We start from the raw sequence: 461,373 nt of genomic DNA, 5'->3' as shown, positions 1-461,373 counted from the left end.
TGGGAGCAGATCGGCCACGGGATCGAACGTCCCGATCAGTTCGATTACAAGAACTGCGAGACGTCGCTTGGATTATGGGCGCCCACCATACGGTATCACGAGGAAACCTTCTATATCATCAATACCTTCGTATCTGAGGGAAGAGAGGCAAGAAGGGACAACTACATCATCACAGCCAAGGATCCGGTCGGTCCCTGGAGCGATCCGGTCTTCGTAGAACATGCAGACGGCATTGATTCCAGTCTCTTCTTTGATGACGACGGTTCCATGTGGTATGCCGGCAATTATATCTGCCCGGAAGCGCTCTATGAAGGGCACCACGGCATCTATCTGTGTGAACTGGATCCCGGGACATTCCAGTTCAAGGGGGAACGCCGTATTATATGGGACGGCAGCAAGTCCCGAAGCAAATGGATCGAGGCGCCGCATATTTACAAAAAGGACGGATACTATTATCTGATGGTCGCAGAAGGAGGCACCTTCATAAACCACAGCGTAATGATGGCAAGGTGTACTGCCATTGACGGGACTTATGAGATCTGTCCAAGGAATCCTATCGTCAGTCACCGCCATCTCCCGCCGCTTTCCGATATCTCCGTAACAGGCCATGCGGATATCGTGGAGACACAGAACGGCGAATGGTGGATGGTACTGCTCGCCGTGCGTCCGTACCAGAACGATTCTTCCATATCCACCACGGAAAACTGCGGACATTTCCACTATAATCTCGGACGCGAAACCTTCATGGCTCCTGTGATCTGGGATGAAGACGGCTGGCTCAGGCTTGCCAATGAGACTGGACTGATCAATCGTGAAGAACGCCTTCCAAATCTTCCGGCAGCCTACGTGCCGCTTGCCGACCCGAATGACGATTTCGAATCGGATACCCTGGCAATGATCTGGAATACCATCCATCCGCCGGTAACGCCTTTTTACTCACTCACAGAGCGCAAAGGATTCCTACGGCTTACGCTGTGTCCAGACAGAATCTCAGAGATCACGACCCCTGCCTTCATCGGCCGCAGGCAGCAGCATAAGCTCTGTCAGGCCAAAACTGCCATGGAATTTACACCTGCCAGCCATATGGAAGAAGCCGGATTAGTCCTCATCCAGGACGACCGTTTTAACTACATATTTACCAAGGCTATAAAGAACGGGCAGACCATACTCCGTGTCGCAAAGACAGAATCCGGGACATATTCCATCCTCAGAGAACTGCCTGTGGAACCCGCAGAACGCATCTATCTCTCTGCCCAGTGCAACGAGACTACCTACAGTTTCTATTACGGATATTCGGAACGAGAAATGATCTGCGCCATGGACGGGCTTGATGCTGCACTCCTAAGCTCCACTGTAAACGGCGGATTTACCGGAGCTTATATGGGAATGTATGCATCCTCCAACGGCAGTGAAAGCGAGAATCACGCGGACTTTGACTGGTTCCATTATTTCTATTAGATAATTTCTATCTAAAGCATTACAGAGATACTGCCCAGTAGTTCCCAGGCAGCATCCCGCTCTTTCTTCTGCTCCGCGGTAAGCCCGGCATAAGTAGAGAGCATGGGATGCTGCCTTGCTGCATCGTCCCTCACCGGCCCATAACTCCAATTATAGAACGTATAGAACCGGAGCCAACGCAGATGGTCTATTCTCCGGTACATATCCTCCACGGCTTTATCTGCTTTCGTCTCACAATATCTCCGATACGCTTTCTCGGCCATATCAGCTGTTAATTCCGTAATCGTTTCATCCTCCAGAAGGATGCGGATCTTCATCAGCAGATGGTCCGCAGCCGTTATCTTGGATTCCCTGTGAAAATCATCCAGATCCTCCCAGCTAAGCGTGGGATAAGAAACCGATCTTCGGAAGATGTCATTGATCATAACGGCCGCTTTGTTCAGCGTAGTCCGCATGATCTGGTCCGGGGTATATATCTCCTCATTCGTTCCGAAATAAGACACTCCCGGCGCCTTCCGGTTACTGTGAAGATTAATAGATCCGTTCAGCATATAGTATCTATTGAGCCGCCAGAAGATACTCCACCCCTCCGGCTCGTCATCCGTACAGATGATAATACGGTCCGCCCGCTTAAGAAGCCTATGATGTGTCTCCCAGGGTTCTTCGTGAAAGATCAGTGAATCCGTTGTCTGCGACTCTTCACCCAGGGAAAATGTCTCATGCAGATGGTTATGCATCGCAAGGAATTCTCTCGCATCTCCAAATATATGGTAAGCTACGTGCTGATCCACAGAAATGATATTGGTCAGGATCGCCCGTTCCAGAATACATCGTCCATAATTGCCGAATCCGATGATCACGATCATATTCTCATGACTGCACAGCGGCCTGGAACGCCAGTACTGCCTGGCGCAGCAGTCATAGCTGTGGAAGAAATTAATATTTCCCGACAGATGATCCTGCCCGTTCGTTGTTCTCGCATAGACCTCCACCGGCAGCTTATGCAGATCGACGGCACGGCTGTTCACGCCGATATCATTTTCCTTCATAAGAAATATCTTACACCTTGTACCAACGTTCTTCTTACATGCAACAATTCGGGCAGGAGAGGCGCTGATAAACAGGCAGGGATAATCCGGGAATTCCATCTGCTCGTCCCTCTTCTCTCCGAAAATGATCACGGAATCCGGATCCTCCTTGCAGATATTTCCGGCCAAAGTATTCGCTTCCGCACCGTAATCCGCAAAATAATACCAGTTCTTCCTGCGCTGAAAACCGAGCATCAAAAGCGGCAGACCTTCGCTTGTGACAAAGGATACGACTGCACCAAACAACGTTACCAACAGACCGGCAGACATTAAGAGAAACACGACTCCCACCGCATGTCCCAAGGGCGTTACCGGAGTCAGATCACCATAACCCACCGTAGTCAGCGTGACCAGCGAATACCAGAAGGCATCCGTAAGTGTTCGGATCGTTGCACTGCTGCTGTGATATTCAAAGGAATACAATAGCAGCACCAGCCCGATATAGAGAAACAGTAAGACAAGAGTCATGTACAGATAGATTCTTTTTCTTCTTTTCATGGGAATCGGTCTCCTTTTTGGCATTTTCAATCACTTAATATATTCTATTGTACTGCATTTTACCAAAAAATGGAACTTTGAGAAAATATTCAGAAAACATTTACTTTAGAACACTATTTTGCTAAAATATATTCGTTGGTTATCAGTTTTGACATGAGAGAAAAGGAGGACGAAGATGTTAGAAAAACTCTTCAAATTGAAAGACAACAACACAGATGTCCGGACAGAGGTGCTTGCCGGGATCACAACCTTCATGACCATGGCCTATATCCTGGCCGTGAATCCAAGCATCCTTGCAGTGGCAGGTATGGACCAGGGCGCAGTGTTCACGGCGACGGCGCTGGCATCATTAATCGGTACGCTTCTGATGGCATTTCTGGCGAATTACCCCTTCGCACTTGCACCGGGCATGGGCCTGAATGCATACTTCGCATACACGGTGGTTCTCGGCATGGGATACGAGTGGCAGGTTGCGCTCACGGCTGTATTCGTGGAAGGTATCATATTCATCATCCTGTCCCTGACGAATGTACGTGAGGCGATCTTCAACGCGATCCCGCTGAACTTAAAAGCTGCAGTCAGCGTTGGTATCGGTCTGTTTATCGCATTTATCGGACTGCAGAATGCCAATATCGTGATCAGCGGCGCTACCCTGGTCGAGCTCTTTTCCGTAGACGGATACAATCTTGCCAACGGCGTAGAGGCCGGTTTCAACGATGTGGGGATTACCGTTCTGCTTGCGGTCATCGGCGTAGCCATCACGGGAATCCTGGTCATCAAGAACATCAAGGGCAATATCTTATGGGGAATTCTGATCACATGGATCCTTGGAATCATCTGTCAGCTTGCAGGACTATACGTTCCCAATCCGGAACTTGGATTCTACGGCCTTCTGCCGGATTTCAGCAATGGTTTGTCGGTGCCCAGTATCATGCCGGTCCTTGGCAAGCTTCAGTTCGGCGGAATCTTTTCCCTGAACTTTATCGTGGTGATCTTCGCGTTCTTATTTGTTGATATGTTCGATACCATCGGCACGTTGATCGGTGTGGCGTCAAAGGCTGATATGCTGGATAAGGAAGGGAAGCTCCCAAGGATCAAGGGCGCTCTTCTGGCAGACGCGGTTGCCACAACTGCAGGCGCGGTGCTTGGGACAACGACGACTACTACCTTCGTAGAGAGCGCTTCCGGTGTAACGGAAGGCGGCAAGACAGGCCTTACGTCTGTAACAACGGCTATCCTCTTCGGACTTGCCCTGTTCCTCTCTCCGATCTTCCTTGCGATCCCGTCATTTGCGACGGCGCCGGCGTTGATCGTAGTAGGCTTCTATATGCTGACCAATGTGGTCAATATTGACTTCAGCGATATATCAGAGGCTCTTCCATGCTATATCTGTATCGCGGCAATGCCGTTCTTCTACAGCATATCCGAAGGTATATCCATGGGCGTGATCTCTTATGTCGCTCTGAATCTCCTCACCGGAAAAGTTAAGGAGAAAAAGATCAGCATATTAATGTATGTACTGGCGGTACTATTTATTTTAAAATATATATTCCTGTAGCAGAAAGGTGAGGTATAGGATGAGGCCGACTAAAATAATTAAAAAAATAGAAAAAATTTTACAATGCAATTATACTGTTTTCAAAAAAGGTTCTGACCCTGAACTATTGTATGAAGCATACCGGACTTCCTTCGAAACCGGCCGGAAAATGGATTCTTCCCGGCAATCCTTATGCTTGACCTGTATACGGCCGGAAAGTTCGAATACATGGAGGAAAAAGGTTTTGACAAGGATTCCGTTATAGCCGGCTGCAGCGACAATGGCAAAGAGATTCTGGAAGAACGCTTCGATACTTTCTTTGAAGATTACGAATATGAAAGTATGGAAGACTTCATTGGAGATGAGACGGAAGGAGAGGTCGTTGATCGTTTTGTCGCCTATGTAGATATGCGCAGCAGCAAACTGGAAACGGACACAGTGCTTCTGGAGATCCCTGTCAGGAATCCGTGGGAACTCGTTGGCTTCCTGTCTGCAGGCGGATGGAATGATTGTCCCCGCACAGAAGATATGATCGCCATCTGCAAATATTGGTACGAGAAGTATAAGGCGGTTCCGGCCGTATTTACCCAGGATATAATAGAATTTTATGCGCCTTTCAAGCTGAACGGGCAGGACAGCCTCGAAGCGGCGAAGGAACACTACGCTTTCTGTCCTGACAGGGTCAACCAGGGGACAGAGACCTACACTCTGTCGGAACTGGCGGCAGGGCTTGAAGAGTCGGATGTGTGGTATTTCTGGTGGGATTAAAATATAATAAGGCAGGTACTTTCCTGCCAGGCTGCCTGAACCTTGTTCCTACAGCCTGCCGGAAAGTACCTGCCTTCTCCCTCTACATCCGCAATAAACTTCTGTTAAAACGCCTCTTCTATCTGCCCGATCAACGCCTCTACCTCTTCCTTCTTAACCAGGAACCGTTCTTCTCCGTCAATCTCCACAGAATCAAATTCATCATCATAAGAATAATAAGACACCTGCACCTTAGGCGCATCTTCCATGTTCCTGTCAAAGACCACCGTAAGCTTGGGCTCCTCCTTCTCACCGTCTCTCTCCCCGTCAATCTCAGAATCCAGTATGATCCCGGATATTGCCTGGTACAGAGCGGCAAATTCATTCTTGTCAACCTTTTTCCTGCCAAATTTATAGGAGTCCGCCGCCGTATCCACCTGAATCTCATACTGACGATCCTCTGCCGTTATCACAATGCCCTTTAACGTATCGGCAGAGATCAGAACCGGGATCTTCAGGATGTAATCGAAGGGTTCACGGCCAAAGACCATCCTAAGAGTTTCCTCCGGCAGGACATAGACCTGATCTTCACTGCCCGCAACAGCCGCATACCGTCCGCCGCTGCCGTCTTCGTTACCTAAGATCACCTCTGCTGCCGTATCGGCATCCTCCGTACTCTGCGCCTTTGAATCATCTGCCGTGTCCACATATTCCACCGTATAACCCATATCCGAATCCGCAATCCCCGTATCGGTTCCTTCCTCAACCTTGACAGGCGTATCAAAAGCAAGACCGCACAGCTCGCCAAACATCTCGAACATGACCTCTGTATTCATAGTAACATTCTCATCGTACGGATTCAGGACTTCCCAATAGTCAAAATTCATCTTATACTCGGCCGGCTCTCTCGATATATGAAGGAACTCCTCCCCGTCCTTCGTAAGAGAAACACTTCGGATCCCATGGGGGATAAACTGCGGCTTCTCTGCCTGCTTCAACTGCTTCGGTTCTGAATCTTTGCCCTGCTGTTCTTCCTGCCCTGCGTCATCTTCCCTGACTTCTTCCAAGGACTGCTCCTGATTCCCTCCGGCTTCATTCTTCCCGGAGCATCCGGCTGTAAAAAGAAGTATCATGCACATCACCGATACAACAATTCTTCTTCCTGTCTGTCTTACCATCCTTCTTTTTCCTTTCCTAACGTCCGTCTATTCTCTGTCAACTTCTCATTAACGAAGCGTCACCGGGATCTCCACAGTCTCTTTCCCTGTAAGCCTGCGGCTTCTCTCATCCGGCTGCGAGAAGCCTGCGAACAGTTTGAAGTTCTTACTGTCAATGTGACGCTCTCCTTCTTCATCCACCACGCTCATGGCCCGGTTCGGCACCGTCATCTCCACCTTCTTCTCTTCCCCTGCCTTCAAGGAAATACGTTTGAATGCGCACAGATTATAATTCGGCACGGCAAGCTTAGAATCCAGATCTTTGATATAGATCTGTACCACCTCATCCGTATCCGTATCTCCCTCATTCTTAAGAAATACTTCTACCCGGATATCCGACTCCTTCGTCACCTCGCCTGATACCTTCGCTTCCTTCACCTCAGCATCCCCGTAAGTAAGACCATAACCAAAGGGATACAGCGCCTCCTGCTCCATATAACGGTAAGTACGGTTCTTCATGGAATAATCCGTGAATTCCGGCAGGTCTTCAAGACCTTTATAGAATGTGACCGGCAGCTTGCCTGACGGCGATACATTTCCAAAGAGGATATCTGCTACCGCTCTTCCGCCTCTTGCCCCCGGATACCATGCCATCAGAACCGCGTTGCAATGTTCTTCGGCGTAGTTCAGATCGATCGCGCTTCCCGCCATGAGGACAACGATGGTCGGCTTCCCTACCGCCGTTACCTCCTCGATCAGCTCTTCCTGTACCTTGGGCAGATGCAGATCCTTCTTATCGCCGGATGCATCGCTGTTTCCGGCATCTCCTTCTTCGCCCTCCAGCGTCTCATCCAGTCCCACGCATATGATCACCACATCACTGTGCTCTGCCGTGATCACCGCTTCCGAGATCCTGTCCTGGCTCCACGCAAGATTCTCCACACGGTCCTTCTCCAGATGACAGCCCTCTGAGAACAACACACGTACATCGTCGCCCACTTCATCCTGGATTCCCTCCAGAACTGTGATATAGCGGGAAGCCGTCCCATGATAATTACCAATCAAAGCCGCCCTGCTGTCCGCATTCGGTCCCACGACGCCGATCGTCTTAAGCTTAGACTTGTCAAGCGGAAGCGCCCCGTCATTCTTAAGAAGCACGCTCCCCTTTCTCGCCATATTAAGGGCTTCCTCAAGATGCTCCCTGCATTCTACCGCTTCATACGGAATATCGTCATACTCACTTCCGTCGAATAATCCCATAAGGAATCTGGATGTCAGAAGTCTCTCCGCCGCAACGGTGATATCCTCTTCCGTGATCAATCCGTCCTCCACAGCGCCTAACAGATGAAGGTAGGTATTGCCGCAGTTCACGTCGCAGCCGCATTTTAACGCAAGCGCCGCCGACTCTCTGGCATTCTTCGTCACCTGATGATTCTCATGGAAATCCTTGATCGCCCAGCAGTCAGAAGTATAATGCCCGTCAAACTCCCATTTTCCTCTTAAGACTTCCTCCATCAGGTACTTATGGCCGCAGCACGGCTCTCCGTTGGTCCGGTTATAGGCGCCCATTACAGCCTCCACATCCGCTTCCTTCACCAACGCCTCAAAAGCCGGAAGATAAGTCTCCCACATATCCTTCATGCTGACCTCGGCATCAAATTCATGGCGGATCGCCTCCGGCCCGCTGTGGACAGCATAATGCTTGGCGCATGCCGCCGCCTTCATCACGGGGCCGCCGCCCTGGATCCCCTCTACGAATCTGACGCCGAGCCTTGAAGTCAGATACGGATCCTCACCGTAAGTCTCGTGTCCCCTTCCCCAGCGCGGATCACGGAAGATGTTCACATTCGGCGACCAGAAGGTCAGGCCTTTGTAGATATCCCTGTCATCATGCTTCGAATATTCATTATACTTGGCTCTCCCTTCAGTGGCGATGATATCTCCCACCCTCTCCATAGCATCCTCATCGAAGGCTGCCGCCATTCCGATGGCCTGGGGGAACATGGTTGCGACACCCGCCCTTGCGACACCGTGCAGCGCCTCGTTCCAGTAGTTGTATGTCGGAACACCAAGCCTTGACACCGGCGCCGCGTCGTACCTAAGCTGCGCAGCCTTCTCCATCAGTGTCATCTTTGATACCAGTTCCTTTGCTTTCTTTCTTGCTTCTGCTCTTTCTTTTCTGTAATTTCCCATATCCGCAACTCCTTTTCTTAATCCTTAATCTATCACACTCTGCCTGCCGCCTGCTTTAGCCTGGGAATAGAACCCCTTCCCCGCCTGCGGCTGCACTCCTTGCTGTCACAATGACAACGTCTCGCTGACTCCCTGTATCTCCTCCCGATACTTCGTAGGCGATTTCCCCGTATGCTTTTTGAACGCCAGGGAGAAGTAATTGGTATCCCGATACCCCACCATCATAGCAATCTCCCCGATCTTAAGGCTGGTCGTGTCAAGCAGCGACTTCGCCTTCTCAATCCGTTTCCTCACAATATACTCATTGCACCCTTCCTTCGTCACCCGTTTAAACAATCGCGAGAAATAGTTAGGCGTGATATAGAGGGATACGGCAATATTCGACACCGTAAGCTCCTCTGTCAGATGCTCGGCTATGTAGTACTTCGCCTTCGCGACAATATCATGCACGTTCTCCTCCTGGCTTCCAAGCATCTGGCTTAAGAACATCTCCGTCACCGCGCAGGCCTCTTCCCTGGATGCGGATCTTAGGCTCTTCGACAATGCATCCAGCTTCCCGGCCTCCGTCTCGCCGGCTTCACCAAGATAAGAGAAATATATGGACGAAGCCAGCTCAAAACACAGTCTCCGCACCGTCTGCCGGGACAGGTTATATGATTCCGCCGCCTTGGTAAATGTCCGGAAGGCCTTTAGGACATACTCCGTATTCCCGATATTGCTGCACATCATTCCCTTAAGTTCCGTGTAAATGTCCTGAAAAATATTGTTCTTATTCTGCTCTCCTAAGAGCTGTACAATATCCTGAAGCCCTTCCTTCTCTGTATCCAGAAGATGTCTCGCGTCATGGTAGGATATATACAGATTATCCAGGCATTCCACAACACTTCCGATTACCATCTTAGGCTTGCAGTCGAACTCATCCTGCAGGATATCTGCAAGCTCCCTGCTCTTCTCCGGTACGGATTCCTCTTCCTCTCCCAGGAAATACACGGCCACAAGCGCGCCGTCGTCATCAATGAATGTAACTCCTTCCGCCTGCGCGTCCACAATGCTGATACAGATATTCTTCATGGACATCTCCTGAAAATTATTCTCCGAAGACTGGTTCGCCATACAGAGCGGCGGAATGATCAGCACGACCTGAAAACCATAGAACCGGTCCAGGCCGTAATAATCATGCATTCGCTCAAGAAGCTGCCGGCTGTCGCCCCTGCGGTGTACAAGATCACGCATCTGAGCCTCCAGCCGTATCTGTTCCGTCAGGCCTCTTGTCCGCTGCACAAGAAGGGAACTCTTGGCCTCTGCCTTCTTGTGCTCCAGGAAACGGATCTGCCCCTCTATCGCATCAGACAGATCCGTCTCATCCACCGGTTTCAGGAAGAAATCCTGCACCTTGAGACGAAGGCTCTGTCTGGCGTATTCAAAGCTGTCATACCCTGTCAGTACAAGCACTCTAAGCTCCGGCTGCCGTTTTCTTGCTTCTTCGATCAGTTCAAGCCCCGACATCTCCGACATCTGGATATCCGTTATCATGATCTGCGGTCCCTGTTCCTCTAAGATCTGAAGCGCTTCCCTTGCCGATGCCGCCGTGAATACCTGCTCCACTCCAAGCTTCTCCCACTGTATCACCTTCCTGATACCCATCCGTATCATTTTCTCGTCGTCTACAATCAGTACCCTATACATTGATCATCGCTCCCTGCATCATTTCCTCCTGCACCTCCATCACATAAGGAATCCGTATCTCCACCGTAACGCCTCCGGAAGGATTCTTCAGATAATGCAGACCATAACCTGTTCCGTAGAGGAGTTCGATCCTCTTATTCACATTCCTTACCCCGTATCCGAAGGTCTCGTCATACTCCGATAACTGCTGATTCATCTCATCAATCTGCTCCTGGTCCATACCCGATCCCGTATCGGCAAGGATCAGCTTCACGATCTCACCCTGGCGCACTGCGCGAAGCGAGATGCTTCCTTCTTTCCCCTGCTTCACCTTGATGCCGTGATAGATCGAATTCTCCACCAACGGCTGCAGTGTCAATTTGGGAATCATCGCCCCTTTGCAGCCCTCATTCATACTGATATCACTTCCTATGATATGATCGTACCTCATATTCTGGATGATCAGGTAATTCCTCACATGCTCGATCTCCATCTCCAGAGGTATGATATCATGCCCCTTGCTCAGGCAGATCCTATAATACCTGGCCAACGCCTTCACCAGCGTAGAGATCTCTTCATTTCCGTCGGCAACTGCCTGCCAATGGATACAATCCAATGTATTATACAGGAAATGAGGCTGTATCTGGGACTGCAGCGAATTAAACCGAATCTGCTCCATCTGATGCTGCTCCTGCTTGACTTGCTCCATCAGCACCACGATCTCCTCCATCAGCGAATTAAAACCTGTGGCAAGCTTCGCAAAGTCTTCTCCCATATGCTCTGCATCAAGCCTTACCATCAGCGACCCTGCCGCAACGTCATCCATCTTCTTCACCACCCGGTCTAACGGGCGGTAGACCTTCTGTATCACCTTCTTGACGATCATATAGCTGATCAGGATCAGGATCAGCAGGATCCACACCATAATACTGATGGTATGGAGACTTGGACGGTACAATTCCATGGACGCGATACTGCTGATAATGTAATAGTTCCATCCCGGTACCTTCTGATAGATATAGAGCCTGCCCTTCTGATAGAAATTCCCCTTCACTCCGGTCAGGCAGTCCGCATAATCCACTTTTGTACCGATCTTCTCTCTATCCCTCATCGCCACGGACATCCCGTCCGTGTCCACGATCTCCGTCCTCTGTCCCGCTTCATCCCCATTGACGATCTGGTCGAGAATGGGATTCGAGAAATTCAGGCACAGAAGCCCTTTCTCCTCCAGGAGTCTCTCCACACTGTAGATCGGAAAATACACATTCACTGTAAACTGACTGCCTTTAAAATACGCATTGGAGAATCCCACCTTCAGCGTACTGCTCTGCCCGTTCTTGCAGCCTTCCAGATCCTTCTCATATACCTGATAGAACTCCGAAGCCGCAAGCGGCAATTTCCCCCTGTACAGATAATCCTCCATCTGATAGCTGATAACCGCGACAAAATTCATCTCCGATGTCATATTCAGGCTGCTTGAGAGGACATTATTCACCTCTGAGGCAGTCATGGCATACTGAAGCGTCTGCTTATTATCACACTCCAGATAACTCTGTACAGACTGGTCTATGACCAGCGCAATGCTTAAGGTCTTATATTCCTCAAGCATACTCTGGTAATTCTCTGCCAGCGAAGCATTCTTATCCTGCAGAAGTTCAATTGATTTTGCCTTAAGCGAAGTGACGGAAGATACCGTAGATACGATCATGACAAGCAGCGTTGTGAGAGTAATAGATACGATGATAAGTACCTGCATCTTCCTGTCAAACTTCCATCTGCTGATTCGCTCTTTCCATCTCTCCATATATTTTCCTCATAAATAGTATTGATACTCACGACCGATGAAATCTGCCGCTCAGTATAAAAAGAGCGCCATGTGCCACATGATGCTCTTTTTTACTCTTAACCCTTTACCGCACCTGCCGTCATACCTTTGACCAGCTTATCCTGGAATATGATAAACATGACGATCATCGGCAAAAGCGTCAGTGTCAGCACCGCCATGATCATCGGCGTATTCATAGAATACTGCCCCTGGAATTCCCAGATTGCCAATGGTAGTGTACGATTTTCTGATGATTGTGTCAAGGTGTATGCGAAAGAGAACTCATTCCACATATTTACACCGTTATAGATTGCAAGCGTCGCAAGACCAGGCTTCGCAAGCGGGAGGATGACCGAGAAGAACATCTGGATCTTCCCGCATCCGTCGATCTCCGCAGACTCCTCGATCTCCCTTGGGATCTCCTTCATGAAGCTGGTGAGGATGAAGACGGAGATCGGCACTGCAAATGCGATATATGGTCCGATCAAAGCCCAGATACTATCATAAAGCCCCGTTGCCCTGCTCATCTTGAATACCGGGATCAGCGTAATATGTACCGGGATGGACATACAGGCTACGATCCCTGCATAGATGGGATTCGCCAGCTTGAATTTGAATCTTGCCAGCGGATAGGACGCGCACGCCGCGATAAATAAAAGCAGCAGCAGCGAAATCGTCAGTACGATCACACTGTTCATAAAATATTTGGAAAAACCGCCTGTCAGAACCTCCGTATAATTGGCAAAATTCAGAGAATCCGGAAGGTTGAACACGCCCTTCGTGAGCATCTCGAATTTCTCCTTAAAGGAGTTCAGTACCATGAATATGAATGGCATAAATGATACGATGAGGTAAAAAATCGCCAATGCAAAAGCGAACACCCAGCATATGATACTTTTCTGTTTATTCTTCTTATACTGATCCATACTATGCCTCCTCTTTTCCGTTCAAAAGCTTCATGGTGATCAGCGATACCATAGAAATCAAGATGAACATTCCTCCGGCTACCGCAGAACCATAACCCATGTTAAAGGTGCTGAAAGACTGCTTATACATGTAGGTAGCCATCAACTCCGTGGATGTACCCGGGCCTCCGCCTGTCATTACATAGATCAGGTCGAAGTATTTCAGGGAACCTACCATTGACAGGATCGCCGCGCTCTTCATGGACGGAACCAGAAGCGGGAATGCAATCTTCCAGAAATACTGCCCCCTGGTAGCTCCGTCAATCCTTGCAGCCTCGAACACATCATACGGAATATTCGTAAACGCCGCCATAAAATATACCATATAGAACGGTGTGAACTGCCAGCAGATAACCATAATAACCGTCAGAAGCGCCGTCTTGGGATTACCAAGAAGGTCAACGTTGCCTCCGCCGAACCATCCTGAAATCGTACTTACCAGACCTCCGTTCGTTGCCAAAGCATAGGTAAACAAGAAACCGATCGCCACAGATGACATCAGAAGCGGAATAAACCAGATCACCTTGAAGACCGTAAGCTTCTTCCCGCCGAAATCAAGGAACGTCGCAAGCGCCAGACCGATCGGGATCTGAATACAGATCGACAGCACCATGATCACAAGGTTATTGCGGAACGCGATCCAGAAGCTGGAATCTGCCAACAGCGTCTTCCAGTTACCGATCCCGATGAATTTCTTACCAGCCGAGATTCCGTTCCACTGATATGTACTGGTTATAAATGTGTCAATAATGGGATAAATGACATAGATCGCCATCAATATCGCTACAGGCGCCAAAAATAATGCCGCAACTCTTCTTGTATCCCTCTGTCTTAACTTCTCCAGAGAAATCTCTTTTCCACCCATTCCTGAATCCCTCCTTTACGTTTTAAAAAAAAGAGCTCTAGTGTCAGAGCTCTTTTTATATGAGTTATGCCCTACTTACTCTGCCTTATTTGCAAGATAATCGTCCATAGCCTTCTGCATAGCCTCTTGAGCTTCCTGCGGAGTCTTGGTCAGACCGAATACTTCCTGTAATCCATCCAAGTGAGCGGTTGCTACTGCCGGCGGCAGATACTGATCATACCATAACTGGATCTCAGACGCATTGTTAGCTGCCTCTACGACTTCCTTCGTGATAGAATCTGTAAGCTTAGACTCAATACCCTGAACCGGCGGGATCTTCCCGTTCTCTACCTCGAAGTCGATCACTTCTTCATCCAAGTGCTTCTCTGCACACTCGAAAGCTGCCTCAAGCTTCTCGCCTTCACAGTTGAATACGATGAACTGGTCACCAACCGTACCGATCATGATAGACGGATCTGCATCGGATTCCTCGATCGCCGGGAATGGGAACCAGCCGATCTTCTCATAGAATTCTGCACTGTCAGTTGCGAATGTACCTGTATACCAGGAACCACAGAGCAGCATACCCGCTGTCTCTTGATACATCAACTGTTTAGCCTGGCCGTCATCCTCACTCAGAGAGTTCACGCCATCCGGGAAATACCCTGCTTCTACCCACTCCTGAACCTTCTCGCCGGCCTTGATGAAGCAGTCGTCCGTGAACTTGCCTTCGCCTGCTACTGCCTTCTGGAACGGCTCAAGTCCGCCGTAACGTGCAGCAAGGTTAATATAATACATAGAACCGGTCCACTTGGAACTGTTCGCCAGTGCGAACGGCGTGATATCATTCTTCTTCAGGGTATCGCAGATGTTCTCCAGGTCTGCCAGAGTCTCAGGTTCTTTCAGCTTATACTTATCGAACATTTCTTTATTATAGAAGATACCTGACATAGATATATTCTGATAAGGAACCGCATATACATGATCGTTGTAGGTTGCCTGGCTTACCGCTGATTCCATCAGCTTATCCTTGATTTCGGATGCATTAAACAGATCGTCGATCGGCTGTCCGAATCCGGAATCAATATACTCATACATCGGTCCGCCTGACCAGCAGGAATACATATCCGGACATTCGCCTGAACTCATGGCTACCACAAGCTTCTCCTTGTATGTATCATTCTGGGTCGGAACACTCGTTACCGTGTAGCCGGATTCTGTCTCTGAGTTGAACTTCTCTACCGCCTTCGTGATAACATCCTTATCCGGACTCTCTGTTCCGATATTCCAGTAGACGATCTCCTTGTCTCCGCCGGAAGCGCTGCCGCTGTCTCCCCCGCTGCTGCTTCCGCCGTCACCGCTGCCGCTGTCTCCCCCGCCGCATGCTGCCAGTGATGCAGTCATCGCTGCTGCCATTGAAAGCGCCATAAGCTTTGCAACTCTTTTCTTCATCTTTTTTCCTCCTTCTTTTTATTCCGGTATGAATTACCGGATGTGTCTATAGGTGTATTTTAGCATTGTCAATATATAATTCCCATAAAAATTTATGTCTATTTTCTATAAAAATCTTACCACCGAACATATTTTTATATGCATAATAACAGATACCCCAATTCCTCTTGCTTAAGCTCCGTTTTAGTGATATGATTAACACCGACAACAAGACATATCATTATTGTAAAAAGAAAGGAAATAAAGAACGTGACCTATAAAGAAGCAAGGGTATATTTGGACCGCGTGTCGAAATACGGAAGTGTACTTGGTCTGGGTGCGATTCGGAAACTGTTGTGCGAACTTGGGAATCCGGAAACTGACCTTAAGTTCATACATATAGCCGGAACAAACGGAAAGGGCTCTGTACTAGCATACACTTCTACCATACTAAGTGAGGCGGGATACAGAGTCGGACGGTATATCTCGCCGACAGTGGTTTCCTATCTGGAACGGATTCAGGTAGACGGCAGGTGGATTTCTGAGGATACATTTGCCGGACTGACCAACATGGTTCAGAATGCTATTGCCCGTATAGAAGCAGCCGGTGATGCAAGCCCGACTGTATTCGAAGTTGAGACGGCAATAGCTTTTTTATATTTCAGGGAAATGAACTGCGACCTAGTCGTATTGGAGTGCGGCCTTGGAGGCGCGGAAGATGCCACGAATGTCATAGAGCAGACATTGCTCGCCGTGTTCACCCCGATAAGCCGGGATCATCTGGGAATCCTTGGCAGCACATTAGAAGAGATCGCGTCTGTCAAAGCCGGGATCATCAAGCCGGGCTGCACGGTCGTTACCGCTCCCCAGGAACCGGAAGTGTTACAGATCCTTAAGAAGCAGGCCGGACAGTTTCAATGCCCGCTGGCTGCTGCAAACCGGCAAGACACAGAACTGATAGAGGAAGCTTATGACGGACAGACCGTCTCATACAAGGACTGGAAGAATCTATACTGTCCGCTGGCAGGACGGTACCAGTTGGATAATGTGATCACCGCCCTTGAGGCCCTCCGGATGCTTGGGACTCTTGGATACCCGGTAAGCCCGGACGCTCTCCGGAAGGGACTTTCGAAGACCGTATGGCCCGGGCGGCTCACCTGCCTTACACGCAATCCCCTCTTCCTCATAGACGGGGCGCATAACGAGGCCGCTGCGAAGAAGCTTCGGGAATCTCTGGAGGCTTATTTCCCCGGCAGACGGTTTATCTATATCATGGGAGTATTCAAGGACAAAGAATATGAGAAGATCGCCGGTATCATGGCGCCCCTGGCAAGATCCGTACATACAGTTTCCCTGCCGGATACCGCGCGCACGCTGCCGGCGGAAGAACTGGCCGGAGTTATGAAACGATACTGCGCAGCGGAAGATCCGATACCGGCACAGAACTGCATGGGTTCAGCAATACAAGATACCAATGTTCCCGTCAGAGCAGAAGCAAGCATCGAAATCGCAGTGAAGCATGCCTTTGCAGAAGCGAACAAGACGGATATTATTCTTGCTTTTGGCTCCCTGTCCTACTTAGGACAGGTAATGAGAATACATGAAGATATCAGAACGCAGTATATAAATGAAATATAAAATTAAGGGTAGATAGCTATGATTGATCAAGAAAAAGTAAAACAAGGCATCCGCTTAATATTAGAAGGAATCGGGGAAGACATTTCCCGGGAAGGACTTCTGGATACCCCGGACCGCATCGCCCGGATGTATGAGGAGATCTTTGGCGGAATGGAGGAAGACGCCGGCGTACATCTGAGCCGCACCTTCCATGCAGATCACAGTGAGATGGTGATCGAGAGAGAGATCACCTTCTATTCCACCTGTGAACATCATATGCTTCCTTTCTATGGAAAAGCCCATATTGCCTATATCCCGGACGGTAAGGTCGTAGGCTTAAGCAAGCTTGCCCGGACAGTGGAAGTATTCGCCAGAAGGCTGCAGCTTCAGGAACAATTGACCGGACAGATCGCCGACGCGCTGATGGAACACATGCAGCCGAAAGGCGCGCTGGTCATGATCGAAGCCGAGCACATGTGCATGACCATGCGCGGGATCAAGAAGCCGGGAAGCCAGACTGTAACCGTCGCGCGGCGGGGCATCTTCGAGACGGAACCGGAGTGGGAAGAACGGTTCTTCCGGATTCTGTCTATATAAGGATAACCCTATGATTAAAAATTCAGAAAATATCACGGCAAAACGTCTTACGTTTATTCAGAACCACCCTCTCTACTTATCTGCTGATCGGCGGCTGCAGGAATTGGAAGAGACTCGCGTCTTCTGCCGCCATCAGATGAACCATCTTCTAGATGTAGCTAGGATCGCCTATATTCTGAACCTGGAAATGAAACTTGGCATCAGCCGGGATCTGATCTATGCGGCGGCGCTCCTTCACGATATAGGCAAGGGCCGTCAATATGAAGAGGGAATCCCCCACGAGACCGCAAGCGCAGATCTTGCAGAACAGATTCTTGCAGATATGCCCGCCAAGCTTGCATTTACATCCGAAGAACAACAGCAGATCCTCACGGCGATCCGGGGACACCGCAGGCTTCGCCGCGACGCGGAACCGCTGGAGGCTCTTCTCTATAAGAGTGATAAGATGTCCCGGGCATGCTTCGCCTGTCCTGCCGAATCACAATGCAACTGGAGTAACGACAAGAAGAATATGGAGATTCAATTATGATCATTGGGAACAAAGCATTTGACACAAAGAGACATACTTATATTATGGGAATCCTGAACGTAACGCCGGATTCTTTCTCCGACGGGGGCAGATACCAGCAGCTTGACGCCGCCCTGCTGCACGCCGAAGAGATGATAAGAGACGGCGCGGACATCCTGGATATCGGCGGAGAATCCACACGTCCCGGCCACACACAGATCACCTGTCAGGAAGAAATCGAACGGACCGCGCCTGTCATCGAACGGCTCAAGAAGGAATTCGGCATTCCGATCTCCATCGACACTTACAAAAGCTCCGTTGCCGAAGCTGCCCTCAAAGCCGGGGCCGACCTTGTCAACGATATCTGGGGCCTGAAATACGATGCCCGCATGGCTCCTCTCATCGCCGAATACGGCGCCGCCTGCTGCCTGATGCATAACCGGGAGGAAGCGGTATATAATGACTTTCTCACAGATTTCATAGAAGATATGCGGGAATGCGTCCGGATCGCCGGGAATGCGTCTATCGCGGACGACAAGATCATCTTAGATCCCGGAGTCGGATTCGGGAAGACCTACGAGATGAACCTTGCGATCATACGCGAGGTCGGCCGGATGCACGAGCTTCACTATCCCATCCTCCTTGGGACCTCCCGCAAATCCGTGATCGGACTGACTCTTGACCTTCCTGCCGGCCAGCGGGAAGAAGGGACCCTCGCGACCACCGTATACGGGATGATGAATGGCTGCTCCTTCGTCCGGGTTCATGATGTGAAGGCGAACCGCAGGGCGATACAGATGACGGAAGCGATCATTCACGCAGATGAATAGAATATGTAAGGAGAATACCATGGATAAGATTAAGATACAGAATCTTGAAGTGTTCGCCCGCCACGGCGTATTCCCGGAAGAGAATGTTCTGGGGCAGAAGTTCATCGTCACGGCAACACTCTACACCGACACCCGCAAGGCCGGTAAGACGGATGACCTGACCGCCTCCATCCATTACGGAGAGATCAGCCAGCGGATCGAACAATACCTGACCGAACACACCTACAAGCTCTTAGAACGGGCGGCAGAAAGCCTCGCGGAGACACTTCTCCTTGAGACACCCGGTCTTGAGAAGATCAGGCTTAAGATCAAGAAGCCCTGGGCGCCCATTGGCCTCCCCTTAGAGACCGTCTCCGTGGAGATCGAACGCGGATGGCACACCGCCTATATCGCATTCGGCTCTAACATGGGTAATAAAGAGCAATACCTGAACCAGGCCATCCGCTCCCTTGGCCGCACCCCAGGCTGCATGGTGACCAAGGTCTCCTCCTTCCTGGTCACGGAACCCTACGGAGTAACCGACCAGGATGAGTTCCTCAACGGATGCCTGATGCTGCGCACTCTCTTAACTCCCAGGGAGCTTCTTAACGTGCTCCATGCGATTGAGCAGGAAGCCGGACGGGAACGCATCATCCGCTGGGGACCACGAACCCTGGATCTGGATATTATCTTCTATGATGACCTGATCATAGAGGATGAGGACTTATGCATTCCCCATGTGGATATGCAGAACCGGAACTTCGTGCTGCAGCCCCTTCTGGAGATCGCTCCCTACAAGCATCATCCCTGCTGCGGCAAGACGGTTCAGGAACTCTATTCGCTCCTTTTAGGATCTGTAGATCATTCATAGTCGATCTCGCACCGTTCAAAAGCATTGATCACCTGAGTCTCTTGGTAGGTATCATACCTCTTATGCTTCCTCCCATAGGACATGTGCACATGTCCGTGGAGGAAGTATTTAGGCTTATATTTGTCAAGAAGATCTCTGAATGCCTGAAATCCCTGATGCGGCAGATCAAGTCCGTCGTTGAGCTGATATGCCGGGGCATGAGTCACCAGGATATCGAATCCCCTATGCCGAAATAACTGAAACCACAGTTTCCGGATCCTGCCCTTCATCTGCCGTTCCGTATACTGGAACTCACCGGGCCTGTAGCGCATGGAACCGCCAAGCCCCAGGATCCTCACCCCCTGATGCACATAGATCTTATCGTCAATGCAGATACACCCGTCCGGGGGGATCTGCCTGTATTTCTCATCATGGTTGCCGTGCACATACAGAATGGGCACGGAGGTAAATGTTGCCAGGAACGAAAGATATCTTGGATCCAGATCGCCGCAGGAAATGATCAGATCAATTCCCGCAAGCTTACTCTTCTCAAAATAATCCCACAGATAAGCAGATTCTTCGTCCGCAATCGCAAGTATCTTCATAGATTCATACTAACCCTTCTTGTTCTCGATTCCCTGCTGCGATACAACAGGCTTGGACTGTTCTTTTAACTCTTCTTCCTTAGGAATGCTTCCGATGACATTCTCTGCCAGCCAATCCATCGTTACGATCTCCTCCGGCGTCAGGCTCTTAGCCGGGTCATCCTGCACGATTCCCCCCTGGGAATAAAGAATCCCGGAGAATGGATTGAACTTACCGGTGCTGATCGTCTCTTTCAGGAGATCCACCAGTCTCTTGGTTCCGATCGGAAGATTGTTCTTGGAACATACGACATCGACTACCCCGGCCGACATTCCCCACCAGTAATTGATCGCCTTCTTAGAAGTCGGGTCATCGTCATACTTCCATGTACCGTCCATGATGGTACGGATCATCTGCTCGTAGAACTTACCCCAGTGCCACAGCGGCATGGCAAGATTCCTCGCAGTGTCCCCTTCCAGATGATAGATGCCGAAGAATCTCGACGCCTCCTCCGGGATCACCATATCTTTACCGGAGATACAGTCTACCTGTTTCTCAAGGACACTCTCCATCACATCGATATCCTTCTTGGCCGTCCACTCCAGATATACCTCCGCCCGCGGATTGATCATCTTAGCTCCCAGCGCAAATGCATTGATATTGGCAATCGAACCGTAGATCGGATAATCTGCAATGTATGCCAGACGGTTATGTTCCGACATCGCTCCCGCGATCGCTCCCATCAAAAACTTCGCCTCATGCATGCGCGCATAATACGTCCGAATATACCTGTGAGAAGTATTGACCGAACAATTCAGTATCCTGACATTCGGGTTGGCAATGGCCGCCTTCACACTGGCCTGCACAAATGACGGCGTCGTCGTGAATATGATATCGCATCCATCCGTGATTGCTTCCTCTATCCGTTCATCTATGGTGTCAAGCGTGACATTATCATAGAACACTGTGCTGACTTCCTCCGGGAAGGTCTGATCCAGATGAAGCCTCCCCAGCTCATGGGCATAGGTCCACGCCGACGAACCCGGCGTCTTCTCATAGATAAACGCAACCTTCAGGCTCGAGATGCCAAACGGGAGCAGCATATTGATCAGCGGCTTCTTCTCCGTATTGGGATCCATCTTAAGCTCTACATCCTCATCCTCCTCAAGAAGCGAGAATTCCTCCCAGGACTTCTCGACCAGCTCCTTTAACTCCTTCGTAGTCATCTGGTCAATCTCTTTATATCCATACAGTTTGATAAACGCAAGGAACGCGTCTCCCACCGTAACCGATAATTTCCCCTTATCCTCGGCATTATATTCCGCCATGAATCTCCGGTAAATAGAGCTGAATTCCAGCCGCTCGTCATCGTTCCAGACCTCATCCGGCCCCTTGCCGACCGCCTCCAGAAGCTTCTTAAAATTCCCTTCCTCGGAGAACCAGATATAATTGATCTTCGTCAGCTCATAGAAATCCAGGAACTCATAGTAGATCTTGTTCTCCTTATCGTTGGTCCTGTTGGGAATGATCCTGGTCACTTCCCCGGGGACAGATACTACTCCATAGTATTTCATCACGCTGACGCGTTTATTCCCCTCCTGCACGTAGAATCTGTTCATATATTCGAATGCTTTGATCGGCTCACGAATCCCCTCTTCCTCGTGGCTTGTGCTAAGCTGCGCCCATTTTCTCGCAAACTCCGAAGTCTCTCTCAATATCGGCATGAAGTTCGCCGCAAACGCATTGCTCCTTCCGCCGGTCTTGGTTCCCACGATCTGGTCGATCGGAATCTGGACCAGTCCTAACGGCACTTCGGAAAATGTTCCCTTCGTCGGAATAATATCATCTAATACCTCCAGCGTAGGCAGTTCTCCGTGCAGCATCCGGTACTGGTAATTCTTTTTTCCAAGCTTATATGCTTTCGTGTAATCACTAAGTGCCATAATATCCTCCCTTCTTTTGACGCTTTCATTATATACCAAAGCTTGGAAGATCATCAAGTTCAATCTGGATAAAAACTGCACAAAAAAAACCGGGCCGATATACCGCCCGGCAATAATATTCTATAACACCTTCTCATATCCAATACGGGGGTCTCCGTCCTCGCAGCCTCCTAAAAGCCTTATCCCGCCGCAGACCTGAAAGCCCGCCTTCTCAAGCGCTCTTTGCATAGGGCGGTTTCCCGGGTGCGTATCGATCCTGACAGAAGAAAATCCCGCTTCCTTCGCAAGCCTGAAGCCATATGCAAACATCCTTCCGGCTACGCCCTTCCCCTTGCATCCGTCGGCTACGCAGACCCGGTGCATGGAGGCATAAGCTCCGTCCGTCAGCCACTTGCCGTCGATCACTCCGTAGGACGGATCCGGCATGACCTGGAATGCAAACGCACCCAGAATCTCGCCATTCTCCGCCGCAAGATAAGCGCATCCTTCCCGGATATCCTGAAGCCATACCTCCCGGCCCGGATATCCCTTCTGCCACTGGTCAAGTCCAAGCGCCCGAAGCTGGACCTTGGCCTGGTCCGTGATCTCACACATTCTGTCTATATGCTCCGCCGCTGCCGTGATAAATTCCATCGCTTCATCCTTCCGTCTCTTATTCGATCCCCAGCACCTTATAATCCTGGTCCTCCACCGTCTTCTTGAGAACATCATCCGCAAGCTCCGTATTCAGCGTCACCACCGCCGTACCTGCCTCGTGGCTTACTGCCGCCTCATCCACCTGGGCAAGCGCCTCTAAGCATTTCTTCACCCTCGCCTCACAGTGTCCGCACATCATTCCTTCGATCTTCATTGTCTTCGTCATCTTTGTTTCCTCCTTCTGGATTGGTATTTGATTTGTAATCTGATCCGGGCTTTGCTCCGTGGATTCCGGAATCGCAGCCCGCTTCTTCTGCATCCTGTCACGCGATGCGTCATGCATCCGGAACCAGTTAAGCCTCAACGCATTCGTCACCACGCAGAAGCTTGACAGGCTCATGGCCGCCGCCCCGAACATGGGGTTTAACTTCCAGCCGAATAAAGGATACCACAGCCCCGCCGCAAGCGGGATTCCGATCACATTATAGAAGAATGCCCAGAACAGATTCTCATGGATATTGCGAAGCGTTGCACGGCTTAACCGGATCGCCGCCGGAACGTCGCTTAGCCGGCTCTTCATCAGCACCACGTCCGCCGCGTCGATGGCAATATCCGTACCGGCGCCGATGGCGATACCGATATCCGCTCTCGTAAGCGCCGGCGCATCGTTGATGCCGTCTCCCACCATCGCTGTTCTGCCCTTCTTCTTAAGATCACGGATCACCTGCTCCTTCCCGTCCGGCAAGACTCCGGCAATCACCTCATCAACGCCTGCCTGCCGTCCGATCGCCCTGGCCGTGCGCTCGTTATCTCCGGTCAGCATCACTACATGGATCCCCATGTTCTGCAGCTCTTTCACCGCATTGGGGCTGTCGTCCTTGATGGTATCCGCCACGGCGATCACACCGATCAGCCGGCCGTCTCTCCCAAAGAACAACGGGGTCTTGCCTTCCTCGGACAGCCTTGCAGCCATCTGCTTCGTCTGATCGGATACTGACGCGTTCTCACTGATAAATGCAAGGTTCCCCCCGGTCAAACGCACAGCGCCCAGGTTCCCGAAAAGCCCATTACCGGGCACGGCCTGAAAATCCGTTACCTCCAGATCCCCTTCACCGTCCCTGGCGCCGGACCGGTCCATTCCCTTCTCTTCTGCCAGCGTAAGGATTGCCCGTGCCAGCGGATGCTCGCTCCTTCGCTCCAGGGCATAGGCCATCCGGAGCAGTTCTTCTTCTGTCACATCGTCTTCCGGCAGGATATCCGTAACCTTTGGCTCTCCGCTTGTGATCGTCCCCGTCTTATCCAGGGCAACAATCTGCATCTTTCCCGTCTCCTCCAGGGAGACCGCAGTCTTGAACATGATCCCGTTCCTGGCCCCCATCCCGTTACCTACCATGATGGCAACCGGCGTTGCAAGCCCCAGCGCGCAGGGGCAGCTTATTACCAGTACAGAGATTCCTCTTGCCAGCGCGAATCCCACGCTCTCGCCTGCAAGCAGCCATATTATGACAGTGACCGCCGCAATGGCAATGACTGCCGGCACGAACACGCCGGACACACGGTCTGCGATCTTCGCGATCGGCGCCTTTGTGGCGGCCGCGTCGCTGACCATCTGGATGATCTGCGACAATGTCGTATCCTCCCCGACTCTGGTAGCTTCACACCTGAGATACCCGGACTGGTTCAGCGTTGCCGCCGATACCATGCTTCCCTCTTCCTTATCAACCGGGATGCTCTCACCGGTAAGGGCAGATTCATTGACCGCGCTGCTGCCCGCGAGCACTACGCCGTCCACCGGGATATTCTCCCCCGGTCTTACCACGAACACATCGCCCTTCTTCACCTGCTGGATCGGAATCTCCTGCTCTGCCCCGTCTCTGACAACCACCGCTGTCTTGGGCGCCAGCTTCATCAGGCTCTTGAGCGCATCTGTCGTCCGCCCCTTAGAGCGGGCCTCCAGCATCTTGCCCACCGTGATCAGCGCAAGGATCATAGCCGCGGACTCGAAATAAAACTCATGCATGTAGGACATCACTTGCGCCATATCCATATGCATCTGCGCATCCGTCATCGCAAACAGGGCATATGTGCTGTACACATAAGAAGCTCCCGCCCCAAGCGCCACCAGCGTATCCATATTCGGCGCACGGTGCAGAAGGCTCTTAACCCCGCTTACGAAGAACTTCTGGTTAACGATCATGACCGCCGTCGTTAATAACAGTTGGATCAGCCCCATCGCCACATGATTCCCCTCAAGGAATCCCGGCGCCGGCCAGTTCCACATCATATGTCCCATAGAAAAATACATAAGCGGTATCAGAAAACATAAGGAAGCAATAAGCCGCCGCTTCAAAACCGGCGTCTCTTTGTCTTTTAACAGGTCTTCCTCCGGCGCTGCTCCTGCCGATGCTTTCTCGTTACCGGACGCCGTCTTCTGTGAAGCGCCGTACCCTGCCGCCTCCACCGCTTCAATGATCTTCGCGGCGGGAGCGCTTCCTTCCACACCCATGGAATTCGTCAGAAGACTGACCGAACAGGACGTAACTCCGTCTACCTTCGCAACCGCCTTCTCTACACGCGCGCTGCACGCCGCGCAGCTCATACCCGTAACCGTATATTGCTCCATTCATTACACCTCCTAAGAACCAAATCATATTATACCATACCCAGGTATCATCTCATCAACTTCTGCAGCGTCGTCACCAACTCATCCACCGTCTCATCCTTCCCTGCACGGATATCTTCCGATACGCAGGTCCGGATGTGATTGGCAAGCAGAACCTTATTGAAACTGTTAAGCGCCGCGTTCACTGCCGATACCTGTATCAGAATATCCGGGCAATATGCGTTATTCTCCACCATCTTCTTGATCCCGCGGACCTGTCCCTCGATCCGGCTCAGCCGATTGATCAGATCCTTATATTCCTTCTCGGAACGTTCCTTCGTCTTGTGACAGCATTCCCGATTCTCTTCCATACACCTTCACCTCATTTCCAAATACATTATATACCCTATAAGGGTATATTGCAAGCAAAATTTTAAGATGGCAATATCAAATACTGCCATCTTAGTGTATCTCACATACCTTCAATCTATTCTCTATGACCCGGAACCGTACTTCCATCCCGGCATATGCCATCCCGTAGATCCGGTCAGGATCCTCCTGGTACGAAGGTCTTGGATCCTGCGACAACACCTGTATCAGAACCTCCCTGTGTTCTGCGGGAACCTTGTCCATCCACTCCTTGGGGATCTCCACCTTGAGCCTGTACTCCTTCTTCTGTTCGGCGAATCCGCCCCTCGCATCTGGATGGCAGTCTACATAGGGAAGATAGGGCTTGATATCATAGATGGGCGTCCCGTCCATCAGATCCGCTCCCCGCACATGCAGGATCATTCCTTTGCCCTCTCTCTTCTCGATCCTCTCCAACGCCACACAGGACAATCCCACAGGATTCGGGCGGAAAGGCGAACGGCTCGCGAATACTCCTACCCGCTTATTCCCTCCAAGCCTTGGCGGTCTTACAGTCGGACTCCACTTCCTTCCCTCCGCCTCCGAGAATCCCCAGATCAGCCAGAGGTGCGAATACTCTTCTATGCCCTTCAGCGCATCCGGGCTGCCATACTTACGCTCGAATACGATCTCCGCCTTCGTATCCGCAAGCCCGCTCTGCCTTGGAATCCCGAACTTCGCCGGGAAATCCGTACGAATGCGGGCAATCACTTCTAACTGCATGATAATCTCTCCCGCAGCATACGAATCTCCTCCTTGTGTCCCTGATCATCAAGGGGTGTCTCCAGATAGAACGGCAGATCACGAAGTACCGGATGCCGCATCACGCCAAGCAGCGCTTCCATACCGATCTGCCCCTCTCCGACTGCCGCATGCCTGTCCTTATGAGAACCAAACGGCATCATACTGTCATTGAGATGTACCGCTTTCAGAAGACTGAGGCCTAACACACGGTCGAATTCCTCCAGCACACCGTCCAGATCATTCACGATGTCATACCCTGCCGCAAACACATGGCAGGTATCCAGGCAGATCCCGATCCTCTCGGGATGCGCGGCACCGTCACGGATCGATCTCAGGTGCTCGAACCTGGCGCCGATCTCTGTCCCCTTTCCCGACATCGTCTCAAGAAGAACCGTGATCTCCTCATCTCCTGTAATGGCCTGGTCAAGCCCGCGGATGATATTGCTGATCCCCTGCTCTATCCCGATCCCGGTATGGCTTCCCGGATGGAACACCAGATATTCGATTCCAAGCGCATCCATCCTCGCCACATCCTCCCGGATCACCGTGCGCGCGAATTCATATACCCGGTCTTCGGCGCTGGCAAGATTCATAGTATACGGCGCATGGGCAAGCAGCGCCCCAAACCCGTGCTCTCTTCGGATCTGCTGGAACCTTGCCTCTTCCTTCTCCGTATACACCTTATAATTCGATCCTCTGGGATTCCGGCTGAAGATCTGCATGGTATTCGCTTCCATCCATACCACGTTCTTGGCCGTCTTCGCAATCCCCTTAGCGATCGACATATGCGTTCCTATGGTTAACATGGCCTTGTCCTCCCTCTTCCTATGATCCATTCTTATCCCGCTGATATCCCGCCTCCAGCTTAAGAGCAAGCCACCGCCCGCAGGCGCTTAGGTCTTCCTCTGTAAATCCGCTGGTCTTACTGCAGGTGCTTTGAAGGATCGAGGAAGATTCATCCTTGTTGGACAGATTCCATGCCACATAACTCACACCGTATTGATCCATCAGTTCCACCCACTGGTCTGCCTGGGCCTCGTCGACCGCACCGTTCCCGCTGGCATCACAGATGCCGTATTCCGTCACGAACACCGGCAGGCCGCCGTCGATCGCCGCCGCCATCTTATCCCGCAGATCCTCCTTATGAGTCGCCGCATAGAAATGAAGCGTGTACATGATATTGTCATACCCGGTAATGGGATCAGCTGCCGCCTGGTCTACGAACTGGGACCAGTTGGGCGTTCCTACTATGATGACCGCGTCCGCGTCATTTGCACGGATCACAGGGATCACTTCCTGTGCGTATGACTTGATCTCGCCCCAGCTTGTACTGCCGTTCGGCTCATTGCAGATCTCATATAAGATGTGATCCGCATCCGCGAATTCCAAAGACATCTCCCCAAAGAACTCTTTCGCCTCGTTCACATGCATATTGGGATTGGAATCTGACAAGATGTGCCAGTCAATGATCACATACATATCCTGGTCAGCCGCATATTTCACGCCGCTTCGGATCAGGCCTTTCAGATACTCCTTATCCCCGTCCGTGCAGTATCCCCCGTACTCTGCCGTATACATGGCAAGCCGGACCACATTCGCCTTCCAATTCTCATGAATCTCTTTAAAACATGCGTCATTGATATAGTCCGGGAACCACGCCATACCATGCGTACTGATCCCCCGAAGCTGTACCGGTTCCTGATTCTCTCCCATCAGCCTGGTACCTTCCACATGGAGGGCGCCGGTAATCGACGGAGCGGCCATTCCCTTCGCCGCTTCTTCCTTCTCTTCCGGTTCCGCTTCCGGCCCTTCTTCCTTCCCCTTTACTTCCGATTTCTCTGCTTCTTCCTTCTCCTGCCCGGTCTCTTTAGCAATAATCTGATTTTCCTGATCTTTCTCTTCCTGCCCGCCGCAGCCGGTCACAGAAGATACTGCCAGGATGAGTATAAGCAGACCGGCCAATACTGACATTCTCTTCTTCATAATCCTTTCACCTCTTCCTTAGACGGTTTCCTTTATCAGTGTACTGCATCCGGGATTCCTTGTCAATCTGACGCGATACCCGCAAGTGCTGCTTTGCTGGCTTGGATACCGCGCAGCGGGGTACATGGCTCCATGAATAATAACGATTGTCCTACATCCCCTTGTCAAGAGGGTGGAAAATGCCGATATATATAATATATTGACATTTTAGAGGCATAATTCCCGGAAATGTCTATTCAGGAGGTAAAAGATGAACAATAAGGAACCATTGGCAACAACGCAGACCACACCTCAGACGAAAGCGGAAAGCATGATTGATAAACTAAATCTTCCCCGTACCATACATATGGTTCCGCTGGATATCATCAGCGGTTTTGAAGTACGGCCCGGATTCTATGAGATCAACGGCGCTACGGCGATTCCTGGAGGTGTTAATTTTACCGTATATTCTCACGGGGCTACTTCTATTGAACTGCTTCTGTTTCACCGGACCGAGGAGAAACCCTTTGCCGTTCTGCCATTCCCTGACCACTACCGGATCGGTAATGTATATTCTATGATCGTGTTCAAGCTGAACATCGAAGATTTCGAGTATGCCTACCGGGTAGACGGCCCCTACGACCCCAAGAAAGGCCTGATATTCAATAAGAACAAATACCTTCTGGATCCTTATGCCAGAGCTGTCACAGGTCAGAGCCAGTGGGGCGATACCTCTCCCCGGGGACAACACTACAAAGCCCGCGTCGTGAAGGATGATTTCGACTGGGGTAATATGCAGATGCCCCGGCTTAACACAGAGGATCTTATCATCTATGAAGTACATGTAAGAGGATTCACCAAGCACGGTTCCTCCGGCGTAGAGCATCCCGGAACCTTCGCCGGGCTTCTGGAGAAGCTTCCTCATCTTCTGGAGCTGGGTGTCAATGTTGTGGAACTGATGCCGATCTTCGAGTTCGACGAGATGCAGGATTACCGGGAAGTTGACGGCGAGAAGCTCTATAATTACTGGGGCTACAATACGGTAAGCTTCTTTGCCCCCAACACCAGCTATTCCGCGGGCAAAGAATATAACAGAGAAGGCAACGAATTAAAGCACCTGATCCAGGTCTTCAACCAGCACGGGATCGAGGTCTATCTGGATGTGGTATTGAATCACACGGCAGAAGGCAACGAGCAGGGACCGTTCTTCTCCTTCAAGGGATTTGACAACAATATCTATTATCTGCTGACACCGGAAGGCTATTATTATAATTTCAGCGGGTGCGGCAATTCCCTGAACTGCAACCATCCTATCGTGCGCCAGATGATCCTGGACTGCCTGCGCTACTGGGTCAACACTTACCGCGTCAACGGCTTCCGATTCGACCTTGCCTCCATCCTCGGGCGCAATGAAGACGGTTCTCCCATGAACAAACCGCCTCTTCTGCAGGCTCTTGCCTTCGACCCGATCTTAGGAGACGTGAAGCTGATCGCCGAAGCATGGGACGCCGACGGCCTCTACCAGGTCGGCTCCTTCCCGTCCTGGAACCGCTGGGCAGAATGGAACGGAAGATACCGTGATGATATGCGCAGATACCTGAAAGGCGATGAAGGCATGGCCCAGGCGGCAGCCCTTCGGATCGGAGGTTCCCGTGATATCTATGAGCCGAGCACCCGGACGAATGCTTCTGTTAATTTTATCACCTGCCATGACGGTTTTACTCTGAATGACCTGTTCTCATACAACACGAAACACAATGAGAAAAACGGCTGGAATAATACTGACGGCGCCAACGACAACAATAGCTGGAACTGCGGAATTGAAGGCGATACCGACAATCCGGATGTCCTGGCTCTCAGAAGGCGGATGATGCGCAATGCATTCGCACTCCTTATGTGCAGCCGGGGTATCCCTATGTTCCTCGCCGGAGATGAATTCTGCAACACCCAGTTCGGCAATAACAATGCATACTGCCAGGATAATATTACTTCCTGGCTGGATTGGAGCCTGCTTGAGAAGAATCGGGATATGTTCGAATTCTTCAAATATATGATCCATTTCCGCAAATCCTACCGTATACTGCGCACCAACATAAGCAACGGCGCCTGTGGTTTTCCGGATGTGAGCTTCCATGGCACGGCTCCATGGTGCAGCAAATTCGCCGACTATGACAGGTACGTGGGCGTTATGTTCTCCGGTCAGGAACAGAGTTCCGGCCCGCAGGCCATCTATGTTGCCTCCAATGCTTACTGGGAAGACGTATATGTGACTCTGCCCAAACTTCCGGCCTCCATGTGCTGGCAGATCGCCGTGGATACCTGGGAAGAACATCAGGAAATGCGCCCGCTGAACGGGGAGCAGATTATGATCCATGCACGGAGCATCGTTGTAGTGGTGGGAGAATAAAAACGGATATTAAAACGCAATTTGGGACGTAGTAAACTTAAGTTTACTACGTCCCAAATTATAACATTATTTGCTCAGTAATTCATGTATCCCCTTCGCTCCGGCCTTGCCCGCGCCCATAGCCAGGATTACCGTCGCCGCGCCTGTCACGGCGTCGCCGCCTGCGAATACCGCAGCCTTGGAAGTCTGTCCGTTCTCTTCCTCTGCAACGATACATTTTCTCCTGTTCGTCTCAAGTCCCTTGGTCGTAGACGCGATCAACGGATTCGGGGAAGTTCCAAGAGACATGATCACCGTGTCAAGCTCGATCTCGTACTCAGATCCCTCGATCTCTACCGGACGTCTTCTTCCGGATGCATCCGGCTCTCCAAGCTCCATCTTGATCACCTTCATGCCCTTGACCCATCCGTTGTCGTCCACAAGAATCTCCTTCGGATTGGTCAGCAGGTCGAAGATAACGCCCTCTTCCTTCGCATGATGCACCTCTTCTACTCTGGCAGGAAGCTCCGCTTCACTGCGGCGGTATACGATATGTACCTCCGCGCCGAGACGAAGCGCGGTTCTTGCAGCATCCATAGCTACGTTGCCGCCGCCGACTACAGCGACCTTCTTGCCTGCCACGATCGGAGTATCATAAGAATCGTCGAATGCTTTCATCAGATTGCTTCTCGTAAGGTACTCATTGGCAGAGAATACACCGTTAGCCGTCTCTCCCGGGATACCCATGAACATCGGAAGTCCTGCGCCGGAACCGATAAATACTGCCTCGAACTCTTCCTCTTCCATCAACTGGTCAATCGTCGTAGACTTACCGATCACAACGTTCGTCTCAAACTTAACGCCTAATTCCTTAACCTTCTCAATCTCCTTCTTAACAACCTTGTGCTTCGGAAGACGGAACTCTGGGATACCATATACCAGTACGCCGCCAAGCTCATGCAATGCTTCAAATACAGTCACCTCATAACCTAACTTCGCCAGATCTCCCGCACAGGTAAGACCGGACGGACCGGAACCGATGACTGCAACCTTGTGTCCGTTCGTCTTCTCAGCCTTAACAGGCTTAATATCATGCTCCAAAGCATAATCCGCAACGAATCTCTCCAGCTTACCGATAGATACCGGATCACCCTTGATACCGCGGATACACTTGCACTCACACTGCGACTCCTGCGGGCATACACGGCCGCAGATAGCCGGAAGAGCTGATGACTCGCCGATCACCTTATAAGCCTCCTCAATATTGCCTTCCTTCACCTGGGAAATGAATCCGGGAATATTGATCGCTACCGGACATCCTTCGATACACTTGGCATTCTTACAGTTCAGGCAGCGAGTTGCCTCCTCCATTGCCTCTTCCTTATTATATCCATAACAAACTTCCTCGAAGTTAGTTGCTCTCTCCTTCGCGTCCTGCTCTCTTACAGGAACTCTCTTTAATACATCAGCCATTAATTGTCACCTCCGCAATTGCCGCATCCACCATGATGGGTGTCGCCTTCTTGTACTTTCAGGATCGCACGTCCTTCCTCTGTCCTGTACATCTGCTGTCTCTTCATCGCATTGTCAAAGTCTACAAGATGTCCGTCGAACTCAGGTCCGTCTACGCACGCAAACTTCACCTCGCCGCCTACGATCACACGGCAGGCGCCGCACATACCAGTACCGTCAACCATGATCGGGTTCATGCTGACAATCGTAGGAATCTCCAGTTTCTTGGTAAGAAGACAGGTAAACTTCATCATGATCATCGGTCCGATCGCTACACAGACGTCATACTTGTTGCCCTCTTCCACCAGCTTCTCGATCTTGGTCGTAACCATACCTGCATGGCCGTATGTACCGTCGTCCGTGCATGGATAGTAGTTGCCCGCAACCGCTTCCATCTCCTTCTCTAAGATCAGCATATCCTTGGTCTTGGAACCAACGATCACATCTACATCAATTCCGTGCTCCTTAAGCCACTTCACCTGCGGATATACAGGCGCCGCACCGACACCGCCTGCTACGAAAAGCATCTTCTTATTCTTAAGGCTCTCAATATCCTCTTCTACAAATTCAGACGGACATCCCAAAGGTCCGATAAAATCACGGAAGGAATCTCCTGCCTGCATCCCGGCCATCTTCATCGTAGATGCTCCAACCTCCTGGAACACAATGGTAATAGTTCCTGCTTCTCTGTCATAATCACAGATCGTAAGCGGAATACGCTCACCCTTCTCGTCCATCTTCACGATCACAAACTGCCCCGGCTCACAATGCTTGGCAACACGCGGAGCTTCTACGTCCATAAGATAAATCTTATCAGCCAGTTTCTCGGCTTTCAATATCTTGTACATCTTACGTTCCTCCTAATAATTAATGCTTCTATTATAATAATGTATCTGTGAGAAAATATCAAGTATGTTGAAAAGAAAATCGTTAAGTAAATATCACACTACGGCTTCAATGAGCAGCTTATCTCCAAGGATAACTTCTTTTACCCCGATTTCTTTCTTTTTATTAAAATCAAAGCTTAACATATAGCCCTTCTTTATCCCAAAATAATCAAGATAATCCGACAATTGTCTTTCCCCCCGTTCGTTGTAGGCATTACCTCTCCATATTTTTAATTCAATGATAAATTGTTCACCTCGGTAATCGATCACCAAATCCATTCGCTCACGGCTGCGAGTCTCTGCCTCCACATAGCTGTTTCCCACACCATTGATGATCGGTTTCAAAAAAAGCATAAAATAACGCCTGCCGGCATCTTCAAGAAAAGTTTCGTCGCTGTCTCCGTAAAGATAATCAAAGCTCTCCACAAATTTCTCCAGTATACGCCGTACATTCAAGTGTCCTCCGGTAATAAACTGATTTTTCTCCTGCAATCCGGCATCATATATTTTACTGCTTATATATTCTTCCGATATAAACCAGTTGTATAATACTGTTTCAAAGATTCGATTGGCAATAGAAACTATTCCGTTCGTATTCTTTATAAATCCAAACATTGCAGCAACTTCTATATAATCATTCATCGCAACATAAGGAATCGGCTTGCCCGCAAAAAGAATCTCATAACATATATCTCTTAACCGGGGATATTCCTTCAATTTCCTTTTCAAAGATTGATACAGGGGATTCGTTTCGTTCAGCAATATCTTCATAGCTTCTAAGAATCCCTCTTTCGTCCAGACATCACTTTTGTCAGAAAATCCTCTGTCCTTTGCAATACGTTCATCCATAAGCTTGCACAGTCTGGATACAAGATATGGATAACCGGAAGTGTAATTATATAGAAGCTGTGATATTTCTTCTATATCCATATCTGTATGGTGATCCTCTTCATACTCCTCAAGCATCCTTGCAATATCCTGCGTTGAAAAACTCATATCCACCAAGAAATCCGCCGCAATATTCCATGGGCTGTTCTCCCTGTGCTTTTCATTTGGACGAATATTTTTCTGAATATTCCGTATATCATACAGACTTGCAAGTATCACAGACCGAAATGTAGGAGTAATATCACAGTCCAAATAGCAAGCTCTGATCTGTGCAAGGAAATCAAAAAACGCCTGTGTATTTACCGCAGTATCTACTTCATCTATGATTAGAACGATCGGTTTACTGGTTCGTTCACACCACTGGCCAAACCAGTCAAAGAGCTCTGCCATTCTGCTCTCTCTATCTCTTCCAGCTGCCATCTCCATGAGCTTTTCCCGGAAATCATCCGGTATCTCTTCCATATTCCGGAGCGCCTTACCGATCTCGCGCGCCAAACCACCTACAAAAGCTGACTCATCGGCAAAATCCAAAAAACTCATCCTCTGAAAATCCAGACTGACAACCATATATTCCTGTTTCAAGTAGTCTGCAAGTGCTCTAAGTATCGTAGTTTTACCGTATTGTCTCGCTTTGTGGACAGTAAAATACAATCCGGCATCTACCATCGCCTTAATCTCTTCCAGCCTCGTTCCCAGATCAACCATATAATGCTTTGCCGGTTTGCACGAACCATTTACATTAAAAATCTTTGCCATCTATCAGCTTCCCTCCTACAGTCTTTATATCGCCCGCAAGCGACTGCGCCTGAAAGAGTCAAACAAATATTAACACCAAATAACGCTTCCAAGCACCTCCACACCGCGTTCGGCAGCCATCTTCCTCTCCTTCACGATAAACCGTGAATCTGATATTCCTCTCTTCTCCACAAACAGAATTCCATCATAATCCTCGAGTTCCCTGATGGCATCCGCCTGGAATACGATCTGAACATAGGATGACCAGGAAACCTCCGGAATCTGTGCTGTAAGCTTCTCGCATAATCCCGCAGCGTCCTCCCTTGCCACCGTACCGGCAAGCATGATCTTCTTCTTATCTCTCTTGCCCGGCATCTTACGGATCGCTGCCTGCACATTCGCCGCCGCTATCTTCACCTGATCCTCGCATCCAAGTCTGGCATACGCACCCTCTTCCAACCGGAAGATCCATGCATCGACAGCTCCAAACGCTCTCTTCCTGTCTGAATTACGCACCAATCCTAACATGGGCATACCGTACTCTTCCGCAAATGTCTTCGTATTGCGCAGCCGTCCGCTCATAATATAGAGCATCATGAGAACAAAACATGCCATAAATCCGCCGAGCACTACTCCGATCACCGCATATTTTAAGGCCTCCGCAGCCGGATTCGCCAACATTGCCGCAGAACCGGCGCCTCCTGATGAACTTCCTGTCTCTTCTGTCTCCAAAGATAATACTGTATTCATCTCTGTCTGATAAGTCTGCAGATTCCGTACTGCCTCCACATAGCCTGACCGAAGAGTCGCCTGATAACTCTGTATACTGGAATCCGCCTTCTCCGACTGCACCGAAGACAACAAGCTTAATCTATGTGCCGCCAAAGTCTTCTGCAACTTAGCAGAATACTCCTTCATTATCTCCTCCGCCTCTGAAAGATACTCTTCGCAAAGCTTTTCATCCGGCATATTGACCAGGATCTGGATCACCAGCTTCTCCGGCCGCATCATCTCATAATCTCCTAACCGATATGCTTCCCTGTCGCTGCTGTTAAATGAAACCAAATACCTCAAGTCTTCTACAGACACCGCTTCATTCTTAGCATGCAGCTTCTCCGCCATGCTGCCGTCTGTGACAAATGTCCGATATGCCGCAACCAGGCTGTCCAACAGCTCCCCGCCGTCCACATAATAGCTCAGCGTCCCTGTCGATACATGGAACGGGTCGATCTCCATCACGATAGACTGATTCAGAAAATCCTCCTGAGCTTCCACATCCTTCTCGCATCTTGCAATGATCTGCTCATAGGATTCTACGGAACGCTCGTTGAGCGTCATAGGATCCTCTTCCTCCTCTGCCGCTTCTCCATCCTCCGACTCCAACGCTGCTTCTTGTTTCGCCGACTGGTTGCTCCGTACTACGGACTGGTACTTGTAAGCTCCTGCCAGAATTCCCATGATAAGCATGAGTACAAGGATTCCCCGCCATTTTTCAAGGCAATAAAACATTAGGTCTACCAAACTAATTTCTCTTACTTCCTGTTGTTCATTCATGATTCATTTCTTCCTCCCGTTTCTATCATTCCTTTATCCACGATTCAATATCTCCAGCTTCCTCCTCTTGAACCATGTTCCATATATACTCTGGTGATTCCGCATATAATCCTAAATTCTTATCTTGTAATAATTCATAAGTCATTGTCTTAAGCAGCTTTTTCAATGCCTCCTCTTTTGAGCATCTTTGTTCTTTGCTCATACGGTGTACCAGATAAACAGAAATAGATTGTATTGATTTATTAATATTAACACTTGTCACACTCATCCGACAATCTCCCTTCTTATTTTCTTAAATCGAAGTGTCTGAATTGCGGCACTTGTTCCAAAAAAATATTGTTTCGGCAGATTCTCCGGTTCTAAATCGCTTATCAACTGTTCTAATACTTCATCTGCATAATCAGCCTCCTTTATTGCATCTATATACATCCTCAAATCTTCCAAAATTCCTTTTATTCCCATAGAATTATATTCTTCATAACATATAGCAATATAAGAGAGCAAATCATATTTATCCAAAATATCACTAACTTCACTATAATTAATATTCCACTGTTGCTTCATACAATTAACAATCGTTATCTGCATATTTAATATATTATCTGCCCTAGCCATCGGAAGTTCCTCCTTATAGTTCTACTATAACAAAAAATATCAATATAGACAATGGGAAGAATTAAATTGGGGTTGTTTTTGCTTGTTTTCACTCTATTTGATTAGTCATGGAAATATTCTTGAAAACAGAAATGATTTCTTGAAATTGGCAGAAAATAGAATTGACTTAAAATGACAGTCTCTCTGAAACGTTATTTGTAAAGAATAGTTTGAAATATGAGAATTGAGATGTCAAGGGAAATTCCACTTGACATCCTTATAGGTTAATAGAGATTTAGATTAAAATATTCTGGAACATCCTATATAATAACTGTGAATTATGATGCGGAATATTCCCAGGGATGGGATAGTAATTACCGGGTGTGTAAAATAATCTGTGTAAATCATCACAGATTATTCGACACACCCGTTTCTTGTATAATGCATGATGGATTCGACAATACTGTGATTAGTTGGAAAAAATTGGTAGAAAAATTTTTAGGAGCTTCCTGTATAATATAAAGTGTAAAGGGAGTTGATAAAAAAAGATACCTCGTATATAGTTGGATTATTACTGACCAGCCAGTTGGTAAAATCCAAAAACACAAGAGGTATCTAAGATGAATGTTAAGGCAAATCAAACAAAAAAGCAAGTAAATGTAGAAAACCAGGCAAATCTTCTTTTGTCAAAAGAAGAACTTAGAAAGAGAATGGAAGGTGTTGAAAAAGAACTCAACTACCACCGTCTGAAGACGGTGGGTTGTTGTGGTCTAAAGACCACTTTTTGCGCCTGAAAGTCGCTTGCAGGCTAAAGCCTGTTTCATTTGCGACTAAAGTCGCCTAAAAGCTCTACTCTAAGTAGCTATTGTTCCTCGATTTTGAAATTATCTTCTTCTTTTCCCTGATTTTCGATATAGTTTCTTATCGTCTCTTCATCTACTTCTCCTACTGTCCCGCAGAAATATCCTCTTCCCCACATATGCTGTCCCCAATATCTCTTTCTCAACTCCGGGAACTCATCCTGTAACAACTTTGACGACCTTCCTTTCAGATATTGCATGATCTGACTTGGCGCCAGATTGGTTGGACACGAAAGCAGCATATGCACATGATCCACTCCTATACTGCCTTTCAGTATCTTTATGTTCCGTGCATCACATCCTTGCTGCAGCAGTTCCCGTAGCCTAAAGGCTACATTTTTTCTTAGTATCTTATATCTATACTTCGTTATCCACACAAAATGATACTTAATATCATATACGGTATGACTACTGCTCCTATATTCTGCCATTTCTACAGCACCTCCTATTGCTGTATTTTATCACAATTGCTACTGAAAGGAAATGCCGCTAAAGCTTGACCGCCTAAAAGGCGGTGGATTTAACCTTGCGCTTGGAAATTAAAATCGTATACATGGAGAGAACTGGAAACAAATGGTAAATTTTCCAAGAATGACAAACTTTCCTTCATTACAGATGACATGCTTATAGTTGGATGCGATATAGGCAGTGAAACCCATTATATAAGAGCAATCGACATCAGGGGAAGGGAACTGGGCAAAGGGGCATTTGAATTCAGTAACACGGCAGAAGGTTTTGAGAATGCGAAAGCATGGATGCTGAAACATGCGGCGCAGAATGAAAAAAGACAGATCGTCCTGGGTCTTGAACCGACAGGGCACTACTGGTTTGCATTAGCTGCATGGATGATTTCGAAAGGAATCAGCGTTGTTCAGGTCAATCCATATGCTGTAAAGCCAGCTCTGACGCTTAAATTTATACTTACACTCTCAGAGTACATTGGATTTTATTTTCTCATTTTGCTTTATCAACGCAATCTTATTTAAGCCATAAAATCCCTGTATTCTGCTTTTTTAACTTTTGTTGTTATCTGCTCCTTCACCACCTTTCCACATGGTCCTCTATATCAACCGTATTTGTATCTTTTTAGCGATCTCTTCCTTGTATTCTCTCAATGGAGTCTCTTTCATGGATTCCAGTATCCTCCTGTGCTTTTGCTCCCTACTCTGCTTTACCTTTTTCCATATTTTTTCCCAAGCCTCCATGATCTGGCTGATCATGTGCCCAATCTGGATCAGATAATAATGGTTTTTCAGTGCCTGATAATTCCTGCTGTACTGGTGTTCCAGATGGTATCCCTGCCTTTTCTGCGCGTTGAACCCATCATTCTCGATTCTCCATCTCATCCTTCCGCGCTCCACCAGTCCTGCCACATTTTTTCTGGTGATTGGCAGATCTGTGAGAAACCAGAATTCTTTCCGGATCGTTTCTGCTTTTCCCTTTTTCCTGCCCTTTTTGCAGATATGCTCCCCGCTTTCTCCATACTCTGCCAGATTTACCTGATGTCCTTTATAATCTATATCTGTCACGTAATCATACCATTCCTTCCCAGTCTGTGTTTCGCGCTCCTGGTAATTCTTCTCCATTTCTTTCAGTTCTCTGTATTCTTCCCCAATGCTCGGGATGCTCCCCTCCTTATACCGCAGGATATACCGCCAGTTTTTTCCTTTGCATCTCTCAAAGAAACCTTCACAGGCATACAGACTGTCCCCGCACAGGCAGATCGGCAACCTTGGAAACGCTTTTTTCAGCTTTTCCATTAAACGCCAGCAGGCCTTCCTTTCACAGTCCTGTTTCTCCATTTCTTTTCCCTCTTCATTATCCACAAATTCCGTCTGAATACTGATCAGGATTTTCGGATGCAGTACCAGCTTTGCTTCCAGCACATAATAATAGTTCTCCTGATACTCTTTTTCCGTCCCCTTGTTATGGGTCCGGTGCAGGCTTTTCCCATCCAGTTCCCTCCGGCTGCTGCAAAGCTGCGTTCCATCTATGATCACCTGCCAGTACTTGCCCCTGATTCGCATATTTTCAAAAGCCCGGCTGCAAAGAAGCCTGCTGCAAAGGCGGTTTAAGATGTCCTGCAATTTTTCCGGATCTACTTTTTCCAGATACCGGTTGATGGTTTCCCAGTAGGGAAGCTCCTCCACGGTCTGTTCCTCCCCGGATAGATGCCAGATGTTTTTGATCATTTCACTGGAATTGAATTCTTCACTTGTTTTCCTCATACTGCTGATGTAAAATAGAGAAGAAAGGATACGGGTCATAAGAAGTAACACAGCAGGATAGGTAATATAGCTCTGGTTTCTGGGATCTGGAATCTGTTTTAACAGGGGTAAAAGATCTGGGAAAAAATGCCGGATTAGCTTGGCTAATTCACATGCAAGGTTCAACTGTTCCAGGTGTTCCCTAACCTCTTTTCTTCTGATTTTTATTCTTGCTTCATAGTAAAACCTCCTCTCTTTTATGGTGGTGCGAAAAAATAGTTGTTTGGTTACTTCTATTATCGCGCATCTTCCCATAAAATGGGAGGTTTTTTTATTAATTTTTTTTTAAGCGTCAGAGCTGCTGTAAAGCAGAGCAAGGAAATCGAGGATAACAGTCAGCACAAGGATGACAGAAAGGATCCGAAACTAATTGCAAATCTTGTAAAAGACGGTAATTATGGGATGCCTTATCTTCCGGAAAAAATCTACGCAGATATGAGAAGACTCTCGATGTTCAGAGACCAGCTTACAGAAGACCGAATCAGAAATATCAACCGTCTTCACAGAGAACTTAAGATCTATTTTCCGGAATACATGGATGCATTTGGAAAAATCGATGGTGCATTCGCATTGGAAGTACTGAAAGTATCCTGCATCCCGTCTGAGATTGCAGCACTGGGAACAGAAGGGCTGAGAAACATCTGGCATGATGCGAAGCTAAGAGGACGCGGTTATAGCAGGGCCGGTAAAATCGTGAACCATGCAGAGAAAAGCGTGGGATTGGAAGATGGAACCAGTGTTGGCCGTGAGACAGTGAAGTGGTTTTCAGAACAGATCATGAAGCTGGATGAACAGCTTGCCCGGATAGAAAGTACCTTACATAAGAAATGTAAGGAAATACCTTATGCAGAAAATATTCTGGAAATCAAAGGTGTGGGTGAGAACATTTTAGCCGGGATTGTGGCAGAAATGGGGGATATCAGCAGATTTGATGACGTAAAAGAAATCCAGAAGTTAAGTGGAATGGGTCTTGTGGCATGCAGCTCAGGTAAGCACAGGGGACAGACAAAAATCAGTCACAGAGGACGCAAACGGCTCCGGTACTGGCTGTTCCAGGCGGCAAAATCAGCGGTTTCACATGCAGAAGAATTTAAACAATTGCATGTGTACTACACAACACGGGCCAGGAATCCGCTAAAAAAGATGCAGTCACTGATTGTGATAGCCTGCAAGATACTAAGGGTGATCTACACAATCCTGAAGACGGGGGCAACATATGATCCGCAAAAAATGTTGAAGGATATCAAACGCCCGGAAGCTGCACCGGCCCAGATGGCGGCATAAGAAATAAAAATGAGCAATACACTCCAGAACTCTGTCGAGTCACTGATCATAAGCATTGGAGACTGGACAGGGTTCTGGAAGAGAAACCCGTAAACGATGGAGACTGAAAGGGACTGCATCAGCCAAAAACCAACAAGAGTCTGTAGTGGTATAGCGTCCACTGATTAAGTCAGTACCATGACAGGTGAATGCAGGTTAGTAACAATCAAACAGAAAAACAAGAGCTGTAGCCGGCATCGTTTTTTTCCGTGGGGCATGACCCCGTTTAGGAGCTTGGCCGGCACTCAGTGTATGGTAGATGGGACGAAGGAAGTTGGGACACGATCCCCTTAGACACGGAAGGTTCATCATCATAGTTGATCAGAGGGAAAATAGCCTTTATAAAGCGAACCAAAAGGGATGCTTTAAAAACTATACCCATTTATCAGCTGTTCGGTACATGATACAACGATATCCATCACTCCCGGCTCTGTTTTTGAGGTAAATAAAATCGTCAAAGCCTATAAAATCAATAAATTTAGGCTTGACAGAATAGGAAGGAAACGACTATGTCACAGAAAATTGGGGCGAAACCTATGGACAGTTTGTGATTGAATTTGGCGACAGGGCCAGGATTGCTTAAAGCATAGAAACAGAAATATATCTGGCTGTAAATTACAGCAGCACTGCCCTTGATCCCTTTATCCCTTGATCACCGAAATGCCGTCTGTATGTTTCTTATGCATAGGCATTTTGTGCATAAGAAACATACAGACGGCAATAACTAAAGTAAGGGATAATGCAACCAGAGAGGTGTATAGAATGCGGAGCAGTAAGGAAAGAAAACGATTTCTGAAGCAGGAATTAAAGGAATATGAAAAAAGAATGCCCATGACCCAAGACGAGCGCAGGGAGCTCCGTGAATGGATAAATGCAGGATATAGTGTACATGAGAATACCTGTTGTGCTGTTGATGATGGGAACAAGCCGATTGATTTTCTTGATATATACAGGGAAGAAGAGGCATTGCGTAAAGCGACAGCCGGTATGGAGAGTGAAGAAGCAAGAAAATATGTACTGGATTACTATGGATGGACAGAAGAAACGGCGGAAAAAGAAGAATACACCGTTGAAATACTAAAAGACCGGGTACGTGAATTAGAAAGAAAACTATTTTATCTGGAGGAATTCATAGGGCAGAAAGGTTTTTGGAAAGAATCACAGAAATACATCGAAGAATACCGCGGTGAACCTATTCCTTTTGAAATCAAATGACTGTGAAAAAAGGGAGACCTAAAAACCACGCTATTAGAACCTGATCATTTATGATCAAATAAAAACCAGCAGTAAAGGAAACAAAGATATGACACATCAATCTTCCAGAGCGTATGCCTGTGTAGCGTATCGGATCATGGAATACGAAGGTCAGGAAATGTCAGAGGAATATTTAAGTATACTGATGGAGATGCTTTATGATTTTTATACGGAAAGTGAGATCAAAAAAGTCTACCTGGATAACGTCCGGCTGGACTCCTATGAAACAATGTTAAGGAATGGAGAATAAAAGAAAACTGAACCACTACCGGCTAAAGCCGGTAGGTTCGATTTGCTGCTAAAGCAGCCTGAAGTTGTCCGTGCTCTTCTTTATGCTTTTGTACTTTAATTTTATCCAATCTCGAAGTTATCTGATTTGTTTTTCTCCTGCAAATCCTGGTTTTTGATATACTCTCTGATGATTTCATCCGTCACATTTCCACTACTTGCCACAAAATATCCTCTTGCCCACAAATGCTGTCCCCAGAATTGCTTATTCAAATCCTTATATTCCATTTGCAACTTTCTGGATGTATTCCCTTTGATATATTGTACCAATTTGCTTGCAGACAAGTGCGGTGGAGCAGATACCAGCATATGGATATGGTCTGCTCCTACATGCCCTGCCAAAATTTCCACATCATTACTTTGACAGATGATTCGGATCAGTTCTCTTGTCCGTATTGCTATCTTCCCTGTAATCACAGGTTTCCTGTACTTTGTAATCCACACCAAATGATACTTAATGTCATACGTACAATGTGACGATTTTCTATAATGCTGCATATTCTTCACCTCAAGTTTAGTATCTCTATTTTTTCCCTTTTCTAAACTTGAAGATATAGGGTTGACCTAAAGGTTTCGCCTTAAGGCGAGGGTTTTAACCCCATTATACAGACAATAAATGAATAGTATCACCAGAAAATGGCAATACTATTCATATAAGGAAATCGAAAATAGCGTCGAAAAATAATGGAAAATGTAAAAAACTCAGCACTAAAAATTGCTATTGGCAATGTCGAAAAAACAACATTTTACATACCAATTTACGACAAAACACAGTTTATTTTACAGTCTCGCGAATCTCTTAGCGTCCCGTGAAAAAAATGATGTCACACCCCCTCTTTACCTTAATGCTCCGCTTGCTGTGTTCTATGAATCTGTCTTATCACGCCAACACCAACTTTCCTATCCTCCGCTTATCTTTTACATTCGATAATAAGCATACAGGAAATGCTACCCATATTGTATCATGCAACTTCGGCCAATTAACGAGACAACCTGCATGCAGCAACGTTATCCCCATTATGGCTATTACACGAAGGACTATAATTGATAGAATATTATCACTCCGCTATCCATTCATCATTTATCCAACGATACTCCTTTTAGTTGATCATTGACATATTCCGTTGTAAGTATCTTATTCACCGTACCATCAACATCAAGGCGATTTGTATTATGACTTGTATATGCTTCATCCGCCTGTGTTACAGCACCATAAGTAGCCAAAAACTTATCATAATTCAACCCACGTTCATCCGACGTTACACGGAAGTAATCTCCCATATCTTCAGAACGAATTCTCTCTTCATTCGTAAGCAGCGTCTCATAAAGTTTTTCTCCGTGTCGAGCACCTATAATCTTTGTACCTGTATCTCCGAATAATTTTTGAACGGCCTGCCCCAATACGCCTATCGTACTTGCATCAGATTTCTGAACAAACAAATCGCCTGGTTTAGCATGTTCAAATGCAAACATTACAAGATCAACTGCTTCATCAAGGTTCATCAAAAAGCGAGTCATGTAAGGATCAGTAATAGTGATTGGAATGCCTGATTTAATCTGCTCGATGAAAAGTGGAATAATAGAGCCTCTGCTGCACATAACATTTCCATATCTTGTGCAGGAGATAATCGTTCCACCCTTTTCTACGGCTCTTAAAGCGTTGGCTCTAATGACTTTCTCCATCATCGCCTTGGAGATACCCATAGCATTGATTGGATATGCTGCTTTATCGGTGGAAAGGCAAACTACATTCTTCACTTTTGCCTGGATAGCGGCGTTCAGCATATTCTCTGTTCCAAGAACGTTCGTCTTAACCGCCTCTATCGGAAAAAACTCACAGGACGGAACCTGTTTAAGTGCTGCAGCATGAAAAATGAAATCTACTCCATCGACAGCATCTCTTATAGAGTTAAAATCTCTTACATCACCAATGAAGAAACGTACCTTCTCCGAATAATCTGGATGCTTAGCCTGAAGTTCATGCCTTAAATCGTCCTGCTTCTTCTCATCTCTGCTGAAGATGCGAATCTCTCCAATCTCTGACGTCAGGAAGCGCTTAAGAACCGTTGTTCCAAAGGATCCTGTTCCTCCTGTAATCATCAGTGTTTTACTATTAAAGTATTCCGTTGAATTGTACTTTGCCATATTGTTTCTGCCTCCATATTATTTCGTTTCTTCTGCAACAACACTCATATGAAGCGATTTCGTTTTATATCTTTCAACATTTATTATCCATCTATCTTCAGTAACTGCTGTAAAGCCCATCTCGCTATAAAAATCCTTAACAATCCCATTTTTAGCTGTTGGATAGTAGTAACCATACACTGTCTCGATACTGCATTCTCTCGCTCCTTCAACAAGCTTATCCATCATGGCATCTTCCATACCACGTTTTAATACACGGCAGGACATGAGCCAGAGCCTTATATGGAGTTCTCTATCTTTTATCTCTCCGGCAACAACCGTAACTACACCATTATCTCCAAACTTGTCTTCAAGCTTTCCATACAGCGTAATCCAATTATCACTGCTCATCATCTTGCGAATATCGTCTTCAGAACATCTTAGTGTAGTCAAATTGAATTGATTGCTTTTATTTGTTAGCTGTACAATGCGGCTCACATACATCTCTTCAAAAGGTCTTATCGTTGCCTTCATTTCAAGACTGTCAAGATATTCTCCATAGTTTGAGAACGCAGCAACAGCCTTTGCAGCTTCAGTCTTTGCATGATACATCTCTGTTTTTTTTCTGTCCTCCGCTGACAGACTAACCACCTCAAAATACCCACTGTGATCAAGCGTTCGTATGAACGTCTCAACCTTACTAACCGCAGGAACTGCAACCCCAGGAATCTGCTTCTTTACAATTTCTCGCTCTGCAGGATTGTCGTCAACAAAGACAAAACTATCAACACCAAGGGTTAGCTCATCAGCCATCTGCGTCAAATTCTGATCCTTTGGATTCCAGTTTGCTTTAATAGCCACAAAATCATCTGGCTTTAATACTCCATCAGGATGTTTAAGACCGGCAATCGCATTTTCCTCATCATTCTTGGAATCAATCCCAAGAATTACACCTATATCCTTCTGTGCTTTGCAATACTCTTGGAACTCGCTATATACTTGACCACTTGGGACTTCCTGTCCAATTGCTATTCCCTCTATGCCATCATCTCCGACAACTCCACCCCAAAGTGTGTTGTCAAGATCGAGAATTAACGCTTTCTTATTCTTTCCATAGATTGCCTTAATTATTTTTGCCACACTGTCGGCAACATATGGAATTGCATCAAGACACATCGCATATTTGTACATATGCCAATACAGAGAGTCAGACCAAGCAGACAAACCGTAATCAGATGCCAAATAGTCAAGATCGTTGATGAAAAAGCCTTGATGATTCTGACTATACTCATACAGCTTCTGGTTGAGACGATATATATAGTTTGTGCGACCATGAACATCAGACACATCCTTGTTTCCAAACAAGCGATAATTCGGTCTATCAAAATTATTCTGAATAACAGGACACCCATATCTTTTCTCAATAGATTCCCAGATGGCAACAAACCGCTGATATTCGCATTCAAGCATCTGATTAATGTCATTGACAGTATGCGCAGGTGTCGGAAAGGATGTGATATTCCTCCAGTTGGTGTGGATATATACTATGTCAGGTTTGAAACTGTCCAGTTTTTCATTCCCAAACAAGGCATCTTCCATATATTTATCATATTCTGATTGGTAAAACTCTGTCTTAATGCCATAGTTCAGTAGAAAAAGTTCAAGGTGGTCAACAACTTCATCTGTTGTGGATCCGCCAAGCACTGCGACTCTTTTCTCAATGAATCCAATTCCACTCTCTAACAATTCTCTCTTCAATCTCTTCTTTTTTCTAAGAAGTGTCTTCGTATCTATCGGATAATCAAATATTTCCAAACTCAGTTTTCCTCCAGTAGTTCAATCATTCCCATAAAGGGATGTATCAAAAAACAGATGGCTCTGTTTTCAAGTGCTATCGCTTCATGTGGTTCTTCAAATTTTATATATCCTTCACTGACAATTTAAGGTTCGAAACTTCATAACATATACGATATGGGCAATTTCCATGCTTCTTAATAAGACACTATGCAACAGAAGTTTTTCCATAAGGAGATGTTAATTCAACAAATACCTTCACATTTTTAGAAAACAAATATCTATTCCTCTGTATTCACCGTGAACTATATCTTTATCAATGGAATATACTAACTCTGCAAAAGCCTTCATAGTTTTTCCCATTTTATTAACAAGGTATCCCACATGATGTACTCTCAATTACATTATTTTATTAACTCCTGAATTCTATCTATAATCTTACTTACCGACTCCAAGTTCTTAAGATCCTCCATGGCAAATTTAATACCAAATTCATCCTCTATAGAACCAATAAGATTGATGTGAGCTAAACTGTCCCATCCCTCAACATCATCGGATGTTATAGTCTCAGAGATTTCAAGATCCTCATCATCAAATACATCCGCAAAAACCTCTGTAAGTTTTTCAAAAATTTCTTCACGATTCATTTTTATGTCCCTCCATCAAAAGATTTGCTTTGCAGGATTACCAAACACTGTTGTACCAGCCTTCACATTCTGCATAACGACAGATCCAATACCCACAGTCGCACCAGTATGTATGATAGCCTTATTCATAATTGTCGCTCCTGCACCTATGTAACAATCATCTTCTATAGTCACGCTTCCCACCAATGTTATTCCAGGTGTCATTATTACCCTCTTGCCAATATTGACATAGTGTGCGATATGACAGAAATTATCTATCTGCGAATATGCCCCTACCCTTGTGAACCCATCAAATAAGGTATTGCAGACAGAACAGTGGTCTCCAATAGAAACTCCTTCTTCAATCAAAACCCCACCACAATGCTTAATCTTTGTAGGGATTCCATCAATTCGTAAGACTTGGCATCCCTCAGCTCCAATTGTCGTATGATTTCCAATGGTAGAACCTCGCCGTATAATTGTACCTGCCCTTATAAAAGAAAAGGCGCCAATCTTTACATCGTCCTCAATAATTACATAATCTTCTATGACTGCTGTTGGATGTATAATTGCTGTTGATGATATCTTTCTCTCTAAAACAACAGGCTTATAGAAATTATCGAGTCTAATCAAATAATCGTGTATCTCGTAGAAGACTTGTTCAGGATTATCCGAAATGATAACGCAGCCATCGCGCATTAAGAGCACTTCCAGATACTCTTCTTTAGTTTTTGCATCTACAAGTAATGCTTTAACGGAAATATCTGTAGCAACTCGTTTCTTATACTTTCCGCTTGTAGCATATGTCAAAATAGCATCTTTTGATGAAGCTCGTCCAATTAGGTTTAAACCATTGATATCTACATCTGAGCCAAAATACTCCAGTTTAAACTGAGCACATAAATCCGATATTTTCATAAATCTCCTCCTATGGATAATCCCATCCACAGTCTGCTGATTCATGAACTCTTATCAAAACTAGAAATTCCTTGAAACTTCTATAAGGCTGGCATCTTCCTTAATGTATTTGTGATTCGGATCAAAGTTCATAATCGTGTGACTAAACAATTGTCCGTTAACAAAAGAACTCTGGGATCTGATTATTTGCCACCCGGAATGTTCATAGAAATTAATAAGTGGTTCCTTGCATAAGAGAATTCCAATGGAATCGGCTTTCTTTATAAATGCATTAATACATGCCATCAAGATACTGCCCACTCCAGCATGTGCGTTATCCTTGTCAACGCACACATTCCCTATGCCCAACATTCTGTACATGGATTGATTAATGCTTACATCAACATTAACCGCATTCAAGTAGGCGAGCAGTACCCCCCCCCCGCGATAAATCAACATGTGGTTATCGTCAGGGTATATATTATCTGCCAACCAATTCTTATGTTCTTCAACACTGTATCCCCAGTGTTGTTGTTTTAGAGTTATCAGGTCATTCATTTCTCTTTCCTCAAGCTCTGATGTTATCTTCGTTTTTATTACTAGTTCATTCATTCCATCCACCATCCACACGGTAAGGCTACAAAGCGTTTATAGAATTCTTCAACCCCCGGCAACTCTACTTCGTGTTTACCGAAAGCACTGTAAATATCATTTCGAATATGAACTCCCGAAGCATAGTAACCCATATTACGGAAGTTCTTGATTGTTCCGATCTTATCATTAGTCAAAAGACCATAAACCCAGTAATTAGGTTTGCAGTTTTCTCTATATATTGGAATCATTGTACTTTGGAAATCATATATGGTTCTCCATTTTTCAGCCTGATCGCGATGGCTTTCAATCAGCTCAGAAATCTTCTCCATTTGCTTCAACCCAATGTAGCCGTTAACATTACTCATCGTGGCACTGAAACCGACTAAACTGATATCACAATCCGGACTGATCTCTCCCATCTCATCTCTGAATATAGATCTGTCGATACCGCAGTCTCGTATTAAAAGACTCTTCTCATACAAACCTTTATCCTTGAAAATCACGATGCCGCCATCGATACAGTTGCAGAAACGAACAGCGGTCAATGAAAAGATTGTCACACCGGTTCCGCAGTTACCGATTTTCATACCGTGATATTCAGAACCAAAACATTCAATTCCATCATCAATAACTGGAATGCCATGACGATCACCTATCTCATTGATTTCGTCAATATATCCGGGATAACCACAGAAATGATTATGAATGATAGCCTTTGTGTTAGCTGAAATCTGTTTCTCAACTGAAACAGGATCCAATGTACCTGTATTAGGATCAACATCTGCCCATCGAATCCTACAGCCATTGGATAGATATGGTTGCGTGGATGCAAGGCATGCCATGGGTGAGGCAATAACTTCATCTCCATGCTTTATATCCATAGCGGTTAATGCTACAGAAATTGCAAGATGAAAACTCGTTGTCACCATTAGATAAGGTGTTCCAAAGTATTCTCTGAGCTTTTCCTCAAATTGTTTCGTGTAGTTGCCATATGCCAAAGCACCAGAATGAATAATATCTTGTAAGTCTAGTATCTCCGGCATATATGGTTTATATAGCGGTATCATTTCCCTACCAACCTCGCTTAATTACATCTGCAATCTTTTCTCTCGACTCCTCATCGACCCACCAGCCACAAGGAATGTGAACAAAGTTCTTATACCATTCTTCCATTCCAGGAAGGTCACATATCGATTCTCTAAACACACTGTGAGTATCGCTGCGGTGATGCAGCGGTGATGCCAATACATCTGCATCTTCCATTATCTTGCAGAAATCATCTCTATTATCAACTTTTAACGTGTACAGCCAATAAGAGGGTTCTGTGTTTTTATAATAAGGAATTAATGTCACTCCAGGAATTCCTTTAAGCGCTTCGTCATAGAACTTTCCATTGCTAATGTATTTATCAAGGACTTCCTGAGCATGTCTTAGCTGAACCTGACCGATAATACCAGTTATATTATTAATGCCATATTTGTATCCAGCTCTTGTTATATCGTTTTGAAGTCTTGAAACTTTCTTATCAAGACCAAACCACCGTAGCTTACGAGCTGGTTCAACCTCTTCAGGATTTCTGAATGCTATAGCTCCGCCATCGACCGTGGTCATCTGCTTTATAGCCTGGAATGAAAAGCATGTGTACTGTGAATTAGCGCCGATTACTTTTCCGTTGTACTTTCCACCAAGACAGTGAGCTGTATCCTCAATAACTGGAATGCCGGTTTCTTCCGAAATTTTATTGAACTCATCCATGTCGCAGACCATACCGGCATAGTGAACCAGCATGATTGCTTTGGTTCGATCCGTAATCTTTTCCCTCACAGACTTGGGATCAAGTAAGCCAGTATCGGGATCAACATCACCCCACACAACCTTAGCTCCTGTAAACGCAATCGTCGTGTTAGTCGGTTCAGCCGTCATAGGAGTGCTGATGACCTCATCTCCAGTACTAACATTAAGTGAGAGTAAGGCAAGATGGAGTGCCGCTGTTCCTGACTGAACCACTAAAGTGTTGGGGTTATCAATAAACTTCTGAAATTCTTCCTCAAATTTCCAAGCTGCTTCGCCTTCGGCAATATATCCACTATAAAGAATTTTTTCGATTTCTGGCATGAGTTCTTCGCTTGGTGCGATATACGGTTTTACTAATGGAATCATGACTTCCTCCTAATGATAATATTTCGTAAATAGTTATACTCTTCAATCTTCAGTACATGAGATAGTGTAATATATATAAATGCTCCGAACACTGTCTGTACGAGAAGAGTAATTAATTTGCCAGTAAATAGTGTTCCAGCAGAATATACTCCTACAGCCATCACAATACCTAATGAACCCGGAACTAAAAAATCTTTGATTTGATCTATCAGTCTATAGCCGACATGTATTTGCACAAAAGTACCATAAATAAACACAGCAGAAATCTGCCCTATCAACATACTCACAGCAATAGCAAATGGTGTATTAAATATAGCAACTGCCCCTATCAAAAGTGAAATGCCAAGCACTTTGCTTATTATTTCAATCCTCAGATAAACATCAGATCGTCCAATTGCATTAATCGCCTGAATCGAACAACTCTGCGTAGGTTGAAGCCACCAGACTATACACATAATTTGCAAAAATGGAACACATGGAAGCCACTTGTCTGTTAACAAAATGCTAACAACATTGTTTCCTACTACAGCTAATCCGAAGAGAATCGGTGTCATTATATATGCACTCGTTTTTGCGGCTCTTCTTGTCATTAATGCCAGCTGCTTAACGTCATCCTGGCTCTTGGATAATGTTGGCAACATTACCCTCGTGATTGTCGTATCAATGTTTGATGCGATGAACTGCGGGAATTGAAAGCCTCTATTATAGTAGGCAAGATCGTCTGCAGAATATCTCTTTCCAATTACAAGTGACCTAAGTTCTGAGTATCCAGTAAACATTAATCCAGTGACCAATATTTTCCATCCAAATTGAAACAATGATTTAAATCTGACCCACGAAAACTCTAGCCTTGGCTTCCAATCAACAATCGCTGAAAGAAAAATGGTATTTAAAAATATGTTAATTACCTTCTGAGCAACCAAAGCCCATAAGCCATCACCTTTATAGGCCATAGCAATTCCAATTATACCTGAAATAACTGCCCCCGCTGACGTTGCAATAAATGACTTCTTAAATGTCATTTTACTGTTAACATAAGCAACCTGAATACTATTGTATGCAGATAATGGTATACTCAAAGATAATACTCTGATTATAGGAATCAGCAACTCATTTTCATAATACTCTGCTATTAATGGTGCAGATATAAACAAGATAGCATATAGTACTGCGGACAGAACACAATTGAACCAAAATAGTGTATTGTAATCTAATCTATCCGCATCCTTTTTTTGAACTAGGCTCATATTAAAGCTAGCAGATACAAATACATTAGCAATATTTATAAACACTGTGACCAAGGCAATCAAACCATAATCATTTGGAAGTAATAGCCTCGCAAGGATAATAGAAACAATGAATGTAACTAACTGCGCCGAGATATTCTCAAGATAAACCCAGAACAGGCCTTTCATAACTTTGTTTCTTGAAACTTCATTACTACTCATCAATTCTCCACTCCGCAATCCAATAAAAGAATAGTTGCCAATAAAATTATAAACAGACTATCCCCTTTGCAACATCATTACATTTATCAGTTAATGCTGCTTTAGATAATCCTTAGAACCCCTTGGACTTTATCTCATCATCTATAATTTTCATGGCTGCAAACGAATCTTTGATGTCATCATAATGCTTCGTGCCGTCTAAATTCAGTCTTTTGATAGTTCTATTGTATATAAACCAGTATATTCTTTGAATAAACAAACTTGCATAATATAGATTGTATTTACCTTTATTGTATGTACCCTCTATATTCGGGTTCTTTAATAGCCCCTTGTAATCCCTTTCAAACATAGCAAATCCAGCATATAAATACTCGAAATTGAATAATTTAAGATTGTGTTCCTTTTTTGCATTCTTTAGCGCCGCAAATATTGACTGCGCGTATATTGTTTCTGCTGTCCATATCATAGGAATTCGTTTCTCCCACTGTTCTTCGATATCAGATGGCAAAAATGATTTGTTTTTCAACTCTCCCTTATGCTGATGTTTAGCGCCTAAACCCGCAGCGCTTTTAGGCGAAGCTCCGGAAGAAACCAGCGGCAGATCACAATATACGTATTCCCCTATATAATACGGTAAAACAATAGCTATCCCCATATCAGGGCTTGGCCCCGGAAAATATGTGCCGCATGCATCCCTTACTTTATCTAGGACGCTTTTCCTGATTACCCCTTGGTATAAAGAAGGTAACCTTCCTAATGAAGTTCCACACCTTTGCAGTATTTTATGTTGCTCTTTAGTTCCGTTAAGGTGAATCTTTTCACCCGTAAACCGAGGAATCGTAACATTGAAAGTATGTGTTGCAACTCGGGTAACTCCGGGCCAATCATAAACGGCTCTGTTAAATATGGCTCCATCGATACCTTCCTCCTGCATTTTCTCAATAAATCCAATCAAATGCCGTGAAACAATATCGTCATCTCCTACAAAGCATATATACTCGCCTTTTGCATGTAGTACTCCTAAATCACTGTTCTCGCACACGGTATATTGTTTATCATCCCAATAATAATGAATGAACGGGAAAGAATGATCATTTAAATATCCTTCGAATTCCTTGTTATCTTCCGTATTATCCTGGATTACAAGTTCTATTCTTTTGTCATTGATATAACATATCTGTTTAATTAATGAATATAAAAATTTATATCTGTTCTTTGTTGGAACAACAATACTTAGCAAGTATTCACTCATCGTATCCACTCCTATCACTTTATGTTTGCTCATCAAATCAACAACATTCATCAGCTTCTTATATAAATCCGATAAATTACGTTGGCGTATGCAATTGGGAATAGTAAATACATAATTCCTGATATTGCATATCTCGCTGGCAAACCTTTAATACCAAAACGCTTGTAGTAGTTTATTATATTCTCTCTAATCCTTTTCTTTTTTTCGTTAGGAACATCCTTGTATCTAGATCTCATAAACACATTTATACTTCTTTCAAACAACGCTTCGTATACGCTTTGGGGACATCTGCCAAATGTATCATTAGTTTTTCTTATGATGTAATCCAGCAATCGAACCGTATCGTATACCTTCTCAAAAGGCATCCAATTCCCCGAATTATACTTAGACTGTCTGACATGATATAATTGTTTTTTATAGTAGATGCACTTATTTGATTTTTGTATGCAATTAAATAGATAATATGCATCTTCCCCAATCTTGACATCAACAGGGAATTCGTTCTCTATGGCAACCTCTTTCCTAAATAGTTTACCAACGACACCTCCCTCATATCCATCTTTTCGATAAATATAGTCGATGGCTTCATAGCGAGACATCTCAAGCACATCCCCATTATAATCCCTGTATATGGAGGTCATCAGAATATCTGCTTCACCTATCTTCTGTACCATATCTCGCACATAGTGTGTATCTACAGCATCATCTGCATCAATAAAAGTAATATATCCACCTGAAGCAATTGCCAGTCCCTGATTTCTGGCATACGAAACCCCGTGATTTTCTTTAAGATCTATAATTTTGATAAACTCATATTTTAGACTGTAACTATTACATATTTCTAAACAACGATCCGGTGAGCAGTCATTAATAAGAATAACCTCTATATCTCTATAGCTTTGGTTAATTACAGTCTCCAGACAGGAAGCCAACGTATCTTCTTTCTTATATATAGGAATAATAATAGTGACTAATTTATTCATAATTCTCCTGAGCTTATGGCTATTCCTTGCCGCCTTATCCTCGCTTTTCATCTATAAGACTATAATTCGTTATAGTCAGGTTATGTTCCATTCTTGCGCCATCAAAGATTCTTTTGTCCAGCATCATGCCACATACGATATATGCCATGTACGGAAACACAAATGACATTGTAACCATTTCAGTGCCTATATTCAGTAGAACGAATAGTGCAATGAAAATCTTTTGATTCCTATTGCCATACAGAAACAATGAAAATAATATTGCAAAAAAAAGAATTAATCCTATTGCTCCATAACATTTATAAATAAGTGGCCATCCTGGCAACCATCCCACATCATCGCTTATAGCTGGTACATAAGCCCCTCTTCCAAAGAAAAACTCAAGTGCTGATTTGGGACTAAGTGCCTCCATAACATTTTCGAATCGCCCTGAAGAAGCTTCATTACTTTGAAATGTTCTTCTAATTAATATTTGTGCTGTCGAGCTTTGTAATGCAACATATAAAGCTCCAAGTAAACCAACAATCAATGATAATGTTTTTGTGGTAATCTTTTTTTCCCTAAATAGTCTGTAAACATAGACCATCCACGCAAGAGCCAGCATAGCCAAGCCTGTAGTCGAACCGGAAAGAACTATTCCAAATGAAAGAAAAATCTTTAATGAGATTTTTTTTGAAGTATCACTTGTGAGTAATAAGATGATCAAAAAGCCTATTACATATATCGCATAGTGAGCGGGCTCTTCAAAAAAAGACCTTGGCCTATAAAAAATAGTATGATTAACATAAAGGTAGTCAGTAAGCAATTCTTCTCTCGTAACAAATCTCGCTATGAATCCTGGCAAATATATGTGGAAGAAAACCATCAGTATATATTGCATTAATAGCCATATCGTACTTAATACGCAAAACCCCCCGTAAAGTTTTATTGTAAAGTTGATGTCAAGATAATTCTTAAAACAAATAGCAAATATAATAAAATACAACAAATATCTAATTGTATATGTCATATGCTGACCAGACGGAGAATTGGTGTAAGTCATTGTTGCAAAACCATCAAAAACCAGGTATATAGCAAATAAAAACAGTGACGGCACCAGCTTAACATTATGGGAAAGAACGCTTCGGGAAACTGCTATAGCAAACATAAGTACAAGCGCAAGATCGGCTATAGTTCCTCTTCCCCCCGGAAGTTCATACATATTGAATATAGGCATTAACAAAAGTAAAAATGAAAGTAATTTACTTTTGTTCTGATTATATATAATTCGCATATCTTGCTCCCTATTTATTGTACCCTTGAAAAATCCAAATTCATCTATTTTCTCTAACCAAGCAGAAAATGTCGCGAATCCTTTAATCGCATTAATTACAATTCCCTATAATACTTCATCAACTTAATAGCCGTCTGCTCACTATCATATTCTGTATCCTTTACAGCTTCAGAATATTGTACTCTCTCTTGTTCTTCTGATTTTATTATTGAATTCATTAATGCAGTAGACCAAGACTCTGGACTGTCATTTAATGATTTGAATGTAATCAAATTGGTAATGCTTACGTTTTTTGATATAACATCAGAAGCAAGTATTGGTACACCTGCAGCTTGTGCCTCTATCAATGTAAATGGTAGGCCTTCGTAAAGAGAAGGGAACAACATAACATCCATAGAAGCCAAGCACTCATTTGCATTGACAACGTTTCCGCAGAAAATAACACTTTTATCTAATCCCTTTTTCTTAACTCTTTCAAGGATATCATCTTTTCTCTCTCCATCGCCAATTAACATGAGGAAAGAGTTTTTATTGTTTATATGATACTCATAAAATACATCAACAATGAACTTGTGGTTTTTCTGCTCTGAAAATCTTCCAACGTGACCTATGACCGTACATTCGGAGGGAATTTTATACAGTTCCCTTATTATTTTTCTTATATGGTTATTATATTTAAACTTCTCTGAAATAATCCCATTATTTATTATGCAATACTTTTCATCCCCAAAAAACCATTCTCCCGCTTCAACTCCACAGGATAGTCTTCCTATATCAAGCTTCCTGATTCTATTCTTATTGATACGGTGAAGAGCATTTCCAAGCAGTCCTCCATTTGATTTTGAATTGTGAGAATGAACAATCACTTTGATTCCCTCTTTAACACAAATAACAATTGGGAAAAGATTTAAAAGAGAATTTAGGTGAAAGTGAACCACATCATAGTGGCATTCTTGAACCAATCTTTTAAAATCATTTTTATTTTTTAAAGGCCTTTTATTATACGGAGCAATAAAATGGATATGACCATGCTGCCGGATTATTGCTTTTTCTAAATCTTTATTCTCAATAGTGTTAGATTGAATGCAAAAATCAAAAGTACAATCTACAGTATGAACTGAGCTTAAAAAATTTAGTAAAAAGGACTCCGCCCCGCCTATATTCAAGCCATAAATATAGTGTAATACTTTCATTAACTGTCCAATCTCCTAATACTCTTTCTTCATAATTCTGTTTGAAGTTGAAACAGAGAAATGCTCCGCTTTCCTTTTACACAAGAGTGACATTCTGAATAAATCGCCCTCTTCTTTTGTAAATCTTAGTTTTTGTTTGTAATCATTATCATCTCCACACAGCCATCCGGTCTCCCCATCTATAACGAAGTTCCTGATACCCCCAATGCCATGACCGATGACTGGAAGTCCTGCGGACATTCCTTCCAATGCCGCAATCCCAAGTCCTTCCCTCTTACTGGGAAATGCGAAACAATCAGACATCCATAGTAAGTCTCTTACATCAGTACGGAAACCTGTCAGAATAACACGATTAGAGACTCCGTGCTCAACAGCTAACTTTCTTAGCTGTTCTTCAAGATTTCCTTTTCCGACAATCACATACTTGGCATCAGGAACATCAGCTAATGCTTCGATAATAACTCTGTGATTCTTATTGTCATTAAGTTCCCCTATAGAGATGACCACAAAGTCTGATAATCCCAGACCAAGTTCTTCTCTTTTCTCCTGACGAACTGCAATGCTTAAGAGATGTCTATATCCCCCCCCCCGATATACATCAGACATAATTTCGTCAGTGTGCCTTATATCGAAGGTCTTTGCTGTTTTGAAGTTATTCGAGGCACAGTTATTTCGGAAGGTTTCATCGTCATACATATGTTTGATAGCTTTCACCATCGCATCAACATTAGTCGGATCAATGCAATATCCAGACACACCATCTTCTGTGTAATCCTTAATACCATTCACATTCGCTGATATCAGTGGTAGTCCTGCAGCCATCGCTTCAAGAGATGCTATTCCCAATCCCTCTCGGATACTCGGATGTACAAAACAATCAACAATCTCACACAGTTCATCAATATCTGCCCGGAAACCTAGAAGTTTGATGTGATCATCCAATCCGTACTCCCTAATTAATCTTCTGAACTCTTCTTCCTGATCACCCTTGCCTACAGCAAGGTATACGATATCATCGATATTCCCCTCTTCTTTTATCATATGAAGAGCATCAATGATAACCTTCTGATTCTTACGTTCTGAAAGCTCACCTACTGACAGTAGGATGAAGTCAGAATCCTTCACTCCCAATTCTGAACGTTTAGTTCTTTTATCCACTTTGCATACAGCGAACTTCTCGGTATCCACACCCACTCCTGGAATATAGACAACCTTTCTGGCTTTGAACTTCTCCGATGCTCTCTTATAGTCTTCCTTGTTAATTGTAATCAACACATCGGTGCAGCGGGAGAAATATTTCTCTATCGGATAAAAAATCATCCAGTTCTTAAGCGGTGCTCCATCATAAAAATGGAAACCGTGGGCTGTATAAATAACCTTGGTTCCATTCTTTCTTTCACTCTTAGCTGCTTGTCTACAGATAACTCCACCAATAGGACTGTGACAATGTATGAGGTCGTAGTGTTCAGATGTAATTAGTTTTTTAACTTGTTTGTACGCAGACATGACAGCACTTGGATTTAGTGATCGTGGTATTGCTATATCAATCACACGAACTCCCATATCGTTGAGACGACTTTTCAAATCTTCTGCTCTATCGTTTGTAATAGTTCCTGGATGTGTAAAATCTGCTACAACATCTACCTTATAACCTAAATCGAGAAGAATCTGGATGTTCGGAATATTAAATTGATCTATCATTGAAGCAACTGATGCAAGCTGCAATGCTTTTTTTTGTTCCGCCATTAGCCTTCCGTCCTCTTAATACTTTCTTTTAATGAAACTTTCTGATATTTGAAATCATATTGGCTCATGTTCTGTTCATAGCTCATATTTCCAAAAGCCTTGTTTGCCAGACCTGAAATCTTACCGGGAATATGTAATGCAAGGCTGACAACCCAATTCCATGCCTTAGACACTTTGACCTTATGTCCGCTTACCTCTCCGATGATTTTTACCATCTCTGAAGTCCTGGTATATTCAGCATTCTGAGGCCAGAAGATACCACCTTCTCTTCTTATCATTACCTGGCATAGGAACTCACAGAGGTTTTCTATGTAAAGCATCGACCTCTCATTCTGCACATCTGGAAATATTGGCAATTTTTTCGCCATCTTAGCAAGCATAGGATAATTACCCTTACTGTTCTTGCCATAGATCATTGGTGGTCTGAGAACAGTTACAATGAAACTGTCATCCGCCAGTTCTCTAGCACCTTTGTCAGCCTGCCACTTGCTATCTCCATAAAAATTTGCAGGTTTCGGTTCTGTATCAGCCGTAATCCTCTTCTGCTTTCCATACGGAGCCGAATCGCCATAGACAATCGATGAAGACATGAAAACAAACTGCTTAACGCCTTCTGCCTTCGCCTTCTTAGCTGTCTCTATAGCAAGATCAGTGTTAATTGCATAATACTTTGCCTTAACCTCATCGCTTACATTTCCAACATCAGCGTGAGCAATACCAACAACATGAAAAACAACATTGTATGAAGAGAAATCTTTTTCTTTCCAGCTATCGTCAATCATGTCAACAGTTTCTATTGAAAGCTCTGAGCCATAGTGCTCACGAACATAATTCTCAAAGGATACACCTATATAACTATTTGCACCGGTGATCAATACCTTTTTCACTGGTTCTTCTCCTTTTTATGTAACTCTCCTGTACCGCCCTCAACAACGCCATCGCTCTTTACCACAGAGAAGATGGTTCCGACAAAGCACTTCACATCAAACGGAAAACTAATTTTTTTTACATAGTCTCCATCCAGTTTTGCTTTATCAGGTATTTCCAACTCATCTCTTCCGTTGATCTGAGCCCATCCGGTCAATCCCGGCTTCACATCATTGGCGTTATATTTATCTCTTTCAGCCACCAGGACATCCTGATTCCAGAGCGCAGGTCTTGGGCCTATGATCGACATATTACCCACGAAAATGTCCCAAACCTGAGGTAATTCATCGATGCTGGTCCGCCTCATGAGACGACCTACCTTCGTAATATACTGATCCGGATTGTCCAACATATGCGTCGGAACATCGTGAGGCGTGGACATCTTCATAGACCTAAATTTATGCAATTTAAAGTACTTTTTATTCCTCCCCACTCTCTTTTGAGTAAAGAGAACGGGACCCGGGTCATCAATTTTTATTGCAATTATTACAATAAGATAGACTGGTGAAAGTACAACCAAACCAATTCCGGACAGAGCTATATCAATAATTCTCTTGACGCACTTTTCATATATTCCGGCTCTATAATCACTATTACCAATAGCTTCTAAATGACCACGAACTCCATCAGCATTTTCTTTGTCACTGCTATCCTCAATAAAGATTACTTTTCTCCCCTCCATGGGATTCTTATAATCATCATTTGAACGTTTTTGAGCGTTATGCGACATCTATTTTATCTCCATGTTTTGTCATCTCAATAATATACCGGACAAGGTTTTTCAATTATAGCCATGACCATTTCTCCGGCTTCTAACTTTCTTTCAGAAGCAATTATCGCCCCGCCCTTACATATCGAACCGGCATTTATATGCGCATAATCACCTACAACCACATCATGGTCAATTACAGAACCAACGCTAACAATGACCCCTGCACCAATGACGCTATTTGTATTCACCAATGCCATTGGTTCAACGATCGCTCCCTTAGAAAGCTTCGCTGTCAGACTAACATAAGCTGTAGGATGAACTAAAATTGCTATCTCAGCGCCAATTTTCAGAAACCTGCCGGATATATCTCGTCTGGTTTTGTTATCTCCAATCCCTACAAAGAATTCATCGTATTGATCAACGAATCTTTCCAAATCGGATACTTCTCCCACTACACCTTCACCCAGCTTGTCATCTAAAAAGGAAATCTCATATCCACAAGCCACAGCAGTTTCAGCCACTACTTTGCCGTGTCCGCCAGCGCCGATAATCAAAAGCCTTTTCATTTTAGGCACCTTCAAAAAGGTTCGGCTCTTTTCCGTAACACCTCTTATGTTCTTCTATCCAGTTATCTCCGGAAACAAGTTCGTCCCCAACAGAATTAATCATTGGTACAGGCAGCTCGGTTAAAGTAATTACTGCTCTCCCATTCTCTATTGAAACTGAATCCACCTTATACTTCTTATCAAATTGATATGTTGCGAGCGATTCACCTGTATCAAAGTTAAGCTCTTGTCCATCAAACTTGCACACAATCGGTGCTTTTATTTTTGCAACAAATTGTTCAGTAACATACTTCATCGTAGTAATCACCTTTCCTCAATCTATGCTTTCCGCTTCTATCTTCAAGCAAATCATTCTCTTATAAAATCTCCGCCAGAGTCTCCCCTGGCAGAGAGCGCTCTATAGGAACTCACTAGGAGACAATCTAATTTGGTCGTTCCTTTCAAAACGCATACTTAGGTAGCATGAAGCACCTCCTGGACTTGATTCCAAGCCAAAAACTTCATACCACCATCTATATCAAATAATACTATTCTTTCAGAAAATAGGTCGCGACCCGTCAAGAAATGAATTGGACTAACCTCGTGAAACCCTTTGTTTTCAAGGCTTTCCGTGGTTTGTCTTATTATATCGTTTACCTCCAAAGATGTTGCACGAAGAAATTTTCCAAAAGCTGTTAGCCTAACACTATCCGGCAATAATTCTCCATCTTTATCTCTTTCATCTGTCATAGTCCGAAACTTATATAACTTAAATATTTTTTCATTCTTGCCTAGGTCTATCTTGCGCAAATAGAACAGGACTTCCCAATTTAATACGCACAAGAACTGCAATCACTACATATAACCACCAAAAAAAGATGATAGCCAGTAAACTGCAAATTACATCCAACAATCTCTTAAAATATTTCTCTTAAATCTCGTATGGCTTATGTGCATTTTTCACAGGTATCCTTCCCTTAATGACTTCCACTCTTTTCAAAACATCTTCTAATAATCTTAATCACTATATCCTGTTGTTCAGCAGTCATCTTATTATCACTTGGCAGACATAGTTCCCGTTCAAATATATCCATGCCTACATCTACACTCGTATTCTGAATATACGCATTACTGCATGCTCTTCCATTGCCTTCAACTGTTACAAAAGGATTCATCCGATACACAGGCTGCATATGCATGGATTTCCAGGTGGGCCTTCCTTCTACATTAAATGTTTCCAATACTTCTAATATCTTTCCCTGGTTCACTTATGTACAAAGCATCTTTTTCTCCCCGAATATGCTTTGCATAATGCATCCTTATCAATGATCATCCAGGACATCCAGTAATTCGGCTCTGACTTTTCTGCGTCAAATGGGTTCATAGATATTCTGAAATGCTTTTTCCAATGCCTGCGGATCCATATTCCAAGTATCATACTCCGTATCGATAAATACAGCTTCTCCTCCCTCATAGGCGACAGGATTCACCGTGGCATCAAAAGTCATATCTGAACAGAATACCTTATGTCCCTCTAAAGCACCGTGGCCAATCTTAGGTTTTCCATATAGCTTTTCTCCACAGAGTTTTATAGCCAAATGTAATGCAGCCGTACCTGCAGACAACGCTACTGCACATTTTCTTCCAATCTTCTCTGCAACACTTTGTTCTACCTCGTTAATATTCGTCCCTACTGTAGACACCCAATTGGTCATAATTGCTTCATCTACATATTTCTGTTCATCACCATGCATCGTTGGCGATGACAACCATATCTTTGATTCAAAAGGTTTTATATCTGCAAATCTTTGATCCAATTTTTAATCCGAACCTCCTTTAGCATACAATCACTCCCAGCACTTTTATACTCCTGTCAACAGCCAACTCCCTCTCCTGCCTGATCAGCCTCTCATAAGACTCGCCCTTCTTCTCAATAAACAGAACCCCTTCATAATACTCTAACTTCTTAAGCGCCGCCGCATGGAACACTACCTGTCTATACGGCGAAAACGTAACATCCTCAATCTCTTCCGCCAACTGTTCACAGACTTCTATCACATCATCCCCGCTTACGCTCCCCGCCAGCATGACTCTCTTTATCTTTTCCTCCGGATTCCTATGAATCGCCGCCTGAACATTCACCGCCGCAATCTTGATCTGCTCTTTCCTCGGGATCTTCGCATACGGTCCTTCTTCCAACTTGCGAATCCACCGGTCCACAAATCGAAATACCTTCTTCTTCGATTCGCTTTTACGAATAACCCCTAACAAAGGCATTCCGAATTTCTCTTGAAAATTATTCTCACTTTGCAGCTTTCCGCTCATTATAAAACTCATACAACATATCAAACAGACCAATCCAGCCCCGCCGATCATTCCCACCGCCGCAAAAGAGACAGCCGAAGAAACCGGATCTTCAAATACAATCGGTTCTGGAACTGCTTCTCCTTCAACCGATTTTGTCACAGACTGATGTGATTGTTCTTCTTTCTTCACCTGGTTCTCCGTGATCGTCGCCTGATATTTATAAATCCCTGCAATAACTGCGAAAAATATCATACACACAACAATCCAGCGCCATCTCTTCAAACAATAAAACATCAGATCTATCAGATTAATTTCATTGACTTCTTGATACCCTTCCATCAATAAAATCCCCTTTCCCAATCAATGATACTTATTCTGCTGTAACAGTTCAGATAAGCTGAGCCGTTACTTTCTACCATAAAATATCTTAAATACATACGGAACTTCATCCAAAAATCTATCATGTATTGTACTTATTCTTTTTTTCTACCATCTCAATTCCAAGATGTATCACCGTCTTCCGGTTCATAAAATCAACCTCGACCTTCGCGATCCGTCTGTGCAGATCGATCTTCTTGATACATCCTTCCATATTCTTCAGCGGCCCGGACAGTATCGTTATCTCATCATTTTCCGATACAGACACCTGGGATAACTGCACTTCCATCTTTTGATCGGAAGATTCCATAAGCCGTTCAAGCCAATTTACTTCATAACCAGAAAGAGGGATAAACCGATCCCCTTCTTTTCCCAACAGCTTTGTATAAGCCGGCACGTGTCTGAACTTCTGATACACTTCCTGAATATAATTACTCGTTATAAATACATACCCCGGAAGCAATTTTTCACGGATCTCTTTCCATTCCCCGCGGAATTTCTTCTTCACCCGGCGCATTGGATGGAAGCAAGAATCATATAATTCATTTCCCACCATCACCCTGATCTGCTCTTCTACTCTGTCTTCTGTTCCAGTAGCAACCTGTATCACATAATACAAAATAATCCTCCATTCATCCGTCCCACATTATAATGGCGAAGCACTTCGTCCGATAAGGCATGCTTCGCCATCTATGCCCCCAGATCCTTTCTGTTGCCACAGTAATCCGTCTGCCGTCTTGCAGATCATATCGAATAATCTGCCAAGCCTCCAAACGCCGAATATGTCATACCTCAGATATCCAAGTGCCCCTGCTGCAAGGATATCTAAAAAGTAATCATTCACTATCTATCATCAAGCAATACTCTGTTGAATCTCTTCCTGAGACTGTCCATTCTTCAACGTCTCATTATAATCCTGGCTTTTCTGGTTCCGGCCATCCTTCTTACGCCGTTCCCATTCCATCCCGATCATCTCTAATCTCCGCACCTGGTCTTCCCGCAGTGCCTTGCCTTTACGCTTCCCGGCAAATATCTGCTTCTGCTCGTTGACCCATTTCGCAAGCCAAATGCCTTCCGCACGGTATTTCGATGGAATATTCAGGTTGCCATACTCTTCATAATACGCTCTCGCAAGCCCATAGCGAACCTCCCAGGAATCCGGCTTCACCCAGACCATTCCAAGCTCATCCAACCGCTTCTGCCGTTCCGGGGAATGCTTCCCTCTCCCCTTCTCCCGCCTGTCCGCAATCCAGCTTCCAAGCTTATATCCCGTCGGGCTTACATAACCTGCCGGTACATTTAAGTTTCCATGTTCCTTATAATAGGCCAATGCCTCGGCATAGCCTTTCTCCCACTGCTGCTCCGGCTTCGTCATCCAAACCATCCCGATGGAATCAAGTCTTGCAATCTGTTCCTTCGTAAGTCCTGCGCCTGTGCCGCCCTTTTCACCGTTGCTTCCGTCTCTGCCATCGCTTCGGCTGCCTCTGCGAAGCAAACGCTGCCTTCTGATCCATCCGCCGATCTTTAGTCCCTTCGGCGAACAGTAAGCATTGGGAATATTAAGATTCCCGTGCTCCCGGTAATACTGCAGGCATTCCGCATAATTCTCTTCCCACAGATAATCCGGCACATCCCAGATCATTCCGATCTCATCTAACGCTTTCACTCTTTCTTCCGTCAGATAGCCCCGCTGTATCCTGCTCTTCCTGTAGGTCCGAAGCTGGCAGATCCACGAGCCCAGCCGGATTCCTGAATCTGTCTCCGTATTAACATTAGTATTCAGATCTCCGTGCTTTTCATAATAGTTCTTCGCTTCTTTGTAATACCGCTCCCACGACAGGTCCCGATAACTTCCCCAGACCATCCCGATACGGTTTAATTTCCTGATGCGGTCTTCACCCAGCGCTCCATATTTCTCACCGGCACGGACTCTGCGCTGCGTAAGGATCCACTGACCAAGCCCGTAACCGTCCTCTGTCCGATATCTTACCGGAACTTCCAGATTCCCATTCTCCTGATAATACCGCCTTGCGCATTCATACATCAGATCCCACGAAGCCGTCAATGTCTCATTCAATCTCTCGAACAGCGCCACGCAATCCTGCACCTCATCTACCACTTTGAAGTGTTCATTTACAATCTCATCCTTACGGTTCATATAGTGATAGTATGATGCTGCAATCTGCATCTCTTCTTCGATCGTACCGATACTGTGCAGATTCTCTATATTCAATACGATATCGAAGATCACCGCATCCTTCTTCTTACTTGCCGACAATGCCCGTCCGATCTGCTGTTTGTAAATAATCGGCGACACCGTGGGACGAAGCAGGACCACTCCTTCAATATCTTCCACATGGATTCCCTCATTGAGCATATCGATGCAGTACAAAAGCTTCAGATGCCCGCTCGTATCCGCTTTAAAATCCGCAAAGGCCTGGCTTGCGGCCGGATCATCGGAGTATACAGTGTAAATATGCGGCTGCTTATCCACTTTCGCAAACCACTCCGGCGCTTTCCCGATCATTTCCGTCATATGTTCGTAGTTCGCGCAGAAGATAATATATTTCCCTGCCGGATTCTTCATATGCTTTCGGAAGATCTCGTCCAATCCGTCTGCCTTTTGAAGGGCATGCCGCAGAGCATCCAACTGCCGCTCTCCTTCATCCCGGACTGCCTTGTTCTTCGCCATCCTCAACCGCTTCTGGTACTTTTCCAGATCCTTCTGATAAGAGAATACAGACAGAACATACTTAGGAGGATTCAGGATCCCCCTCACGATCGCCTCGCCAAGGGTCATCTCCGAAGCCACATTTCCATCGAATAACTCATCGGACATATCCCTCTGATTGTCCAGATAACGGATCGCCGTTGCCGACAGCCCTAACACCGGCGTGTCCGAGTATATTGTCAACAGCTTCTCTACTCCCTGCCCCCAAACCTTCGCACCGCAGCGGTGGAATTCATCTAATATAATATAGTCAGGACTTATTTCCCCTAATTCTTCCTCAGTCATAGTCATCAGCTTCGCATAGGTATAGAACTTGACATTCTCAAGAACATGCCTTTCCTGATCGCCGCTGACAGTCTGGTCATCCCCGTGAAATGCCCCGCTCGCCGTAAGATTCTCTACTTGCGTTTTGAAAATATATTCCGACGGCGACAGCCAGCAGATTATTTTGTCCGGGAAATCTTCACACAATTTAAATCCGATAAATGACTTCCCTGTACCTGTAGGATGTACAATCGCCGCTTTGCCCGCAGTCTGCAGCATATCCAAAGCCGCTTGATACGCTGTCTGATTATGTTCAAATAATTCAATTCTCATATCCGCGGCTCCTTTCCTATTACAAGTAATGTCTGACGGCTGAGATGTATATTTGACGAACTGTAACCTCGTCACAATCCACAATATCCCTGTCAAAAATGTAATGAAGTATCATCCTTCATTACAAAGAACCGGTATATCCCTATTTTTCGTACCCTTCAAATGCTTTGACTAGAATTTTGACGGCTGTAAAATCAACATCTCCCGGCCTTCCCCTGAATTTTATTCGATTTTTGCATAAAAAGTAATCTTTCAGATTTTGACTAGAATTTTGACGGCGATTAAATGATTTTCTCCCGTATTTATTCGATTTTTCTACAAATAGGATATGTGAAGACAAATATTTTCCAGATTTTAAATGATTTTTTAGATGATTTTTACAGAAATGGCATTAGAAACCCCATGCACAGCCTCCCAAAATGTTGACAAATCCATTTTTGCATGGTAATATAACGTAGATAAACGAAGTTTTGACGTTTTTTTCGTATAAAAAAATGTAATGAAGGATGATAATTCATTACATTTTTGAACAAATATTATCAAGTATAAAAATAGCCAGATTCCTTGATTTTGCAAGGTATTCTGGCTATTTTTATGACTATAGGATGCTATACTTCTTAAATAAAGATCTCTGGTATTCCTTATCTCTGGTCGACCGTTCCAAATCTTCATATTTCTTCTCGTCAACCAATCGCCGGTGCAAGCGGTTTACCTGATCGATTCCCTCATTTATTCCTTCACTTCTTCCTTCACTTTTTCCCTCTTCCTTACCCATATCAAACAACACCTGACTCAACTTCATCATGCTGATTTCCTCCTTTATCTTCTCCATCTCTTCCTGCTTCAGAAACTTATCCGCCATCACATACAGCACCGCCTCCAGCTTTGCTGCATCCTCCGCACAAACTCCCTTTACCCTCCGGATAATTTCAAATGCTGCTTTCACCCGATCCACAAGCGCCATCTTCCCACCCATCAGCAGACACAGAGACAACGGCACCAGATCATTTCTGCTCAAGTCCTCGCCTTCCTTCACCTTCTGCTCAAGATCTTCGATGAGCCGATCCGCATTCTTATCCCTCATGATGATCGGGATAATCCGATACCTATTCTCTCCTTCCTTCAATTCAGTCATAGGCTTCCGAATATTCCCCGAATATAACACATACGTGGTGATCGGCACCTTATAATGCTGGCTCATCACTGCCTCATAGCTCCGAAATCGGCGCAGGTCTTCTGTCCCATCATTCGTACTCTGGAACTCAAAATGCTTCCAGGAACCATCATCCATAATCAGATTGAAATCCTCCAAGAAACGCTTTAACTCCAGATGTATGATTTCCGTCGGCGCATACCCTTTTACCTCTCCCTTGATCCCCAAATACGGAAGCAGCTCCTCCGCAAAATACCTCATCGCGGTCTTAAACGCAGCATCTTCATGCTTCTGAATAGCGGACGCTTCATTTTTATTTTTATTCTTATCCTTCGTGTTTTCCCTGTTCTTTATTCCCGTCTTATCTTTCGTCCTGGTTCTCTTCTTTTTCCTTTTCCTCAAGCGCAGTTCCTCCTTATCTAAGACTTGATACAGAGAAACTATCTTAAGAAATTCTGCGAACGATGATTTGAACCAATATCTTTTTTGTTCTAATTCTACTATAGCAAAAAGCGACCGAATAAACAATGATATTGAATAAATTTCTCACTTTCCTTGTTATGTCATGGATATCTCCCTGAACCTGGGATTGACTTCTTAGAAAATAGAATCCGCCTAAAAACGACGGTTTAAAGACTATGACAGTCTCTCTGAAATTCTCATCTTTTTCTGTTAAATCCAGTTTAATGGACAAGTGATATTCTGTCAACCAAAATATTTCGACAAAATACACTTCCTAGTTACCATTCACAGCCATTTTAATTTCTGATGTTTCATGAATTCCCATTGTGGCTTTTTTATTGGCATAATGCACTGTTTTTGGTGGTTTTATTTATTAATAAATATAGCCACTACATATTGACTTTTTGTAGTGGTTGTAATATAATATATATAGCCACTATTGAAAGGAGAAACCGTTATGCCTACTATTGTTAAACACTTCGATAAAAAATCAGGAAAGACCCGGGTTTACGAATCTACTCCCCACTATGACCCTGTTACCAAGCAATCAAGACCGAAGAGGAAATATCTTGGTACCCTCGATCCCGAAACAAAGGAATTGATCCCATCTTCCGGTCGCAGGGGCAGAACAGCATCTTCGAAAAATGTTACCACCACGGAAGAAGATACTGCTTCTGCAAGGAACAGAGATTTTCAAAAAATCATTTCCGAGAAAGAAACAGAAATCGCCTCTTTACAGTCTGAGGTGAAAACCCTAAAAGCTACTATCAGGGCATATGAAAAAGTATGCACTTCCATCTCCAATACTTTAAGAAAGGCCCCTGTGATCTATGATTAAATATACCGGCGATCTGCGCTGTGACTTTGAAAAAGCAACGGCAGAAATCACGAAACTCAAAGACCGCATCGTGGGATACCAGGAGCAGATAGCTTCACTACGGGCTTCAGTTAAGAGCCTTAAGCAGTCCAACGATTTCCATAAAAAGAATTATCAGGAATCCCTCGCTGAAAAAGATGCCATTATCAAGGAACTGCAGAACCGTCTTGCCCATGCGGAGGCTCTCCTTAACCATGATGGCAGCAATACCGGTACCCCAACATCGCAGACACCGATAAATAAAAACAAGGTTATCCCAAACTCCCGCCGCAGTTCAGGCAGGAAGAAAGGCGGACAGCCTGGACATCCCAAAGCAGCCCTTGAAGCGCCGGAGGAATCTGAGATCACAGATACCGTTGGGCACCCATTACAGGACGATGAATGCTGTCCAAAATGCGGGCTTACAGACTGCGCCCCAACCGGCGAGTCCGAAGTTAAATTTGAATACGATGTACGCATTAAAGTCGTTAAGATCAAACACGAATTCTTTTATTACGAATGCAGCAACTGCGGCACTGTATTCCGGTCACAGATACCCCCAAACCTCAAGGAGAAGGTTCAGTATGGCAGCGGATTGCAGGCTTTTGCTTTATCACTCACAAATACCGTCAATGCCGCTATGAACAAAGCATCCATGTTTCTTGCCGGAATCACCGGCGGTGAATTAATGCCCTGTGAGGGATACATTGCGAAACTCCAGGCCCGTGCCGCAAATGGGCTCCGCCAGTTTCGCCAGGATCTGAAGCTTGTCCTGATCACAAGAAAGATCGTTTACTGGGACGACACGGTCATCTTCATTCTTGCGCAAAGAGCATGTTTCCGATTTTATGGAGACGAGTCTATTGCCTACTATACAGCGCATGCACACAAAGACATGGAAAGCCTTGATGACGACAATGTACTGAATCTCCTGACATCGGATACCAAAACCATGCACGACCATAACACCGTAAACTACAATGAAAAGTACAGCTTTGAGAATATCGAGTGTAATCAGCATCTTCAGCGTGACTGCCAGAAGAATACGGATGATACCTGCCATCAATGGTCTGATGATCTGAAAAAGCATATCAGCGCAACCATCAAGGATCGCAATGATGCCATAGCCCGGGGCGAGGGTTCTTTCAACGAAGCCTGCATAAACGAGTTTCATCATAAAATAGATGAATACCTTAAAAACGGATGGAGTGAAAATGAGTCTGATCCAAACAACTACGGGGCATCCTTTGAGCGGACTCTGCTTACCAGAATTGCCCAATACCGCAGAAACTATTTCCTGTGGGTTGAGGATTTCAGTCTGCCGACCACCAATAATCTCAGTGAACGCGGGCTTCGAGGTGTAAAATCCCACATGAAAATATCGGGACAGTTTGAATCAGAGACAGCGGCCGATAACCATGCGCTCAACCGAACATACATCGAAACCTGCCGTCGTAATGGCATCAATGAAATCGAAGCGTTGCAACGATTATGCGAAGGGAATCCTTATACGGTTGCCGAAATCTTCTCGGTCTAATCTTCCTAAAAACACATCAGAACATTGAAAGCGGTGTTGCAGCTCCGCTTTATTTGTCGATCCATCAAACCGACTGTGAATAGTAACACTTCCTAAAATACATTTGGCTCTTTTGCGTCGACCGTTCCAAATCTTCATATTTCTTCTCGTCAACCAATCGCTGGTACAAGCGGTTTACCTGATCGATTTCCTCATTTATTCCTTTACTTCTCCGCCATTACATACAGCACACAAGGGTCGTCCCGGTATCCCTTCTTGATACTGTCCAGACGATACAATTCCTCCGGTTCCTTCCCCTTCAGATCCTCAACACAATTGATCCCGATATTATTTAGGTGACGCTCCATATTCGCCCCCACACCCGGAATCCTTTTCAGATCACTTCTCCGAACTCCCTCTGACTTCTTCATCTTCCCTCTTACTCCCTTCTATTTTCTCCCGATAGACCTCGATTTTTTCATCTAAATTGCGCATACGATTGTACCGGATAAAATACAATAAAATTTGTGTAATATATTGCGTTAATTTCTTAACAGGAGTATTATTTTGATAAAGAATTAACAAAACAAGCAAAGGAGAGTGGAAGCAATGAGCAGATTTACATTACCAAGAGATGTATATCATGGAAAAGGATGTTTGGAAGAGCTTAAGAACCTGAATGGACATAAGGCCATCCTCGTTGTGGGCGGCGGTTCTATGAAACGCCAGGGATTCCTTGACAGGGCTGTAAATTACCTGAAGGAAGGCGGAATGGAAGTGGAACTGTTTGAAGGTGTTGAGCCTGACCCGTCAGTAGAGACCGTTATGAAAGGTGCAGAAGCAATGCGGGCATTTGAACCCGACTGGATCGTGTCTATGGGCGGCGGTTCTCCGATCGATGCAGCCAAAGCTATGTGGGCATTCTACGAGTATCCTGAGACTACTTTTGAAGACTTGTGTATTCCGTTTAATTTTCCGGAACTCAGACAGAAGGCAAAATTCTGTGCGATCCCGTCTACCTCAGGAACAGCTACAGAGGTAACTGCGTTCTCTGTAATCACGAACTATCAGACAGGTGTGAAATATCCTCTCGCTGACTTCAATATTACACCGGATGTTGCGATCGTAGATCCGGATTTGGTTATGGGGCTTCCGGTAAAACAGGTCGCATACACAGGTATGGATGCACTGACCCATGCGATTGAAGCATATGTATCCACATTAAACGGACCTTTTACAGATCCTCTTGCATTACAGGCAATTGAAATGGTATTCGATTATCTTCCGGCTTCTTATGCATGTGATATGACAGCAAGAGAGCAGATGCACTATGCACAGTGCCTGGCCGGTATGGCATTCTCTAATGCTTTACTCGGCATTGTTCACTCCATGGCTCACAAGACAGGCGCCGCATTTTCAACCGGTCATATACCGCACGGCTGCGCCAATGCAATCTATCTGCCTTATGTAATTAAATACAACGCCAAGGACCCGGTAGCAGCCAAACGTTATGCGGAGATCGCGCGCAGGATGGGACTTGCAGGAACTTCCGAAAAAGCTCTGATCAACAGCTTGTGTGAGAAAATCGATGACTTCAATGTAAGACTTAACATTCCTAAGACTCTGAAAGAGTTCGGAATCAATGAGGATGAATTTAAGGAAAAGATTGCGAAGATTTCAGAACTCGCAGTAGGCGATGCTTGTACCGGATCTAATCCAAGAGCGATCGATCCGACCGCAATGGAGAAATTATTTACCTGTACATACTATGGAACAGAAGTTGACTTCTAAGAACGCCACAGTCTGAAAAAAGAATCCCCGCAGGAACCGGACATCACAATATCCGATTCCCGCGGGGATTCTCCTCTATACTATTCCGCCGGAAACCTCACATCATTCACAAGGATCTCCGCGATCTCGTCCGTATCCACCAGCCGGTTGAATGCCGCCTTATACCACACGCCGGCTCCCATCACGTATCCATTGTTCTCGATACACCCTTCCTGATTCGATACGACATAACTGCTCCCATCCTTATACCTGATCTCCAGATGCTTCATATAATACGGATCCTGTGCTTCCTCGTCTGAAAGCCCCATCCCCTTCGACATATCCACACTGACGGATACCGGGGAATACTCAAGAAATCCATTCTCTCCAAGGTCGATACTCTGAACCGGGATCTGCCCTTTATCCGACAGCTCGATGGTTTCCGTCTGAATATCCGCCGCCGCGCGCTCCTCGTCAGACATGGCATACAGTTCGCCGCGTGTACAAGGATACCTCTCGATGGAAAGCTTCGGCGTATCGCCTTCCTCCACCCCTTCCGACCAGAGGATATAATCGGAACAGTACAGCAGCTCATCCGTACTCTTCTCCATATCTATATAGATGTTATCGCATCCAAATATCTCTTCGCCGCAGTTCAGATTAAAATAGAATTCCGCATCATCCGTAAAATATGCTCCTTTGGTAAGATTGGTATCCATATCACCTTGCAGAGCCGTCACACCGCCCTCTCGTCCCAGGGTGAAATACATCCATGCCCCGTTCTTGTCATAAGCGAAGCTCTCTATCGTCAGAGTATGCTCTCCGATCTCCCTCACGATCGGTTCGTCTGTCACCCACTGCCCGATCATGGCTTCTGCCTTTGCCTCATCTACCGGTACGAATTCTTTGGACGGAATATCAACGGTAACCTTTCCGTCCTTGCCGTCGTCGATCTCCCTGTGGATCACCTCTGTGGATTTCTTGGTGGAATTGCCGAACATTCCCTCGAAAAACCCTGTCTTCACAGATGCGTAGACAATACTCGGCACTCCGCAGCAAATGATCGCCGCTGCTGCTGCCGCTGCCCGCAGATTTCTTCCGTAATACTTCTTCTTTCCTGAATCTTCCTGTCTCTTCTCCAATATCTCATAGGTATCGCGAAGTCTCTCATTTACCTGATCGGATACCTGAACTTCCCTGCTTAATGTCTCCCTTAACTGATTCTCAGATATTCTCATTTACATAACCTCCTATTCCAGTGTGTTGACTACCCACTGCATCTCAGTAACACAGCACATGTTTTAATTTCTCCCTGCCCCTTCTCAGCCTGCTTTTCACCGTATTCTCATTCAATTCCAATATCTGTGCGATCTCTCCGGTACGAAAACCTTCCCCGTAATACAGCAGGAAGATCATACGGTAATCCTCCGGAAGCTCGCCCACCAACGCATAGAATTCTCTGTCATCCGGCGGCACCGTATCGGAAGTTTCCGGCACCTCCTCTGAGACAATACAGCGCTTCTGCTGCCTTATCATATTCTTACAGTGATTGATCAATATCCGGGTAAGCCAGGTCTTAAAATACGACACATTCTTCAACTCCCGGATATGCTCATATGCTGATAATACCGTATCCTGCATCACGTCGGCCACATCCTCCTCGCTTCTCAGATAGCTCTTTGCCACTTTATAAAGTCCCGTCTTATGCTTCTCTATCAGAGCCACGAACGCGTCCATGTCATTCTTCTGTGCGCGCTTCACAAGCAAAGCATCCATCTTATTCTCCTCCTTCCTATTGCTCTTACATCTATTAGACAAATGAAACCGACATTTGGGTGCATGTAATCGAAAAATATCTGAAAAAAAGAAAAGGCCGCCGCCCGATCTCACAGACAACAGCCCTTTAAAACACCCTATGCTTCTGAGAATTCGTCCTTACCTACCTGGCAAAGCGGACACAGGAAATCCTCCGGAACATCTTCCCATTTTGTTCCCGGTTCGATTCCTCCCTCCGGATATCCCTGCTCCTCATCATATTCCCATCCGCATACATCACATACATACTTCATAATCCTAATCTCCTTTTTTATAATATTTACATTCACGGCTGATAAATCTGCCGCTCAGTATAACCAGATAATTATTCCGCCGCCTCTGTTTCCAGCACATAATTCCTGGTCGTAACCCCGCTCATCCGGCCTTTGCCGTTCACAAGTACCGCCTTGAACAGCGTCTCTCCTTCCGGCATCTCGACCGGCCCCGTATACAGGGCAGACGAAAGCGTCGGGTCTTCCCCGTCGGTCGTATAATACGCCGCATACCCTTCCGGTATCTTGATCTCAATCGGCACTGCCGAATTATACTGTCCTGTAGACGGAGATACCGCCGGCGCATCCACAATGGGAAGCTCTACCGTATAAGTCTTCTTCACTGGAAGGCTTGGCACCCCCTTGGTATCCACGGCGATAGCGGTAATCACCGTCTCGCCTTCCCCGATCAGGAGCGGCTCCGTATACTTCGTGCTCGCAACCGTCGCCTCTTCCCCATTATCCGTATAATAGATGGTATAGCCATCCTCCGTATTCAGTGACAGCTCCTGCACATCCTCGAATGGTTCCTTGTCATCCAGACTAAACTCCGGCGCCTTGGTAATATAGCCCGCCAGCCGTTCTGCCACCTTCTCGTCTACATCCTCCAGAAGCAGCGGAATCTCATCCTTCTGATCCGTATCCATATAGAACTTCACATAGCCTTCATAGATATCCGCATTGTCCGGATGCTTCTTAACTGCCTCCCGGAAAATAGATTCCGCCCAGTCCAGATCATTCTTACCGATATAGACCTTGGAAAGCCCTACATATGCCTCCGCTTTGCTTTCATCCTTCTTGACGGCTTTCTCATAGAAGTCGATCGCCTTGTTGTATTCTCCCGCCTTACGCGCCTCGTCTCCTCTGGCAACGAACCCAGTATAGGAATTCAGATACAGCGTGATCCCGCTTCCGGCCAACGCCGCAAGCAGAAGAAATATCAGGAAGAAGCAGCCCATCCTCTGGCGGCGTTTCGCCTTCTTGCGCTCCGCCTGGCGGCGCTTCCTCTCACGTTCCGGCAGATTGCCTGTGGTATTCCCGCGCTGAAATCCCGTATCCCGCCTGTTGCTCCCAGTATTCCGGCTCACTCCCATATCACGGCTCGTACTCCGATTCACTCCCCGGCCTGTATTGCCCATATTGCGGCCTGTGCTTCGGCTCACCCCCATATCACGGCTCGTACTCCGGCTGATTCCCCGGTCCGTACTTCCCATGTTACGGCTTGTGCTTCGGCTCACTCCTCCCATGTTACGGCTTGTGCTCCGGCTCACTCCTCCCCCGGTATTCCTCCCGGTATTGCGTCCCGGAACACTTCCGCCTCTTCTGGGATCCGTATTTCTTATAGAATCATAATCTATATAATCTCCATAACCTTCTTCACCGCTGATGGCATCCTTGATCTGCGCTGTGAGCATATCCTCCAGAGGATTGTAATCCGGGACAATGCAGACTTCCTTACCACATTTTCCACAATATACCATTCCTTCTGGTATCTCATGTCCGCAATAGCTGCATTTCATCTTAAGAGAACCCCCTACCTACTGCTGATACACCACTCCCCAGATTCCTAAAACAATCCGGTAATCTTTCCGTCGTCAGACACATCGATCCCATTCGCCGCCGGAACCTTGGGCAATCCCGGCATCGTCATGATCGCTCCTGTAAGAGCCACTACGAATCCGGCTCCGGCGCTGACATATACTTCCCTGATATGGATATCGAAATCCACAGGGCGTCCCAGCTTCTTCGCGTCATCAGACAGAGAATACTGATTCTTCGCCATGCAGACCGGAAGACTGCCGAATCCCATGGATGCGATCTTCGCAAGCTGCTTCTTAGCCGCCGGCTCATAGACAACACCCCTTGCGCCGTATATCTCCCTGGAGATCGTCTCGATCTTCTCCTCCAGAGACAGCTCGTCCGGATAAAGAGTATGGAAATGACTCTCCTTGTTCTCAAGGGTATGAAGTACCTTCTCGGCCAGAGCAATACCGCCCTCGCCGCCCTTCTCCCATACCTCGGACAGCGCGAATTCACAGCCCTTCTTCTCGCAGAAGCTGCGGATATATTCATTCTCCGCCTCCGTATCCGTCACGAAGGAATTCAGCGTCACCACAACCGGAACATCGTATTTCTGGATATTTTCGATATGCTTCTCCAGATTGACGATACCCTTGGCAAGTGCATCCAGATTCTCCTTGGAGAGATCTTCTCTGGCAACTCCACCATTATACTTCAAAGCGCGCACAGTTGCAACCAAAACTACTGCATCCGGCTTAAAACCAGCCTTCCTGCACTTGATATCCAGGAACTTCTCAGCGCCTAAGTCCGCGCCGAACCCGGCCTCCGTCACTGTGATATCACTCAGCTTCAGCGCCATCCTTGTTGCCCTCACACTGTTGCAGCCATGGGCGATATTGGCAAAAGGCCCGCCGTGGACAAGCGCCGGCGTGTGCTCTAAAGTCTGGATCAGGTTCGGCTTGATCGCATCCTTAAGGAGCGCCGTCATAGCTCCTGTCGCCTGGAGATCTTCGGCCGTCACCGGATCTCCGCTGAAATTATAAGCCACGATGATCTTGCCGAGGCGTTCTTTTAAGTCCCTGATATCCTCGGCAAGACAGAGGATCGCCATGATCTCGGACGCAACTGTGATCACGAAATGATCCTCTCTTACCATCCCGTCCATCTTGCTGCCAAGGCCTACCACAATATTGCGCAGGTTCCTGTCATTCATATCCAGACAGCGCTTCCAGATCACCTGTCTTGGATCGATCTTAAGGGCATTCCCCTGCTGGATGTGATTATCCAGCATAGCCGCAAGCAGGTTATTAGCCGACGTGATCGCATGGAAATCTCCTGTAAAATGAAGATTCAGATCCTCCATGGGAACAACCTGCGCATATCCGCCTCCGGCAGCTCCTCCTTTGATCCCGAAGCAAGGGCCAAGGGACGGCTCACGAAGGGCGATGATCGCTTTCTTATCAAGCTTCGCCAACGCCTGCCCCAGGCCAACCGTCGTCGTCGTCTTACCCTCTCCTGCAGGAGTCGGATTGATCGCAGTCACAAGTACCAGCTTCCCGTCCGGCCTGTCTTTGATCCGTTCCCACACCTCATCGGAAAGCTTCGCCTTATACTTTCCATAGAATTCCAATTCTTCCTCCATGATCCCTACGTTCGCCGCCACATCCCTGATGTGTGCCATCTGTGCTTCCTGTGCAATCTGAATATCTGTTTTCATTGGTTTCCCCTTCCCTTTCTTTTATCATTTCATGGTTACACTTGCAAACATATCTAATTCTCCGCCGCATACTGGTCGAATTCCTCCGGGGTCATCAACACCTTCCTTGGCTTCGTCCCTTCCTCAGGACCCACGACTCCAGCCTCTGCCAACTGATCCATAATCCTTGCCGCACGGTTAAAGCCGATCTTGAAGGCACGCTGCAGCATCCCGATCGACGCCTTGTCCTTATCAATGATCAGCCGGCCCGCATCTATAAAATACGCGTCGTGGCTGTCTTCCTCCGCCGCTCCCGCCGGCACGGCCATGCCGCCCTCCGGGCTCGTATTGACATGGTTCACAACCTCCTCATCGTATGTAACTTCCTCGTTATTCTCCTTGAGATACTCAACCACATCCTGTACTTCCTTGTCCGTGACAAAGGATCCCTGAACCCTGGCGGGCTTCTGATAGCCGGACGGATAGAACAGCATATCTCCTTTGCCAAGAAGCTTCTCTGCCCCGTTCATATCTATGATCGTCCTGGAATCCACTCCCGATGACACGGAGAATGCGATCCTCGACGGCATGTTCGCCTTGATCAGACCCGTGATGACATTCACGGACGGCCGCTGAGTTGCCAGCACCAGATGGATCCCTGCCGCCCTGGCAAGCTGTGCCAGACGGCAGATCGCCCCTTCTACCTCTCCCGGCGCAACCATCATCAGGTCCGCCAACTCGTCCACGATCACGATGATCTGAGGCAGCGGATCTTCCTTCACCCCGTCCTTTGGCGGCATGGACGCGATCTTCTCGTTATATCCCTTCATATCTCTGACGCTGTATTCCGCGAACACCCGGTACCGGCGATCCATCTCTGCCACCGCCCAGTTAAGGGCTCCGGCAGCCTTCTTAGGATCCGTGACCACGGGGATCATCAGATGCGGGATTCCGTTATAGACACTCAGTTCCACCACCTTGGGGTCGATCATGATAAGCTTCACCTCATCCGGCTCCGCCTTATACAGGATACTCATGATCAATGTATTGATACACACCGATTTACCGGAACCTGTAGCGCCGGCAATCAGTACGTGAGGCATCTTGCCGATATCCGTCACTACCGTCTTCCCGCCGATATCCTTGCCCACCGCAAATGAGATCTTGGAACGACTGTTCTTGAACTCCGAAGATTCCAGCAGGTCTCTCAGCATGACAGCAGAATTCTCCTTGTTGGGAACCTCGATTCCCACCGCCGCCTTCCCCGGGATCGGCGCCTCAATACGGATATCCGCTGCCGCCAGATTAAGCTTGATATCATCAGAGAGTCCTACGATCTTGCTGACCTTCACACCCATCTCCGGCTGGAGCTCATACCGGGTCACCGAAGGACCGCAGCTTACATTGGTCACCGTGACCTTCACACCGAAGTTCTGCAGGATCTGCTGCAGCTTCATAGCAGTCTCCCGAAGCTGCGCGTCGGACTCTCCCTTCTGCTTCGTCCCCTTCTTAAGGAGGGAGATCGGCGGGATATGATACGCCTTCTTAGGCTTCTGATTCTCCGTAAGGACCGCGGATGCCACTGCCGCCGTCTCGTCCTTAATCTCTTCCTCCCTGCTGGCCTTCTTACTGCGCTTCCTTGGGGCATCGTCCCCGTCTTCTGCCCTGCCGTCCGGCTGCAGCCCAATATCCGGAACCGTATGACTCCGCGGATCCGCAGAAACATATGGCTCTGCCGGCTCCTCCGTCTCATGGTCAACTGCCTCATCCATGCCGCGGTTGATCTCAAATTCCATCTCCATCGGCGGTTCCTCTGCCGGCTGCGCCTTCTTTCCTCTGCCCTTAGTCTTCTCCTTAGGCGGATCGATCGTCAGCTCCTTTACGTCCGGAGACTTCTTCGCGATCTCCGTGTCAAAAGAGACGCCCTCCACATGCCTGTCGCTTCTCCTGCGGGCTCTTGGCTTCCCGCCGTCTCCGTCAAGCATCTGTGTCTCCCGGATCTGTCTTCGTTCCTGGGCCTGCTCACGCCTTCGCGCCGCATCCCTTCTGGCCCTGTCGTACACCTTGCCGCTCTGGCTCTTAACACCCTTGAGCGCTGATTTGCCGGTGATGATCACCAGACAGATGATCATGAAGGTAACGGCCACAACATAGGTTCCTGCGACTCCTATGGCAGGCGTCAGCATCCCGGCAAGACTCTGGCCAAGCCGCCCGCCGCCGTCGTCAATAAGCTCAAGAAACGTGCAGGAAAGAACCACCATGCACAGGCTTGCAGCCACCTTAAGGTAGGCGTTGGGATTCCCCCGGTTCGAGATCAGAAATGTCACGGCCCAGAATAATACAATCGGTATCACATATGCCGCCCATCCAAAGAACTCTGCCAGGTTCCCGGCAATGGCCTCGCCTATGAATCCTCCGAATCCAAAATTACTGATCATCATCAGGACACTCACCGCAAGTGTCACCCATATGACGATCTCTATTCCGACAAAACCTGTCTCCGTATTCTTCTTTTTTGTCTGCTTCCTGCTCCCCCGTTTATTTGCTTTAGCAGCCATCATATTCTCCCCCTTATTCTGGCAATACTATATATTAGTATAGCATTTTTGAAAAGGACTGTCATTACCTATTTTCACTCTTTTTATCCCGCCACTGATCGATCATTTCGTGCAATTTATTCAATGCATCGCTCATTCCCCCTACTTCATCGATCAATCCTTCTCTCACCGCATCCTTTCCCTCCAGCAGGGTTCCCACATCCTTCACAAGCTCCGTCTGATTCAGCATCAATTCCTCGATCCTCTTCTGTGTCATACGCGAATGGTCGGCCAGAAAACGGGTGATCCGATCCTGCGTCTTGATCATATTGCGCAGGCTCTGGGTAATCCCGATGAACATCCCGTTAGACCGGACCGGATGGATGATCATGGTCCCGCTTGGTACGATGAAGGAATACTTCGCAGACACCGCAAGCGGCCCTCCGATCGAATGGCTGCCGCCAAGCACCAGCGATACCGTAGGCTTACTCAAGGATGCGATCATCTCAGCAATGGAGAGCCCGGCCTCCACATCACCTCCCAGCGTATTCAGGAGGATCAGAAGCCCCTCGATCTCATCGCTGTCCTCAACCTCCGCAAGCAGCGGAAGCATATGTTCGTATTTGGTCGATTTCGCGTTGCCGGATACAGCCTCATGCCCCTCGATCTCGCCGATCACCGTCAGAAGCTTGATCCTGTGCCTGCTCTTATTCCCCTCTAAGTCCACGCTTCCCAGTTCCTTGATCTGTTCTCTCTTTTGCTCTTCGTGCGCTCCGTCTGACATAAAAAACACCTCCATACATATTCTCTCGTGCTTAGTATGGAAGTGTTTCTGTTTTTTTATACCCATTCGGATATACTCTGATCTATAACGATACCTGCATAAGCGCCTGCGTCAGATCTGCCACGATGTCTTCGATATTCTCGATTCCCACGCTGAAGCGGATCAGATCCGGCTGCACGCCTGCCTCTAAGAGCTCCTGGTCGTTCATCTGGCGGTGAGTATGGCTTGCCGGATGGAGCACGCAGCTTCTTGCGTCCGCCACATGCGTCACGATGGCGATCATCTTCAAAGCATCCATCATGCGGACCGCAGCCTCTCTGCCGCCCTTTAAGCCAAAGGTGATCACGCCGCAGGTTCCGCCCGGCATATATTTCTTCGCAAGCTCATAATACTTGTCGCCCGGCAGGGACGGGCAATTCACCCACGCCACCTTCTCATGCCCCTGAAGGAACTTTGCCGCCCCAAGCGCATTCTCGCAATGTCTCGCCATCCGAAGATGAAGCGTCTCAAGTCCGATATTCAGAAGAAACGCATTCTGCGGAGACTGGATCGATCCAAGATCACGCATCAGCTGCGCCGTTGCCTTCGTGATATAAGCGCCCTTCCCAAAACGCTCGGTATATACGATTCCGTGATAGGTCTCATCCGGGCTTGTAAGCTCCGGGAACTTATCTGCATAAGCCTCCCAGCTGAAATTACCGCTGTCCACGATGGCGCCGCCCACGCAGGATGCATGTCCGTCCATGTATTTGGTAGTGGAATGGGTCACGATATCCGCTCCCCACTCAAAAGGCCGGCAATTGATCGGCGTTGCAAACGTATTATCTACGATAAACGGCACCCCATGTGCATGAGCCGCCTTCGCAAATTTCTCAAAATCCAGGACCACCAGGGCCGGATTGGCAATACTTTCCCCAAACACAGCCTTGGTATTCTCCTGAAATGCCGCGTTTAATTCTTCTTCCGTGCAGTCTGGATCCACGAATGTAGCCTCCACTCCCATCTTCCGGATCGTGTGGGCATAGAGATTATAAGTCCCCCCATAGAGAGCAGACGCACATACGATATGATCGCCCGCCTTCGCAATATTCATCACCGCATAGAAGTTAGCAGCCTGACCGGAAGAAGTAAGCATGGCCGCCGCACCGCCCTCCATATCGCAGATCTTCGCCGCTACAGCGTCATTGGTCGGATTCTGAAGACGGGTATAGAAATACCCGGACTCCTCCAGATCAAACAGGCGACCCATCTGCTCGCTGGAGCTGTACTTGAAGGTTGTACTCTGATAGATCGGCAATACCCTCGCTTCACCGTTGCCGGGCTCATACCCCGACTGTATACATTTGGTTTCTATCTTATAATCGCTCATCGCTTTCTCCTTCCGTTAAAATATACCAAACAATTTCTTCCTGAAACCGCCGGCGATCTGGCCGAATTCCGACTTGAGAAGCGTATACTCCGTCACCTTCGTCTCGTTCCAGAGTTCCACCATCCGTCCGGCGATCCGCTCATTCACCGGAACCCTCTGATAGCAAAGCATAGGAACCACATAGACGGCCATCGTCAGGTTATAATCCATACCTGCCCTGCTCTTCTGCTTCTTAGACATCTCCTGGCCCTTCTGCTTCACATATGCCGGGATCACCGCCGCAAGCTCCCCGATCATCCGATCCTCATCCGCCTCCTGCTCTTCACACAGGGCGGGCAGGGACATGATCAGGCTTCTATGCCTGTCGTACGCCTCTTTAAAAAATTCCTCATAAGTCTCCTTCTTAAAATACTGGATACTCCCCAGCATCTTGTCGAAAAAGTCTTCCAGTGCCTTTCTGGTCTCTTCCATCCTGTTCCTCCATACTGATACAACCGTAACCGATACGAAACCTACTCGTCCCAGTTATGATACACATCCTGGACATCATCGTCGTCATCCAGCATATCCAGCGTCTTCTGGATATTTGCAATATCCTTCTCGTCGGTAAGCTCCACATAGGTCTGCGGGATCATCGTCACCTGAGCCGCAGCCATGGGAACCCCCGCGTCCTCCATGGCCTGGCGCACGGAACTGAAATCCTCCGGGGAAGTCAGAATCTCATAGCTGTCCTCTTCCTCCGCGAAATCCTCCGCGCCTGCGTCGAGCGCCATCATCATCAGTTCATCCGGGTCCGTCTCATACTCTTCCTTGTCTACCACGATCTGTCCCTTCTTGTCGAACATGAAGGAGACGCAGCCCGGCGTTCCCACATTGCCGTTCCCTTTGGTAAATGCGTTCTTTACGTTGGAAGCGGTACGGTTCTTGTTGTCCGTCAGCGTCTCAACGATGATCGCCGTACCGTTCGGCCCATAGCCTTCATATGTAATATGCTCATAACTGGCGGCATTGGCATCGCTGTCCGCGCGCTTGATATTACGGTCGATCGTATCGTTCGGCATATTGTTGGCCTTCGCCTTCGCGATCACGTCGCGCAGGCGGCTGTTATTGGCCGGATCCGCGCTTCCGCCTTCTTTGACCGCCACCGCAAGCTCCTTCCCGATCTTGGTAAATATCTTGCCCTTCGCCGCATCGTTCTTCTCTTTTTTATGCTTGATATTCGCAAATTTTGAATGTCCTGACATAATCCATCCCTCTCTTATCTTTTACTCTTTATCGGTTTCTTATTCTATCACTCTTCCCAGCGTTTTTCAATCTTAACCCTCTGGATTGTATTGTTATCCACAAGAAGGACCGTGAACCGGTAGCCTCCGTAATCAACAACACACCGTTCGTCCTCGCCCGGGATCCGGTCTAACTGATGGACTAAGAATCCATTCAGCGTCTCGAACTCTTCCTGATCAAATGAGATCGCAAGCACATCCTCCAGATCGTCTAAGCCTACCATTCCATTGACCAGATAATTGCCGTTCTGCTGCCGCTGGATCCTTACCTCAGCCTCGTCATGTTCGTCCAGAATATTGCCCACGATCTCTTCCAGGATATCCTCCATCGTCACAAGCCCTGACGTCTGTCCGTATTCATCCAGCACGATCCTTATATGGTTCTGGTCTGCCTGCATCTCCTTGAATAGGGTATCGATACTCTTCGTCTCTGGTATGAATGCCGCCGGCCTTATGTATCCTGTAAGTTCCCGAAGGGGGACCTTGCGGAGCTTTTCATCCAGATAACATGACATTGCCTCCCGAAGATGTATGATCCCGATGATAGAATCGATCTCTCCCTCGCAGATGGGGAATCTGGAATAATTCTCCCCCAGCATGAACTTAAGCGCATCCTCCAGAAGCTCCCCGCTGTCGATCACGGTAATATGCTTCCGGTGTGTCATAATGTCCTTCGCATCCTTATCCATGTAGCGGATGATATTGTGGATCAGTCCCGCCGCCTCCTTCTGGGCGCCCTCGTCCATCTCATCCTCACCCTGGAACAGATGCTTCATCCTTTGGAATAAACTGCCTTCTTCCATAACTGTTGTTTCATACTCCTTTGCTATGTATGAAGCTCAAAACTGACTTTCAAGGCTTCATCTACTTTGTTCATTATCTCTTTATCCAGATGGCATACCAGATCCTTAAGCCGCTGCTTATCTATGGTCCTTACCTGCTCCAGCAATACGACCGAATTCTTAACGATCTGATATCTCCTTGCATCAATCTCCACATGTGTCGGCAGCTTCGCCTTATTCATCCGCGAAGTAATGGCGGCACAGATCACCGTTGGGCTGTGCCTGTTCCCCACATCATTCTGTATGATCAATACCGGCCGGATGCCTCCTTGTTCCGAACCCACCACCGGGCTTAAATCTGCATAAAATATATCTCCACGTCTTACCTGCACTCTATTCACACTCCGATTCTTAAGATATGATAAGTATTACCATCTTTTCTCGGATGTATTCTACAGAGTTATGCAAAATAATCCATCTGTTCCACAACTTCGCCGAAACGCAGATATTCTCTCGGCACTCTCTTGCCGAAGCTGCAGATAAATTCATAGTTGAACCGGTCTGACAGGCTGCTTAATTCATCCACGGTGATCCGCTCCCCGCCGTCTTCCCCGATCAGCACTGCCTTATCTCCGAACTGCACATCTTCAATATCCGTTACATCCACCATGAACTGGTCCATGCACACACGGCCGATGATCGGCGCCTTCTTTCCATGGATCAGCACATATCCCTGGTTCGACAGGCTCCTTGAGTAGCCGTCCCCGTAACCCACCGGAATCGTGGCGACCCTGGTAGGCCTTGCCGCTGTGAATGTTCCCCCATAGCTCACCGGCGTACCTGCCTCCACCCATTTCACATGAGTCACATGGCTTAGAAGCTCCATCGCCGGCCGAAGAGGGACGTTGCCCTTCTTAACCTCCTCAGACGGATACAGTCCGTAGGTCGCGATCCCGGCTCTCACCAGATCCATATTCGCTTCCTTAACATCTATGATCCCGGCGCTGTTGGAACTGTGGTGGTATCGGATCCTGACCGACCTTCTCTCAAGCGCCTTCTTCATCCAGAGATAGTCTTCTATCTGCTTCCTTGTAAATGCCTTCTCAGCCTCATCCGCTTTCGCAAAATGCGTATACATGCCCTCCACCACAAGATTCGGCATCTGGATAATGTCCCTGATATGATCCGCGCTCTCTTCACAGACTGGGAAACCGAGACGCGACATACCCGTATCCACCTTGATATGGATGTATGCCTGCTTCCCCATGCGTACCGCCAGGTCGGATACCCTCTTTGCCATATCCTTCGTATAGACCGTCATGCGGATCTCTTCATCGATCATCTCACACCACTGCTCCGGGAAGATACAGCCCAGCACCAGAAGCGGTTTGGTGATCCCGCCTTTTCTTAAGACCACCGCCTCATCAAGCGCCGCCAGCGCATATCCCCAGATATACTCTTTACTCTCCAGAAATCTTGCGATCTGCAGCGCGCCGTGTCCATAACCGTCGGATTTGATCACGCTGATAATCTGCACGCCGTCTTCCAAATTCTGCTTCATCATCTCCATATTATACTCGATCGCATCCAGATCGATCCTTGCACATACCCTGCTGTAAATCTTCAGGGCGTCTGACGTATGCTCCGGCGAAGGACCGGCGTCGCCGGACCGGAAGCGTCTCTTATGAACGATGATTCCGGGTCTCCCTTTGGGGTCCTCTCCCTCCAGGCTTCTGAATGCCTCGCTTAAATAAGTCAGCAAATCTCCTGCCATAACACTGTAGCTTCCCTTTGCCGCACGCGCAAGGTCCCCTGAACGGCCGTGAAGATATGTCCCAAGCGCCGCTGCACTGTGGCTTTGAAGCCCCTGAGCCATCAGACCCGCGATCACCCCTGCCAGCACATCACCGGCTCCTGCCTTCGCCATAGACGCATTCCCCGACTGATTCACACAGATCCCTTCTTGCGGCGACACTGCCGCCGTCCTTGAATCCTTGAGTACACAGGTGCAGCCGAATCTGTCCGTATATCCCTCAAGGATCCGCATCCTGTCTTCCTTAAGCTTTTCTATGCTTCTTCCCGTCAGCCTGGACATCTCCTTCATATGGGGCGTCAGCACAAGACCGCATCCTGTGCGTCCGGATGGATCCGCGCATTCTCTCAGATATTCCGGATGCCCGGCCAGGATATTCAGACCATCCGCATCGATCAGACACGGAACCTTTCTTCCTTCCAGAGTCTTCTTCACAAGCTTCTGCGATACTTCGCCGGTCCCGATCCCTGAACCAATACAGATCACATCCGCCCATTCAAGTAATTCCAGAAGCTCCTCCTCCTGATAATCCGTATAGGAAGTAATGATCGCCTCAGGTAGCTGCTGCTGGAGGATCATCCGGTTCTCTTCCGGTGTATAGATCCGCACCAGGCCTGCGCCCGCAAGATATGCTGCCCTGGCATTCAGATATGCTGCGCCCGACATTCCTTTGCTGCCCGCGATCACCAGAAGCTTCCCGTAAGTCCCTTTATTCGAATCTGCCTTCCGTATCGGCAGCATGGCACGGTAGTCCTCCTCGTCACAGGCATACGCCATCTGATACTCCTCAGCAAGCTGTTCTGTATGTATCCCCACATCCGCCGTATGTACCCATCCTGCATACTCACTGCCCGGATAGAATACAAGTCCCAGTTTTTCCAACTGGAACGTTACCGTGAGATCCGCCTGAAAGGCTTCCCCCAGCACGCAGCCCGTATCCGCCGATATCCCCGACGGCAGGTCAACGGCGAATTTGACCGCCTTTGCTTCATTCATCTTCCTCAGCACATCTGCGTATTTCCCCGTGATCTTGCGGCAAAGACCCACACCAAAGACTGCGTCTATGATGATACTATATTCATCTTCTATATATTCGTTGCATATTTTGCCGCCGATTTCCTGAAACCATTCGATCTGCTGCCTTGTCTCCTGTGTACAATGGGATTCATCGCCTACAAAACAGACCCTTGCATGATATCCTTTTCGAAGGAGAAGCCTTGCGATCGCAAACCCGTCTCCTCCGTTATTCCCGGAACCGCACACAATACAGGCCTTCGTAAGATCGAACCTCTCTTCTTCCATCACCTCTACGCAGGCCCTGGCAGCGCGCTCCATCAACTTAAGCGACGGGATACCTGCCTTATGTATCGTATACTGGTCCGCCCTCTTCATCTGAGAGCCGTCTGCCAGATATCTCATCTCCCACACCTCCTGTCTCTTGCAGTAAAAAGGACGTGTAACCCTGCCTGCACGTACATGCTGTTATTACACGCCTTGATCCTTGCTATTATTTGTGTTCTTCGTTATACCGGCTGATCTTGTAGGATAGCTGCATCAAGCTCTCTGACAAGTGCACATTCTCAACAATAATGTGTTCAGGCAGGTTCAGATCTGTATGGGCAAAATTCCAGATAGCCCTCACACCGTTCTCTACCAGGATATTCGCCACCTCGATCGCCTTCTCCTTGGGTATGGTCAATGCCGCGATCTCTACTTCATTCTCACGCACAAACTCACCCAGCTCGTCTAACATCCTCACCGGAACACCTCGGATCGACACGCCCTGGAGCCTTGGGTTCACATCAAAGATCCCCTTCAGGATGAAGCCCCTCTTCTCAAATGCGGCGTAATTCGCCAACGCCTGCCCCAGATTACCAGCCCCGATGATGATCATGTGATGATCTTCTTCCAATCCTAAGATCTTGCCGATCTCTGTATATAAATACTTTACATTATATCCGTATCCCTGCTGCCCGAACCCTCCGAAATTATTAAGATCCTGCCGGATCTGGGATGCCGTCACCTTCATCCGCCTGCTCAGGTCGTTGGACGAGATACGCTCCACCCCATGTTCTAATAATTCCCCCAGATACCGGTAATATCTCGGCAGCCTGCGTATGACAGCCTGGGAAATCTCTCTTTCTTCCAAAACTACTCACCTTCCATTTCATATCTAAAATTCATTATATAGAATACCGGGATCAAAGTCAAACTTTTAGTTGTATTTTATTCTATTTTCGTTATAATGAAAACAAAAGCTAAAAGGAGGATATTATGATACTGGCATGTCATGGAATGAACAAATCCTTCGGCGACAACGTGATCGTTGCCGGAGGTTCCTTTCATATAGAAGACCACGAGAAAGCCGCCCTGGTCGGACCAAACGGCGCAGGGAAGACCACCCTTTTCAAGATGATCGTAGGGGAACTGCCCTCCGACGGCGGCGATATCACACTGACGCGCGGCAAGACTCTCGGCTACCTTGCGCAGCACCAGGAGATGGTAAGCGGCAATACGATCTACGAGGAGGTCAGGCTTGCCAAGGCAGATATCATCGCCATGGAGCAGCAGATCCGCACGATTGAGACGGAGCTTAAGCATCTTGAAGGAGATGCTCTGTCCGCACGCCTGAATACCTATCACCGCCTGACGGCGGCATTTGAACAGGAGAACGGATACGCCTGCGAGAGCGAGATCACCGGTGTATTGAAGGGGCTGGGATTTTGCGAGGATGATTTCTCCAAACCGGTAGATACCCTCTCCGGCGGTCAGAAGACCCGTGTCTCCCTGGGGAAGCTTCTTCTCACCAGACCGGATATCCTGCTTCTTGACGAGCCTACCAACCACCTGGACTTAAACTCCATCGCCTGGCTTGAGACCTATCTTCTGAACTATCCGGGTGCCGTGCTGATCGTATCCCATGACCGGTATTTCCTTGACCGCGTCGTCACCAAGGTCCTGGAGATCGAGATGGGGAAGCTTATGACTTATATGGGCAATTACAGCGAATACGCCGAGAAGAAGCGCCGGCTCAGGGAGGCGCAGCTTAAGGAATATCTGAACCAGCAGCAGGAGATCCGGCATCACGAGGCTGTGATCGAGAAGCTTCGGTCATTCAACAGGGAGAAGTCTATCAAACGGGCTGAGAGCCGCGAGAAGATGCTTGAGAAGATCACGCCGGTAGAGAAGCCGGTAGAGATGAATACAGAGATCCATCTGAATCTCGAACCCTCCCGTGAAAGCGGCAATGATGTGCTCTTTGTAGAACACCTAAGCAAAGCATTTCCCAACCAGGTATTGTTCAGGGATGTTAATTTCGAGCTTCGCCGCGGGGAGCACGTCGCCATCATCGGGGACAACGGGACCGGCAAGACTACCCTGCTTAAGATCCTGAATCAGGTCATCCCCGCGGATTCCGGAACCTTCACCCTGGGAACCAACGTTGAGATCGGCTATTACGATCAGGAGCACCACGTCCTCCACATGGAGAAGACCATCTTCGACGAGATCTCGGACGATTACCCGGATCTTACCAACACGAAGATCCGCAATATGCTTGCCGCCTTCCTCTTCACTGGGGACGACGTCTTCAAACGGATCGGGGACTTAAGCGGCGGGGAACGCGGGCGTGTTTCTCTTGCCAAGCTGATGCTCTCCAAGGCTAATTTCCTGATCTTGGACGAACCTACCAACCACCTGGATATCACCTCCAAGGAGATCCTTGAGAAGGCGCTGAACGACTATACCGGAACGCTCCTCTATGTATCCCACGACCGGTATTTTATCAACCAGACGGCTACCCGGATCCTGGATCTGGTCAACCAGACCTTCGTTAATTATATCGGCAATTATGATTATTACCTGGAGAAACGTGAAGAACTGACCGCCGTCTATGCAGGCGGAACAGAAGACGCCTCTGACTCTGTATCTTCGGAAACAGTATCCGAGTCAAAGCTTAGCTGGCAGGAGCAAAAAGAAGCGAACGCCAGAGCACGCAAACGCCAAAACGACTTGAAGAAGACGGAAGAGCGCATCACCAGGCTTGAGGAACGGGACGCAGAGATCGACGGGATGATGACACTGGAAGAAATATTTACCAATTCCGTCAGATGCCAGGAGTTGGCAGATGAGAAGGCTTCGATCGCAGAAGAGTTGGAAGTGCTGTACGAACAGTGGGAACACTTAAGTGACGTATAAAATCTTAATTGGGGACGCAGTAAAATGATGTTTTACTGCGTCCCCATATCTCTTATCCTTCTGCTTTCTTCTTCCACGGCCGTTCCTTGTCAAGCCATCCCTTTTCCTTCCAATATGCCTGATCCACAGGGTTCATCCCCTTCTGATGCATACGGCGCATGATATAGAACAGCAGCCTGGTCTTGATCCCCGGAACCACCTGATCCGTCTCTCTGGTGAGCTTCAAGGAGAGCTTGTCAACATCCTGAAGGATCTTCTCCTTGACCGGCATAGACACACCTTCCCAGCACGTTGCCGCAACTGCAGGCCCATAAGAATAGATCCTGCCTACGCCCCAGAAGAGCAGGCTCCCTTTCATATCCTTTAATGTAGACTTCATGCCTCCCCTTGCGCCCGTCGTAATACACACTGCCTGCTTGGTGAACATCCTCTCCTCCGGCCTGTGCACCATGAAACGATACCCATAGTGATCCAGCAGCGCCTTCATGGCTCCCGTCACATGCAGCACATGGACCGGCGACGTAAATACCAGCAGATCCGCCTCATCGATCATACGGGTCACCCGCTTCATATACATCAGGTAATCCGGGCATCTCTTCTCGCTCTCCGTAATGCATGCGGCGCATCCCCGGCAGAATTCCGGCATATCCTTGGGGAGAAACAATTCAATGATCTGATCCTCATTCTCCGCTATCCTCTCAATCACCAGTTTCCCAACATGATAGCTTGATCCCTGCCTTAGCGTGCCGTTAATCATCAGTATTTTCATCTTGCCTTGTTCTCCCTTCTTCTTAAATCGTACGTCCTGTCACACCTTATCTATTGACTGCAGGCATACGCCTGCTTATCTGCATTTTTTAATTATATCACATTGAAATCTTTTTCACCACATAAAAATAAATATGGAAAGCTGACTTGACATATCATCGTTTATCCCTTATAATGAAAATACGGAAAGCAAACTTTACATCATAAGTATGATTCAGGAGGAACTGCTATGAAAACCACTCAAAAGAAAGTCTACATGCTGATCACCGGCGTCCTGTTATACGGTATCGGCTTCTGTTTAAAGTGTATGCACATCTTCAACAGCAGATGGATCATTCTCTGCCTGTCCCTGATGCATTACGGCGGGATGCTCCTATCCCTTTTCGCTGTCAATTACTTCGGCACAACTTACCAATATGAGAAATATCCGGAAGAAAGCAAGCAGACGCTCATAGATCTGAACGACGAACGAACCAAGAGTATACATAATCTGGCCAAGGCGCGGACCTTCAACATTATGACCTATGTGCTGATGCTCCTTCCCGCCGTTCTGATCGACCTGAAGGCCGGCCTTGTCGGAATCATCGGCGCGGGAGCAGCACTGCTTATATTCGGCATCTCCTATGCATTCTTCCTTGCCAAATATAAGAAAGAGCTGTGAATGGGTACAGGACATTCATCAATTTGGGACGCAGTAAACTTCCATTTACTACGTCCCAAATCGCAGATTAATTACATCTTCCCGGCTATCGCCTTTATAAATTCTTCACTGTTCAGCACTACCGGATTCTTGATCGTCGTGATCAGAGCCAGATCCTTCGTCATCTTTCCTTCTTCGATCGTATCAATAGTCGCCTTCTCAAGCCGGTCGGCAAATTCCATCAATTCCTGATTCCCATCCAATTCTCCGCGTTTCCTAAGCGCTCCGCTCCATGCGAATATCGTCGCAACCGAATTGGTTGAAGTCTCTTCTCCTTCAAGATGCTTATAATAATGACGCTGTACCGTTCCATGGGCAGCCTCATACTCGTAATACCCATCCGGGGACACCAGTACCGACGTCATCATGGCAAGCGAACCGAACGCCGATGAGATCATATCGCTCATCACGTCTCCGTCATAGTTCTTGCAGGCCCAGATATAGCCGCCCTCAGACTTCATCACACGCGCCACCGCATCATCGATCAGCGTATAGAAATATGTGATGCCTGCCGCCTCGAACTTCTCCTTATATTCCGCATCAAAGATCTCCTGGAAAATATCCTTGAAGGTGTGATCGTACTTTTTGGAGATCGTATCCTTAGTGGCAAACCACAGATCCTGCTTAATATCCAGCGCATAGTTAAAACAGCTCCTTGCAAAGCTCTCAATGGACTGGCTGATATTATGCATTCCCTGAACTATACCCGCGCTGTCAAAATCATGAACCAGCTCTCTCGTCTCCGATCCGTCCTCTGCCGTATATACCAGTTCCACCTTGCCGGCGCCCGGAATCTTCATCTCCGACCCCTTGTACACATCCCCGTAGGCATGCCTCGCGATCGTGATCGGCTTCTTCCAGTTTCGCACGCACGGCTCAATCCCCTCCACTACGATCGGAGCGCGGAATACAGTCCCGTCAAGGATCGCACGGATTGTCCCGTTAGGGCTCTTCCACATCTCTTTTAAGTCATACTCCGTCATACGCGCCGCATTGGGAGTGATCGTCGCACACTTCACTGCTACCTTATATTTCTTCGTCGCATTCGCAGAATCGACCGTCACCTGATCGTCCGTCTCATTCCTGTGCTCAAGCCCCAGGTCGTAATATTCCGTATTCAGCTCTATAAACGGCTCCAACAGATGATCCTTGATCATCTTCCACAAGATACGGGTCATCTCGTCTCCATCCATCTCTACGATCGGTGTGTTCATCTTAATCTTTGCCATGCTATATTTCCTCCTGTTCTTCTCTGTTCTCTCTCCTGACCACCTGTTCAGACAGGTGCAGATTCTTCATTACATTCAAAATATGCCGGTTGGCCAGCTCCTCCGCCAGCTCTCCATCCCGGTCCTTGATCGCCTTCAGGATCTCCCGGTGCTCCTGGATCGATCTTACCGCCCGGTTCTTCTCCCCTACCGACATAGCTCTCGCCATCTGGACATATTTGTGGAAATCAGACAATACATGCTCAAGTATACGGCTGTTAGAGGCCTCATACAAGACCTTATGGAATTTTCCGTCCAGCTCTGTCACCTGTTCTGCCTGTTCCCCGCCCTTCTTCTGCAAATGAAATTCAGACAGCAGCAGCACCTCTTCCAACTCCTCGATCTGTCTCTCCGTAATATGTTCCGTCGCCCATCGGGCGCACATCCCCTCTAACATTGAACGAATCTTATAGATATCATAGACATCCTTCTGGGTGATCCCTGTAACATAGGCGCCTTTATTGGGGATGATGGTCACCAGCCCCTCAAGCTCTAACTGCCTTAACGCCTCTCTCACCGGAGTCCGGCTGACTCCTAATTCCTCCCCGATAGTAATCTCCCGAAGCTCTTCATGCTCATGATAGACTCCCGACAAGATGTCTTCCCTGAGCCTTTGAAATACTCTCCCCCGCAGCGAGCGGTCATGATACTCTTCCATTCCTTCCTGCCCTTCCTTCTCATTCCAGACGATATCCCAGTCTATTCTGTGCATCCTCGATCACGGCTAACAACTCTTCATCCGTCAGGACTGTCACACGCCCTTTCTCATATTCTCCGTCCACCCAGGCTTTTACCATGGCAACCAGCTCTGTATTCTTATCCACCTGCCGGTCTTCCGGCAGCCGGAAATAGGTATTGATCCAGTGCGCGATCCCTGCAAGCCCTGATGTGTTAGACACAGCCACTAGGGGCGGACGGTTCAGGAACTTCTCTGTATCAAATACATTATAGATCTCTTCATTCTTAAGAAGACCGTCCGCATGAATCCCGGCACGCGTCACATTGAAATTCCTCCCCACAAACGGCGTTCTTGACGGCACCCGGTATCCGATCTCCTTCTCATAATATTCTGCAAGCTCCGTGATCACTGTGGTATCCATCCCGTCCAATGTCCCTCTAAGCTGCGCGTATTCGAACACCATCGCCTCCAAAGGCGTATTCCCTGTCCGCTCCCCGATCCCGAATAAGGAGCAGTTCACCCCGCTTGCCCCATAGAGCCAAGCCGTCGTAGAATTACTTACCGCCTTGTAGAAATCATTGTGCCCGTGGAACTCGATCAGCTCACTCGGCACTCCCGCGTGGACACGGATACCGTAGATGATACCTGGAATCGATCTTGGTATCACGGCCCCGGGATAATTCACCCCATAGCCCATGGTATCACAGACACGGACCTTGACCGGAATCTGATATTCTTCCATCAGCTTCATAAGTTCTAAGCAGAACGGGATCACGAATCCATAGATATCCGACCTGGTGATATCCTCCAGATGGCATCTCGGGCTCACCCCCGTCTCCAGACACTCCCGGACTACCGACAGATAATGATCCATACATTCTCTTCTCGTCATCTTCAATTTATAGAAAATGTGATAATCCGAACAGCTTACCAGAATCCCCGTCTCTTTCATCCCAATCTCCTTCACCAGCTCAAAATCCTTCTTGCTGGCACGGATCCAACTGGTGATCTCCGGGAATTCATACCCCTTCTCCATACACTTATACACGGCATCCCGGTCCTTCTTACTGTATAAGAAGAACTCACACTGACGAAGCTTCCCGTAAGGACCGCCAAGTTTATGAAAATATTCATAGAGCCTTACGATCTGCTCTGTGCTGTACGGCGCCCTCGACTGTTGGCCATCCCGGAAAGTTGTATCTGTGATCCATATCTCATCCGGCATACTGTGAGGTACGATACGGTCATTGAACGCAATCTTCGGAATCTCGTCATAATGAAACAGATTCCGGAATACATTCGGCTTCTTCACATCTACCAGCGGATACATGTGCTCCTCAAGCTGCAGCAGATTGGTGTGCTTGTCTAAATATACTTTTCTGTTCTCCATGTACGCCCTCTCCTTCGTGTCATATCCTTTTGATTGTTAACGTGTATAATTGTATACAATTATACACGTATTGTCAAGAGCTAAATCAAATACCCCGCTGCCCGCATACAATAAAACAGGCTCCCCGGAAAATCAGGAAACCTGTTCATTTCCAAAAGCATCAGTATAACTTCGCTCCGATCTCACGAGGCCGGAAGCCTTCATCCTCTAATGCCTTCATAATCTCATTCTTATGATCTGTTCCAAATGCCTCCATGGTGATGCGAAGCTCCACCGCAGCGTTACGGTTGGTGCTGACAAACTGGTTGTGCTCAAGCTTGATGACATTTCCCTTCGCATCTGCGATCGTAGCCGCAACCCTCACCAATTCACCCGGCTTATCCGGAAGCAGTACAGATACGGAGAAGATCCTGTCTCTCTGGATCAGCCCGTGCTGCACGATAGAAGACATGGTGATCACATCCATATTGCCGCCGCTTAAGATCGCTACCGCCTTCTTACCCTTAAGGTCGAGCTGTTTCAACGCCGTGACCGTAAGAAGTCCCGAATTCTCCACCACCATCTTGTGGTTCTCCACCAGATCCAGGAAAGCCCCGATCAGCTCGTCGTCCTCTACGGTCAGCATCCTGTCGATATTCTCCTGGGCATAGGGGAAGATCTTCTCGCCCACCCGCTTAACCGCGGTACCGTCCGCGATCGTGTTGGCGCTGTCCAGCGAAACCGGCTCTCCTGTAGCAAGCGCCGCCGTCATACTCGCCGCCTGCGACGGTTCCACACCGATCACCTGGATCTTGGGATTCAGCATCTTGGCAAGTGCAGACACACCAGTGATCAATCCGCCTCCGCCCACCGGCACCAGGATGTAATCCACCGTCGGAAGCTCCTGCACGATCTCCATGGCGATCGTTCCCTGCCCGGTAGCAATATCCGGATCATCGAAGGGATGGACGAAGGTATATCCCTTCTCCTCCGCCAGCTTCAATGCATACTCGCATGCATCGTCATAGACATCCCCGTAGAGAATCACCTCCGCACCGTAATTCTTAGTCCGGTTCACCTTGATCAGCGGAGTAACCGTCGGCATCACGATCACAACCTTACAGCCGAACTTCTGTGCCGCATAAGCGACGCCCTGGGCATGATTGCCGGCCGAAGCCGTAATAAGGCCTCTCGTGCGCTCCTCCTCGCTCATCGTACTGATCTTATAATAAGCTCCCCGCACCTTGTATGCTCCGGTATACTGCATATTCTCCGGTTTCAGATAGATCCTGCCGCCTGTCTCCTGGCTCAGATACTCACTGTATACTAATTTGGTCGGATTGGTGATATTCTTGACAAGCTCGCTTGCCTGTTCGAATTTTTCAAGTGTCAGCATATTATTCTTCCTCCTCTTCTACCGTAAATAATGCCTGTACAAACGCATCCGCATCGAACTTCTGCAGATCGTCGATGGTCTCGCCGACCCCGATATACTTGACCGGGATCCCTAGCTCTGCATGGATCGCTACCGCAATCCCGCCCTTCGCCGTTCCGTCCATCTTCGTAAGGACGATCCCGGTAATATCCGCCACCTCATTGAACTCCTTCGCCTGCTGCAGCGCATTCTGTCCCGTAGTCGCATCCAGTACCACCAGCGTCTCCCGGTAAGCCTCCGGGAATTCCCGGTCGATGATCCGATTCATCTTCTTCAATTCTTCCATCAGATTCTTCTTATTATGAAGCCTGCCCGCCGTATCGCACAGCAGCACGTCTGCGTGCCTCGCCTTGGCAGACGCTACCGCGTCATAGACTACAGACGCCGGGTCTGACCCTTCCTGCCCGCCGATCAGATCCGCCTGCGCACGGTTCGCCCATTCCTTAAGCTGCTCTCCGGCCGCCGCGCGGAAGGTATCGGCCGCCGCAAGCACTACCTTCTTATTCTGAGCGCGAAGCTTCCCTGCCAACTTCCCGATCGTAGTCGTCTTACCCACGCCGTTGACTCCGATTACCATAACCACGGAAGTCTTCTCCTCGAACTCATAGGCCGTCTCGCCCACATCCATCTGTTCCTTGATGCTCTCGATCAGGACCTCCCTGCATTGAGCCGGCTCCTTGATATGCCGCTCCCTAACCTTCGCCTTCAGATCATCCAGGATATCATAGGTCGCCTGTACGCCCAAGTCCCCCATGATCAGAACCTCTTCCAGTTCCTCATAGAAATCATCATCAATATGAGAAAAGCCGTTAAAAATACTGTCCATCCCGGACACGATATTATCTCTCGTCTTCCCAAGCCCCTGCACCAGACGCCTGAAAAAACCTGTCTTCTCCTTCTTCTCTTCTGCCATCTTTAACCTCCTGCTTTCTTCCTCACTCTATTGATCCAACTCTTCCTCCAACAGACTTACCGATACCAGCGTTGAGATTCCCTTCTCCTGCATGGTGATCCCATACAGCCTGTCCGCCGCCGTCATGGTCCCTCGTCTGTGAGTGATCACGATAAACTGGGTATTCTTCGTCAATTTGTGTAAATACTGGGCAAACCTTACCACGTTGTTATCATCTAACGCCGCTTCAATCTCATCAAGCAGACAGAACGGGGACGGTTTCAGATTCTGAATCGCGAATAACAGGGCGATCGCCGTAAGCGCCTTCTCCCCGCCGGATAACTGCATCATATTCTGCAGCTTCTTCCCGGGCGGCTGCGCGATGATACGGATTCCCGCCTCCAGGATATCCTCATCCGCCATCAGTTCCAGTGTGCCCTTGCCGCCGCCGAACAATTCCTTGAACACCATGTCAAACTCACTGGCGATCCGCCCGAACTGCTCCGCAAACTGCTTGCGCATGGCCGCATCCAGTTCCTCAATGATCTGCTCAAGCGTCGCTTCCGCCTCCACCAGGTCGTCGTGCTGTCCCCTCAGAAATTCATAACGGTCAGATACATTCTTATACTCCTCGATCGCATTGACATTGACATTCCCCAGGGCGCGGATCTCGCCTTTCAATTCCTGCACCCGCTTCTTCATCCTGGCAAGGTCTGTCAGATTCGAATCCCGCAGTTCCTTTGCACGGATATAAGTGATCTCGTACTCCTCCCACATATAATTGATCTGCTTCTCCGAAGCCGCCTCATAATTCTCCTTCTGGCTCTCCAGACGGAATACCTCCTTGTCAAGATCTGACATATGCTTCGAGAGGTCTTCCCGCTTCTGCAGGAAATCCTTATGCTTCTGATTCAATTCCTCCCTGTCCTTCTTAAACCGTTCGATCTCCGCCTGAATCTCTGCAAACAGTTCACTGGAATTCTCAATGGTATCTCGAAGTTCTGCAATCTGCTTCTCCTTCTCTTCAATCTCTTTGGAGGTTCCGCCCTTGCTCTTCTCAAGCTCCTTTAACTCTTCCCGGAACTTGCCGATCTCGTCCTGGATACGATTCACATTCTCCACCACGAATGTGATCTTCTGCTCCATGCTGGCGAATTCAAGATGGATCTCTTCTGCCTTCTTGATCTTTCCCGCCTCTTCCTCGTGATGTATATCCAGGATCTTCTGTTCCTTCTCAATCTGCTCCGTCAATTCCTGCTCAAGCCTCTCCGAGGTATCCAGCTCCACGCTGATCGATTCCTGGTTATCAACGATATCCGTGATCTGGATATCCAGCTTCTCGGCCTCCGCCTTCGTGCTCACCGCAAGCCCTCTTGCATTCCTGATCTTCGCCTCCGCCTGATCCGCATTCATCTTCGCCGTATTCTGGATGACATACGCCTTCTGAAGCTTCGCGCCGATCTCATCTAACTTCTCATAATATCCGGCGCGCTCTTTTCTCAACAGATCCGAGGACGCCTCCACCTCGTCCATCTCCCGCTTCAACTGCTTCACCGTCTTCTCGAATTCTTCGATCTCCCGGCGTCTGCTAAGCAGATTGCTGGAATTCTTGAACGCGCCTCCCGTCATGGACCCGCCCGGATTGATCAACTCTCCCTCCAGGGTAACGATCCTGATAGACTGCCTGTACTTCTTGGCAATGGCAAGCCCATGGTCAATATGGTCTACCACCAGCGTCCTTCCAAGAAGAGAATCCGCAAGCACCTCATACCGGGCCTCCACCTTGACCAGCGTATTCGCCGTTCCGATCACTCCTGGTTCCTTTAACGCCTCCGGCCTTCCTATACCGGAATTTGCCCGGATATTCGTAAGCGGAAGAAAGGTTGCGCGCCCGAACCGATTCTTCTTGAGATAATCGATCATCCTCTTCGCCGTCCCGTCGTCCGAGGTGACGATATTCTGGATATTTCCTCCAAGGGCAGTCTCAATCGCGACCTCGTAATCCTTGTCAACCTTGATAATATCGGCAACAACTCCCAGGATCCCTTTCTCCTGGCTTTTGCGGTCCATCACCTTCCGGATGCTGTTGCCGTATCCGTCGTACCTCTCCGTAATATTTTTCAGAGATTCCAGCCTGGACTCCTCCCTGTGATACGCTGTCTGCCCGATCCGAAACTGCTCGGTCTGTTTCGTCAGACGCTCCTGCAGTACCTCGATCTTCTTCTCGTATTCGTCGTTCTCCTTAGACAGACTGATGATCTGCCCGGAGATCTCTTCTAACTCCTTCTGATACTCTGTAAACCGCTTCTCCTGTTCCTGTTCTTCCGACTCTGCCTCCAGGATTTGACGGTTCATGCCTGCTTTCCTTACCTGGATCTGCTCCAGCATCGTGTCGTATTTCTGGATCTTCGCCTTGGTAGACGCCCTGTTGTTGAGGATCTCAATGATCTCACTCTGCTTGTGTTCAACCGATGCCGTGATCTCCGCGATTCTTGACTGTACATCGATCAGCTCCGCTCTCGCCTTCTCCTCAAGCTTCGTCTGCTCATCGATCTGAACCTGGATAGCCTCTTCCTCGCTCCCCAATTCCTTGAGCTGATCCTCCCGCACGCCGATCTCAGAAGTGATCGTCCTCGCACGCTGGTCATAGTGTGCATCATTCATATGCATACTATTGATCTGCTCCTTCAGAAGTTCGATCTGGTTCTCCAACTGCTGCTTTAGCATGCTAGTCTCATTCAACTGGCCCTTCGCCTTCTCTATAGACGCGTCAATACCGTCAACCTGCTCCTCCACCGACTCGTATTCCGTCTTCATATCGTCATACTTCCGGCTGGCTTCCTCAAGCTCTGTCCGGGTAATGGCAAGCTTCTTCTCCATATCCCTGACCTGTTCCTCCAGACGCTCTGTCTCAAGCAGGAACATATTGATATCATACGTCTTAAGCTCTTCCTTCTTCTTCAGGTATTCCCGGGCAGTCTCCGCCTGCCGCTCCAGCGGCCCAACCTGCTTCTCAAGCTCCGCGAGGATATCATTCACCCTCAGAAGATTCTGGCGCTCTTCCTCTAACTTCTTCACAGACATGTTCTTGCGGCGCTTGAACTTCACGATCCCAGCAGCCTCATCGAACAATTCTCTTCTCTCCTCGGGCTTCCCGCTTAAGATCTTATCAATCTGTCCCTGTCCGATGATCGAATACCCTTCCTTACCGATTCCTGTGTCGTAGAACAGCTCGTTCACATCCTTCAGACGGCAGGAGCTCCCGTTGATCAGATATTCACTCTCACCCGAACGGTACAGCTTCCTCGTCACCGTCACCTCTTCGAAGTCGATCATAAGCTGATGGTCGGAATTGTCAAGGGTGATCGCAACAGAAGCATAACTAAGCGGCTTGCGGTTCTCCGTCCCGGAGAAGATCACATCCTGCATGCTCCCCCCTCTAAGCTGCTTGATCCTCTGTTCCCCTAAGACCCACCGTACCGCATCCGCTACATTGCTCTTCCCGCTTCCGTTAGGCCCGACGATCCCCGTGATCCCGTTATGGAAGTCAAATTTTATCTTATGCGCAAATGACTTAAAGCCCTGCACTTCTATGCTTTTCAGATACATGCTACACCTACTTTATATTATTCTCATGCAGCTTCAAAATACTCTGGTATGCCGCCACCTGCTCCGCTGCCTTCTTGGTATGGCCGACACCGATCCCATATTCCTCCTCTCCGATATATACGGCCACTCGGAAGGACTTCTCATGGTCCGGTCCCATCTCCCCGATCAGCCGGTATGTGATAGACGACTTGAAATTAGCCTGTACGATTTCCTGCAGGATAGTCTTGCTATCGAAAAAGAGTGTCTTATTCTCAAGATCATCCAGAATAAAACGATGGATAAACTCTTTCGCATTAGCAAAACCACCATCCATATAAATAGCTCCGATCAACGCCTCCAACGCATCAGAAGTAACGGAATTCCTCTCCCTTCCCCCGGTCGCATCTTCGCCCTTCCCCAGCAGAAGATAGACCCCAAGGTCCAGTTCCTTCGCACAAAATGCCAGCGCCGGTTCACACACCATACTCGCCCTGGTCTTGGTAAGCTCCCCCTCCGGCATCTTCCGGTTCTCATAGAACAGGAACTCACTTGCAACCAGCTCCAACACCGCGTCTCCCAGGAATTCCAGACGTTCATTGCATTTGTATTTGGGTAAATGCTTCTCATTCGCATATGAACTGTGGATCATTGCCTGCCGAAGCAAATTGAAATCTGTGAACGTGTAACCAATCTTTTCTTCTAATACCTTTAAATCCTGACTCATTCTATCGCCTCACCTATTGCTATCACAAAAGCGAAAAAGCCCTACCGGGCTTTTTCAAATAATATCATTGCCTAGTTATTCGTCGCATTCTTGATCTGCTCGACAGCGTCGCCCACTGTCACGATCTTCTCTGCTTCTTCGTTATCAATTTCGATATCGTACGTCTCCTCTATACCCATAATAATCTGAAAGATGTCCAGAGAATCTGCTCCCAGATCATCCACAAATGTTGTGTCCATTGTAATCTCATCTGCATTCACATTCAACACGTCTGCTATAATTTCTTTTAATTTCTCAAATTCCATGTCTTTTCTCCTTTTCTCTTGATTTCTTGTTCTTTTTATTCAGCGGATGCTGCATCCGATTGAATACATTCTTTGATCTTCTCATTGATCTTCTGTTTCTTGAACGTTACGCACTGAATCAGCGTATTGCTCACTTCCTTCGCCTTAGCGCTTCCGTGGGTCTTCACTACCAGCCCGTTAAGCCCCAGAAGCGGCGCTCCGCCGTATTCGCTGGCGTCAAATGCCTTGAGCGTCTCCTTAAGCGCCGGTTTGATCAATACCGCGCCGATCTTGCTTCTCAATGTAGACATCAGGCCTTCCTTCACCTTGCTGATCAGTACGGCGCCGACGCCTTCATACAGCTTCAGGATGATATTTCCCGAAAATGCTTCACAAACTATGACGTCTGTCTGTCCGTGCGGAATCTCTCTTGCCTCCACACTGCCGGTAAAATGAATATCTCCCTGTTCCTTCAATAGCGGAAATGTCTCTTTGACCAGAGCATTCCCCTTCTCTTCTTCCGCACCGATATTGACGATTCCCACCTTAGGCTTCTTAACTCCCAGAACATGCTCCATATAGATGGAACCCATCTTGGCAAACTGAACAAGGTGCGACGCCCTCGCGTCAACGTTCGCTCCGCAGTCAAGCAGCAGTGAGACGCCCTTCTTTGTCGGGATCAGCGACGCCAACGGCGGACGTTCTACTCCCTTGATCCGTCCGACCAACACCTGGCCTCCGACCAGAATTGCTCCCGAGCTTCCTGCAGATACGAATGCATCCGCCTTACCTTCCCGTACCATCTTCATACCGATCACGATGGAAGAATCCTTCTTCTTGCGGATTGCATTCACCGGCGGTTCCGCTGTCTCGATTACTTCGGATGCATGGATCACTTCGATCTGAGACTTGTTATACTCATAACGGGCAAGCTCTCTCTCTATGACTTCTTCCCGCCCGATCAGGAATACCTTCATAGCCGGCTCCTTCTCTATGGCGTCTACCGCCCCTTTTATCATCTCCGCAGGGGCGTTATCTCCCCCCATAGCATCCAAAGCTATGTTCGTAACTTCTGACATCTGTATCCCTCCCGGCGCCTGTGCTGTCATACCTTAATATATCAGACACCTTTATTACAGACTAATTTTACTAGACATTATGTGAAAAAGCAATACCTCATAATAAAAAACCAATGTTAACAACTTAGTAGTGGCATGATATCACAATAGGATTAAGCTATTAAACCAATAATAGCAGATGATAGAAATGATTAAAATACACTGAAAAAAGGGCAGACTTTCCCCTTGGTTGCTATCAGCTGTTTTTTTAGATATGGCGTTTGTATTGTAGAATATAAAGAAACTGGCACCACCACCTTTCTTAAATGGTATTAGTGTGTAGTCTTGTTATTGTAATGATGTTTGACTTTTCTTGGAGTTGTACGTAGATTTGATTCCCCGCTGCCCTTTTTGTCACACACCCGGTGAGATACGGCAAAATCAAATATACAGCGGATGATGCCATACTTTTCTGTGTCTGTATCAGCATCCATATATTCTCCTATATGACGGCTCAGGTATCCGACAAGCTCATTCATGTTTGTCATATATTTGTTCTGATTCCCTTTCTGGTTTATGGTGCTGTCAACAATGCCGTCCGTCTCCCGCTTTATGGCAAGAGCCAGGTTTGCAAGCAATACCGATATCCAGAATTCCTGGAGAACGGAGTTCTCGGAATAGCCCCGGAAATTAGTGAGCCCGATCTTTTCTTTGACAAGCTTATAATTCTCCTCCACCGGCCATCTAAGGAAGTAACACTGGCGGAACAGTTCTTTGGCAAGGTCAAAATCATTTGTGATCAGCGTTTCCACCGTCCCACTTGGGAGGTAAAATTTAAGGATGCGTACTTTCCTGCCATCAAGGAAAAAGATATAGTCACTGATTCCATTTCGATCCGCCGGTACAGGGAGTGCATCAATATCCGTGTTAAATTTAGTCCTTAACCGGAAGAGATATCCGGCATGTAAGGTGTCTTCGATAAAAGAAAATAAATTTTTTGAAGCATATCCCCTATCGAAGACAAATATGGTGTATAATAGATTCGTCCGTGCTTTGCTTTTTATATTTTGCATATGCCTTATGGCAAGGGTACGTTCACCGACGCTCATGGGTTCGAGCTGTGCATCAAGGATGCGGTGATTCAGTACATCAAAAGCAACACTGGCAATGGCAGTGGGAGAGTTTTGGCCTCTCCCTATGCTGCCGTATTTATCAAGAAGAGTCTTACGGTTAGGAAGAGGTATTTTAGAGCCGTCAACAGCAATGATCTGCCGTCCCCATACACCCATGAAACGTGAATGGAAATCCAGGGAATCCCTGCTGCAAAGGAAGTCAAGTACACGTTCGAAGCATTCTTTGAAAATAGAGTGATCAATGCCGGAACGGGCCTTGCTGAAAGCCTGTTGGGAACATTTCACAGTATCAGAGATTGGAATTCCTGATATATGCCGCAATTCGGTAAAGAATTCATCCAGTGATGAAGAAATAGTTTTCTTGGAATTTCTTAATAACAGTTTGATCAATGTCCAATAGGGAAGTTTCCCGCAATTGCGTGTAAAAGCCCCTTTTCTGTTTCTGGCCCGTTCAAGGACATGTGGATCAAGTAATGTGTTACAGATAATATCGACTAAGATTTGAATTAAATTCATACGATGCAGCCCCCTTAAAAAAGTAATATAAACAAGGGCTGCGCCGCATTTTTTGGAGCTTATGTCAATAGTAAATATGCTGGTTTTTATGGGCGAATTTTGTGCAATATTTTAATCGTATTAGTGGTTATAAATAAAGAAAGGCACAGGGAATCCCGTGCCAATTAAAAGAAACACTATATGTTGTAGTTGCTTGAGTTAGGTTGTTAACATTGAATAAAAAACAACTGCCCGGGCGGAATCATCCGCCCGGGCAGTTGTTTTGCTTATTAGGAATGCACCTGGGAGTCAAAATACCTTTTAACCCCTGCGTCATTATATCAGGTAATTCATCATCATGCCGACAGCATAATAATTGCTCATGTTATATGCGCCGCCTCTGGAATACATGCCTAACACACTATATGGATTTGTCTCAGGATTCTTTACAGAACCTGGGTAAGATCCTGAAGCAGAGCTGTTTGCGCTGCTTCTTCCGTTGATCAGTGAGCTTGAACTTACATTCATAGCGCTGCTGGCCTTATTGAACAGCCGGTCAGCGATTCCGCCCATACCGGAGATCAGCTCTTTGGTCATAGAAGGATTCTTTGCCATGTTCTTCTCGAACGTGCTCTTACTGTAATCCAGTGTTCCGTCCTTGTTGACCGAAATACCAAGCTGCTTCAATGACTGCTCAGAACCGATTCCGGTAAGGAAGTTCTTAAGCTGTCTCTCTACGGCTGAACCTCTGTCATAATTGTCATTGAGGTACTTCAGCGAAGAATTGTATGCATTGACCAGATCACCGACTGCTGACGCAACCCTCTCAGAATCCACGCCTGCTGAAAGTGTTGTCTGCCCTTCTTTCTTCAATTGTGCAGTAACACCATAGTAGCCGATAGAAACGTTGTTGGTCGCGGCCTCATATTCTGTCGTATGTCCGCCCTCAGTTACGGAATACTTCGCGTTCACTGCTTCTGTCTTCACATTCTCTGCTCCGGCAGCCGCACCAAGTTCACCGCTGACCGTGAACTCCTTGCCCGCACCTGTCTCCTTACCTTCTAACTGGAGGGACGCAACACCGTCCTTCTCTACAACGCTTGCTGTTACGCCAACCTTGCTCTTGTTGATCTGTTCCGCTGCTTCCTTAAGCATCTGTGCGTTCGTCTTAGACCCGCCATTCGCCTTAACAGCGCTAACCTGGACATTCACAGAATTCTTACCGTCTCCTACGGTGAAATCCATAGCAGAGCCCGCATAGTCCGCCGCCTTCACACCTTCGCTGACATTCATCTGCGCCTGTGCGATCTGTGCCACGTCTAACGTGTACTCCTTGTCATTCTTAACCAATAACTTACCGCTGACTGAAGCAACGTCTGTGTTAGAGCTTGCCATAGAAAGATCGCTCATAGCGCCGTTCTTATTAGAACTCTTCAGCTCATTCGCTGCATTCATCAGGTTCGTCATCTTGCTGCTGTACTCTTTAACAAAGGAAAGATCCGCATTTCTTGCCGCTTTCTGCGTAATAGAAGATGCTGACGAAGATCTTGATGACTGATACTGATTAAGCTTAGGATTCCTTGAAAGAGCCTGGGTCAGACGAAGACTGTTAATGGATGACTGATAGCCGTATAAACTATTCAGCCCATAGGAACTAATTCCACTGATTGCCATATTTCTTCCTCCTTTCATAGCATTATATATTATTCCGCAATCTTATATCCTGACAGACAAAATGCAAAAACAGCCGCCTTTCGCTCAGGCATCTCGCCCTCTGCTGACCAGGCACAGTCCAGACATGATCATCCGTCTCCGATATATAATTGCCGGAATACAAGAATCATCTCCTCAGAACCCGCCAACACAACAAATGCAGAATATTCTGCAGGCTATGCAGCGCTGCACAGGCACCAAGAATGAGAATGGCTCCCCCATCCTTCATTATAATATCGGCATTCTGGATATAAATGTTAAGAAAGTATGCTGATTTTTCCTTTGCCTGCAAAATATCCTCTTAGAACCTGCCATCTTTAATCCCATATTCCGCAAACAACCGTTCCCGGTAATCACTGTCGTTCACCGCACGCCTGAGGTCTTCCAGACGGTCGTCTTGAAGCAAACGGCGAGTCAGCTCATTCTGACGGTCTTCTCCCTTAATCCTCTCTTCCTCTCTCATCTCCTGAATCGCCTGACACACGTTAACTCTCCCTTCAACCTCTTTAAACTTCAATCCTGCATGTGTAATCACCTCGATCACATCTGCTGCACGCCTCTCCATATCCTGAAAACGCTCCTCATTCTGCTTCAGCATCTTAGCCTGATTCTTCTTATCCTTAGAATACTTGATAAATAGCAAGACTTCCCGGAGACTGGACTGGAACTTCATAATCTCCTCTGCAGGGAAACCCTTGAAAAATCGCAATGTCATTAACTTAAGAAAAAGAACAATGCCGGATATCATTACACCGCTATATAGGGTAAAGATATTCGGCATTGTTTTGGATATGAAATCCTCATGGCTATGTCATTTTACTGTATTTATCACGTAGTTCTTCCACGCATCGCCTAATTCCACTATTGTTTAGTAAGCTCTTTTATGCGTGTTTGAATATTTTCACGCAAGCTGCCCTTTTGTCCGATGGTAATGACGGTCTGGCCTTACGGGAACAAGATTTTTACGGATGTCTTCATAGATCTGCTGGAACAGCCTGTCCTGTTTCTGCCTGTCCGTTTCCAGTAATATATAGATGAGGTCATTTTTCAGTATCCCTATGCTCAATGTCCGGTTGACCTTCATTTTATGCTTCCTGTGGCTCTCTTTTTCATTCAGTTCCGCCTCTGCATCGCGGATGATATCTTCCGCAAGGTTACTAATATAGATTGTACTGTAAATATCCTGCAGCAGCAGGACCGGCTTCGTCCCTGTGAAGTTCTCTATCTGAAGGCGGTCCTTCAGCGTCTCATATGCCGTTTCTATCCCCCATCTCATATGATAGAGTTCGGCAATCTGTACGCGGTCAAAGATTTCAGAAGGGAGGTTTGTGATCAGTATTTCTTCCCGTCCTTCCGGCAGCGGCACTTTTACCATCCGCAGGGTGATCTCTCCTAGATCCTCCATGCGCCGGCCGAGATCCGTTCCCTTATAATGTCTAACGCGGCTCTTATCCAGATGGATGCCTACCCATTCATCCGGTTCAGACAGGGCGGCCTGCTCTTTTTTATAATCGCAGGATTTCAGATGCACTAGAAACAGGATGCCTTTCTCCATCATCCGAATAAAAGCTGCAGTGGACGGGTATCCCCTGTCCATGACGACCAGAAACGGTTGGGAACCGCCGATGGTTTCACATACGCGGTCGATCTGTTCTTCCGCAAGGCTCATTTCATCAAACTTACATCTGCAGCAGTCACTCTCCAGAATCATGCGGTTCATAACGTCATACAAGCATCCAAGCCCTATGGAAGCCTGCGGTTTTGTCCCTTTTCTGCTGGAAGTTCCGAATTCTTTCAGGGTTTCCCCTGTAGTAGGAATATTGATTCCTGAACCGTCCGCGGCTAGAACCAGATATCCCTGGAATGTAGAGAACCCAGGTTCTGCATAAAAGTTCCTGTTATGATGGCGGTAAAGTTCATAAAAAGCCAGCGGGTTAAGCTTCATGCGCTGTTTCAAGTAACCAGTCTTTGATATTTCCATTCCTGGATGTGCAGTCTTCATATAATTTCTCAGTTCCAGACTCAATGTAATCCCCTTTCGGTTTAACATGGTAAACAGAAGATCTGTTAAAGGCATTTTTCGGTTTCTTATAAAAGATGATGGATTCCCATTTCTACAAAAATCCTGAAATTCAACCTGATGGATCAAACTGATATCACAACAGGCTCGTTTTTGAGAATTATTCATAAAATCACCTGCCTTATGGAATACGAAAAATATCAGTTTCCTATTTCAATTTTACAGCAAAAAACAGAAAAAAGGAACCTTCTACAACTTTAAATGTAAAAGATTCCTTAAGTTAATGACATTGTGAAAAATCGATTTTTCTTACCCGCCACTGTGCACTTATGCGTAAGTAGGAAATAATCCGTACCTGTTCATGAATCTATACTGTTGATAAAACGAGGAATCTCAAGAGAATATATCGCAATCTGCACCAGTATCCAGCGATCCAGCGTGATGGCAAGGCAATTGCAGAAACGGTAAACCGTGCAAAACTATCCAGTAAGGAATTGTATGAAATATTTGGTACACATATATCCAGGGACGCCCTTGTACTTACCGATGAACTTCGAAGCTATAATAGACCTGGCTCAGTGATAGGCTGTACTGTTATGGATGTAAACTATGAAGAAAACAAGAAGCTGTTTAATCTGAATATAGTGAACAGCTTGCATTCTTATTATAAAGGAAACATACAACCATTACCGTGGAGTAGCGACAAAATATATCAATCGCTACAATGCTTTATTTTCAATAGCTTTCCGGTGTGCAGGAGGTTTAGCAACTTCACTGTTCCATTCGTTATGCAATATTGAAAATGGCTGCTATTGGCATAGTGTCCATGATGTATGCAACCTTCGGTTGGTGATACTGTAATAAGTGAGACCAACACATTTATTGACTAACACCAAATATATTTGACTTGAAAATTAATGACAATATTAACAAAAACGCTTAAAACGAATGATATTACTAAATCCAATATTTTAAACATCATTAAAATATTGCAGAAAAATCACTCTTAATATCCTTGTTCTCCACGTTCATCGACCTTTCTATTATTTCGGAATAAATTTATTATCTAAAATTCCCTCGTGTAGTATTATTCTACTATGTACTCCAACAACGGTTGCATTATCAGGAACATCAGTTGTAACTACCGTATTAGCACCTATTCTTACGTTATTTCCTACCTTACATTTACCAATAATTTTTGCTCCAGCACCAATATATACATTATCACCTATAACTGGTGCCCCTGTATTCTCGGAACCATTAAGATTGTTACTTCCAATTGTCACTTGTTGAAATATTACACAATTATCACCTATAACTGCATCCTGCGAGATAAAGATACCAAATAATCCATGTGGAAGCGATAAATTGGAACCTATTTTACATGAATATGGTACTGAGCAACAGTATTTTAACAGCAATTTACGATATTGTCTTTTTCGAAATACCCCCCCCCGACCTGATTTTATCAAATCATGAAATTTCAGTATTTTCTCCGCATCGTAACCATCCATATTAAAGAAAATAAACCTATGATAAAACTTTCTTAAAAAAACTATTCGCATTTTTTAGATTTCCTCTGTAATTAATTCTAATCACTTATGTTTGGCAACTTCATCATTTCGCCAAATTTATAATCCCATTCGTCAGGATGAAATGGTAGTAAACCTGATGACGGAGTTAATGTCAACTCTCCTAAATAAAATTTTCCATTTTCATCCACAAAAAAATCGACTCTCAAAAATGTAAAACCTGATGACATGTATTCAGCAATCTCCACCATCTCATTCCAACATTCAGGAAATCTAATATCTCCCGTACTAGTTTTATAATCGCCTTGACTGCAAGGAATCCTTTCACCATCCATAGACACATAATCTACATACTCATCTATCTTTCGATTAGAGATATAATTCCAGTATTTCGCTTTACCATCAAAACAGAATATTTTGTAATCAGCCAGATCATCATTTTTTCCAATTAATTTTTTCTCTGCTATAATTCGTGGGATTACAGCCTTATATTGCCATTCACGTGAAAACCAATAGTAATTTCTCTTTAAACTCCTGTTAAATTGTTTTTTTATTGACTCTTTTGAATTCTTCGTGATGTCATCTTTAGAATTTATTACTTTTACTGTTCCACTGTCATGCGTTGTTTTCAACACAAAAGAATCAGGAAGTTTTTCAAAATCGATTGAATCAAAACTATTATATATATTAATGGTCGGTATAATATGCTCCAAGCTATAGCAACCTTGTTCCAATTTTTTAGACATCCATTGCTTTGCCTCATATTTGTCAACAAGAATAGAATATAATGGATTTCTATCAAAAACAGTAAGCCAAAGAAACTTTTCATTTATAGATTTAGGATTCTTCCAATCCATCTTTCTATGAAATCGGCATCTGTACAACACGCTAATTGCAATTTTGTCAGAAACAATATTGCGGATGCCAGGCTGCCTAACGAGCCACTCCAACAGTATATGCGGATGCTTTATTACTGTTTTTACTTTATTCATAATTCCCACTACAACCTCCAATATACATACCGAGCGGTCTCGGAAACTCTTTAAGCCCGAATTTCCGCTCTTTTTTCATGTTCTTCTTTTTTGCTTTCCTCCATATCCCGGAAAACATTTTTGTTAAATTTTCAAAAAAGTATTGACATATAAGTCAAAATGTGCGGCGCGTTTGGTGACCATATACGCCAGTCACCAAACGCGCCCCTTGTAGTTAAGAAGCGTCTGTGCCACACGCACAGCATTAAACTAAACTACTAGGAGGTGCACTTTATGATCAAGTACTGGCAGTCCATGCAAGATTACAAGTACTTTCTCAACGAATCCAAAGTCCATTTCGATTCCTCTGAAAGAGTCCGGCTCCATACGGAGCTTTGGAAACCATGGCAGAAACTCCGCCTTTTCGATACCGATAAGGCCATGGAGTTCCTTCTGCCCTTTTACTCCAACACTGGCAGGCCCGCTAAGAACCAGCCGCAAATCTTAAGGTCTTTTATCCTTTTCTTTCTTCTATTTTCAGAAGGTTTGGCCAAGCTATCCCTTACCCTTTGGGTCGACAGGCTCAAACATGACCGCCTCCTTGCCGCTCTCATCGGCTGCACTACGGATTCCCTGCCGCCCCTCGGTTCTTATTTTGACTTCATGGACAGGCTCTGGACTGCACCGCCAACGGACTTATATACGCGGGACAAACTGCTTCCGGCTTCCTGGAACACCAAAAAGCCGGATAAGCCCAAAGGTAAAAAACAGAAAGCACAGGAGGCAAAGCCCAAAATCACAGAATCTATCGAAAAACGGCTCATGAGCGGGATGGATATCCCTTTTAACTTTGAAGGGCGGCTGCAGCACTTCTTCTATCACGTGGCTGTCCTGCCTTCCATGGAATCCGGTCTCATACCAAGGGAACACCTTACGGTTTCCGGAGACGGCACCGCCGTGCATACCCATGCCTGCCCACGCGGGCACCACAGGGTTGGCGCACCGGAAAACCTGCGGCATTTCCCCGACCCCGATGCTTCCTGGGGCTGGGACAGCGACCTGGAAAAATATTACTTCGGCTACACTTTGTTCCAATTATCCTGCTATAACAGTGAACTCAGGACAGATCTCCCCCTGCTTCTGCGTTTTACCAGTGCAAAGCGTCATGATTCGGTCAATTTCCTTGTCGCTTTCCATGAACTAGAAAAACATATGCCGGCTGTTTCCACCTCGAATATGTGCCTGGATTCTGCAATGGACAATTACCCCACCTACCGGATCCTTAAAAACAGGGGAATACGGGCCTTCATCGACCTGAACGACAAATGCGGCCGGCCAAAAACAATTCCTGATACCATCACCATTGACAAAGATGGAACGCCCTTATGTCAGGAAAAACTGCGCATGAAGCCTAACGGTTATGACAAATCCAGCGGTTACCTCATGTGGCGCTGCCCCTATGGGAAAGATCACTGTTCCAAATGTAAAAACTCCTGCACCGATTCCAAATATGGGAGAGTCGTCAAAACCCGGCCCGAATGGGATATCCGGCTTTACACCGACGTCCCCCGCGGCACAGATGCTTATAAGAAGATTTATAATCAACGCACCGCCACGGAACGTATCAACAACCGCATCCTCAATGATTACGGACTGCACCGTATGTTCATACACACAAAGGAGCATTATTCTTTCATGACGACCATGATTGGAATCTGCATCCATCTGGATGCCCGCTATAAACAGCAGGTGCAGGCAGCGGCATAAACCAAGTTTCCTGCTTCTGAATTCTTTCAGGCCTGTTTTCCGACAGGTTTTAAAGTCATGCACATTTTTATTCTTTATGCTCTCTGGACTGCTCAAGCCCCATAATCATCCATCCCTTATCCCTCTCATTTCTGAAAATCAACCCTTTCCTGCTTATTCTCTATTGAGTTTCCGAGAGTGCTCATACCGAGCGGTCTCGGAAACTCTTTAAGCCCGAATTTCCGCTCTTTTTTCATGTTCTTCTTTTTTGCTTTCCTCCATACGGAGCTTTGGAAAGCATGGCAGAAACTCCGGCTTTTCAATACCGATAAGGCAATGGAGTTCCTTTTGCCCTTTTACTCCAACACTGGCAGGCCCACTAAAAACCTGCCTCAAATCTTAAGGTCATTTATCCTTTTCTTCCTTATATATTCAGAAGCTTTGACCAAGCTATCCCTTACCCTTTGGGTGAACAGGCTCAAACACGACCGCCTCCTTGCCGCCCTCATCGGCTGCACTAAGGATTCCCTGCCTCCCCTCGGTTCTTATTTTGACTTCATGACCAACACAATTTTTGACTAACACCTTCTCTATTGAATTTCCGAGAGTGCTCATACCCTACAGATTTATATGCTTTTCTATCGAGCAAACCTTTGTCATTAAGAAGCATTTTCACACCACTATCAAAACAATCATGGGTTCAAAGTATATACCTTCCTGTTTTAGAAACCATTCAATCATCTTTCGCATAAATTCTCTTTATACCACTTAATAGCGGCCTTAATGCCACGCTCAAAACTCCATTCCGGATTGTAACCCAATAATTCTTTTGCCTTGCTGATATCAGCATTACTGTGCTTGATATCGCCAGCACGATCAGGTCCAAAATTTGGTTCAATATCTACACCAAGAGCATTTGTAAGACTATAATAGATATCCAGCAAGTATTCACGCCCACCATAGGCAATATTATATACTTGTCCCGCAGCTTCTCTTTCTGCCATACAGGCTTTTAAATTTGCCTCAATAACATTTTCAATATATGTAAAATCTCGACTTTGACGGCCATCACCATTAATAGTAGGACTTTCACCTCGTAGGAGTTGACGAATAAACTTAGGAATAACCGCGGCATATACTCCATCAGGATCTTGCCTTCTACCGAATACGTTAAAATATCTAAGACCATATGTATTCAATCCATAATGTATTGTGTATTGCTTCGCCCATTCTTCATCAGCACGCTTACTTACAGCATAAGGAGATAGAAGATTTCCCTCTTTCCCTTCTTTTTTGGGTAAATTCGGTTCATCGCCGTAGACACTGCTACTCGATGCATATACAAATTTCTTTACTCCGCTTTGACGTGCTGCCTCCAACATGTTCAGTGTACCTGTGATGTTGTTAGCACAGTAAAACAAAGGCATTTCTATTGATCTTGGTACACTGCCCCAAGCAGCTTGGTTAAGTACATAATCAACACCTTCACAAGCTTTCAAACAAATATCCAGATTCTTAATATCACCTTTAATGAATTCGTAATTAGACTTGTCTATGAATATATCGATATTTGACTGTTTTCCTGTAGAAAGATTATCCAAACATCGTACCTTATATCCCAACTTCAAAATTGCCTCACAGAGATTCGAACCAATAAACCCTGCTCCACCTGTTACCAAGAACATACTGTCATCAGGGAAAGTTATATTTTGATACCCCATTACTTATCCTCCAACATTTTCATTATCTGAAAAAGAATATTTTCCGTCATTCCATCATCTATAATCTCCAATAACTATATCCAGCTGCTTCGTACTCCTTGCGGTTCAACAATCCTTTCAAATCAAGCAGAATCTTCTTGCCAGATCCGAAAAACTTATCTATATCAGCCATTGTAAAATTACTGAACTTAGCATGGGCGACAGCAAGAATGACCGCATCTATATCCTTGATCTCATTCAAATCTACAAACTCAACACCATACAATCTCCGTGCCTCTTCTGCATCAGCCTCAATATCCGCAACCATAGGAGTAATCCCGTATTCATTCAACTCTCTCACTATATCGATGATCTTTGTATTTCTGGTATCAGGACAATTCTCTTTAAAAGCAAAACCAAGGATAGCAACCTTAGCTCCCTTAACCGTTTTATCTGCTGCAATTAAATATTTCACACAGTTTTCTGCACAGTATTTCCCCATATCATCATTAATACGACGACCAGCCAGAATAATCTGGCTATGATAGCCCATCATCTCCGCTTTATAGGTCAGATAATATGGATCAACACCAATACAATGTCCACCAACAAGTCCTGGATAAAACTTTAGAAAGTTCCACTTAGTGCTAGCAGCTTCAAGAACAGACTTGGTATCGATTCCCATTTTATTAAAGATAATAGAAAGTTCATTCATGAATGCTATATTGATATCACGCTGACTATTTTCTATGACCTTTGCAGCTTCAGCGACTCTAATGCTTTCTGCTCTATGTACGCCAGCTTCGACAACCAACTCATACACTCTAGCCACACAATCAAGCGTTTCATCATCCATACCAGAAACAATTTTCTTAATAGTTTCCAAACGATGAACTTTATCACCAGGATTAATACGTTCTGGACTATAACCTATCTTAAAATCCTTGCCACATTTGAGCCCAGACTCCCTCTCGAGAATAGGCATACAAACATCCTCTGTCACGCCCGGATAAACAGTTGATTCAAAAACAACAACCGACCCCTTAGTCAAATTACGCCCAAGAATCTGGGCCGCTGCTTTAACAGGTGTTAAATCCGGCGTATGGTCATCATTAACAGGTGTCGGCACTGCTACAATATGAAATTTGGCCTCACGCAGCTTCGTTTTATCCGCTGTAAATTCTACAGTTGTTTTACTGATAACATCATTACCAACTTCTTTAGTAGGATCTATACCTTTCTTATATAAATTAATTTTATGATCATTCAAATCATAACCAATAACATCGATTTTCTTAGCAAATGCTACTGCAATAGGCATTCCAACATATCCCAGTCCAACAAGTGACAGTTTCTCTTCTTTATTTATCAGTTTTTCATAAAGATTCATATGTATATCTTCCTTTCCTTAATATAAAGTCATAATAATACGCCTAGCTTTGAGTAAATTGATAACACATTCTTTTTGTAAAATATCGAATTCAAAATCAGAGCAACAACCGTCCATATAATACCTTCAGCAATACATGACAGAATAAACTCTATAATATTACTTGAAGTTGGAGTATAAAACAAATGAACAATATAACCTGAAACAATACTCAAAGCCATTACAAAGTACAATTTGAAAACTCTCTTTACTTTAAGTTTAAGCACTTTTTTATAAACATAATATTGAAAATATAAAGTGTGGTACAATAAAGCCACAAACGTACCAACTGCAACACCCACAAGACCTAATTTATTAACACAAAGAATTGACACTCCTAAATTAATAATTACAGAAATCACGTAACTGATCTGTGTCTGTTTATAATGTCCAATTTGCAATACTACAGAACTATAAGGAACTCTCAAACTATATAGTGAATACGCAAGGCAGATAAACACCGCAAACACTGGTTGTATGTAATTTGCATCGTTAATATCTTTTGTATATATACTGACAAAAGGAACTAGCATAACTCCTACACAACCAAAACATATTACTGTTATCATACTCATTCCCCATTCAAACATCTGAAATGTTTTTACGAACGACTCTTTTCTATTTTCAGCCCATAAATTGCCAAGAAGTGAATTAACTCCACCCGTCAGCGAAGTTATAAATCCTTTAATTCCTGTGATAACAAGGAAATAAATATTGTAAATCGAGACATTAGTCAGAGTAGAAAACAAAGTTAATACAATTGTGTCTGTGCTATCTAGAATTACAGATGATATATGCTGAGCTATACCATTCCACTTTTGATCAAGCACTTTCCCATCCGTTATCATCTGCCTGTTAATTGAATACTTCTTTTTAACACATAACGCATAAATTATAGGACGAACAAGATATATAATCGATGTTATAAATTTTACTGCATGAATAGATCCTCCTAATTTTATAACTACATAACATAAGACCGTGTTACATACTACTGTAAGAGTTTGTGTAATGTAAGGAATATAATTATTTTGATCAGCAATAAGGATTAAGCGATTCACAACCCCAAAATAGTATTGTCCAAATGCATTAATCCCCATTATTAATACAAGAAACACTACGAATGTATAGTCAAATCCGGAATCAATAAAAACTGGATATGCAATAGCAAGTACAATAACATATCCAATTAAAGCAATACCTATTTTTTTAAAAAAACTATCAGCAGACGAAACAACCTCACTCAGTTTTTGATTATCATGTAATGCCAACGGTTTATATAAGTTGTAAACAATAACACTTGTAATTCCCAAATCAAACAAATTAATAACTTGTATAAATTGAGTAATTGAACTCACAAGTCCATTTGTCTGCGAACCAAAAGCAGAAAGAATCATCCTCGGCAAAACAAATCCGCATAAAACTGAAAACATTTGGTAAATTACTGATGTTACAGTATTCCTTGCTAATAACTTACGTTTCATATAACTTCTACCCTAAAATCGAACAATAGATTCTTTTTGATATTTTATCTACTTTCTGGAGGTCATTAAGATTTTTCTTAATCTCTGTAAATCCATCTTCAAAATTATTCTTTTCAAATCGATCAACCACCATTAACCACTCGTCAAAGTTAAAATATAAGAACTTTTCAGCACTATATCTATTAACTTCCCTGCCATACAGCCGTTCTTTTATCTTAAATCTCAAAATCGGCAAACTGTTCTGAGAAACATAGATTCTCTTAAAATCACGATATTTTTTTCTTTGTTCTTTACGTTCCTGAAAGATATATCTTACTTTATTGGTTACAGAACAATATACACTAATGTTGTACCATACAATTTGCGGATGCAATCCATGGGCACTACATATATCCTTAAGTAAAAAATTCAACTTCCTATGTTCTTCATGCCAATCCACTAATGACGGCAACAGTATGATTTTAGCATCCTTAATTTTCTCTATACTGTTTAAATCATAAATGCTGTATTTGATATTTGAGAAAGAGCAATATTCTTTAAACTCATTAATTCGAATATTGTAATTCTCATCAGTATAATTGGTTCCAAGATATCCAAAATAAACAAGTTCAATTGATTTATCATTTGATAATAAAGTACCCAATCCTATTATTTCATCATCTGCGTGAGGGATAAGTGCAACTGTTTTCTTACTATATACATCAAGTTTCAGCACAGAATCCTTATTTTCACCTTTAGGAAAATTTTGAAGTGTATAAAACCATCCCAAACGATATCTAATATAATAAAACACCTTACTTACTATTCTCATTAAACAAGCCCCTTAATAATGTTCTTCCACTTTTCCTGGATCACATCAATTGAATTTGTAATGCTTATATCCCTGGCTCTGTTTCCTAGCTCTTCTGACAATCTCCGATTGCTGATCACCAATTGTAATGAGTCTGCAAGTTTATCTACATCATTTACAGGTACAAGAATCCCTCTTTTACCATCTTCAAGTAGTTCACGGCATCCACCAGGAGGACAATCTGTGACAATACACGTCATTCCACACATCATTGCTTCAATTAGCGCATTGGGCATCCCTTCTTCATTAGAAGTAAGGACAAAGATTTCACTATTATATTCTATTGAAAAAACATCAATACAATCTGTTACTATGCTTACGCAATTAGATAATTTATACTTTTGTATCAATCCTAATAAGTGTTCATACTCGTATCCATTACCGTAAATCATTAACTTATATTCATGGTTTTTCAACTTGTAATATGCTTTAATCAACATATCAATATTCTTTTCCTTCGACAGCCTTCCACAATAGACTATTCTCTTCTCCCGATCAAATATATTGTGGAATGCCTTTTCATAATTGATGCTATTCCTTCCAATTGCCGGATTCTGGATTATATGTGATTTCCTTTCTATACCGCAATTCGAAAATGCTTTCTGTGCCATTATTGTTTGAAAAATCACTGCATCAGCATTAGATACTATTCGATCATACTTCTCCTTTTGCTTTGAGCTATATCTATAAGGATTTCCACGTTCCGATGTAAGATATTTACACTTAAGTCCCTTCCCAGCGATATTCGCAATTTTCCCCAAATCCAAACCCAGAGTACATATCACATCTACATTGTATTTCTTTATCAAATACCTAAGTCTCACAACAGTTCTTACTTTCTGCATTTCTTTTATCCATCTATTTATAGATGGATCATCAAAATTATAGCTTAATGTCTCTCTTGTCACTTCATTTGAAAGCATAGCTGACATTTTATCTGAAACCAGTGAAACCAAAATAGTTCGATACTCTGTAGAAAGTGTATTAGCCAAAAATGTACCCACTTTAGATATTCCACCAACCCCGAATCGAGGAACAAGTATTAAGATAGTGTTCATAGTAATGCCTCATTTATAAAATATTTTTGTTTTCCAATACAGAACTTTCATTACCAGCGATTCAATTAAGACGGTATGATTTTTAGAAATACCAAATTTGTATCGAATTAAATATTCGAATCTGGGATTAATCATATATGCTTTATAATAATATTCCTTCATTCTTTTTATATCGCCGCACATTGATACTCTGTATGCAGCTTCTCTATAATAATATTCTTCCCGCTTACGTCCGTTTTCAGTGCTCAGCCTGGCAAAAAGCTCTTTATGCTTGTCATTAATATAATTAACCGCAGTATTCCAATCATCAAATTGACTGGTTAATCTTTTTATATTTCGATCACGATTAGCAACAGATAGTGCCCTCTTCACAAAACCAACATTAGTAACTTGAATAATCCTTAAAACAAGCTCATATTCTTGCCAATATTTTAGATTCTCATCAAAGCCGTTTATCTGATCAAGAATATCTTTTCTTACCATCATTGTAATTGTGCTTGTAAACGGGGAAATATATAACTGTTTTTCAACAATATCTCCGTGATAATTTTTATTTGGAATCCGTTTATAATTTAATACCGCATTACCATAATCCACTACCCATCCTGAATAAACCATTCCAACATTTGGATGTTCACAAAAATATGCAACCTGCTTCTCTGTTTTTTCAGGTATCCAATAATCATCGTCATCCAGAAAAGCGACAAAATCTCCAGTACAGGCGTGAATACCACAATTCCTAGCATAATTTCCGCCCTTGCTTTCTTCTGGCGGAATATAAATATACTTATATCCACTCTTTTTAAGTTTTTTACCATATTCCTGCGTCCCATCGGACGAAGCGTCATCAACTACAACAAGCTCAATATTTGAATATGTCTGTTTCATTACACTTTCAACAGCTCTTTTTAACAATTTCAGCCTATTATGTGTGATGACAACACAACTAACCTTTCTATCCCTCATTACTTCAAAATTACCGTTCCTTTCTGTGATTTATCAAACACAACGATGCGCCAACCAACAAACCAAAAGACATTGAAATAATATATGAATTTGATACAAGCAACTGACTAGCTGCAAAAGAGACGGCAATAATCATCAGTGCAATATCCCACTTACCTCTATCTCGTAGCTTGATTGCAATTATGATTGATTTGATAACTACAAAAAGCAATACAATAAAAAAAAGTAATCCCAATATTATCCCATGTTGATAAAAAACTTCTAAAAATATATTGTGCGGATATTCCGTAATATAAGTCGTATGACCAATAGAATTTCCTATTATTATTCTATCTGTTAACAATCCATGAATCGCAAATGGATTTTCACTTAAAGAAGTCTCAATTATATCAAAATATTTTTCTCTTCCCGACAAAACAAAAATCTTTCCATTTGAAAGAAGTTCTATAGTTCTAGAATTTGGAAAGAAATTCAATAAATACGTTCCCACCCAAGAAGTTATATTTTTGTAATCAAAAATAAAATAGACAGCAAAAATTCCAAGAATCAATTTCAAAACATAATATTTGTTTCTAGAAAGATATAAGTAAATACCCACCGCTATCATAAATGTATAAATAACAATACTTCTTGATCCAATAGCCATATTTACTCCTAATATAATAATTGCATAAACTATATTAATCCTCTTTTTTCCAAAAAATCCAAGAATCAAAGATAGTCCTAATGGAAAAAAACAGTTAAATGAAAATGTCATACTATATGGAGAAAAATCCTGTTTTGATTGTGTTAATATCACAACAATACTGTATAGCAAACAAAAATAAATATATTTTGCACTGCAATCTATAAATACTTTTGTATTTTTAATTTCTTTGACAAATATACAGGTTCCGAATACCAAAGTAAAATAATTTAATAAGCTGATAACAAATATGCTACTTACCTGCGGTTCCATTATAAATCCATAAAAAAACAAACCTACTGATAACAGACCTGCTGCAATTACATTGAGCAACTTTTTATCATCCCGATACTTTCCAATGAACATAGATGCAAACAAACAAATATATAGCATAGCTTGAACCTCTGTATCGTACACAAATGAAAAATCAAATAAGTTAAAACAACGTCTTATTATATCTATTATCATCATTAGATTTATGTAAAGTGCTAATTTGTTTTCGTATTTGTTTTCTGCTCTTTTTAATCGAATTACCATTGTTCACTCACTCCGCATTTGGATCCCCTAATTTGACACTCATAATAATTGTTCTATCAATTCCTTTATATCCTGATAGGAATATTTTCTATCAAATTGGCTTTCTGCAATTTCTCGTGCTCTTCCCCCCATTAAATCATTGTGGTCTTTTTCTACATTTAATCTTTTTATTACATTAACAAGACCATATACATCTTCAGCATCTACATTCACTCCAAATCCGTCCATCTCTACCTTTTTTCTGAATTCAGGACTGGTCAATGTGTTGATCATAGGCCTGCCAGCCGCCAAATAATCTCCTATCTTAGTCACAATACTCTGCGGAGCCTTTCTAACAAACGAGTTAACAAGAACATCCGATTTCACCAGATATGCCGCCATTTTTCTATATGGTATATAACCGACAAATTCTACGTTGCATGGTTTTGCTTTTGCTATATTTTTAAATTCTTCTTCTAATGGTCCGCCGCCCAATAATTTTATCATTACCTTCGGATAATCATCATACAATTTCTGTGCCGCTTTTATTAGTGTCGGGATATCATAGCTTGATCCAAGATTACCAGCATATGTAACCCAGAATTCTTCATCTGGCTTATCAATCTCATTTTCAAATTCTTTTGCACCATTATCAAAATCACTTAAATCACATCCAACATAGACGGTAACTGCCTGTTTGCCTTCAATTCCATACTTTTGCTTTGGAACATCCCTATATTCATCAGATGTTCCTACGAAAGCATCTGCACATTCATATGCTGTTTTAGCGTCCTTTCGGAAAGAATAAAATAACATTCGATTAAGGATTTCAGGAAGATGCATTACCATTTCCATAGCTTCCGGCCATAGGTCTTCAATATCTACTATGTATTTAATTCCCTTTTTCTTTGCAAACCTCCCCACGGCTGCAGCCATATTGTTATCAGGGATAATGCAATAAATCAAATCATACTCCCTTTTTTCAAGAAGCCTAATAATATTCTTTACAGCAATTCTATGGCTAAAGAATCTCCTGATATCAACATTCTTTTTGTATCCTGGTTCATAAGCTAATTCAATATTAAATTTTGAATTCATCTTCGAAACAGCACTTACATCACGCTGCTTTTTCTCCCAATGCTGAAATGTACTTGTGATCAGATCAACTCTATAATATTGGCTTAACATATTTGCTAAAAATCGAAATCTTGAATATCCTTTTTCTCCATCAAGTGCAACTGACAAAGTAACTATTGCAATTTTCTTCATTTAATCTGTCTCCCGTCTGTATCGATACTCGTTCATCATCCTGCCTTCGGGAGTTACATATTTTCTAGCAATTTTAAATCCTCTCTTCTGATAAAAACGATTTGCTGTCTCGTTGTCAATCGTATCTGTTTCAAGACTTATATATTCGTATTCATTAAAATTAGTAACGGAAACCAGGTAATCTACAAGCTGACCGCCGATTCCTTTCCCCTGTGCATTTGAACACACTCCTATTGAAGCCAATTCCACATACCTCTCTGCTCTTCTAACTTCATCTGATTTCTTAAACGCACCTAATAGTCTTCTTATATACGACGGATGTTTAATGATAACGCTTAACGAACATAACGTAAACTTAACAAGATGATTCTTCTTTAATTCAGAATAGAATCCTGAATAATCCTTTGAATATGCCGCAAACCCCAATATCTGTCTGTTCTTTATACTCTCAGCAACAATTACACCCGAATTATCATCTTCTATGTATCCTTGATATAATGCAGTAAGAAAAGACTCTCCGAGCTGTGTAAGAAAGAAACCAGGAAATGCAACTATATGTAATCTGGCAATCATTCGCGCCTTGTCACTATCTTTGCCCAGTTCAAATATTCTTACATCGCTCATCTAATCATATTCCTTTCCTAAAATGGCACTTACAGTCCTGAAGATAGTCAATATTTCTCGCAAAATCGAAAATCTTTCAATAGAATTTAAGTTCCATTTCATCTTTTCTGGCAGCACTTGTTCTACATAGACCCGGTCCGCATCATACGCCGTATTCAACAGCTTATCCTCATCTTTATATCTAATACTTGCCTCCGAAGTTATTCCTGCAGGCATCAAAAGTGTCGCGTTATATTCAGGCTTATATTTCTCTACATATTTCACTGCCTCTGGACGCGTACCAACAAAAGACATATCACCGCTTATCACATCTATAAGCTGAGGGATTTCATCTATGCGAAGATTGCGAATCTTTCTTCCCATTTTAGTAATTCTGACGTCTCCGTTTACTGTAACTGACGCCCCAATCTTGTCAGCATTATTCACCATTGTCCGAAACTTATGAATCTTAAACTTTTTTCCATAAGCTGTCACTCGCTCCTGCCGATAGAATACCGGTCCTGATGAATCTAACTTAATCATGATTGCTATGACCAACATAGGAATTACAAGGATCACAAGCAAAACAACAGCCATAACCACATCAAAAATTCTTTTAAGTGTAATTGACAACTTTTTCTTTACAAGAATGTCATAATACATCCTCACTTCATCGCATTTCATAAATTCAGGAAGATTGTCCCATTTTCTAAATCTCATGATAACACCTTCCTAAATATATCTTCTAATTACTTTTTTGTAGTTGTGGATCACATACTCGACATCTTCATCTTTCAGAAGCGTATGGAGCGGCAATGTGATCAGATTCTTGTAGTAATCGTAAGCGTTCGGAAAATCCCTGATATCCCATCCCAATTCTTTATATGCCGTCATCATTGGAAGCGGTTTATAATGCACATTTGTATTCACACCATACTTTGCCAATTCTACAATGATTTCTCTTCTCATCTCATCACTTATCCCCGGAATCCTCGTCAGATACAGATGCCCGGAAGACATACTATTCTTCATATAATGAACAAGATGCATTACTCCAAGTTCATCACACATAGCATCATATTTACTAATGATTTCTTTTCTTCTCTCCAGAAGTTCTGGATAACGGTCTAACTGACACAGGCCTATAGCAGCCATAATGTCTGTCATGTTACACTTATACCAGGTTCCCTGGATATCATATTCCCATGACCCCAATTGATTCTTCGTTAATGCATCTTTGTTCTGTCCGTGCAGGCTGTATAACTGATACTGATGATAAATTTCTTCGTTATCGATTCCCGGAATATCTCTCCATGTAGAAGCCCCGCCTTCTGCAGTAGTAAAATTCTTTACAGCATGAAAAGAAAAATCTGTAAAATCTGCAAGTTCTCCAGCCCTCTTTCCATTTTTCATCGCTCCCAATGCATGGGAAGCATCAGAAAAGATTAAGACACGGCCTAATGCAGTCTGAATCCGTCTCCCCAAATCAGTATTGCCGCCCGGAATAAAGAGAGCCTTCTTCGCCTCTGCAATCTTATATAGCTTGTCATAATCTGCAATAATTCCACCCAGATCTACAGCCACAATAGCTTTCGTTCTGCTTGTTATCGCCTCTGCAACCTTGTCATAGTCCATCTCTGGCATATTGGTATCTTTAGAGCCGCCCTTTTGGATATCAACAAACTTTACAGAAGCTCCGCAATGAATCGCAGCCGAAGCAGATGCCGTATATGTATACGCAGGAACGATCACTTCATCCCCTTCGCCTATCCCGCAGATTCTAACGTTCAATTCTTCCGCCGCGGTAGCCGAATTTAGACAAACCACTTTTGAAGTATGGCAGAATTCCGCGAGCCTTTTTTCAAGTTCCTTCGTCCGCGGACCTGTTGTGATCCACCCTGATTTCATCGTTTCTGTAACTTTCTTGATTTCCTGTTCAGAAATATCAGGCGGGCTGAATGGAATGACTCTTTTTGCAATCTTATTTTTTTCAGCAGAAACCATAACTTTACTCCTTTTACTTCGTCAAATAGGTTATCATCATACCAATACATCATCACAGATAAACAAATTAACACACTATGGCTCCCAACACCCTCACTTTTCTATCCAATGCCAGATCCATCTCCTGCCTGATTAATTTCTCGTAAGATTCCCCTTGTCTCTCAATAAAGAGAATCCCTTCGTAATACTCCATCTTCTTAAGCGCTGCAGCGTGGAACACCACCTGTCTATAAGGCGAAAATGTAACATTCTCAATCTCTTCTACTAATTCTTCACATATCTCTATCACATCATTGCTTGCCGCAGTCCCCGCAAGCATAACTCTCTTTACTAATTTATCTGGATTTTTGCAAATTGCATTCTGAACATTAACCGCTGCAATCTTTATCTGTTCATTTCTCGGAATTTTCGCGCAAGGTCCTTCTTCCAGCCGGCAGATCCATCGATCTACAAATCCAAATACCTTCTTCCTTGCATCTCTTTTTCGGATTACTCCCAAAAGCGGTATGCCAAATTTGCGTTGAAAATTACTTATATCTTGCAATTTCCCACCCATAACATAGCTCAGACAAAAGATCAGACACATAATACACACTCCGCCAACCATTCCAACGACAGCAAATGTAACCGCCGATGTAACTGGATCTTCCAATACAATTTGCTCATTCTCCGCTTCTGCCTCTTTTTCTGTCTTATCTTCAACTGATTCCAGCACACTCTCCCGTGCCTGTTGTTCTCTCTTAAATTGGTTATCTGTAATCGTTGCCTGATATTTATAGACACCTGCCACAATCGCCAGAAATATCATACATACAACAATCCATCTCCACCGCTTCAAGCAATAAAGCATCAGATCGATCAGATTAATTTCATTAACTTCCTGATACCCTTCCATCAATAAATATCTCCTCTCACACTCAACTCTCCTTCACCAATTCATTTCCCAGGTATATCAGCATCTACATCCTTACACCGCTTCCTTATATTCCTTAACTCTTCCCAAACCTTCCAAGACACCTCCGGCATATTGACTTTTCCGCAGCTCCCAATCGATCCCGATCTCCGTAAGCCTTAGCACCTGGTCTTCCCTCAGCGTTTTCCCTTTCCGCTTCCCTGCATATATCTGCTTCTGCTCATTCACCCATTTTGCAAGCCACACGCCTTCCGCCCGATATTTCGAGGGAATATTCAAGTTTCCATGCGCCTCATAATACTCCTGCGCAAGCCGATACCGCACTTCCCATGGATCCGGCTTCACCCAGATCATTCCAAGCTTATCCAACCGCTGCTGCTGTTCCTTAGAATGCTTCTCCTTCCCCTTTTCCCGCCTGTCCGCTATCCAGCTTCCAAGCTTATACCCGGACGGACTTACATAGGATACCGGCACATTCAGATTCCCGTACGCTTCATAATAAGCTGCCGCCTCCGCATAGCCCTTCTCCCATAATTGCTCCGGCTTCGTCTTCCAGACCATACCGATACCGTCAAGCCGTGCAATCTGTTCTTGTGTGAGCTTCGCCCCAGTAGTTTTTCCCTTCCGAAGCAACCGCTGCCTGCGGATCCATCCGCCGATCTTAAGTCCCTTCGGAGAACAGTAAGCATTGGGAACATCCAGATTCCCGTGCGTCCGGTAGTATTGCAGACATTCCGCGAAGTTCTCTTCCCACAGATAATCCGGCACATCCCAGATCATCCCTATCCCGTTCAGCGCCCGGATCCTTTTTTCCGTCAGATATGCCTTCTGGATTCCACTCTTGCGGTAAGTCCGAAGCTGACAGATCCATGCGCCAAGCCGAATCCCTGATTCCGTCACATCATTGACATTGGTATTCAAGTCTCCGTGTTCTTCATAATAATTCCGCGCTTCCGCAAAATAACGTTCCCAGGAAAGATCTCTGTAACTTCCCCACACCATTCCGATCTGATCCAGCTTCCGAATCCGATCGGCGCCAAGCACGCCGTATTTTTCCCCGGCGCGCACCTTCCTCTGTGTCAGCAGCCATCGTCCAAGGCCGTAGCCCTCCTCCGTCTGATAACGAACCGGCACTTGCAGATTCTTATGTTTTTGGTAATACTTTTTTGCATACTGATACATCAGATCCCAATTCGCAGTCAGTGTATCTTCTAGTTTCTCAAATAACGCAATGCAATCCTGCACCTCGCCGATCACTTCAAAATGTTCGTTTACAATCTCCTCTTCTCTATTTAGAAAATGATAATACGATGCGGCAATCTGCATCTCCTCCTCGATCGTCCCAATACTATATAGATTCTCTATATTCAATACGATATCGAAGATCACTGCGTCCTGCTTCTTACTTGCCGACAATGCCCGCCCAATCTGTTGTTTGTAAATGATGGGCGACACTGTCGGCCGGAGCAGGATCACACCGTCAATATCCTCTACATGGACCCCCTCGTTGAGCATGTCAATGCAGTACAGTAATTTCAGATGCTCACTAGCATCCGCCTTAAAATCAGCAAATGCCTGGTTCGTCATCGGATCATCAGAATAAGCCGTATAAATATGCGGATCCGAATCCATTTGCCCAAACCATTCGGGCGCCTTCTCTACCATCTCTGTCATATGTTCATAATTGGCACAGAATACAATATATTTCCCTGTCTGGTTTTTCATATGCTTATGGAACATCTTATCCAGCCCATCCGCTTTCTCCAGCGCGCGGCGCAGCATCTCCAACTGCTTCTCTCCCTCATCCCGGACAGCCTTATTCTTCGCTGTCTGTACCCGCTTTTGATATTTCTCCAGATTCTTCTGATAAGCGTAAACTGACAGCACATATTTGGGCGGATTGAGGATACCAAGGACGATCGCCTCCCCAAGAGTCATCTCGGAGGCCACATTTCCGTCAAATAATTCATCCGACATATCCCGTTGGTTGTCCAGATAACGGATTGCCGTTGCAGATAATCCCAATACCCGCGCGCCGGGATACATATCCAGCACTCTTCGTACTCCCTGCCCCCAGACCTTTGCACCGCATCGGTGAAACTCATCCAGCACAATATAGTCAGGTTTAATCTTTTGTAATTCTGATTCCGTCATCGATATCAGCTTTGCATATGTGTAAAATCTAACATTATCCAGACCTCTCACGCCATTTCCCGTTGAACAGTACGGCTCTTTCACATTATCTGCTGACACCTGACTGCCCGCCGCCAAATTCTCCACCTGCGTCCGAAATATATATTCTGACGGCGACAGCCAACATACTGTTTTATCCTGGAAGTCCTGGCATAGCTTGAATCCGATAAATGACTTTCCCATTCCTGTAGGATGGATGATCGCTGCCTTTCCTGTCTCCTCTAACATTCTCAGAACTTTTTGATAGGCTATTCGGTTGTGTTCAAATAATGTTATATCCATGCCCTTCGCTCCTTTAAAAACATAAGTTATGTATTATAACTAATATTTCTATAGCTACAGGACATTATACTACAACTATATAAATATTACAACCAGAAAATATATTCCTACTTTTTCCATCTTTGCCTCTCGAAAAACAAGTGTTTAAGCGGATCCGACCCCCGAGCCGCATTCAGCAATCAACTGCATCGCATATTGAAATCCGAGAATAAATCCGCTCTCCTCAGCCAGCAATGTAATTTCATAATATTGATCCCGATATCTCTCATACTCTGTGATATTCATCTCCTTTCTCTCCTTCTCCAGCAATGTTTCAATCTGTTTTTCCAATCTTTCTCTCTGGAACTTCATCTCATCCGAATTCTGTACAATGTTTTTGTAGATTTCTCGTATCTTATCCTTCATTCTTTCTTCTCCTCCTTTCTTTGTCTGAACCTGCCAAAAGCCGCAGCTCCTGCAGAATCTCTATTACATCTTATTTTCTATATCTCAAAACTTCAACCTATCTCGTTCCTGTATCCGCCAATCCAGAAACGCTGTATAACTAATCTATTTATAGCTACAGATTATTATACTGAAACTATAATAATATTATAATCAAGAATAATTCTCTTTTTTGAAAGGTGGGCAGGAAGCATGAAAGATATCGATTTTGAAAAAATTGGCAAAAAACTCAGAGAAACCCGCATATCTAAGGGACTCACCCAGGAATATATAGCTGAAAAAGCCGATGTGAATACCAGTCATATCAGCAATATTGAGAATAACCGCGTGAAGATTTCTCTCCAGACCCTGGTTAATGTATGCAACACCATGGATGTGACCGTAGATTATATCCTAGCCGATGAATACTCAAAAGCTTCCCAGGCTCCAGATGCACTGGATCATGAACTTCTTCACCAGCTGCATTCCTGCTCTCCCAATACCAAAGAATGTGTTTTGGACATTATCAAGGCCCTGCAGAAACACTCGTAGAACATAAAAGGCTCTCTTCCTTACCCTCCGCGTAATTCCTCAGGTCTATATCCAGCGTATTGTCTATTATATTAAGAATATTATGCAATATTTTAGCTGCAAAGTTGCAAAACATAAGGAAAACATTTATGATAAGAAAGACAGTATACCGCTGGTTGAACAAAAAACACAGCGGATGACGTTGGTAAAACAGAATCAAAAAAAGGAGTCGGTACTATGAAACACTTACAGATTGACCAGGATATGAAGACTCTCTGGCCCGCAACAAGGGTCGGCTGCTTCCAGTACAAGGTTCAGGTAGAAAAGAAGAACGAAGAGTTGTGGAAATTTCTCAAGAAAGACATTTTCAAAAAAGCTAAGGATGCAATTTTTGACTACGGTATCAATGATATTCCCAATATCAGAGAATCCCGTCAGGCATACAAGGCGTTTGGAAAAGACCCCAGCCGTTACCGCGTTTCCTCCGAAGCGCTGATACGCAGGATTGGTCAGGGGAAAGGACTTTACGAGGTAAATACGGTAGTTGACGTCAATAACCTGATATCCATTCAGTCCGCGTTCTCAGTCGGATCTTATGACGCCGGCAAAATCGGGGAAGAACTGGTTTTCCGCGTGGGCAGGGACAGTGAGACTTATAAGGGGATCGGAAAGGATGAGATCAAGATCGACGGGCTTCCTGTGCTGGCGGACGACAAAGGGGCAATCGGAAGCTCCACCAGCGACTCTGAACGCGCCATGATCACGGCAGATGCAGCCGAAGTCTTAACGCTTATCTATTCCTTCTCAGAGAATCAGGATTTGGAGCGGGCAATGGAATACGGGAAGGAATATCTTGAAAAATACGCCGGTGCAAAAGATATCCAGTGCTGGATCGTATGAATATAGACTAATAGTCTTCTTGTTGTCAATCGGCGTAGCGCCCACTACGCCTCATTCCTCCGCCTTGCATATGAAAAATCATTCTGCGTTATATGGCTAGGAACTTATTTTTCGGTGTACTAGCTATATTCCGCATCCAGTAATCTTCTCCATTAAATCATGACAGCAAAAAACACTGCCAGATTCTCTCCGACAGCGTTTCTAATAACTGGTAACTATATATCAAATATTTTTCTCGTGCTTTCTACTTCCTCCACACTACAGCCGACTTCCTCTGCAATCCTCTCATTTGTAAGGTCAGAACATTCTCTTACTACACGGAAAATCTTTCCGGATAAAATTAATCCTTCTTTTCTTCCTTCTTCCAATAATAATTCCGCAACCTGCGTCATACGTACAACCTCCTTAATATATCTCATACTTCGCAACCTGAATTTGTGCTGTGTTAGTTGAAAATACAGAGAAAATCAAAAATAAAAAGGTATAAGCACTCTGTTTTTGTTATAATGGAATTAGCCGAAAACCATTTAAAAACGGAGGCTTATACCATGAATAGCATAGCAGAAATCTTTGATAATAGCAAACAACTCTTAGATAGTATTGAAAATTTTTTTGATAAGTACATTGGTCGTCCCCTTCTTAGGAAATGTGGTGTCATAAAAATGGTCGATGACATTTTTGTCAACAGCGGGATGACATACTTTGATAACCCGATTTCCCGTCTGCTGGGTGATCTGAAACAATCACCCGTCCTTGAGAAAGTTGTGAGTGCCAAGGATCTGCTTATCGACAAACTTCTCGTGTGTTTTGCCCCTGCAAGTGCGTATCTGATGTTTAAGACGGACACATTCTTCCGGGATTATAAGCAAGACACATTTTACCGTTTTGATAAGCTTCCCGGAGCTAACTGGGAAAGGCTGCAATTGGAAACAGCAAAAAATGTCATTTTAGATATAGAGTCACAGACCACAGACAAACATATCAATGCTCTGATTTTTGATGATTCTTTATATGCGCGGACCGGCGGAAAGGGAACCGAATTATGTGCCAGGGTTTTTGACCATAATGATCATAAGACCCGTCTTGGATACCGCATGATGACTGGTGGATGGACAAATGGAGAGACATTCATTCCTTTTGCACAGTCCCTTTTGTCAACGCGCGATGAGAAACAAATGGTTGGACCCAATGTCCGAATCGATTGCCGTACACTACGCGGAAAGCGCCGGGCAATGGCAAAAACAAAGGGAACCCTTGTTGTCCAACATATGGTAAAGCAGGCACACAAAGCAGGGATACCATTCGATTATGTCCTGTTTGACACATGGTTTTCCAGTCCATCCCAGCTGGCTGCGCTCAAGGGGATAGGAACAGATGTCATAGCGATGATCAAAAAGAACAGCACGAAATATATCTGGAGAGATCCCGCAACAGGCGAGGAGAAAAAACTGAATGTAAAAGAAATCTACAGCAGGAACAAAAAGCGCAGGGGGCGTTCCAGATACCTCCTGTCTGTAGATATTATCATTCCTGACAGTACCGGGAATGCCATGAAGGCAAAACTGGTCTACGTACGGAATCACAGCAACCGCAAGGACTGGGTATGCTTTGTATGCACTGACATGACCTTAGATGAAGAGAAAATCCTCCGTGCGTACACGATGCGCTGGAAAATTGAAACCTATTTTAAAATGTCAAAGAGCTATTTAAAACTTCGTACGGAATGCCACAGTACAAGCTATGATGCCATTACTTCACATATGGTAATCGTTGCAATACGGTACATGATACTGGCAATTGAGCGTTTCCAAAATACAGATAACAGAAGTCTGGAAGAACTATTTTATGAGGTACAGCGGGATATCATAAATGAAATGATGGACTGTGCAATCATTCTCATTTTGGACATCATGCTGCAGAGTGTGAAACAGCATTTCAAAGCTTCGGATGAACAGATCAACGGACTGCTCTGTACATTTATCGGCAATCTCCCCACACCGTGGAGAGAACGCTTTACTATGCCCACTGCGGCATAAAGCTATTTTATTTTTACTATTGCAAGGCTTATAAAATCGTAATGATAAGCAGTTTTAGGTTGCGAAGAGACTGTAAAATAAACTGTGTATTGTCGTAAATTGGTATGTAAAATCTTGTTTTTTCGACATTTCTAAAATCAATTCCCAGTGCCGATTTTTTTACAATTACCGTTATTTTTCGACGCTATTTTCGATTTCTTTATATGAATAGTATTGCCATTTTCTGGTGATACTATTCATTTTATTTTATTTTTCTTTTATTTCCCATCCCTTAGCAATGTTTCATAGGCATCCAGCCGGACGTTATCCAGATAGACTTTTTTGATTTCATTTTCCGTATAAAAATCATACAGCATCTCCATCAGTATGCTTAAATATTCTTCAGACATTTCCTGTCCTTCGTATTCCATGATCCGGTAGGCTACACAGGCATACGCCCTGGAAGATTGATGTGTCATTGTATTATTTCCTTTACTTTACTGCTGGTTTTCAGGTTCATTCTCTATTCTGCTTATAAACTATTACCCCCAATAGGTGGGGGCTTTATGGTATTCCCTTCTTTTCCTATCATTTGATTTCAAAGGGAATAGGTTCTCCTCCATATTCATCAATATATTTCTGTGATTCTTCCCAAAAGCCTTTCTGTCCTATGAATTCCTCCAGGTGGAATAGTTCCCTTTCCAGTTCCCGTACCCTCTCTTTTAGTGCTTCAACAGTGTATTCTTTTTGCTCGTTTTCTTCCTCCGTCCATCCATAGTAATCCAATACGTATTTTCTTGCTTCTTCATTCCCCATGCCGGCTGTCGCTTTACGCAATGCTTCTTCCTCTCTGTATATGTCAAGAAAGTCAATCGGACTGTTCCCATCGCCAACAGCGCAGCATGTATTCTCATGTACACTATATCCTGCTTCTATCCATTTATGGAGCTCCCTGCGTTCTTCTTCGGTCATAGGCGTTATTTTTTCATATTCCTTTAATTCTTGTTTCAGAAATCGTTTTCGTTCCTTACTGATCCGCATTCTATACACCTCTCTGATTGCCTTATCCCTCACTTTAGTTATTGCCGCCTGTATGGTTCTTATGCATGAAATGCCTATGCATAAGAACCATACAGGCGGCATTGAGGCAGTCAAGGGATAAAGGGCAGCACTGCTGTCATTTACAGCCGGATACGTTTCTGTTTCTACGCTTTAGGCAATCCTGGCCCTGTCGCCGAATTCAATCACAAACTGTCCATAGGTCTCTCCCCAGTCACGGTACGGCATGGACCATTTCTTAATAATGTCCCTGGTAGACAAATAAATTGTTTTTCTTAATGCCTCGTCATTTGGAAAGAGTGCTTTGCTCTTTGTAACTTTGCGCAGCTGCCGGTTAAAACCTTCTACGGTGTTGGTGGTATAGATTAATTTGCGGATCTGATGGCCATAGCAGAAATAGGTGGAGAGGTGCTCCCACTTATCAAGCCAGTTATCCAGGACGACGGCATACTTTTTCCAGCTATCCATCATACTCTCCAGATTCCGCATCGCGATTTCTTCACTCTCCGCCCCATATACGCGCTTTAAATCTCTCATAAATGCTTTCTGGTCTTTATAAGCAATATATTTTAGCGTATTGCGGATCTGGTGGATGATACATAATTGGATCCTTGTTTCCGGAAATACCGTATGGATCGCATCCGGGAAACCTTTTAAACCATCCACACATGCAATCAAAATATCAGAAACGCCTCTGTTTTTCAATTCATTGCATACTTTTAACCAGAATTTGGCACCCTCATTTTCCCCAATCCATATCCCAAGGATATCTTTATAACCGTCTCCATTGATTCCCAATGCCACATAAGCTGCTTTTGTTATGATCCGCCCATCTTCACGTACCTTAAAATGTACTGCGTCCAGAAATACGACAGGATAAAAAGAATCCAGTGTCCTGCAGTACCATTCTTTTGCTTCTTCCATTACTTTATCCGTGATATTGGAAATGGAACCGGCCGAGAGTTCTATCCCATAAAGGGATTGTACATGTTCCGAGATATCCCGTACAGACATCCCTTTTGCATACATAGAAATGATTTGGGATTCCAGCCCTTCTTCAACGACTGTACGGTTCTTTATGATCTCCGGCTCAAACCCTGGTTCCCGTGTCCGCGGCACGTCAATTCCAATCTTTCCATAAGCTGTTTTGATTGTTTTAGAGCTGCTTCCATTTTTAGATACCCTGTTTCCATTCTCCTTTGCATCCGCAATATACTCATTTACTTCCTTACGGAGTATCTGCTCCACGGCATCCTTTATTACTTTCTGTATCAACCCATTCGGACCTGTAATATCTTCCATCGTGTTGCATTTTGCTATTTCTGCCTGATAGTCAATTTTCTGTGACATAGTTGTTTCCTCCTAAAATTTTTCTACCAATTTTTTCCAACTAATCACAGTATTGTCGAATTCATTATCCATTATACAAAAATGGATGTGTCGAATAATCTGTGATGATTTACACAGATTATTTTACACACCCGTTGCGAGTATGAGATATATTTTGCTGTTTCAGAATCAATAATTTTATCAGCAAACACCAAAATCCCAGATAATACAAATGTCTTCTCCTCTTTATCCACAATCTTCTTTGCCAATTCAACTGCTTCTTTTACTGCCTGCTTTTTCTTCTCTTTCCCTTTATATGTCAAAGGTAAAATAATCAGTTTCATCAGTTCATCATCTGATAATGGCAGGCGATGCTCTAATTTCTCCCTGATTTCTTCCTGTACAGTTTCAGAATCTATTTTACTGAGAAATGCCTGCTCCATCTTTAAAGAGAGACAACCTGCCGAAAATTCTTCAGGCGCTTTCTCTACATCCGCCGTATATATGACGATCATACAAAAGGAACAGATTATCGATCCTCATTTCATTTACCTGAATCTGCGGAAGGTTTGTTGGCAAAATCTGTTTGATCTTTGGCACATCAATCCCATAGACCTTCAAAGATTTTTCTTTAAAGTTCTCTGCTAAGATCTTAGACAGCACATCCTTATTATGATATGTAATCTCTCTTTTATTGTTGCTCATATACCTTTTAATATCCTTCCCTTCTATATTTTCTTTTCGGGATGCTTCTCTTTCTTTTATACTATCATACATCCATGGGGGATTCAATTGCATTTCTTCAAGATCTCTTGCGTTTTATCCGGATTAATATTGACGGCCTTAACCTTCATATTATAACATTCCGATTAGGGTTTCCAGTATATTCAGGCACATCTCTGCCTCCCCTGCTTCTTGAATTTCCGGCTTCTGCATTTTAAATACTCTTTCGTTGCCATATAATTACTGATTACGACTACCGGCTCTTCACATTCACCATGAAAAAAGGGCCTCCGGTTACCCGGAAACCCTTTCTCTGTCTTGATTAGTCCTGTGGAATGATTTCTTTTTTGTTGTATGATCCACAAGCCTTGCAAACTCTGTGAGGCATCATTAATTCGCCGCATCTGCTGCACTTAACCAAATTTGGTGCGCTCATCTTCCAGTTTGCTCTTCTTTTGTCTCTTCTTGCTTTAGAAGATTTATTCTTTGGACAAATTGACATAGGTTACACCTCCTTAAAATTCTTAAACACATCGCGGATAACTGACATTCTCGGGTCAAGCCCCGTGTCTTCACAGTCACAGGCTCCTTCATTAAGATTCTGACCACACACATTGCAAATTCCTTTACAGTCTTCGCTACACAGAATTTTCGTCGGCCACCCTACTAATAACTCGTTGTAGATCAACTGTTCTACGTCAAAGCTATATCCGTCAATATAATTTGCTTCGTCTAACTCTTCTGACTCATCAGCACCGTCCGGATCGACGCTCACCTTCTTCTGAAATTCAAGCGGAATCTCCACCTGAACCTCTGTAAGGCAGCGGTCGCACGGAATCACCGCTGTAACCTCGCCCCTGCCGGTAATCTTAAGCTTCTTGTCACCCGCATATTCAATGCAAAGTGTCAGAAAAGACTTCCGTACAAGTTCAAAGCTCCCTGTCTCACACCGGAATACATCCATCTCGACAGGAACGGCGCATTCTATTGTCTCATGCTGTTCAGACAGAACATTGGATAGGTTTAATATCATAATAAACTCCTATTCACACCTAGACTATTATACCATGTAGAATGAATTTGTCAACACTATCTTCTAAACTAATGCAACTGTTTCGCGCGCGATTGCCAACTCTTCGTTGGTCGGAATAACCATAACCGTTACTTTAGAATCCGGTGTAGAGATCGTGATCTCCTCGCCGCGTTTCTTATTGGCATCTTCATTGATCTCGATTCCGAGATATCCAAGACATTTTGCTACATTGGTGCGAACCGTACCTGAATTCTCGCCGATTCCTGCGGTAAATGCGATCACATCCACACCGTTCATAGCAGCCGCATAACTTCCCACATACTTGGCAACGCGGTAGCAGAATACCTCCAGCGCGATTCTTGCTTCATTGTTGCCGGAATTAGCCCCGTCCTCCAGATCACGGAAGTCACTGGACAGATTATTGGAAAGTCCGAATACTCCTGACTTCTTATTCAGCATGTTCATCAGACCCGCAATGTCCAATCCTTCCTTCTTGGAAATGAACTCTAAGATCGCCGGATCAATATCGCCGGACCGTGTTCCCATTACAAGACCTTCCAAAGGAGTAAGACCCATGGATGTATCTACGGATTTGCCGTTCTCTACTGCGCAAATGCTGGCGCCGTTGCCAAGGTGACATACGATCGTCTTCAACTGGTCATACGGTTTCCCTGCCAACTCTGCCGCTCTCTTTGATACGAAGCTGTGGCTTGTACCGTGGAAGCCGTATCTTCTTACTTTGTATTTGTCATAGTATTCGTATGGAAGGCCGTACATATACGCCTTATCCGGCATTGTCTGATGGAAAGCCGTATCAAATACCGCTACCATCGGCGTGCCCGGCATTAACTTCTCACATGCATTGATACCGATCAGGTTCGCCGGGTTGTGAAGCGGTGCAAGATCATTACACTCTTCGATCGTTGCCTTCACCTCATCTGTGATCACTACAGATTTAGCAAATTTCTCACCGCCGTGTACCACACGGTGGCCGACTGCGCCGATCTCGCTTAAGCTCTTCACTACGCCTGTGTCAGCGTCAGTCAAAGCGTCGATCACGAACTGGATCGCCTCTGTGTGCGTCGGCATAGCCTTGTCGGACTTAACCTTTTCGCCGCCTTCCGGCTGATAAGTAAGACTTCCGTCAATTCCGATCCTCTCGCAGAGTCCCTTTGCAAGAACCTGCTCTGACTCAGAATTGATCAATTGAAATTTTAAAGATGAACTTCCACAGTTAATAACTAATACATTCATGATATTTTTCCTCTCTTCTCTGTACTATAACTAAATTCATATATTGTTTAGCTCATGCACTGTACTGCTGTAATTGCAACTACGCCCTCGATATCCTGTGCGCTGCATCCGCGGGACAGGTCGTTGACCGGCGCTGCGATACCTTGTGTGAGCGGGCCGTATGCTTCTGCTTTCGCAAGTCTCTGAACCAGCTTGTAGCCGATATTCCCTGCGTCTAAGTCCGGGAATACCAGTACGTTGGCCTTGCCTGCTACCGGGCTTCCCGGCGCCTTGGATGCTCCGATCTCCGGTACGATCGCTGCGTCTAATTGGAATTCTCCGTCAAGCATCAGACCTTCCGGCGCATTCTCCTTCGCGATACGGGTTGCCTCTACTACCTTATCCACATCCGCGTGCTTCGCACTTCCCTTGGTAGAATGTGAAAGCATGGCAACAACCGGCTCCTTGCCTGTCAGAGTTCTGAAAGACTCTGCAGAAGAAAGCGCGATCGCCGCTAACTTCTCCGGGTCTGGATTCTGCTCAAGACCGGAATCCGCGAAGATAAATGTTCCGTCTGCACCCATGTCGCAGTCCGGTACTACCATTACGAAGAAAGCTGATACCAGCTTGGTTCCCGGCTTCGTCTTTAGGATCTGCAGACACGGCCTTAAAGTATCTGCCGTAGAATGGCATGCACCGCTGACCATACCGTCGGCATCCTTCATCTTAACCATCATCACGCCATAGTACAAATAATTCGTCAGAAGCAGCTCTCTTGCCTGCTCTTCTGTCATTCCCTTTTTCTGTCTTAACTCTACAAGCTTGGCGACATAAGCGTCAGTCTTCTCATACGTCGCCGGATCAACGATCTGAGCGCCGCTGATGTCAAAGGCCCCCTTGTTCTTCGCAATCTCTTCCTCGCTTCCAACCAGGATCAGATTGGCGGTTCCTTCCTTAAGAACTGCCTCTGCCGCCTCATAAGTCCTGATATCTTCTGTCTCAGGCAATACGATCGTCTTCTTGTTAGTCTTGGCTTTTGCTTTGATTTCATCTATAAATCCCATGATTAATAGACTCCTTTCCATATATTCTCAATATTTGTATTATAATACAAAGAGCCCCCGCGGACAAGGTCTCTTCTGAGAAACTTATGTGTATTTTTTCATACAATGGCGCGTAATGCACGTACATAAATCCACCCGCCAGAAACCGTATATGCCCGCGCAAGAACTGCTCACAGCGCAAACACCGCGCTCACGATCGCAAAATACACGCTGATGGTACTGATGTCCACCAACGTAGAGATCAGAGGCGTCGCCATGATCGCCGGGTCAAGCCCCGCTTTCTCCGCCGCAAGCGGCAGCGTACATCCGACCACCTTCGCAATAATGATCGTACACGCCATGGTCCCCCCGATGGTAAATGCCATCATAAGATTCCCCTGTCCCATCAGCATGATACGGATCCCATTGACTACCGACAAGATCACGCTGATGCACACCGCGATCCGCACCTCTTTCCAGATGACCTTCAGCACATCCTTGAATTCGATCTCTCCAACCGCAAGCCCGCGGATCACCAGCGTCGAGCTCTGCGAGCCGCAGTTCCCCCCGGTTCCCGTCAGCATCGGAATGAATCCGGCAAGCTGCGGCATGACGGCAAGCGCGCTCTCATAGCTGTTCATGATCATCTGCGTCACCGTAGCCGAGAGCATCAGGAACATCAGCCACGGAATACGGCTCTTCACATGCTCCAATACCGTTGTCCCAAAATACGACTCCTCGCTTGGATGGACACCGGCCATGATACTGATATCCTCCGTCGTCTCTTCTTGCAGGACCAGCATGGCATCGTCAACCGTCACGATCCCCACCATACACATCTCATGATCCACAATCGGCAGCGCGATCAGGCCGTACTTGGTAATCGTCCTCGCCGCGTCCTCCTGATCGTCCGTCGTCTGGGCATAGAGCATATTCGTATCCATGATCTCTTCGATCAGCTTCGATTCGCTGGTCGTCAAGAGCTCCTTTACATCCACCACTCCGATCAGCTTCTTCTTCTCGGTCACATAGCAGGTATAGATCGTCTCCCGGTTAAGCCCCACCTGACGGATCCTAAGTATCGCATCTGCGACCGTCATCTCCTTGCGGAGCGCGATGTAATCCACATTCATCACGCTTCCAGCGCTGTCCTCCGGGTACTGGAGCAATTGATTGATCTGTCTCCTCTTCTCCTCATCCGTAGCCATCAGAAGCCTGTCCACCACATTGGCCGGCATCTCCTCCAATACGTCCACCGTATCGTCCAGATACATCTCCTCCATGACCTCTTCAAGCTCTGAGTCCGTCAGCGAATTGATCAGCTGCTCGCGCATATCGCTGTTCATATAAGCAAATGTCTCTGCCGCTTCTTCCTTCGCCAGAAGCCGGAATACCATCACCGTCTGCTTCTGGTTGAAATTCTCCAGGATCTCGGCCAGGTCCACCGGATACATATTATTTTCCAGTTCCTCTTTTAATTCCTTATACTGACGTCCCTCAAGCATCCGCAGTATACGTTCTTCCGTCAGCTCTTCTTTCCATTCCTCTTTCCATTCTTCTCTCATCATGTATCCCTCCTCCCCGGCATATTTTGCAGTTGACCGTCCGGCCAACATACATTTGCATACACAACTTTAATATAGTATAATCAATTTCAGAAAGATATACAAGGAGATTCTCATGAAAATAGTTGGACTGATCACAGAATACAACCCGTTCCACAACGGACATTTATACCATATCGAGAGGGCAAAATCGATTACAGGAGCCGATACCGCCATCGTCGTCATGAGCGGCAACTATGTACAGCGCGGCGCGCCGGCCATTATGCCGAAGCATCTGCGGGCAGAGGTCGCTCTTAAGGCCGGGGTCGGCCTCATCCTGGAGCTTCCGGTCTGCTATGCCGTTGGAAGCGCAGAATTCTTCGCGGCCGGAGCCGTCTCCCTCTTTGAACAGCTTGGGTGCATAGATTCCATCTGTTTTGGAAGCGAATGCGGCGATTATGAGCTTCTTTCACGGATCGCTCATATCCTTGCCGATGAACCGGATGAATTCAGGCTCCGTCTTCAGGATGCACTGAAGACGGGCATGTCCTTCCCGCGCGCAAGGCAGACTGCCTTAAGAGAATACCTGAAGGACGATTCGCTGGATCTGGTTCTCGAGAAACCCAACAACATCTTGGGGATCGAATACCTCAAGGCGCTCTATCAGCGGCAAAGCCCCATCAAGTCCTACACCATCAAGCGTATCGTCTCAGGATATCATGACACCCGGCTTTCCGGCTCTTACAGCTCTGCGTCCGCCATCCGAAGACTCCTTGACTATGCCAGCCAGTCCGTCCTCGTTGAGAAAGACGGCATGTTCGATGAGCCTGTCCTGTCCGAAGTCCTGACACGCTTAGAAGGCCAGGTACCGCTCTCCTGCATCCGGACGCTGGAAGAGACCCATCGGACCCGTTATCCCATCTATGCCAATGATTTCTCACTGCTGTTAAAATACCGTCTCCTGCGGGAGACCAGGGAGACGCTGACCGAATACCAGGATATCACGGAAGACCTCGCCAACCGCATAATGAACCATGCCAATGATTTTATATCCTTCGACCAGTTCTGCGATCTTCTGAAGACCAGAGATATGACCTATACACGCATCAGCAGAAGTCTCTTCCATATCCTGCTGAATATCAGGAAATCTGACATACAGACCTATCAGGAACAGGGATACTGCCAATATGCCCGCATCCTTGGTTTCCGCCGTGATGCCAAAAGGCTTCTCTCTATCCTGAAGCACAGCTCTAAGGTCCCTCTGATTTCGAAGCTGACACAGACAGGCGGCCTGACTTCTGCCGGCCTTGCCATGCAGCAAAATGACATCTTCGCGTCAAACCTGTATGAAAGCATCATTACCGACAAGTACAAGATGCCCTTTATCAATGAATACCAGCATCAGATCCTCCGGATCTGATGCTGGTACAAACATATACTAATATTCTGCTTTCTTGATACAGGCAACAGCCTTCGAGCCTGCCCCTATATGGCAGGATACGCTGAGAGACAATCGATCCATATGGACATCATATCCAGGGAACCTTGCCTCGATCTCACCTTTCCACTCCTTCGCCTCTTCCTCGGAGCAGGTATAAGCCGCATGGATATACATCTCTTTCCCTGCAAACCGCCCTGTCAGGTCCTTCTGCGCAGCATCTAACATTGCCTTTTTCGCCGCTTTCCAGCCGCGCACCTTGGCATAAGAGTCAAGCTTCTCTCCCTGGATCTGCAGCACCGGCTTCAGATTCAGCACCGTACCGATCGCCGCCGCTGCCGGCGTGACCCTGCCGCCCTTTTTTAAGTATTTCAGAGTATCAACGGTAATATAGATACTGGCTTCCAGCTTCTCACGCATCAGCACGTCGTCGATCTCCTGGGCGCTCATCCCCTTTTCTGCCATCTCAAGGGCGTCCAGCACAGACTGTCTCTGAGAGATGGAGATTCTCTGATTATCGATCACATGGACTCTTCCGTCATAATCCTTCGCCAGGCCGATCGCAGTCTCACAGGAACTGCTTAAACCGCTTGACATCGGGATATAGATGATCTCATCGTATTCCTTCAAGATCTCATCCCACAGATCGATCACGTCCCCGGGCGACGGCTGAGAGGTGGATATGTCAGCATCCTCCGCAAGCCTCCGATAGAATTCCTCCTGTGTCAGTGTAATATCTTCAAAAAACAGCTCTCCATTGATATAGAACGGCATCGGCAGTACCCGGATGCCAAGTTCCTTTGCCTCCTTCTGCGTGATCCCGCTGTTACTGTCTGTCACAATCGCTACTCTTCCCATCCTTATACCTCTCTAATTCTTGAAACTGTGAATCGGAGCCGGAATCCTTCCCTGCCGGTTCACGAACTTACTGCAGTCAAATTCATTGACCGGAATGATGGGCGCATACCCCAGCAGCCCGCCGAACTGTGCGGTATCTCCCACATCTTTCCCGATAACCGGGATCAGGCGTACGGCCGTCGTCTTCTGGTTGACCATACCGATCGCCATCTCATCTGCAATGATGCCCGATATGGTCGCCGCACTCGTCTTTCCCGGAACCGCGATCATATCAAGCCCCACGGAACATACGCAGGTCATTGCTTCTAATTTCTCCAGGGTGAGGGCTCCAAGCTTCACCGCATCGATCATCCCCTGATCCTCGCTCACAGGGATAAATGCGCCGCTCAATCCCCCCACATAGGAAGAAGCCATAACCCCGCCCTTCTTCACCTGATCGTTCAGCATGGCGAGCGCCGCGGTTGTCCCCGGCGCGCCCACTCTCTCAAGACCGATCTCTTCCAGGATCTCAGCCACACTGTCCCCCACTGACGGCGTCGGAGCCAGCGACAGATCCACGATCCCAAACGGAATCCCAAGCCTCTTAGATGCCTCGCCTGCTACAAGCTGACCTACCCTGGTCACCTTGAACGCAGTCTTCTTGATAGTCTCACACAGCTTCTCAAAATTCCTGCCCCGCATCTTTTCAATAGCATGCTTGACCACGCCCGGACCGCTGACTCCCACATTGATGACTGCGTCCCCTTCCGTGACTCCAAGAAACGCTCCCGCCATGAACGGATTATCATCCGGCGCATTGCAGAATACCACCAGTTTGGCACATCCCAGCGAATCATTCTCCTTCGTTGCTTCTGCCGTCGCTTTGACGATCTCTCCGCACAGACGCACCGCATCCATGTTGATTCCAGTCCTGGTAGACCCTACATTGACGGAACTGCAGACACGTTCCGTAGATGCCAGCGCCTCCGGAATGGAGCGGATCAGATCCTCATCGCTCTTGGTCATGTATTTGGAAACCAGCGCGGAATACCCGCCGATAAAATTCACACCGACATTCCCGGCCGCCGCATCCAGCGTCTTAGCTACCGTCACATAATCTTCGGAACATCTGCACGCCGACCCACCGATCAGGGAAACAGGAGTGATCGAGATCCTCTTGTTCACGATCGGTATACCGAATTCCTTCTCGATCGCCTCCCCGGTTGAAACAAGGTCGCGCGCAACCGTCGTAATCTTCTTATATATCTTCTCATTGAACCGCTCCAGATCTGAGTCAATACAGTCTAACAGACTGATTCCCAGCGTGATCGTCCTGACATCCAGGTTCTCTTGCTCGATCATCTGATTCGTCTCATATACTTCATATCTGTTAATCATATCCTACCGTCCCGGCAGACAGTCCGCCAGCCTTTCTTATCATATCAGCATCTACAGTCTGTGCATTTTCTCGAAGATCTCTTCTCTCTGACAATGGATCGACACTCCGATCGTCCTGCCAAGCTCCTCCAGCTCCTTCGCCACATCCTGTATCTCCTTGTCCGTATTTGTAACATCCACGATCGCCATCATATTAAAATATCCGTCCACGATCGTCTGGGAAATGTCCAATATATTGATATTCGCTTCTGCCAGATACATACAGGTCTTCGCTATGATCCCTACTCTGTCTTTGCCCACAACCGTGATAACACATTTCTTCATCTTCGTCCTCCCTGATTCGCCCTCCGCCTAAAGTGTAATAACCTCAGATACTGTATCTCTCTTTGCCACCATCATAGGGATGTCCTCTCCCCTGTACGGATTATCACCGAAGCTTACCTCCAGTTTTACCGTCTCATATGCCAGCTCCGCATAATTATTCTCCTTGCTCAGATGTCCCAGAACCACATACTGAAGCTCATCGTGCAAGATATCACACAGAAGCCTTCCCGACAACTCATTAGACAGATGTCCCTGATCTCCCATCACTCTTCTCTTAAGAGGATAAGGATAGGGGCCTACCTCCAACATATGTATATCATGGTTCGCTTCTAAGACCACGGCATTCAGTTTCTTCAGATGCTCCACCGTATATTCATCATATTTGCCAAGGTCTGTCGCCACCGCGACAGATTTGTCCTGATTCTCGATCCGGTATCCCGAAGGCTCCCTTGCGTCATGGGAGATTGCAAAAGGACAGATCTTCATGCCTCCCAGTGTGAATTTCTCATCCACCCTTATCTCATGCAGGATCCCTTCCGGAAGCTTCCCCAGAGAATGACAGCAACGGATTCCCTCGATCGTGCCCTTCGTCCCATAGATGGGAATCTTATATTTCCTGCTGAATACACCAAGTCCCTGTATATGGTCGATATGTTCGTGTGTGACCAGGATTCCCTCAATCTCGTCCCCCTTGATCCCCAGTGTATGTAAGCCTTCTTCCACTCTCTTCTTGCTGATTCCCGTATCCACCAGAAGATGCGTCCTGTCATCCCCCACGTAGATACAGTTGCCGCTGCTCCCGCTGGCAATGCTGCATAACCTCATAATCTCATTCTGTCCTTCCTGCTAATCTTCCGCCATATTATCAGATCGTCCATCCTACAGATCTGCCACAATATCGTCAAGCTGTATCTGCGTCTCTTCAAATGTATTGCTGTTATCGATCACCCTGTCGCAATGCTTCATGAACATGGACTTTGGCAGCTGCGCCGCAATAATGTCATCTACCTTCTTCGCATCGTATCCACGCGTATAGATCAGCCGCTTCCTGCGGATAGAAGCCTCCACATAGACATACCATATCTCATCGCACATCTTATCGTAATGTGTCTCTATCAGGAGTGCAGATTCTATGATAAACAGATTCGTATTCTTCCGCTCTTCCTTCGCAATCTTCCTTAAGATCTCTTCCTCCACCGCAGGATGAACGATAGCGTTAAGCTCGCTGCGCCGGACATCGTCCGAAAACACGATGCCGGCCAGCTTATCTCTGTCCAATTCACCCTTGTCGTCTAAGATCTCCGTTCCAAAACATTCTACGATCGCATCAAAACATTTCGTCCCCTTCTTCTGGAGTTTCTTTCCTACCGCATCCGCCTGACAGATCGTCGCACCATATTTGTTATTCAGATATTCCAATATCTGTGTCTTCCCTGCTCCTACTCCGCCAGTAATTCCTATAATCTTCATGACCTTACACCTCTTACTTTGCTTCGTACCAGTTCTCTCCTGTGTGCATATCCACTTCCAACGGTACATCTAACGAAACAGCCTGTTCCATCTCTTCTCTCAGGATATTCTTTATCTCGTCAAGTTCCGGCTTATACGCCTCTATCAACAGCTCATCATGAACCTGAAGGACAAGCCTTGATCTCATCTGCCTCTCTCTAAGCCGTCTCTGTACACCTATCATCGCGATCTTAATGATATCTGCCGCCGTTCCCTGGATCGGAGCATTCATCGCCACCCTCTCGCCGAAAGACCGCTGCATGAAATTACTCGACGCAAGTTCCGGAACCGGACGCCGCCTTCCAAAGAGCGTCACCACATATCCCATCTTCTTCGCATGCTTCACCGTATCATCCAGAAAGCTTTTGATCCCCGGATAGGTCTTAAAATAATCTTCTATATACTGTGCCGCCTCTTTCTTCGTGATACTTAGATCCTGGCTCAGCCCAAAAGAGCTGATTCCATACACGATCCCAAAGTTCACCGCCTTCGCATTGCGCCGCTGCTGAGACGTCACCTCCTCAAAAGGCACATGGAAGACCTGGGATGCCGTGATCCTGTGAATATCCTCCTGTTCCCTGTACGCCTCGATCAGATTAGGATCGCCGGAACAGTGCGCCAATACCCTAAGCTCGATCTGCGAATAGTCCGCGTCCACGAATACATATCCGTCCTCCGGTATAAACACCTTGCGGATCAGCCTTCCAAGCTCCATCCGCACCGGAATATTCTGAAGATTCGGCTCTGTACTGCTGAGCCGCCCGGTCGCCGTGATCGTCTGATGAAACTTACTGCGGATCCTTCCATCCTCGCAGATGTAATTGGCAAGACCGTCCGCGTAGGTGGATTTTAATTTTGAATACTGCCTGTATTCTAATATCTTCTCAATCACCGGATAATCCGGCGCCAGCTTCTCCAATACATCCGCCGCCGTTGAGTATCCCGTCTTCGTCTTCTTCCCGCCCGGGATCTTCATATGCTCAAACAGCACGACTCCAAGCTGCTTGGGCGAATTGATGTTGAAGGTCTCCCCGGCATCCTCATAGATCTCCTTCTCCAGTTCCGTTATCTTACTGCCAAGCTGGCTGCCGTAGAACTTAAGCGCCTCGGCCTCGACTTTCACTCCGTTCTGCTCCATCGCATACAGCGTAAATACCAGCGGCATCTCTATCTCGGTGAACAGTCTGTCCATCTGACATTGCTTAAGCTTCTCCCACAGCATGGCCGAACCTGCATATGCCGTATATGCTTCGTAGCATACCTTTACGGATTCCGCCGCCTTGTCATCTATGATCAGCTTCAGCTGCTCTCTTGCCACATCCTCATAAGTATAATTATTCTTCAGCGGATTCAGCAGATACGCCGCAACCGTCGCATCAAAACAATTCTTCGCATCCTCTATCGCAAGATATCTTAACGCGGACTTAATATCAAACATCACGAACCGATCCGTCTTACCTGCCGCTTCTGAAAGCTTCTTACCAAGCCATTCCTGCGTGATTCCATTTCCCATGCGGATACAATAGACGTCCTCATCGGAATAACACAGACCGATTCCCCCCACCTCTGCCTGACCGGCAAAAAGCGGCAGCACTTCCTGCATATTCTGGAAGAAGCAGGCGCCGATACACTCTGCCTTCCCTGCCGCCTCAAACACTTCCTCCGCTGCCGCCAGATCCGTGATCTCCCGGAATCTCTCCTCTATCTTGCTTACCGGCGTCTTCACATCGAACCGGGACAGAAGATTCTTAAACTGCAATCTCTGAAAATATTCATAGGCTTCTTCTGTATATAGATTGCCAAGCCTCGCCTCCTCAAGCTCATACGGGAAATCTGCGTTCACATGGATGGTAGCAAGCTCCTTGCTCATAACAGCCATATCCCAGTGCTCTGCCAACGCTTTAGAGGCCCTTGGCGGCTTCAGCTCTTCCACATGCTCATGGGCATTCTCAATGGAGTGGTATTCCACTATGATCTTCGTCGCAGTCTTCTCCCCGATACTTGGAACACCCGGAATATTGTCAGACGCATCACCCATCAGCGCTTTCACATCAATAAACTCCTGAGGAGTCACCTGGTACCGCTCCTTCACATCCCGGGCGTAGTAATCCTCCACCTCTGTCCTGCCCTGCTTCGTCTTGGGGATCCGGATCTTCACATGCTCTGTCGCAAGCTGCAGCAGATCTCTGTCTCCGGATATGACCGATACCTCCATCCCCGCTTCCTCGCATCTTCTTGACAGAGTCCCCAGAAGATCGTCCGCCTCAAGTCCGGCACACTCAATGGTCCGGACTCCCATTGCATGAAGAACCTCCTTGATCACCGGTACCTGCTGGCGGAGTTCTTCCGCCATCGGCTTCCTGGTCCCCTTATATTCCGCATACATCTCATGCCGGAAAGTAGGTGCATGGACATCGAACGCCACCGTCAGATACCCTGGTTTCTCCTCTTCAAGTATCCGAAACATGATCGTCAGGAAACCATAGACCGCATTCGTATGAAGCCCCTCCGAATTCGTCAGATCCGGGAGCCCGTAAAATGCCCGATTCAAAATACTGTGTCCGTCTATTAATACAATCTTTCCATTCATAATGCAGCAATCTCTTTCAATCTATCAATGATCGGCAAATGCTGGGTACATTGCTCCTCACATTTGCCGCAGGCGATACACTCCTTAGCCTTCTCCTGCTTGATCCCCCAATGATTATCCATGCGGTCCGTAATACTCTTCGCATCCCCTGTCAGGATCTTATGATTGTAAGCATCCATATACTTAGGGATCGGGATCTCACTTGGACATCCCTTACAGTATGAGCAGCCAGTACACAGATTATTGAGCGCTACTCCTCTGCCCTCGTATTCCTTCGCAATCTCACTCGCCGGCTTCTCCTCAAGATTCTCAACCGCTTTCACCGCGTCGTCTATATGTTCCTTCGTCGTACAGCCCGCAAGCGTCACTGTGATCTCCTTATGGGACGCCACAAACCTAAGTGCCGCCTGCGGAACCGTAAACTCTGTTCCCTCCGCAAGATATGCGAATGCATCCGGATTCGCCGGGATCATCCCTCCTCCCAGCGGATTCATGACTACCACACCCATACCGTTCTGGTAAGCCGCCTTGATCCCGCTCTGGCGGAACCGGTAATTCAATGCATTATACCCGATCAGCATACCCTTGAACTTACCCGAAGCAACCACTGTCTCGATATCATTCCCCTGCATATGAGAAGAAAATACGATATTCCTGATCAGGCCTTCCCGCTTCGCATCCTCGAAGAACCCATAGACCGCATCCATATGCTTCTCCCAGGATTCCAGGCTTAACATACACCACATATGATAGAAATCAATGTAATCCGTCTTAAGGCGGTCTAGGGATATCTCAAGCCTTCTGCGGAAATCCTCTTTCGTTGGATGGTCTCCTGCATCTATTGTTCCCAGATTCGTCTTAGATGTTACATAAACTTCGCTTCTTTTTATCTGTGAAAGAGCGATCCCCGTCACGATCTCACTCTTATCCTCACAATAAAACGGCGCAGTATCCCAGTAGTTGATCCCCTTTTCAAAGGCATAGAGCGGGATCTCAGCACATTTTTCAAGATGCCCCGCCTTGATGTCCTCTTCATCATACCGCATCGTTCCAAGTCCTACCGCGGACACCTTCATATCTGTATTACCATACTGCTTATAATACATACCATACCCTCCGTTTTCTGATTTTCTGTCTCCTGGTAATTATCTTATCATAATTCCCAACGTGTATCAATGCAAAAAAAACCCGAAATCCTTATAGTAAGGCTTCCGGGATTCTCATTCAATGCGGATGGTGGGACTTGAACCCACACGAGGTCGCCCCCGCAAGATTTTGAGTCTTGTGCGTCTGCCATTCCGCCACATCCGCTCATGCTGCCGATATCCATCGGCAACATATAGAATTATAACTGCTAATACAGCCTATGTCAATGCTTTTATTCAAAATTATCTAGAAATTATCTGATGGGAATAACGCATCGTCCAGCGCTGTCATATCTGTCTGGTCTATATAATATACACCGTCAGAATCCGGCTTCACCGTGATGGTAACTGTCGTAGCCTCTCCGTAGGTTGGAGAAGCAATCTTCTCAGCCATAAGGTCATACATCTTCTGGAATACCATCTCATTGATCGCATTCTGATCCGGAACTTCCGTCATGCTTGTCATCTCTGCTGTGACTGCTGCCTGCACCTCGTCCTGAAGTCCTTCGAAAGCGGTAAACGGCTCAACAGAGATATCGATCGTATATGCCTTATCTCCGGCATCCTTCGCTTCACCGACCTCATACTTCGCTTGCTTGATCATATTCAGGAACAACTCCCTGTAGCTCTCTGTCAGTTCATCAGACAGACCCAGACCTGCAAATCCTGCTTCCTGCATCGTCGCATCAATGTTGCCTTCATACAATTCCTTCGCTTCTTCCTCGGATGACTTCGTCCATTCTATGTATTTGTCGAACTCACCCTTGTAGCTGGCATCCATGATCGACTTCGCATAAGACTGTGCATCCTCTGCACTCATACCCCCGCATCCGCACAGCAATGTCATCACCGCGATCAGCAATACCGCCAGCAATCCTCTTTTCTTCATGGTTCTTCCTCCTTCACAAAGATTTCACATAATATATTACTCCCATTAACGGACAAAATCAACTCTTGACATTCGATTTATTTCGTCAATTTGCTGCCAACCTCGAAGCAGTCAAATGTGGCAAAATAATCTGCCGGGGTCTCTGCCCTGCGGATCAGCCGCGTTGATCCACCCTCTTCAAGCAGAATCTCCGCCGATCGAAGCTTGCCGTTATAGTTATATCCCATAGAGAAACCATGAGCGCCCGTGTCATGAATCACCAGCAAGTCGCCCATGTCGATCTTCGGCAGCATACGGTCAATGGCAAATTTATCGTTATTCTCACACAAAGATCCGGCGATATCGTACTTGTGGTCACAGGGCAGCTTCTCCTTACCCATAACAGTAATGTGATGATAAGCCCCATACATAGCCGGACGCATCAGATTCACAGCACACGCGTCAACACCGATATATTCCTTATGCGTGTGCTTCTGATGGATCGCCTTTGTCACCAAGCAGCCGTACGGTCCCAGCATGAAACGGCCAAGCTCCGTATAGATGGCCACATCGCCCATTCCCTCCGGCACCAGCACCTCCTCATATACCCTGCGCACTCCGTCACCGATCATGCGTATATCGTTGGGTTCCTGATCCGGTGTATATGGGATCCCGATCCCTCCCGACAGATTGATGAATTTGATATGGACGCCGGTCTCCTTCTTTAGCTTCACTGCCGTCTCAAACAAGACTTTCGCAAGCATCGGATAATACTCGTTGGTGACGGTATTGCTCGCCAGAAACGCATGGATTCCGAACTCCTTAGCCCCTTTCTTTTTCAAGATCTTAAATGCATCGAACAACTGCTCCGTTGTCATGCCGTACTTCGCATCCCCCGGGTTGTCCATGATATCATTGCTGATCTTGAACAGCCCGCCGGGATTATAACGGCAGCTTATGGTCTCCGGGATATGTCCGATGGTCTTCTCCAGGAAATCAATATGCGTGAAATCATCGAGATTGATGATCGCTCCCAACCGATCCGCATAGACGAATTCCTCCGCCGGCGTATCATTGGAAGAAAACATGATATCTTCTCCCGTCGCCCCGACCGCCTCGGAGAGCATCAGCTCCGTATAGGACGAGCAGTCGCACCCGCAGCCATATTCTCTTAATATATCGATCAGAAACGGATTCGGCGTCGCCTTCACCGCAAAATATTCCTTGTACCCTTTGTTCCAGGAAAATGCATCCTTCAATGCCCGGATGTTCTTACGTATCCCTCTCTCATCATACAGATGAAACGGCGTTGGATATTCTTTCACAATCTCTTCTAACTGTTCCTTCGTTACAAATGTCTCCTTCTTCATTGTTACTGATTCTCCTCTCGCATCGATAGTAATTTGATCTCGTTAGAAAGTGCGGTCCTGTAAAGCTCCACAAAATTCTTCTGACCCGAATACAGGCAGGTATTCATACTTCCTTCCCCGTATTCCCCGGTAAGGACATATCTGGAATCCGCGATCACGCCGATACGCATCCCCCTGTCCTCCCCCACGTATACCTTGGCTCTGCTGAAAGCCGTCGGCTGGTCCGTTATAATAACCACCTGCTTCTTTGCCGCGATCAGCGTCTGTAATTCTCCCACCAGAAGCAGCAGGTAATTCCTTGTCAAGCTGATATATACCTTCTCATCCACCTTCTTAAGGATATTGCGCATCTTATCCAGAATGTGGCTGGCCCCCTCTATTGTGATGTATCCCTCCACATAAACTTTCCCTGAAGGCATGTGTCCAATGAGCCAGTTCTTGGTCTCTTCCAGCTTCCGGATCCGATTCCTGCAGAATTCATCCAGCGGCACCGGGACATATTTACGCGTATGCCCTTCCTCCACCATATAAGCAGCTCCCTTCTCTGTCATATTCGCAAGGGAATTATATGCATTCGATCTGGATATCCCTGTCTGCTTGGCCACCTCGTAGCCCGTCACCTTCCCCTCCGTGAGCATGCACTGGTAGATACAAGCCTCCTGACGTGTAAGCCCGAATTCCATCAGGCGTTCTATAAATGATTGCTGTTCCAAGTCCCCGTCTCATCCTTTCTAAAAAATAATACCCTCTTTTAACAAGAGCGTAGTTCTCCACAGGAACACTTTAAGGCATGTTTGACAATCTGTCAATATCGTTTCCGGTTTTCTTCTCTGGATTCCAAAATAAGCTCAAAAAATGGCAGAAAGGGAGCGCTGTCAGCAGCCCCTCCTGCCATGTACATAATATATATGATTACTTACTCAACTACCGCGATACGCATGATATTGCTCACGCCGCCCCTGTCGGACATTACGTTGGCGGACGGGATCCCTGCCGTCAGCACCACGATATCGCCTGACTCCGCAAGCTGCTTGGCACATACCAGTTCCACCGCGCCGTTACACACATCCTCCGTAGAATTCAGCGGAATAGACTTAAGCGGTCTCACTCCCCAGTAAAGCTGCATCCGGCGGAGCGTCGCTTCATTGGGCGTCACACCGATGATGTCTGTCCTGGGCTTGAACTTCGATACAACTCTCGTAGTCACTCCCGATACGGAAGGCGTAATGATGCATTTCGCTCCAAGGTTATTCGCCGTAGTCACCGCCGCATGGCACAGCGCACTGGATGTACTCTTCATATGCTGCGCTTCTGCCTTCTCCATCATCAGATCGTAATCCAAATGCTCCTCCGTACTCTCCACAATATGTACCATCATCTGCAGAGCCTCTGCCGGATACTTGCCCTGCGCGGTCTCTCCTGAGAGCATCACCGCATCCGTCCCGTCATAGACCGCATTGGCCACATCCGTAACCTCCGCCCTCGTCGGCCTTGGATTGCGGATCATAGAATCTAACATCTGTGTCGCCGTAATAACCGGCTTGTAATTCTCATTACACTTCTGAATGATCATCTTCTGCAGATAAGGAACCTCCTCTGCCGGTATCTCAACGCCCAAGTCGCCGCGGGCGATCATGATGCCGTCTGCACAGCGGATAATCTCTTCGATATTCTTGATCCCTTCCGCATTCTCGATCTTCGCGATGATCGGAATGTTCGGCGCCTTGCATTCCTTAAGGAATGCCCGGATCTCAAGGATACATTCTGCATTCCGAACGAAGGAAGCCGCGATAAAATCAATCTGCTGTTCGGCCCCAAACTGAATATCTTCTCTGTCCTTCTCAGTAATCGCCGGAAGCCTGACCGGAACATTGGGAACATTCACGCCCTTGCGCTCGCCAAGTTCACCGCCGTTCACGATCGTACAGACAATCTCCTTATCTTTCTTTGCTTTCACCCGCAGGCCGATCAATCCGTCGTCGATCAGAATCGTGCTGCCAACCTGTACGTCCTCCACAAGGCCGCTGTAGGTGATAGAAACTCCATGCTCATCACCGGCCTTCTCCTCCGTAGTCAGGACAAAAGTATCGCCTTCTTTGAGGGTTACCTTCTTACCGTCCTTCAACACGCCTGTACGGATCTCCGGTCCTTTGGTATCCAAGAGGATTGCTATTGGTTTCCCTTCTTCATCACGGAGTCTCTTGAGCATATCCATTCTTGCCTTCTGCTCTTCATGAGTTCCGTGGGAAAAATTAAACCTGGCAATGTCCATGCCATTTTGGACCAGGCTCCTCATAAGCTTCTCATCGTCTGTCCTTGGTCCAAGAGTACATATGATTTTTGTCTTCTTCATCTTTGTACTTCCTCCTGTTATTTAATATGTGTATGTGTGAACAGATGATCCTGGCAGTATTCATGATTGCCGCTGCACTTCGAGCAATATCTGAATTCCAGATTCGGATCATCCAGTTCAGTCCGTCCACAAACGGCACACCTGTGCCTTGCTCCATTGGGGTACATCTGTACCGGACGCTGAGCCTTGCGTATATTCTTTTGAAATTCTCTCTTTCTCTTCAGCTGCTTCGGCGAATACGGCCTCATATTCCTGGATCCAAGGAAAAAGAACAGGAAATTAAGGATAGACACCACCGCTCCCACCGCATTGGCCTTATAGTAAATCCCAAACAGGGCGTTCCCGCCGTAAGCCGGCAGAAATGCCTGCAGGACCGCATATGCAAAATACAGCCCGTCAAGCAGCGCCAGATACTTCACCTTGACCGGTATCGCAAAAAATAAAAGGAACTGTACATTCGGATACAGCGCGGCAAATGCAAAGAACAGGGACATATTCAGATACCACACCGACAACGGAAGCGATATCCCCGTGGTCACATATACCAACAGAGCCGCAATCACATGGAACAGCATCCCCGAGAAAAAGTAAAGGTTAAAACGGAACGCTCCCCACGCCGCCTCCAACTGCTGCCCGATCATATAATACAGATGAAGCATAAATATAATAAAAATCAGGCTGTCAGAAGGCGGCTGGATAATAAACGTCACGACTCTCCAGATCTGTCCCCGAAGAATCGCCGCCGCATCAAGACTCAACATCTGATAATAAAAATCCCGATTCACCAGGTTTAAAACAAATCCCGCCGCATACAGTATAATGATATAATACATAAGGTTAGGGATCGCATATCTTCCGAACTTCCTCTCCAGTTTTGACAGCCAGTTATCCATACATAAGCTCCTTATACTTAATATTTAGCATCACTTTAACACTGTAGTAATTCTACCGTTTTACGCCGTATTTGTCAATTCTGCTATAGAATTTTACAACATTTTAACATTTCTATAGCATTTGTTAATTGTTATTTTAAATAATTTGTCGTATAATGTTACCGGCTGTAGAAAAGCCAAAAAGGAGTTAAGACCATGAGTAAAAACGAATTATATACGCTGGGCATTGACATCGGTTCAACCACAGTTAAAATCGCTATACTCGATAAAGATAACGATGTCGCCTTTTCAGACTATGAAAGGCATTATGCTAATATTCAGGAGACCCTCTCCGATCTTCTTGGAAGGGCAATTTATAAATTAGGGGAGCTTGACGCCTCTCCGGTCATTACCGGATCCGGCGGGCTGACTCTCGCAAAGCATCTGGGCGTGCCGTTCGTCCAGGAAGTGATCGCCGTGTCCACCGCACTGCAGGACTATGCGCCACAGACCGATGTCGCCATCGAACTTGGCGGGGAAGACGCGAAGATCATTTATTTCGAGGGAGGCAATGTAGAGCAGCGCATGAACGGCGTCTGTGCAGGGGGCACAGGCTCTTTCATCGACCAGATGGCATCCCTGCTTCAGACAGATGCGTCGGGACTTAACGAATACGCCAAGAATTACCATTCACTGTATTCTATCGCGGCAAGATGCGGAGTATTTGCCAAATCTGACATACAGCCCCTCATCAATGACGGCGCGTCCAAGGAAGACCTTGCCGCCTCTATCTTTCAGGCAGTGGTAAACCAGACCATCAGCGGACTTGCCTGCGGCAAGCCGATCCGCGGACACGTAGCCTTCTTAGGCGGACCGCTCCATTTCCTCTCCGAACTCAAGGAGGCATTCGTGCGCACCCTGAAATTAGACCACGAGCATACCATTGCCCCGAAGCATTCTCATCTGTTTGCCGCCATCGGTTCCGCTCTGAATTCGAAGCGGGACCAGCAGGTTTCCCTGCGAGAGATGCAGACCCGTCTGGAGAACCGTATCCAGATGGAATTCGAGGTAGACCGCTTAGAGCCTCTTTTCTCAAGCGAGGCAGACTTCCATGCCTTCGAGAACCGGCACGCGAAGCACCAGGTTCCGGTAAAGGATCTGGCAACCTACACCGGCAAAGCATTCTTAGGTATCGACGCAGGTTCTACCACCACCAAGGCAGCCCTGGTAGGCGAAGACGGGACCTTACTGTACTCCTTCTACCACAATAACGAGGGCGATCCACTAGGAACCACCATCACCGCCGTCAAGGACATCTACAGTAAGCTCCCGGAAGGGGTTCAGATCGTCCATTCCTGCTCCACCGGCTACGGAGAAGCGCTTATTAAGTCTGCCCTTCTGCTGGACGAAGGTGAGGTAGAGACCGTATCCCACTACTATGCCGCCTCTTATTTTGAGCCGGATGTAGACTGTATCCTGGATATCGGAGGCCAGGATATGAAATGTATCAAGATCAAGAACCAGACAGTGGACAACGTGCTTCTGAACGAAGCATGCTCCTCTGGCTGCGGTTCCTTTATAGAGACCTTCGCCAAGTCCTTGAATTATTCGGTGGAGGATTTTGCACATGAAGCGCTGTTCGCCCGTAACCCCATCGACCTTGGCACACGCTGTACCGTATTCATGAATTCCAAGGTCAAGCAGGCGCAGAAGGAAGGCGCGGAGGTTGCCGACATCTCCGCCGGGCTTGCCTACTCCGTTATCAAGAATGCGCTGTTTAAGGTCATCAAGGTATCAAGCGCTTCGGAGCTTGGAAACCATATCGTGGTTCAGGGCGGTACATTTTACAACAACGCGGTGCTTCGAAGCTTCGAGAAGATCGCAGGCTGTGAGGCGATCCGCCCGGATATCGCCGGAATTATGGGCGCTTTCGGCGCCGCCCTCATTGCCCGTGAACGCTACATGGACTGCCAGAGCACTACCATGCTCTCAATCGAAGACATCGAAGCCCTGGAATATTCTACCACCATGGCCAAATGTAAGGGCTGCACCAATAACTGCCGCCTGACCATCAACCATTTCAGCGGCGGAAGGAGGTTCATCACCGGCAACCGCTGCGAACGCGGGCTTGGCAAAGAAAAGTCAGAAAACAAGCTGCCGAACCTATTCGAATACAAGCTGCATCGGTATTTTGACTATACACCCCTTGAAGAATCACAGGCTGGGAGAGGGACGATCGGCATCCCCCGCGTATTGAACATGTACGAGAATTATCCATTCTGGTTCACATTCTTCCATACGCTAGGATTCCGTGTACTGTTGTCTCCCGCCTCCACCCGGAAGATCTATGAGCTGGGAATCGAATCTATTCCAAGCGAATCCGAATGCTATCCGGCGAAGCTCGCCCACGGGCACGTCCAATGGCTGATCAACCAGGGAATACACCGCATCTTCTATCCGAGTATTCCTTATGAAAGGAAAGAATTCAAAGAGGCGAACAATCACTATAACTGTCCGATCGTCACCTCTTATCCGGAGAATATCAAGAACAACATCGACGCGATCGTAAACGGCGAGGTGGATTTCCTCCATCCGTTCCTCTCTCTGGAGAGCGAGGATACCGTCTCCTACCGTCTGATCGAAGAATTGTCAGTTCCGTTCTCCATCCCGGCCTCCGAGATCAAGTCCGCTGTCCATACAGCATGGGCCGAACTTGCCGCCTGCCGGGAAGATATGATGAAGAAGGGCGAAGAGACCATCGCCTATCTGAATAAGACCGGCAACCGCGGGATCGTCCTTGCCGGACGCCCGTACCATATAGACCCTGAGGTGAACCACGGAATTCCGGAGCTTATCAACTCTTATAATATTGCGGTGCTGACAGAGGACTCTGTCTCCCACCTGCATCCGGCGGAGCACCCATTGAATGTTATGGATCAGTGGATGTACCATTCCCGTCTGTATGCCGCGGCAAATTATGTGAAGACGACGGAGAACTTAGACCTGATCCAGCTGAATTCCTTTGGGTGCGGCTTAGATGCCGTAACCACCGACCAGGTAGCCTCCATCCTGAATGATTCTGACAAGATCTACACCTCCCTTAAGATCGACGAGGTGAATAACTTAGGCGCTGCCAGGATCCGCGTGCGCTCTCTCCTTGCGGCGATCCGCGTGCGCGAGAAACGCAATGAGCAACGGACAGTGCACTCCTCCGCGATTACCAAGGTCGCTTTCACCCAAGAGATGCGCAAAGATTACACCATCTTATGCCCGCAGATGTCGCCGATCCATTTCGATCTGTTAGAACCGGCTTTCTCAGCCTCCGGTTACCGTATAGAAGTCCTGCCCAACGACAACAAGCAGGCCGTGGATGTAGGGCTCAAATACGTCAACAACGACGCCTGCTACCCTTCGCTTATGGTAGTGGGACAGATCATGGACGCCATCTTATCCGGCAGGTATGACACCGATAAGATCGCCGTGATCATCAGCCAGACCGGCGGCGGATGCCGTGCTTCCAATTACATCGGTTTCATCCGAAGAGCGCTTAAGAAAGCAGGCTACGAGCATATACCGGTCATCTCCCTCAACCTAAGCGGCCTTGAGGGGAATCCGGGCTTCAAGCTGACTCCGCTTCTGGTGCTCCGCGGTATCTATGCAATCGTATTCGGGGATATTTTCATGAAATGCGTTTACCGCATCCGGCCATACGAGGCCGTCAAAGGCTCTGCGGACGCTATGCATGAGAAATGGATGAAGATCTGCAAGGATTTCCTGTCACACGGATATCCATCCAGGCACAGATTCAAGAGGCTGTGTAAAGAGATTATTTATGATTTTGACCAGAATATCGAGTTATCAGATATTAAAAAACCCCGGGTAGGCGTGGTAGGCGAGATCCTTGTCAAGTTCCTTCCTGCCGCCAACAACTATCTGGTAGAGCTGCTGGAGAGCGAAGGAGCCGAGGCCGTCGTACCGGATCTTCTGGACTTCCTGCTCTACTGCTTCTATAACCAGAACTTCAAGGTGTCGCACCTGGGCATGAAGAAGTCCAAGGCCACCATCGCAAATCTGGGGATCAGGGCATTAGAATGGTTCCGCGCTCCGGCGAACAAGGCTTTCAGCGAGAGCAGGCATTTCGCTCCTCCCACCAGGATCCAGGAACTTGGCAAGATGGCTTCCGACATCGTATCCCTCGGCAACCAGACCGGCGAAGGGTGGTTTTTGACCGGCGAGATGCTGGAACTGATACATAGCGGCGCACCGAATATCGTGTGTACGCAGCCCTTCGCGTGCCTGCCGAACCATGTAGTTGGAAAAGGGGTAATCAAAGAATTAAGACGGCGCTATCCTGAATCGAATATCGTAGCAATCGATTTCGACCCGGGCGCCAGTGAAGTCAATCAATTGAACCGCATCAAGCTGATGCTCTCAACGGCGAATAAGAATATGAGAGTTCCTATGCAAAGACGCAGCCGCGGCGAGTTACGCTGAGACTTTTACGGGGAGACCGGCTAATGCCGATTTCCCCGTTATTTTTACTGCAATTGACTATCTAACTAACCGACAGCCCACGTTACCTTGCGGGAACAATCATCTCCTGTCTCTCCTGACAGATCTCCAGGCATGCTTTAAACTGATCGCAGTCAATTCTGATATCGAATTCTCCGCCCAGCGCTTTCGCATAGGTGCTCACAATCGCAAGTCCCAGACCGTTGCCCTCGCTCGTCCTGGCCTGGTCTCCGCGCGCAAAACGTTCTACAATATCATCCTTTGTAAAATCCATAAGATAGCCCGACGTGTTGGTAATTTCCACGCAGATCATTCTCTTCCCGATTCCTGACCGTTCCTTTTGCATTGCACCTGCTAATGCTTCCGTGCGCTCCCCCGGCTGCCCCTGTTCGCCTGCATCTGGCACGATTTCCATCTGATCCGCCTGCGGCTTAGGCAGCTTAGCCCCGGTCAGCGCATCCTTCAGATATGTCTTAACAAATACACGGGTCCCTTCCGCGGAATACTTCAATGTATTCTCGATCAAATTCTGGCAGATACGGTAAAAATATGAGTTGTCCGAATAGACTTGCGTATCTTCCTCTGTAAGCTGCATCACAAACTTAAGGCTGCTTGCCTTCACCTGGTCATCCATATCCGCAAAGATCTGCTCGATCAGCCGGTTCACCTGGAAATTCTCTCTCTTAAGCTCCACATTGCCGCTGCTTGCCTTCGCCAGAGAAAAAAGACTGTTGATCATCTCCTTAAGCTTCTCTGTCCGTGCCGAGATCACGTCAATATAATCCCGCACAACATCACTTAACTCCTCCTTCTTGATCAATTCTATATAACCGACCATCGAAGTAAGCGGCGTCTTCAGATCATGAGAGACGTTCGTGATCAGATCAACTCTAAGCTGGTCGCTTCGGGATACCTTCTCAAGGCTTTTTCTCTCTATTTCCAGCGCTTCCTCAAGACGTATCCGCGAAACCTCATCTTCACGCTCCATGATCGCATCCAATCTCTCAATCCAGAAATTCCCGACCGCCTTCTGTGCAAGCAAAAACTGAATCAAGACGGTAATGATCATAACATATCCTGTGGCATAATTGTAAAACCATCCGTTGCTCAATCCGTCGTAGACACCGTCACCAAAGACCAGATCATACAGATACCAGACCGCAGCCGCACCTCCAACCGCTCCGACCCTGCACAGCCGTCTGAAAGACTCCGACTCTGCTCTCTTCCACTCTTCATATTCAGTCCTCCCCTCCCAATCCCGGTATTTATCTCCCAGATAATGCTTCAAAAGAGCTGATATCCTAAGCCCGACACAGAGATTCCCTGCAAGCCCGAATTTAAAGACCGTCTCCGTAGGGTACGAACTCCGATAAGCGATCATGACCCCGAAAAGAAATATGCCAAGCACCGGCAGAACGAACCCAACAATATGCATCCAATTCTTTTCTATGAAAATATAAATCTTTCTAACTGTATTTTTCCATCTTGTATCCAATACCCCACACCACCTTTACATATCTTGGTCTCTTTGAATCGATCTCCACCTTCTCGCGGATGTGGCGGATATGTACCATAACCGTATTCTCCACCGCATAATCCGCCTGCTCGTTCCAGACCTTCTCATAGATCTGCTCCGCCGGAAAGATCTGTCCCGGATGCTCCATAAGAAGTTCAAGGATCTTATACTCCGTGGCAGTAAGCCGCACTTCCTCTCCCTCCACGATCACGATCCGCTGCTTCTTATCCAGTACCAGCCCCCCGTTGATGATCCTGTCTTCATCTGCCTTGGGCTTCTCCTCCCCCCAAACGTGATACCGCCGCAGATGAGCCTTGATCCTGGCCGTCAGCTCCGCCGGATTATACGGTTTCTCCACATAGTCATCCGCACCCATCACCAACCCTGACACCTTGTCACTCTCTTCGGTCTTGGCAGACAGGATGATCACAGGAATCCTGCTCTTCTCCCGAAGCTTCATCAGAGCAGATAATCCATTGAGTCTCGGCATCATCACATCCAACAGGATCAGGTCTATCTTCTCCCTCTCCAACGCTTCTAACGCCTCCATACCGTCATAAGCTTTAACCACCCGATATCCTTCATATTTTAATAACTCGCTGATGGAATACACGATCTCCTTATTATCATCCACAACCAGTATCGTCTCCGTTCCCATAGTAATCCCTCCTAGTACAGCATTGCATAAATAACGGTGAATATTGTACTTACTCTCTTACATAGTTACTATAATATACATGCCTTAAAAGAAACTCAACATAAATCTTAAAAGTTTCTTAACACTTACTTATTGGGAAAATCAGAAAAGATTATCTATGCATTTTGAAACCAGACTGGAAAACTTCTATAAAGACGATGGCCGAAGATATTTTTTTCTGTACCTAAAGCCGACATTGCTAAAACTGATAATTATGATTTATTTTATATAGAAACACAGACTTGAAACAGAGAATGAGCGGGTTTGTCAGCGGATGGAGCGCTAGGCTTCAATTTATTAAAATCCCCATTGCTTATCTGCCATCCGCCAAATTCAGATTCTTTGACTAAAAGAACATCATAAAAGGACTCTCCTGATCCGGGTCATTATATGCCTCGCACGCAGACCGCCACTCATCCATGCCTTCTTTTATATCCGCGCATAAGAATTCATAATCGGCCTTTTCAATCTTCCCATAATCAAGCATACATTTGTAAAACTTCTTGATACTTGCCGCCGTACTTTTTATTGAGGCCGGAGTTGACCACATACATTTTCGAATAAAAAAATCACCCAGAAACATATCCAACATTCTGACTCCGTCTTCCATCGGCGTGGCATCCTCATGAAGCATATACTCATTAATATAAAAATTTACATTTGATAAATGACGGTTAATCGTCTTATCAGCTAAGTTTTTATCCATCATATCCTTCTCAAATAATTCCAGCAATTCTTCGTTGATCTCCCTGATCTCCTTACATTCTTTCTCATATACTTCATATTCATCCAATTGTCTCACCTCTCCTTTTTAATCTTACTATAACAAAAAATAACGGTTTGGACAATGGAATTGAACGAATTCTATGCATAAAAAAACACCACCCGTTTCTGAGTGGTGTCAGTATTCAAAGCCTTTTACGCTATCCCTTTTATACGCCGTATTGCCCCATAATAGTACCATTTCTATAAGGATACGGCACTTTATTCCCCTGATACAAATCTCTCATAGTACCACTTAGCCTTCTCTTCCGTAAGACTAAAATATTTCTGTAGCTTTACAAGAATTCTTTCTTTGGGAATCTCGTTCTCCAAATTATCCAATATTAATGCCTTTACTCCTCTTCCTGTTAATTCCTCTGTTATTTCTTTTGTTAATTCCTCTGTTATTTCTTTTGTTAATTCCTCTGTTATTTCTTTTGTTAATTCCTCCGTTAATTCTTCCCTCATTCCTTCATACTTAATCTGCTCTATCGTACTCACATGAATTACCTCCTTGCGCAAAGCATCATTATCAGAGAAATCTATATACTCTGATACCGTACTCATAAAGTTATCCTTATGCGGATACATGATTGTATTCAGGAAGCGTAAAAGCTCGTATCCCTCGTCTTCCTTATCTCCATTATACACCGTATTGCCCAATTTGATAACTACTAATGTCATCAAATCATAATTTTCTCTGGATACCGTATTGGGCGCAGTATTTTTGGTATTGACCATCTCATAGACAGATATGCTGTACTGATCTTCCTTGGGAATCTCATCCCGGCAGATCCAGATACTATAACATTTGGCCAGACGATTATAGTCTGTCACGTTCAGCGCAAGGGATAACTGAGAAGATAAGCGCCGCGCAAGGTAATACATGCCTCTCTTTTCAATCGGATACCCCGGATTGTATATTTTCTGCGGTTCTACGTCTATATGTAAATTAATCTGTATATCTTCTGTGGAAATCTGTGGATTTCTGGCTCGAAATGCCAGATCAAAAAGAGATGTCTTTTCATTCAGATTGTGATACTCTGTTGCATCACTTCGGATCTTCGTATTCGTTCTTCCCGGCGAAACTTCCATGGTACTGGTTATCGAGTCTACCTCTATAAACTCGGCGACCTCTTTCCAACTATATCCTTCGTATTCTGCGATCGTATCCCGAAGGATAACCGCTAAAACTTCCGCGTATTGTAACAGTGATTTGCTCTGAACATCCAACCCGTCCATATCTTCTGTAATCTGAAGAGCGCTGAGCGCCTCCATGCTTCCTTGGAGTCTATCCATGCTATACCACCTCACAGTGTAGAAAAAATAGTAATATTTACGCCAAATTATGGCAGGTTTCTACTTTTTATGATGGTACATAAATGAAGAAATGTCAATTAAAACCGTATGACATTTTTCGACATTGTTGCTTTTCACCGTCAGAGTCATTTACTTAGCGAGATTGGATGTAAATACCCTCTTCGATTTCTCGCTTACACTCTATCTCTCCTATCAACATATTTTTCCTATACTCTCTGTTATCAGTTCTTCTGAAATTTCTAATATACTTTTTATTGATAATTGCCTGAATCAGCATTTAAATACGATCTGAATACGATCTACATGCCTTACAGCAGATACCCTTCGGTATCTGCTAATGATATAATAAATATACTTTACAGTTCTACGCGAATCTCTTCTATAATAATGGATAAAGGACTATCTCCTAGCCTGTGTATTGATTGGTTTATACCCGGACTTACTACATAGAATGAATTTCTATCCTGTAAAGCAGATTTCCGACTTTCAACATAGACATGTGATATTATCTTCGCTTAATTCCCCTTGCCAGTTTTGAAAACCACGCAACAACAACAGGTTTTAAATCTTTCCAATTCCACACATATAAGCAATCTGCTTTTAATACACCTATAAACCACTGAAATATATTAATATAGCGATATTTTCTCACTCGCAAATCAAAATCCATTATTTCTGCCAACGCAATATAATTACCAGATACCTGTTTTCGTGCATTTTTATCTATTGATCCATCTACCATCCCTTTAGCCCAAAGCACTGGTAAATTCATACCTAATTTTGTAGATGCATAACTCCAAGTCGAATTTCGATAATTTATCTCAAGAAACCATTTATTATCTTTATCATCAATAAGAAACTCCATTGAAAATATACCTTCAAATCTAATCTCCTCAAACATTTTCTCTAAAAAAACCTGTATTTCATCATTATTAAATGTATTTACAGTCATCTCTAGACTATAATAATCAGGAAGCAAATATGTATACAAAGATTCAATAGAAACGAATACATTTTTTCCTTGATTCCAAGCTATTCCATCAACACATAATTCATTTTTTTTCTTAATGTAAGTTTGAAGAAGCATTTCTTCACATTTAATAGCCTTATATGCATTCTCTAGGTCTTTCTCAGAGTTACAAACATAATAATCTTTTTTCCATCCGGTATATGAAGAAATTGGTTTCGTTAAAACTGGATATTCCAAGTCCTCTGGAATTTCTCCTCTTTTTACAAACCACGTTTTCGGAATTCGTACCCCACATTTCTCAGCAAGTTTATTTGAAATATATTTGTTCTGATACTTAGAAATTCTCCCGCATTCTCCCGCATTGTTAAAATAAAAATAATCTTTAATTTCATCATAATGCTCATCAAGATAGCTAGTTACAACATCATCACAAACTATCAAAATAGATTTTCTTTTAGAATTACAGTACATAACTTTCAAAATTCTATAACCTTCCTCAATAGTTTGAACATGATGTGCTCTTTTAACATACCTACTTGAAGACACTACATGTTCTCTTCCTCCATAAGCTATAACTATTGGGCGAATACCTTCTTCTCCCAAACTTCTCACTACTCCCAATGGATTATAATGATATTCCTCGCCGAATACAATAAACGTATACTCTTTTAATTCCATACTTATATCCCCCTAAAATATTATACAACTCATCATCCCACTACAAATCAATCATTTTTCTAAGTACTTTTTACTTCCATCTCGAGGCTATAGACAAAGCATTTTCCATCCTCTTTCCAACATTTCTTACAAAAACATATAATAAATTCTAACATCACTAACCATTTCCTTGCTGTAGCTTTATTAATATGACTTTAAACTCATAACAACCAATAACATTACTTCCGCCTAATTTTTCTTATCAATTTTGAAAACCATGCAACAGCAACAGGCTTTAAATCCCCCCAATTCCATACATATAGGCAATCTGCTTTTAATACACCTGTAAACCATTGAAATATATTAATAAAATGATATTTTCTCACTCGTAAATCAAAGTCCATTATCTCTGCTAAAGCAATATAATTATCAGGTACCTGCTTTCGCACATTTTCACCAATCGATCCATCAATCATTCCTTTTGCCCAAAGAACAGGCAGATTCATACCTAATTTTGTAGATGCATAACTCCAAGCAGAGTTTCGATAATTAATTTCTAAAAACCATTTATTATTATTTTCATCAATAAGAATATCTATTGAAAATATACCTTCAAACCTAATCTCTTCAAACATTCTTTCAAGAAAAGTCTGTATTTCACTATCATTAAACGAACTATGTACCATCTCCATACTATAATAATCAGGAAGTAAATATGTATATAAAGTTTTAACTGAAACGAATACTTCTTTTCCTTGATTCCAAACTATTCCATCAACACTAAATTCATTTTTTTTCTTGATATAAGTTTGAAGGATCATTTCCCCGCATCCAACAGCCTCATATGCATTCTTTAAATCTATCTCAGAATTACAAATGTAATAATCTTTTTTCCAACCAGCATATGATGTGATTGGCTTTGTAATAATTGGATAAGTTAAGTTTTTAGGAATCTCACCTCTTTTTACAAACCAGGTTTTCGGAACTCGCATACCGCATTTCTCTGCAAGTTCATTAGATACTAATTTATTCTGATATTTTGAAATTCTCCCCTGCTTACCTGCATTATTAAAATAAAAATAATCCTTGATTTCATCATAATGTTCATCAAGATAGCTATTTACAATATCATCACAAACTATCAAAATAGATTTTTTTATAGACTTACAATACATATCCTTCAAAATTCTATATCCTTCTTCAATAGTTTTAACATGGTGTGACCTTTTAACATACCTACTTGAAGACACAACGTGTTCTCTTTCCCCATAAGCTATCAATATCGGACAAATACCTTCTTCCCCTAAACTTCTTACAACACCTAATGGATTATAATGATATACCTCACCAAATACAATAAATGTATATTCTTTTAAATCCATATTTATAATCCTCCTGAAATATTGTCCATACAAGCAAACATTCGTTTTCCATTCAGTTCTTCACTTTAGAAAATGGTATAAATATTTTTACAATCTATTTCTATTTAGGATTTTTTTCATTGTCTCTACTAACCCATACTTCTTTATATACCTAAATAGATCATCTCTATTTTTCTGTAAAAATACTTTAAACTCAATGAATCTTATTTTTGTTACTTGGATAAGATTTAATGCAAAAAAATTGGTAACTCTTGTAACTACAATTTGATCATAAATACGTCCATTCCCTGTTTCTACATCTGCTCTAATCACAATATTCTTGTCCCTTTTATCAATAACTAGAGTTTTATTAACTATTATTGATTCACCTTTTAACACTTTTAAATTTATCGCTTTATCAACAACCTCGTAATTATAAAAATCTAATTTTACAGAGTTTGCTTTTTTCGAAACATAATAATTATAAATAAAATGATTATCACTAATTATTTTTATAAACGGATTTATACAAGATTTATAACAAAAACTTCTGTAAAATTCACATTCTGCCAAACCATATTCTTTCCCAGAAAACCTCTTAATCGTCAAAGTACACTTTTTAATAATATGTGATTTATCAAGAACCACTTCAATCGGAGCTCCATTATCTGGAAACGGACCAACTTCCTGATAAAATCCATCATCAAAGCTAATCGCTAAACATTCTATCTTCCCTTGATTTCCCAAATTCCCAAATAATTTTATATATGCAACTTCTTGATCATCCCATTCAAAGCTTATTGATTTATCCACATCTTTCTCATCAGGACTCCAATAGTAATCATCAAATACAGGAGAAAGCTCAAAAATATCTGTGGCACTAATCAATTGAAAATCATTTACATATCTGGGATTTCCACTTGTTGATTCTATTTTAGCAGTATAAGCAGCATTATCTGTTCTTCTTCGCCAATAAACCTCATCGCTGTTAAGAATTCTACCTACCCTGCCAAATATATATTGTGACTTGTGACATTTTAAAGCTCTCGCAACAATATTCCTTTTAAAATTATTGGAAATTGCATTTGGAGTAATAGGAAGTCTGATTCGCTTTTCCCACTGGAAATTATTAAGCCCAATAATCTCTCCTTTATATCTATCAATATCTCCCACTTCTGGTTTCCTTGTCGATAAATTATTAAGTTGATAATCGCTTGCTGCACAATAAGCCAACGGATATGCTAATCGCTTTAACACCTCTGGTCGATATTGACTATTTAGTTTAAGTATTCGGCTTAACGCTCGTTCAAAACATATGGATAACATTCTGTGGTCTGGATGTTCGTCATAGTCCACACAAACTATTAATTCCGGTTTAATATTAGAAATTAAATCAATCAAATCTTCACAAAAATCCACCACGTTGTAATATCTATGTTTACCATTACATATATAAGAATAATCAACAAATCCCTCACAAGCATATGTTTGAACCCGTCCGGCTTTCGATTCAACATATCCTATATCAGTATAAAACATGTGCTTCGATTTACAAGAAAACCACGAATCTCCATATCCCAAAAAAATAATATTATCATTTTTTACACCCAATATATTTAAAGACGCTCTAGCTTCTTTTATTCTAATATTAGGAGAAGCATTCCAGTCTCCATTAGTCGCAAAAGCAACAAAAACTTCCCCTTTATTCAAAGTAAACGTATTTATCAAATTAGCAGACAAGTTTATCTCATCATCCGGGTGCGGTGCTAATATTAGCGTCCTAGGAAATTGTTCATGATAAAAGCTATTATCAATACTTATATCAACATTCATCTTATAGTTCATTTTTTCATCAGTCATTTAACTACTAAATCTTTTCTCCTTTTAATACTTTCTTTTCTATTGTATTCTCAATCACTAACACTAGCATTTCATAATGATCTCCCGTTCAGATATAAACAAATATCATTATAAATTTCCTCATCCTGTACTCCATATATAGTTAAATTAATTATTCTTCTATAGTTATACGATATATACAAGAATCAATTACCCCCCCCCCATTAATTTTCAAGAGTCCTGTTTTAAACAGAAAATCCTTTACATCAAGTCTAAAACAAGCCCTCGGAAAACTTTTTTTGACGGCATTATTAAAGCTAATATTTTTCTCAATTGCCCTAAAAAAATTATCTCTATTTTTCGGAATAGGATATGGTTCTCTAAGCTGATGATTTGCATCCATTGCTTTATCAAGATTTACATCAAATAATTTTAATGGACTCCTCTCCACCAAATTTATTCCTTTCTCTGTCTGACACAGAGCAAGCGAAACTCCTTTATCCATTTCTTCTTCCCCTATCTCACTTCCCCATGAATCACCGATAGTTATATCTGAAACTCTGTCAATTCTCGCATAAGGACAGTAATAACAGTTTTCTGTATAAATAAGGCCATACAAAAAAGCAATAGAATATCTATCCCGTATGCCTGGTTGTGTAAACGAAATCTCCTTCCTCTCTGTATTCTTTGACACGTTTTCTCCTGTCAATCTGAAGCTACCTTTTTGTCTGAAATGTATACTTTTTATAGTTTCGAGACTAATTTCATACTGTTGCAAAAACAGCTCCAACAGCTTTGGAGATGGAGACCCATGACAAATCAGATCAACCGTAATCAAATTCCCATAATCCCTTCCAAGATATTTTTTCATAGCCGCAACATGGCACGGTAAACCAATAAACAGAACAAACAGCCCTTGTACAAGTAGCTTTTTTACAGACTTGAATATTCCTATTGGATTGCTCTTTACATATTTTGATTCACGAAAAAGCGTCAACTCATCTACATCTTTTGCAATTGAATATCGAAATTCACCTTTTTCAAATCTACACGCTGCAACATACCCTCCTTCATTAATAACTTGCTTAGCCAAACCATATGCAAATGCTCCAGAAGAACTCTTTTGACGTTCTGCTGGAGCATTATTCCATCCTTGAAACCATTTAATCGATTCTTTTAAAGGCAATGGCTTGACAATCTGACATACTTTTTCACACATGCCGCAGGCAATACACTTTGTTTCATCAATTATGGCATTTTCATGTTTCAAACTATCTTTAATCACAATTGCACTCTTTGGACAAATATCTACACAGGCCATACACGCTGTACACATATTTGTGTTACATACTGTTTTTGCCATCAAATACGCTTCCTTTTTATCTTTAAAAATATTCTCTTCACCATTTCATAACACTCATTTACAAATTCGCGGTTTATTACCAGAATCATAATAAATTCTATACAGAATACAATATATCCCCAATGGTAGGTAATTGCCATACTTATAGCGGTTACAACCAGAACAGCATAACCAACAACATACTCTAACTTAAATACATGGATCACCATATACCTTCTAGTATCTCGTGAACGATAAAGAAATACAGCAATGTAACTGATGCAAGTAGCAAATGCGGCACCATGTATTCCCATAATTGGAATAAGTATCCAATTCAAGACAATATTTAGAACTGCTCCAACTGTTCCTGAAATTAGGAATCCCTTACTGTCTTTCTGTACTGTATATGTTGTTGACAGAAAAGTTCCCATTGTCAGAAAAAAATATCCGACTAACAAGTAAGGAGTATATTTCCAAGCATCATAATAAGCTGGCTGCCTGACATATATTTTTAAAAATGGTTTCATTATTCCCATCAGAAAAACAGTGATTATAAGCTGAAATCTGACAAGTTTATCAAACATATTGTTGTTAAAAGTTTCTCTATCTTCACTTTTGTTCTCATGAATCGCAGAATAAGACCAAGCTTGATTAAATACTGTAGACAACGCAGATAAAATAGAAGGAATCTTATAAGAAATGGCATATATTCCATTTGAATCCATTCCAATCATTGATGAAACCATAATATGATCAGAAGAATTCATAATCCACCACATCAAGGAATTAGGTACTAAAACAATAGCATAACTAACCATTTTTTTCATTAGTTTTTTATCAATATAGAAACTCTGTACTACAACTTTCACGTCACCGGCAATGAAGCAATACAAAAATGCTATAAAATTTGACAAAATATATGCATAGAAATATCCATTAATTCCAATCTTAAACACCAGAAGGAACAATATGTTCAGCACGGCAATGACAAATGTATTCAGTATGTTCCCAATTGCATAATGGAGTAATTTTTCCTGCCCACGGAGATTACATGAAAAAATGATATAAAGTCCTTGCGATATACAATAAAAGTATATAAGAAATTTGCTAATACTAATCTGTTGAAAATATTCAACAACAAAGAACACACTAAACCCAATCACAAAAGAAAATACGGCAAAAAGCACACCTATACTCATAACGTCATTCTTGTTTACGTCATTATCCAATGCAAAACGCATAACGGCTTCACCAATATTAATTGTAATAATTGGAACGAGAATAGCTCCTATCGTTGTGATCAAATCTACTGTTCCATACTCCGATGTTGTAAATGCTTTCGTATAAAGAGGTACCAGAAGAAATATAATTAATTTTGTGCCAATTGTATTGAGTGCAAAAAGCGCAGTATTTTTTGCAAGATATTTTTTTCTTTGCGACATCCATTATCCCTCTCTCATAACAGACTCTTTCTCAAGTATTTTAACGTGTGTTCCTTTTCCTTTGCAATCACTGCATTGGTATCAGTATAATTTACTAATTTTTCATACATATTTTGAAGTTCAGAAAAAGAATCAATAATTCTGTCTTCCTTATTCAATCTATGAAGTAAATCCATTAATTTTTGCTTGTTGTTCTCCCGAATAAGTGTTGCAAAAGGCTTGTTATACTTAATAGAAAATACACTTCCGTGGAATGTATCCGTAATAATAAAATCAGATGCTTTTATATAAGCCAGTAATTCTAAAGGTGCTGCTTCTACCTGATTACTTACCCAATTTTGAGCACTCCCGATAGATATTAATGTTTTATTGTTGCACTTACAAAAATCCAAGATAGCTTTTCTATCCTCTTCCGTATATTCTCTGGATACATAAGTGTACAGAATGACATAATCTTGATAAGGAATATCAATTTTCGGTATGCTAAAATCCGACACTAAAACAGGATCGAGATTCAACTCCGTAATTTGGCCTGTGAGAGATTCAACGATTTTCCTGGAATTCTCATCACGCACAGAAATACATGCAAATGATTTTAAATATTCAGCAAGCTTATCGCCCATTCCATATTTTTTTATTCCTTCCATATCAGTATATCCAAAGGATGCTGCATAGCTGATAACTTTTTTTGCATTGATTCTCTGACCAAAAAGCATCGGTGAAAATCCGACATTAAAGCCAGCTTGCAAACAATTAAATACTTCATCGCTTCCAATGACAGCGATATCAACAACTATATCTCGCCTTTTTCTGTATCCAATATTAAGCTGCTTCAGATAAACTAATCGGTATTTATAGTCAAACAGCTTTTTTCCAATAATATTATATTTAATCCAATCATTCAGAAATTTAACTATGGGCGTATCCAACAAACGATACCTAAATCTTTTTTTTTCACTGAATGGAACTACCGGTTTCTCTTCTTTATAATCAATAAAAACCACCTCATGACCAAGTTTCACTAGAATATTTCTAAGACTATATGCCTGCAAAAACGAGCCATAGTTAGGCACCCTTTGCATGGAAAGAATTCCTATTTTCATTGTACACCACTCCCGCTGGAACTATCCAATGTATAATATGATCTGCTATGAAGCATTTGGGAAAAAAACCACACAATCAATATTGTTCCCCACGTTGTCAAATCCACTATATCCGTAATAAATCCATCCGCACTTCCACGAGGAGCAAGCAGCAGTGAATATAACATACTTAATATTATTGTCGTTCCCCAAATACCATGGCACTTAAAATTAAATAATTTACGGAATATAATCCCGTAAACAAAATTGACTGCTGCAACACCAAAGTATCCCAAATCATGAAAAGCTTCTGCAATATAGCATGAACCAAGGCCATGTCCAGCCAAGTAATAATTTCCCATGGTCACATATGACAAAGCATGCTGAAACGAAACGCCATTCAAGGCATGTTCAACAGTATTTCCGGCAAACTGTGTAAATCCTAACTGCCTGCTAATTACATTATTGGCAATTGCCTCAAATGTTGAACCAAATAAATAAAATTTACCGTCAGGTAATCTATCATGATACAATTGAGCTCGTTTAATCACATTAATACTAACGCCCTGATTATATAAAAAACTTGAAATAATCTTGTCAATTCTGATCGAATCCATCATGCTTCCAACTCTGATCTGACCGATAATATACAATGACATAACAAGCAATGGAGTAAAAATACATAGGAGAATCAGAGTCCTTTTTTTTACCCATATTTTTCCTCCATTATTTATCTTATTTCTGGCAATATAATATACAAATAATGTTAATAGCCCAGCAACAAATGGAAATCTCTTACCTGTCGCCAATGTAAGTAGTAAATATATTATATAAAATCTGCTCAGTTTATTAACCCTCTTCTTATCTGGCATAGTTGCCAAGAAAATCCAAAAACAGACAACACACATATCTCCGATTTTCTTTATCACATATGGTACACTCGATACAAATGATGTATAATATGTAATATAACCATGACGAAAAACAAAGAGAATAATATCTATCTCTGTGAAAATATTAAATGCAAATGTCAGATAAAATAGAATAGAACTTACCTTGCGTATCGTTATGTACTCTGATGAATTATAATTGTAATCTACCTTTTTATTAATCCTGAAAGTTCTTTTATCCGTAATGGCATACCCCAAAAACAGAAATACAAGACTCATTAAAACCATCCATTCTGCTTGACGATTCAATTCACTTGTGAAATCTGCTTCCACCTCATGTAATCCAAAAACTTCCAATGCCTCTCGCCCTACTAAAATCAAGAAAAATGATACCAAGAATGCAAACAAAGCACCTCTTTTTTCAAGATTTTCAAGAGTATATATAAGTCCATTGCTCCATAATATCATAACTAACACTATTATCATCGTATCTGGATAAAAAAAAGATATAACAAACATTATCAAATCAAATAATATAATGACAATCCATTTTTTTCTAGTTATAATCATGTCATTTCACCATCATTTCTCATTAATTATATCCACATATAACGAATAAAGTCTTTGTTTCATAGAAACTATATCAAAATCTCTAAATATGGTATAATCATCTATTTTTTCTCGACAACCTATGCTTTCTTGAATTGCATTTTTCCATTCCGATATAGGAGCATCAAGTGAGAGTCTGCTAACCGTATTAAGGATATCAACTTCACTAGTCACACTATTAGATACAATACAGGGCAAACCATTTGCCTGTGCTTCAATCAGTACAATTGGAAGCGCTTCATGAATAGAAGGAAGCAAAAAAACATCCATAGCTGATAGAAGATTATGTATATCATTTCTTTGTCCGGTAAACACAATAAAACGCTTTAATCCCATGGCATCTGCCATTTCAACTACTCGATTAAATAATTCTCCGCTCCCTACACACAACAATCGAAAAGTATCATCTATATTGACTAATATACGAAGAATTCTTAATATAAAAATATGATTTTTTTCACTAGAGAATCTTCCGATATGCCCTATAACTTTTTTATTCGCGAAACTATATTCATCACGTATACTATTTCTTGATTTCTCGTTATAGTAAAAACGCTCTAATTCTATCCCATTATGCACTATTTTACAAGGTTGATTTTTAAATAAGTACTTTCCTGCATTTACACTGCATGCAATATTTAAATCACTACATAATAAATAAATAGGTTTAAATAAAATTTGTTCTATTTTTCGAATATATTTAAGCATTTTATTATCAAAATCATATATCTGGGTCGAGTGACAATGTAACACCACTTTTACTCCGTACAGTTTTGCTATAATAATATCTAAAGGAAAACAGTAACGGGTCAAATTAACATGGTAGATGCTATATTCTCCTTCACTAAAAATATTCGTAAAACCTCTTATATATTGCCGAAACTGTTTAGATGGACGCTTAATATGAAAAACTTTTGCACCCAATGCTATATAATCTTCTTCACGTGCACTTCTTGATACAGAACAGGTAAAATCCATTTGCATATCATCCATTATTTTGCTATGAATAAGATTAAAAAAAAGACTTTCAACACCTCCAAAATCTTCACTTAAACTATTCACTAATATTCTCATACCTTTCGCACAATGATGCTCCTTTCTTCAAAGTTCAAAACAACTCTTTTCATCATAGTGAATATCAAAAGCCGTCTTAATAATTTTTGCTGCCTCTAAGTATGTTTCGTCTGTAATATGATCATTTATACAAATCATTGGATAAGACCTCTTCTTAATTATATCAGAATACTTCTCTGCATCATCTACGCTTCTAATTGCAATCAATTTCCCACATCTTATACCCCTGGGCATAAATTTTCCTGAAGCTATCTGCCAATTTTTCATTACCCACTGGTTTACATCCATTTTAAAATCCCGAAACTTTCGAGTACAAGTGGCATCCAATAACCTATATTCCTTATCCCACACTTCGTTATATGTTGATTTCATCATACTTGTTGGCAGATGTGATTCATAAAGACCGACAAACCTTTTCCATGGGATAAACATGAGATTCAGAAATACCAACGGAAAATAACGTATATTAAACCATTTCCATACATTTTTCCATATTACCTTCCTCTTAAAAAAATTCTCATTAATCACACCCGTTGTAGTCACCATTAAATTTGCAATACACTCCTTATTAGCAGGAGCAATCGGATTAATCACAGCACTATCGCAAGGAAGTCCCAATTTAAAGAAAAAATCAGCGGTTACTTTTTTCAGAAGGTATGTATCATCGTTAAAATAAACAAAATGTTCCGATAATCCTGGAATTCTGTGCAAATTCAATTCGATGGTATGCGAACTGAACGTCGGAAGATATTTCTCCGGAATATAATCTGTATGTTTAACAATTTTTAATTTTGGATGATTGATATTCAACCAATTCGGAATATGCCCCCATGTCACAAAATATATATATCGCACCCATGGTGCATTCTTTTCCACACATCTAAACCAATACGGCAGTAATCCCCAATCTTGATAGTCAAATACATGGACAGATGATGATTCTTCTTTCTCAAATTTAGCTTTTTTTACTCTCCATGCAGGATCAGATCCATCAACCCATGGCAACACAAAATCAATCGGATACGCCCTATCTTTAGACATTTACTAACACTCCCTGTGATTTTTTTCAAATACCTTCCAACAGTAATCCGGTGTATATCCCTCTTCCAACATGTTTTCTGATTCATGTAATCTTCTATGATATAGTTCATCAAAGGATCCTATCTCCTTAGCCGGCACTCCTCCTACCACACTTCCTGGCAGCACATCTTTCGTAACAACACTTCCAGCCGCAATAACGGCATTCGGCCCAATCCGAACGTCATGAAGGATTGTAGAATTTGCCCCAATAAATACATTATCCATAATCTCAATACATCCATACTTTTTCATGACCTGTTTCTGCAAATCAAGATTATTAAACACCTTTTGCATCACATCATGACAGATAAAAGTAACATCCGACGCAACCACCACATTATTATGGATATGAATATACTCCGCATTAAGCGGTACAATCCTCGGTTGGAAGAAGAAATTCTCTCCAACCTCAGCAAACAATTTTTTCTTAACTATATATTTTGTTCTGGCTATTGCACTTGGAATAACCGCTATCCTCAAACGAGTAAACAATGAAATATCCATCATAGTCCTCCAAAAAATAATGCCATTTATGATGTCATGACGTATATCTTAGATTTTTCTGACCTTTGTTCCCTTGTAGTATTCTTCCATAACACCAGCAATAGCCTTTGAAACTTTCTCGCTTACATAGAAGTCTCCATGTCCAGCTTCAATTGCTTTCGAGAAGGCAACAATCTCGTATCTGATCCCCTCTCCTTCCAGTTGATAGAAATACCTCCGGTTATTAGTCTGATTCTCAAACCGAACTTCAAAATAGTCAGTTTTCCACCACGGTGCAGGAACATAGATATACCCCTCAGTTCCTGTAATAATCAGTTCACCTTCTGACTTAGCACCTTTTGCCACTTTCACCGAAGCTGTCGCCTTGTCATATAAAAGGTCTATTTTCGTATATATATCATAATCTTTTGAATTTTTTAGCAATCGGCTTACTATCCTGATATCTTTATACTCACACCCAAGAATCAGGAATATTGGAAGCAGCCCTAAGGGTCCCCACTCTGTAATCGTATTCCAATTTCTCATAATATCTTTTTCAGAATAGTTCTGGATACTTCTCCTTCTCGTACAAGTAGCATCAATATCAAGTACTTCACCGATTTTTCCTGTCTTTGCAACAAGCACAAGTCTTTCAAATGCTGTCGTGTAAGCCGTCTTTGCAGCTTCCATCAAAACACACTGAGCCCGTTTCGCAAGCGAAAATAGTTCTTCACATTGGGTTCGCTCCAAAGCGATCGGGGTTTCACATAGTACATGCTTTCCCTTCTGCAACGCTCTTTTCACATGGCTGTAGTGATCACGCGGATGGGATACAACGTATACTGAATCAACCCTCTCAAGCAGCTTATCATAATCTGTTATCTGCTCCAATTCATCAATACGCGTATTAGAGCAAGTTGCATGGATACCATTAACATAGGCTATTTCTGCCGTGAACTTTTTTAGGCTAGTCAGATCGCTTTCAGAATCACCAATAAGCCCAATCGTCAATTTATTCTTTTCCGCCCTGATTTCTGTACTGGACACACCTTCCGTACGCGGGAGATAAACCACCTGACAATATTCTTTGAGATAATCGAACTTACCTTCCCAGTCGGACCCAACAGTGAAGATATCCACCCCATAACGCCGAATATCATCAATCTTCTGACCTTCATACTCTTCTGCAATGACCTCATCAGCAATACCTGTTGCTTTTACAGCCACAACACGCTCCATCAAATTCTGTTTATTGTTGATCTTTCCGCGAGTTTTATCATAGTCATCAGATGTTACACCAACAATGAGATAATCTCCCAACTCTTTTGCCCGTTCCAACAGTTTTATGTGTCCATAGTGAAGCAAATCGTATGTACCGTATGTTATAACTTTCTTCATAGTCATCTCCGTTTCTCAAAACCTATTACAACTAAATACAAGTTATTACAGCAGACCCTTATCCTTCAAATCCACCAGCGCACTTATCAATATTGTGTTATCCTCATGAGTTAACGCACCGATATGCCCAACCCGGAAAACCGTATTTTTTAGTTCTCCTCCGTTAGGGCAGACCCAGATACCGTATTCATCCTTTAGTCTCAAAAATATCTCATATGCATCACCATTGATTGGATGAACTGATGTCACTCCATTTGCAGGACTTTCGGAAATAAATTCAAACGGCAATTCCTTCGCCTTCTCCCTGAAATCATGTGCTTGGGCGGCAACCCTCTGAATCTCGGCATCAACGCCTCCCCGATCCTCAATTTCATGAAGCCTCGCATTGATCTGGAGTAACGTCGCTACAGCAGGAGTAAACGGTGTCTGCCCTCTGTTCATGTTCAGAAGCGCATTGTTCAAATCAAAATACATGGATTTCACTTCGATATTTTGAACCCGTTTTATAGCGACTTCATCCAATACAATAATAGACACGCCCGGAGGACACGCCAAAGCCTTCTGTGATCCTGTAATCATCACATTCACATCATATTCATCCATCTCAAATGGGTCTGCAAGGAAAGAGGAAATACAATCGCATACAAAAAATATGTCATTTCCCCGGCAAAATTTGCCGATCATTTTTGTATCATATAGAACACCTGTTGACGTTTCATCCACATTAACCAGAAGTCCTGTATATCCTTTTCCATCAAACTCATATAATTTCTCTTCCGTCAACTTTTGACCACTGTGAAGCTTTATTTCAGTATACGGTATTCCATGTATCTCACAAATCTGAGTAAATCTTACGCCAAAACTGCCTCCATTGATAACAATTACCCTATCCGCATTCGTAAAGCAATTCATAACAACTGCCTCCATAGAACCAGTGCCAGAACAAGTCATAAACAAAACCCTACTGTTGTCAGACGCTTTTGCAAACTTTCGAACAAGCCGTTCATTATCCATCATCTTCTCCGAAAATTCTTTCGTCCTAAAGTAGGGCACCTGCTCCGCTCCTATCGCTAACACTGTTTCACCAGACATAACTGGCCCAATTGTAAAATTCAACATTTCCATTTACCTCTTAGTTCTTTACTCATAATGAGTTCCAAAAACTGTATTAATACATGCAACCGTTGCATCACCACAGCCATACTCACAGTGACTTTCTTTGAACCTAACAGTCTTGGCTACATCGGCTTCATAATCAAGATTCTTCAAGTGCCTGATTACCTCGTTTTCTGTCCGCATAACACCATTTGGCATTTCTTCTTCGAGATCATAATAAAATCCACGGATTTTTTTATATTCATCATAGTCATATCCGAAGCAAATCATCGGTTTACCCATAATACAATAATCGAGATTAATACTGGAATAATCAGAAATAAGCACATCTGCAGCAATCAGTAAGTCATTTACCTCCGCATAGTCTGTGTAATCCAATACAAAATCATCAAACTGAACATTCATCAGCCGTGTTGTATAAGGATGTGTCCTAAGCATCACGACGTAATTATCTCCCAACTCTTTCTTCCATTTCCCCCAATCAATTGGCGGTGCAATTTGGTAAGAATCTCCTCCATCTTTACTATCACGCCATGTAGGCGCATAAAGGATATATTTCTTTTCTTCCAGAAGTCCAAGCTGTTGCCGAACTGCCTCCTGGACCTCTTTTGTAACATGGTATAAAACATCGTTTCGAGGAAGGCCTGTTCTCAGAAACGATGTTGGTTCCAATTCCAGATCCCGGCCAAAATTAATCTCATCATATTTGCCACAAACACAGAAATAATCAATATAGCCCCAATGAAAATCATTCCGTTTATTGACTCCATTTCCACACACATTAATTGCCGCTCCGTGCCAAGTGTTTAGATATATCTGATCTTTCTTTTTAAAATGCAATGCCCTCTCAATATTCACACAAGATATCCAGTATTTAGCCCGCATGGCTGTTTTGAAATATTCAATAGTATCCATTTTCACCTTGGTACATCCAGGGATATCCACTTTATCTAATTCATTCAATGCCCATACAACATGATATTTTTCCGTCAATCCCAATTCATACATTTTTTTATATATGGCTCTTGGACTATCATTATACTTATAGCTATGTCCATTCATCAGAACAAGCTTAGCATCTGTCTTAATCATTTTACTCCACACCTGAAAAACTGCACTCATTCCGTATCTGTAAAGATTCTGTACAAGCAAATTATGTTTTATGAAGTGTTCGAGTTTTAAATGGTTAGAACTTCCCGTTTTATCTTTATTAGTCACTTTACTCTCCCTCAGTTAATCTAATGGTCACGTTGAATTCGTATTTATCAACCGTATCCACAAGTTCATATGTCAAATCACCAAACACCTTTTTGATAATATTGACCGTAGCAATCTTTAATGCCCAGTTGAAAGCTTTTGTAAACCTTATCCGCACCCCATGTTCTTTTGCAACCAGTTCTACCATCTTAGCCGTATTCACATAAGCCTTATTCTGCGGAAAGAAAAGCCCCCGCCTCTCGAAATCAATACAGCATTTTACAAACTCACATAGATTCCCTATATAAATCATCGATCGTTGATTTCCATAATTTGGAAATATTGGAGATTTCAATGCAAATGTTTTCAAAATCTGATAATTTCCCCTACACCCTTTTCCATATACCAATGGAGGTCGAAGACAAGTAAATATGAAATTCTCATTTTCCATTTTTTTAATCTCTTCATCCGCCTGGAGTTTCGATTTCCCATAAGCTGTGCTAGGATTCGGTACCGTATCTTTTTTGATATGACCTACTGTCAATCCATACACAGACATAGATGACAACAGAATAAATTGCTTTACACCTGCCTTTTTTGCCGCCTTCGCTATAGCTACAACAAGGTCTCTGTTTACTTCAAAATAAAGTCTTCTGTTTTGGTTAGTCTCTTTGATATGGGCGATGCCAACTACACAGAAAACTACATCGTAAGATACAAAAAAATCCTGAGTTGGAACAACACTTCTCATACTGAGCACATCCGTTTTATATTTATCCGGGAACTGATCTAAATAAGCTTTAAAAGAACCACCTATATAACTGTTAGCCCCAGCTATGAGAACTTTTTTCACTACTATCTCCTTCTACACTATTACACACATAATTTGACAAAGTTCACTTCCTCTGTCTATACATCTCCCCTGTACCGCCTTCGACAATTCCTTCTCTCTTTGCCACAGAGAAAATCGTTCCTATAAAACAACGGCAGTCAAACTGAAATGCCTTTATACCTCCGGCTTTCAGCTTCTTCGTATATTCACCGTCAAGTTTTGCCTTGACAGGAATCTCAAGCTCGTCCCGGCCATTGATCTGTGCCCACCCGGTCAATCCCGGCTTCACATCATTAGCTCCATATTTCTCTCTCTCCGCTACCAAATCATCCTGATTCCACAGAGCAGGGCGCGGACCAATAATACTCATTTTCCCTATAAAGATATCCCAGATCTGCGGAAGTTCATCGAGAGAACTCTTCCGCAGAAACCGTCCTACCCCTGTTATGTACTGGTCAGGATTCTCGAGCATATGTGTCGGCATGTCGTGAGGCGTGGACATCTTCATACTTCTGAACTTATGAAGCCGGAAGAATGACTTATGGATACCTACACGCTTCTGCTCAAATAATACTGGTCCGGGATCGTCGATAAAAACAGCAATTGACAGAATAAGATAAAGCCAGGAAAGAAGAATTAATCCCAGCAAAGAAAATAATATGTCTATGAGCCTTTTTATGATTTTCTCATACATTGTAATTAATACCCTTTCATAATCTACTTTGCATCAATTTTGGGCAGTGTATTCTCTTAAAACTAACACACAATACTTCCCAACACTGTCACATCCCGACTAACCGCCAACTCCCTCTCCAGCCTGATCAGCCTCTCATAAGACTCCCCTCTCTTCTCAACAAACAAAACCCCTTCATAATACTCCAGCTTCTTAAGCGCCGCCGCATGAAACACAATCTGCCGATAAGGTGAAAACGTAACCTCCCCGATCTCTTCCGCCAACTGCTCACAGATCTCTATCACATCATCCCCCGATGCAGTTCCCGCCAGCATAACCCTCTTAATCTTCTCTTCTGGATTTCTATGGATCGCACTCTGAACGTTGACAGCGGTGATCTTAATCTGTTCTCTCCTCGGAATCCTGGCACAGGGCCCTTCTTCTAACCGGCGAATCCACCGGTCTAAAAATCCAAACAATCTCTTCTTTGTATCGCTTTTCCGGACGACTCCCAACAGCGGCATGCCGAACTTTTGTTGGAAGTTGCTTATATCCTGCAATTTCCCGCTCACCGCGTATCTCAAACAGAATATCATGCAGGCCAGGCACCCTCCGCCGATCATTCCGACAATTGCAAATGTAACTGCCGAAGAGGCCGGATCTTCAAACACGATCGGTTCGCTCTCGATCTCTGTCTCTCCCTCGGCTGGTTTTACCGCAGGCTGCTGTACTTTTTGTTCCCTTTTCACCTGATTCTCCGCAATTACTGCCTGATACTTATATACGCCCGCGGCCGCAGCAAGGAGCAACATGCACACGACGATCCAGCGCCATCTCTTCAAGCAATAAAACATCAAATCTACCAGACTGATTTCATTGACTTCCTGATATCCTTCCATCAATAAAAATCTCCTCTCATTAATCTCCCTCTCAGGCTTCTTAACATGAATCTACAGGTTTCCTTCACTCCATCTTCCCCACCATCTCAATCCCCAGATGTATCACCGTCTTCCGATTCATGAAGTCAACCTCTACCTTCGCGATTCGTCTGTGCAGATCGATCTTCCTGATACACCCTTCCATATTCTTCAAAGGTCCGGACAAGATCGTGATCACATCATCCTCCGATACCGACACCTGTGATAACTGCACTTCCATGCTGCGATCTGGTGAGTCCATGATCTGTTCAAGCCATTCCACCTCATGATCCGGAAGTGGAATAAACAGCTCACTATCCTTTCCCAACAGCTTTGTAAATGCCGGCACATGCCGAAGCTCCTGATATAAGTCTTTTATATGATCGCTCGTTATGAACACATATCCAGGAAGCAACTTTTCATGGACTTCTTTCCACTCTCCCCGAAATTTCTTCTTCACACGGCGCATTGGATGGAAACAGGAATCATACAACGTATTTTCTACTACGGTCCTGACCTGCTCTTCCACCCTATTTTCTGTTCCTGTAGTTACCTGTAGCACATAATGCAAAACAAATCCTCCATTCGACGAGATGGTATAGAACACACAATCTATGAGTTTGATTCCTAACCAAGTCAATAACCCCGCTGCAGCCGCCAAATGTGCATGCAAGCATACCCGCTTGGCTCGTTGTTCGCGGAAGTCAAACGCTGACTGCCAGATATAAAATGACAAAAGCCGCCGGGCAATGTCATTTCCTCGTAATATATGCTTCTGATCTGCCAAGATCATCAACACATATTATGGAGATATGACACTACCCGGCGGCTTCTGTGATCGCGTTACTATGTATCTTTCATTGCATTATAATAGCGAAGCACTCCCTGATATGTTCCGATCTAATTCAATCGGACCATATCAAAAGGTATGCTTCGCCATCCATGCCCGCAGTGATCTCCTGCTGCCACAGTAACTTGTCTTCCGTCTGCCCGACATACCGATATACTGTGCTCATACAGCATCCCGGATATGTCTGCAGATATTCTCAGACGTCGGATATGTCATACCCCCGGAAATCCAAGTGCCCCAGCTGCAAGGATATCCAGAAAGTAATCCTGATTTTTCTTACTATTTTTCGGTATAAAACTATGCTTAAGACTTCGACACGATCTCTAACCCTACCCGTACCTTCTGCCTCTCCCCGAACATTGGCATCTCTAAAAATGCTCGACGTTTATGGCGATCGATCCTACTTATATATCGTTCTTTCCCTACCAACGGACCAGAATATACTCTGATCCTGGATTGTTCGATCACACCTTCTGACATCTCTACAGTCTGTTCTTTTCCGCCGAATACGGTCAGGAAATCTACTTCATCTTCCGTCAGCGCGGCCACTTCGCCGCCTGCTTCCAGAAGCTTCGCAAATCCTTTGATACGGATCAGCTCATCGCTCAACCGGTCTGCCTGCTCCGTAACCATGAACACATATCCCGGAAACAGGATATTCTCCCTGATCACCCATTCCCCCTGAATATGCTTCTTTTCCTGATAATAGAATACATAACAGCCTTTCAGCAGGTCAGAAGAGAGCTTCTTTTGGCACTGCAGCCGCACGCTTTCTTCCGAACCTACCCGTACCCGCATCACACACCACATATCTGCTTTCCTCATTTCCCAAACTGTAAGATCGGTCATTTGAATCTGAGAACTAATATTTCATTCTCATACTATAAAATACCCCCCCCCGTAGTATTTTGTCAAGTCATTTTGAAAAATATCTCTGACAAATGCATCCATTTCCCCCATAATGCAACAAAAAAACAGCCCTGGCAGATCCAGAACTGTTAAAAAATTATACATACTGACTCCTTCGGTCTTAAAGAGCGCACTTCCAGCAATCTTCAAGAGCGCACTTCCAGCAACATTGTCACCCTGGCCCCCGTCGCTTCTCCATTCTCAATCACCAGCTTCCCTCCCTGCCTCTTAACAAACTTCTCAGCAGTATGAAGCCCTATTCCATAGTGCGTCTTACTGTTCCTGCTTCGGTCTCCCTGATAGAACTGCTCCGTTGCATGCATCAAATCCTGCCTGGAGAATCCCGGCCCCTCGTCTGCGGCCGCCGCCGCCAGATATTCCTTTCCCTCATCCTTACGCATCTTAAGAGAGATCTGTATTCTCCCATTCTCAGGGCCATAATCCATTGCATTTCCCAGAATATTACTCCACGCCCTTAGAATCTGCGTCTCATTGCACCGAATCTTCCCATGCAGATCATTTCTTTGGAAAGCGGCAGGACACTGTCTTGCAGATGACAGAAGCCTTGCCTGCTCTATTAACTTATCAGCGAATTCCATACAGGACACCATGTCCGCAGCAATACCGGCAATCTCTTTCTCTCTGTCATCATCTCTTCTGATATCTTTCTCTCTGTCATCATCTTCTCCAGCATTGTCCCTTCTGATATCATTTTCTCCGGCATCTCCTTCCTCACCAGAAGCCCTCTCCCTGTCCGCCATCAGCAGTTCATTCAAGCTTTGCAGATAATTCTCCATCACGGCCGCGCTCGACAGGATATCCCGGTTGTATTCCTGTTCATCTTCCGCAAGCTCCCCTTCCGCCAGAAGCTCCGCGTTCCCCCGGATCACCGTAAGCGGCGTCTTGATATCGTGGGCCAGCGCCGCGATCTGCTCATCCCTGCTCTTTTCCACATCCCACTGCCTGTACAGGGATTCCTTCAGCGCCTTCTTCATCTGATAAAGGGAACTTAAGATCTCATTCACTTCCCTTAATCCCGAATGTTCTTCTGCAAATTCAAGATCCTGATTCCTGATCTTCTCCGCCACCTCGAGCAAGATCCTTAGTCTTGCGCGCATATATTTTCCAAAATACCGCGACACCAGAACCGTATGCAGGAGAAACATCGCCGCGAATGAGACGACCATTAGCAGATCCGGCCGCGGCAGTAATTTGTCCAGATATTCATTCCGAAATCTTGTCTCAATCTTATATTTTACAATACATATCTCCCCTGCATCGCGCACGAAGAACCGATAGTATCCCTTCCCTTGCGCATAGATATCATTCTCCTCATAGCTGGCCCATGCCTGCCCGCTCTCTTCGGAAGAAAATGTCCCGTACAGCCAGTCTCCGGTACGCTCATAAACCCCGTACATGCACTCCGCCGGTATCTGTTCATCCGTGACTTTGGAGACGCTTTGAATCTCATCGGCAGATGCATTTAACTGCGCTTCCATATGGTTCGCCGGAAGAACTTCTCCCGCCGCATCGAGCACAAAATATATCATGACTGCGGCAAACAGCCAGAACAATGCGCCAACAGTATATATGATGACGAAACGAAGAAAAACAACCGTGATCGTTATATTATTTTTCATCTCCACCGATACCCAATCCCCCATACTGTCTCGATCGGCTCTAATCCTGCCCTCTGGCATTTCGCCCGGATATTCTTGATATGCTCCGTGATCACAGAATTATCGCTCTCTTTATCGTACCCGAATACATGTTCATAGATCCTGTCCTTTGAAAATACCTGTCCATGGTTCAGCGCAAGATACTCGCAGATCGCATACTCGCTCTTGGTAAATGTAATCTCGTTCCCCTCATAGCTTACTCTCTTCTCCTTAAGGTAGAACTGCACTCCGTTCACCGAGACCGCCTGCTTCTTCTCTCTCGTCTCCCTCCGCAGATGTGCGGCGACCCGCGCGCGGAGCTCGCCGATGCCGAAGGGCTTGGTGATATAGTCGTCCCCGCCGATTCCAAGCCCCCTCATAATATCCTTCTCCTCAGTCTTCGCCGTCAGGAAGAGGATCGGACAGTCTGCCAGATCCCTGATCTCCTCACACAGGGTAAATCCATCCATTCCCGGCATCATCACATCCAGAAGGATCAGCTTATAGTCCTGTAATCTCATCTTCTTGATCCTAAGCGGATCGCTTACCGCATCCACCTCATACCCTTCTTTTTCCAGAGCGTTCCTGATAAGCTTAAGGATCCGCTCTTCATCATCTACCGCTAATATTTTAATCATAACCGCTCATTCCCCGACCGCACCCGTCATTAATCCCGGCACTGCCTTCCCTCATAAAAATGAAACCACAGGAAAAATACAGACCACAGCGCTGCCGTGACGCCTGCCCCGATTCCCAGAATCTTCAGCACATCTCCTGCCGCCGCCGTTTTATTTCCTATCCAGTATTGTATCAGATATTCCGTCCATCTGCTACCCCACGAACAGGGAAAAAACTGCCACCGCCCCTCGCCAAGCCCGGTCAGGAACAGCGCCGCGACCACTAACTCAGCCGTTCCCGCACACAGGGAAATATTTTTTGAAAACGCAAAATTCAAGAACAGGTGTATCAGATACAGATTCACGCTGCAAAGCCACATTACCGCAGCAAGGATCAAGTATTCCCTCATAAGAAGCACCGTGTTCCCCTCCGTTATCCGATATCCCGCTGCGAATCCAACAACAGCCAGAAGGATGGAGAGAAGCCCCATGCCTGACAGCACGATCCATTTAGCAAGCAGCGGATTCATTTTACAGACCGATACTCCAAGAAATGTCTGATAATGTCCGCTCTCTTCAAACTCTGCCGATATGGAGCAGATCACACTGACGACCAGAGGAAGTATGACCGTCAGCGCCTCCATATATCCCAATATCTTTCCTTCATCATTCCATGCCGCAAAACTATAATATGCAAGGAATACAGCGATCCCAAGAAGCGGAACCATTACATGAAGCCATGGAAGCAGGGTGCGGCGCATCTTCCACATCTCTCCTTTGACATTTCCCCAAATTTCCTTCCCTCCATCCAAATGTCTTGCCATCATAGCTGCACCTGCCTTTCAAACTGCTTCCGCCCAACGATCCAGAATACCGCAAACCACACCAGTGAAACCAGAATCCCCACCGGCACTCCCTTCCAGTCCATCAACTCCGGGGTAAATGACACGCTTCCCGGCTTTGCGATCAGCCCGTTCGGAAGTATTTTCAGAATAATACACATCAGCCGCGTCGCGATTCCTCCCGGGAGCAGCATAAAATACGGTTTCAATGACATTGTTACGGAGATCAGAAATATACTCCCCACATGGAGCAATATCATCGGAAATCTGCCGATCACCTGCATAAGCAGCATGCAGAAAGGGATCTGCCACAGAGAAGTCATGAATAATACAACCACTGCAAATACCTGCTCTCCCACTGCCGGATCGATGTGAAATACGATCTGCCATACCTGCTTAAGTATCGTGCTTATCATCAGTGTAACGCTTAAGAGCACCGCCAGGGAGATCCCCATGCAGCGGATCCCATATAACACCTTTCCGTCCCAGACCGCCCCCATATCTGCCGGAAGCGTCAGGATCGTCTGATTCTTCATCTTCTTATCACTGTTTCCCACCGTACCGCAGACGATGGCGTTCATCCCCGGAAATAATACAATATACCACCAATTATAAGCATCAATCGTAAAATAGCTGCTCGTAAGGCATGCCGCCAGACACACTACGATCATCGGCATCAGCAATATCAGCTTTTCCGCAGAAGTGTGACGGTTCTTTAATCTTTCGGCCGGATAATATTTCCCCATCTATCCCACCTCCTTAAGCTGACGCCCTTTGTCCGATACGGCATACTTCGCTGCAACCTGCATAAACAATTCTTCCAGATGACCGATTTCCGGCATCCCGCCCTGATAGCCGAGCGCTCCGTTTGCGATGATTCCGATATGGTCTGCCGTCTGGGCGATCTCGCTTAAGATATGACTTGATACGATCACCGTGATCCCCTCTTCTGGGAATCTTCGTATCATCTGCCGAAGCTCCTGGATTCCGATCGGGTCAAGTCCGTTGACCGGCTCGTCAAGAACCAACAGCTTAGGCCTGTTGAGCAGTGCGATCGCGATTCCAAGCCTCTGCTTCATTCCCAGTGAAAATGCACCTGCCCTTTTCTTCCCTGTATCTGTCAGATCCACCAACTCCAATACTTCCCGGATCCTTTCATCCGGTATATGAAGCATCAGCGCGCGGACTTTCAGATTCTCCCAGGCCGTCAGGTTCTCGTATACGGGCGGCGTCTCGATCAGAGCTCCGATATCCGCAAGGTCCTTCCTGCTCCACGGATGACCGTCAAAGAGAATTTCCCCGTCTGTGGGACGCAGGATTCCCGTCAGCATCTTAAGCAATGTGGACTTGCCCGCTCCGTTCGGACCCAGAAGTCCGTACACGCAGCACTTAGGTACTGCAAGCGAAATATGATCGACGGCATAGTGACCGCGGAATGATTTTGCCAGACATTTTGTTTCTAAGATGTTTTGATTCATGATTTCCTCCTTATTCCATGCTTGTAATGTTCTGCCTGTAATGTTCTGCCTGATCAGATATCTCTTACCTGCCGCTGAACTACAAGATAAGAATAAGGCAGAATTATAAGGAAAGTATAAGGAAATCCTCTCTTTTATCAAAAAAGCCGCCGGATCACTCCGGCAGCCCATGCATACATATACACGTATATTTACATAAAGTTACATAAAGATATTCAGCACGATCACTTCCACAACCCCGACTGCCCACGCAACCGTAGATGTGACGGACCAGATCGTCAACTGGTCTTTTGCTTCTCTGACGCCAAGCGTCCTGTTTACAACCCAGAAATAACTGTCGTTGAAGTATCCGAAGAACAGTGAACCCACACAGCATGCAACTGCTCCAAGCAGCGGGCTTGCACCTGCCGCCACCACGATCGGCGCAGAGATACTGGCCGCTGTGGTCATGGCAACCGTACCGGAACCCTGGATGAATCTCATCGCTGTTGAGATGAGCAGCGGCAGGATGATGATCGGGATCGCCGTCTTCGCAAGCCCTTCTGCCATGAATGTTCCAAGACCGGAATCCTTGATGATCTGTCCGAGAGCGCCGCCTCCGCCTGTTACCAGCATAATGATACCGGCAGACATCATACCCTTCTCCATCTCTGAGATACAGGTCTGTCTGTCAAGGTTTCTTCCCAGTGTAAAGATCGCCACCAGAAGTCCCAGTCCTACCGCTACGATCGGCTGTCCAAGGAATATCAGCACTTCCATGAATCCCGCCGTCTTGCCGAGCGCCGACGCGATCGTATTGATCAGGATCAGAATGATCGGCACGATCAGAGGCATGAATGACTCTAACGTTCCAGGCATTCCTGTAAGATCCATAGAGAACGCATTCTCATAATCCGGCTCCTGGTAAGGCGCTTCAATAATCTCTCCGCTCTCATCTACGATACGGTAATATTTCTTCGCAAGGACTATTCTCGCGTAGGCGATACACGCGATCGCCATTGGAAGCGCAAGCGCGATGGTCAGAAGGATGAACTTACCTACGTCAACTCCGAAGATACCGCATACACCCAGAGGACCCGGTGTCGGCGGAACCAGGGAGTGCGTGATTACAAGCCCGGCCGCCAGGGATACGCCAAGCGCGATGACAGACTTCTTCGTCGCCTTGGATATAGCCTTGGCGATCGGAGCCAATACCACGAATCCTGAATCACAGAAGATCGGGATGGATACAAGGAACCCGGTCAGCGCCAGGGCTTCCTCCTCCCGTTTCTTCCCGAACAGCTTAAGGAATGTATGCGCCATCCTCTTCGCCGCTCCCGTCACCTCGAATATCTGCCCCATCATAACGCCGAAACCGATGATAATACCGATACTTCCAAGCGTACCGCCGAATCCCGACGTAATCGAGTTCACGATACCGAACGTCTTGCCATCCTCAAGCGTAATATTTACCAGAGGCATCCCGCCTACAACACCTACAATGACTGTACAGATAATTAGCGCCAGAAACGCCTGCACCTTTGTCTTCAACACCAAGAATATCAGAACGGCAATACCGATTGCCAGACCAATTAACATTCTCTGCCCGCTCAGTCCATTTACCATACTAGACCTCCTCTTCCTTTTCTAATTTCCACTATGCTTCTATGGTTAAATATGTTAAAATGTTGTCAGGCATACGCCAATATGCCTGGTATACCGGCGGCACAGCCGCCGTACATTTCAAAGTGCTGGCACGTTGATAATCAGGGTTAACGTGTCAGCGTACCAGTGTCTCATTCACGCCGGACAAGACACCTTCTTAATTGCTTCTTATTTGCTTCTTATTTTGTGAAATTCGGCGCGTATTTTGCCGCCAGCAATATTGCTTCGATCATGCTGACCGCGCTCACGATCCCCTTTCCCGCAATGTCAAATGCAGTTCCGTGATCCACGGAGGTTCGAAGGATCGGCATTCCGTTGGTGATCGCGATGGTCTTCTCAAAATCAAGAGTCTTCGTCGCAATATGGCCCTGGTCGTGATACAGGGACAGCACGCTGTTGTACTTGCCGATAGCAGCCTGGTGGAATACGGAATCCGCACCGATCGGCCCTACTACATTGTAGCCCTCTGCCTGCAGTTCTTCGACGGCCGGCGTAATCTCATTCACTTCCTCCCAGCCGAATAATCCATGTTCTCCGCTGTGCGGATTCAACCCGGCAACCGCCATCGTTCCGTCTGATACCCCAAGCTTCTTAAGCGCTTCCAGACACCGCTTCACATAGTCCTTGATTCTCTCCTTCGTGATCATATCAAGCATCTCTCTTAAGGATACATGCCTCGTCAGGAAGAATACGCGCATACCGTTCGTCTCGAACATAGTCAGCGGATCCTCGGTGTCAGTGAGAGCGCCGAAGATCTCTGTATGTCCGATAAAATTAATTCCGCCCGCGCGCAGCGACTCTTTGTTGATCGGCGTCGTGGCTACGGCATCGACCTTGCCCTCATTTGCAAGCTCGATACTTTTTGCAATATATTCATATGCGGCCTTCCCGCACATTCCATTGACACGGCCGAACTCAAAATTCCCCATATCAACATTGCCAAGATCAATAAGATTCAGGACTCCCTCACGGAAATCCCCTTCTTCCGGTCCGTTTATCACATGGACCGTAAGATCCTCGCCGGCTATCCTGACGGCATTTTCCATAACGGTCTTATCTCCCACAACGATACAATCCGCCGCGTTAAATACTTCCTTAGAAGCGACTGATTTGGCGACGATCTCCGGTCCTACTCCCGCCGGATCCCCAATAGGTACTGCGATTAGTGATTTTCCCATAATTCCTCATCCTTTCTTATCTTAATTAATACATTGATAAATAGACTGCCTGTATACGGCGCGTCAGATAAACAGCTTCTCCTTCAGATATGTAATACACTGATTGATCGCATCGCGGCCGCCCTGGCTTCCGCCCTTAGTGATAATGTGGACGCCCTCGAATTCCCCCTTAAGGAACTGTCCGTATGCGGCCAATGGAAGCACCTCATCCTTAAGCGACAATCCCGCCGTATCGAATCTCTCACAGACTGCCACCGTCACATCCCCTCCGCTGGTATACAGCCCGCGAAATGTAGGCTCCGCCTTGAAGATCCGGTAAGTGATCTCTGCAAACGCACCGTTGATCATACCTGTCACCTCATCCATGGAACAATTATAGCGCTCCATATAAGGCTTGAAATCGATCCTGTTCTCCGGGTAGATCCCGTCCCCTGTCACGGTGCAGACCGCATTGCGCCCGCATTCGTTAAGGATCTCTTCTGCTACCCGGGAAGTCTCCGCCTCTCTTCTGCCTTTAGACTCCAACAGCTCTCTGGTATTGACGAACACATTATAGGTCCTCTGAGACAGCCACAGCTCTTTCATCTGTGCGGTCGTGTTCGGATTGACGCTCCCCACCACCGCCAGGATCTTACTCTTCTCCTTCTTCTGGGACGGCGTGATCAGCTTCCGGGCAAGCGTAGCCGTAAATACACCCGGATCCACCGCAACCACCTTAAGCCCGCTTGTGATCACCGCGTCTGCGATCAGATCAAGATCTTCCTGCGTGATACAGTCAAGGACAATGATCCTGCTGCCGCTTAACACACACTGATTCATCAGATCCGCAAGATAATGCTTCCCATGCATCAGATCTTTCAGTTGGATGGACGAAACCTTGTATCTGCTCTGTTCGTCGAAGAGAACCGCAACCTCCGAGATCTTGACAGGCGTCTTCGGATCAATGGCAATATCCGTCTTATGAAGCGGCAGACCGCCCACAAGCATATAGCCTCCGGCTACGATCCTGCCGGAAGACGGGAAACAGGGAGCCGCAACCGCGATATAGTCATCCCCGAGACAATCCAGCATGGCGTCCGTCTCGCTTCCCAAATTCCCCCTTAAGGTACTGTCGATCCGTTTCGAATATACCTTTACATCGTCTCCCTTCAGCAGACTGCACACGTTATATACTCTGTTGTACGCCATCTTCGGCTCTATGCCGCGGCTGTCTGTCGGATACAGTACACAGTCACAATCCGTCAGGGTCGACAGCTCGATCCGTTCCGTATTCATCACTGTGTATGCTTCGTAATTCATTTTTTTCAGAAGTACACCGGTGGCATTGGCTCCTGTCAGGTCATCAGCTATTACAACACACTGAGACATAACCAGCCTCCTTCCTATAAACTATTTCTTACAAAATCAGCTAATCGCACAAATTATATGTTTGAATTTGTTTATTTTCACCAACCGAACGCTTTCTAATGATTAAAGTGATCAGCCGATCAGCACCTCTACAGCCTCTTTTAGGGTCTGTATCTCTCCCACATTTCCCGGGAAGATGACATACGGGGTCATTGGAAATTTGCTCTCTTCCCCTGTCTGCCACACCGGGATCCCCGGTTCGATCTGTCCAAGCACATTTGCCTTCTTCACCGCAAGAGCCTTTGTCCCCACATCACTGGAGGTGATTCCGCCCTTTGCGATCACAAAGCTTGGAGTGATGCTAAGCCTTCCTACCAATGACTGCACCGCGTCAGAGATCTTCACGGACAGTCTGAGTTCATCCTCCTTATCTCCCGTATCCGCCGTGATCAGCGCACGCGTCGTATAGCAGCATACGGTCCTGCCGGCTTTGATGCACGCTTCCTCTCTGTCAAGGCATCTCCTAACCTCTGCCTCGAACGCCGCGTCGTCTGTCACCAGCGTTGCGTCTAACTCAATAAATTCAATGCCGGACAGTTCTTTTAAGGCCTCTACCTGCTTCGTCGTCTTGTCTGTGTGCGAGCCGACTACTACGATCCCGCCGTTCGCCGTCTCTTTGACGACCATCTGATCTCTGGTAAGAAGCGGCTGGTCTGTCACTGCCCCCATTACCTTCACGATCGCTGCCGCCGTACGGAACATGAACACCTTTCCCTTCGCCATGGCACGGAACAGAGCCACGCAGAACACCTTTACATCCGCATAATCGACCGCATTGACGATGATCTTGTTGAAATCCTTCACCTCCATCAACTGCGCCTCGATCTTGTCTATATCCATGCTGTGAATATCTTCAAGAGATATGCAGGTCACATCGGACGCCTTATAAGCTCCCCTGGTCTTCTCCTCCACATATTCCGGCATGGTTGCCGCGGTGTATCCAAAGGTCTTGTCTTTGGCGAATTCCGTCTCATTTGCCGGGACAAGCTCATCGCCGTACTTTACATAATGTACATTATCAATGGTGAACCTGCCGCCTTCCTTGAAGAACGGACAGAGAATCTCTCCGTCGACAGTCTTACCGGTATTCTGCTCGTAACTCTTCTTAAGAAGCTCTGTCTCCAGGGGATAATGTCCGCGCAAAGTGCTGTCGCTGCGGCTGATAAATATGTATTCCTTCCCCGTCTCCCTGGCGACCTCATCCACGGCCGCCGCAATCTCATTGTGCGCTTTCGTTGTCTGCTCTGCTGTAAAGCCTCTGGAATTAGTCAGCACATAGAACAGATTGTTCTCCTCTTCAAACCCCTGACGGATGCTGTCCTTCTCCCAATTGGTATATACCGATATATCATGGACCGTCTGCACGCCTGTCGGGTCGTCATCCAACACTACGATCTTCTTGTTATTTGCTTCGATTTCTTTCTTTAATAAAGCGTCAATGTGCGCCTCATCTATTTTCTTATAAGAAGTCAGCGCCCCTGCACCTATTGCCATGATCATTTCCTCCTGATCTAGTTCATTTTTTAACTTCAACATCAGCCAGCTTCTCAAAATACTGCACGATTCCGCCGTGATCGTCGTTCATATGTCCGTGGATCTTCAATGTCTGAAGGATCTCGTAGAGCTGTGCCGTATAAGGAATCGGAACGTCGATCGAGTGAGCTGTGTTCACCACATTCTTGATATCCTTGTGATTGATACGGATCGGACCGCCCGGCTTGAAATTACGCTCTACGATCATCGGGATCTTAGCATCCAAAACCGCGCTTCCCGCCAGTCCTCCCCTGATCGCTTCATATACCTTCTGAGGATCAGCTCCCGCCTTAGCCGCCAGAACAAACGCCTCAGACACTACTGCGATCGTGTTATTGACAATCACCTGATTGGCAAGCTTTGTAACGCTTCCGCTTCCGCTTCCGCCGATCAGCAAAGCCGAAGATCCCAGGATATCGAAATACTCCTTCATCTCATTAAAGTCCTTCTCATCTCCGCCTGCCATGATCGCAAGCGTTCCCGCGATCGCTCCCGGTTCCCCGCCGGATACCGGCGCATCTACGAAGCCGACGCCCTTCTCCTTCAACGCCTGGTAACAATCCTGGGACTCTACCGGAGTCACAGAACTCATATCACAGATTACGGTTCCTGCTTTCACGGTTGAAGCCACGCCGCCTTCACCGAACAGGATCGATTTCGTGATCTCCCCGCTCGGAACCATGATAATGATCCGTTCGCACCGTTCTCCAATCTCTGCGTAGCTTGCTTCTTCTGCGCCCGCTGCGACCACATCCGCAACCGCTTCCTTGTTCAGATCTGCAACCAGGAGATCCACTCCCGCCTTCAGTATGTTCTTCGCCATTGGTCTTCCCATGATGCCAAGTCCGATAAATCCTACCTTCATTCTTCTTACTTCCTTTCTTATATGGGTAGTGTCAAATCTACCACTATATTTTTTGTTGCAAACCTTATAATTCCAAGGATTACACCACTTTTTCAAGAAAAAAAGCAATGACCTCCCTTTTTTGTGTCAATACTATTACTAACCCACAAACACTGAAAGGAAAATCATTGCTTATGGATATTATTACCTATTTACTCTCTCTCATTCAATCTCTTTACCAGCAAAACTGCTGGTTGATCAACTTTATCTGCAGATACATCCCTCTGAAACAGTGGGCCTTTGATGATTCCCATTCTCCAAAATACCAGAAGTTCAAGATTGATGAACTCCCTCTTATCACCGACTTCCGCCAGGACTGGACTTATAAAGAATTAATCCCTTACTTTGAAAAACGTTATGGTAAAAAGATCCGCCCTGTCAGCCGCCGGTCAGAATGCGATATCCCGGATGAATGCACCTGCCCCCGCTGTAATGCGCCGAAACCTTTCCTTTACAAAAATAATGGTTCCAAAGGGCAGCTTCTCTGCAAGGTCTGCAGCGCAAGGTTCTCACCCCATGAAAGCCGCTTCTCCTCTGTAAAACTACGCTGCCCGCACTGCGGCAATGCCCTGGTTCCCAAGAAAGAACGCAAACACTTTATCATCCATAAGTGCGTCAATCCCAAATGCCCTTATTATCTCTACAACCTCAAAAAAGTGGATAAAGAAGACCTCCGAGAGGATTACGGCAAAAACAAATATAAACTCCACTATATCTACCGTGAGTTCACGATGGATTTTTTCAGCATGGATCTAAATACCCTTCCTAAAAATGCCTCATCCCTGAAATTTAGCAAACATAATGCCCACGTAATGTCCCTGTGTCTGACCCTCCATGTCAACCTCGGCCTCTCTCTGCGAAAAACCTCGCAGGCCCTGAAAGACCTGTACAACATCAACATTTCCCACCAGCAGATCGCCAACTACTGCAAGACTGCCGCTGTCTGCATTAAGCCCTTTGTTGACCAATACCCTTACGAAAAAGGGGATGTATTTACTGCCGATGAAACTTATATAAAAATCCGTGGTATCAAAACCTATGTCTGGCTTATTATGAACGCTGCGTCCCGATCCATCATCGGCTATCAGGTATCGGATAACCGTGGTGTCGGTCCCTGTATCCTCGCCATGCGTATGGCTTTCCGGGGACTGACAAAGCTGCCGGAAAACTTCAAGTTCATTGCCGACGGTTACAGCGCCTACCCACTCGCCGCAATGGAATTTGTAAAAAAGTTGGGGAAAGATTTTACCTTCAAAATCACCCAGGTGATTGGGCTTACCAACGACGATGCCGTTTCTACAGAACATCGTCCGTTCAAACAGATGATTGAACGCCTCAACCGCACCTATAAGGCCTCTTACCGTCACACAAACGGCTTTGACAACATCGACGGTGCTAATTACGATCTTGCCCTCTGGGTCGCATACTATAACTTTCTCCGTCCGCATAAACACAAGAAATACAAAGTACTCAACGAAGTAGAAATGCTACAGAGTGCCGACAACATGCCGGGTAAATGGCAGCTTCTCATCTTCCTCGGTCAGCAGACTATCCTGAACATGCAGAAAAATGGAAACCCTGCATCGGAGCGGAGCTGTTGTCAATAGAACCGTGGAATACCGGAGCAGACGGTAGCGCCGTCTGTGAGGATATGCCGCGAAAGTCTATTGACATAAGGCTCACGGATTATCCTGTTTAGCAGAAAAGGGGCAACTGCGCCCTTTTCCTGCCTTCCGGCGAGGACGGGTTCGGGCAGAGCCCGAAAATGGGTCAAGGGACTGGTCCCTTGTGGGTTCTTAGGGCAACGCCCTAAGCCCTCGGAGATCTTTTCGGAATCAATATCTGCAGTTTTCAAGGTTCATTTGAGCCTATTTTTTTCAGCTCGTTTTTTCATAGATTACTTGACACTACCCTTATATGTTCATTATTCCTTCGATGTACTCACTTTACTACATACCGGTATACCGGTCAAGTGTTTCGGAGGAATTCACGCTCTTTCTCACTTTTATACAGTTTTAATCTCTCATTTTTGTGCATAATTTTTTATTGACACTGACGTAGACCACACTATATACTGATAACAATTATTACGCCAGCAGAGGATTGAATATTATGACACCGTTAAATGAACAGGCATACCAACACCTGCAGAAGTTGATCATTCAGGGAGAATTCGAATATAACAAGATCTATTCGGAGACGAAGCTGTCAAGGGAGCTCGGCATCTCACGCACTCCGTTCCGCGATGCCGTTCACAGGCTCGCCCAGGAGGGCTACATCGATATTATCCCTAGCAAAGGCTTCATGCTCCACCAATTGACGCGCCAGGACATCGACGAGACGTTCCAGGTCCGTTCTGCCCTGGAATGTTACTGCACTCTCGCGATCACGAAGGCGCACAAGAACCGTTCTGTCAAGAAGTTATTAAAAGAACTGCGCATGCTGACCGATATTTTAAAGGAGATCATGGATTCGGGCGGTTCTATCGAAGAATTCTGTGAATATGATTTCCAATACCATACCAAGATCATCGACTACTCCGAAAACCGTCAGTTCGTCTCCATCTTCGCTACCTTCAAGTACCGCATGCGCAAGCTCGCCGAGCTTTCCCTTGCCCACGAAGGCCGTATGCAGGATACCTATGAGGAACATCTTGCTATCGTGGAAGCTATGGAGAACAATGATACGGAACACATCTACGAGATCACACTCGCCCATATGAATACGGCACGCAAGATCAATCTGGACGATCTGTAGCCTGCGGATCATCCAGACCGATCTCCTTTTGTGCCTGCATAGCTATTTTAATAATATAATTGGTAACTGTAATAATTAGAGTATGCGCTACGTCGATTGACGACAACGACGTAGATGGAAAATCAGGCAAGTTATATGGCTGGTTACTTATTTTTCGGTGTACTAGAATCAAAATCCTATACTTCCCTTGCCGCAACCACCTTCCCTGCAATCACCCAGGATACAGTGAATGCCAATGCACCAACCGCCATACCGACTGACAGCGCTGCCATCCTCTGCCTGATCACCGAAGTCAATCCCATGATCAGCGCAACTGACAGCGGATACGCAAGCATGGAGCCCATCACACTCTTCTCCTCACTCAGCAGGAAATAGCACGGCAGAATCAAGCTCCCTGCCAGCAGCGCCATAGTAACACTGATACAGAAGAACAAGACAAAATTGTCATAATCTAAAGTTCCGGTCACCATAAGGGCTGTCAGAGAACATACCGTTCCAGCCAAAAGCCCGAATACACTGAGAAACAGATACATCAAATATTTGCTGCTGACCATCCTCTCCCCGGCAACCGGAAACGCCGCGCTTAAACGGGTCCATCCGCATGTCTTATCCATATTGATGGTCGACGCCTCCACCATACCCGTCATAACCGTTGCCAGAATCAGCAGTACCTGGGGAGAGACCAGATAAGACAGCCCCGCTCCGATCACCAGGAATACCCCGGTCATCATGATCACAACCGATCGTATCATGTAGAAATCCTTCACTAATAATCCTCTCATCTACTGTTCCCCCTTCACATACATCAACATGATCTCGTCTATCGTAGCCGGCGTCACAACCGCCTTGGGATATCTGCGCATGGCAAGGTCTCTGTCAGAAACTAACGCCTGCCACTCATAATCCTGCTTCCTCCAGGATATAATGTCCCCCTTGTCCAGTTGATCAAACTGCGCCGCACCGCACTTGATGATCCCGTACTGCGTAAGCAGTTCATCCTTCGGCTTTGAAAATATTACCTGCCCCTGATGGATGAATACGATATAATCCGCCGCCTTCTCCAGATCGCTTGTAATATGCGACGATACCAGTATCGAATGCTCTTCTTCCTGCATAAAATCCAGGAAAATATCCAGAATATCATCCCGCATGACCGGATCAAGCCCGCTGGTAGCCTCATCCAATATCAAAAACCTTGGCTGATGGGACAGTGCCGCCGCAATCGCAAGCTTCATCCTCATTCCTTTCGAGAAATTCTTAATCTTCTTATCCGCCGGCAATGAAAATTCCTTCAGAAATCTTCCGTAAGACTGCGCATCCCACCGGGAAAAGATTCCCTTCATAACCTTGCCGATCTGCTTTGGCGAAAGCATCTCCGGGTATCCCTTGTCATCAAACACGGCGCCTACCTGTTCCTTATCCTGCGTAGTTATATCGCCTCCCTCAAACAAAGAGACCTCTCCCTCATCCCTGTTGATCATTCCTAATATTGCCTTGATCACCGTACTCTTTCCGGCTCCGTTTTCTCCGATCAGTCCCACGATAGATCCTTGTGGCACATCAAAGGATACATGATTCAATGTAAAATCATCATACCGCTTCGTCAATCCTGTAACCTTAACCGCATTCTTCATATCATCCAATCCTTTCCGCATATCCCTGCGCACTCAGCAAATTACCCAAACCGCTTCGCCTGTCTTCTTCCAATCACCCCATATCCTCATCATACAAAAGCGTAAGAAGAGACTGCAGGGTATCAAGCTTGATCCCGCTCATCCGCGCGATCTCGATCGCCTCTGTAAAATGCTCCTCAATCTTCTTCTGCTGCTCCTCCAGATAAAAATCCTGATTCTGCACAGACACGAAGCATCCCTTCCCTGCTGTTGTCTCAATGAACCCATCCTCCTGCAGCAGATCATATGCCTTCTGGACCGTGAGAACACTGATATGCACCGAACGTGCAAGCGCACGTATGGAAGGCAGCGCGTCACCCGCCTTAAGCTCTCCGCTCATGATCATCGTCTTAATCTGTGTCCTGATCTGCTCGTAGATCGGCTTACTGGCATGATTGTTGATCAAGATCTCCAAGTCTTATCATCCCCAATCGTCTTATGCTGTATTGTTATTACATATACAGTATAAGACGCAATAAATTGTTTGTCAAGAACATTTTTGCAAATCTTGCACAGTATGAGTGCTATTGAAACCAGACGCAATTCTTTGACTGATCAAATGGCCATATCAATCTGCCGGGAATATAATGTAAATTACGACTGGCTGATCTCTGAAGAAGGGAAAATGTTTACAGATCTTCCACAGACAATATTGAACGAACTATGCAAACAGTATGATCTGGATAACTTTGACAAGGTGTTAGTAGAGATGTACATAGAATTTCCGGAAACTATCCGGAAGCATCTGAAAGAGAATTTTCTGAAAATGCTGAAAAGAGTTGACAGTGACAGCCCACATGAAAAATCGAAGCAGCAAGGAAGGAGGATGTGCGTATAAAAAGAAATCGGGTCCATTAACATTCATCTGCGAAGAAGACCGTCTGTCTGTTTTAACAACAGTAGAAGCAATCGAGCGTTTCGTCCTCTGCTCCGAAATCTCTATGGGGATTATCCAGACGATTGCATTGAATCATGCATTCGTAGAAATGATTGAACAGCACCGTTACCTTCGGACATCCCGCAAAGGCAAGGTGTCCGAGGCAACTGTCATTGATTATCTGAGAAAACATTTATCATGAATGGCATCCTTGTTCACTGGCTTGTGAATCCAAAAGACGAATAAAGCCCCTTTACAGTAAATCAGCAATACGGATCACCAAGTCTTCATAAATGCATACTGGTATTTCGTCGTCAAAAGTGTATTGATCTGTCTTCTCATCATGCTCAAAGTCATAAACATTGACAGTACGGATCTTCGGGTTTACCGTCCAATATTCCCTCACACCGGCAGTACGGTATTTGAAAAGCTTAATGCCGCAGTCCATACGAATTGTACTAGGGGAAAGGATTTCGATTATCCAATCAGGAGCACCGTGGTATCCCTTTTCATCTAATTTCTTAGAATCACAGATGATGGAAATATCAGGTTCTACATAGTTAACATTGTCTTGATTTAAGAATACTGCAAACGGTGCCAGGAATACTTCACAATTTCCTTTTTTCCTGTCAATGTAGTCAGAGACTTTTCTTGCAAATGAATAGGATATTCGTTGATGGTTTGTGTTCGGTGGTGACATCATGTACATCTGACCGTCGATCAGTTCTGCACGTTGTCCGTCTGGTAAAGCATAGATATCATCAATGGTATAATTAACTTGTTGTGCTAAAGCCATGGCACATCCTCCTTCCTTGCTACTTCGATTTTTCATGCTGGCTGCCACTGTCAACTCTTTTCAGCATTTTCAGAAGATTCTCCTTCAGATGCTTCCGGATATTTTCCGGGAATTCTATATACATCTCCACTAACGCCTTGTCAAAGTCATCTAAATCATACTGTTTGCATAGTTCGTTCAATATTGTCTGTGGAAGATCCGTAAACATTTCCCCTTCTTCAGAGATCATCCAGTCATAATTTACATTATATTCCCGGCAGATTGCTCGGGTCATTTGGTCAGTCAAGTTTCTTGATCCTCGTTCAATGTTGGAAATAGCCGTTTTTCCAACTCCTAATTTTTCACTAAACTTTTCCAATGTAAGGTTTAAAGTTTTGCGAATTTCTTTCACGCGTTCGCCTTGCGTCATCACATACACCTCTCTTTCAATTCAAGAATAGCACGCAAAAAATATAAAGTCAACAAAAAAGTTCACAAAGTGGACAAAAATATATTAACAAAATCCGCAATGGTAATTATAGTATCCACATAGGCAACTGACAATCCAATTGGCTGCATAACCTAATACAAAAAATGGGTACTGAATAATACGCTGATCATTACTATACTATTGATATAAAATCCAGTTTGTGCCTGATAGATTCTATATGTGCCATATGATATAATCATAGAAACTTGAACACGCTGAAAAGCTGAATGGTATTTTAACAGTTTCAAGCGATTAGTGGTATACCTCAACTGAAAAAAGCAGAATATGGCACTGGAAAGACAGACCGATTCGGTTGGCCTGTAGTAAACTGGAACTATTTGTCAGCGCATGCAGATAATCATGGATTTGACACCAGAAATACAGAAAATAACGGTAAACATATCATCAAATATATTTTGCCTTACGGCAGCATAATAATCAGATATGGACGAGAAACAGGTTATTATTCAGCGCCTAAGGGAACCTCTTATGATAGATTATCATTGCCGTATATTCCGGAAAGTTTGGAATATAATGAATACAAGGTAGTAGCTGATAATCTATATATTATCTGTATCGTTGATAAAGGAAGTGTAGCCCCGGGATTTGACAGCGAAGGCGGCGCAATCCAATATCTGCATCCCTTTACGATCAAAGAGTCTGTCAAAAAAGGCATGTTGGAAAGGATATAATTATGGGAAAAACTTTACGCAAAGCACCGCTTTTGCAAAATGAGAATAATGACCTGTACTGTATAGATATATTGTATAAATCTCTGCAAGAATTCCATATTCCGGAATATCTCTGTTCTGTCGGAGAGTATGCAGAAGAAGCGATCTGCCTTGAAAAAAGCGGATCAGATTGGATTGTCTACGGAGGAGAACGGGGACTGAAACACGATCTTAGACCCTATGAAGATTGCAGAGACGCCTGTCTTGATGTCCTGTCCAGACTCTCCGAAACTACTGATGAGGAAAAAAGAATCCGCCAATTTTTTGATCATTTTATCGTTCCATCCACAGGAACAGAAGAATCAAAGCCTAGAGTTCATGCGGCTTTTCGGTAGTTTGAATCAATCAAGGATCCAATGTACTGACCGTATTATATTCAGCCAAACCTCCTTGCCTATCCGCCCATCTGCCGCGTTGGATTTTCTATCCGCAGCCATCGCTGCGCCGTTGAAGATCCGCCTTGCAGATGAGCGAATATTCTGCGGAGTTTTGCCAGATATAATACGGCCAGCACACTAACAGCAACCCCTTATTATCAATTCACTTTTCTAAATGACATGCTCCCATTCATATCCGTCTTCATTGCCGTAAATCCTTACAACATCCAGCACTTGATTATAATTATTATCAAACACGAGCACATACATCCCTTCCTTCTCCGTTTTATACCGTCTGCCGTCCACAATGAGTTCACTTTTCATACCGCAGTTTATGCTGTATTCCTTGCTGTCCGACCCGGCGGCGCCTTTATAAGGACTGTCAAGCACCGTATCGCTCTCATACACCGCCGCATTTCCGCTATATATTCTTATGACCTCCCGATCTTCCCCGGAAATATTCCACGGCGTATAAATATCTGGAATACCGCCTTTTGATAAGGCCAATACGGTATAATTCTCATCAGACGCGGTGCTGCACCATTTCATAAGATCATCTTCGATCTTCCCAAGTCCGCGCCCCGCCTTGTTCGCCCTTTTCTTATCAACGATCTGCTGATTTATCAGTCTTTTTACTTTGCGTTCTCTTTTCTTCGCTGACAGATAATGATCGTCCCATTCTTCATAGTCTTTATCGCCCCTGTGGTCAGGAACAGAGTAATTTCCCTTAATATGATCCGCTACAAATCTTGTATATTTTTGCGCCCCATATACGTTAACATGACCGGCATTATAGAAATCAGTAGCAAAATCAATACCCATTTCCCGATAATGATCATTCGCATTCAGGAACTCATAACCATATGAGGAAACAATATCGCCTATCATATTATACTGCATTTCCGTCTCTCTTGTAATCGGAATAGGTCCTGCAACAAACAATGCGTTTTGAACATTCTCGTTAAGATATTCCAACAGCTCTCTTAAGCTTGTCTCTTTTACCGGATCTAATTCCATCTTTTCTTTTGTCCGATATCCTTTCGGCTCCTGTATGATCGAATGACAAGGGTCTTCTATGAATTCAAACCCTTTGAATTCACACACATAATCATTATCCTTATGCTCCCAATTGTCTTCCAGGCCAAGCCTTTCATAATTACCATGGTATTTTGCAATATCAAAATAAAAAGATGCAATATCCGCATCTTCATCTGCAAATGCATCATAATAATTCAATATTTCCGTAACAATCCGAAAACGGCCGCCAGATAAGGGAAGTGAATCCGTCATATTCCTGATCGGACCTTCGTCGCCGCTGACTGTACCGGCCCCTCCGACATACGACCGCACATCGATGACTGCCAGATCAGGCTCCTGCGTTTCCAGCATATATCTTGTGTATCCGCTGATCACCGGAGGAACCGCCGAATTAGTCGCCAGATTATATGAGGTCATTCCGTATTCCTTCCAGGCCAGATACGGTTCCCAGTATACGAAAGTCGAACTTCCCCCTACGCATACTACATCAATATTCTCTTCATTTCTGATCCCATTCACATGCGCCCTGTCGTAACCGCAATTTCTGAACAGATATGTCGCGTTGACGAATACCCATCCCAGAAGCGCTGTGAAGACCAATAGGTTCATTACTTTTTTAATTATATTTTTCATCTCTAAAAACCCCTGTAAATAAATTCAGCGGCATCATATCCCGGTCCATATTTTCCGTAAATGAGTACAATCAGAAATAAGCCGATCCATACAGACCATCTGAAATATACATTCTGCTCCGAGATCCACTCCCTGACGGGCACCTTCTTAACAAGCTTTATAATCCCAGCAATCACAACGGTCAGCACCGATATGCGCAGCACGCTGTAATCGATCACGGTAAGCCCCATTCCAAGAAAAGATTCGTTAAAAAAGATCCAGGGATTAAAAACAGAAAAACCGGCTTTGTAGACCTCTAACCCGCTCATGAAGCTAGATGCGGGGAACATCCCAAGTCCAAAAGCAAAAAGTAAAAATGTACGGACAGACCGAAACAGATTCCAGCTAAAACAATCTGTACGGCATTGCAGGAAAACTGCCGCTCTTTTTAATACTCCTTCCGATGCGTCTCCGAGAACGATCACAAACCACATCCATAATCCGACGCCGATGATATAATTCCATGACCCTCCGTGCCAGAACCCGATCAAAAACCATGAGACAAAAAGCCCGCACCATGTAGGTATTTTCTTACCGTATTTTTTGCCAAACCATTTCTTCGACTTTCCTCCCAGCCAGATCAGCGGCTTTGATTTCAGCACCGGATATAAGATATAGTTTTTCAGCCACAGCCCCAATGTTATATGCCATTTTCTCCAGAATTCCGACAGACTCCCTGATGCAAAAGGAAGGTCAAAATTCTCAGGCAAAGCAATTCCAAACAGCTCCGACACTCCGTATATGATATCCAGGCATCCTGAAAAATCTGTATAAAGCTGAAGGACAAATAACACCATCGCAGTCCATACATATAATCCGGGATATGCTGCCGGATTTCCATAGACGGTATTTACAATGACTGCCAGACGTTCAGACAACACTATTTTTTTGAATATCCCCCACAATATCCTCTGAACTCCAAAACACATTCTCTCGTAACTGAAATCATGGCTCTTCACAAGCTCTTTGCCCGTGTCAGAATACTTTACTATAGGACCGGAAGTTAACAGAGGGAAATAACTTCCAAACAGGAAAAACTTCAATGGATTCCTCTCAATTGCCGAACCCCAATATGTATCCAGAATATACCCAATCAAAGACAATGTAAAATACGATACTCCCAACGGAGCGATCAGATACACAAACTTAAAATCGGCAATACCGAACGGCAGATACCTCCGCAAAAAATCCATATCCTTCAATATGATCAATAATCCCGCTTCACTCAAAAGCGCGCACGCCAATATTAACTTCTTCATTCGCATATTCTGAGCAAATCTCTCAAACAAAAGCCCCGCAATATACGCGGCCAGGATAAGAAAAACCATAACCGCACAGGCACGTCTGGAAAAACTGTTTGCATACCATACAAATACAAGATTGGAAACGAGCAACGCCGTCCAGCGGTACTTCTTCGGACAGATCCAATATATTAATACAGCTATGAATGTAAATACAAAAAATTCAAATGAAAGTATATCCATAATAATCTAAAACCGCCCTCCAGTCACCGGAATGTTGATTCCCGTCACCCGGTCCGCCCCGTCAGACAGCAGATATTCAAATGCAGTTATCACTTCTTCCACATATAAATTCCTTTTGCACGGACTTGATTCTGCATTTTGCCGAACGATCAGCTCCGGTATGCCGGAAACAAATTTCGTATCCATCATATCAGGAGACACTGCATTGCTTGTGATCCCTTTGCCGGCATACTCTACGGCAATGCTTTTCATCAGGCCAAGCAGCGCATATTTGGAAACCGTATACGACAGTTGGTATCCCGCCGGATAGCCTGTTACATTTGACGACAGCATAAATACCGCTTTGCCGTATTTCCGCCTGGACATATCTGTGATAAATTCTTTCAGGATTATCATAATGGATTCCGCCGATGATATATATTCTTTTCTTATCTCGTCAATATCTTCTTTTGCAAATTTTTGAAGATGAAACCCGGGCGCCGCAAGATGTACGATATGATCAATAATCAGTTCTTTTTCTCTGATCTTGCAGATCATATCTTCTATACTATCCCGGCTCGAAAAATCAGCCTGGACCGGGATGATCCTGCCGTCCAGCTCATGGTTCAATGACCGGATACCTTCTGCCGACTTGTTATAATGAGCTATAACATGCGTATAATTCATGCCGATTTTTCTGATCAATGCCATACCGGTCTCAGAAGAAGCGCCTGTGATCAATATACCTCTTTTGTCTCTCATTTTAAAAAACCTATCTTCATCTCTCCGCGAAGTACCTTCCTTTGTTCTTGGTTATATATTGTCGTTTTGAGCACCATTCGCTGTACGGATTCATTCAGTTCCTTTACTTCTCCGCATACCCGTAAGGTATCCCCCGGGAAGACAGGCTGCAGGAATTTCACTTCTGCAGACTGGATCAGACTCTTCTCGCCCGGGAGATACATTCCTGCAAGCGAAGACAAAAAAGAAGCAGTCAGCATACCGTACGCAACGGCTGCCGGATACCCCTGGTCCTTTGCAAAAGAATCATCCTGATGCAGCGGATTGGCATCTCCGGTTATCTGGTAAAACTTATCCATCTTATCCTGATCAACCGTAACTGTGAACTCTTCCTTCATCCCTGTGCTTAAGTCGCTGAATTGATAATGGTTCATTGAATCACACCCTTTTCAGAATGATATCTGCCATTTCACCGACATTTTTCATATTATTTACTTCTCCCATATTGAATTTGATATTGAATTTCTTCTCCACGGCAACAACCAGATTAATATGTTCCAGACTATCCCAGTCTTCGATATCATTTGCCGTTGTCTCATCCCTGATCTGTATGTCTTCATCGTCAAATACATCCCAAAATACTTCGTGCAGCCCTTCAAAAACTTCTTCTCTTGTCATCATCAATCCTCCACTTCTATTACATGGTTTTTATTCTTATATTCTCCGGTGATATCTAAGATCCACTCCGTATTTCCCTCAGTCTCCGATATCTTGTCAAATCCTTGAACAGCATAAAAATCCCTGACCATATTGTTTTTAGCCGTCGGATAATAATACCCGCGGATCCGCCTGATCCCTCGTTCTTTGCACCTTTTTACAAGGATATCTAACATCGCCGATTCCATATCCCTTTTAAGCACTCTGCAGCTCATGATCCACAGGTCTATCCGGCACTCCCCAGCCGTTTCATGCCCGATCACAACGGAAACAACGCCGTTGTCTCCGAATTTATCGATCAATTTTCCGTATAATGTTATGTATGCGTCATCCGCAGCAAGCCGTTCGATCTCCGGCTGCGTATACCTTCTGGTCGTCAGGTTAAACTGATTGCTTTTATTCGTCAATTGCGCGATCCGCGCCATATAAACCGGTTCAAAATTTTTAATGATCCCTTTCATTTCCAGCGACAGCAGATACTCATTATAATCAGAAAAGCTTGCCTGAAGCTGCGCGCGCCTGGCGTTTTCCCGATACATCTCGTTCCTGTTCATATCATCTTTTGACAGCGCCGTCACCTCAAAAAATCCGCTGCGGTCAATAACCTGAATATAGTTCTGAACCGCTCCGATCTCAGGCGCGCATACTCCCGGCAGTTGTTCCGATACAATGTGCCTTTCGGCAGGATTATCATCCACGAATACCAGGCTCTCCGGCAGTAAGTTCAGCTCGTCTGCTATATCAGAAAAGTTCCGGTCCTTCGTATTCCAATTTGCCTTGATCTCAACAAAATCATCCGGTGAAAATTCACTGTCGGGATGTTTGATCCCAGAAATTGCATTTTCGTAGTCATTTTTTGAATTGATATTAAGGAGCACACCGATCTGCTTATGCTCTTTTACATAGCGCTGAAATTCCGAATAAACCTGCCCTTCCGGCTCCTCCGGCCCTAATACGATATTATCAACACCGTCATCCCCGACAACGCCTCCCCACAGGGTATTATCCAGATCCAGCACGAAGCCTTTTTTATTCTTTCCGAATACAGACTTAATGATATTCGCCACATTAAATGCCAGATACGGAATAGCATTTACATTCAATGCATACTTATACATGTGATAATAGAATGGGTCAGACCATTCTCTCAGGCCATAATCCGCAGATATATAGTTGATATCACAGATATAGAAGTCGTCATGCCGTTCGGCATAATCATAAAACTCCATATTAAGCCGTGTCAGAAAATTTATCTTGCCGTGAATATCACTGGCGTCCTTGTTGCCTAACAGGCGGTAAAAAGGCATTTCAAAATTATTCTGTATAACCGGGCATCCATATGTATCACGAAGACTGTCCCAGACCGTATAGAATCTCTGCTTTTCCTGTTCTATCATCCGGGCAATACTGTCCGCATCGTCGCACATTGCCGGATATCTGGTTATATTCCTGTTCGATGTGCAGATATAGATAATATCCGGCCTAAACGCTTCTAATTCCTGACACGGAAATACGGCGTCCTGATAATACTGATTATATTCGGATTCATAGAATGACGGCCGTATTCCCTGATTCAGCAAGAAAAGCTCCATAATAAGCTTAATATCATGGGTCGTAGAACCTCCTAATATCGCGATCCTTTTCTCTGTATATCCTGCCGCATCTTCTAACAAACGCTTTCTGATACGTCTTTTTCCGGCAAGGATATAACCTGCGTCAAACGGATATAATAATTCTTTCAGCATCCCCTCACCTCTTTCATCTCATAAATAGTGCATTATATATAGTTACTATACATATAGTAACTATATATAACTGATTCGTCAAGTGAATATTTATAGGATAATATTAGTATATATGAAAATGCGACTAAAAACGGCCAAAATCCACTCTGCAGAAGTGAGGTATTTTTATGGAAAAAGAACTTTTTACGATTAAAAATTATGGATATATTAAGATAGATATCAAAAAATACATGGATACAAAGAATATTACCAGAAATGCACTGGCACGGGCAGTGAATACACGCTTTGAAGTCATTGATAAGTGGTATCACGGGCACGTCGAGAAAATAGACGCCGATGTTCTGGCTAGAATTTGTTTTACGCTGGGCTGCAGCCCCGGCGATATCATCAAATATGTTGAAAATTGTTAAGAATATATAGAAAAGGGACGGTGACGGGAAATATTCTTTTCACATAATATACAGACATGATCCTTAATGTCCAGCACTATATATTATATGTCAAGAATATTTTCCGGCTCCCCCCTCTTATTGTATCAAACTGCTAATAACTCGGCTTCGTCGCCGCGACTCCCTCTGTAACTGTCTCAAACAGCTCGAACGGAATCCCGACTGCCATATCGTTTTCATCCCATTTGCACAGCATACGCGTGCTCGGACACAACACGCTGACGTTCATCTCTCCCGTAAGATAAGGCGAAACCGTAAGCTCCGAACACATCCCCTGCATGGCTCCCATATCGACAGCAGGCTTTCTTCCGGTATGATATTCATATCCCTGCACAAGCCGCATAGATTGAAGGGCATTGGTCATCATGATGATGACGTCGGGCGTCTGTACACACTCTGTAAGCGGAACGATTGCGATCCCATAGGTGGACACAGGTTCCCGGTGAAGGCTCTTGATCGCTGCGCGCATCCTCCTGGCAACCGCCAATGAGGAATATAATTTGTAAGAAAAATATTCCTGCCCGCTCTCGATCCTCTCCGTACTCTCTTCCAGCGCAAATGCAGTCGTAGCGCCGTCACAGCGGTGATGTTCAAGCCGGCACTTTATTCCGCTGCCCTTCGCCGCCGCATCCTTTACCATCACGCAATATGCGGTCGCCGCCCTGATCTCTTCGACCGGATACTTGTCGTAGTCTTCTTTTGTAAATAAAAACGTGATCCCCACCGGCTCGCGGCTTAATCCGATCGTTTCCTTAAGAGTATTCACGCACTCAATGATTCTTTCTCTGGGGTATTCTTCATGGGGCAGCCCATATTCAATATTCTTGTGTTTATATGGCATATCTCTTCCTCCTTACTGTATTGCTGCAAAACTGAACCTGTACAAATCAAATTTTATCAAAACGGCTGCTATAATACCATAGCTTAATACCGCAATAACTAAAAAGATCCAATCCGCCCTATCTATCGACGTCTTCTTATAAAATGTCCTGGCATTCTCCCGGCCAAGCCCCCGGCTCTCCATAGCGCACGCCACACGCTCTCCCCTTCTTGCCGCCACGCATAACAGCGGAAGCAGCACCCGAAAAGGCGATGTGAATCTTGACAGGAGCCCCTTATTCCATGGAATCCCGCGTATTTCCTGCGCCAGATGTATGGAATCCACCTGTGACTGAAGCTCCGGCAGGAAACGGTATGTCGCCATGGCCGCATACCCGTGCACCACCGATACCCTGCACTGCATGATCAGGCTCATTACCAGATCTCTCGGCCTCGTCGTCAGCACGAATCCCATGGACATCGTTACTAACGCCAGTATCCTGAACCCCAAAGCTACCGCATGGACGATATCCTTCCTGGTCCATCGGAAAATCCACAGTCTAAGGATAATTCCCGGCTCGTCATTCAATCCCCGCAAGATAAGCATAGAAATCATGAACAATGCGCTCACCGCAAGAAATATCAAAAGTCTCCGAAGCAGGTTGCCGATCGGTATCTTCCCCGCCGTCCATGTTACAAAAAATGCCAGCAGAAAAGTCAGAGCAGGAAGCACCGGAAAATATGACATACACACGACGATCGTCCATATCGCTATAACAGCCAGCTTTATCATCGGATTCCTTCTGTGCAGATAAGAATCCTGTTCAATATAAGCAAACATTATCTATCCTTTCCGGGCAAAATATTCCTCTGTCAAGAGACTCTTAGCTGCCATTCCATTTTCTATCTCGATTACGCGGGTCGCATACTGCCTGACCAGAGACAAGTCATGTGTGATCATAACGATCGTGATACCGCTCTCTACCAACTTCTGCATATCCTTCATCAATTCCTGCCTGTTCTCGAAATCCTGCCCGTAAGTAGGTTCATCCAAAAACAATATCTCCTGATTCGTGAGCAGCATACTGGCGACACTAAGCCTTCTCTTCTGCCCCTGGCTTAACACAAAAGGACTCTTATCCTTTTCCTTTTCCAGATGGAACCTCTTAAGCATTTCCCATACACGGGCTTCCTTTTCCTCGTGGCTGCCGCCGATACGCTTCAGGCTGAACATCATCTCATCCCAGACCGTATTCCTGATAAACTGGTTCTCTGGATTCTGAAATACCAGCCCGATCATATGGTATAACCTCTTCGTGTGATAATCTCTCAGGTCTTTTCCGTACAGACGGACAGAACCGGAATCCGGCCTGCACACTTTGAAGATCAATTTCATAAGCGTCGATTTCCCTACGCCGTTTTCTCCCACGATCGCAAGGAAATCCTGCTTATGCACCTGCATGTGAAAATCATCCAGAATTTGCTTCCCCTTCTCTCTCTTTTTACCCGGAACCGGATAGGCAAAGCTCAAATGACTGATATCCAGTATAACCTCCGAACTGCCCTCTTGCTCGCCGCACGCTTTGGAATCCTGCCTTCCCCGGCAGGCATCGGCATATTCTGCCGGCACCTCTCTTCGGAATATATCGCCTGCCTCATCCTTCGGGCAATCGGCTATCTTAGTTCCTCTCCTGTCAAGCCCAATCACCCAGTCCACTTCATCTATGATCTCCTTAATGTTATGTTCCACGATTATGACCGTCATATGTTCTTCTCTCGATATCCTGACGATCATACGGAAGATCTGCGCCCGGCTCTCAGGATCCAGATTCGCCGTCGGTTCATCCAGAAGAAGAATCTCAGGCTTCATTACCAATATAGACGCTATAGCGATCTTCTGCTTCTGTCCCCCGGATAATTTGTCAAGCTCCGTCTTCTCATATCCCGAAAGGCCTATGAAGGAAAGTATCTCCCGGATGCGGCGTCTGATCTCTTCTTCCGGCAATCCCATATTCTCCATTCCAAAAGCCAGTTCTTCCTCCACCGTAAACGTACAGAACTGACTCTCTGGATTCTGCATTACAAAACCGATCCTGTCACAGCGGTATCTGGGAAGTGTTCCTGTAATATCTTCACCTCTTAGAAGAACATTTCCCTTAAGTTCTCCTTCATACATGTGCGGGATCAACCCGTCTATCAGGCTTAGAACAGAGCTTTTACCGCAGCCGCTCGGCCCGCTGACCGCATGGATCTTCCCCTCATAAAAACAACAGGAAAGATGCTCCCACACCGGAAGCTCCTCTCCGTCATAAGTATATGTAACATCTCTGATCTCCAGGATCTTCCTATCCTTCATACCGTCTATGCCCTGGCACATGCGAATCCCTTCAGGACGCCTGTTTTAACCAGCGCCGCTGTGATAACCTTCACCAGGATGATCCCAATTACCGTCGCACTCAGCAGACGGACAGCGATAACGCCGATCGCGATCGTTGTTCCATAGACCCAGGGTGTGCTCCACATGAATCCGTCGCGGCATAATACCAGAACCGCGGACAGAATCGCACCGATCACCATCTCCTTCATGCTGCCCTTATATTTCCCGGCTGCATACGCTGCCTCCATACCTGCTGCCTGCAGAAAACCAGCCAGTACAAGCTGCAATCCGTAAGGACTTCCGAGCAGAAGGTTCACTCCCGCAGTAACCAGGCCCCCGAATATTGCAAACCCAGGCTTTCTCACAATATACATAGGTAAGGATGCCGACAGCAGGTAGATTCCGAATGTTAACTCCATGAATACAGTGCCTAACACTGCCGATAACGGCATATAAGCATAGTCAAGCAGCGTGTAGACCACTCCTATGACTGCTGCCACCATGGCAACGATAACGACCTCTTTCGTTGTGAATTTCTTTTGCATCTCACTCTCTCCTTTGTAAATATTTTAAATAATTCCTTACCCAGTATATCATCTGCCTTTTCCTCAGTAAAATCAGCATTCCTTATAAATAACAGCTCATACTTCGCAACCTAAAACTGCTTATCATTACGATTTTATAAGCCTTGCAATAGTAAAAATAAAATAGCTTTATGCCGCAGTGGGCATAGTAAAGCGTTCTCTCCACGGTGTGGGGAGATTGCCGATAAATGTACAGAGCAGTCCGTTGATCTGTTCATCCGAAGCTTTGAAATGCTGTTTCACACTCTGCAGCATGATGTCCAAAATGAGAATGATTGCACAGTCCATCATTTCATTTATGATATCCCGCTGTACCTCATAAAATAGTTCTTCCAGACTTCTGTTATCTGTATTTTGGAAACGCTCAATTGCCAGTATCATGTACCGTATTGCAACGATTACCATATGTGAAGTAATGGCATCATAGCTTGTACTGTGGCATTCCGTACGAAGTTTTAAATAGCTCTTTGACATTTTAAAATAGGTTTCAATTTTCCAGCGCATCGTGTACGCACGGAGGATTTTCTCTTCATCTAAGGTCATGTCAGTGCATACAAAGCATACCCAGTCCTTGCGGTTGCTGTGATTCCGTACGTAGACCAGTTTTGCCTTCATGGCATTCCCGGTACTGTCAGGAATGATAATATCTACAGACAGGAGGTATCTGGAACGCCCCCTGCGCTTTTTGTTCCTGCTGTAGATTTCTTTTACATTCAGTTTTTTCTCCTCGCCTGTTGCGGGATCTCTCCAGATATATTTCGTGCTGTTCTTTTTGATCATCGCTATGACATCTGTTCCTATCCCCTTGAGCGCAGCCAGCTGGGATGGACTGGAAAACCATGTGTCAAACAGGACATAATCGAATGGTATCCCTGCTTTGTGTGCCTGCTTTACCATATGTTGGACAACAAGGGTTCCCTTTGTTTTTGCCATTGCCCGGCGCTTTCCGCGTAGTGTACGGCAATCGATTCGGACATTGGGTCCAACCATTTGTTTCTCATCGCGCGTTGACAAAAGGGACTGTGCAAAAGGAATGAATGTCTCTCCATTTGTCCATCCACCAGTCATCATGCGGTATCCAAGACGGGTCTTATGATCATTATGGTCAAAAACCCTGGCACATAATTCGGTTCCCTTTCCGCCGGTCCGCGCATATAAAGAATCATCAAAAATCAGAGCATTGATATGTTTGTCTGTGGTCTGTGACTCTATATCTAAAATGACATTTTTTGCTGTTTCCAATTGCAGCCTTTCCCAGTTAGCTCCGGGAAGCTTATCAAAACGGTAAAATGTGTCTTGCTTATAATCCCGGAAGAATGTGTCCGTCTTAAACATCAGATACGCACTTGCAGGGGCAAAACACACGAGAAGTTTGTCGATAAGCAGATCCTTGGCACTCACAACTTTCTCAAGGACGGGTGATTGTTTCAGATCACCCAGCAGACGGGAAATCGGGTTATCAAAGTATGTCATCCCGCTGTTGACAAAAATGTCATCGACCATTTTTATGACACCACATTTCCTAAGAAGGGGACGACCAATGTACTTATCAAAAAAATTTTCAATACTATCTAAGAGTTGTTTGCTATTATCAAAGATTTCTGCTATGCTATTCATGGTATAAGCCTCCGTTTTTAAATGGTTTTCGGCTAATTCCATTATAACAAAAACAGAGTGCTTATACCTTTTTATTTTTGATTTTCTCTGTATTTTCAACTAACACAGCACAAATTCAGGTTGCGAAGTATGAGTAACAGTATTTATTTGTTTTTTCTATAAACCAAATACATATTAAGCAAAGTTTAATAGGCAAGCTTATAAAACAGGTTGACATTTTACTATTATTAAATATAATAAAATGTAAGGAAAGTAAGGAATACTGAAAGGAGACTACAAATATGGAGTTGGCAAAAGTAACGTCGAAAGGCCAAATTACAATACCTATCGCAATCAGAAATGCACTTGGAATACGAGAAGGAGATAAAATTCTTTTTATGGAAGAAGGAGATAGAGTTATTTTAACAAATGCTTCCACAAATGCTTTGCTGAAAGCGCAGGAAGCTTTTCAAGGTGTGGCAGAAGAATTGGGAATTAAAAATGAGCAGGATATTATAAAACTTGTAAAGGAAATCCGAGCAGAAAGAGGAGAACAATATAAGTGCGAATAATGTTAGATACAAATATCCTGATTTCAATGTTGCTCTTCCCAAATGAACAATTCAGGAAGCTTTTAGATTATATCACAAGAAATCATAAACTGGTTTTGTCCTCTTTTATAATTGACGAATTAACCGCTGTTGTAGCCAGAAAATTTCCGAAAAAGAGATATGCTGTTGATTCCTTTTTATCGGACTTGTCATATGAACTTGTTTACACGCCTCGGCATATGCCGGGAAATCTTTTTGATATTAGAGATATAAATGATTATCCAGTGCTTTATACTGCCATCATTGAAAATATAGATATTTTTATTACAGGTGACAAAGATTTTTTGGATGTAGAGATTGAAATGCCAGAGATTATGATGCCAGGAGAATTTTTAGAAAAGGTTATTAAAAACAGCTAAATTTTAAATGTTCTTTTGATACATCCAAAATATCTTTGCCTGCAATTATTGCACTGCTAACAAAAACCGACATTAAGTGAATGATATGGCCCTCACACAAATAATTCATTCTTCTTCCGTTCACTGCACGCTTTCTTAAGCTTCATACTGCCGGCGCCAAGCAGGATCTTGCTCACGCTGCGGGCCTTCTGCGGGCAGACAGAGATACACCGCATACAGGAGATGCAGGTATCCGTATCTGTCTTATTCGGACGGTCATAGGGAATCGCTTCCACAGGACATTCTTTTGCGCACAGGCCGCACTTTATACAAGATCTCCCGGACTGCGGTTTCATGGGAACACCGCCGTATTCCCGGTAAGGACGGTTCCCGGGCAGGCGAAGCTCCCCTGTAAGAGCGCCCGCCTCCATCTTAGAACGAATCTCAGCCGCAAACTTTAAGATCTCTTCCTTATCCTTAAGATCCGGGCGGCCTTTCGCGAACTGCCGCATAATAGAATGTTCCGCAACCGCCGCAACTGCCGCCATGCAGGAAAAGCCGGAACCCTCCAGCACATCCTGTAATTCTGCAAACGTATCATCATAAGCCCGGTTTCCGTACACCGTGATCAGTATCGCTCCCGCCTGATTTCCCTTCATCCGGCGCAGCCGCGATACGGCAGCACCCGGGACTCTTCCGCCGTAAGAAGGAACCGATACGATACAGACATCTTCCTTGCGGAATGAATATCTCGTATACTGACATATACGTATCCTCCTCTTTTTAAGCTTTTATAGAAAAATTTCTTCCAGGAACCGGATCATCTCTCCGAACGGCTCCCGGTTAAACTGATAATACACTTTCCCGTCCTGTTTTTCTACCGTCACAAAGCGATTGGACAGCAGGATCCCCATATGATGAGATACGGTGGCAGGAGTCAGCCGAAGCTCCTCTGCAATCTCCAGATTATATTTCCCCCGCTCCTTAAGAGAATATAATATCTCAAACTTGCTCTTATCCCCCAGGACCTTCAGCATTCCCGGCAGGATCTCTCTTGCATCCTCCCTGTTCTTTTTATACAGGTACAGCCTGTCAAGCAATATCCCCTGAAACGCCGTCTTAGAGGTCAGCCACCCCATCAAAGGGAACGCCGCCGTCAGATAGACGGTGATCTGATCCATTTCAAGGCCGGTGATCAGTTCTTCCATTACTGCCGGGATGTCAGACGGCACTTTTTTAAGAAGGGCCGCCAGACATTCCTGATTCTTTTCCGCTGTATATGCAAACGCCGGTCTGTTCTTTCTGTAGATCTCGAAAAGCGTACAGAATTTTTCAGACGGATGATTCAGCAGCGTAAGAAGCTTCCATTTGGTATCCTCCGAATAGTCTAGTGATTGGACCAGCGCAAACCGCTTCTCCATAGTATCTAAGCCTGCCGGAACCTTACACTCCTCATCCAGGAAGAATAATTCGATCAGATTCCGAAGCTTCTCATCCACACCCGCTTCCATATCTGCTTTCATATCCGCTTCCATATCCGCTTCCATATCCGCTTCCAGCTCAGGATATTCCATCACGAGCGCCGTAAATATCATGAAAAATTTCTCATTATTCCCAAAGAAAAAGTCTTCGCCTGGATCAGGCACATATTTTTTCTCAAATTCCCTTACATATCTCTCCAGGTAAATGAGATTCTTACTGTAAAAGCCTTCCCCGTCAATCTCCATTTCCTCCAAGGACTGCATAAGTTCTGATCTGACATTCTCCCAATTCTTCATCAGGAATATGAGCCCCAGCGTCTCAAACAACGGATGAAGCTCCCTTTTATATTCTACCTTCATACCATATCCTCCCCGTTTCTGTAACGGATATAAGATTTATCTTTACTCAGTATAAAAGGTTTTCGTACAATTTTCAAGCCGCCCGTCATTCATCCGGTAAATTCCGTCATACCGGCGCATGAGCTGCGGATCGGGATTATGTGTAATGGTAAGCAGCGTAAGCTCCTCATCTTCCAGCAGACGGCTTTCTATCTCACAGGCGGTCTTCCTGTCAAGAGCAGACGTCCCCTCATCCAATATCACGAACGGCGCGCGGCGAATCAGCGCCCTCGCAAGCGCAACCCTCTGCCTCTGCCCTCCAGAGAGCAGCGCGCCGTTTTCTCCCGCCCCATGGTCAAGCCCGCCTTCCTTCTCGTCAATGAACAGAGACACTCCGCTCTTCTCTACTGCCTCAGCCAGCGCAGCCTCGTCAAATTCCTCGAACAGAAGAATATTCTCCCGGACAGACAGATTAAACAGATAGACATTCTGATGGATGACGGAAATGATCCCCGCGATCTTATCCATATCCAGCGCCCTTAGTTCCCGGCCGTCATATCGTATGCTGCCGCCGTAATCTTCAAAATAGCCCAGCAGCAATTTGATCAATGTCGTCTTCCCGCACCCGCTGGGGCCCATGACCGCATATTTGCCTCCCTTATCGATCCGCATCGTAATATCCGCCAATACAGTCTGTTCCCCGTCATAGGAAAATGACGCCCCATCCAACTCTATTCCCTTCTCAAAGGACGGAAGCTCTAGCGGCAGCGGCTTAACAGCCGGATCATCCTCTGCATAACTATTCAAACGTGCAATAACCGCTTTCATACTCTGAATCCTGGGAACATTCTGCATCAGCAGCATGACCGGAGCCATGAATGAACTGCTGAGCTGTACCAGCGCCAGCAATGTCCCCATCGTGATCTGCCCGATCAGGACAAGATACGCAGACACGAAGATCACCGTGATCGTTGACAGAACGGCCAGCGTATCAGAAAGCCCTTCATTCAGCGCGAATAATCTGGCCGCCCGAAACCTCACCCTAATCTCTTCTTCATTTTCTTCCTGAAACCGGTACTTGGCAGCTTCTATCCGGTCATAGCTTCTCAGCACCTCGTACCCCGACAGAATATCCTTTAGCTTCTCTGTAAATGCGGCCATCTGCGCAGAAACCCGGTCCTGCCGTTTTTCCAGACAACGCCCGATCGTAGCCGGCAGTAAAAACATCAGTAAAAATGTCAGGATCAGAATCGCCGTAACCATCGGGCTTAAAATCAACAGAATAACCAATGTCACCGCAAACATCACTACCAGTTTGAAGGTATTCAGCAATGCGGCAATATAGTTATCCTCGATAAGCTTCATATCGTTCGTCAGCGCCGAGATGTAGTCCGCTGTATTTTCCCTGTAGTACCGGATGGGACGGCGGTCCATAATTCCCTTGAAAATATCCCGGCGGTACTGCTTGATCATTTTCTCTGTCAGGTACTTCTCCATAAGAGCGCTGACATAATTCATCACGCATAACACCAGGATATAACCGACCGCAAAAAGAAAAAGCTTCCCAAAAGCCTCCGTCTGCTTCGTCACCGCCACATCCACTACTTTCTGAAGCAGAATGGCGATACCCGACGCCAAAACAGACGCAAGGATACCGGCCATCAAGGTCACCGCCAAAAAGAATCCGTTTTTCTTCCAGTATTTCTTCATTGTTTTATCTCCTTCTAATATATTTTATATATTTCTTATTCAAGATAACATATGATTAGATTTATGTCAATTATATTTTATATATATCTAATACGCATTCGGAAGATATGTCATTATCATTTTTCTATCCGCAGCCGCCGGCGAGGGATATTAAAAGCTTACAGGACAAGGCGGCTGCCGCAGTTGATACAGCAGATAACCGGCAGACAGAAAAACCGCCGTTATGGTGTTATCCATAGCGGCGGCATATATGATCATTTCCGTATCATTGCATTTCCCCCTGTTACTCGATCATAATTTCCTTGACCGAAATCTTCTTAATTTTTTCAGAATATACATACATCAGGATTTCATAAATTGTGATAAAGCAAACAAGAGAAACAAGCATAACAGGAACGTCAAATTTATATACAGGTACATCCTCAAAATCCTTAAATACAATATCCACCATGAGCCTCAGCAACCCATACTGATATCCTGTTCCAATTACAAAACCGATATAGGACATCGGTCTGTATCCTCCTAAAATCGCCCTGCAGCATTCTTTCTGCGAATAGCCGAATACCCTCATCATAGCAATCGTTTTTGTATTTCCGCTTATTACTGTAGTTATGGCAAGAAACAGAGTTGTAAACGCTAATACAAGTCCGATGACCAGCATCATCACCCCCATCATTTCACTTGACAAATCTTTCATGCTAAACGACATTTGTGTCATAGCTGAAAAACAAAACGAAGCAAAAATAATGAAAAATACAAGTGCCTTTTTCGATTTCAAGGTGTTCCTTTTCAAATCCTCCACAAACGGCAATTCTCTGTTTTTTTCGATCCTGTGATGCGGTGTTTTAGCAGCAGTCTGCAGATGATCTTTCAAAAGCAGCAATACCGGCTTTTTTAATTTGTACCAGGCGTAACAAACCGAAAGCGCCGAAAAACACACAGTCGGCAATAACACGAAATAAAACAAAATGCTTGGATGAAAATTTATAGCTATCTCAGGAAGCAGTTTATCTTCATTTTGCAGAGCGTAAAAACGCGGCATTATAAGAAATGCTCCTGCATATCCGATTGCGGTTCCGATAAAAGCACTGATCCCGAATACCCAAAAGCTTTTTGCAATTTTCAGATTTGAATATCCCAATGCCTTTAATATCCCAAGTTCCTTCTTATGCGTATCAATATAATGCTTAATATAAAACAACAACATAACAACCGCGGTTAAAAGCATGCATCCGCCGCTTACAAGGCAGACGACTTTTACGGTAGAAACCTGTGCATGATAAAAAATCATTGACAATTCAGATGTTATTTCATTCTCAATTAGCCGGACATCAAAATAAAAATTCACAAACATTGTACATATAAGTACGGCGCAACAGGCGATAATGGAAATGCCGGTGAGTTTTGAAGCATTTTTTATTCCAACGAGCATACCATCACCATCCAATCTCATAAGCGGTCTTTTTCGTTTCATTTGTATAGATTTCAGATATTTTTCCGCTGTTCATTTTTATAACTGTGTCAGCCATCTTGGCAATATTCAGATTGTGTGTTACCAATATGATCGTAAAATCATATTCCTTTTGAAGTTTACAGATATAATCAAGGATCTGCCGTCCTGTTTGTTCGTCTAATGCTCCTGTCGGTTCGTCAAGAAACAGGACTTTCGGTCTTTTTGCCAAAGCTCTTGCGATCGATACTCTTTGCTGTTCGCCGCCCGAAAGTTCGCTGGGATACTTATGCAGCTTTTCTCCGAGCCCAACTGCCTCAATGATGGTTTTGTAATCCTTGTTATCTGCCAAGTCAGCGCCCATTTTCACATTTTGATCGACGCTCATATTGGGCAGCAGATAATACTGCTGAAAAATAAATCCGACATTTTCCTTACGGAATGAAGTTACTTCATTATCAGAAAGCGCTGTAATATCCTTACCGTCATAAAACACTTTACCGCTGTCAGGACGTTCAAGACCTGAAATGATATTCAAGAAAGTAGACTTGCCCGAACCCGACGCACCGAGAATAACCACAAAATCATTATCCTCAATATCCAGACTGATGCCCTTTAATACTTGGAATCGGCTTTCTCCGTTTCCGTATGATTTTATGATGTCTTCCGCTTTAATCATTATCTTCTTCCTCCATTATCTTTTTCAAAATGCTCACACATACCTCAGTAATCATTGTACTGATCTCTTCGTCTGTAAAGCGGCACATCTTTGTGGCACAAAGCGATGCAATTCCGTGTGTATAGATCCAGAGATGATAATATAGTTTTTTTGCAGATGACATGCAGATCTTGTAGTCATCTTGAATTGACAATAGAATTTGCTCATAACTTTCATCGATCAGCGGAAGCACGCCTGATAAGTCGGGAATATGCTTTTGCTCCGTCATAAAAAGGAGCTGAAAAAGCTTTGGCTCATTAACAGAAAAAAGAATATATTGCGAACCTACGCCTTTGAAAGGGTGCGCTGCTGCTAAACCTTTATTGATATATTCTTTATACAAGGTTTTAGCAGCCTCGATCATAGCCTGCTGAACTTCTTCCATATTTTTGAATACAGTAAAAATCGGTCTTGCCGAGCTGGCGAGGTAGGTTCCCAATGCTCTGGAAGTTAATGCTTCATATCCGTCCGTCCTGACAATATTCAATGCGGCTTCAATAATTTCTGCTCTTGTAAATTTTGCTTTCGGCGGCATACTCTATTTCTCCTTTTAAAATCACTTGTTTTAAATCATATGTTTAAAATCACTTGTTTTAATTATAATTAAAGCCGCCCTAAAAGTCAACTTAAAAATCATAGGAAGTATCATCCACTGGTTCCAGCCATTCGTGGCACTCTTTCGCAGAATCCTGCCCGGAGGACTTTTGTATCATAGAGAAATTCGGCAGACTTTGGTAAGTAGGTAAGTCCCTTACGGGGCTTACCCCTCTCAGAACCGGACGTGCAGCTTTCCCGCATCCGGCTCCCTGCAAAGCTAATACATCTACAACTATCCGTATATACTTACATAGATACGTGGTCGGACGAGTGGGAATTGTCTCATCAATTCCTTATATCCTTCCTTTGTATAGCTTCTTCTCTGGCTTCTTCTATTCAGCCAGTAGAATAACCTGAACCATACTACATTATAGAATGAGTTCAGGCTTCTTGAATTGTCAGTAATTCCGTAGTAATGATAGTAACCAGTTAAGATTTCATTCAGCTTCTTTACTATCTGGTTTATACGTAGAAATCTCATATCTCTTATCGTAGCATTTATTTCCTTGCTTTTCTTTGCTAGTTTTTTCTTACTGGTCTTCCTCTTCACTCTGAACTTTCCCGTTCTTCCATGCGAACAGTAATGCGTGAATCCGAGGAATGTAAAGGTCTCCGGTTTCCCGTCTCCACGTTCTTTCCGGTTCCTTTCTGCAAATCGGCCGAATTCTATCAGCCTCGTCTTTTTCTCCTCCATTTCCAGTCCAAAGTGCATCATTCTGCGCTTTAAATATTCATAGAACATCTCTGCGTCTGTTTTGTATTGAAAGCAGACTACAAAATCATCCGCATATACCACCAGCCCTGCGTACCCTTTCATGATCGGCTGCATTTTCTCCTTGAACCACCACACCAGTACATAATGCATATATATGTTTGCGATTACTGGTGAGCAGACCGAACCCTGTCCGGCTCCTTCCTCTGTCTCTTCATATCTGTAATCTTCCATGATTCCGGCTTTTAACATCCGGCGTACCAGCCTGATGATATTTGGGTCTTTTATTCTTGATTCTATGAACTTTATTATCCATTCATGGTCCAAGTGGTCGAAAAATCCTTTTACATCCGCATCCAGTACCCAGTTTGTCTTTTCTTTTTCCAGCATTCCGTTCAGCTTTCTTAATGCCTTATGACAACTTCTCCCTGGTCGGAATCCCATCATTTCATCATAGAAATGCGGTTCGAACACTGCTTCCAGTACTCGTCTCAATGCTTCCTGCACCAGTTTGTCTTCATAGCAATAGATACTGAGCGGCCGTGTCTTTCCGTTTTCTTTCGGTATCTCCACTCTTTTTGCTGGCTTGGGCTTGTACGCTTTCTTCTTAAGCTTTTCCTCTAATTCTTCCAGATTTTCCTCCAGCCTTGCCCCGTATTCCTCTTTGGTTATCCCATCGGTTCCTACTGCTTTCTTTCCATCCATTTCCTTGTGGCACTCTTTTAATAATTCCTTATTTATCAAATGCCCTATGGACGTAAATACCATGTCTGGATGTTCGCCTGATAGTTGTGATATTCTCGCCAATTTCGTTTCCATAGCTCCTCCTGTCTCTGCGTACAGTCTATGTTTCCTCTTTGATATGACTTTGCATGGCTAGCCTGCGAGGACAGGCATTTCTCGACTTCCACTGTATGTTTTACCGTGTACTATTCGGCCATCCGACTTCTGCTGGCCATTTGCGGTTCTCCCTTCGACAGTTGTTCCGCATACCTGATGTACGCAACTCATCTGGAACCAGACAGACCTCCTCCAGTTGACTTGAAATCCTTGATTGCATGACCAACCTCAAAACTCCGGGGAAGCAACTGTATTCTCGCTCTTAGTGACTACAGTTGTGTTGCTTTCAGTGTATAGGAGCACCTCTGCCTTCCCACTTTCATTTTCATATCGAAGCTATGTGCAGTTATGCCCTGCAATCTCGCTGTCTACGCTTAGCAGACAGCATCTCTGCTGTCCACCCAAGACTCGCTTGGTGCGGTATAGCTTGTACCTTACACCGTAGGACTTTCACCCACCGAATTCCAAGCCCTTAGCTGGGCGCACCCTATGATACAAAAAATGCAGGTGTCCTCTTTCGAACACCTACATTTTAGTTTAATTTCCAAAAAATATCTAATACCTACATCAAATCTCTTACCCTTCTCAGCCAGACTACCCTTCCACGATCTTCACATAAAACTTCCGGTTCCTGGGCCCGTCAAACTCGCAGAAATACAAATCCTGCCAGATTCCAAGCACCAGCTCTCCCTCATGCACGATCAAGGTCTGAGACGGTCCAGCGAAACTGGTCTTGATGTGCGCATGGGAGTTTCCTTCCATATGCCGGTAATATCCCGTTCTGGTGGGAAATGCTTCCTCTAACCCGTACAGCATATCATGCACTACGTCTGGGTCCGCATTCTCATTGATCGTGAATCCGGCTGTCGTATGAGGTGAATACACCACCGCGATCCCCTCTTTGATTCCGCTTTTGACGATATCCTGCCGTACCATATCCGTCACCTTCGCCATCTGCTGCGCTTCTGCCGTCGCTATCCGATGTTCATACAAATTCATATCAATCCCTCCTATATCCTAACATTCCAGATATGCCTTCAATTCGTCGTATTTTCTCTTCGCCTGCTGATACCCGTGCTTATAGAAATGCATCAATGCATCGCAGTCCTTCTCAAGCCGTGAGACCGTCGGAATCAACGGCTGAAATATGAAGATCTTGCCTTCCTGCTTCAACCTCTCTACAAGGCGGATCTGCCGGTTGTATTCATAATTCCTCCGGATCGTAGTACGCACCAGCTCCGGATACTTCCGGTACGCCCTGCGGTACAGGTCCGCCACCGCCTGGGAAGTCGGTTTCTTCCTGTATCCCGGATTCCTGGTCAGAACTACTATGATCTTCTTATTTCCCTTCTCTGCCGCTCTCTTGATAGGAATAGAATCCGCCAGACCGCCGTCAAGATAAGGCGTGCCGTCCACATTCACGATCGGCGACACCAGCGGCATACTGCTGGACGCACGGCAGATCTTCATAAGCCTCTCCTTGTCCTTATCTTCCGTCAGATATTCCGCCTGCCCGGTCTCACAATTAGTTGCCACAATCTCACACTCCGTCTCAGACGCAAAATACGTGTCATAATCAAATGGAAAGAATTCATTGGGATACCGGTCGAAGATCATATCCATATCCATCAAACTCTTTTCTCTGATAAATTTCCTGAACCCATAATAATAGCTGTATTTCCTCTCCTCGTGAATCATACAGTCTCGTGTCCTTCCCGGCTGCTTCGACACATAATCCACACCGTTACAGGATCCTGCGGACACCCCGATCACATGGGACGTATACAGGTCCCTCTCCATCAGATAATCAAGAACCCCCGAAGTGAATACTCCCCTGGTTGCTCCGCCTTCCAGCACCATTGTTGCTTTTATCATAAACAATACCTCACTTTTTATAAACGATTCACACGGCAGAATCGTCTGCCTGCTCATTTGCTATTATATACCCATTTTCAGATCCAGTACAGTGAAAATTAAATAACTGTGAAAACCTCCGAAAAACCCATGGTTATCCTTGCTATTTCTTTCCATATTTGGTAAGATAGGCAAGGTACAGACGAAACCATGTCAATTCTAACTATTACTTTCTGTGCGGCCGCCTGCCAAAGTAAGGCTTCTGTACAGAAAGGCATATTTTCAATAATTAAGGAGTGCGAATACACTATGATCAGTACAAGCAATGTTACATTACGCGTGGGGAAAAAAGCCCTGTTTGAAGACGTCAATATCAAATTTACCGAAGGGAACTGTTACGGCCTGATCGGAGCCAACGGCGCCGGCAAATCCACGTTCCTTAAGATCCTCTCCGGGCAGCTCGAGCCGAGCAAAGGCGAGATCGCCATCACTCCCGGCGAACGTCTCTCCTTCCTGCAGCAGGATCATTTCAAATACGATGAATACCCGGTCCTTGACACCGTCATGATGGGCAATGCAAGGCTCTATGAGATCATGAAGGAAAAAGAAGCCATTTACGCAAAAGAAGACTTCACAGATGAGGACGGTATCAAAGCCAGTGAATTGGAGGGAGAATTCGCCGCTATGAACGGATGGGAAGCGGAGTCCGACGCCGCGACCCTCTTAAACGGCCTTGGAATCCCTGCTGAGATGCACTATGAGATCATGCAGAATCTCAACGGCCCTGAGAAGGTAAAGGTCCTGCTTGCACAGGCTCTTTTCGGCAATCCTGATATCCTGCTTCTCGACGAGCCGACCAACCACCTGGACTTAGACGCTATCGCATGGCTGGAGGAATTCCTGATCAATTTCGACAATACGGTGATCGTGGTATCCCATGACCGATATTTTCTGAATAAGGTCTGCACCCAGATCGCGGATATCGATTACGGCAAGATCAAGCTCTACGCCGGCAACTATGATTTCTGGTACGAATCCAGCCAGCTTCTGATCCGTCAGATGAAGGAGGCCAACAAGAAGAAGGAAGAGAAGATCAAGGAACTGCAGGAATTTATCTCCCGTTTCAGCGCCAATGCATCCAAGTCCAAGCAGGCGACTTCCAGAAAACGCGCGTTGGAGAAGATCCAGTTGGACGATATCCAGCCCTCCAGCCGTAAGTATCCCTATATTGATTTCCGGCCGAACCGCGAGATCGGCAATGAGGTCCTTACCGTAGAGGGATTGAGCAAGACTATAGACGGAGAGAAGGTCTTAGACAACCTCTCCTTTACACTGAACCATGACGACAAGGTCGCATTTGTGGGCGGCAATGAGCTTGCCAAGACCACTTTGTTCCAGATCCTTACAGGGGAGATGGAACCGGATGAGGGAACCTACAAGTGGGGAATCACCACCTCACAGGCATATTTCCCCCAGGACAGCGGCAGCGAATTCGACAATGATTACACCATCGTAGAATGGCTGACCCAGTATTCCGAGGAAAAGGACGTGACCTATGTGCGCGGTTTCCTGGGCCGTATGCTGTTCTCCGGGGACGACGGAGTGAAGAAGGTCAAGGTCCTCTCCGGCGGCGAGAAGGTACGCTGCCTCTTATCGAAGATGATGATCTCCGGCGCCAACGTACTGGTCCTGGACGAGCCGACGAACCACCTGGATATGGAAGCGATCACTGCCCTGAACAACGGTATGGTCAAGTTCCCGGGCGTGCTTTTGTTCTCCTCCAGAGACCACCAGATTGTACAGACCACCGCCAACCGTATCATGGAGATCGTTCCCGGAGGCAAGCTGATCGATAAGATCACGACCTACGACGAATACCTGGAGAATGATGAGATGGCAAGAAAGAGACAGACTTACACCATCCAGGGTGAAGAAGACGATTAGAGAACGTTTCTTTTTCAGATTCCGATGTAAAAGGATTTTGACAGGCAAAAATGCCCATGTAAAATGGATTTGATAGACAGATCGATCTTGAAACGGCATACTGAATATGTGCTCAGACAGACACAATATACAAAACAGCAAGTCATGAAACAGATGTTGCAGAAACGGAGTTAAGATTATGGAAATTGGAGCGAAACTAAAAGACGCACGGTCCAGATCTGGATTGACGCAGGAATATGTCGCAGAAGCCGTACAGGTATCCCGCCAGACCATATCAAACTGGGAGAACGAGCGGTCCTATCCTGATATCGTAAGCGTTATCAAACTCAGCGACCTCTATAACATCAGCCTTGACGAGCTGCTGAAAGGAGATGAGAAAATGATCGGTCATCTGGAGGAAAGCACGAACATTGTGAACAGCAACCGCAGGCTGATCACGGCAGTCGCGGTCAATATCCTGTTCCTGATCCTGTTCGTCCTGTTCAACGGCCTGATCGCCCGCAGCACTTACCTGATCGCGGGCAGCATCGCCGTCGGCGTGATCAGTACGTGCACCCTGTTCTACCAAATCATTTTGAAATTATAGGAGGATAATCTTATGTTGACATGGTATATGATAATTTTTGCTTTTGTTACACTGCTTGGAGCTTCCACTCTGTATTACCAGGTATTCCGCATGATTCAGCTTGACGCGGCGTGCCGGGGATTCAAGCACCCCACCTTCTGGGCGGTATTCTTCTCAGGCGGCAACAACGGAGGAAGCGGCATGCTTCTTTACCTGCTCGGCAGGAAGAAATATCCCTCCGTCATGACCGAAGAGCAGCGCTCCATCATGGTATCCCGCAAGAAACGGGCAGGCGTATCGCTCTGTTTTCTGGCGGCCGGCACGATCTTCCTGGCAGTCTCATGCATTCTTAACGGCTTTTAACTCTCTCTCTCAACGCCCGGTACGCCTTATCAAACGCCTCCTGCAGCCTGTCCTGGCTCATGCAGGAGGCGATCTTGTGCCGTTTGCCCTGCCTGTCTGTGAGGAAGAGAACCTTACCTGTCTTCCCCTGAATACCTACCTCTACCTTCTCCATATGGGCGAAGGGATAGACGGATACATCTTCTCTTCTGACCAGAGCGTAATCCTTCATAATGATCAGATTACAGTCTTTGATCTCGATCAGATCAGGGTCCGTTAACTGCCGGAAGAACTCTTCCTTATCGTCTACAATATCAAGCTTACTCTTAAGCGCCTTCTGCGACTTCACATTCATTACCGCAAGGGAAAGTCCCGCCAGAGCCAGGATAACCCCAAGCCTTGCATCCGAGAACATCCCGATAAATGCCACCGCCAGAAGGCTTCCCCACACGATCATCCCCGTCCGCAGACTCTTCGCCCGTTCCTCGATAAAATCATAATATTTCTGTTCACCCGCTGTCTGTATATTCATATCCGGCTCCTTCCCGCTCCTTTACGCTAATACGGCGCTCCCATCGGCGCGGCGTCTGCGCCGTGCAACATCCTATCTTACTCTCTCCGGGAAGCCGATCTTCTTCTGCACCTTCCGCAGCGTCTTATTCGCAAAATACTGTGCTTTCTCCGCATTGTTCTTGATGACTCCGTCAATGTAAGCCTTATCCTTTTCAAGCCTTGCCGCTTCCTCCTGAAGCGGCTTCAATACAGATACGACCGCCTCTCCTACCGCCGGTTTAAACTCGCCGTATCCCTTGCCGCTGAATTCCTTCACTACTTCTTCCGGCTTCTTTCCTGTACATGCACTGTAGATATCGATCAGGTTCTTCACTCCCGGCTGCTCGTCACGATATAGAATCTGTGCCTCGGAATCGGTCACCGCACGTTTACATTTGCGCATGACGGTATCGGGATCATCCATCAGATAGATGCTGGCGTTGGGATTCTCATCCGACTTGGACATCTTCTTTGACGGATCCTGAAGGCTCATGATCTTAGCACCCACCTTGCCGATATACGCCTCCGGTATGGTAAATACATTGCCGTAAATGTTGTTAAACCGCTCTGCAATATCCCTGGTGATCTCCAAATGCTGCATCTGATCCACTCCCACCGGAACCACATCCGCCTGATAGAGCAGGATATCCGCCGCCATCAGCACCGGATAGGTAAATAATCCGGCATTGATATTATCCGCATGCTTCGCAGACTTATCCTTGAACTGGGTCATACGGTTTAGCTCTCCCATATAGGTAAAACAATTCAGGATCCATGCAAGCTCTGCATGGCCGGACACATGCGACTGATAGTAGATACAGTTCTTCTCTGGGTCAAGACCTGCCGCAATGTACAGGGTAAGCAGAGCTCTCGCCCTCTTCCTTAAGACTGCCGGGTCCTGTCTTACTGTGATGGAATGCATATCTACCACGCTGTAGAAGCACTCGTACTCGTCGCTTAAGGTCACCCAGTTCTTCAGCGCTCCCAGATAATTCCCAAGAGTCAGATTCCCTGTTGCCTGCATACCGCTGAATAATACTTTCTTATCATTGATCATCTTCTATTTCCTCCGCGTACATATTTTCTAATCTATTCTAAACACTTCATATTCTTGTCAGTCTTCCCACGGCTCTACTTCATCATCATAGTAAGCTACATTTTCCGAGACGATAAATGGTTTCCCGCCGACAACTTCCACTTCCGTGACCGCACAGTTCTTATGTACGCCTCCGTCCCAGTATTCCGCAAGAGACCTGCCCTTGATATTATTCAAAAGCCCGGCAAGAGCCGCACCGTGGGTCGTGATCAGTATGCTGCTGTCCCTGTATTCTTCTTTCCCGTACAGTTCCTCGAGGAATTCTTTGGTCCGCTTCTTTACAGCGGCAAAATCTTCTCCCCCGGACGGCGCCTGGTATCTCTCCGGCCCGTCGAAAAATCTGCGGAATTCCTCCGGCAGGTTCCATCCGCTCTTCGCGCAGCACTTTCCTTCGAATTCGCCGAACGCCATCTCTATGATCCTCTCATCTTCTATAACCGGCGTCTCTCTTCCCTGAAGAATCAGTTTTGCCGTCTCCTTTGCCCGGGACATCGGACTCGTATAGCACAGATCAAAAGGTACATCGGCAAGCCCCAAAGCCGTCTTCTTTGCAAGCCTCCTTCCGAACTCGTTCAGAGGGATATCCACCTGCCCCTGGATTCTTCTCGCTTTGTTCCAATCGGTCTCCCCGTGCCTGACCATATACAACTTCATATTGCACCTCCTAAGTATCAAACATCTGTACCCTCAGTGGATAAGTATATCATATATCAAAATATTTTCCATAGGCAAGCAGGTAAAAACTGCCAAAATTTCAGAAATTCTATAAAAAGGATTGCATCCTGCTTCAATATGAAGATACCTGCCTTTTCCAGGTATTAGAGAACGGGATCTGCGATATGGAAGCCGGCCGGGAACTGCCGCTTGCAGATGCATTTCAGAAGGTTGCCGAACTAAACACACAAATCTTTTATAAGAATTATGCCATCCATAAAAAACCTTTTCCGCCTTCTATAATATTCTACATCATCAAAGAATCCCAAAAAGAAATTCACATACTCCGTATTTTACGCAATGAATGCGACTGGAAAACCTCCCGAAAAAGTGCTATAATAAACCAAATTAAACCAAAAGGAGCAATATACCATGGAAAAGATCACTAGCTTCACAATAGACCATCTGCGCCTGATCCCGGGACTCTATGTATCCCGTATCGACCGGGTAGAGGGTCATCCTGTTACCACCTTTGACATCCGCATCACGAACCCCAACGAGGAACCTGTTATGAATACGGCGGAAGTACATACGATCGAGCATCTTGCCGCAACTTTCCTGCGCAATCACAAGACTTATGCAGATAAGACCATCTACTTTGGCCCGATGGGATGCCGGACAGGCTTCTATCTGCTGCTTGCGGGAGAATATACCTCCAGGGATATCGTACCGCTGATGACCGAGATGTTCGCCTTTATCGCCGATTTTGAGGGGGATATCCCCGGCGCCTGCGCGAAAGACTGCGGCAACTATCTGGATATGAACCTTCCGATGGCAAGATACTTAGCACGCAAGTACCTTAAGGAAGTCCTTACGGATATCACAGATGAACGCCTGAACTATCCTGCATAGTATACGGCGCAAGAGAACTGCCGGACGTACCCCTGCAGTTCTCTCTTCTATTACTATTCCAGACAGGTGATCTGGCACATCTTCATTGCTTCTAACGCATTCTTATGGCTTTCCGGAGTCACTCCCGCGCAGCAGTTCCCGTCCACAATGATCGGCACCTCCGGTACGGACGCCTTCGCGATCATCGCGTTTGAGATCACGCAGATATCCGTACACAGCCCTACAAATGTAACGGATTCAAGACCGTCCATCGCACGCATCTTATATTCCTTATCCATGGCGCACAATATACTGCCAAGCTTCGTGCTTCCAAACGCCGGCTTATCGATCGGCTCTTTCCTGCGCAGCGCCTCGATCTCAGGATGAAGTTCCCAGCCCTTCGTTCCTTTGACACAGTGGACAACGGGCAGCTTCTTCCCTTCCTGCGTGTCCAGATAGTCCTCCCCATGGGTATCTCTGGTATATAATACCTCCCCGTCAAAGTTCCTGATCTTCTCCGCTACCCTTGGAACGATTGCCGCCGCTTCCTTTGTCCCAAGCGCTCCGTCAATAAAATCATTCTGCATATCTACCACAACTAAAACATTCATATTCTGCTCCTACTCCATATTCCCCGGGAATCTTGGAATTCCGTCGAACCCGGACTTCAGATCTTCATCCGTTGGGATATAATCCTTCATCTCTCCATTGTGGAACTTCTCATAAGCCACCATATCGAAATATCCCGTACCGGTCAGACCGAATACTATAGTCTTCTCCTTCCCGGTCTCCTTGCACTTCACTGCCTCGTCAATAGCCACCTTGATGGCATGGCTGCTCTCCGGCGCCGGAAGGATTCCCTCCACTCTTGCAAACTTCTCCGCCGCCTCGAATACAGCCGTCTGCTCTACAGCTCTTGCTTCCATATAACCGTCCGCGTAGAGCTGAGACAGGACTGAACTCATACCGTGATATCTTAAGCCTCCCGCATGGTTAGCCGACGGGATAAATCCGCTTCCAAGCGTATACATCTTCGCCAGCGGACATACCATACCCGTATCGCAGAAATCATACGCATAGACGCCTCTGGTCAGACTCGGACAGGACGCCGGTTCTACAGCAATGAAATGATAATCCTTCTCACCTCTCAGTTTCTCCCCCATAAACGGAGAGATCAGGCCTCCAAGGTTAGAGCCGCCTCCCGCGCATCCGATGATGATATCCGGTGTGATCCCGTATTTATCCAGCGCACTCTTCGTCTCCATACCGATAATGGACTGATGGAGCAATACCTGATTCAGCACGCTTCCAAGCACATATCTGTATCCTTCGCTTCCCACCGCGACCTCAACCGCCTCTGAGATGGCGCATCCAAGGCTTCCTGTAGTTCCCGGATGACTTTCCAGGATCTTCTTTCCCACCTCGGTCTCCATGGACGGGGACGGCGTCACGCTTGCCCCGTAAGTCCGCATCACTTCACGGCGGAACGGCTTCTGCTCGTAAGAGCATTTCACCATGAATACTTTACAGTCAAGCCCCAGGTAAGAACACGCCATGGAAAGCGCTGTTCCCCACTGTCCGGCTCCCGTCTCTGTGGTCACGCCCTTTAGCCCCTGTTTCTTCGCATAATAGGCTTGTGCGATAGCGGAATTCAGTTTATGGCTTCCGCTGGTATTATTTCCTTCGAATTTATAATAGATCTTAGCCGGCGTCTGAAGCTTCTCTTCCAGGCAGTACGCGCGTACCAGCGGCGCCGGACGGTACATCTTATAGAAATCCGTGATCTCCTGCGGGATATCGATATAACGGTTGTCATTGTCTAGTTCCTGCTTCACCAGCTCTTCGCAGAATACGCCGGACAGCTCTTCTGCCGTCATGGGCTTTAGTGTTCCCGGATTCAGAAGCGGGGCCGGTTTATTCTTCATATCTGCACGTACATTATACCACTGCTTCGGCATCTCGCTCTCTTCCAGGTAGATTTTGTAAGGGATTTTCTGTTCACTCATATTCTTGTTCTCCTTTCATCGGCATCTGCCATTCTGTTATAAGAGGGACAGGGTATCTTCGGCTTATTGTTTCACACAAAAAAATACCCTTATCCCATACAATAAATATTGCTGGGACAAGAGTAATTATCATCAACTCCTGCGGTGCCACCCGGCTTGGTATCTTATATACCCACTCATGCGTACCATCATACGCGTACTTTGTTAACGGAGTACCCTCTCCGGCTTGCTTACCCGTCTCCTGTAATTCAAAAGGATCAAACGCTTCAGCTCGCCCTCAGAAGCCCATTCCCATCGGTTCTGACCTGCTGCAATCCCACCGCCTGCAACTCTCTGTAAGGCAAATATCCAACGGTACTCACTCTTCCTCATCGGTTTAATAGAACTTTACCACAGCATCACGCCGATGTCAAGACTTTTTTTGACGGCAGTATTGGAGGGACGGATCAAATAATGATACATACCAGGCCTCCGTTGCTGTCATTTACGATCTTCTGCATGGTATTCTGCAGCTTCTCCTGGCTCTCGTCATTGATCATCGCCATCTTATTCTGCATCCCGTCCATCACCAATTCTTCGATGGATTTTCCGAAGATATTCGTACCCCAGATTCCCTCCTCGCTCTCCTTCGCATCCTTGATATAACGGATCAAATCCTGCGCCTGCTGCTCATTTCCCACGATCGGCGCGATCTCTGTCTCAATATTTGCACGGATAAGATGAATGGAAGGCGCTTCCGAATGGATCTTAACCCCGTATTTATTCCCTTGCTTGATGATGGTGGGCTCTTCCAGGGTGATCTCGTCTTTTTTGGGGCTGACCACCCCGTACCCCCTTACCCGTACCGATGCAAATGCGTCCCGCACTCCTTCGTACTCTGCCTTCAATTCTGATAAGTTCTTCATAGCCGCCACCAGCTCATACTGACCTGCAATGTGGGTTCCGGTCAGTTCGCTTAACATCTCATAATAGAATCGTTCCGCAACGCCGATCCGCACCTTCACGCACCCGGTATCCATCTCAATATGGTCCACTTTCATCTCTTCGATATAGCTGCACTCCGGCATCTCTATTCCGTTCACCGCGTCCTTGATCTCTCCGAAACGGTTTAAAATATCCTTGATATGTACCAACAACTCCTGCTTGATCTTATGGTCCCTGGGCAGCATCTCTACCCATTTGGGAATGAAGAACTGTACCTCTGATACCGGGAACTCATATAATACCGCTTCCATGATCCGGGTGATATCCTCCTCCTTCAACTGCTCGCAGTTTACCGGTATCGCACACACACCATACTGTTGCTCACATTCCAGCGCCGCCTGCTTCGCCTCATCCCCGAAGGGCTTCTTTGAATTGACCAGCACCACGAACGGCTTCCCTATGCTCTGCAGCTCCCGGATCGTCTTCTCTGTCGCATCCCGATAGTTCTCCTGCGGAATATCCGTGATACTTCCGTCTGTCGTAATCACGATCCCGATGGTGGCATGGTCATGGATCACCTTCCTGGTTCCGATCCCTGCCGCCTTGGTAAATGGAATCTCATGGTCAAACCACGGCGTCTTGACCTGACGCTCCTCTCCTCCCTCCGCATGACCTGACGCTCCCTCTACCATATAACCAACACAATCGATCAGCCTTACCCGTACCTTCACATCCTCGGACAGCCTGATCTCTGCCGCCTCTTTGGGTACGAATTTGGGTTCCGTCGTCATGATCGTCCTTCCCGATGCAGACTGGGGAAGTTCATCCTTCGTTCTTGCTTTTCCATGCTCATCTTCCATATGCGGCAACACCAACACATCCATGAACCGTTTGATAAATGTAGATTTCCCCGTCCTGACCGGGCCTACGACTCCTATGTATATCTCACCGTTTGTCCTTGCCTGTATGTCCCTGTACAAATGATATTGCTCCATGCTCTAAGCCCCTTCCATTCATGCTGTTACATGTTCCCTCGGTCTGAACTGTTAACACTATATGCGTCTGTTCTGTGAAATATACTTTTTTTGCATTTGAATCTACGCAAAATATCTGCTAATATAGAATCTGATATGATTTGTACGAACAGTAACGAACATAGAATTGGAGAATGCTTATGAATACAGTTAAGATAAGGAATCTGACCCTTGGAACAGGCATACCCGCAATCTGCATCCCGAATATCGGCAGGACAAGAGACGAGATCCTCTCCCTGACCAGGCAGTATCAGAATATGCATATGGACTTAATGGAATGGCGTGCAGACTGGTTCGAAGGCGTAGAAGAGATTGACCGGGTGACAGATGTATTGACCGGAATACGCGGTATCCTTGGCGATACCCCTCTTCTGTTCACCTTCCGCACAGCAGAAGAAGGCGGTGTCCGCAAGATGGACTCCCGCACTTATACAGAACTCAATAAAGCCGCGGCAGCAACCTGCATGGCGGACTTGATCGACGTGGAACTCTTCACCGGAGATGCAATCGTCCATGATCTGATCTCCTTCATCCATGCCAACCACGCAAAGGCCGTGGTATCGAATCATGATTTCGGCAAGACCCCGTCTCAGAGCGATATCGTATACCGGCTGCGCAGAATGCAGGATATGGGTGCGGATATCCCCAAGATCGCCGTGATGCCGCAGAACCGGAGGGATGTAATCACCCTCCTTGCCGCAACGGAAGAGATGGCTTCTGATTACGCCGACCGTCCGATCATCACCATGTCCATGTCCGGCCTTGGCAGTATCAGCCGATTCTCCTGCGAAGTATTCGGCTCCTGCATGACCTTTGGGTCCGGCTCCATGGCCTCCGCCCCGGGACAGATCGAAGCCGAAGAATTATACGGTGTCCTAGCAAGTATACATCACGCACTGTAACGGATATCAGGCGCTCAGCACATAGATGTCGATCACATGCAGCGCCAGAAGATGCGCCGGGTAGAAGATGTAGAAGAAGTATGTCATCTTCCTTCCGCGCTCACCGTTATACAGCAGAATCGGCAGTACGGCAAACCCGCCGAAGGCCTGGAGGCGGTTCTCCCAGAGGAAATTCCACAATACGCCTCCTGCTGCCTTAAGCCACAGATGTTCCCTTAACAGATAGAAGATACAGACCAGAAGCATCCCTTCATATCCATAATCCACCTTAAAAACCTCCGCGATCCACATCATGAACAGGACCTTTGCCGCCTGCAGCAGCCATTGTCCGCCGCTCTCAAGCAGATGCAGCAGAATCACACCCAAAAGCAATGTGAAAAATATATTCTGCCGTTCAAGCTCCAACAGCCTCCCATGGAAGGTAAGATCATAGGGAATCTCGGAGACCAGGGCAAACACGCCTAGCCTCTGCATATAAGCCTTCCTGTTATGGGTATGGCAGAATCCTTCTGTCAGCAGAAAACAGAAGATCGGGAACGACAGCCGCCCGATTATGCGCCATATCAATTCCCCCGGGAATAACACCGCCCCGATATGGTCGATCACCATTGTTATGACCGCGATCCATTTAAGCTGATACGATGTCAGCCCTTGCCTTGCCTTTCTTCTCTCCATGTTCCTCCCTGCCTACAATAATCATGACCGTCCGTTCCCTGAGGGCCACCATGCGCTGATTCTCAAGAAGCTCTGCCGACTCTAAGATCCCTTCTTCTGTTGAAGCGATCTTGTACCACTTTTTCTTCCTGGATAACGCCGGCAAAGCAAAGGAATGCTTGATCCAATGCATATTATAAGCGACAAAACAATCCTCCCCGCCGACAACCGCTCCGCTGTAATAGACGCCAAGCTGTCTGCTGAACACCTCTGACGGCGCCCTCCACGCATTCTCTCCATGGTAAGATACATCCGGAACCCCGCAGCTCATCTGGTCGATCCCGCACATCTCTTCTCTGGGCCAGAATACCGGATGCGCTTTTCTGATCCCTATCAGCTTCTTCACAAAATCATGCAGCTCCTGGTTCTTCTCAAGCCTGCTCCAGTCCGTCCATCCCACCGGGTTATCCTGACAGTATACATTATTATTCCCCTTCTGGGAATTGCCAAACTCATCTCCCGCAAGAATGCACGGCGTTCCCTGCGCCAACAGAAGCAGGAAAAATGCATTCCGCATCTGCCGGTTCCTGAGGCCCATGATCGCTCTCTTTCTGGTCGGCCCCTCTGCCCCGCAATTCCAACTGTAATTATATTCCGGACCGTCCTGATTGTGTTCTCCGTTCATCTCATTATGCTTCCTGTCATAAGACACCATGTCCTGTAATGTAAATCCATTCTGGTTGGCAATACAGTTGAAGATACCGTCCTTCCCGGAAATATGCTTTAGCCAGTACATGACACTTTCAACCATCCCCTCGTCTCCTTTAAGGAAACGGCGCATAACCGTCTGAAAATCAATCTGATGAACCATGATCTTCGTCTTCTTAAGGATCGGATCTGCATAGATCGCTGTCATCGGTGCAATCTGCGGATTCAGGATGAACCCGTCTATATGATACTCGATCATGTAATAACGCAGGCACTCTTCCATCATCTGTTTCGAGACCTCTTCCGTGAACGGCATCTCAAGCACCACTTCGATCCCTGCCTGATGGCATGCCTTCACCATATCCTTAAGCTCCCGCACCGCATCCTCAGAAGCCGCATAAGAACTCTTGGGCGCGAAGCAATAAGCAGGACCGTACCCCCAGTAATTCCGGTACTGCATACATTCCTCAAAATCATAGACCGGCATACACTGTATCTGATTGATTCCCAGATCCTTAAGATAAGGCAGCTTCTCGATCACCCCTGAAAATGTCCCCTTACTCTGGACTCTGGAAGAAGTATGTCTGGTAAACCCCCGTATATGCAGGCTGTATGCGATAATACTGTGATACGGAAGGCGTAAGGGTTCATCCCCCTCCCAGTCATAATCTTCATCATACAGGATACCTCTCACTTCATGCTTCTGGATGTCGCATACCCGCCCCCAGGTCTTTCTCCCGGCTATCGCTTTCACATATGGATCGACCACGATCTTCCCGCCGATCCGGTAATTGTATTCATACTTCGATGGTTCCAAACCCTCCAGGGCAAGATAACGAACTTCTCCGATCTCCCTGTTCATCTCATATATAGCAGATGGTTTCTTTGCCCTGGCCCGATATAATAACAATTGACATTCCTTTTCCTGCGGTACCGCCACAGAGAAATTGACTGCATTGCCTATCATTGTAGTTCCTAATGGTAAGGGCCTCCCCTGTATCTCCTTCATGCCTTATCCTTCCTGCTATCGCTCTACTGCCATCCGTCTACTCCATACATATCAACATTATCTTTATCGATCATAAATACTTCTACATAAATCTCTCTCTCATACTCTTCGCCGCTCAGCAGACCTACGGCAGTCTTCGCCGCCGTCTTCCCCATACTGATCGGAGACTGCGCCGCCGTACCGGCGATCTGACCGTTTGATTTCTTCAATTCCTTCTTGATATCCGGCGAACCGTCCACGCCATAGATGATCACCTGCTTAAGACCCTCAAGATTCACCGCCGTCTTGGCTGCAACCGCCAACTGATCATTCCCGCACATGATCGCCGTCACATCTGGATAATCCTTCACGATCGCCTTTGCCGCCTCCAGTGCTTTCTCGAATTCGCCGTTGGTATCTTCTCTTCTTACAACCTCGAATCCCTTCTCCGCCAATGCGACTGCTTCCTCAAATCCGGTGATACGGTCGTTGATCGAATTCTGCGTCGGACATTCTAGGATCGCCACCGTCCCTCCTTCCGGACACCTGCTGATCAGATCCTCTCCGCAGATGTACCCTGCTTCCCGGTTATCCGATCCGATATATGCATCCACATAATCCATCTCTTTTACCTGGGTATCTACATTGATGATCTTAACATCCGCCTCCTTAAGCTCCTCCAGCGATGGAGTTATCTTCTCCCAATCTACCGGACATAAGAATATAGCGTTGATCCCTTCCTCGATCATCTCCCGAATCTGCTGCGCCTGCAGGTCCGGGTCCGAGGCCGGATCCTTCGTGATCAGGCTGTAAGGCCCTTCCGTCTCAAGCTTCTCGCGAATTGCCGACTCCAGGGTTATAAAATAAGGGTTCTCCATATCAATTCCCGTAAATCCGAATACATATACATCCTCTTCGGGCATCTCATCTTCCTGTACTTCTTCGGTAACCGCATTGTCTTCGGGCGTTCCCACGTTCTTCTTACATGCAGACAATCCGAAAATGCATATGAGTATTACGACCGATACCCTCAACAGCACCTTCTTTCTCATGAACATTCTCCTTCCTGCCCCTCTCTTATCATTCCGTCTCACTCACGCCATCTACATTTTACAACATTTTTTTGTGTTTGGCTAGATATTCTTGCTTTTTCTCCCGTCCTCTGTTACAGTAAAAGTGTTACTGTTCGCACCTACGGCGCTCACAGCAACGAATCCGCCCTATTTCAAGTTGCCTTACGGCAAGAGGTCGGATTCTTGCCTTGGTAATGCACTGGTCTGTGACCGTGCAGCGTGGTGCACGGTCCAGGAGTAAACAGTAACGGAAAAGTACCTAAACAAAGGAGACGGATACTATGGATGAATACATGACTGTTGAACTGACCCTCGACAATGATGAAGTCGTTCAATGTGCGATCTTAACCCTGTTCGAAGCGGCAGGGCGAGAATACATCGCCCTTCTTCCCCTGAATGAAGACGGCGGCGCCGAGGACGGCGACGTCTATCTCTACCGCTATGTCGAGACCCCTGACGGAGAACCGGAACTTGAGAATATTGAGGACGATGAAGAGTATGAGATAGCCGCGGACGCATTCGACGAATGGATGGACACTCAGGAATTCGAAGAATCAGACGAGGAGTAGCTCTTCGACAAAACGGGAAGGACTTACGTCTTTTCCGTTTTTTTCTTTTACATAGCTGATGATCAGCTTACTCTTCGCCCGCGTCATCGCAACATAGAACAGACGCCGCTCTTCCTCCAGGGCTTCCTTTGTCTTCGCTTTCTTATAAGGGGTGCTGCCCTCATTGCCTTCGATCACGAAGACCACCTCATATTCAAGTCCCTTTGCCCCATGCATGGTCATAAGCATAACCCCATCTCCATCCGCTGCTTCCCTGCCGCCTTTTGCCTTCTGCTTTTCAAGCATTTCCTTATAGTTCTCCACATGGACGAACCACTCTTCGATAGTCTGATATTCTCTGGAATTCTGCTGGATCTCCTCAAGGACCGTCAAAAGATCTTCTTCCGATATCCCTTTGCCGGCCGCATATTCACGCAGGAATTCATCATATCCGATCCCTTTGCGGATATACTGGATGGCTGCATAAGGCGCCTGATTCTTCAGCATCTTCATATCCCATTCCCATTGGTCGATCCGGTCCATCATCCAGTCCTTGTCACAGTAGAAATTCCGCAGAGACTCATAAGAGACTTTTCCTTCCCTCATACTGTCACGGCTGATGTAACGCTTCGGCCTGTTCGCAACCCGCAGGAAATATTTCCTCTCATAATGCCCCTGGGACAGATGAAGATAACTCATGATATCCATCCCGATAAAATGATCATACAGACTTGTGATCTTCTCCTTCATCACAAACGGGACCTGGCGCTCTGAAAGCACCTCTGACAATGCCCTTGCATCTATGGCTGTCCTGTATAACACTGCCATCTCCTTATAGGAAATCCCTGCTTTCTGATACTCCCGGATCTGCCCAAAGACATATCTGCCTTCCTCCATCGGATCTCTTACCTCTTGCACATGGATCGTCTCTCCCTTATCCTTCTTCGCACGGATCTTCTTATCATAACGCTCCTCATTATGGGCGATCACTCTAAGCGCGCCTTCCACGATATGGGCGGCAGAGCGGTAATTCACATCCAGGAGAACCTTCTTAGCCTCCGGATAATCCTTCGCGAATTCCATCATGATCCCCGGCTTCGCTCCCCTAAACCCATAGACAGACTGGTCGTCATCCCCCACCACAAACAGGTTGTTCCGGGGAGCCGCCAGCATTCGCACCACATCATACTGTGCCTGATTCACATCCTGGAATTCATCTACCAGAATGTACCTGAACTTTTCCTGCCATCTCCCAAGGATATCCGGTCTTTTCAGGAAGAGACTGCGGCACATAACGAGCATATCCTCGAAATCAATCTTACGAAGCCTCTTCTTCTCCCCCTCATAGGAATGATACAGCCTGCGGAAGCGCTGTTCCCCGTAGCGCACCGATTCATAGGCCTCTATGTCATAACAATTGTTCTTTATATTACCGATCTCGGCCGCAAGCTCCTTCAGATAGTCTCTCTCATCCTCAGCCTGAGCAAGCTCTTCCCACTCAAGCTTCAACGCCTCCTGGCGTATCAGCGCGTATTTCTCCTCATCCGTCAGAAGATTCGACTGGTCAAGCCTGTATGCCCATTTCAGGATCCCGTAATAAATGCCGTGGAATGTCCCGAAGGTGACCGGCATCCCCGCAGTTCCCATCACCTGACGGAACCGCTCTTTCATCTCTCTTGCAGCACATTTAGTAAAGGTAATGACCAGAATCTCTTCTGGCCTTACCTTATATCTTGTGATCAAATATTCAATTCTCTTTGCAATGGTAAGCGTTTTCCCGGAACCGGGACCGGCAAGGACCATACACGGTCCGTCTCTGTGAGCGACCGCCGTACTCTGAGCGTGGTTCAGACTCATAGATTCCCCTTCAATAATTCAATACCCTTGCGGATCCTCTTAAGGGATTCTTCTTTGCCCAGAATCTCCATAATCTCCGTTGCTCCGCCCGGAGTGTTCTGCTTCCCGGACACGGCAGTCCTGACCGGCCACATCACGAATCCGGTCTTGTATCCCTTCTCGTCCACATATCCCTTCAGCAATGCAAACAACGCGTCGTTGCTGTAATCCTCCTGTGTCTCAAGAAGCGGCAGGACATCCTCAAGCACGCCTAAGGCCTTCTCCTCGTTGGTCTTCATCTTCTTGTGGCAGTACATCGCGGTATCATACTCTGGAAGCTCCTCGAAGAAATCAATCTGCTCCCGGATATCCGGGAACACTTCAATCCTGGTCCTGACTAGCCCTGCGATCTTCCTTAAGTCGCAGTCCCTTGTCACAACCGCTTCGATATGCGGCTTCGCCATCTGATAGAACCGCTCTTCATCCATGGCTTTGAAATATTCGCCGTTCATCCATCTTAATTTCACGATATCAAAGACAGCCGGCGACTTGCTCATATGACGGTAGTCAAACTCCCGCACCAACTCTTCCAGTGAGAAGATCTCCTGATTCCCCGCAGGACACCAGCCAAGCAGCGCCACGTAATTCACAACAGCCTCTGTGATAAAGCCCTGGTCGATCAGATCCTCATAAGAAGAATGGCCGCACCGCTTGCTCAGCTTCTTGTGGTTCTCATCCGTAATAAGCGGACAATGCACATACGTGGGAACCTCCCAGCCAAACGCCTCGTAGATCTTATTGTACTTCGGCGCTGATGACAGATACTCATTGCCCCGCACAACATGAGTGATCCCCATCAGATGGTCGTCGATCACATTGGCAAAATTATAGGTAGGATATCCGTCTGATTTGATCAAGATCAGATCCTCAAGTTCTGCATTTGGCACGGTGATCTCCCCGTATATATCATCCTGGAAGGTCGTAGTTCCTTCTACAGGCATATTAAATCGGATAACATAAGGCTTGCCTGCCGCAAGATTCGCCTCTACCTCTTCCCTGCTAAGTCCCAGACAGTGCTTATCATAGACGACGATCTCTGCTCCCCCGTTCTCTGACACGCTGCTCTTAAGAGACGCAAGTCTCTCCTTATCGCAGAAGCAGTAATAAGCATTCCCCTGCTCGATCAACTGCTTCGCGTACTTCAGATATAATCCGGAAGCATTCCTCTCACTCTGCACATAGGGTCCTACTCCGCCGTCCTTATCCGGCCCCTCATCATGGACAAGTCCGGTCTCCTCAAGGGTATGGTAGATGATCTCCAGCGCCCCTTCTACAAATCGTTCCTGATCCGTATCCTCTATCCGGAGCATAAAATCTCCGTCCTCATGCTTCGCGATCAGGTATGCATAAAGCGCCGTCCTTAAGTTCCCTACGTGCATCCTCCCGGTAGGGCTTGGCGCAAATCTTGTTCTTACTCTGCTCATGTCTACTCTCCCAATTCTCTCTGTAATCTCTCTAACATCTCATCCACCCTCTCGTGGATCACAATATCTGCAAATCTGTCCGCGTGATGCGGCTCTTCGTTCACAAGGATCAGTTTGTCTCCCTCGTAATAGTCGATCAACTGGCTGCACAGGTGAGAGCTTAAAGTGGTTCCCAGGACCAGCAGCACCTCCGCCTTCTGTATCTCTTCCGCCGCCCTCGTGATCACGGCGTTATCCACCATCTCGCCGAACAGGCACACCCTCGGCCTGACAGGTGTCTTACAGCTCTCGCACAGCGGAACTCTCACGGAATCCCTTATGTACTCCATCGGATACTTGCGTCCGCAGTGGGGACAGAAATTATCATATACATTGCCGTGCAGTTCGATCACATTCTTACATCCGGCCTTTCCGGGCAAGCCGAAGATCCTCCTGGTGATGATCGACTGGAATAGTCCTCTCCTCTCCAATTCCGCCATTGCCAAAAACCCCTTCCCCGGCGGCTTGTCAAGATGGCTTAACAGCTCTTTGCGGTAGAATTCAAAGAACTGAACCTTACGTGTCGAATAAAAAGAGCTTGAGAACATCTCTTCCATAGAGTAACCGTATTTCTGTTCTATATCATAAGACTTCTCACCATCTCGAAGGGACGGATATCCACTTTCAAGCAGCATGCCAAATCCGCTCAAAACCGTCGTGTATCTGCTTTCCTGCAGGATCTGAAGCAAATTACCTTCTAACATATCCCAAAACCTCCTCTACAACTATACAATATGCTTTTTCACATTGTACCACAGACTCCGAATATCCTTCAACCTTTTCTGATTTTTCTTTCCTTCCTTTCCCTCCAGTACAGAGGTTGGAAATATTTCCTTGGAAGTGATACCACGAATACAATAGCAAGCACGATGGCAAATGCAATCTTCGCAGACTCCATTCCCCTTCTTGCCGCCTCCGCAAGTTCGTTATTCACCATATAGAATACCGTATAATAGACTCCCGCCCCCGGCACCAACGGAATGATGCCGGACACCAGGAAGATCGTGATCGGGCACTTCATGATCACCGTCAGAATCCTTGACAGCAGGACTACCACCAATGTACCGCAAAATGACGCCGTTGCAGCGGAACCGCCGTAAATCATCACCATATGGTACATCAGCCATCCCGCTGCTCCGGTGCATCCGCAGCACAGATAGAACCTCTTAGGAACATTGAACAGGACCGCGAATGCAACCGTACCCACAAACGGACAGATCACATGCATGATAAAATTATGTATCACAGCATAAGACCTCCTCCCATATTGTTATACACACTGAGCGCAAAACCTACTCCCACCGCGATATAGACGAACACCAGAAGCGCGTCGATCATCCGCACCGTACCCGACAGGAAATCACTGTCCGCAATATCCCTGATCGCATTCACGAACGCAAGCCCCGGCACCAGCGGCATGATCCCGCCGATGATCATCCCATCGATCTTCACCGGCGCCGCAAACGGCAGATGAAGCGCCGCAAGCGCCAGAACCGTGATGATCACTCCTCCTATGATATTCACAAGCATCTTAGAGATATTGTACTTCTTCGCAGTCAGCACCCACATGTACAGGATACACCCGATACCAAACGCGATCACACTCTCAAGCGCCGTCGCCCCCAGAAGATAACCAAAACTCCCGCTTCCCATGCCCGCCGCAAGCACCTGAAAATAACTCCTCTTAGCCGGCATCTGATCGATCCTGCGAAGTCTCTCCTTCGCCTCCTCAATGCTGACGAATCCGCCGGCGATCTCTCTTGACAGCTCATTCACCTCCGCCACGATTCCCAGATGAGATGCGGACAGCGGGATCTGCTTCACCTTGGTATACGCCTCCTCCACGCCATTCTCCGCACTGACGAATATTGCATGGCTTAAGATAAATGTATCTACATATTCCACATGGAAGCTGTTGCAGATCCGTGTGATCGTCTCATCCACACGGAAGATCTCCGCACCGTTCTTAAGCAATATCCGTCCCGCTTCCAGGGCCAGATCCACTACCTTCTTTACATCTACCGATGAATCCAACTGCTTCTTGAGATAGATCATATCCGTAAGCCGGACACCGTCTTCATAGATCGGCTCCCTGTAATTCTCCGAGAAGAAGTTCGCAACGATATGGGAATGGATAAACCCGCACTGTTCATAGAAGCCTATGATTTCTTTATAATTGCCCGTTCCCACATACATGACGTCACAGGCAGCGCTGTATCTCTCACAGATATAACGAAGCATGTATTTTGCATAGCCCTTCCCTCTGTCCTCTGTCCGGGTGGCTATATTCTTCAATTCACATTTTCGGTTCTTCAGCGGCTCCACCACACAGACAGTGCAGACGTCCCCGCCGTTGACCAGCACATACAGATCACTTTTGTCCAGATATCTCTCGATCATATCCTCCTGCGGGTCAGCCATCAGCAGCAAATTCATGTATTCATCTTTATTCCTCGTTATCTGCCGGATCTTCATAATCTGCCCTCCAAATATTAAAAGCTATGCTCCCGTTTCCTCATTATAGCACCGTACTTCAGAAAATTACAGGGTAAAATTACCTGTATCAAAGAAACCAATAAGAAAAGCGGCGTCTTAACATAAGATACCGCTCTTCTTCCAATTCATATTATCTCAATAAATCTAATTAACATATCCGGCCTTCTTAAGCTCTTCCTCTGCCTTCGCAAGGTTCGCATCAGATACACGGACGATCGGTCCGGTACATCCCATTCCGCTCTCCGCATAGATATTGATCTTCCACAATGCCTTTACCGCATCTTCTAAGTCCATGACCTCGATACCTGCGATCTGCGCAGTTACGATCTCCTTCGGAGGTTCTTTTACCTCTTCTGCCGCGCCTGCAGATTTCTGAGAAGCCTTCAGCGCATCTAAGATCTCCTTAAGGCCTGCTTTCTTCGCTGCTGCGAATTCTGCCTTCGCGACCTCGAACACCTTGCCTCTTACAAGCTGTCCCGCATAGCGGATCGCATTGGCAATTACCGGAGCGCCGCTTGCTCTTGATACGATCATGACTAACTGCTCGTAGCCTTCTCCGATTCCAGGTCCATAGCCATAGCCTGTTGCCTCGAAGCTTCCGCCTGTGTTGAACGAGGATAACATCTTAACCAGGATATTTCCCGTAAGAGAATCCGTTACCATAATGTCAGGAGATGCCTGCAGCACGTCGTTTCCTCTCATAACGCATCCGCCGTCTGCCCTTCCGGACTCTGCAAATGCGATATCATATCCCTTCTCCTGCAACTGCTTCAACGCCTTCTCCGTCTGACGGGCGCCGTCAACATTCAGGATACCTACGGTTGGATTCGCATTGCCGCATGCCTTCGCAGTGATGATTCCGTAGATCGCATTCTTGATCATTCCTTCAATACGGTCCGTGCTGGATGTCCCGGTCGTATTCGCGATGAACATCTCCTTCGCTGTAGCCGGTGTCACGCAGCGTCCCACGGTAGATACGCCGATCGGGAATGGAAAATGCATAGTAACTGCCGCGTCTACTTCTTTATTTTTCAGCATCTCTTCCATACGGTCATGGCCTTCCTCATCATTGGCCACTTTGATGGTTGTAACGCCTTCTGCCTCTAATGTTCCGATATAATATACGTCAATCCCGTCTTTTGCCGCCTCTACGGCCGCCTTCATGGAGTTCTCTTCTCCATGCTCGCTTCCCATACCTGTAAGAGCTACCTTCGGTCTCTTTCCAAAGCTTCCCGTCTCAAGACCCTGAGCCATCTCCATAAAGGTATCGGCAATCATTCTCTCAATATTATTTGCCATTGTCACCGTCCCCCTTACTCTGCGATCAGGGAAGCTGCGAAATCCTTCATCGCCTTTGCGATCAATCCCTTTACCTCTTCCTCAGATACGCCTGCAGCAGCCTCTGCCTCTGCCTTTGTATTTGCCTGGATCACGAAGGAAACACCGTCGAACAGGTTTGTCATACGTCCAAGGAACAGACTTCCTTTTCCGATGATCATCGCATTCTTGATCTTGCCTGCAAGGATGTCCTCTCTTGCAAATCCGATGTAAGGTACTCCTGACGGGATATGTCCCTGTGTCGGCGCCCATCCTGTAAGACCATGGTTGGCGCTGAAAGATGCCAGTTCCTTTCTGTCAAGCTCGCCGCGCTTTACAGCCAGAGCCGCGATCATCTTATAGTTGGCCATCGGCACATCGCCTGCACCTGCTGGTTTTGTGATATCTGGGTTCTGCATCTCAGGTGAGAACTTGTCAATATCCGTGATCTTAAGTCCTGCTCGCTCGAGCGGATCTGCAACAAGGCTTCCGATAACATTCTGCGGAGCGCTTCCGGTTCCGACAGTATGGCGTCCCAGGATGTCAAGGTTGATCTCCGGATTCTCTCCGTCGTTCTCAGACAGAATCACACAGAAGCCTGCCAGACAGTCCTCTAAGATCGGAAGGCCTTTCTTCACATGGTCTTTGCCGTTCATACCAAGCTTCGCGGTACATCCGCCGGCAGTTACAGCTACGCACTTGTATGCGCCGGATTTTACCAAAGCTGCTGCTTCGATCAATGCATGGGATGGTCCTGCACAGAATCCGCGGCTGTCGGAACCTGTCGCATTGTTAAGACCTGCGATCTCTGCCGCTGCCTTAGCGAAGTTGCCGCCGCCTCTCTGATTCATATCACCGCAGGCTTCCTCCGCACAGTCGATCACATACTCGATATCATCCTTGCTGATACCTGCATTCTTAACGCCGTATAACAGAGCCAGTACGCTTGACGCCTTGCTCATCAGGTTCTCATGCATAACGTGTGCAGAAAGGTTCACATCGATATCATGCGCTCTCTTTACACATGCAACAAGCTTGCCTGCAACATAGATTCCCTCTGCATGCTCGTCTTTTACTGCTGCCTCGATCTCAGCAAGTTCAACGCCCGCCTCAACTCTTGCAACAATGTCGTCTGTGATGATCGGGTCTGCCGCAAATGCATCCTTGTGTGCGCTTACGAAGTCCTTATCGATCTTGACAACCTCAAACTGGTCACATGCCTGTACCAGAAGGATGAACTCCTCTTCCGGCATGATCTCTCCGTATTTTCCGTACCTCTCTGCGCCTTCCTTTGCCTTGTCATAATATGGGAATTCCACGCCTGCAAGGTCGTCCGGTGTCGCATTGCCGATATATACCTGGTTTGGCCAGTAGTTCACACATTCCTCATAGGAACGCAGATGACTTTCTAACTCTTTCAGGTATTCGGACTCCGGATTTACGATCCTCTCTGTTGTCTGGGTTGTTCCATTATATACCACCATCTGTGGTGTATGTGCAAGCACGTAGCTGGCACCTTTGATTACACTGTTCATTGTCTTATTTACCACCTTTCTTTTCTTCATATCGAAGGGTATTGTATCCTGTCCGGGCATCCCGCCGTCCTTATCCTCAAGGAGCTTCCCGCCCGGCAGGGTAGAAAAAAGGGGGAAGACCCTGGTGGGTCACCATAGAGTCTTCCCCGCTCTTTAATCCTATTTCTTACAAATACTTACAGAATTCATCTCTGATAGAACTCATCTCGCTGACGATATCGTCAACGTCAAGTACCATCTCCATCATACTAACCTGCTCGTCATAAACAGCTTCGTCGAATTCTTCCTTCATCTCTGGTTCACATACGTGATATACCGTGAGTCCAAGCTGGACCCCTGTCAATGGACCTGCGAATGTCGGGTCTCCTGCTGTTACAGTCTCCGCTGCAAGACCTGCAGCTTCACCTTCTGCTGCACCAAGAACTACTACTAAGTTCTCTGCACCATACTCTTCAGCAAAATCCTTAACCCTCTTCTGATTCTCTAAGTCCATTGCGCCTGCGCTCGTTCAGACGAAACATTCCGTTGATGAAAATACTACTTCTGCACCGGCAGTCTGTACGCACTCAGCGATCGCCGGTCCCGGAATTCCATCACGGTCTCCGATAATTATTGCTTTTTTCCCTTCTAAAATAGCCATAATTATGCTTTCTCCTTTCTTGTGTGGTAAAAAACATTTGTCTATGATAAAGAACTATATCCGATTAGATATATTTCTGAATCATCGCTTCAATACTCTCTGGAGTTGCATCTTCCTTCACAACCTCTTCAACCTTCTGTCCATCCTTATAGATAGCCATTACAGGAAGGCCGAGGATCTTCTGCCCGATCGCAAGGCGGCGAGCCTTTGTCGTGTTCAGAGATGTGAATTTTAACTTATCGCCGTACTTATCTGCGAACTCATGTACCTTCGGCATCAAAGCCTGGCATGGTACGCATCCGTCACCGTAGAAGTCAACGAATACATAACCTTCTGCTTCCAGAACCTCAGTCTGGAATGTGTTCTTATCTACATCTATCATTTCTATCATCCTCCTTTATTGATTTATGATATGAAAATCCTGCTGTATAACGGCAAGATCCCTATAAACACGCTTCCGCTTGACAATATTATATAAATAAGCGTGCTTATTTACAAGAGTTTTGTAGAATAATCTGGTATATCAACGAATATTCTTAGAAGTAGTCGGACATGCTTCTCTCAACCTGCACTGCTGCGATCGCTCCGTCAGCCGCTGCGGTCACTACCTGTCTTAAGCTCTTGATACGAACGTCTCCAGCCGCGTAAACACCTGGAATATTGGTATGCATATCTTCATCCGTCTTAATATATCCACGCTCATCCATATCGATAATGCCTTCAAAGATCTTGGAATTCGGAACGGTTCCGATGAATCCAAACAGACCGAACATACCGTCGTCTTCGTCTGCCGTAACCTTCGTAATCTCTCCGGTCTTCACATTCTTAACGGTCATCTCGGACAGGATCTCGTCTCCGCCAAGCTCTTCTACTACAGAATCCCACATGAAATCAAGCTTCGGATTCTTGAACGCCTTCTCCTGAATGGACTTCGCTGCACGAAGCTCATTCCTTCTGTGGATAATGGTTACTTTTCTTGCGAATTTCGTCAGATACATAGCTTCCTCAACAGCAGAATCTCCGCCGCCTACTACATATACTTCAAAATCCTCGAAGAAGTTTGCATCACAGGTAGCACAGTAAGAGACACCCTTGCCCATATACTCTGCCTCGCCCTTGCAGCCGATCGGCCTTGCATGAGCGCCTGTAGCGATGATCACGTTCTTTCCCTGATACTCAGCCTTCGCGCTCTTAAGCACCTTAACTTCTCCGTCAAGGGATACTTCTGTAATCGTGTCAGATACGCGCTCAGCGCCGAATTTTGCTGCCTGCTCTGTCATTCTCGCGATCAGGGACGGTCCTGACTCACCTTCTACGGTCTGTCCAGGATAGTTCTCGATCTCATCTGTGATAGCAATCTGTCCGCCGTCCTGACCCTTCTCGATGATCAGAACAGAAAGACGGCTTCTTCCTGCGTACAGTCCTGCTGCCAAACCTGCCGGACCTGCGCCCAGGACAATTACGTCATAAATTTTGCTCATAACGAAATTTCTCCTTTTTTATAGTGATATAGTGCAACTCTTTGTTACACTATATCACTTATTAAATTAAAATAAAATACATTCTGCAAGGACAATTTTCTGATTTGTCCAAATTTAAAACATTTTAGAGGTATCATCTGCTGCACTAAGCTCGATAGAACCTCGTAAGGTATCATCTGCTGCACTAGGTTCGAAAGAACCTCACCAAGTGCACAGATGCGCTTCGCACTAGGCTCGACAATACCTCGCCAAGTGCTCTAGGCGTCTAGTCGAATATAGTCTGTCCGTCTACTTCGGTCTCAAGGGCAACCAATGCCTTCTCAACGATCTTACGACGGAGACTCTTCTCCTCATCTGCATCCAATGCAGGATTTCCAAGAGGATGTGGAATTGCGATAGCCGGTACGATTCTGTTAGCACCAACTGTCATAGAAATAGGAGTTACTGTACAGATGTGTACAACAGGGATTCCTGCTCTCTCTACTTCTTTTACCATCGTTGCACCGCAACGAGTACAGGTACCTCATGTGGAGGTGAGGATTACTGCGTCAACACCATCGTTCTTAAGCTTCTGAGAGAACTCAGCAGCGAAAGCCTTGGATGATGCAACAGCCGTACCATTACCTGTTGTTGTGTAGAACAGGTGATGAAGCTCCCCAATCTTTCCTTCCTTCTCCATATCACGAAGTACGTCAACCGGTAATACACGGTCAGAGTCTTCATTTGCATAAACCGGATCGTAGCCGCCGTGTGCTGTCTCGTATGTCTCCTCTGTCAGATCCATAACGCCTGCGATATCATACTCACCGTAGTGTGAAGCACTGGAGCTCTCAATGTGGTCCGGATTGCCCTTCGGAACGATACCGCCGGAGGTAACAAGCGCAATCTTAGCGTGAGCAAGATCCTTAACTGCCGGATTCGGGTCAACTCTGTCGAAGTCTGGCATCGGGAACTCTGTCTCGAACGGCTTGTCAGCAAGCTTCTTGATCAGCATCTTAACTGCACGGAGAGATCCTCTCTCCTTCTCGAAGAAGTTCACACGAACACCGTTCGGGATATATCCTTCTTCTGAGGAAGCGCCGATCGGCTCGCCTCTTCCGATCTTAACTGTCAACGGAGCCAGCTTCTTAACTGCGTCTCTCATACCTGCAGCGCTGTTCTTCGTAGATACGATATAAACCTGAGTCTTGAACATATCAGCGCCAGGGTTCTCTACATACATACCCGTAACAGCCGGGATGCCAAGTTCTTCCTGAACCGCCGCCGCAATCGTACCGCAGGCAACACCGTAACGTCCGGCGTTGAATGCAGGACCTGCTACGAATACATCCGGAGCCTGATCCTTCACCATTGCAAGGATATCTGCTTTCGCCTTCTCAAGGTTCTCGTTGAAATAAGAGTCACCACAAATAATCGTAGCAACAATCTCAGCGTCTTCACCGAACTGCTGTGTCAACGCCATACCTGGTCCGACAACTTCGCCAACGCGGATCTCTGCCGGATAATCTGCTTTCTCTTCTCCACCAATCTGTGCAAAGAACTGATTGATGTAATGAACTACTTTTAATTTAGCCATGTTTTTATCCTCCCTTCTTATCTAGCACTCAGCTTATTGAAACCAGTCTCATTGGTTGCACCTGTAAGTACCTGAAGCTCAACCTCAAGAGATCCATCCTCACGAAGTGTCTCCTCACTTGCACCTGCAATCTTCGTTACATAATCCAAGGTTCCAATTACCTTGTCAAGCTTCGGCAGGATAATTACCTGGTTCGCATTACCGCCTGTTACAACTGCGTCTGCCGCCGGATCGGAGTCAGCCAACGACTGAGACTTTCCGTCGCGTCCTGCGTACTCGTCTGTAATAATAACAGTCTTAACACCTTCTGCTTCGATCTTCTTGCAGTTCATGATCAGGTCAGTATCCGGATTACCAAATCCTTCCTGAGATACGATAACGCCGTCAAGGTCTAACATCTTACATAACTTCGCCGTCCAGTCAGAAGAACGCTGCTTGTCAGCCAGATATACGTTCTCATTGGTGATGATGTGGCATACGAAGTTAAAGGTCTTGCCGTGCTGTTCAAACATATCATGAACAACCGGGTTGTTCAAATGAACATAAGTTGGGTTCTTATCACATGCGGATACACAGTTACCGGACACGATAGCGCCGTCCATAACCTCTGTCGGGCTCATGATCGTCGGAACGATCTTCTTAGCATCCACGCCGTATACATAAGTATCATGCAGAAGGCCCTGGCTCTGAAGCATCTGTACATAAGCAACTCTTGGAAGATTCGGGTACTTCTCCATGCCTTCCTTGATGGTGCATGTCTCGTATACCTTCGTCTCATCCGGAGTAAGCTCACGTGCCAGCTCTCCGAGATATACAGCAACTCTGAAGCCTGCGAAACGTACCGCCCTCTCATAATCATGCGGTTTGATGTCATCTACCGGCTCACAGATCATAACCAGATTCAGGGTCTTGGAAAATGGTGTATAGTCTGCTCCCGGACCGGTCATATCGATGATACCTTCCTGGAAACCTACGATCTTACCAGCCGTAACAACAGCCATGCCCTTCAGTGCATATGTCTTACCTTCGCCAACGGTATCAACCTTAGCGATCACGCCCGGGAAGATTCCTCCTCTTCCTTCTACCTTAACTCTTGGCTCGATGACGTCCTTAACCGGTGTGATTCTCACAGACTCACCTGGCTTCGCGATATCAAATGATACGCTCTTAATCTTCTCGTCCTCGAGAGCAACCGCTTTAACGGCCTCTTCGGATACATAAAGGATACCGTCTTCAATCTTAGACTCAGCCGCAAACTGAATATCCTTAATGTAAATGTGTCCCATTTCTAATCTCACTTTTGGTTCCCTCCTTAGAATATTGATATTATTGTTTTAAGCTGCAATGCTTTTACAACCTTTGAAAAATTACAACGCATCTGCCGATGCCATCCCGCTTTCCAACAGAGTCCAGTCGATAATCTGAAAATCGTCATATACCGATTCCTCATACAAGTCAGACTTGAATATGAATTTGCGGCACGCTTGTATGGCATTCTCAATCAACTTAAGCGACCCTTCGTCAACCTCCCCCTTCCGTTCTGATATCATGATGGATTTGTATGGTGTCTCATTGGGCTTCACGCTTCCGGATAACGGATGTGATAACAATGTGTGCCCTTCGTGAATTCTGTCTCTTACTTCCCTTAGAATCTCTTCATAGGAAATCTCCCGGTAGACCACATGACGTGTCTCCTTAAGTCTGTCCCAGACCAGAGGATTGTTGGTTATGACCATATACTCTCTACTGCCCATCTGCTTCCACTTCTCCCTTCCGGCCATCTCTTCGGTATCGTATTAAAAAAGGACGATTTGAACACAATCATGCGTGCAATCGTCCCTTCTGTCTTTTGCCCCGATAACATATCAATACATACTAGAAATTATCATATAGCACAAGATTCAGAATGTGGTACATTCTCCAGTCCTTTTGCCTGAAAGTTTCGCCTGATTACCAATCAGGTTTGCCTCTTCGGCGGCCACACTTATGACTCTCTCTTGGAAAATATCAACCCACTCTTGTATTCTCTTCTCACCTTACTTATAGACAACTCATATATATCTCATTGCCTATACCTATAATAACCGATTGTTAAAACATTTGCAACCTTTAATTTCAAAATATCCAAATTTATACACAATTCACAATATCACCTTCTGACTATTGTATACTTTTTACAATTTGCCAAAATGTATCAAAGAATGACAGATTCCGCAATTGCAAAATCTGCCATTCTCTCCTACACGATTGCTTCAATCAACGTTTTCTCTCCCAGAATTACCTCGTGAACCCCGACCTGTTTCTTTTTATTAAAGTTAAAACTCAGCATATACCCTTTCTTAAGGTGATAATCATCCAAATACCCCATCAACTGATTCTCACCCCGAAGATTATATTCATTTCCATGATAAATCTTCATTTCCACAATATACTGCTGCCCTAAGTAATCCACGATCACATCTGTCCGCCCCATACTCCTGGTTCTGGATTCTATATAGTAATTTCCGGTTCCATTGATAATCGGCTTCAAATAGAGAAGAAACAGAAGACGGCCATACTCCTCGATAAATTTATCCGTGCTGTTTCCATATACATCTGTAAAATGTTCGGCAAATTTTCTCAATATCAACTCCATATCCAGAACGTTACCGTGAATAAACTGATTCTTAATCTGCATAGATGCTGAGTAAGTATTATTTCCCAGCATCTCCTCAGCCAGATAATAATTATAAAGCCTCGTTTCAAAAATCCTGTTGGCAACCGCAATCTGTTCATCTGCACATTTTATGAATCCGAAGCGCATACCAATATCCATCGCCAGATTATCCGGACTATATGCAATACTTTTCCCATTAAACAGAAGTACATAGATCATCTCAGACAGTTCCGGATATTCATCCAGCTTCTTGCGCATATCATCAAACAATGTATTGGATTCATATAAGATCAGCTTCACTGCCGCCTGAAAACCATCCTTTGTCCATGCAGAATGTCTGTCCGGGAACTCCTTTGTTCCCGCCACCTGCTCATCTATTAGCTTGCACAATCTGGATACAAGAAACGGATAACCAGAGGTATATTCATACAACTGCCGGGCAATATATTCAATATCCATTCCTGTATGGCAATCCCGCTCATAACCGCACAACATCTCTGCAATTCCGGTTTTCGTAAGACTCATATTGACCGTAAAATCAGCAGCAATGTTCCAAGGACTGTTGTACTTGGATTCTTCCGGCGCATGCAGCTTTAATTTCAGATTCTTAACATCATATACTCCTGCAAGAATTACTGATTTAAAGGTATGATCTTTTCCACTCCTCTGCTTCAGATACTTTTCTCTTAATAGCCCCAGAAATGACATGAATATCTGATTATCCGCATTCTTATCTACTTCATCGATCGTCAGTATCACTTCCCTGTCACTTTTGCTGCAAAGAGCCGTAATCTTTCTTCCAAAATCACGCAGCGGAAATTCTCCTGAAACCGGGATATCCCATTCTTCACACAAAGGCTTTGGAACTTGCTGTGCCCTTAACCGCTCCGAAATATCCATGATCAATCCTCTGGCAAGTGTCCCTAATGTCTGAAAATACTCGTCCGCCGCCTCAAAGCTGATATCCAGCACAATATATTTCTCTTTAAGTCTCTGATAGAGAAGCTCCAATGTCGTTGTCTTACCGAACTGACGCGCGCGGTTGATAGTAAAATATTCTCCCTGTTCAATATATCCGTCAATAATCTGATCGATCATATCCGTTGTATCTACCATATAATGCAGGGAAGGTATGCAGATACCTGTTGTGTTAAATTTCTTACCACTCATTCGGCAACCTCCAGGCTTTACTGGTGTTATTCTATCACAGGTTCTTACAAAATTCCATATCTGATTCTAACTGACGTATTACCTTACAAGGATTCCCAACCGCAACGCAATCTGATCTAATGTTTCCTGATCAGCGGTCTCCAGAAAATCTCGTTCTTCGTAATACATAAGTTCCCTCCTGTGAAAATTCTTCTTGTTTCTGCTATCATTATAATGCATTTTCTTCAGGGAAAACTATCTTATCTCTGCCCTTTTCTATCAGAATTCTGCCATTTCCTCCGGTATTCCGACGGTGTACAGTGCATCGACTCATAGAATACCTTCCCGAAATAACTGCTGCTTCCAAGTCCGCAGGCATGACTGATCTCCGTAACAGACTCCTGCCCTTCGGCCAACATTTGACAAGCCTTTTGCATACGATAGCTCCTCATATATTCCGCCGGAGCTATATGCAGATACTCCCTGAATATCCGGTAACATTCCCGTTCACTGATGAATGCGGCGGTGGGCGCCATAGCGACAGGCGTAATGTATCGGTTCTCGATCCTGCTGCCGCGTTCTCCCGCAAGCAGAGAGACATCGAAAATATGAAGAAGCTGGATCGTCTCTTCCGTCTGCGGCATTGCCTTCGTCATGTGGATCACATTTGCATTCACCAGACCGCCGGAACCCTTAGGAAATTGTATCTTCCCGCCAGGCGTATAATACTCAACGGAGCCGCTCTCCACATAGAAGAGTTCTACCGTCCTATGCCAGTGCCACGGCACAGAACGCTCCACATAGCGGTCAAGCTTCGCCCTTGAGGCGATGTAAGGGAAGTCAGACGAGAAACCAGGAAGAACTTCTTCCTGGCTTCCCGTATAGAATTCGATACTCTGTACATTGATCATGTTGTCCACCCTGTCATCTGATATTTTAATAGATACTCTCGGCCCTAACATCTGCCGCTCAGTACAAATATATGAGATGGAAGAATGCTTGTCAACTTCTAAAGCAGAGAATGAATCACCCCATATCCGCATGAAAAAAACAATAACAAACGCTGTACAATCTTCACTTACATTGCACAGCGCTTATCATTCATTATTCAGTTTTGTTCATTTATTTCTTACGATTCTTGAAATAATCGTCATGTACCTGCCTGATGATTCCGCTCAATGCAAACAGTGCAAGGATATTCGGAATAACCATCAGGGAGTTGAAGGTATCCTGCATGGTCCATACCAACTCAACCTCTGCGAGTGAACCAAGGAATACACATACTGCAACGATTATGGAATAAACCTTAACAGCTTTTGATCCGAACAGATATTTAATATTCGCCTGACCAAAGAAATACCATCCAAGGATCGTCGAGAATGCGAAGAAGAACATACAAATCGCAATGAAGACGTCTCCTCCCTTTCCATACAGCGTAGAGAACGCATACTGGCTGAGCGCTGCGCCCGTCTCCCCTGTCGGGATAGAATGTGTCATAATGATTACGAGTGCAGTAAGGTTCAGGATAACGAATGTATCGATAAATACACCGATCATCGCAACGAATCCCTGCTCTACCGGATGATTCACCTTGGCAACCGCATGTGCGTGTGGTGTGGAACCCATACCAGCTTCATTGGAGAACAATCCACGTGCAACCCCCTTGGTAAGGGCAAGCTTCATCGTTGCACCGGCAGCACCGCCGACAATAGAGGAAGGTGCGAATGCCCCTACAACGATCGCATGGATCGCATACGGAAGTTCCTTAATATTAACAATGATCACAATCAGAGAACCAACTATGTAGAAAGCTGCCATGATTGGAACGATCAGCTCCGTGATCTTCGCAATACGTCCGGTACCGCCCAAGAATACGAACAGAGCAAGCACTGCAAGGATGACACCCATGATCCACTGCGGTAATCCAAATGCAGTATTGAACGCTGCCGCGATGGAGTTGGACTGTACGGCATTACCCATGAAACCAAGCGCCAAGGTAATCAAAACAGCGAAGATACCTGCCAATACCTTACCAAAAGTACCTGAAAAAGCTGCACGGATGTAATATACCGGACCGCCTGTTACTTCGCCGTCATCGCCGACCTTTTTATACTTCTGTGCCATGATCGCCTCGGCATAGATCGTAGCCATTCCAAGGAATGCCGCGATCCACATCCAGAAGATCGCTCCCGGACCGCCGATCGCAAGAGCTGTTGCCGCTCCGGCAATGTTACCGGTACCTACCTGAGCCGCGATCGCTGTCGCAAGAGCCTGAAAAGAAGACATACCGTCCGCTCCCGCCTTATCGCCGCTTTTCTTGAACATCCCGCCGAAGGTTCTGCGCATTCCTTCGCCAAAACCTTTCACCTGGATAAATCCAAGCCTTACCGTGAACCAGATACCGCCGCCAAGAAGTGCAACGATCAGAATGTAGTTTGACAGATAACTGCCTAATGTCGAGAAAATATTATTCAACATCGCTTCCATCACTAAATTCCCCCTTTTTCTATAGATAGATTGAATAGAAGCTATTCATCTTCTCTATCATACCATTAAAAAATGTTTTATTCAATATGCTGTGGTTCTTTTCATGTTTTTTGTCTATATTGTATATATTTTGTGGAATCTTGTCCAAGATGAATAAAAAACCAGGCGAAATCTCTTGATTTTTCGCCTGGTCTCCTGATAACTTTTTCTTATTATTTTTTTAATTGGGCAATTTGCCAAATTTGTAACAAATTCTAACATTTTAAACATGAATCTGCGCCTTCATCCCAAGTACTTCCTGATTCTTTTCAAGCAGCGGACGTATCACCTTCTTAAGATACGCCTCCACCTGAACAGGAGCACGGCCTACATATTTGGCCGGATCCATAGTCTCCTTCAACTCATCAAGAGTGAGATTAAACGCCGCATCCTCTGCAATCAGCTCCAGCAGATTGTTATCCAGTCCCTTCTCCTTCACGTTTCTGCCTGCTTCCATGGACAATTCCCGGATCCTCTCATGGAGCTCCTGCCGGTCCCCGCCTGCTTTCACGGCATCCATCATGATATTCTCCGTCGCCATAAACGGCAGTTCTGACATCAGACGCTTCTCGATCACCTTTGGATAGACCACAAGCCCGTCCACCACATTCAGACACAGATCCAGGATCCCGTCAATGGCTAGAAATCCTTCCGGCACGCTCAGCCGCTTGTTGGCGGAATCATCCAGCGTCCGCTCAAACCACTGAGTCGCGGACGTGACCGCCGGATTCAGCGCATCGATCATTACATATCTGGACAACGACGCGATCCTCTCGCTTCTCATCGGATTCCTCTTATAAGCCATGGCCGAAGAACCGATCTGCGTCTTCTCAAACGGCTCCTCTACCTCTTTCAAATGCTGGAGCAGACGGATATCATTAGAGAACTTGTGGGCGCTGGCAGCAATCCCCGCCAATACGTTCAGCACCCTGGTATCCACCTTCCTGGAATAAGTCTGTCCAGACACCGGATAACAGGTCTCGAATCCCATCTTCTTCGCGATCATCGGGTCAATCTGATCGATCTTCTCCTGGTCGCCCTCAAACAATTCAAGAAAGCTTGCCTGAGTGCCGGTAGTGCCTTTGGAGCCTAAGAGCTTCAAGGTACTCTTCACATATTCCAGGTCTTCAAGGTCCATGGCGAATTCCTGCATCCAAAGTGTCGCCCGCTTCCCTACGGTCGTAGGCTGTGCAGGCTGAAAATGGGTGAATGCCAGAGTCGGCAGGCCCTTGTACTCATCAGCAAACCCTGCAAGCTCGGCGATCACATTCACAAGCTTCTTCCTGACGATCTCAAGCGCCTCGTACATCACGATCATATCCGTATTATCTCCAACATAACAGGAGGTCGCGCCAAGGTGGATGATTCCCTTGGCCTTGGGGCACTGCTGCCCGTAGGCATACACATGGGACATCACATCGTGGCGGACAACACGCTCCCTCTCCCTGGCCACCTCGTAATTGATATCCTCCGCGTGTGCTTTCAGCTCTTCGATCTGCTCGTCCGTGATCGGAAGCCCTAACTCCTTCTCCGTCTCCGCAAGCGCGATCCACAACCTTCTCCAGGTCTTGAATTTCTTATCCGGTGAAAAAATATACTGCATCTCCTTGCTGGCATAACGCTCAGAAAGAGGACTTTGGTATTTATCGTAGCTCATGTTTCTATTCTCCTTTTCTATTTTTATAAGCTCTACTCGAATGCCTGGGATACATCCTTCCCCGGAACTTCCATGGGGTACCGCCCAGTAAAGCATGCATCGCAGTAGGCGAGCCCGTCCACCATGCTCCTAAGCTTCCCGATCTCCATATATCCCAGGGAATCTGCCCCAATCAGCTCCCGGATCTGCTCTGTGGTGTGGGAATGTGCGATAAGCTGCTCGTTGGAAGGCACATCTGTTCCGAAATAACATGGATATAAGAACGGCGGCGAGCTGATCCTTACATGAACCTCCGCGGCTCCCGCCTTCTTCAGCATCTTGATGATATTGGCACAGGTCGTTCCCCGCACAATAGAATCATCCACCATGACGATCCTCTTGCCTCTCACCACTTCCTCGATCACATTGAGCTTGATCTTGACACTGCTCTCCCGCTGGCTCTGTCTGGGCTTGATGAACGTCCGCCCCACATAGCTGTTCTTGTGGAACGCCATCCCGTAAGGGATCCCCGACTGCTCGGAATACCCCTTTGCCGCGACCAGCCCCGAATCCGGCACGCCGACCACCAGGTCCGCTTCCACCGGGAAAGACTCTGCCAGGGCCTTTCCCGCAGTGATCCTCGCATGATAGACGTTGACCCCGTCCAGGGTACTGTCCGTTCTCGCGAAATAAATATACTCAAATATACACCTTGCCTGACGCACCGGATCGACAGCCATTGACAGATCCGATTCCATGCCGTCTCTGGTGAAGCTTACGACCTCGCCCGGAAGAACGTCTCTGATAAACTCTCCGTCTACCGCCGCAACGGCGCAGCTCTCCGACGCCAGGAAATATGTATTCTCGCGTCTCCCGATGCACAGCGGCTTAAGGCCATGGGGATCTCTCACCCCGATCATCTTCCTTGGCGAACCGATCACCAGCGCGTAGCCGCCCTTGATCTTCTTCATGGCACGCTTGACCGCATCTTCCACCTTCTTCACGTTCAGGCGTTCTCTCGCAATGTGATAAGCGATCACCTCCGAATCAATGGTCGTCTGAAAGATCGCACCGGTGTACTCCAGTTCATGCCGAAGCTCCACCGCATTGGTGATATTCCCATTGTGGGCGATCGCAAGGGTTCCCTTGACATAATTCAGGACCAGCGGCATGGCATTCTCCGCCCTGGTGCCTCCCGCCGTCGAATACCGTACATGTCCGACTCCCAGATTCCCTCTCAGTTCATTAAGATTCTCTTCATCAAATACTTCATTGACCAGTCCCAGGCCTTTTCTGGAATGCACCTTTCTCTCACCGAAGGTATCCGTCACCGCGATCCCGCAGCTCTCCTGTCCCCGGTGCTGTAACGCAAAAAGCCCATAGTATACGGATGGGGCAACATCGCCTCCGTCCATATCATAGGCTCCAAAAACACCGCATTCCTCTCCTACACCTGTCATACGTCTCTCTAAATTGCTCATGAATGCTGACTCCTTTACCCCGTAATGTTAGCATACGGCTTAACTCTTGTCAATCCTGCGGTATTCCTTTTTCCATTGTTCAAACTGTTCGTCCGGTATATTCATATCAATTCCCCGCTGGATCTCACGAATCTCCTCCTTCATTGCCGAGTCCATACTGAGAAATACCGAATTCCCCGACAGCATCTTCACATACTGATCCTGGGGCAGCGCCTTATAACAGCAATACAGATAGGTCCGAAGGAGCTCCATATCCCCGCAGATCCGGTACGCTTCCAGATATACCTTCGCCGCCTCTTCATACAGGAATCTGCTTCCATAGGCGGCTCCAAGGCTCGCATAGACCCTTCCGTAGAAGATCTTGCTGATGGAATTATCCCATTCCCGGTTGATGATGGACTGGTAAACCAGGATCGCCGTCTCATACTCGCCACTTTTCTGCAGGCTGTCCGCCTTATACTTCATCCTCTCCACGTCTTTTAAGTTCTGCAGATGCTCCAGAATCCCCTGGATCTTATTGATGTCCCCGGTGGCATAGATGGTAGACTCCCGAAGGATCGTCAGCACAAACTGCTCCATCGTACAATTCTGTCTCAGTTCCTCCCTGAGCCGCTCCGCAAGCTTCGGCAGTTCCAATTCCCTGTCGATCCAGTTGCAGAGCTGTCTGTTCACCATCGTGTAGTCGATCAGATAGAGATTATTGCAGATATAATAGCACAGCTCCTCGATCGTATAGATCCGCATATGAATCCTGGCTATCTCATAGGGCTGTCTTGCCCGCTTGTTATGACATAGAATTAAACTGCCCATTGATTCCTCCTAAATGTATGGTCTTCTCCACCTGAAATCCCGTGGACGGGAAGAATTCTCCGAATCCCACATCCTTGAACGACAGTATGCAGGTCCTCTCATCCATGAACAGCACCTCGATCTGGATTCTGAGAGAATAATCCCGCCGGTCCGGAAGTCCTTCCAGGGAAACCGTCTCCACCTGAAGCTCTTCTCCCGCAAGCGTCTCCACATGAATCTCAATATCCGAAGTATCCTCAAGGATCACCTCCCACTGACCGTCCGCTTCATACCAGTGCGTTCCCCACGACACGATGGGATACCAGCCTTCCTGGCCGTTCACCCGCATCCTGAGGCAGATCCGCTCCGTCATCTTTGTCTCATCCAGATAGATGGGGCTGTCATGATAGTCCAGGCACCGCCGCATAGACGTATAGCAGGCGCCCCTGCTGTAGAGGTTATTGCCGATAAATGCCCTTCTCCCGTTACACAGCACCTTCAAAGAATCCGGATACCAGTTCTTCTCAAACCCTTCTCCCGTCAGATATACAGAAGATACCACCTTCTTCTCAAATACACTCTGGATAAATGTCTTAAACCGGTGGTCCGCAGCCTTCACCTTGCTCTTGATCTTGTCCGCGTCCTTGTTGAGAAGCGAATAGATCGCAGCCAGCTCATTCATCCGGGCATTCGCAACCTCCTCGACCGTCACGAACGACTCCCGCTCCTTCACACCGATGGCGTTCAGCCTCCTGAGCATATATGCCCGTATCTCCTGGGCATCACAGTAGAACAGGGCCGACTCGTACTGCCACAGCTCTTTGGGCTGATAGAACATGTACTGGCAGAAGCTCTCCTTATAATCCTGGACGCACACACACTCTTTGGGCACTCCAAGACGCTGCCCGATTCCCTTGAGCATCTTGGACATATCAATATTGGTAAACGGCACAGAGAACGTGATAAAGGCAATGTCTTCAAACTCCTCAAGAGTCATCTTGATGAACTTGGCAAGCAGCCAGACCGCATCGCGCTTCTTAGAGCCGAACTTCACCTTCTCCTGACGCACCGCCCGCTCGAACAGATTATTCACCGTGATCCCTTCCTGCAGCGCGGCCATCTTCTTCGCCTCCACGCCGTAGACCCACCGTTCATTGCAATAGCCAAGCATCAGAGGAATCTGATAATTGTCCGCCGCAGTCTCCAATGTCTCGGGTTCTTCCTTTGTCTCGTCGTAAAAACTGATCTGACAGTTCTTCTCATTCAAGTCATATCCCAGAATCCTGCCCTTCTTCATTATCATCCCCTCCTCTCGTCTGATATGTCACCCTAATAGTAACAGTTCAGATACCTTCACTGTTACCTCTAATATACCTTGAACAGCCGCTTGGCCATGATCTCCTCTTCCTTATACGCCATCATCGCCTGACGTCTTGTCACCGGCGCCATATCCGTCATACTGTTGAGTCTTCCGAACTTGCCCGAATCCGCGATCTCCCTCTCATTCTTCAAGATCTCTTTCTCCGTGATGATATCCTCTTTCCCTCTGGTCTCTATAAAATAATAATTGATCGATTCATCACTGTACAGCACGAACTGCCTTACATACAGGTTCTCATAGACCGGCATCATAACCTCGCTCTGGTATCCCAACTCATCCCGCGTCCCGTGCTTAATCTTATAGTACAGCGTGACCCGGCTGCCCGGCTTCGCCTGATAGGAAACCATCAGCTTGTCATACAACTGCAGCTCCCTGAGCCATTCTTCCTTGTATTTCAGATAGTAGGGGAAGACAATCTGCTTCTCGCACATCTCCCGAAGCACCTGATGGAGCACCACCTCAAGAGCCGCCGTATAATCATGGGAAGAGAAATATTTCAGAAGGGCGATCTTACAGATATCCGGCAATTCCTCCTTCTCGTCGCATTCATTTGCAATAATATCGAATACGCTTGACTCCAGTTCCCTGCCGTACACCACATATTCCCTGGAGGTGTAGGCAAGATATGCCTGTTTCAGACGGAAATAGACATTATCCGACAGATAATAATCCTCGAAGATCGGCTCTTCCTTAAACAGATTCTCAGAGAAGAGCATCTGCGTGATAATACGTTCGCCGATCTTGTACGACGGAATCCCATACTCCTTAAGTACCTTCCACAGTTCCTTCATATTATCCGTAGGACCGCAATAATAATTGGCAAGATACATCAGGGTTACCTTGTCATACTGCTGCCGCTTGAACATCTCGAAGCTCAGATAACTGAGAAAATCATCCTCCTCATAATTATCGTCACGGATCTTCCTGCTGCAGATACGGAATACTTCTTTCTCGTCGAACGCACCGATCCCCTTCTCCATAAGGCCTTCTAAGGTCGGCGCTTCTTTTTCATTCTCCTGCTCCCACACGCCGGTCGTCGCCGCATACTTGCGGCACATCTCGATAAAACGCGGCTCATAGAATAGTCGTTTCGTCTCATACACGATGGAATCAGTATAGTGGCGGCCCTCCACAGACTCCCATACAACCCTGGACTCCTTATCATAGAGATGGATCACCGTCTCTTCTTCCCCGTTATAGGGAATCCTCTGACGGATCTCGCCGTCTTTCTCGATCACCAGCACGCATTTCATATTCGGAACCTTAGTCGAGATCGTATAGGAATAACAGATGTCACGCATGGCCTCCATACGCTCCGCCGTCATCTCCTCCGGCTGGCAGAACCTCTTATAGAGAATCCGCAGGGATTCCGTAATATGCCGTTTCAGAAGCTGATCCCAGGTAAATACTACCATCTGTTCCCTGTAGCCCAGGTACAGATCCCCCGCCTGTTCCTCATAGGTTACCAGATTCGCATATAAGAATGCCGCTTTCTTATAATCCAGTGAATTACCGTGCATGAAATACAAAAGAATCACCTTGGGAAGCGGACCCTTGGCGCTGTCCTCATCCACCGTCATCATATAATATTCGTAGAGCTGCGCGATCCGGAGCTCCGAATCCACAGCCTTCTTGTACCATGTAAAATACCGCTTCTGCGTCTTGTTCCCCCGAATCAGCAGCGTACAGATCGTATTCAGGATCATCGTCTCATCATACATCTTATAGATCCGTTCTAGGATCCTGAACATCATATCACTGTAGCGCTTCTGCTGGCTGGCAAAATTCGCCACATACAGCGCCAGTTCCTTGGTCATCAGCCGGTACTTGGACGCAAAATTAAGCACCTGCATCTCAAATGCGCCTAATTTCTTCAGAAGCGACGGCCTGTCCTGATAACACAGATAGGCCTCCAGATAGAATAAAACGCCGTGCATCTCATACTGATACTGCTGCTCCAAAAGCTCGATCCGCTTATAGGAAGTCTTATATCTGGGATCCAGATCCAACAGCATACTGAGCAGAAGCCAGGAATCCTGGTGACGCATGTAAGTCTTGCCCACCTCATCCAGAACACGCTCCGCATGGCTTCCCTTTCCCCTGACCAGCGCCGTAAGATACAGATAGTAACAGTTGGTCAGCGGATCCTTGCCGATGGCAAACCGGTTATAATTATAATTCTCAAGGATCCATTTGGCTTCCTCTGCTTTATTGCCCACAAGGTAGACATGCGCCTGCATCAACTGGTACATCTCGCTCTGCGGCTCCAGCTTCCGAAGCTGTATCATCTTCTCCACCGCACTCTCCACCCAATTGCCAAGCTCGATCCTTCCCGCCGTATATCCGATGTATTCCTTCAATATCTGGGCGAGCAGAAGCTCCGGTTCATGATGATTCTCATTATACTCCTGATTCTGCAGAACCTCAACCTCATAGGTCAGCGTCTCATAGGGCGTGATAAAACGCAACGCACCATAATTACGGCCTCCGTGAAGACGATCCGGCCGCACCACATATTCGATCTCATGGGCGTTGCCCACGAAATCATCCGTGCTGATCTCCGGGCGCAACACGCGGATAAATTCACCCTCCGCCTCTATCCTAATGGGCATATAGCCCCAGGTATTCTTCACGATGGTAAGCGTCCCCTTCGTAGGTTCCGAGATATCCTCGAACAGCATCCCTTCGCCGGGAAGAGTCAGGAAGATACACTCCTTCTGCTTGATCCCTACCAGAAATTCTTCCATAGACTGGTCTCCGAGAGACCATTTTCTCATATTGTCATACAGATAGAAGATACGCTCATTCTCGTATTTCAAGATCTCGTAGAATTCCCTGGCCCGAAACAACCTTCCGGCCTCTGAGAAATCCTTGATTGCAAGCTTGCGGAAATCATCGGTACTCTGCACCTTGCCATAAGAGGTCATAACGTAAGGCTTCTCGATGATGGCAGTTACGGACAGCTCGTATTCCCCTCCGCTGCATACCACCATAAAGCGGCCCTCCTCCACATGACCAGGACGCAGACCCTTGCCGTCGTATGTGAACTCAACCTTCGAGGGATTCCCGTCAAACCCCGGATTCTTAAAATGAACACGAAAAGAAGACGAGTATATCAATCCTCGTATTCTTCTCCCGTTGCCCGCTCTGATTGTAAAACTCCCCCGATATACTTCCCCTTCTCCGATAATGAGCACAAGATTCGTCTCATCAAATATGACATCAGGTTGTGATAACTGAAAATCTCCTTTGGAAAATTTCTGGATTTTATTTTTCAAGTCTGACACCTGCTTCTTTCGTTACTTTTCCTTATAGAATTATAGCATTGTTTGATCGTGAATGGCAATGCCTATTTCCTACTTCTTTAAAATCAGTGCTACGAAAGTCAAGTCTTCAGCCCCAGTGTTCTTGATTCCATGTCCATCGCCGTCCTTGCAGAAGAAGACATCCCCCGCTGCCGCCGGCAGGGCTTTACCATTGTCATCATACATTCCGTTTCCGCTCAGGATATAATAAGTCTCCGTCTCTCCATGATGCTCATGGTGCCCTAACTCGCAGTTCGGCGGCAGCGTTACCTTGCTGAACATCTTACAATGCTCTCCTAACTCTTCCTGGTTAAGCAATCCCTCCTTCATGATAAAGCCTGCGCCGCCGTTCACATGCTCCACCTTCACAACTTCCCGTTCTCCTGCTCTCGTCATGTTTCTCTCCTCCTGAATAATTGTTAGAATATTCTTTTATATTAACACATTTCATAAAGCAGGTACAGAATATTTTTCATTTGGAGATATCCGTTAATCAATTCACAATCTTGTAATATTCTCTTGCCGTCAGCGAGAACACCACTCCATAGAACACCGCGAACGCTGCCACCGTCACCACCGTACAGACAAGGAACAATGGTACATTCACCAGGTTCAGCACCGCCAGAAGCTTCGTGATCACACCAAACGCCACCGCGATATGGATGACCGCCGCAAGAAGGGGAAGGAAAAATACGATCAGCACCTGACTCCTGATAGAGCTTCGGACTTCACGCTTGCTCATACCCACTTTCTGCATGATCTGATACCGCTCTCTGTCATCATACCCTTCGGAAATCTGTTTGTAATACATAATCAGCACCGTCGCCATCAGGAACAATGCCCCCAGATAGATACCGATGAACAACAGACCGCCGTACAGGTAATAGAATTCCTCCCTGCTAAGCTCCTTGCCCTCACAGAATCCGGCGGGAATCTCTTCTTCAACCCTGGACTTGATATTCTGCATTGCACTCAAGGCCGCCTTTTCTTCTCCCTCCAGATCAAAAGCTACCCTGTAATTGGGCGTCGACATCTGCGCCACCCAGTCTTCCTGCATTCCGCTGCCTTCGTATACCTGCCGCAGCATCTCCTGGATCTGCTCTTCGTCAGCAACGATAAAGTAATACCCTTCTACCAGAGCCTCTGCATCCTTAGGTGCAATCTTCAAGTTCCCAAGTTCCTTCACGATGCGGTAGGTTTTGTTTCCGAGCCTTACGGAATCTCTGCCCCAGTCTTCACCGGTGCAGTATACATATGCCTCATCCGGCGCAAGAGTCTCCCTGACACCTTCCATCTGATTATAATCCTCTAAGGGGATCAGGTCGACATCCACAACATCATCAGCCTGATAATTGCCGAACTGCTGTAATGTGAATCCGTCCTCTTCCTTAAGCGCCACGAATCCCCCATTATGATACCTCATCACAGAGCTCGCCGTAACACCTGCCTTCACAAGCTCTTCGTCAACAATCACATCCAAGGCCTGATCCGCTTCCGCTGAAGAGATATTCGTCTTCGCTTCGAATTCCTGAGGAAATCTATTCTTCAATATATCCTCCATCCCAACATAGAGAGAGATCGTCGTAGAGATCATCACCAACACCATGGTACTCAAGATACAGATATTCGCAAGTCCCACCGCATTCTGCTTCATCCTGTAGATCATGCCCGATACCGCGCTGAAATGCTTCGTCTGATAATAGAACTTCTTATTCTTCCTGAGCATCTTAAGAAGCGCCACGCTCCCTGCGATAAAGAGCGCATAGGTGCCAAGGATCACGCAGATCACCGCCACGAAGAAGCTCTGAATCGCGGCCAACGGCTGCTCCGTCGTCACTGCGATAAAGTACCCTGTGCCAAGCAGCAGGACTCCCGCCAAAGTCAGGAGCCATTTGGTCTTAGGCTCCTTCTCCCCCTGATTCCCGCCACGAAGCAGCTCTACCGGGTTGGATACCTGAATCTGGAAGAGGTTAAACACCAGCGTCATCAGGAAGATCACCACGAACAGAATCAAGGTATACCGAATGCTCTCCCCCGATATCTCAAAATCCATCCTCACATCATAATGCAGGATCTTAAGCAGCAGAAGATACATGAATTTACTGAAAATGATCCCGAAGACCAGTCCGGCTCCGATGCTCGCCACAGCCGTAACCACCGTCTCAACCGCAAGCATCTGCGCGATATGTCTCTTCCCCATGCCAAGGATATTGTAGACGCCGATCTCCTTCTTCCTCCGCTTGATCAGGAAGCTGTTCGTGTAGAACAGGAAGATCCCTGCAAATATCATGATAACTCCCACCGCGCACGTCAGGACCGATTGCAGGCTTGGGTCAACGATGCTGCTGCTTCTTGACAGCGCATCCATGATATAATACATCATCACCGTCAGGATCGATGTGAGGATATACGGGACATAAGTCTTCCGGTTATTCTTAAGGTTCGTCAACGCAAGCTTTCCATAGATAGCGCTACTCATCCCTGTCACCTCCCGTCGCCAGCACCGTCAGCGTATCAGAGATCTTCTGATACATCTGCTCATTGGTAAGGTTTCCGCGGTATAACTGATGGAATACTTCGCCGTCTTTGATAAATAGCACTCGGTTTGCGCTGCTTGCCGCCTTCACGCTGTGAGTGACCATGAGGATCGTCTGTCCCTCCCCGTTGATCGCCGTAAACATCCGAAGCAGCCCGTCAGCAGCCCTTGAGTCAAGCGCCCCGGTAGGTTCATCCGCCAGAATAAGCTGCGGTTTCGTGATCAGCGCTCTTGCGACCGCCGCCCTCTGCTTCTGTCCCCCGGACACCTCATACGGGAACTTCTCAAGGATCTCCGCGATTCCAAGCATCTGCGCAATCGGCTCAAGCCTCCTCGACATCTCCTCATACTTTTTCCCGGAAAGTACCAACGGAAGGAAGATATTATCCTTAAGAGAAAACGTATCCAGAAGATTAAAGTCCTGAAACACGAACCCAAGATTCTGCCGGCGGAATGCCGCGATCTCTTTCTCCTTCACGCTGCCCAGATCATTCCCCTTCAGATAGACCTTTCCGCCGGTGGGCTTATCAAGCGCCGCTAAGATATTCAAAAGAGTCGTCTTGCCTGATCCGGATTCCCCCATGATCGCCACGTATTCCCTTGGCTCAACTGAGAAATTCACGTCCTTAAGCGCCTCCACCTGATTGCCGCCGAATCTGGTCGTATATATCTTTTTTACATTTTTCACTTCTAACAATGCCATAAGTTTCCCGTCCTTTCAAATTGATGTCTTCTTGATTACATGCTTATTATAGAAAATGTGTCATCATCCTGCCATCGATTTAGATTGCATTTTCGGTCTGGAAACTTACATTTTTGTAAGAAAGGACGAATCCCGAAGTCACTCATGCCTCATTGATTTTCTCTCAAACGACAGGTACACCTTCGTTCCCTTTCCGGCTTCGGACTCGATCCAGATCTTATGCATGAGCTTATCCATCACCGATTTGCACAGGTACAGACCGATCCCCGTCGATTTCTTATCCGTACGGCCATTATAGCCTGTAAATCCCTTCTCGAATACCCGCGGCAGATCCTCCGGCCAGATCCCGATTCCGGTATCTTCTATGACAAGGCAGGCTTCCTCCATATAGATAGAGATTTTTCCGCTCGGCGTATATTTTAATGCATTGGACAGAATCTGTTCGATCGCGAAAACCGTCCACTTCTCATCCGTCAGAACCTTTGTCTCAATCGCCGTATATTCAAGCCGGATCTTCCTGAGGATAAACATCTGCGAATACTTGCGCACCGCCTGCCTGATGATGGAATCCAGAGAGCAGATATCAAAAGACAGATCCGATGACATCCCTTCCATCCTGAGATAGGTGAGAACCATTTCCACATACTGCTCGATCTTAAAAAGCTCCAGCTTCATCTCCTTTCCGCACTGCTGCACAGACATCTGATATCCGGTATTCATCCCGGCACCGTCCTCTCCCGTCTGCTTTGCCCCGTGAAACCTGCCCTCCTCAAATGCCTGCAGCAATACATGCATGGCAGCGATAGGGGTCTTGATCTGATGTACCCACATACTGTAGTAATCCACCATCTCTTTCCTGACGATCCGAGCCTCCGACTCAATCTCTCTCCTCGCCTCATACAGCTTCGTGACGATCCTCTGATAATCCTCCTCAACCAGCGTCGCCGCTTCCGGCATACCGTCAATATCCGACTCAAACATCCATTCTACTTCAAGCAATTCCCTGTGACGCCTTACGTACCGCACATAATCCAGACCGCCGAGTACCAGAAGCCAGACCGCAGACAGTAAAAAGGCATACTGGACTGCATCCATAGAGACGTCATACAAGTATGAAACTGCCGCAAACACTCCCGCGAACACGGCATACATCCCGACCTCCCTCTTCCGTTCTCTCAAAAAAGCAATTGCAATCTTCATTCACCGCACTCCTTACCGCTCTACCATATATCCGATCCCCTTCTTGGTACGGATCATCTGCTCCAATCCTATCTGCTCCAATTTCTTACGAAGTCTTGCAATATTGACTGTCAGTGTATTGTCGTCAATGAATTCATCACTCTCCCAGAGCCTTGTGATAATACTGTCCCTGGACACGATCCTGCCTTCATTCTCCAGAAGCATCTGAAGGATCCGGAATTCATTCTTGGTAAGGTCCAGCTTCTTATCATTATTGACCAGAGTGGCGTCATTCAGATTCAGGACGGCTCCGTGATACTCCATCACATTCATTGTTCCCTGGAAGGAATAGGATCTCCTTAAGATCGCCTGCACCTTCGCCGTCACAACATTTAAGTCAAAGGGCTTCTCGATAAATTCATCCCCTCCCATGTTCATTGCCATGACGATATTCATATTGTCGTTGGCCGAAGACAGGAATATGATCGGTACCTCCGACACCTTCCTGATCTCCTGGCACCAATGAAACCCGTTAAAAAACGGAAGCATAATATCCAGAAGAACAAGCTGCGGGTCAAATTCAGCAAATGATCCCAGTATATTCTTAAAATCCTCCACGCACCTTGTCTCATAATCCCATCTCTCAAGATGGGCTGCAAGGGCATGGGCAATCGTCGCGTCGTCTTCTACGATCATAATCTTGTACATCTTCTCCACTCCTCTTCATATCGTTTCTATACGGCAAAAACCGCTCTCTAACAGACAGGCGGATAAGGAATCCCTTATCCGCCTGTTCTTGTTCTTCATTCTTATTCGCCAAGCCCATCCACGATAGCATCTACCATTGCTTTCAATGCTTCTTCTTCATCCTCGCCTTCGCAGATCAACTCAATCTCGTCTCCCTTCTTAATGCAGGCGCCAAGAACGCTCAAAACGCTCTTCGCATTGGCGATCGTATCATCATATTCAAATGTCACCTTGCACTTGAAGCTGCTGGCCGTATTACAGAAAATACCTGCGGGTCTCAGATGCAATCCAGTCGGGTTCATAATCGTAACTCGTTGTCTAACCATAATCTCCTCCGTTTATTCTTCTTGCTCATCCTCTGACTTCTTCTCCAGTATGATATTCACACTCACATTGTTCACCAGAGAACACCCATCCGGCAGTTCAACTGCCACCGGTACCGTATAAGTTCCCGGAGCCTCATAGTTCTTCAAATCAATACTTACTTTCCTGGCAGTTGAAAATACTGCCAATGTCTCCGCAGGCCCCCTGATCTGGAGTTCGAGATCAACCGTCGTCCCATAGCTGATCTCTAGCTCCTCCGATAAATTATTCACTGTTATGGCGCCGGTTGACACTTCGAAATTCCGCACTCCCGGCTGTTCGATCTGAATCGTCACGATCACACTTTCCGCAGTCCCTTCCACAAGCGTTACGCCTTCCGGAAGATATGGCGCTATCTCAACCATCTGCTCCGTCCGCTCAGTCAGATCCTCAAGCTTCAGTTCTTCCGCCGGTATCTTAATCTCATCTAACTCCGCCAATGCAGATTCCTCTCCCGTGACACTAACCTCCCGCGGCTCCACGGAAACCGAACTGACTTTATAGCCTTTCGCCGCTGTTATCATTGAAGTATCCAGCTTCACAGGCACATTCTCAATCTGATACAGCTTCACTTCTACACTCACGCCTTCCTTCCCCAGATTATTGGCCAGAAGTGTCTGATCGATCACATTATTATTCCTGTCATACAGCGTCAGCCTTGCCTCTATATCCGCGTCCTCCGAAAGCCCTGATACATCTGCTTCCGCCACAACCCTGCTGATACTGTCAATCACAGACTTCGGACCGCGCAGCGTGACCTTCTCGGGATTCGCATTCAGCTCTCCCAGGACATAACCCTCTCTTACAGTACCTATGGTCGTTGGCGTGATCGGAAAATTATTCTTCGCCTCATCTTCAATCTTAACCTGAAGATTGCCCGGCGTAGTATAAGCCTTCTCATACCTGTATCCGGGAATAGATACGTCGATCGGGATCTGCGTGCCAAGACTCAGTTCCTTCATATCAGCGATAGCCACTATATCTTCCTGCTTGATCCTGTTCAGCACAGACCGATTCGCACGGACTGTCACGTTCACTACCTGAGTATTATCCACAATCTGATAGGTTCTGTTTGTTGTCGTCACGATCTCTTCATTGATCACAGTTACCGAAACGCCAGTATAAGAGTTCTCTGCGATCGGATCATCTATATTCACCACTACAAGCCACATAAAGACTGCGGTAAAGAAGGCCAATACCTTAAGACCCAGATTAGCTGTCAGTCTTCTTCTCATTCTTACGCCTTCCTTTCCACAATGCTGTCAGCTTATTGACTTCTACTCTCCGCTCCTGAATACTTGCCAGCTTCTCTCTCAGTTCCTTCTCGTTGATATTCCGATAGAGGAATCCTCCCTGTGCCACAGAAACCGCTCCTGTCTCTTCTGACACCACGATGATCAATGCATCGCTCACCTCACTCATGCCAAGCGCAGCGCGATGCCTGGTGCCAAGGGATTTGCTGATCCTCATATTATCGGACAACGGCAAATAACAGGTCGCCGATACGATCCTGTCACCCCGCACAATGATAGCTCCGTCATGCAGCGGAGTATTGTGCTCAAATATATTGATCAAAACCTGGCTGGAAACCAGACAATCCATCTGGATCCCTGTACTCTCATATTCGGTCAGGCGTATCGCCTGTTCGACAACGATCAATGCACCCGTTTTGACCTTGCCCATGGCGTAAGCCGCATCGATCATACTCTCTCTGGTCTCTTCACTGAAACGTGCCCTCTCCTTGTTCGCTTCAAATGGTACCATCGAAGAAAGAAACTGCTTCTCACCAAGCTTCTCCAAAGCCCTTCGAAGCTCTGGCTGGAATACCACAATCGCGATCGTCGCCATGACCGTAACGGAATTCCTGGCAATAAACAGTATGGTATGCATCTTAAATACAGCGGCTAACAGAATGAACACAGCGAGTACGATCATCCCCTTTAACAGCATCCAGGCCTTCGTATTCTTGATCCACATCATAACTTGATAAATCAACACCGCAAGAATCAAGACTTCCACTATATCCGTGATCTTAATCTCAGGAAAATACCAGTTGGGAATATACTGATCCACAATCCTGCTGATCTGCTGCTCCATTCCTTCACCTCCTTCTCAGCTTATATAAATCATTCTGCTCAATCCGGTACATCTGAATTAATACAATGATGTACTAGTTCCTCAGATCCAGATCCTTCCTAAGGCTCTGCGTCAGAAGCATCTTATCCACTTCCCGCATATCATGCTTCTTAACCGACTGCCCCTTCCTTGGCACCGGCCGCTTACCGTCCTTACGGATCCCCCGTGCGCCGGAATTCTTCCTGACAGACTCCGTATCTATGATCTCTGTCTCCTGCCTCTCGTTGATCCGCTTCACAGTCTTCTCCGGTCTTGCAACCGACAGCTTCGGGACCGCCTTCACATAATAATAGTATTCATCATCTTCAAACTGCAGATTCTCGCTTCTTGAATAATCCACAGAGAAGAAAAATATCTCCAGAATCAGTCCTGTCACAATACATGCGACACTTCCTCCGATCAGCATCCCGTAAGACGTGTGCACTCCCAATGCCATATTGCCTGCAACGATTACGATCATATTCACGATCGTCCCTATCACGATGGCAATCTCCCACGCATGATCCATGGACGCACGCCTGAATGCAAATACTACAAAAAAGCAGATAACAAACGCGGCGATGATCACCCACAATTCCTTGTTCTGAAACACCTTGCTGACATAGTCCGTCGACTGTGAAAGCATGGTCTTGACACCGGAGCCCTCCACATTGGCAGCCGCCTTCTTCACATATTCCATCATGTAGAAGACAATCGTCCCGCAGATCACTGCCACCAGACTTCCCGGCGCCGCCACAAGCCCGCAGATCATCGGAATCACATAGGGAATCTTCAGGAAAAAGGCAAGCGGGGTCAGCAGCACGATCAATGCCTTCTTCGGTGCGAGCCGCAGATAGAAAATATACATGATCAGAAAAAGAACCGCCGTCATCGCAAGTATCCCCAAAGATACGGAATACATATGGGCCAGAACCAGCGCCGTCGCCATCACTACGGTCACTGACAGCGGAAGAAAGGTACAGATGACCGCAAGTCCCAGCGATACCACCGGGGACGCTGCCGCCTTCATGAAACCTATATTCCGATTGATCACCATAAATGTAGCAGCCGCTAATATGAATTGAAGTATCTTGTCGTATACTTTTGAATTCCTGGCATATAATTCCTCTAATCGTCCACGAAGTACGTATATACTGTCCATCTATTTGTTCTCCTTTTCATACATCTTAAGCAGCCGTGTAAGGTCGTGGTTATACTTCTTCACCCTCTGCCGCGCATCCTTATGCTTCTCATTGTATATATGACTGGTAATGATCGCATATACAATGACCAGAGATATATATCCCAGAACCACCATTCCCGTCAGCATCATAATCAACGTGTTCGACATATTACTCAGCAATTCATCCAGCCAGATCAACACCAGTATACCTACAAGACAGAGATACCCAATCGTAACCCACAGAATAGAGCAGATCGTATGCAGGCTGGAATAGTCTCTGCGATAATACTCGCTGACCTTAAAATCTTCCTTTCCTTCCGTCTGTTCGTAAAAAGCAAGACGAGTCATAACCTCTACTTTTCTCTTATCTAACATAAACCACCTCGAAATGTTATAATAGGTATCCAAACATCATTTTTAGTATAACAAATATCAGTACCCTTGTCCAATCAGATTACACTTTTTTTACAATTATTTCAACATTTATACTTCATTTTTCTTAATAATATGCTTTCATTTTAGTGATTTATCTGTTTTGCACATATTTTCAGTATCATTTTAGTATCACAATCGACACTTTGCACTTTCCCGAAAAGACCGGATCTCTCTCAATCTGTAGGTGAGAGGTCGTGACTTTTCGTCCTTCCCTCTCCTGGTCCTTCTGGCAGCGTTCCGGACCGCTCCGCAGGCTGTCGGGTCGTGATACCCTTCATGATTCTTCATTGGATCCATCCTAACACCTCCCGTTCTACTTCACTTGTCCATGTTCTTTGAAATGACTCTACGCCTACATGATGGCAGCATTCTGCAGATATATACTCTTCATAGTATCTGCGGTACTTCCGGGAGATTCCCGGCTGTCTGAGCGCCCGCAGGGCTTTATACTCCATCTGCCGCACCCGTTCATACTTTAATTCCAGATCATTCCCGATACTCTTCAACGTCTGCCCGTCAATGTACCGTCTTCGGATCACCTCCGGCAGTCCCCCCGGCAGGCTGTCCACCGCTACCCACAGATCGCGCTTCATGGCAGCAGTATCCGCCTCCCTGATCGCGTCCCCTTCCAGGTCTTGATCTGATGCTATGCTATCTTCAAGCGTGAACTCCTCCCCGTCCCCGCCTAACACCTCGCTCAGGCTTCGCATCTGCCCGATCTGGACACTTTTCCTGATCTCCTGTAGTTTCTCCCGGGTAACGCCTAGAAGACGGCACAGGGCGCAATCTGACGGCCATTCACCGTAATACTTCCGGTATTCCCTGACCACTCTGTTATACTCGCGGATCTCGCCCCTGGCCTGTACCGGGATACGGACCACACTGCCGCAGTTGTCTACATACCGGCTCATACTCTGCCGGATCCAGAAAGCGGCGTAATGGATAAATGAAGAATTCTTGTCTGCATCATAATGTCTGACAGCTTCGGACAATCCTATGTACCCCTCCTGAAGCAAGTCTTCCATCTCGGCAAATCCCTGGTACCGCTTCGCCACCTTCACAATGAATCCCCGGTTCTGGTTGTAGAGCTCTAACATGTTCTTCGCTACGTCTTCACCCGCCCGGATCCGTGCGACCAACTGTTCATTATCCATGTAACCGCCTCCTATTCAAAATGCCCCAGGCAATCGGAGGAAAGAAAGCCCGGGGCACTTTATCAAATTATTGGGTAACTGCTGTATTACGCCGCCGGTGTGGTAGCCTGGTAATAGATCGCCTTCGCTTTATTCTTCAGGACGAATGCATCATACACAATGCGCCCCTCTACCAATGATCCGCTGATTCCAGGCGGGTCTTGATGGATCTTATAATTTGCTAACTTGGTAGGCGCTACCGTTGCACATGGATGCACAAGCATAAACCCGAAGCCCTCCGGCAGCCTGTTAGCCGGAATCCTCTGCACGTTCGCACCGTCCAGGTTCGCAATCACTCCTTTTAACCTCATGTTCTCGCCTATGTCAGTCTCCATTACGATATCTTTGCACTTCTTCATCAGGTAATAAGTATCCGGCGTGATTACCAGAACGCGCCCTGTCTCAGGCACTTCCGCATTATCCAAATTCTTTCCCGCCTTGATGATCTCATCATAGATATTTGTTGCGGTCAGCTCAATCGCATCCGGTTTAATACCTGCACCCGCGCACATCTTCCCGTATACATGCGTATCAACCTCCGGAATTACCACTTCACGGACTTGCCGCGCTAATGCGCTGGATGCCTCAAGGTTGCCCACCGTTTCATCTTCGTCCAGTGCGTCAATCTCAAATGTGAAAGACCTATCCCGGCTAAGGGCAAATCTTTCTGTAGTAGCGTTCAATGTTTCAATCTCACCATAGTGAGACCATCTTTTATTCTGTGGATCCGTAAAATAATTACGACCATAGTTATTCATCTTCCCGGTGCTTATCTTATAGACCTTGACACTATGCGCGCCATCAAAAGAAAAGTCTTGATTCGTTACTAAGTGCATCTTGCTTTCTGTGGTAAAGATCTCATCCACATAAGGTAAATATTTTTCAGCTAATTCAATCGCCATGTATTAATCATCCTTTCAATCCCATGGCTTTCCTGATCGCTGCGTCTTCAGCTCCGCTATTGCCGGATCCGCCGTCAGCTTTCCCTGTTGAGATTACCCTATAGCCTACACCAGTAAAGCGCGGGTTATCCTTCAGGAACTTCTCCGCTGCCTGTCTAAAGTCTGTCTTATCGTCTATCAATTGTGAAGCCTTGAAGCTGACATAATCCATATCATCAGCCTTTACGCCTTTTTCTTTCAGGAAAGCGCTATTTTTATAATTTTCCAGTTCCCGCCGTGCTTCGTCACGCTCCCGCCTGTAAGTGTCGGAAGTTTCCAGGTCTTGTTTCATGCGTGCTAAGCGGTTTCCAACAATCCGGTCAACATCTGCCTGGGTAAATAGCTTTTCTGACTGCTGCCCCTGATCGGCCTGCTGAGCTGTCCCCGCAGTCTGCTGCGTTCCTTCCTGTTGGGTTGTCGTTGTCATGTTCTGGTTACTCTCCATATCTGATTCCTTTCCCCGTTTTGCGCCCGGTCGGCTTATCTGAGAGCAAATAGAAAAAGGCGCGGGAACAACTGCAGACTAATCCGTCTGTAATCATTCCCACGCCTCGGAAGGCTTACACCGGCGACAGTAGGAGAAAACCGGTGCGGTACTCATGATCTATTTACTCTATAGCTATTATATCAGATAGAACAATAGGCAGCAACTACTTTTTCTAAGGATTCAGAAGCCCCCAAACAGAAAGGTAACGTTACCATTCAATGATTAGTAACGTTACCTTTAAATTGCCCGGCTTACTGCGTTTTAAGCTGATGAATACAAGGTTTTTACCTTAGTATTTCTTAGTATATGTACTACAATAAATCCGAGTATTTCCGAGTATCCCAGGCGCGCCCCTGCGCCCTCATTCTGCACCCTCTCCTGATTCGTCGTTTTGGAACCCTTGGTGTAGATCGGCGTAAGCGTTCCGGTGCTTCCCTTCCTTCTTCCTGGACACCTTACAGGACTTTAGCGCCGGAGAGAGAAGCCGGATCACTCCGGCAAGCTCTTCATCCTCAGTGAATGAGATCCTGATCTTAACGCTCATGAGGTTTTCTCCTGGCACGCTCTTCACGTTTACCGTAAGCATAACCAAATTGAAACATCTTCCACATCCAGAAATCCGGTGCACTCTGATGATAATATCCCTTTACCGCATCCGTGATACAGCGGATCTGATCAAAGGGAATATCACACCCACACGCACCATGAGTCAATATGTGAATATCCCCATTTAAAGTTTTCTTTTTCTTCATAAAATCTCTTCCCTTCCCTCATTTTGCTGCTCGCCTACTGTAAACATAGGGACTGCAATTTCAACGCCTTCTGCATCTGTGCCGATTGACGTATATACTGAACCTCCGCAGCACTGAGGGTAGTGTCAAATCTACCACTATATTTTTTGTTGCAAACCTTATAATTCCAAGGATTACACCACTTTTTCAAGAAAAAAAGCAATGACCTCCCTTTTTTGTGTCAATACTATTACTAACCCACAAACACTGAAAGGAAAATCATTGCTTATGGATATTATTACCTATTTACTCTCTCTCATTCAATCTCTTTACCAGCAAAACTGCTGGTTGATCAACTTTATCTGCAGATACATCCCTCTGAAACAGTGGGCCTTTGATGATTCCCATTCTCCAAAATACCAGAAGTTCAAGATTGATGAACTCCCTCTTATCACCGACTTCCGCCAGGACTGGACTTATAAAGAATTAATCCCTTACTTTGAAAAACGTTATGGTAAAAAGATCCGCCCTGTCAGCCGCCGGTCAGAATGCGATATCCCGGATGAATGCACCTGCCCCCGCTGTAATGCGCCGAAACCTTTCCTTTACAAAAATAATGGTTCCAAAGGGCAGCTTCTCTGCAAGGTCTGCAGCGCAAGGTTCTCACCCCATGAAAGCCGCTTCTCCTCTGTAAAACTACGCTGCCCGCACTGCGGCAATGCCCTGGTTCCCAAGAAAGAACGCAAACACTTTATCATCCATAAGTGCGTCAATCCCAAATGCCCTTATTATCTCTACAACCTCAAAAAAGTGGATAAAGAAGACCTCCGAGAGGATTACGGCAAAAACAAATATAAACTCCACTATATCTACCGTGAGTTCACGATGGATTTTTTCAGCATGGATCTAAATACCCTTCCTAAAAATGCCTCATCCCTGAAATTTAGCAAACATAATGCCCACGTAATGTCCCTGTGTCTGACCCTCCATGTCAACCTCGGCCTCTCTCTGCGAAAAACCTCGCAGGCCCTGAAAGACCTGTACAACATCAACATTTCCCACCAGCAGATCGCCAACTACTGCAAGACTGCCGCTGTCTGCATTAAGCCCTTTGTTGACCAATACCCTTACGAAAAAGGGGATGTATTTACTGCCGATGAAACTTATATAAAAATCCGTGGTATCAAAACCTATGTCTGGCTTATTATGAACGCTGCGTCCCGATCCATCATCGGCTATCAGGTATCGGATAACCGTGGTGTCGGTCCCTGTATCCTCGCCATGCGTATGGCTTTCCGGGGACTGACAAAGCTGCCGGAAAACTTCAAGTTCATTGCCGACGGTTACAGCGCCTACCCACTCGCCGCAATGGAATTTGTAAAAAAGTTGGGGAAAGATTTTACCTTCAAAATCACCCAGGTGATTGGGCTTACCAACGACGATGCCGTTTCTACAGAACATCGTCCGTTCAAACAGATGATTGAACGCCTCAACCGCACCTATAAGGCCTCTTACCGTCACACAAACGGCTTTGACAACATCGACGGTGCTAATTACGATCTTGCCCTCTGGGTCGCATACTATAACTTTCTCCGTCCGCATAAACACAAGAAATACAAAGTACTCAACGAAGTAGAAATGCTACAGAGTGCCGACAACATGCCGGGTAAATGGCAGCTTCTCATCTTCCTCGGTCAGCAGACTATCCTGAACATGCAGAAAAATGGAAACCCTGCATCGGAGCGGAGCTGTTGTCAATAGAACCGTGGAATACCGGAGCAGACGGTAGCGCCGTCTGTGAGGATATGCCGCGAAAGTCTATTGACATAAGGCTCACGGATTATCCTGTTTAGCAGAAAAGGGGCAACTGCGCCCTTTTCCTGCCTTCCGGCGAGGACGGGTTCGGGCAGAGCCCGAAAATGGGTCAAGGGACTGGTCCCTTGTGGGTTCTTAGGGCAACGCCCTAAGCCCTCGGAGATCTTTTCGGAATCAATATCTGCAGTTTTCAAGGTTCATTTGAGCCTATTTTTTTCAGCTCGTTTTTTCATAGATTACTTGACACTACCGCACTGAGCTAGTAAACGGAATGTTTCGTCTAAATCCTTAATAAATTTCATAAAAATCCTTCCCTTCTGCCGGAACTTCATGCTACTATGTAAGTGGTTTTTGGCATGGCTCCGGCTGTGTGCTGCCCTGTAGGTATTGCCGTACCTATGGGGCTTTTCTTTTAGTTATCAGTTTCAACATATCCATCAATGCGCAAGAAGTGATATCCTTCCTTCATGTACGGTGTCGGTGTTTGGAATCCGACACACTCAGTTAATGCTTCCAGATTGTCCGCGACCCGCTCCAGAGCGTCAGCGATCCGGTTCATATCATCGACTAATACCTGTCCTTGTCCTGCTATCATGATCTTCTATGCCTCCCTTAATAATTGTGCGCAACGCTTTACTTCTTCGACATTCACGTACAGGTGACGACTCGGCAGAAAGAGGATCTTCGGTGTAAGTGCAATCTCTTCCAACTCCTTCGCACTCATATCTGCGAAAACCTCAGTTACACTATCCAGATCGTTATTCATGCCCACACAAGCATGACACGCCGTCACGATCGCCGCATCTGTCGCGGGACCAACTACACTTGTCTCGAAACACTGGTGCTTTGAAACTCCATTCTCTCTGTAATCAACTATAAATAATCTTTTCAATTCCATTCTCCTTTCTTTGCTATGGGTACGGTATCATCAACTCTATAGATACACCTTTTTAATCTGGTCTAACGACACAAACAGCGTATTTATAGTCTTTTCTCCGTTGGTTCAAACTGACCTAACGAGTAAACGCACGACGGTTCACGTTGGTTCATTTTGACCTAACGATAAAAATATTATATTTACGGGCTTTTCTCTCGTTGGTTCAGCTTAAGAAGTTCATCTATAGGGCGGTTGATCTAACGACAAATCAAGCGTCTCTTGTCTGACTTCTGGCTCTTCTTCAATATGTCCTGGTAATACCCATATTGCCCGAAAGGGGAAAACATCCTCTTTTTCAGAAATAATACCAAGCTCGGCCCTAGCCCTTTTCAATGAACTTTCAGAAATCTTGTTTGCTACTGCCAGATTCTTCAACTCTTGCGCAAATCTTCGCCCGTCCGCCATATTATCAATTAAAAATTGTTTCGCCCCTTCTATTGCTGGTGCGTCTCTTGCTCTTTTCTTATTTCTGATAGCTGTGTAATCGTCCATAGTGAGAGAATTCTCACCAAGATAAACGATACCGCCCCGATCTGGGTCTATTTCAAATAAAATCGTCTTTCCTTTCTTTGCAAGACTTGATTTTTCATGTGACATAAATTTCACATCATCTTCACCCGGAACATTCCCCAATGCCAGGTAACTACGGCATGATCCCATAATATCAGTTGAACCCAAAACACGAGTGATTGCATCGCCTTTTCCATTTTTATTAAAGTGACAGATAATGACCACAGCTACATTATATTTCTCGGCAAGCTCTACAAGATGTCCCATTTTTTCACTTGTCTTATTCGGTGCATTCATATCAATATCGCTACCTATGTACGCTTGGAAAGGATCAAAGATCATCAAATCCGGCTTATAATTCCTCATATATTCCTCTATCTCCGGATCATCAAATAGTAACTGAGTCTTTTTATTTGGTACTGTCGCGATATTATCCATGTTGGCACCGCATACCCGCATGCGTTTTTTTATGGTATCCCCTATGCCGTCCTCTGCCGTCAAATAGATCACCTTTCCCGGCTCTGAGCTGAACGGTGCCAAATTGAAGAAACTTCTTCCTGTAGATACACATGCGCTCATATAGCAAAGTAAATAAGTTTTTCCGGTTCCGGGATATGCTGCACATAATGTCACTTTGCCGCGCGGAATGTAAGGATAAAATAGCCAAGTTACTTCTTCTTCTTCGATATCAGACAAGCATACAAGGGACAGTTTTTCACGCTGCCTTATTGGTCTTGTCTTCCCGTTATCCAGGACCCATCCTGCAGGCGCATTGTTTAATTCTTCCTCTATTCTTGCAAGTTCTCGGTCAATAGCAATCTCTTTTTCTCTAACAAAAGCTGTTTCTTTTTGTTTAGTAGTTCTATTCGGCGTTGTTCTGTTTCTTGCTGTCTCGCTCGTGGCTTCTCACTCCTTTCCCTTTCTGATTGTTTTCTGTACCATTTTGCAACACTTATCATCTCCTTTTCATGTTCATACTCATATTCAGCTACAGCGCACGTATAATATTCCCTGGCTCTGCTGCAGCCTAATATCTCTAATCTGGTGAGCGCATCCTCAGCAAAGCCCGGCCAGGTTAATTCATAGCCGTAGATCTTCATGAAGGTTGACTTATACAGATTCATACCTGTCTTAAATGAATCTAAAAAACTCTTCCTACTCATCTGATCGGGTGGACTCTGCGCCTCCTGGACTGACTGCCCGCCTCTTTTGAATAATCCTCGAAGCTCCCCGCTTAACTCTGCCTCTTCTATTTCCCGGCAGATCTGCTGCAGCGCGTTCTCTGGTGCCGGATCCGGCCATCTCTGCGCCATAGGTTCACACCTCCACCCCGTAGCACCGCTCCTGGAAAAATACCCGGCTGACCTTGCCTTGGACGGTTATGTAGCCTTTTTCCTTCAATTCCTGATTAAGCCCTCTAATCACAGCATAAGCTTTACCTTCTGATACTCCCAGTATTTCCGCTACCTCCTTCGCTCCTATGAATTGCCTTTCCAATTTCTTCCTCCTTTCCTTCTGGTACCTCTCGGCCTCGCCGATCAGCTCCATGATCTCCCGGTGACGTCTCTGGAAGTCCTCGCTTCCCACTCCCAGGCGTTCCTCTTCCTGTGCTACCAACTCATCCATCATTGCCTTAAATTCCTCCTGTGACATGTAAAAGCCTCCTTCCATTTCAAAACCGCCACCACACGATTTATTTACATCAAATTTCTAATTTACCCCTTTAGCCTAATATTTCTACACTAAAGGCTTTTCGATTGAATTTAGACTGTTTTCACGCTTATTAGTACTGCTGTGTAAAATATTTCTAGCGTGATTAGATAATCTTTCTCTTTCTTCGTCAGATAATTCCTTGCTTGGATTGATCCGAATCCATTTCACAGGAATATGGGCGCATATACTGCCGTCCTGGTTCTCTGCTACTATCTCGCATTCTTCCGGGTGACTTTTCGCAAGCTGCTTGACTCTGTTCTTATAGCGTCCCTGGGAGAATGTAACCGTTGCACGTGCTTCGTCTTTGATAAATTCAATTACATTTTCGATACATACGTACATACGTTTCACCTCACTTTTCCAATAATCGATCTATTGGTACATTCAACGCCTTGGCAATCTTATTGCCAATTTCATCAGTACAGGACTTACCAGAACGGATATTACCTATAGTTACCCTCGATACTCCCGATAACTCCGCAAGGTGTTTTTGCGTGAGATCTTGCTTTGCTAACTCTGTTATGAGCTTTATTCTGTCAATTCTCATATATCTAACCTCCTCTTCATTAAAACTTGTAATAAGCTTTTGCTTATTGTAGTATATTAGCATAAGCTTATTTATTTTGCAAGTATTTTAATAAACATTTGCTTTTATTTTTTCCTTTCATATGATAGACTTATTATCGAGGTGATTATATGTCTATTGGCGAACAAATCAAGAAGTACAGAAACGAAGTAGGATTGTCACAAAAAGAACTTGGAGAAAAATTAGGTGTATCACAAGCCATGATAGCTCAATATGAAAATGAAAAACGTATACCCAAACGCGAAACGCTTCGTAAAATAGCATATGCTTTGAAAATTTCAGATATATTACTGTTGGAAAATAGTGATAATAACTTTGATTTATCGAGCTTAGATTTTAACGACCAATTATCAATAATGTTACGCAATATCATTGATAACCCTAATGCTGAAAGTATTATTCGTAATATAGCTAATGGCGAGGAATATCTTGTTAAAGCGCCCAATGACAAACATCTTACATTAAAAAAATATTTATTATTGCAATTTGAAAAATTGAATGATAACGGAAAAAACAAATTAACCGATTATGCAGAAGACTTGACCAAGATACCAGAATACCAGAAAAAAGACGAATAGTATTCGCCCCAAAAGGCGAAAACCCCCACGGGGGAATATTCCCCTCAGCCCGATCGGCAGCGTGGGCCTGTCCAGAATGGTTATACCCAGGCATCTCCATCTCAGAGATACCCCGCCCTAATCGAGGGCACCCACTCCCATTTGGGCGTGGGTACTGGACGCCATTTTGCTCTCAGTCATTTGCGCCGGCGTAATTCGTACCACAAGACGAAAACCACTCACCCCCAAATGGGTGTCAGTTCCGGCCGTCCTGCAGGACGAATGCACATTGACAACATAATATGCTTACCTGGGTAGCCGGGGGACGTGCCCTCACCCGTTCCGAGATCCTGCGGAAGGTGGTGATTATTATGAGTACATATGAAGAATTCATGATCCTGCTGACTTTTGCGTCGCTGGTAGTTGCGATTCTGAATCTGAAAAATAAGAAATAGCCGTCCTGCTCTCGTCAAAGTTTAGGAACGGCTATTCTTAATAGCAACTATTAAATTGCGCCGGGGCGGGTGAGTACCAGTCACCTTCCGGCTATCCTGTTAAGTATATTATAGTCAATCTTTTCAAATATGTCAATTACTATCCTTTCATTTCAAAACCGCCACCACGCGCACAGATGAAAGGAAGATGATAGAATGGCAACCTATAAAGACGAGAAGCGCGGCACCTGGTATTGTAAATTTTATTACATGGACTGGACTGGCACACGCCGCCAGAAACTTAAACGGGGTTTTAAGCTTCAGCGCGAAGCAAAGGAATGGGAACGGCTATTCCTGGAACAATTTGCCAAGAATCCAGATATTACCTTTGAAGCGCTGTATGAGAAGTACAAGGAGTACATCAAGCCACGTATCCGGGAGAGCACAGCTCAATCACGGTTCTACATGTTAGACCGGCATGTACTGCCGTTCTTCCATGCCCGGATTGTATCAGACATCACACCTGCAGACGTGGCAGCATGGCAGACGGACATATTAAGCAAAGGTCTAAGCAATGCCTATATACACTCTGCCAACACTTATTTAAAGGCTATTTTCACTTATGCGGTTGATTACTTGGGCTTGTCAAAGAACCCTTGCATGAAGACGATCGGCTCAACCAAGAGCCGTAAGCTGAACTTCTGGACGCCAGAAGAGTATGCAAAGTTTTCCGAAGCTGCTGCCGACAATCCTGAATATTTTATAATATTTGAGATTCTTTACTACACCGGTATGCGTGTCGGTGAACTCCTGGCTCTGACATTGAATGATATTGACTTTAAGAACAACCAGATCGACATCAACAAGACCTTTTACCGGCTCACTGGCCAGGACGTGATTAACCCGCCGAAGACACCTAATAGCGAACGAATTGTAGATATTCCCGAATTCCTGACAGAGGAAATTAAGGACTACACCAAGAAGCTGTATAAACCGGATCCGGAATACAGGCTATTTCATAAGCAGATACAATACATTCGGTCCGCATTCAAGACCAGGATAAAGAGAGCCGGTGTGAAAGAAATTCGCGTGCATGATCTGAGGCATTCCCACGCAAGTCTACTGATCAACCTGGGTGCGAATCCTGTCTTAGTCGCTGAGCGGCTCGGCCATGAATCACCCAGTATTACCATGAACACTTACGCACATCTCTTTCCAAAAGCACAGCTCGATATTGTGAGAAAAATAGAGAAGGCAGAATATTAGTATCAAATCAGTATCATATAATACAATCAATGAGCCAGACCCCTTGTAAATTAAGAGGAAAGGCTCATTTTATTAATATCCTTGTCCAATACTTATAGTTAAAAAGTAGACTTTTTCGACTCCTTTCTTCTTTAAAACCTCCGAAACAGCATCTATCGTATTACCTGTCGTATAAATATCATCGACCAGAAGCACGACCGGCACCGGTTTGAAACTCTCTTTCAACGCAAATGCATTCCTTAGATTCTTCTTTCTCTCCAAGCGTCCTAACTTTTTCTGAGGATCGGTATAAACTCTCCGTAGAAGACTCTTGTCGTCCACCCGGATCCCAAGCAATCTCCCAAGCCTGCGTCCGAGGACCCCCGCCTGATTATAGCCCCTTTTTCTCCTGCGCTTCTTATGCAATGGAACCGGCATGATAAGATCCGGCCCCCATCCTCTTATCATATGACCATAAACCCTGGCCAATTCCTCTGCATAAAATTCTCCGTATACTCTTTGATTGTGATATTTGAACTGATAAATAGATGTGCTGACAGGTTCCCTGTGAAGCCATAGGGCACATCCCTGGTCATACCAATGATGCACCCGCATACAATCATAACAATATTCCTGCTCCTTACACCGAAGCGGCTTGCCGCACTGCATGCATCTTGGCTCTCTGATTTTTAAAACCTCCGACTTCCGTCTGCACTCTCTGCAGATTCCCTGACTACTGACTTTTCCGCAAAAAGGACAGGTATCAGGCCATAGCCAGATACCAATCTTTTCATTCATACTTATTATTGGATTCGTTCTGGATGACTTACCGCCGTCTTATCACTTAACCACCGCTCCTACTCTAACTCCCGGATCCGTTCTGCAAGGCTTGTGTTGCGCTTTTGCTCGTTCGCGTTGCAGATCATCTCCTGGAATACCCTGTCGCTCCCGACCAAAGTCACACACCGTCTTGCTCTCGTCACAGCAGTATACAGAAGATTCCTGTGATAAAGCTGTCTTGATCCCTGCAGCAACGGAATCACTACTGCAGGATATTCACTCCCCTGCGATTTATGTATGGTAATTGCATACGCAAGCTCCAGTTCCTCCAACAGAGAATACGGATATTTTACCCTGCGCTGCTCGTCGTATTCCACGATCACCATCTCTTCATATGTATTGATCTCTTTAATGATTCCCATATCACCGTTGAAGATTCCCATTCCTTTGTCGATAGTCATGCCATATCTGGTGGAAATCTCCCACTCCAACTGATAATTATTCTTGATCTGCATGACCTTATCGCCTTCCCGGAACAGACGGTCTCCCACTTCCTTCTCCTTCTTCTCCCGATCCGGCGGATTCAGATATTCCTGAAGAATACCGTTCAGCCGCTCCACTCCCAAGAGACCTTTCCGCATGGGAGTCAAGACCTGGATGTCAAAAGGCGACGCGTCCACATATTTAGGAAGCTTCTTCTGGATCAGTGTAATGACCACGCTGATGACTGCATTAGCGTCCTGCCGCTTCAGGAAGAAGAAATCCCTGCTCTTATTATCTAACAGCACTTCTTCGCCGCGGTTGATCTTATGCGCATTAACAATAATATCACTCTCACCCGCCTGACGGAAGATCTTCTCAAGCTTCACGACAGGACAAAACTCCGAACTGATAATATCCTTCAGTACGCTTCCCGGTCCTACGCTCGGAAGCTGGTTGCAGTCTCCCACAAGGATCAAGCGCGTTCCGGGAATAACCGCCCGAAGCAGCGCCGACATCAGCGGGAGGTCTACCATAGAAACCTCGTCAATAATGATCACATCCGTCTCCAGAGGATTCTCCTCATTCCTCTGAAAACCGTTGACACTGTCTTCTTCTGGATTCCCATTGACCTCCAACAGCCTGTGGATGGTCTGCGCCTCATACCCCGTAGCTTCCGTCATCCTCTTGGCAGCCCGTCCAGTCGGCGCTGCCAGACGAAAATCCGCACCCTCTCTCTCGAAGAAATGAATCATCGCATTGATCGTCGTTGTCTTACCTGTCCCCGGTCCTCCCGTTAATACCATGATCCCATGCTTCAACGCTTCCAACACAGCAGTCCTCTGCATCTCATCCAGGCAAAGACCGGCCTCCTTCTCTATCGCAAGAAGCCTGTCCTTCATCCTGCCCTCTTCTGTATTGTAATCTACATTCAGGTCATACAGCATCTTCGCAACATTCATCTCCATATAATAATAGTGCGATGAATACACCCGCATACCGTCAGAAGCCCTCTTCATGACCACCTTCTTCTCTATGGCGAGATCCATCAGATATTTCTCAATATCATAGATCTCGACTCCCAACAGCTCGCCGGCTCTTCGAAGAAGCGTCTCCTGTCCCAGATACACATGCCCGTCGTTCACACTCTGCAAAAGTGTGTAGAAGATCCCGCTCCGGATACGATAATCAGAATCGGCATGAATCCCGACTCTGCCTGCAATCTCATCCGCAGTCTTAAACCCGACTCCCGATACATGATCAGCCAGTTGATAAGGATTCTCTTCGATCACCCGATACACACTCTGCCCATAATGCTGATAGATCTTCGCAGCCAAAGTTGTAGATATCCCATACTTCTGCAAATACAGCATAGCCTGGCGCATATCCCGCTTCTCTTCCACCTGTGCGGATATCTCTCTGGCCTTACGCTCGCTGATCCCCTTGATCTCAGCCAGCCTCTCCGGTTCTTCCTCAATGATCCGAAAGGTATCCTCCTTAAACTTCTTAACGATCTTCCCCGCAAGAGCCGCGCCGATCCCCTTGATCGCCCCAGAGCCAAGATATCTCTCAATTGACATCAAGTCTTCCGGTTCACAGATCTTCGAAGTCTCAACCTTAAGCTGAAGCCCATAAAGCTTATGGGTAGTATATTCTCCCGTAAGCTCCATCAGCCCTCCTTCTTCGACAAAATGAAGCTTGCCCACGCATGTCACTTCACCATCGTCATTTTTCAGATTAAATACTGTATAACCGTTCTCTTCATTGCGGAATACAATATGTTCAACATATCCCTTTATATTGTCCATCAGAATTCTCTTCGTCCACTTACCAGTTCCACAAACTGACCGGTCCCGATCGCTACCACCTTCATCGGATCCTCCGCAGTCATAGTATTGATCCCGGTCTTCTCCTCTATCAGTTCCTCTAATCCCCGAAGCATAGAGCCGCCTCCCGTCAGCATGATTCCGCGGTCCAGAATATCCGCAGACAACTCCGGCGGTGTCCTCTCCAGTACGTTGATCACTTCCTCCACAATCTGCCCTGTCGGTTCCCGCAACGCTTCCTCCGTCTCCAGAGATGTCACCGTCACCGTCTTCGGCAGGCCTGTCACAAGGTTACGCCCTCTTACTTCCAGAGATTCATCTTCGATCAGCGGATACGTTGTTCCGATCTTGATCTTAATATCCTCCGCCGTCCGCTCCCCGATCAGGAGATTATGCTTCTTGCGCATATAGCGGACGATCGCCTCGTCGAAATCATCTCCCGCGATCTTGATCGATGAATTGACCACGGTTCCGCCCAGCGAGATCACTGCTATGTCAGCGGTTCCTCCTCCTATATCCACGATCATATTGCCACAGGGTTTTGAGATGTCAATCCCGGCGCCTATAGCCGCCGCTACCGGTTCCTCGATCAGATTCACCTCTCTTGCTCCGGCTGCATAGGTTGCCTCTTCCACTGCCTTGCGTTCCACCTCCGTCACGCCGCTCGGAACACAGATACTGATCCGCGGCTTCTTGAACGTACGCTTCCCCAATGCCTTCTGTACAAAGTACTTGATCATCTTCTCTGTCACCGTATAATCTGAGATCACTCCCTGACGGAGCGGGCGGACAGCCACAATATTCCCCGGTGTCCTTCCCAACATCAAACGTGCTTCTTCACCAATGGCTTTTATCGCGTTCGTATCCCTGTCATAAGCAACCACAGACGGTTCCTTCAATATGACGCCTTTTCCTTTCACATAGACCAGGACGCTGGCAGTTCCCAAGTCAATTCCGATATCTACTGACATCTTACTTCCCCTTTCCCTATGCTATCTATATGATTATCATTTGTTGACTTGATGATGCACGTTCCATTATAATCAACTTTCCTGAAAATGGAAACCCCTTTTTCCTTAAAACTTTGTGAAGCAGGGATTATGCTATTATTTGCGCAATACGGCGTCAATATACCTACCAGTGTAAGATATCGGATTCTGCGCTATCTCTTCCGGCGTCCCTCTCGCGATCACCGTACCTCCCCGGTCTCCTCCTTCCGGCCCAATATCAATGATATAATCCGCCGTCTTGATCACATCCAGATTGTGTTCAATTACGATCACTGTATTTCCATCGGAAGACAAACGACGCAGAATCTCTGTTAATTTGTGGACATCCGCAAAATGCAGCCCTGTCGTGGGTTCATCCAGAATATAGATCGTCCTGCCCGTACTTCTCTTGCTCAGTTCTGTGGCAAGCTTGATCCTCTGAGCCTCTCCGCCGGACAGAGTCGTAGACGGCTGACCCAGACGGATATATGAAAGCCCAACATCATACAGAGTTTCCATCTTTCTTCGGATACTGGGTACATTTTCAAAGAAATGCAGCGCTTCTTCCACCGTCATATCCAAAACGTCATAAATGCTCTTCCCCTTATACTTCACTTCCAGGGTCTCCCGGTTATACCGCTTGCCGCCGCACACCTCGCAGGGAACATAGACATCCGGCAGGAAATGCATCTCTATCTTAAGGATTCCGTCGCCGCTGCAGGCTTCACATCTTCCTCCCTTGACATTGAAGCTGAACCTCCCCTTCTTATAGCCCTTCGCCTTGGCGTCCGGCGTCGCCGCAAACAGATCACGGATCAGATCAAAAACTCCGGTGTAGGTAGCCGGATTGGATCTGGGCGTCCGCCCGATCGGCGACTGGTCAATATTGATCACCTTATCAAGCTGCTCCATTCCCTCAACGGCCGTATGCTTACCCGGGATCGTTCTCGCCCTGTTCAGTTCCCTTGCCAGACGCTTATATAGAATCTCATTCACAAGAGAACTCTTCCCAGAACCAGATACTCCGGTCACACAGGTCATAACTCCAAGCGGAAATTCCACATCCACATTCCTAAGATTATTCTCCTTCGCCCCGATCACCTTAAGCCACCCTGACGGAACAGAGCGTTCTTTTGGAACCGGGATCTTCACCCTCCCGCTTAGGTATGCTCCGGTCACAGATTTCTTATTCTTCATTATTTCTTTTGCATTTCCCTGGGCAACTACTTCTCCGCCGTGCTCTCCCGCTCCCGGCCCGATGTCTACGATATAATCCGCTTCTAACATGGTGTCCTCATCATGCTCTACCACGATAACGGAATTGCCCAGATCCCTCAGATGCTTCAGCGTTCCCAGCAGCTTATCATTATCCCGCTGATGAAGTCCGATACTCGGCTCATCCAGAATATATGCAACACCCACCAGCCCGGAACCGATCTGCGTAGCCAGACGGATACGCTGCGCTTCCCCTCCTGACAGGCTGCCCGTTGCCCGCGCCAGTGTAAGATAATCAAGACCCACATCCATCAAAAACTGAATCCTTGCATTGATCTCCTTCAAGATCTGACCGCCAATCAAGATCTGCTGCTGATTCAGCTCCAGCCCCTTCAAAAAGCCCTGCAGCCGCTCAATCGACAACGCCGTCAGCTCCGCGATATTCTTATCTCCTATTGTAACTGCGAGAGCGCCCGGCTTCAATCTCTGCCCTTTACATTCATGACAGGGAGTGATCCGCATAAATTCCTCATATTCAGCTCTCATGGTTTCGGACGCTGTCTCCTTGTAACGACGCTCCACATTACGAATAAGACCCTCAAACGCAACATCATAAACCCCTTCTCCGCGCTGTCCCTTGTAATAGACCCTGACCTCCTTGCCGCCGGTTCCATGAAGCAGCACATCCTGAATCTTTTGGGGATAGTCTTTGAAGGGCGTATCCAACGAAAATCTGTACTCCTTGCTCAGTGCATCCAGAATCGCATAGGTAAAACTCTTCCGGTCCATACAGGATTGCCACCCCATCACGGTGATCGCGCCATCGCTGATACTCAGGTTCTTATTCGGAATAATCAGATCTTCATCAAATTCCATCTTATATCCCAAACCGAAACACTCCGGGCAGGCTCCAAACGGATTATTGAACGAGAAGCTTCTTGGCTCGATCTCTTCTATACTGATCCCGCAATCCGGGCAGGAGAAGCTCTGGCTGAAGTTAATCACATCTTTGCCGATGACATCCACGATCAGCAGTCCCTCTGCCAGTCCCAGAACCGTCTCAATGGAATCCGTTAGCCGCTGTTCAATCCCTTCCTTCACCATAAGCCGGTCCACAATAATCTCGATATTATGCTTGATATTCTTGTCCAAACTGATCTCCTCTGATAACTCATAGAGATTGCCGTCTACACGAACCCGAACATAACCGCTTTTTCTGGCACGGTCAAAAAGCTTAGCATGAGTTCCCTTCCTCCCGCGCACGACAGGCGCCAGAAGTTGGATCTTCGTTCTCTCAGGAAGTTCCATGATCTGATCCACCATCTGATCTACCGTCTGCTTCTTGATCTCCTTTCCGCACTTCGGACAGTGAGGGACACCGATCCGCGCATACAGAAGGCGGAAATAATCATATATCTCCGTCACAGTCCCCACCGTGGACCTGGGATTCCGGTTTGTAGACTTCTGATCAATTGAAATCGCCGGCGATAAACCCTCGATACTCTCCACATCCGGCTTCTCCATCTGCCCCAAGAACTGTCTTGCATAAGAAGACAAGGATTCCATATATCTTCTCTGCCCTTCCGCGTAAATGGTATCAAAAGCCAGAGAAGACTTGCCTGAGCCGCTGAGTCCTGTCAGGACCACCAACTCGTCTCTCGGAATATCAATGTCTATATTCTTCAGATTGTGCTCGTTGGCACCTCTTATCCTAATAAACTGTCTGTTACCCTTTGTCTTTGCCATGACTTATCCTTCCTGAAATCTGTATATTCTTCATATAAATATTTTGCCGTAATTCTTCGTTCTTTAATCGCCTTGCAGATGAAAGCAAGTAATTTCTTCGTTCTTTAATCGCTTTGCAGATAAAAGTTCAAGCTAGAAATCCATCGAGTTGCCAAGTAATCCATATATTAATCCGGCTTCAATAACTTCTTCAGCTCGACCATTTTATCTCTCATTTCCGCTGCCGCCTCGAAATTCAATTCTGCCGCCGCTTTCTTCATCTGCTTGCCGACATCCTGTATTAGCTTCTCAAGCTCCTTCTCACTCATAGACTCCGGATCCTTCTCCATCCGAAGTTCTTCCGCGGCAACCTTCTTCGACACGGCGATCAGGTCTCGTACACTCTTCTTAATCGTCTGCGGCGTGATACCGTGTTTCTCGTTATATTGCATCTGCACCTCGCGCCGCCGCTTCGTCTCATCGATCGCAAGGCGCATGGAATCCGTGATCGTATCCGCATACATGATCACGTGCCCCTCTGCATTACGCGCCGCACGTCCGATCGTCTGAATCAGAGAAGTCTCCGAACGCAGAAATCCTTCCTTATCCGCATCCAGTATTGCTACCAACGTGATCTCTGGAATATCCAGTCCCTCTCTCAAAAGATTGATACCCACAAGCACATCAAAAACATCCAGACGCATATCCCGAACAATCTCCGTCCGTTCCAAAGTATCAATATCCGAATGCAGATACCTCACGCGGATACCCACCTCGCGCATATAATCTGTAAGATCCTCCGCCATCCGCTTTGTAAGCGTCGTGATCAGAACCTTATTCTTCTTACTGATCTCCTTGTTCACTTCACCGACCAGGTTGTCGATCTGTCCCTCCACCGGGCGCACCTCTACCTCGGGATCCAAAAGCCCGGTCGGCCGAATCACCTGCTCTGCTCTCAGCAGCTCTCGCTGCTCCTCATACGGACCTGGGGTTGCAGAGACAAACATCACCTGATCTATCTTGCCTTCAAACTCTTCAAAGTTCAAGGGGCGGTTGTCTTTTGCCGACGGAAGACGGAAGCCATATTCTACCAGCGTTGATTTCCTTGACTGGTCGCCGTGATACATTCCTCCGATCTGCGGCACAGTCTTATGAGATTCATCAATCATTATCATAAAATCATCTGGAAAATAATCGATCAATGTATGCGGCGGCTGCCCCTGCGCAAGTCCAGTCAGATGCCGGGAATAATTCTCAATTCCTGAACAGAATCCTGTCTCCCGCATCATCTCTATATCAAAATTTGTCCTCTCAGAAATTCTCTGAGCCTCTAAAAGCTTCCCTTCTCCTTTAAAATACTTAATCTGCTCTTCCAATTCGAGCTCAATCTCCTTAATCGCCCGATCCAGACTGTCCTTCGACACCACATAATGGGATGCCGGGAAGATTGCGACATGGTTTAATTCATTCTTGATCTCCCCTGTCAGGATATCTATCTCTGTGATCCGGTCTACCTCATCTCCGAAAAATTCGATCCGGTATCCAAGGCTCTCGTAAAGTGCAGGGATGATTTCCAATACATCCCCGCGGACGCGGAAGGTTCCACGCTTAAAATCCATCTCGTTGCGGTCATACTGAATCTCGATGAGTTTCTTGATCACTTCATCCCGATCCTTGATCATTCCCGGGCGCAGGGAAATTACCATGTTCTGGTAATCAATGGGGGAACCAAGACCGTAGATACAGGATACGCTGGCTACGATGATCACGTCACGGCGTTCCGACAATGCCGCTGTGGCAGAGTGACGGAGCTTGTCGATCTCATCGTTGATGGATGAGTCCTTGGCGATGTAGGTATCGGAGGAAGGGACATAGGCCTCGGGTTGGTAGTAGTCGTAGTAGGAGACAAAATACTCCACTGCGTTTTCAGGGAAGAACTCCTTGAACTCGCCATATAATTGTGCAGCAAGAGTCTTATTGTGCGCTATTACCAAAGTCGGCTTCTCCAACTGCTGTATCACGTTCGCCATGGTAAATGTCTTACCGGAACCCGTAACCCCTAGTAAAGTCTGGCATTGGTTGCCTTCTTTAAAGCCTTTCACCAAGGATTCAATCGCCTGCGGCTGGTCTCCTGTCGGTTTGTAATCGCTGTGTAATTTAAAGATACTTTGTGCGTCTTGCACAAAAACCACCTCCAAAATCTATAGTAAAAAAGTTCGCCTATTAGGCAGAAATTCGTCGGGGCACATACTCTGTTTTCTCCAAAAATGACCTCTCGACGAATTTTGGTTACTCAAATTGATTTTCCGTACTAGACGGAAACCGTAAAACCAAATGAACTGATTCGGAAATAAATCGAATTGTATTATATCACATCCCATCTCTCTTGTCTACAGAAAAACAAACATTAGTTCGTATCCGATATAAATCTTTATCAGAAGAAATAAGGAGCATTCTGCTTTTCCAGAACCCTCCTTTTCGTCTTCGCAACCATACTATTTTATTTTCCTCACACAGCCTTTTTTGGAGTATCGCCCTGTCATTTTCCGATCCTTCTGCATCCGGCCTATAATCTTTTCATCAAAATATTCTTATCTTTATCCGATATCTGCATAGCCGACATTGCCTGTTCCGCAGTCCATTTCATAGATTCCATCAAATTTTTTATCATTTCAATCCAATGTTAACAACCTAACTCAAGCAACTACAACATATAGTGTTTCTTTTAATTGGCACGGGATTCCCTGTGCCTTTCTTTATTTATAACCACTAATACGATTAAAATATTGCACAAAATTCGCCCATAAAAACCAGCATATTTACTATTGACATAAGCTCCAAAAAATGCGGCGCAGCCCTTGTTTATATTACTTTTTTAAGGGGGCTGCATCGTATGAATTTAATTCAAATCTTAGTCGATATTATCTGTAACACATTACTTGATCCACATGTCCTTGAACGGGCCAGAAACAGAAAAGGGGCTTTTACACGCAATTGCGGGAAACTTCCCTATTGGACATTGATCAAACTGTTATTAAGAAATTCCAAGAAAACTATTTCTTCATCACTGGATGAATTCTTTACCGAATTGCGGCATATATCAGGAATTCCAATCTCTGATACTGTGAAATGTTCCCAACAGGCTTTCAGCAAGGCCCGTTCCGGCATTGATCACTCTATTTTCAAAGAATGCTTCGAACGTGTACTTGACTTCCTTTGCAGCAGGGATTCCCTGGATTTCCATTCACGTTTCATGGGTGTATGGGGACGGCAGATCATTGCTGTTGACGGCTCTAAAATACCTCTTCCTAACCGTAAGACTCTTCTTGATAAATACGGCAGCATAGGGAGAGGCCAAAACTCTCCCACTGCCATTGCCAGTGTTGCTTTTGATGTACTGAATCACCGCATCCTTGATGCACAGCTCGAACCCATGAGCGTCGGTGAACGTACCCTTGCCATAAGGCATATGCAAAATATAAAAAGCAAAGCACGGACGAATCTATTATACACCATATTTGTCTTCGATAGGGGATATGCTTCAAAAAATTTATTTTCTTTTATCGAAGACACCTTACATGCCGGATATCTCTTCCGGTTAAGGACTAAATTTAACACGGATATTGATGCACTCCCTGTACCGGCGGATCGAAATGGAATCAGTGACTATATCTTTTTCCTTGATGGCAGGAAAGTACGCATCCTTAAATTTTACCTCCCAAGTGGGACGGTGGAAACGCTGATCACAAATGATTTTGACCTTGCCAAAGAACTGTTCCGCCAGTGTTACTTCCTTAGATGGCCGGTGGAGGAGAATTATAAGCTTGTCAAAGAAAAGATCGGGCTCACTAATTTCCGGGGCTATTCCGAGAACTCCGTTCTCCAGGAATTCTGGATATCGGTATTGCTTGCAAACCTGGCTCTTGCCATAAAGCGGGAGACGGACGGCATTGTTGACAGCACCATAAACCAGAAAGGGAATCAGAACAAATATATGACAAACATGAATGAGCTTGTCGGATACCTGAGCCGTCATATAGGAGAATATATGGATGCAGATACAGACACAGAAAAGTATGGCATCATCCGCTGTATATTTGATTTTGCGAGACTGTAAAATAAACTGTGTATTGTCGTAAATTGGTATGTAAAATCTTGTTTTTTCGACATTTCTAAAATCAATTCCCAGTGCCGATTTTTTTACAATTACCGTTATTTTTCGACGCTATTTTCGATTTCTTTATATGAATAGTATTGCCATTTTCTGGTGATACTATTCATTTTATTTTATTTTTCTTTTATTTCCCATCCCTTAGCAATGTTTCATAGGCATCCAGCCGGACGTTATCCAGATAGACTTTTTTGATTTCATTTTCCGTATAAAAATCATACAGCATCTCCATCAGTATGCTTAAATATTCTTCAGACATTTCCTGTCCTTCGTATTCCATGATCCGGTAGGCTACACAGGCATACGCCCTGGAAGATTGATGTGTCATTGTATTATTTCCTTTACTTTACTGCTGGTTTTCAGGTTCATTCTCTATTCTGCTTATAAACTATTACCCCCAATAGGTGGGGGCTTTATGGTATTCCCTTCTTTTCCTATCATTTGATTTCAAAGGGAATAGGTTCTCCTCCATATTCATCAATATATTTCTGTGATTCTTCCCAAAAGCCTTTCTGTCCTATGAATTCCTCCAGGTGGAATAGTTCCCTTTCCAGTTCCCGTACCCTCTCTTTTAGTGCTTCAACAGTGTATTCTTTTTGCTCGTTTTCTTCCTCCGTCCATCCATAGTAATCCAATACGTATTTTCTTGCTTCTTCATTCCCCATGCCGGCTGTCGCTTTACGCAATGCTTCTTCCTCTCTGTATATGTCAAGAAAGTCAATCGGACTGTTCCCATCGCCAACAGCGCAGCATGTATTCTCATGTACACTATATCCTGCTTCTATCCATTTATGGAGCTCCCTGCGTTCTTCTTCGGTCATAGGCGTTATTTTTTCATATTCCTTTAATTCTTGTTTCAGAAATCGTTTTCGTTCCTTACTGATCCGCATTCTATACACCTCTCTGATTGCCTTATCCCTCACTTTAGTTATTGCCGCCTGTATGGTTCTTATGCATGAAATGCCTATGCATAAGAACCATACAGGCGGCATTGAGGCAGTCAAGGGATAAAGGGCAGCACTGCTGTCATTTACAGCCGGATACGTTTCTGTTTCTACGCTTTAGGCAATCCTGGCCCTGTCGCCGAATTCAATCACAAACTGTCCATAGGTCTCTCCCCAGTCACGGTACGGCATGGACCATTTCTTAATAATGTCCCTGGTAGACAAATAAATTGTTTTTCTTAATGCCTCGTCATTTGGAAAGAGTGCTTTGCTCTTTGTAACTTTGCGCAGCTGCCGGTTAAAACCTTCTACGGTGTTGGTGGTATAGATTAATTTGCGGATCTGATGGCCATAGCAGAAATAGGTGGAGAGGTGCTCCCACTTATCAAGCCAGTTATCCAGGACGACGGCATACTTTTTCCAGCTATCCATCATACTCTCCAGATTCCGCATCGCGATTTCTTCACTCTCCGCCCCATATACGCGCTTTAAATCTCTCATAAATGCTTTCTGGTCTTTATAAGCAATATATTTTAGCGTATTGCGGATCTGGTGGATGATACATAATTGGATCCTTGTTTCCGGAAATACCGTATGGATCGCATCCGGGAAACCTTTTAAACCATCCACACATGCAATCAAAATATCAGAAACGCCTCTGTTTTTCAATTCATTGCATACTTTTAACCAGAATTTGGCACCCTCATTTTCCCCAATCCATATCCCAAGGATATCTTTATAACCGTCTCCATTGATTCCCAATGCCACATAAGCTGCTTTTGTTATGATCCGCCCATCTTCACGTACCTTAAAATGTACTGCGTCCAGAAATACGACAGGATAAAAAGAATCCAGTGTCCTGCAGTACCATTCTTTTGCTTCTTCCATTACTTTATCCGTGATATTGGAAATGGAACCGGCCGAGAGTTCTATCCCATAAAGGGATTGTACATGTTCCGAGATATCCCGTACAGACATCCCTTTTGCATACATAGAAATGATTTGGGATTCCAGCCCTTCTTCAACGACTGTACGGTTCTTTATGATCTCCGGCTCAAACCCTGGTTCCCGTGTCCGCGGCACGTCAATTCCAATCTTTCCATAAGCTGTTTTGATTGTTTTAGAGCTGCTTCCATTTTTAGATACCCTGTTTCCATTCTCCTTTGCATCCGCAATATACTCATTTACTTCCTTACGGAGTATCTGCTCCACGGCATCCTTTATTACTTTCTGTATCAACCCATTCGGACCTGTAATATCTTCCATCGTGTTGCATTTTGCTATTTCTGCCTGATAGTCAATTTTCTGTGACATAGTTGTTTCCTCCTAAAATTTTTCTACCAATTTTTTCCAACTAATCACAGTATTGTCGAATTCATTATCCATTATACAAAAATGGATGTGTCGAATAATCTGTGATGATTTACACAGATTATTTTACACACCCCGGTATGTATATGGGGCATCAAACAGTAAAACAGACCCTGTACTACTTCCACTTTGTTCCGGATTTCTATCCCTCATACAGGGCATTGGCGGAATCATCTGACGATATACTTCCCGAGGTGCCGCAATGAAGAAAAACGTGTTTACAAACAGCAAGGTATTCTGGAATACTGCGCAAACATTTATCCATCATTATCTTCCTGGTATCCGCAAAGTAAGCAGACACACAGTTTCTTCCTATAAAGACGGGCTGAATTCATATATCTCTTACCTGGAAGAAGAGAAAGGGATCAAAAGAAAAAATATATGCTTTAGCCATTTAACCGAAACTTATGTAAAAGAATATCAGGATTGGATCTTAAACATAAAAATGCGGACACCAAAAACATGCAACCTTCGTCTGACTTCGCTGCGGTCATTTCTTGAATATGCGGCAAATGAACATCATGAGTTGATTGCCTTCTATATCAGTATCCGTGATATTAAAAATTCAAAGATTCCTGCAAAACCAATAGAATTCTTTGAGAAAAGCCAGATGAAAGCTATACTGGCAGCTCCGGACATCGGAACGAGGACAGGGAGAAGAAACCAGATGATGCTGGTTTTGATGTACGACAGTGCGGTAAGGATTTCAGAATTGTTGGAGTTAAAATTGGGAGATCTCCATCTTAAAGCAGAGATTCCATACATTACAGTCCATGGGAAAGGGGATAAATACCGGAATGTCCCACTAATGCAAAAAACATGCCGGCATTTGAATCGGTATCTGGAAGAATTCCACGAAGAAACGAACAGTAAGGTACCTCTCTTTTATGCAACGACCTATGGTCAGAAACACCATTTATCTTCTGATACAGCAGAGAAGCTAATCAAAAACTGCTGTTTGGCGGCAGGAAGCAAAGGAATCAAAATGCCTGATTCGTGTCATTGTCATATGATTAGAAAAACAAGGGCAATGGATCTTTATCAATCTGGTCTGCCTTTAGCACATATCCAACAATTACTCGGGCATGAAGAGATATCAACAACATCTGGTTTTTATGCTTTTGCAACATTAGATACTTTGGCAAAGTCTATGGCTAAAACGGAAGGTTGTGATGATTTACCGGAAAAGAAATGGAAAGATCCAAATGTAATTAAAAAGCTCTATAGTCTATAGAAAAACTATGCCGATATTTCACAAGAAAAAGCCGATGTATCTGGTCTTATTCAAAAATATCGGCATAGTTCATTTGTCGGAATAGTCGACACTATGCCGTTATCGGCATAGTGTTGATAACGGTTCCAGCTACTCGAACGGGCAGCTTTCCCTCATCTGCGGCTCCATCGGAACGGTCCTTTTACATACAAAAATCCGGGATGGCGCATCCAAGGCTAAGATAGAACGCCAGTTCCGGACACTCAAGGAAACCTGGCTCTATACCCTGGATCTGGATTCCTTAAGCTCCCTGGCACAGTTCAATGGACTCCTTAAGGATTACATGCGCTCCTATAATACTTCCCTCCATTCCGGCATCGGCACTACACCCCTTTCCCGTTACCAGCAGACCCGCGCTTCCATACGGACACCTGCGTCCAGGGAATGGCTGGAGGAATGTTTCCTGAACCGCATTACAAGGAAAGTGAATAAGGATTCTACCGTCTCCATCGACAAGGTATCCTATGACGTCCCTATGCAGTTTATCTCATCAAAAGTGGAGATCCGCTTCCTCCCGGATGACATGTCCTCCGCCTTCATCCTTTACGAAGGGGTGCATTATCCCATCCGCCCTACGGATAAGAATGAGAACTGCAGGACGAAGCGCAACAATACACCTGGCATCGACTACTCAAAGTTAGGGGGTGGCTGTTGATGTTCCGTTCTTACTATGGATTGTCTTTCAATCCTTTTGACAAACAGATGGCCCGGGAAAAAGACCGTTTCCTTTCCAGGGACATCTCTGAGATGCTCTCCCGGCTGGATTACCTCAAGGATACCAGGGGCATTGGTCTGTTCACGGCACGCCCGGGCATGGGGAAGTCTTTTGGACTCCGCTGTTTTGCAAAGGGGCTCAACCCGAACCTTTACCATATGGAGTACATCTGTCTTTCCACCGTAAGCGTCATGGAGTTCTACCGCCAGCTCTGCTCTGTACTGGGAGTAGAGCCTAGAGGCGGCAAACCCGGGATGTTCCGGGCCATACAGGAGCAGATCCTCTACCTTTACCGGGAAAAGAAGCAGCCCCTTCTTCTGGCCGTTGACGAGGCCCAGTACCTCTCCACAGGCATCCTGGAGGACATTAAGATGCTCATGAACTACGGCTATGACTCCCTGAACTGCTTTACGCTCATCCTGTGCGGGGAACCGCACCTGAACAATACCCTGCGCAAGCCTGTCCACGAAGCCCTGCGCCAGAGGATCACCGTGCATTACAACTTTACCGGGCTCACAGATTCAGAAGTGGCGCAGTATGTACTCCACAAGATCTCCTGTGCGGGAGGCTCTGCCTCCATCATAGAGCAGGCCGCCCTTTCCGCTGTCCACAGCCATTCCCAGGGGAATCCGCGTCTGGTGGATAACCTGATGACAAATGCCCTTACCCTTGGCGCACAGATGGAGAAGAAAGCAATTGACACGGAAGTCATACTTGCCTCCGTCAGCAGCCAGAATCTTGGATAGGGGGTGTTGTTTTTGGAATACAGATGTTTTTTCAGGGATGGTTCCCGCATAGAAACCTGGACAGGGGAGATTATCCTGCTGCGATGGCGGCCTGGATGGTATGAAGCTGAGATGAATGGACGGGGGACATACTTCCACATCCTGGCCGGAGTGCATAAATACGGAAACTACCTGTGCATCCCGAACCATGATGTGGGATGTGAACTATCCGATTTTTCTGATATTTTCTGGAATGAGGGGCGGATCAGCAATCTAATGCGGAAGGTAGATGCCGTAACTGTTGCTGCCGGTTTGGCTTATCTGCCGACTCTGGCTGACAAACAATAAAAAATCCAAATACATCATGTGGCTATGGATCTCATAATGGGATTCATGGCCTTTCGATTTCGAAAGAAAAGCTATACCAACAGCGTGCTGCATTTTCGGCGGTATTATGCATTTGTAGACAGCACTGCGCAGTCAATGCGAAAAAGGTTGGAAAAATAATTTGCCGTTTATGTCTCCCTCAATTCGCCGTCCAACACCCATTAGAGACTTCTTCTGAAAACTGCCGGGGCTTTTTCACATAGCTGGCATCAAGCAGGCTTAAAAAAGCAGCAGTTCAATCACTTTAATCCAAAAATAAGGATACCATATTCTTTCATCCACATGATATAGTTCGCCGAATATATGGTCAACCTCATGTTTTGATTTTATCAATAATGAGCGCCCTTCGCCGCACAGAATGTCCTTTATTTTCCTTAAATTTATGTCTGCCTGGCGGAAATCCGCATTCAGCGTATCCTGCGCCATTTCCATTTCCAAAAGGACCGTTATCCCACGATATTTCTTGAGAGGGATTCTTGAACCGATAAATAACTGCTGCCCTTTACATAAGCTGCTTACCGACAAATCACCCTCACCTAAAAAACTTACGATTCCTCCCGCCAGTTCGCATTCATAGCCCCCTTCCAGACAATGGTCAATCTGAAGGAAATCCTGTTCAGGAATAATCGGGCTGTAGCAAGAATCCATATTAAGGTTATTGTATGTAATCTGTATCCCCGGAGCCACATCATAACGCAGCATTTCTCCAGAACCATTTTCACCGTTTTTCTGTACAACAGTATTGGCACATTTTTTCTTCTGATCGAGGAAGTATATGTCGTGGAACTGTAATTCTTTCATGTGGCGTCCACCTTTCAAGCCTTTTGATTAGTCATAACTAACCAATATGCATTATACGCCATTTTTCTGCAAAAATCAAGTTCCTCACTTTTTATAAAATAAGCATTTAAAACCGTATCTCCCAACATCAACTACCACAATATCCGCGATTTCATACAGTTCCGCAAACGCATCAACCACTTTTTACACTTCTCTCGTTCTTCCTCTGTGATATAAAACTGTTTTTCCATAATCATTTACCTCGTTTCTTCTAAGATTTTACCATGTTTATCCAATAAGGGCTATCTACATACACCAGATTTTCACTTTGCTTATTCTTCCCATTATTCACTTTACTCACAATTCACACCCATGAATCAGGTTAGCCACAAATAAAAGTAAGCTGCCCTTATTATCGCTGGAACAGCTTACTTTTATATACTTATTTTACATTTTTTAGTTTAGCTTTTCCGCACCCACATCAGTCCGCCAGCGCCGAACCCAGAGCCCTGCATTCAGCCACTGCCCCGTCATCCGGAGCCTCATTGCAAATTACCGGGTTCTGCACCAACACAGCCCCATCTGCTTCACAGGTCTCCTGCCAAGTACGCATCCATTCCCCATCTCCCCATCCGTAAGAACCAAATAGGCCAATCTTCTTGCCGCCCAGTTTCGCCTCACAGGAAGAAAACATAGGTTCAAACTCACCTTCCTCAAGCTGCTCCGAACCCATTGATGGGCAGCCAAAAGCCACTGCATTAAATTCATCCATCCTGGCCACGTCAAACTCGCTGCACTGCATCAGGAAAACTTCTGCCCCTTTTTCTCTTGCGCCCTCTGCCACAGCAACTGCCATTGCCTCCGTATTCCCTGTACCACTCCAGTAAACCACTGCAATCTTACCCATAAATAATTCCATCCTTTCTTTCGCTCTGCCTGTTTTTTCAAGACCTCCCGCTACATGCACATGGTGTCTCTTGTTATTTGTTTTTATGATAAGCCCACTATGAGCCTGTCAAACGAATGATATTTTTGGAATGCCTCACAATATAGACGGGTGCATTTTTTGTACTGTGCAAATTTGCACTTCGCTGTTTCTACATCCCCATATACTTTCCACGTCCCAATACATTTTTCTCCCGCCGCACCATTTTTTATAAAAGCATCCACATCTTCTGGCGGGTAGCCAAGGAATAGCCCTATTTCATGCGGGAATGCCTCCTCGCCATTCAAACGGCGCACCAGTTCAACAATACATTTCTCCGTCTGCTTAACAGGATAATCCCGCTCTGACAAAATCCTCTCTGCAGTCCTGTCACTCAGATCCCTTTTCAACCTTCCAGGGCGGTACATATAAATGAGCGCCCTCTGCCCTGTAACTCTCAAGGGAACCAAACGTATGCCGCGAGGAACAAGATGCCCATTCAAACTACGGATCCCCTCTGCCAGCATCTCACTGTCCTCTACCGGGCAGCTAAACAGGCTTCCCGTTTTTAGTCCTGCCATCGTCGGTGAACAATGAAGCACAACCGCTTCTTCTGAAATACTTTTCTTTTCCCTGTTCAAAAAATTATGCATAAGCCTCCAGTATATGTATGAGCGCACTTGCGCTGCTACTATGTGAACGCTCCAGAACCGCATTGCTACGTTCTGATTCTGTAATTGCGCAGCGCACCATTTTATGGGATGCCGTTGCCGTAAATAGAATCACTAAATCCGGTGTACCAATCTGGCGGCTTAAATCTGACCTCATTTTCGTAAACACTTTTGTCTTATGTCTGTATTTTTTGCAGATTTCTTTGTACCGGTTTTCCATCCTCTCATGCCCACCTATGATTACAACGCTCATTCATATGCTCCTTTCCTGGTTAGTTATTACTAACTATTAGTATTAAAGAAAAATGCCTTTCAGCATTTTACTATCATCCCTGCCTATAGGGACGGTTCTCTTAGAACGAAGGGTTAGTTATTACTAATTTTGTAAATGATAACACACCTCAAGTGCCCTGTCAAGGGATTCTGTGCAAAAAATCGCCAACCGCTGTTACTATTCACAGTCGGTTTGATGGATCGACAAATAAAGCGGAGCTGCAACACCGCTTTCAATGTTCTGATGTGTTTTTAGGAAGATTAGACCGAGAAGATTTCGGCAACCGTATAAGGATTCCCTTCGCATAATCGTTGCAACGCTTCGATTTCATTGATGCCATTACGACGGCAGGTTTCGATGTATGTTCGGTTGAGCGCATGGTTATCGGCCGCTGTCTCTGATTCAAACTGTCCCGATATTTTCATGTGGGATTTTACACCTCGAAGCCCGCGTTCACTGAGATTATTGGTGGTCGGCAGACTGAAATCCTCAACCCACAGGAAATAGTTTCTGCGGTATTGGGCAATTCTGGTAAGCAGAGTCCGCTCAAAGGATGCCCCGTAGTTGTTTGGATCAGACTCATTTTCACTCCATCCGTTTTTAAGGTATTCATCTATTTTATGATGAAACTCGTTTATGCAGGCTTCGCTGAAAGAACCCTCGCCCCGGGCTATGGCATCATTGCGATCCTTGATGGTTGCGCTGATATGCTTTTTCAGATCATCAGACCATTGATGGCAGGTATCATCCGTATTCTTCTGGCAGTCACGCTGAAGATGCTGATTACACTCGATATTCTCAAAGCTGTACTTTTCATTGTAGTTTACGGTGTTATGGTCGTGCATGGTTTTGGTATCCGATGTCAGGAGATTCAGTACATTGTCGTCATCAAGGCTTTCCATGTCTTTGTGTGCATGCGCTGTATAGTAGGCAATAGACTCGTCTCCATAAAATCGGAAACATGCTCTTTGCGCAAGAATGAAGATGACCGTGTCGTCCCAGTAAACGATCTTTCTTGTGATCAGGACAAGCTTCAGATCCTGGCGAAACTGGCGGAGCCCATTTGCGGCACGGGCCTGGAGTTTCGCAATGTATCCCTCACAGGGCATTAATTCACCGCCGGTGATTCCGGCAAGAAACATGGATGCTTTGTTCATAGCGGCATTGACGGTATTTGTGAGTGATAAAGCAAAAGCCTGCAATCCGCTGCCATACTGAACCTTCTCCTTGAGGTTTGGGGGTATCTGTGACCGGAATACAGTGCCGCAGTTGCTGCATTCGTAATAAAAGAATTCGTGTTTGATCTTAACGACTTTAATGCGTACATCGTATTCAAATTTAACTTCGGACTCGCCGGTTGGGGCGCAGTCTGTAAGCCCGCATTTTGGACAGCATTCATCGTCCTGTAATGGGTGCCCAACGGTATCTGTGATCTCAGATTCCTCCGGCGCTTCAAGGGCTGCTTTGGGATGTCCAGGCTGTCCGCCTTTCTTCCTGCCTGAACTGCGGCGGGAGTTTGGGATAACCTTGTTTTTATTTATCGGTGTCTGCGATGTTGGGGTACCGGTATTGCTGCCATCATGGTTAAGGAGAGCCTCCGCATGGGCAAGACGGTTCTGCAGTTCCTTGATAATGGCATCTTTTTCAGCGAGGGATTCCTGATAATTCTTTTTATGGAAATCGTTGGACTGCTTAAGGCTCTTAACTGAAGCCCGTAGTGAAGCTATCTGCTCCTGGTATCCCACGATGCGGTCTTTGAGTTTCGTGATTTCTGCCGTTGCTTTTTCAAAGTCACAGCGCAGATCGCCGGTATATTTAATCATAGATCACAGGGGCCTTTCTTAAAGTATTGGAGATGGAAGTGCATACTTTTTCATATGCCCTGATAGTAGCTTTTAGGGTTTTCACCTCAGACTGTAAAGAGGCGATTTCTGTTTCTTTCTCGGAAATGATTTTTTGAAAATCTCTGTTCCTTGCAGAAGCAGTATCTTCTTCCGTGGTGGTAACATTTTTCGAAGATGCTGTTCTGCCCCTGCGACCGGAAGATGGGATCAATTCCTTTGTTTCGGGATCGAGGGTACCAAGATATTTCCTCTTCGGTCTTGATTGCTTGGTAACAGGGTCATAGTGGGGAGTAGATTCGTAAACCCGGGTCTTTCCTGATTTTTTATCGAAGTGTTTAACAATAGTAGGCATAACGGTTTCTCCTTTCAATAGTGGCTATATATATTATATTACAACCACTACAAAAAGTCAATATGTAGTGGCTATATTTATTAATAAATAAAACCACCAAAAACAGTGCATTATGCCAATAAAAAAGCCACAATGGGAATTCATGAAACATCAGAAATTAAAATGGCTGTGAATGGTAACCAACCGCTTGATTGTTTGCTAATTTAAAAGAATCAATTCAATAAATGAGCAGCCTTGCCACAATATCCCTTTTCCTTATGAATGGATTTATCCAATACCGAGAATCATAGGAATTATCCACGTTATCTCCCAAGACATAATAACATCCTTCCGGAACTTTTATACTGACCCCATTTCTTTCAATTATATCCCCTTCGACTGCAGCAATCCGTTTCACAAGCAGTTTCCCATCATGTTGGAATACAATGATATCGCCTACTTCCAAATCGGAATATATTCGGCACCCGATAATATAACTGCCTCTTTTTAATGTCGGTTCCATAGACTCCGTCGGCACGTACCCTAATAAAAACACATACTTCAAAAGTAAAAAGGTAAAAAGCATCACAACTGCAGGAAAAAGCCAATTTCCTGTCTTTTTCAATAATCTCCTCATAACGATCCTCACTTTACTGTCGTGTAACTAAAAAAAGCAGGATACTGAAAACCTTATGGCTCCAGCATCCCTTTATCATTTTAAGAACGATAGACGGCAATCGCCTCTGTTTCCGGACGGTCCTTCAAAAACTTCCGTGCCTTTGATACCCATGCGCACACCAGTTTTGCTGAAGCTCCCATACGCTCCCCAATTTCACTGCTGGTGTATCCCTGGGACATCATAACCATTGCGTCTATCCCTTTGGCAGTTGAGGGCGGCGCCTCTCTTCTGGCAGAACTGAGCGCGTGGAACAAATCTATGCGAAGCCCGCTTAAGAATTCCCCCTTCTCGGTTTCCACCTTTTTATATGGCGTCACATCAGCTGTTATTTCATCCGAATACCGTTTGGTTGACTGAATCAATGCGTCACATATTTCATGCCAAATCAGCCGATATGCATAAGTGGAAAAAGTCCCGCCCTTATCTGTCGCTGCCGCTTTACATGTCGCCCAGCAAACTAAAGTTCCTATCTCCCGCACAAAAACATCGAATTAAAATCTCATCTTCTTAATACTGTCTATCAGAGCGCGCTGTAGGAAACGGCGCATTTTCCTCTTGACCATTCCTGCCTGTTCCGATATAGTTTTTTTGGAACAAAAAAAAGAGAAAGAACACCAACCTCCTACAGTTTGTTCTTTCTCTCACACCAGCGTGCCTGCCATATACGGGATCATGTCCCACTCGTGAGGCTTTGGCACTACCGACATATACTATGATAAGAGAAAACTCCCTATTTTGCAAGCTGATCCATATAAAAACTTCATCAAAAGCACTATTTGAGTCTTTCATGGTTGGATTCCGTCCCCAGCTGCAGACCTGTCCCTTCTGTGGGGCAGCAGGCAGCTGCAAGATCCATGCCTATTATGACCGTTCCCTGGTGGATTTCATAGATGGCGCCCCTGTCCGACACAGCCTCTGCATCCTTCGCCTCATCTGCACCTGCGGCCATACCCATGCCATCCTCCCGGATTTCATCATCCCCTATTCCGGCTACGGCCTGTTCTTCATCCTCCGTGTCCTGGCAGAGTATTTCCTGCACCTCTCTACTATAGAGGGCCTCTGCAGGCGTTTCTCCATCACCCTTTCCCAACTGCACCGTTTTCTGGAACTCTTCCTGGTGCAGAAGGAAGAATGGCTCGGGGCACTTTCCTCTATGGAAGTCTCTTCCCTCTCCTTCCTGAAGACACTGTTCTCCCAGCCCTCCTATTCTGATTTTGCTTCCGCCTTTGTCCGCCGTTTTGCAAAATCCTTCCTCCAGTCCCATAAAAATCCGGCGTCTTACTGCCAACAAGTGTTCGGTCCCTGAACTGCTTTTCCACGACCACACGACCAGGCATGGTCTCCCTGAGGGAACTCCTTTATAATGGCAGAAAACCATTTAAGGAGGATATTTTTATGGACAACAAACAAAAGAACCTTTCGGACGCTGCCGCCATGGCACAGTTCCGGCTTGCCCTCATCGCACCGGTCATCCATGGCCTTTATCCTGATGCGTCCAGAAATGCCTATTACCAACGCATCACCGAGAACCCGCTCACCCTGCCTGATTTGAGACCGTTAACAGTAAATGCCTGCGGGATGCAGACCAACGGGTTCCAATCTACTGGTTCCATTTCAACCTGGCCGGCAAACCCATCTGCCGCCATCCAGTCCATGTAATTTCCAAGCAATTGGCCAAGCATTCCGCCAAGATACAACAGCGCTGCGCATCCCAGTATGGCAGCAGCGAATATGGCAGCCTTTCTCTTTTTATCTGCCAAGTAAACTCCTCCTTTCTTTATGGCTACACGTACTTCCGGGCATGACGGAATATTAGAAAGGCGTTTCCAGTCCTAGCTCTGCTTCCACCGCCTCCATGTCGATGGTTTTGATATTCACCATCCGGCCCAGATATTCACGAAGGAAGTCAGTCTGGTGAGGAAAACACAGGATTTCAAACCTTCCTGTTTGATCACGGATGCCTTCCCGGAAGCGAATGAGTCTTGCAATGTCACCGTCCAGATGCGATAAAATATATACGCCGTCCACACAGGCGTCGTACTCAAAAAGCCCTTTGTCAAAAGACCTGACTTCACACTCGAACAATAAATCAAGCAGCTTTTCCTTCCAGTCTGGGACAGACAGAATCGAAAGCTGACGCACGCCGCACACATCCATGGGCATGAAATAAATATGGTGGTAAATGGAATCAAACCGGAACTCAAGCCTCCGGCTCTTATCCGACTCCAGCAACGTTTTCAGGGCTATCTCCCCAGACTCACCGAACAGCACAAGCAAAAAAGCCAGACGGAATGGAATATCCCAATCTGGCTCTTAACTTATCTATATTTTCTCCCAATCATATTCTATATATCCCAAATCAGTATTGATTTTGGGAGATATTCAATCTTGTCTGGGAGAATTCACATAAAATGTATTGCGCCCACTGCCATGCTTTTCAATAAATCCCTCCTCCCGCAATTTTTTTAAAGCGCTTTCCACAGAAGAACTTTTCAGGCTTGGACAGTGTTCTAATATCTCCTGTTTTGTGAACTTTCCCAACGTATCTCCTACCGCTTTTTTTACAATATCATACGCCGTGCTTCTTTTCCCCATCATGTCAACCCGTTCTTCAAAATCACGATAACAGCTAAGAATAATCCCCAGAAGATACTTGATAAAAGGCGCCGGATCATTTTCTGCCTCATGCCACTTCTGGGATGTCTGCTCCAACACATCATAATACACACTTTTTGTTTTCTCAATCTTGCTCTCAATACTGATGTATTTTCCAACCTCATAGCCATTACGATATAGAAGCAAGGCTGTCAGCAAACGGCTCATGCGGCCATTCCCGTCATTGAAAGGGTGGATGCAGAGAAAATCATTGATAAAAATCGGTATTAAAATCAGCGAGTCAACCGCCTGCATATCCAATGCTTTCTGATAACTTTCGCAGATCGCATCTACCGCATTCGGCGTTTCATAGGGAGCCATCGGCGTAAAGCGCACAAACTGGGAGCCGTCTGACCGGGTTTCACTAATATAATTCTGCGTATTTTTAAACTGCCCTCCGAAGGATTCCTGCGCATATTGCAGTAAATCGCGATGCAGCTGCAAAATATAGGAAGGGCGGATAGGTATATAATCATGGCTCTCATGTATGATATTCAGCACATCACGATACCCCATAATTTCTCTTTCATCCCGGTTTCTTGGCGCTGTTTTATCTTCACAGAGCTGTCGGATCCTGCTACTCGTGGTCACGATACCCTCAATCTTATTGGAACTTTCTGTGCTCTGTATTTTTGCAATTTCCACCAGCCGCTCTAATTCTACCGGTTTCTGCTGGATATATAATTCCTGCCGTCCTTTATATTCATGAATCTGCGCTACATAGGACAGAATCTCGCTATCCCACAACTGCTCCTTCAGTTTCACATAATCAAATTCCCGCATGTGCCTCATCTCCTTCCTTTTCTCCCATATTGTAACCATATTTGGGAGAAAAATCAATATCTATGGGAGAAACCATATTCCTATATCTTCCATAACCTTTCAGGCTATCTTTATTTCATTTGTATAAAGAAAGCCAGGCCGATAATCACTATGGCCTGGCCCCCTGTGGCAATTTTCACTTACAGAGTCTTTCTGAATCCTTATAGCAAACCTTCCTTTCCTATGTATTTGGTCAATCTGCCGCCGGATTCCCTGTGTTTTAGTTTGGACAAAATCAGCGAAAACCCTGCATTTATGCGGCTTCCTTAACCTTGTCCTATTATAACGCATTAGTCGATTCTCCTTACAATACCCGTGGCTTTCATATATCAATTCCTCCATCTGTAGATTTCATATCACTCGTTACGATGATACTATTATCTGTAAGCGAAGGAATTTTATACCGAAATATGGGAATATTTCATTCGGAATTATTTAATTTAATATTACATCATCCAGACAACCGCCCGTTCCTGGCTTGCACTGTCTGCTACTTATCATCCGGTGTATCAGCCTTCCGCCGCCTCTTCCTCCAGACAAAGATTCCTCCCGCAATCAATATCACGGCTGCCGCCGTCAATATAATCACCTTTCTGATATTGCCAAGGATCGTACGCCCAATACTCTTCCTGGCCGGCTCCGTCTTCTCTATTTCTTTTTCCGGCTCCCCCATAAAACGCCCGGTATCAATCTTCTCCATCGCAAGCCCGGCGATCAATCTCTGTCCCTCCTGATCCGGGTGCAGTCCGTCCCTCTGGGTATGCTCACAGATCTCAGATTCAAACAGATCCACCACATGATAATCGTATTCCTCCGCGTGATCATACATAACCTGGTTCATATTCTGGATCACCTCATCTACTACCATGTTCATCGTCCCGGGAAGTTCAAACTGGTTGACTGGATTATAGATATCCGTCACCACAAGCTGAGAGCCGTCTTTTCTATACTGCGAGATCGTCTTCATCGCCGCAACCCATTGCTCATCAAACGCCGCATAATCCCAGTCTTCCAGCATTCCCAATACTCTCATTACCAACAGCGGATTCCCCTCTATCCCTTCCTGCAGCGCATCAAATGCATCATATGCACTGGTGAATCTCTGATCCGTCTCCAGAATCTCCCGTACCGTAAGCTTGAATTCCTGCATCAGATCATTGGCGCCGATCGTCAGCGTAATGATGTCTGCCCTCTCAAGAGAGGCAGCCGTTTCTTCCGTACTCAGGACATCTGAATTCAGCCTTACCGAAGTCAGCCCGTTCTTCGCATAATTCACATATTCCGTTGGAATTCTGGTCTCCTCCGACACTGCGTCCGCAATCAACTGCGGATAACTCTGCAGATCTTCTTGCTTCTTTCCTGCATAGCCCTTGGCAATACTGTCACCAAATGCAGCGCAGTATATCTTCTCCTCCTTCTTCTCTTCTGCCTGACCTTGCAGAACAGGCAGACAGCTCATTACAAAAATCGCACAGATCAATATATATAATCCGTTCCTTCTCTTCTTCCACCACTCACATAACATATGAACACTTCCTAATTAAAATTCTAACATGTTCCTAATACCGATTATGCACATCCTCCGCAAAACACATCAAGTCCTTAAGCTCGATCACTTTCCCGTCGTCCAGCACAGCCTTACCGCTCATCCGTCCGAATACCTGATGCTGGTCCGTCTCTATGATCACCGCCGCGGTCCTCGCCGCCCGGTCAAGTACCGGAACAAAATCCATCTCGAACCTTCCGTCGCTGGAGGTGAATCTCCACGGCTTCATATAATCATCCGCCGGGATATGGAAGGTCACGTCGTCAAGCTTATGCGCCTTCCCATCATAGAATAAGATATTCTCAGACGCCGCCTCCGTGTCTCCGAAACCATATCCGATGTTGAACCCAAAAGGCTTCCCCTCTATCATACAATTGCCGGACCCCCAATACCATCTGTTATCATAGGTCCACACGCCCCGTCCCCAGTCAAGCGTCCCGAAATCCTTCGCCGGATCAAAAGTATATGTTCTATTGTCGTACCGCATGCTGCCGCTCGCCGCCATACAGTTGATCTTCTGATTATAATAGAACGCCCTTTTGTTCTTCCAGGGGGTCGCGATCACCATAGTATCCATCATCGGCTCACGAAGCGTAATATTGCACTCCAATTCCTTCCCCTGCCAGAAATCACGGAACCTGCACAGGATCCTCCTTCTGTCTCCCTCTTTGCGGAATTCCATGTGCAGACGCTTATCATGGTAGACCGTATTCCCCTCTTCCGAAGAAGATGGAAGATGCAGACGCCCCATGGTAAATGGATTCAGGATCGTCTCCGTATGCTCCCATCCTTCCTTGAAATTCAGCAAAGACACCGACTGCAATCCGATATACCCATCATCCGATATGGTAAATGCCCCCGCAAAATCTTCATTTAACACAAGATAATAATCCCACTCCTTGATACGAAATGCCGGCGCCTTGATCTTCGACCGGTCATAGACCTGCACCTGCCGCTTAGACCAGCCAGGTTCTCTCAAATATCCATCCTCATCCAACAACGGCTGCCTTGCTGTTACTTCGTGATTTCTCATCGTACCCTCTCATATACCAATCCACAGAACTCTCACATAAAAACTTCTGTATATATTGTAACACATATAAAAAGGACTAACACACCTATCTTTAAAATTATTCCGCCTGAAACCGCGATTTTACTGGCCGGATGCCTTGCAGCGGAGTGCAAGGCACCGTGAACAGTAACCCGCCTGGCTCATTATCCACGAAAAAAGGAAGGACTCGCATCCTTCCTCCGTGTTATATTTCCATAGTCTGCAAAACATCTTTCTACACAACAACCTTCATGCTGATGGTATCCTTCCCGTCTGCCTTATCAAGACTCACCGTGATATCTCCGTGATACCGCCCAACCAGCAGCTTCGCATTATACAGCCCAAGCCCGTGCCTGTCGGCATCCTGCTTCGTAGAATATCCCTTCTCAAAGAATCTGCTGACGTCCTCCATCTTCATGCCGCAGACCTGGTTGCGGATCAGGAACACCAGCCTGTCATTCTCCGAATCCAGTTCCATGGATATCTGGTTCAGCTCCTCGGTACAGGCCTCATAGGCATTATCCACCAGAGTACCTACAATCTCGATCAGATGGTGCTCCGAGATGCCGGATATGATCTCCAGGCTCTTTACATTCACCTCTGTCTTCACATAAGACGGCGCGCGGACGATCTTACTGTAGAGGAATCCCGCCAGTACCTTGTCGCTGATCCTAAGCAGCGGCAGGTATCTCCTGCTGTCATCATCCCTCAGCACCTCCGTGATATACGCGGACTGACGCGCCACCAGTTCATCATAGTCCCCCACCGTCAGATGCATGTTCAGGATCGCATTGACATGGTTGTCGAACTCGTGCTGCTTGGCACGGATCTCCTTCACCAATTCCTCCAGAGGCCTGATATAATGCTGATACAGCTTAAGCTCCGATTCCTTCTGCCGCATCATAAGATAGTTCTTCCGCCAGTCGATGATCCCCCAGATCTCCACCACAACCAATAAGAGGAACATGGTAAAGATCCTGTAATCAAACGTACCGCTGACCAGAAAATCCACGATCAGATAGACGGATACCAGCAGCGCGATCACACAAAATATACGATATAAAAATCTTCTAACCCAGCTTACCACTGACAATCCTCCCGATCTCCGCCTTGTAAGTCACACCGATCTCGATCACGTCCGCACAGTCCTTAAGCTTCACGATACGGTTCACCGTATCATAATACTCCACCTCCCGCCGGTTCACGGCAAATATCCTGTGGCACTGTAAGAACATCTCTCCCGGAACCTTCAGTAAGATCTGTTTTAGCGTCACATAAGGCACATCCCAGGTCTCACCCTTCATATGAAGCCGGATTCCGCGGTGCACCGCCTCTATATAGCGGATCTCCTCACACCTGACCTGATAATTGACCCCGTCACGCTTCACCACCACAGACGGCGGCTCCTCCTGCTTATCCCGGTCAAGGACCTTCCTAACGACCTCTATCACCTGTTCTGGACGAAACGGCTTCATGATATACTGATAACAGTGCAGTTCCCTGTATGCCTGCATCTCCATCGCCCCCACAGACGTGACCATGACTACAGGGGTAAATGTATAGCAAAACTTCTCTCTGATCTCTCTCGCAAACAAGATGCCTCCGATGTCTTCCCGGTTCTCTCCTCCCAAATTCACATCCAGGAGGAAAAGGCCGAACCGGATATCTCCGTCAAGCAGCTCCTTCGCCTCAGGATAAGAAGAGGCGGCGTGGACACAGATTTCTTCCGAATACTCTGTAAGGATCTTCCCGAGAGCCTCCATAGAAGCCTTGTCGTCCTCAAGAATCAATACATGTGTCATAGCGCTGCCTCCCTTCCCTGTCTACACTCTGTCCATAATCAAGACTTCTGTTACTCAGTCATTACCTCCTTGGCGCTCTTTAGAAGGCCTGCGATCCCCTGTATCTCCGACGGGATAATGATCTTCGTCGCCTTGCCGTCAGCTGCTTTCTCGAATGCCTCCAGACTCTTCATAGTAAGCACAGCCTCGTCGGCTCCTGCCTCCTTCAGGAAACGGATACCGTCCGCGTTCGCCTTCTGAACCTTAAGGATCGCCTCAGCCTCACCTTCCGCCTCACGGATCATAGCTTCCTTCTGAGCCTCTGCGCGTAAGATGGCTGCCTGCTTCTCAGCCTCCGCATCCAGGATCGCAGATTCCTTTTGGCCTTCCGCCACCAGGATCGTAGACTTCTTCTCACCTTCCGCACGCAGGATCGCCTCGCGGCGCTCACGCTCCGCCTTCATCTGCTTCTCCATCGCATCCTGGATGGCTGCCGGCGGGATGATGTTCTTAAGCTCTACACGGTTCACCTTGATCCCCCACGGGTCTGTCGCCACATCTAAGGAGGCGCGCATCTTCGTGTTGATGGTCTCTCTGGAGGTCAATGTCTGATCCAGTTCCAGATCACCGATGATATTACGGAGCGTCGTCGCTGTCAGATTCTCGATCGCCATGATCGGATTCGCAACACCGTAGCAGAACATCTTCGGATCCGTGATCTGATAGAACACTACCGTGTCGATCCGCATGGTAACATTATCCTTCGTGATCACCGGCTGCGGCGCGAAATCAACGACCTGCTCCTTTAAGTCCACTCTTCTTGCAACCCTGTCGATGATCGGCACTTTAAAATGAAGCCCCGTACTCCAGGTTGCCTGATACGCTCCCAGACGCTCCACGACCATTGCCTTCGCCTGCGGCACGATCTTAATACAGGAGATCAGAAGCAGTAATACGATCAACACAACTATAACAACTACTACCAACCCAACGATACCTTCCATTCCTATTCCTCCTCATACTCTTTTACTATCAGCTTTACGCCTGATATGTTCACTACCTTCGCCAACATCTCCGGTTCCAGAATAAGGTCATCCCTCTCCGCCCGTACCGTCCATTCCTGGCCGTTTACATTTGCCATCCCTGTCTGCCTGATATTGTCCACTCTCTCCGTGATGCGGATGGTCTTGCCGATGATCCCCTCATAGTTCGTCTTCTCACGCTGCGTATTGATGAATCTCACCGCAAACGGTCTCGTGAAGATCAGCAGTACAAAGGTTACAGCAAAGAACGCAGCCACCTGCCACATCAGCGAGAGTCCAAGGATATTCAGGATCAGCGCCGCCAACGCCCCGCCGGCCGCCCAGATACTCGTAAGCCCCACCGTAATGATCTCGACGATCAGCAGGATGATCAGAAACACCAGCCAGGCAATCGTGATATAACTGTCCTGTATCACCATATGCTCACTTCCTTTCTGTTGAACCTATGGTAACAAATTTGCACCGTCTAATCAACAGATATTGCGTGAATGCAGTGATTTCGTGTCTGAACAGGGCATACCATATACCTTGCAGAATCAACCGTCATCCTGTATAATGATGGAGACATACTAATTTCAGGAGGGATTCATATGAGTAAGATCGAAGAAGTTCGCGTTGATATGTTCAAGGCCATGAAAGAAGGTAACAAAGACACCAAGGAGACTCTGTCCATGCTGCTTGCAGCCCTTAAGAATAAAGCAATTGACAAACGGGAAGACCTGACCGAAGAAGAGGAAATCCAGGTTGTCCTTAAGGAGATCAAGCAGACGAAAGAGGCGCTGGAGATGACACCCGCCGACCGCACCGACATCATCGAAGAATGTACCAGACGTCTCGCTGTTCTTGAGCAGTACGCTCCTAAGATGATGGATGAGACCGAGATCCGCGGGGTGATAAACGCAACCCTCGCAGAACTTGGGATCGAAGCTCCTGTCTCCAAAGACAAGGGAAGGATCATGAAAGTCCTGATGCCCAAGGTCAAGGGGAAGGCAGACGGCAAGCTGGTGAATGACCTGCTCACCTCCTTCATGCAATAGTAAGGTGCACTTAGTTTGCAGAGAATACGGCCTGACAGAGGTATCATATACCTACTGCGGTCAGGCCGTATCTCATCATACTTAGAAAGCCCTATTCCGCATTCTCCTCGGCTTCATCCTGGGCATCTGCCACATCGTCCGTCTGGACAGCATTGGAATATGGATCCTCTTTCACTTCTTTCATCGTAACCTTCAGGTCCTTGAATCCAATCTTCCCCCATACTTCGTCATTTACCGATATCTTCGCATCCTCACGCCATTTCTCACAGGTCTCCGTATATAATTCCTGCTTTCTCTCGCTGACGATGGTATCCTTCTTCGCATCGGTCGCCTCACGGTCAAGAAGGCTTGTCACTCTGGCAACATAACATCCGTCATCCGTCTTGATCACTCCGGTCGTCTCGCCTTCCTTCAGCTTGTCCGCCGCCTTGATCAGCTCCTCTGACGGAGACATAGACTCGGCGTCGAAGGTTGCCTTCTTCACTTCGAACTCCTTGCCCTTCGCATAAGCTTCAAAATCCTTCTCACCCTTGGCAGCCTTGGCAAATTCCTCAGCCTTTTTCTGGACCTCTTTCTTCTCCTCGTCCGTCATCTCTCTGGACTCTTCATCATCTTCCTCGTCCTCGGCATCCTCTTCGCTCTCGACGGTATAAGCGAATTCTACATACTGCATGCTCTTCTGTGCGGCCTCCTCATCGGACACTTCCATGTCTGCCCCCTTCTGGATCGCATCCTGCATCTTCTGCTGGATCGCCATAAGAGTCAGTACACGCTCCACCGCTGTCTCAGAGCCGGATACCTTCTCTTTGTCCTCCAAGGCATTCACCTCGTCGAACGCCTTCGCCGAATCCTTGATCACCTGCTCCTCAGCCTCGGAAATGGACACTTCATATTCCTTCATATGCTGCTCTAACAGCACCATATCCTCCAAGGTCTGCAAGACGGAATCCTTGACCGACTCTTCATAGGTCTTACCCTCCGAAGCTTCGGATTCCCACATATTCGCTCCAAGAAATGCTGAATAATATGTCTCATACTGCGCCTGCACATATCTCGCATAGAAATTCGCAACCTCCGCCGTGATCTCCTGATCCTCTACCGTTGCTACCACATCCTCTGGCTTAAATGAGCTGCAGCCGGCAAGGGAAGTCACCGTCAGCATCCCTGCCATTATGAGCATCACTATCTTCCTTTTCATCTCTCTAAAACCTCCTTAAGTATATAAACAGACTTTATTATATCGCTTTTTTATGGCTCAAGCAATCCCTTCATCTCAATTAACACATTTTTCACAACTGACAATGCATCTGATGATTTATCCTTCTTATTCTTGCCCTTCCTCTCATAGACAAAACAGGGATTGGACGTATCTGCCTTGATAGACAGCTCTCCATTGAATTTCTTCATAAGCTCCGGAATCTTCTGGGACTGTATCTTCGCCTTCTCATACATAGTAAAATAATAACTCTCACCCTTCTGCTCTACGGCAGTCACATATACGCGGTGCGCCATAGCCTTAAGGCTTGCCGCCTCAAGAAGCTTCTCGACCTTCCTTGGAATGTCTCCAAAGCGATCCGTCAGTTCTTCCGCCATATCGTCCTTCTCTTCCTCATTCTCGATAGCAGCAATACGCTTATAGATGTCCAACTTCTGATACTCATTGGGAATATAGCTGTCCGGAATATAAGCGTCCACATTCAGATCCAGAGTCGTCATATACGTCTCCTCTTCCATCTCGCCTTTCAGATGCTTTACCGCCTCATTGAGCATCTTGCAATACATATCATATCCCACCGCTTCCATATGCCCGTGCTGCTCTGCTCCCAGAAGATTCCCGGCGCCCCGAATCTCGAGATCGCGCATGGCGATCTTAAATCCCGAACCAAGGTCGGTAAACTCCCGGATTGCTGCCAGGCGCTTCTCCGCGATCTCCTTTAACATCTTGTCTCTGCGGTACAGAAGGAATGCATAGGCCATCCTGTTGGACCGCCCCACTCTTCCTCTGAGCTGATATAGCTGGGACAGCCCCAGCCGGTCCGCATCGTGGATGATCATAGTATTGACATTGGAGATATCCAGTCCCGTCTCAATGATCGTCGTTGATACCAGTACATCAATCTCGCCGTTGATGAATTCATACATGATCTTCTCAAGCTGATGCTCCCGCATCTGCCCGTGGGCGAATTCCACGGTAACCTCCGGGACTAGCTTCTGGATATGCGCAGTAATCTCCGCAATATCCTCCACCCTGTTATAGACGTAATATACCTGGCCGTCTCTTGCACATTCCCGCTCGATCGCTTCCCGCACCATCTCGTCATTATATTCCATCACATAGGTCTGGATCGGCATACGGTCATTAGGCGCTTCTTCAAGGACACTCATATCCCTGATCCCTATAAGGCTCATATGGAGTGTCCGCGGAATCGGCGTCGCCGTCAGCGTCAGCACGTCTACGTTCTCCTTAAGCTGCTTGATCTTCTCTTTATGCTGAACGCCGAACCGCTGCTCCTCATCGATGATCAGAAGACCCAAATTCTTGAACTTGATGTCATTCCCAAGCACCCGGTGAGTCCCGATCACAATATCGACCAGACCCCGTTTCGTATCCTCTACCGTCTTCTTCTGCTGCGCCGGAGTCCGGAAACGGCACATCAAGTCCACCCGGACCGGGAAATCCTTCATCCGCTGCAAAAACGTATTGTAATGCTGCTGTGCAAGGATCGTTGTCGGCACCAGATATACTACCTGCTTATCCTCCTGTACGGCTTTGAACGCCGCACGGATCGCGATCTCTGTCTTACCGTACCCCACATCTCCGCAGATCAGGCGGTCCATGATCTTATGGCTCTGCATATCCCGCTTGACCGCCTCGATAGCAAGAAGCTGATCCTCTGTCTCCTCGAACGGAAACATCTCCTCGAATTCCTTCTGCCAGACGGTATCCTCCCCGTACACATACCCCTCTTGATTCTGCCGGGCAGCATACAGCTTCACCAGATCCTTTGCGATCTCCCTTACGGCGCCCCGCACCTTTGTCTTCGTCCGGTTCCACTCCTGGGTACCTAACTTGTTAAGCTTCGGCTTCTTCGCATCTGCGCTGGCATACTTCTGGATCAGATCGAGCTGGGTTGCCGGAATATACAGATTCCCGCCCTGGGCATAGGATATCTTCATATAATCTTTGGAGATCTTGTCGACCTCTATCTTCTCGATCCCCTGGTAGATCCCAAGTCCGTGATTCTCATGAACCACATAATCACCCGGCTTCAGCTCCGCGAAATCCTGTATTTTCCGCCCTTCATAGAGCTTTCTCTTTTTCTTCTTCTTTACCTTCCCGAAGATGTCTGTCTCCGAGATCACCGTGTATTTCAGCATCGGATACTCGTACCCGCAGGCCACATGCCCGTATGCCGTCATAATCTCCCCGGGACTTGCTTCCCGGTCCATATCGTCACTGTAATAGCTGCTTAAATTATAATCCCTCAGATCCTCTGCCAGACGCTTCGCCCTGGTCCGGGACCCGGACAGGAGTATCACCCGGTATCCGTTCCTCTTAAGCCGCTTTAAATCCTGAGTAAGCATGTCAAAACTGCTGTTGTACGGGTTCACACTCTTCGTCTGCAGACTATAAGATTCCCTGGAAACCAGTTCCTTACACCGCATATCCAATGCAAGAAAACCAATACTGCTGTAGGCGTTCATCCGGTCTAAAATCTCTTCCGCCGAATACAGCCTGACCTCACCGTCCGCCATCTCATATCCGCTCTCTACCCGCTTCTTCTGCGCTTCCATGAATTCCTCTTCCACGCCCCTGCCCTTCTCTACTAAGCGCACCGGTTCATCCAAGAACAGAATCGTCTCATCCGCAGGAAAATAATCCAGAAACGACACCCTCCGTTCCCCCTCCCGCGGGAATTCTATAGCAGGACAGATGGAGATCTCTGTCAGATTCTCAATGGATCTCTGCGTCTCCACGTCAAACGTCCGGATAGAATCCACCTCATCTCCCCAGAGCTCAATACGCACAGGTAATTCCTCCGTAAGCGGGTACACATCAAGGATACCGCCCCGGACGGAGAACTGCCCGCGGCCTTCGATCTGAACCTCCCTGTCATATCCCAAATCTGTCAGTTCTCTCTGAAGATCCTCAAGGTTAACAGCGCTGTCATTCTTAATGCGGAGGAATCTCTCCCCAAGCTGTTCCTTGGGAATCAGCGAATCCATGAACGCGTCAAAGCTGGCTACTACCGTAAGAGATCCGCCTTCCGCCACCGCCTGCAGCACCTCCATGCGCTGTCTTAACAATTCCTTGCTTCTAAGGTCTGCTTGGTAGAACAGAAGGTCTTTGGCCGGATAGAAATATGTCTGCGGATCCAGGAAACGGTATTCCTCATAGATCTGCTTCGCCTTCGACTCACCAGAACAAGCAATGACTTTGTATTTTAAGCCATCGCTGAGCGCATACATCATATGGGTCTTCTGGGAACTGACACATCCGCTTACGCGTATCATCCCCGGTCCTTTTGTCCGATTCCTGCAGAGCTCTTCGAACTCTGCCAATTCCTTCAATGGCCTGATCAAGGCTTGCATCTCTTATGCCTCCTTAGGCTTAGGCTTCGCTTTTCTGTTATACATATTCATAGCCGCCACTATTCCGTCATCAAGGATCAGCTCAATGGCGCTGACTGCTTTCTCATATCCTTCCGCCATAACCTTCCTCTCGGCCTTGGAGAAATGTCCAAGCACATAATCTGCCAGATCATACCCTTTGGGTTTCTCTCCCACACCTACCTTGATCCTTGGAAATACCTCAGTCCCAAGATTTGCTATAATATTCTTGATACCGTTGTGGCCGCCCGCGCTTCCCTTCTTACGGATACGGAGCTGTCCCATATCCAGGCTCACATCATCATAGACCACCAGAAGCTCGTCTTCTTTCATGACCTTATAATACTCCACAAACCCTCTCACACTCTCTCCGCTCAAATTCATATATGTCTGAGGCTTTGCCAGTATCACCTTCTGGCCCTTAATCATTCCCATTCCGGCAAACGCACGGTTCTTTCTGCTGTCTACAGCAATATTATATTTGTCCGCAAGGACATCTATGACATCAAATCCTGCATTATGCCTGGTACCTGCATACTGCAGCGTTGGATTCCCAAGTCCTACAATTATAAACATCCTATTCACCTCGGATTCCTATTATACAAGAACAGAACGGATTTGTCACGTAAAAGAAACGAATAATTTCGATTCTTTTCTCATACATTATAAAAAAGAACATATCATACTCAATACAGGGGGGGTCTTTTATGAGTTCCAAAACAAAAATAGTTGTGTTGCATATGAAGGAAATCATCTACACAGCAGTCTTCGCCACGCTGGCCGTCATACTGATCGTACTGCTTCTGTTCATGTTCCTTCCCAAGAATAGAGGAACCAGCATCCATGAAGAAAAATACATGCCGGGAGTCTATACTTCTACCGTCACGCTGAACAACACCGCACTGGAAGTGGAAGTGACCGTGGATGAATCCCACATCAATTCCATCCGGTTCTCCAACCTGGATGAGACCGTGGCGACCATGTTCCCTCTGATCCAACCGGCGATCGAAGATATCGCAGAACAGGTGTACGACAATCAATCCCTGGAGAATATCCAGTATTCCGAGAGCAACCCATACACATCCCAGGTCATCATCAACGCCATCGAAGAAGCACTGAAAAAAGCCGAAACTACCAAGTAGTTACGGCTTTTAATATGCTGTTATCCTTCCACGATCAGATATCTTCCTCCGGGGATCGCGAATACTTCCGATGCTTCCTCAAGCTCTTCCGCAGACATTCCCTCGACATCTACTCCCTCTTCTTCAAGGAAATCTCTCACTTCATCGATACTGTCGACCACCACTGCCATACAATCCTCAAGAAATGCTTCCGCTTCCTCCAGAGTCTCCGCTACCGGTTCGTCAAACAGTCTTCTCTGGTTCCTTATAAAGGCCTTCAAACAATCTTCATCATACTCATACATCTTATTTAACCTCCCTTAGCCATTCGTGTACTCTCAAAAACAGGACCCACAAATCCCGAGAGTCTCTTACACCAACCGCAGCAGCTCTTCCGGTCTGTCTATGATCGTCCCGGCTCCCGCAGCCACCAGTACCTCTCTGGTTCTAAACCCCCATGTCACGCTAATGGTCCTTACCCCGGCATTCCTTCCTGTCTGGATATCTACTTCTGAATCTCCCACATACAGGCATTCATCCCTGGTCACCAGCATCTCCTCAAGAAGACGGAGTACGCCCGCCGGATCCGGCTTCCTTGGAACCTGCTCCTGCTGCCCCTGCGCGAAGTCAAATACATTTTCTCCAAATATCTCCCTGACTACCTTCACAGTCTGCCGGTGCGGCTTATTAGACAGAACTCCAAGCCGGATTCCCTTCTCCTTCAGACCTCTTAACATCTCTTCCACGCCTTCATAGGGTGTTACATGATATGTACAGTTGGCGTCAAATATGCGTCCATATCTCTCCATCGCTTCTTCAAGTCTGTCCTTATTCTCTTCGCCCGCCGCACGAAGCGAACACTCCATCAGAACCCTGGCACCGTTACCCACGAAACTCTCGCACTCATCCGCCGTGATCGGAGGCAGATCCATCTCCCCAAGCGTCTTGTTCACAGAATAAGTCAAAGATTCCAGCGTGTCAGTCAGCGTACCATCCAGATCAAATATACATGCTTTCATAAAATAAATATCCTCCATGCACTAATCATAGTATAGACATAGAAAAAATGCAATAGGGGAGAGGGACTTTTTCATATATGTTAATATAGCAAATCCCCTGCAGCAGGCTGCAAGGGATGACGTTTTCCTAATTTAAGACAGATATTGGCGCATGATGCGGAGGGCATTCTTCTCCAGGCGGCTGACCTGAGCCTGGGAGATGCGGATCTCTTCGGCTACCTCCATCTGAGTCTTGCCTTCGAAGAATCGAAGCTTGATAATGTAGCGTTCCCGCTCTCCAAGGTGCTCCATGGCTGCTTCTAAGGAGAGGTCTTCTACCCATTTTTCTTCTTTATTCTTAGTGTCGCTGATCTGGTCCATCACATAGAGGGCGTCTCCGCCGTCATTATAGACAGGCTCCTGCAGGCTCATAGGCACCTGGATCGCATCCAGCGCAAATACGATATCCTCCTTTGAAATCCCGATCTCCTCCGCGATCTCCTGGACTGTGGGTTCCTTTAGGTTGCGCTTCACATAATTTTCTTTGGCATAGATCGCTTTATACGCGGTATCACGCAGCGAACGGCTGACCCGGATCGAATTGTTGTCTCGCATATAACGCCTGATTTCACCGATGATCATCGGCACGGCATAAGTGGAGAACTTCACATCCAGTTCTGTGTTAAAGTTATTGATCGCCTTTATAAGCCCGATACAGCCGATCTGGAACAGATCGTCCGGATTCTCGTTACTTGCGCCGAAACGCTTGATCACGCTTAACACAAGCCTGAGATTCCCCTTGATGTACTCTTCCTTCGCCTTAGCGTCGCCCGCCTTGATGCGCGCAATCAACGCCTCCTTCTCTTCTTCTTTCAAGACCGGAAGCTTCGCCGTATTCACTCCGCATATCTCTACTTTTCCCTGTGCCATAATCGAAAATCCTCCTACCAAATGAATAAATATGAATCTTTGTATAGTAAAATGATTCTCATTTGGCAGGAGTCATATTCGCTTATTCAAAAAATAAAAAAAGTTTTAGTCCTTGACAAGCGAAACATCATCGATCCCACTTATCCGCTAGATTCTGGATCTGCGTCTCGAACTTTGCAAGCTCCTTGTTCGCCAGTCCTTCGTTCTTATATACCACCTCAAGCAGCCTCTTTGCCGCCGCAACCACGCGCTGGAATGCATGAACCGCACGTGTGACAGCCGGCTTCTGCACCGCTTTCTTCGGAACCTTCATGCCTTCGGTCAGGATCTCGCCTGTCATCAGATCGATCGTCCCGCCCGAATACGGCGCAAACGCCGGATAGCCGAACTTCTCCTCCACCAACTGCGCGAAATGATCTGTAACCGTATCCTCGCCGTGTACGACGATGACCCGTTCCGGCCGCCTCTCAAATCCTCCAAGCCAGTCCAGCAGTCCGTTCATATCCGCATGTCCGCTGATGCCTCTAAGCACCTCGATCTTCGCGTTCACCGTGATATTCTCACCGAACAGCTTCACACTCTCGGCGCCCTCGATCAGCGCGCGCCCCAGCGTCCCAAATGCCTGATAGCCCACGAAACAGATGGTACACTCCGGACGCCACAGATTATGCTTCAGATGATGCCGGATTCGTCCTGCCTCACACATACCCGATGCCGACAGGATTACCTTGGGCTTCTCGTCGAAATTGATCATCCTCGATTCATCGCTTGTGATCGTCGTCTTGAGTCCCTTGAACAGCAGCGGATTGATCCCCCGCTCTACCAGCGCCAGCGCCTCCTCGTCAAAGCAGGACTTTACATTCTTGTTAAATACATTCGTCGCCCCTATGGCAAGCGGACTGTCCACATATACCTCGAATCCCGCAAACTCCGGCAAGAGATCCCTCTCCTTGATCTCCCGGATGAAATACAGAAGCTCCTGTGTACGCCCAACCGCGAAAGACGGGATGACGACGTTGCCGCCCCTTGAGAATGTCTCCCTCAAGATCCTCGTGAACTCTCCGATATAATCCGGTACCACATCGCCGTGTGTTCTGTCACCGTATGTAGATTCGATCACGATATAATCCGCATCCTTGACCATCTGCGGTTCCTTGATAATCGGCTGATTCGCATTCCCCACATCTCCGGAGAAGACCACCTTCTTCGTGACCCCGTCCTCCGTAATCCATACCTCGATGCTGGCAGAGCCAAGCAGATGTCCCATATCATGGAACTGTACATCGATCCCTTCACACAGTGTGATCCGCTGCTCATAATCACATGGGGCAAGCAGCTTGATCGCCGCGTCCGCATCCTCCATCGTATACAGCGGTTCAAAAGCTTCTTCCCCGCTTCTTCTGCCCTTACGGTTCCGCCATTCCGCCTCAAACTCCTGAATGTGGGCGCTGTCACGGAGCATGATATTACACAGATCCGACGTAGCAAATGTTGTGACGATCTCTCCTTTGAATCCCTGCCGGCACAAGAGCGGGATCTTTCCGGAGTGATCGATGTGCGCGTGTGTCAGCAGAACAAAATCAATCTCTCCTGCGGGAACAGGAAGCTCCTGGTTCTCATACAGATCAGGTCCCTGCTCCATACCGCAGTCAATCAGGATGTTCTTCCCGCACGCATTCAAATAGTGACAGCTTCCTGTTACTTCATGGGCCGCTCCAATAAAGCTAAGTCTCATACGTTCAACCCCTTTTTCTTTTTATTATAGCATCTTCTTGGAGCATTTTGCACTATTTTTCTGAAAATATCGACATTTCTATCTGTTTTCTACGAATATTTCACCATTTCCCTCTTTAATCTCTGCATAATCTTCTTTTCCAGACGCGATATGTAGGACTGGGAGATCCCCAGAAGGTCCGCAACCTCCTTCTGAGTCCGCTCCTCCCCGTCGGGCATTCCCAGGCCAAAGCGCATCTTTATGATGGTCCGCTCTCTCCCGGACAAACGGTTGATCGCCTTGATCAGAAGCTTCCGTTCCGCCTCATTTTCCAGATCCTTATAGATCGTATCCTCCTCCGTTCCCAGAATGTCCGACAACAGCAGTTCATTGCCGTCCCAGTCCACGTTCAGCGGCTCGTCGATGGATACCTCCATCTTCGTCTTATTATTTCTCCGAAGATACATCAGGATCTCATTTTCTATACAGCGCGAAGCATAGGTAGCAAGCTTGATATTCTTATCCGGATTGAATGTATTGATCGCCTTGATCAGCCCGATCGTCCCAATAGAGATCAGATCCTCCACTCCGACCCCGGTGTTATCGAATTTCTTCGCGATATATACCACCAGCCTTAAGTTGTGCTCTATCAGAAGCTTCCTCGCCGTCTCGTCATCCTCGGATCCCAGCTCATTGATCGCCTCTGTCTCTTCCCTTGTATCAAGCGGCGCCGGCAGGATATCCGAACCGCCGATATAGTGTATGTCTCTCTTATCCGGAAAAAACAAAGTCCGAAAGTCCGGTACTACCTTTAATTTAAAATGATGCGGTACTGCAACTCTTATTACCATAATCTACTCCTCCTGTTGTAACCGGCCCGCATCGCAGGCCGATCGTCATATCTTTCATTCCACAGTTAATCAGCGCTCCCGAAAATATCGGGATTCAAAATCATCTCATAACGGTCAGCCGTCATATCCTCCTCACAGATGGCCGCAAGCGGCTTCTCAATCCATTCCTTTTCTTTTCTGCATACATACATCCCATCCAGCGTGATCAATGGCATTACACCTTCCGCTTTTCCGATAGAGTGATATGGAATATACCGTATTCCTGTTAAGTCATTTCCTTCATAGAGTTCCTCTGCAACTTTTTTATCAATAATACTGACCGGTTTCCCTGTAATATCATCCTTCAGACAGTTGCCTGTATCGATCAGCGCCTGCACCCGCCGGCTCCTTGGTCCCTTGCGAAGGACCACCTGACACCTGTAATGGCTCTGTCTCGCCAGATATACAAGCAGACTCCAGATCCCTGATACCGCCAAGAAGCTTAAGCCTGCCAGTATTATGAAAAAGCTCCCTATCCGTACGTACTGCCCCAGGAACTGGAATACGCCGCCTGTCAGGAAGCCGCAGATATACAGCAGCACCCACGCTCTCGCGAACTCCCCCACGCCCCGTATCCCAAGCCCGATTCCTATCATTGCGACGCCGGGCAGGCCATGGAACAATATGAATTTTACCGGCGCATACGGAATCGGAATACATATGATCAGACAAGTCAGAAACGCTCCCGCCGCCGCTCCCAGGACGATACACCCAAAGGAGGCGGAGTATTTCAGCATCCTGCCGGTAACCCCCAGAAGGATGACATCCATCATAAAATTCTCCAGGAAAAATACGTCTATGTATAATTCATAATACACGTTCCACCTTCTTCCTTCCTTTAACGATCAGTGACACAAAATCGATTGGTACTTAAGCAAGATTAATTATACGAGCTGATGCGAAAAGATTTTGTCATATGGTGGGGTGAATCACAATTATCGTTCGACAGTCCAAAAGAACCACAAGATATAGATATTTAGAAAATGGATTTGTGGGAATTACTTCGATCAGACACACAAGACTTGGTATCCTTTTTTGGCATAAAAGAAAGAATTATAAGAGAATAAACTGGAAATTTCTGACACAATTTGTCAAATCCACTCGAATCACAGAATTTAAGCTCACATTCTCCCGAAATATTCGACATACCGGCGTTCACAGAATGAAAAACCATGCGATACCGAACGCCGGTGTAAGTCTAACTACAAAAAGACCCGGACACTGAAAACATGCCCGAATCTTCTGTATTAACATGATACCGCAATATTATTTCTTAAAGAAATCAGGTATTTTAATGGACTGTTCCTTCACCTTGCTGGTCGGAGTCCTTGGCGTATCCAGAGAAGGAGACGTACCGCCTACCGGACGCCTTGGCATCGCGGTTGCGCCGCCCGCCTTAGGCGCGCCCATCCCGTAGTCCAGTCTGGCACCGCCCTGTCCGCCCGGCTGCAGCGGTCTCTCGTATACAGGAGAACGCATCTCCACTCCGCCGTGGGCGATCGTTGAATTCCTCGGCGTCTCAAGCCTTGACTTGAGCTTGGAGGCGCTTCCGCCTACGTTGTGAAGACCGGTTGCGATCACTGTGATCGTAGCTTCGTCTGTCCTGGAATCATCATACATCGCGCCAAAGATGATATTCGCATCCTCTCCCGCAAGATCCTGTACGTACTCGGCCGCATCTGAGGCATCCATCAGAGTGATATCACCTGATACATTGATGATAACATGGGATGCTCCGGCAATCGTCGTCTCAAGCAACGGACTGGAAACCGCCTGCTTCACGGCCTCAAGAGCCTTGTCGTCACCGCGGCCCTGTCCGATACCGATATGTGCAATACCCTTGTCCGTCATAACAGTCTGGACATCGGCAAAATCAAGGTTGATCAGCGCAGGTACATTGATCAGGTCGGTAATACCCTGGATACCCTGCTGCAATACCTCGTCCGCCTTCTTAAGCGCCTCCGGCATCGTGGTACGCCTGTCCACCACCTCAAGCAGCTTATCATTGGGAATCACAATCAGTGTATCTACACTCTCCTTAAGCTTCTCTATCCCTGAGAGGGCATTATTCATACGTGTCTTCGATTCGAAACGGAACGGCTTCGTAACAACACCGACTGTCAGCGCTCCTAATTCCTTCGCTATCCTGGCAACGACCGGCGTCGCTCCCGTACCGGTGCCGCCTCCCATACCGCAGGTAACAAACACCATGTCCGCTCCCTTAAGCGCTGAAGATACTTCTTCTGCACTCTCTTCTGCCGCCTTCTCTCCGATCTCCGGTCTTGCTCCCGCTCCAAGCCCCTTGGTGATCTTCTCTCCGATCTGCATCAGCGTCGGCGCCTTGCACAACTGAAGCGCCTGCTTGTCTGTATTAATCGCAATAAATTCAACACCGGCAATCTGCTCATCGATCATACGGTTCACGGCATTATTGCCGCCTCCTCCGACTCCAACAACAATAATTTTTGCCGCCGCTTCTGATTCGTTCGTTTTAATTTCTAGCAAGGGTTTCTCCTCCTTTGTTATCCTTATTATATATCATACATCCCACACATAAAGCAAATGAAATGTGTTCTTTGCCATATATACTTATATAATATAGACTTTTGTGTAAAATATCAATAGAATTCCGCCATTTTTCTTAATTTTCTTCTAACCGCCTACTCTGTACCCGCCTCCTGGGTATCTGCCGGCGGCTCCTGCATGACAGGGCCCGCCTCAAATGTAATCGTCTGATTCATCTCAGAATAATGCTCTAAGTGCAGCGTCCCTTCCTGATTCCCCAGTTTCTCAAGGATCGGTTCGATCTGCGCGATCTGCGCAGAAGATACGCTCTCTCCCAGACAGATCCTGACATTGCCTACATACAGACAGATATTATCCTCTTCACACACGATCCTGTCAGTAACCAGCTCGTACTTGGTCACTTCCCTGGAAGTCTCAAGGATCTGTTCGAAGATCCTTGTGTCACCGCTCTTTAGCCGGTGGTACAGCCTGATCTCTCCCACCTCTATCCCCTCTATATATGGAAGTCCTTCCTTCAGCGCGGAAGACTCGAAGACCACAAGACCTTCCTTGTCAAAATACTCATACTTCTCACCGTTCTGTATGTAACCGACGATCGGCTTCTCCCTCACCTCAACCTTCAGGACCCAGGGGCTCTTCATACGGACCTTCATCTGATCCAGACACGGAAGCACCGTCCCCCTGCCCACGGCGTATTTCCCCAGAATATACAGAGAATTCTTAGACAGGCGGTCATCCTGGACCGCATCTATGATCTCCCCTTCTGTCAGATAATCATTCCCGCTCACTTCTATCTTCTGCACATGGAAGAGAAGCAGGAAAGCCAGCACAATGATCGCGAATCCAAACAACAGCACGGCAAATGCATAGAGCCTGTGCGATCTCTTCTTCCTTCTCTTCTTCCTTGGTCCTTCTCCCGGACGCTCCCTTGCCGGGCTCTCTCTATCTCTCATATATCCCTTCCCCTGTTCTGTCAATTGCCTTATTTTACCAGAGATGACACGCTTAATACAAGCCCCATTTCCGCAAGAAGAAATACAACCGACGTACCGCCGTAGCTGATAAAGGGCAGCGTAATCCCTGTATTGGGGATCGTATTGGTGACCACCGCTATATTCAAAATTACCTGGATCATCATATGTCCCATAGCCCCTGTAGCAATCAACGCCCCGAACAGATCTCCCGCATGAGTCGCGATCACGAAGAACCGCCAGATCAATATCAGGAATAGTATCAGGATAAACCCGGCTCCAAACAGCCCCAGCTCTTCACAAATAATAGAGAATATCATATCGTTCTGCGCCTCCGGAACGAATCCCAACTTCTGGATACTCTCTCCAAGTCCCCGTCCGAACAGCCCTCCGGAACCGATGGCATACAACCCCTGCAATGTCTGATATCCCTTCTCATAGGCTTCCGGATTCCGCCAGATCGCAAGCCGCTCCAGGCGGTAGCTCTCAAGCGCCAGGAAGATTGCCATGAAGCCGATCCCCAGGAGCCCCATGAACACAAACTGTCCGTATTTGGGACTTGCCACGAAGATCAGTATGACACCGATCCCTAGGATAATGATCGCCGTACTTAAGTTACTCGCCCCTACTAAACCTACAATGGGCAGGATCGACACCATGATCTTGATCATGGTCCGCATCTTTCCGATATCCTTCGCATTCTTCGTCACCATATGGGAAAGGAACAGAATGACGGCCACCTTGGCGAATTCCGACGGCTGAAAAGAAAAAGGCCCCAAAGACAGCCATCTTTTGGACCCATTGATCTCGTCACCGATAAACAAGACCGCCACTGACAATAGAATCGCCGTCAGGTATCCCAGTACCGCCACATGCCTCCACACATGGTAATCCATATTAGCTGCCACATACATCCCGGCAATCCCAAGCAGCGTCGCAAACACCTGCTTCTTCAGATAATAAAACGAATCATGGAACTTCACCTCACCGTTATACGCGCTCGTACTGTAGAGGATCACAAGCCCCGTGACCACGAGCATGAATAACGCGGTAAGAAGTGTATAATCAAGCCTTCTGCTGTTAGACTGTGTCAATATCTGCCACTCCTTATAAGGAATTTACAATCTCTTTGAACTTCTCTCCGCGTACTTCATAGCTTGAAAACATATCCCAGCTTGCACATGCCGGCGACAGAAGCACCGCTTCCCCTGGTTTCGCCGTCCTGGCTGCCTCAAGCACCGCCTCCTCGAATGTCTCTGCAAACACATAGTCTGCGAAACCGCATTCTCTCGCGTCTCTTGCGATCTTCTCTTTCGTCTCTCCAAGAAGGATCAGCTTCCTGACCTTGCCGTCAAAGCTTCGGATCCACTCAGTATAGACAGAATCCTTGTCATACCCGCCGCCGATCAGCACTGTCGGCCGGTTCATGGCCTGAATCCCCTTGATCGCCGCATCCGGATTCGTCCCTTTGGAGTCATTATAATAAGCAACGCCATCCTTCTCCGCCACATATTCGATCCGGTGCTCCACACCCTTAAACGACTTCACACATGCTCTTACGATATCGGCCGGCACACCGTACACCAGCGCCATGGCTGATGCCGCCATAACATTCTCATAATTATGGGTTCCCAGAAGACTAAGCTCATCTACACGGCAGATTGGTATCCTCCCGCCGTTCTGGTAGATGATCTCGCCGTTCTCAAGATAAATCCCCTGTTCTAGTTTACGCCGGCTGCTGAAATATAGAACCTGCGCCTCTATATTTTCACCAAATTCCCGCGTCAGCTTATCTTCATAGTTCAGGATACAATAGTCCTCCCCGGTCTGGTTCTTCGCAATATTCTTCTTCGCGTTCACGTATGCTTCCATCGTATGATGCCGGTTCAGATGATCCGGCGTAAAATTCAGGATCGCGCTGACCTTCGGCCTGAAGTCAATGATCGTCTCTAGCTGGAAGCTGCTCATCTCCGCTACCGTGACCGCATCCTCCGTCATCTCCCCGACCGCCGCCGTATAAGGATTGCCGATATTGCCTACCACGAATACATGCTCCCGATATCCCTCCATGATCTCTCCCAACAGAGCCGTCGTCGTCGTCTTCCCGTTGGTTCCGGTGATCGCAAGCACATCTCCCTGCCCTGCCTCATAGGCAAGCTCCACCTCTCCAGTGATCAGGATCCCGTGCCCGCGCATCTGCTCCACCATCGGAAGATCTGTCGGAACCCCCGGACTTAATACGGCGATATCAAGCGTATGAAGCAGTTCCTCCGGAAGCGTACCGATCACGATCCTCACACGGCTGTCCCCCGATAGCTTCTCTCGGACCTCTGCTTCTGTAAGCTTCTCATTCCCGTCATAGAGTACGACCTCGGCCCCCTGTTTGACCAGAAGAGCTGCCGCACCGATTCCGCTGATCCCTGAACCAAATACCAGGACCTTCTTCCCTGCTACTTCCATATCCATGTCTCCTCCTGTTCGTAACCATTCCTACATAGCCATCAGCGCGACCAGGCACAGGATTGCCGTTATGATGGCAAATACCGCTACAACCCTCGTCTCTGACCATCCGCATAATTCAAAATGATGATGTATCGGCGCCATCTTAAAGATACGCTTGCCGCCCGTCTTCTTAAAATATGTCACCTGGATCATAACCGACAGAACCTCCACCAGATAGATCATTCCCACGATAATGATGAATATCGGCATCTGCAGCATGTAAGCCGTAGACGCCACAAAACCTCCCAGGGCAAGGGAACCAGTATCCCCCATAAACACACTGGCCGGATAGACATTAAAGAGCAGAAATCCCATCAGCGCCCCTACCACTGCACAGGTGATAGGCTCGATACCGCTCCTGGTCCCGATCGCAACCACGGTAAAAAACGTGGCAACCAGTACGGTCACACTGGAGGCAAGGCCGTCAAGACCGTCGGTAAAATTCACTCCGTTCACGGTTCCGATCACGGCGATAAACATGACCGGGATCGCAAGCCATCCGATATTCCAGTACATTCCTCCCGTAAATGGAATCAGCATGGCAAGGGATACATCGGTAAACCTGATCATGTAGAATGCGAACACGGCCGTCACTACGATCTGCAGCGCCATCTTCTGCTTCGGGAACAGCCCGTCAGAACGCTTCATGACCACCTTCAGATAATCATCCAGAAATCCGATCAGCCCAAACCCGAGCGTTACAAACAGGATTGGGATGATCTTAGGATAATCCTTAATATAGATCACAGATGTGACTACTACGCTCAGAAGGATGATCACACCTCCCATCGTAGGCGTACCCGCCTTCTTCAAATGCGACTTAACGCCGTCCTCTCTCTCCGTCTGCCCCATCTTAAGCCTTCGAAGCACCGGGATGATCAATGGGCCCATGACCACACTGAGCACAAATGCGATCAAAACCGGGATAAATATCTTATAATCCATAATCCACCTCTTCGTTTCTTTCGTTAATCATTCTTTTCTCACTGATATTTTAGTATACTTCATTTCCTACTCTTTTTCAATGCCAAGATAAGGTAATACGCTCTCAAATATGTTTCGCACCACCGGAGCAGCGATCGTCCCTCCATAATAGACTCCCTGAGGGTTATAGATCACACACATTCCTAAGATCTGAGGGTCGTCTGCCGGAGCAAACCCGATAAAGGAGGAAATATATTTGTTCGCACTCCTTGGAAGCGTCTGGGAGGTAGCCGTCTTCCCGCCGATCGCATAACCTTCTATGTATGCATTCTTCCCGGATCCTTCTGATACCACGCTCTCAAGCAGCATCCGCATGGTGGCAGAAGTCTCTTCCGATACGATACCGGCTTTCTCGTCATAATGAAACCGCTCCACCTCTTTGCCGTCGGCATCTAACACCCTCACTCCGAAATGGGGCGTCACCCGTCTGCCGCCGTTGACCAGAGAACTTACAGTTGTCGCCATCTGCATGGGTGTCACCTGAAAAGACTGACCAAAGCTCATAGTCGCAAGTTCCACAAGCCCCACATTCTCCTTCTTGTGCATGATCGTCCCTGCCTCTCCCGGCAGATCAACTCCCGTCATATCCATCAGCCCGAACTGCTTAAAATATTTGTAGAAATCATCCGTGCCCAGCCTGAGTCCAATGTCGATAAACACCGGATTGCAGGAATTCTGGATTCCCTTCACAAATGTTTCCGCACCGTGTCCGCCCACCTTATGGCACCGGATCTTCCGGTCCTCCACCACCCGGTACCCCGGGCAGCTAAAATTATCCTCAAGCTTCACGACACCCTCTTCCAGACAGGCCGATGCCGTGATGATCTTGAATGTAGAGCCTGGTTCATAGGTATCATTGATACACCCGTTCCTCCACATCTGGTTCAATGCGTCCTGACGCTTCTCATCTGACAGGGCCGCCCCGTCCTCCCCCGTGTTCAGAGTAAACGGATCGTTCAGATCGAATTCCGGAACATTTACCATGGCAAGGATCTCCCCATTCTGAGGATTCATCAGCAGAATCCCTACTTTATCCGCCTGTTTCTCCTCCATCACCTTCTCTGCCATCTGCTGCGCATACATCTGTATGTTATAATCCAGGCTGATCTGAAGTGTATTGCCCGCCACCGGCTCCTTCCGGTCCTCCGCGACGCCGTCAAGCTCTACCCCGCGGGCGTCCGTCGTCGTCAGTATGGTGCCGTTCAAGCCTTTCAGATGTTCCTCATACTTTACCTCCAGGCCGATGATTCCCTGGTTGTCTCCGCCGGTGAAGCCAAGCACCTTAGAAGCCAGCTCATTGTGCGGATAATAACGTTTGAAATCCTCGTCGACCTTCACTCCGTCAAGTTCCATGTTACGGATCGTATCTCCCGTCTCCTTATCCACATTCGTCTTGATCCGCTCCATAGAAGACACTTTCTCCACTCTCTTGCGCACCGTCTCCTCGTCCATATCAAGCGCTTCGGCAAGTGTCTTTATCACTTTTTCCGGTTCCCTGATCTGGCTGTGGATCACCGATATGGTACAGACCGTCTTATTGGTCGCCAGCACCTCTCCTTTCGCATCCAGGATCTCCCCTCTTGCCGCCTTGATCTCCCTCTCCCTCTCGTGAAGCTCCTCCGCCTTCTTCTGATAATATTGTGCGTCAAATACCATCAGATATACAAGCCTGCCCACAAGAGCCAGGATGATCACCGTCGCACACAGGAAAACCACCAGGATCTTCTTCTTATTATATGTCTTATTCTTCATAATATAAAAACCTCGCAAAAGCTTTTTGTATAATTTATTATAGCTTTTGCAAGGTTATGAATCGGAATTGGGTCAAGTTATCTTTTTCTACTCCTGCGGCGCGGCTGCCTTCTGAACACCAAGGTAAGGGAAGATCTCCGCCATGATGTCGGATGCGATCTGCATAGCGTAGGAGCTTGAGGCCTGTTCTGCCACGTTAGGCTCATCCACGACTACATATACGACTACCTGCGGGTTCTCCTGGGGCGCGTATCCGATGAAAGACACCAGATACTTGCCGTTGCCGCGGGGCTGCTTCTCCGCCGTACCTGTCTTGCCGCCGATATCATATCCCGGAACTCCCGCCTTGGCGCCGGTACCTTCCTGCACGACTCCAAGCATATAATCCTTGATAATATCACTGGTCTCCTTAGAAATGGTCTTCTTAAGCAACACCGGGTTCTTGTTCTCGATCAGGTTCCCATTCTTGTCCCAGATCTGCCTTACCACATGGGGCTTATAATAATCTCCGCCATTGATCAGGGAGCAGAACGATGCGCATAACTGTGTCATCGTCACATTGAAATTCTGGCCAAAAGCGTTCGTTGCAAGACTTGCCGCATCCATACTCTCGGCGTCATACAAAAGTCCCTGCGCTTCGCCCGGAAGATCGATACCTGTATACTCGCCAAAGCCGAATAATTTCTGATAACGGCTGAACTCCTCCTTGCCAAGAGCCTGTCCGATAGACATCAGCGCAACGTTGCAGGAATTCTCAAGGGATCTCTTCAACGACTGCGGTCCGTGCCCTTCACGGTTGCTGCAGTGGATATCATGATCCCCTATATGCAGCATCCCTCCGCAGGTATAGCCTTCCCCTCCTGTCAGGGTTCCCGTCTCAAACCCCGCCGAGATGGTAAACGGCTTGAATGTAGAACCAGGTTCATAGGCTTCGCTGACACAGAAGTTATTCCACAACTGGTTCAGCCTCTCGATCTTCTCATCATCCGACATAGCCGCAAGCGTTTCCTCCGAATAATACTTCGACAGGTCTCTCGGCTGGTTCAGATCATAGTTCGGATAGGACGCCTCCGCCAGGATCTCCCCGTTCTGGGGATTCATCACCATCACCGCCGTGGTCTTGCTGCCCTCTCCCGGCGTCACCCCGTTCTTGTGGGCTTCGTTGAACGCCAAGATATGCTTCTCCACGATACTCTGTACCTGCAGGTCTATGGTGGACACTACTGTATTGCCATTTTCCGGCTCCTTCACCGTCCTGGCAAATGTAGAATCCTCGTCCAAATACCCGTATTCCTTGCCGTCCGTGCCGTTGAGGATCGAATTATAAGCCGCCTCGATGCCATTACTTCCAAGATTGCCGTTCACTGTGAATCCGATCACATCACTGGCCAGGGTATTATATGGATATCTCCGGATATAGTCGTCCTCAAGCCAGATACCATTAACATCGGGATAATTCTCATCATCATGATCGATCGCCTCAAATCTCTGCGCCGTCTCATAGTCGATCCCTTTCAGAAGAACGCTGTATCTGCTTGTCGGGCTCTCCTCCATAACCCCCCGGACCTTCTCTTCCTCGATTCCGAAACATTCCTTCAATACCCGGATTGTAGGTTCGATGTAGTCCTTCTTGCTGCACATAACCTTGACGTCTAAGATCACATTGTAAACCCTCTCGCTGGTCGCAATCTTGGTCCCGTTGCGGTCCACGATATCCCCCCGCTTGAAAGGAATCGCCCGGCTGTCATACTGCTGCTGGTCCAATACCAGCTTCGTATAGCTGGAACCGCTGGACGCATTGATATATGTGATCCTGCCTATCAATACAGTAAAAGCTAGTATAATCGCCACAAACAACAATACTAGCTTCTTCTGCATGAATTTAGAAAATTTCTTCTTATATACATTCTTTGTATGTTTTGCCATAATACACCTATCTGTCATTTTCACCGGACCGGGCAAGCACTCCGTCCTCCGGAATGTCCTCATACTTCTTCACATAATCCGTAGCCGGGCTCTCGTAACCGATGATCCTCTCCGGCGAAGCATAGACCATTCCCAGTTCATTCTGTGCGCGGTCCCTGATCTCATCTAGATTCACAGAATCCATCACTGCATTGTACCTGGTGTTATTCTCCTCGCGAAGCCTTGCCAGTTCTTCCTGCATGGCAGTAATGTTCTTTGAACGGCTTGTGATCCGTGACTGCAGTTCTATATAATTGACACATACTACCAACGCCATCACTGCCGCCACTGCAAGAAATATTACATATGCAGAGTTCATGCGAAGGGCAAGCTTACGGTTCTTGCGCACCTGCCTGCTCGCCTTCCTGTGTCTTACGGGCGACCCCTCATGACGGCGCGGCTCCTCCGCCGGTTTCGTCACAACGTTACCCTGTACATACATCTGCGAGGCTGCATCTCCTCTTCTGTACTGTTGTCTGTAATCCGGTCGGTTCTGTCTTGCTGCCATATATGTCACCCCTTTCTTCCTGCTCCCGTCCTGTCAGTTCAGCTGCGCTCGAAGATACGAAGCTTCGCGCTCTTGGAGCGGCTGTTTGTCTCGATCTCTCCGTCACTTGGCAAGATCGGTTTTCTAGTAATAATACTCCCCTTTGATATCTTCCCGCATACACATACAGGAAAATCTGCCGGACAGGTGCAAGGGTTCTCATTCTTCTTAAATGCACTCTTAACAATCCTGTCCTCCAGTGAATGGAATGTGATAATACACAACCTTCCCCTTGGATTCAGCAGATCGATCATCATATCCAATGAATCTCTTAAGACCTCCAATTCCCGGTTCAGCTCAATCCTGATCGCCTGAAATGTCCTCTTGGCCGGATGCCCGGACTTCTTCTGGTACTTCATCGGAATGGCTGCTCTGATGATCTCTGCCAACTGCCCTGTCGTCTCGATGGAGCCTTTCCCGCGTGCACTTACGATATGCCTGGCGATATTCTTCGCAAACTTATCCTCCCCGTAATCCCTGATCACACGGTAAAGTTCCATCTCGCCGTAGTCATTGACAATATCTCTGGCCGTCATCTTCTGACGCGTATCCATACGCATGTCCAAAGATGCATCCTCCCGATAGGAGAACCCCCGCTCTGCCGTATCCAACTGATAAGACGACACGCCCAGATCCAGAACGATCCCATCTACCTTGTCAATCCCAAGGCCTTGAAGCTGCGACTTCATATCACAATAGTTGCTTCTGACTATCGTGACCTTCTCCCCGAAGTCTTTCAGTCGGATGCCCGCCGCCTCAATGGCCGCCGCATCCTGGTCTATTCCTATAATACTCCCCTGTGTTCCCAGACGCCTGCAGATCTCAAGACTGTGCCCGCCGCCGCCGAGTGTACCATCAACGTAGACACCGTCAGGTTTCACCTTCAATCCGTCAACCGTCTCTTTCAGTAATACTGATCTGTGTTCGAATTCCATATCCGCTCCCTTTCGCATACTGTCCTCTGTGCTGACCGCATGATATCCGACCGGCACAACAGCCTACCCACAAAGCCTTCAGACAAATGATATCATATACTATTGGTCAGATACTAAATCCGCTTGCTTCCATATCAGATGCAATATCTTCAATGTTCATTTCCACTTCAGCATTCTTCTCATCCCATCTCGCCTTGTCCCAGATCTCGGCACGCTTCCCCATACCGATGAATACGACCTCCTTGTCCAGATGTGCGAATTCTCTGAGGACGGAAGGGATCAGAGTTCTTCCTTGCTTGTCAAGATCGCCGTCTGTCGCACTCCCCTGAAAAAAATATGCAAGGGCGCGGGCTTTCTTGTCCGTAGTAGTTGGCAGGGCGTTCAGTTTCTCTTCGAAGATGTTCCACTCGTTCTCCGGGTATACATAGAGGCAATTCTCCATCCCTTTGGTTATGACGAAATTCTCCCCTAGATCGTCACGAAACTTGGCCGGAATGATCAATCTACCCTTCGCATCAATATTATGACTATACTCCCCTTTCAACATTCAGAACTCACCTTCTCCCAAGCAGCTCCACTTTATTACCACTTCGTTCCACTTTTCACCACTTTCTACCACTTGAATTCATTGTAAACTACTTTTTTGACTATTTCAACCCCTTTTTCACTTTTTGGTATTTTGCACAAAAAAAGAAGCAGAACTCATTCTGCTTCTAATCGTCAATCAATTCAGCTTAATATAACCATCTGTCACACTATTCGGCCACCTCGGCAAGCTCTGTCTTCAGGTTCGTCAATGCGGAGTAATCCACGTGCGCTTCCTGGTTCGACCTGCTCTCCTCAAATCTGCCATACGCAGAATATCCGATCCATCCGATCAGCAAAACTCCCACAAGGCATACCACCCCCTTATGCATGGCATTGCGCATCTTCTCTTTGCGCACATTCTCCTTACGGTTCGCCTTCTCCTTCTTATATCTGTCAACCTTCTCCTGACTCATAGCTTCTGACTCCTTCTTACTATATAAATAAATAGCAGAATGACAGCCATAATATCTGTCATCCTTCTGCAATTCCTGACATAGGAGATATTCTATCACAAATCCAGGAATTATACAACAAGTTTATCCCAAATCCGACGAAAAAGGAACATAACATGTAACAGTTCAGACAGGTCTGCGCATTCACTGCGCTGACCGTACCACAGCGTAGAGCCTGAGAGCATCCGGCCATCGCGAAGCGATTTTTAATGGCCGGATGCCTGTAACAGTAAAGGTATCTGAACTGTTACCATAACATAAGATGATCTCCTGCCGGCTACACCACAACAATCACACCGCCGTCTGCCGCATACATACTGCTGATTCCCGCCGTATCAAGGATCACCACATCTCTGAAATCCGCCTTATGCACCAGCATCTCCTTCACATACTCTGCCCTCTCCCGGCAGTTGCAGTGCGAAATCGCCAGTATCTTCTTCTTCGACTCCTTAAGATCCTTCATGATCTCATCCACCATCTTAGCCAGAGCCTTCTTCATGCCCCGCGCCTGTCCAAGCTGGAGGATCGTGCCGACCGGCGTCGCACCCATGACCGGCTTGATATTGAGCGCGGTCGCTACTACCGCCTTCACTCCGGTAAGCCGTCCGTTCTTCCTCAATGTATCCAGTGTCTCCAACACGAAATACGTGTGCTGTTCCCCGATATATGCCTCTACCGTCTCCACCACCTGCGCGAATTCCATCCCCTGTTCCTCGCATTCCACGATCTTCATAGCGATCAGCGTCTCCCCGATCGACGCAGAACGAGAATTGAACACATAGATATCCTTCTCGCCGTACTCTTCATGATAAAGGTTCTTCCCAAGGATCGCACTGTTGTAAGACCCGCTCAGCTCCGCAGACAGTGTGACCGCATACACATGCTCCGCCTCGCACCGGTAACCTTCCATATAATGCTCCGGAGACGGGCAGGAAGACTTCGGGGAATCCGGAGACTCCGCCACCAGCCTTAGAAATTCTGCCTGGTCAAAAGTCTCGTCATCAATAATATGATGTCCATGAACATCAATCTCCAGAGATGCCGTCTCAAAGCGCCCTGACGCTTTCATCTCTTCTGTTAATTCGCCGCAGCTATCCACGATAATCTTATAACTCATACCCATCCTCCCGGTATATATATTGTGTTCTTCATTTCCACACTATGTAGTTTTAAATACTACATAGATTATCATACCATATTTAAATTGGAAAGAAAAGTATTTTATTTGATTTTTCCAGACACTCCAAGGGCGATCCCCATCTCTGCCATGATAAACACACTGGCGGTTCCTCCGTAACTGATAAACGGCAGCGTAATTCCCGTGGTGGGGATCAGATTGATCACAACGGCAACATTCAGCACGACCTGGAGGGCCATGTGGGCAAATATCCCTGTCACGATCAGCGAACCATACATATCCGGCGCATTCTGCGCAATGAACATCAACCGGTATAACAGCATACCGAACAAAACCAGCACGATAATCGCGCCAAAAACTCCCAATTCCTCACATACTATAGAAAGGATCATATCGTTCTGCACTTCGGGAATGATCATCTTCTGCGCGCTGTTCCCCAGACCCTTGCCAAAGAATCCTCCGGACCCCACCGCATACAATCCTTGAAGCACCTGAAAGCCTCCCTCCGCTGTATGCTCTTCCGGGTTCAGCCACACAAGAATCCTCCGCAGACGGAAATTACTGCTTGTCTTAAGCGTCATGCTCATGACCTTCACCGCCGCCAGAAGAAGAACCGCCCCTGCCCCCACAAGCGCCACAAAGGGCTTCGTCTTTGGATGGACTACGAATATCATAATACAGGTGATCCCCATGACAATCACGGCCGTGCTTAAGTTCTCTGTGAGAACCAGCACGCATCCCGCCGAGACGCCGCCCCACGCAAGGATCTGCCGGATTCCCTTAAAGCTCTTGATGTCCTTGCCCAGGTTGCAGATCAGGACCGGAATAAACAGGATGATCGCGATCTTGGCAATCTCTGCCGGCTGAAGCTGTTGGTCAAAGGGCAGCCTGATCCATCTCCTGGCTCCATTGACCTCCTTGCCCAGCGGCGTCTTCACGAGCGCCATCGCAAATATGGACAGAAAATAGATCTGCCTGGCCCACCTGATATAGATATGATAGTCAATCTTCGCGATCACATACATACCGACAAATCCAACGGCATAAAAGAACAACTGACGCTTAAAATAATGCATACTGTCACCATGCCGGAGCAGCGCCCCGTATGCACTGCTGCTGTACAGCATCACCAGTCCGAAACAGATCAGCGATATCAGTATCGTGAGCAGATTGTAATCAAAGAAACGGACCATGCGTTTCTTCCTTAATGATGCTTCCGGGCTCGTATCTTTTGTTCTGCCTGGTTTTACTTTTGGTCTTACTCTTGTTGCTTCCTGACTCTTCTCCATTATATTTACACTCCAATCGTATCTATTATACTCAGATATCGCTTCAAAAACAACCTTCAATGCATGTAAAATGCGCACCTTTTTCTTAATTTCCCATACACTGTTATTGCAAACGTTCTATGGAAGGAGCATCACACATGCCGAATTATCGTTATAATACGTCAGATTGTACGCGGCGCAGCGGCTGCAGCCGGCCATCTCCAATGCCACAGCCTCCCCAAAGCTGCCGCCCCTCCTCAGCGTGCTGCGAGGACAGAGCTGAGTACGATGAATTAAATGGTATGCCTATCGCTATGGCCTATGTACCATGGCAGGAGTGGCAGAACATCTACGAAGCAGAAAAAGGATTTCATCAGGGAACCATTTTCGAAGAATTGAATAAACCGTTCAACGGGATCGGGATCGGAGGTTGCTGCAGATGACAGAAAACAAACCTAACCGCCGTGAATTATTGGAATGGATCAACGTAGTCAGCTTCGCGGTAGATGATGTGAAGTTATTCTTAGATACGCATCCCTGTAATTCCGACGCCCTGGAATATTTTGAAGAATTCAAGAAGCAGCGGGTCCAGGCCCTAAGAGAGTACGCCAAATTCTACGGCCCTCTTACGCTTGATACCGCCCACACCCCGGCAGACTACTGGTGCTGGATCAACGAGCCATGGCCATGGCAGGAAGGAGGATGCTAGTATATGTGGAATTATGAGAAACGACTGCAGCACCCCGTGAGAATCACCCAGACGAATCCGAAGATCGCCCAGGTGATCATTACACAGTTCGGCGGACCGTATTACATAAACATATCATAAATTTATACCGATATAATTCCGACTTTACAAGAATTGCTGTATAATGTCAAAATTTGATGTTTGATATTCTTGGCAAGCCCACACCTTACTTTTTATAATAACACGTGGGGCCAAAACAGAAAAACGGTCGTTATACTTGTCCAGGGAAGTATAACGACCACCTTTTCTAAATTATGACAAACCAAGCAGCTTACTCCACGTCTTCGGACCAACAATACCATCCTGAACAAGCCCCTTTGCCTTCTGGAACGCCATAACAGCCGCCTTGGTCTTAACACCGAAGTCTCCATCAATATTCCCGCAATCAAAACCAAGAGAATTCAATTTGCGCTGCAGCCATCTGGTGATATTTCCAGAAGCACCCTTTTTAATCATCGGGCATCCCGCCAATGTGACTGGCCCTGCAATATTATCGACCTTCTGTGCACTAAATCCCTGGCGATTGCATTCTGCCTGCAGCTCTGCAACGGATCCCGGCGCCTGGACTGGTACTTTATCACTGACCGCTGTCGCATGTATTACGCCGTTCGCCTTAGCACCGGCTATCTCATCAAATGGGAAGAAACTGCCGGGACAGGTGGTCGGCGTGACGTCCTTGTGTTTCTTTACGGTCGATATGCCGTACTTAGCTTTCAGATGTGCGACCAGTTCCTTTCCTGCTTTCTTCTGGGCATCCGGCATCGTCCGCTCCACATCATAATCACCCTCAAAACAGATCCCTATAGAATCCGCATTCCCGCCGGACGCATGTGCGCCGACAGTGTTATCCGGCCGGCCTTCCCAGATCGTACCGTCCTTTGTGATGTAATAGTGGTATCCGATACCGGCCCAACCATTATTTAAATGGCATGCATGACATTGATATACACTGAATTTCTCCGCATCCGCATGATGCAGGACAATACATCTGGTACTCTTCCTTACTGATAACGAATTTCTAAATTGTAAACTTGGTTTCTGAATGTTCATATTCTACTCCTTCCTGCCGGATCTTGCGCCGGCGCAAAAAGAGGACGCCGTTACACGTCCTCAACATCATTTCTTTCCCGGTAAACTCCCATCCTTATCCAACAGATTCCGCAGCATCTCATACAATCCCGTACTGGCCAGACCAGAGATCATACCGCCAAGTACGACCATTGCATTGATCCCGGTCTCCAAATTGATCAGAACATTGACAATGAATCCCATCGTTAACGCCGCCAATGGAATATACTTATTCGGGAACCAGACAAACGCCGTCTTAAGGGCGTAGCCTACGCACAGGCAGATTCCCAAGGTCAACAGGTTCACATATTCAAATAAGTATGTAAGATCCATCTTATTCTACCTTCCTCTCTTCTACTTTCTAATCTCCAGCTCCAACACTTCCTTATACATCTCCGTCACCATACCGTTCCCGCCCAGATCATGATACGCTTCATACATTTCAATGAAATTCTCCAAGGCATATGACGGGATATGCCCTTCCTTCATATAACGGTCATGATACTCAATCAACTGTACCCGCAACAGAAGCATGGTCCCTTTGCCATTCGCATCTCGATCCTTCTTCTGCCGCTTCAGCAGCCATACGATATATCCCAGCAAAATCGGCAATGCAATCGTATACGTCTGCATCAAAAACTGCCCCATTACAATCACTCTCCTTAATTCTCAACGCAAAAATAAGACCGCTTCACGGTCTCGCCCTGATTTCTATCATCACTGTCCTCCGTTCTATGTCGGGCACAGCATAATCATCTGGATCGCCCTTGATGATATCGTCTCCCCGTACCCTCCGTTCTGGTAATTCCAATACTGCACTGAACTTCCCGCACTTAGAGAAAGAATCTTCACCCCATAAATCTCCGGGTAATCTCCCCTAATCGGGATTGCCCCAACCGTATGGGATGCCGAGCCATTGATCCGGACGCCAACTTTTGCAGTACCCTTCGTAGAAGTTGATTGCGTAACCGAACTGCAGCAGATGAGGTAAATCCCGCTCTGACTAACCGTAGTCACAGTCTCATACCGGTAACTTCCAGAAGCAAGTGATACGTTAGCGTAGGTTTTTGAGACAAAACCACTGTTAAGCTTTGCTAAGTTTAAAAGACTTATAGACTTACTCCCCGCATGTAAAATCAGATCGTCTGACCAAACCGATACGCCCATTTTACTTTGGTCTTTAATATGCAATCCCATACATTCAAGAAACAATGTTCTTATTGAGTGCAAATGCGCGCCATTCGAATCGTTAAGCAAGGATGCAAAAATGGAACTTCCAATCATAAAATCAACACTGTCACTATCTATAAAAATATGTCCACTTGCCGCATTCCCAACCGTAACCGTATTCGCATACACCGGCTCCGAAGCCACCCGCCAATTCGCCCCGTCATAAGTAAACACCACCGTAGCACCCGCAGCCCAATACGCATACCTCACACCCTGCGTATAGACCGCCTTCGCCCCCGTACCGTTGATATTCAGCGTCGGAGACGCCGCCGTATTCGCATAAGTAAACTGCACCGAAACCGTAGCGCCCGCTTTCAGCACCAGTGTCCCCGCTTTCAGCGTCGCCGCCTTCGCAGCCGTACCTGCAGCCGTGCCGCAGGTCGCATACAACATCTGACCATCCGCTCCATTGGGTCCGGCCGGACCTTTAGGCCCTGTCGGACCAACCGGACCCTGCGGACCCGTTGCACCCGTTGGCCCCTGCGGACCTGTCGCACCGGTAGCTCCCTGGTCCCCCTTATCCCCTTTGTCTCCCTTATCTCCTTTATCACCCGGATCGCCCTTCTCCCCGGCAGCACCATCCACTACATTACTCACCGTAACCTCATACGATCCCCGGACACCCCCGCCTGCATCCCTGGCTTCAAACCCATAGACCGCCTTCCCAGAAACATCTCCCGCATTCACCACAATACTCTTCCCGACCGCAAGCTCCACACCGTCCTTCATCCACACGATCGTAAACATATCCGCCACATCCGCTCCCGCATCCCTCACATTCGCCGTCAGCGTCGTAGTCCCTTCCCCGTTCTTAAACACGATCCCGTTATCCGTAGAGATCACACAGGCATAGACCTTATACTCCCGGATCAGCTGATTCATCTTATCCAGAAGCGACGTATCCACCTGAGATTTCAACTCATGAAAATTATCAAACGTCGTCTTATTCTGCGCCGGATCCGTAAGACTCCTGACCTGCTCCGTCACCCGCGCCTCCAGATACAGCGCCGGTACAAACTCCTCATCCGACACCACCACCGTGTCCCCCATCTCCGTATCAAAAAAGCCGTCCACCTCATAACTCACCTGCGGCACACACACCTTCTTAAGCTCAGCAAGAGCCTGCCCATACAGCACATTCACATTGGCCGTATCATAAGACCACCGCTTCAATATATACCGGTCATCCGTCTTAAGATTCGACGGAAAACGCTCCATCGCCTGCACCGCACGGATACATCCATCCCCAGGCGCAGACCGGTATTCCACCCTTCCGTCCGCGTCAAGCTCCGTCTTATCAAGCGCCGAGATCATCAGATTATCCGTCCCCACCGGCAGGATCGCCGTATACAGCCCCGTGATGTCCGAAGACTTCCGGATCCCCTTCACATTCACCCCATACCGGAGCGTCATATCCCGCCTGTCCTTACCGATCCCCTGATTCTCCCCGTCATGCTCCCGGTACACATTCATCACAAGCCGTTCCAAAGAGTAATCATCCGCAAGCACCGGCACAAACTCCGCCTCCGCGCCAAACACATTCGCAAGAGAAAAGATCCTCGCAAGGATCGTCGACGATCCCGTCCACTCATGGCTGACCGTCTTATCCTCCACCTCATTCACCCCAAGTTCCAACGTATGCTCCGGATCAAACACATCCAGATACTCCTGAAAACTCATAGCCTTCGGCGACTTATATTCCCCCGCATCCTCATTCAGCAGCTCAAACATCATAGAATACGCAACAACCTCCACCACATACTCCGTCTTCACCACCTTCATGATATTAAAATAATAATCCCTGCCCCCATACCGGAACGCCAGCTTATTCCCCTCTACAAGATACTGGGCATCCCCATGCCTGGCCGAAGCCTTAAAACCATAAGTACAAGCAGAGCCCTCCCTATAGGAATGCAGCTCATCCCCATAATAATGCAGCGCAGACGGCGCCCCGTTATCCAGAAACGCACACACCTTATCATACGCGCTCAACACCGCGATCCTTACATTCTCCATTACAAAAACGCCTCCTTAATCCTCGCCGTCACCACCGGAGCCGGGTTACAGAAACTCGAATAATAAAACTGCACCTTCGTCTCCCCAGGCGGCACATGAAAATACTTGGTCCCTATCATCTCATCCCCCGTATTCGCCATCCCATTCACATAGACCCGCGCCGCCTCCCCGTCGATACTCACCACATCCCCCTCCTGGTAACGGTTCGGCACATCCCTCCACTTCTCCACGCCCATCTTCTGGAACTCCAGAGACCGCAGATAATTCCGGGTCACATACTTATTCCCAAGCCCCCGGGAATCAAACTGGGTAAACGCAACCTGGATCTTCTTACACTCCATATTCCGGATGGCAGAAGCCCGGTAACTCGGATAACTCCCGAACCAATAGAAGGTCACCTTGTCCCCTTCCTTACGGATGTCATTGTGCCCCCTTCCATGATTAAACGGATTCGCACTGTCTGAACTGGACGGAGCAAACGAGATCGACCGCACGATCTTCCCATTCAGCCAGAACTCCAGACACGCCGTATTCCCGGTCATATCCGACTTAAACAGACTGTACCCGCAGATCACCCTGTTATCCCCCGTCAGAAACGCAACAGACTGTTCTGCCGTCTGCCCCATCAGGCCCGTCTCAAACCAATGGTTCAGATAACAATAGAAGTTCTTTGCCCCCGCATGGCCTTCCGAATCAGCCGGGACCGTCAGCGTCTTCATGGCCCCGATCCACTTCCCCGCACTGACCGCCCCCGTCGACCGAAGCCTCAGACAGGGCTTTCCGCCGATAGTCTCCGTCACCAGGGAACCGCCCATCACATGATTCGGATGCATATAGTTCGTTCCAGGATCATCCGGCAGGGCAGACAGATCCGACAGCCTCACAAGCTTCTCATTCTGCTTATAATTCTCCCAGTCCGTCTCCTCCACACGTCCATACTGCATCACGCCATACTGCGACACAATACCCAGATACCCGTTCTCATGCTTATGAACGATCTCATAGCTCACCGGGACAGACTCCGTGCCCCGGTTCACGATCACAGCCTCCAGAATCCCCTCCGCATTCGGCGAAGCCGGGAACGTCTTTTCCACCGTAGAATGAGCCAGGCCGTCCGGGACCAGGAAGGTCAAAGATCCCGCACTCGCCAGATACTCTTCATCCAGTTTCGGCTCCCCGCTCAAGACCGCATTATAATACAAATGCGGCTCATCACTGAAGATCAGCTGTCTCGGTTCCTTTGAATGAAGAATACCGGCAACATTCCTTCGGAACTCACTCAGCTGCCTCGCCGTCCGGTTACAGATTTCATATTCAATCGTGATATTCTTTTCCTTATACTTGGAATAGACAAACTCTACCCCGCTGACGCTCTCAATCTCCTGCGTCTTATTCACTACCTCTGGATGAAGATTCCGGTTGACCCTCGTGATCTTCACCGGAATCTCCTGCCCTCCAAATACCGCCTTCAATAGTCCCATTACTTCTCACCTCTGAGCGCCTTCTTAAGCTTATCAATGTCATCAAGAACAGGCTGGATATACTTCCCGGACTGCTCCGCAAGCACACGCCCGTCCATCGTCTGGGTGATATCCATATTGATCTCAATATTTCTCGATCCAAAGACTTCCAACAACGCATCCTGGATATACTTTTTCAACCGGTCCGTCGGCGCAATCACCTCGGATCCCGCCTCTGCCGCAGCTCCCCAACTCCCGTTGCTCATCCGGAATGCTGCTGGCTTCGTCAGGATGCCGCCATCCTTAAACCAAGAGATATCAAGCTTCGGCATGGCAAGAAGCTCCGACAGATCGATCCTGCCGATTCCTTCTTCATATCCCACACCCCTGTATGCCCTTGCCAGACTCCCATACCTTGAAACCGCATACCGGATCGAAGCAAGCATATTAGAAAGCGGATCATAGATATTCGTGTTATATCCCGGCATGGCATAAGCACGGAAGGTTGGATCGATCACCTGCATCAAGCCCTTGGACGGAGTCCCACGCTTCGCGTTGATATCCCAGTTATTGATTGCCTTCGGATTTCCTCCCGACTCCGTCTGCATCTGGTACAGTAGCCTTGTCAGATTCGCTTCCGAATACTGGCCCGTCATTCTAAGCGCCCTCTCCGCCAGACTCCTCCACTGTTCAACTCCTGCGCCAGGGCTGTAATTTACCGTCGTCTCCGTGTCAAAGATTCCCTTGATGAAATCCACAACACTGTCAAACACCATATTTACCGCCCCTTTGGTAACAGCAAGCCAAGGCTCTGCAATCCCGGACAGATCCGTAAATTTATCAATGGCAATCTGGACGATCTTCCCCGGATGCGAGATATAATCCCAGATACTCCCGGTGAAGCTCTTGACCGTCTCCCACGCCCCGCCGAAGAACTCACCGATCCCATTGGCGAAATGCGGCAGGCTGTCAAGGAACTCCTTCGTCTTCCTTGCCGGCAGAATCTTCGTCCCCTTCTCCATCGGAAGCACGACGTCCCTGCCCTCTGCAATAAAAGGCTTACCCTTAGGCGGTACGATCAATTCCTTATACACCGGGCCCTTCTGATCATTCACAATACCGACCGTGTCTCTTGGCAGCCCGGCCGCGCCTCGCGCAAACTTCGGAATCTCCCACAGGTCGAACCGCTTCTTTGAACCAACCTTATCAAGGATCCAGTTCACTCCCTTGATAACACCGTTGATTGCATTGCCAAAAGGCTTGATAATGCCGTTCGCAATACCGCTTACAATCCTTCCCAGACTATCGCCCAATGACTTAAAACCACTCTTTATATCCTCCCACAGGCCGGAAAATATCCGGATCCCCATCCTCTTGATCTCTTCCCAGGTCTCACCAAGGTACTTCTTGATGGATCCCCAGGTCTCCGATATCGTGTCCTTAATCCCATTCCATATATCACTGAAAAACACAGCGATCGGTGAAAAAACAGAGGATGCCGTTGTCTTGATCCACTCCCAGACAGAAGCAAGCACTCCTTTAATCATATTCCATGCAAGGATTGCCGCCTCCGAGATTCCTTCCCAGATACCTGCGAAAAACTCTGCAAGCGGCTCAAATATCTCCGCAGCCATCTTACTGATCCATTCCCAGACTGCTTTTAACGCCAGCCGGATCACTTCCCATACAGTATAGATCACAGCATAGATTGCATACATAGCGCCTTCGACCAACGCTCGGATAAAACTTAACGGTACTTCTATCACACTATATATGGCGTCCCAGACAGACTTGAAGAATTCCAGGATCCCATTCCATACGTCTTTTACAGTCTCCGAGATCCCTTCCCAGATCTCAGACGTTTTCAAAGCAATTGATTTCCATAATTCTTCAAAATAACCCTTGATCCCATCCCAGGTTCCCGATACAGAATCACTGATCTCTTCCCAGATCCCTCCAATCCACTCGGTAAAATCCTTCCATTTCTCCGACAGCCACTCTGTGATATCGCCCCAGTTTCTCACAGCAACTACAACGACCGCGATCGCCGCCGCAACGCCTGCCACGATCCCCACGATCGGCAGTAATGAGATATTCAGGAGGCTCAACGCCTTTCCGACTGCCATAACCGCAGAAATGACCGGAGTGATCACTGCTACAACTGCTGCGATCTTCACCAACGCTTCAACGAAATGCCTTACCGGTTCCGGCAAATTCGCAAATTTCTCAGCAAGATCCGCGATAAATTCAAGCAACGGGATCATGGATTCCTGCAGGTCCTCTCCGATCGGCGCAAACGCATCCCGAACACGCCTCATGGACGCTTCCATCTCCTGGGCGGAAGTTGTCGTGTTCTTCTGGAACTCATCCGACCGGCCCTGCACATCCGCATAGGCATCCCCTACAGAAGTCAAAGAAGAGATAAACTTCATACTCCCGTCCTCTGCCATCGTTCCAAACGCAAGCGCCGCCTTGTTCAGTTTGTCCTGCTGGTTTTCCGTATTCTGTATATCCGCCACGATAGCATCAGTAACCTGCTTCTGCGTCGCCCCGCCTTGCTGCCACTGCCGGAATACATCCTCCACACTCTTACTCCACCCCACAGAGCTTGCTTCCAGTTCCCCGGTCTTCTCATCAATCTTCGACATAGAATCCGCGATCGTACCATCCGCGATCCTGGTAGTCACTTCATTGATGGCGTCATTAACCTTGTCCAGGTTATAAGCACCGTTATCCAACCCGTTCTGAAGCAGCTGAAAATATTCCTGAGCAGAATACCCCGCCTCTGCAAACTTCCCGGAATACTCAGAGAGGTTATCCCCCAGTTCATTCGTCTTATCCAGCCCTTTTTGCGTACCGGTAACCAGATAATCCATCGCGTCCAATGCACTGAGACCAAAATACTGCATCAGCGCATTAATTCCCCGCAGGCTCTCTGCCATATCCACGCCATAGGTATCCTCCAGGATCAGGCCGTTAGAAATGATCTTCCTCAGATCCGTATCATTCAGATCATTCAGATGGTCCCTCACCAGAAGCACCGCATTCGCCACAGAACCCATGGAATCCCCCAGACCGCTCTCATAGATGCTCCTGATCAGTTCTTCATTCTTCTGCGCCTCAGCTCCCGTTTCTCCTAGCCTGGCATTGACCTTAACCGTCGCTTCTTCCAAGTCCTGAAAGGTCTCAACCGCCTTGTTGCCCAATTCCATCACCTTGTTGCCCAGGTCAGAGATAGCATCCGATGCCCCCATCAGATTCCCGGCTGCAATCCCTTTTCCGAGCCCGTTCAGCTCTTCTTCCGCTCCCGCGGATGCTCCTTTCAGTTCTTCAAGCTCTGACTTTACCTGAGAGATCCCGCCGTCATCAATCTTATTCAGCACATCCCGCATCCTGCCGAGATCCGCCTCAGTACCAAGAGCAGCCTTCCCGATCTTGTTCAGTGCAACCGTAAGGTCATCCGAAACGGCCGTACCGTCTTTCAAAGCTCTCGTTAACCGAGTACCCAGGACATCCTGGAAATCATCCAGGCTCTTCCCTGTCGCTTCAAGAAACGTATTTAGCTGCTTTGTACCTGCCGCAAGTTTCCCCTGTTCTTCCTTCATCCGGTTCATCTGCACTGTATAAGATCGTAATGACTGTTCTGTCTCCGCCACAGTCCTCTGGAATTCCCGGTATTCCTTCTCCCCGATCTCACCGGCCTTAAACATCTTCTCAACTTCACTCTGAGCCTGTTTCAAGGCTTTCAGCTTCTTACTCGAATTCTCAATAGAATCCGTCAGGATCTTCTGTTTCTGCGCCAACAGCTCCGTATTCTTCGGATCGAATTTCAATAGGTTATTCACCTGCTTCAATTCCCCATTCAGCCCCTTAGAAGTATTCTCCACATCCTTCAGGACTTTATCCAGACTCGAAGCCTCCGCATCCAGCCGTATTGTAATTCCTTTGATCTTCTTATTCGCCATATCACACCCCGTCCCAGGCTTTAAAAATTATCAAAATCACTCTGGGAAGCCGTTCTTACATTCGCCCTTCCGTCAGTACCTTTCCGATGGCTGTCTATATACTCCTGCACATAGTCCAGACAATCCCCGATCGTCATATCCTCCATATCCTCAGACGTAAGCCCCGCCTGCTTACAGACAAGAGAAAAGGACTCTGCCGTGAATAATTCATCACTGGAAGAGTCCTTATCATTTACTTTTTTTTTGACTGTGACACCGAACCCGAGATCAGTCCTCCTACCATCGGCAGGACCTTCATCAGATCAAACCGCTCAAACTGATCGTACCATTCCAACGGCTCCGGAATACTCTTGTCCGCAGTTTTTGCCAACGTCCAGATAATATCATACAGAACATCCAAATCCAGACAGCTCAAATCCTCATAAGAGATATGCTTAAGATCCATCTCTTTCCTGTCTTTTCCTTCAAACACCTTGGCAATCTTAAAAAGATCCGCAAAATAATCTCTCCTGAACTGCGCTTTGTATCTCTTTGGAAGAGCCGCCGTTGATTTCAGCCTGACAGGCTTATTATCGATATAAATAGTTTTCTCCATATTCACCCTCCTAAAAAATTTAAGGGAGTCTATGATCAAACTCCCTTAAATTTACATACTCTGATTACGCAGCCGGCACTTCTGAATTCTTCTCATACACCGCCGTATACCATCCGTTATAAATTTCGTCCTTGACTCCGGCTGTAGTCTTCGCCTTCACCAGATTATTATCCGGCCTCGGTCCTGCGATCACTGTAAGCTCCGTTGTATTCACATCCCCGCCGTCCTTCGTCTTGCTGGCTTCAGACGGGCGGTTTGCAGAACAATAATACATCACATGCCGGATCGCCTTCTTATCCCCTTGGAACTCGAACAATAACGCAAACCGCTTCGTCTGTGCATCCGCATCCTCAATAAGCACACCGCCTTCCGTCAGTTCCTCGCCTAAGACCTCCTGCCGGAACTTCTCCGGCACTCTGGCAAGTGTCAGCGTCCCCTCGTATCCCTGGTTATTCGGATTCGTATAATAATCAAGGTCATCCGCCTTAAACCGGATCAGGTCACCGCTCGCATTCATGGTCAGAGTTACCGCACCCGGCAGTCTCTCCGGCTTCCCAAACGTTACCGCATTGGTCACCTCATCCACAGTCACAATCGCATAATGAGCATTCCTAAGCCCATATTCCACTTTATTTTCCGTCTTTTCCATAAGTATCAATACCTCCTAAATATTGAATTCATATGCTTTCAGATACATATCTTCTAATTTCAGGAACTCCCCATAAGATTCATAAGGGAGCTTCCTTTCCTTCAGCAGTTCTTTCACACGCCGTTCCAATTCCAAGTCCTTCCTATGGCTGTATACCTCCACCGTCACCGCATAACCGTCCGCATAGACCACATCATCCGCCATAAAAACATTATCCTCATCCGCATAGTACAAAATATACGGAAGCCTGGGTGCCTGCCCTACCGCCCATTGAAGATACGCGACCGGTAACCCTAACGTCTTTAATAACTCCTTTAATTCCGGCAGTGTCATCCTTCAAGTCTCCTCTCTACCTCAGCAATATATTCCGCCGCACATTCCTGTTCTACTTTCTCAATATGCGGATACGCAGGCGACTCGCCAACCTTTCTTCCCCCGCGCCTTAAGGCATGCCCCTTCTCCAGTAAATGAGTCAGGCGATAAGTCTTGCCTTTCTGATGGATGATAATTCCTCCCCTGTCTGCCGTCCTGCCCCAGTTCTTCCGGTATTTCCCGGTCCGTTTCGGACTCTCGGCCTGCAGCCTTTCAACCGCCTTAACCGATACGGCGTCGGCCGTATCAAAGACCGTTTTCTTCACCTCATCCGTATACTCTCTCAACTGCCTATGGATCTCTGCCGCCAGCTGCTCCGCTTCTATCCACTGTCTCATCTTCGCATTCCTTTCTGCCGCCAAGAAGCTCCGAACACGTCAATTCCAGTTCTTCCATACTGATCTCGTAAGTCTTCACGATTCTCAGCCGTTTCCCGCGAAATACAACCTCATTTTCCCCGCTGTACTCATACGGATGGATGATCAGGATCTCTGATATCCGTATATCATTCTGTCCGGCCAGGTAGAACTCTTGCCTGGAAACCGGGCAGCGGACACAGCAGACCATTGTCTCCGTCTGGATTTGCATCTGCTGCCCCAGCTCATCCTCTTGAAATCCACCCGCTCCCAGAAGGGTCACTTCTTCATCCCAGGTTCTTTGTCTCATCCGCCTTCCCTTCTTTCTGTATGATCAGGTTTTTCAACCGGAACTGGATGCTTCTCGGCGTCGCCCCGTCCTCCGGGTGACTGTACTTCCACGTTGCCCAGTCAAGCACAAACATAACATGATCCGGCCGGCCGCTGTCCAGTTTGATTCCATGCGTATGGTCGCAATCCGAGACGATCCCGTCTATGACAGCATTCAAAACGGCATCCCTGCTTCCCGCAGAGATGCCTAACCTTGCCTTCAATAATGGTAAGATACATTTCTTCATAACAGCGCTCCTATTTTTCTTCCTTAACCTTCTCGATCAACGGCTTACCAATCTTATTGTCATCCGTGGACAGCTCCTTAATGCGCGCCGGTGACCTCTTACCTTCATATTCATCCCCAACTTCGTAAATACGGTCATTATCCTGCAGGTCACGGAACCTATGGATCACTCTGTATTTCATGCCTATGCCCCCTCTACCTGTTCGGCTTCATTCCTGTAAGTGATATAGAATCCCGCGTCGGTATCCGTTGTCCGGACGTCATAACGCACGATTCCGGCAAGAAGCTTGCCGTAGATCTGGTTATCTACCCACTCGACACTGGTCCGTTTACGGTCGAAGAAAGTTACGAAAGATTTTGAATCACCTACAAATCCGACCAGATCGCCTTTTGCTGTTCCGATCAGATCATCATCCAGGACCACAACCTCACGCCCTAAGATCATCTTCCCGCTCGATGCGGTAATCGAATCCTGCATCAGATACCGCCCGTTCTTGTCTTTCAGCTTATCCCACTCGGCATACAGGGAAGAAGAGACGATAAATTTCACCGGATAAACCTTCTTGATCTCCTTATTCACAAGATCCTTCACTTCGTCGATTCCGGTCACCTCTTTGGCAGGCGCGGTCTTTAACTTCGCGGCAATATCCGCATTGGACGTATTCAAGGACTGAGAGTTGATCTCATCCCGGATCAGGCCGGTCACATCATAATTGGCATCGTCGATCATCTCCTGGGAGATCGGGATGTAACCCCTTCTCGTTGCAATCTTATAATCAATCTCATCAATGACCGGATTCGCCAGCTTCGGATTCGCCGCAAGCTCCTCAACCGTATTCATCTTACCGTTAGATTTGGAGATCACCGGATACTTCCCGTTGACGCTGGTTACAGACACCACTTTCACATAATTTCTCAGATCCACCTCTTCTTCCGGCTTCTTCTGCGTCGCAAGCAACTCCTCCGGGATCAGCGCGCCGCCTTCTACAGAAGTGAAACCATCCCTCAACTGACCTTTCGACCTTACGAACTCATTGATCCCAGCTCTGATCTCAGCGAACTCTTCTCCCTCTCTATTCCTCATACCCGCACTCCTTCTCTGAGGTTCTTTTTCATTTAATTTCCTTAACTCATCTTTCAATCCATCAAGATCTTCCTCTGCCTTACTGCGCGCTGCTTCATGCGCTTCCCGTTCTTTGGTGAACTTCTCCACCTCATCCTCCACCGCTTTGCGCTCTTCATCGGTCTTTGCTTCCCCGATGGAAGTTTCCAATTCCTTCTCCCTTGTCTCAAACTCCCCGTCTTTCGCTCTCAGCTCACCTAATCTCTTTTCTGCTGCCTCGATATTTTTCGCCAGCATGATCTGTCTTAATGCCATTACTTACATCCTCCTTTTAATCTGCTTGTGATATCATGTTTCCATTGCTCTGCCTGCTTTTCGCGGTACTGCTCCACTTCCCGGTGCCTTGCCTGCACTCCCGTATCCGCATAAGCCGGGAACGTACACACTGACACCTCATGAAGGTCCACCTTCTTCAGCGTCCATTTCACCGTGCCGTCATCCCGCCATTCCGTCTCTTCATCAAGGATATTAAACCCGAACGAACACTGGTCTACATCTCCCCGCTTGACGCGCTCGTACAGGTTTAACGCATCCGTGTCATTCTCATTAATGCTGATCTCTCCCCATAACCCGTGGGAATCCTTTGACAGTTTCAGCGTTCCGGCCTTACTTCTCCCCAGCACAAGCGTTGCATTATGATTGGTCAATGCACGGATGTCATTGCCAAGAGTATCATCAAACGCACCCGGATCAACAGACTCATATGCGCCTTGCCATAATTCTGTCTCTGAGTTAAATACCGCAAAATACCCAGCAATAACCTTCTGGCCATCCTGTTCCTCCCGCGTCTCATATTTAGTCAGCAGTGTCCTCTTCTGCTCTTCTTTCACTCTACTCTCCACCTTCCTCACCACCTTTCAATTTTTTCTGTTTACTCAAATCCTCCTGATGCAGATAATTCTCCAATACCAGAAGTTCTTCCATCTCATCATCAGGATCCATGCCTACCCAGTCTCTCAGTTCATTCCTGCGCATGGCATTGCGGTCGATCATACTTGTACCTGCGCTTACCATATCTGTCAGGTTGTACGCATAGAGACTTCTTGGATTCAACTTAAAATACCAGTCCGGCAAATAGAGCAGATCCCGGGTCAGCGTCTGTGAAATGATCTGTGCGATCCCCATGATCCGGGTATCGACAAAGTTGTTATATTCATCCTTATCAAATTGCCCTACCCCAAGGAAAAATGCCGGGATCCCTATAATGCCCGCCACTGTTCTCTTGTCAATCTCCACAGACGGATTGATTGCAATATCCTGAAGCGACAAGGGCTTTACCGATTGTACCTCCAACAGATCAGCCGGAATCACCCAGGGTTCCCCCGGTTTCGCTTCTCCTAAATATTTCTTCTTGATCTGCTCCTTGCCTGACTCACTTGCCAGCTCTTCACTCAGGGCATCAACCCTTATGATGATGTTCGGCATGTATTGCCCCTTCATAAAACTGCTTTTTGTCTTATTCGCCTGTTTCAAGTTCTGAATCAAATCCTTAAGAACAATCCTGTAGCCTGTCCCCTTCCACGGATAGACCGGCGAAGGATTCATCGCAAAATGAATAATCTCATCCGGCGCATAGACCCTTCCGCCGTAATTGATAGAATATTCCTCCCCTGCCTCATCATAGTTGTAACCTACGTTCTGCATCTCCAGCGGTCTCAATTCATCAATCAGTCCATCCCTCATTACCGGATATACAATTGAGTTCCCGTCACCATGCAGCAGGAGATCACTGACGATCTTATAGATCCACGTCTTCCGGGTCATGTAGCTGCATGGATTCACATCTATCTTCCGTGATAATTCATTCTTGATCCGCTTGTCCCCTTTCTCTGTATTCTCCATCAGATGGATCGTCATGTTGCTCACCAGATCCGCGATCTTGTCTACTGCAATCCTTACTTCCGGATTCTCCGATAACCTCACATAACCCGATGGAAGAATGAAATCGGCAAACGTAGCCCCTTTATACACGACTACTTCCTTGCCTCTGTCTGGTTCTGACCGGATCTTTTCTTTTTTCTTTTTCTTTGACATTTATTCACTTCCCCTGTTCAGCCATTTAGCCCCAATATCTCCCAATGCCATATCATCCAACATCTGACAGCAGCTAAACACTCCCGCATCAAAGAGGTCTATTCTCATTACCCCGCCGTCGCCGTCTACCTTCTCATACTGGATCATATCGTCCGTCTTCTCTATTGCCCGGACATTCTGCACGCAATACTCAAAGGCATCTGAATGCAGATAATAGAACTTTTTATTCTTCACCTTGACTTCAATACGCCGAAAACCTTCCGACTTTACATAGAAAAACTGCGGTTGGTCTTTGATACGGAAACCTGCCTTTTTCATCTTCAAGAAGAATTCTCTGCCGAATTTCTTATCAAATCCCACCATCTTTATCTTGAATCCCGTCTGCTTCATGAATATAAACCATTTCACGATATCATCCGGCAGGACCGTCGCTGTATTGCTCATTGTCAGCCATCCATCCTCTTCCCATCCAAACAGCGGGATATTGTCTTCATCACTCTTTTTGACTGCTGCCGTCCTCGGGAAGAAGGCGTGAGTGATACAGATATCCACATCCTTGTAGGTCCCATACAAGGCGCCCGCAGTAAGGTCGTGCAGCTTCGACAGATCCGCGCCCCCGTACCACAAAATCGGAAGCTTCGCCAATTGCTCCAATGTCCAGTCATATTGCTGATCGGATGCCCGGAACTCTTCAATCTCAAAATATGCACTCAATGCATTCGTAAATATGTTCAGCGTTTTGTTCAGGAATTCCGTCCGAAGCTGCGGTTCACTCATTGCCTGATCCGCATCATCCAAGAGTTCCCCCAGAGTGACGGTTGTCCCGATCGACGGCGTACACATCTGCAATACTTCCGGATCATTCAGCGCGGCAACTTCACCTTTACTGTTGACAATATTGCCTTCCGTATCCTGATCCGCTTTGCAGATAAAGATAAAGTAAGAGTCATATGCCTTTTCTTTGACTGTACCATTCAAGACTCCCTGCAGTGTCTTGATCCTGTTTGCCAGAAATCCGTTCGGGATATCACCGGCCGTAGAAATACCGATCAGAAGCTTGTTGCGGTATGCTTTCATGGCATTCTTCATTAGTGTGTATTTCTTTGCCCCAGCCCTTTTCCATGAATGCAGCTCATCCAGGATCAGACAGTTACAGTTTAAGGAATCCAGCTTATCCTCCTGATTCGCGATCGCATAGATATCCGCCGTTCCATCCCCAAAGTCAATGCTGATGGAATGCTCCTGGTTATTATCCCGGATGCGGAGCTTCTTCACATCATCCTGCATCACGTGCACATTGTCACGCAGGAACCCGAAGCTCTCCATTGTCTGCTTCACAGAATTCGCTACGATGTAAGTGACCGCGCCGGACTCCCGATCCAGAATGCTCTTGGCTTCGGCAAGGGCAGCGCTGAAGGAGGTCTTCCCCTGCTTCCTGGGTAAAAAAATAAGCGCTTCATTAAAGCGCCGGATATCGGTCCCCTTTCGGAAGAATCCAAACAGATTCACACATATAAACTTCTGCCAGTCCGTAAGGTACATGGGCGTACCCTTAAGGCTCCTGCCCTTGGCATCCTCGCCGCGTATATGGTGCACTGTTCCTTCTATCAGGCCGATCACAAAATCAAACTGATCCTGCCGGAAATCCAGATCCCTGCGCTTCAAATCGGCAAGAAACCTCTGACAGGCAAAAAACCGGTCTTTATTCGCCAGTACTTTTCCATCAACGATCCTCCTGGCATACGTGACTGCCGTATCAAAATTCGGAGATGTTATCTTGGAGACATTCATGCGATCACTTCTTCTGCTTCTCTAAAAATACCGCAAAAGCGGACTTCTCTTTCTTGGGCTGTTCAATCTCCGCATTATAGGTCTTTGCATTCAGCATCAGCCGGTCCGAATACGTCCCGATGTCCTTTCTGAGATTCTCCAGGCTTGCCAAAATCGGCGACTTTTTTCCACTGCTTTTCTCAGTCTCCACCATTGCCTCGAAGTCCTCTTCTTCAAACTTTCTGCTCAGAATGTTATACTGATAGAGCATATCCGCATAGACCTCAATCACTTGATTATACTGGATTTTGTAGGTTCCAAGCTGCTGCATATAATTGATGGTACGTTTCTTGATACTGTCTCTGTTCGGTACGCTTTTCGCCAATTTGGCTCACCTCTTTTCCGGGGAAAAATTTTTTTCAGGATCCCGCGCTATTGGAAAGAGTCCTCTCCCCCGATTCTCCAACCGTCTTTCCAGAATTCGGAAGGGTGGGGGGATACCTCTCCCGGAACATTTTCAGTTCCTTCTCCCGCTTTTTCTGCCAGTACCGCCCCGCCTTGGTAATCTTTCCAGTGGTGCGGTCGTGCATCTTATTGTGATACTCGTTCGACAGACTCAGCAGATTCCAGTCTTCCAACGCTAATTCCGGATACTCTGACAACGGATAGATATGGTGCACGGTAACCGCTTCACGGTGTTTGCCGTACCGCTTCGCCTCCTGGCAGAGGTATTCATCCCTTCGGAGGATGTTCGCACGCTTGCGGATCCATCTGCCTGATCTGTAGAATGATCTCTTTCCCTTCATGCTGATCTCCCTCCTCTGACCTAGCTCTTATCAATCAGAAAAGGCAGCCCGCCATTACTGACTGCTGCCCCTTCCATCACTCTTCTTTCAATTGCTCCCTGCAGACCTGCTCGGCATATTCCTTCATCATCCTGCTGAGCTGTCCGGCCTGGCTCACTCCTGCTTTCTCACAGGCTTCTGCGAATGTCTCTACCACTTCTCTTTTAAGCTTATAAGACTTCGATATCCAGCCCGCTTTGTCCTGATACCTCTGATTGCGTAATGTCTGCTTACTTGCCGCCATGCTTCATCAACCTCACGATCTTCGGAATCACATCCACTAATTCCAACACTCCCGCACATAGCAGAATAATGGATGTGTATACGTTCCTTCCCGCTCCGGCATTCAGGATAATGGCAAAAACAAGAAACAAATCATATACCGTTATTTTCTTCATATATTTTCTAGCCAATGTATGTTATAATAATTCCTTAGGAAGGGAGATTCCTCTCCCTTTCCTCTAATCAAGAGCTTCTATAAGTTGTGCAATTGCCGATATCACTGAGCCGACAGCGATTAAGACTTTGATTGTTAACTCTATGAAGTTCTTGATTTTTTTCTTTTGTTTTTTCTTCATTGGCTTCTCCTCCTTCCTTGATTATATTATACCGCATGGTGTACCATATGTCAAGGATTTCAGAGTAATTCATCAATTTTTTTTACAGAAAATGCGCCCTGCCGAAGCAAGACGCCCTTTTCTGGCTTATTGGAGAAACTCATGATGAATCGGAAAACTTTCTACCTCTCTGCCACTTCCCGATGATACCATAATATCACAGTTCTTACTGAACTTCACTGAACTCTTTTGGAATTTCAAGATGTGCCAGCGCTTTACCGTGAATCTTATAGATCCATCGTTCCGAATAATGCATCTTTTCCGCAATTTCCCACCAGTCAAGCCTTCTTATGTACCGATAGAATAATACATCATTCTCATTCCGGCTTTTCAGTCTCTTGATTCTCATCTCAATATCCTGATACAGTTTGATCCGCTTATATCGCTCCAATATCAGTTCCCGTTCCAGCTTATCCAGTTCTGCTGCATAGTCTGACAGATCTGTCTGCCTGGATCCCGATGGCAGTCCGTCATAGTTGATCGCGGTACCGGCTTTCATCGCCCGGATCTCAGCCAATTCAGATTCAATTCTTGCAACCCTGCGCACGGAATCCTGATATTTCCAGAGATATTCTTTTTTCTTTTCATTCTCTGCCTTGATCTGCTCCGATACTCTTTTCTCCAATCCCGATCTCCCCTTTTATGTCGTACTTCTTCGCCATATACTCAGCTACGTCACAACATTCGTATGCTTTCCGGCCGAAGGCCTTCACCGCCTTGGCATCCGGCTTCGTTCCTGCCATCTCTGCCAGACGGTGCCTGTGTTCCAGGCTGAGAGTATGACGGTCCTTACGTTGCTTCCTCACGCTGTCACTCCCCGCTTTACGATCTCCAGTGCACAAAGAGCGCCGCAATTCTCACAGTCGATATCATCTGCATTAATATATCTGCAGTGATTTCGGTAGCAGATATCACTGTGGGCAAATTTGTCCAGCTCTTCTATTACCTTGTCCAGATCATAGGCTGTCGGCTGCGCATTGATCACTTCTTCCACCTCTTCAAGGATCCCCATATTTTTTCGCATATCTTCTATCAGCTTCTCTGCATTAATCAACCTCATCTTCCATGTCTCCTTCCTGATTCGTCGTTTTGCCTATCTGTATCACCGGTCTTTCCCTCTTCGGGCACAGCATCCTTGCACGCTTCACTTAACTTATCCCGGTAAGCGCTCAATCTGCTTTCCTGCCGCTGTTTCCCTGTCCTCTCGATTTCAATAACCATCTTCTCTGCTTTCATACTGTTCTCCTTTCTCTATGCAAATCTTAATTGCTTACCTATGAAGCGCAATCACAAGCGCATCCTCTCCAATATCATCATTCCTAGCCCGCTTCGGTTTCTTACAGATTTCAAGCTGCCTATCCCGGTTATATCCGGTTGACTCCTCTAATTTGGTCTGAATCCTCTTTATTCTTTCTAATCTTTCCTCCAAAACAGCCCTGGCATATCCCGTTTCCATCGTCTCAGCACTTCTGCCTGCTATGTCGTAATAATCTGCCAATGCGTCGATGATGATCCTGAGTTCCCCTATGCATGTTTCGATCCACTGCTCATTCATTCCCTTATGCTCCATGTAATGCCAAAAGCGTTTCATGCGCTCATCAAACGTTTGGGATGGATCAATGCTCTTTTTCTCTTTCTTTTTCTTTGTTTTCGCAGGAGAATTGTATTTCTCCTGGAATAAACTTAATTGTCCTTCCATCTCTCCAAAGAAGCCCGTGTACACGTTACCCCGGCCGGAGGCTTGGCTCCTTTCTACGTCTCTACTCTTCCGGATCTGCTACTCTAACCCTCCATTTAGTTCTACTAATTTGGAATTGTTACAAGATCTGCCAATGGTCGTATCTGGTAGAAACCTGGTATCTGCTTCGTTTCCTCTAACCATTCATTGAATGCCTTATTAATTTTTTCCTGCAACTTGTCAATATCTTTATAGCCTTTCCAGTCTACAAACTCCGGCCAGCCTTCCGCGACCTCGCCGACTTCCTCATAAGCATCTTCACTTACTTGATCCAGTAAAGTATCTGCATTCAAATGTGGAATATAATCTTCACAAAGCCCTATAACGATCTTCTCCCCAGGCTTTTTTCCACAACCTATAGCATCTTTTATACATGCTTCAACAGAAGTAAATTTCCCATGATACCAAATATCGTCTGTCTGGTTTTCAGTCCATGAATATTTTTTATTCATCTACTTTTCTCCTTTCCTAAAGCCCGATTTAATGTTCACATTTTTTACACTCAAATAGTGTTTCTAATATTTTGACAGCATTATCAATTCCCCAATAATCTTCATTATCCCATGCATTCTCATCTTTAACAAACCAATCATGCTTAATTCCTTCTATGATATCATGCGCCCTCTGTAATACCTCTTTTTCATCTTCATTGACAGAAAAAGAAACATTACTTGTACAACATACATTTGCCATATTTTATCCTCCACTAACTTTTAGAACCCGTTTAATGTACTCTACTGTTAAACACTGTGATTGCTATTGCCGCATTAAGTGCTGCCAGACACTCTTTGCACATCATAAGAGTTGTCCATCCCTGACCAGCTGTAGATACTTTTATCTCCCATATCTGAGTATCTGCTTCCTGCTGTTTTCCGCAGTCATTACAGACACCGTGTCGTTTACATTCCTGAATCTTTACCATATCTCCCTCCACTAACTTTCAGTTTACTTCATCTACTTGCTTCAATCTCTCTTTTACAATCATCTGACATCCACATACTTCACAATCAAACGCATCATATTGCTTCGCTTCTGAATACTGTCCACTAAGAGCACTTTGAACACCTCCGGTTACCATTCTATCCTTAACCACATATTTATTTTCCTTTCTAGGAATGAACCTATTTCCACAAACTTTACATTCAATCTTATTTAATGATTCTTCATCCATTCCAGGTATAAATAACGCCCGTTCCCTTTTTTTCCATCCACTCATATATTTTTCTCCTCCAATTTCCATTTATTGTTTTTTCAGTTTAATCCAATCTCAACTCCATCTGTCCAGATTCATAATTCATCCAGACAACCTCTATCCGGCTGTTCCCCATCTCCGCATGAGACCGGAATTCCTTTCGTCTCCACCCCGCAAGCATATCATCATACATCTCCGATGCATATCCCGAGATCATGATCTTCGCCTTGCTGTCGATCGCTTTCTGCAGCATCTCCTCATGCTCTTCATCGGACATCTCATGCTTATACTGCTTCCCGCTCCTGGTCCCCAGAAGATACGGCGGATCCAGATACATGAACACATTCTCATAGTCATATCTTTCCATCAGCTCTACAGCCGGGGAACATTCGATCTGCACCCTTCGCAGCCGTTCCGCGATCTCGATCACCCATTCCGGCAGACGGTACCAGTTCCACAGCGCATACATCCGCTCCCGTCCCTGCACGTCATTCTTCCAGCCGACCTTATAGCCATTCGATCGAAATCCATGCCCCTGCCAGCATCGGACAAGGAACTGACAAGCCTTGAGAAATCTATTTCCTTCCGACAACACTTCCATAATCGGATCACTCTTAAACGCATCATCATACATCTGCCGGCTGTACGGCGTTGTCATAATCAACCGCGCCAACTTTTCCGAATCCTCCCTGATGCACTGGAAGAGGTTCACCACATCCCAGTCCAGGTCATTGATCGTCTCTATGTCTGATGGCGCTTTCCTGAAGAATACTGCACCACTTCCAAGGTATGGCTCCAAGTATGTATGATGCGGTGGAATCAGTTCTACAAGCTTATCCACGATCCTCCACTTACTCCCCGGATATTTCAAAACACAATTCAGTTTACACTTCTCCATTTTCACTTCAACGCCTCAAACAATTTTGCCAGCTCACACTCTCCGCAGATTCGATCCAGCATCCCTTGCGTTAACGCTGATGCCCGATATTGGCAATACTCATCACACATTTTCTCCATTGTTTCTTCCAGATGATCCTCCATCACCGCCAGCCTTTTCATCGCCTCTGGCAAAAGCTCCTTATCCCTGATCACCGGAACACCGGCATGATATTCCGTATATCTCACTATAATCCCTCACCTTCCTTCACACCTTCCCCGGCATAAACCAATCCAGCTTCCGCCGCTTCACATATCCCCAGAATGCACTATACGTGCTGTACACCCGAAAATACTTCTCCACATAATCATACGTTGCTTTTATAGACATACCAGAAAATAAAAGCTCCTGAATACGTGAATAGTATGGGTCAAATACACTCCGTCCCGTTTTATTCTCCTTTCCCCTCCGGCCATAAAGCCGGAGGCTGTCTATTGATTAACCTGGTACCTGTGATACAATGCATCCCCACCATGGTTGATGCTATAATTTCCGGATCTCCTCATAAGGCACTGCTGCCATTTGTCCATTCTCCATGGTTACCCATACAAGATCCGTGAATGAAAACCATCCAAACCCATATACCTTTCCTTTCCCGGATTGCCGTTTGCCGCAGATATCAACATCTTTAAATTCCACCAGATCCCCAGCCTTTAGATCCTTAAATGTCATCAGATCCACAATCAACGCCTCCCATCTATCTTACACATCCACAATCTCACGGCCCTGAGCATCTACCTCTTGCGTAAGCCAGTCTATAATCTGTGATGGATAACAAAGCGTAGATGCCTGTAGATTTTTTCTTGCGTATTCTTCATTCATGTAATTCGCCATCCTATAAATCGAAAGCGAATCCAAATATTCTTTTCTGGTCTGACAGCGCGCCGTTATTCCTCCTACCGGGTCCTCTTCCAGCTCTATCCTTTCTTTTTCAACTTCCTCTTCTGGCCTTGCATCTCCTTCTTCAGCAGAATCTTGCGCCGGCGCAATTTTTTCCGGCGTTTTTTCTGTCTCTGACTCTGCCTTATCGGCAGAATCTTTCGGATCATCTTCTTTCTCATCCGTGCTGCCTGCTGCCACAGTACTCTCATTCTTATCACTGGCAGCGGTCACAGGATCGTCTTCTCCGCTGTCGGCTTTCTCTTCTTCTATCACTGCCTTGCTGCCGGCTTCCGGGCCCGCTTCATTCACACACACTTCCATCGGCTCCTTTAGATCTGCGATCGGTATATTCTCTATGATCTCCTTTGCAATGGAGAAGAATTCTGCCCAGCTCATCGTCTGTGGGGTCCCCTTGAACTTCTTCACTTTGATTTCCTGCTCATACATCATCAGGAAATACAGACCCTTCTTGTATGTCCTTGTCCCTCCTGGATTTACAATCTCAATCAGCTTATCTACCTCTCCGGTGTGGTATGCTTCACTGGTCCGCAGCGCTTCCAGATCATCCGCATTATCTTCAAAGAATTTCCCGATCAATTCTCTGATATCATCTGCCGTCCCTGATTCCGCTTCTTCCCTGTTAAACTGCTTTAATTCCCGAATAGCTTCCCTGGTTGCCTCAGGTCTTATCATCTCCAGATCCTGATCCGGCAGGGACAGCATCTCCGACAGCTTACTGCTGCCCATCTGTATAAATTCCGGACGGAGCTGATCGGAATACCCGTTAACAGAATATTTACGGTTGATGCTCATAAACCTGGACACGGCAGAAGGATTCAGCCCATACTCCGTTTTTGCAAACTCCGTGATGTTCTTATATCCGTCCTGTTCATACAGTTTCTCTTCTTCAATCTTCCGAAGTGTATAACCAATCCTCACAAAGCTTTCCTGCACTCCGACCAGGTCTCTTTTCAGGTTTTCCTTCAACTGTACCCATTCATCCAGTGTAATCTGTGTATATTCTTCCATCCTACCTCCTGTCTCCATACGCCCTTCTGCCTATATGCCATCCTTAAACAGCTACAGACCCCGGGATACGCTCTTTCTTCCGTTTCCTGGCTACATTCTGTTTGAACATCTTTAGAATCTTTTTTATCTCGACGGCATCCGGTTGCCGGTCAAATGCTGAATACCACTGGATGATCTCATCATTCTGCATATTGATCTCAACCGTATAATACGGACAGTCCAAGGCTTCCTTCTTCCGCAGGAATAAGATCCAGCTGCGGCCCTCTGCCATCTTTGTCATGTAGTGGTCATCCCGGCCGACGCAATGATGCAGCGTCCTGCCCTCATTCATCAATTCCTCACATTTCGCTGCGGGCACTATCATATATTTCTCATTCTCCCAGTAATATCTTGCAGCCTCCGGCAGGCGCTCTCTGATCCTGCGGTCCAGGTCAGCATAACCTTCAAGACGTCTTTCTTCTTGCCTTCGGTTCCCAAGCTCCACCAGATAGTCATGCTGCCGTTTTAAATCTTTCGGGAACAAGACGATATCATCCGTGATATCCATATCTTCAAGTGCCGCCATCCGCAAGTAGTCTGTCCATGTTGTAACGATATCTGCCGGGGCAATCTGCTGTTTCTTCATATAATTCACCATACGGACCACACTTTTCATTTGCCTTAAAATATCTGCACACTTATTCGGATACAGCCGGTTCTCCTGAAGCCATGAGACCGTCTCATCCTGAAGATTGATCCCTTCTTCTTGTTCATAACGGAGCCATTCTAATGCGGCAATGCCCCCATCCATCCGGATCAGCCTGCGGATCCTTTGTCTATTTATGCCAAGTATCTCTTCCGGCTTCTTCCCTTTCCAGATCTCGTGCCTGTCCACGTATTCTCTTGTCAGCCTGTACAGCCCTGCTTTGATGAAGAACTCCAGATAAGGCGCTTTTTCATATCTGCACAAGAAATCAGCAAGCGGGATTTCCCGTCTCTCATGCTTCATCCACTGCACTAACGGTGCATACCGGAATACGGTGTCCTTTACTGCCTGTCTGGCATTCCTGGTATACAGATAACCTTCCGGTTCCCAGTTTCCCATATCATATGGACGTTTATCATCCCAATATTCGTCACCGCCGACCGCTGAAACCATGCAATAATCATACCAAGTCTTTTTCCCATTGTATGTCGCCAATACAGCGTCGCGGCTTTTATAACGCTCTCCCCATGGTCCGCTGACCTTCTCGGTAAGCACATACCTGGTCAGGAATCCATCCGCTGTCTTTTGCAGATAAATGCATTGTCTCCTGTCTCTCATCTCAGATACTTTGCCTACCGCTTTATACTGGATACTGCTGCCGCATGCAGGGCATTTCCCTATGCCGTTATGCTTTTGCTTCCCATCCAGCTCCACGACTGCACCGCAATATGCACAGCTTCCGCTTTTCCGGCGCCTGGCATTATAAAACAGGTAGCGCTTATCCTTATACACATCCGTCTTAAGCCACTTCTCCCAGTCCTTCGGCAACGCTTTCCGTAATTTCTGCCGGGCACGGATCCGGGCACTCCGGTTCTGTTCATTTCTGTCTCTTTTCTGATCCCTTATGTGCTCTTCCAATCTTCCGAGCTTGTCAATCTGATCTTCGGGGAAATCGTACCGCCATATATCCTCACAGTCTTCAAGGAATTTTCCGGCAGTCTCTTCACTTTCCGCATCCAGCTGAATACATGGATATCCATAATGCCAACTTCCACCATTCTGCGCATAGCTTAACCCATATCCGGTCCATGCCTGACTCCGAAACATGTAAGTATAATAGTTTTTCTTATCGCATACCCACCGGAACATTATCTCAGCGTCCTTTTCTTCTTCCTCCGGACACATGACCCGCCTTGCATCATACACATCCAGAACAAGAGTATCCCGGTGCATCCGGATCCGGCCGATCCATTCATCCCGTCCATGGGCTTTTGCCGGCAGGACAGGGAGCTTAGCTATCTCCTTCTTCGCTATCATCACTATCCCTCCATGTAATATTCTCTGATGATCTTCTTCGCTCTTCCCATCCCCGGAATCCCCAGAGTGACTTTACCGGCCTTCACACCTGCAGCACGGATGATCTTTTCATCTATCTGCTGCTGGTTTTTAAAGGACCAGGCGAGAAGAGCCCCGATGCAGCCCTTAAGGCTTTTTCCCTTCTGCCTCACATGCATGGACAGTTCCTCATCTTCCATACACTGTGCTTTCAGATATTCCACCCAGTCAGCCATGATCTCTTTTGGTTTCAGATCACCGGCCTCTACTTCAATCTTTCCGACTGCTGCCGTCGCTGCATCACATAGCTCCGGAAGCTCTGCATTACAATACAGCTCCACAAACTCTTCTGCTATCCCGTTCTCCTCTGCCATAGCCTTTAAACTCCCAATATCCCCTTCATTGAACAGGTTCTCTGCCAGTTCATTGATCTCCTTATAAGAATTCAATTCTCCGAATTTATCAAACATATTTTTCTCCTTTATGCAACATTACTGCTATGGTCTTCATCACCATCCGCTCTCTTTTCTTCCGGCAGCCGCTCCCAATTCGCCGGGACTTCACCATATTCATCAATCATCTTGTCCCAATCCGAAGGGATTCCGGTATGCGCCTCATGGGGGCTGTCCAGATCCCGCCGTCCGCGGAAACACTCAAACGCCGTGATGATCCATCTGCCTACCCTGACCCGCTTACTGTGCCAATAATCCCCTTCCGTATCCTCATACAGGTCTGTCAGCCATTTCCCGCGCTGTAATGTTCCTATGTACTTCGTTTTCGTCTTTATTCCGAAATATTTCCGACAACCATATGGACGCGCGCCGGGAAGACAACACTGTTCAAGATATTCCTCATAAAGTGTAGATTCTGGGATCTGGGCAAGCATCCCTCCCGGAATCCACTCCGGCAGATCTGAGCCGGACTGCTCTTCCTCTTCCGGATCTTTCTCTTCCGGATCTGCACTGATCTCATCAAAATACTGCTTCACACGCCCCATTACCTACCTCCCGGCTTCACCTTGCCATCCTTTAAGATCCCGTTGTTCGGTATGCTCATCTTACAGCCGTCAATTGTTCCGCCCATTGATATTCCCACATATTCCCGGACATCATCCCTCACGAAACCGTGAGGCAATGTCACATACTCTTCCAACACCCGGACCGCTTCGTCCGCAGAATAACAGGTTACTGCAAAGTATCCGTTCGCTGCCATATCGGCAAGAAATTCTTTCTGCCTGGCTGTCTTCCTGTTATCACCATACTTCAGCTCAATGTACAGCCCGCAATAGATCCCCTTCGGGGATGGAAGAAACAGATCCACTACACCCGCTTTCACTCCCATCTGCTGAAGCTTGACCGCCTCTGCACGGTTCCTGCTGCCGCCGTTCGGGATATGGTGCAGCCATTTCAGCTCTGGGTACTGTTTTGTATACCAGTGCGCCCAATTCATCACCTGGATCTGCTCCGTATCTTCACTTTTTACTGCATATTTCAGATTCATCTCTTCTCTTCCTTTCTCTCTTTTAGATCCGTCTGTTGATCCTGATCAATGTATAATGACGGTACTTATATCCGGTTACCGGATTGATACCCTCATAATAGGATTCTTTGTCTATGTACCATCCTTTTTTCTCCCGCGGCTGCTTCTCCCAGCGTTTCAGCTTCTCCACCTTCGGCGGGGGAAGAGGCATATTTCGGGAATGGGAATAGCTTGCTTCTGTCACTTGGTGATCCAGGTTGTCACCGATGAGCTCCCTGGTCGATTTCTCATTCTTGGTTATGTATGTGGCCAGATCCTTGAACTCTCCCCTCTTGTAGAGAGGTTTTGGATCGTGCACTCTTCCATGGGGCCACATGGCATTCAACATGGCAATCAGGTTCCCTACAGGGATGTCATTGATCACCAGATGGATATGCCAGTTGTTCGTCTTGGTATTCTCGACGTTACGGAGCCAGAATACTTCATACCCTTGCTTCCTGTACCATGGTCTTACCTTCCGCATAAAATCGCTGAAATGCTTCTTGGCTGTTGCCATATCTGCAGGACGTGCATCCTTCCGGTATGTCAGTGTTGCAAACCAATCCCCTTCATGGAAATACATCCTCAGCCGATGGCGCGCCTTCTTCTCCCGGTTATACTGGTTAATCTTCGCCACCTGTTCGGGAGTGGCTTTCTTCTTCTCTGCTCTCTTCTTTCCCGGAGCTCCATACCGTCCATCGTGATATTCTTCCCGCTCTATCACATCTTCAAATTCGTAAGACACTCTCTTGGTTGCCAATTCTCTTCTCCTGTCTAACTTCCGGATCTTGTCCTAAGTTTAATATCCTTATCAAGATTGAAAAACGGGTTGAATCTCCCGTTTTTCTTGACTTTCTGGCCCACCAATGGTATCCTACTTATGAGAAGTTTTTTATGTAGTGGGGCGAAAGCCTTGGCACATCTATTTGCGGTAGATGTGCTATTTTTTATCTGTTTTTCTCTGTGTCTTATCAAGATTCATGCGCCGTCTCTCTATGTACCTGGCAGTGCGCCCGATCACATAGCCTGCTGCCATCGCTATCAGGCTTATCGGTACCCATCCTGCATCCCGGATCGAAGACATACCAGCTAAGCTCCTCCAGGACATCCCCAGCGCCCCTATGATCCCGATCCCTATGATGACTGCTGCCGTCCTCCGCAGGATCCGACAGATCAGATTCCTTCTCTTGCGATATCTTATCCTCACGGCGCTCATCCCTCTTTCACTCGATCTCATAAGTCAACCCTATCAGTACCCAAGCAATAATCTTAAATACCGCCATTACCGGACTATTACCCATCTCGGTCAAACTCCAATAGATATATTTGCTGACACTAGCCAGATCACCTTTCATTTCTGTTTCATCCTGAGTCACCCGGATCCGCCCTCTATACGCTGTAATCATTCCGTCTTTCCTCCCTTGTTCTAAATTCAAATTGCCTTCACAGCTTGTCCAACTGGTTACCGCTTCACGCGGTTTTTTCCTTTGCAGACTCAGACGTCTCTACCTTTATAAACCCAATATTTTCCATAGACTCCGTAATTTTAGCTTCAAGTAATCTTCTAAATTCATCCACCGGTATTTCTTCCTGCCGATACCACTTGCCTTCAATTCTAACCATGCTTACAATTTCTAATTTTTTCACTTACACCACCCCTCTACATATGTATGATTCACTGGTTGTACTTGTTTCTATATTTCCCCGCCAAACTGACGGGGAAGTCATATTATTTATCTTCAGTCACAATAGCATCTGCTCCCTGAACCGTAACCCAACCATGTTCTTTACGTGCTTCCGCTTCCTTCATCCTGATCAATTCATCCGTGATGGATGCTGCCAGCACTCTATTGGCTTCTGCTTCCGCTTCAGCCTTTTTTATCTTGATATCCGCATCATTCTCCGCCTGAATCAGTTTTGTCTGAGCTTCCACCTTAATCTTCTCTTGCTCTGCTTCGGCCTGCTGCTTCTGCTGAAGAGCTGTCACACGGTTGTCAATAGCTTCCCTAAGCTTTTCATCTGGATGAACGTCTATAATGGATGCATCCAAAACTTCAATGCCGTAAGAATCGCCAAAATCCTTGTTAAGATATTCTGTAATGGCATTGTTGATCTCACTTCGGTTTCCAGAATAAATGTCCATCATAGTATAATCCGTTGTGACTTCCGAAATCTTTGACTTCAAGACTGTCTTAACTCGCTGCTCGACAATATCCTCTCCATCCATACCCTTGAATTTCTTATATGTATCAACTACCTTTTCAGGATTGTACCGATACGACATCTGAAAACTTACGGAGATACTTGCATCGTCCGCCGTTGCTACCTTGAATGATTCATTCTTCTTTGATCCGTCTCTCTTGTCCTTAGTCAGGATCAGTTGTTCATTACCGACTGTAAATTCCTTGACTTTCAGAAATGGATTGATGAAATTCAATCCAGGATTGAGTGTTTCATCTTTCACGCCGCCTTTATAACTGTACTGAACTCCAACCTTACCGGTCCCGATCAGTTTACACGAACTAACAGTAAAAATGGCCCCGGCCACAGCTACAGATACAATCAGTGCTATCATCGTCTTTTTATTCATCGCTATTCTCCTTTATTCAATTTTTCTTCTCTTTCCAACTGCCTGTCCTCACGGATCATGGCATTGGAAACCTTATGGATTATCCATGCTGCCAATGCAATTACAAGAGTTGCCACCAGTGCAATCACAATGCCTGCAAGAATAAATATTACCCACACCCCTTACACCACCTCCTTCTCTTCTGCAAAGCCCTTAACCTTTTCTCCTAGAAGCAACGCCAATCAGCATTATATTGATGAAATTATTTCCAAGATACATCATTAGCAGACTTTGGAATATAATCACTATCATTGACCCATTCCCCACCAGGCTCTTTGTACCATCGTATCCATACTGTTGTTGCTGAATATTCACCCATGCCTACTATATGCCCATATAAGAGACACTCTTTGGCATCGGGTGGCTCAGCACAATTCCCAAGCAATATCTTTTCCTTTGGTATCCCATATTTAATTTCTAATTGATCCTAATCTCCCGAAAAAATTATACACAGATTGACTGTATGATAGTATGAATCCATTGAAAATACGGGGTTTTTAGGCGCTCCCTCTTTACAAATATGTGTATAAGTTTTATAATATAAGTAGAAATATTATACACATATTTAAAGGAGCAACGGCATGTCATCACTTGTTTACGTCAAAAATCCAAATGGTAAAACCTATGTTTACAGCAACACTTCAATTTATGATAAGGAAACTAAAAAAGTCAAACACATCCGCAAGAGCATTGGGCATCTGGATCCAGTAACAGGTGAAGTGGTTCCCAACCGCAGGAAAGGCGATGCTGCCCGTAAAAGGGCTCAAACGGAAGAACCTGCTGGCCGCTGTGTTGTGAAAAATACCGGCATACAGTCCCTTTTGGATAAAGCTGTTTCAGACATAGGGCTGATGGAACCGCTCAGTACAGTCTTTCCGGATGACTGGAGATGCATACTGACATGTGCGTATTACCTTGTCAGCGAAGGCGGGGCATTGCGCCACGTTGACCAGTGGCAGCGGATGTATCCATCACCGTGCCGTTCCCTGCTTGCAAGCCAGCGGGTGAGCGAACTCCTTGTAAGGATTACGCCCACACTGCAACAGGACTTTTTCAGCAGGTGGATTGATGTAAACAGCCAGAAGGATGTCTATGCAATGGATATCACCAGTGTATCTTCCTATAGCGAACTGATCGACTTTGTCCGCTGGGGATACAACCGTGACGGGGAAAAACTGCCACAGATCAACCTCCTTATGCTCACTGGTGTCACTTCCCATATGCCGCTGTATTACAGGATCATTCCCGGCAGCATTAAAGATGTGAACGCTCTGGAAGACAGCATAGCTAATATATCCGTTCTGGAGAGCCCAACATGCCATTTTGTCATGGACAAAGGCTTTTATAGTGAACCGAACCTTGACGCAATGTATGCCAGCCATAAAAAGTTCCTGATTGGAGTACCTTTTACTGTCGGTTTTGCCTGCAAGGCAGTGGAACACCACAGAGACAGCATCCGTTCCCATCATAATTACTGTACAGTCTTTGGGGATGGACTGTATGCGGTCACGGAATCTTCCAATTGGAAAGGGCATCGGTTCTATATCCACATCTACCACGATATTTTCAAGGCGGCGTCAGACGAACGGAATTTTGACCATACCCTGCACTGCTGTTATGAAGAACTTATGGCCGGCAGGCATGTAAAGGAGCATGCCTCTTATTATGATAAGTTCTTCTTGATCCATAAAACTCCTATAAGAGGCATCAGGGTGGATTACAATGAGGAAGCCATTAGCAAGCATAAAAGGAACCATATCGGCTGGTTCGTGCTTGTAAGTAATCACATTAAGGATACGACAAAAGCTCTTGAGGTGTACCGGAGCAAGGATGCTGTTGAGAAATGTTTCGATGATCTCAAAAATGATCTTGATATGAAACGTTTGCGTATCCATTCAGCGGCAGCTATGGAAGGCAGAATCTTCATACAGTTTATTGCACTTCTGATCACAACTCGTCTAAAGCAGGTGATGAATGAAGCCGGATGGTATAAAAATCATGATCTTCAAAAAGTAATAAGTGAAATGAAAACTGTCCGTAGTGTCAGTATAAATGGAACACGAAAAAAATACACAACGGAACTTACGCCGGGTGTGTAAAATAATCTGTGTAAATCATCACAGATTATTCGACACATCCATTTTTGTATAATGGATAATGAATTCGACAATACTGTGATTAGTTGGAAAAAATTGGTAGAAAAATTTTAGGAGGAAACAACTATGTCACAGAAAATTGACTATCAGGCAGAAATAGCAAAATGCAACACGATGGAAGATATTACAGGTCCGAATGGGTTGATACAGAAAGTAATAAAGGATGCCGTGGAGCAGATACTCCGTAAGGAAGTAAATGAGTATATTGCGGATGCAAAGGAGAATGGAAACAGGGTATCTAAAAATGGAAGCAGCTCTAAAACAATCAAAACAGCTTATGGAAAGATTGGAATTGACGTGCCGCGGACACGGGAACCAGGGTTTGAGCCGGAGATCATAAAGAACCGTACAGTCGTTGAAGAAGGGCTGGAATCCCAAATCATTTCTATGTATGCAAAAGGGATGTCTGTACGGGATATCTCGGAACATGTACAATCCCTTTATGGGATAGAACTCTCGGCCGGTTCCATTTCCAATATCACGGATAAAGTAATGGAAGAAGCAAAAGAATGGTACTGCAGGACACTGGATTCTTTTTATCCTGTCGTATTTCTGGACGCAGTACATTTTAAGGTACGTGAAGATGGGCGGATCATAACAAAAGCAGCTTATGTGGCATTGGGAATCAATGGAGACGGTTATAAAGATATCCTTGGGATATGGATTGGGGAAAATGAGGGTGCCAAATTCTGGTTAAAAGTATGCAATGAATTGAAAAACAGAGGCGTTTCTGATATTTTGATTGCATGTGTGGATGGTTTAAAAGGTTTCCCGGATGCGATCCATACGGTATTTCCGGAAACAAGGATCCAATTATGTATCATCCACCAGATCCGCAATACGCTAAAATATATTGCTTATAAAGACCAGAAAGCATTTATGAGAGATTTAAAGCGCGTATATGGGGCGGAGAGTGAAGAAATCGCGATGCGGAATCTGGAGAGTATGATGGATAGCTGGAAAAAGTATGCCGTCGTCCTGGATAACTGGCTTGATAAGTGGGAGCACCTCTCCACCTATTTCTGCTATGGCCATCAGATCCGCAAATTAATCTATACCACCAACACCGTAGAAGGTTTTAACCGGCAGCTGCGCAAAGTTACAAAGAGCAAAGCACTCTTTCCAAATGACGAGGCATTAAGAAAAACAATTTATTTGTCTACCAGGGACATTATTAAGAAATGGTCCATGCCGTACCGTGACTGGGGAGAGACCTATGGACAGTTTGTGATTGAATTCGGCGACAGGGCCAGGATTGCCTAAAGCGTAGAAACAGAAACGTATCCGGCTGTAAATGACAGCAGTGCTGCCCTTTATCCCTTGACTGCCTCAATGCCGCCTGTATGGTTCTTATGCATAGGCATTTCATGCATAAGAACCATACAGGCGGCAATAACTAAAGTGAGGGATAAGGCAATCAGAGAGGTGTATAGAATGCGGATCAGTAAGGAACGAAAACGATTTCTGAAACAAGAATTAAAGGAATATGAAAAAATAACGCCTATGACCGAAGAAGAACGCAGGGAGCTCCATAAATGGATAGAAGCAGGATATAGTGTACATGAGAATACATGCTGCGCTGTTGGCGATGGGAACAGTCCGATTGACTTTCTTGACATATACAGAGAGGAAGAAGCATTGCGTAAAGCGACAGCCGGCATGGGGAATGAAGAAGCAAGAAAATACGTATTGGATTACTATGGATGGACGGAGGAAGAAAACGAGCAAAAAGAATACACTGTTGAAGCACTAAAAGAGAGGGTACGGGAACTGGAAAGGGAACTATTCCACCTGGAGGAATTCATAGGACAGAAAGGCTTTTGGGAAGAATCACAGAAATATATTGATGAATATGGAGGAGAACCTATTCCCTTTGAAATCAAATGATAGGAAAAGAAGGGAATACCATAAAGCCCCCACCTATTGGGGGTAATAGTTTATAAGCAGAATAGAGAATGAACCTGAAAACCAGCAGTAAAGTAAAGGAAATAATACAATGACACATCAATCTTCCAGGGCGTATGCCTGTGTAGCCTACCGGATCATGGAATACGAAGGACAGGAAATGTCTGAAGAATATTTAAGCATACTGATGGAGATGCTGTATGATTTTTATACGGAAAATGAAATCAAAAAAGTCTATCTGGATAACGTCCGGCTGGATGCCTATGAAACATTGCTAAGGGATGGGAAATAAAAGAAAAATAAAATAAAATGAATAGTATCACCAGAAAATGGCAATACTATTCATATAAAGAAATCGAAAATAGCGTCGAAAAATAACGGTAATTGTAAAAAAATCGGCACTGGGAATTGATTTTAGAAATGTCGAAAAAACAAGATTTTACATACCAATTTACGACAATACACAGTTTATTTTACAGTCTCCTTACGCCATTTCAAAAAGACATATATGAGTTATATGGGCTGACACCTTAAACATGTGTATAATTTGAACGGGATTTTAGGATTGATTAATGATATCCTGTGCCGTTCCTCTGAACATAGCAATACCTTTTGCGCCTATGATGCCCACCCTACTAATCACCTCCCCTCATTCCAAACAATGCATTCGCATCAACATCCAAAGCTACCGTTATCTTCTGTAAACATATTGCCATTTTCCCACATCCCTTCTATAATTTAGGTACAGGCTCCCGCCAGAGTCGAGTACATAAGAAAGGAGACATGAAATGACACTTACCAAAGATGCTAAAACAGTGTTATATAAGCTGTATAAAGAATATTCTGACAGGCGCAAACATGGCTTTACCAAATCTGATTCAAAGAACTTCATCAATGTGGAAGAAATTCAAAAGATTTTTTTTCCAGACCTTCTGTTAGAAGATGTTGAAGATTCTCTTCGTGAACTTGGCCGGAATAATTTTCTTAACAATCTTTATGCTGATGACACTGTTTACACTTGCAGATTATCCGACTTTGCCATAGCAACTATGGAGAACCTTCCTACAAGAAACCTTTAATTCTATTACCGATTTCATTGCGAAGTTCATTCCTTAGCAACTTCCCAATCATCGGCAAGCAAATCATCGGCTGTAGGGTTCCAGGCTCTACAGCTTTTCTTCTGAACTCCTTTTTCCATCACTACTAATATGCATGCATCGTATGTGTTGGTCGGATTGACTGCCCCGTGTCTTGCCTTGTTGGCTTGCATTGTAGAAGTCCTATAAATTAATCCTCCATCTTCTACAGCTTTTTTCGTTGCCTCTTGAATGTTCACTTCCTACACCACCTCCTTCTCTTCTTTTTGATGGCGAAACCCTCAATCCTACTGTAACCAAAAAAGATTTACTCCATCTGTCAAGAGCAACAGCAATTGCTCTTGGTGAATTCAAAGATGTAATTGTCAAAAATGTAAAGTAATTATTCTAAGGCATCTTTCTCACGAGATGCCTCGCTTGCTTTGATATCCATTGCTTTGTATCTCAAATTATGAGCTTCTTCTTCTAACTCTCTTGCAAGTTTCATAATCTTATCTGCCTTGGCCAATACCCCTTCCGTGTCAAATTCCGCTTCTAAAAAGAATCTTGCTTCTTTCCCCACTCTCAATCACCTCCCCTCATTCCAAACAATGCATTCGCATCAACATCCAAAGCTACCGTTATCTTCTGTAAACATATTGCCATTTTCTTACGAATCTCCTATAATCTTCTTATCAACCGCCGCGCTTTTTATGGAGGGTATCATGAAAGAACCGAAACTTTATTATACCGGTCATGACAAACATGACATTAGAGATCCATATCCTAGTTTTTATTACTCTATGCTAAAATTTATCAAATCACTTCCAGATACTTGGTATTTTAAACGTTGCGATGTTGTTGAATATGATGGCTCCCTCTTTGTTCTTACTTTACACGATGGCAAACACAATGAATTAATCGTTTCCGTTACAAAAACTGACTCTGGATATGATTTTACAATTGGTAATCAATAAACCTTGTATCCTGCGCGACGGTTGATATAATCATGCAGTTCATTCATGGATAATGTTTGTATCTCCCGCATTATCCCCGTCATGAAATCAAATAATTTATATTTGCCTGGTTCTACCTCTACAAAAACCATTTCATGTTCAATCTCGGCTTTTCTTATTCTTATAAGTTCAGCTTGGATATTCTTTAAATTTCCTTCTATATATGCAAGTTGCTTTTCTAGATATGTATTTATGCAACATTCGGGCTTTTTAACCTTATCTTTCTCGTCTTTTAAATACTCGCATCTTACCATCATGGTCTCAATGGCTTTCCCAATTTTCTGGTTTCTATTTTTCCTATTCACCTCTCACACCACCTCCTTGCTGCCAATGCAATTACAAGAGTTGCCACCAGTGCAATCACAATGCCTGCAAGAATAAATATTACCCACATCGCTCTCACCTCTTCCCCAACTATTCTATATTGTCCTAATTCACAATATCTGGTATAATTTTCCTTATCAAATGATGAAAGGAATTTACTAAGATGTTAAAAAAATTATTAAAAAAAGATATGACTATAGGTATTACTGCAGGAATTATCTCAACCCTCCTGGTCATGTGGTTTATACAACCAATAACTAATTGGTTCTTTCCCAAAATGATAAATATTTTAACTTTTTTAAATGCATCGTTTTCAGATTTCATATACCGTGAAATCCCATACGCTACCACTACGCGTTCAAATGAATCAGCCATACTTTTTTCCTTTACTACAGCATATATCTTTCTTTTACTACTCTTTTTTTAACCTATTCTCTTGCCAAAGTATATAAAATCCTCTCAATTGACACAGATACATCCTCATCAAAAGATGAGATTGTGTTTACAGAGAAAAAAAATCCAATAATCTCTTTTATAAAGCTGCATAATGAAATATTTTTTCAAATAAGTTATGCCCTGTTCGCTTTTCTTATTATTTTTTGCGTATTTATAACTTGTAAAGACCTATATATAAAAGAGAAAGCTTCTGATTTAACAATAAATATGGAAATCATTTCACCTCTACTTTCTTATCAGGACTATAAACAATTACGGGCTAATTTTTATTCCATTGATAGCAAAAAAGATTATGATGATTTTACAAATCACCTTGAAGCAATTGCCAATGAAAACAACATAACTTTAAGAAAGTAAATTTATCAACCAATGTCCCAACTCCCAGCCAATAATTGCTCCAACACAGTGTTTCAATGCTTTTATTGTTTCACTGTGTTTTTCTTTGAAAATCCTCCACCCCTTTTCCACTCACACCACCTCCTTCTCTTCCGCAAAGTTCCTTGGCTTATCCATTTCAAGCAAATAGTCAATACTGACATTGAACATGTTTGCCATTTCAATAAGTGCTGTACTGGGTATGGGACTTATCCCATTCAACCAGTTATAGTACGTTTTATTTGAAATGCCTATTTTATTTGCAAGCTCCTCTTTTGTCAGTCTATTCCTTGCACGTTCTGCTTCTATTGCACTATAAATCACACTTTTCACCTCCAATTACTCGTTTTGAGAATTTACATTTGCATTATATTCTCTTTTCGCGTATTTGTCAATACTCATTCTGCAAATTACTTCTCATTTTGTGTAATTCTTGATTGACATTCTGAAAAATATGTTATAGTATGGGTTCATAAAGGAGGTGATTAGATTGATAGGAATAAAACTCAAAGAAATCCGAGAATCAACTGGTATGAATAAAAAAGAATTTGCACAATATCTCGGATTAAAATATACAACATATAATGGTTATGAAACAGAAGCACGTGAACCGTCATCCGACTTTTTAATTTTAATTTCTGAAAAATTTGATGTATCAATAGATTATTTACTCGGATTAAAATGCGAAAGCGAAATTCTTCACTCATATAAATTACGATCCGGTGAATATGGTCACATAAAAAAATACCGAGATCTTGATGATTTTGGAAGAGAAACAGTAGACATAGCTTTAGAACGAGAGACAGAACGCGTTACTTCTCTGAAAAACCGTGATAAACGTATAGAAGAACTGGAAACCTCCCAAGCCACCATCATAGACATCCAGCCACATCTTGAAGTAAACGCCGCTCACCTGCGTACCGATATCGAGGTAACTGAGGAAATGATAAAACACGATGATGACATCATGGATGATGATGACTTCTAGCGTCCCAATTATTGGACATCCAAAGTGATATACTTATCATGGAGGTGTTACTTATGAATAGATACGAAGCACTTTTAGATGAAGTTTACAGTAAAGGATTATATGTAAAGGAAAAGCCCTTGCAATCAAGTGACGGTAGGATTAAGGGAAACCGGATCGCAATCCGTGAAGATCTTGAAACCACCGCCGCAAAAGCCTGTGTCCTAGCCGAGGAATTTGGACATTATGAGACTACCGTAGGTGATATTATAAACATTTCTGACTCCTGGCACCAAAAACAAGAACATCAAGCAAGACTTTGGGCATACAATAAACAAATTGGATTGCATGGCCTGATCCAAGCTTATGAACACGGTTGCTATACCCGGCATGAAATTGCAGAATATTTAGATGTTACGGAGGAATTTCTTCAAAATGCTGTAGATTGCTACCGAGATAAATACGGTACCATGCATGAAATAGATAATTATGTTATCTGCTTCACACCAAACTTAACGATAACAAAAGTAAAATAACCGTTGCTTTTTTGAATATAATACTATTTGGAACATATACGATATGTTTAAGAATTAGAAAGGGGAAATATAAGATGACATATAAAGAAAAAGCTGTACAATTACTAGATCAGATACCAGAAAGCAAAATGTTTTACATTATTGGCATTCTGGAAGGCGCCGCAATTCCAGATGAAACTCCAAATGCAGAAACCCTGGCCGCATTTGCAGAGGTTGACGAAATGAAAAGAACCGGATCTGGGCAAAAGTTCCAGAATCTTGATGATTTGTGGGCTAGTCTGGAGGATTGATATGCTGAACATTATACATTCTGGACAATTTAAAAAGGACTATAAGAAGTGTATGAAAAGAGGGCTGAACATGGAACTGTTGAAAGAAGTTGTCGCAATATTATCCATCCCTAAACCCTTACCGCCTAAAAACCGTGATCATCCTTTAACTGGCAATTATAAAGGGCGCAAGGAGTGTCATATTACCCCTGATTGGTTATTAATCTATGAAATTGACGGTAATGACTTATATCTGGATAGAACAGGTACCCACTCAGATTTATTTGTTTAAATTAAAACTGCTGGTGATTTGTATATTACTATTTCTGAAAACAAACATAAAAATGACTATGAGGAATTAAAAAATGATTACGAAAAACTTGTTGAAGAATACAATTCCTGCAAAAAAGAATTATTGCTTAGTGTTCCAGACAGCACTACTCAAGACATAACTATAGAAGATCAAAGCCTTACCTCGGAGGATTCGCAGTAAACAGCATAAACACCACTATAATACTTAAAATGATACAGACAATATCCTTTATATAGTATTTATTTGCAATAATAATGTTTTTTACTGGAATATAGGCAAAAATCTTCCTTGAAAACAGAAAGACTAAACATATTAAAACTGTATACATACTAATTACACTAATAATATTCCTTAACATAGTTCTTACCTCCTTGTTATCATTATATGTTTATTTACTGTATACAACAATAGACAAATTGTTAATTTTTCACAATAAACACCTAATATTTTTTATAAATTATATACTTATACAACGAAAGGACGTAATCACATGCCAATGCCGCAAGAACACATTTATACATCAGAAGACTACTGGAACCTTCCGGAAGGACAGCGTGCAGAACTGATCGACGGGAAGCTGTATGCCATGACACCGCCTAGCTTTATCCATCAAAAACTTATCCAACAATTGGGACGCATCATCGGTAATCATATCTTCACCAAAAAAGGAGAGTGTGAAGTCATTCCTGCGCCATTTGCAGTTAACTTGAATGCCGACGATAAAATATGGGTAGAACCCGATATTTCTATAATTTGTGATAAAAGTAAAATATCTGATCGGGGATGTAAGGGGGCACCAGATTGGATCGTTGAAATCGTCTCTCCAAGCAGTACCCGGATGGATTATTCTGTTAAATTATTCAAATATCGTACTGCAGGCGTCCGGGAATACTGGATCATTAACCCAATAAAAAAAGCCGTTCAAACTTATGTTTTTGAAGGTGAAGAAGATGCGAATATGTATTTCTTCGGTGATGAGATTCCCGTTTATATATTTGACGGACTGATTATTAAGATTTCTGATTTACTATAATAAAAACCGCCCCTGTGCCAACAGGGACGGTCCTAGTCATATATCCGAAGATATACAGCTTCTAACAAAAATTATTGTATCATCTTCGGGCAGCCATTGCAAGAGAACAAAAGTTCTCAGGCTGTTATTTTTGTACCCATTTTTACATACATTTATCAAAGGAGATGATACCATGCAGCAACGTTATGCATACGGTTATGTCCGTGTCAGTACCCACGATCAGGAAGAAGTATCCCCTGAATCCCAAAAAAAGTTACTCCGGGAATATGCCAAGAAAAATGACATTATCATTTTAAAGATATTTTATGAACTCGGCGTATCCGGCCGTAAAGCTGATAAACGTCCGGAATTTCAAAAGATGATAAGCATGTGCAAAGCCGATGAACATCCTGTTGATCTGATACTTGTCTGGAAATACAGCCGGTTCGCCAGGAATCAGGAAGAATCTATTGTTTATAAGTCTCTTCTGAAAAAGCAACATAATGTAGATGTAGTAAGTATATCGGAGCCCCTGGTTGAGGGACCCTTCGGCAGCCTGATCGAACGGATCATAGAGTGGATGGATGAATATTACTCTATCCGGCTTTCCGGCGAAGTCTTACGTGGAATGAAAGAACGAGCCCGACAACAAGGTTATCAGATGGTGCCTCCACTTGGCTATCAAGCAGTAGGAAACGGCAAGCCCTTCATTATCAACGAAAAAGAATATGAGATCGTAGCTTTCATGACCGAACAATTTGATACATATGATATTGATTATACTGCCATTGCCCGCAAACTCAATGATATGGGATATCTATCACGCCGCGGCCATCCGTTTGAAGCAAGAACAGTCGAACGCGTTCTTACAAATCCTTTCTACTATGGTCTGGTAGTATGGGATGATATCAGCTTTATGGGAACCCATGAAGTCCGCATCACAAAAGAATGCTATGAAAAAAGAATGCAGAAAATCCAGCAGAGATACCGCCCTGCCAAAAGACGAAATATATCTACTTGCAAGCACTGGTTGTCCGGTTTACTGAAATGCGGGTACTGCGGCGCCACACTTGCTTATAACGGCGCAAATATCAGATCTCCTGGTTTCCAATGTTATCGGTATTCAAAAGGAATACACTCAGAATCTTGCTGCATAAGTGAAAAGAAGATTATTGATGCTATATATGAATACTTTGAAGATCTATTAAATGGAATGAATTTTGAATATAGATACCGTCCTCCTCAATCTTCTGAAAAGAAAGAAAAACAGCTTTCTCTCACAAAAGAGTTAGAAAAACTCAAAACAAGAGAACAAAGAATCCGTCTTGCCTATGAAAATGGCATAGACACATTGGAAGAATACGGAGAAAACAAAGCCCGACTGAAAAGAGCACGTGAAGAATTAGAAGCAAACATGGCAGATCTAAAGTCCCAGTCTTCCACAGACATTCCTACCAAACAAGATGTATTATCAAAAGTAAAAACTGTCTATGATGTGATCCGTGATCCAGACATTGACTTCCCTACAAAGGGAACCTTCATGCGAAATTTGGTCGAGGATATCATATATGATAAAGAACATGGCAAGATAACATTCCACTTATACATCTCCTAATCCAGTATTTACAAGGATTAGGAGATTAATAGGTTATTACAATTCGGTGGACCCGACGGTGAGCTGGCCGCCTCCATGCGGTATCTGTCCCAGCGCTATACCATGCCTTATAAGGAAGTGACCGGCATCCTGACGGATATAGGTACAGAAGAACTTGCTCATATGGAAATGATCTGCGCTATTGTCTACCAGCTTACCAAAAATCTGACACCAGAACAGTTAGTTGAATCCGGTTTTGACAAATATTATGTAGATCACACACTGGCCCTCTGGCCCCAGGCAGCAAGCGGCGCTCCTTGGACCGCAACATATTTCCAATCCAAAGGCGACCCGATTACAGATATTCATGAAGATATGGCAGCAGAGCAGAAAGCCAGAACCACTTACGACAATATCCTGCGCCTTGTCAAAGACCCGGAAGTCTGCGAACCGATCCGTTTCTTAAGAGAACGAGAGATCGTGCACTACCAGCGTTTCGGTGAAGGCCTAAGAATCGTTCAGGATCATTTGGACAGCAAGAACTTCTATGCGATCAACCCGGAATTCGATATCCGTTCCCGCAGTTAATCTGACAATCACCAAGGGATGCAGCATGATTGGGTGCCGCATCCCTTGTATGCTGCATATCAGATACAATATGTGAAGCGTACTGTCACCGCAAGCGTAAGCATTTCTGCAGCCGGAACTGCAAGCCACACACCGGTCACTCCCAGAATCCGGGGCAAGACTAACAGGAAGAATACAATAAGACCAAATGTCCGCAGGAATGATATGGCTGCAGATGCTCTCCCATTCGATAACGCCGTAAATAAAGCTGATGAAAAAATATTGAACCCAGAGAACAAGAAACTGAATGAAAAAATGCTAAATCCACTCTTTGTAAGCGCAAAGACATTCCTGTTATTCTCTGCAAATATCTTTGCAATGTTTTCCCCGCCAAGCAGAGAAAACAGAAATACGAATATGGAAATCCCTGCTATAAACCGAAAACAAATACGGACAGTCTTCTTTAGCTGTTCTGCATTCCCGCTCCCGTAGTTATAGCTTATGACCGGGGCTGTTCCCATAGAAAAACCAATATAAAGCGTTGTCAAAAGAAACTGCGAATATATGATAACCGTGATTGCAGCTACGCCGTCCTCGCCTGACAGCTCCATCATCGTTATATTGAATAAGAACGTAGTTACGGCAGCCGAACACTGGCTTACCATTTCCGACACACCATTGGAACAGCTTTTCAGCAAGACATATGCGTCCATTCCAGGCCTGCAAAAGTACAGCCCGCTTCTTCTCGTCAGAAAGAATATGGTACCGATAATTGTGGGTATCAGATATCCGATCCCCGTTCCAATAGCAGCTCCCCTGATTCCCATCCGAAGCAGAACGATAAAAATATAGTCAAAAACAATGTTGGCAATTCCCGCCAGAACTGCAAGCGTCAGACCTAATGTTGGTTTCCCTGCCGTCACAAAAAGATTTTGATATAAGACCTGCATCATGTTAAATGTAGCAAAATAAAGCTGTATGGCCAGATAATCTCTGCAATATGGGAACAATACTTCACTTGCCCCCAACCCCCGGATGATTTCATCTAAGAAGAGAAGTCCTGCCGCTGTGATCAGCAGGCCCATAACCGCTCCTGCCGCAACAATCAATGTGAAATTACTCCTTGCTTCCTTCTCATCTCCATTCCCCATTTTCTTCGCAACGACCGCACTGCCGCCTATCGCAAGCATCGTCCCAAGACCAACGATCAGATTGATGACTGGACAGACGATATTGATGGATGACAACGCATACGTGTCTACAAACCGTGCCACGAAAACCGTGTCTACAATGGTGTACAACCCCATAAACAGCATCATGATCATGCTTGGGAACGCAAACCTGAGAAGAGATATGGCGTTAAAATTCGCCGCTAATGGATTTTTCCGTGTTTCGGTCATTTCCTGCGTCCTCCTTATTTATGCTGCGGTCTCCTGCTCCCTCCGGAAGAAATACGAAACGCTGCGCCGGATATCCATATTCTACAAGCAGTTCCCGCTCCGCAAACCCAAGCCGGCGGTATTCTTCCCGCCAGCCCGTATCTGCCCTGTCGCCAGCCCGGTATGTCGTCAACGTTATCTCTCTTCCGCAAAGCAGTTCGTCTGCCAGCTTATCAAGAAACAACTTCGTAATACCGCAATGCCGATACTGGGGATGGACTGCCAGGAAGTCTATGTTGCCTGTATCGGGTGAAAATCCCATTACACCGACCGCCGCATTCCGATTGGGCTTCGCCGAAACGGCCCTCTCCCGCAAGATCAAAGCTTTCTTGTCGGCAATATATTGATACAGGTTTGCAACATAATCATCCTTATTCAGACATGGATAGCCATCAATCGCAAGGCTTACCAGTTCCATCCAGTCATCCGCGTCCGCTGGCGTCGCAAATTCTATATCGTCTTTTGTCAAATGCATTTTTGCAGGTTCCTCCTGCAGATGAATTTCAAGCTGCAGCGGATAGAAATTCCCCATTTCCCTGAATTTGGCAGGGGAAATCTTATACATCGCTTTGAAAATCTCTGCAAACGCCTGCTGGCTGCCATACCCGCTCATCAGCGCAATCTCGATAATCGGTTTCTCAGAACATACAAGAAGCTTTGCCGCTTCTGTAAGCTGCCGCCTTTTCGCATAGCCATGGATCGTCATGCCGACTGCCTTCATAAAGACCCGATGCAGATGATATTTGGAATAGTGCAGTGCTGACGCCGCCATATCCAAATCTATCTTTTCATGCAGATGCTCTTCGATATAACGGATCGCCTGTGAAACAATGTGTACTGTCTGATCTTGCATTTTGCTCCCTCCTTGGGATATTATAGCACAAGATCTTTTCTGCCTTTTCATGATTCTTGCTATATTTTTAATTTGACTTATCAATCCTCATGATGATAAGATATCAGTAACGGCAAGGAGGTGCAGCCATGGCAAGAACTGTTGGAATCGGATGCAAATCTATGACTGGCAGGAATATTTCTTATATACCATTGACGGCAACCCCATTCAGACGCAGCGATCAACACAGAGAGGCAGGCATCGTCAATCCGGAATTGACAAAATATATCCGGTGCTTCTGGGGCAGCAAAAAGCCTTATCGGGAAATCCGGGAATCCATCGATACAAGCGTGATCATCCCTGATACCTGCGTGGATATCATCTATCAGATCGACCATACGGAATCTACGGTCACCGGGAATTTTTGCGGAATTAACGACGCAAGCTTCCTCTACCGCGAACAGGCCCGAACCGGACACCTGGTGTCCGTGTTTGCGATACGCTTTTATGCTTGGGGTGCCTATCCCTTTGCGGAAGCTTCCCTGACAGATACATTGAATGAATATTGTGACGTTCCTTCCAGGTTCCGCCGGTTGGATGAGATCTTACGGCCGCAATTACTGGAAAAACAATCTCTAAAGGAACGGATCGCCATAGCGGAGAAGATCTTCCTTGATCAGCTATCTGCGATCCGGCAAAACGATTCCATTGATAACGCCGTAAAGCAGATCCTCCTGCACAAAGGAGCCTTAAGCGCGAAGACACTGGCACGGGAAAGCTTCATCAGCAGCAGGCAGCAGGAACGGCTTTTTCGCGAATATATCGGCATTACGCCTAAGAAACTCTGTAACCTCGTACGTTATCAATGTCTGTGGAGTGAAATCATAAGTAATCCAAACTTCCGTATCCTGGATGCAGTCTGTAAGTATGGATATACCGATCAGTCACATCTGATGCGGGAATTTAAGCGGTATCATACTATGAACATAAAAGAAGCAAAATCATTTGCTTACAAAGATGTCGCAAATATACAATACATTCAACGTGAATCATAATAAGATGTCTCTATCACTGAACGAAAGAAGGGATAAATAATGAAGGAAAACACGAATCTGAGCGTGTGCGGAATCGATTGCAGCGCTTGTTATTGCTATGGAGAGATGTGTTCGGGCTGCAATGACTTAAGCGGGAAAGTTTTCCACGTGCCGGAAGGCAAAGCATGTGCTATCTATGATTGTACCGTCAATCAGAAGCAATTCAAAAACTGCGGAGAATGCAGCAAAGCACCCTGTGAGATCTGGATGAAGACCAGAGACCCCAAATACTCGGACGAAGAATTTGCCGAGAATGTCAAGACGCGTATCCAGGCATTGAGAGGGAATGAATAATTATACGTAACAGGACAGCTCGCCTGAACTGTTACAATTATACTGTTAGGAATAAGGGCACGGTGATGATTTTTAGGATCACTGCGTCCTTATTTTTTTAAGAATATTGTAACGAAATGTTATTTTCTCGGATATATAGATATAAACTTCTGATCCAAAAGGAGGTGAGTGCCCTGAAAGAGATTGAAAAAGCCTACACCCAGCATGCGAAGGATGTGTACCGGTATCTGCTGAGCCTTACTCACGATGAGAATCTGGCGGAAGAGCTGACGCAGGAGACCTTCTTCCGGGCCATGCGGACCATTGACCGCTACGACGGAAGCTGCAAGCTGTCCGTATGGCTCTGCCAGATTGCCAAGCATCTCTGGTATCAATGGCTTAGTAAGCGCTCCCGGCAAAAAGAGGTGGAGCTTACAGACCAGGTCCCCTGTCAGGAGTCTTTGGAACAATCTGCTCTGTTCCACATGGAGAAGACGGAGCTATACCAGGCGATCCATAAGCTTCCCGATCCCATGCGGGAGCTCGTGTACCTGCGCCTGACCGGTGAATTCTCCTTTGCGGAGATCGGCAGTCTTCTTGGAAAAAACGAGAACTGGGCACGCACCACCTTCTACCGGGCCAAACAAAAAATCATGAAAGAAATGGAGGGATCAATATGAAATGCTGCATTGCGACAGACCTGCTGCCAGGATATATCGACGGCCTGACAAGCCCGGAGACAAACGAAGAGATTGAAAAGCATCTGGAAAGCTGCGATGCCTGCAACACCATTTACCGGCAGATGACGGCAGTGATTCCCAGCGAAATTTCGGAGAAGGAGCATGAGGTCGATTTCCTGAAAAAGCTAAAAGGACGCATGCACCGCAAATTCGCAGCCGTCTCCCTCGCTACCTGTGCCGTACTGATCGGAACTACTGTTTTTCTGCAGAAGTATACGATCCCGGTTCCCTATGATCCGGATTGTATGACTATGGAACGATACGAAATTGCATACGTTCCTAACAGCTTCGGTCTCAGAGAATGGCAATACAAATCTGATGCGGCAGAATCAGAAAACAGCGGGGAGGATACGTCCATGGAGAAGATCCGGTTTGTCCTGAATCTCCCTATCGAAAAACAAAAGGCCCTGAAAATCAACAATTTCACATCCAGGAGCCGGACCATCCAAAGAGACGGCAAGACCGTAAGGATCGTCTATTATTGTTACACGAGAACACTATGGAACAGCCTGTTCCCTGATGACAGCCAAGCTTTGAACTCTCTAATCAATGAAGGCGATATATACGAAGAATCCTTCGGCAGGAACGCCAATGAGGATTATCAGCCGATTCCAAGAGAGATCTATTACCTGCCGATGAGGAATCTGGATAAGCTGAACCGGCTTTCCGATGAAGAATTTGACGCTCAAAAAGAAGCCGCCAGGCTTGTATGGAGCGGAGTGATCTAACATGCAGAAAGGAGAATATTGATTATGTTTTATGCGATTTATTTATTGGGGATTATTTTCTGGATCTTAAGAGGAGTCGGCGGAGGATTCGGCAATCTTGTGAATTATATGGATGGGTTTACCTGTCTGTTTGTCCTGGTACCCTGTGTACTGATCTTATTTGGCACCGGAAGCCTGAAAGCCTTCGGCAGGGCAGTCTTGTTTGCCTTCGGCAAAAAGGATGCTCCCCTGATATCGTATGAGGAGAGCTTTCTGGCAGTCAAAATGGTAATGATGATCTCGGCAATCTTCGGACTGCTTGACTTCTTGATCGGAACCTTCACCAGCATCCGCTCTGTTGAAGACTTCTCCTCCATTGAAGCGCTGGGCTGGATCGTGCGCGACCTGTCAGTGACCATGATATCACTCTTGTATCCGCTGCTGATCTGGATCATTCTGCTGCCGCTGTGCTTTATGCTGAAAAAGCATCTCCGGCAGCAGGACAGGAATGCCGTCAAAATTCTATGATCTCAACCCCTTTATTCCTCATCTCTTCAATCCTTGCCTGCGTCACGGGAATGATGCACAGATGTACATCCTCTCCCCATGCAAAATAAGGATACATTCCTATATTATCTCTGTAATACAGAGCGCACGGCACAGATTCGGCGGTATATTTCATATTCGTATCATGCTCGAAGGCAAGCCTGTTCAGTGTTGTATACAGTTCCCGGATCAGGTTGTCCAAGAGGTCCGGGAACATAACCTTGAGAGTATAATAACACAGTTCCTCATATATCGTATACATTTGCTCAAAAGAGCTATGGGCATCATAATTCACCGTGATCTCCTGGATATAGTCAGCATTGCTTGGCGCATAGACCGTGATGGTCGGAAGGGGCAGGATGCTCTCATCCCTGGAATAATGATAACGGCAGGTCTTATGGTTGGAATGGATAGACGTATCATACACATAAGAGCGCCACTGCAATGACGGAAGCAGATAACGTTCCCCCTTGTCAGCCCAATAGAGGCCATTGAAGCTGTCTATAAAATCATCCATCGGAACCTGAAATACAAGCTCGCCCGGACGGTTCTCCATAACCTCTATATGCAGCTCCTTCTTCCGAGCCTCTTCACCTAGAATCTCTTCTGTCCGCTCCACCTGCAGGTTATCCTCGCTGTCAGGCTCTTGCGGATAGGGACCTGCCGAATCCTCATCTGCCTGATCTTCTGCTGCCGCTTCACCCGGAAGCTGTTCCGATCCTACCTCTATGTGCTGCAGACCATATGTCACTCCCTTCACCGCCGCTCTTGTAAATACAACGGCGCCGATCAGCATAAGAGCCGCCATCACAACATCCTTTGGCCGTATCCTCATCTCGTCTCTAACTCCCTTCTCGGTCTGTATCCCGGAATCAGACGGGCATTCTCCCGATCCACCTGATTGCCCGCATACACCAGCCGTCCGTCCTCTGTCCTTCGGAATGTCACCATATGTCCGAAGGAATAATCCGTTCCCTCCTCAATATAGATTGCCTCCACATACACTTTAAGTATCCCGCCTTCCTTCTCCTCGCACCGCACCACTTCCGGGAACGGCTGGATCTGCTGAACGCGGTTCAGCGCGTGGACCGCACTCCAGGGATATCTGCCCTTGGCGGCATCATACCCGGCGTATGCTTCAATCTCTTCTGTCCGGATATCAAAATACTGCTGTATTACCGCTTCAAATTCTTCTTTGGGAATGCCGCCGGAATATACTTCTTCATCCAGTGTCTTTCCGGTCGCCATCTCATACAGATAATCAAACAGATCATTGAACTCTATCTTCTCAAGGCTGTTCTCATCCCAATCCTCCAGGAACAGGTTGTTGCTTAAGTAACTGACTGGGACAATATAATGCTCCATCATATCCCTGCACTGTACATCCAACGGCAATATCCGGTAGAAGATGTGCATGTCCATCTCCTGATTCCGGGTCAGCGCCTTCTCCCAGATCAGCCAGCCCTTCTTGGTATATTCCCAACGGTATACCGCGACCTTCTCCATCTGTTGGATATAAATCTCCATCGCCTCATCGAATGAGGCGCTTAGGAAGGTTACGGTCAACTCCTTTTCATGGAACTCAAGCCGGTAATACCGGAAGACACCTATCGTATTGATCTGATAGAATTCCGCTTCCGCATCCTCCCCCTCCTCAGCCCGCCTTATGGCAGCGTCAATCTTCTCATAATTTGTCATATTGTAATCACGACTTCCACAGGTAATCGAACAGCCGTCCGCCGCCGCGGTTTCTATCATCTCATGTACTGTTTCCTCAGGGAAAATAACCCCGTCCACAACCACCGTGCCATCATTTCCAACTGAAACTGCCTTCCCACCGCCAGAAGTTTTCCTCTCTTCATCCGAGCCCTCTGCCAACGCGGCAGTATAGATCCCCTTACACTTCTCCATCTGCGCAATCAGCTTCCCTCTCGCATCATCTGCTTCCTTCTGATCCATCTTAACCGTCTTCAATTCATAATCCAAAGCATCTTCCGATTCCTCCTGACTTCCCTGGTAATCCTGTCCCTCGTTCCAACCGCTTACAGCATCCTCCCTATGCCCCTTTCCGGTTAATGCACACCCCGGCAGCAGACAGATCAGGGCCAGCATTGTCACTGCTTTCAATATATTCTTAATTCCTGCATATTTTTCCCGGTCTTTTATCCGCATCAAAATACATCTCTCCTACCTATTCCTGCAGTCAAACGATTTTTAAATCTTACACATGTAGTATATTATATAATATTTCCGGTCTTTGTCAACATCTTTTTATTCCCGCAAGCATTAAACTGAACGAGCAAGGCTGCAAACGCAAAAAATGAGGCCTTTGAAAATCATTTCAAAAGCCTCATATACGTCATACTTTAAAGCATCCGCCCCCGATAAATTCCCTGAGCAGTGAATTCGTCGGTACATTCTCGCTTCCGATCCCTACGAAGTAATCCAGAAACTTAAGCAGCCTCTTCGCCTCCAGATATTCCGGGCAGCTCCTATCAATCCCGAAAAGCAACGGCTCCACATAGAGCTTCAATACGGCAAGCTCATAGATCAGCGTAGAATTGAACATCACGTCCGCTTCCTCCTGGAACGGGAAGATAAACTTCTCCTCCCCCCTCCTTACCGACTGCCACATCCGTATGGTCCTCTGGGCGGAAGAGCCCCTGGTACGGGCGTCTCTCACGATCCGCCGAAGCAGTCTTCCGTCTGTGGTCGGGATCCGGTCATGCTCGTCTACGTTCAACTGGGTCAGGGCGCTGATGTAGATCTTGAATTTATTCTCATCCGGGAGATTCAAGGTCAGCTTCGGATTCAGACAATGAATCCCCTCTATCACGAGCACGTCGTTCGGCCCAAGCTTCGTCGCCTGCGAACCATACTCCTTATGCCCCGTCACGAAATTAAACGTCGGGATCACCACCTCTTTGCCGTTCAGCAGATCGTTCAACTGACGGTTGAACAGCTTCACATCCACGGCCTCCAGGCATTCGAAGTCAAAAGCACCCGTCTCATCCCTTGGGTTCTCTTCTCTCTCAACGAAATAATTATCCACGGCGATCGGGCGCGGCGTCAGACCATTTACCCGAAGCTGTACAGACAGGCGATGAGAGAAGGTGGTCTTCCCAGAGGACGACGGTCCCGCTATTAAGATAAACTTAAGCTCCGGGCGTGCGGCGATCTGCGACGCGATCTCCGCGATCTTCTTCTCCTGCAGCGCCTCCTGTACCAATACCACGTCATGGACATCATTCTTCGTGATCTTATCGTTGAGCGCGCCCACCGTCTCGATCCCCTGGAGATCTCCCCAGTGAACCGACTCCTTCAACACCTGGAACAATTTATTCTGCGGTTCAAATACCGGTACCTCCTTAGGCGCTGACTTCACCGGCATCTGCACAACGAATCCCTCGTCATACAGATACAGCTTGAAATACTTCAGATACCCCGCACTTGGAACCATATACCCATAGTGATAGTCTTCGAATTCATTCATACTGTAGATGTTGACCTTGGAGACTCTGCGGTAGCGGAACAGCCTCTCCTTATCGTGCATCCCATGCCTGCCGAACAGCGCGATCGCATCATCGGTGCGGACAGAACGCTTATGGATCGGCATATCCATATCCACCATCTCATGCATCCTGGCTTCTACCCGGTCCAGGAAATCCTGATCCACATTGATATCGCCGTCCACCGTACAATAATACCCCTTACTGACGGAGAAATGAATCCGTACTTTCCTCACGGCATCATGTCCCGCAACATCATAAACCGCCTTCACCAGCATAAGATTAATACTTCTTCGGTAGGTCTTATTGCCGATCTCCCCCGCCGTCGTCTCAAACTGAATCGTACAGTCTGATTTCAGCTTCTTGAATAACTCCTGCAGCTTCCCGTTCACAAATACCAGCACAATATCTTCTTCATAATTCTTCTGATAGTCTGCCGCGATCTGGCCATATGTAGTTCCCGCCTCATACTGCCGGACCTCTTCTCCAATCTGTACCTGATACATCTCTTTCCCCATATTTTCACCTCTTTCTTATAACTGGCTTCTAAAGAATCTTCCTAATCCGCTCAAACACTGGCAAAAGGATGACGCAACGATGCAGTCATAATCTCCACACCGCTTAGATTCTCCGCCAGATATCGTTCCATGTCTTCCACAAAGATCCACTCAATACCATAATGCCCCGCATCGATCACAGCCATTCCCTGAGCAGCCGCATCGATCCCTTCATGGTGCCCGATATCACCGGAGATCAACACATCTGCTTTCTTGCGCAGCGCTTCCTGTATCACGCTCTTTCCGGACCCGGGACAGATCGCAATTCTCTCAACCTGCCCTTCAAGATCCCCAAAGGCACGGACACCATCCAGCCGGAATGCCTTCTTCACTTCCTCGCAACACTGTCTCAGCGTAACCGGCCTCTCAAACTGTCCGATCCGTCCAATCCCTTCCACGCTGCTTTCCGTGCCTTCACTGTTGCCGGCGCCTTCCCGGGTCTTCGCCGCCTCCATACCGCGGCAGGTAACTTCCAGAACCTCCTGCCCCTCTAACCGCATCATATCCGCAGACAACTTCGCCATCCTGAGCACATCATAATTCGTATGCATAGCATAGCAGGAGATATCATGATGAATCAGTTCTAAGAGCCTCCTTCCGATAAAGTCCCGATTCGTGATCCGCTTCATCCCGCCGAAGATCAGCGGATGGTGCGTGATCAGAAGATCCGCACTGCGGCATACCGCTTCACGGATCACTTCGTCCGTGGCATCCACCGCAATATAGATACTCTTAACTTCTCCGTCATCCCGCCCCGCCAACAGACCTACATTGTCCCATTCCAATGCATATTCTGCCGGATAAGCACTCTCTATTACCGCTAATACATCCTTGCAAACCATATCTTCCATTCTCCTTTTCCGCCGATAGATACCCCGTATCCCTGTTCAGTCCTCCGGACGGATACAGTAGTATCCAAGCGCTCTGCTGATGATCATGATATCCCTCCGGATTTCATCCTTGCGAAGCCTTGCCCCCTCGCTCTCCACATGGTGGCTCAATTCCTTGAATATATCCTCTCTGATGGCCAGTTCCCTGTGAAGAAATCTCTCCAAGACCGGACTTCTCTTCTCCAGGAGCCGCTTCCCGAAGATATACTCACACTCCGTATACTTGGCAGACTCTCTGCGAATCGCCGGGACTGCCCGCATCATCGTATAGAATTTCCCGTCCTCTTCCACCATATCCTCATCTATGATATCCATGCCCTGATCCAGCAGAAATTTACGCACCTTCCATATCTCGGACTGCGGCTGCAGAACACAGGCCTTCAACTGATCTACTACTTCCCTGCCCTCTTCCAGGATCCGGATGATCAGTCCTCCGCCCATACCGGCGGCTATGATCGTATCCACCTCCCCCGGCTCCACGGCCTGAAGACCATCCGACAGCCTGGTCTCGATCTTCCCCTTAAGATTATGCCCGATAATATGCATCTTTGCCCGCTCAAGAGGCCCGCCGTTGATGTCCAGTGCGATCACCTTCGATGCGATCTGCTTCTGCACCAGATAGATTGGTATGTACCCGTGATCTGTTCCAATATCTGCAACAGAGGCGCCCTCTGTCACAAGACTTGCAACCGCATAAAGTCTTCTTGATAGTTCCATAGGCGCCTCTTTCTTAATCCAGATAATCTCTTAATTTTCTGCTGCGACTTGGATGCCGAAGCTTCCTGAGCGCTTTCGCCTCGATCTGACGGATACGCTCTCTGGTAACGTCGAATTCTTTGCCGACCTCCTCCAGTGTACGCGCACGGCCGTCGTTCATACCGAATCTAAGCCTCAGTACCTTCTGCTCCCTCTCTGTCAAAGTATCAAGCACTTCATCCAACTGCTCCTTAAGAAGGGTCTGGGCTGCCGCTTCTGCCGGTACGGGTACATTGTCATCCTGGATAAAATCACCCAGGTGGCTGTCCTCCTCCTCACCGATCGGCGTCTCTAAAGATACCGGCTCCTGAGAGATCTTAAGGATCTCCCTGACTCTCTCCACAGGCATGTCCAACTCTTCCGCGATCTCCTCCGGCGTGGGTTCACGCCCCAGCTCCTGCAATAATTGTCTGGACACACGGATCAGCTTATTGATGGTCTCCACCATATGGACCGGAATACGGATCGTCCTCGCCTGGTCTGCAATCGCTCTGGTGATCGCCTGACGAATCCACCAGGTCGCATAGGTGCTGAACTTGAATCCCTTACGGTAATCGAACTTCTCCACAGCCTTAATAAGCCCCAGGTTCCCCTCCTGGATCAGATCAAGAAAAAGCATACCGCGGCCTACATAGCGCTTCGCAATGCTGACAACCAGACGTAAGTTCGCCTCGGCCAGACGCTTCTTGGCGTCCTCGTCGCCTTCGGCCATCCTGCTCGCCAGATCTACCTCTTCATCAGCCGTCAGAAGCGGTACCTTACCGATCTCCTTCAGATACATGCGGACCGGATCTTCGATACTGATCCCGTCCGGAACCGACAGATCCAGCTTCTCCATATCTACATCGTCTTCTTCCGAAATCATAAGATCCACATCATCGAGATCATCATCATCCCCGCTGATACGCAGTACATCGATATTGTGGCCCTCCAGATATTCAAATACCTTCTCCATCTGATCTGGTTCCAGTTCCATGTCCGAAAAGAAATCATTAATCTCCTGCACTTCCAGAATACTCTTCTTCTTTTTACCCAGAGAGACCAGTTCTTTTAATTTCTCTTCAAATTTCACTATGTTTTCTTCCATATAGTGCCCATCCTCTCATTGCTTGCTTATATTTTATCCTTAATTAATAGAAATATGCAGTTTTTGGATGTCCTGCAATTCCCTTTTTGCATTCATCAGTCTCTGAAGCCCCTTCATATCAGTCGGTTCCAGGTTTTTCGTCGCCTCTTCTATGCTGTGGTTCTTCACTCGGATGATCGTCTCCTTCAGTGCCTTCTCCTGTTCCTTCGCCGTCGTCAGTTCCCTGATCTTCGTGTTAAACAGGCTCGCCGCCTCTCGATGCTCCTCTTCTTCTGTAAAATGGTTCATGATCTTCGCCGGATTCACAGCCCCCGCCTCATACTGCTCATAGACAAGTCGTGCGACTTCTCGATACAGCCCCTCCGTAAAATCTTCTGGAGAGATATACTGTTCGATCTGCCGAAAGAGAACCTCATCCTCGATCAGCCAGGTCAGCAGAATCTTCTGGGACTTCGTCATCCCATCCTCCTTCTTCCTTAGCCTTTCATCCGTGCTCTTCGGCCGTCTTGCCGGCCTGGCAAGCCCAGACTGGACCGCTATCTTACCTACAAGCTGCCGCAGATCCCCCACGCCCACATGGTAGGCGGCCGCCACCGCCTCTATGTAGTTATTGCGCTCAATCTCTTCATCAAATTCCGTAAGCCGTCTGGCTGCCTCCCGCATGAAATCAGTCTTCCCCTCCGGGGACTGCATATCATACTCCCTCTCAAGGACCTCCAGACCGAACATGAAACCATTCCTCGCCTTGCCAATCCTCTCCTCGAAAGCTTCCGCCCCCAGATTCTTAATGAATTCATCCGGATCCTTATAGGGGTCCATGCGGATGACCTTCGCCGTGATCCCCACATCCTTAAGTATCGGCACCGCACGCAACGCAGCCCTGGTACCTGCCCCGTCACTATCGTAGGTCAGATATACCTCCTGCACATAGCGCTTGATCAGCGAAGCATGCCCCTGAGTCAGCGCCGTTCCCAGGGATGCCACCGCATTCGTGAATCCGGCCTGATGGAGCGAGATCACATCCATGTACCCTTCGCAAAGCAGGAAATAAGACTTCTTCGAAGTACGCGCCCGGTTAAGCCCATACAGGTTCCTGCCCTTGTCGAATATCACGGTCTCCGGAGAATTCAGATACTTGGGCTGTCCCTCACCCATGACCCTTCCGCCGAAACCGATCACCCGGCTGTTCACATCCATAATCGGAAACATCACCCGATTCCAGAACTTATCGGAAGCGCCGTGACGTTCATCCACACTGATCAATCCGGCCTTGGCGATCATATCTGTCTGATATCCTTTAGATTTCAGATACTGGTACAGAAGATTGCTGTATTTGTTCGAATATCCAAGCCCGAATGCCTTGATCGTGTCGTCGCTAAGCCCCCTGTTCTTCAGATATGTAAGCGCCTGCGCTCCCTGACTGTTCTTAAGCTGCACATAATAATACTGAGCCGCCGCCTTATTGATCTCAAGGAGAACGGCCCGGGTATCCGCCCGTTCCCTTGCTTCCCTAGAGTACTCCTGTTCTGGAAGCTCAACTCCTGCCCTCTCAGCCAGAAATTTAAGCGCCTCCACAAAAGAAAAATTCTCATACTCCATAATGAAAGTAATTACATTGCCCCCTGCCCCGCATCCGAAGCAATAATACATCTGTTTCTGCCTGCTGACAGAAAAAGAGGGCGACTTCTCATTATGAAACGGACACAAGCCAAAATAAGAGCTTCCCTTCTTCTTAAGGCTCACATAACCGGATATCACATCCACAATATCATTTTTTGATCTTACTTCTTCAATTACTTCTTCGGAATACATTTTTTATACCCTCATATATAATATTCGACAAAAGTATTCGATTTCCTTTTAAATTTTCCATGATTCCGGGATAAAATATTCTTCGAACTTTTTTATTGCGTAGGTATCCGTCATACCCGCTATGTAATCACACACCGTCTGCTCTTTGCCAGACTCCCCGTTCTCCATCTTGATAAGGAACTGCCTGGGCATTGCGCCGGGATGCTTCATATAATACCCGTACAGATTCTCTATCATTTTGACCGCCTTATCTTCCTCCCCCTTCGCCGCAGGATTCTTATATACATTCTCATACATGAACCTGCGCAGACCAAGCATAGCCTCCATGACCTCCGAAGACATGCTGATCTGCGGCTGATCCATACTGTGAGTGATCACATCATGGATCATAGTATCCAGCCGGATCCTGGTGGACGATCCCAGCACACGCCTGTATTCCGGGGGAATATCCTCCTCTGACAGAATATTTCCCCGGATAGCGTCATCAATATCATGATTGATATATGCAATCTTGTCTGACAGGCGCACGATCTGCCCTTCTAACGTATGCGGAGTACAGCAAAACTTATGATTCCATATACCGTCCCTCACCTCCCAGGTAAGGTTAAGCCCCTCCCCCTGCCTCTCCAGACATTCCACCACACGGACACTCTGTTCATTGTGGCGGAAACCCAGCGGGCATACTCTGTTCAGGGCATACTCTCCCGCATGGCCGAAAGGCGTATGCCCAAGGTCATGCCCCAGCGCGATCGCTTCCACCAGGTCTTCATTCAGACGCAGCGCCTTCGCGATCGTCCTGGCATTCTGCGATACCTCCAGGGTATGGGTCAGCCTGGTCCGGTAATGGTCGCCCTTGGGCAGCAAGAACACCTGGGTCTTCTGCTTCATACGGCGGAAGGATTTGCAGTGCAGGATCCGGTCACGGTCCCTCTGGAATACCGGGCGGATATCGCACTCTTCTTCTTCCCGCTCCCTGCCGGCGGAATCTCTGCTCCTCGCCGCGTAAGGGCTTAAATACTCTGATTCCCTAAGTTCCATCTGTTCCCTGATCGTCACCTGTCACACATCCTTCCGCTATCTAACTGCCTAATCCTTCAGACGCTTCTCAATGGCCTCCACAACCGTCTCCAATACTTTGATACGGGCATAATACTTGCAGTTGCCTTCCACAACGACCCATGGCGCATGCGGCGTAGAGGTCCGGATCAGCATCTCGTTCACCGCTTCTTCGTACTGATCCCACTTCTCACGGTTACGCCAGTCTTCATCCGTAATCTTCCACTGCTTCTCCGGATTCTCCTGCCTTGCCTTAAATCTTCTCTCCTGCTCATCCTTATCAATCTGCATCCAGAACTTCAGTACGATCGCCCCCGCATCCGCCAGATCCTTCTCCATATCATTCATCTCTTTGTATGCCCTCTGCCATTCCTGCCTGGAACAGAAGCCCTCGATCCGCTCCACCATGACCCTGCCGTACCAGGTCCTGTCAAAGATGGTGACATGGCCGGCCTTAGGCATATCCACCCAGAACCGCCAGAGATAGTGATGCGCTTTCTCGATGTCATTGGGGGAGGCTGTGGGATGCACCACATAGCCTCTGGGATCCATCTTCTCTGTCAGACGCTTGATCGCGCCGCCCTTGCCGCCTGCATCCCAGCCTTCAAAACCAAGTATCACCGGAATCCTCCTGCGGTAGAGCTCTCCGTGCAGCTTCTCCATCTTCTTCTGCAGCTTGCTAAGCCGTGCCTTATATTCCTCCTTCGTGTATGCAAGGCCTAAGTCTGCTTTGGCAAGGATGGAATTCTTGAATTTCTTATCCTGTTCGGACATGCTGAACCGAAGCTCCCCGTCTATATCCGTATCTTCTGCATTCACCGGTTCCTTCCTGCCTTCTGCACGTCTCGCCTCCTCTACCTTCTCGGCCAGAGTCTGAGCAACGATCGCATAGATCTTCGCCGTCGCGAACTTACGATCCACAGCCTCCACGATATTCCACGGCGCATACTCTGTATCCGTCCTTCTCAGCATCTCTTCATTCATCTCCTGATACTTCTCGAAGGACTTATTCCGCTTCTGGTCTTCCCGGCTTACTCTCCATGCCGTCTCATCCGAACTTAACAGCTTGTCAAAACGCTTCTTCTGCTCCTTCTCGTCGATCGCCAGGAATATCTTGATGATCACCATGCCGTCCGCCGCAAGCTGCTCTTCAAAAGAACAGATAGAGCGATAAGCATCTGCAAGCTCACTCTTCTTCGTCTTCTTATCAAACCGGTCGATCAATACCTTGCGGTACCAACTGCTGTCATAGATCGCAATACGCCCTTTCGACGGCATCTTCGTCCAAAATCTCCAGAGGAACGGATGCATCTTCTCCTCCTCTGTCTCATTCTTGACCGCATACACTTCAAATCCACGAGGGTCAAGAGCCTTGATAAGCTCACCGATCTGGACTCCCTTCCCGGAAGCGCCGTACCCTTCAAACGCGATCATCACCGGGACTCCGAGTCTTCTGCACTCTCTTTGTAGCTTGCCCAGCCTTGGCATAAGCTCCGCCATCTTCTCCTTGTATTCCGCCTTATTTAGAGATTTGGTTAAATCAAGCTTTTCTAACATAATTTCCTCCTTCGTCCTAACGTCCAAAAAGCTACTATCTCTATTATACACCATTTTTAATCTTTGCAATATCAATCAGCGTCAGTTTTCTAATATCTGTATTCTCAAGACTGGTGATCAAAGCCTTTGCCGTGTCGATCGCCGTCAGAACATTGACGCCGGTCTCGATCGCGTTCCTCCGGATCACGAATCCGTCTCTCGCCCGGTCCGCCCCCTGATGCGGCGTATCAATGACAAGATCAATCTTATGTCCCAGGATCAGATCCATCAGGTTCGGTGATTCCTGCTCGATCTTCCTGACCTTATTCGCTTTCACACCTCCTGCTTTCAGAGCCTCGGCGGTTCCTTCCGTCGCGAAGATACGGTAGCCGATCTTCCGGAATCTGCGTCCGATCTCCACCGCTTCGGCCTTATCCTCCTCACGCACGGTAATGATCATATTCTTATGCCGCGGCAGTTTGATCCCCGCCCCCAAGAATGCCTTGTAGAGCGCCTCGTCAAATGTCTTCGCTATTCCTAAGCACTCCCCCGTGGACTTCATCTCCGGTCCAAGGCTTACGTCCGCACCGCGGATCTTCTCGAAGGAGAACACCGGCATCTTAACTGCGAAATAATCCGCCTCTGCCTGCAGTCCCGGCGTATATCCCAGATCCTTAAGCTTATTGCCGATGATGACCTTCGTCGCCAACGGAACAATGGGGATCCCTGTGACCTTGCTGATATAGGGGACCGTCCGGCTGGAACGGGGATTCACCTCGATTACATAGACCTCCTCCCCACACACGATGAACTGAATATTGATAAGTCCGATCACATGCAGCGATCTGGCCAGTCTCCTTGTATACTCCTCGATCGTCCTCTTAGTCTTATCAGAAATACTCTGCGCAGGATATACGGAGATACTGTCGCCGGAATGGATGCCTGCACGTTCGATATGCTCCATAATACCGGGAATCAATATCTCCTCGCCGTCGCATACCGCGTCGACCTCTATCTCCTTCCCCTGCAGATATTTGTCCACCAGGATCGGATGGTCCTGAGCGATCCGGTTGATGATCCCGATAAACTCGTCGATATCGTGATCATTGATGGCGATCTGCATCCCCTGGCCGCCCAGCACATAAGAAGGCCTTACCAGGACCGGATAACCAAGGCGGTTCGCAACCTCCCTGGCTTCTTCGGCCGTGTAGACCGTACCGCCGCTTGGCCTTGGGATCTCACATTCCTCCAGAATCTGATCGAATAACTCTCTGTCTTCCGCTGCATCCACATTCTCTGCAGAAGTGCCTAAGATCGGCACTCCCATCTCCATCAGGGATTCCGTAAGTTTGATGGCCGTCTGTCCGCCGAACTGCACCACAGCCCCGTCCGGTTTCTCCAGATCAACGATACTCTCCACGTCCTCCGGCGTCAAAGGTTCAAAGTATAATTTATCTGCGATATCAAAATCTGTACTCACCGTCTCAGGATTATTGTTGACAATGATCGTCTCGTATCCCTCTTTCGCAAATGCCCAAGTACAGTGTACCGAACAGAAATCAAATTCGATTCCCTGGCCGATTCGGATCGGTCCGGAACCAAGCACCAGTACCTTTTTCTTACCTGAAGTCCGGACCGCCTCATTCTCACTTCCGAACACGGAATAATAATAAGGCGTCTCCGCCGCAAATTCTGCCGCGCAGGTATCTACCATCTTATATGCGGCGGTGATCCCGTATTCATGCCGAAGATCATGGATCTGCCGTCCGGTCTTCCCAGTAAGCTCTGCGATCACCGTATCCGGGAATTCTAGACGCTTCGCCTCTCTTAGAAGCTCTTCGTCAAGTTCCTGTTCCTTAAGGCGCTGCTCCGTCTCCACAAGAATCGCCAGCTTGTCGATGAACCACAGGTCGATCTTCGTTACCGCATGGATCTCTTCATATGTAATGCCCCGGCGGACTGCTTCTGCGATCCTGAATATCCTCAGATCATCCACCACTGCCAGTTCTTCCATCAGCTCATCCTTCTGAAGCTCAGAGAAATCATAAGACATAAGACTGTCCACATGCTGCTCTAGGGACCGGAGCGCCTTCATGAGCGCTCCTTCGAAGTTATCACAGATACTCATGACTTCTCCGGTCGCCTTCATCTGCGTCGTCAGAGTCCGCTTGGCACTGATAAACTTATCGAACGGAAGTCTTGGAATCTTGACCACACAGTAATCCAACATCGGCTCAAAGCTCGCATAGGTCTTCTTAGTAACCGCATTCTTGATCTCATCCAGTGTATATCCAAGGGCAATCTTCGCCGCAACCTTGGCTATGGGATAACCTGTCGCCTTGGAGGCCAGCGCAGAGGAACGGCTCACCCGGGGATTGACCTCGATGACGCAATACTCGAACGTCTCCGGATGCAGGGCATACTGCACGTTACATCCTCCGGTGATGTTAAGCTCACTGATAATATTAAGCGCAGAGGTCCGAAGCATCTGGTACTCCTTGTCTCCCAATGTCTGAGACGGCGCGACCACGATACTGTCTCCCGTATGTACCCCCACCGGGTCTATATTCTCCATATTGCAGACCGTGATACAGTTGCCGCTGCCGTCACGCATCACCTCATACTCGATCTCTTTCCATCCCGCGATACAGCGCTCCACCAGAACCTGCCCCACGCGGGAGAGACGGAGTCCATTCTCCAGGATCTCCATAAGCTTAACCTGGTTGTCCGCGATCCCCCCGCCGCTGCCGCCAAGCGTGTAGGCCGGGCGTAAGACCACTGGATAACCGATCTCTTCTGCGAATCTTACACCGTCTTCCACCGTCTCTACTACCAGGGACGCCGCACAAGGTTCCCCAATCTTCTCCATGGTCTTCTTGAACTCCAGCCTGTCCTCCGCCTTCTTGATCGTCTCTGAGGTCGTTCCGATCAAGGCTGCATGATGCTTTCTTAAGAATCCGCTCTCCTCAAGCTCCATGGCAAGATTGAGCGCTGCCTGCCCGCCAAGCGTCGGCAGCACACTGTCCGGCCGCTCCTTTAAGATCAACTGCTCTACCACCTCTGCTGTAAGCGGCTCGATATAGACTCGGTCCGCAATATCCTTATCCGTCATGATCGTCGCGGGATTAGAATTCAGCAGAACCACTTCAAGCCCCTCTTCCTTCAGAGAACGGCAGGCCTGGGTCCCTGCATAGTCGAATTCCGCCGCCTGTCCAATCACGATCGGTCCTGACCCGATGACCAGTACCTTCTTAATCGCTGTATTCCTGGGCATGGTCTACACTCCTTTCATCATATCGATAAACCGGTCAAACAGATAGCCTGAATCCTTAGGACCCGGACATGCCTCCGGATGAAACTGCACCGTGAATATCTTCTTTCCTATATAACGGAGACCTTCGTTCGTCCCGTCATTGACATTGACAAATGCTTCCTTTGCAACCGCCGGGTCCATACTCGAAGCATCCACCGCATAGCCGTGATTCTGTGAGGATATGTAGACACGGCTGTCGCTTAAGTCCTTAACCGGATGATTCCCGCCCCGGTGGCCGTATTTTAACTTATAGGTCTTCCCGCCATTTGCAAGGGCCATCAGCTGATGCCCGAGACAGATCGCGAAGATCGGAATCTCTGTCCGATAAAGCTTCTTCAGTTCTTCTATAATAGATACATTCATCTGAGGATCCCCCGGCCCGTTAGACAACATGATCCCATCCGGATCTGCTGCTATGATCTCATCCGCAGGCGTATGGGCCGGATAGACAGTCACCTGGCATCCCCGCTGGTTCAGAGATCTGGCAATATTATTCTTCGCCCCAAAATCCATCAGGGCCACCCTTGGGCCATCGCCTTCTAAGACATATCTCTCTTGGCAGGACGCCTGCGACACCACATCCCCAATCGCATATCCCTTAAGCCTTGGAAGTATCTGATGGAGATCATAGTTCTCATTGGTCGTGATCATTCCGTTCATCGTCCCCTTCTCGCGCAGTCGCTTGGTCAAGGCACGGGTGTCAATTCCGGCGATCCCCGGGATATCCTGTTCCTTCAAGAAATCCTCCAGTCCCCCCTCACAGCGGAAATTGCTGGGCATCCTGGACAGTTCTCTTACAATATATCCATCCGGCCACGCCCTCTTCGATTCCATATCCGGTGTAACCCCATAATTCCCGATCAGCGGATACGTCATCACCACCGCCTGTCCGGCGTAAGAAGGATCTGTCAACACCTCAAGATATCCTGTCATCGAAGTATTGAACACAATCTCACTGATCATATCCCTCGCGGCGCCTATACTTGTTCCTGTAAAGACTGTCCCGTCTTCCAATATAAGAAATGCTTTCATATATTCACCCGTTTCCTTTCTGAAATACTAACAAAAAGCGCAGCCAAGGTGTCATTAAAGTTCCGCAAAAAGGGCAGTTGCATGCACAACTGCCCTATTATACATGGTCCGGCAAACATCCTCGTCTCCTCAAATTGTAAAAATTATACTACAAAATCTGAGGATTTTCAACCATATTTTTTCTACTCATACTGCCAATATACCGTAATCTTATTAAGTTCCGGCTCATCCATATACTGATATCTCACCTCGTCAAGCCCATACCACTCAGCCAGATTCTTAGCCGCCGCCTTCACCACATTCTGGAACACGTCATCATGCGCCTGGTTATAGAGCGCATCATCGGCGAACTTGATCACCACCGGATTCCCTCTGGAGGCGATTACGTCATTCATTCTCTGAAGGATCAAACCGCTGTCATAGGATTCATAATACATGTTATTCATCATGTAGTAATTACGGTTCATTTTCGTACATGCCGGAAGCGCTGTGCCTTCGTCAGGCGTGTGGTTCTTGAACAGCTCTGCATCATCACAGCACATATAATCATAGCTGATATTCTCAAAGTCTCTTACTTCTTCCCCTTCGGCAGCCTGGAATACCGGATCTCCCCAGGTCACATCCAGGTAATAATAATCCCCCTCACACATGACCAGATTCCATGCATGGTTCTGTCCGCCGCCGGTGGTCCCGGTCACATAGGTACAGAACACACCCAATCTCTCCAGCAGATACTGCGCCGCCTTGGAATAACCTGCACATACCGACCGCTGATGGACAAATACACTGTAAATATTCTGATTATCCGGCGCCTCCAGGTCATAATCGACCGTATCAACTATATATTCATAGACATACAGAATCTTATTATACTCCGTATCATCCGCCGCAATTCCCGACAAACACTGTGCCGCGGCTCCTTCTATCTCGGCCTTCATCGTCTCCTTTGACGCTTCGTCATAGATATATGTCGGTTTCAGCACCGTGTAGGATTCTGATCCTCCGTAGGTGGTCGCTGATATGGTTCCGTCGCACCAGAAGATATCCGGATGATCCTTCAGGATATCCTGGAAAATCTTATTCGCCCGCTCTGCGTCCGAGGCATGGATATAGATCTCCTCTGTATTTCCCCGTATTCCTTCCAATATCTCCTTATAGACCAGTCTTTCTTCCTCATTCAATTGCTGGTAGTAGAATTTCTGCTCCACCTCATCCTCAGATATCACCACCTCCTGGAAGGGTATCTCCTTCGGCTTCGTAAATTCTCGTTCTATTTTCCCCACAATCTGCGTTTTCAGGCCGACTCCATACGCAATACAGATCACCGCTACTGCAAGACAGAACATACCGACGGTCACTGCTATCGTATGTATACAACCCCCTTTTTTCCGTTTTCTCTTCATGTTAACTCCTTGACTTATGATACACGGAATTCCTCCGTGCTTGGGACTCTTGTATCATATTATATGCATTTTCCCCAAAATATACAATATCAGTAACATTTTCTTCTTTCATTCATATCTTATCCGTAAGAAATCCTTTATGAGGTACCCCTATGGACATTATGAATGCGACCCAGCAGGACACTCCTGACAAAGGGAAGCTTAAGGTCAATCTTACATCACAGATCGACGCCCGCCCTATTGCCGACGCTTCGGTCTCTATCTCCTATACCGGTGTCCCGGACAGCCGGCTCGAACAGCTCACGACGGATTCCTCCGGGCAGACTGAAACCATCGAGCTTGATGCCCCGCCGCTGGACTTAAGCCTTGACCCCGAAAATGAGGTACAGCCCTACTCCGAATATACGCTCCAGGTAACGGCTCCCGGATATGAGCCTGTCAGCATTGCCGGCGCTGAGATCCTCTCCTCAGTCACCGCCATCCAGAACATAACTTTAAGCCCCATAGATACACCGGAAACTTCCGAAGAAGTATTTGTAATCCCTGCACATACATTATATGGAACCTATCCCCCGAAAATACCGGAGGACGAGATCAAACCTATCAACGAATCAGGAGAGATTGTATTGAGCCGCGTGGTCGTTCCTGAATATATCGTCGTGCATGACGGAAGCCCAAGAGATACGACCGCCACAAATTATTATGTGAAATATAAGGACTATATCAAGAATGTGGCTTCCAGCGAGATCTATGCCACCTGGCCCGCAGATACGATTCGGGCCAATGTGCTGGCGATCATGTCCTTCACTTTGAACCGGGTTTTCACTGAATGGTATAGAAATCAAGGCTTTGAATTTACAATCACTTCATCCACCGCCTTCGACCACAAATGGATACCGGAACGCAACATCTTCGATACCATATCCGTCATCGTAGATGAATTGTTCGCGGATTATCTGTCACGCCCCAATGTCAAGCAGCCGATCCTGACGCAGTATTGCGACGGAAGACAGGTGCAGTGTCCGAACTGGATGACACAGTGGGGAAGCAAGTCCCTGGGCGACCAGGGCTACTCTCCCATCGAGATCCTCCGTTACTACTACGGCGACAACATGTATATCAATACCGCCGAAGCCATCTCCGGCATCCCGGCATCCTGGCCCGGATATAATCTGGAGATCGGCTCAAGAGGGGATAAGGTACGCCAGCTCCAGGAACAGATCAACGTGATCGCCGGCTCCTACCCCGCCATCCCAAAGGTTACGGTCGACGGGATCTACGGTCCTGCCACATCCGCTGCCATCCGCAAGATCCAGTCGGTGTTCGGCCTCCCCCAGACCGGTATCACAGACTACAGCACCTGGTATAAGGTTTCTGAAATATACGTGGGCGTGTCAAGAATCGCCGAGTTAACTTAAAAGTCAAAGACCCCTCTGCAAGCAACGGGGCATCAAATTTGTAGCGCTGCAGAGCAACGGGGTATTTAGCCCTCGCGTCAGTCGCCAAATGTGCATGCAAGCATGCTCTCTTGGCTCGTTGCTCGCTGGAATAGAAAGAACTGCCGGGCGGCAGCATTCCCCCGGCAGCTCTTGCTCTACGCTTTTAACATTCCCGCAAAATCAGCCAATGTCTCTGAAATCCTGATCTGCTGCGGGCACACTGCTTCACAGCTTCTGCAGCCGACACAGGCAGAAGGCTGCTTATCCTCCGGTACTGCCATAAGCGCCATCGGAGCGATAAATCCGCCGCCCGAAAACTTATGCTCATTATACAGCTTCAGCATGGAAGGAATATCAATTCCCTGCGGACAATGGCTTGTACAATAATGACAGGCCGTACACGGAACTCCGTTCATCATCCTGTCAGCAATACCAAGAAGTGTATCCATCTCTTCTGCACTCAGAGGCTTCTCCTCCTCATATGTCCGGATATTCTTCTCAAGCTGTTCGAAGTTGGACATCCCTGAGAGCGTCACCACGATATTCGGGATAGATTGCAGGAATCTGAACGCCCACGCTGCCGGCTCTTCATCCGGACGAAACGTCTCAAGCTTCTTCGCGTATTCATCAGACAACGACGCCAGCATACCGCCGCGCACCGGCTCCATCACCCAGATCGGAATATGATATTCATTCAGAAGTTCTACCTTCTCCTTCGCCTCCTGGAACTTCCAGTCCACATAATTAAGCTGGATCTGGCAGAACTCCATATGCTCGCCGTAAGCTTCCAGAAAACGCTTCATGATATCATAATCCCCATGAGCGGAGAATCCCAGATGCCGGATCCTTCCGTTCTCCTTCTGCTTCATCAGATACTCGAAGATACCGTACTTCTCATCCAGATATTCGTTTATATTCATCTCACAGACATTGTGGAACAGGTAGAAATCAAAATAAGAAACCTGACACTTCTCAAGCTGTTTCTCAAAGATTACCTCCACCTTAGGCATGTTGGCAAGATCATATCCCGGGAACTTCGACGCGAGATAGAACTTTTCACGCGGATATGTACTCAATATCTTTCCCATGACAAGCTCCGAATTCCCGCCATGATATCCCCACGCCGTATCATAATAGTTGATCCCGTGATTCATGGCATACTCCACCATTCTGGCCGTCGCCGCTTCATCAATGTTCTCGTCCTTCCCGTCGGTGAGCGGCAGCCTCATTGTCCCCATGCCAAGTGCAGACAGTTGCAAATCCTGAAACTCTTTACAAATCATATCTATCTCCTCCTACTTGTTTATAATTAGTCCCAGACCAGCCGGCCGGTCTTCATCGCCCTGTCATAACAGGAAATCTTATAATCAAGCCGTTCCATGGTCTCCTGAACCACCCGAAGCTGTACTTGAAGCCGTTCCTTCTGTTCAAGAAGAAGCTGCCTTCTGTCAGAGATCGTAGCATCCCCTTCCCGGCTCAGCCTGACATACTCTGTCAATGCCTCAAGCGGCAGGCCGGCGCTCCTCATACAGGCGGCAAGCTCCACCTAGCCGCAGTCATCCTCCGTGTAATCCCGCAGACCGCTTCCGTTGCGGTTCACCGGAGGGATGACTCCGATCCGCTCATAATATCTGAGCGTATCCTGTGAGATTCCGTATTTCTTACTAACCTCTGAGATCGTCATGCTTCCACCTCTTCGCTTTCGTGTGTCATTATACTAAATATAACATCTGGAGTTCACTCTAAGTCAAGACAAAATTTCCTGATTTACATTTTAAAAAAACACTCTCCGTATATCATTGAACATCACAAATACCATCAATATCATCAGGCATGCAATCCCTACCAGATGGACATACCCTTCCTTCTCCGGCGGCACCCGTTTGCGCCTTACGGCCTCCACGAACAGGAATACAAGCCTTCCTCCATCCAGCGCCGGCAGCGGCAGAAGATTCATCACACCTAAGTTTGCAGATATCAGGATCGCAATATACAGCAATTGTGCCAACACTGCCATAAATCCATATGACCGGCTCTCCTTATACGAATCATCCACAACATCCACGATCCCCACCGGACCCGAGAGCTGGTCTATGCCGACCTTCCCGGTGACAAGCATCTTAAGACTCTCCAGAGTTGTGTTGATCCAGAATCTTTCCACATAGACGCCATACTGCAGAGCCGTCAGAAGATTCGCCTTCTCATACCCGGACGAAGAGATTCCAAGCCTCTCATACCCCAGTTCCTTATCCTCCTTAGGGGTCAACGTCACCGTCTTCTCTTCCCCGTTACGGCGGTAAGTGACCGCCACCTCTTCTCCTTGATGGAACTGGTTGTATACGCTGACCTCACGGAAGAGATGAATCCTCTTCCCTCCCATCTTAACAATGGTATCGCCCGCCTGGATCCCTGCCTCGGCAGCTAGATAACCTTCTTCCACCCCGCTTACCACCGGCTTATCGTATCCGACCATGGCAGTCAGGATCACGGAAAATATAAATGCCAGGATGAAATTGAAAACCGGCCCTGCCGCGATCACCGAGATCCGCGCCCATACAGACTTATTGTTGAAATTATTCGGAGATTCCGTCGCTTCGTCATCCTCTCCCATTGCGCAGAAGCCGCCGATGGGAAAGATCCTGACCGCATATTTTGTCCCCTTATATTCGCGGGAATAGATCGCCGGCCCCATCCCGACGGCGAATTCATTTACCTCCACGCCATTCATCTTGGCAAGCAAAAAATGTCCCAGTTCATGAAAGAACACTATAAAACTAAAGATTAAGATTGCTAATATAATTCCCAAATTATGAGTTACCTCCTACTGTTGATCCTGTCATAAGTTGCCGCTTCCGTATCCAATATCTGCTCAAGCGACGGATTGGCAATATTCTGATGCGCACGCATACAATCCTCGATGATCTCCACGATCTCGAGATACTTGATCTCACGGTTCAAGAATTGCCGGACTGCCAGCTCATTGGCCGCATTAAATACAGTCGGAAGCGAACCGCCCTTCTCCCCCGCCTCATATGCCAGCTTCAGGCCATAGAACGTATCCATATCCGGCTTCTCGAATTCCAGCTTCCCAAGGCTCCAGAAATCAACCCTCTCTCCCGGCAGATACCTTCTCTCCGGATAGTAGAGCGCATACTGGATCGGCAGCTTCATATCCGGCGTGCCAAGCTCTGCCATGATCGCACCGTCTACATATTCTACCATTGAGTGAATGATGCTCTGAGGCTGCACCACGACCTGTACCCGGTCCACATCGACTCCAAACAGCCATTTCGCCTCTATGACTTCCAGTCCTTTATTGACCATGGTGGAAGAATCAATGGTAATCTTCCGGCCCATCGCCCAGTTCGGATGCTTCAATGCATCTTCAACCCTGATCTCAAGCAGATCTTCCTCCTTCTTCCCCCGAAACGGACCGCCGGAAGCCGTCAGAAGGATCTTATGGACCTTCTTCTTCTCATTGCCCTGCAAGGATTGGAAGATCGCGCTGTGCTCACTGTCCACAGGAAGGATGGATACATGGTGTTCCCTGGCGAGCGGCATGATAAGATGCCCCGCCGTAACAAGCGTCTCCTTGTTGGCCAGGGCAATATCCTTACCGGCTTTGATTGCTTCGATCGTGGGGCGAAGTCCGATCATCCCGACAACCGCTGTAACTAGTATCTCCGTATCCTCCATAATTGATACTTCCAGAAGCCCATCCATTCCTGATACCACACGGGTATCCGTATCAGCGATCCTGGTTCTGAGCTCTCCCGCTTTCTCTGCGGACCAGACTGCGGCCAACCGCGGGTGAAATTCCCGTATCTGCTCTTCCAGAAGACCGATATTACTGCCCGCCGCAATACCGAGCACCTGGATGTCGCCATTCTCCCTGACAACCTCTAACGTCTGGGTTCCGATCGAACCCGTAGATCCTAATATGGCTATCTTCTTCATATATTACCTCACTTGTATATCAATATTTATATGAACCATCCATTCGCAAAATTCGTGCTGCCGCACACTTGCAGCTTCCAATTACAGATTACCCGCCAATAAGGCTGCCAGATAATAGATCACCGGCGCCGTGAAGATCACACTGTCAAACCGGTCCAGGATCCCGCCGTGTCCCGGGATCAGCTTCCCGTAATCCTTGATCTCATGGTTACGCTTGATCGCGGAAGCCGCCAGATCGCCCACCTGGGAAATGGCGCCGCCCGCGGCACAGATCATTGCATAATGAAGCGGATTGGCATCCGTCCCGCCCCACTGATTCATGGCAGCCGCGAATATTACGCCGAGAAGGGCCGCGCCGAGAATCCCGCCGACTCCGCCTTCCACGGACTTCTTCGGACTTAACTTCGGAGCCATCTTACGCTTTCCGATCAGCATTCCCACACAGTAAGCGCAGGTATCGCACCCCCAAGAGCTTAAGAAGATCAGCCATACCACAACACTTCCGTCCGCAAGCTCTCTGGTCTGGAATACATAGGAGAGCATGACCGCCACATAGAAGAACCCGAAGAACACTGTCATGACCTGTTCCGCCCGAAACGCCGGAAATGTAAATACATATACTGCCATAATAAGGACAAGGAACAGAATTGACAGCATGGTCACATACTCCATATGTTCCGTATAAAGAAGCCCATAATAAAGAACCGCCGCCAGATATCCTGCAAACCCCAGCGCCTTTCCCTGCACACCGACTACCTTATATAATTCTGTCATCCCGATCACACTGATCACGGCAAGAAACGCAAACAGCAGATTGCCTCCATATCCTACCGTCGCGATCAGCACGATCACCAACACGATCCCGCTCAACAACCTGGTCTTAAACATCTTCTGCCTCCTTTACCCCTCCGTAACGCCGGTCTCTGGCATTATACTGCTCGATCGCCTTCATCAGCTCCTCCTTCGTGAAATCCGGCCAGTGCACATCCGTAAAATAAAACTCCGTATACGCAAGCTGCCACAGCAGATAATTCGATAGCCGCAATTCCCCGCTTGTACGGATCAACAGATCCGGATCCGGGATATCATGGGTATCCAGATAACCCTCAAATATCCTCTCGTCAATCTGATCTGGTTTAAGCTTCTGTTCTTTACAATCCCTGGCAAGCCTCCTTACGGCGCGGAGAATCTCATCCCTGCTCCCATAATTGATCGCAATCTGGAAATTCAGCCCCCCGTTGTTCTTCGTGGACTCCTCAAGCTCTGCGATCCTGCCGCGTATATCCTCATCCAGTCTCGTCACATCACCGATCACCCGGATCTTCATATCATTCTTCGCCGCCGTCTTAAGACAAGTCTTCATATAATTGCGCAGAAGCTTCATCAGCGCATCCACCTCATCCTGCGGCCTGTTCCAGTTCTCCGTGGAAAATGCATACACAGTCAGATACTTGATTCCCATACGGTAAGCATCCTCACAGATCTTCTCCACATTCTTACTCCCCTGGGCATGTCCGTAATTGCGCGGCATTCCTTTTGATTTCGCCCAGCGTCCGTTCCCATCCAATATGATCGCTACATGCTGCGGTATAACCATATCCATCTGCTCCTTCTTAAAATTAATATCGGGGACCAGCTGTCCTCCGAATGAATCCCCGTACACGGCATAAACGGGGACAGACCCCACCACAGGTTACTGGTCTGCCCCCACTCTCATTAAAAAATCACTAAACCGTCATAACTTCCTTCGACTTGGTGTCTACAGCCTTGTCCACATCCTTCACATACTTATCCGTAAGCTTCTGAAGCTCTGTCTCCATATCCTTGATCTCATCTTCTGACACCTCGGAACCCTTAAGCTTCTTAAGCGCATCATTACCGTCACGTCGGATATTACGGATCGCAACCTTCGCTGCTTCTCCCTTCTTCTTAACATCCTTCACCAGTTCTTTCCTGCGCTCCTCCGTAAGCTCCGGGAACACCAATCGGATCATCGAGCCGTCGTTGGTCGGGTGAATACCAAGATCCGATACCTGGATCGCCTTCTCGATCACCTTCAACATATTCTTCTCCCACGGCTGAATCTGGATCATACGAGGCTCCGGCACGGACACATTCGCAACCTGCTGGATCGGAGAAGGGGTTCCGTAATAGTCAACCTTGATCCGGTTCAGTACATTCGGGTTCGCACGTCCTGCCCTGATAGTTCCTAGCTCGCCGTCTAAGTTCGTCATAGTCTTTGTCATCTTTTCTTCATACACTTTTAATCTTTCATTCATGATCTTGATCCTCCCTGAATTTATATCATAATTTATATCATAATTTATATCATACTCTCGGATATTCCTTGCTTCTCAGTCTATATTCCGAGGTAATTTATACCGTAACCCTCGTCCCTGTAAATGTTCCTGTCATCGTCTCTACGATACTGTTCTCCTCATTCAGCCCGAACACCAGCATCGGCATCTTATTCTCCAGGCACATGATAGAAGCTGTCAGATCCACTGCCGCAAGCTTCTTGTCTATGATCTCCTGAATCGAGATCTCGTCATACTTCTTCGCTTCCGGATTCACCTTCGGGTCACTGTCATAGATACCGTCAATCGCCTTCGCAAGCAGCATCGCATCCGCCCCGATCTCTATCGCACGGAGCACGGCTCCCGTATCGGTTGAAAAGTACGGATGACCCGTTCCTCCGGCGAAAAAGATAACCTTCCCCATGTCGAGCGCCTCAACTGCCGCATCCTTCGAGAATAACGATGTAAATGCACCGCACACGAACGGTGTAAATACCTCCGTCTTCATCCCCGCATAACGGAAGATATCGGATACATAGATACAGTTCATCACCGTCGCAAGCATCCCGATCTGGTCCGCCTTCACCCTGTCGATCGTCTCACTGGTTCTTCCTCTCCAGAAATTACCGCCGCCTGTCACGATCGCAACCTGAATCCCGTCATCCACTAATCTCTTGACCTGCCTTGCAACCCCTATGCAGGTTGCCTCGTCAAATCCAGTCTTCTTATCACCCGCGAGAGCTTCCCCACTAAGTTTCAACAATACTCTCTTCATAAGTCCATACTCCTTATTCTGCGTTATCTTCATGTTCTTCATAAACCATATTTACAGTAAATTATATCATATGAATACAAAAAAGGGAATATGCGGATGCAACATTCCCTTGATTAAATACAGTATACAAATAACGTCTACAAATTCTCGTAATAAACCAACTCGTCCAACGGAATACGCTGTGTTACATGACGCTTCGGATCTGCAGGACTTCCATTTGCATATCCTATCGCCAAAATATTGACAGGCTCAAGCGTATCAGGAAGCTGAAATTCCTGCCTGATCACATCCGGCTTAAAATAACAGATCCACACAGAGCCTAATCCCAGTTCAGCCGCCTCCATCATCATATGATCCGTCAGGATCGTAGCGTCTATATCGGTAGTCTTCTTCTGATCGAAAGGACGCGTCCATGCTTTGGTATGGTCGGAACAAACGATAATAGCCAGCGGTGCTCCATAGATATTCGCGGCCTTTCCGATCTTTTTCAGTCCCTCCTCTTCCTGTACAACGACCAGACGGGCAGGCTGCTTATTTGCCGCAGTGGGTGCAACATGAGCGGCCTCAAGTATTTTTTTTAGTTTTTCCTGCTCTACCTTTTTGTCTGTGTAATCACGAACTGAATATCTCGCTTCTGCCATTTCTAAAAAACTCATATATATTCCTCCTAAACTTGATTTTCAGGTTTCCCTGTACTATAATTATATCCCAAACAAATTATAAAGCAATAATGCACTTTTTAGGTATATACTATCCAAAAAGTTAGTTAGGAGAGATTCTATGAGTGTAAATTGTAAGAATAGCTTTACCTGTCCGGTTGAAGCAACGATTTCTTTGATCGGCGGAAAATACAAATCCGTGATCCTCTGGCATCTTATGGGAAAAACCCTGAGATACAGTGAACTTCACAGACTAATACCCAAAGCAACCGACAAGATGTTGGCACAGCAATTGCGGGAGCTTGAAAACGATGGATTGATCAGCCGAAAAGTCTATCCCGTCGTTCCTCCCAAAACAGAGTATTCTTTGACAGATTTCGGCAATACCCTTGCGCCTATCCTTGACGAAATGTGTAATTGGGGAACTATCTACTTAGGCAAGATAAAGTAGCTACTTCTTCCCTCGTACACTGCTCCCCTCCATACCGCGCTTTTTCATACAATTCGTGAATCTTCGGCATCTTCTCATCTCCATCCTCATACAATCCCGCCCTGATCTCCAGTTCAAGCGGTGTTTCATAGCCAGGCGGCCTTTCTTTTAAGGTACGCCTGATCAGCCGCTTATAGAATCTCCGTATTTTCCTGTTGGGAGATAGTCTTCCTTCTCTGACTATTACTCTCGGCAGCCTTCTGATTCCTTCCCTGCCGTCCTCCTTTCTGAGAAAGACAACCTCATCGCCATCATCTGAGAATGCGTCCGCCGCTCTTCGAAGCGCTGCATAGACCAGTCTCAATGCCAGATAAGCAATACCGATCAGCGCAAGAACGGACAGAACCTCCGAGGCTTGCCTAAGCCACTTGGGAGTCTCCTTCGCCTGTGCCCGAAGCTTCATCAGTTCTTCCAGCATCGGATCATTTCCCCCATCCTCTTCGTAGTAAATGATCTCCCCTCCACCCATCTCCAACGGCTCAAACCGGAGTTGCGCCAGAGGTTCTTCATGATAGATTACAGCGGGAAGCATGAACAAAACAAGCCCGGTCATTCCGGACAACAGAATGGCAGTCCCGATTCTTTTCATAGAATGGACCGGAAGATTCGCAACGCGGATATTGACCTGTATAAACTGATCAAGGCTCTCCAGATAGACATATGCCAGGCAGACACAAAACTCCGCCCCAAGAATTCCTAACATCAAATACAAAAGTGTATCCCGGTGAAATGAAAGCACACCCAGGTACAGAAACACAAAGATCAGACAATGTATCATCCTGGGCGAATCCAGCAGCGTCGGTACTTCCCACGCTTGCTGGCTCTCCTGCACGCCTGCCTCGCCGGGCAATTCCCGCATCCGCCTTCGAATCTCCCCCTGTTTCAGCTTCACATAGCAGCGAAACAAAAACACTAGAGCCGTAAGGCTTCCTATAAATATACTTCTGCTGACTACCCACATTCCCCAGGTAACCGCCAGAGAAAATACAAGAAAAAGCCATAAATTCTTGCATTTACAGATGATAAAGTAGGAAAGGATCACCGAAACAAGCATAGTAAGCCCCCTCAGAAGAAACACGCTAAGCTCATGCCCTCTTATATTTTGCACGGCGGCAGCAAATACATGAACTCCTTCCAGAAGTAGAATATCGTGGATCCAGGAAAGCAGGATCAGTATGCGGCTCTTTGCTTTCATTATATCTGCACCTCCCATTTCAACACATTGACATTCCTGATATTACACGTCACAATTCCGTCAGAAGCACGTACCGGCACTACCCACAGGATCTCTGCGCCGCCTTCTGCCATGGCTGCAACCGCTTTGGCAGTATCTATGTCCTGATTCGCAGAAATGATTACATAGATCATGCCTGTCCCGGCCTTCTCTCTTTCTGCTCTCAGATTCTCACAAATCCTCGCAGCCGGCTTGTCCGTATCAATTCGGGCAAGCTCCTGATATAACGCCCGTATCTGTCCCGCGCCCTCCTTCAGATGAATAGGCTTCATCCCGTTTCCAGTAACAGTAAGCTCCATCTTCGCCCTCATGATACAAGAAGCCAGAGATGCCGCGATCCGTATCCCCTCCTCCGTCAGTTCCTCCTGCCGGATCCCCCTGGAATCCTCCGTATCCAGAATGATCTTCATCCGGATATCAGTTGTAGAGTCGAATTGATTGACCAGAAGTCCCTGCCCCTTCGCAGATGCTTTCCAGTTAATATGATGCATCGGATCGGCAGGCTGATAATCTCTGATACCAGAGAAACAAAAAGGATCCGGAAACAATCTGTTCTGCGTCACGATCATACCTGATACGGCTCTGCTAAGCAACGTGATCCGGTGGGTATCAACAAGCTTCGGATATACATACAGAGCCGTCTTCAACCTTCTGTCGTCGTGAAAGCTTCTTCGGAAGAAAAAATCATATCCGATCACATCAACCTTGGTAAGTTCATAAAACCCGCGTTTTTCACATACAAAGGAAAGTCTTCGGATTACCTTCTGACGGATAAAGAGGGAGAATATATCTCTTCTGTAGCTCTGATCCGTCACATTCGCATTCTCCTTCGCTTCTCCTTCGAATCTAAGCGCACGATTCAGGGCAAGGTTCACTTCCAACGCTGGAAGAGGGAGTCGTTTATCATTTACGATCTCTTCTCTAAGATAAGAAATGTCTCCTTCATAGGCAGAACGCGTCTCAAAGTCCACTGCCACATCAAGTCCCGCATTCCAGTATCTCCTGTAAATAATATGCTGAAGCAGATAGAACAACACACACCCGGCAAGCAGTAAGAACAACATGATTACCTCTCCTTTACCCTATTCCCCATTCCTCAACCGGAACCTTAACCAGGTCTGCGATCTCCCGAACCACCTCTTCCTCATATCTAGCCTTCTCGGCCGGGACTGACAGCACAAGCCGATGCGCGAGAACCGGAGCGGCAACACTCTTGACATCCTCCGGCACTACATATTCCCTGCCCTCTGTCATGGCAAAGCCCTGAGCCGCCCGCACAAACGCCAGTGTTCCTCGGGAGCTGACCCCCTGCATTACCTTCGGATGCTTCCGTGTCGCATGGACGATCTCTATCATATATTTGATCAGATCTTCATGAACATACATCCTGCGGCATTGCTCCTGAAGTTCCAGGATCTCTTCCTTCCCGCAGATCCCCTCAAGCGACAAGAGAGGTTCATCGGTAAGGAACCTCTCTACCATGGCGAACTCCTGCCCTGGCGTCATATCTTCCATGCTGATCCGCATCAAGAAACGATCTGTCTGCGCCTCCGGAAGCGGAAATGTACCCAGTGTCTCTATCGGATTCTGTGTCGCGATCACAAAAAAAGGCTCTTCTATAGTCCTCGTCTTCCCGTCCACCGTCACCTGCCCCTCCGCCATACACTCCAGAAGGCTGCTCTGTGTCTTGGGAGTTGCACGGTTGATCTCATCTGCCAAGAGGATATTACAGAATACCGGACCTTCCCGGAATACGAATTCTCCTCTCCCGGCATCGAAATAATTAAGCCCAGTCACATCGGACGGAAGCAGATCCGGAGTGAACTGGATACGCCCAAATTGTGCGCGGACAGACCTGGCAAGAGACTTGGCAAGCACGGTCTTGCCTGTTCCCGGCACATCTTCCAAGAGTACGTGCCCCTTCGCAAGGATCGCCGTAAGGAGAAGCTTCATCGTTCTCTCATTCCCAATCATTACCCTCGATATATTGTTCTGCAGATCTTCAAGTAATCTAAGATTCATCTCTTATGTATCCTCCTGTAATTTCCTTATATTATACCGCATATGTACGACTATTGGAAGAGAAAAAGGAATATACAATGCTTGAAAAATCCAACTCTATCAGCTATAATATTCCAAAAAGTCTTGGTTATAATTGAACGAATAATCTTGTCTAATTATGGGGTGAAAAATCTATGAATGTTATAACAATGTTGGACGATCTGCAGCGCAAAGCGCTGCACGATTCAGATATCCGAAACAAATTGTTAGATACCGCACAGGAAAAAGATCCACTCACAGCATTCTGCAGAGTATGCCGTGAGCTTGGATACGAGATCTACGAGATGGACCTGATCTGTGCCGGGGAGGAATTCCATGCCGCTATGAAGCGCAGCACCAACGGCGGAGGTGAGAATTCCCCGATGCTGGCAGGCGAAGACGATTTCTACGAATTGTTCATGAGCAGCATCAGATTTCCCACAGAGTAAAATCCCCGCCTATCTCCTCATCACCACCCGTGCGCCTTCATCCGCATTCTCTATCATAAGCTCCACCCCATGAAGCCCAAAGATCCTCTTCGCCAGGAATAATCCAAGTCCCATATGACGCTCTCTCTTTCCCCGACTCTTATCCCCGGTATAGAACAGGTCGAATGCGTGCATGATCTGATCCTCACTCAGATGTGCCCCCGTATTTTCAATACTGCACCATCTTTCTTTCACAACTACATCGATCCGTCCATCCGGCACATTATATTCCACCGCGTTAGACAGCAGATTCCACACCGCTTTCGCCAGATATTCTCTGTCACCGTCTATCTGCAGATCCGCCTCCACCCGGTATTGCACCTGCAAATTCTTCTCCTCGATCAATGGGGTAAACCGCCCCATCTGCTCCCGGATTAATTCCGCAAAGGATATGGTCTCTTTCTTAAGCACCAGCTCTTCGGAGTCAAGCTTCGCGATCTCGATCATCTCCGCCACCAGATGATCCATCTCTTCTGTCTGCCCGATGATCTGGGAGAGATAATAATCCCGCTTCTCTTCCATATTATGTTCGATCAGATTCTCCGTAAAATTCCGGATGATACCAAGAGGCGTCTTGAGTTCATGGGCCATGGCATTGGTAAGATCCCGCCTGGTCGCCTCAAGCGTCATCTGCCGATCATAGACCCTTTCGAATGCCCGGATGATCCATGCCATACATCCAACAGCCAGCACAAATCCTGCAAGAAATACACATTTCATATAATCAAGAGCGGCAATCCAGGGACGTTCCTCCATCCGGACTTCTATATACGCACAAGGATCATCGCCGCCCCAAACCTTCCCCTGGAATCTGCACCTGTAATAGAATCCGTCCGAATCAATTCTTAATCCGCGGTAGAGATTCCCTTCTTCCAGATAAAATTCTCCCTTCTCAGGGTACCCATGGAGATATTCACTGGAACTCCATCTGCGCCATTCCTCAAAGGTCTCCATATGTGAAAAATTCATACCCGCATTCTGAAGCTTTCCTTTCGCCTTCTGCCCTTCCTGCACATCCGGGTTCGTCCATTCCCACACCACGTGGCTGTCTGTTACATAGAATACCTGCCTCTCACCAGTCTCTATGCCGGTCTCGTAATCGATATAGGCATCGGTCTCATAACTGGCAATGCTTCCGGTAAGCGGATCTACATACCGCTTCTTCGCTGCTTCCCGTCCCTCTTCCCATGTTAACTCCTGGACAAAGATATCATACAGCTCCTTACCATCCGAAGAGGTTCGAATCAAAAACCGATATTTCTCCGGCATTGTATCATGACCTTCTGCCGTCATCCTGTCTTTCCAGCAATATTCTGCCATTTCCTCCTTCTGCCTGGATGACAGATAATCATCCAGCACAAACGGCCCGTTCTTCTGACCGTTCGTGCTGACAGCCGACGCCAGATCACCGATCGCATCACAGCTTTTGGCAAGAAGTTTTCCCTCCGTATCATAGACGGCAGCCGAACCTTTCATCTCCTGCTTCCCTGTACTCCGGAAGCATTCATCAACCAATTTCTGGTAGAACTCCGTCCTCTCTTCTTCTCCCCATTCTTCTGATATTATTTTGTTGGTATCTTCCCCGGAAGCGGTCTCCTCAGAGAACTTTTCTTCCCCAGATATTTCTCTCGCATCTTCTTCCTGTATCTTGTCTGCCGTTTCCTCGCCCACATTCTCTGTATCTGCCTTTCCCGCTTCCCGCCTTGCTTCCTCAAGTTTTTTATTGGCTTCTTCGGCTTCTCTTTTTACAATCTCATCCCTTCTCTTTATTCTTGCTTCTTCATCTGACGGACGCATCTCATTCTCTTTCTCGGATGCCGTATTGATCAGGAAAAGGGTGATTTCCTCAAATGCCTGTGCATACTCATCTACGTACTTTTCCTTCACCAGATAAGTAGCCAGGCCCATTGTCAGCAGATACAGCGCCATAAAGCCTGCCGCCACAGGCTTCCAGAATCTTCTCTTCCTTCTTCTTGCTGCTTCCTTCACATGCAACACCTCCATTTTTCAGACAGAATGGTCCCGCCTGCTCATCTTACCGAACAGACCGGTTTTACTTTTCATTCACCGTCAGCCGATACCCGAATTTGCGCACCGTCTCAATGGTGCATCCGCAGGAACCGACAGCTTTCCGCAGCTTCTTGATATGATTGTCCACCACCCGTTCATTCCCGTCGAAATCATACCCCCAGAAACGGATCAAGAGCTGTTCCCGGCTGAAGATCCTCCCCGGATTCTGCATGAAGAACAGAAGCATCTCATATTCCTTCGGCGGCAGCGGCAGCAATTCGCCATTCTTAAATACCTTGTGGCTTTGTACATCTATCTTAAGACCGGCCAGCTCTGCAAAACTGTTGATCCCCTGCACTCTTCCCGTCAGCGCCATCGCCTTGGCATATAAGACCGGCAGGGAGAAGGGCTTCGTCACATAGTCGTCCGCTCCCAAGGCATACCCGTTCAGCTTATCCTCCTCCAATACGCGGGCGGTTATAAAGATCACAGGGATATTGCTGTACTTGCGGATCTTGCGGCACACGGCGAACCCATCCATCCCAGGCAGCATCACATCCAGAAGGATCAGATGATAGCTTTTTCTTCTCAGCAATTCCAGCGCTTTTACCCCATCCTCTGCCGTCTCGACCCTCCAGCCCTTACCGGTGAAGTAATCGGCGGCAGCCTCCGTAAGCAGGCAGTCGTCTTCTACGATCAATAATCTCCGTTCCATATATGTTCTCCATTTCCTGTATGGTGATATTTTATCAGTTAAATATATCCTTTTTGTATCCTTTTGTAAATATCTTGAAGTCCAAAACCCCCATTGCTTGATGAACTGATTCCAATGCTTGGGATAGATTGATCTGACACTGATGTTCACCGGTGAAAAAACGGAACTGTAGGTAATATTCCCCTACAGTTCCGTATGCATGCAGAATTATTATACTAAGCACCTATGATCTCCGAATGCTGATCGCCGTTCCCACCGCCCCCGGACCGGTATGGCTCCCGATACTGAAAGACAGCGGATTATAGTATACGGTTGCGTCCGGGAATGCAGCCTTAAGCGTCTCCGTCCATTCTCTCTCTTCTTCCTCGCCAAGCCCGGAGCCTGCCGCCCCGATGACGATCCGGCTCATCTCGATCCCCTGAAAGCGTGTGGCAAGATCCTGCTTCAATGCCTCTAACATCTTATGCTTCCCCTTCTTCATCCCCCGGACCTTGGCAAATGCATCCAACCGTTCTCCCTGTATCGTCAGCACCGGTTTGATATTCAGCACCGCGCCAAGGGCAGCCGCAGCCGGTGTGATCCTTCCGCCCTTTTTCAGGAATTCCAGCGTATCCACCGTGATATAGATACAGGACTCATAGGCCCGGATCTCCAGCTCTTCCCGGATCTCCTTCGCCGACAATCCCTGATCTGCAAGCTCTTTTGCCTCAAGCACCGATTCCCGCAGCGTCACGGAGATCCGATGATTATCCGCCACCTGCACCCTGCCGTCATAATCCGCCGCAAGCCCTGCCGCCGACTCATAGGAATTACTTAAGCCGCTGGACATAGGGATATGGACGATCTCGTCATATCCTTCCGCAAAGATCGCGTCCCACATCCCGATCACTTCTCCCGGAGAGGGCTGAGAAGTCGTCACGTCCTTCCCGCCTGTAAGGCTTGAATAGAATCTCTCCTGAGTAAGATCGATCCCTTCATAACAGATCTCGCCATCAATGATCACCGGCATCGGAAGGGAAAATATCCCCAACTCTTTCGCTTCACTCTTCGTAATTCCGCTGTTACTGTCTGTCATGACCGCTGTCCTCATATCATAATTCCCCCTTCTGCCTACAATTTGCATCTTGAAATGCCGCCCTTATTTCTATTATAATAAGTGTGACAAATTGTATCACTTTAAAAATCAAATTTCAATACGTTGTCACACAACTGTTACAAACAGGGGGATTTTGTTCATGGATACAGAAAGAAAAAACCAGGCTAACAAATTAGCCCGGGAATGCATGGTAACCGCATTGATGCTGCTGTTAAAGGAAAAACCGCTGTCCGCCATCTCCATATCCGAATTGACGGAGAAAGCCGGTGTATCAAGGATGACTTATTATCGGAATTATCAGTCCAAAGAAGATATCTTCTCCTCTTATCTGGAGGAAGCGCTGGCCGATTATCAGCGCGAGGCCCGCGAACTATCGCTGGATCAGCACGCCTACGCTCCCGCCAACCTCTATCACTGCTTTTCTTATTTTGAAAAACACAAAGAATTCCTCGACAGCTTATTCAAAAGCGGCCTGGGACATCTCCTGCTGACCGCTATCAGCCGATATATGCTTGAGACCTGGCACAAGCCGGAAGACGGGATCGAACATTATTACGGCCTGCAGGCCTTCGCAGGCGCACTGTATAACCTGTATATTTCCTGGTCTTCAAACGGCGCAAAAGAAACGCCTGCGGAGCTGGTGAAGATCCTCAGGCGCATCGCCCCGCCCGCATAGATATTTCGTCTATGCCAGCTTACTTACAGACCTTGCCTACGCTGTCCCTGACGTACAGCTTCGTAGGAACCGTCACCTTCACACTGATCTCCCTGCCGCTTAAGATCCGCTCTTCCAGCATGCGGACTGCATATTCTCCCATGAATTCCATGTAGAGCCGCACTGTCGTCAGCGGAGGGATCATGTATTTGGCTGTCGGTATATCATTGAATCCGATAATACTGATATCCTTTGGGATGGATATCCCCAACTCATATGCAGCCTTATAGCACCCCACAGCCATGGAATCGTTGGCAACGAATAACGCCGTTGGAAGATTCCCCTCCTCCTTCAGCTCTTTGAGAAGGGTATAACCGTAATGCGCATGATATCTGCCTGTCTTCACATATTCCGGATGATACAATCCCTTCTGTTCCAGATAATCCCTGAAACCGGATATTCTGGGATCTAACACACCGTTCTCATCCTCATCCGCCTCGATACCTCCGATCAGCCCGATCTTCGTATGTCCGTTCTCGATAAAATAATCCAGGATCTCCATCACCGACTTCCGGTAATCGATCACAACCGCATCAAATCGGTTAAGGTCCGGGCAGGCATCGATAAATACCACCGGCTTCCCCCAGGAACCGATCCGCTCAACCGCGGCATGTCCAAAGGTTCCGGTGCAGATGATCCCGTCAACCCCTTCCAGGGAATCCCGGGTATCCTCAAGAGTCACGGGCTGCTTCTTGTAGCCCTCCTCCTCAAGCATCTTCTCAATGGCGAGACGGATACACAGATAATAGGGATCCTCCAGTTCCTCTGTCGGAGAATAGGAACAGAACATCCCGATCTTAAGCTTCTTCTTCCGTCTCTTCTGGACGCGCGGCTCATACTCAAGCTCCTCCGCGATCTCAAATATCCTCTTCTTAGTCTCGTCCTGTGCATTCAGCGTCTCATCGTGATTCAATACACGGGACACGGTCGCGATCGACACTCCCGCCTTTGCCGCAATCTCTTTTATTGTTGCCATATGATGCCCACCTTTAATATATGATTTAGTTACTTTTACTTTCCTTCTTAAATGAGACCTCCGATACCAGCACTGCCGCCAGTATCAGCGCCGAACCCGCAAGCATACGCACCGTCACATTCTCATGGAGCAGCAGCACGGAGAAAAATGTCCCGAATACTGCCTCCATGGACAGGATGATCGCAGACTTGGTCTCATCCACGTATTTCTGCGATACGGTCTGCAGAAGATAAGTAATGGTCGTACTCACCACGCCCAGATACAGCACCGCCAGAAGGCTTCTCGTAGACGGGGCGAATGTGAAATCCCCCGAGAGCAGAAGACCCGCCGCCGACAGCACACACGCTGTCGTCATCTGCAGGAAATTAAGCACCGCCGGACGTATCCTTCCTACATATTCTCCTGTCAGAAATATCTGAAGCGCGAAGCATACTGCGCACAGCAGCGTCAGCCCATCGCCAAGCCCAATGGAAAAATCATTCTTAAGCGAAAGCACGCCCGCTCCGGCAAGCGCCATCACGGCTCCGATCAAGCTTCGGACTTCGATCTTCTTCCTGTATATCACCAGTGCGATAAATGGTACAAATACTACATTCGTCGCCGTCAGAAATGCATTCTTAGAAGGCGTCGTATATTGCAGTGCAATGATCTGCAGTGCGAATCCTCCGAAAAGAGCCGCCCCAAGCCAGAAGCCGCAGCGAATCTCTTCTCTGGAAATCGTCTTGATCTGCTTAATGCCAAACAATGTCATCAGCACTGCCGCAATCAGGAAACGGATCACCATGATCTGAAACGGCGAGAGGGTCTCAAGCGCCATATCGCTTGCCACGAAACCTCCGCCCCAGATGACCGTTACCGTCAAAAGTCCCAGAATCCCTAAATACTTCTTCATCTGTCCTCCATCTTGCTATATTAGTATAACACAATTCATTTTAAAAAGGGGCATTTTATGCCCCTTTCCTGTTTTTTTCTTTACTTGAATTTGGCTTCTAACTCTTTCTGAAGATCCTTCATTACAGGCTCTACCTCTTCCCCGTTCAAGAGGATCTTAGATACTGCCGCACCGATGGAATCTCCTGCTTCCTGTCCGTTTGGAGAGATCGGGATCTCTGCAACCTTCTTACCGTTTTCGATAAAGATATTATAGATATTCTCCTCGCCGAAGAACGGATCGCCCTTCTGGAAGAGTTCATTCTCATATGCCGGGATATAAGACGGATACAGGCCGTATTTCTCGAATCCGCTCGCCTGGAGCGCTTCATCTGTCATTGCAAATTTCACGAAATCCTTCACCTCGTCCGGATAATCTGTCTTCGCATTGATCGCCACGTCAGAACCGCCGTTGCTGCAGCTATATTCTCCGCCTTCTACCGCCGGAAGATCCATAACGCCCCATTTCCCTTCTGTCTGAGGTCCCTTATCCTTGATGGTTCCGATCATCCATACCGCCTCCGGGATACATGCAACCGACTCATTTACAACCGTCTGCTCATACTCATCCCAGCCGTTGTAGTTAAGGGCAACACCTGAATCATAGATTTCTTTCGCTTTCTCCATCGCCTGGATCGAACGCTCGTCGTCCACGATCGGATTGCCGTCCTCGTCAAATACACCGATTCCAAGCTGGCTGCGGATCAAAGAATAGATGGTGCTCTTCTTTGGATCCACCGGAATCATCTTCACCGGGTCTCCCGACGGAGTCTTGCAGACTGCTTCAATCTTCTTGCCCGCCTCGATCAGATCATCCCAGGTCTTAATGTCCTCCGGAGATACCTCTGCCTGCTCGAAATAATCTGTCCGGTAGAACAGTCCTTCCGGGCCTGCATCCCATGGGAACGCGTGGATCTTATCCTTATAAGATACCTCGGATATCTTGGACGGAAGGAATTGATCTGTCTCTACCACATCGCTCACATCCAGGAACCCTTCCGGGAACTTATCGGCATAGCCTACGAGAACCTCTCCCTCAACAGAGATAATGTCTGCGATACCGTTTCCGGTTGCAAGGGAAGTAGATAACTTCTTATAGATCTGGTCGGTTCCCATCTCTTCAAACTCGAACTTTACATCCGGGTGATCCTTCTGGTACTCCTCTGCCGCCTCCTGAAGCTGCATCAGCGCAACGTCCCATGACCACACCGTAATCACCTTCTCGCCGCTGTCTGATTTCTTCTTGTCCTTCCCACCGCATCCTGTGAGTGCAAGCGACGCCGTCATAACACCTACAAGCGCAGCTGCCATCATTCGTTTCATGTTTCTTCTCATCATCTTCTTTTCCTCCTTCATATATGTACCGCCCCTTATCTTCGTTCGGCGGCAATTTACTCTTTCACTGCTCCGCCCATAACGCCTGCTACGAATTGCTTCTGGAATACCAGGAATATAATCAGAATCGGCAGGGTCGCTACGGCTGTCGCAAGTAAGATCACAGCATAGTTCTTGTTCGTCGGATTTCCGTCCAGCATTGCCAGGGAAATCGGAAGCGTATATTTCTCCTCGCTTCCCAGGATGATCAACGGCCACATAAAGTTATTCCACATACTGGTGAACATATAGATGACCAGTGCGCCAAGCGCCGGCTTGATGTTCGGCAGCACAATCCTGAAGAACAGGCTGATCTCACCGACTCCGTCGATTCTTCCCGCCTCTAAAAGCGCCGTAGGGAAGTTCAGCATATTCTGGCGCATCAGGAAGATTCCAAAAGCATTGGCAAGCATCGGCAGGATCACCGCCCAATGGCTGTCCGTCATATCGATCTCAATCATCATCTCGAACAACGGCACATACATTACCAGCGACGGGATCATCATGGAACCCATGACAAATGTAAAGATAATGCCCTTGCCCTTGAAATCGAATTTGGCCAGTGCATAGCCTGCCGCCGAGAATATCAAAAGCGCCAGAACCGTATACACAACGGATATAAATAACGTGTTCCAGATACTTGTAAGCAGGTCGACCTTATCCACAAGGATCTCAAAATTCGCTGCCAGTTCGCTGCCGATCGTAAGCTTCGGCGGCACCGACAAGATCTGGTTATTGGTATTCGTTCCCGATACAAACATGAAATAGAACGGGAACAGCGACAGGAAAGCTGCTATGATAAGTACGATATATCCAAATATTTTTCCAAATGCTTTCATGACTAATCCTCCTTCGTCGCTTTAAACTGAACGATTGACAACAGGCCGATGATCACAGTCATCACATAGCCGATCGCTGACGCGTAGCCGAACTTCAGATAACGGAAACCATTGTTATATAGATACTGGCCCATCGTAATGGTCGCATTGTTTGGTCCGCCCTCCGTCAGGATGAACGGCTCGTCGAATAACTGCAGCGTGCCGATCGTTGAGGTGATGGTGCAGAACATAATGATCGGTTTCACCATAGGGATCGTGATATAGAATAATTTATCCCAGAAGGTTGCCCCGTCAATATCGGCCGCCTCCATCAGTTCTCCCGGTATGGACTGGATGCCCGCCAGAAGAATGATCATATTGTAGCCGAGCCACCTCCAGGTAATGGAGATGATAACCGCGAATCTCGCCGGCCACTCCTCGTAAAACCAGTTGATCCCTTTGCCCCCGAACAGCTCGATCACATAGTTGATCAGTCCATGGTCCCCATTTAACAGAACCTTGAATACCAGTGCGTATGCAACCAGTGCAGTTACGGACGGCAGGAAGATCGTAGTCCTGAAAAACGCCTTCCCTCTCATGAATTTCTGTTCCACCGCAACCGCGATCAGAAGAGCGCCGCCGATCATGACAGGAACCTGCACGATCAGATAGATACACGTGTTAAGCAGACTCTTCCAGAACGTCTCGTCCTTGAATAGATTCTGATAATTCTTGATCCCTACGAATTCATAAGAGCCCGACACCAGTTCAAAAAAGCTCAGATACAGGGATCGTAAGATTGGGTACACCATAAACACAAGAAATATCACCACAACCGGAGCTATCATAATATAAGGTATTGTTTTACGGTTTACAAAAGATTTCTTAGTCATTTTCTTTCACCTTAACTTTCCTGCTTTCCTCAATAACAGCTTCATTCCTTACGCATCTAAATACAAGTCTCATGGAATAATCATTGAGTTTCGTTTTATTTGCATATGTCTGTTCCTCACCGCAGGAGTTGGTTCCAAGACCGGAGTGCTTCGCATCTATGTGGACCACCGTCTCGCCGCAGCGCCGGATCTCGCCCACATGCCGTGCGCGCTCCAGATCATCTATGGTATAGTCGTGCACATCAATCCCGACTCCTCCGGCCGAACAGATCAGAAGGCTCTCCTTATCATCGCCTGCCGCAAGCCACCGCACCTCTTCCCGGTGCCCGTTCTCCTGCGGCTTCGCATACTCGACATGCATCTCCTCCACGGTTTTTCTGTATATACCCATCCGGACCGCAGACTTCATATCACAGTAATTCTCTTCCGGTCCAAGACCGTACCATGCGATATTCTTCATCTCTTCCGGCAGCCTCATCTCGATCCCTATGCGCGGTATGAATTCCGGTATGAATTTGCTGTACTTAAATCCTTTTATATCAAGGGCCAGTGACAGCTCGCCGCTTTGTTTTACGCGCCAGAGGTAACATCCCTTGAATCCAAATGCCATGCTAAGCGGCGAGAAATGTGTACGAACCTTCACCAGGATGTCTGGAAATGTCTCCTCGGTCTGCTCCGTAACGCTGCGGCAGATCTCGAATTCTTCCACCTGCTCCTGCTGCCGGTGCAGGAAATATTTCTCCTTCCAGTCCGCAACCTTGTACATATCATTGTCGATCGGTGCACGCCAGAGGTTCAGCGACGGCCCCTCAATGATCCTGTGCTTCCCGTTCACCTCATAGCTTTCGAGCTTCCCGGTGATCTTGTTGAAGACGACGCTAAAGTCCTCCCCCGCGATCTCGGCTCGGGCAGCCGTCTCGCTGACAACGAGCGCCTTCTTAAGCTTCTGTCCGCTCACATCACGGTCTGCGGCAACCAATGTTTCTGCCTCCGGCAATCCGGCATTTTGCTGTTTCCCCGCATTGCCTGCCGGAAGAAGGAACTGAGCCGTCCCTATCTCATGGCCTGCCGGAGCATAATCCGAAGCATTCTTACACACGAATGACAGATTCAGGTAATAATCACTTCCCGGTTCCGGCTCTTCTATCTGATATGGAATCCTCACCGGCGCCTCTTCTCCTGCTTTGACATCCAATTCCTCGATCCGTCCTGAAGCATCCACCGTCTCATCATGTACGATCTGATAATTCAGCGCAATACCGCTCAGATCTTTGAAATCATAAAGATTCCTGATCTTAAGCATCCCCTCAGACAGATCGGCCGCTTCTGCCCTTACAGGCGCGATCACCTGCTTATAATGGATCAGTCCCGAAGATACCTCCCCATCCGGCCGCAGCAATCCATCCATGCAAAAATTAGAATTATTCGGTTCATCCCCAAAATCACCGCCGTACCACCAGGTCCTGCTGCCTTCGGCATCCGTCTTCTCGATTCCATGATCATACCATTCCCATATGAATCCGCCCTGAAGCCTCTCATATCTCCGGAACAATCTCTGATATTCTTCGAGATTACCGGGGCCGTTTCCCATGGCATGCCCGTACTCGCACAGAATATGCGGTTTCCCGTGGCAGTCATTGCTCTCTCCGATACGCCGCATGCCATCCAGTCTCGTATACATGGTCGAATACACATCCGTGATATCTGCCTCGTAATCACTCTCATAATGGATCAGTCTGGAATCATCAAGCCTGCGGATCGCTTCAGCAGAAGCGTTAAAATTCTTCCCCACTGAGGATTCATTTCCCAGAGACCACATCAGGATACACGGATGGTTTCTGTGCTCCTTCACCATGCGCACGGCACGGTCTACGTACGCCCCCTGCCAGCTCTCCTCATTGTTCAGCCACTCGTACTTCTCGATCCATTCAAATCCATGGGTTTCCAGATCCGCCTCGTCAATGACATAAAATCCATACTTGTCACAGAGCCGGTAAAAATATGGCATCTTCGGATAATGGGCACACCTTACCGCATTGATGTTATAACGCTTCATCATACGCAGATGCTCTTCCACGGTTTCCTGGCTAACTACCGCGCCTCCGTCCGGACTGAAATCATGCATATTGACCCCGTTGATCAGGATCGGCACACCATTTACAAGGAAATTCGAACCTCTGACCTCCACTCTTCGAAAGCCTGTAACAACCTCTGCTTCATCCATCACATCCGCAGAACCTTCCCCGCCGTACAGCTTAAGCCTTATCCTGTAAAGCGACGGTATCTCCGCACTCCACGGGCAGACATCTCCCACATTCGTCCGAATCCTGGCGCATCCCTCATTCAGCGCCTCCGTCCCCTTGGCAATCTCTGTTCCGTAAGCATCCGTAAGCATCCACTCTGCCCTGTCCGCTTCCTTCGACGCGGTAATCCACTGGGTCAGGATTCCCTGCCTGTAGTCGTCCGCAAGCCCTGCCTCCACGGCATAATCCTCAATCCCGGTCTCCGGTCTTGCAATCAATGTCACATCTCTGTAGATACCGCTGTACCACCACATATCCTGACATTCCAGATAGGTTCCGTCGGACCACCTGTACACTCTGACCGTAATCTGATTCTCGCCGGGACGGACAAGCTCTGTGATGTCAAATTCAGACGATAGACGGCTTCCCTTGCTGTAGCCTGCATGCTGTCCGTTCACCCACACGTCAAATGCGCTGCCTGCACCGTCAAACCTTAGGATCTTCCTTCTCTCTCCCCACTCTTCCGGCAGCATCACCGTTCTGCGGTAGATACCCGTCGGATTCTCAGACGGCACAAACGGAGGATTGATCGGAAACAAATACCAGACATCCGTATAATGCATCTTACCGTAACCTTTCATCTCCCAGCAGGACGGAACCGTGAGCGTATCCCATCCGCTGTCCGAAAAGTCCACGTCAAAGAAGCCTTCCGGTGAATATTCCGGCGCGTGGATATAAAGGAACTGCCAGCTTCCGTTCAGGGAAATCCGGTCTTCCTTCTCCGATGTTCTCTCATAATCCGTGTGGGGCGCACATCTTCTGATATGCAGAAGCTGTTCATCTTCCCAACGTTTCTTTACTCTTGACACACACTTTTTCCTCCCATTTCGATAAGTATTAATTTGTTTACGGTCTTATAATATCATTTTACCGGTTATACGTCAATGTTTTACTAGTAAATCTGTTGTTTCCATATCAAAATCGTTAATATACACAAATTTAACCCCATGTATTTTGTGCACTATATATAGACTTTTTTGTTTGATTCTCCGCATGAAATTTGATAAAATTGAAATCAGATAGATAAATATCGGTAAAGTTTTACTTGATAAATCATTAAATATTATGGAGGTTTTTCTCATGAATCATGAATCAAAAATCATAGATATGTTTTCAAGAATTTTTGAACTGCTGCTTCTGAATCTTCTTTTTGTCCTTACCTCGCTGCCCCTCATCACCATCGGGGCCTCGTTGGCAGCGCTTTTCTCAGTCACTCTGAAGCTGGTAAAAAATGAAGAATCCTACATTATAAGAGAATATTTCCACGCATTCCGGCGGAATCTGAAACCGGCATCCATCACTTTCCTGCTCTTTGCAGTCATAAGTACATTATTCTCCTTCAATATTATCCTTGCTCTTCAAAGCACAGGACTCCTGTACCTGATCACAGGAGTCCTCTCGCTGATATTCCTGATCCTGCTCGGCGTATATGCGCTGTATTACTTCCCGCTCCTTGCACGGTTCCACTGCACGCACGCAGAGGCCTTACGGTATATTCCCCGGACCATCGCCGGAAAACCGGGACTGTTCCTTATGCTCATCGCAATGAATCTGCCGGTATTGTTCCTCTGCCTCTTCTCTGTCCAGACACTATTGTTCGTACTGATCTTCACACTCCTTGCCGGAGCGGCAGGGTTCACTTATGTGGAGTCCATCGTGCTGAACGCCATGACGGACAGTCTCCCTGACGGACATTAAATACTCTACCGGCACAGGAACTCCGCGATCAATTCTATACATCCTTCCACATCCTTCCGGTCCGCTACTTCTGCCGGCGTATGCATGTAACGGAGCGGAATGGATACCAATACCAGCGGCACACCCTCTCCGCTGAAATGGATCTTGTCCCCATCCGTACAAGTAAGACCGCCTGCCGCCTCTCTCTGAACAGGAATCCCCAGATCTGCTGCACAGTCTTCCACCTGATCATTCAGCCTCTTCGCTACGGTAGGACTGTTGCACAGCACCGGGCCCCCTCCAAGCAGCACCTCTCCTGCCTCCGCCGTCTCTCCGTCTCCGTAATCGGTGCAATAGGTCACGTCTACGATCACAGCCAGATCCGGCTTGATCCGTGAGCTGCACCAGTATGCCCCGTTCTTCGTCGTCTCTTCCCCTACGGTGGACGCAGCATACACTCCCGCCTTGCACCCCTTCTCCTTCGCTCTCCTGAGCGCTTCCATGATAATGAACACACCAAGCCTGTCATCCAGCGCGCGTGCCGTCAGCCTCCCATTCATCATCTTCCGTATATGAGTATCCAATACCACCGCGTCCCCAAGAGAAATCTTCTCATATGCTTCTTCTCTTGTCCTTGCGCCGATATCCACCAGGAAATCCTTCGCTTTCAGTTCCTTGCTGCCGAAGGTTTCCCGTGTCGCTTCTACCACTCCGTAGACGGTCCCCTCCTTCCCGCATATCTTGATCTGCTGCCCCGGATAGGTAAAGGAGATGATCCCGCCGCGGTTCACGACCTGAATATGGCCGTCCTCCTTCACATGGGAAATGACCGCGCCGATCTCATCTGCATGGGCGGACAGCATAATCCTCCTCTCGCTCTCCGGGTTCAATACACAGACCACGTCTCCGATCTCGTCTTCGCGTATCTCGTCCGCATAATTCTCCATATATGCCTTCACTACCTCCTGCACCGGCTCCTCACAGCCGGATACAGAGACCTCACACAAGATATTTTCCAAAAAAGTTTCATTCATAATTCGTTTACCTCCATCATCTATATATAATCAGCGTAAGCTTCCGTCTGCTGCAATCTTTTTACAATCCTGATAAAGTTCTCATTACCAGATCTACATCCTTGTTCTCAAGCTCCTGAATGATATGCAGATACGTCTTCTGCGTTGTAGTCATACTTGCATGGCCTAATCTGCGGGCAACGCTCGCGATAGATACTCCCGCAAACAGCAGCAAGGAAGCGTGTGTATGGCGGAGTCCGTGAATGGAAATCACAGAAATCCCGCACGCCTGACAATGCCTTGCAAGAACATTATTTACCGTAGAATTATATATCTTTGATTCACCGACAAAAATCGGCTTATCCTCCGGCAATCCTTTCACCAACTCAGAAAACTTGACCACAATCTGCCAGTCAATCTGGATCTTTCTTACCGACGAATGATTCTTCGTCGGCATAAATCCCCCTTCACCTTTATAATCCCAAGTCTTACTAATCGACAATGTCTGCCTTGAGAAATCAAAATCCGCCGGAGTGATCGCAAGCGCCTCAGAAAAACGCATACCCGTCTTCGCAACTAAGAGAATAAACCAGTCCCAATTCGGTTCATCCTTAATATCAAGCCCGGCAATCAGCATATGCAGTTCAAACTGATTCAAGTATTTTATCTTCTTAATTCCTGGCGTCTTCCCCTTAATAATCGCCTTTCTTGTAGGATCTCTCTCAATCAGGCCTTCATCAACAGCATCAAGTACCGCGCCTTTTAATTGATGATGAAAATCAAGTGTTGTCTGTCTCTCATGATACTGCGCATAATCATTCAAAAGCTGTTGATACATCGTTCTTGTTAATTCCGAAATCTTTAAGTCTGGCGCAAGCTTTTCTACCCATTTCTGCGTCATCAAATATTTTGACATTGTTGCTTCTCTTATCGCACCCCTCTTATAAACATCTACCCATTGTCTATAGTATTCAAAAAAGAGTGATGACTTGTTCATTTCTCTTAGCATAAGCCGCCTCCATTTCTTGAAATTGCTTACGCTGATATATACAAAGAAAATCACTCAACAACATCATCTATTACTTAATGATTCATAAGCGGCTTGATCTCTTCATCTAAAGTTTTCTTCAATTCCTCTATCACTTGGGTATAATACTTAAACTTAGGCACGGCTTTTTCCTGCACCGCCTTATAGCTTGTATAATCAATCGTTGCCTTAATGGCGCTCTCGTTCGGAATGACGCCGTCTCTGTAATGTGTTGCGGCATACATCACGTCATCTTTGGACGCATACCATGTGATACAGAAATCTGTGATCACCTGGTCAATACAGTCATGTTTCATATTTTCAACAATATTGAGAATGGACTGGCCCTTGTATTTCTTCTCATCCAACTCGATCTCATAGATCAAATTAGACATAAGGTCCGCGACCTTTGGATTTTCCTTATGGAGCTCGTCTACATACTGTTTTACTTCATCCATTTTTTTCTGTCTTTCTTCTGGGGTGATATCCTCTGCCTCCTCATCTGGCGTGACAATATTCTGGATCAGATTGATAATATATTCATAATCAATCTTCGTGTTGCTGTATGCCAGCAGTTCATAATCCTGATCAACTTCTTCCATATCCAGGCTATCACCCTCTAAATCCGCTCTCTCTTCCCTTATCTCTTCTAATACATTCTGATAATGCCCCGCGTAATCGATATATTCTTCTTCAGTAATCCCGTATTCCGAAAGTTCTATATCATCATAATTGGTAAACGATTTCAACTGGGCAAATAATTTGTCAAAGCTTTGAAAGATCTTGGCAAAAATCTTCTTCTCCTTCAAGGACATACCCGGAACCTCTGAAGGCGTCTGTGCAGAAACCCGAAGGGCTGCAAGGGCTTTCCGAAATGCCGGCTCAATCTCATCCCATTCCGCTAACAGCGACTCCTTCGTACCGCCTGCAGAATATAATTTCACCGCATTATCCACACATTTCTTGAACAAAACAGGCGCCTGGAAGGTGACAATCTGCCCATAAACCTTTTGCGTATCGTAAATACGATTCGTTCTCGAAAAGGCCTGAATCAGATCGTGCGGTCCCATAGGCTGCCGGTCAATAAAGATCGTCGACATACACGGAGCGTCAAAGCCCGTCAGCAGACGGTCTACAACAATTACCAGATCAAGCTGCTTGCTCCTTCTTTTGAATTGCGGCGCTTTTCTGGCAAGCCTTTCATTCAAATTCATATTATATGACTGAATTTGAGAGAGATCAAATTTTGTACCGAACATATGATTGTAATCATCCAGCGAACGCTGCATCTTCTGCTGATTCACATGTGATCCTTCTTCATTCTCCGATACCGAATATGTAATGGCGAATTTAGGAAAATCCGGAAGAACCTGCTTCATCTTCTCATCAATCATAAGAGAGGTCTCTCCGTTCTTTACACGTGTCAGTAAGTCATAATATCTCTGTGCCAACGGGATAGAACTTGTTGTAAGCAATGCCTCATAAGTCTTGCCCTTCCCATTCTGAAATCCCAATTTGTGATAGGATTTATTCAAAATGACCTCCAGGACTTTCAGCATATGTGATTCATTGTCATACACACTTTTGTCTGTTTCATCTGTTACATTCTTAGGTCCGTTATGCTCTACCTGAAATCCAAGTACAGCCCTATCATGTATGGCGTTCTGTATGGTGTATCTATGCAGTACTTTTCCGTATAACTCTTCCGTAGTACGCGGCAAATCCCCCAACTGAGGATAGGAATTCTCGGCAAATCTTGGAGTTCCTGTAAATCCAAACCACAGTGACCTGCCAAAGAATCTCTCTAACTCCCTCTTCGTACCCGGAGTGACCGCCCGGTGGCACTCATCCACAACAAATGCAATCCTTAAATTCTTTATCTTGCTGTACTCCGGAGTATCTTCTTTTAATCTCTTCGTAATCAGCCTGTGAAGCTTTTGAATCGTAGTTACAATCATCTGTCTGTCTTCTGATTTCAGCTTTTTCTTCAAGTCATTCACATTCTCCGTCTGATCCACATCGATCAGATCATTATTCGCATATGTCTGGAATGCCGATGTAGTCTGTTCATCCAGATCCTTTCTGTCGATTAGGAAGATTGCTTTGTCCAAAGCAGGGATGTCCATCAGCAGATTCCTTGTCGCTTTGTACGAGGTCAACGTCTTCCCGGAACCAGTCGTATGCCAGACAAATCCGGATCTTCCGGTTCTTGATGCTTCTCTTATAGATTCTATGGCATGGATCTGATAGGGGCGCAGCAAGATCAATCGCTTCGCCTTCTCATCTAATACGGTATATCTCGCAATCATCTCATGTGCCTCCGGGATCCGCAGCACACTTTTGGCAAAATCAATATAATCCGTCACCGGATTATTGTCCTTATCCAGCCATCCGCTTAAGAATTTGGAATTCAATTCCGTATCACCTGCAGCAGAAAAGTATTTGGTATCCACGCCGTTGCTTACAACAAACATCTGAACGGCAGAGAATATTCCGGTAAATTTCCCTTCGCCGATATATTTCTTGATCTGATTAAAACCTTCTATATAAGAGTGCTGCTTGTTCTTCAACTCTATATGGATCATGGGCAGTCCATTGATCAGAAGGGTAACGTCGAATCTTCGATCCCTTGCCGGGGCTTTGCTGTCCTCTGCGGTCTCCAGGGCATTGTATTGATTGATCACTTCATAGACACTGCTGCCGCCTGCAATGTGTTCATGGTTCATTACTACAAGATGCAAACGCTTAGTACTTCTCTGGACGTGCACCTGAACCTTCCCATTCTCTCCAACCAGCCATTCGCCAGCCTTATAAAAAGAAGAGAACTGTAGTTGGTTCTTCACCTGCTCAAACTCTTTGTCTGAGAGCGGCTCTCCGTTCAGCCTGTCCTTGTTATTCTGTTCCAGAATGTACCGAAAGTTTACCCAAAGATCTGATTCTGTCTTCAGGTCTTTCCGGTATGTCCACTGGGACTCCCCGTAAACCAACTGTTCGATCAATTTATTCTCTAACATTGACTCTAATTCTGGCATTTTATCTTCTCCTTGTTTTTATAGTTCGGATTTCATAGTATTTTTTGTGTAAATATACTTACGCTTTGGTGAAGGGTGATGAGGTGGTCGAGATTTGTGAAATAGATTCCGATTTTTTCTTGTTCTGGTACTTCTGGATATGGAATATCTAATTCACGAATTTTCTTTAAAGACACAAATTTCTGAGTTCCTCCGTCCATTCCAGTAGATAATTGATTGGTCACATATCCTGTTTGGAGAGCTTGATATAAAAATTGGTAATCAACATCTCCTGTATACTTTATGAGAGCCACATTTTTTATTGCAAAATCAGGCTTTTCACGGATTAAAGCTAGATTTCCAATCGTCCCAATCATACCCATAAGAATGTCATGCATATCAACTTTTGACCGCTTATTTATTTCCTCATAATCTTCGTCAGTAACATATTGAACATCATCATAATTAATACATCCATTGCTTACATTCTTAGAAGTGATAAACGGATGACCTTCTTGCACATACTTTGGTGAATCATGCGTACCATCTCTAACATCAGCTATGTCATTCAACTTACGCTGTTCCCAATCATCTGTATACCCTTTAAATCTAACCCTTGGTTTATTCATATCAATCCTTCTCTCCCATTTCTATAATCTCTTTTAGCCTCCATATTCTCCACACTTCTTCCTTCCGTCCCCTGATATTGAATATGAATTATCCATCAATACCACCTTCCAAAAGTTGCGACACGTCGCAGCCTTTAACGAAGTCAACATATTTCCAGATTATAGACTGCAACCTTGCTTATACAATTACAAATATTTTAACCATCATGTGATCATAAACTCCAAACTTTACTCACAGCGATTCCCCTCAATCATCCCAACAAGCTCATTTAACGAAGACATAATTGTCTCATCCGAAGAAGTCAGGTCCTTAAGAAGTGATACAAACTCTCCCTGAACCTGTCCTATTTCTTCATCTGTCTTCTTCATCTCATCCAGAAGTGCATTCAGATTCACTTCTTCTTCCTTCTCGAAGTTATCCACATACCTTGGGATATTAAGATTGAAGTCGTTCTTCTCTATATCTTCAAAATCAGCAAGATACGACTCTTTCTCTACCGTCTCCCTCTTACCATATAGTTCAATGACCGAATCAATATGTTCATCCGTCATGGCATTCTGCTTCTTCCCCTTGTCAAACTTCCGGGAAGCATCTATGAACAATACGTCTCTTCCTTCCCTATGCTTCTTCAAGACCACAATGCAGGTAGGAATAGATGTGTTATAGAACAAATTCGCTGGCAGACCGATCACCGCGTAAATGTTCCCTGCCCGAAGTAATTTTTCTCTTATCTTCCCTTCTGCCGCCCCTCTGAACAGAACACCATGAGGTAATACGATCGCCATAGTTCCGTTATTTTTCAAATGATACAACCCGTGCAGCAAGAATGCGTAATCTGCCTTTGATTTGGACGCTAATACTCCATAATCACTGAATCTCTCATCCTGTAAAAATCCAACCGACGCGCTCCATTTTGCCGAATACGGAGGATTCATCAGAACCATATCGAAATTCGTCTCTTCTCCTGTCGGCCAGTCTCCATCCAGAGTATCCCCATTATGGAGAATTTGATTCTCTGGAACAATTCCATGTAAGAACATGTTCATTCTTGCAAGATTGTATGTAGACGTCATCAATTCCTGTCCATAGTACTTAATATACCCTGGCTGTGCGGCATATTTCTTTGCGTTCAGAAGAAGAGAGCCGGACCCCATACACGGATCATATACCGATAATCCCCGCTTCGTTTCCTGACCGGCGATAGCTATCTTCGTTAAAATCTTAGATACCGCCTGCGGTGTATAGAATTCTCCAGCTTTCTTCCCAGTCTCAGAGGCAAACTGACCGATCAGATACTCATATGCATTTCCCAACACATCGGAATCTGAATTCAGCAGATCTGCCTTGTCAATCTCTTTGATCAGGCTTGAGATCGTATCACTTTGCTTCTGATCCCCGGTTCCCAGACGATTCGAGTACAGATCGATATCTGTAAATAAGTCTGCAAAGAGCGGATCACTCTGTTCGATATTATTGAATGCCTTTTGCAATTGTTCACGGTTGAATGCATTATTCCTTGCTGCATCCGCGAAACATGTATAAGTTAGCTGGGGTTCGATCACATAATGGCATTCTGACTTGATCTGTTCTTTTAGCTCCTCCGCACTCTCGTCTTCCAGTGCTTCCTTATAGGCTTCTAACGCGCTTCTTAGAGATTCCGGCTTTTCATCATAGATCAGGTCATAGGCCTTGATCAAAAAAGAATCCGATAAGTACTTGTAGAACACGATCCCTAACAGATAATCCTTATACTCATTTGCATCCATTTTTGAGCGAAGTATATCTGCGCCGCTCCACAATACACTGATCAGCTCTTTGCTGTTTTCTGATTCTGCCATCTTACTTTTCCTCCGTGATCTTTTTTATCTTATCAGTATTTACTGCTCAACTCTTTCTTCATTTTATCATCTGTATGCTCCCTTTACAATAAATTATCAACTTTTCATAGAATAGACAGATTCCACTATCGCTAAAATGATAGTAATTCACTTCAAATTCATTGATTTATTATCACGAATTTTGCTTTCTCCATGCAGAAATTATCAGTTATTTTCAAAATTGCTATATTTTTTTCTGATTTCCTCTTGACATTTTCACTTTTATGCGATATCATAATACTAACAAAAGAAAAGGAGGACAGACCACCAAAAACTTAAATCTATAAATCAAAGAAAATATAAGAAAAGCGAGGTATCGTCCAATGGACACAGAGTTTAAGTAATCCACTGTACCGAAGAGAAGATTCGTACAGTGGATTTTACTTTGCATTTTTACATGATCTGTCAATCCAGTTTTTCTATTTTACATCTGTGTTTCTTATTTTTCCTGTCATATACAATTCTCTCCCCAAAACAAAAAATTCTAAAAAATCCGCACATTTTCCCCTCATTATCCGTTATACACTATAGGACGAAGCCCTCCCGCCCGCAAGGCTTGTATTGTGGGATGCCCTTGGGTATACTTTATAGGACAACAAGATGAACCTGCCGCAAAGGAGTACGCCTGCCGTGTTTATAGACTTAGAAGAACAGTATGACAAGATCTACCGCTACTGCTATTACAAACTGCATCACCGTGAAAAGGCCGAAGATATCACCCAGGAGGCTTTCCTGCGCTTTCTCGAAAATGAACATTATCAGGATACCGGGAAAGGCCTGCAATATCTGTACACGATCGCGCGCAACCTGTGTATTGACGAATTCCGCAGAAAACCCTTGGAAGAGCTGCCCCCGGATCTCCCGGAATCAACGGAAAACAAATTGGAGAATCAACTGTTAGATAGCATCTGCCTGAAAAATGCTCTTACCAGGCTGCCTGAAGAAGACCAGGAGATCCTGCTTCTCAAATATGTGAACGAAGTTCCCGCAGCCACGATCTGCCAGATCTATAACATCTCACGTTTCACACTTTACCGCCGGACAACGAAATCGCTGTCTCAGTTAAAAGAAGCTCTGTAGGAGGATAAATCATGAAATCATATCACAGATACCGAACTACACATACCGCAAAGCAGAATACCATTCGGCTCTTGCAAGAAGCCTGCGAAGCTCCCCCGCCGCTTCGCAGAGACTCATTTATACAAGCTCTGCCTAATCGCAAGATCAGCACTCTTGCCTTCCTGCGATTTCAGGTCGGCTATATCCCCAAATGGATCTGGGGGATGTCTGCCGTAATATTTGTTCTGGCGCTTGCAGCCGCCTGTCTGCTAGAACAGGATATTCTGCAGATACTATCCGCAGTCATTCCTTTCGTTGCCATAGCTTCCGGAATCGAAAGCGGCAGATCCCATATTTACGCCATGGCAGAATTGGAGATGTCGTCCCGATTCTCTCTTAAAAGCGTGATCCTCGCACGCATGGGAATCCTTGGACTCTCTCATCTGCTCCTGCTTGCCGCCCTGATCCCGTTGGGAACTCTCCATAATACGGCAGGCTTCCTGCAGACGGGCGTATATCTCCTGACACCTTATCTCGCAGCCACGCTGACAGGACTATGGATCAGCCGGAAAATACGCGGGAAGGAAGCCGGATATGCCTATCTGGGAACGGCGGTCTTCATCAGCGGATTCCTTATGTATATTCAGGCAGCGCTTCCGGACTGCTATCAGACGAGACATTTCCACCGATGGGGGATTCTCCTGGTCCTGCTGGCAGGAGCCGTAATATATGAATTTACCAAGATCATCCAGGAAACGGAGGAATTAGAATGGAACTTATCGTAGACAGAATATCAAAGCAATACCAGAACAAGATCGCGGTCGACCGCATTTCCCTGACATTCACCAAGGGAATCTATGGACTGCTTGGAGCGAACGGTGCAGGAAAGACGACTTTCATGCGGATGATCTGCGGCGTCCTGAGATCCGACAGCGGAACTATCACAATGGATGGAATGGACGTCACTACCGAGGAATACCGCTCATGGCTTGGGTATCTCCCGCAGGATTTCGGCTATTACCCGGAATTCACAGGTATGGACTTCCTGCTCTATATGGCGGTTTTAAAGGGAATGACAAAGCCCCAGGCCAGGAGGCGGGCCGAAGAATTATTGGAGCTTGTGGCTCTGACCGAAACTGCCCGTAAGAAGATCAAGACCTATTCCGGCGGAATGAAACAACGGCTTGGAATCGCCCAGGCGCTCCTTAACCGCCCCCGGCTCCTCGTCCTGGATAACCCACCGCGGGCCTGGATCCCAAGGAACGGGCGTCCGAAACACTGTCATATCATTCTGGAATGTGGAAGGATCGATCACACACCGCCCATTCCCAAGCATCGTTAAGACTGCTTCCTTCAGTCCGTCAAAGTTCAGATCTATATATACCTTCAATGCTTCATAAGTCTCCGTACCTGTCCAGTAACTCTGAATTTCATTCCACGTCAGAGCATCTGCCACAGATTTAGGATTATAGATATGGAGCTTTCCCACACGGTATCCATCATACCATTTCTCCAACTCCGCATAATCCGCCCCTTTAAAAAGCCCCCGCATAAAATCCAGATACTCCTTCTGTATTTCTTTACATTTTTTCGCAATTCGAAATACACAGTCCCATTCATCTATAATAAAGACAAATCCCTTCCCCGACTGAATAAAGATCTGGTCAAGAGCAGTTTTTAATCCAATGTTAACAACTTAATCAAAGCAACCACAATATATAGTGTTTGTCATTCTAAAATTTATATCATCTTTTCATCGGCACAGGATTTTTCTGTGTCTTCTTTGTAGCTCCTCCTAATGAACAAGTGCAAAATATTGCACAAAAATTTTTTTGAATTTTCGGCACATTTATTCTTGACAAAATAACCAAGATTTGCGGCGCAGCCCCTGATTATAGTACATTTTGAAAGGAGCTGCTTCTTATGAAACTAACACAGATTCTTGCCGATATTATCTGCGATACTTTGCTTGACCCAAATGCCCTAGACAGGGCGCGCAGACAAAAAGGTGCTTTTACCCGTAACTGCCGAAAACTTCCTTACTGGACCTTAGTCAAACTTTTACTTAGCAATGTTAAAAAGACAATCTCCGCGTCCCTGGATAGTTTTTTCCATGAACTCAAACTGAAATCGGGAGCACCTTCTGTCAGCTGCTCACAGCAGGCTTTCAGCAAAGCGCGTTCTAAAATTAATCATTCCATTTTCAAAGAAGCTTTTGAGCGTACACTGGATTTCCTCTGCAGTCAGGATTCCTTTGCTTTCCATACACGGTTCTTGGGTGTCTGGGGACGGCAGATCATAGCTATTGACGGCTCTAAAATCCCACTGCCCAACCGGAAAGCCCTCCTTGATAAATACGGCAGCATAGGGAGAGGTGCCAGCTCTCCCACTGCCATTGCCAGTGTTGCTTTTGACGTTCTCAATGACCGCGTCCTTGATGCCCAGTTCGAACCAATCCATCTGGATGAGCGTACACTTGCCATGAGACATATGGACAATATCAAAAACAAAGCACGGGCAAGCTTATTATACACCATGTTCGTCTTCGACAGGGGATATGCTTCAAAAGAATTGATCGCTTATATCGAAGACACGATCCATGCCGGGTATCTCTTCCGGCTCAGATCTAAGTTTAACAATACAATCGATGCAATTCCCGCACCGACAGACCAGTATGGGACTACCGACCACATTCTCGTTTTGGATGACAGGAAAGTCCGCGTCCTAAAGTTCTATCTTCCAAGCGGGACACTGGAAACACTGATCACAAATGACTTTGGCCTAGTTAAAGATCTGTTCCGTCAGTGCTACTTTCTTATATGGCCGGTGGAAGAAGATTACAAGCTGATCAAGGAAAAAATAGGACTTACGAACTTTCGTGGTTATTCCGAGAACTCGGTCCTTCAGGAATTCTGGATATCCATACTGCTCGCGAACCTCACCCTTGCAATCAAGAGGGAAACGGACGGAATCATCGACCATACCATTAACCAGAAAAACAATAAGCACAGATACATGACAAATATGAATGAACTCGTTGGATGCCTGAGCCGTCACCTGCCGGAATATATGGATTCTGAGACGCTTACCGAAAAATTCACCGTGATTCAGGGCATATTTCGCTTTGCCATATCACATCGGGTACGGGATAAAAAAGGTTGTGGGGAGTCAAATCCACGAGACATTCCCAGAAAGGTAAAGCATCATTACAATAACAAGGCAACACACTAACTATCATTTCTGAAAGGTGGTGATGTCCTACATTTCTATGATACATGACGTCAGAGAAATATTTTTAAAATTTGCTTACAGCACCAAGGGGGAAGTCTGCCCTTTTTTCTTTCATCAAATATACTATTTGTTATATTCCGGTTAATTTAATGCTGTATTTTCGCTACTGATACCATACCACTACTAAGTTGTTAACATTGGTTTTTAATCTGCTGTCCAGACCAAAGCCTTCATAGTCTGAAAACTCTTTCATCAATTCCGATACTACGCTTTTCCCTATATCACTAATAAATGAATCAAGCTCTCTTTCTGATTCTATGAAGCGCTGCACATCAATTCTGATTACATAATGTTGATTCAGGTGCATCGGAAAACTCTTTTCCTTCGCAATCTTTAATCCTGCGAAAAGCTCTGCCGAATCGCAGCCGCAGCTATAATAAGCCGCCAGCATATTCGCCGCCATCGATTTGCCAAAACGGCGCGGACAGCTGACATATATGAACTTTCTCTCCGTACTGTATACTGCATTCACCTTTGAAATCAGCATACTTTTATCAATATATATGCTGGAAAAACTAGTACATCATTGCATTAATCTTGAAGTAATAGTGCTTGATATTCGTGTCAGCTGTGCGTCTACGAACCGACGGTGTAGCGGGCTACATCTAGGTTCGAAGGCGTGCAGATGGCAAGGATAGCAAGTGCTTATTACTCGAAAATTAATGCAATGATGTACTAGAGTCCCGAAATGGAGTATTCCCCGGATTTACATAAATCCCCATACTTATTCAGCTCCTTTCAATCTTTCGCTGATTTTATTTTATCACCGGGTCTATCCTCAGGCAAGCAAATTCCCGTCTTATCCCAAAAAGCAAACAAGCAAGACTCCCACACCACCGGAAACCTTGCTGACAGTATTAAATATTATATATTCCCAAAATTATACTCCCACTTTCTTCAAATATTTTAGCTTCTTCCAACGCTCCTATCCGAATCAGCATCTTTACAGTATCTTTCACTCCTGCCATATAAGAAATATCCGCATATCTGCTCCGCGCCGTCTCCATACAGGCCACGTAATCATTCACCAACAATCTCTGGCGTCTTGTCAGATCCAATTCAATGTATCTTTGCTCCAGTTCTCTCTCGTCTTCATGGTCTCCCTGATAAATTATGTCTGACATGCAAAGTTCTTGCCGGCTCTTATCCATGAATTGTCCCATACCCATGTCCATCATTTTTTTCAAAATTCGCTCCATGTGTCTTCCTCCTTTGATATTATGATGTGTAAGAAATTTAATCAGACTTTCAGAACTTCCATTTCTATATTAAAATCACGCCAAACAGCTGTCAATTAAAATTGTTCATCAAATATCGTCATCTTTCGACAAAATCAAAGCCCCCGCGGGAATATAAAACCCCGGAAATATTTATAAGAAATATTCCCGGGATAATCCATAAGATCCTGTCTTTACTATATACTGATATTCCTGCGCTTCTTAGCACGCAGCGCCTTCCTCCTGCGTTCCGCTCTCACATGCATGTAATACAGATACATCACTACCAGGATACCTGCCGCGCACACGGAACACACCAGCCCCGCCGTCCACTCAATGGACAACACGCTGTTCTTCTCTATTGGAATCTCTTCGCCTTCCTGAGGCATAGAGACCGCCTTCTCTGGTTCTTCAAAGATGACCTCAATATTCTGGTCCTCTCTGATGTTCTGAAGAAGATATCCCCCTTCAAAATCCTGTCCGCCGCCGGACTCCATCAGATCCTTCCCATTCACCGTAAGGTGGGTAAGCTCATAACCCTCCCACGGCGTACAGTCGATCTGCACATCCTCTCCTCTTGAAACTCTCTGTCTCGTCATCTTCTTATCATTATAAGTTACATTGACATACAGATTGTACGGCACCTCTATCTGATAGAACCGAATCCGCTTCACACCGTCGGCCCCCTCGACATTGACTGCCGCAAGGAACACTCCCGGTTCTGTCTCACATATGGACTCCGGCTCGTCCATCACCACATTCTCCAATCGGAAGTCAATCTTCGGAGCCGCCACAAGCGCCCTCCTGGATATAGAATACACCTGAAGATAATCTCCGATCCCAATATTCAAAGTCAGCGGAAAATTCAGGATATAATCTCCCGACACTTCCAGATCCTGAAAATTATAACCCTTACCGGACTCCCCATACTCCCCCAGATCTTCTACAAGCCGGAAATTCTCATCCAGTATCTTGAAACTGTATCCGTCTTCCGCATTCGTCTGGATCATATACTGGTTCGTATCTTCCATATAACCGATCCCCAGAAGATTATACTCGTCACTGACCTTAATGGTTCTCTTGTAAGCCAGTGTATCCGGATCCATCACATAGACACAGCCTCTGTTCTCCGGTATGGTATTCGTATATAACGCAACATATATCTCATGAGTATTCGGATTATAGGTCATCCCGTTCCCGTGTTCCCAGCATGTATCTGCAACCCGCTTCGCAAGCGAATAACGTTCTACCGGATTCCCGTGCTCATCCACATCGTTCTTATAATATGCGGAAACTATATCGCTGTCAGCCGGACTGTCCGATACATTATCGATCGTAATAATGTAATCCTCTGTCGCACATATGGACTGAACATCCCCCGCTGCCTGATCCTCATACTGAAGCTCCCAGTTCAGGTCATCAAACGCTCCGTCTCCTTGAATCTCTGCATGGCTCACACTCCCCGCGAGCATGAAGAGACAGAAGACCCCTAACAATCTTGCAATTATCTTCTCCCCCATGATTGTTCTATCTTCCCCCCTATTATTATAATCATCTACAATTGCTCCACCTTCCTGTCTATTATAATATAAGTTTGGGAAAATGTACACGATAATAATCAGTCAAATCCAAACTTTTCTCCTTCTTACTAAATCACCAATATTATTGTGCAAAAAAATAGCATTATTGTACAAATCGCTAAAAACCGTGATTTTACGCGCTTTTCAAGCCGTCATTTTGTATAATTATCTTTTTTAACATTCTTTTCGATATGTTCATATTGACGAAGCAAATACCACATGCTATACTTCAACTTAACAACACTACTCTGTAAGACGGAGTTCAATAAAAGGAGGTTTTTAAGTGATGAAAAAGTTTGCAGCATTATTTCTGACCGTTTCTATGGTTTGCGGATTAGCCGCATGCAGCAGCAACAGTGGCGGCGGCTCCTCAGACGGCGGGTCTGAGTCCAAGGATGAAGGGGGATCTGATGGAAAAGTTGCGATTAATGTTATCGCTGCCCAGTATGGTCAGAACACCAAGACATGGTGGGAGGATTTTGTCAAGGAATTTACGACAGAATATCCTGACATCGATCTGACAGTTGAAGTTGAATCCTGGAATGATATTTACACAGTAGTAAATACACGTATTTCCAACAACGATGCTCCCGACATTCTGAACATCGACGTATTTGCCAACTATCAGGCGGACGATCTTCTGCTTCCTGCCGAAGATTTTGTATCTAAGGAGACCTACGATAAGATGTATCCGGCATTCTTAGAACAGTCTAATGTAGACGGAACGATCTGGGCAATCCCGGATTTGGCTTCTGCCCGTGCAATGTACTACAATGCAGACATTTTAAAAGATGCTAACGTAGAAGTTCCTACCACATGGGATGAGCTGACCGCAGCCTGCGAGGCTATCAAGAAGCATGATTCCAAGATCTATCCATGGGGCATTGATATGACTACCGATGAAGGCCAGGCAGCATTTGCTTACTACACCTGGAACAACGGCGGCGGTTTCGTGGATGACGACGGCAACTGGACCCTCAATTCCGACGAGAATGTAGAAGCTATTGAGTATGCGATCGGCCTTGTAAACGACGGCTATACCAACAGCGATCCGGCCAATGACACCCGTTATGACCTTCAGGATATGTTCGGAGCAGGACAGGTTGCTATGATGATCGGACCTAACAGCATTCCTACATACATTGCTGACGGCGGATATTCCATCAATTATGAGGTGGCTCCGATTCCTACGAACGGCGGCAATGATTCTGTTTCCGCAGGCGTTATGGACCGTTTCATGTGCTTCGACAATGAATACTCTGATGCTGAGCTTGACGCGATCAAGACATTCTTCGATTTCTTCTATGAAGATGCCCGTTACTCCGAGTGGGTACTGATGGAAGGCTTCCTGCCTGCTACATCTACCGGCGGAGAGATCCTCGCAAAGGAAGATGAGAGTATGGCAAGCTGGGTTGATATCGTAGGAAGCTGTAACTTCTATCCTACAGCCAAGACTGAATGGGACGATGTAAAACAAGGCGTTATCAACGCAGAACAGCAGGCATTGCTTGGGGGTAATGTAAAAGAACTGTTAGATGAGCTTCAGGCTGAAATCGCAGAATAAGATCTTATAATGGGCCAGACTGTCATGGTCTGTCCCATTTTTTAATCTTAATACCCCGCAGCTCGCTGCGGGGTATTCAACTTTAATAAATTATCTAATAATTTTAAGGAGGTGTCTCTGTGAAGAATAAAACCTTTCGCAAGGCAGAACCTTATATCTGGATTCTGCCTAGTATCATCCTGATGGCGATCTTTATCCTGGTTCCGATCGTATTTGTCTTCAGGATGTCTCTAAGCGAAGTCAGCAAAGCAGGTATCATCCGAGGATTTTCCGGTTTTGCCAACTTCACCAAAGTAATGAACAGTTCCGCTTTCAAGCTGGTCTTACGCAACACGATCGTATGGACGGTTGCCGTAGTAGTATTATCCACCGTATTGGGCTTCATACTTGCCCTGATGCTGAACAATGAATTCCGCGGACGCAAGATTGCGCGGGCTATCATGGTTTTCCCATGGGCAACGACACTGGTTATACAAGCCAGCGCCTGGAAATTCATCATCGACACTGATTATGGTACGCTGAATACCCTGCTGCTTCGTCTGGGGATCATAGATAAGGCCATAAACTGGACCCCGACCGCGGGAGCATATTTCACATGGGAGATTGCCTGCGGTATCTTCGTAACGATTCCATTCGTTACGTTCTGCGTCCTTTCCGGTCTGCAGAGTATTGACACAAGCTATTATGAAGCGGCTACGGTAGACGGAGCCAGCTATTGGCAGCAGCTCTTCCAGATTACCATGCCTCTGGTAAGTTCGTCCCTGACGGTCAGCACAGTGTTGAACATCATCTATGTTTTCAACTCCTTCCCAATCATCTGGACGATCACCAAGGGCGATCCTGCTAACCATACAGATACCCTGGTTACATACCTCTACAAGCTGGCCTTCTACAATGGAAAACAAGGGCAGGCCGCGGCAGTTTCTGTTATCGGTTTCATGATCCTGCTGATATGCGCCAGTGTATACATGATCTATACCTTGCGGAAAGGAGATGATTGATTATGACTAAAAAACCTGGCTCTTTTAAGAAATTAATCTTACGGATCCTGCTCTATGCAGTGATCTTTGTGGTATGTATTATTACTCTGTATCCGTACTTTGCCATGTTCTGTACTGCATTAAAGAGCCGAGCAGAGATTTTCTCCATGGAAGGGACTATACTTCCGATCACGTCGCTATGGTCCAACTTCCTTGATATCTGGCATCGGGCGCCTATGGCCAATTACCTGTTCAATTCTCTTCTTATCGCCGGCGGCTCTACTATCATCGCCATGCTCTGCGGTATTCCTGCCGCTTATGCCCTGGCACGTATGAAGTTCAAGGGACAGACCATCTTCCTGGGATTCGTTATTGTATCCCAGATGTTCGCTCCGGTCGTCCTTCTGATCGGTATTTATAAGGTAATGTCTATTCTGAGCCTGACAGACAGTATCATCGGCCTTATCTTCATCAACGCAGCATTTAACCAAGCGTTTACGATCTGGCTGCTGCGCGGAACATTTATTGGGATCTCCGTAGAGATGGAACAGGCTGCGACCATCGACGGCTGCAACCGCATTCAGGGTATGACCAAGGTGCTGCTCCCGGTAGCTGCTCCTGGTATTGTAACTACTCTGATCTTCATCTTTATCAATGCATGGAATGAGTACACGGTTGCATTATGTCTGATCTCTACCAGCGAGCGTGAACCTCTGACGGTAGGTATCAACATCTTCAACGGCTACAATATGATCGAGTGGCAATATCTGTTCGCCGCATCGCTCTTCGCTATCATACCTGTAGTAATCCTATTCATGGGTATTGAGAAGAACCTGGTAAGCGGTCTCGCTTCCGGCGGTGTAAAGGGCTAAACACATAGGGGCTAAACACATAGGGCTGCCGTACTTTCGTACGGCAGCCCGCTCTCTTACCAGAGTTTCTTTCCCGCTGCTTCCTTGGTCGCGAATGGTCCCGGCACTGCTGCCACGCTTCTGTGTTCACCCAGATAATCCTCTGTAAATATGATCTCCGTTCCGTCCGGATCCTCGAATCTCTGCTCAGGCTCGAATGCATATCCAAGGATATCACTGTTAATGATACCCGTCTTGAACTCGTCCATCAGATCGTATACATTGGTCTTAAGGAAATATCCTCCATCCTGTTCAACCAATTCTACACTCACCTTGTCTTTATCATTTACCAGATTGGACGCCTCTTTCTTATATGCCTTCGCACCGTTAAAATAAGCATTTCCATTGATCCATACAGGCAGATGCCCGAAATGATACTTCATCAGCTTATGCATGTCTGCCGGCTTATCCATCTCAAAATTAGCGATCCACTCGTCATAGGTCGGATACTCATCGAAAACTTCTGTTCCGGCCACCTGATTATCAAAACCAAAATCCTTCGCTTCCTTCTCATCTGCCATCGGCTGATAATTCTGGATGAAGATATTGTTGTAGATACGATCGTCTCCATGGAGGATCGTGTTAAATCCTGCCACCTCTGTACGGTGACGGATATGATACGGTGTGTAACGAGGCTGTCTTCCTACTTCGTCGTCAGCATGGTCGGTTCCCGCGCCGACAGCGGTAAATGATCCGAGCATCAGGTTATGTACGCATGCCACACCTTCCGTTGCAATACGGACTGCCGCCCTTGAAAGCATGATATTGTTATCGATCAATGTCGGGCCGTGGCTTACCTCCACGAAGATGTCCTGGCTGCACATTGCGCCTTCTGCCATCGGTGTTCCTTCCGGTGAATGATTATCGTGGAGCAGGTTCTGGGAAATTCGCGTGCCCTGCGCCTCCCAATCAGTCCAAATACCCATGGTCGAATGATGAATATGGTTGCGCCGCATCACTACGTCAATGGCAGCGTGAAGCTTGATTCCTGAGATCTCCGCCCCGCCCAACTGCTGCATATTGTTGATATGATGGATATGGTTATCCTCGATCAGACTGAACACACATCCCATACGGCCGACGATACCGGTCTGTTCACAGTGGTGGATGTGGCAACGCCTTACAATATGGCTTCCTACCGTCTCCTTTGTCCAGCCGTGGTACTGACCGCGGCATACAGCGTCGCGCTCCATCTGTGTCGGACTTTTTACCTTCTTAATTGTAAAATAGTGATCGTTCTCCTCGTCATAATATTTACCGAGAGAGATTCCGCTGCACTTACTGTTGCTGATATCACAGTCCTCGATGATCCAACCCTTTGACCAATGAGGTCCGATCATTCCGTCCTGATAAGCGGCCGGCGGCGCCCACGTGGTAGCTGCTTTATTCACGGCAAATCCGCTGAACGTAATATAACCAATTCCTGTCTTCGACGGCATGAAGCAATTCCTTCTGACATTGATCTCTACCTTCTCCTCGTTGGGGTTCTTGCCCTGGAAATTCGCGTAGATCACTGTCTCACTGCCGTCCTGCTCGGTATACCACTTATACACGGACCACTCCGGTTCCCATGACGGCGCATATACCTCGCCCTTGATACATTCCTCTAAACTCTCTGTCTCATAGAGCTGACGGTCGTTCAGATATACAGCTCCCGTATGCCTTACCACCGGCGCGAAATACCAGTCGCCGCCTACAAACGTCGTATATGGATTATAACTTCCAAATACCCCGTTATCCACACG

General features: G+C 46.3%; 447 protein-coding genes, 1 tRNA gene, 9 pseudogenes and 1 riboswitch (2 of these 458 cut by a window edge). Of the genes and pseudogenes, 87 read left to right on the top strand and 370 right to left on the bottom strand.

The window, feature by feature from the left end; all coding sequences use genetic code 11:
* On the top strand, positions 1-1,458 hold the 3' portion of the coding sequence (locus VSQ62_RS11715) for a glycoside hydrolase family 43 protein (protein ID WP_334635100.1). Its footprint begins 150 nt before the window's first position; 1,458 of the gene's 1,608 nt are visible here — the last part of the coding sequence; its start codon lies off the left edge, out of view; its stop codon occupies positions 1,456-1,458.
* An 11-nt stretch (positions 1,459-1,469) separates the two neighbouring features.
* Here VSQ62_RS11715 and VSQ62_RS11710 read toward each other — a convergent pair whose 3' ends face one another.
* Positions 1,470-3,044, bottom strand: a complete 1,575-nt coding sequence (locus tag VSQ62_RS11710; protein ID WP_334635099.1) for an ion channel — start codon at positions 3,042-3,044, stop codon at positions 1,470-1,472.
* Positions 3,045-3,219: 175 nt separating this feature from the next.
* Between VSQ62_RS11710 and VSQ62_RS11705 the strand changes: the two genes are divergently transcribed.
* Positions 3,220-4,602, top strand: a complete 1,383-nt coding sequence (locus VSQ62_RS11705; protein WP_334635098.1) for an NCS2 family permease — start codon at positions 3,220-3,222, stop codon at positions 4,600-4,602.
* A 207-nt stretch (positions 4,603-4,809) separates the two neighbouring features.
* The gene (locus VSQ62_RS11700) at positions 4,810-5,349 is read left to right on the top strand and encodes a DUF4253 domain-containing protein (RefSeq protein WP_334635097.1); all 540 of its coding nucleotides are present in this window, start codon (positions 4,810-4,812) and stop codon (positions 5,347-5,349) included.
* A gap of 104 nt (positions 5,350-5,453) precedes the next feature.
* Here VSQ62_RS11700 and VSQ62_RS11695 read toward each other — a convergent pair whose 3' ends face one another.
* The 7 genes from VSQ62_RS11695 to VSQ62_RS11665 all read right to left on the bottom strand — a co-directional run bounded on the left by VSQ62_RS11695 (position 5,454) and on the right by VSQ62_RS11665 (position 15,429).
* Positions 5,454-6,506: a hypothetical protein gene (locus VSQ62_RS11695; protein ID WP_334635096.1), complete on the bottom strand. Its 1,053-nt coding sequence runs from the start codon at positions 6,504-6,506 to the stop codon at positions 5,454-5,456.
* Positions 6,507-6,554: 48 nt separating this feature from the next.
* Positions 6,555-8,678 carry a glycoside hydrolase family 3 C-terminal domain-containing protein gene (locus tag VSQ62_RS11690; protein WP_334635095.1) on the bottom strand — a complete coding sequence of 708 codons (2,124 nt, stop codon included), beginning with the start codon at positions 8,676-8,678 and terminating at the stop codon, positions 6,555-6,557.
* 105 nt (positions 8,679-8,783) lie between these two features.
* Positions 8,784-10,364 (bottom strand): response regulator transcription factor, encoded by a 1,581-nt coding sequence (locus VSQ62_RS11685; RefSeq protein ID WP_334635094.1) that lies wholly within the window; start codon positions 10,362-10,364, stop codon positions 8,784-8,786.
* Positions 10,357-12,147, bottom strand: a complete 1,791-nt coding sequence (locus VSQ62_RS11680) for a sensor histidine kinase (RefSeq protein ID WP_334635093.1) — start codon at positions 12,145-12,147, stop codon at positions 10,357-10,359. The genes VSQ62_RS11685 and VSQ62_RS11680 overlap by 8 nt, the downstream gene beginning before the upstream one ends.
* A gap of 98 nt (positions 12,148-12,245) precedes the next feature.
* A complete protein-coding gene (locus VSQ62_RS11675; protein WP_334635092.1) occupies positions 12,246-13,094 on the bottom strand; it encodes a carbohydrate ABC transporter permease in 849 nt (282 codons plus the stop codon).
* Position 13,095: 1 nt separating this feature from the next.
* Positions 13,096-13,998: a carbohydrate ABC transporter permease gene (locus VSQ62_RS11670; RefSeq protein WP_334635091.1), complete on the bottom strand. Its 903-nt coding sequence runs from the start codon at positions 13,996-13,998 to the stop codon at positions 13,096-13,098.
* Between the two features lie 75 nt (positions 13,999-14,073).
* Complete coding sequence (locus tag VSQ62_RS11665) at positions 14,074-15,429, bottom strand: extracellular solute-binding protein (RefSeq protein ID WP_334635090.1); 1,356 nt, start codon at positions 15,427-15,429, stop codon at positions 14,074-14,076.
* A 249-nt stretch (positions 15,430-15,678) separates the two neighbouring features.
* On the opposite strand from VSQ62_RS11665, the gene VSQ62_RS11660 reads away from it, so the two are divergent.
* The 5 genes from VSQ62_RS11660 to folK are packed head-to-tail and all read left to right on the top strand — an operon-like array spanning position 15,679 to position 19,810.
* Positions 15,679-17,046, top strand: coding sequence for a bifunctional folylpolyglutamate synthase/dihydrofolate synthase (locus VSQ62_RS11660; RefSeq protein ID WP_334635089.1), 1,368 nt, complete (start codon positions 15,679-15,681; stop codon positions 17,044-17,046).
* Between the two features lie 18 nt (positions 17,047-17,064).
* Positions 17,065-17,622, top strand: coding sequence for a GTP cyclohydrolase I FolE (gene folE / locus VSQ62_RS11655; protein ID WP_334635088.1), 558 nt, complete (start codon positions 17,065-17,067; stop codon positions 17,620-17,622).
* 10 nt (positions 17,623-17,632) lie between these two features.
* Entirely contained in the window at positions 17,633-18,151 is a 519-nt protein-coding gene (locus VSQ62_RS11650; RefSeq protein WP_334635087.1) for an HD domain-containing protein, read from the top strand.
* Positions 18,148-18,960: a dihydropteroate synthase gene (gene folP / locus VSQ62_RS11645; protein ID WP_334635086.1), complete on the top strand. Its 813-nt coding sequence runs from the start codon at positions 18,148-18,150 to the stop codon at positions 18,958-18,960. Before VSQ62_RS11650 ends, folP begins: the two co-directional genes overlap by 4 nt.
* A 19-nt stretch (positions 18,961-18,979) precedes the next feature.
* On the top strand, positions 18,980-19,810 hold the full coding sequence (gene folK, locus VSQ62_RS11640) for a 2-amino-4-hydroxy-6-hydroxymethyldihydropteridine diphosphokinase (RefSeq protein ID WP_334635085.1): 831 nt from the start codon (positions 18,980-18,982) through the stop codon (positions 19,808-19,810).
* Here folK and VSQ62_RS11635 read toward each other — a convergent pair.
* The 8 genes from VSQ62_RS11635 to VSQ62_RS11600 all read right to left on the bottom strand — a co-directional run bounded on the left by VSQ62_RS11635 (position 19,801) and on the right by VSQ62_RS11600 (position 28,690).
* Positions 19,801-20,394 carry a metallophosphoesterase family protein gene (locus VSQ62_RS11635; RefSeq protein WP_334635084.1) on the bottom strand — a complete coding sequence of 198 codons (594 nt, stop codon included), beginning with the start codon at positions 20,392-20,394 and terminating at the stop codon, positions 19,801-19,803. The genes folK and VSQ62_RS11635 overlap by 10 nt on opposite strands.
* Before the next feature lie 9 nt (positions 20,395-20,403).
* A complete protein-coding gene (locus VSQ62_RS11630; RefSeq protein WP_334635083.1) occupies positions 20,404-22,317 on the bottom strand; it encodes a BMP family ABC transporter substrate-binding protein in 1,914 nt (637 codons plus the stop codon).
* Positions 22,318-22,437: 120 nt separating this feature from the next.
* Positions 22,438-22,950: a GNAT family N-acetyltransferase gene (locus VSQ62_RS11625; RefSeq protein ID WP_334635081.1), complete on the bottom strand. Its 513-nt coding sequence runs from the start codon at positions 22,948-22,950 to the stop codon at positions 22,438-22,440.
* 19 nt (positions 22,951-22,969) lie between these two features.
* A complete protein-coding gene (locus tag VSQ62_RS11620) occupies positions 22,970-25,576 on the bottom strand; it encodes a heavy metal translocating P-type ATPase (RefSeq protein WP_334635079.1) in 2,607 nt (868 codons plus the stop codon).
* A gap of 47 nt (positions 25,577-25,623) precedes the next feature.
* Positions 25,624-25,926, bottom strand: coding sequence for a metal-sensing transcriptional repressor (locus VSQ62_RS11615; RefSeq protein ID WP_334635077.1), 303 nt, complete (start codon positions 25,924-25,926; stop codon positions 25,624-25,626).
* Between the two features lie 91 nt (positions 25,927-26,017).
* The gene (tsaA, locus tag VSQ62_RS11610; RefSeq protein WP_334635076.1) at positions 26,018-26,686 is read right to left on the bottom strand and encodes a tRNA (N6-threonylcarbamoyladenosine(37)-N6)-methyltransferase TrmO; all 669 of its coding nucleotides are present in this window, start codon (positions 26,684-26,686) and stop codon (positions 26,018-26,020) included.
* Positions 26,677-27,513: a deoxyribonuclease IV gene (locus VSQ62_RS11605; RefSeq protein ID WP_334635074.1), complete on the bottom strand. Its 837-nt coding sequence runs from the start codon at positions 27,511-27,513 to the stop codon at positions 26,677-26,679. The genes tsaA and VSQ62_RS11605 overlap by 10 nt, the downstream gene beginning before the upstream one ends.
* 19 nt (positions 27,514-27,532) lie before the next feature.
* Complete coding sequence (locus VSQ62_RS11600; RefSeq protein WP_334635073.1) at positions 27,533-28,690, bottom strand: glycoside hydrolase family 5 protein; 1,158 nt, start codon at positions 28,688-28,690, stop codon at positions 27,533-27,535.
* A 310-nt stretch (positions 28,691-29,000) separates the two neighbouring features.
* On the opposite strand from VSQ62_RS11600, the gene glgX reads away from it, so the two are divergent.
* The gene (gene glgX / locus VSQ62_RS11595; protein WP_334637639.1) at positions 29,001-31,076 is read left to right on the top strand and encodes a glycogen debranching protein GlgX; all 2,076 of its coding nucleotides are present in this window, start codon (positions 29,001-29,003) and stop codon (positions 31,074-31,076) included.
* A gap of 66 nt (positions 31,077-31,142) precedes the next feature.
* Here the strand turns inward: glgX and gltA are convergent, their stop codons facing one another.
* The 6 genes from gltA to VSQ62_RS11565 all read right to left on the bottom strand — a co-directional run bounded on the left by gltA (position 31,143) and on the right by VSQ62_RS11565 (position 37,246).
* On the bottom strand, positions 31,143-32,528 hold the full coding sequence (gltA, locus tag VSQ62_RS11590) for an NADPH-dependent glutamate synthase (RefSeq protein ID WP_334635072.1): 1,386 nt from the start codon (positions 32,526-32,528) through the stop codon (positions 31,143-31,145).
* Complete coding sequence (locus tag VSQ62_RS11585) at positions 32,528-33,415, bottom strand: sulfide/dihydroorotate dehydrogenase-like FAD/NAD-binding protein (protein WP_334635071.1); 888 nt, start codon at positions 33,413-33,415, stop codon at positions 32,528-32,530. The genes gltA and VSQ62_RS11585 overlap by 1 nt, the downstream gene beginning before the upstream one ends.
* 93 nt (positions 33,416-33,508) lie before the next feature.
* Positions 33,509-35,098: an AAA-like domain-containing protein gene (locus tag VSQ62_RS11580; protein WP_334635070.1), complete on the bottom strand. Its 1,590-nt coding sequence runs from the start codon at positions 35,096-35,098 to the stop codon at positions 33,509-33,511.
* Between the two features lie 69 nt (positions 35,099-35,167).
* A complete protein-coding gene (locus VSQ62_RS11575; protein ID WP_334635069.1) occupies positions 35,168-36,631 on the bottom strand; it encodes a hypothetical protein in 1,464 nt (487 codons plus the stop codon).
* A gap of 25 nt (positions 36,632-36,656) precedes the next feature.
* Complete coding sequence (locus VSQ62_RS11570) at positions 36,657-36,899, bottom strand: hypothetical protein (protein WP_334635068.1); 243 nt, start codon at positions 36,897-36,899, stop codon at positions 36,657-36,659.
* Positions 36,896-37,246, bottom strand: a complete 351-nt coding sequence (locus VSQ62_RS11565) for a DUF3791 domain-containing protein (protein WP_334635067.1) — start codon at positions 37,244-37,246, stop codon at positions 36,896-36,898. The genes VSQ62_RS11570 and VSQ62_RS11565 overlap by 4 nt, the downstream gene beginning before the upstream one ends.
* Before the next feature lie 599 nt (positions 37,247-37,845).
* On the opposite strand from VSQ62_RS11565, the gene VSQ62_RS11560 reads away from it, so the two are divergent.
* Positions 37,846-38,019, top strand: coding sequence for a hypothetical protein (locus tag VSQ62_RS11560; protein WP_334635066.1), 174 nt, complete (start codon positions 37,846-37,848; stop codon positions 38,017-38,019).
* 68 nt (positions 38,020-38,087) lie between these two features.
* On the opposite strand, the gene tnpA (VSQ62_RS11555) is transcribed toward VSQ62_RS11560, so the two are convergent.
* Positions 38,088-38,516 carry an IS200/IS605 family transposase gene (gene tnpA / locus VSQ62_RS11555; protein WP_334633451.1) on the bottom strand — a complete coding sequence of 143 codons (429 nt, stop codon included), beginning with the start codon at positions 38,514-38,516 and terminating at the stop codon, positions 38,088-38,090.
* A 189-nt stretch (positions 38,517-38,705) separates the two neighbouring features.
* Between tnpA (VSQ62_RS11555) and VSQ62_RS11550 the strand changes: the two genes are divergently transcribed.
* Positions 38,706-39,071 (top strand): IS110 family transposase, encoded by a 366-nt coding sequence (locus VSQ62_RS11550; RefSeq protein ID WP_334635065.1) that lies wholly within the window; start codon positions 38,706-38,708, stop codon positions 39,069-39,071.
* A gap of 75 nt (positions 39,072-39,146) precedes the next feature.
* On the opposite strand, the gene VSQ62_RS11545 is transcribed toward VSQ62_RS11550, so the two are convergent.
* Positions 39,147-40,607 carry a transposase gene (locus tag VSQ62_RS11545; RefSeq protein WP_334633611.1) on the bottom strand — a complete coding sequence of 487 codons (1,461 nt, stop codon included), beginning with the start codon at positions 40,605-40,607 and terminating at the stop codon, positions 39,147-39,149.
* Positions 40,608-40,610: 3 nt separating this feature from the next.
* On the opposite strand from VSQ62_RS11545, the gene VSQ62_RS11540 reads away from it, so the two are divergent.
* The 3 genes from VSQ62_RS11540 to VSQ62_RS11530 all read left to right on the top strand — a co-directional run bounded on the left by VSQ62_RS11540 (position 40,611) and on the right by VSQ62_RS11530 (position 43,179).
* Positions 40,611-41,636, top strand: a complete 1,026-nt coding sequence (locus VSQ62_RS11540) for an IS110 family RNA-guided transposase (RefSeq protein WP_334635064.1) — start codon at positions 40,611-40,613, stop codon at positions 41,634-41,636.
* Positions 41,637-42,437: 801 nt separating this feature from the next.
* Positions 42,438-42,890: a PLC family EF-hand domain-containing protein gene (locus VSQ62_RS11535; RefSeq protein WP_334635063.1), complete on the top strand. Its 453-nt coding sequence runs from the start codon at positions 42,438-42,440 to the stop codon at positions 42,888-42,890.
* 88 nt (positions 42,891-42,978) lie between these two features.
* Complete coding sequence (locus VSQ62_RS11530) at positions 42,979-43,179, top strand: hypothetical protein (protein ID WP_334635061.1); 201 nt, start codon at positions 42,979-42,981, stop codon at positions 43,177-43,179.
* Positions 43,180-43,280: 101 nt separating this feature from the next.
* Here the strand turns inward: VSQ62_RS11530 and tnpA (VSQ62_RS11525) are convergent, their stop codons facing one another.
* The 24 genes and pseudogenes from tnpA (VSQ62_RS11525) to VSQ62_RS11410 all read right to left on the bottom strand — a co-directional run bounded on the left by tnpA (VSQ62_RS11525) (position 43,281) and on the right by VSQ62_RS11410 (position 69,059).
* Entirely contained in the window at positions 43,281-43,715 is a 435-nt protein-coding gene (tnpA, locus tag VSQ62_RS11525; protein ID WP_334632532.1) for an IS200/IS605 family transposase, read from the bottom strand.
* A gap of 579 nt (positions 43,716-44,294) precedes the next feature.
* Positions 44,295-45,362 (bottom strand): polysaccharide biosynthesis protein, encoded by a 1,068-nt coding sequence (locus VSQ62_RS11520; protein WP_334635059.1) that lies wholly within the window; start codon positions 45,360-45,362, stop codon positions 44,295-44,297.
* An 18-nt stretch (positions 45,363-45,380) separates the two neighbouring features.
* Positions 45,381-47,156 carry an HAD-IIIC family phosphatase gene (locus VSQ62_RS11515; RefSeq protein ID WP_334635058.1) on the bottom strand — a complete coding sequence of 592 codons (1,776 nt, stop codon included), beginning with the start codon at positions 47,154-47,156 and terminating at the stop codon, positions 45,381-45,383.
* 383 nt (positions 47,157-47,539) lie between these two features.
* On the bottom strand, positions 47,540-47,782 hold the full coding sequence (locus VSQ62_RS11510) for an acyl carrier protein (protein ID WP_334635057.1): 243 nt from the start codon (positions 47,780-47,782) through the stop codon (positions 47,540-47,542).
* Between the two features lie 15 nt (positions 47,783-47,797).
* Positions 47,798-48,679 carry a DapH/DapD/GlmU-related protein gene (locus VSQ62_RS11505; protein ID WP_334635056.1) on the bottom strand — a complete coding sequence of 294 codons (882 nt, stop codon included), beginning with the start codon at positions 48,677-48,679 and terminating at the stop codon, positions 47,798-47,800.
* Between the two features lie 60 nt (positions 48,680-48,739).
* Positions 48,740-49,270, bottom strand: a complete 531-nt coding sequence (locus VSQ62_RS11500) for a GNAT family N-acetyltransferase (RefSeq protein WP_334635055.1) — start codon at positions 49,268-49,270, stop codon at positions 48,740-48,742.
* Positions 49,267-50,319 (bottom strand): DegT/DnrJ/EryC1/StrS family aminotransferase, encoded by a 1,053-nt coding sequence (locus tag VSQ62_RS11495; RefSeq protein WP_334635054.1) that lies wholly within the window; start codon positions 50,317-50,319, stop codon positions 49,267-49,269. The genes VSQ62_RS11500 and VSQ62_RS11495 overlap by 4 nt, the downstream gene beginning before the upstream one ends.
* Before the next feature lie 4 nt (positions 50,320-50,323).
* A complete protein-coding gene (locus tag VSQ62_RS11490) occupies positions 50,324-51,412 on the bottom strand; it encodes a DegT/DnrJ/EryC1/StrS family aminotransferase (RefSeq protein ID WP_334635053.1) in 1,089 nt (362 codons plus the stop codon).
* Positions 51,409-52,860, bottom strand: coding sequence for a lipopolysaccharide biosynthesis protein (locus tag VSQ62_RS11485; RefSeq protein ID WP_334635052.1), 1,452 nt, complete (start codon positions 52,858-52,860; stop codon positions 51,409-51,411). Before VSQ62_RS11485 ends, VSQ62_RS11490 begins: the two co-directional genes overlap by 4 nt.
* Before the next feature lie 112 nt (positions 52,861-52,972).
* Positions 52,973-54,112: a glycosyltransferase gene (locus tag VSQ62_RS11480; protein ID WP_334635051.1), complete on the bottom strand. Its 1,140-nt coding sequence runs from the start codon at positions 54,110-54,112 to the stop codon at positions 52,973-52,975.
* Between the two features lie 50 nt (positions 54,113-54,162).
* Positions 54,163-55,095 carry a glycosyltransferase family 2 protein gene (locus VSQ62_RS11475; protein ID WP_334635050.1) on the bottom strand — a complete coding sequence of 311 codons (933 nt, stop codon included), beginning with the start codon at positions 55,093-55,095 and terminating at the stop codon, positions 54,163-54,165.
* A gap of 34 nt (positions 55,096-55,129) precedes the next feature.
* Positions 55,130-56,368, bottom strand: coding sequence for an O-antigen ligase family protein (locus VSQ62_RS11470; protein WP_334635049.1), 1,239 nt, complete (start codon positions 56,366-56,368; stop codon positions 55,130-55,132).
* Between the two features lie 95 nt (positions 56,369-56,463).
* Positions 56,464-57,561 (bottom strand): glycosyltransferase, encoded by a 1,098-nt coding sequence (locus VSQ62_RS11465; protein ID WP_334635048.1) that lies wholly within the window; start codon positions 57,559-57,561, stop codon positions 56,464-56,466.
* Between the two features lie 15 nt (positions 57,562-57,576).
* Complete coding sequence (locus VSQ62_RS11460; protein WP_334635047.1) at positions 57,577-59,307, bottom strand: glycosyltransferase; 1,731 nt, start codon at positions 59,305-59,307, stop codon at positions 57,577-57,579.
* Positions 59,307-60,194 carry an NAD-dependent epimerase/dehydratase family protein gene (locus VSQ62_RS11455; protein ID WP_334635046.1) on the bottom strand — a complete coding sequence of 296 codons (888 nt, stop codon included), beginning with the start codon at positions 60,192-60,194 and terminating at the stop codon, positions 59,307-59,309. The genes VSQ62_RS11460 and VSQ62_RS11455 overlap by 1 nt, the downstream gene beginning before the upstream one ends.
* Positions 60,191-60,964, bottom strand: coding sequence for a sugar transferase (locus VSQ62_RS11450; RefSeq protein ID WP_334635045.1), 774 nt, complete (start codon positions 60,962-60,964; stop codon positions 60,191-60,193). Before VSQ62_RS11450 ends, VSQ62_RS11455 begins: the two co-directional genes overlap by 4 nt.
* 26 nt (positions 60,965-60,990) lie before the next feature.
* Positions 60,991-61,512, bottom strand: a complete 522-nt coding sequence (locus VSQ62_RS11445) for a PglD-related sugar-binding protein (RefSeq protein WP_334635044.1) — start codon at positions 61,510-61,512, stop codon at positions 60,991-60,993.
* A gap of 1 nt (position 61,513) precedes the next feature.
* The gene (locus VSQ62_RS11440) at positions 61,514-61,807 is read right to left on the bottom strand and encodes a hypothetical protein (protein ID WP_334635043.1); all 294 of its coding nucleotides are present in this window, start codon (positions 61,805-61,807) and stop codon (positions 61,514-61,516) included.
* 341 nt (positions 61,808-62,148) lie between these two features.
* Positions 62,149-62,404: pseudogene (locus VSQ62_RS11435) on the bottom strand (sugar transferase); the annotation flags it as partial.
* Between the two features lie 64 nt (positions 62,405-62,468).
* Positions 62,469-63,245 (bottom strand): annotated as a pseudogene (locus VSQ62_RS11430) (DegT/DnrJ/EryC1/StrS family aminotransferase).
* Between the two features lie 82 nt (positions 63,246-63,327).
* Entirely contained in the window at positions 63,328-64,137 is an 810-nt protein-coding gene (locus tag VSQ62_RS11425; protein ID WP_334635042.1) for a hypothetical protein, read from the bottom strand.
* Positions 64,138-64,258: 121 nt separating this feature from the next.
* Positions 64,259-64,786 (bottom strand): antiterminator LoaP, encoded by a 528-nt coding sequence (gene loaP, locus VSQ62_RS11420; protein ID WP_334637637.1) that lies wholly within the window; start codon positions 64,784-64,786, stop codon positions 64,259-64,261.
* Positions 64,787-65,029: 243 nt separating this feature from the next.
* Positions 65,030-67,504 (bottom strand): Helicase associated domain protein, encoded by a 2,475-nt coding sequence (locus VSQ62_RS11415; RefSeq protein ID WP_334635041.1) that lies wholly within the window; start codon positions 67,502-67,504, stop codon positions 65,030-65,032.
* 598 nt (positions 67,505-68,102) lie between these two features.
* Complete coding sequence (locus tag VSQ62_RS11410; protein ID WP_334635040.1) at positions 68,103-69,059, bottom strand: hypothetical protein; 957 nt, start codon at positions 69,057-69,059, stop codon at positions 68,103-68,105.
* 517 nt (positions 69,060-69,576) lie between these two features.
* Here VSQ62_RS11410 and VSQ62_RS11405 point away from each other — a divergent pair.
* Together VSQ62_RS11405 and VSQ62_RS11400 are read left to right on the top strand one after the other, a co-directional pair.
* Positions 69,577-69,957 (top strand): hypothetical protein, encoded by a 381-nt coding sequence (locus VSQ62_RS11405; protein ID WP_120397166.1) that lies wholly within the window; start codon positions 69,577-69,579, stop codon positions 69,955-69,957.
* Positions 69,950-71,512, top strand: coding sequence for an IS66 family transposase (locus tag VSQ62_RS11400; RefSeq protein ID WP_334635039.1), 1,563 nt, complete (start codon positions 69,950-69,952; stop codon positions 71,510-71,512). The genes VSQ62_RS11405 and VSQ62_RS11400 overlap by 8 nt, the downstream gene beginning before the upstream one ends.
* Before the next feature lie 203 nt (positions 71,513-71,715).
* On the opposite strand, the gene VSQ62_RS11395 is transcribed toward VSQ62_RS11400, so the two are convergent.
* Entirely contained in the window at positions 71,716-71,922 is a 207-nt protein-coding gene (locus tag VSQ62_RS11395; RefSeq protein ID WP_334635038.1) for a helix-hairpin-helix domain-containing protein, read from the bottom strand.
* Between the two features lie 178 nt (positions 71,923-72,100).
* Here VSQ62_RS11395 and VSQ62_RS11390 point away from each other — a divergent pair, with 178 nt between their 5' ends.
* Complete coding sequence (locus tag VSQ62_RS11390) at positions 72,101-73,282, top strand: iron-containing alcohol dehydrogenase (protein ID WP_334635037.1); 1,182 nt, start codon at positions 72,101-72,103, stop codon at positions 73,280-73,282.
* An 80-nt stretch (positions 73,283-73,362) separates the two neighbouring features.
* Here the strand turns inward: VSQ62_RS11390 and VSQ62_RS11385 are convergent, their stop codons facing one another.
* From VSQ62_RS11385 to VSQ62_RS11315, 15 genes and pseudogenes are all read right to left on the bottom strand, one after another.
* The gene (locus VSQ62_RS11385) at positions 73,363-74,499 is read right to left on the bottom strand and encodes a hypothetical protein (protein WP_334635036.1); all 1,137 of its coding nucleotides are present in this window, start codon (positions 74,497-74,499) and stop codon (positions 73,363-73,365) included.
* A 43-nt stretch (positions 74,500-74,542) separates the two neighbouring features.
* Entirely contained in the window at positions 74,543-75,037 is a 495-nt protein-coding gene (locus VSQ62_RS11380) for an RNA polymerase sigma factor (protein ID WP_334635035.1), read from the bottom strand.
* A 137-nt stretch (positions 75,038-75,174) separates the two neighbouring features.
* Positions 75,175-75,330: a rubredoxin gene (locus tag VSQ62_RS11375; protein WP_334635034.1), complete on the bottom strand. Its 156-nt coding sequence runs from the start codon at positions 75,328-75,330 to the stop codon at positions 75,175-75,177.
* A gap of 71 nt (positions 75,331-75,401) precedes the next feature.
* A complete protein-coding gene (locus tag VSQ62_RS11370) occupies positions 75,402-76,868 on the bottom strand; it encodes a chitobiase/beta-hexosaminidase C-terminal domain-containing protein (protein ID WP_334635033.1) in 1,467 nt (488 codons plus the stop codon).
* Between the two features lie 47 nt (positions 76,869-76,915).
* On the bottom strand, positions 76,916-78,586 hold the full coding sequence (locus VSQ62_RS11365) for a formate--tetrahydrofolate ligase (protein ID WP_334635032.1): 1,671 nt from the start codon (positions 78,584-78,586) through the stop codon (positions 76,916-76,918).
* A 53-nt stretch (positions 78,587-78,639) separates the two neighbouring features.
* Complete coding sequence (locus tag VSQ62_RS11360) at positions 78,640-81,123, bottom strand: FtsK/SpoIIIE family DNA translocase (RefSeq protein ID WP_334637636.1); 2,484 nt, start codon at positions 81,121-81,123, stop codon at positions 78,640-78,642.
* Between the two features lie 64 nt (positions 81,124-81,187).
* Positions 81,188-81,886 (bottom strand): ClpP family protease, encoded by a 699-nt coding sequence (locus tag VSQ62_RS11355; RefSeq protein ID WP_334635031.1) that lies wholly within the window; start codon positions 81,884-81,886, stop codon positions 81,188-81,190.
* Between the two features lie 82 nt (positions 81,887-81,968).
* Positions 81,969-83,255, bottom strand: a complete 1,287-nt coding sequence (locus VSQ62_RS11350; protein ID WP_334635030.1) for an O-acetylhomoserine aminocarboxypropyltransferase/cysteine synthase family protein — start codon at positions 83,253-83,255, stop codon at positions 81,969-81,971.
* A 15-nt stretch (positions 83,256-83,270) separates the two neighbouring features.
* Entirely contained in the window at positions 83,271-83,726 is a 456-nt protein-coding gene (locus VSQ62_RS11345) for a hypothetical protein (protein ID WP_334635028.1), read from the bottom strand.
* A gap of 41 nt (positions 83,727-83,767) precedes the next feature.
* A complete protein-coding gene (locus VSQ62_RS11340; protein WP_334635027.1) occupies positions 83,768-84,499 on the bottom strand; it encodes a YebC/PmpR family DNA-binding transcriptional regulator in 732 nt (243 codons plus the stop codon).
* A gap of 47 nt (positions 84,500-84,546) precedes the next feature.
* Entirely contained in the window at positions 84,547-85,341 is a 795-nt protein-coding gene (locus VSQ62_RS11335) for a hemolysin family protein (RefSeq protein WP_334635026.1), read from the bottom strand.
* A 23-nt stretch (positions 85,342-85,364) separates the two neighbouring features.
* Positions 85,365-85,712, bottom strand: a complete 348-nt coding sequence (locus VSQ62_RS11330; RefSeq protein ID WP_334635025.1) for a type II toxin-antitoxin system PemK/MazF family toxin — start codon at positions 85,710-85,712, stop codon at positions 85,365-85,367.
* Positions 85,713-85,780: 68 nt separating this feature from the next.
* On the bottom strand, positions 85,781-86,947 hold the full coding sequence (gene alr / locus VSQ62_RS11325; RefSeq protein ID WP_334637635.1) for an alanine racemase: 1,167 nt from the start codon (positions 86,945-86,947) through the stop codon (positions 85,781-85,783).
* 120 nt (positions 86,948-87,067) lie between these two features.
* Positions 87,068-88,525 (bottom strand): annotated as a pseudogene (locus VSQ62_RS11320) (NAD(P)H-hydrate dehydratase); the annotation flags it as partial.
* A 115-nt stretch (positions 88,526-88,640) separates the two neighbouring features.
* Positions 88,641-89,282, bottom strand: a complete 642-nt coding sequence (locus VSQ62_RS11315) for a redox-sensing transcriptional repressor Rex (protein ID WP_334635024.1) — start codon at positions 89,280-89,282, stop codon at positions 88,641-88,643.
* Positions 89,283-89,407: 125 nt separating this feature from the next.
* Here VSQ62_RS11315 and abc-f point away from each other — a divergent pair, with 125 nt between their 5' ends.
* Positions 89,408-91,330, top strand: a complete 1,923-nt coding sequence (gene abc-f / locus VSQ62_RS11310; RefSeq protein ID WP_334635022.1) for a ribosomal protection-like ABC-F family protein — start codon at positions 89,408-89,410, stop codon at positions 91,328-91,330.
* A gap of 52 nt (positions 91,331-91,382) precedes the next feature.
* Here the strand turns inward: abc-f and VSQ62_RS11305 are convergent, their stop codons facing one another.
* Positions 91,383-92,099 carry a flavodoxin family protein gene (locus tag VSQ62_RS11305; RefSeq protein ID WP_334635021.1) on the bottom strand — a complete coding sequence of 239 codons (717 nt, stop codon included), beginning with the start codon at positions 92,097-92,099 and terminating at the stop codon, positions 91,383-91,385.
* A gap of 228 nt (positions 92,100-92,327) precedes the next feature.
* Between VSQ62_RS11305 and VSQ62_RS11300 the strand changes: the two genes are divergently transcribed.
* A complete protein-coding gene (locus VSQ62_RS11300) occupies positions 92,328-92,759 on the top strand; it encodes a hypothetical protein (RefSeq protein WP_334635019.1) in 432 nt (143 codons plus the stop codon).
* A gap of 71 nt (positions 92,760-92,830) precedes the next feature.
* On the opposite strand, the gene VSQ62_RS11295 is transcribed toward VSQ62_RS11300, so the two are convergent.
* The 15 genes from VSQ62_RS11295 to VSQ62_RS11225 form a co-directional block, all read right to left on the bottom strand.
* Positions 92,831-94,027: an NADP-dependent isocitrate dehydrogenase gene (locus tag VSQ62_RS11295; protein ID WP_334635018.1), complete on the bottom strand. Its 1,197-nt coding sequence runs from the start codon at positions 94,025-94,027 to the stop codon at positions 92,831-92,833.
* 1 nt (position 94,028) lies between these two features.
* Positions 94,029-94,724, bottom strand: a complete 696-nt coding sequence (locus VSQ62_RS11290; RefSeq protein WP_334637634.1) for a GntR family transcriptional regulator — start codon at positions 94,722-94,724, stop codon at positions 94,029-94,031.
* 19 nt (positions 94,725-94,743) lie between these two features.
* Positions 94,744-96,135, bottom strand: coding sequence for a hydroxymethylglutaryl-CoA lyase-like TIM-barrel protein (locus VSQ62_RS11285; protein WP_334635017.1), 1,392 nt, complete (start codon positions 96,133-96,135; stop codon positions 94,744-94,746).
* Positions 96,136-96,295: 160 nt separating this feature from the next.
* Complete coding sequence (gene ilvA, locus VSQ62_RS11280) at positions 96,296-97,510, bottom strand: threonine ammonia-lyase (RefSeq protein WP_334635016.1); 1,215 nt, start codon at positions 97,508-97,510, stop codon at positions 96,296-96,298.
* Position 97,511: 1 nt separating this feature from the next.
* Positions 97,512-98,462: a signal recognition particle-docking protein FtsY gene (gene ftsY / locus VSQ62_RS11275; RefSeq protein ID WP_334635015.1), complete on the bottom strand. Its 951-nt coding sequence runs from the start codon at positions 98,460-98,462 to the stop codon at positions 97,512-97,514.
* Positions 98,463-98,489: 27 nt separating this feature from the next.
* Positions 98,490-102,050 (bottom strand): chromosome segregation protein SMC, encoded by a 3,561-nt coding sequence (gene smc / locus VSQ62_RS11270; protein ID WP_334635014.1) that lies wholly within the window; start codon positions 102,048-102,050, stop codon positions 98,490-98,492.
* A 7-nt stretch (positions 102,051-102,057) separates the two neighbouring features.
* Complete coding sequence (rnc, locus tag VSQ62_RS11265) at positions 102,058-102,753, bottom strand: ribonuclease III (RefSeq protein ID WP_334635013.1); 696 nt, start codon at positions 102,751-102,753, stop codon at positions 102,058-102,060.
* A 71-nt stretch (positions 102,754-102,824) separates the two neighbouring features.
* Positions 102,825-103,058 (bottom strand): acyl carrier protein, encoded by a 234-nt coding sequence (gene acpP / locus VSQ62_RS11260; protein ID WP_334635012.1) that lies wholly within the window; start codon positions 103,056-103,058, stop codon positions 102,825-102,827.
* A gap of 35 nt (positions 103,059-103,093) precedes the next feature.
* On the bottom strand, positions 103,094-104,116 hold the full coding sequence (plsX, locus tag VSQ62_RS11255; protein WP_334635011.1) for a phosphate acyltransferase PlsX: 1,023 nt from the start codon (positions 104,114-104,116) through the stop codon (positions 103,094-103,096).
* 311 nt (positions 104,117-104,427) lie between these two features.
* A complete protein-coding gene (locus tag VSQ62_RS11250; protein WP_288091876.1) occupies positions 104,428-105,744 on the bottom strand; it encodes an IS4 family transposase in 1,317 nt (438 codons plus the stop codon).
* Positions 105,745-106,059: 315 nt separating this feature from the next.
* Entirely contained in the window at positions 106,060-107,397 is a 1,338-nt protein-coding gene (gene fliD, locus VSQ62_RS11245; RefSeq protein ID WP_334635010.1) for a flagellar filament capping protein FliD, read from the bottom strand.
* A 340-nt stretch (positions 107,398-107,737) separates the two neighbouring features.
* Entirely contained in the window at positions 107,738-108,109 is a 372-nt protein-coding gene (locus tag VSQ62_RS11240) for a hypothetical protein (RefSeq protein WP_334635009.1), read from the bottom strand.
* A gap of 228 nt (positions 108,110-108,337) precedes the next feature.
* Positions 108,338-109,624, bottom strand: a complete 1,287-nt coding sequence (locus VSQ62_RS11235; protein ID WP_334635008.1) for an IS4 family transposase — start codon at positions 109,622-109,624, stop codon at positions 108,338-108,340.
* Positions 109,625-110,499: 875 nt separating this feature from the next.
* Positions 110,500-111,021, bottom strand: a complete 522-nt coding sequence (locus VSQ62_RS11230) for a serine acetyltransferase (protein ID WP_334635007.1) — start codon at positions 111,019-111,021, stop codon at positions 110,500-110,502.
* A 26-nt stretch (positions 111,022-111,047) separates the two neighbouring features.
* Positions 111,048-111,980 carry an ATP-grasp fold amidoligase family protein gene (locus tag VSQ62_RS11225; RefSeq protein ID WP_334635006.1) on the bottom strand — a complete coding sequence of 311 codons (933 nt, stop codon included), beginning with the start codon at positions 111,978-111,980 and terminating at the stop codon, positions 111,048-111,050.
* 273 nt (positions 111,981-112,253) lie between these two features.
* Between VSQ62_RS11225 and VSQ62_RS11220 the strand changes: the two genes are divergently transcribed.
* On the top strand, positions 112,254-113,726 hold the full coding sequence (locus tag VSQ62_RS11220) for a transposase (RefSeq protein WP_334635005.1): 1,473 nt from the start codon (positions 112,254-112,256) through the stop codon (positions 113,724-113,726).
* Positions 113,727-114,442: 716 nt separating this feature from the next.
* Here the strand turns inward: VSQ62_RS11220 and VSQ62_RS11215 are convergent.
* From VSQ62_RS11215 to VSQ62_RS11150, 14 genes are all read right to left on the bottom strand, one after another.
* The gene (locus VSQ62_RS11215; protein WP_334635004.1) at positions 114,443-115,426 is read right to left on the bottom strand and encodes an SDR family oxidoreductase; all 984 of its coding nucleotides are present in this window, start codon (positions 115,424-115,426) and stop codon (positions 114,443-114,445) included.
* A 58-nt stretch (positions 115,427-115,484) separates the two neighbouring features.
* A complete protein-coding gene (locus VSQ62_RS11210; RefSeq protein ID WP_334635003.1) occupies positions 115,485-116,795 on the bottom strand; it encodes a nucleotide sugar dehydrogenase in 1,311 nt (436 codons plus the stop codon).
* 29 nt (positions 116,796-116,824) lie between these two features.
* Entirely contained in the window at positions 116,825-118,318 is a 1,494-nt protein-coding gene (locus VSQ62_RS11205) for a lipopolysaccharide biosynthesis protein (protein ID WP_334635002.1), read from the bottom strand.
* Positions 118,319-118,325: 7 nt separating this feature from the next.
* Entirely contained in the window at positions 118,326-119,129 is an 804-nt protein-coding gene (locus VSQ62_RS11200) for a hypothetical protein (protein ID WP_334635001.1), read from the bottom strand.
* The gene (locus VSQ62_RS11195; RefSeq protein WP_334634999.1) at positions 119,129-120,226 is read right to left on the bottom strand and encodes a glycosyltransferase; all 1,098 of its coding nucleotides are present in this window, start codon (positions 120,224-120,226) and stop codon (positions 119,129-119,131) included. Before VSQ62_RS11195 ends, VSQ62_RS11200 begins: the two co-directional genes overlap by 1 nt.
* Positions 120,227-120,235: 9 nt before the next feature.
* Complete coding sequence (locus VSQ62_RS11190) at positions 120,236-121,192, bottom strand: glycosyltransferase family A protein (protein WP_334634997.1); 957 nt, start codon at positions 121,190-121,192, stop codon at positions 120,236-120,238.
* 10 nt (positions 121,193-121,202) lie between these two features.
* Positions 121,203-122,414, bottom strand: coding sequence for an O-antigen ligase family protein (locus VSQ62_RS11185; RefSeq protein WP_334634996.1), 1,212 nt, complete (start codon positions 122,412-122,414; stop codon positions 121,203-121,205).
* Positions 122,415-122,453: 39 nt separating this feature from the next.
* On the bottom strand, positions 122,454-123,662 hold the full coding sequence (locus VSQ62_RS11180) for a glycosyltransferase family 4 protein (RefSeq protein WP_334634995.1): 1,209 nt from the start codon (positions 123,660-123,662) through the stop codon (positions 122,454-122,456).
* On the bottom strand, positions 123,663-124,286 hold the full coding sequence (locus VSQ62_RS11175; protein WP_334634993.1) for a GNAT family N-acetyltransferase: 624 nt from the start codon (positions 124,284-124,286) through the stop codon (positions 123,663-123,665).
* Positions 124,287-124,985, bottom strand: a complete 699-nt coding sequence (locus VSQ62_RS11170) for a sugar transferase (protein ID WP_334634991.1) — start codon at positions 124,983-124,985, stop codon at positions 124,287-124,289.
* Between the two features lie 12 nt (positions 124,986-124,997).
* Complete coding sequence (locus tag VSQ62_RS11165; protein WP_334634990.1) at positions 124,998-126,269, bottom strand: DegT/DnrJ/EryC1/StrS family aminotransferase; 1,272 nt, start codon at positions 126,267-126,269, stop codon at positions 124,998-125,000.
* A 67-nt stretch (positions 126,270-126,336) separates the two neighbouring features.
* Positions 126,337-127,164 (bottom strand): hypothetical protein, encoded by an 828-nt coding sequence (locus VSQ62_RS11160; protein ID WP_334634989.1) that lies wholly within the window; start codon positions 127,162-127,164, stop codon positions 126,337-126,339.
* A gap of 72 nt (positions 127,165-127,236) precedes the next feature.
* Positions 127,237-129,657 carry a Helicase associated domain protein gene (locus VSQ62_RS11155; protein ID WP_334634988.1) on the bottom strand — a complete coding sequence of 807 codons (2,421 nt, stop codon included), beginning with the start codon at positions 129,655-129,657 and terminating at the stop codon, positions 127,237-127,239.
* 144 nt (positions 129,658-129,801) lie between these two features.
* Positions 129,802-130,062 (bottom strand): hypothetical protein, encoded by a 261-nt coding sequence (locus tag VSQ62_RS11150; protein ID WP_334634987.1) that lies wholly within the window; start codon positions 130,060-130,062, stop codon positions 129,802-129,804.
* Between the two features lie 231 nt (positions 130,063-130,293).
* Here VSQ62_RS11150 and VSQ62_RS11145 point away from each other — a divergent pair, with 231 nt between their 5' ends.
* Together VSQ62_RS11145 and VSQ62_RS11140 are read left to right on the top strand one after the other, a co-directional pair.
* Positions 130,294-130,632, top strand: a complete 339-nt coding sequence (locus VSQ62_RS11145) for a helix-turn-helix domain-containing protein (RefSeq protein WP_334634986.1) — start codon at positions 130,294-130,296, stop codon at positions 130,630-130,632.
* Positions 130,633-130,848: 216 nt separating this feature from the next.
* Positions 130,849-131,511 (top strand): B3/B4 domain-containing protein, encoded by a 663-nt coding sequence (locus VSQ62_RS11140; RefSeq protein WP_334634985.1) that lies wholly within the window; start codon positions 130,849-130,851, stop codon positions 131,509-131,511.
* Positions 131,512-131,726: 215 nt separating this feature from the next.
* On the opposite strand, the gene VSQ62_RS11135 is transcribed toward VSQ62_RS11140, so the two are convergent.
* Positions 131,727-131,930, bottom strand: coding sequence for a hypothetical protein (locus VSQ62_RS11135; RefSeq protein WP_334634984.1), 204 nt, complete (start codon positions 131,928-131,930; stop codon positions 131,727-131,729).
* A 129-nt stretch (positions 131,931-132,059) separates the two neighbouring features.
* Between VSQ62_RS11135 and VSQ62_RS11130 the strand changes: the two genes are divergently transcribed.
* The gene (locus tag VSQ62_RS11130) at positions 132,060-133,547 is read left to right on the top strand and encodes an IS4 family transposase (protein WP_334633004.1); all 1,488 of its coding nucleotides are present in this window, start codon (positions 132,060-132,062) and stop codon (positions 133,545-133,547) included.
* 257 nt (positions 133,548-133,804) lie between these two features.
* On the opposite strand, the gene VSQ62_RS11125 is transcribed toward VSQ62_RS11130, so the two are convergent.
* From VSQ62_RS11125 to mgtE, 10 genes are all read right to left on the bottom strand, one after another.
* Positions 133,805-134,005: a hypothetical protein gene (locus VSQ62_RS11125; RefSeq protein ID WP_334634633.1), complete on the bottom strand. Its 201-nt coding sequence runs from the start codon at positions 134,003-134,005 to the stop codon at positions 133,805-133,807.
* A gap of 109 nt (positions 134,006-134,114) precedes the next feature.
* The gene (locus VSQ62_RS11120; RefSeq protein ID WP_334634634.1) at positions 134,115-134,567 is read right to left on the bottom strand and encodes a PLC family EF-hand domain-containing protein; all 453 of its coding nucleotides are present in this window, start codon (positions 134,565-134,567) and stop codon (positions 134,115-134,117) included.
* Positions 134,568-134,738: 171 nt separating this feature from the next.
* Positions 134,739-135,935: an IS256 family transposase gene (locus VSQ62_RS11115; protein WP_334634635.1), complete on the bottom strand. Its 1,197-nt coding sequence runs from the start codon at positions 135,933-135,935 to the stop codon at positions 134,739-134,741.
* A gap of 71 nt (positions 135,936-136,006) precedes the next feature.
* The gene (locus VSQ62_RS11110) at positions 136,007-136,357 is read right to left on the bottom strand and encodes a hypothetical protein (RefSeq protein ID WP_334634983.1); all 351 of its coding nucleotides are present in this window, start codon (positions 136,355-136,357) and stop codon (positions 136,007-136,009) included.
* 31 nt (positions 136,358-136,388) lie between these two features.
* Entirely contained in the window at positions 136,389-136,619 is a 231-nt protein-coding gene (locus VSQ62_RS11105; RefSeq protein ID WP_334634982.1) for a hypothetical protein, read from the bottom strand.
* 340 nt (positions 136,620-136,959) lie between these two features.
* Positions 136,960-137,139 carry a 50S ribosomal protein L32 gene (gene rpmF / locus VSQ62_RS11100; RefSeq protein WP_016217134.1) on the bottom strand — a complete coding sequence of 60 codons (180 nt, stop codon included), beginning with the start codon at positions 137,137-137,139 and terminating at the stop codon, positions 136,960-136,962.
* A gap of 3 nt (positions 137,140-137,142) precedes the next feature.
* Positions 137,143-137,670: a YceD family protein gene (locus tag VSQ62_RS11095; RefSeq protein WP_334634981.1), complete on the bottom strand. Its 528-nt coding sequence runs from the start codon at positions 137,668-137,670 to the stop codon at positions 137,143-137,145.
* 63 nt (positions 137,671-137,733) lie between these two features.
* The gene (locus VSQ62_RS11090; protein ID WP_334634979.1) at positions 137,734-138,924 is read right to left on the bottom strand and encodes an acetate/propionate family kinase; all 1,191 of its coding nucleotides are present in this window, start codon (positions 138,922-138,924) and stop codon (positions 137,734-137,736) included.
* A gap of 47 nt (positions 138,925-138,971) precedes the next feature.
* Positions 138,972-139,967, bottom strand: coding sequence for a phosphate acetyltransferase (gene pta / locus VSQ62_RS11085; protein ID WP_334634978.1), 996 nt, complete (start codon positions 139,965-139,967; stop codon positions 138,972-138,974).
* A 170-nt stretch (positions 139,968-140,137) separates the two neighbouring features.
* A complete protein-coding gene (gene mgtE / locus VSQ62_RS11080) occupies positions 140,138-141,514 on the bottom strand; it encodes a magnesium transporter (RefSeq protein WP_334634977.1) in 1,377 nt (458 codons plus the stop codon).
* Between the two features lie 112 nt (positions 141,515-141,626).
* On the opposite strand from mgtE, the gene VSQ62_RS11075 reads away from it, so the two are divergent.
* Complete coding sequence (locus VSQ62_RS11075) at positions 141,627-142,910, top strand: nucleotidyltransferase (RefSeq protein ID WP_334634976.1); 1,284 nt, start codon at positions 141,627-141,629, stop codon at positions 142,908-142,910.
* Positions 142,911-142,928: 18 nt separating this feature from the next.
* Here VSQ62_RS11075 and VSQ62_RS11070 read toward each other — a convergent pair whose 3' ends face one another.
* The 13 genes from VSQ62_RS11070 to VSQ62_RS11010 form a co-directional block, all read right to left on the bottom strand.
* Positions 142,929-143,786 carry a DegV family protein gene (locus VSQ62_RS11070; RefSeq protein WP_334634974.1) on the bottom strand — a complete coding sequence of 286 codons (858 nt, stop codon included), beginning with the start codon at positions 143,784-143,786 and terminating at the stop codon, positions 142,929-142,931.
* Positions 143,787-143,798: 12 nt separating this feature from the next.
* The gene (locus tag VSQ62_RS11065; RefSeq protein ID WP_334634973.1) at positions 143,799-145,163 is read right to left on the bottom strand and encodes a PFL family protein; all 1,365 of its coding nucleotides are present in this window, start codon (positions 145,161-145,163) and stop codon (positions 143,799-143,801) included.
* A gap of 51 nt (positions 145,164-145,214) precedes the next feature.
* Positions 145,215-145,487: an ACT domain-containing protein gene (locus tag VSQ62_RS11060; protein WP_334634972.1), complete on the bottom strand. Its 273-nt coding sequence runs from the start codon at positions 145,485-145,487 to the stop codon at positions 145,215-145,217.
* 27 nt (positions 145,488-145,514) lie between these two features.
* Positions 145,515-146,312 (bottom strand): MBL fold metallo-hydrolase, encoded by a 798-nt coding sequence (locus tag VSQ62_RS11055; RefSeq protein WP_334634971.1) that lies wholly within the window; start codon positions 146,310-146,312, stop codon positions 145,515-145,517.
* Between the two features lie 54 nt (positions 146,313-146,366).
* A complete protein-coding gene (gene coaE, locus VSQ62_RS11050; protein ID WP_334634969.1) occupies positions 146,367-146,957 on the bottom strand; it encodes a dephospho-CoA kinase in 591 nt (196 codons plus the stop codon).
* Between the two features lie 13 nt (positions 146,958-146,970).
* Positions 146,971-149,586 (bottom strand): DNA polymerase I, encoded by a 2,616-nt coding sequence (polA, locus tag VSQ62_RS11045; RefSeq protein WP_334634968.1) that lies wholly within the window; start codon positions 149,584-149,586, stop codon positions 146,971-146,973.
* Positions 149,583-150,692 (bottom strand): aldo/keto reductase, encoded by a 1,110-nt coding sequence (locus tag VSQ62_RS11040; RefSeq protein ID WP_334634967.1) that lies wholly within the window; start codon positions 150,690-150,692, stop codon positions 149,583-149,585. Before VSQ62_RS11040 ends, polA begins: the two co-directional genes overlap by 4 nt.
* A gap of 122 nt (positions 150,693-150,814) precedes the next feature.
* A tRNA-Leu gene (locus VSQ62_RS11035) sits at positions 150,815-150,897 on the bottom strand.
* An 81-nt stretch (positions 150,898-150,978) separates the two neighbouring features.
* On the bottom strand, positions 150,979-151,620 hold the full coding sequence (locus VSQ62_RS11030) for a hypothetical protein (RefSeq protein ID WP_334634966.1): 642 nt from the start codon (positions 151,618-151,620) through the stop codon (positions 150,979-150,981).
* Between the two features lie 77 nt (positions 151,621-151,697).
* Complete coding sequence (locus VSQ62_RS11025) at positions 151,698-152,969, bottom strand: diaminopimelate decarboxylase (RefSeq protein WP_334634965.1); 1,272 nt, start codon at positions 152,967-152,969, stop codon at positions 151,698-151,700.
* Between the two features lie 2 nt (positions 152,970-152,971).
* A complete protein-coding gene (locus VSQ62_RS11020; RefSeq protein ID WP_334637632.1) occupies positions 152,972-153,652 on the bottom strand; it encodes a TrmB family transcriptional regulator in 681 nt (226 codons plus the stop codon).
* Between the two features lie 233 nt (positions 153,653-153,885).
* Positions 153,886-155,322, bottom strand: coding sequence for a pyruvate kinase (pyk, locus tag VSQ62_RS11015; protein ID WP_334634964.1), 1,437 nt, complete (start codon positions 155,320-155,322; stop codon positions 153,886-153,888).
* Between the two features lie 17 nt (positions 155,323-155,339).
* The gene (locus tag VSQ62_RS11010) at positions 155,340-156,215 is read right to left on the bottom strand and encodes a hypothetical protein (protein WP_334634962.1); all 876 of its coding nucleotides are present in this window, start codon (positions 156,213-156,215) and stop codon (positions 155,340-155,342) included.
* Between the two features lie 195 nt (positions 156,216-156,410).
* Here VSQ62_RS11010 and VSQ62_RS11005 point away from each other — a divergent pair, with 195 nt between their 5' ends.
* Positions 156,411-160,688: an acyl-CoA dehydratase activase-related protein gene (locus tag VSQ62_RS11005; RefSeq protein WP_334634961.1), complete on the top strand. Its 4,278-nt coding sequence runs from the start codon at positions 156,411-156,413 to the stop codon at positions 160,686-160,688.
* An 82-nt stretch (positions 160,689-160,770) separates the two neighbouring features.
* Here VSQ62_RS11005 and VSQ62_RS11000 read toward each other — a convergent pair whose 3' ends face one another.
* The 32 genes from VSQ62_RS11000 to garR form a co-directional block, all read right to left on the bottom strand.
* Positions 160,771-162,201 (bottom strand): sensor histidine kinase, encoded by a 1,431-nt coding sequence (locus VSQ62_RS11000; RefSeq protein WP_334634959.1) that lies wholly within the window; start codon positions 162,199-162,201, stop codon positions 160,771-160,773.
* Positions 162,173-162,880, bottom strand: coding sequence for a response regulator transcription factor (locus VSQ62_RS10995; protein ID WP_334634957.1), 708 nt, complete (start codon positions 162,878-162,880; stop codon positions 162,173-162,175). Before VSQ62_RS10995 ends, VSQ62_RS11000 begins: the two co-directional genes overlap by 29 nt.
* A gap of 385 nt (positions 162,881-163,265) precedes the next feature.
* A complete protein-coding gene (locus VSQ62_RS10990) occupies positions 163,266-163,712 on the bottom strand; it encodes a site-specific integrase (protein WP_334634956.1) in 447 nt (148 codons plus the stop codon).
* Between the two features lie 191 nt (positions 163,713-163,903).
* Complete coding sequence (locus VSQ62_RS10985; protein WP_334634955.1) at positions 163,904-164,980, bottom strand: hypothetical protein; 1,077 nt, start codon at positions 164,978-164,980, stop codon at positions 163,904-163,906.
* A gap of 526 nt (positions 164,981-165,506) precedes the next feature.
* Complete coding sequence (locus VSQ62_RS10980) at positions 165,507-166,649, bottom strand: ATP-grasp domain-containing protein (protein ID WP_334634953.1); 1,143 nt, start codon at positions 166,647-166,649, stop codon at positions 165,507-165,509.
* A 218-nt stretch (positions 166,650-166,867) separates the two neighbouring features.
* Positions 166,868-168,010, bottom strand: coding sequence for a biotin carboxylase (locus tag VSQ62_RS10975; protein WP_334634951.1), 1,143 nt, complete (start codon positions 168,008-168,010; stop codon positions 166,868-166,870).
* 87 nt (positions 168,011-168,097) lie between these two features.
* On the bottom strand, positions 168,098-169,849 hold the full coding sequence (locus VSQ62_RS10970) for a PIG-L family deacetylase (protein ID WP_334634950.1): 1,752 nt from the start codon (positions 169,847-169,849) through the stop codon (positions 168,098-168,100).
* 151 nt (positions 169,850-170,000) lie between these two features.
* Positions 170,001-171,191 carry a Coenzyme F420 hydrogenase/dehydrogenase, beta subunit C-terminal domain gene (locus VSQ62_RS10965; protein WP_334634949.1) on the bottom strand — a complete coding sequence of 397 codons (1,191 nt, stop codon included), beginning with the start codon at positions 171,189-171,191 and terminating at the stop codon, positions 170,001-170,003.
* Positions 171,191-172,612 (bottom strand): lipopolysaccharide biosynthesis protein, encoded by a 1,422-nt coding sequence (locus VSQ62_RS10960; protein WP_334634948.1) that lies wholly within the window; start codon positions 172,610-172,612, stop codon positions 171,191-171,193. The genes VSQ62_RS10965 and VSQ62_RS10960 overlap by 1 nt, the downstream gene beginning before the upstream one ends.
* Before the next feature lie 14 nt (positions 172,613-172,626).
* Positions 172,627-173,715: a polysaccharide pyruvyl transferase family protein gene (locus tag VSQ62_RS10955; protein ID WP_334634947.1), complete on the bottom strand. Its 1,089-nt coding sequence runs from the start codon at positions 173,713-173,715 to the stop codon at positions 172,627-172,629.
* A complete protein-coding gene (locus VSQ62_RS10950) occupies positions 173,712-175,154 on the bottom strand; it encodes an O-antigen polysaccharide polymerase Wzy family protein (protein ID WP_334634946.1) in 1,443 nt (480 codons plus the stop codon). Before VSQ62_RS10950 ends, VSQ62_RS10955 begins: the two co-directional genes overlap by 4 nt.
* 12 nt (positions 175,155-175,166) lie before the next feature.
* On the bottom strand, positions 175,167-176,255 hold the full coding sequence (locus VSQ62_RS10945; protein ID WP_334634945.1) for a glycosyltransferase: 1,089 nt from the start codon (positions 176,253-176,255) through the stop codon (positions 175,167-175,169).
* Between the two features lie 39 nt (positions 176,256-176,294).
* Complete coding sequence (locus VSQ62_RS10940; RefSeq protein WP_334634944.1) at positions 176,295-177,308, bottom strand: stealth family protein; 1,014 nt, start codon at positions 177,306-177,308, stop codon at positions 176,295-176,297.
* Positions 177,309-177,311: 3 nt separating this feature from the next.
* Entirely contained in the window at positions 177,312-177,851 is a 540-nt protein-coding gene (locus tag VSQ62_RS10935) for an acyltransferase (protein ID WP_334634943.1), read from the bottom strand.
* Positions 177,852-177,899: 48 nt separating this feature from the next.
* Positions 177,900-179,228, bottom strand: coding sequence for an adenylyltransferase/cytidyltransferase family protein (locus VSQ62_RS10930; RefSeq protein WP_334634942.1), 1,329 nt, complete (start codon positions 179,226-179,228; stop codon positions 177,900-177,902).
* A 45-nt stretch (positions 179,229-179,273) separates the two neighbouring features.
* Positions 179,274-180,347 (bottom strand): pyridoxal-phosphate-dependent aminotransferase family protein, encoded by a 1,074-nt coding sequence (locus VSQ62_RS10925; protein WP_334634941.1) that lies wholly within the window; start codon positions 180,345-180,347, stop codon positions 179,274-179,276.
* 21 nt (positions 180,348-180,368) lie between these two features.
* The gene (locus VSQ62_RS10920) at positions 180,369-181,562 is read right to left on the bottom strand and encodes a CDP-glycerol glycerophosphotransferase family protein (RefSeq protein ID WP_334634940.1); all 1,194 of its coding nucleotides are present in this window, start codon (positions 181,560-181,562) and stop codon (positions 180,369-180,371) included.
* Between the two features lies 1 nt (position 181,563).
* Positions 181,564-182,394 (bottom strand): NAD-dependent epimerase/dehydratase family protein, encoded by an 831-nt coding sequence (locus VSQ62_RS10915; RefSeq protein WP_334634939.1) that lies wholly within the window; start codon positions 182,392-182,394, stop codon positions 181,564-181,566.
* Between the two features lie 43 nt (positions 182,395-182,437).
* A complete protein-coding gene (locus tag VSQ62_RS10910) occupies positions 182,438-183,067 on the bottom strand; it encodes a sugar transferase (protein WP_334634938.1) in 630 nt (209 codons plus the stop codon).
* 62 nt (positions 183,068-183,129) lie between these two features.
* A complete protein-coding gene (locus VSQ62_RS10905) occupies positions 183,130-183,945 on the bottom strand; it encodes a hypothetical protein (protein WP_334634937.1) in 816 nt (271 codons plus the stop codon).
* 64 nt (positions 183,946-184,009) lie between these two features.
* Positions 184,010-184,525 (bottom strand): antiterminator LoaP, encoded by a 516-nt coding sequence (loaP, locus tag VSQ62_RS10900; protein ID WP_334637631.1) that lies wholly within the window; start codon positions 184,523-184,525, stop codon positions 184,010-184,012.
* A 591-nt stretch (positions 184,526-185,116) separates the two neighbouring features.
* A complete protein-coding gene (loaP, locus tag VSQ62_RS10895; RefSeq protein ID WP_334634936.1) occupies positions 185,117-185,623 on the bottom strand; it encodes an antiterminator LoaP in 507 nt (168 codons plus the stop codon).
* A 245-nt stretch (positions 185,624-185,868) separates the two neighbouring features.
* Entirely contained in the window at positions 185,869-187,386 is a 1,518-nt protein-coding gene (locus tag VSQ62_RS10890; RefSeq protein ID WP_334634934.1) for a sensor histidine kinase, read from the bottom strand.
* On the bottom strand, positions 187,359-188,018 hold the full coding sequence (locus VSQ62_RS10885) for a response regulator transcription factor (RefSeq protein WP_334634932.1): 660 nt from the start codon (positions 188,016-188,018) through the stop codon (positions 187,359-187,361). The genes VSQ62_RS10890 and VSQ62_RS10885 overlap by 28 nt, the downstream gene beginning before the upstream one ends.
* A 29-nt stretch (positions 188,019-188,047) precedes the next feature.
* Entirely contained in the window at positions 188,048-188,824 is a 777-nt protein-coding gene (locus VSQ62_RS10880; RefSeq protein WP_334634931.1) for a lantibiotic immunity ABC transporter MutG family permease subunit, read from the bottom strand.
* Positions 188,821-189,585 carry a lantibiotic immunity ABC transporter MutE/EpiE family permease subunit gene (locus tag VSQ62_RS10875; RefSeq protein ID WP_334634930.1) on the bottom strand — a complete coding sequence of 255 codons (765 nt, stop codon included), beginning with the start codon at positions 189,583-189,585 and terminating at the stop codon, positions 188,821-188,823. The genes VSQ62_RS10880 and VSQ62_RS10875 overlap by 4 nt, the downstream gene beginning before the upstream one ends.
* Entirely contained in the window at positions 189,586-190,317 is a 732-nt protein-coding gene (locus VSQ62_RS10870; RefSeq protein ID WP_334634928.1) for a lantibiotic protection ABC transporter ATP-binding protein, read from the bottom strand.
* A gap of 201 nt (positions 190,318-190,518) precedes the next feature.
* On the bottom strand, positions 190,519-191,922 hold the full coding sequence (locus VSQ62_RS10865) for a GntP family permease (protein ID WP_334634927.1): 1,404 nt from the start codon (positions 191,920-191,922) through the stop codon (positions 190,519-190,521).
* Positions 191,923-192,140: 218 nt separating this feature from the next.
* Positions 192,141-193,139, bottom strand: coding sequence for a 4-hydroxythreonine-4-phosphate dehydrogenase PdxA (gene pdxA / locus VSQ62_RS10860; protein ID WP_334634926.1), 999 nt, complete (start codon positions 193,137-193,139; stop codon positions 192,141-192,143).
* Between the two features lie 63 nt (positions 193,140-193,202).
* Complete coding sequence (locus VSQ62_RS10855) at positions 193,203-194,507, bottom strand: four-carbon acid sugar kinase family protein (protein ID WP_334634925.1); 1,305 nt, start codon at positions 194,505-194,507, stop codon at positions 193,203-193,205.
* Between the two features lie 111 nt (positions 194,508-194,618).
* A complete protein-coding gene (locus tag VSQ62_RS10850) occupies positions 194,619-196,040 on the bottom strand; it encodes a four-carbon acid sugar kinase family protein (protein ID WP_334634924.1) in 1,422 nt (473 codons plus the stop codon).
* A 22-nt stretch (positions 196,041-196,062) separates the two neighbouring features.
* A complete protein-coding gene (gene garR / locus VSQ62_RS10845) occupies positions 196,063-197,040 on the bottom strand; it encodes a 2-hydroxy-3-oxopropionate reductase (protein WP_334637630.1) in 978 nt (325 codons plus the stop codon).
* A gap of 77 nt (positions 197,041-197,117) precedes the next feature.
* On the opposite strand from garR, the gene VSQ62_RS10840 reads away from it, so the two are divergent.
* Positions 197,118-198,590 (top strand): DDE-type integrase/transposase/recombinase, encoded by a 1,473-nt coding sequence (locus tag VSQ62_RS10840; RefSeq protein WP_334633522.1) that lies wholly within the window; start codon positions 197,118-197,120, stop codon positions 198,588-198,590.
* Between the two features lie 505 nt (positions 198,591-199,095).
* A complete protein-coding gene (locus VSQ62_RS10835; RefSeq protein WP_334634923.1) occupies positions 199,096-199,740 on the top strand; it encodes a GntR family transcriptional regulator in 645 nt (214 codons plus the stop codon).
* Positions 199,741-199,916: 176 nt separating this feature from the next.
* On the opposite strand, the gene VSQ62_RS10830 is transcribed toward VSQ62_RS10835, so the two are convergent.
* The 3 genes from VSQ62_RS10830 to VSQ62_RS10820 form a co-directional block, all read right to left on the bottom strand.
* A complete protein-coding gene (locus tag VSQ62_RS10830; protein WP_334634922.1) occupies positions 199,917-200,522 on the bottom strand; it encodes an ABC-2 transporter permease in 606 nt (201 codons plus the stop codon).
* Complete coding sequence (locus VSQ62_RS10825; RefSeq protein ID WP_334634920.1) at positions 200,523-201,374, bottom strand: ABC transporter ATP-binding protein; 852 nt, start codon at positions 201,372-201,374, stop codon at positions 200,523-200,525.
* Positions 201,375-201,447: 73 nt separating this feature from the next.
* Entirely contained in the window at positions 201,448-201,828 is a 381-nt protein-coding gene (locus tag VSQ62_RS10820; protein ID WP_334634919.1) for a GntR family transcriptional regulator, read from the bottom strand.
* 132 nt (positions 201,829-201,960) lie between these two features.
* Between VSQ62_RS10820 and VSQ62_RS10815 the strand changes: the two genes are divergently transcribed.
* Positions 201,961-202,251 (top strand): hypothetical protein, encoded by a 291-nt coding sequence (locus tag VSQ62_RS10815; RefSeq protein ID WP_334634918.1) that lies wholly within the window; start codon positions 201,961-201,963, stop codon positions 202,249-202,251.
* Complete coding sequence (locus VSQ62_RS10810; RefSeq protein ID WP_334634917.1) at positions 202,211-202,492, top strand: hypothetical protein; 282 nt, start codon at positions 202,211-202,213, stop codon at positions 202,490-202,492. Before VSQ62_RS10815 ends, VSQ62_RS10810 begins: the two co-directional genes overlap by 41 nt.
* A gap of 51 nt (positions 202,493-202,543) precedes the next feature.
* Here the strand turns inward: VSQ62_RS10810 and VSQ62_RS10805 are convergent, their stop codons facing one another.
* Positions 202,544-203,086 carry a Uma2 family endonuclease gene (locus tag VSQ62_RS10805; RefSeq protein WP_334634916.1) on the bottom strand — a complete coding sequence of 181 codons (543 nt, stop codon included), beginning with the start codon at positions 203,084-203,086 and terminating at the stop codon, positions 202,544-202,546.
* Between the two features lie 19 nt (positions 203,087-203,105).
* Positions 203,106-203,495 carry a helix-turn-helix domain-containing protein gene (locus VSQ62_RS10800; RefSeq protein WP_334634915.1) on the bottom strand — a complete coding sequence of 130 codons (390 nt, stop codon included), beginning with the start codon at positions 203,493-203,495 and terminating at the stop codon, positions 203,106-203,108.
* A 398-nt stretch (positions 203,496-203,893) separates the two neighbouring features.
* Here VSQ62_RS10800 and VSQ62_RS32425 point away from each other — a divergent pair, with 398 nt between their 5' ends.
* Together VSQ62_RS32425 and VSQ62_RS10795 are read left to right on the top strand one after the other, a co-directional pair.
* Entirely contained in the window at positions 203,894-204,247 is a 354-nt protein-coding gene (locus VSQ62_RS32425) for a TNT domain-containing protein (protein WP_350339912.1), read from the top strand.
* Between the two features lie 2 nt (positions 204,248-204,249).
* Positions 204,250-204,621, top strand: coding sequence for a hypothetical protein (locus VSQ62_RS10795; protein ID WP_334634914.1), 372 nt, complete (start codon positions 204,250-204,252; stop codon positions 204,619-204,621).
* Between the two features lie 213 nt (positions 204,622-204,834).
* Here VSQ62_RS10795 and VSQ62_RS10790 read toward each other — a convergent pair whose 3' ends face one another.
* From VSQ62_RS10790 to VSQ62_RS10765, 6 genes are read right to left on the bottom strand one after another with little or no spacing between them, the layout of a single operon-like run.
* Entirely contained in the window at positions 204,835-206,334 is a 1,500-nt protein-coding gene (locus VSQ62_RS10790) for a hypothetical protein (RefSeq protein WP_334634913.1), read from the bottom strand.
* Between the two features lie 2 nt (positions 206,335-206,336).
* A complete protein-coding gene (locus VSQ62_RS10785) occupies positions 206,337-207,857 on the bottom strand; it encodes an MBOAT family O-acyltransferase (protein WP_334634912.1) in 1,521 nt (506 codons plus the stop codon).
* Positions 207,858-207,863: 6 nt separating this feature from the next.
* The gene (locus VSQ62_RS10780; RefSeq protein WP_334634910.1) at positions 207,864-208,598 is read right to left on the bottom strand and encodes an SDR family oxidoreductase; all 735 of its coding nucleotides are present in this window, start codon (positions 208,596-208,598) and stop codon (positions 207,864-207,866) included.
* On the bottom strand, positions 208,595-209,011 hold the full coding sequence (locus VSQ62_RS10775; RefSeq protein WP_334634909.1) for a MaoC family dehydratase: 417 nt from the start codon (positions 209,009-209,011) through the stop codon (positions 208,595-208,597). Before VSQ62_RS10775 ends, VSQ62_RS10780 begins: the two co-directional genes overlap by 4 nt.
* Positions 209,012-209,015: 4 nt before the next feature.
* Positions 209,016-209,258: an acyl carrier protein gene (locus tag VSQ62_RS10770; RefSeq protein WP_334634908.1), complete on the bottom strand. Its 243-nt coding sequence runs from the start codon at positions 209,256-209,258 to the stop codon at positions 209,016-209,018.
* Positions 209,258-211,039 (bottom strand): HAD-IIIC family phosphatase, encoded by a 1,782-nt coding sequence (locus VSQ62_RS10765; RefSeq protein ID WP_334634907.1) that lies wholly within the window; start codon positions 211,037-211,039, stop codon positions 209,258-209,260. Before VSQ62_RS10765 ends, VSQ62_RS10770 begins: the two co-directional genes overlap by 1 nt.
* 167 nt (positions 211,040-211,206) lie before the next feature.
* On the opposite strand from VSQ62_RS10765, the gene VSQ62_RS10760 reads away from it, so the two are divergent.
* The gene (locus VSQ62_RS10760) at positions 211,207-211,449 is read left to right on the top strand and encodes a helix-turn-helix domain-containing protein (RefSeq protein ID WP_334634906.1); all 243 of its coding nucleotides are present in this window, start codon (positions 211,207-211,209) and stop codon (positions 211,447-211,449) included.
* Between the two features lie 133 nt (positions 211,450-211,582).
* On the opposite strand, the gene VSQ62_RS10755 is transcribed toward VSQ62_RS10760, so the two are convergent.
* From VSQ62_RS10755 to VSQ62_RS10735, 5 genes are all read right to left on the bottom strand, one after another.
* Entirely contained in the window at positions 211,583-212,329 is a 747-nt protein-coding gene (locus tag VSQ62_RS10755) for a DUF169 domain-containing protein (protein ID WP_334634905.1), read from the bottom strand.
* A 12-nt stretch (positions 212,330-212,341) separates the two neighbouring features.
* Positions 212,342-213,148 (bottom strand): energy-coupling factor transporter transmembrane component T family protein, encoded by an 807-nt coding sequence (locus VSQ62_RS10750; protein WP_334634904.1) that lies wholly within the window; start codon positions 213,146-213,148, stop codon positions 212,342-212,344.
* A 3-nt stretch (positions 213,149-213,151) separates the two neighbouring features.
* Positions 213,152-214,684: an ABC transporter ATP-binding protein gene (locus VSQ62_RS10745; protein ID WP_334634902.1), complete on the bottom strand. Its 1,533-nt coding sequence runs from the start codon at positions 214,682-214,684 to the stop codon at positions 213,152-213,154.
* Positions 214,669-215,229, bottom strand: a complete 561-nt coding sequence (locus VSQ62_RS10740; RefSeq protein WP_334634901.1) for an ECF transporter S component — start codon at positions 215,227-215,229, stop codon at positions 214,669-214,671. The genes VSQ62_RS10745 and VSQ62_RS10740 overlap by 16 nt, the downstream gene beginning before the upstream one ends.
* 168 nt (positions 215,230-215,397) lie before the next feature.
* A complete protein-coding gene (locus tag VSQ62_RS10735; RefSeq protein WP_334633004.1) occupies positions 215,398-216,885 on the bottom strand; it encodes an IS4 family transposase in 1,488 nt (495 codons plus the stop codon).
* Between the two features lie 281 nt (positions 216,886-217,166).
* Here VSQ62_RS10735 and VSQ62_RS10730 point away from each other — a divergent pair, with 281 nt between their 5' ends.
* Positions 217,167-217,436: an AbrB/MazE/SpoVT family DNA-binding domain-containing protein gene (locus VSQ62_RS10730; RefSeq protein WP_334634900.1), complete on the top strand. Its 270-nt coding sequence runs from the start codon at positions 217,167-217,169 to the stop codon at positions 217,434-217,436.
* Positions 217,436-217,834, top strand: coding sequence for a putative toxin-antitoxin system toxin component, PIN family (locus tag VSQ62_RS10725; RefSeq protein WP_334637628.1), 399 nt, complete (start codon positions 217,436-217,438; stop codon positions 217,832-217,834). The genes VSQ62_RS10730 and VSQ62_RS10725 overlap by 1 nt, the downstream gene beginning before the upstream one ends.
* Before the next feature lie 92 nt (positions 217,835-217,926).
* Here the strand turns inward: VSQ62_RS10725 and VSQ62_RS10720 are convergent, their stop codons facing one another.
* From VSQ62_RS10720 to VSQ62_RS10675, 10 genes are all read right to left on the bottom strand, one after another.
* On the bottom strand, positions 217,927-218,472 hold the full coding sequence (locus tag VSQ62_RS10720; RefSeq protein ID WP_334634899.1) for a 4Fe-4S binding protein: 546 nt from the start codon (positions 218,470-218,472) through the stop codon (positions 217,927-217,929).
* Positions 218,414-218,578, bottom strand: coding sequence for a hypothetical protein (locus VSQ62_RS10715; protein WP_334634897.1), 165 nt, complete (start codon positions 218,576-218,578; stop codon positions 218,414-218,416). Before VSQ62_RS10715 ends, VSQ62_RS10720 begins: the two co-directional genes overlap by 59 nt.
* A 26-nt stretch (positions 218,579-218,604) precedes the next feature.
* A complete protein-coding gene (locus VSQ62_RS10710; protein WP_334634896.1) occupies positions 218,605-219,654 on the bottom strand; it encodes an ArsR/SmtB family transcription factor in 1,050 nt (349 codons plus the stop codon).
* Between the two features lie 42 nt (positions 219,655-219,696).
* Positions 219,697-221,343, bottom strand: coding sequence for an ABC transporter ATP-binding protein/permease (locus VSQ62_RS10705; protein ID WP_334634895.1), 1,647 nt, complete (start codon positions 221,341-221,343; stop codon positions 219,697-219,699).
* 283 nt (positions 221,344-221,626) lie between these two features.
* Complete coding sequence (locus tag VSQ62_RS10700; RefSeq protein WP_334634894.1) at positions 221,627-222,571, bottom strand: FtsX-like permease family protein; 945 nt, start codon at positions 222,569-222,571, stop codon at positions 221,627-221,629.
* A gap of 208 nt (positions 222,572-222,779) precedes the next feature.
* Positions 222,780-223,472 (bottom strand): ABC transporter ATP-binding protein, encoded by a 693-nt coding sequence (locus VSQ62_RS10695; protein WP_334634893.1) that lies wholly within the window; start codon positions 223,470-223,472, stop codon positions 222,780-222,782.
* The gene (locus VSQ62_RS10690) at positions 223,465-224,046 is read right to left on the bottom strand and encodes a TetR/AcrR family transcriptional regulator (protein WP_334634892.1); all 582 of its coding nucleotides are present in this window, start codon (positions 224,044-224,046) and stop codon (positions 223,465-223,467) included. Before VSQ62_RS10690 ends, VSQ62_RS10695 begins: the two co-directional genes overlap by 8 nt.
* A 294-nt stretch (positions 224,047-224,340) precedes the next feature.
* Positions 224,341-225,639: a group II intron reverse transcriptase/maturase gene (gene ltrA, locus VSQ62_RS10685; protein WP_004070134.1), complete on the bottom strand. Its 1,299-nt coding sequence runs from the start codon at positions 225,637-225,639 to the stop codon at positions 224,341-224,343.
* Between the two features lie 615 nt (positions 225,640-226,254).
* Positions 226,255-226,659 carry a secondary thiamine-phosphate synthase enzyme YjbQ gene (locus VSQ62_RS10680; protein ID WP_334634891.1) on the bottom strand — a complete coding sequence of 135 codons (405 nt, stop codon included), beginning with the start codon at positions 226,657-226,659 and terminating at the stop codon, positions 226,255-226,257.
* Positions 226,660-226,677: 18 nt separating this feature from the next.
* Positions 226,678-227,535 (bottom strand): patatin-like phospholipase family protein, encoded by an 858-nt coding sequence (locus VSQ62_RS10675; RefSeq protein ID WP_334634890.1) that lies wholly within the window; start codon positions 227,533-227,535, stop codon positions 226,678-226,680.
* A gap of 288 nt (positions 227,536-227,823) precedes the next feature.
* Here VSQ62_RS10675 and VSQ62_RS10670 point away from each other — a divergent pair, with 288 nt between their 5' ends.
* The 3 genes from VSQ62_RS10670 (at position 227,824) to VSQ62_RS10660 (ending at position 230,386) form a co-directional block, all read left to right on the top strand.
* Complete coding sequence (locus VSQ62_RS10670; RefSeq protein WP_334634889.1) at positions 227,824-229,458, top strand: ABC-F family ATP-binding cassette domain-containing protein; 1,635 nt, start codon at positions 227,824-227,826, stop codon at positions 229,456-229,458.
* A gap of 178 nt (positions 229,459-229,636) precedes the next feature.
* Positions 229,637-230,044, top strand: coding sequence for a helix-turn-helix transcriptional regulator (locus VSQ62_RS10665; RefSeq protein WP_334634888.1), 408 nt, complete (start codon positions 229,637-229,639; stop codon positions 230,042-230,044).
* A 12-nt stretch (positions 230,045-230,056) separates the two neighbouring features.
* Complete coding sequence (locus tag VSQ62_RS10660) at positions 230,057-230,386, top strand: hypothetical protein (protein ID WP_334634887.1); 330 nt, start codon at positions 230,057-230,059, stop codon at positions 230,384-230,386.
* Here the strand turns inward: VSQ62_RS10660 and VSQ62_RS10655 are convergent.
* The 3 genes from VSQ62_RS10655 to VSQ62_RS10645 form a co-directional block, all read right to left on the bottom strand.
* Positions 230,373-230,897: a hypothetical protein gene (locus VSQ62_RS10655; protein WP_334634886.1), complete on the bottom strand. Its 525-nt coding sequence runs from the start codon at positions 230,895-230,897 to the stop codon at positions 230,373-230,375. The two genes, VSQ62_RS10660 and VSQ62_RS10655, sit on opposite strands and share 14 nt — an antisense overlap.
* Positions 230,898-230,969: 72 nt before the next feature.
* Positions 230,970-231,974 (bottom strand): tryptophan--tRNA ligase, encoded by a 1,005-nt coding sequence (trpS, locus tag VSQ62_RS10650; RefSeq protein ID WP_334634884.1) that lies wholly within the window; start codon positions 231,972-231,974, stop codon positions 230,970-230,972.
* A 57-nt stretch (positions 231,975-232,031) separates the two neighbouring features.
* Positions 232,032-232,667, bottom strand: a complete 636-nt coding sequence (locus tag VSQ62_RS10645; protein WP_334634882.1) for a histidine phosphatase family protein — start codon at positions 232,665-232,667, stop codon at positions 232,032-232,034.
* Positions 232,668-233,099: 432 nt separating this feature from the next.
* Here VSQ62_RS10645 and VSQ62_RS10640 point away from each other — a divergent pair, with 432 nt between their 5' ends.
* Positions 233,100-233,579: an S-ribosylhomocysteine lyase gene (locus VSQ62_RS10640; protein WP_334634881.1), complete on the top strand. Its 480-nt coding sequence runs from the start codon at positions 233,100-233,102 to the stop codon at positions 233,577-233,579.
* Positions 233,580-233,632: 53 nt separating this feature from the next.
* Here VSQ62_RS10640 and VSQ62_RS10635 read toward each other — a convergent pair whose 3' ends face one another.
* From VSQ62_RS10635 to spoIVA, 3 genes are all read right to left on the bottom strand, one after another.
* Positions 233,633-234,169 (bottom strand): cysteine hydrolase family protein, encoded by a 537-nt coding sequence (locus VSQ62_RS10635; RefSeq protein WP_334634880.1) that lies wholly within the window; start codon positions 234,167-234,169, stop codon positions 233,633-233,635.
* A gap of 9 nt (positions 234,170-234,178) precedes the next feature.
* Positions 234,179-235,564 (bottom strand): TrpB-like pyridoxal phosphate-dependent enzyme, encoded by a 1,386-nt coding sequence (locus tag VSQ62_RS10630; RefSeq protein ID WP_334634878.1) that lies wholly within the window; start codon positions 235,562-235,564, stop codon positions 234,179-234,181.
* A 446-nt stretch (positions 235,565-236,010) separates the two neighbouring features.
* Positions 236,011-237,483 (bottom strand): stage IV sporulation protein A, encoded by a 1,473-nt coding sequence (spoIVA, locus tag VSQ62_RS10625; RefSeq protein WP_334634876.1) that lies wholly within the window; start codon positions 237,481-237,483, stop codon positions 236,011-236,013.
* A 179-nt stretch (positions 237,484-237,662) separates the two neighbouring features.
* Between spoIVA and aroD the strand changes: the two genes are divergently transcribed.
* Positions 237,663-238,424, top strand: coding sequence for a type I 3-dehydroquinate dehydratase (aroD, locus tag VSQ62_RS10620; protein WP_334634874.1), 762 nt, complete (start codon positions 237,663-237,665; stop codon positions 238,422-238,424).
* 6 nt (positions 238,425-238,430) lie between these two features.
* On the opposite strand, the gene VSQ62_RS10615 is transcribed toward aroD, so the two are convergent.
* Genes VSQ62_RS10615 through VSQ62_RS10605 form a run of 3 tightly spaced genes read right to left on the bottom strand, consistent with a single transcriptional unit; the run spans position 238,431 to position 241,826 of the window.
* A complete protein-coding gene (locus VSQ62_RS10615; RefSeq protein WP_334634872.1) occupies positions 238,431-239,099 on the bottom strand; it encodes a TraX family protein in 669 nt (222 codons plus the stop codon).
* Positions 239,053-240,795: an alpha-amylase family glycosyl hydrolase gene (locus tag VSQ62_RS10610; RefSeq protein WP_334634870.1), complete on the bottom strand. Its 1,743-nt coding sequence runs from the start codon at positions 240,793-240,795 to the stop codon at positions 239,053-239,055. Before VSQ62_RS10610 ends, VSQ62_RS10615 begins: the two co-directional genes overlap by 47 nt.
* A gap of 23 nt (positions 240,796-240,818) precedes the next feature.
* The gene (locus VSQ62_RS10605; protein ID WP_334634867.1) at positions 240,819-241,826 is read right to left on the bottom strand and encodes a sugar ABC transporter substrate-binding protein; all 1,008 of its coding nucleotides are present in this window, start codon (positions 241,824-241,826) and stop codon (positions 240,819-240,821) included.
* Positions 241,827-242,128: 302 nt separating this feature from the next.
* On the opposite strand from VSQ62_RS10605, the gene VSQ62_RS10600 reads away from it, so the two are divergent.
* Positions 242,129-242,416 (top strand): DUF1292 domain-containing protein, encoded by a 288-nt coding sequence (locus VSQ62_RS10600; RefSeq protein WP_334634865.1) that lies wholly within the window; start codon positions 242,129-242,131, stop codon positions 242,414-242,416.
* Here VSQ62_RS10600 and VSQ62_RS10595 read toward each other — a convergent pair.
* The 37 genes from VSQ62_RS10595 to VSQ62_RS10415 all read right to left on the bottom strand — a co-directional run bounded on the left by VSQ62_RS10595 (position 242,402) and on the right by VSQ62_RS10415 (position 282,356).
* Positions 242,402-244,252 (bottom strand): ATP-dependent helicase, encoded by a 1,851-nt coding sequence (locus VSQ62_RS10595; RefSeq protein WP_334634864.1) that lies wholly within the window; start codon positions 244,250-244,252, stop codon positions 242,402-242,404. The two genes, VSQ62_RS10600 and VSQ62_RS10595, sit on opposite strands and share 15 nt — an antisense overlap.
* The gene (gene gltX / locus VSQ62_RS10590) at positions 244,249-245,715 is read right to left on the bottom strand and encodes a glutamate--tRNA ligase (RefSeq protein ID WP_334634862.1); all 1,467 of its coding nucleotides are present in this window, start codon (positions 245,713-245,715) and stop codon (positions 244,249-244,251) included. Before gltX ends, VSQ62_RS10595 begins: the two co-directional genes overlap by 4 nt.
* 2 nt (positions 245,716-245,717) lie before the next feature.
* The gene (locus VSQ62_RS10585) at positions 245,718-246,458 is read right to left on the bottom strand and encodes an SIR2 family NAD-dependent protein deacylase (RefSeq protein ID WP_334634860.1); all 741 of its coding nucleotides are present in this window, start codon (positions 246,456-246,458) and stop codon (positions 245,718-245,720) included.
* Between the two features lie 68 nt (positions 246,459-246,526).
* The gene (locus tag VSQ62_RS10580; protein WP_502957816.1) at positions 246,527-246,982 is read right to left on the bottom strand and encodes a threonine/serine exporter family protein; all 456 of its coding nucleotides are present in this window, start codon (positions 246,980-246,982) and stop codon (positions 246,527-246,529) included.
* A gap of 14 nt (positions 246,983-246,996) precedes the next feature.
* Positions 246,997-248,229 carry a GNAT family N-acetyltransferase gene (locus VSQ62_RS10575; RefSeq protein ID WP_334634857.1) on the bottom strand — a complete coding sequence of 411 codons (1,233 nt, stop codon included), beginning with the start codon at positions 248,227-248,229 and terminating at the stop codon, positions 246,997-246,999.
* 165 nt (positions 248,230-248,394) lie between these two features.
* The gene (gene grdD / locus VSQ62_RS10570; protein WP_334634855.1) at positions 248,395-249,549 is read right to left on the bottom strand and encodes a glycine/sarcosine/betaine reductase complex component C subunit alpha; all 1,155 of its coding nucleotides are present in this window, start codon (positions 249,547-249,549) and stop codon (positions 248,395-248,397) included.
* Between the two features lie 14 nt (positions 249,550-249,563).
* Entirely contained in the window at positions 249,564-251,102 is a 1,539-nt protein-coding gene (gene grdC / locus VSQ62_RS10565; RefSeq protein ID WP_334637626.1) for a glycine/sarcosine/betaine reductase complex component C subunit beta, read from the bottom strand.
* Between the two features lie 166 nt (positions 251,103-251,268).
* The gene (gene grdA, locus VSQ62_RS10560) at positions 251,269-251,742 is read right to left on the bottom strand and encodes a glycine/sarcosine/betaine reductase complex selenoprotein A (RefSeq protein ID WP_334634853.1); all 474 of its coding nucleotides are present in this window, start codon (positions 251,740-251,742) and stop codon (positions 251,269-251,271) included.
* A gap of 64 nt (positions 251,743-251,806) precedes the next feature.
* Positions 251,807-252,124 (bottom strand): thioredoxin TrxA, encoded by a 318-nt coding sequence (gene trxA / locus VSQ62_RS10555; RefSeq protein WP_334634851.1) that lies wholly within the window; start codon positions 252,122-252,124, stop codon positions 251,807-251,809.
* A 154-nt stretch (positions 252,125-252,278) separates the two neighbouring features.
* Complete coding sequence (gene trxB / locus VSQ62_RS10550; protein ID WP_334634849.1) at positions 252,279-253,223, bottom strand: thioredoxin-disulfide reductase; 945 nt, start codon at positions 253,221-253,223, stop codon at positions 252,279-252,281.
* A 265-nt stretch (positions 253,224-253,488) separates the two neighbouring features.
* Positions 253,489-254,799 carry a glycine reductase complex selenoprotein B gene (gene grdB / locus VSQ62_RS10545; RefSeq protein WP_334634847.1) on the bottom strand — a complete coding sequence of 437 codons (1,311 nt, stop codon included), beginning with the start codon at positions 254,797-254,799 and terminating at the stop codon, positions 253,489-253,491.
* A gap of 17 nt (positions 254,800-254,816) precedes the next feature.
* On the bottom strand, positions 254,817-256,097 hold the full coding sequence (locus VSQ62_RS10540) for a glycine/sarcosine/betaine reductase component B subunit (protein WP_334634845.1): 1,281 nt from the start codon (positions 256,095-256,097) through the stop codon (positions 254,817-254,819).
* 69 nt (positions 256,098-256,166) lie between these two features.
* A complete protein-coding gene (locus VSQ62_RS10535) occupies positions 256,167-256,553 on the bottom strand; it encodes a GrdX family protein (protein WP_334634844.1) in 387 nt (128 codons plus the stop codon).
* A 157-nt stretch (positions 256,554-256,710) separates the two neighbouring features.
* Positions 256,711-256,809: riboswitch (glycine riboswitch) on the bottom strand.
* 229 nt (positions 256,810-257,038) lie between these two features.
* Positions 257,039-258,625 (bottom strand): P-loop NTPase family protein, encoded by a 1,587-nt coding sequence (locus tag VSQ62_RS10530; RefSeq protein ID WP_334634843.1) that lies wholly within the window; start codon positions 258,623-258,625, stop codon positions 257,039-257,041.
* 239 nt (positions 258,626-258,864) lie between these two features.
* A complete protein-coding gene (locus VSQ62_RS10525) occupies positions 258,865-259,515 on the bottom strand; it encodes an AraC family transcriptional regulator (protein ID WP_334634841.1) in 651 nt (216 codons plus the stop codon).
* A 211-nt stretch (positions 259,516-259,726) separates the two neighbouring features.
* Positions 259,727-261,091, bottom strand: a complete 1,365-nt coding sequence (locus VSQ62_RS10520; RefSeq protein ID WP_334634840.1) for an alanine/glycine:cation symporter family protein — start codon at positions 261,089-261,091, stop codon at positions 259,727-259,729.
* Positions 261,092-261,353: 262 nt separating this feature from the next.
* Entirely contained in the window at positions 261,354-262,787 is a 1,434-nt protein-coding gene (purB, locus tag VSQ62_RS10515; RefSeq protein WP_334634838.1) for an adenylosuccinate lyase, read from the bottom strand.
* Between the two features lie 32 nt (positions 262,788-262,819).
* On the bottom strand, positions 262,820-264,247 hold the full coding sequence (purF, locus tag VSQ62_RS10510; RefSeq protein ID WP_334634837.1) for an amidophosphoribosyltransferase: 1,428 nt from the start codon (positions 264,245-264,247) through the stop codon (positions 262,820-262,822).
* Between the two features lie 39 nt (positions 264,248-264,286).
* Positions 264,287-265,057 (bottom strand): hypothetical protein, encoded by a 771-nt coding sequence (locus VSQ62_RS10505; protein ID WP_334634836.1) that lies wholly within the window; start codon positions 265,055-265,057, stop codon positions 264,287-264,289.
* Positions 265,032-266,333, bottom strand: a complete 1,302-nt coding sequence (locus tag VSQ62_RS10500; protein WP_334634835.1) for a DUF5716 family protein — start codon at positions 266,331-266,333, stop codon at positions 265,032-265,034. The genes VSQ62_RS10505 and VSQ62_RS10500 overlap by 26 nt, the downstream gene beginning before the upstream one ends.
* Positions 266,334-266,401: 68 nt before the next feature.
* On the bottom strand, positions 266,402-269,695 hold the full coding sequence (locus VSQ62_RS10495; RefSeq protein ID WP_334634833.1) for a DUF5717 family protein: 3,294 nt from the start codon (positions 269,693-269,695) through the stop codon (positions 266,402-266,404).
* 78 nt (positions 269,696-269,773) lie between these two features.
* Entirely contained in the window at positions 269,774-270,118 is a 345-nt protein-coding gene (locus VSQ62_RS10490; RefSeq protein WP_334634830.1) for a cupin domain-containing protein, read from the bottom strand.
* 97 nt (positions 270,119-270,215) lie between these two features.
* Entirely contained in the window at positions 270,216-272,201 is a 1,986-nt protein-coding gene (locus tag VSQ62_RS10485; protein ID WP_334634828.1) for an FtsX-like permease family protein, read from the bottom strand.
* A complete protein-coding gene (locus VSQ62_RS10480; RefSeq protein ID WP_334634826.1) occupies positions 272,194-272,961 on the bottom strand; it encodes an ABC transporter ATP-binding protein in 768 nt (255 codons plus the stop codon). Before VSQ62_RS10480 ends, VSQ62_RS10485 begins: the two co-directional genes overlap by 8 nt.
* 138 nt (positions 272,962-273,099) lie before the next feature.
* Positions 273,100-274,161, bottom strand: a complete 1,062-nt coding sequence (locus VSQ62_RS10475; protein ID WP_334634825.1) for a sensor histidine kinase — start codon at positions 274,159-274,161, stop codon at positions 273,100-273,102.
* A 12-nt stretch (positions 274,162-274,173) separates the two neighbouring features.
* The gene (locus VSQ62_RS10470; RefSeq protein ID WP_334634823.1) at positions 274,174-274,848 is read right to left on the bottom strand and encodes a response regulator transcription factor; all 675 of its coding nucleotides are present in this window, start codon (positions 274,846-274,848) and stop codon (positions 274,174-274,176) included.
* Positions 274,849-274,949: 101 nt separating this feature from the next.
* On the bottom strand, positions 274,950-275,213 hold the full coding sequence (locus VSQ62_RS10465; RefSeq protein ID WP_334634821.1) for an HPr family phosphocarrier protein: 264 nt from the start codon (positions 275,211-275,213) through the stop codon (positions 274,950-274,952).
* Positions 275,214-275,225: 12 nt separating this feature from the next.
* On the bottom strand, positions 275,226-276,485 hold the full coding sequence (locus VSQ62_RS10460; protein WP_334634819.1) for a CdaR family protein: 1,260 nt from the start codon (positions 276,483-276,485) through the stop codon (positions 275,226-275,228).
* Positions 276,463-277,347 carry a diadenylate cyclase CdaA gene (gene cdaA, locus VSQ62_RS10455; protein ID WP_334634817.1) on the bottom strand — a complete coding sequence of 295 codons (885 nt, stop codon included), beginning with the start codon at positions 277,345-277,347 and terminating at the stop codon, positions 276,463-276,465. Before cdaA ends, VSQ62_RS10460 begins: the two co-directional genes overlap by 23 nt.
* 73 nt (positions 277,348-277,420) lie before the next feature.
* The gene (locus VSQ62_RS10450; RefSeq protein WP_334634814.1) at positions 277,421-278,527 is read right to left on the bottom strand and encodes a hypothetical protein; all 1,107 of its coding nucleotides are present in this window, start codon (positions 278,525-278,527) and stop codon (positions 277,421-277,423) included.
* Positions 278,528-278,923, bottom strand: coding sequence for a hypothetical protein (locus tag VSQ62_RS10445; protein WP_334634812.1), 396 nt, complete (start codon positions 278,921-278,923; stop codon positions 278,528-278,530).
* A 189-nt stretch (positions 278,924-279,112) separates the two neighbouring features.
* Positions 279,113-279,280 carry a hypothetical protein gene (locus VSQ62_RS10440; protein ID WP_334634810.1) on the bottom strand — a complete coding sequence of 56 codons (168 nt, stop codon included), beginning with the start codon at positions 279,278-279,280 and terminating at the stop codon, positions 279,113-279,115.
* The gene (locus VSQ62_RS10435; protein WP_334634808.1) at positions 279,268-280,137 is read right to left on the bottom strand and encodes a sigma-70 family RNA polymerase sigma factor; all 870 of its coding nucleotides are present in this window, start codon (positions 280,135-280,137) and stop codon (positions 279,268-279,270) included. The genes VSQ62_RS10440 and VSQ62_RS10435 overlap by 13 nt, the downstream gene beginning before the upstream one ends.
* Positions 280,138-280,223: 86 nt before the next feature.
* Positions 280,224-281,078, bottom strand: a complete 855-nt coding sequence (locus VSQ62_RS10430; RefSeq protein WP_334634805.1) for a hypothetical protein — start codon at positions 281,076-281,078, stop codon at positions 280,224-280,226.
* Positions 281,079-281,085: 7 nt separating this feature from the next.
* Entirely contained in the window at positions 281,086-281,562 is a 477-nt protein-coding gene (locus tag VSQ62_RS10425; protein ID WP_334634803.1) for a hypothetical protein, read from the bottom strand.
* A gap of 403 nt (positions 281,563-281,965) precedes the next feature.
* Positions 281,966-282,148 carry a hypothetical protein gene (locus VSQ62_RS10420; RefSeq protein WP_334634801.1) on the bottom strand — a complete coding sequence of 61 codons (183 nt, stop codon included), beginning with the start codon at positions 282,146-282,148 and terminating at the stop codon, positions 281,966-281,968.
* The gene (locus tag VSQ62_RS10415) at positions 282,138-282,356 is read right to left on the bottom strand and encodes a hypothetical protein (RefSeq protein WP_334634799.1); all 219 of its coding nucleotides are present in this window, start codon (positions 282,354-282,356) and stop codon (positions 282,138-282,140) included. The genes VSQ62_RS10420 and VSQ62_RS10415 overlap by 11 nt, the downstream gene beginning before the upstream one ends.
* A gap of 267 nt (positions 282,357-282,623) precedes the next feature.
* Between VSQ62_RS10415 and VSQ62_RS10410 the strand changes: the two genes are divergently transcribed.
* Positions 282,624-284,096, top strand: coding sequence for a DDE-type integrase/transposase/recombinase (locus tag VSQ62_RS10410; protein ID WP_334633522.1), 1,473 nt, complete (start codon positions 282,624-282,626; stop codon positions 284,094-284,096).
* 466 nt (positions 284,097-284,562) lie between these two features.
* Here the strand turns inward: VSQ62_RS10410 and VSQ62_RS10405 are convergent, their stop codons facing one another.
* The 7 genes from VSQ62_RS10405 to VSQ62_RS10375 all read right to left on the bottom strand — a co-directional run bounded on the left by VSQ62_RS10405 (position 284,563) and on the right by VSQ62_RS10375 (position 287,857).
* Positions 284,563-284,745 carry a hypothetical protein gene (locus VSQ62_RS10405; RefSeq protein WP_334634797.1) on the bottom strand — a complete coding sequence of 61 codons (183 nt, stop codon included), beginning with the start codon at positions 284,743-284,745 and terminating at the stop codon, positions 284,563-284,565.
* A 6-nt stretch (positions 284,746-284,751) separates the two neighbouring features.
* Positions 284,752-285,042, bottom strand: coding sequence for a hypothetical protein (locus tag VSQ62_RS10400; protein ID WP_334634796.1), 291 nt, complete (start codon positions 285,040-285,042; stop codon positions 284,752-284,754).
* A 222-nt stretch (positions 285,043-285,264) separates the two neighbouring features.
* Positions 285,265-286,293, bottom strand: coding sequence for an AAA family ATPase (locus tag VSQ62_RS10395; RefSeq protein ID WP_334634795.1), 1,029 nt, complete (start codon positions 286,291-286,293; stop codon positions 285,265-285,267).
* A 92-nt stretch (positions 286,294-286,385) separates the two neighbouring features.
* Positions 286,386-286,910: a hypothetical protein gene (locus VSQ62_RS10390; protein ID WP_334634793.1), complete on the bottom strand. Its 525-nt coding sequence runs from the start codon at positions 286,908-286,910 to the stop codon at positions 286,386-286,388.
* 4 nt (positions 286,911-286,914) lie between these two features.
* Complete coding sequence (locus VSQ62_RS10385) at positions 286,915-287,250, bottom strand: hypothetical protein (protein WP_334634791.1); 336 nt, start codon at positions 287,248-287,250, stop codon at positions 286,915-286,917.
* Positions 287,251-287,334: 84 nt separating this feature from the next.
* Positions 287,335-287,652: a hypothetical protein gene (locus tag VSQ62_RS10380; protein ID WP_334634789.1), complete on the bottom strand. Its 318-nt coding sequence runs from the start codon at positions 287,650-287,652 to the stop codon at positions 287,335-287,337.
* Positions 287,653-287,662: 10 nt separating this feature from the next.
* Positions 287,663-287,857, bottom strand: a complete 195-nt coding sequence (locus VSQ62_RS10375; protein ID WP_334634787.1) for a helix-turn-helix transcriptional regulator — start codon at positions 287,855-287,857, stop codon at positions 287,663-287,665.
* 149 nt (positions 287,858-288,006) lie between these two features.
* On the opposite strand from VSQ62_RS10375, the gene VSQ62_RS10370 reads away from it, so the two are divergent.
* The 3 genes from VSQ62_RS10370 to VSQ62_RS10360 all read left to right on the top strand — a co-directional run bounded on the left by VSQ62_RS10370 (position 288,007) and on the right by VSQ62_RS10360 (position 290,153).
* Positions 288,007-288,474, top strand: a complete 468-nt coding sequence (locus VSQ62_RS10370) for a helix-turn-helix domain-containing protein (RefSeq protein ID WP_334634785.1) — start codon at positions 288,007-288,009, stop codon at positions 288,472-288,474.
* 281 nt (positions 288,475-288,755) lie between these two features.
* Positions 288,756-288,908 carry a putative holin-like toxin gene (locus VSQ62_RS10365; protein WP_334634783.1) on the top strand — a complete coding sequence of 51 codons (153 nt, stop codon included), beginning with the start codon at positions 288,756-288,758 and terminating at the stop codon, positions 288,906-288,908.
* 195 nt (positions 288,909-289,103) lie between these two features.
* Positions 289,104-290,153, top strand: a complete 1,050-nt coding sequence (locus VSQ62_RS10360) for a site-specific integrase (protein ID WP_334634781.1) — start codon at positions 289,104-289,106, stop codon at positions 290,151-290,153.
* A 72-nt stretch (positions 290,154-290,225) separates the two neighbouring features.
* On the opposite strand, the gene VSQ62_RS10355 is transcribed toward VSQ62_RS10360, so the two are convergent.
* The 5 genes from VSQ62_RS10355 to uvrB all read right to left on the bottom strand — a co-directional run bounded on the left by VSQ62_RS10355 (position 290,226) and on the right by uvrB (position 299,330).
* A complete protein-coding gene (locus VSQ62_RS10355) occupies positions 290,226-290,930 on the bottom strand; it encodes a double zinc ribbon domain-containing protein (RefSeq protein ID WP_334634779.1) in 705 nt (234 codons plus the stop codon).
* 59 nt (positions 290,931-290,989) lie between these two features.
* Positions 290,990-293,200, bottom strand: a complete 2,211-nt coding sequence (recD2, locus tag VSQ62_RS10350; RefSeq protein WP_334634777.1) for an SF1B family DNA helicase RecD2 — start codon at positions 293,198-293,200, stop codon at positions 290,990-290,992.
* Positions 293,200-294,189, bottom strand: a complete 990-nt coding sequence (locus VSQ62_RS10345) for a rod shape-determining protein (protein ID WP_334634776.1) — start codon at positions 294,187-294,189, stop codon at positions 293,200-293,202. The genes recD2 and VSQ62_RS10345 overlap by 1 nt, the downstream gene beginning before the upstream one ends.
* A 135-nt stretch (positions 294,190-294,324) precedes the next feature.
* Complete coding sequence (gene uvrA, locus VSQ62_RS10340; protein WP_334634774.1) at positions 294,325-297,168, bottom strand: excinuclease ABC subunit UvrA; 2,844 nt, start codon at positions 297,166-297,168, stop codon at positions 294,325-294,327.
* 167 nt (positions 297,169-297,335) lie between these two features.
* Entirely contained in the window at positions 297,336-299,330 is a 1,995-nt protein-coding gene (uvrB, locus tag VSQ62_RS10335; RefSeq protein WP_334634773.1) for an excinuclease ABC subunit UvrB, read from the bottom strand.
* Between the two features lie 710 nt (positions 299,331-300,040).
* Between uvrB and VSQ62_RS10330 the strand changes: the two genes are divergently transcribed.
* Entirely contained in the window at positions 300,041-301,264 is a 1,224-nt protein-coding gene (locus tag VSQ62_RS10330) for an IS4 family transposase (protein ID WP_334634771.1), read from the top strand.
* Positions 301,265-301,445: 181 nt separating this feature from the next.
* Here VSQ62_RS10330 and VSQ62_RS10325 read toward each other — a convergent pair whose 3' ends face one another.
* From VSQ62_RS10325 to VSQ62_RS10315, 3 genes are all read right to left on the bottom strand, one after another.
* On the bottom strand, positions 301,446-301,646 hold the full coding sequence (locus tag VSQ62_RS10325; RefSeq protein WP_334634633.1) for a hypothetical protein: 201 nt from the start codon (positions 301,644-301,646) through the stop codon (positions 301,446-301,448).
* A gap of 109 nt (positions 301,647-301,755) precedes the next feature.
* Positions 301,756-302,208 (bottom strand): PLC family EF-hand domain-containing protein, encoded by a 453-nt coding sequence (locus VSQ62_RS10320; RefSeq protein WP_334634634.1) that lies wholly within the window; start codon positions 302,206-302,208, stop codon positions 301,756-301,758.
* A 171-nt stretch (positions 302,209-302,379) separates the two neighbouring features.
* Complete coding sequence (locus tag VSQ62_RS10315) at positions 302,380-303,576, bottom strand: IS256 family transposase (protein ID WP_334634635.1); 1,197 nt, start codon at positions 303,574-303,576, stop codon at positions 302,380-302,382.
* Between the two features lie 259 nt (positions 303,577-303,835).
* On the opposite strand from VSQ62_RS10315, the gene VSQ62_RS10310 reads away from it, so the two are divergent.
* The 4 genes and pseudogenes from VSQ62_RS10310 to VSQ62_RS10295 all read left to right on the top strand — a co-directional run bounded on the left by VSQ62_RS10310 (position 303,836) and on the right by VSQ62_RS10295 (position 306,694).
* Positions 303,836-304,867 carry a tyrosine-type recombinase/integrase gene (locus VSQ62_RS10310; protein WP_334634770.1) on the top strand — a complete coding sequence of 344 codons (1,032 nt, stop codon included), beginning with the start codon at positions 303,836-303,838 and terminating at the stop codon, positions 304,865-304,867.
* Positions 304,868-304,979: 112 nt separating this feature from the next.
* Positions 304,980-305,561 (top strand): annotated as a pseudogene (locus VSQ62_RS32635) (Mu transposase C-terminal domain-containing protein); the annotation flags it as partial.
* Positions 305,561-306,367 carry an ExeA family protein gene (locus VSQ62_RS10300; protein ID WP_120397164.1) on the top strand — a complete coding sequence of 269 codons (807 nt, stop codon included), beginning with the start codon at positions 305,561-305,563 and terminating at the stop codon, positions 306,365-306,367. The pseudogene VSQ62_RS32635 and the gene VSQ62_RS10300, both read left to right, overlap by 1 nt.
* Before the next feature lie 12 nt (positions 306,368-306,379).
* The gene (locus VSQ62_RS10295; RefSeq protein ID WP_016217795.1) at positions 306,380-306,694 is read left to right on the top strand and encodes a DUF6618 family protein; all 315 of its coding nucleotides are present in this window, start codon (positions 306,380-306,382) and stop codon (positions 306,692-306,694) included.
* Positions 306,695-306,952: 258 nt separating this feature from the next.
* On the opposite strand, the gene VSQ62_RS10290 is transcribed toward VSQ62_RS10295, so the two are convergent.
* The 8 genes from VSQ62_RS10290 to VSQ62_RS10255 all read right to left on the bottom strand — a co-directional run bounded on the left by VSQ62_RS10290 (position 306,953) and on the right by VSQ62_RS10255 (position 312,554).
* The gene (locus VSQ62_RS10290) at positions 306,953-307,534 is read right to left on the bottom strand and encodes a hypothetical protein (RefSeq protein WP_334634769.1); all 582 of its coding nucleotides are present in this window, start codon (positions 307,532-307,534) and stop codon (positions 306,953-306,955) included.
* 460 nt (positions 307,535-307,994) lie between these two features.
* Positions 307,995-308,420: a flavodoxin gene (locus tag VSQ62_RS10285; protein ID WP_334634766.1), complete on the bottom strand. Its 426-nt coding sequence runs from the start codon at positions 308,418-308,420 to the stop codon at positions 307,995-307,997.
* An 83-nt stretch (positions 308,421-308,503) separates the two neighbouring features.
* Positions 308,504-309,091: a DUF3793 family protein gene (locus VSQ62_RS10280; RefSeq protein ID WP_334634765.1), complete on the bottom strand. Its 588-nt coding sequence runs from the start codon at positions 309,089-309,091 to the stop codon at positions 308,504-308,506.
* The gene (locus VSQ62_RS10275) at positions 309,084-309,362 is read right to left on the bottom strand and encodes a DUF2325 domain-containing protein (protein WP_334634763.1); all 279 of its coding nucleotides are present in this window, start codon (positions 309,360-309,362) and stop codon (positions 309,084-309,086) included. Before VSQ62_RS10275 ends, VSQ62_RS10280 begins: the two co-directional genes overlap by 8 nt.
* A 281-nt stretch (positions 309,363-309,643) precedes the next feature.
* Positions 309,644-311,206: an IS66 family transposase gene (locus tag VSQ62_RS10270; RefSeq protein ID WP_120397167.1), complete on the bottom strand. Its 1,563-nt coding sequence runs from the start codon at positions 311,204-311,206 to the stop codon at positions 309,644-309,646.
* Positions 311,199-311,579, bottom strand: a complete 381-nt coding sequence (locus VSQ62_RS10265) for a hypothetical protein (protein ID WP_120397166.1) — start codon at positions 311,577-311,579, stop codon at positions 311,199-311,201. The genes VSQ62_RS10270 and VSQ62_RS10265 overlap by 8 nt, the downstream gene beginning before the upstream one ends.
* 217 nt (positions 311,580-311,796) lie before the next feature.
* Complete coding sequence (gene lepB / locus VSQ62_RS10260; protein ID WP_334634762.1) at positions 311,797-312,195, bottom strand: signal peptidase I; 399 nt, start codon at positions 312,193-312,195, stop codon at positions 311,797-311,799.
* Positions 312,196-312,275: 80 nt separating this feature from the next.
* On the bottom strand, positions 312,276-312,554 hold the full coding sequence (locus VSQ62_RS10255) for a sigma-70 RNA polymerase sigma factor region 4 domain-containing protein (protein ID WP_334634759.1): 279 nt from the start codon (positions 312,552-312,554) through the stop codon (positions 312,276-312,278).
* Positions 312,555-312,949: 395 nt separating this feature from the next.
* Here VSQ62_RS10255 and VSQ62_RS32420 point away from each other — a divergent pair, with 395 nt between their 5' ends.
* Entirely contained in the window at positions 312,950-313,543 is a 594-nt protein-coding gene (locus VSQ62_RS32420; protein WP_350339911.1) for a DUF6431 domain-containing protein, read from the top strand.
* A gap of 89 nt (positions 313,544-313,632) precedes the next feature.
* Positions 313,633-313,785 (top strand): annotated as a pseudogene (locus VSQ62_RS32630) (DDE-type integrase/transposase/recombinase); the annotation flags it as partial.
* Here VSQ62_RS32630 and VSQ62_RS10245 read toward each other — a convergent pair.
* The 9 genes from VSQ62_RS10245 to VSQ62_RS10205 all read right to left on the bottom strand — a co-directional run bounded on the left by VSQ62_RS10245 (position 313,746) and on the right by VSQ62_RS10205 (position 321,554).
* The gene (locus tag VSQ62_RS10245; RefSeq protein WP_334634757.1) at positions 313,746-313,997 is read right to left on the bottom strand and encodes a hypothetical protein; all 252 of its coding nucleotides are present in this window, start codon (positions 313,995-313,997) and stop codon (positions 313,746-313,748) included. The pseudogene VSQ62_RS32630 and the gene VSQ62_RS10245 sit on opposite strands and share 40 nt — an antisense overlap.
* Before the next feature lie 52 nt (positions 313,998-314,049).
* Positions 314,050-314,469 carry a hypothetical protein gene (locus VSQ62_RS10240; protein ID WP_334634755.1) on the bottom strand — a complete coding sequence of 140 codons (420 nt, stop codon included), beginning with the start codon at positions 314,467-314,469 and terminating at the stop codon, positions 314,050-314,052.
* 150 nt (positions 314,470-314,619) lie between these two features.
* The gene (locus VSQ62_RS10235) at positions 314,620-315,675 is read right to left on the bottom strand and encodes a Fic family protein (protein WP_334634753.1); all 1,056 of its coding nucleotides are present in this window, start codon (positions 315,673-315,675) and stop codon (positions 314,620-314,622) included.
* Between the two features lie 529 nt (positions 315,676-316,204).
* The gene (locus VSQ62_RS10230) at positions 316,205-317,239 is read right to left on the bottom strand and encodes an SGNH/GDSL hydrolase family protein (protein ID WP_334634751.1); all 1,035 of its coding nucleotides are present in this window, start codon (positions 317,237-317,239) and stop codon (positions 316,205-316,207) included.
* A 34-nt stretch (positions 317,240-317,273) separates the two neighbouring features.
* Positions 317,274-318,293 (bottom strand): DUF2804 domain-containing protein, encoded by a 1,020-nt coding sequence (locus VSQ62_RS10225; protein WP_334634750.1) that lies wholly within the window; start codon positions 318,291-318,293, stop codon positions 317,274-317,276.
* Positions 318,294-318,546: 253 nt separating this feature from the next.
* On the bottom strand, positions 318,547-319,398 hold the full coding sequence (locus VSQ62_RS10220; protein ID WP_334634749.1) for a sensor histidine kinase: 852 nt from the start codon (positions 319,396-319,398) through the stop codon (positions 318,547-318,549).
* Complete coding sequence (locus VSQ62_RS10215) at positions 319,382-320,113, bottom strand: LytR/AlgR family response regulator transcription factor (protein ID WP_334634748.1); 732 nt, start codon at positions 320,111-320,113, stop codon at positions 319,382-319,384. Before VSQ62_RS10215 ends, VSQ62_RS10220 begins: the two co-directional genes overlap by 17 nt.
* A gap of 50 nt (positions 320,114-320,163) precedes the next feature.
* Positions 320,164-321,096 carry an SPFH domain-containing protein gene (locus tag VSQ62_RS10210; protein ID WP_334634747.1) on the bottom strand — a complete coding sequence of 311 codons (933 nt, stop codon included), beginning with the start codon at positions 321,094-321,096 and terminating at the stop codon, positions 320,164-320,166.
* Positions 321,097-321,098: 2 nt separating this feature from the next.
* Positions 321,099-321,554: an NfeD family protein gene (locus tag VSQ62_RS10205; RefSeq protein WP_334634746.1), complete on the bottom strand. Its 456-nt coding sequence runs from the start codon at positions 321,552-321,554 to the stop codon at positions 321,099-321,101.
* A 171-nt stretch (positions 321,555-321,725) separates the two neighbouring features.
* Between VSQ62_RS10205 and VSQ62_RS10200 the strand changes: the two genes are divergently transcribed.
* Complete coding sequence (locus VSQ62_RS10200; RefSeq protein ID WP_334634745.1) at positions 321,726-322,172, top strand: GatB/YqeY domain-containing protein; 447 nt, start codon at positions 321,726-321,728, stop codon at positions 322,170-322,172.
* Between the two features lie 91 nt (positions 322,173-322,263).
* On the opposite strand, the gene VSQ62_RS10195 is transcribed toward VSQ62_RS10200, so the two are convergent.
* The 3 genes from VSQ62_RS10195 to pth are packed head-to-tail and all read right to left on the bottom strand — an operon-like array spanning position 322,264 to position 327,359.
* Complete coding sequence (locus VSQ62_RS10195; RefSeq protein WP_334634743.1) at positions 322,264-323,370, bottom strand: peptidylprolyl isomerase; 1,107 nt, start codon at positions 323,368-323,370, stop codon at positions 322,264-322,266.
* A 50-nt stretch (positions 323,371-323,420) separates the two neighbouring features.
* Positions 323,421-326,765, bottom strand: a complete 3,345-nt coding sequence (gene mfd, locus VSQ62_RS10190; RefSeq protein ID WP_334634742.1) for a transcription-repair coupling factor — start codon at positions 326,763-326,765, stop codon at positions 323,421-323,423.
* Between the two features lie 3 nt (positions 326,766-326,768).
* Positions 326,769-327,359 (bottom strand): aminoacyl-tRNA hydrolase, encoded by a 591-nt coding sequence (gene pth / locus VSQ62_RS10185; RefSeq protein ID WP_334634741.1) that lies wholly within the window; start codon positions 327,357-327,359, stop codon positions 326,769-326,771.
* Positions 327,360-327,490: 131 nt separating this feature from the next.
* Here pth and VSQ62_RS10180 point away from each other — a divergent pair, with 131 nt between their 5' ends.
* A complete protein-coding gene (locus VSQ62_RS10180; protein WP_334634740.1) occupies positions 327,491-327,925 on the top strand; it encodes an FMN-binding protein in 435 nt (144 codons plus the stop codon).
* Between the two features lie 20 nt (positions 327,926-327,945).
* Here VSQ62_RS10180 and VSQ62_RS10175 read toward each other — a convergent pair whose 3' ends face one another.
* The 19 genes from VSQ62_RS10175 to VSQ62_RS10085 form a co-directional block, all read right to left on the bottom strand.
* Entirely contained in the window at positions 327,946-328,209 is a 264-nt protein-coding gene (locus tag VSQ62_RS10175; protein ID WP_334634730.1) for a glyoxalase, read from the bottom strand.
* A 66-nt stretch (positions 328,210-328,275) separates the two neighbouring features.
* The gene (locus tag VSQ62_RS10170) at positions 328,276-328,923 is read right to left on the bottom strand and encodes an HAD family hydrolase (RefSeq protein WP_334634729.1); all 648 of its coding nucleotides are present in this window, start codon (positions 328,921-328,923) and stop codon (positions 328,276-328,278) included.
* A gap of 132 nt (positions 328,924-329,055) precedes the next feature.
* Complete coding sequence (sigG, locus tag VSQ62_RS10165) at positions 329,056-329,832, bottom strand: RNA polymerase sporulation sigma factor SigG (RefSeq protein ID WP_334634727.1); 777 nt, start codon at positions 329,830-329,832, stop codon at positions 329,056-329,058.
* A 127-nt stretch (positions 329,833-329,959) separates the two neighbouring features.
* Positions 329,960-331,567: an MBL fold metallo-hydrolase RNA specificity domain-containing protein gene (locus tag VSQ62_RS10160; RefSeq protein WP_334634725.1), complete on the bottom strand. Its 1,608-nt coding sequence runs from the start codon at positions 331,565-331,567 to the stop codon at positions 329,960-329,962.
* Positions 331,568-331,656: 89 nt separating this feature from the next.
* Positions 331,657-332,397, bottom strand: coding sequence for an RNA polymerase sporulation sigma factor SigE (gene sigE, locus VSQ62_RS10155; protein ID WP_334634724.1), 741 nt, complete (start codon positions 332,395-332,397; stop codon positions 331,657-331,659).
* 65 nt (positions 332,398-332,462) lie between these two features.
* Complete coding sequence (locus tag VSQ62_RS10150; RefSeq protein WP_334634722.1) at positions 332,463-333,254, bottom strand: sigma-E processing peptidase SpoIIGA; 792 nt, start codon at positions 333,252-333,254, stop codon at positions 332,463-332,465.
* A 448-nt stretch (positions 333,255-333,702) separates the two neighbouring features.
* Positions 333,703-334,941: a cell division protein FtsZ gene (ftsZ, locus tag VSQ62_RS10145; RefSeq protein WP_334634721.1), complete on the bottom strand. Its 1,239-nt coding sequence runs from the start codon at positions 334,939-334,941 to the stop codon at positions 333,703-333,705.
* Positions 334,942-335,096: 155 nt separating this feature from the next.
* Complete coding sequence (locus tag VSQ62_RS10140) at positions 335,097-335,915, bottom strand: cell division protein FtsQ/DivIB (protein ID WP_334634719.1); 819 nt, start codon at positions 335,913-335,915, stop codon at positions 335,097-335,099.
* Between the two features lie 29 nt (positions 335,916-335,944).
* Positions 335,945-337,030: an FtsW/RodA/SpoVE family cell cycle protein gene (locus VSQ62_RS10135; protein ID WP_502957815.1), complete on the bottom strand. Its 1,086-nt coding sequence runs from the start codon at positions 337,028-337,030 to the stop codon at positions 335,945-335,947.
* A 10-nt stretch (positions 337,031-337,040) separates the two neighbouring features.
* Positions 337,041-338,393 carry a UDP-N-acetylmuramoyl-L-alanine--D-glutamate ligase gene (gene murD, locus VSQ62_RS10130; protein WP_334634715.1) on the bottom strand — a complete coding sequence of 451 codons (1,353 nt, stop codon included), beginning with the start codon at positions 338,391-338,393 and terminating at the stop codon, positions 337,041-337,043.
* A gap of 30 nt (positions 338,394-338,423) precedes the next feature.
* Positions 338,424-339,380: a phospho-N-acetylmuramoyl-pentapeptide-transferase gene (mraY, locus tag VSQ62_RS10125; RefSeq protein ID WP_334634712.1), complete on the bottom strand. Its 957-nt coding sequence runs from the start codon at positions 339,378-339,380 to the stop codon at positions 338,424-338,426.
* 66 nt (positions 339,381-339,446) lie between these two features.
* Positions 339,447-341,171 carry a peptidoglycan D,D-transpeptidase FtsI family protein gene (locus VSQ62_RS10120; protein ID WP_334634711.1) on the bottom strand — a complete coding sequence of 575 codons (1,725 nt, stop codon included), beginning with the start codon at positions 341,169-341,171 and terminating at the stop codon, positions 339,447-339,449.
* Positions 341,172-341,258: 87 nt separating this feature from the next.
* Positions 341,259-343,097, bottom strand: coding sequence for a peptidoglycan D,D-transpeptidase FtsI family protein (locus VSQ62_RS10115; RefSeq protein ID WP_334634709.1), 1,839 nt, complete (start codon positions 343,095-343,097; stop codon positions 341,259-341,261).
* 7 nt (positions 343,098-343,104) lie between these two features.
* Entirely contained in the window at positions 343,105-343,644 is a 540-nt protein-coding gene (locus tag VSQ62_RS10110; RefSeq protein WP_334634706.1) for a hypothetical protein, read from the bottom strand.
* Between the two features lie 38 nt (positions 343,645-343,682).
* The gene (rsmH, locus tag VSQ62_RS10105) at positions 343,683-344,618 is read right to left on the bottom strand and encodes a 16S rRNA (cytosine(1402)-N(4))-methyltransferase RsmH (protein WP_334637625.1); all 936 of its coding nucleotides are present in this window, start codon (positions 344,616-344,618) and stop codon (positions 343,683-343,685) included.
* Positions 344,619-344,724: 106 nt separating this feature from the next.
* Positions 344,725-345,165, bottom strand: coding sequence for a division/cell wall cluster transcriptional repressor MraZ (gene mraZ, locus VSQ62_RS10100; protein WP_334634705.1), 441 nt, complete (start codon positions 345,163-345,165; stop codon positions 344,725-344,727).
* Positions 345,166-345,373: 208 nt separating this feature from the next.
* Complete coding sequence (locus VSQ62_RS10095; RefSeq protein ID WP_334634703.1) at positions 345,374-345,619, bottom strand: hypothetical protein; 246 nt, start codon at positions 345,617-345,619, stop codon at positions 345,374-345,376.
* A gap of 316 nt (positions 345,620-345,935) precedes the next feature.
* Complete coding sequence (locus tag VSQ62_RS10090; RefSeq protein WP_334634702.1) at positions 345,936-346,775, bottom strand: DegV family protein; 840 nt, start codon at positions 346,773-346,775, stop codon at positions 345,936-345,938.
* Between the two features lie 104 nt (positions 346,776-346,879).
* Entirely contained in the window at positions 346,880-347,989 is a 1,110-nt protein-coding gene (locus tag VSQ62_RS10085) for an FtsW/RodA/SpoVE family cell cycle protein (protein ID WP_334637623.1), read from the bottom strand.
* Between the two features lie 233 nt (positions 347,990-348,222).
* On the opposite strand from VSQ62_RS10085, the gene VSQ62_RS10080 reads away from it, so the two are divergent.
* The 3 genes and pseudogenes from VSQ62_RS10080 to VSQ62_RS10070 all read left to right on the top strand — a co-directional run.
* Entirely contained in the window at positions 348,223-348,507 is a 285-nt protein-coding gene (locus tag VSQ62_RS10080; protein ID WP_334634701.1) for a spore coat associated protein CotJA, read from the top strand.
* On the top strand, positions 348,504-348,773 hold the full coding sequence (locus VSQ62_RS10075; protein WP_334634699.1) for a spore coat protein CotJB: 270 nt from the start codon (positions 348,504-348,506) through the stop codon (positions 348,771-348,773). Before VSQ62_RS10080 ends, VSQ62_RS10075 begins: the two co-directional genes overlap by 4 nt.
* Before the next feature lie 3 nt (positions 348,774-348,776).
* Positions 348,777-348,872 (top strand): annotated as a pseudogene (locus tag VSQ62_RS10070) (manganese catalase family protein); the annotation flags it as partial.
* A 192-nt stretch (positions 348,873-349,064) separates the two neighbouring features.
* On the opposite strand, the gene VSQ62_RS10065 reads toward VSQ62_RS10070, so the two are convergent.
* The 45 genes from VSQ62_RS10065 to VSQ62_RS09845 form a co-directional block, all read right to left on the bottom strand.
* Positions 349,065-349,862, bottom strand: coding sequence for a peptidoglycan recognition protein family protein (locus VSQ62_RS10065; RefSeq protein ID WP_334634697.1), 798 nt, complete (start codon positions 349,860-349,862; stop codon positions 349,065-349,067).
* Positions 349,863-349,928: 66 nt separating this feature from the next.
* Positions 349,929-350,213, bottom strand: a complete 285-nt coding sequence (locus tag VSQ62_RS10060) for a phage holin family protein (protein ID WP_334634695.1) — start codon at positions 350,211-350,213, stop codon at positions 349,929-349,931.
* A 21-nt stretch (positions 350,214-350,234) separates the two neighbouring features.
* On the bottom strand, positions 350,235-350,528 hold the full coding sequence (locus tag VSQ62_RS10055; RefSeq protein ID WP_334634693.1) for a hypothetical protein: 294 nt from the start codon (positions 350,526-350,528) through the stop codon (positions 350,235-350,237).
* An 84-nt stretch (positions 350,529-350,612) separates the two neighbouring features.
* Positions 350,613-353,126, bottom strand: a complete 2,514-nt coding sequence (locus VSQ62_RS10050) for a phage tail spike protein (RefSeq protein WP_334634691.1) — start codon at positions 353,124-353,126, stop codon at positions 350,613-350,615.
* The gene (locus VSQ62_RS10045; protein ID WP_334634690.1) at positions 353,126-354,607 is read right to left on the bottom strand and encodes a distal tail protein Dit; all 1,482 of its coding nucleotides are present in this window, start codon (positions 354,605-354,607) and stop codon (positions 353,126-353,128) included. The genes VSQ62_RS10050 and VSQ62_RS10045 overlap by 1 nt, the downstream gene beginning before the upstream one ends.
* Positions 354,607-358,551, bottom strand: coding sequence for a phage tail tape measure protein (locus VSQ62_RS10040; protein ID WP_334634689.1), 3,945 nt, complete (start codon positions 358,549-358,551; stop codon positions 354,607-354,609). The genes VSQ62_RS10045 and VSQ62_RS10040 overlap by 1 nt, the downstream gene beginning before the upstream one ends.
* Positions 358,552-358,783: 232 nt before the next feature.
* The gene (locus tag VSQ62_RS10035; RefSeq protein ID WP_334634688.1) at positions 358,784-359,146 is read right to left on the bottom strand and encodes a hypothetical protein; all 363 of its coding nucleotides are present in this window, start codon (positions 359,144-359,146) and stop codon (positions 358,784-358,786) included.
* 64 nt (positions 359,147-359,210) lie between these two features.
* The gene (locus tag VSQ62_RS10030) at positions 359,211-359,795 is read right to left on the bottom strand and encodes a major tail protein (protein WP_334634687.1); all 585 of its coding nucleotides are present in this window, start codon (positions 359,793-359,795) and stop codon (positions 359,211-359,213) included.
* A 15-nt stretch (positions 359,796-359,810) separates the two neighbouring features.
* Complete coding sequence (locus tag VSQ62_RS10025; protein ID WP_334634685.1) at positions 359,811-360,128, bottom strand: hypothetical protein; 318 nt, start codon at positions 360,126-360,128, stop codon at positions 359,811-359,813.
* Complete coding sequence (locus VSQ62_RS10020) at positions 360,125-360,505, bottom strand: HK97 gp10 family phage protein (RefSeq protein WP_334634684.1); 381 nt, start codon at positions 360,503-360,505, stop codon at positions 360,125-360,127. The genes VSQ62_RS10025 and VSQ62_RS10020 overlap by 4 nt, the downstream gene beginning before the upstream one ends.
* The gene (locus tag VSQ62_RS10015; protein ID WP_334634683.1) at positions 360,459-360,833 is read right to left on the bottom strand and encodes a phage head closure protein; all 375 of its coding nucleotides are present in this window, start codon (positions 360,831-360,833) and stop codon (positions 360,459-360,461) included. Before VSQ62_RS10015 ends, VSQ62_RS10020 begins: the two co-directional genes overlap by 47 nt.
* Complete coding sequence (locus VSQ62_RS10010; RefSeq protein WP_334634682.1) at positions 360,811-361,101, bottom strand: hypothetical protein; 291 nt, start codon at positions 361,099-361,101, stop codon at positions 360,811-360,813. Before VSQ62_RS10010 ends, VSQ62_RS10015 begins: the two co-directional genes overlap by 23 nt.
* 10 nt (positions 361,102-361,111) lie before the next feature.
* Complete coding sequence (locus VSQ62_RS10005; RefSeq protein WP_334634681.1) at positions 361,112-361,282, bottom strand: hypothetical protein; 171 nt, start codon at positions 361,280-361,282, stop codon at positions 361,112-361,114.
* Between the two features lie 2 nt (positions 361,283-361,284).
* Positions 361,285-362,478 carry a phage major capsid protein gene (locus tag VSQ62_RS10000; RefSeq protein WP_334634680.1) on the bottom strand — a complete coding sequence of 398 codons (1,194 nt, stop codon included), beginning with the start codon at positions 362,476-362,478 and terminating at the stop codon, positions 361,285-361,287.
* Positions 362,478-363,065 (bottom strand): HK97 family phage prohead protease, encoded by a 588-nt coding sequence (locus VSQ62_RS09995; protein WP_334634679.1) that lies wholly within the window; start codon positions 363,063-363,065, stop codon positions 362,478-362,480. Before VSQ62_RS09995 ends, VSQ62_RS10000 begins: the two co-directional genes overlap by 1 nt.
* Positions 363,055-364,257, bottom strand: coding sequence for a phage portal protein (locus VSQ62_RS09990; RefSeq protein ID WP_334634677.1), 1,203 nt, complete (start codon positions 364,255-364,257; stop codon positions 363,055-363,057). The genes VSQ62_RS09995 and VSQ62_RS09990 overlap by 11 nt, the downstream gene beginning before the upstream one ends.
* The gene (locus tag VSQ62_RS09985; protein WP_334634676.1) at positions 364,258-366,048 is read right to left on the bottom strand and encodes a terminase large subunit; all 1,791 of its coding nucleotides are present in this window, start codon (positions 366,046-366,048) and stop codon (positions 364,258-364,260) included.
* 4 nt (positions 366,049-366,052) lie between these two features.
* Entirely contained in the window at positions 366,053-366,412 is a 360-nt protein-coding gene (locus VSQ62_RS09980) for a P27 family phage terminase small subunit (RefSeq protein ID WP_334634675.1), read from the bottom strand.
* 34 nt (positions 366,413-366,446) lie between these two features.
* Complete coding sequence (locus VSQ62_RS09975) at positions 366,447-366,833, bottom strand: HNH endonuclease (protein WP_334634672.1); 387 nt, start codon at positions 366,831-366,833, stop codon at positions 366,447-366,449.
* A 76-nt stretch (positions 366,834-366,909) separates the two neighbouring features.
* Positions 366,910-367,116: a chemotaxis protein gene (locus VSQ62_RS09970; protein WP_334634671.1), complete on the bottom strand. Its 207-nt coding sequence runs from the start codon at positions 367,114-367,116 to the stop codon at positions 366,910-366,912.
* A complete protein-coding gene (locus VSQ62_RS09965; RefSeq protein ID WP_334634670.1) occupies positions 367,103-367,270 on the bottom strand; it encodes a hypothetical protein in 168 nt (55 codons plus the stop codon). Before VSQ62_RS09965 ends, VSQ62_RS09970 begins: the two co-directional genes overlap by 14 nt.
* Before the next feature lie 385 nt (positions 367,271-367,655).
* Positions 367,656-368,114: a hypothetical protein gene (locus tag VSQ62_RS09960; protein WP_334634669.1), complete on the bottom strand. Its 459-nt coding sequence runs from the start codon at positions 368,112-368,114 to the stop codon at positions 367,656-367,658.
* The gene (locus VSQ62_RS09955; RefSeq protein WP_334634667.1) at positions 368,074-368,295 is read right to left on the bottom strand and encodes a hypothetical protein; all 222 of its coding nucleotides are present in this window, start codon (positions 368,293-368,295) and stop codon (positions 368,074-368,076) included. The genes VSQ62_RS09960 and VSQ62_RS09955 overlap by 41 nt, the downstream gene beginning before the upstream one ends.
* Complete coding sequence (locus tag VSQ62_RS09950; RefSeq protein WP_334634665.1) at positions 368,292-368,549, bottom strand: hypothetical protein; 258 nt, start codon at positions 368,547-368,549, stop codon at positions 368,292-368,294. Before VSQ62_RS09950 ends, VSQ62_RS09955 begins: the two co-directional genes overlap by 4 nt.
* Complete coding sequence (locus VSQ62_RS09945; RefSeq protein ID WP_334634664.1) at positions 368,546-368,725, bottom strand: hypothetical protein; 180 nt, start codon at positions 368,723-368,725, stop codon at positions 368,546-368,548. Before VSQ62_RS09945 ends, VSQ62_RS09950 begins: the two co-directional genes overlap by 4 nt.
* 34 nt (positions 368,726-368,759) lie before the next feature.
* The gene (locus VSQ62_RS09940) at positions 368,760-369,188 is read right to left on the bottom strand and encodes a hypothetical protein (protein WP_334634662.1); all 429 of its coding nucleotides are present in this window, start codon (positions 369,186-369,188) and stop codon (positions 368,760-368,762) included.
* Positions 369,189-369,292: 104 nt separating this feature from the next.
* On the bottom strand, positions 369,293-369,679 hold the full coding sequence (locus VSQ62_RS09935) for a hypothetical protein (RefSeq protein ID WP_334634660.1): 387 nt from the start codon (positions 369,677-369,679) through the stop codon (positions 369,293-369,295).
* Positions 369,680-369,707: 28 nt separating this feature from the next.
* Positions 369,708-369,920 (bottom strand): hypothetical protein, encoded by a 213-nt coding sequence (locus VSQ62_RS09930; RefSeq protein WP_334634659.1) that lies wholly within the window; start codon positions 369,918-369,920, stop codon positions 369,708-369,710.
* A gap of 31 nt (positions 369,921-369,951) precedes the next feature.
* The gene (locus tag VSQ62_RS09925) at positions 369,952-370,149 is read right to left on the bottom strand and encodes a hypothetical protein (RefSeq protein ID WP_334634658.1); all 198 of its coding nucleotides are present in this window, start codon (positions 370,147-370,149) and stop codon (positions 369,952-369,954) included.
* Between the two features lie 18 nt (positions 370,150-370,167).
* Positions 370,168-370,443: a hypothetical protein gene (locus tag VSQ62_RS09920; protein ID WP_334634657.1), complete on the bottom strand. Its 276-nt coding sequence runs from the start codon at positions 370,441-370,443 to the stop codon at positions 370,168-370,170.
* A 40-nt stretch (positions 370,444-370,483) separates the two neighbouring features.
* The gene (locus VSQ62_RS09915; RefSeq protein WP_334634656.1) at positions 370,484-371,317 is read right to left on the bottom strand and encodes a DNA adenine methylase; all 834 of its coding nucleotides are present in this window, start codon (positions 371,315-371,317) and stop codon (positions 370,484-370,486) included.
* A gap of 2 nt (positions 371,318-371,319) precedes the next feature.
* Positions 371,320-371,544, bottom strand: coding sequence for a hypothetical protein (locus VSQ62_RS09910; RefSeq protein WP_334634655.1), 225 nt, complete (start codon positions 371,542-371,544; stop codon positions 371,320-371,322).
* 19 nt (positions 371,545-371,563) lie between these two features.
* Positions 371,564-371,686: a hypothetical protein gene (locus tag VSQ62_RS09905; RefSeq protein ID WP_334634654.1), complete on the bottom strand. Its 123-nt coding sequence runs from the start codon at positions 371,684-371,686 to the stop codon at positions 371,564-371,566.
* 153 nt (positions 371,687-371,839) lie between these two features.
* Entirely contained in the window at positions 371,840-372,037 is a 198-nt protein-coding gene (locus VSQ62_RS09900) for a hypothetical protein (protein ID WP_334634651.1), read from the bottom strand.
* 21 nt (positions 372,038-372,058) lie between these two features.
* Positions 372,059-373,267 carry a hypothetical protein gene (locus tag VSQ62_RS09895; RefSeq protein WP_334634650.1) on the bottom strand — a complete coding sequence of 403 codons (1,209 nt, stop codon included), beginning with the start codon at positions 373,265-373,267 and terminating at the stop codon, positions 372,059-372,061.
* 43 nt (positions 373,268-373,310) lie between these two features.
* Positions 373,311-375,269, bottom strand: a complete 1,959-nt coding sequence (locus tag VSQ62_RS09890) for a PcfJ domain-containing protein (RefSeq protein ID WP_334634649.1) — start codon at positions 375,267-375,269, stop codon at positions 373,311-373,313.
* 2 nt (positions 375,270-375,271) lie between these two features.
* Positions 375,272-375,757: a hypothetical protein gene (locus VSQ62_RS09885; protein ID WP_334634648.1), complete on the bottom strand. Its 486-nt coding sequence runs from the start codon at positions 375,755-375,757 to the stop codon at positions 375,272-375,274.
* An 11-nt stretch (positions 375,758-375,768) separates the two neighbouring features.
* Positions 375,769-376,284 (bottom strand): hypothetical protein, encoded by a 516-nt coding sequence (locus tag VSQ62_RS09880; RefSeq protein ID WP_334634647.1) that lies wholly within the window; start codon positions 376,282-376,284, stop codon positions 375,769-375,771.
* Positions 376,284-376,787, bottom strand: coding sequence for a VRR-NUC domain-containing protein (locus tag VSQ62_RS09875; protein ID WP_334634646.1), 504 nt, complete (start codon positions 376,785-376,787; stop codon positions 376,284-376,286). Before VSQ62_RS09875 ends, VSQ62_RS09880 begins: the two co-directional genes overlap by 1 nt.
* Positions 376,788-376,809: 22 nt before the next feature.
* Complete coding sequence (locus tag VSQ62_RS09870) at positions 376,810-377,565, bottom strand: rolling circle replication-associated protein (RefSeq protein ID WP_334634645.1); 756 nt, start codon at positions 377,563-377,565, stop codon at positions 376,810-376,812.
* Positions 377,566-377,745: 180 nt separating this feature from the next.
* Entirely contained in the window at positions 377,746-378,012 is a 267-nt protein-coding gene (locus tag VSQ62_RS09865) for a hypothetical protein (RefSeq protein WP_334634644.1), read from the bottom strand.
* 16 nt (positions 378,013-378,028) lie between these two features.
* Positions 378,029-378,211: a hypothetical protein gene (locus tag VSQ62_RS09860; RefSeq protein WP_334634643.1), complete on the bottom strand. Its 183-nt coding sequence runs from the start codon at positions 378,209-378,211 to the stop codon at positions 378,029-378,031.
* Positions 378,212-378,275: 64 nt separating this feature from the next.
* Positions 378,276-378,452, bottom strand: coding sequence for a hypothetical protein (locus tag VSQ62_RS09855; protein ID WP_334634641.1), 177 nt, complete (start codon positions 378,450-378,452; stop codon positions 378,276-378,278).
* Positions 378,453-378,534: 82 nt separating this feature from the next.
* A complete protein-coding gene (locus VSQ62_RS09850) occupies positions 378,535-379,395 on the bottom strand; it encodes an SPFH domain-containing protein (protein ID WP_334634640.1) in 861 nt (286 codons plus the stop codon).
* A gap of 2 nt (positions 379,396-379,397) precedes the next feature.
* Positions 379,398-379,553, bottom strand: coding sequence for a hypothetical protein (locus VSQ62_RS09845; RefSeq protein ID WP_334634638.1), 156 nt, complete (start codon positions 379,551-379,553; stop codon positions 379,398-379,400).
* A gap of 462 nt (positions 379,554-380,015) precedes the next feature.
* Between VSQ62_RS09845 and VSQ62_RS09840 the strand changes: the two genes are divergently transcribed.
* The 5 genes from VSQ62_RS09840 to VSQ62_RS09820 all read left to right on the top strand — a co-directional run bounded on the left by VSQ62_RS09840 (position 380,016) and on the right by VSQ62_RS09820 (position 384,574).
* The gene (locus VSQ62_RS09840; protein ID WP_334634636.1) at positions 380,016-381,533 is read left to right on the top strand and encodes an IS1634 family transposase; all 1,518 of its coding nucleotides are present in this window, start codon (positions 380,016-380,018) and stop codon (positions 381,531-381,533) included.
* A 123-nt stretch (positions 381,534-381,656) separates the two neighbouring features.
* Positions 381,657-382,853 carry an IS256 family transposase gene (locus VSQ62_RS09835; RefSeq protein ID WP_334634635.1) on the top strand — a complete coding sequence of 399 codons (1,197 nt, stop codon included), beginning with the start codon at positions 381,657-381,659 and terminating at the stop codon, positions 382,851-382,853.
* Positions 382,854-383,024: 171 nt separating this feature from the next.
* Complete coding sequence (locus tag VSQ62_RS09830; protein WP_334634634.1) at positions 383,025-383,477, top strand: PLC family EF-hand domain-containing protein; 453 nt, start codon at positions 383,025-383,027, stop codon at positions 383,475-383,477.
* 109 nt (positions 383,478-383,586) lie between these two features.
* Positions 383,587-383,787, top strand: a complete 201-nt coding sequence (locus tag VSQ62_RS09825; RefSeq protein ID WP_334634633.1) for a hypothetical protein — start codon at positions 383,587-383,589, stop codon at positions 383,785-383,787.
* A 496-nt stretch (positions 383,788-384,283) separates the two neighbouring features.
* Complete coding sequence (locus tag VSQ62_RS09820; RefSeq protein WP_334634632.1) at positions 384,284-384,574, top strand: hypothetical protein; 291 nt, start codon at positions 384,284-384,286, stop codon at positions 384,572-384,574.
* Positions 384,575-384,600: 26 nt separating this feature from the next.
* Here the strand turns inward: VSQ62_RS09820 and VSQ62_RS09815 are convergent, their stop codons facing one another.
* Together VSQ62_RS09815 and VSQ62_RS09810 are read right to left on the bottom strand one after the other, a co-directional pair.
* On the bottom strand, positions 384,601-384,831 hold the full coding sequence (locus tag VSQ62_RS09815; RefSeq protein WP_334634631.1) for a Thoeris anti-defense Tad2 family protein: 231 nt from the start codon (positions 384,829-384,831) through the stop codon (positions 384,601-384,603).
* Between the two features lie 143 nt (positions 384,832-384,974).
* On the bottom strand, positions 384,975-385,154 hold the full coding sequence (locus VSQ62_RS09810) for a hypothetical protein (protein WP_334634630.1): 180 nt from the start codon (positions 385,152-385,154) through the stop codon (positions 384,975-384,977).
* 142 nt (positions 385,155-385,296) lie between these two features.
* On the opposite strand from VSQ62_RS09810, the gene VSQ62_RS09805 reads away from it, so the two are divergent.
* Complete coding sequence (locus VSQ62_RS09805) at positions 385,297-385,548, top strand: hypothetical protein (protein WP_334634629.1); 252 nt, start codon at positions 385,297-385,299, stop codon at positions 385,546-385,548.
* Here the strand turns inward: VSQ62_RS09805 and VSQ62_RS09800 are convergent.
* Positions 385,542-385,892: a hypothetical protein gene (locus VSQ62_RS09800; protein WP_334634628.1), complete on the bottom strand. Its 351-nt coding sequence runs from the start codon at positions 385,890-385,892 to the stop codon at positions 385,542-385,544. The genes VSQ62_RS09805 and VSQ62_RS09800 overlap by 7 nt on opposite strands.
* Before the next feature lie 517 nt (positions 385,893-386,409).
* On the opposite strand from VSQ62_RS09800, the gene VSQ62_RS09795 reads away from it, so the two are divergent.
* The gene (locus tag VSQ62_RS09795; protein ID WP_334634627.1) at positions 386,410-386,724 is read left to right on the top strand and encodes a hypothetical protein; all 315 of its coding nucleotides are present in this window, start codon (positions 386,410-386,412) and stop codon (positions 386,722-386,724) included.
* Here VSQ62_RS09795 and VSQ62_RS09790 read toward each other — a convergent pair.
* Both VSQ62_RS09790 and VSQ62_RS09785 read right to left on the bottom strand, forming a co-directional pair.
* Positions 386,713-386,835 carry a hypothetical protein gene (locus VSQ62_RS09790; protein WP_334634626.1) on the bottom strand — a complete coding sequence of 41 codons (123 nt, stop codon included), beginning with the start codon at positions 386,833-386,835 and terminating at the stop codon, positions 386,713-386,715. The two genes, VSQ62_RS09795 and VSQ62_RS09790, sit on opposite strands and share 12 nt — an antisense overlap.
* Entirely contained in the window at positions 386,836-387,066 is a 231-nt protein-coding gene (locus VSQ62_RS09785) for a helix-turn-helix domain-containing protein (protein ID WP_334634625.1), read from the bottom strand. It abuts the gene before it with no gap.
* A 166-nt stretch (positions 387,067-387,232) separates the two neighbouring features.
* Here VSQ62_RS09785 and VSQ62_RS09780 point away from each other — a divergent pair, with 166 nt between their 5' ends.
* From VSQ62_RS09780 to VSQ62_RS09750, 7 genes and pseudogenes are all read left to right on the top strand, one after another.
* On the top strand, positions 387,233-387,730 hold the full coding sequence (locus VSQ62_RS09780) for a helix-turn-helix domain-containing protein (RefSeq protein WP_334634624.1): 498 nt from the start codon (positions 387,233-387,235) through the stop codon (positions 387,728-387,730).
* Positions 387,731-387,783: 53 nt separating this feature from the next.
* A complete protein-coding gene (locus VSQ62_RS09775; RefSeq protein WP_334634623.1) occupies positions 387,784-388,245 on the top strand; it encodes an ImmA/IrrE family metallo-endopeptidase in 462 nt (153 codons plus the stop codon).
* 74 nt (positions 388,246-388,319) lie between these two features.
* A complete protein-coding gene (locus VSQ62_RS09770) occupies positions 388,320-388,535 on the top strand; it encodes a hypothetical protein (RefSeq protein WP_334634621.1) in 216 nt (71 codons plus the stop codon).
* A gap of 1 nt (position 388,536) precedes the next feature.
* On the top strand, positions 388,537-388,806 hold the full coding sequence (locus VSQ62_RS09765; protein WP_334634620.1) for a type II toxin-antitoxin system RelE/ParE family toxin: 270 nt from the start codon (positions 388,537-388,539) through the stop codon (positions 388,804-388,806).
* 511 nt (positions 388,807-389,317) lie between these two features.
* On the top strand, positions 389,318-389,860 hold the full coding sequence (locus VSQ62_RS09760; protein WP_334634619.1) for a Uma2 family endonuclease: 543 nt from the start codon (positions 389,318-389,320) through the stop codon (positions 389,858-389,860).
* Between the two features lie 172 nt (positions 389,861-390,032).
* Positions 390,033-391,454, top strand: a complete 1,422-nt coding sequence (locus tag VSQ62_RS09755; protein ID WP_334634617.1) for a recombinase family protein — start codon at positions 390,033-390,035, stop codon at positions 391,452-391,454.
* A gap of 39 nt (positions 391,455-391,493) precedes the next feature.
* Positions 391,494-392,021 (top strand): annotated as a pseudogene (locus VSQ62_RS09750) (manganese catalase family protein); the annotation flags it as partial.
* A 59-nt stretch (positions 392,022-392,080) separates the two neighbouring features.
* Here the strand turns inward: VSQ62_RS09750 and VSQ62_RS09745 are convergent.
* Both VSQ62_RS09745 and VSQ62_RS09740 read right to left on the bottom strand, forming a co-directional pair.
* Entirely contained in the window at positions 392,081-393,400 is a 1,320-nt protein-coding gene (locus VSQ62_RS09745; protein WP_334634615.1) for an MATE family efflux transporter, read from the bottom strand.
* The gene (locus VSQ62_RS09740) at positions 393,360-394,292 is read right to left on the bottom strand and encodes a GNAT family N-acetyltransferase (RefSeq protein WP_334634614.1); all 933 of its coding nucleotides are present in this window, start codon (positions 394,290-394,292) and stop codon (positions 393,360-393,362) included. The genes VSQ62_RS09745 and VSQ62_RS09740 overlap by 41 nt, the downstream gene beginning before the upstream one ends.
* A gap of 128 nt (positions 394,293-394,420) precedes the next feature.
* Here VSQ62_RS09740 and VSQ62_RS09735 point away from each other — a divergent pair, with 128 nt between their 5' ends.
* From VSQ62_RS09735 to VSQ62_RS09715, 5 genes are all read left to right on the top strand, one after another.
* On the top strand, positions 394,421-395,326 hold the full coding sequence (locus tag VSQ62_RS09735; protein WP_334634613.1) for a helix-turn-helix domain-containing protein: 906 nt from the start codon (positions 394,421-394,423) through the stop codon (positions 395,324-395,326).
* 39 nt (positions 395,327-395,365) lie between these two features.
* Positions 395,366-395,659, top strand: a complete 294-nt coding sequence (locus VSQ62_RS09730; protein WP_334634612.1) for a DUF3795 domain-containing protein — start codon at positions 395,366-395,368, stop codon at positions 395,657-395,659.
* 164 nt (positions 395,660-395,823) lie between these two features.
* Positions 395,824-396,318 (top strand): RNA polymerase sigma factor, encoded by a 495-nt coding sequence (locus VSQ62_RS09725; RefSeq protein WP_334634611.1) that lies wholly within the window; start codon positions 395,824-395,826, stop codon positions 396,316-396,318.
* Positions 396,315-397,106: a zf-HC2 domain-containing protein gene (locus VSQ62_RS09720; RefSeq protein WP_334634609.1), complete on the top strand. Its 792-nt coding sequence runs from the start codon at positions 396,315-396,317 to the stop codon at positions 397,104-397,106. The genes VSQ62_RS09725 and VSQ62_RS09720 overlap by 4 nt, the downstream gene beginning before the upstream one ends.
* Before the next feature lie 24 nt (positions 397,107-397,130).
* The gene (locus tag VSQ62_RS09715; protein WP_334634608.1) at positions 397,131-397,613 is read left to right on the top strand and encodes a hypothetical protein; all 483 of its coding nucleotides are present in this window, start codon (positions 397,131-397,133) and stop codon (positions 397,611-397,613) included.
* On the opposite strand, the gene VSQ62_RS09710 is transcribed toward VSQ62_RS09715, so the two are convergent.
* From VSQ62_RS09710 to VSQ62_RS09655, 12 genes are all read right to left on the bottom strand, one after another.
* The gene (locus VSQ62_RS09710; protein WP_334634607.1) at positions 397,600-398,466 is read right to left on the bottom strand and encodes a hypothetical protein; all 867 of its coding nucleotides are present in this window, start codon (positions 398,464-398,466) and stop codon (positions 397,600-397,602) included. The two genes, VSQ62_RS09715 and VSQ62_RS09710, sit on opposite strands and share 14 nt — an antisense overlap.
* Positions 398,463-399,803, bottom strand: coding sequence for a DUF6070 family protein (locus VSQ62_RS09705; RefSeq protein ID WP_334637620.1), 1,341 nt, complete (start codon positions 399,801-399,803; stop codon positions 398,463-398,465). Before VSQ62_RS09705 ends, VSQ62_RS09710 begins: the two co-directional genes overlap by 4 nt.
* Positions 399,804-399,990: 187 nt before the next feature.
* On the bottom strand, positions 399,991-401,658 hold the full coding sequence (locus VSQ62_RS09700) for a nucleoside kinase (protein ID WP_334634606.1): 1,668 nt from the start codon (positions 401,656-401,658) through the stop codon (positions 399,991-399,993).
* Positions 401,659-401,708: 50 nt separating this feature from the next.
* Positions 401,709-402,539: a Nif3-like dinuclear metal center hexameric protein gene (locus tag VSQ62_RS09695; protein ID WP_334637619.1), complete on the bottom strand. Its 831-nt coding sequence runs from the start codon at positions 402,537-402,539 to the stop codon at positions 401,709-401,711.
* A 45-nt stretch (positions 402,540-402,584) separates the two neighbouring features.
* The gene (locus tag VSQ62_RS09690) at positions 402,585-403,304 is read right to left on the bottom strand and encodes a tRNA (adenine(22)-N(1))-methyltransferase (RefSeq protein WP_334634604.1); all 720 of its coding nucleotides are present in this window, start codon (positions 403,302-403,304) and stop codon (positions 402,585-402,587) included.
* A gap of 13 nt (positions 403,305-403,317) precedes the next feature.
* Entirely contained in the window at positions 403,318-404,430 is a 1,113-nt protein-coding gene (gene rpoD / locus VSQ62_RS09685; protein ID WP_334634601.1) for an RNA polymerase sigma factor RpoD, read from the bottom strand.
* A gap of 39 nt (positions 404,431-404,469) precedes the next feature.
* On the bottom strand, positions 404,470-406,242 hold the full coding sequence (gene dnaG, locus VSQ62_RS09680) for a DNA primase (RefSeq protein WP_334634599.1): 1,773 nt from the start codon (positions 406,240-406,242) through the stop codon (positions 404,470-404,472).
* Between the two features lie 48 nt (positions 406,243-406,290).
* On the bottom strand, positions 406,291-407,298 hold the full coding sequence (locus VSQ62_RS09675) for a deoxyguanosinetriphosphate triphosphohydrolase (protein ID WP_334634598.1): 1,008 nt from the start codon (positions 407,296-407,298) through the stop codon (positions 406,291-406,293).
* A gap of 30 nt (positions 407,299-407,328) precedes the next feature.
* Positions 407,329-408,855 (bottom strand): polyphosphate:AMP phosphotransferase, encoded by a 1,527-nt coding sequence (pap, locus tag VSQ62_RS09670; RefSeq protein ID WP_334634596.1) that lies wholly within the window; start codon positions 408,853-408,855, stop codon positions 407,329-407,331.
* Positions 408,856-408,898: 43 nt separating this feature from the next.
* Complete coding sequence (carB, locus tag VSQ62_RS09665; protein ID WP_334634594.1) at positions 408,899-412,108, bottom strand: carbamoyl-phosphate synthase large subunit; 3,210 nt, start codon at positions 412,106-412,108, stop codon at positions 408,899-408,901.
* 3 nt (positions 412,109-412,111) lie between these two features.
* Positions 412,112-413,179 carry a carbamoyl phosphate synthase small subunit gene (locus tag VSQ62_RS09660; RefSeq protein ID WP_334634592.1) on the bottom strand — a complete coding sequence of 356 codons (1,068 nt, stop codon included), beginning with the start codon at positions 413,177-413,179 and terminating at the stop codon, positions 412,112-412,114.
* 182 nt (positions 413,180-413,361) lie between these two features.
* The gene (locus tag VSQ62_RS09655) at positions 413,362-414,582 is read right to left on the bottom strand and encodes a transglutaminase domain-containing protein (protein WP_334634590.1); all 1,221 of its coding nucleotides are present in this window, start codon (positions 414,580-414,582) and stop codon (positions 413,362-413,364) included.
* A 152-nt stretch (positions 414,583-414,734) separates the two neighbouring features.
* Between VSQ62_RS09655 and VSQ62_RS09650 the strand changes: the two genes are divergently transcribed.
* Entirely contained in the window at positions 414,735-416,000 is a 1,266-nt protein-coding gene (locus VSQ62_RS09650) for a peptidoglycan-binding protein (protein WP_334634588.1), read from the top strand.
* Positions 416,001-416,176: 176 nt separating this feature from the next.
* Here VSQ62_RS09650 and VSQ62_RS09645 read toward each other — a convergent pair whose 3' ends face one another.
* The 9 genes and pseudogenes from VSQ62_RS09645 to VSQ62_RS09605 all read right to left on the bottom strand — a co-directional run bounded on the left by VSQ62_RS09645 (position 416,177) and on the right by VSQ62_RS09605 (position 423,706).
* Positions 416,177-417,304 carry an aldo/keto reductase gene (locus VSQ62_RS09645; protein ID WP_334634587.1) on the bottom strand — a complete coding sequence of 376 codons (1,128 nt, stop codon included), beginning with the start codon at positions 417,302-417,304 and terminating at the stop codon, positions 416,177-416,179.
* A 26-nt stretch (positions 417,305-417,330) separates the two neighbouring features.
* Positions 417,331-417,705 (bottom strand): annotated as a pseudogene (locus tag VSQ62_RS09640) (MerR family transcriptional regulator).
* A gap of 90 nt (positions 417,706-417,795) precedes the next feature.
* Complete coding sequence (gene rseP / locus VSQ62_RS09635; protein WP_334634586.1) at positions 417,796-418,827, bottom strand: RIP metalloprotease RseP; 1,032 nt, start codon at positions 418,825-418,827, stop codon at positions 417,796-417,798.
* An 8-nt stretch (positions 418,828-418,835) separates the two neighbouring features.
* Positions 418,836-419,978, bottom strand: a complete 1,143-nt coding sequence (locus VSQ62_RS09630; protein WP_334634584.1) for a 1-deoxy-D-xylulose-5-phosphate reductoisomerase — start codon at positions 419,976-419,978, stop codon at positions 418,836-418,838.
* A gap of 81 nt (positions 419,979-420,059) precedes the next feature.
* Positions 420,060-420,866, bottom strand: coding sequence for a phosphatidate cytidylyltransferase (locus VSQ62_RS09625; protein WP_334634583.1), 807 nt, complete (start codon positions 420,864-420,866; stop codon positions 420,060-420,062).
* Positions 420,859-421,668 carry an undecaprenyl pyrophosphate synthase gene (gene uppS, locus VSQ62_RS09620; RefSeq protein WP_502957736.1) on the bottom strand — a complete coding sequence of 270 codons (810 nt, stop codon included), beginning with the start codon at positions 421,666-421,668 and terminating at the stop codon, positions 420,859-420,861. Before uppS ends, VSQ62_RS09625 begins: the two co-directional genes overlap by 8 nt.
* A gap of 37 nt (positions 421,669-421,705) precedes the next feature.
* Positions 421,706-422,257 carry a ribosome recycling factor gene (gene frr / locus VSQ62_RS09615; protein WP_334634580.1) on the bottom strand — a complete coding sequence of 184 codons (552 nt, stop codon included), beginning with the start codon at positions 422,255-422,257 and terminating at the stop codon, positions 421,706-421,708.
* Positions 422,258-422,354: 97 nt separating this feature from the next.
* On the bottom strand, positions 422,355-423,050 hold the full coding sequence (pyrH, locus tag VSQ62_RS09610) for a UMP kinase (RefSeq protein ID WP_334634578.1): 696 nt from the start codon (positions 423,048-423,050) through the stop codon (positions 422,355-422,357).
* 137 nt (positions 423,051-423,187) lie between these two features.
* On the bottom strand, positions 423,188-423,706 hold the full coding sequence (locus tag VSQ62_RS09605; RefSeq protein WP_334634576.1) for a nitroreductase family protein: 519 nt from the start codon (positions 423,704-423,706) through the stop codon (positions 423,188-423,190).
* Between the two features lie 124 nt (positions 423,707-423,830).
* Between VSQ62_RS09605 and VSQ62_RS09600 the strand changes: the two genes are divergently transcribed.
* Positions 423,831-424,160, top strand: coding sequence for a winged helix-turn-helix transcriptional regulator (locus tag VSQ62_RS09600; protein ID WP_334634575.1), 330 nt, complete (start codon positions 423,831-423,833; stop codon positions 424,158-424,160).
* Here VSQ62_RS09600 and VSQ62_RS09595 read toward each other — a convergent pair.
* The 3 genes from VSQ62_RS09595 to VSQ62_RS09585 are packed head-to-tail and all read right to left on the bottom strand — an operon-like array spanning position 424,135 to position 427,455.
* Entirely contained in the window at positions 424,135-425,394 is a 1,260-nt protein-coding gene (locus tag VSQ62_RS09595) for a hypothetical protein (protein ID WP_334634574.1), read from the bottom strand. The genes VSQ62_RS09600 and VSQ62_RS09595 overlap by 26 nt on opposite strands.
* Positions 425,394-426,497: a DUF58 domain-containing protein gene (locus tag VSQ62_RS09590; protein ID WP_334634573.1), complete on the bottom strand. Its 1,104-nt coding sequence runs from the start codon at positions 426,495-426,497 to the stop codon at positions 425,394-425,396. The genes VSQ62_RS09595 and VSQ62_RS09590 overlap by 1 nt, the downstream gene beginning before the upstream one ends.
* 13 nt (positions 426,498-426,510) lie before the next feature.
* Complete coding sequence (locus VSQ62_RS09585; protein WP_334634572.1) at positions 426,511-427,455, bottom strand: AAA family ATPase; 945 nt, start codon at positions 427,453-427,455, stop codon at positions 426,511-426,513.
* A gap of 173 nt (positions 427,456-427,628) precedes the next feature.
* On the opposite strand from VSQ62_RS09585, the gene VSQ62_RS09580 reads away from it, so the two are divergent.
* The gene (locus VSQ62_RS09580; protein ID WP_334634570.1) at positions 427,629-427,922 is read left to right on the top strand and encodes a hypothetical protein; all 294 of its coding nucleotides are present in this window, start codon (positions 427,629-427,631) and stop codon (positions 427,920-427,922) included.
* A gap of 9 nt (positions 427,923-427,931) precedes the next feature.
* Here VSQ62_RS09580 and VSQ62_RS09575 read toward each other — a convergent pair whose 3' ends face one another.
* The 3 genes from VSQ62_RS09575 to VSQ62_RS09565 form a co-directional block, all read right to left on the bottom strand.
* Entirely contained in the window at positions 427,932-429,950 is a 2,019-nt protein-coding gene (locus VSQ62_RS09575; RefSeq protein ID WP_334634569.1) for a sensor histidine kinase, read from the bottom strand.
* A gap of 64 nt (positions 429,951-430,014) precedes the next feature.
* Positions 430,015-430,686 (bottom strand): response regulator transcription factor, encoded by a 672-nt coding sequence (locus VSQ62_RS09570; RefSeq protein WP_334634567.1) that lies wholly within the window; start codon positions 430,684-430,686, stop codon positions 430,015-430,017.
* 223 nt (positions 430,687-430,909) lie between these two features.
* A complete protein-coding gene (locus VSQ62_RS09565; RefSeq protein ID WP_334637618.1) occupies positions 430,910-431,776 on the bottom strand; it encodes a DegV family protein in 867 nt (288 codons plus the stop codon).
* Positions 431,777-431,921: 145 nt separating this feature from the next.
* On the opposite strand from VSQ62_RS09565, the gene VSQ62_RS09560 reads away from it, so the two are divergent.
* A complete protein-coding gene (locus VSQ62_RS09560; RefSeq protein WP_334634565.1) occupies positions 431,922-432,458 on the top strand; it encodes a TetR/AcrR family transcriptional regulator in 537 nt (178 codons plus the stop codon).
* Positions 432,459-432,477: 19 nt separating this feature from the next.
* Here the strand turns inward: VSQ62_RS09560 and VSQ62_RS09555 are convergent, their stop codons facing one another.
* From VSQ62_RS09555 to VSQ62_RS09530, 6 genes are all read right to left on the bottom strand, one after another.
* Positions 432,478-433,473 carry a LacI family DNA-binding transcriptional regulator gene (locus tag VSQ62_RS09555; protein ID WP_334634564.1) on the bottom strand — a complete coding sequence of 332 codons (996 nt, stop codon included), beginning with the start codon at positions 433,471-433,473 and terminating at the stop codon, positions 432,478-432,480.
* A gap of 25 nt (positions 433,474-433,498) precedes the next feature.
* Entirely contained in the window at positions 433,499-434,365 is an 867-nt protein-coding gene (locus VSQ62_RS09550) for a DMT family transporter (RefSeq protein WP_334634563.1), read from the bottom strand.
* Between the two features lie 80 nt (positions 434,366-434,445).
* Positions 434,446-435,741, bottom strand: coding sequence for an ABC transporter substrate-binding protein (locus VSQ62_RS09545; RefSeq protein ID WP_334634562.1), 1,296 nt, complete (start codon positions 435,739-435,741; stop codon positions 434,446-434,448).
* Between the two features lie 53 nt (positions 435,742-435,794).
* Positions 435,795-436,616 (bottom strand): carbohydrate ABC transporter permease, encoded by an 822-nt coding sequence (locus tag VSQ62_RS09540; RefSeq protein ID WP_334634560.1) that lies wholly within the window; start codon positions 436,614-436,616, stop codon positions 435,795-435,797.
* A gap of 2 nt (positions 436,617-436,618) precedes the next feature.
* Positions 436,619-437,488 carry a carbohydrate ABC transporter permease gene (locus VSQ62_RS09535; RefSeq protein WP_334634559.1) on the bottom strand — a complete coding sequence of 290 codons (870 nt, stop codon included), beginning with the start codon at positions 437,486-437,488 and terminating at the stop codon, positions 436,619-436,621.
* Positions 437,481-440,600 (bottom strand): glycoside hydrolase family 2 TIM barrel-domain containing protein, encoded by a 3,120-nt coding sequence (locus VSQ62_RS09530; RefSeq protein ID WP_334634558.1) that lies wholly within the window; start codon positions 440,598-440,600, stop codon positions 437,481-437,483. The genes VSQ62_RS09535 and VSQ62_RS09530 overlap by 8 nt, the downstream gene beginning before the upstream one ends.
* 271 nt (positions 440,601-440,871) lie before the next feature.
* Between VSQ62_RS09530 and VSQ62_RS09525 the strand changes: the two genes are divergently transcribed.
* The gene (locus VSQ62_RS09525; RefSeq protein WP_334634557.1) at positions 440,872-441,489 is read left to right on the top strand and encodes a DUF624 domain-containing protein; all 618 of its coding nucleotides are present in this window, start codon (positions 440,872-440,874) and stop codon (positions 441,487-441,489) included.
* A 5-nt stretch (positions 441,490-441,494) separates the two neighbouring features.
* Here the strand turns inward: VSQ62_RS09525 and VSQ62_RS09520 are convergent, their stop codons facing one another.
* The 5 genes from VSQ62_RS09520 to VSQ62_RS09500 all read right to left on the bottom strand — a co-directional run bounded on the left by VSQ62_RS09520 (position 441,495) and on the right by VSQ62_RS09500 (position 448,987).
* Positions 441,495-442,502 carry a M20/M25/M40 family metallo-hydrolase gene (locus VSQ62_RS09520; protein WP_334634556.1) on the bottom strand — a complete coding sequence of 336 codons (1,008 nt, stop codon included), beginning with the start codon at positions 442,500-442,502 and terminating at the stop codon, positions 441,495-441,497.
* Between the two features lie 61 nt (positions 442,503-442,563).
* Positions 442,564-443,490, bottom strand: a complete 927-nt coding sequence (locus tag VSQ62_RS09515; RefSeq protein WP_334634555.1) for a site-specific integrase — start codon at positions 443,488-443,490, stop codon at positions 442,564-442,566.
* Between the two features lie 74 nt (positions 443,491-443,564).
* Positions 443,565-446,540 (bottom strand): type I restriction endonuclease subunit R, encoded by a 2,976-nt coding sequence (locus VSQ62_RS09510; RefSeq protein WP_334634554.1) that lies wholly within the window; start codon positions 446,538-446,540, stop codon positions 443,565-443,567.
* Between the two features lie 32 nt (positions 446,541-446,572).
* Positions 446,573-447,148: a restriction endonuclease subunit S gene (locus tag VSQ62_RS09505; RefSeq protein ID WP_334634553.1), complete on the bottom strand. Its 576-nt coding sequence runs from the start codon at positions 447,146-447,148 to the stop codon at positions 446,573-446,575.
* Between the two features lie 228 nt (positions 447,149-447,376).
* On the bottom strand, positions 447,377-448,987 hold the full coding sequence (locus VSQ62_RS09500) for a type I restriction-modification system subunit M (protein ID WP_334634551.1): 1,611 nt from the start codon (positions 448,985-448,987) through the stop codon (positions 447,377-447,379).
* A gap of 669 nt (positions 448,988-449,656) precedes the next feature.
* Between VSQ62_RS09500 and VSQ62_RS09495 the strand changes: the two genes are divergently transcribed.
* The 4 genes and pseudogenes from VSQ62_RS09495 (at position 449,657) to VSQ62_RS09480 (ending at position 453,316) form a co-directional block, all read left to right on the top strand.
* Positions 449,657-450,106 (top strand): RNA polymerase sigma factor, encoded by a 450-nt coding sequence (locus tag VSQ62_RS09495; protein WP_334634550.1) that lies wholly within the window; start codon positions 449,657-449,659, stop codon positions 450,104-450,106.
* Positions 450,107-450,117: 11 nt separating this feature from the next.
* Entirely contained in the window at positions 450,118-450,870 is a 753-nt protein-coding gene (locus VSQ62_RS09490) for a hypothetical protein (protein WP_334634549.1), read from the top strand.
* A pseudogene (locus VSQ62_RS09485) lies at positions 450,855-451,351 on the top strand (ATP-binding cassette domain-containing protein); the annotation flags it as partial. The gene VSQ62_RS09490 and the pseudogene VSQ62_RS09485, both read left to right, overlap by 16 nt.
* A 657-nt stretch (positions 451,352-452,008) precedes the next feature.
* On the top strand, positions 452,009-453,316 hold the full coding sequence (locus tag VSQ62_RS09480) for an IS4 family transposase (RefSeq protein WP_334634548.1): 1,308 nt from the start codon (positions 452,009-452,011) through the stop codon (positions 453,314-453,316).
* Positions 453,317-453,479: 163 nt separating this feature from the next.
* Here the strand turns inward: VSQ62_RS09480 and VSQ62_RS09475 are convergent, their stop codons facing one another.
* From VSQ62_RS09475 to VSQ62_RS09465, 3 genes are all read right to left on the bottom strand, one after another.
* Entirely contained in the window at positions 453,480-453,875 is a 396-nt protein-coding gene (locus VSQ62_RS09475) for an AAA family ATPase (protein ID WP_334637616.1), read from the bottom strand.
* A gap of 358 nt (positions 453,876-454,233) precedes the next feature.
* Positions 454,234-454,575, bottom strand: a complete 342-nt coding sequence (locus VSQ62_RS09470; protein ID WP_334634547.1) for a hypothetical protein — start codon at positions 454,573-454,575, stop codon at positions 454,234-454,236.
* 215 nt (positions 454,576-454,790) lie between these two features.
* Positions 454,791-456,113, bottom strand: coding sequence for a hypothetical protein (locus VSQ62_RS09465; protein WP_334634545.1), 1,323 nt, complete (start codon positions 456,111-456,113; stop codon positions 454,791-454,793).
* A gap of 346 nt (positions 456,114-456,459) precedes the next feature.
* Here VSQ62_RS09465 and VSQ62_RS09460 point away from each other — a divergent pair, with 346 nt between their 5' ends.
* The 3 genes from VSQ62_RS09460 (at position 456,460) to VSQ62_RS09450 (ending at position 459,589) form a co-directional block, all read left to right on the top strand.
* A complete protein-coding gene (locus VSQ62_RS09460) occupies positions 456,460-457,737 on the top strand; it encodes an ABC transporter substrate-binding protein (RefSeq protein WP_334634543.1) in 1,278 nt (425 codons plus the stop codon).
* A gap of 119 nt (positions 457,738-457,856) precedes the next feature.
* Positions 457,857-458,738, top strand: coding sequence for a carbohydrate ABC transporter permease (locus VSQ62_RS09455; RefSeq protein ID WP_334634541.1), 882 nt, complete (start codon positions 457,857-457,859; stop codon positions 458,736-458,738).
* A gap of 2 nt (positions 458,739-458,740) precedes the next feature.
* Positions 458,741-459,589, top strand: a complete 849-nt coding sequence (locus VSQ62_RS09450) for a carbohydrate ABC transporter permease (RefSeq protein WP_334634539.1) — start codon at positions 458,741-458,743, stop codon at positions 459,587-459,589.
* Between the two features lie 56 nt (positions 459,590-459,645).
* Here the strand turns inward: VSQ62_RS09450 and VSQ62_RS09445 are convergent, their stop codons facing one another.
* Positions 459,646-461,373, bottom strand: the 3' portion of a protein-coding gene (locus VSQ62_RS09445) for a right-handed parallel beta-helix repeat-containing protein (RefSeq protein WP_334634537.1). 273 nt of this gene lie beyond the right edge of the window; the window shows 1,728 of its 2,001 coding nt (coding positions 274-2,001); its start codon lies beyond the right edge, outside the window; it ends in the stop codon at positions 459,646-459,648.

It is taken from the genome of Sporofaciens sp. JLR.KK001, from assembly GCF_036941055.1.
In the GTDB taxonomy this organism is placed as follows: domain Bacteria; phylum Bacillota; class Clostridia; order Lachnospirales; family Lachnospiraceae; genus Sporofaciens.
The sequence above is the reverse complement of the archived record's forward strand: the minus strand, read 5'-3'. Positions and strand labels throughout refer to the sequence as shown.

Excerpts from the sequence above, each read along its gene's own strand:
- VSQ62_RS11290 (WP_334637634.1), bottom strand. The coding sequence starts at position 94,724 with ATGGAAGAGTATCATGACCGCTCGCTGCGGGGGAGAGTATTTCAAAGG.
- VSQ62_RS11020 (WP_334637632.1), bottom strand. The coding sequence starts at position 153,652 with ATGGAATTCGGGCTTACACGTCAGGAGGCTTGTATCTACCAGTGCATG.
- VSQ62_RS10875 (WP_334634930.1), bottom strand. The coding sequence starts at position 189,585 with ATGGGGAAATATTATCCGGCCGAAAGATTAAAGAACCGTCACACTTCT.
- VSQ62_RS10805 (WP_334634916.1), bottom strand. The coding sequence starts at position 203,086 with ATGGCTTTAGCACAACAAGTTAATTATACCATTGATGATATCTATGCT.
- VSQ62_RS10065 (WP_334634697.1), bottom strand. The coding sequence starts at position 349,862 with ATGAACATTCAGAAACCAAGTTTACAATTTAGAAATTCGTTATCAGTA.
- trpS (WP_334634884.1), bottom strand. The coding sequence starts at position 231,974 with ATGATCAATGATAAGAAAGTATTATTCAGCGGTATGCAGGCAACAGGG.
- VSQ62_RS11615 (WP_334635077.1), bottom strand. The coding sequence starts at position 25,926 with ATGGAAGAGAATCGGGAATGCTGTCACAAGACGAAGGAACGTTCCGAG.
- VSQ62_RS10630 (WP_334634878.1), bottom strand. The coding sequence starts at position 235,564 with ATGAGTGAACAGAAAATCCCTTACAAAATCTACCTGGAAGAGAGCGAG.
- VSQ62_RS10780 (WP_334634910.1), bottom strand. The coding sequence starts at position 208,598 with ATGAGAGACAAAAGAGGTATATTGATCACAGGCGCTTCTTCTGAGACC.
- VSQ62_RS11240 (WP_334635009.1), bottom strand. The coding sequence starts at position 108,109 with ATGAAGTTCCAGTCCAGTCTCCGGGAAGTCTTGCTATTTATCAAGTAT.
- VSQ62_RS09525 (WP_334634557.1), top strand. The coding sequence starts at position 440,872 with ATGAATCATGAATCAAAAATCATAGATATGTTTTCAAGAATTTTTGAA.
- VSQ62_RS11570 (WP_334635068.1), bottom strand. The coding sequence starts at position 36,899 with ATGAGTGTGACAAGTGTTAATATTAATAAATCAATACAATCTATTTCT.
- VSQ62_RS10930 (WP_334634942.1), bottom strand. The coding sequence starts at position 179,228 with ATGAAGAAAGTTATAACATACGGTACATACGATTTGCTTCACTATGGA.
- VSQ62_RS10690 (WP_334634892.1), bottom strand. The coding sequence starts at position 224,046 with ATGCCGCCGAAAGCAAAATTTACAAGAGCAGAAATTATTGAAGCCGCA.
- VSQ62_RS11190 (WP_334634997.1), bottom strand. The coding sequence starts at position 121,192 with ATGAGGGATAGAAAGGTTAGTTGTGTTGTCATCACACATAATAGGCTG.
- VSQ62_RS09490 (WP_334634549.1), top strand. The coding sequence starts at position 450,118 with ATGAAATCATATCACAGATACCGAACTACACATACCGCAAAGCAGAAT.
- VSQ62_RS11360 (WP_334637636.1), bottom strand. The coding sequence starts at position 81,123 with ATGGCTGCTAAAGCAAATAAACGGGGGAGCAGGAAGCAGACAAAAAAG.
- VSQ62_RS11675 (WP_334635092.1), bottom strand. The coding sequence starts at position 13,094 with ATGGATCAGTATAAGAAGAATAAACAGAAAAGTATCATATGCTGGGTG.
- VSQ62_RS11505 (WP_334635056.1), bottom strand. The coding sequence starts at position 48,679 with ATGAAAATATCGGATTTATGTGCTCAGTTTAAACTGGAGTATTTTGGC.
- VSQ62_RS10910 (WP_334634938.1), bottom strand. The coding sequence starts at position 183,067 with ATGTATGAGAAAATCATAAAAAGGCTCATAGACATATTATTTTCTTTG.
- VSQ62_RS11550 (WP_334635065.1), top strand. The coding sequence starts at position 38,706 with ATGCTTATAGTTGGATGCGATATAGGCAGTGAAACCCATTATATAAGA.
- VSQ62_RS09550 (WP_334634563.1), bottom strand. The coding sequence starts at position 434,365 with ATGAAGAAGTATTTAGGGATTCTGGGACTTTTGACGGTAACGGTCATC.
- VSQ62_RS10865 (WP_334634927.1), bottom strand. The coding sequence starts at position 191,922 with ATGGTAAATGGACTGAGCGGGCAGAGAATGTTAATTGGTCTGGCAATC.
- VSQ62_RS10960 (WP_334634948.1), bottom strand. The coding sequence starts at position 172,612 with ATGTCGCAAAGAAAAAAATATCTTGCAAAAAATACTGCGCTTTTTGCA.
- VSQ62_RS09690 (WP_334634604.1), bottom strand. The coding sequence starts at position 403,304 with ATGGAACTATCAAGAAGACTTTATGCGGTTGCAAGTCTTGTGACAGAG.
- VSQ62_RS10475 (WP_334634825.1), bottom strand. The coding sequence starts at position 274,161 with ATGAAGATTGCAATTGCTTTTTTGAGAGAACGGAAGAGGGAGGTCGGG.
- VSQ62_RS10405 (WP_334634797.1), bottom strand. The coding sequence starts at position 284,745 with ATGATAGCAGGACAAGGACAGGTATTAGTCGATGATATGAACCGGATC.
- pth (WP_334634741.1), bottom strand. The coding sequence starts at position 327,359 with ATGTTTATAATTGTAGGACTTGGGAATCCAACGCTGCAGTATGCAGGT.
- VSQ62_RS11160 (WP_334634989.1), bottom strand. The coding sequence starts at position 127,164 with ATGGAAGGGTATCAGGAAGTTAATGAAATTAATCTGATCGATCTGATG.
- VSQ62_RS10800 (WP_334634915.1), bottom strand. The coding sequence starts at position 203,495 with ATGACGCAAGGCGAACGCGTGAAAGAAATTCGCAAAACTTTAAACCTT.
- VSQ62_RS10585 (WP_334634860.1), bottom strand. The coding sequence starts at position 246,458 with ATGTTAGAAGGTAATTTGCTTCAGATCCTGCAGGAAAGCAGATACACG.
- VSQ62_RS10285 (WP_334634766.1), bottom strand. The coding sequence starts at position 308,420 with ATGGGTAAGATTGCAGTGGTTTACTGGAGTGGTACAGGGAATACGGAG.
- VSQ62_RS10025 (WP_334634685.1), bottom strand. The coding sequence starts at position 360,128 with ATGACACTGCCGGAATTAAAGGAGTTATTAAAGACGTTAGGGTTACCG.
- VSQ62_RS11105 (WP_334634982.1), bottom strand. The coding sequence starts at position 136,619 with ATGAGCAACAATAAAAGAGAGATTACATATCATAATAAGGATGTGCTG.
- VSQ62_RS11140 (WP_334634985.1), top strand. The coding sequence starts at position 130,849 with ATGAAACACTTACAGATTGACCAGGATATGAAGACTCTCTGGCCCGCA.
- VSQ62_RS10790 (WP_334634913.1), bottom strand. The coding sequence starts at position 206,334 with ATGAAAAATATAATTAAAAAAGTAATGAACCTATTGGTCTTCACAGCG.
- folP (WP_334635086.1), top strand. The coding sequence starts at position 18,148 with ATGATCATTGGGAACAAAGCATTTGACACAAAGAGACATACTTATATT.
- VSQ62_RS10410 (WP_334633522.1), top strand. The coding sequence starts at position 282,624 with ATGGATATTATTACCTATTTACTCTCTCTCATTCAATCTCTTTACCAG.
- VSQ62_RS11145 (WP_334634986.1), top strand. The coding sequence starts at position 130,294 with ATGAAAGATATCGATTTTGAAAAAATTGGCAAAAAACTCAGAGAAACC.
- VSQ62_RS10810 (WP_334634917.1), top strand. The coding sequence starts at position 202,211 with ATGAAAAATCGAAGCAGCAAGGAAGGAGGATGTGCGTATAAAAAGAAA.
- VSQ62_RS10970 (WP_334634950.1), bottom strand. The coding sequence starts at position 169,849 with ATGACTGATGAAAAAATGAACTATAAGATGAATGTTGATATAAGTATT.
- VSQ62_RS10935 (WP_334634943.1), bottom strand. The coding sequence starts at position 177,851 with ATGGATATTTCATTGTTTACTCGTTTGAGGATAGCGGTTATTCCAAGT.
- VSQ62_RS10265 (WP_120397166.1), bottom strand. The coding sequence starts at position 311,579 with ATGCCTACTATTGTTAAACACTTCGATAAAAAATCAGGAAAGACCCGG.
- VSQ62_RS09465 (WP_334634545.1), bottom strand. The coding sequence starts at position 456,113 with ATGGGGGAGAAGATAATTGCAAGATTGTTAGGGGTCTTCTGTCTCTTC.
- VSQ62_RS10575 (WP_334634857.1), bottom strand. The coding sequence starts at position 248,229 with ATGAAGATCCGGCAGATAACGAGGAATAAAGATGAATACATGAATTTG.
- VSQ62_RS09875 (WP_334634646.1), bottom strand. The coding sequence starts at position 376,787 with ATGAATCTGAAATATGCAGTAAAAAGTGAAGATACGGAGCAGATCCAG.
- VSQ62_RS11490 (WP_334635053.1), bottom strand. The coding sequence starts at position 51,412 with ATGATTCCATTAGTAAAACCGTATATCGCACCAAGCGAAGAACTCATG.
- VSQ62_RS11395 (WP_334635038.1), bottom strand. The coding sequence starts at position 71,922 with ATGAAGAAGTCAGAGGGAGTTCGGAGAAGTGATCTGAAAAGGATTCCG.
- VSQ62_RS09565 (WP_334637618.1), bottom strand. The coding sequence starts at position 431,776 with ATGAGGACAGCGGTCATGACAGACAGTAACAGCGGAATTACGAAGAGT.
- VSQ62_RS10115 (WP_334634709.1), bottom strand. The coding sequence starts at position 343,097 with ATGGCAAAACATACAAAGAATGTATATAAGAAGAAATTTTCTAAATTC.
- rpoD (WP_334634601.1), bottom strand. The coding sequence starts at position 404,430 with ATGGAAGAAAACATAGTGAAATTTGAAGAGAAATTAAAAGAACTGGTC.
- VSQ62_RS09470 (WP_334634547.1), bottom strand. The coding sequence starts at position 454,575 with ATGGAGCGAATTTTGAAAAAAATGATGGACATGGGTATGGGACAATTC.
- VSQ62_RS10745 (WP_334634902.1), bottom strand. The coding sequence starts at position 214,684 with ATGTGCCAGGGCATAGACGGTATGAAGGATAGGAAGATCCTGGAGATC.
- VSQ62_RS11385 (WP_334635036.1), bottom strand. The coding sequence starts at position 74,499 with ATGAGAATATCTGAGAATCAGTTAAGGGAGACATTAAGCAGGGAAGTT.
- VSQ62_RS11285 (WP_334635017.1), bottom strand. The coding sequence starts at position 96,135 with ATGGAGAACAGAAAAGTATATTTAGACAAGCACACCAATCTGCTGCAG.
- uvrA (WP_334634774.1), bottom strand. The coding sequence starts at position 297,168 with ATGGCAAAGACAAAGGGTAACAGACAGTTTATTAGGATAAGAGGTGCC.
- VSQ62_RS10420 (WP_334634801.1), bottom strand. The coding sequence starts at position 282,148 with ATGAGCGTTAAGATCAGGATCTCATTCACTGAGGATGAAGAGCTTGCC.
- VSQ62_RS10635 (WP_334634880.1), bottom strand. The coding sequence starts at position 234,169 with ATGAATGTTTTAGTTGTGGTAGATATGCAGAATGATTTTATTGACGGA.
- VSQ62_RS10670 (WP_334634889.1), top strand. The coding sequence starts at position 227,824 with ATGATCAGTACAAGCAATGTTACATTACGCGTGGGGAAAAAAGCCCTG.
- VSQ62_RS10490 (WP_334634830.1), bottom strand. The coding sequence starts at position 270,118 with ATGACGAGAGCAGGAGAACGGGAAGTTGTGAAGGTGGAGCATGTGAAC.
- VSQ62_RS09850 (WP_334634640.1), bottom strand. The coding sequence starts at position 379,395 with ATGAATAAAAAGACGATGATAGCACTGATTGTATCTGTAGCTGTGGCC.
- VSQ62_RS09590 (WP_334634573.1), bottom strand. The coding sequence starts at position 426,497 with ATGTTGTTCTTACTGCTTGCCGGGTGTGTGTTGTTCTATCTGCTTCAG.
- VSQ62_RS11480 (WP_334635051.1), bottom strand. The coding sequence starts at position 54,112 with ATGAGTGAATACTTGCTAAGTATTGTTGTTCCAACAAAGAACAGATAT.
- VSQ62_RS09915 (WP_334634656.1), bottom strand. The coding sequence starts at position 371,317 with ATGGAGAAGTGTAAACTGAATTGTGTTTTGAAATATCCGGGGAGTAAG.
- VSQ62_RS10235 (WP_334634753.1), bottom strand. The coding sequence starts at position 315,675 with ATGCGGGAATTTGATTATGTGAAACTGAAGGAGCAGTTGTGGGATAGC.
- VSQ62_RS10615 (WP_334634872.1), bottom strand. The coding sequence starts at position 239,099 with ATGGAGAGAAGAAAGGCAAGGCAAGGGCTGACATCGTATCAGCTTAAA.
- VSQ62_RS11365 (WP_334635032.1), bottom strand. The coding sequence starts at position 78,586 with ATGAAAACAGATATTCAGATTGCACAGGAAGCACAGATGGCACACATC.
- VSQ62_RS10080 (WP_334634701.1), top strand. The coding sequence starts at position 348,223 with ATGCCGAATTATCGTTATAATACGTCAGATTGTACGCGGCGCAGCGGC.
- frr (WP_334634580.1), bottom strand. The coding sequence starts at position 422,257 with ATGAATGAAAGATTAAAAGTGTATGAAGAAAAGATGACAAAGACTATG.
- VSQ62_RS11150 (WP_334634987.1), bottom strand. The coding sequence starts at position 130,062 with ATGAAGGATAAGATACGAGAAATCTACAAAAACATTGTACAGAATTCG.
- VSQ62_RS11680 (WP_334635093.1), bottom strand. The coding sequence starts at position 12,147 with ATGGAGAGATGGAAAGAGCGAATCAGCAGATGGAAGTTTGACAGGAAG.
- VSQ62_RS10310 (WP_334634770.1), top strand. The coding sequence starts at position 303,836 with ATGAAGAAAAACGTGTTTACAAACAGCAAGGTATTCTGGAATACTGCG.
- pta (WP_334634978.1), bottom strand. The coding sequence starts at position 139,967 with ATGGGATTTATAGATGAAATCAAAGCAAAAGCCAAGACTAACAAGAAG.
- rnc (WP_334635013.1), bottom strand. The coding sequence starts at position 102,753 with ATGAGTCAGGATTTAAAGGTATTAGAAGAAAAGATTGGTTACACGTTC.
- VSQ62_RS10060 (WP_334634695.1), bottom strand. The coding sequence starts at position 350,213 with ATGGATCTTACATACTTATTTGAATATGTGAACCTGTTGACCTTGGGA.
- VSQ62_RS10045 (WP_334634690.1), bottom strand. The coding sequence starts at position 354,607 with ATGGGACTATTGAAGGCGGTATTTGGAGGGCAGGAGATTCCGGTGAAG.
- VSQ62_RS09555 (WP_334634564.1), bottom strand. The coding sequence starts at position 433,473 with ATGGCAACAATAAAAGAGATTGCGGCAAAGGCGGGAGTGTCGATCGCG.
- VSQ62_RS10440 (WP_334634810.1), bottom strand. The coding sequence starts at position 279,280 with ATGGATCCAATGAAGAATCATGAAGGGTATCACGACCCGACAGCCTGC.
- plsX (WP_334635011.1), bottom strand. The coding sequence starts at position 104,116 with ATGTCAGAAGTTACGAACATAGCTTTGGATGCTATGGGGGGAGATAAC.
- VSQ62_RS09600 (WP_334634575.1), top strand. The coding sequence starts at position 423,831 with ATGAGTGTAAATTGTAAGAATAGCTTTACCTGTCCGGTTGAAGCAACG.
- VSQ62_RS09805 (WP_334634629.1), top strand. The coding sequence starts at position 385,297 with ATGAAAGAACCGAAACTTTATTATACCGGTCATGACAAACATGACATT.
- VSQ62_RS10430 (WP_334634805.1), bottom strand. The coding sequence starts at position 281,078 with ATGGCGATTGAATTAGCTGAAAAATATTTACCTTATGTGGATGAGATC.
- VSQ62_RS10760 (WP_334634906.1), top strand. The coding sequence starts at position 211,207 with ATGGAAAAAGAACTTTTTACGATTAAAAATTATGGATATATTAAGATA.
- VSQ62_RS11180 (WP_334634995.1), bottom strand. The coding sequence starts at position 123,662 with ATGAAGAAAATTGCAATAGTTACTTTGTCAGTTGCACTTGATGGAGAA.
- VSQ62_RS10975 (WP_334634951.1), bottom strand. The coding sequence starts at position 168,010 with ATGGATTTAAAAGAATATACATTTATTGTATTTGGTGAGGTATATCAT.
- gltX (WP_334634862.1), bottom strand. The coding sequence starts at position 245,715 with ATGAGCAGAGTAAGAACAAGATTTGCGCCAAGCCCTACCGGGAGGATG.
- VSQ62_RS10365 (WP_334634783.1), top strand. The coding sequence starts at position 288,756 with ATGCTTACCTGGGTAGCCGGGGGACGTGCCCTCACCCGTTCCGAGATC.
- VSQ62_RS10665 (WP_334634888.1), top strand. The coding sequence starts at position 229,637 with ATGGAAATTGGAGCGAAACTAAAAGACGCACGGTCCAGATCTGGATTG.
- VSQ62_RS32420 (WP_350339911.1), top strand. The coding sequence starts at position 312,950 with ATGATAAGAGAAAACTCCCTATTTTGCAAGCTGATCCATATAAAAACT.
- VSQ62_RS10435 (WP_334634808.1), bottom strand. The coding sequence starts at position 280,137 with ATGGATAATGAACAGTTGGTCGCACGGATCCGGGCGGGTGAAGACGTA.
- VSQ62_RS09755 (WP_334634617.1), top strand. The coding sequence starts at position 390,033 with ATGCAGCAACGTTATGCATACGGTTATGTCCGTGTCAGTACCCACGAT.
- grdC (WP_334637626.1), bottom strand. The coding sequence starts at position 251,102 with ATGAACAGTGTAATCAAAGGTGCCAGCTACGTGCTTGCACATACACCA.
- VSQ62_RS09890 (WP_334634649.1), bottom strand. The coding sequence starts at position 375,269 with ATGATAGCGAAGAAGGAGATAGCTAAGCTCCCTGTCCTGCCGGCAAAA.
- VSQ62_RS11690 (WP_334635095.1), bottom strand. The coding sequence starts at position 8,678 with ATGGGAAATTACAGAAAAGAAAGAGCAGAAGCAAGAAAGAAAGCAAAG.
- VSQ62_RS09585 (WP_334634572.1), bottom strand. The coding sequence starts at position 427,455 with ATGAATCTTAGATTACTTGAAGATCTGCAGAACAATATATCGAGGGTA.
- VSQ62_RS09825 (WP_334634633.1), top strand. The coding sequence starts at position 383,587 with ATGACACATCAATCTTCCAGGGCGTATGCCTGTGTAGCCTACCGGATC.
- VSQ62_RS10470 (WP_334634823.1), bottom strand. The coding sequence starts at position 274,848 with ATGTACAAGATTATGATCGTAGAAGACGACGCGACGATTGCCCATGCC.
- VSQ62_RS11470 (WP_334635049.1), bottom strand. The coding sequence starts at position 56,368 with ATGCGAATTATATATAATCAGAACAAAAGTAAATTACTTTCATTTTTA.
- VSQ62_RS11340 (WP_334635027.1), bottom strand. The coding sequence starts at position 84,499 with ATGTCAGGACATTCAAAATTTGCGAATATCAAGCATAAAAAAGAGAAG.
- VSQ62_RS11355 (WP_334635031.1), bottom strand. The coding sequence starts at position 81,886 with ATGTCAGACGGAGCGCACGAAGAGCAAAAGAGAGAACAGATCAAGGAA.
- VSQ62_RS10680 (WP_334634891.1), bottom strand. The coding sequence starts at position 226,659 with ATGAATTTGTATGAACATCGGATAGCGACGGCAGAAGCGCAGCAGATG.
- VSQ62_RS09545 (WP_334634562.1), bottom strand. The coding sequence starts at position 435,741 with ATGATGAGAAGAAACATGAAACGAATGATGGCAGCTGCGCTTGTAGGT.
- VSQ62_RS11300 (WP_334635019.1), top strand. The coding sequence starts at position 92,328 with ATGAAAACCACTCAAAAGAAAGTCTACATGCTGATCACCGGCGTCCTG.
- VSQ62_RS09700 (WP_334634606.1), bottom strand. The coding sequence starts at position 401,658 with ATGGGGAAAGAGATGTATCAGGTACAGATTGGAGAAGAGGTCCGGCAG.
- VSQ62_RS10695 (WP_334634893.1), bottom strand. The coding sequence starts at position 223,472 with ATGATTAAAGCGGAAGACATCATAAAATCATACGGAAACGGAGAAAGC.
- VSQ62_RS10280 (WP_334634765.1), bottom strand. The coding sequence starts at position 309,091 with ATGCATAATTTTTTGAACAGGGAAAAGAAAAGTATTTCAGAAGAAGCG.
- VSQ62_RS10525 (WP_334634841.1), bottom strand. The coding sequence starts at position 259,515 with ATGATCAATGTACAGAGTATCGAATTCTATACGGGAAGCCAGGAAGAA.
- VSQ62_RS10210 (WP_334634747.1), bottom strand. The coding sequence starts at position 321,096 with ATGGAAGGTATCGTTGGGTTGGTAGTAGTTGTTATAGTTGTGTTGATC.
- VSQ62_RS10275 (WP_334634763.1), bottom strand. The coding sequence starts at position 309,362 with ATGAGCGTTGTAATCATAGGTGGGCATGAGAGGATGGAAAACCGGTAC.
- VSQ62_RS11600 (WP_334635073.1), bottom strand. The coding sequence starts at position 28,690 with ATGAAGAAGAGAATGTCAGTATTGGCCGGTCTGCTTATACTCATCCTG.
- VSQ62_RS11535 (WP_334635063.1), top strand. The coding sequence starts at position 42,438 with ATGCGGAGCAGTAAGGAAAGAAAACGATTTCTGAAGCAGGAATTAAAG.
- VSQ62_RS11375 (WP_334635034.1), bottom strand. The coding sequence starts at position 75,330 with ATGAAGTATGTATGTGATGTATGCGGATGGGAATATGATGAGGAGCAG.
- VSQ62_RS10600 (WP_334634865.1), top strand. The coding sequence starts at position 242,129 with ATGGATGAATACATGACTGTTGAACTGACCCTCGACAATGATGAAGTC.
- VSQ62_RS11665 (WP_334635090.1), bottom strand. The coding sequence starts at position 15,429 with ATGAAGAAAAGAGTTGCAAAGCTTATGGCGCTTTCAATGGCAGCAGCG.
- VSQ62_RS09570 (WP_334634567.1), bottom strand. The coding sequence starts at position 430,686 with ATGGAACGGAGATTATTGATCGTAGAAGACGACTGCCTGCTTACGGAG.
- VSQ62_RS11650 (WP_334635087.1), top strand. The coding sequence starts at position 17,633 with ATGATTAAAAATTCAGAAAATATCACGGCAAAACGTCTTACGTTTATT.
- VSQ62_RS11135 (WP_334634984.1), bottom strand. The coding sequence starts at position 131,930 with ATGAGATATATTAAGGAGGTTGTACGTATGACGCAGGTTGCGGAATTA.
- VSQ62_RS10325 (WP_334634633.1), bottom strand. The coding sequence starts at position 301,646 with ATGACACATCAATCTTCCAGGGCGTATGCCTGTGTAGCCTACCGGATC.
- VSQ62_RS09510 (WP_334634554.1), bottom strand. The coding sequence starts at position 446,540 with ATGCCAGAATTAGAGTCAATGTTAGAGAATAAATTGATCGAACAGTTG.
- VSQ62_RS11685 (WP_334635094.1), bottom strand. The coding sequence starts at position 10,364 with ATGTATAGGGTACTGATTGTAGACGACGAGAAAATGATACGGATGGGT.
- VSQ62_RS10580 (WP_502957816.1), bottom strand. The coding sequence starts at position 246,982 with ATGCATGTGATCTGTCCGTTTGTGGGTACGGTTGCATTCGCGGTCCTG.
- VSQ62_RS11060 (WP_334634972.1), bottom strand. The coding sequence starts at position 145,487 with ATGAAGAAATGTGTTATCACGGTTGTGGGCAAAGACAGAGTAGGGATC.
- glgX (WP_334637639.1), top strand. The coding sequence starts at position 29,001 with ATGATTGATAAACTAAATCTTCCCCGTACCATACATATGGTTCCGCTG.
- VSQ62_RS09940 (WP_334634662.1), bottom strand. The coding sequence starts at position 369,188 with ATGGAAGGACAATTAAGTTTATTCCAGGAGAAATACAATTCTCCTGCG.
- VSQ62_RS10955 (WP_334634947.1), bottom strand. The coding sequence starts at position 173,715 with ATGAAAATAGGAATTCTTTCCATGCAAAGGGTGCCTAACTATGGCTCG.
- VSQ62_RS11030 (WP_334634966.1), bottom strand. The coding sequence starts at position 151,620 with ATGAAGAAAAGAGGATTGCTGGCGGTATTGCTGATCGCGGTGATGACA.
- VSQ62_RS10480 (WP_334634826.1), bottom strand. The coding sequence starts at position 272,961 with ATGGCATTGTTAGAAGTGAAAAATGTAAAAAAGATATATACGACCAGA.
- ftsY (WP_334635015.1), bottom strand. The coding sequence starts at position 98,462 with ATGGCAGAAGAGAAGAAGGAGAAGACAGGTTTTTTCAGGCGTCTGGTG.
- VSQ62_RS11495 (WP_334635054.1), bottom strand. The coding sequence starts at position 50,319 with ATGATACCGCTATATAAACCATATATGCCGGAGATACTAGACTTACAA.
- VSQ62_RS10465 (WP_334634821.1), bottom strand. The coding sequence starts at position 275,213 with ATGGTTAGACAACGAGTTACGATTATGAACCCGACTGGATTGCATCTG.
- VSQ62_RS10965 (WP_334634949.1), bottom strand. The coding sequence starts at position 171,191 with ATGGCAAAAACAGTATGTAACACAAATATGTGTACAGCGTGTATGGCC.
- VSQ62_RS10110 (WP_334634706.1), bottom strand. The coding sequence starts at position 343,644 with ATGGCAGCAAGACAGAACCGACCGGATTACAGACAACAGTACAGAAGA.
- VSQ62_RS10055 (WP_334634693.1), bottom strand. The coding sequence starts at position 350,528 with ATGGGGCAGTTTTTGATGCAGACGTATACGATTGCATTGCCGATTTTG.
- VSQ62_RS10380 (WP_334634789.1), bottom strand. The coding sequence starts at position 287,652 with ATGTACGTATGTATCGAAAATGTAATTGAATTTATCAAAGACGAAGCA.
- aroD (WP_334634874.1), top strand. The coding sequence starts at position 237,663 with ATGAATACAGTTAAGATAAGGAATCTGACCCTTGGAACAGGCATACCC.
- VSQ62_RS11545 (WP_334633611.1), bottom strand. The coding sequence starts at position 40,607 with ATGGGAAGATGCGCGATAATAGAAGTAACCAAACAACTATTTTTTCGC.
- VSQ62_RS09835 (WP_334634635.1), top strand. The coding sequence starts at position 381,657 with ATGTCACAGAAAATTGACTATCAGGCAGAAATAGCAAAATGCAACACG.
- VSQ62_RS11445 (WP_334635044.1), bottom strand. The coding sequence starts at position 61,512 with ATGAAAAGGCTTTTGATTATCGGCGCTGGCGGACACGGCAAAGTAGTG.
- lepB (WP_334634762.1), bottom strand. The coding sequence starts at position 312,195 with ATGAGGAGATTATTGAAAAAGACAGGAAATTGGCTTTTTCCTGCAGTT.
- VSQ62_RS09660 (WP_334634592.1), bottom strand. The coding sequence starts at position 413,179 with ATGAAAGCATTTCTTATATTGGAAGACGGGACAGTCTTTACAGGAACA.
- VSQ62_RS09905 (WP_334634654.1), bottom strand. The coding sequence starts at position 371,686 with ATGTCTATAAAAGCAACGTATGATTATGTGGAGAAGTATTTTCGGGTG.
- VSQ62_RS10830 (WP_334634922.1), bottom strand. The coding sequence starts at position 200,522 with ATGAGAGGATTATTAGTGAAGGATTTCTACATGATACGATCGGTTGTG.
- VSQ62_RS10950 (WP_334634946.1), bottom strand. The coding sequence starts at position 175,154 with ATGATTATAACTAGAAAAAAATGGATTGTCATTATATTATTTGATTTG.
- VSQ62_RS10180 (WP_334634740.1), top strand. The coding sequence starts at position 327,491 with ATGAGTTCCAAAACAAAAATAGTTGTGTTGCATATGAAGGAAATCATC.
- VSQ62_RS11165 (WP_334634990.1), bottom strand. The coding sequence starts at position 126,269 with ATGGTTTCTGCTGAAAAAAATAAGATTGCAAAAAGAGTCATTCCATTC.
- VSQ62_RS10765 (WP_334634907.1), bottom strand. The coding sequence starts at position 211,039 with ATGCTGAAAGAATTATTATATCCGTTTGACGCAGGTTATATCCTTGCC.
- VSQ62_RS11120 (WP_334634634.1), bottom strand. The coding sequence starts at position 134,567 with ATGCGGATCAGTAAGGAACGAAAACGATTTCTGAAACAAGAATTAAAG.
- VSQ62_RS10995 (WP_334634957.1), bottom strand. The coding sequence starts at position 162,880 with ATGGGAACGGAGACGATACTGGTTGTGGATGATAATAAGGAGATCGTG.
- VSQ62_RS09935 (WP_334634660.1), bottom strand. The coding sequence starts at position 369,679 with ATGAATAAAAAATATTCATGGACTGAAAACCAGACAGACGATATTTGG.
- VSQ62_RS10015 (WP_334634683.1), bottom strand. The coding sequence starts at position 360,833 with ATGAGACAAAGAACCTGGGATGAAGAAGTGACCCTTCTGGGAGCGGGT.
- VSQ62_RS10700 (WP_334634894.1), bottom strand. The coding sequence starts at position 222,571 with ATGCTTTTAACCGCGGTTGTTATGTTGTTGTTTTATATTAAGCATTAT.
- dnaG (WP_334634599.1), bottom strand. The coding sequence starts at position 406,242 with ATGTATTCCGAAGAAGTAATTGAAGAAGTAAGATCAAAAAATGATATT.
- VSQ62_RS11510 (WP_334635057.1), bottom strand. The coding sequence starts at position 47,782 with ATGAATCGTGAAGAAATTTTTGAAAAACTTACAGAGGTTTTTGCGGAT.
- VSQ62_RS11370 (WP_334635033.1), bottom strand. The coding sequence starts at position 76,868 with ATGAAATGCAGCTATTGCGGACATGAGATACCAGAAGGAATGGTATAT.
- VSQ62_RS10270 (WP_120397167.1), bottom strand. The coding sequence starts at position 311,206 with ATGATTAAATATACCGGCGATCTGCGCTGTGACTTTGAAAAAGCAACG.
- VSQ62_RS10880 (WP_334634931.1), bottom strand. The coding sequence starts at position 188,824 with ATGATGGCAAGACATTTGGATGGAGGGAAGGAAATTTGGGGAAATGTC.
- VSQ62_RS11115 (WP_334634635.1), bottom strand. The coding sequence starts at position 135,935 with ATGTCACAGAAAATTGACTATCAGGCAGAAATAGCAAAATGCAACACG.
- VSQ62_RS11580 (WP_334635070.1), bottom strand. The coding sequence starts at position 35,098 with ATGGCAAAGATTTTTAATGTAAATGGTTCGTGCAAACCGGCAAAGCAT.
- VSQ62_RS11605 (WP_334635074.1), bottom strand. The coding sequence starts at position 27,513 with ATGTTAACCATAGGAACGCATATGTCGATCGCTAAGGGGATTGCGAAG.
- VSQ62_RS09950 (WP_334634665.1), bottom strand. The coding sequence starts at position 368,549 with ATGAGGTTGATTAATGCAGAGAAGCTGATAGAAGATATGCGAAAAAAT.
- VSQ62_RS11670 (WP_334635091.1), bottom strand. The coding sequence starts at position 13,998 with ATGGGTGGAAAAGAGATTTCTCTGGAGAAGTTAAGACAGAGGGATACA.
- VSQ62_RS11540 (WP_334635064.1), top strand. The coding sequence starts at position 40,611 with ATGGGAGGTTTTTTTATTAATTTTTTTTTAAGCGTCAGAGCTGCTGTA.
- VSQ62_RS10675 (WP_334634890.1), bottom strand. The coding sequence starts at position 227,535 with ATGATAAAAGCAACAATGGTGCTGGAAGGCGGAGCAACCAGGGGAGTA.
- VSQ62_RS10385 (WP_334634791.1), bottom strand. The coding sequence starts at position 287,250 with ATGTCACAGGAGGAATTTAAGGCAATGATGGATGAGTTGGTAGCACAG.
- VSQ62_RS11575 (WP_334635069.1), bottom strand. The coding sequence starts at position 36,631 with ATGAATGAACAACAGGAAGTAAGAGAAATTAGTTTGGTAGACCTAATG.
- VSQ62_RS11350 (WP_334635030.1), bottom strand. The coding sequence starts at position 83,255 with ATGAGCGATTATAAGATAGAAACCAAATGTATACAGTCGGGGTATGAG.
- VSQ62_RS11250 (WP_288091876.1), bottom strand. The coding sequence starts at position 105,744 with ATGAATTTAATTCAAATCTTAGTCGATATTATCTGTAACACATTACTT.
- VSQ62_RS09730 (WP_334634612.1), top strand. The coding sequence starts at position 395,366 with ATGAAGGAAAACACGAATCTGAGCGTGTGCGGAATCGATTGCAGCGCT.
- loaP (WP_334634936.1), bottom strand. The coding sequence starts at position 185,623 with ATGTGGTGTGTGATGCGGGTACGGGTAGGTTCGGAAGAAAGCGTGCGG.
- VSQ62_RS10090 (WP_334634702.1), bottom strand. The coding sequence starts at position 346,775 with ATGAGTTATAAGATTATCGTGGATAGCTGCGGCGAATTAACAGAAGAG.
- VSQ62_RS10850 (WP_334634924.1), bottom strand. The coding sequence starts at position 196,040 with ATGGCAATAGGTGCAGGGGCGCTGACTTCTTATAAGAAAATAGATGAG.
- abc-f (WP_334635022.1), top strand. The coding sequence starts at position 89,408 with ATGATACTGGCATGTCATGGAATGAACAAATCCTTCGGCGACAACGTG.
- VSQ62_RS10330 (WP_334634771.1), top strand. The coding sequence starts at position 300,041 with ATGAATTTAATTCAAATCTTAGTCGATATTATCTGTAACACATTACTT.
- VSQ62_RS11065 (WP_334634973.1), bottom strand. The coding sequence starts at position 145,163 with ATGATTAACAGATATGAAGTATATGAGACGAATCAGATGATCGAGCAA.
- mgtE (WP_334634977.1), bottom strand. The coding sequence starts at position 141,514 with ATGATGAGAGAAGAATGGAAAGAGGAATGGAAAGAAGAGCTGACGGAA.
- pdxA (WP_334634926.1), bottom strand. The coding sequence starts at position 193,139 with ATGGGAAAATCACTAATCGCAGTACCTATTGGGGATCCGGCGGGAGTA.
- tnpA (WP_334633451.1), bottom strand. The coding sequence starts at position 38,516 with ATGGCAGAATATAGGAGCAGTAGTCATACCGTATATGATATTAAGTAT.
- VSQ62_RS11450 (WP_334635045.1), bottom strand. The coding sequence starts at position 60,964 with ATGTCGCATAACGCTCAAAAACGTTCAAATGATGATTATAAGAATCCC.
- VSQ62_RS10925 (WP_334634941.1), bottom strand. The coding sequence starts at position 180,347 with ATGTTGAATTTTACAATTGGGCCAGTTATGTCTGGTGAAACAGTGTTA.
- VSQ62_RS10095 (WP_334634703.1), bottom strand. The coding sequence starts at position 345,619 with ATGAGTCAGGAGAAGGTTGACAGATATAAGAAGGAGAAGGCGAACCGT.
- ilvA (WP_334635016.1), bottom strand. The coding sequence starts at position 97,510 with ATGCTGACACTTGAAAAATTCGAACAGGCAAGCGAGCTTGTCAAGAAT.
- VSQ62_RS10425 (WP_334634803.1), bottom strand. The coding sequence starts at position 281,562 with ATGGAGAGTAACCAGAACATGACAACGACAACCCAACAGGAAGGAACG.
- VSQ62_RS10785 (WP_334634912.1), bottom strand. The coding sequence starts at position 207,857 with ATGGATATACTTTCATTTGAATTTTTTGTATTTACATTCATAGCTGTA.
- VSQ62_RS09840 (WP_334634636.1), top strand. The coding sequence starts at position 380,016 with ATGTCATCACTTGTTTACGTCAAAAATCCAAATGGTAAAACCTATGTT.
- VSQ62_RS11565 (WP_334635067.1), bottom strand. The coding sequence starts at position 37,246 with ATGGCTAGGGCAGATAATATATTAAATATGCAGATAACGATTGTTAAT.
- VSQ62_RS11175 (WP_334634993.1), bottom strand. The coding sequence starts at position 124,286 with ATGAGCGATGTAAGAATATTTGAACTGGGCAAAGATAGTGACAAGGCG.
- VSQ62_RS10505 (WP_334634836.1), bottom strand. The coding sequence starts at position 265,057 with ATGGGCAGTTTAATTCTATGTCATAACAAGCGGGCAAGACAGCCCTAT.
- VSQ62_RS11635 (WP_334635084.1), bottom strand. The coding sequence starts at position 20,394 with ATGAAGATACTTGCGATTGCGGACGAAGAATCTGCTTATCTGTGGGAT.
- mfd (WP_334634742.1), bottom strand. The coding sequence starts at position 326,765 with ATGCAAGCCTTGATCAGGCCATTGAAGGAATTGGCAGAGTTCGAAGAG.
- VSQ62_RS11695 (WP_334635096.1), bottom strand. The coding sequence starts at position 6,506 with ATGGTAAGACAGACAGGAAGAAGAATTGTTGTATCGGTGATGTGCATG.
- VSQ62_RS10890 (WP_334634934.1), bottom strand. The coding sequence starts at position 187,386 with ATGGGGGATTGGGTATCGGTGGAGATGAAAAATAATATAACGATCACG.
- VSQ62_RS10740 (WP_334634901.1), bottom strand. The coding sequence starts at position 215,229 with ATGCAAAAGAAATTCACAACGAAAGAGGTCGTTATCGTTGCCATGGTG.
- VSQ62_RS10905 (WP_334634937.1), bottom strand. The coding sequence starts at position 183,945 with ATGGAAGGATATCAGGAAGTCAATGAAATCAGTCTGGTAGATTTGATG.
- VSQ62_RS11220 (WP_334635005.1), top strand. The coding sequence starts at position 112,254 with ATGATCAAGTACTGGCAGTCCATGCAAGATTACAAGTACTTTCTCAAC.
- VSQ62_RS11415 (WP_334635041.1), bottom strand. The coding sequence starts at position 67,504 with ATGAGAATTGAATTATTTGAACATAATCAGACAGCGTATCAAGCGGCT.
- VSQ62_RS09540 (WP_334634560.1), bottom strand. The coding sequence starts at position 436,616 with ATGAAAGCATTTGGAAAAATATTTGGATATATCGTACTTATCATAGCA.
- VSQ62_RS09480 (WP_334634548.1), top strand. The coding sequence starts at position 452,009 with ATGAAACTAACACAGATTCTTGCCGATATTATCTGCGATACTTTGCTT.
- VSQ62_RS10195 (WP_334634743.1), bottom strand. The coding sequence starts at position 323,370 with ATGAAAAGGAAGATAGTGATGCTCATAATGGCAGGGATGCTGACGGTG.
- VSQ62_RS09740 (WP_334634614.1), bottom strand. The coding sequence starts at position 394,292 with ATGCAAGATCAGACAGTACACATTGTTTCACAGGCGATCCGTTATATC.
- VSQ62_RS09605 (WP_334634576.1), bottom strand. The coding sequence starts at position 423,706 with ATGAGTTTTTTAGAAATGGCAGAAGCGAGATATTCAGTTCGTGATTAC.
- rsmH (WP_334637625.1), bottom strand. The coding sequence starts at position 344,618 with ATGGAATTCGAACACAGATCAGTATTACTGAAAGAGACGGTTGACGGA.
- VSQ62_RS09860 (WP_334634643.1), bottom strand. The coding sequence starts at position 378,211 with ATGATTACAGCGTATAGAGGGCGGATCCGGGTGACTCAGGATGAAACA.
- VSQ62_RS09945 (WP_334634664.1), bottom strand. The coding sequence starts at position 368,725 with ATGAAAGCAGAGAAGATGGTTATTGAAATCGAGAGGACAGGGAAACAG.
- acpP (WP_334635012.1), bottom strand. The coding sequence starts at position 103,058 with ATGGAATTTGAGAAATTAAAAGAAATTATAGCAGACGTGTTGAATGTG.
- tnpA (WP_334632532.1), bottom strand. The coding sequence starts at position 43,715 with ATGCAGCATTATAGAAAATCGTCACATTGTACGTATGACATTAAGTAT.
- VSQ62_RS11625 (WP_334635081.1), bottom strand. The coding sequence starts at position 22,950 with ATGGAATTTATCACGGCAGCGGCGGAGCATATAGACAGAATGTGTGAG.
- VSQ62_RS10030 (WP_334634687.1), bottom strand. The coding sequence starts at position 359,795 with ATGGAAAAGACGGAAAATAAAGTGGAATATGGGCTTAGGAATGCTCAT.
- VSQ62_RS10050 (WP_334634691.1), bottom strand. The coding sequence starts at position 353,126 with ATGGAGAATGTAAGGATCGCGGTGTTGAGCGCGTATGATAAGGTGTGT.
- VSQ62_RS11620 (WP_334635079.1), bottom strand. The coding sequence starts at position 25,576 with ATGGAGCAATATACGGTTACGGGTATGAGCTGCGCGGCGTGCAGCGCG.
- VSQ62_RS11425 (WP_334635042.1), bottom strand. The coding sequence starts at position 64,137 with ATGGAAGGGTATCAAGAAGTCAATGAAATTAATCTGATAGATCTGATG.
- VSQ62_RS11460 (WP_334635047.1), bottom strand. The coding sequence starts at position 59,307 with ATGGCGGAACAAAAAAAAGCATTGCAGCTTGCATCAGTTGCTTCAATG.
- VSQ62_RS09970 (WP_334634671.1), bottom strand. The coding sequence starts at position 367,116 with ATGGCGGCAAGTAAGCAGACATTACGCAATCAGAGGTATCAGGACAAA.
- VSQ62_RS09830 (WP_334634634.1), top strand. The coding sequence starts at position 383,025 with ATGCGGATCAGTAAGGAACGAAAACGATTTCTGAAACAAGAATTAAAG.
- grdD (WP_334634855.1), bottom strand. The coding sequence starts at position 249,549 with ATGGCAAATAATATTGAGAGAATGATTGCCGATACCTTTATGGAGATG.
- VSQ62_RS10320 (WP_334634634.1), bottom strand. The coding sequence starts at position 302,208 with ATGCGGATCAGTAAGGAACGAAAACGATTTCTGAAACAAGAATTAAAG.
- VSQ62_RS11585 (WP_334635071.1), bottom strand. The coding sequence starts at position 33,415 with ATGTACAAGATATTGAAAGCCGAGAAACTGGCTGATAAGATTTATCTT.
- VSQ62_RS10200 (WP_334634745.1), top strand. The coding sequence starts at position 321,726 with ATGAGTAAGATCGAAGAAGTTCGCGTTGATATGTTCAAGGCCATGAAA.
- folE (WP_334635088.1), top strand. The coding sequence starts at position 17,065 with ATGATTGATCAAGAAAAAGTAAAACAAGGCATCCGCTTAATATTAGAA.
- VSQ62_RS11405 (WP_120397166.1), top strand. The coding sequence starts at position 69,577 with ATGCCTACTATTGTTAAACACTTCGATAAAAAATCAGGAAAGACCCGG.
- VSQ62_RS11185 (WP_334634996.1), bottom strand. The coding sequence starts at position 122,414 with ATGGTAATTCGATTAAAAAGAGCAGAAAACAAATACGAAAACAAATTA.
- VSQ62_RS10160 (WP_334634725.1), bottom strand. The coding sequence starts at position 331,567 with ATGAGACTTAGCTTTATTGGAGCGGCCCATGAAGTAACAGGAAGCTGT.
- VSQ62_RS11155 (WP_334634988.1), bottom strand. The coding sequence starts at position 129,657 with ATGGATATAACATTATTTGAACACAACCGAATAGCCTATCAAAAAGTT.
- VSQ62_RS10980 (WP_334634953.1), bottom strand. The coding sequence starts at position 166,649 with ATGGAATTAAAAGAGTATACGTTTATTGTATTCGGCGAGGAATATCAT.
- VSQ62_RS09710 (WP_334634607.1), bottom strand. The coding sequence starts at position 398,466 with ATGAGGATACGGCCAAAGGATGTTGTGATGGCGGCTCTTATGCTGATC.
- murD (WP_334634715.1), bottom strand. The coding sequence starts at position 338,393 with ATGGAAGTAGCAGGGAAGAAGGTCCTGGTATTTGGTTCAGGGATCAGC.
- VSQ62_RS10225 (WP_334634750.1), bottom strand. The coding sequence starts at position 318,293 with ATGAGAAATCACGAAGTAACAGCAAGGCAGCCGTTGTTGGATGAGGAT.
- trxA (WP_334634851.1), bottom strand. The coding sequence starts at position 252,124 with ATGATAGATGTAGATAAGAACACATTCCAGACTGAGGTTCTGGAAGCA.
- VSQ62_RS11335 (WP_334635026.1), bottom strand. The coding sequence starts at position 85,341 with ATGGAAGAAGGCAGTTTATTCCAAAGGATGAAGCATCTGTTCCAGGGT.
- VSQ62_RS11005 (WP_334634961.1), top strand. The coding sequence starts at position 156,411 with ATGAGTAAAAACGAATTATATACGCTGGGCATTGACATCGGTTCAACC.
- VSQ62_RS09695 (WP_334637619.1), bottom strand. The coding sequence starts at position 402,539 with ATGGTTTGCAAGGATGTATTAGCGGTAATAGAGAGTGCTTATCCGGCA.
- VSQ62_RS09705 (WP_334637620.1), bottom strand. The coding sequence starts at position 399,803 with ATGCGGATAAAAGACCGGGAAAAATATGCAGGAATTAAGAATATATTG.
- VSQ62_RS11530 (WP_334635061.1), top strand. The coding sequence starts at position 42,979 with ATGACACATCAATCTTCCAGAGCGTATGCCTGTGTAGCGTATCGGATC.
- VSQ62_RS09645 (WP_334634587.1), bottom strand. The coding sequence starts at position 417,304 with ATGATTTGTAAAGAGTTTCAGGATTTGCAACTGTCTGCACTTGGCATG.
- VSQ62_RS11520 (WP_334635059.1), bottom strand. The coding sequence starts at position 45,362 with ATGGCAAAGTACAATTCAACGGAATACTTTAATAGTAAAACACTGATG.
- VSQ62_RS10035 (WP_334634688.1), bottom strand. The coding sequence starts at position 359,146 with ATGGAGAAAACTATTTATATCGATAATAAGCCTGTCAGGCTGAAATCA.
- purB (WP_334634838.1), bottom strand. The coding sequence starts at position 262,787 with ATGAGCTACGATAAATACCAAAGTCCTCTTTCTGAGCGTTATGCCAGC.
- VSQ62_RS10450 (WP_334634814.1), bottom strand. The coding sequence starts at position 278,527 with ATGGACAGTATATACGTACTTCGTGGACGATTAGAGGAATTATATGCC.
- VSQ62_RS09990 (WP_334634677.1), bottom strand. The coding sequence starts at position 364,257 with ATGTCAAAGAAAAAGAAAAAAGAAAAGATCCGGTCAGAACCAGACAGA.
- folK (WP_334635085.1), top strand. The coding sequence starts at position 18,980 with ATGGATAAGATTAAGATACAGAATCTTGAAGTGTTCGCCCGCCACGGC.
- VSQ62_RS11200 (WP_334635001.1), bottom strand. The coding sequence starts at position 119,129 with ATGAGAATAGTAAGTAAGGTGTTTTATTATATTAGATATCGTTTGGGA.
- VSQ62_RS10885 (WP_334634932.1), bottom strand. The coding sequence starts at position 188,018 with ATGATTAAAATATTAGCGGTAGATGATGAAGAGCGGATCCTTAAGCTT.
- VSQ62_RS09630 (WP_334634584.1), bottom strand. The coding sequence starts at position 419,978 with ATGAAGAAGATAGCCATATTAGGATCTACGGGTTCGATCGGAACCCAG.
- VSQ62_RS10355 (WP_334634779.1), bottom strand. The coding sequence starts at position 290,930 with ATGAATGAAAAGATTGGTATCTGGCTATGGCCTGATACCTGTCCTTTT.
- VSQ62_RS10120 (WP_334634711.1), bottom strand. The coding sequence starts at position 341,171 with ATGAAGAATAAGACATATAATAAGAAGAAGATCCTGGTGGTTTTCCTG.
- trxB (WP_334634849.1), bottom strand. The coding sequence starts at position 253,223 with ATGAGCAAAATTTATGACGTAATTGTCCTGGGCGCAGGTCCGGCAGGT.
- VSQ62_RS10640 (WP_334634881.1), top strand. The coding sequence starts at position 233,100 with ATGGAAAAGATCACTAGCTTCACAATAGACCATCTGCGCCTGATCCCG.
- VSQ62_RS09985 (WP_334634676.1), bottom strand. The coding sequence starts at position 366,048 with ATGAATGTCTCCAAGATAACATCTCCGAATTTTGATACGGCAGTCACG.
- VSQ62_RS11380 (WP_334635035.1), bottom strand. The coding sequence starts at position 75,037 with ATGGATGCTTTGCTTGTGAAGCGCGCACAGAAGAATGACATGGACGCG.
- VSQ62_RS10020 (WP_334634684.1), bottom strand. The coding sequence starts at position 360,505 with ATGAGACAGTGGATAGAAGCGGAGCAGCTGGCGGCAGAGATCCATAGG.
- pyrH (WP_334634578.1), bottom strand. The coding sequence starts at position 423,050 with ATGAAGAGAGTATTGTTGAAACTTAGTGGGGAAGCTCTCGCGGGTGAT.
- VSQ62_RS09920 (WP_334634657.1), bottom strand. The coding sequence starts at position 370,443 with ATGAGTGGATGGAAAAAAAGGGAACGGGCGTTATTTATACCTGGAATG.
- spoIVA (WP_334634876.1), bottom strand. The coding sequence starts at position 237,483 with ATGGAGCAATATCATTTGTACAGGGACATACAGGCAAGGACAAACGGT.
- sigE (WP_334634724.1), bottom strand. The coding sequence starts at position 332,397 with ATGGTAATAAGAGTTGCAGTACCGCATCATTTTAAATTAAAGGTAGTA.
- VSQ62_RS10205 (WP_334634746.1), bottom strand. The coding sequence starts at position 321,554 with ATGGTGATACAGGACAGTTATATCACGATTGCCTGGCTGGTGTTTCTG.
- VSQ62_RS11210 (WP_334635003.1), bottom strand. The coding sequence starts at position 116,795 with ATGAATCTTTATGAAAAACTGATAAATAAAGAAGAGAAACTGTCACTT.
- VSQ62_RS11075 (WP_334634976.1), top strand. The coding sequence starts at position 141,627 with ATGAAAATAGTTGGACTGATCACAGAATACAACCCGTTCCACAACGGA.
- pap (WP_334634596.1), bottom strand. The coding sequence starts at position 408,855 with ATGTTAGAAAAGCTTGATTTAACCAAATCTCTAAATAAGGCGGAATAC.
- VSQ62_RS10940 (WP_334634944.1), bottom strand. The coding sequence starts at position 177,308 with ATGTCTAAAGATAGGGCGTATCCGATTGATTTTGTGTTGCCATGGGTT.
- VSQ62_RS09930 (WP_334634659.1), bottom strand. The coding sequence starts at position 369,920 with ATGGCAAATGTATGTTGTACAAGTAATGTTTCTTTTTCTGTCAATGAA.
- VSQ62_RS09580 (WP_334634570.1), top strand. The coding sequence starts at position 427,629 with ATGAATGTTATAACAATGTTGGACGATCTGCAGCGCAAAGCGCTGCAC.
- VSQ62_RS11560 (WP_334635066.1), top strand. The coding sequence starts at position 37,846 with ATGAATGTTAAGGCAAATCAAACAAAAAAGCAAGTAAATGTAGAAAAC.
- VSQ62_RS11710 (WP_334635099.1), bottom strand. The coding sequence starts at position 3,044 with ATGAAAAGAAGAAAAAGAATCTATCTGTACATGACTCTTGTCTTACTG.
- VSQ62_RS10720 (WP_334634899.1), bottom strand. The coding sequence starts at position 218,472 with ATGAAGGGAAATCAGGCGGGAGCGATACTGATCACGGTGTACGGAAAC.
- VSQ62_RS10175 (WP_334634730.1), bottom strand. The coding sequence starts at position 328,209 with ATGTATGAGTATGATGAAGATTGTTTGAAGGCCTTTATAAGGAACCAG.
- VSQ62_RS11345 (WP_334635028.1), bottom strand. The coding sequence starts at position 83,726 with ATGGAAGAGACCAGAAAGGCACTGGAAGACTTTTTCGACAAGATGCTG.
- gltA (WP_334635072.1), bottom strand. The coding sequence starts at position 32,528 with ATGGCTGATGTATTAAAGAGAGTTCCTGTAAGAGAGCAGGACGCGAAG.
- VSQ62_RS11040 (WP_334634967.1), bottom strand. The coding sequence starts at position 150,692 with ATGTATTATAAGCAGTATGGTAATACAGATATGAAGGTGTCCGCGGTA.
- VSQ62_RS11090 (WP_334634979.1), bottom strand. The coding sequence starts at position 138,924 with ATGAATGTATTAGTTATTAACTGTGGAAGTTCATCTTTAAAATTTCAA.
- ltrA (WP_004070134.1), bottom strand. The coding sequence starts at position 225,639 with ATGGAAACGAAATTGGCGAGAATATCACAACTATCAGGCGAACATCCA.
- VSQ62_RS10775 (WP_334634909.1), bottom strand. The coding sequence starts at position 209,011 with ATGAACCATTATCAATTCAGCGACTTAAGCACAGGGATGAAGGAAGAG.
- VSQ62_RS10215 (WP_334634748.1), bottom strand. The coding sequence starts at position 320,113 with ATGACACATGTATTGATTCTTGAGGACGACAAGGCTTCTATGGAGGCT.
- rpmF (WP_016217134.1), bottom strand. The coding sequence starts at position 137,139 with ATGTCAATTTGTCCAAAGAATAAATCTTCTAAAGCAAGAAGAGACAAA.
- VSQ62_RS11205 (WP_334635002.1), bottom strand. The coding sequence starts at position 118,318 with ATGAAACGTAAGTTATTAGCAAGGAATACTGTAACATCAGTAATTTAC.
- VSQ62_RS10370 (WP_334634785.1), top strand. The coding sequence starts at position 288,007 with ATGTCTATTGGCGAACAAATCAAGAAGTACAGAAACGAAGTAGGATTG.
- VSQ62_RS10870 (WP_334634928.1), bottom strand. The coding sequence starts at position 190,317 with ATGAATCAAAACATCTTAGAAACAAAATGTCTGGCAAAATCATTCCGC.
- VSQ62_RS10500 (WP_334634835.1), bottom strand. The coding sequence starts at position 266,333 with ATGAAGAAGGGCAGGATTCTGGGATATGACTTGAATGAGAAGAACTGT.
- VSQ62_RS11700 (WP_334635097.1), top strand. The coding sequence starts at position 4,810 with ATGGAGGAAAAAGGTTTTGACAAGGATTCCGTTATAGCCGGCTGCAGC.
- VSQ62_RS11475 (WP_334635050.1), bottom strand. The coding sequence starts at position 55,095 with ATGAATAAATTAGTCACTATTATTATTCCTATATATAAGAAAGAAGAT.
- VSQ62_RS11225 (WP_334635006.1), bottom strand. The coding sequence starts at position 111,980 with ATGAATAAAGTAAAAACAGTAATAAAGCATCCGCATATACTGTTGGAG.
- VSQ62_RS11215 (WP_334635004.1), bottom strand. The coding sequence starts at position 115,426 with ATGGGGTATCAAAATATAACTTTCCCTGATGACAGTATGTTCTTGGTA.
- VSQ62_RS10655 (WP_334634886.1), bottom strand. The coding sequence starts at position 230,897 with ATGAATATACAGACAGCGGGTGAACAGAAATATTATGATTTTATCGAG.
- VSQ62_RS11305 (WP_334635021.1), bottom strand. The coding sequence starts at position 92,099 with ATGAAAATACTGATGATTAACGGCACGCTAAGGCAGGGATCAAGCTAT.
- VSQ62_RS10040 (WP_334634689.1), bottom strand. The coding sequence starts at position 358,551 with ATGGCGAATAAGAAGATCAAAGGAATTACAATACGGCTGGATGCGGAG.
- VSQ62_RS10730 (WP_334634900.1), top strand. The coding sequence starts at position 217,167 with ATGGAGTTGGCAAAAGTAACGTCGAAAGGCCAAATTACAATACCTATC.
- VSQ62_RS11110 (WP_334634983.1), bottom strand. The coding sequence starts at position 136,357 with ATGGAGCAGGCATTTCTCAGTAAAATAGATTCTGAAACTGTACAGGAA.
- VSQ62_RS10230 (WP_334634751.1), bottom strand. The coding sequence starts at position 317,239 with ATGTTATGTGAGTGGTGGAAGAAGAGAAGGAACGGATTATATATATTG.
- VSQ62_RS10705 (WP_334634895.1), bottom strand. The coding sequence starts at position 221,343 with ATGAAGAAATACTGGAAGAAAAACGGATTCTTTTTGGCGGTGACCTTG.
- mraZ (WP_334634705.1), bottom strand. The coding sequence starts at position 345,165 with ATGTTGAAAGGGGAGTATAGTCATAATATTGATGCGAAGGGTAGATTG.
- cdaA (WP_334634817.1), bottom strand. The coding sequence starts at position 277,347 with ATGGAGCAGCAGATCAGCAGGATTGTGGATCAGTATATTCCCAACTGG.
- fliD (WP_334635010.1), bottom strand. The coding sequence starts at position 107,397 with ATGGCAATCAGTGGAATTAGTTCCTATGGGCTGAATAGTTTATACGGC.
- VSQ62_RS10010 (WP_334634682.1), bottom strand. The coding sequence starts at position 361,101 with ATGAAGAAATGTATCTTACCATTATTGAAGGCAAGGTTAGGCATCTCT.
- VSQ62_RS10300 (WP_120397164.1), top strand. The coding sequence starts at position 305,561 with ATGTTCCGTTCTTACTATGGATTGTCTTTCAATCCTTTTGACAAACAG.
- VSQ62_RS09735 (WP_334634613.1), top strand. The coding sequence starts at position 394,421 with ATGGCAAGAACTGTTGGAATCGGATGCAAATCTATGACTGGCAGGAAT.
- VSQ62_RS10835 (WP_334634923.1), top strand. The coding sequence starts at position 199,096 with ATGACACCGTTAAATGAACAGGCATACCAACACCTGCAGAAGTTGATC.
- VSQ62_RS10715 (WP_334634897.1), bottom strand. The coding sequence starts at position 218,578 with ATGTCAGTATACGAGATATTCATTCCGCAAGGAAGATGTCTGTATCGT.
- VSQ62_RS11125 (WP_334634633.1), bottom strand. The coding sequence starts at position 134,005 with ATGACACATCAATCTTCCAGGGCGTATGCCTGTGTAGCCTACCGGATC.
- purF (WP_334634837.1), bottom strand. The coding sequence starts at position 264,247 with ATGAGCAATTTAGAGAGACGTATGACAGGTGTAGGAGAGGAATGCGGT.
- VSQ62_RS09925 (WP_334634658.1), bottom strand. The coding sequence starts at position 370,149 with ATGGTAAAGATTCAGGAATGTAAACGACACGGTGTCTGTAATGACTGC.
- VSQ62_RS10710 (WP_334634896.1), bottom strand. The coding sequence starts at position 219,654 with ATGAAGGTAGAATATAAAAGGGAGCTTCATCCGTTGTTTGAGACGCTG.
- VSQ62_RS09760 (WP_334634619.1), top strand. The coding sequence starts at position 389,318 with ATGCCAATGCCGCAAGAACACATTTATACATCAGAAGACTACTGGAAC.
- VSQ62_RS09595 (WP_334634574.1), bottom strand. The coding sequence starts at position 425,394 with ATGAAAGCAAAGAGCCGCATACTGATCCTGCTTTCCTGGATCCACGAT.
- VSQ62_RS10770 (WP_334634908.1), bottom strand. The coding sequence starts at position 209,258 with ATGATGACAAGAGAAGAAGTTTTTGAAGGGCTGCACGAAGTATTTTGG.
- VSQ62_RS10855 (WP_334634925.1), bottom strand. The coding sequence starts at position 194,507 with ATGTCTCAGTGTGTTGTAATAGCTGATGACCTGACAGGAGCCAATGCC.
- VSQ62_RS09765 (WP_334634620.1), top strand. The coding sequence starts at position 388,537 with ATGCTGAACATTATACATTCTGGACAATTTAAAAAGGACTATAAGAAG.
- VSQ62_RS11025 (WP_334634965.1), bottom strand. The coding sequence starts at position 152,969 with ATGAAGAAGGAGACATTTGTAACGAAGGAACAGTTAGAAGAGATTGTG.
- VSQ62_RS10445 (WP_334634812.1), bottom strand. The coding sequence starts at position 278,923 with ATGTTAGATAAGAGAAAAGTAGAGGTTATGACTCGTCTTGCTTTTTAC.
- VSQ62_RS10520 (WP_334634840.1), bottom strand. The coding sequence starts at position 261,091 with ATGGAAGCGATGTTGAATAATATTTTCTCGACATTAGGCAGTTATCTG.
- tsaA (WP_334635076.1), bottom strand. The coding sequence starts at position 26,686 with ATGCAGTTAGAAGTGATTGCCCGCATTCGTACGGATTTCCCGGCGAAG.
- VSQ62_RS10005 (WP_334634681.1), bottom strand. The coding sequence starts at position 361,282 with ATGAAATACAGAGTGATCCATAGGTTCCGTGACCTGCAGGATAATGAC.
- VSQ62_RS09880 (WP_334634647.1), bottom strand. The coding sequence starts at position 376,284 with ATGGGGCGTGTGAAGCAGTATTTTGATGAGATCAGTGCAGATCCGGAA.
- VSQ62_RS10735 (WP_334633004.1), bottom strand. The coding sequence starts at position 216,885 with ATGAATAGCATAGCAGAAATCTTTGATAATAGCAAACAACTCTTAGAT.
- VSQ62_RS09625 (WP_334634583.1), bottom strand. The coding sequence starts at position 420,866 with ATGTTTAAGACCAGGTTGTTGAGCGGGATCGTGTTGGTGATCGTGCTG.
- VSQ62_RS11055 (WP_334634971.1), bottom strand. The coding sequence starts at position 146,312 with ATGAGGTTATGCAGCATTGCCAGCGGGAGCAGCGGCAACTGTATCTAC.
- VSQ62_RS11095 (WP_334634981.1), bottom strand. The coding sequence starts at position 137,670 with ATGATATTAAACCTATCCAATGTTCTGTCTGAACAGCATGAGACAATA.
- smc (WP_334635014.1), bottom strand. The coding sequence starts at position 102,050 with ATGTATCTGAAAAGCATAGAAGTGCAGGGCTTTAAGTCATTTGCGCAT.
- VSQ62_RS10075 (WP_334634699.1), top strand. The coding sequence starts at position 348,504 with ATGACAGAAAACAAACCTAACCGCCGTGAATTATTGGAATGGATCAAC.
- VSQ62_RS09520 (WP_334634556.1), bottom strand. The coding sequence starts at position 442,502 with ATGAATGAAACTTTTTTGGAAAATATCTTGTGTGAGGTCTCTGTATCC.
- VSQ62_RS10535 (WP_334634844.1), bottom strand. The coding sequence starts at position 256,553 with ATGGGCAGTAGAGAGTATATGGTCATAACCAACAATCCTCTGGTCTGG.
- VSQ62_RS11390 (WP_334635037.1), top strand. The coding sequence starts at position 72,101 with ATGAGCAGATTTACATTACCAAGAGATGTATATCATGGAAAAGGATGT.
- VSQ62_RS10485 (WP_334634828.1), bottom strand. The coding sequence starts at position 272,201 with ATGAGTAGCGCTATCTATGGAAAGCTTGCGTTGACGAACCTTAAGAAT.
- VSQ62_RS10290 (WP_334634769.1), bottom strand. The coding sequence starts at position 307,534 with ATGAAAGAATTACAGTTCCACGACATATACTTCCTCGATCAGAAGAAA.
- VSQ62_RS10000 (WP_334634680.1), bottom strand. The coding sequence starts at position 362,478 with ATGGCATTAAGACAGATCATGCTGGCGAAAAATATCGAGGCAGCAGAA.
- VSQ62_RS11295 (WP_334635018.1), bottom strand. The coding sequence starts at position 94,027 with ATGGCAAAGATTAAGATGAACACACCGATCGTAGAGATGGATGGAGAC.
- VSQ62_RS10595 (WP_334634864.1), bottom strand. The coding sequence starts at position 244,252 with ATGAGTCTGAACCACGCTCAGAGTACGGCGGTCGCTCACAGAGACGGA.
- VSQ62_RS11400 (WP_334635039.1), top strand. The coding sequence starts at position 69,950 with ATGATTAAATATACCGGCGATCTGCGCTGTGACTTTGAAAAAGCAACG.
- sigG (WP_334634727.1), bottom strand. The coding sequence starts at position 329,832 with ATGGCACAGGGAAAAGTAGAGATATGCGGAGTGAATACGGCGAAGCTT.
- VSQ62_RS11465 (WP_334635048.1), bottom strand. The coding sequence starts at position 57,561 with ATGAAAGTATTACACTATATTTATGGCTTGAATATAGGCGGGGCGGAG.
- mraY (WP_334634712.1), bottom strand. The coding sequence starts at position 339,380 with ATGGATTATAAGATATTTATCCCGGTTTTGATCGCATTTGTGCTCAGT.
- VSQ62_RS10390 (WP_334634793.1), bottom strand. The coding sequence starts at position 286,910 with ATGGCGCAGAGATGGCCGGATCCGGCACCAGAGAACGCGCTGCAGCAG.
- VSQ62_RS09450 (WP_334634539.1), top strand. The coding sequence starts at position 458,741 with ATGACTAAAAAACCTGGCTCTTTTAAGAAATTAATCTTACGGATCCTG.
- VSQ62_RS09655 (WP_334634590.1), bottom strand. The coding sequence starts at position 414,582 with ATGAAGAGAAAACGGAAAAAAGGGGGTTGTATACATACGATAGCAGTG.
- VSQ62_RS10315 (WP_334634635.1), bottom strand. The coding sequence starts at position 303,576 with ATGTCACAGAAAATTGACTATCAGGCAGAAATAGCAAAATGCAACACG.
- VSQ62_RS11230 (WP_334635007.1), bottom strand. The coding sequence starts at position 111,021 with ATGCGAATAGTTTTTTTAAGAAAGTTTTATCATAGGTTTATTTTCTTT.
- VSQ62_RS11070 (WP_334634974.1), bottom strand. The coding sequence starts at position 143,786 with ATGGGAAGAGTAGCGATTGTGACAGACAGTAACAGCGGGATCACGCAG.
- VSQ62_RS09535 (WP_334634559.1), bottom strand. The coding sequence starts at position 437,488 with ATGACTAAGAAATCTTTTGTAAACCGTAAAACAATACCTTATATTATG.
- carB (WP_334634594.1), bottom strand. The coding sequence starts at position 412,108 with ATGCCCAGGAATACAGCGATTAAGAAGGTACTGGTCATCGGGTCAGGA.
- VSQ62_RS10140 (WP_334634719.1), bottom strand. The coding sequence starts at position 335,915 with ATGAGAGATAGAGAGAGCCCGGCAAGGGAGCGTCCGGGAGAAGGACCA.
- VSQ62_RS11630 (WP_334635083.1), bottom strand. The coding sequence starts at position 22,317 with ATGGCACTTAGTGATTACACGAAAGCATATAAGCTTGGAAAAAAGAAT.
- VSQ62_RS09505 (WP_334634553.1), bottom strand. The coding sequence starts at position 447,148 with ATGAATAAACCAAGGGTTAGATTTAAAGGGTATACAGATGATTGGGAA.
- VSQ62_RS10725 (WP_334637628.1), top strand. The coding sequence starts at position 217,436 with ATGTTAGATACAAATATCCTGATTTCAATGTTGCTCTTCCCAAATGAA.
- VSQ62_RS11440 (WP_334635043.1), bottom strand. The coding sequence starts at position 61,807 with ATGAAGTATGTTACTGAACAATTTGTTGCAAAAATAAAAGCACCGATT.
- VSQ62_RS11130 (WP_334633004.1), top strand. The coding sequence starts at position 132,060 with ATGAATAGCATAGCAGAAATCTTTGATAATAGCAAACAACTCTTAGAT.
- VSQ62_RS10825 (WP_334634920.1), bottom strand. The coding sequence starts at position 201,374 with ATGAAGAATGCGGTTAAGGTTACAGGATTGACGAAGCGGTATGATGAT.
- VSQ62_RS10660 (WP_334634887.1), top strand. The coding sequence starts at position 230,057 with ATGTTGACATGGTATATGATAATTTTTGCTTTTGTTACACTGCTTGGA.
- VSQ62_RS11195 (WP_334634999.1), bottom strand. The coding sequence starts at position 120,226 with ATGAACACTATCTTAATACTTGTTCCTCGATTCGGGGTTGGTGGAATA.
- recD2 (WP_334634777.1), bottom strand. The coding sequence starts at position 293,200 with ATGGACAATATAAAGGGATATGTTGAACATATTGTATTCCGCAATGAA.
- VSQ62_RS09770 (WP_334634621.1), top strand. The coding sequence starts at position 388,320 with ATGACATATAAAGAAAAAGCTGTACAATTACTAGATCAGATACCAGAA.
- VSQ62_RS10840 (WP_334633522.1), top strand. The coding sequence starts at position 197,118 with ATGGATATTATTACCTATTTACTCTCTCTCATTCAATCTCTTTACCAG.
- polA (WP_334634968.1), bottom strand. The coding sequence starts at position 149,586 with ATGAATGGAAAGATTGTATTAATAGACGGACACAGTATTTTGAATCGG.
- VSQ62_RS10795 (WP_334634914.1), top strand. The coding sequence starts at position 204,250 with ATGGGAAAAACTTTACGCAAAGCACCGCTTTTGCAAAATGAGAATAAT.
- VSQ62_RS10415 (WP_334634799.1), bottom strand. The coding sequence starts at position 282,356 with ATGAAGAAAAAGAAAACTTTAAATGGGGATATTCACATATTGACTCAT.
- coaE (WP_334634969.1), bottom strand. The coding sequence starts at position 146,957 with ATGAAGATTATAGGAATTACTGGCGGAGTAGGAGCAGGGAAGACACAG.
- VSQ62_RS10345 (WP_334634776.1), bottom strand. The coding sequence starts at position 294,189 with ATGTCAGTAGATATCGGAATTGACTTGGGAACTGCCAGCGTCCTGGTC.
- VSQ62_RS11235 (WP_334635008.1), bottom strand. The coding sequence starts at position 109,624 with ATGAATAATTCTCAAAAACGAGCCTGTTGTGATATCAGTTTGATCCAT.
- VSQ62_RS09885 (WP_334634648.1), bottom strand. The coding sequence starts at position 375,757 with ATGTTTGATAAATTCGGAGAATTGAATTCTTATAAGGAGATCAATGAA.
- VSQ62_RS11485 (WP_334635052.1), bottom strand. The coding sequence starts at position 52,860 with ATGAGTAGTAATGAAGTTTCAAGAAACAAAGTTATGAAAGGCCTGTTC.
- VSQ62_RS09650 (WP_334634588.1), top strand. The coding sequence starts at position 414,735 with ATGGACATTATGAATGCGACCCAGCAGGACACTCCTGACAAAGGGAAG.
- VSQ62_RS09515 (WP_334634555.1), bottom strand. The coding sequence starts at position 443,490 with ATGCTAAGAGAAATGAACAAGTCATCACTCTTTTTTGAATACTATAGA.
- VSQ62_RS09745 (WP_334634615.1), bottom strand. The coding sequence starts at position 393,400 with ATGACCGAAACACGGAAAAATCCATTAGCGGCGAATTTTAACGCCATA.
- VSQ62_RS09560 (WP_334634565.1), top strand. The coding sequence starts at position 431,922 with ATGGATACAGAAAGAAAAAACCAGGCTAACAAATTAGCCCGGGAATGC.
- VSQ62_RS10645 (WP_334634882.1), bottom strand. The coding sequence starts at position 232,667 with ATGAAGTTGTATATGGTCAGGCACGGGGAGACCGATTGGAACAAAGCG.
- VSQ62_RS10460 (WP_334634819.1), bottom strand. The coding sequence starts at position 276,485 with ATGAGAAGAAGACTGACAGCTAATCTGGGTCTTAAGGTATTGGCCTTC.
- VSQ62_RS10170 (WP_334634729.1), bottom strand. The coding sequence starts at position 328,923 with ATGAAAGCATGTATATTTGATCTGGATGGTACGCTGACTGACACGCTG.
- VSQ62_RS10750 (WP_334634904.1), bottom strand. The coding sequence starts at position 213,148 with ATGTTTGCTTATATTGAACAGGATTCTTATCTGCACAGAAGGAATCCG.
- VSQ62_RS09500 (WP_334634551.1), bottom strand. The coding sequence starts at position 448,987 with ATGGCAGAATCAGAAAACAGCAAAGAGCTGATCAGTGTATTGTGGAGC.
- pyk (WP_334634964.1), bottom strand. The coding sequence starts at position 155,322 with ATGAAGAAGACAAAAATCATATGTACTCTTGGACCAAGGACAGACGAT.
- VSQ62_RS11170 (WP_334634991.1), bottom strand. The coding sequence starts at position 124,985 with ATGAGATTTAGAAAATGGGACAATCTTCCTGAATTTATGAAATGCGAT.
- VSQ62_RS09965 (WP_334634670.1), bottom strand. The coding sequence starts at position 367,270 with ATGAAGAAAATAACGGTATATGATTTGTTTCTTGTTTTTGCCATTATC.
- VSQ62_RS10375 (WP_334634787.1), bottom strand. The coding sequence starts at position 287,857 with ATGAGAATTGACAGAATAAAGCTCATAACAGAGTTAGCAAAGCAAGAT.
- VSQ62_RS10360 (WP_334634781.1), top strand. The coding sequence starts at position 289,104 with ATGGCAACCTATAAAGACGAGAAGCGCGGCACCTGGTATTGTAAATTT.
- VSQ62_RS09715 (WP_334634608.1), top strand. The coding sequence starts at position 397,131 with ATGTTTTATGCGATTTATTTATTGGGGATTATTTTCTGGATCTTAAGA.
- VSQ62_RS10755 (WP_334634905.1), bottom strand. The coding sequence starts at position 212,329 with ATGCCATATAAACACAAGAATATTGAATATGGGCTGCCCCATGAAGAA.
- VSQ62_RS11705 (WP_334635098.1), top strand. The coding sequence starts at position 3,220 with ATGTTAGAAAAACTCTTCAAATTGAAAGACAACAACACAGATGTCCGG.
- VSQ62_RS09820 (WP_334634632.1), top strand. The coding sequence starts at position 384,284 with ATGACACTTACCAAAGATGCTAAAACAGTGTTATATAAGCTGTATAAA.
- VSQ62_RS11500 (WP_334635055.1), bottom strand. The coding sequence starts at position 49,270 with ATGAATGAACTAGTAATAAAAACGAAGATAACATCAGAGCTTGAGGAA.
- VSQ62_RS11010 (WP_334634962.1), bottom strand. The coding sequence starts at position 156,215 with ATGGATAACTGGCTGTCAAAACTGGAGAGGAAGTTCGGAAGATATGCG.
- VSQ62_RS10985 (WP_334634955.1), bottom strand. The coding sequence starts at position 164,980 with ATGGATAGACTCCAAGGAAGCATGGAGGCGCTCAGCGCTCTTCAGATT.
- VSQ62_RS09720 (WP_334634609.1), top strand. The coding sequence starts at position 396,315 with ATGAAATGCTGCATTGCGACAGACCTGCTGCCAGGATATATCGACGGC.
- VSQ62_RS09460 (WP_334634543.1), top strand. The coding sequence starts at position 456,460 with ATGAAAAAGTTTGCAGCATTATTTCTGACCGTTTCTATGGTTTGCGGA.
- VSQ62_RS10610 (WP_334634870.1), bottom strand. The coding sequence starts at position 240,795 with ATGAAGGAGATACAGGGGAGGCCCTTACCATTAGGAACTACAATGATA.
- VSQ62_RS10085 (WP_334637623.1), bottom strand. The coding sequence starts at position 347,989 with ATGGTCCGTTTCTTTGATTACAATCTGCTCACGATACTGATATCGCTG.
- VSQ62_RS09895 (WP_334634650.1), bottom strand. The coding sequence starts at position 373,267 with ATGGAAGAATATACACAGATTACACTGGATGAATGGGTACAGTTGAAG.
- VSQ62_RS10530 (WP_334634843.1), bottom strand. The coding sequence starts at position 258,625 with ATGAGTGGTAAGAAATTTAACACAACAGGTATCTGCATACCTTCCCTG.
- VSQ62_RS09775 (WP_334634623.1), top strand. The coding sequence starts at position 387,784 with ATGAATAGATACGAAGCACTTTTAGATGAAGTTTACAGTAAAGGATTA.
- VSQ62_RS10605 (WP_334634867.1), bottom strand. The coding sequence starts at position 241,826 with ATGAGAAAGAAGGTGCTGTTGAGGGTATCGGTCGTAATACTCATATGC.
- VSQ62_RS09975 (WP_334634672.1), bottom strand. The coding sequence starts at position 366,833 with ATGAAGGGAAAGAGATCATTCTACAGATCAGGCAGATGGATCCGCAAG.